Raw genomic sequence first — 457,203 nt, 5'->3', positions numbered from 1 at the left:
AAGTGAGGCTCTCCAGTGTTTTTCGGCTGTAGCCGAGCATCGATCGCAGCGCCCGGTTCGTGCGCAGGAAGGAGCCGTCGAGACCGACGACCGCCATCCCGATGGGTGAATGGGCCAGTGCCAGATCAAACCGGCGCTCTCCGAGCAGATTGATGGTGGCGGGCAACGGATCTGAGGTGGCCGCGGTGACAGTGGCGGCGGGAAAGCCGTGTGTGTACGGCTTGGGCCGACTGAGGAAATACCCCTGCGCCAACGTGATGCCGGCGGCCACCAGCGCGTCGAGTTCGCCCTGGCTCTCCACACCCTCGGCGATCACGGTCGCGCCGATCTGCCCGGCGAACTCGGCGATGGCCTGCGCGAGCCTGCGCCGGGCATCGTCGACGTCGATGTGGCGGATGATCGACTGGTCGATCTTGACGAAGTCGGGCGCCAACTCGAGAACGTGCGAGAACGAGGAGAAACCGGCGCCGACGTCGTCGACCGCGATACGCATACCTCGGGCGCGGCAGGTCTCCAGTACATCGTCGAGTGCGCCGTAGTTGGGGACGGCGTCGTGCTCGGTGATCTCCAGGACGAGGCGCGCCGGGTCGACGTCGACGAGAAGGTCGGCCCACGGGGCGTGCAGTGCCGCTGCGGGCGAGATGTTGATCGCCACGAACACAGCGTCGGGTAGAAGCGGAACCTTGGCGAGAACGCGCTTGACGATGGCGGTTTCCAGTTCGACGCCCAGACCCAGCTGGCCCGCCTGTTGGAAGAACAGGTCGGGCCGGAAGGGTTCGCAGGGGAAGCGGGCGAGCGCCTCGACGCCGACGACCCTGCCTGTCGCGGCATCGTGGACCGCTTGGAAGACCACTTCGAAGTCGCCTTCGGCCACCACTCGCCGGATGGCCGCACGCTGGGCAGCGGTCGCGTCTGCGCTGCCGTCCGACGAGTCGATCAGGGTCCCGATGAGCTCGGCGACCTGACTGACCATGCGCAGGTCCTTGTCCACCAGATCGGGCTTGGCACCTGCACCCATGACACACACCATGCCCACCGCCACGTCGCCGGGTCCGAGCACCGGTACGCCCACGTAGGCGCCGATGCCCAGCTGGCGGGTGATCGGCAGCAGCGCGGTGGTCTGGTTGGCGGCGGTGTCCGGGATGACCGCAGGCAGGCGTCCGTCGATGACGCGGACGCAGTACGAGTCGGACAGAACCCACCGGAGGCCAGGGGAAATGCACTGCCCCTCGATGCCGCCGTCGGCCATCTCGATGACTTCCATGCCCTCGTCGAACGAGGACAACCATGCGGTGTCGAGGCCAAGGCGGCGACGAAGGAAGCCCAGCAGGGTCTGCACGAGCTCGACCGGGCTCTCCGGTTCGTCCTGTATGGGGTGTGCGCTCACCCCATTCGAGTGCATGGCAAAGGATAGTAGACCGGCTCGACGGCGAATTGACGGCAATGCCATTGCCGAGGTGATTACAGCTTTCGAAACATCATCAGCGATTCTGCCTGCGATAACTCGCCGCGACACCGATCACTGCGACGTGGCGCGGCAGCGGACGCGCTTGGCAGAGACTGCCATTTGCGACGGCCCGAGGCAAACGCCCGAAGGTTCAGTCGTCGGTGACCGTCAGCGTGACGTCGATGTTGCCACGGGTGGCGTTGGAGTAGGGGCACACCTCGTGCGCGGCCTCGGTGAGCTTCTGCGCGGTGTCGTGGTCCACGTTGGGCAGCGTGACTTCGAGTTCGACGGCCAGGCCGAAGCCGCCGTCGTCGGTGGATCCGAGGACCACCTTGGCGCCGACGGCCGAGTCGGACACGTCGGCCTTCTGCTGACGAGCGACCAACCGCAACGCGGAGTGGAAGCAGGCGGCGTACCCGACGGCGAACAGCTGCTCGGGATTGGTGCCGACTCCGGAACCGCCCATCTCCTTCGGAATGCTCAATGCCACATCGACTTTGCCGTCCGAGGTGCGGCCGTGGCCGTCCCTGCCCTCTCCGGTCGCCAGGGCCTCAGCGGTGTACAGCGCGTTCATCTGTCGTGTCCTTTCGTCATATCCAGTTGGTGAACAAGGGTTTTCAGTGCATCGCGCAGCGCCGCGAGATCCGCCTCGGAGACCTCGGACGAGGCCAGCAGACGTTCGGGCACGCAGGCCGCGCGCTGTTCCAGCTGTTCGCCGGCCGGGGTCAAGGTCACCTCGACGCGGCGCTCGTCGTCGACGGAGCGCTGCCGGGCCACCAGGCCGACGGCTTCCAGGCGCTTCAGCAGCGGCGAGAGCGTGCCCGAATCGAGGTGAAGGCGCTCCCCCAGGTGCCCGACCGAGCAGCGGCCCTCTTCCCAGAGCACCAGCAGCACCAGGTACTGCGGATAGGTGATGCCGAGATCGTCGAGCACCGGCCGGTAGGCGGCAGTGACCGTCCGCGACGCCGTGTAGAGGGCGAAGCAGAGCTGATCGTCGAGGCGGGCCGCGGGCACGCCGCAAGTGTAGTGCGCAATTGAATTGTCCGCAATCTATGCGTGGGTGGCTATGGCGATCGATACTGCGCTGGCGGCGCCGCCGTGCGAGTGGCACTCGCCGCCAGCGCAGTCTCAACGCGGTCGGGGCAAGCCGATCTCGGCGAGCACCTCGTCCGTGTCGGCCCCCAGTGCGGGGGCATTGCCCCGCACGCGGCCCGGCGTGCGGGAGAACCGCGTCGGCACCCCGGGGAATCGCACGGCGCCGTGTTCAGTCGCGATGTCTTCGAAGAACCCGACCGCGTCGAGGTGCGGATCGGTGAACAGCTCGTCGGTGGTGCGGACCGGGGACGCCGGGATCTCGAGCCGCTCGAACAGCTCGAGCCACTCCGCGGTCGTCCCTTCCCGCAGCACCTCGGCCACCAACCCGTAGACGGTGTCGATGTCCGCCGCGCGGCCGGCCATCGTCGCGTACCGCTCGGTGGCCCAGGCCGGCTTGACCGCGTTGACGAACGCGTGCCACTGCTTGTCGTTGTAGATCAGCGCGGCGACGTGGCCGTCGCGGGTTTCGTAGGGTTTCCGGTTTCTGGCGACGGTGCGCGGATACAGTGCGCGCCCCAGCGGCGGGTCGAACATCGCGCCGTTGGCGTGCTCGACCAACATGAACGACGCCATCGTCTCGAACATGGGCACTTCGACTTCCTGGCCCTCACCGGTGCGCGCCCGGTGGAACAGCGCCATCATCGTCGCGTAGAGGACCGTCAGCCCGCACACCTTGTCGGCCATGATGGAACCGACGTAACCGGCTGTGCCCGTGAGCTCTTCCTGCACAGCGGCCAGTCCGCACTCGGCCTGGATGGTGTCGTCGTAGGCGGGCCGGGCGGCGTACGGGCCGCCGCGTCCGTATCCGTAGCAGTTCGTGTAGACGATCTCGGGGTTGAGCGCGGCCACGGCGTCGTAGTCGAATCCAAGCCGCGCGATCGCGGCGGCGCGCATCGAATGGATGAACACGTCGGCCTGGGCGACGAGTGCGCGCAGCGCCTGCTTGCCCTCGTCGGTCTGCAGGTCGAGCACGACGCTGCGCTTGCCCCGGTTGACGTTGGTGAACACGCCGCTGCGGCCCGGCTCCGGGCCCACCGAGATGTAGCGCGCGTTATCTCCCTGTGGGGACTCGACTTTGACGATGTCGGCGCCCATGTCGGCCATGATCTGGGTGCAGTACGGTCCCGCGACGACGGCGGTCAGGTCGATGACACGGACACCGGCGAGTGGTCCAGCGGCACTGGTAGACATGCCGCGAACCTTACTTCGCGTCGAAGGTGATGACCTTGCCGCGGTTGATCGACACCCAGTCCCTGGCTTCCAGGTACGGGCGGAACGTCTCGGTGATCGCCTGCTGATCGTCGGGCGTCTTCGGGCGCTGGAGCTCGTAGAGGTGCGGGAACTCCGTCCAGGCGGCCACGGCGTCCCACAGCCGCACCGCCGCATCACCGGTGGGCGGGTCGATGAGCACGGGCCCGAACAGGCACTGCCCGTCCGGGAAGAACAACGTGGGCACACCGTAGCCGCCGGCATCGACGACACGGTTGTGGTCGGCCATCACTTCTTCGCCCGTTGTCGGGTCGGCGATGGCTTGATCCACCTGGGCCGGGTCGAAGCCGAGTTCGTCCAGAAGGTGTCGGGCGACGGCTTTTTCGTGGGGTTTGTGCCCCTCGACGTGCAAGGCGCGGGCCGCCCGCTCGTACCAGGCGTCGACGTCGGTCATGGAGTTCCGGCGCAGTAGCGCACCGATGCGCATCATCGACCAGCCGTAGGACCACTCCCGCTCCCACGGGTGCTTCTTGCCCTCCTGACGGTTGATCTCCTCGAGGCTGAAGAAGCGCCAGTTCACCTCGAGACCGGTCAGGTCGCGGACCTCGCGGATCCACCGCGACGTCTGATACGCGTAGGGGCACATGATGTCGAAGTGGAAGTCAACGGAGACAGGGTGATTCGTCATTCACATCGTGAACCTCAGATTGCGGGCGGTGCGGTCACCCAGTTCGCCGTCGCCGGTCCAGCTGATCTTTCCCGCATCGATCTGGGCCTGCGGATCGATGCGCCCGCAGGCGAGTTGGATGAACGTCGTCGAATCGGTGGTCACGGTGACGTCTGGGCTCTCGAGGTGGTCGACCCTGGCCGCCCGCCCGTCGACGGCCACGTGGAGCTGACGGGCCAGTGGTCCGGTGAGATCGATGGTGACGCTCTTGCCGTCGGGCACGCCGACCTTCTTGCCGAGGATGTAGCCGAGCGAGTTCTCCACCTCGGCCAGGGCCAGCTCGGCGGCGATGCCGCCGTCGTCGGTGGACAGGCCCAGTGGTGTGGCGATGTCGCGCTCGTGCACCCAGAAGTCGAACACCCGGATCGCCAGGAAGCGGCCGTACGTGCCGGGGCCGACGGGCATCCAGGACGGCCGGGCGAGGTCCTCGTCGGTCAGCGCGGCCAGGTCGGCGCGCCGACGGTCGTAGACGGCGCGGACCTTCTCGGGGTACGGGGTGTCGTCGGCGAGGAACTCCCCGGCCTTCTCGAACGGGGGCGGGGTGGTGGCGTCATCGGGCAGCCACCCGGCCATGACGGCCTCGATGCTGGTGACGTGGTCGACGACGCCGCGGACCGTCCAGTCCGGGCACAGAGATTGCGCCTGCCACTGGTCCTCGGAGAGGTCGGCGCACAGCGCGTCGAACGCGTCGTAGCAGTGCTCCAGGGCACCGCGGATCTCCGCCACGGTTCTGGTCGTCGGGCTTCCCATGGGCACTCCTCACGTCGGTGCGATCATCCAACGCCAGTCGAGGAAATGCGCGGCTTTCGGGGTGACTTGAGCCTCAGCCCCCGCACACCACGATGGGGATCGGGTCGTAGCGCACGGTGTGGGATTCCGATCGGGTGTCGCCGGTGGCGATGTCGGTCAGCGTGCGGGTGTCGGTGATGGTGAATCCCGGTGCGCCGCTGCTGGCGCTGCAGGTTTCGCCGTCCGGGATGGTGATGGTGTTGGGGCTGGTCGGGGCCGATCGCGAACTTTGCGAGGACGACACCTCGTAGCGCTTGATGCCGAGCAACCGGACGGTGACCGAACTCGACGTCCACACGGTCTGGATCTGCACCGGGGTCGGGCCGTCGTTGCGGAACTTGACGTCGATGTCGTTGCCGGACACCGTCGCCTCGCGGCCAGCGGGGTAGCGGCTGATGTAGTAGCTGTGCTCCTGGTGCTCGACGAGTTCCATGCCGCCGAAGTACGCGGCGTTGAACAGCGTGGTGGCCACCTGGGAGACGCCGCCGCCGACACCCCGGTCCGGTCGGCCGTACATGATGACGCCGGCCTCGACGTAGCCGTTGGCCTGGGTGCGCGGGTTGGTGGCGGCGTTGAGGCTGAACGTCTCCCCCGGTGCGACGACGATGCCGTCGATCGCGCCCGCGGCACGCTTGATGTTCACCCCGGAGTCGCCGGCGAACCCGGAGGTCTGGAATTCGCCGATGACCTCCACGGGACCGAGGGCGTCGATGTCCGCGGTGGTGAACGTGGCCGGCTCGTCGACGTAGACCGCGGTGAGCTCGCGGTCTTCGGTGCTCGTCAGCACATCGAGCAGGTCGGTCAGGGTGGCGTCGTAGTCGATGCGGCGGCCGTCCTGTGAGGGCACCTTGGCCGGCGGGGATGCGGTGAAGTCGATGGTGGCGTCGCGTAGCGGGGTTTCCGAGGCGGCGAGTTGGGGTCGGGCATCCTCGGCGACGACGGCCTCATCGACGGTGGCCACGATGTCGCCGTCGTCGATGCCGAAACTCATGGCCGCGGCGATGACGCGTTCGGAGATGACTGCGCGGGTGTCGTCGTCGCCGACGATGACGAGCGGACCGGACACCGCCGGGGCCGCGACGTCGTCGATGGCCGCCTCGACATCCGAAGATGTTGTTGCGGGGGCGATTTCGCTGATCGGCAGATCGACGGCTGTCCCGCTCACCCAGTCGCGCTTGAGCAGTTCCGCGGCGGCGTCGACGTCGAGCCGGCGGCCTGCTTCCGGGTCGACGGCCACCGGTTCCCGGCCGTCGAAGCGCACCGTGCCCTCGACCGGGTCCTTGGCGACCACCTCGCCCAGCTGTTCCAGGGCGGCCGTCAGCGCCGCGTCGTCCGCGGTGGAGACGACGCCGATCTCGCGGGTGCCGAACAGGGACGAGACGCGGGTGATCGGGTTCAGTGGTTCGGCGCCGGCCTGCTCGACGGTGGCGCGCCAGTCGACCTCCAGGCCCGCGGACGCGGGGTCGATCTCGCCGCGATCGTCGCCGAAGGTGACGGGGACCGGCTGCGTCGTGCGCGGCGTGAGGTCGGTGCGCAGCCGGTCCTCGGCGTCGCCCAGTGATAGGCCGCCGATCGGTACGCCCGCCGCGGTGACGCCCCGGGGCACCTTGTTCCAGCTGTAGAGAAGGTCACCGAGATACGCGCTCACGAGCAGCGCGAAGGGCACCGCGACGGCGGCCAGCAGGAGCCTGCGGCGGCGGGTCCGCGAAGGAGGGGCGGCCGCGGTGGCGGGGGTCGACAGAGGTTCCGTCGTGGCGTCGGACGCCTCCGCAGGACACCGCTCGACCGGCATGGACTTCGTTCCTCACAGTTCGCAAGCGCCGCTCATACGCACGTCGGCAACCCTCGCGAGCCTATCGACTTCGGGCCGGTCGCGCCGTCGCGCACGGTCGGACCCCTGTGATGTCAGACCTTCGCCATACAGTGACGTCCCCCTGGGAGGAGACGGATATGGCACCGAAACCGCACGTCATGCCCCGACCGGTCGACATCGTGTCGGCGCGTTCACGCCCGATGACGACGGTGGCGCTCGCGGTGCGCGGCTGCGGCCGCTCGGTGTTCGCGTACTCGGCGAGCTCCGACGCGCAGCGCTGGTCGGGCACCGTGGAGGCGGAGTCCGCCGACACGGCGACCCTCGATGCCATCAGTCGCATTCGCGAGACGTCGGCCGCGGAGCGCATCCGGTTTCTGGTGCAGGTGCCCGCGCGGAGCACGCTGTGGGCGCTGCGGGACGAGGTGGCGCTGCTGATGCCGGGTGTCTGGATCGAGCGGGCCAGGCTCTCCGACGAGGAGCTGATGCGCCGGGCCTGGGCGGGGCTGCGCGAGGTGACGGCGCCCGCGCCGGTGTGCGTCGCCACGGACGGTTCGGTGCGGGGCAAGTTCACCGGCTACGGGTGGCTCGCCTCGTCGGGTGAGTACGGCATGCAGGGTCTGCGGCATTCGACGAAGCTGATCGGCCCACAGGTGGTGTTGGTCGCCGAGCTGCGGGCGATCGGGGCTGCCGTGCAGAAGCTACGTGGACGCGACATCACGGTGCTGAGCGACAGCAGGCTCGCCGTGGAGATGGTGCAGCGGTGGCGGGACGGCGACGACGTGCTCCCCGAGGGGTATGCGATATACCGCGAGAGTGGCAAGACCCCGGGACTGGTGCGGGCCCAGCAGATGATCCGCGAGGACCGCGACCGGATCACCCCGGTGTGGGTCAAGGGTCACCGGGGCGAGCCGCTCAACGAGGGCGCTGACGCGCTGGCGCGGCTGGCGTCGCGATATGCGTTGGGCGACAGCATGCTTGACGGGGTCGAGTATCACCGCCGAGCCGACGAGCTGGCGGCGACGTTCTCCCGGGAGTTCAACCGGCAGCGCATCGCGTGAGTCTCAGTCGGCCAGCCCCGCGAGCGGACCGGCGTGCGGAATCGATCAGTTTCTTGCTAGCGCGATCAGCCGACGCAGCTTTATCGTGACTGCATGGAGAGCACGGTCACCAGCACCGAAGCCAAGAACCAGTGGAGCCGGATCTTGGCCGAGGTCGAGCGGACCGGCGCGTCGGTGACAATCACCAACCGTGGGCGGCCCGTCGCAAAGCTTGTTCCGTTGCAGCTTGCCGCACGGATATTCGGCCAGTTACCACATCTGACCGTTCCCTTGGACTTTGACGAGCCGCTGCCAGAGGCGGAGCGCAGTGCATGGGGCGGCGCGGAGGCTCTGTGAACGTCATTCAAGCGGCTGGAACTCAGGCGGTAACGCCTCATCCTCCCGGCCTTGCGCGCGGAGCTCAGTTATCCAACGCTGGTAGGCGGACTGGTGCGATAGCCCAATACGCTTGCCTTCGTCAGTAATTCGCAGCCACAGCGTCCCGGGCCACCCGGCACGATCATCGAAATGGTCGACGTATGCAGCGCGTATCCGCTGAATCGACTCGTCTAACGTCGACGTCCACGGCTCGAATCGTGCGCCATGGTCGCGTAGGTCGCCGACTTCGGCCAACCCTTCGCTGATCAATGACCTGACAAGGCCGACGGCTTTGTTCTGAACTTCAGCCAAGGTTTCTGCTGAGCTTTCCTCGGCAACGTGGCGGTGAACGTCCCAGAGCTTCACCCAATCGTGCCGCCCCTCGACGAGAAGCTTATGCCGCGCAGACAGCCCCGTTCCCATGCGCTGAGCGTAACGAAACCCATCGACCACCACGGCCGCAATTTCGGCGAATGCTGCACGCCCGGCAGCGCATCGCGTGAGGGTTCAGTCGGCCAGTTTGAACGCCAGCGTCGTCTCCCATTTCGCCGGGTCGGGTTCGGTCGAGGGATCCGTCTCGTAGATCTCGACGCGGCCCGCCCACACCTCACCGTCGCCGGATGCTGTCGAATCCCAGTGCAGACCTTCATCGTTGGCCCAGTCCAGCAGTCGGGCCGTGGCGTCGACCAGACCGTCGAAAGGGCCGCGATGGGTGACCACGGCGTAGCGCCCGCCGGGCAGTGTGTCGGTCGATACGGCATCATCTGCCGGCATCGGGCCATCGATCGGGACGCAGGCCTCGATGTGAAGTTCGCGGTCCATGTCGATCACGCGGTACCGCAGAAAGGGCGCACCGCTGGGCGCCCGTCCGTGCCGTGCAACGGCGTCGAACACCTCGGGAAACCTGTCAGCGATCGCACCGACCTGGTCCATGGTGACGGTGCCGCCGATCGCGGCGTACGGCTGGGGCTCGCGGTGCGCGATCTCCGGTTGTTGGTTGGTCATGACCATGCCGACCCTCCCGACTCCCGGAATTCATCGCGCCCTTATCAGTCGGTCTGCGGGTACGCGGACAGCAGATGTTGCTCGGCGGTCACGAGGTAACGGTCCAGCAGATCGGCGGCCGCCCGTCCCCGGCCGTCGGCCAGCGCAGCGGCGATCTCCTCATTGCGTTCCACATAGGGGCCGTGGAAATCCTCGGCGGGCCCGGCGCGGAAGAACACCAGCCGCATCTCCGCGAGCAGTCGGCTCATCTCCATGTCCAGCCGCGGGCTGGCGGCCAGCGCGACCACCGACCGGTGGAACCGCTGATTTGCGGACGCGACCGCGTCGCCGTCGTTGGCGTCGAGCGCGGCGCGACCACTGGCTACGGCGGCGACGACATCGGAGACGTCGGCGTCCTTGGGCAGCAGCCGCAGGCATCCGGGTTCGATGACGCGGCGGGCCCGGTAGATATCGCGCAGTTCGGCGACCGAGGGAGTACGGACGAACACGCCGCGGTTCGGGATCCGGTCGAGCAACCGTTCGCCGATCAGCTGACTGAGCGCTTCCCGCAGGGTGTTGCGGGAAATGCCGAGCGATTCGGCGATCGGCTCCTCGGGTAACCGGGCACCGGGACGGAACAGCCCGGCGGCGACGTGCTCGCGGATCACGTCGGCGGCGCGGTCAGACGACGACGACAGCACAACCCGCGGCCTGGAGTTCTCCAGCGCGCGTAATGCTTCGTCGAAACCGTGGACAGGGCCCATCGCCCCAGATTAGGGTACGTGTGAACATGGGGATTGTTGAACAATCTGTATTGCGGGCGTAACGGAGGCGCAATACCGGCGGTCGACGATCGGCAGGACGCCACAAGCGGGAAAGCCCCGTTCCAGCCACGGTGAGGATTCGACACATGGCCACTCCCGAAGGACCACCACTCAACCCGTCCGTCGACACGGCTCCCAAGCCGTCGGAACCCGCCAAGACCGCGCTGCTCGGGGCGATGTTCCTGATGGCGACCAGCGCGGTCGGGCCGGGGTTCATCACCCAGACCACGGAATTCACGGTCGAACTCGGCGCGGCGTTCGCATTCGCGATCCTCGCGTCGATCGTCATCGACTTCGCGGTCCAGATGAACGTCTGGCGGGTGATCGGGGTGGCCGGGATCCGCGCCCACGAACTCGGCAACAAGGTGCTGCCCGGGATCGGCTACGCGCTGGCCGTGCTGGTGGTCGTGGGCGGACTGGTGTTCAACATCGGCAACACCAGCGGCGCGGGGCTCGGCACCGACGCAATGTTCGGACTCGACCCCCGCATCGGTGGCGCGGTCTCGGCGCTCATCGCCATCGCGATCTTCCTGAGCAAGCGGGCCGGCGTCGCGCTCGACCGGATCGTCGTCGTCCTCGGCGTCGCGATGATCGCCATGACCGCCTACACCGCGATCGTGTCGCGCCCACCGCTGGGCGAGGCGCTGCGCAACGCCGTGCTGCCCGAGCAGATCAGCTTCCTCGCGATCACCACGATCGTCGGCGGCACCGTGGGCGGTTACATCACCTACGCGGGCGCTCATCGCCTGCTCGACACCGGCATCACCGGGCCGGAGAACGTCGGCCGCATCACCAAGGGCTCGATGTACGCCATCATCGTCACCGGCATCATGCGGGCCCTGCTGTTCCTGGCGATCCTCGGCGTGACCGCCAGCGGTGTCAGCCTCGCCAGCGACAACCCCACGGCGTCGGCGTTCGAGTACGCGCTCGGCGCCGCCGGCGGGGTCATCTTCGGCGTCATCCTGTGGGCCGCGTCCATCACGTCGGTGATCGGCGCCGCGTACACCTCGGTCTCGTTCCTCACGTCGTCGAAAACCTCACGCCGCCGCCAGAACCTGTTGACGGTGGGGTTCATCGCGCTCAGCGCCGTGCTGTTCGTCATTCTCGGCGCGGCGCCGGTGACGCTGCTGGTGTTCGCGGGCGCCTTCAACGGGCTCATCCTGCCGATCGGGTTCACCGTGGTGTTGTGGGTGGCCTGGGTGCGCCGCGACCTGATGGGCGGATACCGCTATCCGATGTGGCTCAAGATCGTTGGCCTCGCAGTGTGGTTGCTGACGCTGTACCTGGGCTGGAACTCGCTGAGCGGCCTCTCCCAGCTGTGGAGCTGACCGCCCCGCATGAGACTCCTCCCCTACGGCGCCCGCGCCCTGCTGGTCGAAGTCGACGACGCCGACGAGGTGCTGGCGTGGTCAACCGCGATCGAGGCGGCCGGACTGGACGTGGTGGACGTGGCGCCGGGGGCACGCACCGTCTACGTGTCGGCCACCGGTCCCGAACACCTTGCCGCCGTGCGCGATGCGATCAGCCGGCTGTCCCCCGCGCCGGTCGCCGCCACCGCGGGTGAGGTGGTCGAGGTACCCACTATCTACGACGGCCCGGACCTCGACGAGGTGGCACGCCTGACTAAAATGACCGCCGATCAGGTGGTCGCCGCGCACACCGCGCAGCCGTGGCGAGTCGCGTTCACCGGGTTCGCTCCCGGCTTCGGATACCTTGTCCGCCAGGACACTCCGCTCGTGGTACCGCGCCGCGACGAACCGCGCGCGAGCATCCCGGCCGGGTCGGTGGGACTGGCCGACGAGTTCAGCGGCATCTACCCGACGGCCTCGCCCGGCGGTTGGCAGCTGATCGGGCACACCGAGCTCCGGCTGTTCGACCTCGTCAACGACCCGCCGGCGCTACTGCGCCCGGGCGCCCTGGTGCAGTTCGTGGCGGTGGACAAATGACGGGCGGCGGCCGGCTGGAGATCGTGGACGGCGGCCCGATGACCACCGTCCAGGATCAGGGGCGCCCCGGGCATGCCGCGATGGGCATCGGCGGCGCCGGCGCGGCAGATCGCCGCTCGCACGCACTGGCCAATCGTCTGGTCGGCAACCCGAATGACGCCGCCACGCTGGAGGTCCTCCTCGGTGGCCTCACGTTCCGGGCAGGCAGCCCCCTCGTCTTCGCCGTCACCGGCGCCGAGGTCGACATCCTATCGGGTCCCATCCGTAAACCGCTGGGCCACAACACCCGCCACCACATTCCGGCGGGCACCGTCATCGAGCTGGGGCCCGCTCGCACCGGGCTGCGCTGCTACGTCGCGGTGCGCGGCGGCATCGACTGCACCGAGGTCCTCGGCTCACGCAGCCGGGACACGCTCGCCGACATCGGACCTGCGCCGCTGCGCGCCGGTGATCTGCTGAACATCGGCACCGACTTTCTCCCGCTTCCGGCAACGGATTTCGCGCCCATCGCACCGGTGGGCGCGGAGCAAGCCACGCTGCGGGTGCATCGGGGGCCGCGCGACGACTGGCTGGCCGACGCCGACGACTTGGTCGCTACCACGTGGCAGGTGTCGGACAGGGCCAGCCGGGTCGGCGCGCGCCTCGTCGCCCAGCACGGACCCGGTGTCCGGATGCGCGACCCGGGACGCCAACTGCCCAGCGAGGGAGCCGGACTCGGCGCCATCCAGGTGCCGCCGGGTGGCGAGCCGGTCATCTTTCTCGCCGATTATCCGGTCACCGGCGGCTACCCGGTGGCCGGGGTGCTGGTCGACGAGGACGTGGACCGTGCGGCGCAGCTTCGTCCGGGCGCCGAGGTGCGATTGACATGGGTCTGACGGGAGGGACGGCAATGAACGTGGCCATGATCTCGCCGGCGGAGGCGCGGCGACGTTTCCGCGACGGCCTGGTGACCCCGACGGCCGGCTGGTCGGCGGGGTACGCGCAGGCGAATCTGATTGCGGTGCCGCGGGACTACGCATTCGACCTGATGTTGTTCGCGCAGCGCAACCCGAAACCGTGCCCGGTGCTGGACGTACTGGAGCCGGGCCAGCTCGCGGGGCCGCTGCTGGTCGACGGTGATGTGCGGACCGACATCCCGGCGTACCGCGTCTACGTCGACGGCGAGCTCGTCACCGAGACGACGGACGCCACCGAGTACTGGACCGACGATCTGGTCGCTTTCCTGATCGGCTGCAGCTTCAGTTTCGAAGCGGCACTGCTGGAGTCGGGAGTGTCGGTGCGGCACATCGAAGAGGGCGTCAATGTGCCGATGTACCGGACCGACCGGGCGTGCCGCTCTGCGGGGCGGATCGGGGGTCCGCTGGTGGTGTCGATGCGGCCGCTGCCGCCGGAGCAGGTGGCCGACGCTGTGCGGATCACGTCCCGCTACCCGTCGGTGCACGGCACCCCGGTGCATGTCGGCGACCCCGCCGCGCTGGGCATCGCCGATCTGTCCGCGCCGGACTACGGCGACCCGGTGACCGTCCGCCCCGGGGAGATCCCGGTGTTCTGGGCGTGCGGGGTCACCCCGCAGGCCGCGGTCATGCAGTCCCGCCCGCCGCTGGCCATCGGACACGCGCCGGGCCACATGCTGATCACCGATCTGCGGGACAGTGACCTGGTGGTGCCGTAGGAGGCATCGGGGCACTGAAAATTGGTGCTCGGGCGGGTAGCTGGGCGAAGCGATAATGAGGTCCATGCTGGGAGTTGCGGAGGGGTGAGTGCACTCGGAGCGTTTATGACGGCGTGGTCCAGTGCGCGAATGACGTTCGGTCAGGGCATCCCTCAACCGGGGTCGGCGTACGACCGGAGTTCGGATCTCGACAGGCTCAGATCCGACCTCGACCAGGCTGTCCCCGGAGAGCGCTGGTTGGGTGCCGCCTCCACGTCATACGGGCACGCGCACGCCGATCATCAGCGCGTCGTCAGCGCCCTAGGCGTTCTCGACAAGCAACTGTCCCAGCAGGTCGACCAGTCCGCGCGGATCGTCAGCGGTGGGCGCTGCGACCTCGACTCGATACGCGACTGGGTTGTCGCAGCCGCCGGTAGCGTTCCGCGAGGCGAGACCGGAGAGCTGATGCTTATGCCGATCGTGCAGAAGGGCTTGTCGGACCTCGCCGACGTCGTCACCCGCGCCAACGCCGAATTGAGCCTCGTCGGCGGCAACATCCGCACCATCGGTGGCGAGTACCAGGCGCTCGGAAACGATCGGCGGTTCGGCGACGTGCCGGAGAGCCCGCAGAACGGCGTCGATGCCTTCTATGAAGGGCCCGAACCCGGCGACGAGGTGCCCTCCGAAGCTGACCGCCAGGCCAATCAAATCAGAGCATTTCGTGAAGTGTTCGGTCGCGATCCGGCCAATGGGAGTGATTGGCGCACCGCATCAATCCTTGACCCTCACAGTTATGACCCAAAGAACAAGGGAATGCCGGCGAACATTGTCGTGGCACGTATCGAGCCGGTCCCCGGCCAAGGGGTCGTGCGCACTAACCTTTTCATTCCGAACAAGGACGTGTGGGCACCGACGATCGGAATACCGCCCTATGACAACAATCTTGGCGACAATCGCGGGTTCTCCCCTGCCGCTGGACCGGAAGACTCTCGAGTCACGATCTACACCGACTTCGACAACGGCATTGTCGTGGCGCGCCAGAACCCGTCGATCAACGCCGATACCAGCGAGGTGCGCACCGGCACGCCGTCTATCGGCGCAGTGCAGCAATCGAACGGTTCTGTCCTCATTCACTACAACGCCGCGGACCCGTTCTCCCCCGGAGGGCAGGACCTCGCGAAAGGTTCTGGCATCAGCGTCAACGGAACATTAGGCATTGCACCGTCGGACAACGGACCGCTTGTCGGCGGCGACGACGTGACCACCTTCCCCGCGCTGGAGATATACAGCGATCGGGGTGGTACCACCACCACGCTACTGCAGGAAGGGCCGACATTCTTCGACAACGCCGCTGGCCCACTGACAGGCCTGCCTTTCGACAAAGACGTGGGAGACCTCCGCGTCGTCGAGAGCTTCAACAGCGTGGTTCCACAAGTGGTCCAACCGCTTCCACCCTTTCCGGAAGATCCCGCAGCTGTCCCGATCGCACCGCCGATGTCGATCGTGCCACCCGGGAACTTCACTGCGTTCGGCCCAGCTGCCGACGCCCCGACCGTGCGGGTCTACACGCCACTGCAGGGTGACGAGTTTCTCCCCGGCTCATGACGACGCTCTTTAGAATCCACGAATGCGAGAGCCTGGCGCCATGACTCCAACGATCGACTGGGTGCGCGCGACCGTCGTCGGCGCGATTGCCGGCGGAGCGCTGTGGGCGTTAGCCGTCTACGCGCTCATCGCTACTGAGGGAGCTATCGTCGCATGGGCGACGGTGTGCATCATTCAGGCAGCCGTCCTTGGTGCCGGCATCGTGGCGTTCCGGCGGGCCACAGCCGACAGCATCCGGTGCTACGCAGTTGGGGCCATTCTCACGCCGCTCGTCGGCCTTATTCCGGCTGCGGTGTTCGGGGTAGCCGGGTTGATCGTGAAAGTGGTTGGTTAGCAATGACTGCGGAAGCGGAACAGTCTGGAGTGGCGCCTGACCAGCGACCGACAGTGCTGCTGGCAGGTTTCTTCACCGGGCTCGCGTCGGTATTCCTGACAATGGGCGTTTATTGGCCGTTCGCGCCGCTATTTCCCGCACTGGTCGCAGGTGTGGCCGCGCTAATCCCCGCCGATGGGCATTACCGATTCGCCAAGGGCGCCCTCATCGCCGTGCTAGCGGTCGTTGTGTTTGAGGTGCTGTTCGGCGCGCTGTTACTGCTCGGATCACTGCTGCGGTAGCCGCGCCGATCCACGCACCAATTCACGGGAGTGTGCCGACACCGGCGTTACGGCGGACCGGTCACAGGACACGCGGCCGTTCGTGATCGATGCGCGTCAATGTGCAATTCGCGCAACGTCATCCGACAGTTCGGAGCCTGACCTACTCGCACCCAGTCCCATTGCCATCTCGGTCGAGATCGTAGATGTCATTGCCTACCACGGTCACGGGACCTTGGACGTAGGCGGGGCCGTTCCCGCTACCGCTGGCACAGTCCACATCACTGGCGATCGGGACGCACGCGCCTGAGTAATTTGGATCGCAATCTGAGCCTTGCTGCTGCGGTACTGGCGCTCCGTATACGCCTGTGGACTGGGGAAACGACGGACCGCCGGTGTCGGCGCCTGCTATAGGCGCGCAGACGATTGCGGCCGCAAGCCCAATTACAAGAAGTCCCAGTTTGTCCACAGCGGCAAACGGTAGCTCAATAGCCTAGGCACTTGCGGACAGTTACCTGGTTCTTCGCAAATTGGACTGTGGGCGTCACCCAACGCCCCGGCGGCCCGGACGTGCACCCAGACAATCGACCCGCATCGCAGCCACGGGACGTTGGTCTACGTGGTGCCGATCAACCGCACGCATTGCAGCCAGAGCCTTCTTGGCCCACCGGATTGCCAGGACACCGGCGAAAGCGCGACGATGAGGATCGTCACCAACGTCAACGTAGGCCAGCCCGATGTCCCCGACGGGGTCAGAAAGGAGTCATCTCGATGTATCCGCTCGCCGGAGGCAGCGGCGTGGTCGAGCTGCAACCTGGCTGGACACTGACACCACCATGGGTGAACAACAATGTGCCCATCAACTGAACCCGCCGGTGACAACGACCGCTTCGCGACCGAAGTATTGCGGAAGCTGTTGTTGCGCATCGCCAATGACGATTCGAGGGGCCACGCTCCCTACCAGGTCTCTCACGCCTGGACCGAGGGCCCGATGATCCGAGTGATCTACTCCGCTCCGCCGTCAGACCGGACATGGGGTCTCGCCCGCGACACCCGAGTGTCGGTTATCGACGCCGGTCCATGGCCGGACGTGGACGAAGCCGCCCTGTATTACTTCCTCATCGACTTCGAAGAGAACCAGCCGTCCTCATCGCCCGCCGGCTTAACCGAGGCGAACACGATTTATTGGTTCGGTCATCCGCTGGACGGCCTTCCGCAGAGACTCTCCGACGTACCCGATTCGCGCCGGGTGATTTTCGCGCAGCCACAGGGTTCAGCCACGGACTCGCAGAGCATTCCCCCGGAGCAAGAGCCGCGACGGTACGCAGATCCGCCGTCAGACAGCTGAGTTTGCGGTCTTTCGGTGCTACCCGCGCGTGTCGGCGGCGGTCAGAATGCCGTCGGGAACCGCCAGCTTGTGAATGGTCCGCTGCGTCCGGAAGTACTGGCTCGCGAACGATCCGGTGTTGTACGGCAGGTCGTACTTCTCGCACAGTTCCCGTACGCGGATGCTGACCTGGGCGAGGCGGTTGCTCGGTAGGTCAGGAAACAGGTGGTGTTCGATCTGGTAGCACAGGTGGCCACCTGAGAATGCCAACAGCGGGCCGGCTTTGAAGTTCGCGGCCCCGAGCATCTGCCGCAGGTACCACTCGCCTTTGGTCTCGCCGTCGAGCACGGCCGGGTCGAATGTCTCGGCACCGTCGGGGATGTGCCCGCAGATGATGTTCACGTACACCCACAGGTTGCGGAGCAGGTTCGCGGTGAGGTTGGCTGCGAGAGTCCGACGCCACCGTCGGAGACTCAGGGCGGGGAGGACCACGTAATCCTTGCTCAGTTGGCGGGCGACCTTGCCGAAAAATCGACGTTGCTCCGCAGCCCTGCCCGCTGGCGTGTCGACCCGATCGCGCTCCGAGCGCAGGCCGTGCAGAGCGATACCCCACTCGAAGGTCGCTGCCAACGCTAGGTTTCGCAGTGGCGTCCACAGGTAGGGATGGCGCCACGGTTGGTCGGGTGTCACCCGTAGGAGGCGGTAGCCGATGTCCTCGTCCATGCCGAGCACGTTGCTGAAGATGTGGTGTCGGTAGTTGTGGGAGTACCGCCACTGCGCTGACGATCCGACCATGTCCCACTCCCAATTGCTGGAGTGGATCTCCGGGTCGTTCATCCAGTCCCACTGTCCGTGGGAGATGTTGTGGCCGAGCTCCATGTTCTCGATGGATTTCGCGAAGGCCAGCGACGCGGTGCCCAGCCACCAACCTTTCCTCGACCGGCTGCCAGCGATCATCAGACGCGCTGCGACGTCGAGTGCTCGCTGGACGACGATCGTCCGGCGGATGTAGGCCGCATCCTTCGCTCCGAGCGACTCCTCGACGTCACGGCGGATCGCGTAGAGCTCGTCCGCGATCGCGTCGATGTCTTGACTGCTCAGATGCGTGTACGTGGAGACATCGGCGATCGCCATCAGGGGTGTCCTCGGGTGGGGTGCGGTAGATCGGCGCAGTCCTGCCACCGTCGGTGTCAAGACAGCAGCCTACGGCCTCGGACTTCACAGCGAGTACTCAGATTCGGTGGGATTGGCGGATTAGGGGGCCTCGACATTGCTTGACCTGCACTGGAGATCGACCTGGGAGGCCGCGCCGGTCGGCACTACGGGTTCGGTGCGCCTGCCTTAAGCCGCAGAACGGCGAGACATGGGGAACATGAACCGATACGCAGAACTGTCCTGACTACCGCCGCGGTGTTTTCACGGCAACGAGTCCAGACCACCAGCTTTGATCTGGGAGTCACGGGGTTCAAGTCCCGTCAGCCGCCGAGCAGGTCAGAGGGCTTTAGACCCTCCCCTCTGCGTCGTCGGAGCCTATGTCTCCAAAGCGCCTTGAACCTCTACTTCAATGTTGTCTTCGTCCTTCGACCGGCTCACGGAACGTCAGGTGAGCCCCCTGTGGTGGTCCAGTCGTTGTGGGACTCTGTTGCCCGGACGCTTCGGGCAGGAAGAATCACCAACGACATGGCATCGAACAAGCGCCGGCGGCACACCCCGGATCAGATCATCCGCAAGCTCGCCGAGGGCAACAAGCTGCTCGCTTCGGGCCAGGAGCTGGCCGAGGTGGGTCGGCATCTGGAAATTGCGGAATCGACGTGGCATCGCTGGCTGGCGCAGTACGGCGGTATGAAGGCCAACGACGCCAAGCGACTCAAGGAGCTCGAGGCCGAGAACGCCCGCCTCAAGAAGTTGGTCGCCAATCAGGCCCTCGACATCGACATGCTCAAGGAGATCGGGTCGGGAAACTTCTGACCCCGAACCGCAAACGCCGCGCAGCGACCATGCTGCGTTAGCGGTTCGGGGTGTCTGAACGCCGGGCCTGCACCGTGGTGGGCATCCACCGATCCACGATGCGCCTAACCCCGCCGCCGATGACCACCGAGGAAGCCGAACTACGTTCCTGGCTGCGCCGGTTGTCCACCGACCGGCCGCGGTGGGGTGGCGTCGCGCTGCCAAGATGGCCCGCCGCGCGGGCTGGCAGGTCAACAACAAGCGCATCCGCCGACTGTGGCGCGAGGAGGGGCTGCGAGTACCCCAGCGGCGCCGCAAGAAGCGGTTGACCGGCATCGGGGCCGCCGCAGGGGCGATGGCGCCGATCCGTCCGAACAAGATCTGGGCGATGGACTTCCAGTTCGACACCACCGCCGACGGCCGCACCGTCAAGATGCTCAACATCATTGATGAGTTCACCCGGGAGGCCCTGGCGATCGAGGTCGACCGCAGCATCGATGCCGACGGTGTGGTCGCCGTGCTGAATCGCCTCGCGCTCGTCCACGGCGCGCCGCACTACGTGCGCTTCGACAACGGGCCGGAGTTCGTCGCGCACGCTGTGTCCGATTGGTGTCGATTCGACAGTGCCGGTTCACTTTTTATCGATCCCGGCTCACCGTGGCAGAACGCCTTCATCGAGTCGTTCAACGGCCGACTGCGCGATGAACTGCTCAACTCATGGCGCTTCGACTCCCTACTGGAAGCCAGGGTGATCATCGAGGACTGGCGCCGCGACTACAACGCCAACCGGCCCACACCGCCCACGACGAACTCACCCCAGCCGAGTTTGCCCTCCAGTGGGCCACGACCCACCAACCGAAAGTCGCATAGCGACTGGACCACCAATCGGGTCCCCCTCAAACGGTCCGACGGCGCCCCGTGGCCGTCCAGAAGGACATCACCTTTGCGGGTTTTAAGATCGCTCCGTCGACATTTCCGCTGGTGACGGCAATTTGTGAACTTCCATGGATGTTATGTGTACATCGAGCTAACTCCCTGCTAGACAGGGAATTACGGCAATGGATAGTTGCGGACTCTTACTGTCACACCCGGGTACCGTGCGGATTGCGTGCGGACCGGTTCCCGGCTCCCCCTCATCTCACGTTTATGCCTCATTCATGGTCCGAGCGACCGGAAAGTCTTATCTTGAGGCACCGTGCTGGGTGGCAACGTCGTGAGGAGCAGCTCATCCGCGTCACCTCGCCCGGCTCGCGCCGCCGCACTGTATCGAAGGCGAACGAGTCGCTTCGAAATCCGCCACTGCTTCACCGCGTCGAGCCGGTCACTCCCGTGAGGGGTCATTCGATCACGTCCGTAGAGTAAGCAAGAATCCAACAACGCCTGGTCGTAGTCATACGACAGCAGCCACCGATACCGCATCTTGCGCGTCAGGTACGAAGCCAGCAATTCATGGTCGAGCTGATCAAGCCATCCCGCGGGGGCTGCGACAGATCGCTTCCGGGAACCACGTTGCGCGAACGACGTGTTGTAAAGGGTTGCCGACTTGTTTAGGTACGGCGGATCTAGATACGCCACGACGTGATTAGGGACCAGTGTCTTGTACACAGACGCCGTGTTCTCGAGAGTCTCACGCCAGCCCATGCACCAGACGTCGATAAGACGGCCAGTGGCGTAAAGATGACCGACATAATCGATCCGCTCCGCAAGCGCATCGGGGTTGAAGCGACACCCGATTCCGTAGTCAGATGCTTGGGCGCGTCCTCCTATGGGGCCCGCACGCCCGTGGAGTATCCCCGAGAAAGTAGTGCGATTCAGATAGAGGCACTTAACTGCGGTCTCGAACCTAGCCGCCGAAGCGGACATGCCTGGGCGCGGTTTCCATGAGCGCCAGTAGTCCCAGCGCGCTACGGCAGTAGACGGGCCCGGGATGACGAAGTTCGAATGCTCCTCCCTCATGCGAGCGATCAGCGCATCTGGTTGTGCTGCAGCGACCTGCCAGAAGGCTGCGACTAAGGGATCCGCGTCTGCGAGCAAGGCACGTTTGACCACTCCCGATCCAACGAGGCGCAGAGATGTCGACGCGCCACCCGCGAACGGCTCAACCAGGAGGTCTATCTCTCCCACGGATGGGTGTTTGGAGGCTGCCTGAATCAAGTGCGTGATTAGCGGGGCGAGCCCGCTTTTTGCACCCGGATACCGTAGCGGCGTCTGATAACGCCCACACGCAAGGGGATGATCGACCGGCTTCGGCTGGCTACGAATACCTCGCGCGAGCCGACCGACGTGCCGTGTAGCTGAGCTTGTGGGGGAGGATGCCGCCTTGGCGTTTAGCTCTTCGTTTGCAAGGGGCGTCGATGCTCTTATCACCGAGATGGTCCACCACCCGCCGAATGATCCAACCCCAGTTTGCGTTTGGCGACCAGACGCAACACGTCTGTCCCGACACCGATCGGAAATGCTGCCTTACCATGCGCCGCCGCCACTGGGATTATTCCGTCGCGATACATAGAGGAGCCCGTTCGATCGATGACATCTAGGATCGCCGTTAGGGTGGGATAACCGCTCGGACCTGGTTGACCGCCACCCGCGGCGTAAGCCGGTCCGTTAGCCGGCATTACCGTTGGAACGACTACGCGGCCGTCCTGCGCTCGATAGATAAACTTCCGACCCCAATACGTTTCCTTTCCGTAGTTGCCTGGGTCAGCTGTGTTGGCGATTCGCCCAATGACAGCGCTATCGCAAATCAGGAGCTCACCGGACACAAGCACATCGTGATGTGCGAGCTGGCGCGCGTAATCGACCATCGCTCCCGACTTTTCAATGCCGCAGATATACGGCCCTTCGCCTGGCGTTGTGTTCGCCATCGCTTGGAAGTAATCTTCAGCGCGACCGCGCAGCTTGGCTGGCTCGCCATACATGGCCAAGGGCCCGTCGAGGATGAAAAGCGTTGACGCAAGCAGATCATTACGGGATTGCTCCCATAGCAGCGTGGTTAGGCCAACCAGCACCAAGAGTTCGACTACAGACCGAAGTCGACCTAGCGGCTCTTCATTTCGACCTTCTTCACCTACCGCCTCGTGTATTCGGAGCGTGTCTGTCGGATACAGGTCGAAACCGCAAGATGGACACTGCCTCCCATCGGCCGGGACCTCAATGTCCTTTTCGGAACAGACTCCATTAGGACAGTTGACGGGTACCACTTCCGACGGAGCGCCGGGCGCTCCGTGTAATAGCATCAGCAGATCAAGCAAGCTTTGGTCGAGGCGATTGACCTCAATCTTCTTGGTAGCGAACAGTCTTGCGATCAGCTCACGCCACGACGTTACGATGCCTATGCCTTCGCGCGCGTATGCTCCGGCAATCGGAAGATCAAGAGAGATCAACGCGCTGTTGACTGCTTCCGCTATCGCCACGGGGTCAACGAAGCGTTGCATCCGCTGCTGCTCCATGATCTCAAGATCGACGAATGCTGCCGCCGCCTGCGCATATCCATACACAACAGATGGCATACCGTCACGGACGGCCTCGGCCACATTCGAACCGTCGATTGCGAGAGCAGACTTCAACGTCGCCGCTGACGGCGGTAGGCCCTCCCTAGAGAGGATACGTTCTCTCAACCATGAAGTGTCGCCAAGCTTCTCAGCGGGTACGTAAAAGTCAGACTTGTCCGCAAGGGCGCGCACTGCCGCGGTCGCGTGACCAAGCCGAGAGGCCTTCTCGTGCCCACCTGACAAAGTCTCGTAAGGCATTAAGGTTCGATCGGTCCGAGAGCGAGCGGCGGATCGCCCGCAGCGGCGCGCGCCTCGTTCACGAGGGCCGAGTCGTATTTTTCGATCTGGGTTGGAACGATGAACGGTGATGACAACGTCTTAATGCGGACGTAGCCTCGATCCTCGGATGACAAGATCGCGTCGGCGAATGAACCGAAGTCGTAGAACTTACTTAGTTCGTTGAGCTCCGTGCGGTTGTTGAGATGTGCCACAACCCAGTTAGCTGTGTTCGCCTTAACCTGATGTGCGACCCCCGACACTTCCTGTGTCGCATAAAGCATTCCGATACGCAGCTTCGCAGCTTCCTTCGCGAGCTTCACCCAGACATCGCCATCGTCTGAATACTTCTTGCTTGAGAACAGGTTATGCGCCTCTTCAAGCATTACTTGGATGGCCGGGGGTTCAGCGCCCGAGGTAAACGCCGTCGTCTGATGCTTGAGAATCCGACGCGTAATAGCCTCGGACAGTGCCTGTACGACAGTCGAAGTTCCGATGTGGAGGTCGACGATGACAATTAGACCGTCGAGCAAGTTCTGGTAGATCTCGTCGGACACATCAGCGTCCGTATTCGGGTTGTGGAACGGCCGCAAGTCGTTGAGGTTTCGCCATCCACGGACCTGCCGACCTCCGCTGCTCGCCGTGTATATCGGCTCGGTGGCGATCCAGATCGGGTTGTCGCAGAAGCGGATTGCTTCTTGGTCACCGCCGTCACGTAGAGCGAGGATCGCGTCGACAATGGGCTGGATCTGATCGGCCGTAACTGAGCAGAGGCCTCTGTCCTGCCTAACGACCTGGAATGGAGCAGGCCCATTCGCTGGCGTCAAGGATTGACGGAGTCGGGCGTTGATCTGAATCAGGACTGAGTACGGGAACTGGGTGCCCGGATTGTGATTCGGCGCGGCGAAGTCCGCACGCAACAGAGACGCATACAAGAGCAGTCGTCCACGTTGGGCTCGTTTGATCTGATCCCAATCACGCTCGACATCAGCGAATGAGGTTCCCGCGAAATCTCGCACATATCCAGCGTTGTCGCTTATGCGGAGTTGGTCCGCGATCATGCTTTGAACGGCCTCGATCTGGGCGGGATCGAAGAAGTTGATCCCGAGCGGCCTTACGTGACCTTGTCCAGGACCAGCCCCGAATCGGTAGATGCGCACGTGCCGATCACCGATTGCGGCGATCGCGGAGCCGTCTTGGGTGTTGTCGTTGGCATACTCGCCTTGAGGATCGAATATGAGTTGACCGATCGGTTGGCCACCTAGCGCCTTGCGCTCCTCTGAGACGGCAAAGGTACGGGCAACAATGATCTTCGCCGTGTTGGACTTTCCCGTCCGGGTCATGCCCAGCAGTCCTGTCTTATGTCCAATGAAATCGTGGATATTCACTGATACCGCAGCACTCGCTTGGTTCGCAGCCATCGCACGTCGCCTTGTCGCTGAGTATCGAACGGCCCCGATTCTCACGCGGTGAACTGGGTGGGGCGACGGCTTCAAGTAGCTAGCGATCGTTGATAGGCCCTCCCCTATCGGTTTCAACACTCGATAAGTCGAAGTTGCATAGAAGTTGTCGACATCAGCGCCGAACTCGAGTCGGCGGGTCCCGTCGAGATCCTCCTCGTAGAACGTCCCGAGGATTCTGCAACGCAACCCCGTGAAGGACGCGCGGTTCCTTGTGAAGGGATCCATGTCCACGTCGAGCACCACAGACGGCGACGGATTGTCGTCCCGCGATAGTGCGTCGCGTAGAGCCTCCTCGCGTACCGCATAGAGGTCGGCCTCAAGGCTCAAGGGTGCAGTTCCCTCGATCCGCAGAAGGAGCACTTCGTCATCGTCGCCTCCCTCGGCGCTGATGTCTCGGGCCGTGGCGAGCAAGAATGCAAACTGTGGGAGCCCACCTGCATTGAACTTCCACGTGTCATGAGTCAGCACCACCGCTTCGTGATAATCCAAACGCTGAATTGCGCCGATGCGCTGTGCTCGATCGTCGGCAAGCAGCTCTGTTTCGAGAAGAGTGCCCGCTCCAACACCCGGAATGAGGTCGACTGCCACATTCCCCCCTCTTAGTCGCCTTCCGATTTCGTGTAGGGGCAATAATGCCCCAGTTCCGCTCCAACTTAGGGCAGTCAGGCACTTGGCATGTCGGACGATATTTATGGCCGGACAGACGCACCACAACGGACTCGACGCGGCAAGTCTTATGGGCTATGACCCCCTGAGGGGTGCCTCCCTCGGCGTCGGGCTGCCATGCCTCGAACGGCCAGCCACTTCGGTTAGTGCTTTCTACCGCGCAAATACGAGCTGCGGCTTGTCTCCATGCGTATGATGCGATGCGGGTCCCAAGAGGGGCTAGGCCTGGCGTCGGTAGCGAGTAGGGGAACGGGTTGATCACCGCCTACTCACTCGAAGCTTCGACATGTTCGGAGCAGTGAAAGCATCATTTTGCATAATTTCGTATGACGCGAAGCCGATTAGGGGTCGGGCGGTCCGCCCGGCCCCTAATTTCTTTGTAGGAGAACACGATGTGGTGGAAACTGCAAGAGAAACTTGAGCTGGCGTCCAACCGACTGATTAAGGAGCACGAAGAGTACGCCAAGTGGGTTATCGACGAAAACGCTCGCCGCTCGCGACGCTGCGCTGAGACGCCCGAATTGCTGAGTGTCCAGCGGCCCCCGACCTGGCAAAAGACACCTGGCTTCAACCCCTATTTGGTACGCGCCCGCGCCTCGTCCATTGCGCACGCCATGACCGCTCGCCTTAAAGGCGGCTACTACGTTCCTCACGCGCCCGCACGGTTTCAGGTAGATAAGGCTGGCGGCGGTAAGCGGACCATCACGACGTTCGAGATAGCGGACGAAGTAATTTCGAACCGGCTCCTCCGCTCACTGTCCCGCAAGAACTTGTCAAAGATGAGTTCGCGATCCTACGCCTACCGATCGGGCCTATCTCCACATGATGCTTTGTCCTACGCAAGGTACGAACTCAAGACCAAGCATCGACTTTTCGTTGCAGAATATGACTTCACCAAATTCTTTGACAGAATAGATCATGACTACCTCTTCAAGGCCATGCGGCGTTTGGATATAATAATGACCCCCCTTGAGGAAAGTCTCATTCGTTCGTTTTTAAGTATTCGCCCAATAGAAATCGAATCCACAGGCGGGGATGAAATAAACTCCGGTGCAGTAGGACTGGCTCAGGGAACGTCAATAAGCCTCTTCCTAGCGAATATTGCCGCGACTGAGATGGACCGCGAACTTGAGCGACTAGGTGTCGGCTTCGTGCGCTATGCGGACGATACGCTGGTATGGAGTTCTGATTACGGACGAATCTGTAGTGCGGCCGAGCTTCTGCATGAGGCGGCCGAACAGATAGGCTCCCCAATCAACGTCAAGAAGAGCGAAGGTATCCGCCTCTTGGTGCGGAATGCCGGAGCTAAGACGGAACTCAACAAAGCCACATCAATCAACTATTTGGGGCATTCATTAACACTACGCGATATGCGCATTGGAGAAAACGCCGTTGACCGGATTAAACAAAAGATAAGCGGATTCATATACAATAACCTCATTCGTGAACCACTTCGCCAGCAGCAGTCGCCGAGTCAACTAACAGTTAATGATCGAGACTACGTCACATGCCTATTGCAGATTCGTAGATACATCTATGGCCCACTCAGCGAGAAGGAAATCCGACGGTACCTAGATGGGACGGTTCCATTCATGCGCTTTGAAGGCGTAATGGCGTTCTATCCACTAGTGAATGATAACGCACAGTTGCGCGCCCTCGATGGATGGTTGTCCAACCAAGTCTGGCTCGCTACTCGCCGACGACACAATCTCCTAACTGAACAAGGCTTACCTACCCCGAGGCCACTCGGGCTATCGAAGCAAGAACTTATCGGCTTCAAGACGACCTCTTCAACCAGCGGCCGTGATGTCGACCTACGAATTCCGAGCTTCCTCCGCATCTCGAAGGTGCTTCGTGAGGCAACTGAGACTTACGGATTCGGCGTTGTGCCCGGGGGTGCCACGCTGTACGCATACGACTAGCGAGAACCGCTCATATTCGTCCCCTAAAAGAGACTCGAACCGGGCCGACCGCACGACTCGGGGTCCAACTCATGCAATGGCATCCGCATCTGCACCTGTGGCCTGACACATTCGCTCAAAATGCTCTGGGTCTGCGAATTTGAAAAACTCCATACATCGGCGAATCTGACCATGTACTACGCGCCCATCGAGCACGTCGATGCTTTCATGCCCTTCCCCATGCGAGAATCGGTTACAGAAGTCGTATACGTCGCGATACGGATTTTCGGTAGCAACGTCCATTAATGATGCTAGGCGCTGATCGAAGTTGCCGAGGTGCGGTGCCTTATAGCTGGTAAAGACTTCCAATACGCGACGGGCCGCATTCGGCAAAAGAAATAGGCGGTCGTGGCTAGGCCCGTTAGCTACGCCGTCCATCACCTGCCTAAACAAGTAGGCATACTCGGTGGTCTGTTGCAGCAGCATCGCAGGTAGTGGTGCGACCCTGGTGCGGCGAATCCCTTGGTCCAATGAAGCGTACATCTCAAGAAAGGTGGCCTTGGGAAACCGCGCCTCGTCGGTGTTCTGCTCTTTGAGGATCTTCCTGCGCGAGTCGCTCCATGCGTTCTTCTGCGATTTAAGGAAGAGTCCCAGAAGCCCGAAGTCATGGGTGAGAACAACGAACTGGCCGAACCCCCTAAGCGAGTCGACAAGCCACTGATGCGTTGCGAATAATGCTTCGCGGTCAAGCGAACTCGACGGGTCATCAATAACGACGAGCCGTGCAGCTTTGTCGCCACTTACGGTCTCGTCTTCCAGTTTGCGCAGGAAATAGAGCAGCGACAATGTGGTGCGCTCGCCGTCGCTTAGGTGGGTGGCCGGGGCACCCCCGCGGAGGCATGCGTACGATTTTCCGTCGTCCGTGACACCAACGCTCAGGTGGTCTTTGCCATACACGCGGGCTAAATCCTTGGTAAGCGTCTCGGCCATCTGGCTGTTTGAAAATTGCTGTTGACGGATCGCTGCGAGTGTCCTTGAAGCAAGATCAGCAGCATCGTTTGCGGCTTTCGCATCTGCTTGCGCACCCCGCGCAGCCGATTCTGCGTTGCGAAAGGCTTCACTCCGAGAGCCAAGAATATGGTTCAAGACCGTCTCGTAGCGAGCTTCGACAACGACGTTGTGTTGATCAGCCTGCTCGTTGTGCTCAGAAACAGCCTGCTGCAAAGGAGCAACTAATAGATCGGTAGCAAGTACGTTCACATCCGGTGCCTCTGGCGTGACGCTTGGGTCATCGGCCTTAAGTTGGAGTGCTTTTTCCACCTCTTCCAACGCCCCGAGCCGCGCCGCCACCTCCGCCGCGACCACCTTCACGTGGACGCCGTACCCGTCGCGGACCTCACTACACAGCTCCTTCGGGTCTGGCATGTTAGTGAGCCAGCCCTCGAAGGCCACCTTTGTTGCCTTGACCTGTTGGAGCAACGAAAGCGCACGCTCACGGATCTGAAGCCAGCTTCGGTCGAAGTGCTTGGCTAGCTTCGCACGACGCTCCTTCGTAAGCGGCCCCGCGCAGAAGAGGCAGTCGTCTAGATGCTCGTGAAGCGGCATGCCCTGTTCAACCCATGCCTGCCGACCTTGGTCACCGGCAAGCGTTTCGAGGGCGACGCGAGTTGGTGTTTCAGCGAGCAAGGCACCAACGAACTCAAGATCGACCGCCCGTCCTGTCGGTGGGTCCGGAATTGCTCTCACACGGTCGGCAGCGCCTTCCCCGAGTCGCTTAAGAGCCTCAGCGTGCTGGCTCTCATCGGGGAACTCCCCGTTGTAGTCGCGAAGCTTCCCCTCAACGACGGGCATTGAGTAGCGATTCTTGGAGAAGCGCTGGTAGTCGAATTCACGCAGTTGATCGGCCACGGCGGTCTGAGCAGCGGTGGCCAGCTTCCGCGCCCTCGAAGTGTGATCCTGCCGCTTCTTGTCCGCCTCTTGGGCCTTAGCGCGATGGTCTTCGATCTGCCGTGACAACTCCTTCTCCCGCTCCTTCGCTTCGATCGCCTCTTCGCCGAGCGTCACGATGGGGGAAGCAGTTGCTCCGTCGAGGAACTGCGACAGGTTGCGTTGTACCCACGCCTTCGTGAACACCGCGACAGCAGGCGAGGGTCCGCCGGTCCCTGCACGCACGGTGTGCTGCTGTCCATCCTCGTCTTCCCACAGAACCTCGTTGGAACTGCCATCAGACGCGATCTCGAAGAGCAGCGACGCGAACGAGGATTTTCCGCTTCCGTTGTGACCGTAGATAACCGAACGCTTACCCAACGGCAGGTCAGCCGGCCAGAATCCCCTGCTCAACGAGCGATACGAACCGGTAGGTTCTAAGCGACGAAGCATGGAGCGACTTTAGCTAGTCCAGGCGACAGGTTCGGCCCAAATTTGGCCCGCGCGGCGCGGCGGGCGTAAGCCGCTGATCTAGATCGACTGTTTCAAATCTTTAGATTCGGACGCCACAGAGAAGGGGAGTTGTGCGGATACAATGCCCACGTCGAGACGTCGCACAAGTCGCCTCAGAAGAGTCTTCGCACGAGTTGACTGCTAAGGGCGCGGTGGAACCCCCTTCGAGTGCCGCCCACGGGCCGATGTTCAACGGCCGGTCTATCGCCTGGCCAGAAACTTTGACCCTGGCGCTACACGGCTGCCTAGTCTCGAAAACGCCCTTCGTGCCGATGTATGTAGCGCCGAAGGCCCACGCGGGCGGTTGTTGAGGCAGGCACTCGCGCCTCAGTGCCCAGTCAATCGACGAAACTGCGCTGGCTGCGGCCAAATAAGCAAAACGGCGACACTAGATGCAATCTCGCCGTCAACCCACCATCGCATGGCACGCAAACTCCGCCGCCCCCACCGCCCCGTCGTCCCGCCCCAACTGGCACGTCCCGATCACCAGCCCCCGCGTCGCCGCCGGCCGCGCGTGCTCGTACACCCGCTGCCGCACCGCGCTGAGCACAACGTCCTCCGCACCCCGGATCCCCGTCGACAAGAACACCGCCGCCGGGTTGAAGATCGTCACCAGCCCCGCGATCGCATACCCCACATGCCGCCCGGCCGCCCGCAATAACGCCGTCGCCGCCGGATCCTCCATCTGCGCGGCCTGCCCCAGCGCCGCCAGCGAAAGCGGCCCCGCCGCAGCAAGTTCCGCCAAAGCGGGCGAGGCCCCCGACGCCGCCAAGGCTTCCGCCTCCCGCACCAACGCCGGCGCCGACACCAACGCCTCCAGGCATCCGGTGTTCCCGCACGCACACACCACATCGCTGGCCGGGTCGATGCACACGTGCCCGAGGTCGCCGGCGTACCCGTCGCTGCCGCGCGCCAGCCCGCTGTTGACCACCAGCCCGCTGCCCACACCGCTCGAAATCTTCACCACTGCGTAGTTCCGCAGCCCCGACGCTGGCCCACCCCGCGCCCGCTCCGCGACAGCCAGCACGTTCACGTCGTTCTCCACAAATGCCGGCACGCCGAACCGCTTCGCGAAGTGCTCCCCGATCGACACCCCCGCCCACCGCGGCATCGTCGGCGGCGGCTCCGACACCTGCCCCAGGTTGTCGATGTCGGCCGCGATCGACACCCCGATCAGCCGCAGCTCCGACCCGGCCTCCGCCACCGCCGACTTCAACGCCACATCGATCGCCCGCAGCGCCGGGCCCGGATCAGCCGGCGCCCCGCACTCCACCACAGACCGCGCCACCACCGTCCCGTCCAGCTGCATCAGCACCAGCGACACCCCGCCCGCATCGATGTCGACGCCCGCCACCAGACCGAAGGCCGCATCCGCCAGGACCAGTCGCGTCGCCCGCCGGCCGCCCGTCGACACCATCGAGTCGACCTCTCTGACAACACGTTTCCCGATCAGCGTGCCGACCTCCGGCGACAAGCGCGAACGCGAGACGTCCAGCAGCTCCGTCAGCTCCGCCCGCGCCAGCGGCCCCCGCGTCAGCAGCGCGCCGACCACCCGCCGTTGCAGCGGCGTCAGCCGCACCAGTTCCGTCACGGAAAGACGCAAGTTGTTCTAGACACGGACAGAAGGGTCTCATAGGTTCAAGATCACCAGCAAGACCCAAACTCTGTGAGGGAAGACAATGAGGCTCGGTTTCTACACCGACTACAGCGCCGACATCGCGCAGTTCGCCCAGACCACGGGCTTCACCTCGATGGAGCTGTCCGCCTGGCCGCAGTCGGCGCTCAACGCCGACGAGATCACCGACGAGCGCATCAAAGAGATCCGCGTTGACCTCGACGACCGCGACATCCAGATCTCCGCGCTGGGCTACTACCCCAACTACCTGGCCGCCGACAAAGACGAAGCCGCCGAATACAAGCGCTACTTCCGCAAGGTCATGCAGCTGGCCGCCCGCATGGAGGTCCCCGCGGTGTGCACGTTCGCCGGCATGACCCCCGGGTTGACCGTCGAGCAGTGCATGGACCCGTGGGCCGACCTGTTCTCCGACTTCTGCGTGGAGGCCGAGGATCTCGGCATCAAAATCGCCATCGAGAACTGCCCGATGCTCAACCACAAGGAGCGCACCGGCGAGAACCTGGCCTTCAGCCCCGAGATCTGGCAGGCCATGTTCGAGGCCGTCCCCTCCCCCGCCCTCGGTCTGGAAATCGACCCGTCGCACCTGGTGTTCCTCGGCATCGACCACATCCAGGCCATCTACGACTTCGGTGACCGGATCGTGCACTTCCACGCCAAGGACATCGACATCGACGAGCGCAAGCGCGGCCGGCTCGGCTTCTACGGCCAGGCCTTCGGCCCGCTGCAGGGATTCGGCAACGGCTGGTGGCGGTTCCGCGCCCCCGGCTGGGGCGTCATCGACTGGCGACGCGTCATCACCGCCCTCACCGAGGTCGGCTACGCGGGCAACATCGACATCGAGCACGAGGACGAGGTGTTCGCCGCCGCCGCGATGGCCCACATCGAGGGCGAGGCCGACATCGTCGAGATGCTCGGAAAAGAGCCCAACGCACTGGTTTTGGGATACCGCTGCCTGGCGCCGATGATGCCGCTGGACTCCACCGCACTCCTTCCCCACTAGCACAGGAGCCAGCCATGAGAATCAGATCCGTCATCGCCGTCGCAGCGGTCAGTCTCGTTGCGATGACCGGCTTTACCGCCTGCAGCAGCTCCGAGGACACCACCGCCAGCGAAACCACCGGCAGTACAGCCGAACCCGCCACCAAACCCGACCGCCTCGTCATCCGCATCTGGAGCGGCGACCAGGAGAAGGTCTACGCCGACACCGCCGCCGCGAAATTCACCGAAGCCACCGGCATCCCGATCGTCTGGGACACCACCGACGAAGCCGTCAGCTACACCAAGCTGAACCAGGAGATCTCGGCCAACCAGCGCCCCAGCGCCGACGCCAGCTTCAACGCCCAGCAGCGCGCCTACACCAATGCCGCACGCGGATGGACCATTCCGCTCAACCCCGAGCTCGTGCCCAACCTGGAGAAGGTGACCGCCGAGACCGCCGCCCCGCCCGACCACACCGACGGCCCCTGGAACTACGTCAACCCCTACACGCTGACCGTGCCGTTCATCGTGCGCACCGATCTGGTGGACCCGGCGACGCTGAAGACGTGGGACGACCTGTTCAAGCCCGAACTGCGCGAAAGCCTGGCCGTCGACACCATCTACTCGTCCACCGCGTTCGGCTTCGCCCAGTCGATGGGCGTCGACCCCGCCGAGAACCCGCCCGCCGGCATGGACCCCGTCTGGGCCAAGATCTCCGAACTGCGGCCCAATTTGGCCCAACTCGGCTCCAACGCCGACGTCGTCACCGCGCTGACCAACGGCTCGGTCAAGGTCGCCATCAGCAACACCGGCTCCGGCATCCAGGCCCAGAACGCCGGCGCGCCCGTCGCGCTCGTCGCACCGGCCGAAGGCATCTACGTCGTCGGCGACGCCTACTACATCCACAAAGGCATCCCCGACGAGAACGCCTACTACGCCCAGGTTTTCGCGAACTACCTGCTGGACCCGGACGTGCAGTCGACCGTCGCCGAGAAGCTGGGCCTGATTCCGGTCAACCCCGACGCCACCGTGCCCGCTTACATGTCCGACAACAAGGCCGTGTTCCCGCGGACCGCCGAGGACCTGGAAGCCGTCAAGGCGATCGTGGCGCCGGTGCCGCTGATGGCGAAGAATGACGAAGCGTGGCAGAAGGCCTTCGACGCCGCGATCGGTCGCTAGGTTTCCACAGATGACCGCCGCCATCCGGGTGGACCACGTCGGTAAGACGTACGGCCATCTCACCGTGCTCGACGACGTCTCGGTCGAGATCGGCGACGGCGAGTTCTTCACCCTGCTGGGCCCGTCCGGGTCGGGCAAGTCGACCCTGCTGCGCATCATCGCCGGCCTCCTCGACGCCGACAGCGGCGACGTGGTGATCGGCGGACGCAGCATGGCCGGCCGCCCGGCCCACACCCGCGAACTCGGCGTCGTGTTCCAGTCGCTGGCGCTGTTCCCGCACCTGTCGGTCGGCGACAACGTCGCCTTCCCGCTGCGGATGCGCCGGGTCGGCCGCAAGGAGATCGCCCGCCGGGTCACCGAGGCGCTGGACCTGGTGCAGCTACCCGACCTGCAGCACCGCGCCGTCAGCGAGCTGTCCGGCGGGCAGAGCCAGCGCGTCGCCCTGGCCCGCGCCCTGGTGTACGAGCCGCGGATCCTGCTGCTCGACGAACCGCTGTCCGCCCTCGACCGGCGGCTGCGTGAGTCCATGCAGCTGGAGCTCACCCGCATCCACCGCGAGCTCGGCGTCACCATCGTCAACGTCACCCACGACCAGCGCGAGGCGCTGATGGTCAGCGACCGCATCGCCGTCATGGACGCCGGCCGCATCGTGCAGTGCGGGCCCGGCACCGACCTCTACGCCAACCCCGCTACGACGTTCGTCGCCGGCTTCCTCGGCGATCCGCTGCTGCTCGAAGGCGACATCACCACCGCGGGCACGCTGCGCTGCCCCACCGTCACCGTCGCCGTCGGGCCCGCGGTGCCGCTCGGCAAGGCCACCGCCGTCATGCGCCCCGAACGCCTGCGTCTGGTCGCCGCCGACTCACGGCACTGCTACGACAACGGCCTGCCCGGCGAGGTGCTGTTCTCCTCCTTCGACGGCCAGGGCACGTTCTATCAGGTGCGCCTGGACTGCGGGCCCACCGCGGCCGTACACATCCCCGCCGGCCGCAACGCCGCCCCGCACGACGTCGGCGACCCCGTCGTCGTCGCGTGGAACGCCGCCGACGTCCCGATCGTCACGCAGGCCTGACCCATGCATTCCCGCGCGGTGTCCGACCGCTGGCAGGAACTCCCGTCCGACGCGCGCTCCCCGCTGTGGCGGCTCGTCGATGCGCTTATCACCGTCCGCGGCGCGTTCGGCGCGGTGGTGCCGACCCGGCTGAGCCGGGTCGTGGCCCTGGTGCCCGGGCTGCTGCTGGCCGCGTCGCTGGTCGCTGGGCTCGGGGTGCTGCTGTGGAGCAGCCTGCACTCCTACGACAGCTTCCTGGCCGTGCAGGGCGACCTGTCGCTGACCCAGTACACCGACCTGGCCGCCGACCCCCAGTTCCACACCGTGCTGACCCGGTCGCTGACGATGGCCGTGCTGGCGCCGCTGGTGGCCGTCGCGATCGCGATCCCCTACGCGCTGACGCTGACCCGGGTGCGACGACGCTGGCTGCGGCTGGCGCTGCTCATCGGCGTGTTCGTGCCGCTGCTGACCGGTGACATCACCCGCACGTTCGGCCTGCTCGTGACCATCGGGCCCGGCGGCCCACTCGAATGGCTGACCGGTCTGCGACTGGTGGGCGGCCTGTGGGGCATCGGGATCGGCATCGTGCAGATCCTGCTGCCCGCGGCCGTCATCGTGCTGCTGCCCGCCGTGCTGCGCATCAATCCTGAACTCAGCGCTGCCGCAGCCACTCTCGGCGCCAAACCGCACACCGTGTTCCTGCGGATCACGCTGCCCCAGCTGCGCGTCGGGATCGTCGCCGCCTTCGCCGCCTGCTTCGCGCTCACCATGGCCGCGTTCGCCGACCCCGCCATCCTCGGCCGGGGCCTGAACAACTTCGTGTCCAACTTCCTGCAGGACCGCTACCTCGGCCTCGGCAACCCGGCCCAGGGCGCGGCCATCGGTATCGCGCTGCTGCTCATCGTCAGCCTCGGCACCGCGGTGATCCTCGTGCTCGGGCGCGCCAGGAGACGACGGTGAAGCGCGTCCGGCTGGCCACCGTCGTCACCGGCTGCGCACTGATCCCGCTGCTGGCACCCACCGTGCTGGTGGTGATCGCGTCGCTGTCGGCGGGCGAGGTCATGACGTTCCCGCCGCAGGGCTTTACCACTCACTGGTACAGCGAGATGTTCACCAACGCCGCCGTATGGACGGCGCTGGGCAACAGCCTCTACGTCGCCGGCATCAGCGTGGTGGTGAACGTGGTGTGCGGAGTGCCGGCCGCGCTGGCCCTACCCACCGTCGGCCGGTACAGCCGAACGCTGTTCACGGTGCTGCTGTCGCTGGGGCTGTCGTCGCCGACGATCGTCACCGCGTTCGCCTACTTCGACCTGTACGGGCAGCTCGGCGTCCGGGGCAGCCTGACCGCGGTCGCGGTGGCCGTCGCGGTGACGTGTTTTCCGTTCATGCTGTGGACGGTCTTGGCCGCGGTCGAGGACACCGATCCCAACCTGGTTCCCGCAGCCGCCACCCTGGGCGCCGATCCTGTGGAACAGTTCCTGTTCGTGCGCCTCCCCCTGCTGGCCCCCGGCATCGTGACGGGCGCACTGGTCGTGTTCGTGCTGAGCATCACCGACTTCGTGGTCAGCCAGGTGCTGACCACCATCGACAACCAGACCCTGCCGGTGTTCGTGTACTCGGGTCTGCGTGGCGCGATCTCGCCCGCGCTGGGCGCGGTGTCGGCGTTCTTCATCGCCGTGGTGGCGTTGGCGTTCGCGGTCGTGCTGCGCCTGGGCAAAGTGGAAAGGTTCCTGTTCCGGTCATGAGAGCAGCCATCGTCGGCACCGGGTTCATGGCCCGCACCCACGCGGAAGCGTTGGCCCGCATCAGGGTTCAGGTCCGCGGCGTCGTCGGATCCTCCTCCGACCGGGAGGTGGACTTCGCGCCCACCTACCCCGGCTTTGACGAGATGCTCGCCGACGACCGCGTCGACGTCGTCCACATCTGCACGCCCAACCACGTGCACTTCGAGCAGGCACTGGCGGCGCTGCAGGCCGGCAAGCACGTGGTGTGCGAGAAGCCGCTGGCGCTCACCCCCGCCGAGGCACACCAACTGTGCGCTGCCGCAACAGAACGCGGGCTGGTCAACGCCGTCTGCTTCATCAACCGCTTCTACCCGCTGTGCCAGGACGCCGCACTGCGCGTCGAGGCGGGATCGGTGGGCGCGGTCCGCCTCGTCACCGGGACCTACCTGCAGGACTGGCTGTCGAAGGACACCGACTGGAACTGGCGGCTGGACCCCGCCGCCGGCGGACCGCTGCGGGTGGTCGGCGACATCGGTTCGCACTGGCTGGATCTCGTGAGCTTCGTGACCGGTCAGCGGATCGAGTCGGTGATGGCCGACCTGACGACGGTGCTGCCGACGCGGCAACGCCCGACCGGTTCGGTGGAGACGTTCGCTGTGTCGACCGGCGACACCGAGCCGGTGGACGTGACGACGGAGGACATGGCCGGGATCCTGCTGCGCTTCGACGGCGGGGCCCGCGGCGTGCTCACGCTCTCGCAGGTATCGCCCGGACGGAAGAACCACCTGGCCTTCGAGGTCAGCGGTGCTGCAGCGTCGCTGGCGTGGGACTTGGAGAGTCCCGAGCAGCTGTGGATCGGATATCGCGACGCGCCCAACCGGATTCAGCTGCGCTCGGCCGGCGACTACCCGGCCGGCCACGCGCAGGGCTACCCCGATGCGTTCAAGGCGTTGTTCCGCGCGGTCTACGCCGACATCGAGGTGGGCAGACCGGCGGAGCAGCCCGATTATCCGACGTTCAACGACGGCTTCGAGCAGATCATCGTCGGCGAGGCGATCGCCGAGAGTGCGCGCCTGGGGGCGTGGGTGCCGGTGCAGCGCTGACGGCGGGTCCTTAGCCGCCGAACGTGGGGGTTATGCACGCAATTCGCGCGGCGGGTTCAAGGGGTGGATGCAACAGCTGGCGGTTTTGAGAGTAGTTCGTTGAGGGCTTCGGCGGGTGTTCTCCAGTTCAGTGTCTGGCGGGGTCGGCCGTTGAGTTCGGCGGCGACGTTGTCAAGGATGCCGGGACCGTGCAGCGAGAGGTCGGTCCCCTTCGGAAAGTACTGACGCAGTAGCCCATTGGTGTTCTCGTTGGTGCCACGCTGCCAGGGTGAGTGCGGATCGCAGAAGTAGATGTCGAGATCGGCTGCGGCGGCGATGGCGATGTGGTTGGCCATTTCCTTGCCCTGATCCCAGGTCAGAGAACGCCGTAGGTGCTCTGGCAGCTCGGTCATCTTCTCCACGATGGCGTCTTGGACTGCGACCGCACCGTGGTTGTCGGGCAGATGAAGCAGCATGACGAACCGGGTGGCGCGCTCGACCAAGGTGCCGATCGCAGATCCGGATGTGGTGCTGCCGATGATCAGGTCACCCTCCCAGTGCCCGGGCACTGCACGGTCGGCGACCTCGGCCGGGCGTTCGCTGATGTTAACCATGCCCGGGATCCGACCGCGGCGGGTCTCGGGCTGGCGCCGAGGCCGGCGAATGGCCCGCTTGGTCCGCAAGCACTGGTGCAGCTCACGGCGCAGCGATCCGCGCCCTTGGACGTAGATGGACTGGTAGATGGCCTCGTGTGACACCCACATCTCCAGATCGTCGGGGAAGTCGCTGCGCAACCGGCGCGCGATCTGGCGCGGACTATGACGCAGCTTCAACCGAGTCTGCACCTCGTCGCGCAAGGTGTCATTGGCGGCGAGCTTTCCTCGCTTGGGGCGTCGCGCCCGCCTCGCCGCCGACCGCTCACCAGCCAATGCGTCATAGCGCACCGTCGAGGTGCTACCGCTCTGGCGCGCACCGAAAGCCTTCTTGCGGCGGTAACCCGACTTGCGTCCGTCGTAGCGGTTCTCGACGTTATTGTCGAGTTCACGCTTGATCGTCGACGCCGCACGCCCGAGTCGCGCTCCGATCGAGCGCAGTGACTCATCACGGCCCACACCGACCTGAATTTGGATGCGCTCTTCGAGGGTCAGTCGGGGCTTGGGCCCCTCTATCTTCACCTCGTACACACGTTGTTTCACACCACCAGCGTCGGTCAGCCACTTCCGTGCCGCCCCCAGCGACACACCGACGGCGAAGGCAGCCTCAGCCGGATTGAGCCCCAACCCAATCTGCGCCCAGAACGCTTTCACCGTCGCCGGCTGAATCGCATGGGACCCCATCGCAACACTCCTCAATCAAAGGGTGTTGCATCCATCCCTTGAACCCGCCCGCCGAAACCGTGCATAGGGCCCACGCTCGACGCGCCGCCAGCCCACCGACTACGACGACTGCCCGGATTCCGTGGCCGCGGTGGGCTGCCACGTCGACATCGCAGCCTCCAGCTCGTCGTGATCGAGCGCCGACACCTCCAGCGGCTCCTGGCCCGGCTGACATCGCATGCCCTGCAACAACACCCCGACGTAGCGACGCCAGAGGTCCGACGACACCTCGCCGGCATACTCGCTCACCGCACCGGCCATCAGCGCGAACAGCGGCATATCCGTCGACGACACCTCCGGCCGCAGATGACCGTCGCGCTGCGCCCGCTCCACCAGCACCGCCACCCGCGGGTCGAGCCGGGTGCGGCCGGCATCCACCGAACTCCCGCAGTAGGCCTTGCTGAAGGCCGCCTCGCGCAGGCCGCGATCCGTGGCCGTCAGCTCACACAGCTGCCACACCAAGGACGCGAAGGCCTCCCAGGAATCCTCCATCTCCAACGCCGCGTCGGCGATCTCCACCAGTTGGTCCATGCCGTCCTGGAAGATGGCCTCGAACAGCAGGTCCTTGGTCGGGAAGCGCCGATACACCGTGCCGACGCCCAGGTTCGCGTGGTGGGCAACCTCGTTCAGCGTGGCCTCCAGCCCACGGGTGGCGCACAGCTCGCGGGCCGCTTCGATGATCCGCCGCCGATTGCGTTCAGCATCCTTCCGCAGACTCGACGCCCCCGATTCACCACCACTCACGCCGCCGAGTGTACGGACCGACTGCTGAAGTAGATTACTTTTGTCCACTTGGATTGCACCTATCCACTTTTTTGGTTAGGTTGCCTAGGCGACGATCGGTGCCCTCCAGAACCCGGGGGTCACCTTTGGGTGAAAGGGCCTCGCAACGTGACCAAGCTCGTCCAGCGACTGTGGTTGCCCGTCCTCGTCGTCGTCGCCGTCGTCGCGGGTGGCCTGACGGTCAACCAGTTGCGCGACGTCTTCGGCGCCAACCCCGTGCTGGTGACCCCGACCGGAGCCGCCAAGGCCGACTCGTTCAACCCCAAAGTCGTCACCTACGAGGTGTCCGGGTCCGGTAGCACCGGCCTGATCAACTACGTCGACCTCGACGGCATCCCGCAGCGCGTCGAGTCGGCGCCGCTGCCGTGGTCGCTGACGTTGAGCACCACCGTTCCCGCCGTCAGCGCGAACATCCTGGCCCAGAGTGACGGCGACGCCATCACCTGCCGGGTCATCGTCGACGGCGAGGTCAAGGAAGAACACACCGCCACCGGCGTCAACGCCCAAACCTTTTGCGTGGTGAAGTCAGCATGAGCGCCCATTCCGTCACCGACCGACTGCCGAGCCAGACGGGTCCGGCGCACCGGCCCTGGCTGCCGCGGATGCTGCGCACGCTGGCCGTGCCGATCATCCTGGCCTGGATCGCGCTGATCGTCGCCCTCAATGTCGTTGTGCCGCAACTGGAAGTGGTCGGCAAGGAACGCTCGTCCCCGATGAGCCCCAACAGCGCGCCCGCGATGATCGCCACCAAAGAGGTCGGCAAGGTCTTCGAGGAGTTCGACACCAGCAGCTCGGTGATGATCGTGCTGGAGGGCCAGGAACCGCTGGGTGCCTCCGCCCACGATTACTACGACACGATCGTGGCCGGGCTGCGCGCCGACACGCGCCACGTCCAGCACGTGCAGGACTTCTGGAGCGACTCGCTGACCGCGGCCGGTGCGCAGAGCAACGACAACAAGGCCGCCTACGTGCAGGTGTACATCGCCGGCGACCAGGGCGAGACGCTGGCCAACGAGTCGGTGGAAGCTGTGCGCACCCTGGTCGCCGACACCCCCGCACCCGACGGCGTGCAGGCCTACGTCACCGGACCGGCGGCCACCACCACCGACCAGAACGCCGTCGGCGACGCCAGCATGCGGACCATCGAGATGGTCACCTTCGCCGTGATTGTCGTGATGCTGCTGTTCGTCTACCGATCGGCGGTCACCACGATGGTGGTCACCGGCATGATGTTCCTCGGGCTCATGGGTGCGCGCGGCATCGTGTCGTTCCTCGGCTACCACGGGGTGTTCGGGCTCACCACGTTCGCGACCAACATGGTCGTCACGCTGGCGATCGCCGCGGCCACCGACTACGGCATCTTCCTGGTGGGCCGCTATCAGGAGGCGCGGCGCAACGGCGAGGACCGGGAGTCGGCCTACTACACCATGTTCCACGGAACCGCCCACGTCATCCTGGCGTCCGGCTTGACGATCGCCGGAGCCACGGCGTGCCTGCACTTCACCCGGCTGCCCTACTTCCAGACGATGGGCCTGCCGCTGGCGGTCGGCATGACGTTCGTGGTCGCCGCCGCGTTGACGCTGGGTCCGGCTGTCATCTCCGTCGTCACCCGCTTCGGCAAGGTGCTCGAACCCAAACGCATGGCCCGCTCGCGGGGCTGGCGCCGCGTCGGCGCGGCCACCGTGCGCTGGCCCGGTGCGATCCTGGTCGCCTGCGTGGTGGCGTGCCTGGTGGGTCTGCTGGCGCTGCCCGGCTACCACACCATCTACGACGACCGGGTGTATCTACCCGACGACGTCCCGGCCAACATCGGCTACGCCGCGTCGGACCGGCACTTCTCGTCGGCCACCATGAACCCCGACCTGCTGATGGTGCAAAGCGACCACGACCTGCGCAACCCGGCGGACTTCCTGGTGATCGACAAGATCGCCAAGGCGCTGGTGGACGTGCGCGGCATCGCCGAGGTGCAGACCATCACCCGGCCCGAGGGCAAACCGATCGAGCACTCGACCATCCCCTACACGTTGAGCGCCAACAGCACCGGCCAGATCATGAACAACGACTACATGCAGAAGATGTTGGACAACACCCTCAAGCAGGCCAACGACATGCAGGTCACCATCGATTCGATGACCAAGATGAAGTCGCTGACCCAGGAGATGTCGGCGATCACCAACCGCATGGTCACGTCGATGAAGAACACCAGCGCCACCATCGCCGACGTGCGCGACGACCTGGCCAACTTCGACGACTTCTTCCGCCCGATCCGCAACTACTTCTACTGGGAGCCGCACTGTTTCGACATCCCGGTGTGCTGGGCGATGCGGTCGATCTTCGAGAGCCTCGACGGTATCGGCTCGATGTCCGACGACTTCGCCGCGATGATCCCCGATTTCGAGCAGATGGCCGCGCTGATGCCGCAGATGGTGACGCTGATGGATCCGATGATCCAGACCATGCGGAACCAGAAGGAGATCATGCTGACGCAGTATCAGATCCAGAAGGCGCAGCAGGATCAGACGATGGCGTTGCAGGACAACGCCACCGCGATGGGCGAGGCGTTCGACACCGCCCAGAACGACGACTCCTTCTACCTGCCACCGGAGGCGTTCGAGACCGCCGAGTTCCAGCGTGGCATCAAGCTGTTCCTGTCCCCGGACGGACATGCCGTGCGGTTCACCATCATTCACCAGGGTGATCCGTTGACCGAGGAGGGCACCGCCCGCATCGACGCGCTCAAGGTCGCCGCCGAGGACGCCGTCAAGGGCACCCCGCTGGCGGGCTCGACCATCTACCTCGGTGGTAGCGCGGCGCTGTACAAGGACATGCAGCACGGCGCCGACTACGACCTGCTGATCGTCGCGACCGCCGCGCTGATCCTGATCTTCATCATCATGGTGATCCTGACCCGCGCCATCGTGGCGTCGGCGGTGATCGTCGGAACGGTGGTGCTGAGCCTGGGCACCTCGTTCGGCCTGTCGGTGCTGCTGTGGCAGCACATCGTCGGAATCCCGTTGCACTGGATGGTGTTACCGATGTCGGTGATCGTGCTGCTGGCCGTCGGCGCCGACTACAACCTGCTGCTGGTCTCCCGGATGAAAGAAGAACTCGGGGCCGGCCTGCACACCGGCATCATCCGCTCCATGGCAGGCACTGGGTCGGTCGTGACCGCCGCCGGCATGGTGTTCGCGTTCACGATGATCTCGATGACCGTCAGCGACATGATCGTCATCGGGCAGGTGGGCACCACCATCGGGTTGGGCCTGCTGTTCGACACCTTCGTGGTGCGGTCGTTCATGACGCCGTCGATCGCCGCACTGCTGGGCCGCTGGTTCTGGTGGCCGCAGCACGTACGGATGCGACCCCGGCCGCAGCCGTGGCCCGTGGCGCGGACCAGCGTCGGGGTCTGAGCCGCCGGGGTGAGTGTTGGAAATGCCCGGCTATGAGCGACATTGTCGGTGTCCGTGAAGCCTGACTAACGAAGCGCCGAATGTGTCGCTCATAGCCGGGCACACCAGAAAGTCGTCCCGGCGTCGGGCAGCGGCGACGGCGGCTCCGCATGTCGGCGGGCGCCACTACCCTCGGCGTCGCCATGACAGATCTGGATGACGCCGTCACACGCATTGCTGAGGCCAACCTGGCCGATCAGCAGTTCGTCACGCCCGTCGAACTCCTGATCGGGCTGAACTGGCTGCTTGAGTCGAGAGTCCATGCGTGGCTGGGCGGCCTGGTCACCTCGCTCGACCGGTGTCTGCGCGTGGACGAGACCGAGACCGCCGACGCTCTCACCGCGTTGCAGAGCTGGGCTCGCCGGCATGGCCTGAAGCCGTGGGAAACCGACTACGCCGGACTGCACTTCACCGCCGGCGGCCGCGTCGAGGACGAGCGTCGCTTCCGGACCCGGTGGGCGCGGGACGAGCACCCCGCGCCGAAGCCACCGCCACCGCGGTGCGCCCAGCCCAATATTCTGGCGGCCGAGCGCACCTGGGAGTGCAACGCCTGCGGCGGCGAACCCACCGATCCACTGCTCCGCGTCAAGGCCGGCGGCATCTGCCTCGACTGCACCGGGCTGGGCCACCTGGTGTTCCTGCCGTCCGGCGATGCCAACCTCACCCGACGCACCGCCAAGGCGAGCGGAGTCACCGGCGTCGTCTACCGCATGAACACCCCGAGGAGGCGCTATGAGCGCCAAGGCATTCTGGTCGAACTGCGCGCCGTCGAGCTGGCGGCCCGGCAATGTCTGGAGGACGACGACCTGACGCCGCGACGCCTCCGCGTCGACGACGCCCTGCGCCGCGTGATCGCCGACCACATCCGCGCCCAGTTTCCGGGCTGCCCGCCCCTGCGCGCCGAGGCGATCGCCTTCTACGCCGCAGTGCGCGGACGCGCGCGTCGCAACCGCGGCAACGCAGCCGACCCCGGTTCCGTCCTCGCCGCCGTCACGAACTCCGTCCGCCGCATCGACACGGACTATGAACGTCTGCTCTTGACGGGCCTCGAGCGCGCCGACGCCGAGAGGGCCGTGCAGATCCGCGTCGACGACATCCTCCGCACGTGGACCAGCGGCGCGACACTTCTCGACTGACGATGCCGAATTGTCACAATTGCTAGCCCGACGAAGGGTTTAGCTGAGCCGGTGGCTGGTTACCTCTCATTCGATTTTGAAGCGCCCGTCAAAAACATGACTGAAGACCTGTCGTGAACTGCGGCGTCCAGTTCTTCGAGTTGAGAGGGGCGGCATCTGATGGCGGTACGCACCACCACGAGCGAATGGTCACCGGCTTCGCTGGCGGGCGTACTTCCCGACGTTTCGCGCCTCGCGCTCCCGCAGGGCAATCTGGGCGTGCTGATCAAGTTCGCCGCCGATCTGTCCATGGCATGCGTGGCGTCGATCGCCGGTCTCACCTGGGCGCACCATCAGGGATTCCCAATGCCACCGCTGTGGATGATGGCGTGCTACGCGCCGATGGTGCTGATCATCTTCGCCGCCCGGTCCACCTACCGGCGCAGACTGCACGGCAACCTGATCGAAGAGTTCATGTCGGTCCAGATGACCGCGGCGCTGGCGGCCATGCTGCTGCTGGCCGGCATGGTGCTCGCCGATGTCCCCGGCGACCTGGGCGACACCATCGCCAAGGTGTGGCTCACCACCGCCACCCTGCTGCCTATCGGCAGGGTGGCCGCGGTGTCGCTGAAACGGTCGCTCCGGCGACGCCACCTCCTGCAGTCGCCGACGCTGATCATGGGCAACGGCGAGATCGCCTGCCACCTCGCGAAGCGGTTTCTCGACAACCCGCAGTACGGCATTCGCCCGGTGGGACTGGTGGACGCCGATTCACCGTGGACGGCCACCGACACCGACGACTGCCCCATCCCCCCGGTCGGAACACCGGAGACCATCGCCGACGCGATCCGGCGCACCGGGGCAGAGGCCGTCGTCGTCGGGTTCTCCCGGACCAGCGACAAGGATCTGATACCCGCCATCAGAACCGCACGACTTGCCGGGCTGACGGTGTGGATCGTGCCCCGCATGTTCGACACCGTGGGCAAGCAGTCCCGCGTGGACTACGTCGGCGGCCTGCCCGTGTTGACGGTGTCCAACACCAACCCCACCAGCTGGCAGTTCGCCACCAAGCACGTCGCCGACCGCGTCGCGGCGGCCGCCATCCTGGCTGTCATCTCCCCGTTGTTCGTGTCCCTCATGGCCGCGGTGAAGCTGTCCTCTCCCGGCTCGGTCTTCTTCCGGCAACCACGCATCGGCCGTGACGGAATCGTGTTCGACTGCCTGAAGTTTCGATCGATGCGCCCGCCCGAGTCTGTCGACGATGTGTTCGTCCCGCACCGCGGCGCGGCCCCCGGCGGTGTCGAGGGCGCCGACCGGCGCACCACCATCGGCAAGCTCATGCGGTGCAGCTCTCTCGATGAACTCCCGCAACTTCTCAACGTCATCAAAGGCGACATGAGCCTCGTCGGACCCCGACCCGAACGTCCCGAATACGTCGAGCGTTTCAACTCCCAGATCCGTCGGTACGGGGAACGACACCGGGTCAAAGCCGGCATGACCGGCTGGGCGCAGGTGCACGGCCTCCGCGGCCAGACGTCCATCGACGACCGCGCCGAATGGGACAACTTCTACATCGAGAACTGGTCACTGTCTCTGGATCTGCAGATACTTCTGCTGACGATCCCCGCGGTACTGCGCCCCAGCGAGAAGCTGTCGGTCACATCCGCGAATACCGGGTGAGCGCAAAGCTGTACAAGCCGTAGGCCGCGAAACCTGTTGCAGCCACCAGCAGAATCGTCTGCCCGAACTGCGTCTCCCCCAGCGCCTGGACCGCGGAGTCCAACCCCGTCGCCCGCGTCGGATCCTGCAGGAAGGACGCGCCGACCACCAACAGCCCGGCGGCGAACAACACCACCCCCTCGGCGACGTGACCGCACACCCCCAGCACGGTGATCAGCAGCCCCCCGGGCACGGTGAGATCCCGCAGGAACTTCCGCGATGCGCCCTTGTAGACGAAGTAGCCGCCGAAGGCTGCGATGGCCACACCGACACCCACCAGCACGACCTTGCCGCCACCCGACTGCATCAGTCGTGCGCTCAAGCCCTCGGCTCGATCACTGCCCTGCCGGCCCACCCCCAGCGCGAACTGCACCGCGGCGAACGCCAGCGCCAGGTAGACCACGGCCAGTCCAAGTGCTTTGAGCCGGTTGCCCAGTGGCGTGTCACGCAGATCGGCGTCGGTGTGCTCGCCGGGGTGCAGTCCCACCACCGTTTCCGCCAGCCGCCACATCGCCAGGGCGAACAGCCCGAACGCCACCACCCACAGCGACACCTGTCCGCCGGGCTGCGCGGCCAGCGTCGCGAGTGCGCCGGTCTGATCGGCCTCACCGCTCAAACCGAAGGCGATGCGCACGATGATGTACGCGATCAGCACATGAAGGAGCCCGCTCACCGGATAGCCCACGCGCGCGAGCCATTCCACGGTCCGGCTCCCGGTGGCGCGATTGACCGCGCCCTTGAACACCGCGTTCAGACCCGGAATGCGGAGCCCCGCTCGCGATCCAGGTAGGTCTCGGACTTGTTCTTGAGGCAGAAGATGTAAACCACCAGCGACACCGCGATGCACACCGTCACGTACGCGATGAACAGCGGAACGTGGCCCTGTTCCTTAGCTGCCTGGTAGATCAACGGGGCGGTGCCACCGAAGATCGAGTTCGCCAGCGCGTAGCCGACACCGACACCCAACGCCCGGATCCGCTGTGGGAACAGCTCCGACTTCACCAGTGCGTTGATCGACGTGTAGCCCGTCAGGATGATGTAGCCACCGGCGACCAGCGCGAAAGAGGCCAGCGGAGACTGCGTTTCGGGCAGGAACGTGATCAAGATGTAGGTGTAGAACAGCCCGCCCACCCCGAAGAACAGCAGCATCGGCTTGCGTCCCACCTTGTCGCTGATCATCCCGCCGACGGGCTGCAGCAGCATCAGGAAGATCAGTCCGATCAGGTTGATCCACGTCGCCGTCATCGCGTCGTCGTAGGTGCTCTTGACTATGGTCGGCGCGTTGACGCTGTAGGTGTAGAACGCGACCGTGCCGCCCATCGTGATCAGGAAGCACAGCAGCAGCGGCCGCCAGTACGTGGTGAACAACTCGCGCATCGAGCCCGCGCCCTTGTCCTCACCCGATCTCGCTGCCTCGATAACCTCCTCGGACAGCGACTCGTCCATGGTGCGCCGCAGCCAGAACACCACGATCGCCGCCACGCCGCCGATGGCAAACGCGATGCGCCACCCGAAGTCTCGCATCTGATCGTCGGTGAGGAATGACTGCAGGATCAGCAATGTGAACTGCGCCAGGACATGCCCGCCCACCAGCGTGACGTACTGGAAGGACGAGAAGAAACCGCGTCGCTCCCGCGTCGCCGCCTCCGACATGTACGTCGCCGACGTGCCGTACTCCCCGCCCGTGGCGAAGCCCTGCACCAGCCGCGCGAGAACCAGGATGATCGGCGCCGCGATCCCGATCGTGGCCTGCGACGGCACCAGCGCAATCACCGCCGAGCACAACGCCATCAGGGACACACTGAAGGTCAGCGCCGCCCGTCGGCCGCGGCGATCGGCGTACCGACCGAAGAACCACGACCCCACCGGTCGCATCACGAACGTGATCGCGAAGATGGCGTACACGTAGACCGTGGAGTTCTTCTCCGACTCCGCGAAGAACTGGCCCTCGAAATACGTTGCGAACACGGTGTAGACGTAGACGTCGTACCACTCGACCAGGTTGCCCGACGATCCGCGCAGCGTGTTCCAGATCGCGCGCCGCGTCTCGGCGGGACTGGACCGCGGCAGCGGCGTCTCGGTGTTCGCGGTCGTCATGCGCCCTCCCCCTGTCAGCCGGCCGAGCCGTACTCTAGCGCCGGTTCCGCCGAATCCACGCTGCCCCCACTGGAAATGGTCAGCTGATCCGGCTGCACGTCATATCGCGCCCCGTCCGAGCCCGTGACGGTGAATCCGTCGCCGGAGCGTGTCGCCCCGCGGATCTCCCGGTTTGCGCCGTCGCGCAGGCGCTCACCTTTGTAGTAGAACTCGCCATCGCCCGTCTCGCAGATGGCCGCCAACGACAGCGACGTCCGGATCAGCGCGGCCGGCGTGTCCCCCGACGCGCAACGCGCCGTATGACCCACGAAGCCTTGGGAATCCGTCCCCGACACCCCGTCGATCGTCGACGTCTCCGTCGACGTCGGCGCCTCCGACGACGACGCGTCCGAGGACGGCGGTGCCGTCAACCTGGACTGTGGGGTGCCGCTGTCACCGCCGCTGAACACCAGCACCATCGCCAGGATCACGGCAACGGCCAGCATCGCTGCCGTCACCGCCCCCAGCACCAGCTGGCCGCGCCCGAACCGGCGAGGTGGCCGCACCGAGGGTGGCGCCATCGGAACCTGGGGCGCCGAGGTGAACTGCCGCGTCGACGGCGGCGCCGGGGGCGGCGGAGCCACTGGGCCGGGGACTTGGGGCGGGGCCACCGGTGCCACCGGCGCCTCGCTCGGGATTCCTTGTGCCGCAGCATGAGCTGCACGCGCCAGCCCCCCTGCCGAGGCGAACCGGTCGCGGGGGTCCTTGGCCATGCCGCGCGCGACCACGTCGTCGAAGGTGCGGCTGACCCCGCGCCGCATGATGCTCGGCCGCGGCGGCGGCGAGAACATGTGCGCGCTCCAGACCTGACGGATGTCGGCCGCCTCGAACGGCGCCCGGCCCGTCAGCGACTCGTACAGCAGGCACGCCAGCGAGTACACGTCCGACGCCGGCCCACCCTTGTCCCCGCTGAAACGCTCCGGGGCCATGTATGCACTGGACCCGACGACCAATCCGGTCGACGTCACCGACGCCTCGCCGCCGCCGTGGGCGATCCCGAAGTCGACCAGGTACGCGAAGTCCTCGGCGGTCAGCAGGACGTTCTCCGGTTTGATGTCGCGGTGCACCAGTCCGTTGGCGTGCGCCGCGTCCAGCGCAGACGCCACCTGACCCAGGATCGACACCGCCCGCGCAGGCTGCAACGCGCCCTCGGCGCGCAGCAGCTCCTTGAGGCTCGGGCCTTCCACCAGCCGCATGTCGATGTAGAGCACGCCGTCGATCTCGCCGAAGTCGTGCACCGGGATGACGTGGGGCTCCTGCAATCGCGCCGCCACCCGGGACTCGCGTCGGAACCGTTCCTGAAAACTGTGGTCAGCAGCCATGTCGGGCCGCAGCAGCTTGATCGCCACCATTCGCTCGCGCGCCGTGTCGTACGCGCGGTACACCTCGCCCATCCCCCCGACCCCGATCACGGAGTGCAGCTCATAGGGCCCGAACCGGGTGCCCAGCCGAGCGCCGCCCTTGGGGGTGCTCACATGCAATCCTTCCGTCGTCGACCGGCAGCGTCGCATAGTCTTCCCGCTTCCACCGGACTCCTAACGGTGCACGCCCTCAACAGCGGCGGAGCAGGTCCTCCAGCTCGACGGTGAACCGGTCGGCGAGATCCCACAGGTCGTTCACCAGCTGCGGGCACGAGATGATGCCGACGTTCAGCTTGTCACCCAACGACATCACCGTGATGTTCAGCCCCGAGCCGTGCAGGATCGGACCCAGCGGATACAGCGCGATGACCTCCGCACCGTTGCTGTACAGCGTCTCCTGCGGGCCCGGCACGTTGGAGATCACGACGTTGTGGATGGCCGTGTCGGTCAGCGGGGTGCGCGACAGCACCCCCAGCAGCCACCCGAACGCGCCGCGGGAGATGCTCTGCGCCAGGTCCACCAGCAGGGTGGGGCCGAGAGACGCGCTGTGGTCCTTGGCGCGCACGTTGGAGGCCGCGATGGCGTGCAGCCGGTCCTGTGCGTCCTCGATGTCGGTGTGCAGGTTGCAGAACATGCCCGACAACTGGTTGCGGCCGGGCCGGTCGGACAGGCCGCGCACCGACGACGGCACCGCCGCGATCAGCGGCTTGTCCGGCAGCTCGCCCCGCTCGTCGAGGAAGCCGCGCAGGGCACCCGCGCACAACGCCATCACCACGTCGTTGACCTTGACGTCGAAATGGTTCTTCACCTTCTTGACGTCCGGCAGGTTCAAGGAGGCGAACGCGACGTTGCGCTGCGCCGTCAACTGCGCGTTGAAGGGCGTCGGCGGCGCCGTGAAGGGTGCGGCCATCGCGGTACCGTTCGCGGCGCGACCCACCGTTTTCGCGACCAGGGCCGTGGCCACCGGAATCGACCTGGTCAGCTGCCACGGCAGGGTGACGAACCGCCACAACCCGTCCGCGGCGATCGCCCACGCCGGCGCGTCACCGGGACCGTCCACCGGCTCGGGAAGGGCCGCGTCAGGCTCCCGATCCAGCAGCTGACCCAGCAGGTTGGCCGCCGATACGCCGTCGACGACGGCGTGGTGCACCTTCAGCATCACCGCCAGGCGGGTGCTGTCGTCCGCGGTGGTTACGCCGACGCCCTCGATCACCCACATCTCCCACAGCGGCTTGCTGCGTTCCAGCGGGATCGACGCGATCTGCCCGCACACCTCGGCCAGCTCCTCGCGTCCGCCCGGCGCCGGGAGGCCGATCCGCTTCACGTGAGAGGACAGGTCGAAATTCTTGTCCTCCACCCATACCGGGTGGGCCAGGTTCAGATCGTTGTCGGCGAGCTTGGTGCGGAACTCCGGGATCGCCGGTATCCGGGCCCCCAGGTCGGCGCGGAAGCGGTCGAAGGAGTAGCCACCGGGCACAGTCGAGGTGTCCAACTCGGTGACCGAGCAGACCTGGATCGGCACCGTGGTGGACTCGCTGTACAGAAGACCCGCGTCGAGGCCACTCAGCCGTTCCATCCGCCCGGCGTTCCCTTATGGCGGTGTGATCAAACCCACAGCCAGATCAGAGCGCGCAGGTCGCGCCCTCCGGCGGCAGGGCGAGGTCGATCAGGTAGTCGGCGGCGATGGCGTCGACGCACTGATTGGTGCCGGCCGTGACGACCGTGTGCCCCTCGCCCTCGACGGTCAGCAGCGCGCTGCCGAGGGTCTCGGCCAGCGCGATGCCGCCGGCATGCGGGGTGGTGGGGTCACCGGTGATCGAGACGACCAGGGTGGGCGGCAGGCCCTCGATGTCGGTGGCGTACGGGAAGCCGAGCGTCGGTTCGGCGGGCCAGTGCTCACATCCGTCGCGGGCGCCGGTGAGCGGGACGCCGGGGTCCATGAACGGCGCGGCCTCGTAGACGGCGGCGCGCAGCGCGTTTCCGTCGGCTTCGCTGAGCCGTTCCTCGTCCATGCAGTTGATCGCGTAGACCGCCTCGACGAAGTTGGTCCAGCGGCCCTCCCGGTCGCGCAGCGAGAAGTCGTAGCCCAGCTGCACCAGCTCGTCACCGCGGCCCTGCCGGACCTGGGCGATCCCGGTGATGATGCGGGGCCAGGCGGCCTGGTGGTACAGCCCCGAGATGACTCCGCCGACGGCGTCGTCGAAGTCGAGCTGCACGCCGAGCGCCGGGACCGGGCGGTGGTACAGCGGTCGCACGATCTGCTGGAACACCTCGGTGGCGCGGGCCGGGTCGTCACCCAGTGGGCAGTCACCCTGTGCGGCACAGAATTCGGCCATCTTGTCGAAGGATCGCTGGAATCCGCCGAAGGCGCCGGCGCGACGCTCCATGGTGCCCTGATGGGGGTCCACGGCGCCGTCGAGCACCATCGCCCGGACGTTCTGCGGAAACTGCTCGGCGTAGACGGCGCCCAGGCGGGTCCCGTAGCTCTGCCCGAGGAAGGTGAGCTTCTCATCGCCCAGGACGGCCCTCAGCACATCCATGTCGCGGGCCGTGTCGCGGGTACCGACGCCGGCCAGCACGTCGGCGCCGCCCGAGAGTGCGGCGCACCGCTCCCACACCTGCTTCGTATCCTGTTCTGTCCATTGAACTGTCGTGCCCTGGGTGCTGAGTAGGACGCCCCGGTCCGCCTCCTCGTCGGAGTAGCAGTCGACGGCCGGTTCGGTGGCTCCCACACCGCGCGGGTCGAAACCGACGACGTCGAAGCGCTCGGCGATCCGGCTGTCCGCCAGCGCCCCGGCAGTCGCCGATCCGCCGAACAACCCGGAGCCGCCCGGCCCGCCCGGGTTCATGATCAGCGAGCCGAGGGATTCGCCCCGGGCGGGGACCCGCAGCACCGCGAGACGGATCGTCTTGCCCTGCGGCTGTTCATAATCCAGCGGCACATCCAGCCGTCCGCATTCGGCGGTCGGTGTCTGCGCGAAGACGGCCGTCTCGATGGACGTGGCGGCATAGCGCGCACACGACTCCCACGCGATCTTCTGACCGTAGAACGTCTCAAGACCGGACGCGGCCGGCTCGGCCGCGGGACCGCGGCAGGCCGTCACACCCGCAAGCAGCGCGGTGAGTAGCAGCGCGACAGTGACTTTCGCGGCGGATGTCCTGGACGGGGGCATTACAGTCCTGTTCGTCGGGTTGCTGGTCACGGCAGCCGGTGCTGCTCGGCGAAGTTCCACGCGGCCGCGCTGGCATCAGGACCGGCGCGGTCGGTGAACAAGCCGGCGCCGGCAGGACCGGGATACGCGTGGCCCATGCCCTCGACGAGATACGACGCGATGACCGGAATGCCCTCGGGTGTAGCGCGACTCGTATACGTGTAGCCGTGCCGTCCCGGAACGGCCGGCACCGTCTCGGTCTCTTCTGTCACCTCGAGGCTGTTGTTGAGCTCGCCGTCGTCGACCAGATCGTGCACCGCGGACCAGTGCTCGACAAGGCGACTCGCGACCAGCGGTGGAACCACCTCGTCATCGGCGCCCTGAATGACGAGCAGCGGGACCCGGCGCGCGCGGTCACCCATCTGCGCCCACGCCTGACGCGCCGTGTACACCGGCGGGGTGGCGCCGGGATCGTCGGGATCCACCTGGTTCAGGCCGTATTCGCCACCGGCGACCGATGTGACGGTGGCGAACACATCGGGGTAGGTCGCACCGAGTATGACGGCGGTGCCTGCTCCGGACGAGGCGCCGACCACGTGCACCCGGGCAGGGTCGGCGTGGTACTTGTCCACCACCTGCCCGGCCACCCCGGCCAGCAGAGCCGGTTCTCCGCGGTGTCTCTGTTGTTCCTGCGGGTCCCCGGAGTTCCAGCAGTTGACGGCGTTGCGGAACAGGCGCTGCGTCGGATAGACGACGATGAAGCCCTTCCGGTCGGCCAGGCTGTTGAACTGCGTGGTGTATTTCATGGAATTCCAACCGAATCCGGTCATCCCGCATCCGTGTAGCGCCATGATGACCGGCAGCGGCGTCCGGCCGTCGAACTGCGGCGGGACGTGCACCTGGTATCGCTGACTGCCGTCGGCTCCGTAGTAGGTGTGGTTGCGGTCACCGGCCTGCATCCACCACGGCAGACCGAACTGCACAGCGGCTGTCACGACGGCGAAACCAAGGGCTGTCACGGCGAGAATCGCGGAGACGACCCACTGCCAACGCCGGCCGGTCACCGCCGCGGCTCCCACCGGAACATTCTGGCCGCCAGCATGATTGCCGCGAGTATCCACGCGACGGTCGGGCCGAGCAGCAGCAGTGAATCGACGGTGGCGACCCCACCGTTCCAGGCGTTGACCACCAGTTCGGTGGCCGACCCGCCCGGCAGCAACCGCTTCACCATCTGGAGGTGCTCGGTTCCGCTGATTCCTATCCAGCTCGCGACCGCCACGACGCCCAGGCTCAGCGGGAGGCTGGTGACCTGAGCATGCTCGGGCGACCGCGTGATGCCTGCCGTCGCCGCCCCCAGCGCCAGCATCATCGCGAGCGTCGCCACCACGGCCACCGCGAGCAGCACGACGTCGGCCGGTCCGGCGCTGATGGCAGAGAACACCCCGAGAATCAGGGCGACCTGAACCAGGGCGATCGTGGTGACGGGAAGCAGCAGGCCGGCGAGAATCGCCGTGTCGCCGGCCGCCGTGGAACGCAGCCGCTTGAGGAACAGCGTCTGCCGACGCGCGGCCACTGTGGTCACTGTGGTGGCGTAGAGGCTGAAGGCGGCGATCGTGAAGACGACAAGGGCAGCGATGTAGCCGAGACTGCCGATCTGCGCGAACACGTCGCGGAAATTGATGAAGAACGCACTGGCCGCCATCGGCATGATGAGGCTGGTGACGAGCACGGATCTGTTCCGCAGGAGCTGGATCAGTTCACTGCGCGCGATGGGAAGCATGGCAGGACCTCGCGATGTCAGGAGGGAGTGGGGACGGGATTGATGGCACGGAACACGTCGTCGAGCCGGGTCGGTGCGGCAGAGAGCCCGCGCAGTTCCACCGCGTGGGTGTCGGCCCAGTCGAGCAGTCGTTTCAGATCGGCTTGCAGCTCGAACGTCTCCACCAGGTAGCTCCCGCCGGGGACCGGAGCGGACTGCACCGGCGGCGGTGGGGAGTCCGGCGGCAGGGAGAACTCGATGGTGGCCGGCAGGGTCCGGGTCAGTTCGGCCACCGTCCCCTCGTGCACGAAGCTGCCCCGGTGCATCAGCCCGATCCGGTCGGCGTACTGCTGCGCCTCTTCCAAGTAGTGGGTGGTCAGCACGATGGTGGATCCGGCGTCGCGCAGGTGCTGCACCGCGCCCCAGAGCGCGTCGCGGGACTGGATGTCCAAACCCGTGGTGGGTTCGTCCAGAACCACGAGCGCCGGGTGACCATAGACCGCGGTGGCGAAGTCGAGGCGCCGCTTCTCCCCACCGGAGAGCTGGGACACCGCGGTATCGGCCTTGCGCGCGAGGTCGACGACTCCGAGCACCCGGTCGACCGTGTCCGCGCGCGTGGTGAGTCGACCGATCAACCGAATCGTCTCCGCGACGGTGAGATCGGACGCGAACCCGCTCTCCTGCAGCATGATTCCCATCCGCGGACGCACCGCGGCCCGGTCCGTCGGGCTCGCCCCGAATACCCGCACCGTGCCCGAGGACGCCGTGCGGTGTCCTTCGATGACTTCGAGGGTGGAGGTCTTGCCTGCGCCGTTGGTCCCGAGGAGCGCGTACAGCTCACCACGCTCGACCTGGAACGAAAGGTCTTTCACCGCAGGGAAGTCACCGTAGGCGACGGTGAGGCTGTCGACGTCGATCACCGGACTTGAGGACATGCCTTCATCACACCGCGGCGGGTGGCTCCCGCCCAGTGCGCGTACGTCACCCGCTGGGATGACGTTCTACAGCGTTGCGTATGACGCAGCGTCACTGGCGGACGGACTGACGAGTCCGGATACTGGTGGGCGACCCCCACCCCAACCACGTGAAGTCAGTCATGGATGTCCGCACGCCCCGCCGCGCGTTCCAGTCGATCTGGACGGCGCCGCGGTCCCACGATGCCGCCCGGGGTTCCCGGCGGCGGTTCCGGACCATCAACCTCACGACCTTTCTGCCGCTGCTCACCGCGGTCGGGGTGTTCCTCGTGGCCCGGCAGGCCCAGACCTGGCAGCAGGCCTGCGTCCTGGCCCTCGGCCTCGCGGCAGCGCTGATCGCGTTCGAGCGGTGGACCGCCGGCGACATCGCCAGGGTGGCAGTCCCGTGCCTGATCGTGTCGGCGGCGGTGTGGCTGTTCGGGGCGCTGACAATCGCCGAGGGCGCGACGCAGGGGGCGTACTACGCGATCGCCATCGTCGGCTGCCTCACCGTCTCCCAGCTCAACCGCCTCCGCGGGGTGGCCGCGTTCGGGTTGGTCGCGTACGTGGCCGCGGTCGGCGCGTGGGGAATCCTGGCGACGGGACAGACCGGGACGGGCGCACTGATCGCCAACGTGATCGTCCCGGCCGGTTTCACCGCCATGGTGATGGGCCTGATGTTCCCCAATAAAGGGTTCTACGACGTCGTGGCGGAACTGGAGGAGGCCCGCGATCGGGAGGCGGAGTTGGCGGTCATCCGCGAGCGGATGCGTTTCGCCAGCGACCTGCACGACATCCAGGGGCACACGTTGCACGTCGTCAAGCTCAAGATCGCGTTGGCGCAGAAGCTGATCCACAGCGATACCGCACGTGCGGAGCAGGAGCTGCGCGAGGTGTACGAGCTGGTGGGCGACACGATCACCCACACCAAGGCGCTCGCCTACGGTCAGCGCAAACTCAACCTCACCGCGGAGCTGGAGAACGCACGAAATCTGCTGGAGGCAGCCGACATCCGGGTGCGGGTCGAGCAGGGACCGGAAGTCGAGTCGTGCGCCAACGAACTGCTCGGCCAGGTCCTGCGGGAGACGACCACCAACATACTGCGGCACTCGCGAGCCAGGCTGGTGCGCGTCGCGCTGACCGCGAACAGCATCACCGTCGTCAACGACGGAGTGCTGGAGCACGAACTGCCGGAATTGCGGGGACTCGCCACGCTGGCCGACAGAGTGTCCGACGGCGGCGGCGAGCTCACCGTGGCGCTCGGCGACGGTCGATTCCGCACGCAGGCAACATTTCCCGAGCAACAGGACGCCGTCCGATGACCACGGTGGTGCTGGCCGACGATGAGGTCCTGCTCCGGAAGGCTCTCGCGTCGCTGCTACCCCTGGAGGGGGACGTCACGGTGGTGGCCGAAGCCGATGACGGCGCCACGGCGGTCGCGGCCACGCTGGCCCACCGGCCCGACGTGCTGGTCATCGACTTGGAGATGCCGCGGATGGACGGTCTGGAAGCCGTCGCAGAAATCCGCCGCACGCTGCCGGATCAGGTGATCCTGATGCTGACCCGCCACGCCCGACCGGGCATCCTGCGCAGCGCCCTGAAGCTCGGCGTGCAGGGATTCGCCAGCAAGTCCGCCGAACCCAGTCACATCGCCGAGGTCGTCGCGGCGCTGCACAGTGGACGGCGATGGATCGATCAGGACGTCTCGGCCGCGGCGATCGTCGACGACTGCCCGTTGACCGACCGCGAGGTGGACGTCCTACGGGTGACCGGCGACGGTTACTCGGTGGCCGAGATCGCGTCGCGACTGCATCTGGCGCAGGGCACGGTGCGCAACTACCTGTCCAGCGCCATGCAGAAAACGCAGACCAGGACCCGGCACGAAGCGGCCCGCTACGCGCGCGAGCACGACTGGCTGTAGGGCGGCGTCACGCCGCGGAGGCGGCCTGCGCCAGGCGTCGGGCCGACGCCCGCCGCCGGGTGGGCCGGATGCGCGCGACGTCCGCGCCGCGGCGGGTCCCGAAGAATCCGTTCGGCAACGCCAACCGGTGGATGGTCCGCAGCGTCGATCCGTACTGATGCGCCAGCGACCCCGACAGGTATGGGATGCCGTACTTCTCGCACAGCGGTCGCACCCGCTCCGCGATCTCGGCGAGGCGGTTGCTCGGCAGGTCCGGGAACAGGTGGTGCTCGATCTGGTAGCACAGGTTGCCGCTGGCGAAGCCCAACAGCCGGCCGGCCTTGAAGTTCGCCGTGCCCAGCATCTGGCGCAGGTACCACTCGGCCCTGGTCTCGGACTCCAGCACGTCGGCGGTGAACGTCTGCGTGCCGTCGGGGAAGTGTCCGCAGAAGATCACCACGTACGCCCACAGGTTGCGCATCAGGTTGGCGATCGCGTTGGCCTGCAGGGTCCGGCGCCAGCGCGTGACGCTCAACGCGGGCCACAGCACATAGTCCTTGAAACCCTGACGGGAGATCTTGCGCACCAATATCTTTGCCTGCGCTTGCTTTTCGGCCTTCGAACGCTTCAGGTCGACGCCGTGCAGGGCGATGCCCCACTCGAAGGTGAGCGCCAGGAACAGATTCTGCAGCGGCTGCAGCAGATGACCGCGGGTCCACGGCTGATCGGCACTCACGCGCATCACGCCGAAGCCGAGGTCGTCGTCCTCGCCGAGCACGTTGGTGAACACGTGGTGACGGTAGTTGTGGGAGGATTTCCACTGCGACGAGACCGCGACCATGTCCCACTCCCAGGTGCTGGAGTGAATCTCCGGGTCGTTCATCCAATCCCATTGACCGTGGGACACGTTGTGCCCGATCTCCATGTTCTCCACGCTCTTGGCGAAGCCGAGCGCCGCGGTGCCCAGTGTCCAGGCGGCCGTCGACCGGGTGGTGGCGATGAGAAGCCGGGCCGCAACGTCGAGGGTGCGCTGGAACAGGATGGTCCGACGGATGTAGGCGGCGTCCTTGGCTCCGAGGGACTGCTCGATGTCACTGCGGATCGTGTCGAGCTCGCGTCCGAGGTTGTCGATGTCCTGCGTGCTGAGGTGGGTGTAGTGGGCGACGTCGGTGATGGCCATGGTGGGTCCTTGCGTTGATCCAGCTGTAGGGCATGGACGTAGACCCTGAAACCGAAGTGTGTAGGAACCGGCCGAGCGAGCAACTGCATCGCGTCGACAGGTTGCTTTCAGTCTACCCATCACCCGCGTCGGCAAACGGCGCGCACAGCGGTCAGGTGTACGACGTGCCCGCGAGCGGGTGACGCATCGTCCGGTCCGCGCGGCGGCGGCCGAGCACGGGTTGACGGACGATCCGCTGGTGGTCGAGCTGGCGGACCAGTTCGTTCTTCGCTTCGTACAGCGCACGGGTGAGATCCACGTTGGCCGCGATGGCGATCAGCGGCGGACGTCCAGGCAGCCCCGTGCGCAATGTCACACGTTGTTCACCGCGGCCCCGGTCCTGGACCGAGACCTGCACGCCCACATCGTTGTCGTCGGTGCGGCCCAGGTGAGCCTGCAGCGACGCCAGCGCCTCCCGGACGTAGGGGCGTTCCTTGGCGGCGAATCCCGCGCCGATGTGCACGACGAGTTCGCTCAACTTCTTCTGCTTGGCAGTCATCGTGACCTCACCTCGGCTCGGGCTGGTCGAGGAGTTCGGCCAACAGGTCGTGCAGCGGCACCGTGGCGACACCGATGGCGCTGTCGCAGATTCCGTAGGGAATCACGAGGGTGTCCGCGTGGACCAGCGCCCCACAGGAGTAGACGACGTTGGGGACGTAGCCGTCCTGCTCGTCGTGCGCCGGGGTCAGCAACGGCCGCCGCAGTCGAGCGATCATCCGGGTCGGGTCATCGAGATCGAGCAGAATCGCCCCGATGCTGTAGGTGCGCATCGGCCCGACCCCGTGGGTCAGCACCAGCCAGCCCTCTTCGGTTTCGATTGGCGGGCCGCAATTTCCGAGCTGCAGCGTCTCCCACGCCTCGATCGGCTGCTGGCACGGCGAGGCCGTCGTCCAGACCGAGAGGTGGTCGGCGAACGCCACGGTGTTGGTTTCGCGATCTGATCGCGACATGGCGGCGTACCGGCCGTTGATCCGGCGCGGGAACAGCGCGAGGCCTTTGTTGGCTGCCGCAGGCCCGACCAGCGGGGTGGAGCTGAACGTCTGGAAATCCGTGGTCGTGAGCAGCTGCTGGCTGATGTGCGAACCGCTGTAGGCCGTGTAGGTGGCGAGGTAGGTGATCGACCCGTCGTCGTCGACGAAGCGGACGAAGCGCGCATCTTCCATGCCGGCCTGCTCGGCTTCCATCGCCGGCCACAGCACGCGTTCGGAAAGCGTGACCTCCGGGCGGAATTCGATGGCGTAGCAGCGGGCAGCGATCTCGCGGATGATGGCGATGGTGTCTTCGGCATGCCCGCGGGTGCGCAGATGGGCGCGCAGGCTGTCGAGGCGTTCGTCGAGGTCGGATCGGGTGAAGAGATCACCGAGGGCGTCGAAGACGTAGTCGGCGGCTTCCCCGGCGTGGTCCTGCCGACTGAGTTCGGCGCGGAAGACGGCGGCGTCCAGCAGCGTCGACTCGATCCGTCCGGTCGACGCGAACGGCGCCGGTTCGTCGATCGTCGCTCCACCCTCGGCATCGACGACGCCGGTGCGGAAGCCGATGGTGGACCGGTGTCCTTCCCCGATCCCCCGCACGCTCATCACGAACCGCAGGCCGCCCTCGGCAACACCAGCCTGGTCGGGGTGTGCCACCACACTCGGATTGCACAGCGCCGCACCCTCGATGGCGTATTCGTTGGTGAACGTGGCACCCAGCAGCAACATTCGCGACTCGGTGAAGTCACGGCTCGGATCGAGACGGTCGGCAAGCTCGCTGGCGTGCCGGCGGAACGTGGCCGTCAGATCGCGGTGACGGTCGCCGAACCGGGTGAGGATGTCGTGCAGGGTCTCTCGCACGTCATCGTCGCTGAGCGCCAGGATCCGGGACAGCACCACGCCGGCGCGCGACTCTTGCAGTTCGAAGCCCTCCGCGCCCGGCACGAAAAGATGGGTGACCACGCGGCGCGGATCCGCGGAGACTCGCTGCGGACTGCGGGTGGCGAGCGCTGCTCGCATCGATGTCATTGTGGGACAGGCGAAAACCGGCGCGCCTGCTGCAGAGTCGATATCACGGCGAGGGTGGACTCGGCACCCTGGTTGAGGTTCACCCGGTCGGCGTGCAGTCCGTCGAAGCCGCCGCCGGTCTGGGCGTCCCACATGGGGAGCCCGAGATCGTTGGCACCGTCGAACCACGCCGCGGCAGCCAGGATGGCTTCGGGCCACAACGCCCGCGGGTCGACCGATGCGGCGCGCGCACATGCATCGGCCAGGCTGGCCACCTCGATCGGCTGCTGGTCGAACGCGGGGTGCGCGTCGCCCGGTCCGCGGCCGTCGACGGGGGTGGGCGAGAGATGACCGTCAGTCGTTTCGATCTGCAGCAGCCATTCCAGCAGGTCGAGGCCACGCTGGCGCAGTGCCGCCTGATCCAGTGCCACACCGGTGGCGATCATCGCCTCGGCCAGCACGGCGTTGGCGTACGTGAGGCGTGGTTCGGGCCAGGGCCATTCGGGATTGTCCGTTGGCGCTGCGAGAGACGCTGCGTAGTCGGTCAGAAGTCTGCGAGCCTCGGGGTGACCGGGGGTGACGCTGAGCAGCTCGGCGGCGCCGATCGCGGCGAAGGCACTCGCCCGGGGGTGAACCGACCTGGCCTTCGCGGCCCGCTCGAACTGAATGGTCGCCAGCCGGCGCACCATGCTGACGTCGCTGTGGGCGGCGGCGGTGCCCAGACCCCACACCATCCGGCCCCAGTGGTCGTCGGTGTTCGGGGTGTCGGTCCAGTGCCCGCCGGCATTCAACCGGTTACGACAGGTGCCGTCGTAGGACTGGGCGTCGTTGAGGAACGTCAGAGCCTTGCCGGCCAGACCGTTCAGCTCGCCCGGCGACTCCGGCTCTCGCGTGGTCACCACGAGCACCCTGGCCATGTCGTCGGTGCAGTAGCCGTGCTCGCGACGAGGTTCGGTCAGGTCTGCGTGCTCGAACGTGGCACGGTGATCGGTCATGCGCAACAGATGCGCGAAAATGGGTTGCGCCGCAACGGTGGTCATGCGACGGCCAGACGCGCGGCGACGAGTCGCTGAGCCAGACCGACGTATGCGTTGGCGACGACGGGCCACGCCATCGCCGGGGCGAGGCCACGCGCTTCCGAGGCCATGGTGCCTGCGGCACGCGGGTCGGTCAGTGTTCGCCGCAGAGCCGCGGTGAGCGCGGCGGGGTCGTCATGGCCGACCACGGTTCCGGCGCCGCTGCCGAGCAGTTCGACGGCGTGCGGGAACGCGGTGGCCACGATGGGCCGCCCGCTGGCGACGGAGTCGACCAGCACACCGGAGGTGACCTGGTCCTTCGAGTCATAGGGCAGCACCACGACCGAGGCGGACTGCATGAGCTCGGTCAGCTGGGCCGGGGTGCGGTAGGCGGAGTCGAAAGACACCGCGTCGGCGACCCCGAGGCGCTCCGCCTGGGCGATCAGACCCTCGCGGTACGTCTCACCCTGGGCGGCGAGCACCTTGGGATGGGTCCGGCCGGCGACCAGATAGCGCGGCCGCTGCGCGAGATCCTTCAGCGCGGGCATTGCGTCGATGACCCGCTCGACGCCCTTGCCGGGACCCAGCAGGCCCCAGGTGAGGATGATCGGCCGGCCGCCCCGCTTGAGGGCGACGGCGGTGGGCAGCGCCGCACCGTGCGGGATGGTGGCGATCTTGTGGCGGTCCACGGTGAATCCGGCGCACAGGCATGCCCGGGCCGACTCCGACATCACGACCACCTGGTCGGCGAGTTCGAGCACCGCGTTGAGCACCGAACGCTGGTGTGGCGTCGGATTTTTCAGCACAGTATGGGCGATCACGATGGATGGCACAGTCAGCTTCTTCATGATCTCGACGACCTCGTCGCCGTCGGCGCCACCGTAGATGCCGTACTCGTGCTGGATGACCGCGACATCGCTCTTGTTGAGCAGTTCGGCCGTAGCCGCGACGGAGGACGCCGAGCCGTTGACGAGCTCGCCGACGACGTCGCCATCGGCCGAGGAGGCGCCGTCGGCGATGCGCACGACGTTGACGTCGACGCCACGCTGCGACAGACCGCCTGCGAGGGCGGCGCTGAACGTCGCCAGGCCGCAGACCGTCGGCGCGTAGGTACTGAGGATGCCGATGCTCGGCACGTACGAAAAGCTTTGCATCCCAAAGGGAGCGGCAAGATGGTTGACTAACGATGGAGCATTCAAGATTATCCCGACTGGGCTATTGCCACCGGCGTGACCGGCGTGGGTGAAGACTCGGGGGGATCAGCGCAGAATGCGCAGAAACTGATCTCAACCGGACTGCTGGGAGTACCAGCTGACCCCAGTCTACACCGCGCACCAGATCACGCTGAGGCTGCGCTGGCGGCGACGACGTGCGAGTACGGCTCGCCGGGAACGCAGTCTCGAAACCCGCCACGGGCCGCGACCGCCCTCTCCACCCGCGTGAGGATCTGCCTTCTGTCCTGCCCCTTCACCACGCGGACCACCAGCCAACCGGCCGACGCGATGTACTCCATACGAAGGATGTCGCCGCGGTACTGCACTGAATTCTCGCGATGGTGCTCACCGTCGTATTCGACGGCCACCGAAATGTGCTCCCAGCCCATGTCGAGGTAGTAGCGCGGATACCCGTCGGCGCCGTAGACCGGGATCTGCGTCTGTGGTCTGGGGTAGCCGTCGGCGACCAGCATCATCCTGAGCCAGGTTTCGCGCGGTGACTGCGCACCGGCGTCCACCAGGTCGAGCACATGGCTCACGCGGCGCAGGCCTCGAACGTGCGGATGCCGTCGCGCCAACTCCAGGACGTCATCGGCCTTGACCTGCGTGGCCCTGACCAGAGCGTCGAGTCTGGCCACGGCGTCACCGATCGCACCCCGACGCGCCAGGTCGAACGCGGTGCGCTCGGGCGTGGTCACCGGAAGTCCGCGCACCACCATGACTTCGTCCCCGTGCAGCGTGTCGTTGCGAGTGCGGACCCCGACAGGTGACCTGTGGTTCGGCCAGTTCAGCTCGACCACGACGTCGTCGTCGACCCACCTGGCGCCGTGCAACGCCGAGGCCGCCACACCTGAGACGACACCGTTGCGGCCGGACCAGAGCCACGCTGCCGTCGCCCTGTCCCGCAACGTCAGCTGCCTACCGTTGGCGACATAGACGTCCGGCAACACCTTCCGATGGAACGTCCTCAACTCATGCCGGGTCAGCACGCCACAGGCCACCGCTGCACTTCCCAGGAAAACCCCCTCCACCACCGAAGGTTCGCATTTTCCGGCCGCCGGCCGCCCAATCCATCCACAGGCCCCGTTGAGACTGCCGTGAGGGCGACGAACTGCACGTGCGCCCCGCCATGAACGCAGTCTCAACGGGATGTGCGAGGGAAATGCGATTGTGCAATCCAACGCAAAATCGCCGGGACGCGCTACCGTTTACCGAGGTTGACTCTCCAGCCCACGGCCACGTCACGGCGGCGACGCACAGTCCCTGCTGAGAACACCGACGTCAGCCGCCCTTTCCGGTGATCGCACCCGCAGGAGCAAGGTGTCGAGAGGGTCACGATTGCACGCCTGCAACGGTGTGCTTGGACGGTTGCTGACACGTAGACCCGTACAGTCAACACGTCTCACATGCTGCGCCCCTCGCTCCGACCGGGCCGAGGACCAACTGGGGTGGACCCAAGGAGTCCACGTTTCACTGCGTAGGCAGTCGAATTCCAGCGGCTCTCACCTCGCCCGATCGGCCCCGCCACCATGCGCCGGGCCGTTTTCTCAGATCACCGGCGTTTGCGCGCCAATGCTTTAGGGGCTGTCTATGAGCCGTTTCACCGAGACCATGTACGAGAACGCCCACAGAAGCGTCAAGGGCTTCAACACCGGCGAGCCCACCGCGCCCATCCGGCAGTCGTGGGAAGAAGTCCACCAGCGGGCCCGCCGGGTGGCCGGCGGACTGGCCGCAGCGGGCGTCGGGCCCGGCGATGCTGTCGCGATGCTGGCAGGCGCCCCCGTCGAGATCGCTCCCGCCGCCCAGGGTGCGTGGATGCGCGGAGCCAGCGTCACCATGGTGCACCAGCCCACCCCCCGCACCGACCTGGTGCGCTGGGCCGAAGAGACCACCGCCGTCATCACGATGATCGACGCGAAGGCCGTCGTCATCTCCGATCCGTTCATGGCTGCCGCACCGGTGCTCGCCGGTCTCGGCATGACCGTGTTGACGATCCAGGACCTGCTGGCGTGTTCCCCGATCGACCCCGTCGAGACCTGCGACGACGACATCGCGCTGATGCAGCTGACGTCCGGGTCCACCGGATCGCCCAAGGCTGTGCAGATCAGCCACGCCAACATCGTCGCCAATGCCGATGCGATGACCGTCGGCTGCGACTTCGACATCGACAACGACGTGATCGTCAGCTGGCTACCCTGCTTCCACGACATGGGCATGACGGGCTATCTGACCGTGCCGATGTACTTCGGCGCCGAGCTGGTCAAGGTCACCCCGATGGATTTCCTCAGCGATATCCTGTTGTGGCCCAGGCTGATCGACAAGTACAAGGGCACCATGACCGCGGCGCCCAACTTCGCCTATAACCTGCTGGCCCGGAGACTGCGCCGGCAGGCCACCGCCGGTCAGTTCGACCTGTCGTCGCTGCGGTGGGCGCTCTCGGGTGCCGAACAGGTGGACCCGCTCGACGTCGAGGACCTCTGCGACGCCGGTGCACCGTTCGGCCTCAAACCCGAGGCCGTCATCCCCGCCTACGGCATGGCCGAGACCACCGTGGCCGTGTCGTTCTCCGAGTGTGGCGGCGGCATGGTGGTCGACGAGGTGGACGCCGACCTGCTGGCCGTGCTGCACCGCGCGGTACCCGCGACCAAGGGCAACACCCGTCGACTCGTCACGCTGGGCCGACCCCTGCGCGGCCTGGAACTGCGCGTCGTCGACGAGGACGGCGGCGAGCTGCCCGCCCGCGGCGTCGGCGTCATCGAGGTCCGCGGCGAGCCTGTGACCAGGGGTTACACCACGGTCGCGGGATTCATTGCCGCGCAGAACGACCGGGGCTGGTACGACACCGGCGACATCGGTTACCTGACCGACGTCGGCGACGTCGTCGTGTGCGGGCGACTCAAGGACGTCATCATCATGGCGGGCCGCAACATCTACCCCACCGACATCGAGCGCGCCGCGGGCCGCGTCCGCGGAGTCCGGCCCGGGTGCGCCGTCGCAGTGCGACTGGATGCCGGCCGGTCGCGGGAGACCTTCGCAGTTGCCGTGGAGTGCAAGGACTTTGGTGACGACGACGAGGTGCGCCGGGTCGAGCGGCAGGTCGCGCACGAGGTGTTCGCCGAGGTCGACGTCCGACCGCGCAACGTGGTGGTGCTGGAACCGGGCACCATCCCGAAGACACCGTCGGGCAAGCTGCGGCGCGCCCACGCACTCTCCCTGGTGAGCTGACTGGAGCGTATTCTCCTATCACTGATGGCTGACTTCGATGCACAGCCCGGCAGGGCTACACCGACGGATCTGTCGGCCGCGCAACGCGACGCCGACGAGTTCGACCTGCACTCCGGGCTGGCAGGGGTGGCAGGCCTGGTCACCGGGGCGCGCACCGTCGGCGATCTGCTGGGCAGCGTCGCGGAGTTCGCCGCACACGCCATCCCCGGCGTCGACGGGGTCAGCATCGCGTTGTTACAACCCCACAAATCCGAGACCGGAGTCCAACTCGTTTCCGCCACAGCCGATTTCGTCGGAGAAATCGACAGGGTGCAGTACGAGGAGCTGCGCGAAGGACCCTGCATCACGAGCATGCAGACGGGCCGGGTGGTGGCCAGCGGATCGCTGGGCAGCGACGACCGCTGGCCACATTTCGGCGGGCGAGTCGCGCGCATGGCGATACATTCCGCGCTGTCCCTGCCGCTGATCGTCGACGGCGAGGTGATCGGCGCGATCAACACCTACGCCCGCGCCCGCGACGCCTTCGGCGATCACGCCGTAGAGCTCGGCTCGCGATTCGCCGCACCCGCGGCAGTTGCGGTGCACAACGCCCAACTGCTGGCCGGCGCCCGGCATCGGGCCGAGGCACTGCAGCGCGCGCTGCAAAGCCGAGCGGTGATCGACCAGGCCATCGGAATCATCCGAAGCCGTTCCGGCGGCAGCGCCGAGGAGGCCTTCAACCGGCTCAAGCAGTTCAGCCAAGCCCAGAACGTGAAGCTCGCCGTTGTCGCCGAACGCCTCGTCGAGGAGGCGGTGCGCCGCGCACGCGCCAGGAACAGCTCTTAATCTGCTGTTTCCCTGGCGAATTCGGTGATCGATGCAACCAGTATCGGGCGGGAGTTCCGGTCGGACATCAAGCGGCGGGCGACATCGGTCAGGTGCTCGCCGTTCGCGCGTGAATAGGCCCGCAACACCGTGAACGCGTCCTCCAGCGACACGTCGAGAACCTCTCGCAGGAAGCCCTTGGCCTGCTCCACAACGACCCGATTGGTCAACGCGGAGCGCAACCGCGGATTCACCGTCGACGGAGTCGGCGCCTTCTCCTGCAGGATCGCCACGCACGCGATGTGAGCCAGCGTCTGGGCGACCAGGCGGTCGCTGTCGGTGATCTCCCCGGCACGAGTGCCGAACAGACCGAGAGCGCCCAGTACCTCGCCGGCCGCGCGCATCGGGACAGCATGCACCGACGCGAAGCCGGCGTCGAGCGCGGCCGGAACAAATCGCGGCCATCTCGCCGACACCGCTCCCAGATCAGCCACCGAGACCGGTTCACCCGAGGCGTGGCACTCCAGACACGGCCCCTCGTCGGCCTGTAACTGGAAGAGTTCCAGCTCGCGGGCCTGCTCGGACGTCGCCGCGAGGAGATTCAGCTTGCCGAACGGGTCGGCGAGCAGAAAGCCCGCTGCGGCCACGTCGAGCAGGTCCGCACAACGCTCGGTGAGCTCGGTCAGCAGATCGACCACGTCGAAATCGACGAGCAGACGGTCGACAAACGACACCACCGCGCCCAGGACGTCAGTCTCACGCATGTCTTCGGTCACGGCACCGCCCTTCCCAGGGATATTGGTGTGCTCATCAGTCAGCCTCCAGCCTGAGTCTGCGCTCGAGAATGTCGCGGGCCACCTCGGTGGCCGCGCGGCCGGTTGCATAGGCATGCGCGCGCAGCCGCAGCAGCGCTTCGGCAGGCTCTACCTGAAGCTGAGCGACGAGCATGCCGGTCGCTTGGCTGACCTCGGTGCGGGACAGCGCATTCAACTCCGCCCACGCGTCACTGCTGGGGTCGTTGGCTGCGGCGTGCATATCTTCGTCGAGCAGGTCGAGCAGAGGCACCCCGGCCAGTTCAGCCGCGGCGAACGTCCCCGCGAGCTGCTCGGCGGACAACGTGCCCGGTTGTGCCCTGAACAGATCGAGTGCGCCGACGTATTCGCCCGCCACCACGACGGGGATCGCGTGGACGCCGCGAATCTGCATGTCGAGCATCGCGGGCCCGTAGAGGGGCCAGCGCCTGTCGGCGGGATCGGAAAGATCAGCCACCAGGACGGGGGCGCGTCGTGCCACCGATTCCAGACACGGGCCCTCGCCGAGCGTGAACTGCAGCTCGTCGTATTCGGTGGCCAGTTTGCTGCTGGATCCCAACGTGCCCGTGTTGGCACCGTCGAACACCAGCGAGATGGCTGCCGCGTCGACATCGAGCAGCGAGACGCACGCCTCGCACAGCCGGTCGGCGGCATCGACTCCGCGCCGGCCGTCGACCGCGGCGAGCAACTGCTCGATGATCGCCACGGCTAACCGAACTGCGGCCGGGCCGGAGCAGTGTCCGGCGCGCCCAACCTCGTGTACTCGTAGTTCCGGCCGCCGCACAGACCGGGAATGCCCCTCACCCCGCGAGATCCAGTTCGCGCGGGCCGAATCCCATTGCTCAGCGGATCTTCTCGGGGATCGAGTCCAACGCGTGCAGCACCCGCACCGCCAGTTCACCCGCGGACTTGTCACCCACCTTGGAGTGGCTGCTGATGATTCCCTGGACGAGTTCGACACGCTTTTCGTAGGGAGTTCGAAACGTTGTTGGCGCCGCCATCATGATGTCCTTTGGGAGTCAGGCATTGTCACCCGAAATCGAGCTGCCCGATACCCGTAACGGTACGCTGTTTCGCCACGTAAAGAGCGAAATGGACGATCTGCTAGGCGGCCACACCGCGGCGACGCCGGCGGGCACCCTTCTGCAACGCGGTGCGAAGCCCGCCTACCGCACCGCCACGCCCGGCGAACTTGCGCTCTGATGCGGTCTCCGGCGCGTCGTCAGCTGTGGCCGTGAGAAATTCGTCGGGCAGCGCGAGTTTGTGAATGGTACGCAGCGTCAGAAGATACTGGCGCACAAGAGAACCGGTGGTGTAGGGCAGGTCGTACTTGTCGCACACCTCGCGCACCCGCACAGCGATCTGCGCGTAGCGGTTGCTGGGCAACTCCGGGAACAGATGGTGTTCGATCTGGTAGCACAGATTGCCGCTGGCAAAGGCCAGGAGCGGGCCGGCCTTGAAGTTCGCGGCACCCAGGATCTGGCGGAGGTACCATTCCGCCCGCGTCTCCTTGTCGAGGACATCGGCGGTGAACTTCTCTGCACCGTCCGGAAAATGCCCGCAGAAGATCACGACATACGCCCAGAGATTCCGCAGCAGGTTCGCGGTCAGGTTGGCGCCAAGCGTTCTGCGCCAACGCCTTCCGCTCAGGGCAGGAAAAAGCACATAGTCTTTCACCATCTGCCGCGCGATCTTGCGCTTCAGGATCGTGTTGCCTTCGGCCACCCGGACGGTGTCCGGGAGGTACCGATCACGGTCGGCGTGAACGCCGTGCAGGGCGATGCCCCACTCGAAGATCACGGCCAGCAACAGATTCCGCAGGGGTTGCAGAAGATGGACCGGCTCCCACGACTCGTCCCGCGTCAGGCGCATGACGCCGAATCCGAGATCGTCGTCGACTCCCACGATGTTGGTCAGGACGTGGTGGCGATAGTTGTGGGAGTACTTCCACTGCGACGAGACGGCGACCATGTCCCACTCCCACGTCGTGGAGTGGATCTCGGGATCGTTCATCCAATCCCATTGACCGTGGCTGACGTTGTGGCCGATCTCCATGTTCTCGACGCTCTTGGCGAACGCGAGCGCGGCGGTTCCCAGCAGCCAGCCCTTCCGCGACCGACTGAAGGCGAGCACCAGTCGCGCGGCCACGTCGAGGGTGCGCTGAAACAGGATGGTGTGCCTGATGTAGGCCGCGTCGCGCTCGCCCAGCGAGCCTTCGATGTCACGACGGATGGTTTCGAGCTCGTCCGCGAGCGCTTCGATGTCCTGATCGGTCAGATGCGCGTACGCGGCGATATCGGCAATTGCCACTGGTGATGTCCTGCCGATCCGTGTTGGTGGTCAATATGTGGGCTGTTGCGCGAACCCGGATGTTGCGGACCACCAGCCGATGCTCGATAGGGCAGCAACGGCAGCATGTCGGCGTGAGTCCAGCCTAATGAGGCGGCGACTGTGCGTCAACGCGGCGCGATACGCCGTCGCCTGACGGACCCGGCCGCGGAGCCCGAGGTAGGCTGACCTGGTCGGGGACCATCCAGGCCCTCAGCGAGAGGCGACGATGCCAGGAAACACTGAGCCGGAACGGCTTTCGGTCGGGATCCTGGCAGCCTCCCGAAAGCCCGATGAATATCGACTACCTATTCATCCTGCGCACTTCGCCAAGATCGACCCCGCCATACGGCCCCGTCTCTTCCTGGAGCACGGATACGGCTCCCGGTTCGGGGCGACCGATGCCGGGCTGGCGGAGCTCGTCGGCGGGCTGCGCACCCGCGAGGAGTTGTTCGCCGAATGCGACGTCATCCTGCTGCCCAAAGTCCAGGCCGCGGACCTCGCGGAATGCTCTGAAGGACAGGTGGTCTGGGGGTGGCCGCACTGTGTTCAGGACGCTGACCTGACCCAGGTGGCGATTAACCGGAAGCTGACGCTCATCGCGTTCGAGGCGATGAACCACTGGCGCGACGACGGCGGGTTCGGCCTGCACGTCTTCCACAAGAACAACGAGCTGGCCGGGTACTGCTCGGTGCTGCACGCCATGCAACTGGCCGGCATCACGGGCAGCTACGGCCGTCGGCTCGACGCAGCCATCCTGGGGTTCGGCGCCACGGCGCGCGGCGCCGTCACCGCCCTCAACGCCCATGGCGTCGACGACGTCCACGTCCTGACCAACCGCGATGCGGCCGCGGTCGCGTCACCGATCCACTCCACCCAGATATCCCAGATGGGCAGCGACCCGGACGCCCCGGACGAGATATGGGCTGATCTTCCGGACGGGCGCGTCCCGATCGCCGAGTTCCTGGCCGGCAAAGACATCGTGGTCAATTGTGTGCTGCAGGACCCCAACGCACCCCTGGTCTTCGCCGACGAGGACGACCTGTCCTCGTTCGAGCGTCGGAGCCTGATCGTCGATGTGTCCTGCGATGTGGGGATGGGTTTCGCCTGGGCCCGGCCCACCTCGTTCGTCGAACCGATGATCGAGCTGGAACACGGCGTGCTCTACTACGCGGTCGACCACAGCCCGTCGTATCTGTGGGACTCGGCAACCTGGGAGATCAGCGAGGCGCTACTGCCGCACCTGGACACGGTCCTCGACGGCCCTGCGGCATGGGACCGCACGCCGACCATCGCGCGCGCGATCGAGATCCGTGACGGCGTCGTGCTCAACGATGCCGTCCTGGCCTACCAGCACCGCGGCGCCGAGTACCCGCACACGATCGACGGTTAGCGGTCGGCGCGGAGGCGCAGCGCCACCTGCACGTAGGCCTCCGCCACCACCGGCCACGCCATGGTCGGCGCCAACTGCCGCGCCTCCGCGGCCATCGACCCGGCCAAGCGGGGCTGGGTGAGCACCCGCCGCAGCGCGGACGCCATCGCGTCGGGATCGTCGTGCGCAACGATGATGCCCGCGCCGTTGCGCAGGAGCTCGACGGCGTGCGGGAACGCCGTGGCCACCACAGGCCTGCCGCTCGCGACGGCGTCGACGAGCAGACCGGAGGTCACCTGGTCGGTGGAGTCATAGGGCAGAACGATCACGGCCGCCGACTGCAACAGCGCTGTCAGCGCCGATCGGTCGTAGTGACGGTCATCGAAGGCCACCGAGTCGGTGACGCCGAGCTCCCGGACCTGCTCCTGACGGGCTTCGCGGTACGCCTCGCCCTCGCGGGCCAGCACCTTCGGGTGCGTCCGCCCGGCCACCAGATAGCGGGGCCGACCCGCCACACTCTGCAGGGACGGCATGGCGTCGATGACGCGCTCGATTCCTTTACCTGGCCCGAGGAGGCCGCACGTCAGGATGATGGGTCTGGCGGCGCGTTTGACCCGTGGAGCGGTCGGTAGGACCGCGCCGTGCGGGATCACGACGAGCTTGCGGCGGTCAATGCCGTACTCGCCGCACAACCGCTCCCGCGCAACCTCCGTCATCACCACCACCACGCCGGCGGTGGCCGCGATGCGCTCCAGCACCCAACGCTGATGTGGCTCCGGGCTTTCCAGCACGGTGTGCACGATCGCTATCGACGGCACCCGCAGCGCGTTGATGACATCGAGAAGCTCGTCGCCGTGGGCACCGCCGTACAGACCCTCGCTGTACTGGATGACGGCGACGTCGTTGTCATTGAGCAATGCCGCACAGGCCGCGACGGACTGCGCCGAGCCGTTGACCAGCTCGCCGACCACGCGGGCGTCCGACGATTCCGAACCGTCGGCGATGCGCACCACCCCGACGGTCGAGCCCTGAGCACTCAGCTGCGCGGACAACGCGGCGCTGAAGGTGGCAAGGCCGCAGGTGGTGGGAGTGAAGGTACTCAGCATGCCGAACCGCACGGTCCCGGAAAGCGGCCGCCGCGAAGCAGGAGCTAGGAGCGACTCAAAGGTGGGCACAGCGTTCACGACAATCCCGACAGTGGATTGGTACCGGCGCGGCGGCGTGAGCGGTTGCTCGGCGAGATCAGCGGAAATCAGATGACACATTCCGGCCCGGCAGGGTTCCCAATCCACCCCACGTTACACCCAGCGCTTTGTCGCGATGCGACGAGAAAGGGCGTATCCCCGTGCATGAATGGTCCGCGGCACCGATCCGCGGAGTAGGGTCGAGGCATCGGGACCGCCCAGGGCCCACTATGAAGGGCCGACGATGTCTGACAAGTCTCCGCGACAAGGAATGACGAAAAAGTCCGGCAAATCCGTGAAAGAGAAGCGTGCCGACAAGAACGCGAAGTCGGCGGCCAAGTCGTCGGCGGCCGACGCGATCATGGACAGCAAGAAGCGCTGACGCGCAACGGCTTTGCTGCCGATTCACCACCGACGCCGAGCCGCCCGCGGCTCGGCGTCGCCAAAGCTGTTGAGTACAACCAATATTCGTCGTCGACGCGGCGGCGCTCGAGACGGGGTCCGGCGGTTCTGACCCGCACCTGCGCGGTCGCAGTGTGCTCAAACGGAAAGTGGGCTGGTAGGTTGCCCTACCAGCCCACGTCCCGGATTCAAGTCTGTTAGATCGCGCTCACTCTGACAGCCTGCGGGCCCTTGTTGCCCTGCTCGACCTCGAACTCGACGCGCTGGTTCTCTTCCAGCGACCGATATCCGTTACCACTGATCTCCGAGTAGTGAACGAAAACATCTTCCGCTCCACCATCGGGGGCGATGAAGCCGAAGCCCTTGTCGCCGTTAAACCACTTCACAGTTCCCTGTGCCATACTCTTCAACTTCTTTCATATTCACCGAATGTCGAACAGACATCCAGATGGGAGCGTAGCACTAATAGCTACGATAATCGCCCTGCTTGTCGGCAAGCTCCGAACATTGGGGCAGGGCAACTCTTTTGATGTCACGGCGCCAGCGACTCGGACCATTTCACGCTTTCGGCCTTCGCCACGCCGATGACCACCTGGGCCGTCTCGAAGAGCTTGGAATCCCCGGTTCCGCCCCAGGTGGGCAATCCCGCCGCAGCCCGCACGACGATCGCTCCGAGGGCCTGGGAGGTCATGCTCGGGATGACGAGCAGCTTCGCGCTGGCGTTGCGCCCGACGACCGCCATCAGGCGGGGCCGGCGATAGGGGTCGCTCTCCCGGTGCAGCTTGACTCCGGCGGCTATCGATTCGAGATCGAGCTGCCCGTCGGACGGCGACCAGTTGATGCGCATGTCGATGATCTCGCCGAGCGGCTTGTGCAGCGCTCCGACGAGGTCGGGTAGTTCAGCGGCGATCAACGCCGAGTGCGGCCACCACGCTCCGTCGATGACTCCGCCCAGTTCATCGGCGAGTGTCAGCCGGATGGGTTTGGCGGCTCGGCGCGACCCCGCCATTCCGTTCACGTCGAACGGGAATCGGCACGGGTCTCTCTGCGCGGCTGATCGGAGAAGACGGGAGCCTCTACGGGCTCGTCGAAGCTCGGGTCCGAAACCGGGACCTGCGGCGCCTGAATATGCGAAAACAGATCAGACGAATCCATACACAATGTCCTTGAGTGGTACGAGATGTCTCGCACGGTGTCCGAGGCGAAGAACATCGCGTCGGGGCCTGAATGCATCACGTGAAGGGTCGCAGGACCGGACTACGTGAAACGGCCTACTCCCGACAATACACCTGGCCAGTTCGCTACGCCGCGTTCACCCGCTGCTGTGCCGCGGCGGCGGCGGCGCGAGTCGGCAGCGAGATCGACATGGCCTGCACCGTGATCGCGCCCCACGAGTAGAAGTTGAGATACTTCGCCGTCGACGTCACGATCTGGACCGTCACCGATTGTCCGGGCTTGAGCGTGTGCGCCACCTGCTCGAGCGAGAACGTCACGGTGTGCGATTCCCCGTCCAGCACAACGGGAATGGGCGTCGCGTGATTTCCGAGCACCAGTCCGGTCTCGTCGTCGACGATCTGGGCATAGACATGTTCGGCCGTTCCCTCGCCGGAGTAGGTCAGCGTCAGCTCGGGTGCGCCGACCACGTGCGTCAGCTCCGTGACATCCGGAACCCGCAAGTTGACCGAGTTGGCTGCGGCCGCGGCCGACGGTAGCCCCAACAGCGCTGCGACGAGCCCGCGGGTGATGATCAAGGGATTCGGACCCGAGCCGAAGAGCGCCGGAATGTAGGCGAGCGTCCTGCGCTCGGTCCGTTCCGCGACGACGGGCGTGCCCGGCGTCGTCGGGTACTGCTCGTCGCCGTACCAGACGCCGTTCTGGTCGACCCATTCGAATTGCGGTCCGGTCTCGACGTTTTCGTTGCCTTTGACGTAGCGGTCGAGCCAGCTCAAGGTGCGGTCGATCACCAGCTCGCCGTCGTTGAAGTCACTCAGGCATGCGCCGTGGCCGCCGCAGTACCAGATCACCTTGGTGGTGGTGCCCGCCTCGATCAGCGCCAGCGCGTTGAGATGCGCCTGATCCAGGGTGAACAGTGTGTCCACCGTGCCCTGGATCACCAGCGTGGGCGCGGTGATGTCCTTGAGCTGGTCGGCGTAACTGAAGGTGTCCACCAGGTCCAGATCGTCCTGCGAGGCGTACCCGAACAGGACACCGGCGATCGCCACCGGGAAGATCCGCGGATGCTCGCGGGCGAACGTCAGCGCCAGCACCGCGGGCAGGATGGTTCCCCAGCCGCTGTTGACCGCGGACCGGGGGAACAGCACATCGGTGAGGTTGTTCCACGCGATCGTCGGCACGATGGCATCGATGCGGTGATCGATTGCGGCCGCGGCCAATTGGATTCCGCCGCCGTAGGAGGCGCCCGTCATGCCGATCCTCGGATCGTTCACCGCGTCGAGGGCCACCTCGGGCAGCGTCGCCAGATAGCTGATGATGTGCGACATGTCGCGGCCTTCGAGATCCGGCGAGTTCAGGTGCATGATCCCTTCGGAGCGCCACTCCCCGCGCGGGTCCCACGTGACCACGTTGTAGCCCGCCTCGCGCAGCGCACCGATGCCGATCACGTCATTGGGCAGGAAGCTGTCGACGTCGAGCTCCAGCGTGCTCGATCCGGGCAGCCCGAGCCCCGGTCCGTTGAGCACTGTTGGGGCCGTCTCGCCGGCCTTGAGGCCCTTGGCGGGCATGAAGTTCACGAAGATCCTCGTCCCGTCGAAGGACGTGACCCGGAAACTGCGCGGCCGGGGAGTGCCCGGCGGCGCGGTGTGATCGATCGGGAAGCCGATCACCGGGTGGATGACATCGCCCACGAACGGAATGACGTGCGCCAGGCCCACCAGCGGCGTGACCAGCAACGGGCCCAGCACCGGGATGCGCTGCAACCACTCCAGCGGCGGCGTCCACTCCTCGACGGTGACGTCGGTCGGGATCGGATAGCCCTCGGCGGCCGCAGCGGTCAGAGCGGTGCCCACCTGGTCGGCGACCGTCCGCGGCGCCTCATCGGTGACCTCCCGGCCCGCGGCCACCAGCGACATCACCAGCGAGGTGAGCGCGGGGACGACAGGCTCACCGGAATCGGCGGCGGGCTCGCCGGTGGCCAGGCCGTCCGTGGCGGCCAACGCTTTCGTCACGGTCGACTCGGTCGTCGTGGTCTCGACCGGAGCCTGGACCTCCGCGTCGGACGGCTCGACGGCGGCGGGCGGCTGTTCCTCGGCGACGGGCTGTTCCGGCGCGGCAGGCTGTTCCTCCTCGCCCGCCTGGTGCTCCGTGACCTCGGCGGCCGGCGCCTCCCCCTCGTCGGAGGCGTCGTCGTCCGCACCGGAGGCGTCGTCGGATCCACCGGTGTCGTCGGCCGGTCGGTTGCGGTCTTTGCCTGCGGGATCGGCGGATTCGGCGTCGGCCTTGCTCGCGTTATCGGACTCGGCTGTCTCGGATTCGGACTTGTCGGATTCGGCTCTGTCAGGCTTGGCCGTCTCGGTCTTCGCGGTTTTGACCTTGACGGGCTTGGTCCTGTCCGCCGATGCCGGGCCCTGTGCCGACGATGATGCGGACGTGCCGGCCGAATCGCCACCCGCGCCGTCGTCCGCGTAGGCGGCACCCGCCCCCGTCAGGACCGCAGCACCGATCCCGAATGCGACCGCCAACCCGCCGACTCGACCCACGTATGACCCCGCACCCATGGCGTCAATGCTTACCCGTACTGAATGCCCTTACGGAAGGCCTCTCGGGAATTTGTTACTGATGAGTCAGTTCCGGGTGCCGCACTCGACGGATTCCGCGACGATCCGCGAAACCGGCGACGGATTCACGCGCCCTCAGGAGGGAGCTGCGCCGTGGACCGGGCATGAGGACCCGGTGGTCTCGACGGAATCCGTGACCGCACGCCGTGACCGGACCCTGATCCGGGCACCGCGATGCGGCACGAAGATCACGTGTTTGAGCCGTCGCCGCTCGCCCCGGGCCGATGTGGGCTCCAGCTCGACCCGGCGCAGGATCTCGCGCAGGACGACCCGCATCTCGACCGTCGCGAACGTCGCCCCCAGACAGCGCCGGTTGCCGCCACCGAACGGCAGATACGTCGAGGGGCTCACGGTGGCATCGAGCATGCGGTCGGGGTCGAACCGGTCGGCGTGCGGATACACGTGTGAATCCGCGTGCACCATCACCATGCCCGGAATCACCATCACGCCCGCAGGCAGCCGGTACCCGGCCAGCTCGACGGGTTCCTTCAGCACCCGACCGACGTCGAACACGACTGGACGGATCCGCAGGGTTTCGCGGGCGACCGCGTCCAGGTATGCGTCGTCGCCCTGCCGCGCGGCCGCGACAGCCCTGGCCAGAATCCCCGGGTGCCGCGTCAGCCGCTCCAGCGCCCACGACAACCCGGTCGCCGTGGTGTCGTGCCCCGCCACCAGCAGCGTCATCAACTGATCGCGCAGCTCGCGGTCGGTCATGCCGCCCGCGAGCACCAGCATCGCCAGCGCGTCACCGCGGCGCTCCAGATCCGGGTCGGCGCGGCGATCCGCGATTTCGGCGTAGAGCAACCGGTCCGCCTCGTCCATGGCGGTGCTGACCGTCCGCCATGGTCTGCGCCGCAGCAGATCCGGGTTGGCGATCGCCAATGTCGTCCACGGTCCGACGCTCAGCAGCCGCGGCATCACCTCGCGCAGCGCGGCGAGCCGGGCCGCGTCACTGGCCCCGATGACGGTCCGCAGGATCACCTCCAGCGTGATCTCCGACATCTTCGGCTGGACCGAAACTCTCGACCCACCGGCCAGCCCGCGATGTTCTGGGCGGCGATCTCCTGCATGGTCGTGGCCTGGCCCGCCACCGCGTCCCTGGCGAACGGGGCGAGCATCAGACGCCGCCGCTCCCGGTGCAGGTCCTCGTCGATCACCAGCACCGAGGTCTCGCCCAGCAACCCGGTGAGCATCGAATTGGCTTCCCCGGCGTGAAAGACGCGGGGGTCACCGGCGAACACGGTCTTGATGTCGGCGGGATCGGTCAGATAGACGAGGGTGCCCATCGACGCGACCCGCAGCGTGAACGTCGGCCCATACCGGCGTCTGCACGCCGCGACGAACCGAGGCCCGCACCGCAGCATCAAGCCGGCCTGCACCGCGCTGGGCAGGAGTGGACCCGGCGGCAGGGACGTCGTGGCCATCACCTCAGCGTACGAGCCGTCACGGAGATCACACAGGTGAAGGGGCGTATTTCCGGCGACTGAGGGCATAGAGGTGAACATGTCGCGATTTCTGTTCACCCTCGGCGCCGTGAGCTTCCGTCGGCGCTGGCTCGTCCTCGGTACCTGGCTCGCGGTGCTCGCCGGTGTAGCCCTTGCCTTCGTCGGCTTCCGCGGCGAGCCCAGCGACAACTTCACGATTCCGGGCACCGAGTCCCAGCGCGCGGTCGAGCAGCTGCAGCAGAACCTGCCGGACTTCGCCGGCGCGCAGACGCAGATCACCTTCGCCGCGCCCGAGGGCCGCGCCATCACCGATCCCGCGCTCGCGCCGAGCATCGATCAGGCGGTCGCGGCGGCCAACTCGGTGCCCGATGTGGCCGCGGCCGCAGGCCCGACCCAGACCCGGCAGATCTCGCCCGACGGCCGCGTCGGACTCGGCACGGTGCAGTGGACCGCCCCGATCGGCGAGGTGAGCGACGCCGCGCTGACCGAGCTGGAGTCTGCGATGCAGCCCGCACGGGACGCGGGCCTGCAGGTCGAGTACGCCGGAGCCGTGTTCCCGGGCTACAAGGTGGCTGTCCCGCACCTTCCCGAGATCATCGGCATCTCGGTCGCGTTCGTCATCCTGTTGATCACGTTCGGCGCGATCGTCGCCGCGGGACTGCCGATCCTGACCGCCGCCATCGGCGTCGGAATCGGCGCCCTCGGAATCTTCGTCGTCGCCGCGTTCGTCGACATGCCGACGGCGTCGCTGTCCCTGGCGCTGATGCTCGGCCTGTCCTGCGGCATCGACTACGCGTTGTTCATCCTCAACCGGTACCGCAACAACCTGCTGCTCCTCATGCCGCGTCAGGAAGCCGCCGGTCTGGCGGTCGGAACTGCCGGTGGCGCCGTGGTATTCGCGGCGCTGACGGTGATCATCGCGCTGTGCGGCCTGGCCGTCGTCGGTATCCCGTTCCTGACCTACATGGGCGTGGCCGCGGCGGTGTCGGTGCTGATCGCGATGCTGATCGCGCTGACGCTGTTGCCCGCACTGCTGGGATTCGCCGGCGGCAGGGTGGCGAAGTTCATCGAGCCGCCGCTGCAGCCCGGCCGGCCCAAGGAGGTGGCACAGGTCGCGGCGTACACCCCGCAGCGCACCGTCGGTGCCGCCTGGGCACGGTTCGTGGTGCGCTTCCGTAAGCCGTTGCTGATCGGTGGATCGGCCACGCTCATCGTGATGGGGCTTCCCGCCCTGGGGATGCACCTGGGCCTGCCGAGCGGGTCGTCGCAGCCCGAGTCGAACACGTCGCGGCAGGCCTACGATCTGACCGCCGAGCATCTTGGCCCCGGCTTCAACGGTCCGCTGCTCGTCGTCGCCGATGTGTCCGGAGCTACCAATCCTGCTGCCGCACAGATGATTGCGTCGAACATCAGCCGTGAGGACGGCGTGGTGGCCGCAGCACCCGCGGGCGGCGACAGCCGCACCGCGATCATTCAGGTGATCCCGGAAACCGGGCCCAACGACACGGCGACCGCCGACCTGGTCCAGCGCATCCGCGCCGACCGGGACGCGATCGAAGCCGACACGGGCGCCACGTTCCTGGTGGGCGGCAACACCGCATCCAACATCGACACCTCCGACAAACTGGCCACCGCGCTGCCGATCTTCCTCGTCGTGGTGGTCGGACTGGCGTTCATCCTCCTGACGATCGCGTTCCGCGCCGCGCTGGTGCCCATCACGTCGATCGTGGGCTTCCTACTGTCGGTGTTCGCCGCCCTGGGCGCCCAGGTGGCCGTCTTCCAGTGGGGTTGGGGTGCAAGCCTTCTCGGCGTCACGCCGGGCGAGACCATCAGCTTCCTCCCGATCATCGCGCTGGCCATCATCTTCGGATTGTCCAGTGATTACGAGGTGTTCGTGGTGTCGCGGATCAAGGAGGAACTGGCGACCACCGGTGATGCGACGGCGGCGGTCCGCAACGGCGTCGGGCTGTCGGCCCGGGTGGTCACGGCGGCCGCGCTGATCATGTTCGGGGTGTTCATCGCGTTCCTGGCCGGCGGCGACCCGATCATCAAGTCCGTCGGCCTGACGCTGGCCTTCGGCGTGTTCCTCGACGCGTTCGTCGTCCGGCTCACTCTGATCCCCGCGGTGATGGCGATGCTCGGCGACAGGATGTGGAGACACTCCACCTGGTTCGACCGCTATGTGCCCGATCTCGACATCGAGGGCACCGCGCTGGAGGCCAAGCAACATAGGCCCGAGACGGCCACCGTGAACCAGCTGTGACCTTTTCGACGCGCTTCCGGGAAGTTCTGGGGAATAAAGCCGCCCGCAGCGGGTAGCCGGAACTCATGACTGTTGCAGCGGAGTCACCCACCTCGGAACGGTTGACCGTCAGGGGCGAGGCGACCGCCGCGGGTGCCGCGGACCTGCGAGACCAGGTCGGCGCCTGGCTGAGCGACTGCGGCGTGCAGGCTGCCCAGATCAACGAGGTTCTGCTGGTGGTCAACGAGGCGCTGGCCAACTGCGTCGACCACGCCTACGTCGGCCATCCCGGCGTCGGAGCCATGGCCGTCCGCGCGGACTTCGAGCCGGAGCAGAAGTGCCTCAGCGTGTGTGTGACCGATCACGGTTCATGGCGAGAGCCCGGCACGCAGCAGCAGCGGGACCGCAGTCGGGGTCGCGGGGTCATCCTGATGCACGCGCTGGCGCACCACTGCACCATCAACGGACGGGCCGACGGCACCACGGTGTGCCTGGACTACCGCTGCAACTAGCCGACCATGCGTACTACCAGGTAGACCGCGCTGGCCAGGAAAAGCGCCACGAACAGTCCGATGGCGACGAACGCGATGACCGCCCGCGGTGTCAGGTTGCGTCCGGCCGTCGGGTCGGGCATCGAGTTGGACGTCTGCTCCGAATCGGGCGGGGTCTCGCCGGGCGACACACCGCCGCCGCTCTCCAAGCCGGGAGTGCTTGCAGGATCGGGGTTGGGAGGAAGTGCGGTCATGCCCGCGACGTACCCGCGGCCGGCTGATCTACACGGACTTCCGGTACCTCATCTGGTCGCCCCGTTGACCGCCGGCTTGTCGATCATCCCGCGCTCGACACCCCACATCGTCGCGATGGCACGGTATTCACCGGTCTCCATCAGGTGCTCGAGCGCCAGCCGCAGCGGCTCGGCCAACCCCGCCCCTTTGGCGACAGGCCAGCCGTACGGCGAGGAATCGAAGACGTCGCCGGCGGGTACCAGGTCGCCCCGGCTGAGTTTGATCGCAAAGCCCGTCACCGGCGAATCCGCCGACATGGCGTCCACCTCACCCTTGATCAGCGCCGTGGTGACTTCGTCCTGACTCTTGAAGACGACCATCTCGATCGGGGCCATTCCCGCGGCCGCGCACTGGTCGCTCTTGGCAGGAAGCTCCTCGGTGGCCTGCAGAGTTCCCTCTGCCACGCCGACTCTCAATCCACACGCGGACGAAGGGCCGAGCGCGGTCCCCGGGCGGCGCGCCCACTGCGTCCCGGCCTGCAAGTAGGTGACGAAGTCGACGAGCTCTTCGCGATCCCGGGTATCGGTGACCGACGACATCCCGACGTCGAAGCTGCCGTCCACCACCCCGGGCAGGATCATGTCGAACGGGGTGTCGCGGTAGTCGGGCACCAGGCCGAGCACACGGGTCACCGCGTTCATCAGCTCCACGTCGAAACCCACGAGCTGGCCGTCCGCGTTCTTGAACTCCATCGGCGCGTAGGGCACGTTCACCCCGATGACGAGACGGCCGGTGTCCCGGATGTCGGCGGGCACCGCAGCCGCGATGGACTCGACGGCGCCGTCCGGGAGGGGCGGCGCGTCGCCTGCGTCGTCCCGCCACGGCGCCCACACCCACAGGCCGACCGCGGCCAGCGCCACGACCACGGCTGCGGCGCCGGCCGCCAGCAGCGACTTCTTCGGCTTCTTGGGTTCGGTCCGGGCCGAGTGGCGCGATCCGCTGCCGCCCCGGCGCACCGGGGCGGTCAGCGCGCGGCGCGCGGCCTCGGCAAGTTCACCGGCCGTCTGGTAGCGCTTGGCGGGCTTCTTGGCCATGCCCTTGGCGATCACCTCGTCGAACGCCGCCAGCCGGGGATCGCTGTCCGAGGGGCGCGGCAACGGCGAGACCATGTGGCCGGCGATCTGCTGTTCCAGGCTGTCGGCCGGGTAAGGCCTTGAGCCAGTGAGACATTCGTACAGCACACAGGTCAGCGCGTAGATGTCGGAGCGGGCGTCGACGTCGCCACCTTCAAAGCGTTCCGGCGCCATATACGCCAGCGTGCCCAGGGTGCTTCCCGCGGTGGTCAGACCCGACTCGCCTGCGCTGCGGGCCAGTCCGAAGTCGATCAGATACACGAAGTCGCGGCCGGTGATGAGGATGTTGGACGGTTTGATGTCGCGGTGGATCAGACCGTCCTTGTGGGCCGCGTCCAGCGCGTGAGCGACCTGCTCGACGATCGTGACGGCGAACGCGGCGCCGAGGGGCTTCTCGCTCTCCGCGAGCATCGTGCCCAGGTTGCGGCCTTCGATGAGCCTCATGTCGATGTACAGCCGGCCGTTGATCTCGCCGAACCCGTGGATCGGCACCACGTGGGGGTCGTTGACGCCCGCGGCAGCCTGCGACTCGCGGCGGAACCGCGCCTGGAAGACCTCGTCGGTGGCCATGTGGTGCGGGAGGACCTTGAGCGCGACAACACGGTCGGTCTTGGTGTCGTAGGCCTGGTAGACCTCTCCCATCCCGCCCTGGCCGATCAGCTTCTGGAGCTGATAGTGCCCGAATGGTGTCGCATTCACCGGTGTTCTCCTCGGCTGCGGCCAATCGGTGTGTGGATCGAAGCTACCGCAAGTTTGCCGGGACCACCGGGATGCATGTCAATCGGCTGATGACCGGTTGCCCGTTGTGCAGGTTGCGGTGCGCCGCGATGTCACAGGGTCGCCTAGTTCTACCACGGCGTCAGCACGCGTGCCTGGCTGTTGATCAGGCGTTTTCCGGGTTTCTGCCATGCTGGACGGGTCCCCTCGACCACCCTGGAGGTGCCTGCACCATGCCCGACTCCCCGTCCGCCTGGCCTGAACTGTCCGTCGAGCACTGGGCCGAGACCCGCGACACGCTGCAGCTGATGACACAGGTGGTCGGCAAGGTCCGCCTGGCCAACACCCCGGTGATGAGTCACTGGTGGAATGTGGTTCTGTACGTATCGGCGCGTGGGCTGACGACCGGGCTTGTTCCCTACGGAGACAAAGGGTTTCAGATCGACTTCGATTTCGTCGATCACCAGTTGACGGTAGCGAGCACCACCGGGGAGCGTCGCACCGTCGCGCTGCGCCCCGGTCCGGTCGCCGACTTCTACCGCGAGGTCACCGCAGCCCTCGACGACCTCGGCCTGCACACCGACATCTGGCCGATGCCCGTGGAGATCGCCGACGCCGTCCCGCTCGACACCGACACCCAGCACGTCGCCTACGACGCCGAACAGGTGCACCGCTTCTGGCTGGCGCTGGTGCAGATGACCCGCGTGTTCGAGATCTTCCGGTCGCGGTTCGTCGGCAAGGTGAGCCCGGTGCACTTCTTCTGGGGTGCGCTCGACCTGGCCGTCACGCGGTTCTCCGGCCGCTCGGCGCCCAAGCATCCCGGCGGTGCGCCCAACTGCGGTCCGCACGTCATGTGGGAGGCCTACTCCCACGAGGTCAGCAGCGCCGGCTACTGGCCCGGACCCGACGGCGAGGGCGTCTTCTACTCCTACGCCTATCCCGAACCCGCGGGGTACCGGGACGCCGCGGTGTGTCCGGAGCAGGCGTACTTCGACGAGACTCTGGGCGAATTCGTGCTGCCCTACACCGCCGTGCGGGAGTCCGCCGACCCGGACGCGCTGCTGCTTGAGTTCCTGCAGAGCACCTACGAGGCAGCCGCGAACCTGGGCTCCTGGGACCGCGCTGAGCTGGAGCGCTGACCGGGCTCGCACACCCACCGATTGATTCAAGAGCTGCATCAGTCGTGTGCTAAATGGTCTTGGACAGGCATGGATATGCCTCCTACCGTGGAGGACATGACTGCGACCATCTCGGGGACCACCAGTCTCACCGGACAGATGCTCATCGCCGGCACGGCCGTACGCGGCACCGGCACGGAAATCCGCGCGTTCGACCCCGCTGCGGGCCAGCCCTTGGAGCCGGTGTACCAGCACGGCGACGCCGGCCACGTCGACGCTGCGTGCGCCGCCGCCGCCGGGGCGTTCGGTGCCTACCGCGCCACCTCCGCCGAGCAGCGCGCACAGTTCCTGGAAACCGTCGCCACCAACATCGAGGCGATCAGCGAGACGCTCATCGCCCGCGCCGTCGCCGAATCCGGCCTCCCCCAGGCGCGCCTCACCGGCGAGGTCGGCCGCACCACGGGCCAGCTGCGACTGTTCGCATCGGTGCTGCGCGAGGGCAGCTGGAACGGCGCCCGCATCGACACCCCGCTGCCCGACCGGACTCCCCTGCCCCGCCCCGATCTGCGTCAGCGCTTCATCCCGCTGGGCCCCGTCGCGGTGTTCAGCGCGTCGAACTTCCCGCTCGCGTTCTCCGTCGCCGGCGGCGACACCGCCTCCGCGCTCGCGGCAGGGTGCCCCGTCGTCGTCAAGGGACATGACGCGCACCCCGGAACGTCGGAGCTCGTCGCCCGCGCTATCACCGACGCCGTCGCCGCGTCCGGGCTGCCGGCCGGCACGTTCTCGCTGCTGTTCGGCTCCGGCCCGGACCTCGGCATCGCGCTGGTCACCGATTCCCGCATCAAAGCTGTCGGCTTCACCGGATCCCGTTCCGGCGGAACCGCACTCGTCGCCGCCGCAGCCGCGCGTCCCGAGCCCATCCCGGTGTATGCCGAGATGAGCTCGATCAACCCGGTGTTCGTCCTCGGCGGCGCCCTGGCCACCCGCGGCGAAGAGTTGGGCCGCGCGTTCGTCGGCTCACTCACCATGGGGTCCGGCCAGTTCTGCACCAACCCCGGGCTGGTGATCGCCGTCGACAGCCCCGGTCTGACCACATTCGTCGCCGCCGCCACCGAGGCCGTCGGCAACGCACCGGCCACCCCGATGCTCACCCCGAACATCGCAGGCAACTATGCCTCGGGCGTCGACTCCCTGGCCGCGGCCGCCGACCTGGTCGCCCGAGGCCAGCAGGGTGGTAACGAAACCTCCTGCCGGGCGGCACTGTTCACCACCGACGCAGCCAGTTTCCTGAAGTCGGAGGCGCTGCAGGCCGAGGTCTTCGGCGCGTCGAGCCTGATCGTGCGATGCGCCGATACCGCCGAGATGCGGGCTGTCGCGCAGGGCATCGAGGGCCAGCTGACGGCCACCGTGCATGCCGACGAATCCGATCTGGACGAGGCAGGCGAGCTGCTGCCGCTGCTGGAGCTCAAAGCCGGCCGAATCCTGTTCGGCGGCTGGCCCACCGGCGTCGAGGTGAGCCACGCGATGGTGCACGGCGGCCCGTTCCCCGCGACATCGGACTCACGCACCACATCCGTCGGCTCCAGGGCCATCGAGCGCTACCTGCGGCCCGTCTGCTACCAGGACGTGCCGAAATCCCTGTTGCCCAGCGCAATCGCCGACGGCAACCCCGAACACCTGTGGCGGCGCGTCGACGGCCAGCTCACACAGGACTGACCGACCCCACTATCGCCCATCCCGACATTTCCGAAAGGCCTTCCATGCGTCCGAACTTCGACGGCGTCCTGTTCTTCCCCGTCACGCCGATGACCGACAACGGTGACGTCGATCTCGACGCGCTGGCCCGCCACATCGCCAAGGGCGTGGACGCGGGGCCCGGTGGCGTGTTCGTCGCGTGCGGCACCGGCGAGTTCCATGCGATGGAGGTCCACGAGTTCGGTCACGTCGTGCGCACGGCCGTCGACGTGGTCGCCGGACGCGTGCCCGTCTACGCCGGCGCCGGTGGTTCGGTGGCGCAGGCCAAGGCGTTCGCGGTGGCTGCCAAGGAGGCCGGCGCCGACGGCATCCTGCTGCTGCCGCCCTACCTCGTCGAGGTGCCCCAGGCCGGACTGGTCGACTACACCCGCGCCGTCGCCGAGGCCACCGACCTGCCCGTCATCGTCTACAACCGCAACAACGCGCGCTTCACCGAGGCCTCCGCGATCGCCGTCGCCAAGCTTCCCACCGTTGTCGGATTCAAGGATGGCACAGGCAATTTCGACCAGGTGGCCCGCATCGTGGCCGCCGTCACCACCAATGTCGACCCCGACTTCCTGTTCTTCAACGGGCTGCCCACCGCCGAGACCACCCAGCTGGCCTACCGTGCGATCGGCGTTCCGCTGTACTCGTCGGCCACGTTCGCCTTCGCCCCCGACCTGGCGCTGGCGTTCTACAACGCGCTGGAGTCCGGCAACCAGGAGCTGACCAACGCGCTGCTCAACGCGTTCTTCATCCCGCTCGTGCGCCTGCGCGACACGGTGCCCGGCTACGCGGTGTCCCTGGTCAAGGCCGGCGTGACGATGGAGGGGGTGCCTGCCGGTCCGGTGCGCCCGCCGCTGGTGATGCCCACCGCCGACGACCTCAGCGAGCTCGCCTCGATCGTCGCTGCCGGCCGCGAGGTGCTGGCCGGTGCGCTGACCCGGGCTGTGTGAGGTCATGACACCGATCCGGATCACGGGTGCGCGCATCACCCCGGTGGCGTTCGTCGACCCGCCGCTGCTGAACACGGTCGGAGTGCACCAGCCGTACGCCCTGCGCGCGATCATCCAGCTCGACACCGACGCGGGCCTGGTCGGACTCGGCGAGACCTACGCCGACACCCGGCACCTGGCTCGCCTGCAGGCCGCCGCCGAGGCGATCACCGGCCTGGATGTGTTCTCGCTCAACCTGATCCGCGCCGCGATCGATGCCCGGCTGACGGGGGACACCGCCGCCGTCGGCACCGCGGGCATGATCACCACGGCCAGCGCCGTCGACCAGGTGTTCTCCCCGTTCGAGGTGGCGTGCCTGGACGTGCAGGGCCACGCCCTCGGCCGACCCGTGTCGGACCTGCTGGGCGGCCTGGTGCGGGACGCGGTGCCGTTCAGCGCGTACCTGTTCTACAAGTGGGCAGCCCACCCCGGGCAGGAGCCCGACGCGTTCGGTGAAGCGCTGGACCCGGACGGTCTGGTGACCCAGGCTCGCCGCATGATCGACGAATACGGTTTCACCGCAATCAAACTGAAGGGCGGAGTGTTCCCACCCGACGAGGAGATGGCGGCAATCGAGGCCCTGTCCCGCGCGTTCCCGGGAGTGCCTCTGCGGCTCGACCCCAACGCCGCGTGGACCCCTCAGACGTCGGTGAAGGTGGCCTCGGGGCTGGCCGGCATCCTGCAGTACCTGGAGGATCCGACGCCGGGCCTGGACGGCATGGCCGAGGTGGCGGCACAGTCACCGATGCCACTGGCGACCAACATGTGCGTCGTCGCGTTCGATCAGCTGGCACCCGCGGTGGCGAAGGGCTCTGTGAACGTCGTTCTCTCCGATCATCATTACTGGGGCGGGCTGCAGCGCTCGCGGCTGCTGGCCGGAATCTGCGACACGTTCGGGCTCGGCCTGTCGATGCACTCGAACTCCCATCTCGGCATCAGCCTGGCCGCGATGGTGCACCTGGCAGGCGCGACGCCGAACCTCACCTACGCGTGCGACACCCACTGGCCGTGGAAGACCGAAGACGTCGTTGCCGACGGTGCGCTGCGGTTCGTCGACGGCTCGGTCCCGGTGCCCACGTCGCCCGGCCTCGGCGTCGAGATCGACGAGGACGCCCTCGCCGCGTTGCACGACCAATACGTGCGGTGCGGTATCCGGGACCGCGACGACACCGGCTACATGCGCACCGTCGACCCGGACTTCGAGCTGCTCAGCCCCCGCTGGTAGGCGTTCTCTCCCCGGCCGCCCGGCCCGGGTTCTACCGTGGGTGCATGACAGAACCGTCGGCGGCCATCAGCGCCGCCCACCCGCCTGAGTTGATGCTCAAGGTGCTCAACCCCGCGCTGAAGGCGGCGCTCAAGACCCCGCTCGGCGGGTTCATCGGCGACTTCATGCTCGTCAGCTTCACCGGACGCAAGTCCGGCAGGCACTACGCCACCCCGGTGAGCGCCCACCAGCTCGACGGCGACCTCTACGTGATCCTGGAGGCACAGTGGAAGCACAACTTCCGTGACGGCGCCGACGCGCAGGTGTCCTACCGGGGCAAGACAGCCACCATGCACGGCGAGCTCATCACCGACCACGCGGCCGTCGCCGCGATCTGTGAACGGGTAGCGACGTCCTACGGCGCCAAGAAGGCGCAGCGACAGATGGGCATGACGTTCTCTTCCGGTCGGCTGCCCACCATCGCCGAATGGGAGGACGCGGCCGACCGGATGAAGATCGCGGCGATCAAGCTGACGTCGAAGGCCTGATGTTCTCACTTGCCCGGTTGCAGTGCTTCGTCGCGGTGGCCGAAGAACTGCATTTCGGTCGCGCCGCGGAGCGGCTGCACATGACCCAGCCTCCGCTGTCGCGTCAGGTGCAGCAGCTCGAGAGCGAACTCGGGGTGCAACTGATCGACCGCACCACCCGCACCGTCACGCTGACGCCCGCCGGTGCGGCGTTCCTGCCCGATGCGCGGCGCATCCTGCAGCTCGCCGAAGGTGCCGCCCAGACCGTCAAGCGCATCCCCGCCGGCGATCTGGGCACCGTGGTCGTCGGCTTCACCGCGGCCTCGGCACATGCCGTGCTGCCGCGGCTGCTGGAGCGCGCGCGGGAACGTCTGCCCGATGTGAAGCTGGACCTACGGGAAATGGTGACAGCGGCTCAGATCGAAGGCCTGATGACGGGCGAGCTGGACCTGGGCATGGCCCGGCCACCGTTGAAGCGGCCGGGGCTGGTGTCGCGGCCGCTACTGCATGAGCAGCTGGTTGCCGCGCTTCCCGCCGGACATCCGCTGGCCGACCTGCCGCGCCAGCTGACGCTGACCGATCTCGACGGCCAGGACGTCATCATGTACTCACCCGTGCAGGCCCGCTATTTCAACGAGCTGCTGATCTCGACGTTCACCATCGCGGGGGCCACGCCCCGGTACGTGCAGTACGTGACGCAGGTGCACACCATGCTGGTGCTGGTCCGGTCGGGCATCGGCATCGCGCTGGTGCCCGCCTCGGCGGCGACCATGCACCCGGAGGGGGTGGCGTTCCGGACCATCGGGGCGTTCCGCGAACGGCCCGTCGAGCTGGACGCCGTGTGGCGGGGCGACTCGACCAACCCGGCGCTGCTGCGGTTGTTGAAAGATGTGTTGCCGCAGCAGGAGTGGACCGAATAGCTTCGCCTTCTGTTGCTGAGACTGAAACGACGCAGGGCGTCACTCGAACTTTCGCTGCGTGAATTCAGGCTCGCGGGAGCGGGTGACGGCCTCGGCGAACGAGACGCCCCCTGTCCAGCCGCGCGAGACCATCGTCCGGTACAGCATGGTGATGACGTCATCTCGTCGATCCTCTTTGACCACGAAGACGACCGTCCAGCCCAGCCGATCCAGGGCTCGCGCGACGTCGCGGTCCCTGAGGTATTGGGCGCGGCTGGTCTGGTGTCCACTGCCGTCGTACTCGACCGCGACCTTCAGTTCGCGCCAACCGAAGTCGAGTATCCGGACGGGGTAGCCGTCGTCGTCGAAGACAGGGATCTGGGTGGCGGGCAGCGGAAAGCCGCAGTGCAGGACCAGCAGCCTCCAGTAAGTCTCCATCGGAGACTGTGCACCACCGTCGACGAGAGGAAGGACGGCCTTCAGGCGGGCACGCCGCGTGCCCCGCGATAGCGCTCGGCCAGCATCATGACGTCGTCGATCGAGTACGGCCGCGCGCGCATGAGCGCGTCGAGTCGCACCACGGCGTCGATGCGGCGACGAAACCTGCCGAGGTCGAATGCCGTCCGCGTCGCGTTGGCCACCGGCACTCCCGACAGCAGCTCCCATTCGTCGGGTTCACACCGTTCGTTGCGCGTGCGGATCCCCCGCGGCGGTGCGTGTTGTCGTAGATGAGTTCCACGTCCGCACCGTCGTCGATCCAGTGCGAGCCGTGCAGATGCGCAGCTGCCAGACCCGTCACGACGCTCGACCGGCCCGACCACAGCCACGCACCGAGCGCTCGGTCCCGCAGCGTCACCGCGCGCCTCGCGGGCACATAGACGTTGGGGTAGATGGGCCGATACCACCGGCCCAGCTCATGCCGCGTCACGTCGCCGGCGGCGACCGCATGGCTTCCGACGAAGACCTCCCGCGTCTCGTGGTTCTCCCCCATGACGGCATCGTGGTCACCGGGTCCGACAACTCGCGCCGAGGCTGAATCCCTGCAGGGCGCTACTCGCACTTTCGCTGCGTGATTACAGTTTCGGCGGGTTCAGGTCAGGGCGCGGGCGCCGTCCGGAATCGTGAACGTGGCCCCCGTCTGCACCGGGGCACCGGGGCGGGTCACGAACGGCACGGTCCGGAAGTCGGCTCGTAGCTCGCCGGGCGTGATCCGCGTGCGGACGTAGCCGCGGCGGTTGCTGAAGTACCTGATGTGGGGGTTCTCCGGCAGGACGGCGTCGACGTCGGGACGGCTGTCGGACCCGTCGCCGCCCGAGGTGATCGACGTGGTGACCAATTCCGTTGCCACCGGGGCCGATTGCGCGTCACGAATCTCGGCAGCCCAGTGCGCGTGCACATCACCGGTGAGCACGACGGGGTTGCGCACACCCCGCATGCCGGCGACGATGCGGTCCCGATTGGCGACGTAGCCGTCCCACGCGTCCGGGTTGACGCCGTGCGCCGGGCCGGCCACCAGATCCTGCGAGGCGAAGAACACCTGCTGGCCCAGGATGTCCCACCGCGCGCGGGACTGCCGGAGTCCGTCGAGCAGCCACCGCTCCTGCTCGGGCCCCGTCAGCGTGCGCCATGGGAAGAACCGCTCGAGGCAATCGCTGCGGTACTCGTCGCCGCAGGCCTGATCGTCGCGGTACTGGCGGGTGTCGAGCAGGTGAAACGTGGCCAGCGCACCCCAGTCGAGACGCCGGTACAGCTGCATGTCGATGCCGCGCGGGCGGACGAACTGCCACAGCGGCATGTTCTCGTAATAGGCCTGCATCGCAGCGACGCGACGCTCGAGGAAGCCCGGCTGTGGCTCCTCGGGAATCTCGTCGGCCCAGTTGTTGTCCAGCTCGTGGTCGTCGAACACCACCAGCCACGGCGCCACCGCGTGCGCGGCCTGCAGGTCGGGGTCGGTCCGGTACTGCGCGTAGCGCTGTCGGTAGCCGGCCAGCGTGACGGTCTCGGGCCCGGCGTGTGTGCGCACACCGCCGTCGCGCGGACCGTACTCGTACTGGTAATCACCAAGGTGCACAACCAGATCCGGTTGCTCCTCGGCAAGTCTGCGGTACGCGGTGAACCACCCCTGCTCGTAGTTCGAGCAGGAGGCGAAGCACATCGTCAGCGGGGTCAGCGCTGTCGGCGCGGGCGCTGTGCGGGTCCGTCCCGCCGGGGAGATGTGTCCGCCCGTCCGGAACCGGTAGAAGTACTCGGCGCCCGGGTTCAGCCCGGCCAGTTCGACGTGAATACTGTGCGCCGATTCAGGTGTCGCGGTGACAGTTCCGCGCTGCGCGATGCGGGTGAACCCCTCGTCGGCCGCCACCTCCCATTCCACGTCGACCGCCCGAGCGGGCATGCCGCCGAGGCCGTCGTCGGCCAGCGGGTCGGGCGCCAGCCGGGTCCAGAGCACCACGCTGTCGGGCGACGGCTCCCCCGACGCAACGCCCAGGGTGAAGGGGTCCGACGCGATGGAGCGGTGGGTCCACCCGACGAGCGACAGGGCCGACAAACCCACCGCTGCCTTGAGGACTGTTCGACGACCGACGGGAGGCACCGGTCGTCAGCGTCGCCGTACGTCCTTGCGGGTCGGTGGCCGTAGGGCGTCGCACAGCTGACGCCCGGCCGAACACCCTTCGGTGCCGAATGTTGCCGCATTTCCCGCAGGAATGCCGTTGCGGCCGGGGGAAAGGTCTAGCGTTTGACGCAGTCGACAAAGGAGTCTGCTATGCCAGCGTCCCATCGTTCAGACGATCACGAAATCTCTGAAACCCTGAAGCACCGCGGCTGCCGATGCCATTGCGACGGCTGCAAGTCCGACGAGCACTGCCACAATGTGGCCGCCGGCTGCAACGTGCGGCGGTAGTCCGCTGCGCTAGTTCGCGGGGACCGAAGGCTGCCGGACCGGGGTGACCAGCTCGCCGGTCGTGAGGAAGCTGTCGAGGTTGCGCAGCGTCAGCGCCTCCATCGCGGCCCGCGTCTCGACCGTGCCGCTGCCCACGTGGGGCAGCAGAACCACATTGTCGAGCGCGAACAGCTCGTCGGGGACCTCCGGCTCGTCGGTGAAGACGTCCAGACCCGCGCCCGCCAGCCCGCCGTTGACAAGTGCCTCGACCAGAGCATCCTGGTCGACCACGCTGCCGCGGGCGATGTTGATCAGATAACCCTGCGGCCCGAGTGCGTCGAGGACCTCGCGGCTCACGAGGCCGCGGGTGCCGTCGCCGCCGGCGGCGGCCACGACGAGCACGTCGACGCCGTGGGCCAACTCGACCGGCGACGCCGCATACGAATACGGCGAATCCGCCACCCGATTCCGGTTGTGGTAGCTGATGGTGCAGCCAAAAGCAGTGAGCCGCTGGGCAATAGCCTTACCGATGCGACCAAGCCCGATGAAGCCGACGCGGGTGTTGCTGACCTGGCGCGTCAGGGGGTAGTTGCCGTCCACCGGCCAGCGGCCTGCCCGCACATAGCGGTCGGACGCCGAGAAGTGCCGCATCGTGTCGATCATCAGCCCCACGGCGGTGTCGGCGACGCAGTCGGTCAGGACGTCGGGGGTGTTGCTCACCCCGACGCCCCGAGCTTCCGCGGCCTCCACATCGGTGGTGTCGTAGCCGACGCCGAAGTTGATCACCGCGCCCAGGTTCGGCAGGGCGTCCATCAGATCGGCGTCCACGCCGGTGCGTCCCGACGTCACGGCCGCGGTGATGTCGGCGCCGTTCGCCGTCAGGAAAGCGTCCCGTTCGGCGGTCGCCTCGGGCAGGACCCATGCGGCATAGTCGTCGACCAGGGTGCGTGACAGTGACGGCTTCAGCGGCCCGACCTGCAAGACGGAACGATGCTGCTGGTGGTGTCCGGGGCTGCTCATAGTGATTCCCACGGTACGGCGAGCTGGGAATACCCGTCCACGTCCGAAATAGCATGGACTTATACCGAAGGCGCATAGCTGGCCCCTGGTCGAGAGCCACCCGGCATCGGCACCGCTCGACGAACAGCAAAGCCGCAGCTCGACAGCTATTTTTGGGACCGCGTCGGGCGGCATCACGACCTCGAAATGCCCCCGAAAACGCCATTCGGCCGGGGTTGACGCTGTTTCCGACCCGCTCCTACGGTGTGGTTGTCATCACAGCTCGCATCTACATACGTGGACGTCACTGCCCCAGCCCGGGAGGATCCATGAAGCCCAACACCAGGCTCACGCGCCGAACCGTCGCCGCTGCGGCCCTCGCCGGACTCACGGCCTTCGCCAGCGGTTGCACGGTCGCTAACTCCGGCGGCGGCCCCTACGACCCCAACACACTGCGCATCGTCCTCTCGCAGGAGCCGCCGACGCTGGAACCGTGCGAAGGGTCGCTGACCTCAACGGGCATCGTGGTGCGCTCCAACATCACCGAGCCACTGCTGGAGCGCGACTCCACCACCGGCGACCTGCAGCCGCTGCTGGCCACCGAGTGGGAGCAGACCGCGCCCACCGAATGGACGTTCCGACTGCGCGACGGTGTGACGTTCTCCGACGGGGCGCCGTTCACCTCCGAGGACGCCGCGTTCTCCATCGACCGGGCGGTGAACTCCGACCTGAACTGCAACGTCGACGGGTACGTCTTCGGCGACGAGAAGCTGAGCCTGCAGACCCCCGACGCCAACACCGTCGTCGTCGGCACCACCGAGCCGGATCCGATTCTGCCGCTGCGTATCTCATTCATCGAGATCGTGCCCCGCACCACCAGCACCACCGAGAAGGTCCGTGAGCCCATCGGCACCGGCCCGTACGCGATCGCCGACTGGGAGTACGGCCAGAAGCTGACGCTGGCCCGCAACGCGACCTACTGGGGCGAGGCGCCGGCATTCGCCAGGGCCGAATACCAGTGGCGCAGCGAGGGCAGCGTCCGGGCCGCGATGATCACCAACGACGAAGCCGACATCGCGACCGGGCTCGGCCCCGAGGACGGCGCCGGCGATCTGGGCGTCCCCTTCCAGAACAACGAGACCACCGCGCTGCGCATGCAGGCGACCGAGCCGCCACTCGACGACATCCGGGTACGTCAGGCCATCAATTACGCCGTCAACCGCACCGGCATCGTCAAGGCGCTGTTCCGAGATCTCGGACAGCCTGCTGCCCAACTGATTCCGTCCGGCGTCGTCGGATACAACGACCAGCTGCAGATCTGGCCGCACGACCTCGACAAGGCCAAGGCCCTGATCGCCGAAGCCAAAGCCGACGGAGTGCCCGTCGACACTCAGATCCGACTGATCGGACGCACCGCTCAGTTCCCGAAGATCTCCGAGACCATCGAGGTGCTGCAGAGCGAGTTCGCCGAGATCGGCCTCAACGTCAAGATCGAGATGATGGACACCTCCGCGCAGCTGGAGTACCAGCTGCGCCCGTTCCCCGCCAACACCGGGCCGTACCTTCTGATGATCATGCACGGCAACCAGGCCGGTGACGCCGCCTTTACGCTCGACCAGTACATGCTCAGCGACGGACCCCAAGCCGCCTATGGCACACCGGAGTTCGACGCGAAGATCCGTGCGGCCGAGGCGCTGACGGGCGAACAACGGCAGGACGCGTTCGCCAAGCTGTTCGCCGAGGAGCCCGAGGAGATCATGCAGATGGCCTACATCGCCCACATGAAGGGCATTCTCGGCAAGTCGGCCCGCGTCGACTACACACCGAATCCGGCGACCGGCGACGAGATGCAGCTGGCCGCGATGACACCGGCCGCGTCCGACCGCACCGACCAGTCCTGACATACGGGAAGGCCCAGCCCATGTTCTCCTTCGTCCGGCGCCGGATGTACACCAGCGCACTGCCGTTGATCATCGTGCTCCTCGGGGTGTTCCTGCTCGCCAGGCTCACCGGCGACCCCACGAACCTGTATCTGCCCGAGTCGGCCACGCCCGACCAGCGCGCGGAGTTCGCCGCAGCCAACGGATTCAACGACCCGCTGATCACGCAGTTGATCGACTACTTCAAAGGCGTGATCCACCTCGACTTCGGAACCTCGCTGCGCACTGGGCAATCCGCGTCCGAGATGGCACTGCGCGCCTTTCCCGCGACACTGCAGCTGGCGGTGACCACAATGCTGCTCGCCATCGTCGGTGCCGTCATCATCGGCTGCTGGGCCGCGTACCGGCCGAACTCGCTGGCCGACCGGTTCTCCAGCCTGCTGTCCATGACCGCGGCGAGCATCCCCGACTTCTGGTTCGCCATCACCGGCGTCTGGCTGTTCGCGGTACTGCTCGGGGTACTGCCCACGTCCGGCACCGACGCCGGCATGCTGTCGTGGATCCTGCCGATCGCCACGCTGATGATCCGGCCGCTGGGCGTGCTCACCCAGGTGGTGCGCGGCGCCATGGTGTCCGCCCTGTCGGCACCGTACGTACGGCTGGCCCGCAGTAAGGGCGCAGGCGATTTCCGTGTGGTCACGCACCACGCGCTGCGCAATGCCGCCGCCCCGGCGCTGACCGTCGCCGGCGACCTGGCCGTCGGGCTGATCAACGGCGCGGTGGTGGTCGAGGCGATCTTCGGATGGCCCGGCATCGGCAAGCTGATGATCGACGCGATCCTGCAGCGCGACTTCGCCGTCCTGCAGGCAGCGGTCCTGCTCACCGCGGTCAGCATCTTCCTGCTCAACATCATCATCGACGCCTGCTACGCGCTGCTCGACGCGCGGGTGCGCGAACCGGCTCGAATCTAAGACGGCTAGGAGCACACTCATGACTCAGATCGACCTGGTTCCGGTCAAACCCACCACTGCGATCGTCGGCGAGGACGACACCGCGTCGCGTACGTCGGGAACCTCCAAGTGGTTCCGACTGCTGGCCAACGACCGCGTCGCCGCCGCGGCGGTGTGCGTGCTCGGATTCGTCTTCCTAACTGCGATTTTCGGACCCATGCTGATGGGTGACCTGGCCACGCGCATCGACCTGGACAACTCCAACCAGGCGCCGTTCACCCTCTCGTACGGCTGGGCCAACATCCTCGGTACCGACCCACTGGGCCGCAGCATGCTGGCCCGCCTGATCGTCGCCTGCCAGACCACCCTGTCGGTGGCGGTTCCGGCGGTCGTCATCTCCGCGATCATCGGCTCCGCGATCGGCATGTGGGCCGGCTTCTACCGCGGCTGGCGCGAGACCCTCGCGATGCGGATCGCCGACGTCATCATGAGCTTTCCGTCCCTGCTGCTCGCCGTCGTCGTGCTCTACGTCTTCTCCCCCAGCGCCGCCAACATCGTTCTGGTGCTGGCGATCACCCGTATCCCGGTATACCTGCGCACCGCACGGGCCGAATCGGCCGAGCTGCAGAGCCGCGTGTTCGTGGACGCCGCCCGCACTTTCGGCGCAAGCGCCAACTCGATCATCTGGCGCCACGTCCTGCCCATCGTGCTGCCCACCCTGCTGACCGTCGCGACGCTGGACTTCTGCTACGTGATGCTGGCGGAGAGCTCGCTGAGCTTTCTCGGTATCGGCATCCAGCCGCCCGACGTCAGCTGGGGCCTGATGGTCTCCCAGGGCCGTACCTACCTGCACACCGCATGGTGGCTGTCGTTCTTCCCCGGCCTGGCCATCGTCATCACCACCGTGTCCGCCACCATCCTGGCCGCCTGGGCCCGCATCGCCACCGATCCCGCGCAGCGCTGGCGACTGACCGTCCCCCAGAAGCGACTGTCCAAGTTCACCAAGTCCGGAAAGGCGCTCTGATGACTGCACTGGTCGATCACCATGTCCATGTCGACGAGGTCGACGCGACCCCGGTGCTCGAGGTCGACGGTCTGTCCGTCGAGGTCCGCACCATCACCGGCACGCTCCGCGCGGTCAACGAGGTGTCCTTCACTGCCCGCCGCGGCGAAACCCTGGCGCTGCTGGGCGAATCCGGCTGCGGTAAGTCGATGACCGCGACCGCGCTCGTCGGTCTGCTCGAACCGGTGGCCGACATCGTCGGAGGCACGGCAAAGCTCGGGGACGTGGACCTGATCACCGCCGACCGCAAGAAGCGCCGCGAGATGGCCGGGACCGAACTGGCGATCGTGTTCCAGGATGCGCTGACCGCACTGAACCCGCTCTACACCGTGGGAACGCAGCTGGCCGAACCGTTCCGGATCCACCAGGGCATGAACGCCAAGGACGCCAAACGCAAGGCCGTGGAACTGATGACCCGCGTGGGCATCCCCCAACCCGAGACCCGGTTGAACTCCTACCCGCACCAGTTCTCCGGCGGCATGCGGCAGCGACTGCTCATCGCGATGGCGGTGGCGCTCAATCCCAGCGTGCTGATCGCCGACGAACCCACGACCGCGCTCGACGTCACGGTGCAGGCACAGATCATGGCGCTGCTGCGGGATCTGCGCGCGGAGTACCACATGGCCGTCGTGCTCATCACCCACGACCTCGCACTCGTCGCCGAGGAGGCCGACCGGGTGGCGATCATGTACGCCGGCAACGTCATCGAGACCGGCACGGTTGCCGAGGTCTTCGCCAATCCCAAGCATCCCTACACCAAGGGCCTGCTGAACTCCGTGCCGGTCAACGCCCGACGCGGTGACACCCTGAAGTCGATCGGCGGCACCCCACCGGACCTGCACGCGATCCCCGAGGGCTGCGTCTACCAGGACCGGTGTCCGATCGTGTCCGACATCTGCCGCACCACCCGGCCCGCCCTGGCCGGCGTGGGTGCGAATCGCCAGGCCGCGTGCCACTTCCCGGAAGAGGTCTCCCATGTCTGACAACACATTGCTCGAGGTCCGCGACGTCCGTAAGTCGTTCCGGGTACCCCACGCCAAGAACAGGCTGCACGCCCTCGACGGCATCACACTCAGCCTGGGCCGCGGCGAGACCCTGGGCCTGGTGGGCGAGTCCGGCTGCGGGAAATCGACTTTGGCGCGAACCCTGATGATGCTGGAGCGCCCCGACGAGGGGACGGTGCGTTTCGACGGCGTCGACCCGTTCAGCCTCAAGGGTGCCGACCTGCTGAAGTTCCGCAGCCGCGTGCAGATGGTGTTCCAGGACCCCTACGCGTCGCTGAACGCCAGGATGTCGGCCGCCGAGATCATCGCCGAGCCGTGGCGCAGCCACAAGGGTGTGGTGAAAAATCGCGCAGACCGCGACATGCGGGTGCGCGGTCTGCTCGATCTGGTGGGACTGGGCGCCAAGGCCGCCAACAAGTTTCCGCAGGAGTTCTCCGGCGGGCAGCGTCAGCGCATCGGCATCGCGCGTGCGTTGGCGCTCAACCCCGATGTGATCATCTGCGACGAGCCGGTTTCCGCGCTGGATCTGTCGGTGCAGGCCCAGGTACTCAACCTGCTCAACGATCTACAGGACCAGCTCAAGATCAGCTACATCTTCATCTCCCACGACCTGTCGGTGGTGCGCCACGTGGCCGACCGGGTGGCAGTGATGTACCTCGGAAAGATCGTCGAGAACGGCCCCACCGAAGCCGTTTTCGAACGGTCCAACCATCCGTACACCGCGGCCCTGATGTCGGCCGCGCCCACGCTGGACCACGACCAGCGCAAGCAGCGCATCCTGCTCAAGGGTGAGGTACCCAGCCCGATCAACCCGCCGTCCGGTTGCCGTTTCCGCACCCGGTGCTGGAAGGCGACCGAGGTGTGCGCGACGACGGTTCCTGCCGCTGCGGTGGATCCCGAGGCGGCCGACCACACGGCACTGTGCCACCACCCGATGCTGCTGGAGGGGAGCGGGCGTGAAACCGTGCCGGTGTGAGTGTCACGTCGTATTGCCTACTTGCAGCAGCGATCCTGTTCGCCTCGGCGCTGCAGTCCTCGATCGGCTTCGGCATCGGGATGTTCGCCGCCCCGATCGTCGCACTGGTGGATCCCGCACTGATCCCCGGCACGCTGATCATGGTGGCCACGCTGGTGACCCTGATCGTGGTGGTCCGCGAACGCGAGGCGATCAATCTGCGCGGCACGGGATGGGCCCTGGTGGGCCGGGTTCCCGGCACGATCGCGGGAGCGTTGCTGCTTGCCGCACTTCCGCACCGCGCGCTGTCGATCCTGCTGGCCGGCGTGGTGCTGGGTGGTGTGGTGCTGACCAGCAGCGGCTGGGCGCCGGTGCCTCACCGACGCAACGTGGTGGCCGCGGGCGCGGCGTCGGGACTGCTCGGCACGGCGACGGCGATCGGCGGCCCGCCGATGGCACTGGTGTGGCAGCGCAGCAGCGGCGCGGAGCTGCGCGGCACCATGGGTGGCTTCTTTCTCATCGGGTCGCTGATGTCGCTGGTGGTGCTGGGCCTCACCGGCGCGGTGAATCGGCACACGTGGTGGGGGTTCGCGATACTGGCCCCGGCAGCGATCGCCGGCTATCTGCTCTCCCGGGTGGTCAATCGGCACCTGAACCCGCGCCGGCTGCGCTGGTTGGCCATCGCCGTCTCGGCGGCGGGCGCCCTCGTCCTGATCGGTCGCGAACTGCTGACGCTCTGAGGGGTACACCGTGACCGACCCCGACATCTCGGTGCGCAAGGTGAAGTCGGCGGTTCGCACCGTGGAACTTCTCGAGTACCTGGCTGCCCGGCACGACGAGCCCGCCCGGCTGCGCGAGATCAGCGATGCTCTCGACATGCCCCGCAGCAGCGCACACGCGCTGCTGCGCACCCTCGTGGCCCAGGGCTGGGTGCGCAGCGAGCACACCGGCACGCTGTACGGCATCGGGATCCGCGCGCTCCTGGTCGGTACCAGCTACCTCGACAGCGACCCGTACCTGCCGCTGATCACGCCGTTCCTCGACGATCTGCGGGCCGACCTCGACGAGACATTCCACCTCGGCCGGCTCGACGGCACCGACATCGTCTACCTCGCCACCCGAGAATCCAAGCAGTACACCAGAATCGCGAACCGCGTCGGACGGCGGCTGCCCGCCTACGCCACGTCACTGGGCAAGGCATTGCTGGCCGAACGGTTCGGCGCGCAGCGCGACGAGCACGTGCCTGCCGCACTGAAAGCGTTGACTCCGCAGACCATCACCGACCGCAGCGTCCTGGACCACGAGCTCGACGACGTCCGGGTGCGCGGCTACGCCTGCGACGACCAAGAGAACACCGTCGGACTGCGCTGCTTCGCGGTGCCGCTGCGCTACTGCAGACCCGCACAGGACGCGATCAGCGCGTCGGTGCCGGTGGACCGGCTGGACCCCCAACGCGAACGCGAGATCATCGACGCGCTTCGGACCATGGGAGACAAGGTCTCTCGCGTGGTCCGTCCACTGGCCGACGGCGACAAGTGGTTCGCCTCATGACTGATTGGAAACTGATCCCAGATGAGTAGGCACACCCCCGTCATCACCGACGTGACCGTCGTACCGATCGCCGGTCACGACAGCATGCTGTTGAACCTGTCCGGTGCGCACGGCCCCTTCTTCACCCGCAATCTGCTGATCCTGCACGACTCGGCGGGCAACACCGGGGTCGGCGAGGTGCCCGGCGGCGAACCGATCCGGCAGACCCTTGAGGACGCCCGCGCGATCATCGCCGGCCGCCCGATCGGTGACCACCACGCGGTCCTCAACGACATCCGCCGTGCGTTCGCCGACCGCGACGCCGGCGGGCGCGGGGCGCAGACCTTCGACCTGCGGGTGACCGTGCACGCCGTCACCGCCGTCGAATCCGCGCTGCTCGACCTGCTCGGTCAGTACCTGGAGGTGCCGGTGGCGGCGCTGCTGGGGGACGGCAGGCAACGGTCACGGGTGCAGGCCCTCGGCTACCTGTTCTTCGTCGGTGACCGCACGAAGACCGACCTCGCGTACCGCTCTGCGGCCGACGAGGAGCCCTCCCAGAATCCGGCCGACGACTGGCTGCGGGTCCGGCACGACGAGGCAATGACTCCTGATGCGGTGGTCCGGCTGGCCGAGGCGGCCCGCGCCCGGTACGGCTTCGCCGACTTCAAGCTCAAGGGCGGCGTGCTGCCCGCCGCGGACGAGGCCAAGGCCGTCATCGCACTGGCTGAGCGCTTCCCCGACGCTCGAATCACGTTGGACCCCAACGGAGGATGGTTGCTCGCCGATGCGATCACCACGTGCCGCGAGCTTCGTGACGTCCTCGCCTACGCGGAGGACCCGGTGGGCCCCGAGGGCGGATTCTCCGGCCGCGAGGTGATGGCCGAGTTCAAACGGGCCACCGGCCTGCCGACCGCGACGAACATGATCGCCACCGACTGGCGCGAGATGGGTCACGCCATCCGTTCCGGCGCCGTGGACATCCCGCTGGCCGACCCCCACTTCTGGACGATGGCCGGGTCGGTGCGGGTCGCGCAACTCTGCGAGGCCTGGGGTCTGACGTGGGGATCACACTCCAACAACCACTTCGACGTGTCGCTCGCGATGTTCACCCACGTGGCGGCAGCCGCCCCGGGCGACATCACCGCCATCGACACGCATTGGATCTGGCAGGACGGCCAGGCCATCACCACCGACCCGTATCCGATCGTCGACGGGTATCTGAGCGTGCCCGACGCGCCCGGCCTGGGCGTGGCACTCGACGAGTCGGCGGTCGCCGCCGCCCATAAGCTCTACCAGCGCGAAGGTCTGGGCAGCCGTGACGACGCGGCCGCCATGCAGTATCTGATACCCGGCTGGACATTCGACAGCAAGCGTCCCGCCCTGGATCGGCGCTGACGTGAAAGTGGTGGTGATAGACCCGAACCTGGTACCGCACCGGCAACGCCTTGAGGCGATGCTGCCGCCGGGCACGGACGTCGGCTGGCATGTCGACGGCGTGCCGGACGAGGTGCTGCGCGACGCCGAGGTGTTCGTCGGGAGTAGGTTCACCGCCGAGATGGCCAGGACCGCGGAGAAGCTGCGGCTGGTGCACCCCGCCGCGGCGGGCACCGACCGAATCGACCTCGCCGCGCTTCCCGAGACCGTGTTGGTGGCCAACGCCTTTCACCACGAACGCTCGATCTCCGAGTACGTGGTCAGTGCCGCGACCCTGCTGCACCGCGGGTTCCTGACCCAGGATGCTGCGCTGCGCGGTGGCGTCTGGGCCACCTCGGTCTACGACAGGTCGATACCGCAGACACCCACGCTCGGGGAGGCGCACGTCGGCTTCGTGGGTTTCGGGCATATCGGGCAGCGCAGCTGGAAACTGCTGCAGGCGTTCGGATGTACCGGCTCGGCGGTCACCGGCTCAGGCCGCGTGCCGGAAGGTACCGGGCTGACGTGGGTGGGCGACACCGGCCACCTGGACAGGCTGATGCGCGACAGCGACGTGGTGGTGGTGTCGGCGCCCTTGACCGCCGAGACCGAAGGCATGATCGGTGCGCCGCAATTGGCGGCCCTGGGTCCCGAGGGAGTGCTCATCAACGTCGGCCGCGGACCGCTGGTGCAGGAGCAGGCGCTCTACGACGCGCTGTCCACCAACGTGATCAAGGGTGCTGCCATCGATGTCTGGTATCGCTATCCGGTCGACGGAGTGGGTTGTGCGCCAAGCGATCTGCCGTTCTCCGAGCTTCCCAACCTGCTGATGACGCCGCACTCGTCGGGCGTCACCCGCGATACGTTCGCCGGGCGCGCCGACGACGTCGCGGCCAATATCGGGCGGCTGGTGCGCGGCGAGCCGCTGCGCAACCTCGTCCCGCGCTAGCGTCCGCAGTTGCGGATCGTCACTGGCCGTATTCGGGCTCGTGGAACCGGTTGATGATCGGGATGCGCTCGATGATGCGGTCGCGCAGCCGCGGCTGCTGCGGGATCTGCGGCACCGCGGCGGGCACCTGGGCCGGGGGAACGTAGGCCGGCGGCGGCACGTAAGCCGGTGCCGCGGGGGCAGGCGGCAGATAGTTGGCCGGAGGTGGCGGTGGCACGTACTCCGGCGCGGGCGGCAGCGCCGGCGCCGGTGCGAGCGGCTCGTCGTAGACCGGCGGCGCCTCCGGCATCGGCATCTCGACGGCCTGGGGTGCCGGTATCTCGTTGGCGACGGGCTCGGCCCTCGGCGGGGCCGGCGGGGGTGCGACCTTGGACGTCTCCGGCGGGGCGGCCTTGACGGGCGTCGGAGTCGCGACAGGTTCGGGGGCGGGTTCGGTCACCGACCGCGCCATTTGCGGTGCGGGGGCGTCCGGGGTCAGGGTCATGCCCAGGGCGACCGAGAGCGACACCACGAACGTCACGACCGCGGCGGCCAGGACGGACGCCAGCGTCGCCGTCGGCGAGAGTGAACGCCGCACCGGCGCGGCCTGCGCGTCCAGCAGGGACACCGCGAACGCGGACGCCAGCGCGGCTCCCCGGGCCAGTGCCAGGTCGGCGTCGGTGGCCGAGACCACCGGCACCTGCAGGCGCTGCTCCAATTCGGACACCACGGCTGCGACATCCCCGGAACCCAGCACGAAGACCGCATCAGGGGCGAAGCCCTCGACATCGGCGAGCGCGTCGGGAGCCACCCGATCGGAGGTCACCCCGTCCGAGGTGACGGCCGCGATGACCGACGTACCGGTCTCCGCGATGCAGACCACGAGCCGGTCACACCCGGCGATGTCGGCGATACCGCAGGCCAACGCCTCGGCGGCCTCCACGTCGGAGACGGCGATGACGTTCTCGACGCCGCGGTCGGTCAGCGCCTGCCATACGGAGTTGGCGGTCCGCTCCGCCTCGGTGGTCCAGGTGAGCCCGATGGCGTCCACGGTGCGGGGGGCGGACCGAGCCAGCACGGCGTCCAGCAGGGCTTCGACGTCGACACCGTCGTGAACCGGCAGGGCGCCGCGGTCGACAGTGGAACTCTCCTCGCCGGTCACGCCGTCGACGAGGACCCAGCGCACCGATGACGACGTCATCGACAAACCGAGTACAAGGTCCATTTACCGCTACCAATCTCCCTGCGACTAGCCCTCGACACTACCGCGACCGACCGCGACAGCACAGCCGGCCGTCGACCAGGTCAGGACGGTCCGTCGAGCAGGCGACGCCGCCAGGCCATGGCCGCAGGCGCTGTCATCTGGTGGAACGTGAGCCAGGAGAGGTTGGCGTCGCCGACGCACCGATGGGGTTCACCCAGCCACGATGGCCGTTCGGCGCCGCACCTGCGGCATTCGGTCATGACCGCCTTTTTACCCTCGCGCGGCGTCGGACGAACATCTCATCTCGCCGGGCATCCGACCTGGGCACGATCCCCGGCGGCCGCCCGGGCGAACTCGGTGGGTGAGCACCCGGCGACCCGGGTGAACGCGGTGGTGAAAGCGGTCGCGGACTGATAGCCGACGCGCTGGGCCACCTGCGCGATCGCCGGACGCTCCGTCCGCAGCAGATCCTTGGCCAGCGCCACCCGCCACTCCAGCAGGTATTGCATGGGCGGCAACCCCACTGTGCGGGTGAAGCGTTGGGCGAACACCGCACGGGACACCGCAGCCACCCGGGCCAGATGTTCGACGGTCCAGCCACGCGCCACATCCGCGTGCAATTCGGACAGGGCCGGAGCCAGCACCGGATCGGCCAGCCCGGCGATCAGGCCCCTCTCCCGGTTGCCCAGCTCAGCCGCGGTGTGGACCCGCATCGCTTCGATCAGCAGCACCTCGACGAGGCGCTGCAGGATCACGTCCCGGCACGGACCGTCGGCGTCGGCTTCCTCGGCGATGAGTTCGACGAGCCGGCTCAGCCTGACTGCGCCCTGTTGTCCGCTGCGGACCAGGATGACCGGCGGCAGCAGGGCTACGAGTAGCGCCGCGTTCGCCGGATCGAACCGGAAGTATCCGCCGAGCATGCGCATGGTCACCGGGTCGGAGGCGCCGCCGTGGCGGGTGTCGCGGGAGTGGTCGAGGGGGCTGAAGACCGGCGCGACGTCGCGGCTGCCACTCAGGACGAACTCGGGGGTCGTCGGCAGCAGCAGGAAGTCGCCGTGCCGCAACTCGACGGCATCGAGGCCGTCGGCGTCGAGCAGGCAGGACCCCTCCAGCATCAGGCAGAAAGCGGGGTCCCCGTAGCGGGGTTTCCGGATACTCCACTGTCCGCCGCCGGTGATGACTTTCGACAGCACCGCCTCGGGACGCAGCAGCGACATCAGGACCTCCATCGGTTCCGAGTCGCCCATACCCGCAGACGCTAGCGCGGTGCGCGCCGGCGGGTCGGCGGACCGACGTCCCGGGACAGGCCCGTCAGGTCGACTGCGCCAGCGCCACGGCATCGGCGCCGGCCGGGAACCTCAGCCGGTCGGAGGTGTCGGTGGCGGCCCGGTAGACGGCGTCGGCGACGTCGGCCGGGGTGGTCACCGCGCCCGGCTCGCCGAACGCTTCCAGAATGGGCGCCGCGAACGGCAGGTAGTCATCCGGGATCAGCCCGGCCATGCGCTCGGTGCCGTTGCTGGTGAACGCCGTCGACGGCCCGTAGCCGGGTTCGACGAGCTTCACCCGCACCCCGAAGAAGCCCAGCTCCAAAGCCAGCGATCCGGAGAACCCCTCGATGGCCGACTTGCTCGCGGTGTAGACCGCAGCCAGCGGCATGGCCGCCAACGTGGTGCTGGAGGTGACGTTGACGACCACGCCCGAGCGCCGCGCCCGCATCTGCGGGACGACGGCCTGGGTGACGGCCATGACGCCGAACGTGTTGGTGTCGAAGAGTTCTCGGGTGGTCTGCATGGGCGTGGCCTCGAACGCGCCGACCGCCCCGATGCCGGCATTGTTGACGAGGACGTCGATCGGACCGCTGGACCGGACCGCGTTCGCGATGCTGTCGGGCTCGGTCACGTCCAGCGGGAGAATCGTCAGCCGGTCTGAATCCGGTAGTACGCCTTGGCGCGGAGTCCGCATGGTGGCAACGACATTCCATCCCTCGTCGAGGAATCTCTGCGCGGTGGCGAGTCCGTAGCCCGATGAGCAGCCGGTGATGAGCACTGTGGTCATGCAGGAAAAGCTATGGCGCCCTGCGGTGACGAGCAACGCTGCGGCGTCTGAGATTGCTTCGCGATCGTCTTGGTCACCCGCTAGGCGGATTCGTTTTCGGCCTCGCCCCCGGCGTCGGTGTCGGTGTCGGTGTCGGTGGCCGGATCAGACCCACCCGCCTCGTCGGCGTCGGCCGCGTCGTCGGCGTCGGCGTCGGCGTCGGCAATCTCGGCGGCGGGTTCATCGTCTGCCGACGTGCCCTCCCGAGTATCAGACGGATCCACCGACTCCGGATCATCCTCCGCGACTTCCAGATCCGCCGACTCCGTACCGTCGTCGTAGCCGCGTGACTTGCCGGCGCGGCGCTGCTCGGTGCGCTGCGGTTCGTCATCGGGTGCGGCTGCGCCGCTCTCGGCTTCCGGCTCGACGGCAGCCTGGGCGGTCGGCATGTCAGCCCGGACCGGGTTGAGCGGCTTGAACAGGCTCGCGCGGGCCGGGGTGCTGTAATCGGTTCGATCGTAGGCTGTTTCGATGAACGCACGCAGCGGTGCGTCCAGCGCGGCGATGACCGAGTCGGGCAGGAACGGATCCAGCGGCATCAGCAGCGGGATGGGATAAGTCTTGATCACGTAGTAGTGGGTGTTCGAACCTGCGTGGTACTGGTAGTAATCCGGATCGCCCGAGGCCCGGGCCTGCTCCAGCTCCGCCGCGGTGAGTTCGGTCTGCGCGTTACCGTGCACCAGCAGGATCCCCATGAACGCGTTCGCGATCGCGACCGGATTCCACAGATATCTGGGGAAGTCGGACCAGCCGTCGTACTGACCGACCACATCGATCGTCAGATCTCCCGGACCGCCGTCGACGCCGTTGTTCGGTGTCGCGCCGGTGAAGGTAACGTCGACGAACGGAATCGTCGCGCCCCGGAACCGCTGCATCACACCGCCGTTGGCGCGGCTCGCGTTGCCCACCAGAAGGTAGGTGTTGCCGGTATGGGTCGCCTTGTACAGGGAGGCGGCCACGGCACCCTGGGAGTAACCGAAGATGACGTCGCCGGCGGCCGGTTGCTGCGCGGCCAGCAGCTCCACGCCCTGGGCCACGGACTTGTTGTATGTCAGGTCGCGGAAGCCGCCGTGCGAGAACGGTCCGAAACCGGCGTTGTAGGGCACCTTCTCGTACGGCTCGTCGGGCGGCACGACGTCGGCGCCGTCGACGACGACGTCGATGAAATCCAGAAACTGCTGTTCGGTCGGGGTGAACCCGATGTTCGTGCCGCGCAGGTAGTGCAGGGACGCCATCAACTGCGGACCCGCCGACAGGGTCGGCGCGGCGCCGATCACGGCGGCCCCGGCCACGGCCACCCCCGCGACGCCGACCGCGGACATCACCGCCTTGATGCGCTTCGCGCCCCGAGGACGTTCGCTGGCTGTCCGCGGCGATCGCATCGCTCGATGCGTGCCGCCCGCGGTGATCTGACGCTTACCCATGCCACTCCCCCTTGCCGCCCCGGGCCGTCGTGGACGCGACCCGGCGAGCCAGTGCGAGTGTATGACGCGCAATTTGCTGGAATCAGGCTTTTCGAGACTTTGTTTTGCCTGTGGCAAACACCGTGCGCATTATCAAGATCAAAGTCTGCGGCTGGTCGGCGCGACAGAGCGGAGCACCGGCTCATGCGGCAAATTGGCCAGTTGAATGTCCCTCGGCGGCGGCATAATAGCTAGCTCTACGAATCACCGAGGCGTGCACCTGTGACAGATTTCTGACCTGTCTGGGCGAAAACCCGATCATCGGTGGGCCCGGAAAATACAGTTTGCCTGTTACGGACAATGAGCCGGCTCGCTTCCAGGTGCGCGCCGCGCGGTGTCCAGTTCGCAAGGAGGCGACATGGGGGAATCATCTGCAGGCGCGCGTACGGATCGGCGATCGGGTGACTACGCCCGGTACGTCGGTCGGGTAGGCGGTTTGGCGTTTGCTCTCGGCATCGGGGCCGCGGTGCTGACCGGCACGGCGGTCGCGTCGGCGGACACCACCGACTCGGGTTCGACAGCGGCGAGTTCGTCGGCCTCTTCGTCAGACGGCGGAACATCGACGTCAACATCGACATCGACATCGACGAAGACACGGTCGGGGACTGCGTCGGAGACGGCGTCCTCATCGACCTCCGAGGGCTCCGACGATTCCGAGGACTCAAACGACACCGACGCGTCTGACACCGACGCCGACGATGCGGACTCCGCGGATCAGTCCGACGACGAAGCCGCCGTCGATGACGCCGATGAGGTTGCCGCCGAAGATGATTCGCCATCTGCCGAGGATGTCGACGTCCCGGCCGACGCCCCGGAGACGGCGGATTCCACCGAGACGACGCAGGCGCTGGCCGCTGCCGAACCAGACGAACCCAGCTTCTTCGAGAAGCTCTTCTCGAACAAGTCCCCGACGCTGAACCACAATCCGGCCGAGAACACGGTCATCGAGGGCCAGGTGGTGGGCAACCTGCACCCGGAGGATCCGGATTCGACGCGACTGACCTACACCGCGACCCGCCCCGCGCACGGAACGGTCGCCATCGACGGGACGGGCAACTTCGTCTACACCCCGGGCGCCACCTACGCCGGACAGGACACCTTCCAGGTCACCGTCAGCGACGCCAGCAGCGGATTCCACGTGCACGGCGCCGCCGGCCTGCTCAATCTGTTCACGTTCGGACTGCTCGGTTCCAGCGGGCATCGCACCACCGAGACCGTGTTCATCGGATTCGACCGCGCGACCGTCGTCTCCGGCCTGAATTCTCCGGTCGACTTCCGCTTCCTGCCCGACGGCCGCATCCTCGTCGCCGAGAAGGGCGGCGCGATCCGCGTCGTGCAGAACGGCACACTGCTCGCGCAACCCGCCATCACCCTGGCGGTGCGGACCGAGACCGAGCGAGGAATCAGCGGGCTGGCCATCGATCCGGCCTTCGCCACCAACGGCCGTATCTACGTGTCCTACATCGCCGCCTCGACCACTCGAAACACGTTGTCGCGCTTGACGATGACGGGCAACACGGCGACACTCGACCAGGTTCTGATCCAGTCGACGCTCGACGCGGCACCCAACCACCACGGCGGCGCGCTCGGATTCGGCCCCGACGGTAAGCTGTACTGGGGCGTCGGCGACAACGCCAGCGGAGCCAACGCGCAGAACCTGACCAACATCCACGGCAAGATCCTGCGGCTCAACACCGACGGCTCCGTTCCCACCGACAACCCGCTGATCAACGGTGCGCGCACGCACATCTACGCCTACGGTCTGCGCAACCCCTTCCGGCTGACGTTCACCCCCACCGGCCAGCTGCTGGTGGCCGACGTGGGCAACGCGGCCTTCGAAGAGGTCAACAAGGTGACCGCGGGCGCCAATTACGGCTGGCCCAGCTCGGAGGGGCTGTGCACCAGCTCGTGCGCGGGCAAGACCGATCCGATCTACACCTATGCGCGAAATGGGGGCGCCGCCATCACGTCGGTGACCGTCTACCTCGACAAGGTCTTCATCGCCGACACCGTCCAGGGCTGGATCAAGGTGCTGACGTGCACGCCCGACTACGCCACGTGCGGCAACGTGCAGACGTTCGACCCGAACGGCGGCGCGACCGTCGTGCTGGCCAACGGACCCGACGGGAACCTGTATCAGCTGACCTACTCACCCGGTGCGCTGATCCGCATCTCGCCGACGGGTCCGCCGCCGGCGGCGACGCTGCTCTGAGGTCGGGAGGTCAGCCCTCCCGTACCAACTCGAACACTGGGATCACGCGGCTGGTCTTCTCCTGGTAGTCGCCGAACTGCGGTTCGGCCGCGACCTGCTTGGCGTAGATCTCGTCGCGCTCGGAGCCCGTCAGCTCCCGCGCCGTCGCCGTGTACGTCTCGGTGCCCAACTCGACGGTGATGCTCGGGTTGGCGGTGAGGTTGCGGTACCAGTCGGGGTTGGTGTCCGCGCCGCCCTTGCTCGCGAAGATGTAGACGTGTCCGTCGTCGATCAACGCCACCAATGGTGCGATGCGCTCGGTGCCCGACTTCGCACCGATGTGATGCACGAGCACCAGCGGCTTGCCTTCGAAGATGCCGCCGGCCTTGCCCCCATTGGCGCGGAACTCGTCGATCACCTTGCGATTCATGTCGTCGAATGCTGCTTTGTCCATGGCTGCTCCCTGGTCGCGTGTACGGGTCACCCGATAGATACCTCGGTGGCCCGCCCGGGTATTCCCTGCCGACCGGGACGGCGTGCTGAGACCAAGCACACCGCGACCCGGCACACCGTAATGCGCAGGGGTGTTTAGCGCGTCCGACGCGGTGTATCCCTCGAAGGCGTGCCCGGCGTGGCCTCTAGTCCAGGTGCCCCCGGTGCTCAATCAGACCACCGGGATTTGCGCGCGTGCATGCCAACTCGAAGGAATTTCATGAACTCACGCAATACAGTCGTCCGTTCCCTGCACGACCTCGGCGCTGCCGCATGGTTCGGCGGGTCGCTGATGGGAGCGGTCGGCGTCAACGGTGCCGCTGCTTCCGTGGACGATCCCCGCGATCGCGCCAAGGTCGCCGCCGCAGGGTGGGGCAGGTGGTCACCGGTCAGCGCGGCCGCGATCGGAGCGCACCTCGTCGGAGGTGCCGGCATCCTCCTCGCCAACCGCGGTCGGGCCACACACCAGGCCGGCGTCCGGTCGAACACCGTCGCGAAGATCGTGCTCACCGGGGCAGCGCTGGGTGCCACTGTGTACAGCGGCGTGCTCGGCGCCAAGACCGCCCAGGGTGAGGGACACGCGGTCGAAGGGGCCACCGAGCCCGCCGCGTCGACTCCCGACGACGTCGCCGCCGCCCAGCGGCAGCTGCGCTACCTGCAGTGGGCGCTGCCGGTCCTGACCGGCTCACTCGTCGTCCTCGGCGCTCAGCAGGGCGAACAGCAGCGGCCCAGCCAGGTCATCGCCGGCGTCGGCAGTGCCATTGCCCGGCGGGTGGGCGGATGACCCTCGTCGACGACATCAAAGACACCGTGGAACGCCGCGTCCACAAAGCGAAGAACGACCACGTGGCTCGGCAGCAGAAGGCCGAATCGGACATCACACCCGACGCTTCGGTAGCCGGCTCCCGGGCCGGTTCCGACGGCGAGGACGGCAACTACGTCGGCCGAACCACCCCGCAGTACGACGCCGACGTCCAACAGAGCGGCGCCGAAGCACGAAGCGAGGCCTCGCGCCTCACCCGCGATCAGCGGTAGGAATTCACACTCCCGTACACCTCGGCAGGGCGGCCGTCGGCCCGGGCAGCGGCCGCCCGTCGCGTCCGGCGATCTGAGGGCACCCGAATTCCTGTACCGGCATTCGCATCTCGCCGATCGCGGTGTCATCGTCAGGCTCAGCTGACGAACCCCACAACGCAGGCAGGCCCCCTCGAAAGGGGGCCTGACCAGCGTGGCAGGTACAGGATTCGAACCTGTGTAGGCGTTAGCCGACGGATTTACAGTCCGCTCCCATTGGCCGCTCGGGCAACCTGCCTGGGTGCTGCATGCGCGATGTACAGCGCGCACAGCAGGATACAACGAGGACAGGGCCTCGGTACAAATCGCCTGGGTGGTTTGATCCCCACCGCGGCCAGCGGCGAAGATGGTGGCAAGTACAGCCACCGAGAGGGAGGGACGGGTCCAATGGCGGATTCATCGTTCGACGTCGTCAGCAAGGTCGACCGACAAGAGGTCGACAATGCACTCAACCAGGCCGCCAAGGAGCTCTCGACCCGCTTCGACTTCCGCGGCACCGACACCACCATCGAGTGGCAGGGCGAGGAGGGCATCATCCTGGTGTCCTCCACCGAGGAGCGCGTCAAGGCCGCCGTGGACGTCTTCAAGGAGAAGCTGATCCGCCGCGACATCTCGATGAAGGCCTTCGACGCCGGCGACCCGCAGCCGTCGGGCAAGACCTACAAGGTGATCGGCAGCATCAAGCAGGGCATCAGCAGCGAGGACGCCAAGAAGGTCACCAAGCTCATCCGCGACGAAGGCCCCAAGGGCGTCAAGGCGCAGATCCAGGGCGAAGAGATCCGGGTCAGTTCCAAGAAGCGGGACGACCTGCAGGCCGTCCAGGCCCTGCTGCGCGGCGCCGACCTCGATATCGCGCTGCAGTTCGTCAACTACCGCTGACCCTGCGAGCGCGGGCGCTGTGCACGGCGACCGAGGAGATTCCGTGCATCAGGCCCACGCTGGAGCCGAGGGCGCCGGGCTGCCGGGGTGCCGGCAAAACCGCCCTCACGCCTGGCCACCCGCCCTAGGGTGATCGACATGGCACCAGCGCAACGTGATCCCAAAGTTGTTGTTCTCGGCGGCGGATCGTGGGGAACCACCGTCGCCTCCATCTGCGCGAGGCGGGGACCGACGCTGCAGTGGGTGCGTTCCGAGGAAACCGCCGAGGACATCAACAAGAACCACCGCAACTCGAAGTACCTCGGCGACGACGTCGAGTTGGCGGACACCCTGAAGGCCACCACCGATTTCACCGAGGCCGCCGAGTGCGCCGACGTGATCGTGATGGGGGTGCCCTCGCACGGCTTCCGCGGTGTGCTGACCGAACTGGCGGCCTGCCTGCGTCCCTGGGTCCCGGTCGTGTCGCTGGTGAAGGGCCTCGAGCAGGGCACCAACATGCGGATGAGCCAGATCGTCGATGAGGTGCTGCCCGGACATCCGGCCGGAATCCTGGCCGGGCCCAACATCGCCCGCGAGGTCGCCGACGGCTACGCCGCGGCTGCGGTGCTGGCGATGCCCGACCAGCTGCTGGCGGCCAACCTCGCAAATCTTTTTCGTACCAAGCGTTTTCGTACCTACACCACCGACGACGTCGTCGGCGTGGAGATGGCGGGCGCGCTGAAGAACGTATACGCGATCGCGGTGGGCATGGGTTTCGCGCTGGGAATCGGCGAGAACACCCGCGCCATGGTGATGGCGCGCGCCGTCAACGAGATGTCGAAGCTCGGGGTCGCGGTGGGCGGCAACCGCGACACGTTCGCGGGGCTGGCCGGAATGGGCGATCTGATCGTCACCTGCACGTCACAGCGCAGCCGCAACCGGCACGTCGGCGAACAACTGGGGCAGGGCAAGTCGATCGACGAGATCATCGCCGCGATGAACCAGGTGGCCGAGGGCGTGAAGGCCGCCAGCGTGATCATGGAATTCGCCGACAAGTGCGGCATCTCGATGCCGATCGCGCGCGAGGTGGACGGCGTGATCAACCACGGGTCCACCGTGGAACAGGCCTATCGGGGCCTGGTCGCCGAGAAGCCCGGCCACGAGGTCCACGGATCGGGCTTCTGAGCGTCAGCGAAGAAGCAATCGGCGCCGTTGAGCGTCAGCGAAGAAGCAATCGGCGCCGCTGAGCGTCAGTTCATGAAGGGGTTGGTGCCCTCGGGTCGCGCCAGCAGCGGATTCACCACGTTGACGATCCACGAGGCGCTCGGAGTCACCACGAATCCGGACTGATTGCTGCCGTCGACGCAGGCGGTGACCGTGCCGTCCCCACCGCAACTGACCGTGCCGAAGCTGAGCCGGGTGTTCGGGGGCAGCGCGTTGGCCGGACCGCCGTAGATCGGCGCCGAACTCGCGCTGAAACCCGGGACCCCGCCGGCGAAGCCACCGACCACATTCGCGCCGCGCGGCGCTCCCGGCAGGACCCCGTTGCAGCCGTAGCCGCCCGAGCGCTGCAGGGTGCACAGCAGACCGCCGGTGGTGAACGCGTAGGCGGCGCCGTCGTATATCGCGAAGTCTTTCGGGTTGGCCGGCGCATACGCGTTGACGTCGGGCGCAGGCGGCGGAGGCGGCGGCGGTGGGGGCTGCGCCGCGGCCAGGCCGGGCACGCTCAGTGCACCCAGCACGGCTGCACACGCAGCACTGACGACGATTCTGCTCGGCACCATCACAGCCTAGATGTCGCTATCGAGGGCGGCAGTGTTTCAGAACGCGAACGAACCCGCGGGGCTGATGACGAAACCGGACTGGTTCAGCGTGTTGATGCAGGACGTCGCGAATCCGTCGTTGCCGCAGCTGACCGTCTGGAAGCTCAGCCGCGAGTTCGGCGGAAGCGCCGGGGCGTTCTCCACCGCGCCGTACATCGGCCGGTCCGCGCTGGCGAAGCCCACGCCTCCCCTGACGTTGCCGGTGACCATGTTGGCGCCGTTGGGCGCGGCGGGCAGCGGGCCGCTGCAGCCATAGCTGCCCGAGCCTCGGTCCACCACACAGGTCACGCCGTCGAGGGCGCTGAAGACGTACCAGTTGCCGTCGTTGGCCGAGTAATCCTTGGGGTTGGCGGGCGGCATGGCATTGATGTTCGGCGGCTGCGCCACGGCGAGCGCGGACGAGCCGAGCAGTGCTGCTGCGGCGCCGGCGAGGACGATCATGATTCTGCTCAGCACGGACCACACCCTAGGCGGACGGGCGCGCACCCGCAGAGCTCGCCTCAAAGTCTGACGGCGTCGTCAGTACTGGCCGGGGCCGCGGCCCGCCATGGCCTCGAGCCGGGCGATCCGGTCTTCCATCGGCGGGTGCGTCGCGAACAGCTTGCCGATCTTCTCGCCGGCCCGGAACGGGTTGGCGATCATCAGGTGGGCCTGGTCGGCGAGCTGCGGCTCCGGCGGCAGCGGAGCCCGCTCGACACCGGAGCTGATCTTGCGCAGCGCGCTGGCCAGCGCCAGCGGGTCACCGGTCAGCTCGGCACCGGACTGGTCGGCCTGGTACTCACGCGAGCGCGACACCGCGAGCTTGATCACAGTGGCGGCGATCGGGCCGAGCAACGAGACCAGAAGGATCGCAAGCGGATTGGTGCCGCCGTCGCGATTGCCGCCGAACATGCTCGCGAAGAACGCGAGGTTGGCCAGCGCGGTGATCACCGACGCCATGGCACCGGCCACACACGAGATCAGGATGTCGCGGTTGTAGACGTGCGAGAGCTCGTGACCGAGCACGGCGCGCAGCTCACGCTCGTTGAGGATCTGCAGGATCCCGGTGGTGCAGCACACCGCGGCGTTGCGCGGGTTACGGCCGGTGGCGAACGCGTTCGGGGCGGCAGTGTCGCTGATGTAGAGCCGGGGCATCGGCTGGCGCGCCGTGGTGGCGAGCTCGCGCACGATCTTGTACATCACCGGCGCCTGCATCTCGTTGACGGGCTGGGCGTGCATCGCGCGCAGCGCCAGCTTGTCGCTGTTGAAGTAGACGTAGGCGTTCATGCCGACGGCGAACAACACCGCCAGGAACATGATGTTGCGCCCGAACAGCGCGCCGACACCGACGATCAGACCTGAGAACAGCACCAGCAACACGAACGTCTTGGCCCTGTTGGCGTGCGGATGCCAAGTCATCGGGGGTCCTTCCTCGTGAAACCAGCAAGAGTCATCGCTACAGGCAACGACTGACTGCCCCGCGCAGGTTCCGCGGGCGTCAACCGTGACGGTTGATGGTGTACTGCATCAGGCTGGCGAGCGCCTGCCGACCGGGGCCGTCGGGTAGCTGGGCAAGCTCCTGCTCGGCTTCCCGGGCGTACGCGGTCACCGTCTCCTTCGCCTTGGTGATGCCCTGGGAGGCACGCAGCAGGCGCAGCGCTTCGGCGAGGTCGTCGTCGTCGGTGACGGGGCCGGCCAGCAGTTCGCGCAGCCGGTCGGCGTCGGGTCCGGTTTCGCGCAGGGCGTACAGCACCGGCAAGGTGTGCACGCCCTCGCGCAGGTCGGTGCCGGGCAGCTTGCCCGACTCGTCGGCGTCGCTGTCGATGTCGATGATGTCGTCGGAGATCTGGAAGGCGGTGCCGACGATGCCGCCGAGCCGGCTCAACCGCTCCGTCTGCGCCTCGTCGGCTCCGGAGAACGTCGCCCCGAACCGGCCCGACGCCGCGATCAGGCAGGCCGTCTTCTCGTAGACCACCTTCAGGTAGTGATCCACGGAGTCGACCTGGTCGGCAGCGCCGCGGGTCTCCCGCATCTGGCCGGTGACCAGCAGCGCGAACGTGTCGGCGATGATGCGCACCGCGTCCGGGCCCAGCCGGGAAACCAGTCGCGACGCGGTGGCGAACAGGTAGTCGCCCGCCAGGATCGCGATGTTGTTGCCCCACCGGGCGTTGGCGCTCAGAGCGCCGCGGCGAACCTGCGCCTCGTCCATCACGTCGTCGTGGTACAGCGTGGCCAGGTGCACCAGCTCGATGACCGCGCCGGCCACCGTGACCTGCCACGCATCGGGCTCGGGCCCCAGCTGCGCCGACAACACCGTGAACAACGGCCGGAACCGCTTGCCGCCTGCCTGGAAGAGGTGGTTGACGGCCTCGGACATCAAGACGTCGGCTTTGCCCAGCTCTTCGGACATCAAGGCCTCGATGCGGGCCACTCCGTCGCGGACATCCTGGGCGAATTGGGGATCGCCGAAGTCCACTCCCGCCACCACGTTCGCCGGTGTCCTCACACAGCCAACATACTGTGAGACATGGACTCAGCGGCGGGCGGAGTTATCCGTGCATCTTCTGGTGCCGATGTGGTCATCGTCGGCGCCGGGCCCGCGGGTTCGTCGGCTGCGGCGTGGGCAGCCCGCGCCGGCCGCGACGTCCTGGTGATCGATTCCGCGCAGTTTCCGCGCGACAAGGCGTGCGGCGACGGGCTCACCCCCCGCGCGGTGGCGGAGCTGCGCGACCTCGGTCTGGGTGGATGGCTCGACAGCAGGATCAGTCACCGGGGTCTGCGGATGTCCGGGTTCGGCGCCGACGTCGAGGTGCCGTGGCCCGGTCCGTCGTTCCCGCCGTCGAGCAGCGCGGTGCCCCGCACGGAATTGGACGAACGGATCCGGCTGGTCGCGGTCGACGACGGCGCGAAGATGATGCTCGGCGCGAAAGCTGTTTCCGTCGAGCAGGATTCGTCCGGGCGGGTGACCGGGGTGGTTCTGGACTCCGGCGACGTGGTGCGCTGCTCGGACCTGATCGTCGCCGACGGCGCGCGGTCGACGCTGGGGCGGGTGCTGGGACGCGAATGGCACAAGGAGACCGTGTACGGCGTGGCGATCCGCGGGTACATCGCCACCCCGCGCAGCAACGAGCCGTGGATCACGTCGCACCTGGAGCTGCGGTCCCCCACCGGCGAGGTGCTGCCGGGATACGGCTGGATCTTCCCGCTCGGCAACGGTGAGGTGAACATCGGCGTCGGCGCGCTGGCCACCTCCAAGCGCCCGGCCGACGCCGCGCTGCGGCCGCTGATGAACTACTACACCGGACTGCGCCGCGACGAGTGGGCGTTCTCCGGCGAACCCAGGGCGGGGCTGTCGGCGCTGCTGCCGATGGGTGGTGCGGCGTCGGGGGTGGCCGGGCCGAACTGGATGCTGATCGGCGATGCCGCCGCCTGCGTGAACCCGCTCAACGGTGAAGGGATCGACTACGGGCTGGAGACGGGCCGGCTGGCCGTCGCGCTGCTGGGGTCCGGTACGTACACGCAGGCGTGGCCGGCGGTGCTGCACGAGCACTACGCGCGGGGGTTCTCGATCGCCCGCCGGCTGGCGTCGCTGCTGACGCTGCCGCGGTTCCTGCCGGCGACGGGACCGCTGGCCATGCGGTCGTCGGCGCTGATGAAGATCGCGGTCCGGGTGATGGGCAATTTCGTCACCGACGAGGACGAGGACCTCGTGGCACGCGTGTGGCGCGGCGCGGGCAGGGTGTCGGGCCGGATCGACGAGCGCCGCCCCTTCACATGAGCACCGGGCGTGCTCGCGAGCGCGGGACACGAAAGTGACAGCGGTGTACCGCGCGCCGCTGCGGTCGCGCCGCGACGACATCGACCCGCAGGCGTCGTTCGATCGCGCGATGTCTCGTGGGCTCTGCGGATTCGGCGGCGATCGTGATCCCGAGCGGTTGGCACGGCGGGTCGAGCGGTTCGCTCAGGTGCCCGACGGGTCGTTTGTCTGGACCCGCGACAGCGACGGGCTGTACCGGCTCGGCCGCCTCGACGGGCCGTACGTCTACGACCGCGACGGTGCGAGCGTCGACCTCGTTCACGTACGCCCCTGCCGGTGGCGACGCTCACCCGTCGTGGAGTCTCAAGCGCCCGCGGCGGTGCTGGCCACCTTCGGGCGCGGGGGAAGGAACTTCCAGCAGATCCACGACGATCAGGTCGGCGAGCAATCGGCTCGACTGTGGGCGAAGTCCTGACGCGGTGCGGGCGCGGCCTGTGCAGAAGGGGCTCAGGCGAGTTGGGCGAAGCCTGACCGCAGCACCGCCATGGCGGCCTCGGTGAGGGCACCCAGATCGTCGGCGCAACCGTTGCGACCCCAATGCTCCACCGCCACCACGAGCGCCGCCGCCAGCGCCGCACCGGCGACGTCGGCCACGAGTGCGATGTCGGCGACGTCGGCGTACCGATGCCTGATGTGGCTGGTCAGCACCTCGGCAAATGACGACTGCACCACGCGCAGATGTCCCGCGATGCGCTCGGCGGTGATGAGTTCCGCGCGTGCGGTCGCGGCCTGCCGAACCACTTCCGGATCATGCGGGAAGCTCGCGACCGCGCCGAGCACCGCTTCGAACACCGACTCGGACCTGGGCCGACTGGCCAACGCCTCGGCGAGCCAGTCCACGTGGGTCTCGTAGTCCTGGAAGAGCACGGCCTCCTTGGTCGGGAAGTGGCGAAAGAAGGTGCGTTCGGTGACACCCGCGGCCCGCGCCAGTTCGGTGACCGTGACGTTCCCGAAGCCCTTGGCCGCGAAGCTCGCCAGCGCGGCCTGCCGCAGGGCGTCCCGCGTCGACCGCCGGCGCAGCTCATGCAGGTTCGGTGCGGCGCTCACATCTGCGAGCGTACGTCCGACTCAGCATTTATGTCAGTACTGACACATATTTACGTCAGTACTGACATGATCCAGTCCATGAGCGACTACGACGCGATCGTCATCGGCGCCGGCCACAACGGTTTGGCCGCCGCCACGCTGCTGCAACGGGCGGGCGTGCGCACCGTCGTACTGGAGGCCAACACCTACGCCGGCGGAATGGCCGCCACCGTCGAGCTCATCGATGGCTTCCGCTACGAGATCGCGGGTTCGGTGCAGTTCCCCACACCGGCCGTGGTGGCGAAAGACCTCGGCCTGGACGAACTGCCCACCATCGACACCGAGGTGATGTCGGTCAACCTGGGAGACAGCGGCGACGAGCCGATGATCTTCTACCGCGACCCCGAGCGATTCCTCACCCACCTGGCCGACAAGCACGGGGCCGACGCGGTGCTGGGAATGGCCGGACTACTGGGCTGGAGCCGAGGACCAGCAAAGGCATTGGGACGCTTCGACGTCCGCACACCTCCCCACACCATCGACGAGATGTACGCATGCGCGGACACCGAAGACGAACGCCGAGCGATCCACGACGTACTGTTCGGCACCGCCATGGATGCCATCGACCGCTATCTTCCCGACCGGCAGCGGCATGCGGTGCTGCGCAGCATGCTCGCCTTCCTGGCGATCAACTCCACCTACCGCGGGCCCTACACTCCAGGCAGCGCAACATGTTTGGCGTTCGCCCTGGCCGTACCCGACGACACCACGGCGATGATGACCAAATTGCAGGGCGGCATCGGCGCGCTCTGCAACCATCTCCTCGACCAGTTCGTCTCCGCCGGCGGCACCATCCGGTACCGCGCGAAGGTGGACCGCATCGACGTCACCGACGGACGTATCACCGGCGTCCGACTGCGCGACGGCTCCGCGATCACCGCGCCCGTCGTCATCTCGACGCTGTCACCGGATCTCACGCTGGGTGACCTGGTGTGCGCCGACCACCTCCCCGCCGATCTCGTCACCCGGCTCAGCGGCCGCGACCACCGGGCATCCTTCGTGCAGATGCACTTCGCGCTGGACGGGCTGCCCGAGTTCGCGCCACCGTACGACTTCCTCAACGAACCCGGCATGCAGGGATCCATCGGGATGTTCAACACCCCCGAGGAGCAGCAGCGCCAGTGGGAGGAATGCCGACGTGGCGTGGTCCCGGAGAATCCCTCGATGGGACTGCAGATCCCGTCGGTGCACGACCCCGCCATGGCGCCGCCCGGAAAGCACGCCGCAAGCGCGTATGCCTACGCGTTCCCGGTGGAAGCCGAACGCGGTGAGCACGGACACCTCAAGAACGTGATGGCCGAGAGGGTCGTCGACAAGATCAGCCGCTATGCCCCCAATTTTCGTGACATCCAGATCCGGCACATCACGTTCGCGCCGTACCACATGGACACGATGTTCGCCGCCCCTGCAGGCGACTTCTGCCACGGGCTGCTCCACCCGGACCTGATGGGCCCGAATCGTCCGGGCCCCAAGGGTTTTCTCGACATGCCGGTGCCGATAGCCGGCCTCTACCTCGGCGGTGCCGGATGCCACGGCGGGCCCGGAATCACCTTCATCCCCGGCTACAACGCCGCACACCAGGTGCTCGAGGACGCGTCAGCCCAGTGACTTCGCGAAACCGCTGACATCGCGGATGCTCGCGGCGAACACGTCGGGCATCGCAGCACCGAACAGCAGATCGCCACCGTGACACGTTCCCGCCACCACCCGGCCGACGGCGGGCACCCCCGCGCGCAGCAGCCGGCGGTAATACTGCAGGCCTTCGTCCCGCAGCGGGTCCAGCTCGTTGACCGAGATCACATGGGGTGGAAGATCTTTCAGTTCGTCGTCGCCGGCCGCCGACGCCCAACAGGTGGCGTCCCCGGAATGGGCGCCCTCAGGGTCGTACAGCGAACCCAGCAGCGCCAGTTGTTCGCAGCTGACGAAGTAGCCGTCGTTCTCCGTCAGCGACGGCAGGTCGTCGCACTCCTGCAGCCACCGATTCGAAATGTACGGGCACTGCGCGTAGAAGCCGGCGATGTCGCCGATCCATCCCTCGCGTTTCGCCTTGTGCGCCAGCGTCAATGTCAGGTTCCCGCCGCCCGATTCACCGGAGACGACGAGGTGGCTGATCCCGAGTTCGTCGCGACGGGTGCTCGCCCACCGGGCGGCGGAGGCACAGTCGTTGAGGCCGGCCGGGTACGGGTGCGGGCCCAATTTGCCGCCGGAGTTCCGGAATTCGACGCCGACGACCACGAGTCCGGTCGCGGCGAGCTGCTCGCGCAGCCGGACATAGCCGGCGTCCGCGGCGCTGCCGATCGCCATGCCGCCGCCGTGCAGATGCACGATGCCCGGCAGCGGGCCCGCCGCGCCATCCGGACGGCTGACGAATACCGTGATGTCGTTGCCGTCCACCCCGGGGATGGTTGTCGTCGTGGTGGAGACGCCTGCGGTTGCCGACACGTCCGCGGCGAGCATGTCGAAGATGGCCCCCATACCTTCTTCGCCCATCGCGGCGTAGGCGTAGCGCTCCTCGATGGGCGAGTCGACCGAGAGGCCGCTCGCGGGCAGGCGCCCGTCCAGCCCGAAGCGGGCGAACACCGCGACCATGCGAGGGTCGGCGCGTGGGTCGGTGCCCAGTGTGGAGTCGGGGTCAGCGTGGCGTCCGAGCAGCATGGTGGTGACGGTAGTGCCGTCCGGCGGGCCGAAGTGTCGCTTTCGCGGGGCGCGAACGTGCGTGAAGTTGGGAAAAATGGCGGCGTGTCGCGTGCAGACACGCACGCTCGCGGGGCAAGGTCAGGGTTTGACGGCGGCGTGCAGCGCCACGATGCCGCCCGTCAGGTTGCGCCACCGCACACCCGACCAGCCGGCGTCCTCGATGCGTCGCGCCAGGTCGGCCTGATCGGGCCAGGCCCGAATCGACTCCGCCAGGTACACATACGCATCGGGGTTGGACGACACCGCCGTGGCCATCGCCGGCAGCGCCTTCATCAGGTACTCCTTGTACACCGTCGAGAACAGCGCGTTCGTCGGCGTCGAGAACTCACACACCACCAGCCGCCCACCCGGACGGGTCACCCGCGCCATCTCGCGCAGCCCCGCCGCATGGTCGACCACGTTGCGCAGACCGAAGCTGATGGTCACCGCGTCGAACGCCCCGTCGGCGAACGGCAGCTTCGTCGCGTCGCCCGCGACCTTGGGCACCTTCCGCGCCGCGCCTGCCCCGAGCATGCCGACCGAGAAATCCGCAGCCACACACCACGCGCCCGAGCCGGCCAGCTCCACCGTCGACACCGCGGTCCCGGCCGCCAGGTCGAGCACCTTGTCCGACGGCTTCAGCCGCAGCGCCTCCCGGGTGGCCCGCCGCCAGAACCGGTCCTGCCCGAGGGAGAGCACCGTGTTGGTGAGGTCGTAGCGGCGCGCGACGCCGTCGAACATCGACGCCACCTCGTGGGGGTTCTTCTCCAGCGACGCACGGTTCACGCTGCCGAACGTATCAGGGAGCCGACTGCGAGTTCGCTGTGCGCATCCCCGGGCGGGAATGCTTTCCGCCCCGATGGGCATTTACCGAAGCATGACCGAAAAAGTCTGGTTCATCACCGGTGCCTCACGCGGGTTCGGTCGCGAATGGGCCATCGCCGCACTCGAACGGGGCGACAAGGTCGCCGCCACCGCCCGCGACCTGTCCACTCTCGACGATCTCGCCACGAAATACGGCGGCGCACTGCTGCCGCTGCAGCTGGACGTCAACGACCGGGCGGCGGATTTCGCCGCGGTCGCGCGGGCCCATGACCACTTCGGCCGGCTCGACATCGTCGTCAACAACGCCGGCTACGGCCAGTTCGGCTTCATCGAGGAGCTCTCGGAACAGGAAGCCCGCGACCAGATCGAGACCAACGTGTTCGGCGCGCTGTGGGTCACCCAGGCGGCGCTGCCCTACCTTCGGGCCCAGCGCAGCGGCCACCTCATCCAGGTGTCCTCGATCGGTGGGATCACCGCGTTCCCCAACGTCGGCATCTATCACGCCTCCAAGTGGGCGCTGGAGGGCTTCTCGCAGGCCCTGGCCCAGGAGGTCGCGGAGTTCAACGTCCACGTCACGCTGATCGAGCCCGGCGGTTTCTCCACCGACTGGGCCGGGCCGTCGGCCAAGCACGCGACGCAGCTGCCCGATTACGCCGAGGCGCACCGCAAGTCCCAGGAACAGCGGGCCGCCCGGTCGGCACGCCCCGGCGACCCGCAGGCCTCGGCCGCCGCGCTGCTCAAGATCGTCGACGCGCCCGAACCGCCGTTGCGGGCCTTCTTCGGCGAGCTCCCGCTGAGCCTCGCCAAGGCCGACTACGAAAGCCGCCTGGCCGGCTGGGAGAAGTGGCAGCCGGTGGCCGTCGAAGCGCAGGGCTGAGCGATGGCCCGCGGGGATCACCCCGAGCGCATCCCGTTCTACGGCGCGGTCTTGTCGGTCGCGGCCTTCATCTCGTGCTGGGGCGCCTCGCTGATCACCGCCACCTGGGTGGCGGCACTGATCTACGGCGCTGCCGCCACGGCCGCCGGTGTCGGGTTCGTGATGACGCTTCGACAGTCCATGTAGGACCTCACGTTGGGCCTCAACCGAATTCGAGTAGGGCGTAGGCGCCCCGATAGTTCTTGGTCAGCCCGAGCTGCCAGAAGGCGGGGAACACCCGCTCGAAGAGGACACCCCGGCCGCGCGGCATCGGCAGATCATGCACGGCCGTGACACCGGGCACCGTGTGGACCAGCTGCGCCAGTTGCGCCGCCGACAGACTGAACGGCATCGGCGGCACCCGGTAGCGCGACGACGACCGCAGCCCCTTCGGGGCGAACTTCTTCACCATGACCGGCGGCAGATCGAAGATCATCTGCGCGCCCGGGAAACGGCGGGCGCATTCGGTGATGAGACCCATCGCCTCGTCGGGCTGCAGGTACATCAGCAGGCCTTCGGCGGTGATGAAGACGCCGTGGGACGGGTCGACGGCATCCATCCAGGTGTAGTCCAGGGCCGACTGCGCGAGATTGGCGATGCGTGGTGAGCTGGGCAGCAGACGCTCGCGGAGGTCGATGATCGGCTCGAGGTCGACGGTGATCCAGAGGAACTCCGCGTGCGGAATCGTGGCGTCCAGCCGCCAGAAACTGGTCTGCAGGCCCTCGGCGAGCGCGACAACCGTGGCTTCCGGGTGCTCGGCGAGGTAGCGCGTGGTCGCGCGATCGAAGGCCAGCGAGCGCAGCGCCATCTCCTGCCCCGTGCGGCCGAACTTGTCGAAGTCGAAGTCGATCGCGTCGCGCAGCCTGACGGCCATCGGATCGTCGATGATGGCCCTGGGGTGACGCGCCTGGTGCGCCCGGCCGTTCAGCGTCAGCAGAGCTGTCTCCGAGACGCCGGCCAACGAGCTGGCGTCGATCTTGCCGTCGCGTTCCACATCGAAGAACTTACCCGGCAGGCACCGTCACGCCGCCTTCAAGCTGCGCGCCCCCAGGACGGCCTCGTAGTGCCCGAGCAGTTCGTCGCAGATCACCGGCCAGGTGCGGCCGAGGACGCTGCGCCGGGCGGCCAGCGCGTAGCGCCGGCGTTCGGCGACCAGGTGCTCCACCGAATCCGGCAGCCTGGCCTCGAACTCGGCGACCGGCAGTAGCAACCCGGTTCGGTACGGGGCGACCAGATCACGTGGGCCGCCGGCGTCGGGCGCGATGACCGGCACACCCGAGGCCATGGCCTCCTGCACCGCCTGGCAGAACGTCTCGTGCTCGCCGGGATGAACGAATACGTCCATGCTGGCGTATGCGGTGGCCAATGCGCCACCGTACAGAGCACCGGTGAAAACTGCTCGCGGAAGCGTTGATTCGAGCTTCGCGCGGTCGACGCCATCCCCGACGACGACAATCTGGACGTCGTCGCGGGCATGCAGGGCGGCGAACCGCTCGACGTGCTTCTCGGGAGCGAGCCGGCCGACGAAACCGATGATCGGCTTGCCGTCGGGAGACCAGGATCGGCGCAGGCGATCGTCGCGCGCCGATGGGGCGAAGCCCGTCACATCAACCCCCCGCGACCACTTGTGGACACGTGGGATCTGATGTGCAGCAAGGTTTTCCATCGCCGATGTGGACGGAGCCAGGGTGCGGTCGGCCTTGCTGTGCAGACGCCGGGTCCAGGCCCACGACGCCCGGGAGAGCACGCCGACGCCATAGCTCTCGGCGAATCCGGCGACGTCGGTCTGGAACACCGCCACCGTCGGAATGCCCAGGTAGCGTGCCGCATGTACCCCGCCCCAGCCGAGCAGCGCCGGGGAGGCCAGGTGAACGACGTCGGGGTCGAAGCCGCGCAGCACGCTCACCATCCGTGGGCGGGGGATGCCCAGGGGCAGCGACGTGACCTTGGGGAACATCTTCGACGGGACCCGGTGCACGCGAACCCCCTCGTGCACCTTGTCGGCAGCGGGTTCGCCACGAGGCGTGTCCGGCGCGATGACCAGGACCTCGTGACCGGTACGGCGCAGGTGCTCCATCACCCGAAGCACCGAGTTGGTGACACCGTTGACATTCGGCAGGAACGATTCGGCGACGATAGCTACGCGCACACTGCGACAGTGACATCGTCACCTGTCGGCGAGGTTGCGCCCAGGGATATGTCGCACGAATTGCGGGTGCGCCCCGAACCGCCGGTCAGGTCAAAAAGCGTGCCGACCGACGGCGACACGGCCAGGATGGACCCATGCGTGTCATTCGTCTGCTGGCTCTGGTCTCGGCGCTCGGGCTGTTGGCGGTCACCCCCGGCTGCGCGAAGCAGGTGGTCGGCGTCCCCCAGGCCGCGTCCACGACCGTGCCACTGGCGCTCTCCGCGGACGGTTACGGCATCGTCGCGGGGTTCGACGACGCGCCCGCCAAGATCGAGATCTTCACCGAGCCGCAGTGCACCCACTGCGGTGATCTGCAGCGGGAGTTCGGTGACGAGCTCGCCTACCACCTCGGCGTCGGTTCGCTGCAGGTCACCTACCGACCACTGATGTTCCTCGACGACGACTACGACGGGTACTCGTCGAAGGTCGTCAACGCGCTGTTCCTGGCGAGCGAGGCGATCGACAACTCGGCGACCACCGGAGCACAGTTCCAGCGCTTCGTCGAGGAACTCTGGGTCAACCAGGACCCGGGCGGAATGCCCTTCACCGGAGACGAGCTGCACGAGATGGCGACAGCGGCAGGCATTCCCGGTCCGGTCGCGGACAACGTCGCCGGCGACAACGAGGCCGTCGACCTGGCCGCGGTGGAGGAGTCGAATTTCAATCTGCTCTTCGACATCGATTCCGACGACACCGGTACGCCCACCGTGTACGACCTGGAGGCCGGGGAGAAGCTCGACATCCACGACGACGAATGGCTCGACGACCTGGTGCAGCGCGGAAATTAGACCGTCGCGTGCTCGCGGCGCAGCCTGCGCCGCTCGATCAGCGCAGTGCCGCCGAGCGCGACCCCGGCGATCAACCATCCGACGACGGCGATCGATCCCGCGGGAACGATGGCCAGTGCGGCGTTACGGTGCTGTACCCGAACCAGATCCGGGTTGTTGGTGTCGTATTCGACGTAGATCCGCATGCCGTTCTCCAGCTCCGACGGATACAGCACGCCGAGTTCCGGACGGTAGGTCACCCGGTCGGGGGTGACGAATTCGATGGTTGAACGCCTCTGCCCGGCGTCGAGCACGGTGGCCTCGGCGACACCGAGGTGGCGTTCGATCTGCCGGTCATTGCGCCACGCTCCGGCCACCAGCAGCACCGACTGCAACGTCACCACGCACGCCGCCACCACGATGCCGATCCGAACGCGCCGCAGGATCCGCGCGCCACGCGTTTCCCCCGGCTCACCGTAGAGATGAGGAATGATCAGGCGCCACAACGCTTTCAGCCGCAGCACCACCTCATGCACGGTGTCGTTCGCACCGCTCACAGTGCCGCCTTGATCGACGCGTGCAAGGCCCGCAGCGACGAGCGGTCTGCCTTCACCTCCAGCACCCGCATGCCCTCGAAATCCTCCTCCAGCGCGGCCGCCAGCCCACCGGTCTCGATCTGGCGGCTCTCGACGTGGTACGCCCGGCACAGCGCGCCGACGTCGACGTCGTGCGGCGTCCCGAAGATGCGCGACGACACGTCGGAGAACCGCGGATCGCCCTGTTCCAGCAATTCGAAGATGCCGCCGCCGTTGTCGTTGGAGACCACGATGGTCAGGTGGCGAGGAGTCGGCTCGGTGGGACCCACCAGCAGACCCGAGCTGTCGTGCACGAACGTCAGGTCCCCGATGAGCGCGACGGTGCGGCCGCCGGTGGCGCGGTCATGTGCCAGCGCCGCCCCGATGGCCGTCGACACCGTGCCGTCGATGCCCGCCACCCCGCGATTGGACCGCACCTTGACGTCGGCGGTGTTGAAGCCCACCAGGGCGATGTCGCGGACCGGGTTCGACGCCCCGAGCACCAGTTGATCGCCCGGCCCCACCGCGTCCGCGACGGCCGCGGCGACGTGCAGCCCGGTGGTCAGCGGGTGGGCAGCCAGTTGTCCGCGCACGGCGTCGACGGCGTGCCGGTTGACCTCGGCGCAGCGGTGCAGCCACTCCGCCGAGGGCGCACCCGACGTGACGGCCCGGGTGCCGGTGGCCTGGGAGTTGCCCGACACATCAGGCCACCGGGGTCCGGTGGTGAGCGCGTAGACGGGCACGGCCGGATCGGCCAGCAGCGCCGACACGGGACGGTGCAGCGTGGGACGGCCCAGCATGATGACCTGCTTGGGATGAATCAGCCGCAGCGCCAACGGATGCAGCGGTGTCTGCGCGTACGGTGCGGTGGGCTCGGCGACCGTCGGCAGATGCGCCAGGTTCGGATGCGTTCCGGCGCCGTGTCCGGCGATCACGACGGTGTCCGGCGTGAGGTCGATTTCCAGCGGCTGATCGAAGGTCACCGGCGGTGTGTGGGTCCACGACCTGCCGTCGGGGCGCCCCTCGGGTGCGTAGGGCGCCCTGTCCGAGCCGGGCACCAGCGGCTCGCGCAACGGGATGTCGAACTGCACCGGGCCCGCATTGGCGGAGCGAGAACCCTTGGCGGCCACCAGCACCCGGCAGGTGGCCGAGCGCCACTGCGCATTGAGCGACTCGATACTCTCCGGGTTGTCCTCCGCCAGGCCGAGGCTGATGTTCTCGCGCATCTGGGTACCGAAGTAGCCGAGCTGCTCGAAGGTCTGGTTGGCGCCGGTGCCGAGAAGTTCGTAGGGCCGGTTGGCCGACAGCACGATCAACGGCACCCGCGCATAGTTGGCCTCTACCACGGCGGGACCGAGGTTGGCCACCGCGGTGCCCGACGTCATCGCCACGCACACCGGGGCGCGCTCGGCCAGCGCCAGCCCGATCGCCAGGAACCCCGCGGTGCGCTCGTCGATGCGGACGTGCAGCCGCAGGCGTCCGGCGCGGTCGGCGTCGTGCAGCGCGAACGCCAGCGGGGCGTTGCGGGACCCCGGGCAGAGCACCACGTCGCGGACGCCGCCGCGGATCAGTTCGTCGACGACCACCCGGGCCTGCGTCGTCGAGGGGTTCACCACTACAGACTATCGGCGAAGAAATTGAGGATCGCGGTGTTGACCACCTGCGGCTTCTCGATGAAGCCCAGGTGACCGGTGCCGGGAATCTCCAGGAACTGCCCGTTGGGCAGCGCGTTGGCCACCTCGCGACTCAGGTACGACGGCAGCACGACGTCGTCGGCGAACCCGATCACCAGCGCCGGGGTGGTGACGCTCTGGTACGCCGCCAGCCTGCTCTCCTGCGGCGCGATGAACAGCTGCGTGCGCACTCCCGGGGTCGGCTTCTGCGGCCACATCGTGAACATGTCGATCCAGTCCCGCACGGCGCTGTCGTCGTTCAAGGTCTTCGGTGAGAAGCTTTCCAGCAGGCGGATTTTCGCCTCGAATTCGACGGGCAGCGCGATCCCGGATTCGGCGAGCGCCCGCTCGCCCTGCCAGAAGAAATCCCTGGTCCGATCATGACGGCCGCGGGTGGCCATCAGCACCGCCGAGGTGACCAGCTCCGGGCGCGCCACCATCAGTTCCTGGGCGATGTAGGAGCCCATGGACACCCCGACGATGCGCACCGGGCCCGCGTCGAGCGCCTCGATGATCGCCGCGGTGTCGGCGACCATCGTCTCGGTGGTGAAGCCCTCGTCGTTCTCGGTGGCGCCGATTCCCCGGTTGTCGAACGTCACACACCGGTAACCGGCCCGGGTGAAGACGGGCACCTGGTGCAGGTGCCAGGTACGTCCGGCGCCACCCCGGCCTGCGATGAACAGCACGGGCTCGCCGGAGCCGCGCTCGTCGAATGCCAGATTCACCCGGCAGAGGCTACTTCCTTGCGAATCCGGCGCGCGCACACACCCACAGCGTCGCTACGCGCGCCCGATTCGCGCCGTAGGGAACCGGGCGCCTGCCGGCTGCGTCTGCTTGAACATGGTTGATGATTATCTGCGCCGGCACGACGGGGTGATCACCCTTGCACAAGCGCGAGAAGCTGGCCTCAGCGCACGCGCGGTACAGCGGCGCGTGGAATCCGGCCGCTGGCTCCGGTGCTCACGAGGCGTCTATTTTGCCGCCGATCGACCGTTCACCGACGCCGCCCGCATCCGGGCAGCGGTCTGGGGATATGGTCCACACGCCGTTGCCAGCGGCCTCACCGCAGGGTGGTGGCACAAGTTGACGCATTTCGCTCCGGAACGCCTTGAGGTGACAGTCCCCCGCGACAGCCACGGTCGTCGTCACGACGGCAGCCGGGTGAGGCGGCGAGATCTCGATCCTGTCGACGTGACCGAGCGCAACGGGATGCGGGTCACCGCGTTGCCGTTGACAGTGGTCGAAGCCGCAGTGCAGTTCGGCGGCGGCTCGCGTTTGATGGACTCCGCCTTGCAGCGTCACGTCGACCTACTCAGCTTGTGGCGCACGCACCTGAGAAACAAGGGCCGAACCGGGGCACCACGTGCCCGACGGCTACTTCAGGCCGCCGATCACGGCGCGCGGTCAGAGGCCGAACGGCTGCTGCACAAGTTGCTCCGCGACGCGGACATCACCGGATGGAAAGCCAACTATCGTGTCGGCAGCTACCGCGTTGACGTCGGATTCCCAGGGCCGAAAGTCGCCATCGAGGTCGACGGGTTCGCATTCCATAGCGGCGCCGAGGAGTTCCAGATCGACCGCACGCGTCAGAACGACATCGTGCTGCAGCGCTGGACGGTGCTGCGCTTCACGTGGCTGGACCTCGCGGAGTTCCCGCAACGGGTCATTGCAGTGATTCGGAGCGCGCTTTCGGCGCGGTGAGCGACGGTGAGCGTCGTTTGCCGCGCCGGATCCGCTTCAGGGCGGCGTCCCACAGCAGGCCCGTCGAGGCGGCCAGCGCGGCGGGTTTGGCCAGTTCCTTGCCCATCATCGCGGTGGAGAGAGCCTTGGTGCTGGCCGAGGCCTTGGACATGTGGCCCGAATCGAAGGGCGGCTGCGGGTCGTACTCCATCGACAGCTGGATGGCTTTGGCCCTGGCCTCACCGCCGATCCGGCCCGCCAGCCACAGCCCGAGGTCGATGCCTGCGGACACGCCGGCGGCGGTGACGATCTTGTCATCGGCCTCCACGATGCGCTCGTCGCCGACGGGCTGAGCGCCGAAGGTCCGCAACACCGGCAGGGCTGCCCAGTGCGAGGTGGCCCGCTTCCCGTCGAGCAGCCCGGCCGCGGCCAGGATCGCCGATCCCGAACAGACCGATGTGGTCCAGGTGGACGTCTCGTGCGCCCTGCGCACCCAGTCGAGCACCTTCTCGTCGCGCGCGTGCTCCATCGTGGCGAACCCGCCGGGGATCAGGATGAGGTCGGGGGACGGGGTTTCGTCGAACGTGTGGGTGGCCCCGATGAGCAGGACGTGCGAGTCGGCGGCGATCGGGCCCACCTCGTGCCAGACGAACCTGACCTCGACGCCGGGGAGCCAGCGCAGGCTTTCGTAGGGTCCGATGAAGTCCAGTGCCGTGAATCCCGGGTAGAGCATGATGGCGACCTGCACGGTGAATCTCCTTCTCTCAGGCGAATGTCTTGCGGTACTGATCGGGCGAGACGCCCAGCCGGCGGACGAAGTTGCGGCGCAACGTCTCCGCCGAGCCGAAGCCGCAGCGCGCGGCGATGGTCGTGACGGTGTCGTCGGTCTCCTCGAGTTGGCGACGGGCGGCTTCGGTGCGGACCCGTTCGACGTAGGCCCCCGGCGCCTCCCCCACCTCGTCGGTGAAGACGCGGGTGAAGTGGCGGGGACTCATCGCCGCACGCCGGGCCAGCGCTGAAACGGAATGAGCGCCACCGGGTTCGGCGTCGATGGCGTCCTGCACGTCGCGAATGGGGGTGCGGCGGGCCCGCGGCATCCACACCGGCGCGGCGAACTGGGTCTGGCCCCCCGGTCTGCGCAGGTACATGACGAGATACCGGGCGACGGTCTGGGCGGCCTCGGTGCCGTGGTCGTCCTCGACGAGCGACAGCGCGAGGTCGATGCCCGCGGTGACGCCGGCGGCGGTCCACACCTTGTCCGAGCTGCGCACGAAGATCGCGTCGGGATTTACTGTCACAGCGGGGAATTCACTGGCCAGCTGCGTCGCGAAGGCCCAATGCGTGGTAGCCACACACCCGTCCAGCAGGCCCGCCTGAGCGGCCAGCACCGCCCCGGTGCACACACTGACCACCCGCCGTGCCCGCGGCGCGACGGTGGCGACCCAGTCCATCAGCGCACCGTCCTTGCGCGCCGCGGCGGTGCCGAACCCGCCGGGCAGCACGACGGTGTCAACCGCGTCGTCGGGCCCGGGCAACGACTCGGCGACCAGGGTGAGTCCGGTGCCGGTGCTGACGGCTTCCCCGTCCACGGAGACGACCCGCACCGTGTACCCGTCGAGGCCGCGCCCGGAGAGGAACAGCGACGCCCCGGTGAACACCTCGAACGGGCCCACGATGTCGAGTGCCTGCACGCCGGCGAAACCGACGATGAGCACTGTGCGCTGCATGACCTCAGTCTCGGCGCCCGCTGCGATGGCGTCTAGGCCATGGACCCCACAGATCAGGACAGCAGCGGGAAGCAGGCCTGCACGCGCTCGATCCACCACTGCCTGCGGTCCGGCGGCGCCGCCAGTGCTGCGATGCGGGCCGGATCGGGCGTCACCGCCGCGGCGGGGAGATGGCCGTCGACCGGCAGGGCCGGGGCTGCGACGTCGTCGACGAACAGGCTGCCGGTGCCGAGCCCGCAGGCGTGGTCGAGCCGGGGCAGGCAGCCGGCGGCCACCAGCCCGGCACCGATACCCACCGCGGTGTCGAGGGCGCTGGACACCACGATCGGGATGTCGATCTGGGCTGCGATGTCGAGCATCGCCTGCACCCCACCGAGCGGCGCGACCTTGAGGACCGCGATGTCGGCGGCACCGGCGCGTACGACCTGCAGCGGGTCGTCAGCCTTGCGGATGCTCTCGTCGGCCGCCACGGGGACGTCGACGCGGCGACGTACCTCGGCCAACTCCGCGACGGTGCGGCAGGGCTGCTCCAGGTATTCCAGCGGCCCGTCGGCCGTCAATGCATGCGCGGCGGCCACCGCCTCGTCGACGGTCCACCCGCCGTTGGCATCCACCCGCACGGTGGGCACCACGGCGCGGACGGCGTTGACCCGGGCCACATCGTCGGCCAGCGATTGACCGGGCTCGGCAACCTTCACCTTGGCCGTGCGCGCGCCCGGGAACCGGGCCAGCACCCCGGCGACGTCGTCGGCGGCGACGGCGGGGACCGTGGCGTTGATGGGGATGCGGGCGCGCTGGACCGCGGGCAGCGGACGGTAGGCCGCCGCGATGCCCGACGCCAGCCAATGTGCGGCCTCCGGGGGTTCGTATTCGACGAACGCGCCGAACTCACCCCAGCCGGCGGGACCCTCGATCAGGGCCACCTCACGGGTGGTGATGCCGCGAAAGCGCACCCGCATCGGCAGCGCCACCACATGCAACCGATCGAGGATGTCGGCGAGTTCGGCCACGACGCCATCGTGCGGCACCGTGCCCGGCAGCGACAACCGGGGTCCCCGCGGGGGTTATCGACCGGCCGTCGCGTACTCCCTGGGACGCTCGTCGTGCTCGGCTGGCGCCCCGGCCTCGGACGGAAGCAGCTTGAGGCCGACCACCGCGGCGATGATCCCGGTGAGGAAGACCGCCCTGCCCAGCGACGCGGCCTCGTCACCGGAGAGCATCGCGTAGCCGACGGTCAACGCGGCCCCGAGGCCGGTCCATACCGCATAGGCCGAGCCGATCGGGATGTGTGTGGCCGCCCACGCGAGCCCGCCGAGACTGGCCGGCAGGGCGATGAGGAAGACCGCTGTGGCCACCGGAGCCGTGAAGCCGTCGGTCTTGCCGAGCGCCGTGGCCCACGCCGCCTCGAGGACGGCGCTGACGATCAGGACGAACCATGCCACGGTCAGCTCACGGCCTTGAGTCCCACGACACTGCCCACCAGCAGCGCCAGCAGCAAAACCCTTGCGGTGGAGGCGGTTTCCTTCTTGGTCAGGATCGCCCACCCCACCGTCAGCGTCGCACCGATCCCGACCCACACCGCGTAGGCCGTGCCCGTCGGGAGCGAGGTCATCGAATACGCCAGACCAGCCATGCTGACGGGCAGCGCCACCGCAAACACCACGGTCGGCAGCCGGCGTCGGAAGTTGTCGGACATGCCGAGCGCCGTCGCCCACGTGGCTTCGAGCACTCCACTGACCACGAGAACCAGCCATGCCACAAGACCCTCCTACGAGTCAGTCTTGTCGCTGCGGGTACTGCTCCCTCGTCCGCTGACACCCAGGATCAGGCGCCACGCCAGCCACGTTACACACGGGTTTCGTGATCGTCATGTCCCGGTAACACATGGTGACGGGAATCTCCACGGGGTTGCCGGGCGTAGCTCACTCAGACGTTGGCGCGGTCGCGTCCATCCCAATGTGGCTTGCGCAGTTCCTTTTTCAGGATCTTGCCGGTGGGGTTGCGCGGCAGCTCATCGGTGGTGTCGACCGTCTTGGGGCATTTGTAGGCCGCCAGGCGTTCGCGGGCGAACGCGATCAGCTCGGATTCGGAGGCCTCCCCCTCGATCACCACCACCGCCTTGACGACCTCGCCCCACTTGTCGTCGGGAACCCCGATCACCGCAACCTCGACGACGGCCGCGTGCTCGGCCAGCACCCGTTCCACCTCGATGGAGTAGATGTTCTCGCCACCGGAGATGATCATGTCCTTGAGCCGGTCCTCGACGAAGATGTAGCCGCCGTCGTCCACGCGGCCCACGTCACCGGTCCGGAACCAGCCGTCCTCGGTGATCGCCTCGGCGGTCGCCTCCGGCTTGTTGTGGTAGCCCTTCATCAACTGCGGTGTGCGGAACCACAATTCACCCTGTTCGCCGGTGGGCACGTCCTCGAGTGTGTCCGGATCGACGACCCGGACCTCGGCGTTGGGCACCAACGTGCCCGCGCTGGAGAGCCGCTCCTCCCTACCCGGGTCGCGGTGCGCCTCCGGAAGCAGATGGCTGATCACCCCGCACACCTCGGTGAGGCCGTAGGCCTGCATGAAATCGGTGTCGGGCCACGCCTTCAGCGCCGCGCGCAGCAGTGGCAGCGGCATCGGCGACGCGCCGTAGGCGAACGTCTTGAGCGCACCGAAGAGCTTGACGGCGTCCTCACCCGATTCGAGCACCTTGGCCAGCACGGCCGGCACCAGGAAGGTGCGGTTGGCGCCTTTGAGGATGGCCCCGGCCAGCGTCATGCCGTCGACGTCGCGCGTCATCACACTCGGGAAGCCGTCGTGGATCCCGAACTGCACGTAGGACGATCCGCCGACGTGGAACAGCGGCATCGCCACCATGTTCTTGTCGCCCTCGTCGAACTCGAACCCCTCGTGGGCGTTGACGGTGTGGGCGATGAGGTTGGCCTGGGTGAGTTCCACCCCCTTGGGCCGTCCCGTCGTTCCCGAGGAGTACATCAGGATGCAGACGTCGCCCGGATCGACGTCGTCGGACCGCTCGACCGGGGTCGACGACTCCAGCATCGCCTCGTAGTCGTCGTCGCCCTCGGGTGTGACGGAGATGACGTGCTCGATGTGGGAGAGCTTGTCGCGGATCTTTTCGATCGACGGCGCGAACTCCTCGCCGACGATGAGCAGCTTGGCGCCGGAATCGTTGAGCACATAGTCGAGCTCGTCGGCGGCCAGCCGGAAGTTGATGATCGCGTTGGCGGCCCCCAGCGACGCGGCGGCGAACGTCAGCTCGACGCACGCCGGGTGGTTCTTGTCGAGGAAGGCCACGACGTCGCCGCGCCGGACGCCGCGTTCGGTGAGCGCACCGGCCAGTCGGCGCACACGGTCATTCCACTGCGACCAGGTCCATGACCGGTGGAGATAGTCCATCGCTTCGGCGTCCGGGGTGACGCTCGCCCAGTGGGCGAGTCGCTCGTCGAGGAATCGAGGTTCGGTCAGATCGGCCATGGTCGACAAGCGTGCCATGCAAGCCGTCGCCGCTGATCGGATTTGCCCGATACGTACCTGGCGGTGCCGATCGGCGACCGTGGCCCGGTGGTGGGAGTCTCCCGGCCGCCACCGCGGGACGCGTCGAGAATGTTTTTCTCGGTGCCGTGTCGATTTCGGGCCTTCACGTTCGACGTCGTGGTGAGGGCCCCTGGACGAGACTGGAGGGGCCCTTCCCACCGAGAAGAAGGAGACACGAGATGACCCGCTACATGCTGATCCTGCGGTCGACGCCCGAGGCCGAACAGAACATGGAGAACGTCGACTTCAACGACGTCATCGCCGCCATGGGCCGCTACAACGAGGAGCTGATCAAGGCCGGTGTGCTGCTGGCCGGTGAGGGCCTGGCCGGTCCCGAGGACGGCTTCGTCGTGAACTTCGACACCGACGCCCCCGTGGTCACCGACGGTCCGTACACCGAGGCCAAGGAGCTGTTCAACGGCTTCTGGATGCTCGGGGTCTCATCGAAAGAGGAGGCCAAGCAGTGGGCGCTGAAATGCCCGCTGGGGCCGGGCGCCCGCCTCGAGGTGCGCCGCGTCACCGAGACCGAGGAGTTCCCGCAGGACAACGAATGGGTCCAGAAGGAGCTGCAGTGGAAGAAGGACGGGCTGATCTAGAGACGTGGGCGTGGTTGTCGTCGGTGATCGGCGGCAACCACGCCCAAATCGCCGGACCCTGCTGACTGAAATTGGAACACGTTCTAGTCTGTCGGTATGAGTGATGAGTTGCTGCGCCATCCCCTGCACTCCGGCCACCTGACCGTCGGCGCACTCAAGCGCCACAAGGACCGTCCGGTGCTGTTCCTCGGAGACACCACCATGACCGGCGGCGAGCTCGCCGACCGCATCAGCCAGTACATCCAGGCGTTCGAGGCGCTGGGGGCAGGCACCGGAAGCGCATCGGGACTGCTGTCGCTGAACCGGCCCGAGGTGCTGATGATCATCGGCGCCAGCCAGACCCAAGGCTTCCGGCGCACCGCACTACACCCTCTCGGCTCGTTGGATGATCACGCCTACGTGCTGTCCGACGCCGAGGTGACGTCGCTGATCATCGATCCCAACCCGATGTTCGTCGAACGCGCGCTGGGCCTGCTGGAGAAGGTGCCGTCGCTCAAGCAGATTCTGACCATCGGACCGGTCCCCCCCGAGCTGGCCGAGGTGGCCGTCGACCTGAGTGCCGAGGCGGCCAAGTACCCGCCCAAGCCGCTGGTCGCCGCCGATCTGGCCCCCGACAACATCGGCGGCCTCACCTACACCGGCGGCACCACCGGCAAGCCGAAGGGTGTGATGGGCACGACGCAGTCCATCACCACGATGACGACGGTCCAGCTGGCCGAGTGGGAGTGGCCGGAGAACCCGCGCTTCCTGATGTGCACCCCGCTGTCGCACGCCGGCGCGGCGTTCTTCACGCCCGTGATCGTCAAGGGCGGCGAGCTGATCGTGTTGACGAAGTTCGATCCGGCCGAGGTGCTGCGGGTCATCGAGGAACAGAAGATCACCGCGACGATGCTGGTGCCCTCGATGATCTACGCGTTGATGGACCACCCCGACTCGAAGACACGCGACCTGTCGTCGCTGGAGACGGTGTACTACGGCGCCTCGGCGATGAACCCGGTCCGGCTGGCCGAGGCGATCAAGCGCTTCGGCCCGATCTTCGCGCAGTACTACGGCCAGTCCGAGGCCCCGATGGTGATCACCTACCTGGCCAAGAAGGAGCACGACGAGAAGCGGCTGACCTCCTGCGGACGCCCGACGCTGTTCGCGCGGGTGGCACTGCTCGGCGAGGACGGCCAGCCGGTGCCACAGGGCGAGGTCGGCGAGATCTGCGTGTCGGGCCCGCTGCTGTCCGGTGGGTACTGGAATCTGCCCGAGGCGACGGCGGAGACGTTCCGTGACGGCTGGATGCACACCGGCGATCTGGCGCGCGAAGACGAGGACGGCTTCTACTTCATCGTCGACCGCACCAAGGACATGATCGTCACCGGCGGTTTCAACGTGTTCCCCCGCGAGGTGGAAGACGTTGTGGCCGAACACCCGTCGATCGCGCAGGTGTGCGTGATCGGCACCCCCGACGAGAAGTGGGGCGAGGCGGTGACGGCCGTGGTGGTGCTGCGGCCCGATGTTCCCTCTGACGAGGCCGCCGTCGCGGCGATGATCACGGAGATCCAGGCGTCGGTGAAGGAGCGCAAGGGTTCGGTGCACGTACCCAAGCAGGTGGTCATCGCCGATTCCGTGCCGATCACCGCGCTGGGCAAGCCGGACAAGAAGGCGGTCCGTAAGCAGTTCTGGGAGGGTTCAGGGCGTTCCGTCGGCTGAGCCGATACCCGTCAGGATGCCGTCGATCAGCTCACCCGCGGTGCGAGCCGCCCCTACGGCGTCGCCGGCGGCGATGTGGCGGACCAGCACCTCGTGGTCCACGATCTCCAGCGGCTTCTCGTGGGTGGTGGCCACGCTCGCGGTGATGGCCTCGATCAAACCGCGGTACAGCTCGGTCAGCGTGGGGTTGCCGGAGGCCCGCACGACGGCAAGATGAAAGTCGGCGTCGGCGCGGGCGAACTCGTCGGTGCCGTCGGCGACCAGGCATTCGTCCCTGCGCGCCAAGAGGGACCGGAGTCCGGCCACGTCCTCGGCGGTGGCGTTCGTCGCCGCCAGCCGCGCCCCCTCCACCTCCAAGGCGCGGCGTACCTGCAGGACATCCCGGAGTTCTGCGCCGTACAGCCTGCGCAGCGCCCCCGACACCTCGCTGGTGGCGCGCACGTAGGTACCGTCGCCCTGCCGGACGTCGAGAAGACCGGCGTGCGCGAGCGCGCGGACCGCCTCACGGACGGTATTGCGGCCGACGCCGAGTGACTCCACGAGCACCGCTTCGTTGGGGATGCGTCGCCCGACGGGCCACTCGCCCGCGGTGATGGCCTGCCGGAGTTGCTCGATGACCTGGTCGACGAGCCCGGTCCGACGCGCGGTGCTCAGCGGCACTGGAACCCCTCTCGCCGATCGTTTTCAACCAATCATGGGATGTATGGCACCCTAGCAAGGTGAGCGTTCCTCGGCAGGCCATCGACGGGCTCCAGGGCGGCGAGGTCTCCTCCGATGCCGCCGGGGACCGGGTGCCGACGGTGGCGGGCGGGGTCCTGCTCGCGATCGCCGTCGTCCTCACCGCACTCAACCTGCGTCCGGCCGTCACCAGCGTCGCACCGCTGCTCGGGGATATGCGTGCCGAACTCGGCGTCTCCGCCACCTGGGCCGGCCTGCTGACCACGCTGCCCGCGCTGTGTTTCGCGGCCGCCGGTCTCGCCGCGCCGCGGCTGTCGGCGCGAATCGGTCTGGGCCGCACCGTCTCGCTGGCCATGGTGGCCCTGACCGCGGGCCTCGCGCTGCGGGTGATCGACGGTCCCCACACCGTGATCGCCGCGACGTTCGTCGCCTGCGCGGGTATCGCGCTGATCAACGTGCTCATCCCCGTTGTCATCAAGGGCTCATTCCCTGCCCGGGTCGGCCTGATGACCGGTATCTACACCGCGGCGCTGCAGGGCGGCGGGGCGCTGGGCTCCGCGATCACACCCGGCCTCGAAGAACCGTTGGGCGGCTGGCGTTCCGCCCTGGCGGCGTGGGCCGTGGCGGCGATGCTGGCGCTGGCGTTCTGGATCCCGGCATCGATGCGCCACCGCGGCACGTGGGCGGCCAACGTGGTGCCCGCCCATGAGCGACGCTCGCTGCTGCGCAGCCGGCTCGCGTGGACCGTCACACTGTTCTTCGGCAGCCAGGCGTTCATGGCCTACATCGTGATGGGTTGGCTGCCTCAGGTGTTCATCGACAACGGGGTCGACAAAGTCAATGCCGGTCTCCTCGTCGGTTTGACGTCGCTCGTCGGGGTGCCTGTGGCGCTGGTGATCTCACCGCTGGCGGCGCGCAACCGCAACCAGAGCGGCTGGATCGTCGGCCTCGGCGTGGTGGGCTTCGCGGGCGCGCTGGGCGTGATGCTGGCACCCGCCGCCCAACCCGTCCTGTGGAGCGTACTCATCGGCGTCGGGATGGGCGCCTTCTCGGTGGCGCTGGCGGTGATCGCGCTGCGGGCCCGCACCGCCGGGGATACCGCGCAGTTGTCCGGCATGGCACAGGGATTCGGCTACCTGTTCGCAGGAACAGGGCCTTTTCTGTTCGGCATGCTCCACGACGTATCGCACGGCTGGACGGTGCCGTGGCTGATGTTCCTGGCGGTCTACGTCGTCCAGATCGTCGCGGGAGCGATGGCCGGGCGCGCCCGCTACGTCTGACGGGTGGCCCCGCGCGGGGCCACTCTCGCCCACAATGGGAGCGTGCCCGCACCCGACACCGTGCAACACACCGTCGACGCGGTGTGGCGGATGGAGTCGGCAAAGATCGTCGCCACGCTGACCCGCGCCGTCGGCGATGTCGGGCTGGCCGAGGACCTGGCCCAGGAGGCACTGCTCGCCGCGCTCACGCAGTGGCCCGGCGAGGGCGTTCCGCGCAATCCGGGCGCGTGGCTGACCGCGATCGCCAAGCGTAAGGCCATCGATCACTGGCGCAGGCAGGACAACCTCGACGCCAAGTACGCCGTCCTGGCCCGGGACCTGGAGAGCCACGTCGACGATCCGTGGGACCCGGACCGCATCGACGACGACGTCCTACGACTGATCTTCATGGCGGCGCACCCGTCGTTGTCGCGCGAGAACCAGATCGCGCTGACGTTGCGGGTGGTCGGCGGGCTGACCACCGACGAGATCGCCAACGCCTTTCTGGTTCCAAAAGCGACAGTTGCGCAACGCATCGTGCGTGCCAAGAAGGCTTTGGCCGGTGTGCCGTTCGAGGTTCCGGGGCGTGCCGATTTCCCCGCCCGGCTGTCGTCGGTGCTCAGCGTCATCTACCTGGTGTTCAACGAGGGATATTCGGCCTCGTCGGGCCCGAGGTGGATCCGGGACGAATTGTGCAGCGAGGCACTGCGTCTGGGTCGGGTGCTGGCCGCGCTGACCCCCGACGAGGCAGAGGTGCACGGCCTGGTGGCGCTGATGGAGTTCCAGTCCTCACGGCTGCGGGCGCGCACCGACCGCGACGGCGCACCGATCCTGCTCGAACAACAGAACCGCGCCACCTGGGACCGTGCACAGATCCAGCGGGGTGTGGCGTCTCTGCAGCATGCGTCAGATCTGCTGCAGCGCAGCGGCACCGGATGGGGCAACTACACGTTGCAGGCGGCGCTTGCGGAATGCCATGCTGTCGCCCCGACCGCGGCGGACACCGACTGGGCCCGCATCGTGTCGCTCTATGACGCACTGCTGACCCTGGCGCCGTCACCCGTCGTGCAACTCAATCGTGCCATCGCTGTAGCGATGGCCGACCCCCAGAACGGGCCGCCGGATGCGCTGGCGATCGTCGACCGCCTTCAGGGCCTCGACGGTTCCTACCTGATCCCGAGCGTGCGTGGCGAATTGCTGTCCCGGCTGGGCCGCAGCGCCGAGGCGGCGGCGGCATTCGAGCGCGCGGCCGAACTAGTCGACAACGAACGCGAGCGCGAGGTATTGCGCAACAAGGCCGCTCAGGCCCTGGGGACGTAGCGAAGCACCCGGTCGGCGCCCGCGAGCGTGCGAGAAGTCCCGGTTTTCGGCGGCGTGTCTGCCGCAGACACGCACGCTCGCGGGAGAAGGGAGGGAAGGCTAGGCGCCTGGGACCGCTGTACGCGCAGCGACCGAGGTCCCGAAGTCGTTGTCGAACACCTCGATCACCACGTCGGGGTCCCGGTAGCCGCCCACGTGGTACAGACCCGCGGTGGCCCCGATGATGTCGTTGGCACGGTCTCCGTTCATCGGGTACTCGTCGACGTCATGGCGCCAGTGCGCGGCGATGACCGTCGCGCCGGGCGCAAGGCGTGGCACCTCGCGATCGAGCACGGCGCGCAGGGTTGCAGGCTGCAGGTAGTAGCACACCTCGGAGAGCACCACCAGATCGAAATGTCCTGCGGGCCAAGGCTGGTCGATGGAGCCCCGCAACAGGGTCACCTGTCGGCGCACCCCGCGCTCCGACAGCCGCCGGTGGGTGGCATCGAGCGCCGCGACACTGATGTCGGTGCTGGTCACATGATCGCAGCGGCCGGCCAGCTTCTCGGTGAGCACACCGACCGAGCAGCCGGGTTCGAATGCGCGCCGATAGCGGGGAAACGGCAGGAGCGCGGTGGTGATCGCGTACTTACGTTGCTCATACCACCGCCCCTCCAGATCCCAGGGATCGGCGGCCTTGTCATACATCTGCTCGAAGAAGCTGTCGGGCATCCTGGCGGTCAGCGGAACACCACCTCACCGACGGCCAGCAACCGAGGCAGGATGTAGGCCGGAAGCACCGGCTCCTCCCCGGCCCTCGGCGGCACGAACTGACTCTGAAAGCTCTTCACCGCAAGGGTTTTGCGCGTGACGGCGAACGGTGCCGCGGGCACCGCGAAGGCCCGGTTCCACGGCACCGCGCTGTCGTCGGGCACCGCCCAGTGCCACATCCACACCGGGTACTCCACCAGCACCGCGCCGGTGCACTCGGCAGCCTGCGCCGCCGCCCTGCCGACGGCCTCGTGATCGGGGTGACCGTCACCGCGCCATGTCGCCGCCAGCCATGTCCCCGGCGGTTTGGTGGCCAGGATCTCGATGAGCAGATCAGCCAGCCGCTGCTCGTAACGGGCGATCTCACCGTCGGGCATCCCGAGGCAGATGGGCGCAGGCAGTCCCAGCACGCCGGCGGCGCAATGTAGCTCCGCCCGGCGGGTGCGCTCCAGTCGGAAGCGCTGCAGCAGTGACGAATTCGGGTAGGCGGCACCACCATCGCTGGCGGAGACGATCTGCACCCGTTTCCCCGATTCGGCGAGCAGGGTTGCCGCGGCGCCGAACCCGAGCGTCTCATCGTCGGGGTGCGCGCCGACCACCACGATCTCGGGACATCCACGCATGTCGAGGGTGGGCAGTCGCAGGCCCGCGCCGGCCCATACCTGCTGTGCCGTGCCGCCACCCGACAGCGGCCGGGCGGCCATGCGCTCGGTGTTGCCGGTGTGCGACGCGGTCACGACGCACCCGCCGCAAGCACACCGAGGCGTTCCAGATCACGTTCGGCGTGGCTCTGTCGCACGTAGATCGACAGGTCGGCCACCCGCCGCGCGTGCGCCGCGTTCGCTGTCAGCGGTCCGGGGCCGAGCGCGCGGGCGGTGCGGGTGAGCGTTTCGTCGACCGCGGTCTCTGCCGCCGCGCGGGAGCGCCGTGCCAGCAGTTCGGCGCGGCCGGTGAGGTTGTGCGGGTCGGCGTCCACCTCGGCGGCCACCGTGGTCAGAACGGCCTCGGCCGCAGCCAACGCCGCATCGACGGCCCCGAGGTGCGCGCACGCGTGGGCGTCGCCCTTCGCCGTCTTCACGTGTTCGTAGAGCGCCGCTGCTACGGCACGGGCGCCCCCGAGCCAGCATGCCGCCACTCCGACGGCGCCGTGCCAGAACCCGGGCCGGGTCAGATACTGACCGGGAGCACCGACCGCGACAGCCGGTGTTGCGGTGAATTGCACAGAGCGCGTGTCGGATTCGGCCATCCCGGCGCTGCGCCACCGGCTGGGCAGTGCGCGCACACCGTGCTCGCCCAGATCGACCGCGTACAGTCCCCGCTCCCCTGACGGCAGCCGGGCGGTGACCAGTGCGTGCGAGCACAACCCCGCCCCCGAGCACCACACCTTCGTCCCGTCGAGCAGGATCCGTCCGGTGTCGTCACCGGCCTTGAGGACCGCATCGCGGGACTCCGCGGCCCACACACCCCACCATTGACCGGCCGTCGGCGCAGGCCCACCGAGTTCGGCCAGGATGGCTGCGGCATCGACGTGAGCTTCGGCGAGCCGCCCGGCCGTCACGTCGGCTTCGGTGAGTTCGGCGAGCCGGCGCCAGCGCTGCGCAGTCTGGCCCTGACCGGGAAACGGCAGGTCGAGCGTCCCCGCCGCGAGCCACCGCTTGACCACCCCACTCACGCGGCACCGGCGTCGCTCTTGCGCCCCGAACGGGAGAGATTGCGCAAGTGCTGGGCGAAGCCACCGGGTGCCCGCCCGTCCTTGCGGTCCGACGTCACCACCGACAGGTTCCGGTCCCGGCATATCGACAGCCCCGCCGCCTCGAACCGCTTCACGAGTTCGACGTCCTCACCGGTGCGCAGCGCGCGGAAGCCGCCGACGTGCCAGTACGCGTCGGCGCGGAACCCCATGTTGGCTCCGTGGATGTGGCGGTGGCCGGTGCCGCCGGACCGGTAGCCGCGCAGGTAGCGGCGGGCGACCTCGGGCGAGAAGTTGCGCCACGTCGGCACGCGCACGACGCCGAGCACCATGTCGGCGTTCGCGTCCACCATGCGCACCAGCCAGTCGGCGTCGACCACGCTGTCGGCGTCGGTCGTGGCGAACCAGACCCGGGACGTCTGGTCGTCGCCGCACAGCGTGCGCGCGTAGTCGAACCCGGCGGCGCGAGCAGCGCCGACATTGCCCGCCTCGACCTCGACGAAATGCACGTCGGGCCCGAACTGTCCGGCCAGGATCTTGCTGCCGTCGTCACAGGAATCGAGGACGACGACCGTGGTGACCGGGACGGAGAGGGCCAGCGCGGCCGTCGTCAGCGCCCGCAGGCAGTCGGGGAGGTCCTCCATCTCGTTGTGGGCGGGCACCACCACGACGGCACGAGCCGTGTCACTCATGACGCTCAAATAGCCGTTTAGGTGGGATTTCACACCTGGCAGGATGGGAGGGATGAGTGACCTCGACGCGGTGTTGTTCGACTTCTCCGGCACGCTGTTCCGACTTGAGGGCGACGAGAGCTGGTTCGCCGGCATGGAGCTCGACACCGACGACGACCGCGAAGTCGACGCCCACGTGCAGGCGGAGTTGATGCGACGGCTGACCGCGCCGACCGGCACCTCGGTGACGATGACGCCCGAAGCGCTGGACGCCTGGGTGAACCGCGACCTGGCGCCCCACCTGCACCGCGAGGCCTACATGCATGTGCTCGGGCAGTCGGGACTGGCCCGCCATCACGCGGAGTCGCTGTACGCCCACGCGATCGATCCCGGCTCCTGGACGCCCTATCCCGACACCGCGCCGGTGCTCGACGGGTTGCGGCGGCGCGGCATCAAGACCGCGGTGGTGTCCAATATCGCCTTCGACCTGCGGCCGGCATTCACAGGCGTGGGCGACGTCGACGAATTCGTGCTGTCGTTCGAGGTGGGCGCCGTCAAGCCCAATCCGGCGATCTTCCAGGCGGCGCTGGACCGGCTCGGAGTCTCCGCAGAGCGTGCCCTGATGGTCGGTGACAGCGACGAGGCCGACGGTGGCGCCCGTGCTCTCGGCTGCGCGTTCGCACTCGTCGACCCGCTGCCGACGACCCAGCGCCCCGACGGGCTGATCTCCGCCCTTCGCACCAACGGTCTGTGACGGCACACTGGACCGCATGCCCAACCCGAAGCCGCCGCGGTGGCTCAAGCCGATGAACAAGGTCCTGATGGCCGCGATGAGAACCGGGCTGATGAAGGACGGGCCGATGGTCCTGACGGTCACGGGCCGCAAGTCGGGGCAGCCCCGGTCGACCCCGATCACGCCGTTCGAGGTGGACGGGCGGCGCTACGTCGTCGGCGGCTTCCCCGGGGCCGACTGGGTGCGCAACGCCCAGGCCAACCCCGACGCGGTGATCGTGCGCGGCAAGGTGCGCGAGCCGGTGCGCATGGTGGAGTTGCCGCCCGAGCAGGCCCGCCCGCTGCTTAGGCAGTTCCCGGTGCTGGTGCCCACCGGCGTCAGCTTCATGAAGAACGCCGGGTTGGTGACCGGGCCCAACCCCGACGAGTTCGAGGCACTGGCCGGACGCTGCTCGGTGTTCCGCTTCGATACTGTCTGAGTTTGTGAGCACTCCGTTCGACGCCAGCCTCTGGGAGCCGGTGGCCGGCTTCGACGACCTGACCGACATCACCTATCACCGTCACGTGGCCGATGGGACGCGCAAGCCGACCGTGCGGATCGCGTTCGACCGGCCCGAGGTGCGCAATGCGTTCCGGCCGCACACCGTCGACGAGCTCTACCGCGCCCTCGACCACGCACGGATGTCCTCGGACGTCGGCGTCGTGCTGCTGACCGGCAACGGGCCGTCACCCAAGGACGGCGGCTGGGCGTTCTGCTCCGGCGGCGACCAGCGCATCCGCGGACGCAGCGGCTACCAGTACGCGTCCGGCGAGACCGCCGACACCGTCGACCCGGCGCAGGCGGGCCGGCTGCACATCCTCGAGGTGCAGCGGCTGATCCGGTTCATGCCCAAGCCGGTGATCTGCCTGGTGAACGGCTGGGCGGCCGGGGGCGGGCACTCGCTGCACGTGGTGTGCGACCTGACGCTGGCCTCGCGTGAGCACGCTCGGTTCAAGCAGACCGATGCCGACGTGGGTTCGTTCGACGCCGGCTACGGCTCGGCGTATCTGGCCAGCCAGACGGGGCAGAAGTTCGCCCGCGAGATCTTCTTCCTGGGCCGCCCTTACACCGCCGAGCAGATGCACGCGATGGGCGCGGTCAACGAGGTGGTGGACCATGCCGACTTGGAAAATGTTGCGCTGCAATGGGCTTCGGAGATCAACGGAAAGTCGCCGCAGGCCATCCGGATGCTGAAGTACGCGTTCAACCTGCCCGAGGACGGGTTGGTGGGCCAGCAGCTGTTCGCCGGGGAGGCCACGCGGCTGGCCTACATGACCGACGAGGCCGTCGAGGGCCGGGACGCGTTCCTGGAGAAGCGGGACCCGGACTGGTCGCCCTTCCCCCGCTACTTCTGAGCGATGTCGGCGTGCTGGGCACGCCGTCGAGCTCGACCGGCGCTGCGCCGACGACGGCATCCGCGGCTACTCGCTGCACCCGGGCGGCATCGTCTCGACCGCCGTCTGATCGTTTCGCCGCAATTGCCTTCCGGCAGGGAAAGCCCGGGTACGGGCCTGCTGGAAGGCAATTCCGGCGCATACATAGACTCGCTCACCGTGACTAGCAGAAATCCGTTGCGGCGCCTGGCCGACCAGGTCGTGCTGACCAGCATGCGTCCGCCGCTGCTTCCCGCGCTGCTGAGCCGACCGACCCGCGAGACGATCGACCTCGAGGGAAAGCGCGTCCTGCTGACCGGGGCGTCGTCGGGCATCGGGGAGGCCGCCGCGGAGAAGCTGGCCCGGCGCGGCGCCACGGTGGTGGCGGTGGCACGGCGCCAGGACCTGCTCGACGACCTCGTCACCCGCATCACCGACGCCGGCGGGGACGCCCGGGCGCACGTCTGCGATCTGGCCGACCTCGACGCCGTCGACGAGCTGGTGGCCACCGTCGACAAGGAACTCGGCGGCATCGACATCCTGGTCAACAACGCGGGGCGCTCGATCCGGCGGCCGCTGGAAGAGTCGCTGGACCGCTGGCATGACGTCGAGCGCACGATGACGCTCAACTACTACGGGCCGCTGCGGCTGATCCGCGGGTTCGCCCCCGGAATGCTCCACCGCCGGGACGGGCACATCATCAACGTGTCCACCTGGGGTGTGAAGACCGAATCTCCACCGCTGTTCGGTGTGTACAACGCCTCGAAGGCCGCGCTGTCCTCGGTCAGCCGCATCATCGAAACCGAATGGGCCGGCCGCGGCGTGCACTCCACCACGCTCTACTACCCGCTGGTGAAGACGCCGATGATCGCGCCGACCCGCGCCTACGACGGCCTGCCCGGGCTCTCGGCGGAGGAGGCCGCAGGCTGGATCATCACCGCCGCACGCCACCGCCCGGTCAGCATCGCACCCCGCATCGCCGTCACCGCGCACGCCGTCAACAGCATCGCCCCGGCCGCCGTGGACACCCTGATGCGGCGCCAGCGCATGCAGCCCAAGGACTGAAATCCGTTGTTCCACAGCCTCGCCGACATCGTTCGCGGCCATGGACGCGACCGTCCGGACGCGCAGGCCCTGATCGTCGGCGACCGCACCATCACCTACGGTGAGCTCGATGCCCGCTCCAGCCGAGTGGCCCAGGCGTTCGCCCACGCCGGCGTGCGATCCGGCGACAGGGTTGCGTTCGTGGAGCGAAATGGCGCCGAATTCTTCGACGTCACTTTCGGTTTGGCGAAACTGGGCGCCGTCGGGGTACCGGTGAACTGGCGCCTGGCCGCTCCGGAGATGCGCCACATCATCGCCGACTCCGGCGCGTCCGTCGTGGTGGTGGGCCAGGAGTTCGTCGGTCACCTCGAAGCCATCGAAGACGAGCTCACCGCACAGATCGTGGTCATCGGAAACCACGCTCGCTGGCCGGCATTCGACCGCTGGGTGGACGCCCACCCCGCCGAGGATCCCGGCGTGGTGACCGGACCCGACGACCTGGTGCTTCTGATGTACACGTCCGGCACCACCGGGCTACCCAAGGGCGTCATGCTGAGCAACGCCAACTACGTCTGCAAGACCGCCGGTGTCGAGGGGCCGTGGAAGTTCGACGCCGACGCCGTCAGCCTGGCGGTCATGCCGCTGTTCCACATGGCCGGCTCCGGGTGGGCGTTCGCGGGCCTGTGGCAGGGCGCGAGCACCGTCGTTCTCCGCGACGCCGACCCCGCCGCGATCCTCGACGCCATCGCCCGCCACCGCATCACCAACATGCTGCTGGTGCCCGCGGTCATCCAATTCCTGCTCGACGCACCGGGAATCGCGACCCTCGACGCGTCGTCGCTGCGGGTGATCGTCTACGGAGCGTCCCCGATCAGCGACGACGTGCTGATGCGCGGCATGGAGTGGTTCGGCGGAATCTTCGCGCAGGTGTACGGCATGACGGAGACCGCCGGCTCGATCACCCAACTCGACGGCGCCGACCATGTGCCGCACCTGCTGCGCTCCTGCGGCAAGCCCTACCCGTGGGTGCAGATCCGCATCGTGACCACCGGGGGGCAGGCCGCAGCGCCGGGCACCGTCGGCGAGGTGTGGACCCGGTCGGACCAGAACATGCTCGGCTACTGGAACAACCCCGACGCGACGGCCGCCACGCTGACCCCCGACGGGTGGCTCAGGACCGGCGACGCCGGCTACGTCGACGCCGAGGGCTATCTGTACCTGCACGACCGGCTCAAGGACATGATCGTCTCCGGCGGCGAGAACGTGTACCCGGTGGAGGTGGAGAACGCACTGATGACCCACCCCGAGGTGGCCGACGTCGCCGTCATCGGGGTGCCCGATCCGCGGTGGGGTGAGGCGGTCAAGGCCGTCGTCGTCGCAACCCGCGGCGCCACCCCCACCGAAGCCGGGCTGATCGCGTTCGCCCGGGACCGGCTGGCCGGATTCAAGCTGCCCAAGACGGTCGACTTCGTCGACGCCCTGCCGCGCAACCCGAGCGGCAAGATCCTTAAACGCACACTGCGCGAACCGTACTGGGAAGGCACGGACCGTCACATCGGCTGACAGGCGTGGTAGACACATCACATATGGATATCCTCGCCAGCCGGGTGTTGTTCCGCCCGAAGGACTATGCGCGATCGGTGGCGTTCTACCGTGACGGTGTCGGGCTGGCCATCGCCAGAGAGTATGCCGGCGGCACGGTGTTCTACGCCGGGCAGTCGCTGATCGAGCTCGCCGGCCACGGCGCGCCCGCGGACGGCGCACCGCCGTTTCCCGGCGCCCTCTGGCTACAGGTGCGCGACCTCGCCGCGGCGCAACGTGAACTGCGGGAGCGCGGCGTCGAGATCGATCGCGAGGCGCGCCGGGAACCGTGGGGATTGCACGAGATGCACGTCGCGGACCCCGACGGCGTCACGCTGATCTTCGTCGAGGTGCCCGAGGACCATCCGCTGCGCCGCGACAGCCGCGACTGATCGGCCTCAGCGGGCCGGTACCGCCAACGGCCAACCCACGGACGCCAGTCGCGCCGCGACCTGGTGGATCTCCTCCGGATTGGGTTCCTTGTCGGTGACCACGTGAATGGCCGCGCGGATCTCCTGCGGCGTCACGGTGTCCGAGTCGGTGCCCTTCAGCACGGTCTGCGCGACTTTGACGACCTCGTCCTCGGACAGTGAGCGGGCCAGCAGCGCCAGCAACGGGAAGTAGTCCTTCGGCGGCACGCCGTGCGGATAGCCGTTGTGCAACCAGGACAGAACATTGTCGAACGCGTTCTCGGCCATGCGTCAGCTCACTTCTTCGGCAGGAAGGGGAACAGGTCGATGCCGGTGTGGTGGATGATCGTGGCCCGGGTGATCCACAGGACCGCGGTCAGGATCACCCAGCCCACGAACACGAACAGGGCCACACCGAGGAATTTCATCGCCGGGTTCGGGGCCACCGCGGCACCATCCGTGCCGTCGCTGCCCGCGCCGCGCGAGTACGCCACCAGGCCGAGCGCGAAGACCGCCGGCAGTCCGGCACCGAGGCTGAGGCCGATGACGAGCACCTTCAGGATGCTCTCCAGATAAGTCATCTTCAGTTTCCTTAGTTGACCGGGGTGACGGTGGCGGGCTGGGACTCGGTGCTCTGCGCCTCACGCACGTTGGCGGGGACGACCGAGTTGGTAGAGGCGTCCCAGTCGGCGTTGACGTTGCTGTGGTCGACCTTCTGCTGCTGTGCACGCCACCACATGTAGAAGGACAGACCGACCAGCACCAGGAAGATGAGCCCGTCGCCGGCCAGCGCCGCACCGGTCAGCGACTCGACCCCGTGGGACAGCCAATACGCGAGCGCCCCCACGATCCCGGCGGCGGGCAACGTGATCAGCCAGGCGACCGCCATCCGGCCCGCGACCGCCCACCGCACCTCGGCCCCCGGCTTACCGACGCCGCTGCCCAGGATGGAGCCGGTGGCCACATGCGTGGTCGACAGCGCCATACCTGCCGCGCTGGAGCTCAGAATGATTGCCGCCGAGGATGCTTCGGCGGCGAAGCCCTGGGGAGACTCGATCTCGACGAGACCCTTGCCGAGGGTGCGGATGACGCGCCAGCCGCCGAGGTAGGTGCCGAGACCGATGGCGACCGCGCAGCTGAAGATGATCCAGAACGGCAGTCCCTGCTCCTTCACGTCGCCGCTGAGGTGGCCGGTGGTGATGAGCGCGAGGGCGATGACACCCATCGTCTTCTGCGCATCGTTGGTGCCGTGGGACAGCGCGACCAGCGACGCCGTCGCGATCTGACCCCAGCGGAAGCCTTCGCGCCGCCTGTTCTGCGCCACCTTGCGGGTGAGTCGGTACACCAGCCAGGTGCCGCAGGCGGCGACCAGGCAGGCGATCACCGGCGCCGCGACGGCCGGGATGAGGACCTTCTGCGTGACGCCCGACCAGTTGACCCCCGCGGTGCCCAGCGCGGCGAGGCCGGCGCCGATGAGGCCGCCGAACAGCGCGTGCGACGAGCTGGACGGGATGCCGAACAACCAGGTCAGCAGGTTCCAGAGAATGCCGCCGATCAGGCCGGCGAAGATGATCGTCAAGCCGGTGGACGCGTCGATCGACGGCAACAGCGAGCCCGTCTTGCTGTCCTGCACCTTGAGCACCGAGGTGGTCACGGTGACGGCGACCTCGACCGACAGGAACGCGCCGACGAGGTTGAGCACACCGGCGAGCAGGACGGCGGTCTTGGGCTTCAGTGCACCGGTGGCGATCGACGTCGCCATGGCATTCCCGGTGTCGTGAAAGCCGTTGGTGAAGTCGAATGCCAACGCGGTGACAATCAACAGCACCAGGACGATCAGCTCAGCGCTCATGGCGCTAATTGTGGGGCGCCGCTAACTATTTTGACTAATTTTCGCGACGCCGTGTTCGCGTCGCGACGTGCTGTTTCTCCTGAGCTGGCGATGCTGTTCATCTGATGTTCATCTTGCGGGCGGCCCTCGTTGGCCAACTCCGCTCACAGGACATTGCCAGCTTGGCTGGGACTACTATCGGCTACTCGAAAGGCACCGTTTTCCGGCCCGTGGGAGTAGGCGTTGTGACCAAGTTTCTCGCCAAGGTCGTGGCCTGGATCTCGGCCGGCTACCCCGAGGGCGTGCCCGGCCCCGACCGGGTACCGCTGCTGGCGCTGCTGCGCAGACGGCTGACCGATGACGAGGTGCGGGCCGTGGTGCTCGAGCTCACCGCCGGTGCCGAGTTCCGCGATTCCACCGGCGAGATCGACCCCGTCGACATCGGGGTGTTGATCACGCAGGTCACCGATCAGCTCCCCTCGCCCGAGGATGTCGAACGGGTCCGCGCGCGGCTGGCAGCGCAGGGCTGGCCCCTGGACGACCCGCGCGACACGGAGGAGGACCGATAGCCGTTCTGCGCGCCGTCGGGATCGACGCGGGCGCCGGTGCACTGGCCGCGCTGCCACTCGTCGACGACGTGCTCGGCGGTCGGCTCAGCCTGCTCCCCGTACCCGCCGGCGATCCCACCCAGACCGCCGCCCTGACAACGGCTTTGCGCGCCGGCGAACCGATCGACGACGCAGTCGGCGTGGTGCTCTCCACGTCCGGGACGACAGGCACCCCGAAGGGCGCGATGCTGACCGCCGCAGCGCTGGTCGCCAGTGCGGACGCGACGCACCAACGACTCGGCGGACCGGGATGCTGGCTGCTGGCCCTGCCCGGCTACCACGTGGCGGGGTTCCAGGTGCTGGTGCGCAGCGCGGTCGCGGGCCGCCGGCCGGTGGCCGTTCCCGCGTCATTCGAACCGTCCGCACTGACGTCGGCGATCGAGGAGATGGGGCCGGGCCGGCGCTACGCCTCGTTGGTGGCCGCCCAATTGGACAAGGCATTGCGGGACGACAGGGCCGCCGACGCTCTGGCCGGTCTGGACGCCGTGCTGATCGGCGGTGGGCCGATGCCTGCGGGGATCGCCGAAAGGGCCGCGCAGGCAGGTGTTCCCGTGGTGCGGACGTACGGAATGAGCGAAACCGCGGGCGGCTGTGTCTACGACGGCGTCCCGCTGCGCGGTGCCGCGGTGCGGATCGACACCGGCGGCCGGATCTCACTCGGTGGCCCGATGGTCGCCATCGGATACCGCAACCCGGCCACGCCGGACCCGTTCGCCGAGCCGGGCTGGTTCCGCACCGATGATGTTGGCGCTGTTGATGATTCCGGTGTCCTCCGGATTCTCGGTCGCGTCGACGACGCCATCAGCACCGGCGGCCTGACCGTGTACCCCGGTGTCGTCGAAGCCGCGCTGGCCACCCACCCCGCCATCGCCGAGTGCGCGGTGTTCGGGGTGGCCGACGAACGGCTGGGCCAGCGGGTGGTGGCCGCGGTCGTCGTCGCCCCCGGCTCGTCGGTGACGTTGCCCGAGTTGCGTTCTCACACAGCCGACGCGTTGCCGTCGACCGCCGCGCCCCGCCAGCTGGAAATCGTCGACGACCTTCCCCGCCGGGGAATCGGCAAGCTCGACCGCCGCGCACTGGCCAGCAGATTCGCCGCGCCGACCGAGGGGACCGCCCACCCAGCCGACATCGACGCGCATCATGGACCCCATGAGCCGTGAAGTGACCTCCGTCGACGAACTGCGGGCCATCGTCGGACACCCGAACGCGGCCGTGGCCAACAAGGTGCGCGACCACCTGTCACCGATCGAGCAGCAATGGTTGTCGCATTCGCCGCTCGGGTTCGTCGCCACCATGGACGCCTCCGGGAACGTCGATGTGTCGCCCAAAGGTGACCCGCCGGGGTTCGTGCAGATCATCGACGAGCGGACCATCGCGATCCCCGAACGACCGGGCAACAAGCGCGTCGACGGCTACCTCAACGTGCTGGAGCGTCCCCGGGTCGGCACGCTGTTCCTCATCCCGGGCCGCGGCGACACGCTGCGGATCAACGGCAGCGCCCGCATCATGGCCGACGCCGACTACTTCGACGCGATGAGCGTGCAGGGCAAACGGCCCATCCTGGCCCTGGAGATCGCCATCGAGGAGGTGTTCTTCCACTGTGCGAAGGCCTTCCTGCGCTCGGACGCGTGGAAGCCCGAGCGCTGGGATCCCACCGCGGTGCCGAGCGTCGCGCAGCTGGTCAAGATGATGGACGCCGAAGCCGACATGGCCGAGCTGCGCAAGCACCTCGACGAAGAGAACATGCGCAAGATCCTGTACTGATGCGCATTACGGCTCTATGACGGAAGGCGCCGCCTCGGCCGCCGATTCACCAGGTCACGCTCCCTGCGAGCGTGCGTGAAGTCGCGGATTTGTCCGGCGCGTCGCCCGCAGACACGCACGCTCGCGGAAGATGGGGGCATGCGCAAGGAGGCGGGTGCGGTCGGAGTCGGCGTCGTCTTGGTGGTCGCGGCGTTCGTGGTGCCGCACCTGCACCTGGAGACGGTCACCCCGCTGCTCAACGCGACGCCGGAACGGTTCCGCGACTTCGCCGCCACGTCGCCGATCTTCGGTTGGTGGAACGCCCACGTCGGGCCGGGCACCGTGCCCGCGGTGGCGATCGCCGCGGCGGCGGTGCTGTGGGGCCCCGCGCTGGCGCAGCGGCTGCCGTGGCGGTGGCTGCCCTGGACCGCATGGGCGGTGTCGTGCGCGTGGGCGTTCAGCCTCGCGATGATCGACGGCTGGGAGCGCGGCTTCGCCGGCAGGTTGACCGCACGGCACGAGTACCTGCGGCAGGTGCCGACCATCGACGACATTCCCGAGACGGTGCGCACCTTCGCCGGCCGGATCCTGGACTTCCAACCGGATTCGTGGATCACCCACGTGTCGGGACACCCGCCGGGGGCGCTGCTGACGTTCGTCTGGCTCGACCGCATCGGACTCGGCGGCGGCGCATGGGCAGGCATCCTGTGCCTGGTGGTCGGCTCCAGCATCGCGGCCGCGCTCGTCGTCACGGTGCGCGCGCTGGCCGACGAGGACGCGGCCCGCGTCGCGGCACCGTTCGCCGCGGTGGCCCCGACCGCCATCTGGATCGCCGTTTCCGCCGACGCCTACTTCGCCGGCGTGGCGGCGTGGGGCATCACCCTGCTGGTGCTGGCCGTCACCCGCACCGCCCGATGGCCGCTGCTGGCTGCCGCGGCGTCCGGGCTGCTACTGGGCTGGGGCATCTTTCTCAACTACGGACTGGTCCTGATGGCGATCCCGGCGGTCGCGGTGTTGCTGAGCGCCGCCACCGTCCGCGCGGCGCTGACCGCGCTGGCGCCCGCACTGGTCACGGCCGTGGCCGTGGTCGTGGTGTTCGTCGCAGCCGGCTTCTGGTGGTTCGACGGATACCTGCTGGTGCAGGAACGCTACTGGCAGGGCATCGCCAGCGAGCGTCCCTTCCAGTACTGGGGCTGGGCCAACTTCGCCTCCGTGGTGTGCGCCATCGGCCTCGGTACCGTGGCCGGAGTCGGGCGGGTCTTCGACATCGCCGCGATCAGGCGACGCTCCGGGCTGCACCTGCTGGTCATCGGCGCGCTGCTGGCCATCACTTTCGCCGACCTGTCGCGCCTGAGCAAGGCCGAGACCGAACGCATCTGGCTGCCGTTCACCGTCTGGCTGGTGGCCGCGACCGCCCTGCTGCCGCGGCCCTCAGTGCGGTGGTGGCTGGCGCTCAACGTGGTCGGCGCGCTCGCCGTCAACCACCTGATCCTGACCAACTGGTAGGCGCCGCGCCAGCACGTAGTACAGGGGGACACAGATCCACACGACGGCGAGCGCGACCCACAGTCCCACCGCGTAATCCCGGTCGAGCACCGTCGGATTGTCCGGCCGCAGACCGGGCTTCGTGTAGACCGGCACCGCCAGCAGAGCCAGCACGGCACTGCACAGCGCGGCCACCGCGACCGGTGGCCGCCACCGCGCAGGCAGGAGTGTGCGTCCCGCCAGTCCCGCCGCGGCACACAGCGGCGCGAACACGAAGTCGTGCACGATCGCCGCGAGCACCGCCCAGACGACGATGCGCACGAGCGACGGGTTGCCCCACAGCAGGACAGCCCCGTAGCAGCCGACGGCGACGCCGACCAGCACCAGGACCGCCCGGACGGCGTTCACGGCACGACCTCGATACGGGTCAGCCATTTCGTCTGCAGCACACCGGGTCTCGACGGCGCGATCAGCCGGCACGGGTAGCCGTGGTCGAGGTTGAGGGTCTCCCCGTTGACCATCAGCGCGATCAGCGTCATGTCGTCACGCGCGTGCCGGGCGGGCAGCACGGTGCGCGAGTACGGGCCGGGCGGTTCCAGCGAGATCATCCGGACATCGGAATCGGGTGACGCCCCCACCTGTGCCATCAATTGGGCCAGCACCACGCCCGTCCACTCCGCGTCGGCACTCCACCCCTCGACACACGAGATGGGCAGCCGGTGGGAGGTCTGCGGTAGCGCCCTGAGCTCGTCGACGGTGAACGCCTTGGTGGTATCGCCGTTGGTCACCGTCAGGCGATAGTCCGGCGACCGCGCCGACCGCAACACGCCGGCGGCCGCCGCCGAGCGGTTGACCGGAACACCCTGCGGCCCTTCGCCGGATCGCGGGGCGAGCACCGACACCGAGCGCAGCCACGGCACGGTCTGGCCCACCGTCGCCACCGTCGCCACTGCGACGGCAATCCAGGTGCCCCGCAACACCGTTCGGCGAGACGGCGCCGGGAGCTGCCCCGTCGGCGCGTCGTCCAGCGGCTCCCCCAGCGCGCGCCGGGTGACCGGCAGTTTGACCCCGATGTGCACCGCCACCGCGCCGATCGCGATGTAGGACATGGCGTAATGCGCTGTGGGGAAGAAGAACTCGAACGCATACCAGTGGGCGATGTTCATCAGCCCGGTGCTCAGCTGGAACAGGATGGACGCCACGAGCACCAGGATCGACCCACGTTCGATCATGCGGACGGGACCGCCGATCACGGGGCGCTCGAACAGTTTCGGCCACACCGACCACAGCTTGACCACCACCAGCGGGATGGCCGCGATGCCCGACGCGACGTGAAGTCCCTGGGTGAGCCGGTAGAGCCACACCGGCCGGGTGGGCCAGCCGAACCACGGCTGCGGATGCTGGATGAAATGGCTGAGCAGGCCGGTGACGAAACACAGCCCGATTGCCACACCCAGCGCAACGCCGACGCGGGCGGTCAACGCCGCTCCCCGCGCCGAGGCCGCCATCAGGCGACCAGGCTCGCGACCACCCGGTTCCCGATCCGGTGCACGTCGGCGACCGCCAACCCGACCTCGGCGACCAACTCGGGCACGCAGTCGATGCCGACCGACGCCCAGCGGAACCACGGACCGATGGTCTGGGCCGACTCCAGCCGCACCCAGCCGACGTCGACACCCTCGGTGTTCGTGTCGAACTCGGCGAGACAGCGTCCACCCGGGCGCAGCAGCTCCGCCGAACGGCGCAGGATGCGGCGCGGATCGCCGCCCAGCCCGACGTTGCCGTCGGCGAGCAGCACCGTCTGCCACCGGCCCGTACCGGGAAGCGGCTCGAACACGTCGCGGTGCAGCGCGGGGGCACCGCTGTTGCGGGCCAGGGCCACCGCTGTCGCGGACAGATCCACACCCAGCGCCGGCAGTCCACGCTCCACCAGGTGCACGACCAGCCGCCCCGGACCACACCCCAGGTCGATGGTGGGCCCCTCGCACAGATCAACGACAGCGTTGTCGAACTCGGCGTCCGCGCCGCGGCCACCCAACCAGCTGCGTACCGGGAGGCGGCTGACCCGGCCGTCGTCGCGTCGCACCCAACATCGCTCACCGTCGAGAGCGCGGTCATAAAGCTGTCCGAACATTCAGGCCTCCCCTGCTGAAACTGTCGCGGTGGTCCGGCGAAATCGTGACGTCGGCGCGCAGGCGTCGCGCACCTCCGCGATGTCGTCGATGGTGTCGACGTCGGCCAGTTCCTCGGTCAACACCACGTCCAACCCCGTGCGCTGCAACGCGGCCAGCGTCAGCGCCCCGGTGTCCGGAACCGACATCGGCACGTCGCGCAGGCACGCGGCGGCTGCCGCGTCCCGGATACCCAGCACCCACCACCCGCCGTCGCGGGCCATGCCCAGCACGGCATCGTGCCCAACGAGGCGACGCGCGCACCGCGCGAGGCCCTCAGGGTCGACCTGCGGGGTGTCCATGCCGATCTGGACGACGGGAAGTCCCCGCGCGGCGTCGAGGTGTGCGTTGGCCAGCCGTTCGGCGAACCCGTCGCCCCGCTGCGGTAAGACGACGAAATCAGCCAGCCGAGAACGGATTTCGTCCGACCGGCACGCCTCGTCGAGGTTCCCGGTCAGCGCGACCACCCGGGCGGCCGCCGGACTGGCGGCCACCGCGTCCAGCGTGTCGAGCAATGCCGCGGCGGCGATGTCGGCGGCGGTGTCGTCACCGAGGGTCGCGGCCAACCTCGTCTTCGCCAGCCCCGGAACCGGCGCCTTGGCGACGACCAGCAGACACACCTCCGTCACGAGATCGCCCGCCAGAAGTCCCACGCCGCGATCGCACTGCCCCGCACCGAACCGCTGACCTTCGACGTGCCACCCGTGCGGGGCCCGTAGGCGACGTCGCGTTCGGTGACCGTCCAGCCCGCCTGCGCGGCGCGCACCAGCAGCTCCAGCGGGTATCCCGAACGCCGGTCGGTGATGCCGAGCGCCAGCAGCGCGTCGCGGCGGGCCACCCGCATCGGCGCGATGTCGTGCACCGGGAGACCGTGGCGGGTGCGCAACCGCCAGCACACCGCGGCGGTGCCCAGGCGGGCGTGCCACGGCCATTTCAGACCCGGCGTGCCCCGCCGCCGACCGATCGCCATGTCCGCACCCCGTTCGACGGCGTCGACCAGCGGCGGCAGCTCCCCCGGATCCAGCGAGCCGTCGCCGTCGAGGACGGCTACCAGCGGGGTCTCCGATGCCAGCACCCCGGCATGGACCGCCGCGCCGTAGCCCGGCGTCCGTTCGCTCACCACCTCGGCACCGTGCCCGCGGGCGACGTCAGCGGTGCCGTCGGTGCTGTTGTTGTCGACCACGAGCACGCGGTAACCCGCCGGAATCGCGCGCAGGACACCAGGAAGGGACGCCGCCTCGTCGAGACAAGGCAGCACGACGGTGACGGCAAGCGCAGGCATATCTGTCCCACCGTAAGCCAGCGCCGCAGGTCAGGCGCTGCACAACACTGACGAAACCGTGACATCAGTGCTGGTAGCGGCTGTGCCGCGCTAGCCTCGGTGTGATGACCCGAGTGCTGATCGCCGACGACGACGGCGTCGTCCGCGACGTCGTGCGTAGATACCTGGAGCGAGACGGCCTTGACGTGTCCACCGCGCACGACGGCACCGAGGCGCTGCGCCTGCTCGGCTCCCAGCACATCGATGTCGCGGTGCTGGACGTGATGATGCCTGGTCCGGACGGTTTGTCGCTGTGCCGCAGCCTGCGGCAGCGCGGCCACAGCGGGGGCTACGGGATGCCGGTGATCCTGCTGACAGCCCTCGGCGAGGAGGACGACCGTATCGCGGGCCTGGAGGCCGGTGCCGACGACTACCTCACCAAACCGTTCAGCCCCCGTGAGCTCGCGCTGCGCGTCAAGTCGGTGCTGCGGCGCTCGCCGTCGGCCGTCGGGGTGCAGCCCGTGGACATCACGTCCGGCGATCTCACCGTGAGCACCGCGTCGCGCGCCGTGACGGTCGCCGGCCAGCCGGTGAACCTGACCAACCGCGAATTCGACCTGCTGCTGTTCTTCCTGACCCACACCGGAGCCGTCTTCACCCGCGAGGACCTGCTCAAGCGGGTGTGGCATTGGGACTTCGGTGATCTGTCGACGGTCACCGTGCACGTCAAGCGGCTGCGCTCCAAGCTCGGCGACCGGCATCGGGTGCAGACTGTGTGGGGTCGCGGCTACATGTGGGTCGCCGAGGAATCACCATCCGGGCGGCCGGATGCCGACAGCTGACTTCTGGGAGATCATCGGCTGGGCGCTGGCCTGCTCGGTTCCGGTGGTCCTCGCGGGTGCCGCGGTCATCCGACTGGCGAGGACGTGGTCGCTGGCCGTGAGCATGGTCGCGCTCGTGCTGATTCCGGTGCTGGCGACTCTGGCCGGGGTGATGGGCGCGAGCGGCTTCATGATCACCGAGACGTTCGAGCAGACCGGTGTGGTGCTGGTCATCGTGTCGATCGTGACGATCCCCGCCGCGGTGATGCTGGGCCGCTACCAGGCCCGGCGCACGGTGTGGGAGGCCGAGATCCGCGACTCCGAACGCTCCGCCGAGCAGTCGCGCCGCCGCCTCGTCGCGTTCGTCAGCCACGACCTGCGCACCCCGCTGGCCGGCATCCGCGCAGTGTCGGAGGCGATTGCCGACGGAGTCGTCTCCGATGACGAAGTGCGGGTGCACGCCAAGCACATCGAGAACGAATCGATCCGGCTCGCCGAGATGGTCGACGACCTGTTCGAGATGTCCAAGATCAACGCGGGCGCCCTGACCCCGTCCTTCGACAAGGTCGCGCTCGACGAGGTGGTCGACGACGTGCTCGCCGCGCACCGCATCGCGGCCGAACGTGCCGGGGTGCAGCTCACGGCGAATCTGCCCGCGCAACCGGTGCGGGTGGTCGGCAGTGACCGCGCCCTGGTGCGGGTGCTGTCGAATCTGGTGGCCAACGCGATCGCCCACACGCCGTCGGGCGGGCGGGTCGAGCTGGCGCTGGGTGCCGACGAGAACAGCGCGTGGGCCCGCGTCGACGACACCGGGGTGGGCATCGACGAGGCCGACCTGCCGCGGGTGTTCGACGTGGCCTACCGCGGATCGAACAGCCGTGTGCCGCGGGCGGATTCGTCACTGCCCAGCGGATCCGGGCTGGGCCTCGCGATCGCTGCCGGGCTGGTGCAGGCGCACCGCGGCACGCTGTCGGCGCACAACCTGCCGACGGGCGCCCGCTTCGAGGTTCGCCTGCCGCTGGCCGTGGACTGAGCTCGCGCCTGGCGCAGATGGGCGCAGAGGTCAGCCGGGCAGTGAGCTGCTGAGGCGCTCGGCGGCGGCGACGTAGTCCTCGATGAACTCGCGCACCACCTCGCGCGCCGGCTTCACCTTGTTCATCAACCCCACGCCCTGGCCCACGAAGTACGTAGCCAGCGCCTGCGCACCCTCGTGGCCCTGCGAGGCCAGCACGTCGATGCGACGGATCACCGGCTCGCACAGCATCGACTGCAGCGGCAGGCCGAGCGGCTGATGCCCTTCCTTGGCCGGCGCCCACGCGTTCGTCCAGTCCGAGACCAGCTGCCGCGACGGCTTGCCGGTACGCCCCGCCGAACGCACGGTGTCGCGTGAGGACGCGGCCAGCATCTTGGCGACCGTGTGCGGGGCGGTCTCGGCCTCCTCGGTGGTCAGCCACACCGATCCGGTCCATGCACCGGCCGCGCCCATCGCGACCATGCCCGCCATCTGCCGTCCGGTGACGATGCCGCCCGCGGCCAGCACGGGAGTGTTGTCGCCGAGCGAGGCCAGAGCTTCCAAGACCTCCGGGACGACGACGAGCGTGCTGACTTCGCCGCAGTGCCCACCGGCCTCGGTGCCCTGCGCGACGATCAGGTCCACGCCGGCGGCGGCCTGCTTGATCGCGTGCTCCTTGGCGCCGACCAGCGCGGCGACCGGGATGCCTCGTTCTTTGCCCGCTTCGATCATGTAGTCCGGCGGCACACCGAGGGCGTTGGCGATCAGCTTGACCGGATGGGTGAGCGCGACGTCGAGGAGCTCGCGGCCGGTATTGCCGGACAACGAGGATCCGCCCAGGCGGCGGTTCGGCTCGGGTTCGATGTCGTGGGCGCGCAACAGATCGTCGACCAGGTCGCGGTAGGCCTGCGGGATGCGGCCGGCCAGATCGGAGCCGGACAGCTTCTCGCCCTTGCCCTCGAACTTGGCGGGCACGATCAGGTCCACGCCGTAGGGCTTGCCGCCGACCGCCTCGTCGATCCAGGCCAGCTCCTGGTCCAGCTGATCCGGCGAATAGGCGGTGGCACCGAGCACGCCGAAGCCGCCGGCATTCGTCACCGCGGCCACCACGTCACGGCAGTGGCTGAACGCGAAGAGCGGGAAGTCGATACCGAACTGCTCACACAGCGCTGTGGAAGTCATGGGTCCAGTATGGCTTGACGCGTGTCAAGAAGTCTTCGGAACCCCTCGCAGCGGCGCCGTCGCGAACTCGCGCAGACCGTCGGCCGGGTCGACCGCCGCCCGGAATCCGAGCACATCGGCCGCGCGGGCCGGGTCCGCGACGATGTGGCGGACGTCGCCGCTGCGGTACTGCCCGGTGACCACCGGCGTGACGTCACCGCGCGTCTCGCACAGCGCGGTCGCGACGTCCAGAATCGACACCGGCTTGCCGGAGCAGACGTTGAACGCCTCGAAACCGTCCAGCCCGGCCTCCACCGACGCCACGTTCGCCGCGGCGATGTCGTCGACGTGCACGAAGTCCCGCATCTGTCCGCCGTCCTCGTACACCTTTGGCGCATCGCCCTTTTCGAGGGACGACCGGAAGATCGCGGCGACGCCCGAATACGGGGTGTCGCGCGGCATGCCCGGCCCGTAGACGTTGTGGTAGCGCAGCGCCACCACCGACCCGCCCGTCGACTCACTCCACGCCAGCGCATAGTGCTCCTGGGCGACCTTGCTCGCGGCGTACAGGCTGCGCGGACGCAACGGGGCGTCCTCCCCGACCAGTGCCCAGTCGACCTGCTCACCGCCGAGTGGGCAGCGGTGATCGAACATGCCGGCGTCGAGGTCCTCGCGCGTCCTCGGCGGCGGCTCCACGTCACCGTGGTCGGGGCATACGAAGCGGCCCTGCCCGTAGACCACCATCGAGGACGCCAGCACCAGCCGAGTGCAGCCCGCGGCGAACATCTCGGCCAGCAGCACCGCCGTTCCGTAGTCGTTGTGCGACGCGTAGGACGGGCTGTCGGCCGCGTTGACGCCTGCCCCGACGACGGCGGCCTGGTGGCAGACCACGTCGACGCCGGTGAGCGCGTCGGCGACCGCCGCGGCGTCGCGCACGTCGAGGTCGCGGACGTCGTCGGGCACCGTGGCGCCCTCGCCGTGTGCGGCAGGCAGCATCGCGTCCACCGCGACGACGTCGTGGCCGGCGTCCGTCAGCTGGGCCCGGATGCGGGTGCCGATGAACCCGGCCGCGCCGGTGAGCAGCACCCTCACGGAAGCTCGAAGGGCAACGTCACGCCGTCGTGCGGCCGGCAGTGTTCGCAGGTGGTCACGCCGGACGTACCTGCTGCGTTCTCCAAAGCTTCGCGCACCAGTTGCTTGAACGGCACCAGGTTGCGCTCGAATTCGGCGAAGACGTCCACCGCCTTGACTCCCTGCCCGGTCTCCACCCCGGCGTCCACGTCGGTAACCAAAGCGATTGCCGCATAACACATCTCAAGTTCCCGAGCCAACACCGCCTCGGGGTAGCCCGTCATGTTGACCAGCCGGAACCCCTGGTTGGCGAACCACTGACTCTCGGCGCGCGTCGAGAACCGCGGCCCCTGGATCACCACCATGGCGCCGCCGTCGACCACACCGGGCAGCGCGGTCACCGCGGCGCGCAGCGACGGGCAGTACGGGTCGGCGAACCCGACGTGGATGCCGCCGGAGTCGAAGAAGGTGTCCGACCGCCCCGAGGTCCGGTCCACCAGCTGGTCGGGCACCACCATCGAGCCCGGTCCCAGCGCCGGATCCAGGCTGCCGACGGCGCAGGGTCCGAAGATGCGCCGCACCCCGAGCGAGCGCAGCGCCCACATGTTGGCCCGATACGGCACCGTGTGCGGGGAGAACTCGTGGTTCGCACCGTGCCGCGGCAGGAACGCCACGTCGTGCCCGCCCACCGTGCCGACGGTGATCGCCCCGCTGGGCGCGCCGTAGGGGGTATCCAGGTTGACCGCCCTGGCATCGGGGCCGAAGAACGAGTAGAAGCCGCTCCCGCCGATCACGCCTAACACTTCATCGCTCCTCGCGTCCGGACCATCCGACCATTGTGGAGCATCCCGACCCCGCCCCGACGGTGACGATGCCGTGACGTCCCGCGCTCCGCCGACCCGGCACGCCCGTCAGTGGGCACGCTGTCCAACGACTCTATGCGGCCCCTCATGTCGAACCACCAGCCCTGGATCGCCCTACTCGTCGGCCTGACCGGTGTGGTGACCGCCCTGGCGCTGCCCTTTGCTCCGGTGCTCACCGAGACCACGACGGTGACCTGGCCCGTCCCCGGTGAGGCCGCCGCCTCCAGCACAGCCCTGGTGGTGCCGTACCGGCCCGACGACCTCACCGCGACGATTCCGTGTACCGCGCTGCGGGCGGCCGCCGCACAGACGCCGCCGGCCACCGTGCTGGCCACCGGCACCTCGGGCACGGGGCTGGTGGTGACCGCGTCGACGCGCGGTGCGGAGCTGTCGTTCGGCGGCCGCGAGGAGACGCTGGTCCTGCCCGCCCAGCCGCGCGACTGCCGGATCGTCGTCGAATCGGTGCCAGGCGGCATGTCCATCCTCGGGGCGGACGGCCGGGCGACCTACCTCGACGGTGAGCCGGTTCCCGAGGTGTTCGGGTTCCGCACCGACCTGGAACCGGCGCAGACCGCCGGACTATCGGTGACCGTGGTGACCGCGGGCCCGTTCGCCACCACCCCGACGGTCGGCAAGGCCGTGCTGGTCGCGATCCAGCTGCTCACGGCGGTCCTCGCCCTGATCCTGCTGCGCGGTCGCGGCCCACCCGCGCGGCCTCGGTGGCGATGGCGATGGCGACGGGCGTGGTGGACCGACGTCGTCGTGGTGGCGGCGCTGTGCGGGTGGGCCGTCATCGGCCCGCTGGCCGTCGACGACGGATGGGCGACGACGATCGCCCGTAACGTCGCCGCGACGGGAAACCCCGGCAACTACTACCGCTGGTGGGACGCCGCGGAGGTGCCTTTCGCGTTCAGCCAGCAGCTTCTCGCACCGATGACCGAGATCAGCATCGCCCCGCTGTGGCTCAGGTTGCCGAGCACCGCGCTCGCGGCGGCGACGTGGTTCGTCGTGAGCCGCGGCGTACTCGGGGCGGCGCTGCCTGGCACTTCGGGCACCGCCCGGGTGCGGGCGCTGGCCGCCGTCTGCCTGCTGGTCGCGTGGTTGCCCTTCAACCTGGGGACCCGACCGGAGTCCTACGTGGCGCTCGGCGTGGCCGCGGCACTCGCGCTGGCACTGCGGGCCCGCACCCCGCTTGACCTCGGCTGGTTGGCCCTCGTTGTCGGGCTGACTGTTCCGGTCAGCCCGAACGGCGTGCTGGTGGCCGCGCCGATCCTTGTCCTGCTGCCCCGTCTGCTCGCAGCGGCCCGCGCGACGGCACCGAGTCGAACATACGTCGCGGCGACCGCGGCACTGGTGTGTTGCGTTGGCTGCGTGGGATTTTCGGTGATCTTCGCGGACCAGACGTGGGATGCGCTCGTCACCGCCACCGACTGGCACACCTACTTCGGACCCTCGCTGCCCTGGTACGAGGAGCCGGTCCGGTACGAACACCTGCTGCAGGGTGACCAGCAGGGCAGCTTCGCCAAGCGATTGCCGGTACTCGTCGCGGTCGCCCTCGTCCCGGTGGTGTGCGCGTTGGGCATCCGGCGGCCTCGCGACCCGCTGGGCACGGCGGCGGTGCGGCTGGCCGCGGTCGTGGTGGCCGCATTGCTGCTGCTCGCGGCCGGGCCGTCGAAGTGGTCGTACCACCTCGGGGCGCTCGCGGGTGTGTTCGCGTCGTTCACGACGGTCGCGGTGATCCTGCTGGTGCACCGCGCGCGTGCACCCGACCGCGTCGTCGCCGCCGTCGGCCTCGCCGGCTCGGTCCTGCTGGCCGGCGCCGCCGCGCTGGCCTTCGCCGGCCCGAACGCCTGGTGGATACCCGCGGTCTACGACCTACCGTGGGCGGCGGGCCCGGTGCAGCCCGGCGGTGTGCCGCTGCACAACCCGCTGCTGTGGGCCGGACTCCTGGCCGCGGGAGGCCTGACGGTGGTGCTCGTGCTGCGCCGCGTCCGGGCAGCGCAGATGTGCGCGCTCGGGCCGGCAGTGATGACGCTGGTGGCCTTCGGGACGCTGCTGGCCGTCCTGGTGGGCACGTTCGCGACGGCGCCGCTGCGCCGGTCGTCGGGCTCGCTCGCGATGGTCAACCTGAACCGGATCTCCTCGGACCGGGTCTGCGGGCTGGCCGACGACATCGAGGTGCTCCCCGACGGCGCGGTGCTCACACCGGCGGAAGCGGGCGGAGAGTCATCCGGTTTCACCGCGATGACCGGTTTCTATCCGGGCGCGCCGCCACCAGATCCCCCGGGTGTCAACACCTCGGAGTTCCTGTGGGGCAGCAGGGCATCCGGGCCCCACACCACCGGCGACATCACCACCGGATGGTTCGCCCTGCCGCCACTGGCGCCGGATGCCGGAGTGGCCCTGTCGATCTCGGGCCGGGGCACAGTGACACTGGAGTTCGGCCGGTCCGACACGGCCGGCGTCGCCGTGCTGGGGGCCGCCGCCCCCGTCGACCGGCCGGCAGCCGACGAGGATCCCACTCGCCCGCTGTGGCGTTCGGTGGGTGTCGACGCCGCCGACGTTCCTGCGGGCGCGGACCGGGTGCGCATCCACGCCGTGGACGACCGCACCGACGACGCGGGATGGCTGGCCTTCACCGGTCCGCGGCTGCGTTCGATCGTTGCGCTCAACGACTTTCTGGCCGACCGGGGACCGGTGCTCGTCAGCTGGCCGCTGGCGTTCCTGTTCCCCTGCGTGCACGACATCGCACGGGTGTCCGGCGGCGTGGCACAGACCCCGCGCACCGTCATCGAATCCCCGCGACCCTGGCTCACCGACGACCGCAATCCGGAGATCGGCGGGACGTTCGCCGGGCTCGCGATGTTCGGCGATCTCAACGAAGTACCGAGCAGGCTGGTCGGACATCCCGAGGTGGACTGGGGCTCGGTGGTGGTCTCCGCCACCGGGATCGCACGAGACAACTACGCGCGCACCACAACCCGCTCGGTGGTGTGGGGCATCGGGGCCACCCGGGCCCAGCGGCCCGCGCGCTGACCGTCGACTACTCGTCGTCTACTCGTCGTCGGGGTCGGCGATCCGCGCCGCGCGCTTGGCGCCGTCACGAATCTCGAAGACGTCGGTGGCGAATCCGCCGATGGCGTTCGCGACATCCTTGACGGCCGAGGTGATGATCGACGTCACCTCGCCCACAGCTGATGCCCCCGCCCCGACGATCTCCTGCACCGCATCCTTACGGATCTCGGCCTTGCTCAGTCGGTCGTCCATGCGCTCAGTCTGCCACGGTCGGCACCTGCAAGACTGACCGTCGTGGCCAGTATCGCCCAGTGGGTCGAGGGTGCGCGTCCCCGCACGTTGCCCAACGCCGTCGCGCCCGTCATCGCAGGCACCGGTGCCGCCGCGTGGCTGGATGCCGCGTCGTGGTGGAAGGCGCTGCTGGCCCTGCTCGTCGCGGTCGGGATGATCATCGGGGTCAATTACGCCAACGACTATTCCGACGGCATCCGCGGCACCGACGACGTGCGGTCCGGGCCACTGCGGCTCGTGGGTTCGAAGCTGGCCACACCGAAGTCGGTGCTGGCCGCCGCGGCAGTGAGCCTGGGCATCGGTGCGGTCGCCGGCCTGGTACTCGCGTGGTTCTCCGCACCGTGGCTGATCGCCGTCGGTGCGGTCTGCATCGCGGGGGCGTGGCTCTACACCGGCGGTTCCAAGCCGTACGGGTATCTGGGCCTCGGCGAGGTCGCGGTGTTCGTGTTCTTCGGCCTGGTCGCCGTGCTCGGCACCCAGTACACCCAGGCTTTGCGAATCGACTGGGTCGGCGCGACGCTGGCTGTCGCGACAGGTTGCCTGTCCTCGGCCGTGCTGGTGGCCAACAACCTGCGCGACATCCCGACCGACGCGGAGTCGGGCAAGATCACGCTGGCGGTGCGCCTGGGCGACGCGAAGACGCGGGTGCTGTTCCAGGCGCTGCTGGTGGTGGCGTTCGCGCTGACCCTGGTCCTGATGGCCGCGACGCCGTGGTGCGCGGTCGGCCTGGTGGCGCTGCCGCTGGCGGTGCGCGCCGCCACACCGGTGCGCACCGGGCTGGGCGGCAGGGAGCTGATCCCCGTCTTGAAGGACACCGGCCTGACGATGCTGGTCTGGGCGGTGGCGGTCGCCGGCGCGCTGGTGTTGTCGACGACCTGGGGGTGACGCCGTCGTGCTGCGACGGTTTGCACGCCGAAGTCGCGTGGTACACCCCGCCAGATGACTGCTGCGCCCATACCTCGTGAGTCCGGCTCCCCCGCCGACGCCGAAACGGCCAGACGGATCGTCGCGGCCCTGTCGGAGGCGTTTTCGGCCAAGGTCGTGGGCCAGGAACACCTGCGGGAGACACTGCTCATCGGCCTGCTGACGGGCGGGCACATCCTGCTCGAGAGCGTGCCCGGCCTGGCCAAGACCACAGCGGCCCGCGTCATCGCCGAATCCATCGACGGGCAGTTCCGGCGTATCCAGTGCACTCCCGACCTGCTGCCCAGCGACATCATCGGCACGCAGATCTACGACGCCACCACCACGTCGTTCGTCACCCAGCTGGGTCCCGTGCACGCCAACGTGGTGCTGCTCGACGAGATCAACCGCTCCAGCGCCAAAACCCAGAGCGCGATGCTGGAGGCGATGGAGGAACGCCAGACCACGATCGCGGGCACGGAATACCCGATCCCGGAGCCGTTCCTGGTGATCGCGACGCAGAACCCGGTCGACCAGGAGGGGACCTACGCGCTGTCGGAAGCCCAGACCGACCGCTTCCTGCTCAAGGAGATCGTGCGGTACCCGTCGCCGGAGCAGGAGGTCGAGGTGCTCACCCGCCTGGACGCCGGGCTGTACGACAGAGGCCACCACGCACGGCCGGTCGCCACCCTCGACGATGTCCGTCACCTGCAGCAGGTGACCCGGCACGTGCACATGAGCCGCGACCTGATGCTCTACGCCAGCCGCCTGGTCGGAGTCACCCGGGACGCGGGGAACTACCTGCCCAGCAACCTGGCCCGGCTGATCGAGTACGGCGCCAGCCCCCGCGCGACCATCGCGTTGTGCACATCGGCCAGGGCACTCGCCGTGCTGGCAGGCCGCAACCACGTCATCCCCGGCGACATCGCCGATCTCGCGCACCGCGTCCTGCAGCACCGGCTGATCCTCGGGTTCGAGGCCGCCAGCGCAGGCGTCACCCCCAACAGGGTCATCGACGCCGTCCTGCAAGCGGTCCGGGTCCCCTGAGCGGCGGCACATAGTGGGCACGCACCTCAACAGGGCACGAGCACACTTCGGCACCGACACCCGCGGCATGCTCGAAGGTGGACGCCATGCGCTGTTACACACCCGCACAATGGAATTCGACGAGCTACGGCCCTACGTTCCGGGTGACGACGTCCGCGATATCGACTGGAAGGCCTCTGCCCGCTCAGCCAGCGTGCTGATCAAACGCTTCGTCTCCGAGAAGCATCACAAGGTCCTCATCGTCGCCGACGCGGGCCGTAACATGCGGGCCGTCACCCCCGGCAATGAGACGAAAAGTCAAGTAGCACTTCATGTCATGGGTGCGATCGGATTGATCACGCTGGGCCGCGCCGACGAGATCGGGCTGGTGTACGGCGATGGCCGCGGCAGCCTGCGGGTGCGTCAGCGGCGCGGCGAGAACCACATCGAAGCCATGTTGCAGAGCTACCACAGCCACGCCGGGCAGCACGGACCGAGCGACATCGTCTGCCAACTGAACTATGTGGCCACGCATTACCGGCATTCGATGCTGATCGTCGTGATCTCTGACGAACCCGAACCCGACGACCGCCTCGACGACGCCCTGTCCCGGCTGACGGCGCGCCACGACGTGATGTGGGCGATGGTCGCCGACCGACCCGCGACGGATGTGCGCGACGGCGGCTACGACGTCGCGACCGGCAGACCGGTGCTGGGTGCGGCCGCCGCGGACCCGCGGGTGATGGCCGCCTACCGGCGTTCCGAGGAGCGACGCGCCCAGCGGCTGACGGAGTTGCTGACCGGCAATGGTGTTCCGCATGTGACCGTCGCCAGCTCCGCGCAGATCCGCACCGGCGTCACCGAGATGACGAGGGTGTGGTCGCGTGCCGGATGACCTGCTGAAGTTCGTCAGCGGACCACCGGGCTACTCGACGCAGTGGCTGTGGCTCGGCGTGGCGCTGCTTCTGGTTGTGATCGGTTGGTACGCACTGGTTCTCATTGCGACCATGCCGTCGCACCGGCTCCGGCGGATGCCCTGGGTCAGGGGCCTGCACGCCCGTCTGCTCCGATACCGCTTCGCCAGGGCCGTCCGGGCGATCACCGGCCGGCACCGCGACGGCGAGCTGTCGGCCGAGCAGGCCGGCGCGGCATTGAGCGCCACCCTGCGCAGCTTCCTGCATCAGGCCACCGGCGAGCGGGCCCAGTACATGCAGCTGCGTGCGCTTGCCGCAAGCGATCTCGCCGCGGCGGCGCCGGTGCTGGAAGCACTCGGTGAGGCACAGTTCGACAGCGCCTCCACCGCCGACGTCGGACTGCTGGGCGAGCAGACCGAAGAGCTGATCCGCACGTGGAGCTGACCTGGTGGCCGGTGGCCGCGGCTGGGCTGGGCGCTCTGGTGCTTGCCGTGGCGCTGGCGCTGCTGCTGCCTGTCCGGGGCAGGCAGGACCGTCAGGTCCCGCTGGCCAACACCGTCCGGCTCACCCGGCTGCCGGAGTACCGGGCCGTGGTGCGCAGGCAGACCCGGGTCACCGCGGTGGCGCTGGCGCTGCTGATGCTGCTGTTCACGGCGACCGCATGGGCCAGCGCGCGCCCGACGGGAACGTTCTGGGACTCTGACGCCGCACCGCCGCGCGAGGACATCATGCTGTGCAGCGCGGCACCCGTCACCGACGAGGCCAGCGGGCAGTTCCTCGGCTACTTCGCGCGCGCAGCCACCACGTACGGCTCCGAACGCATCGGTCTGACGTCGCTGAACCGGCGGCTGATCCCGCTGACCCGCGATTACCAGTTCGCCGCCGGCCGGCTCGCCGACTTCGCGCGGGCCGCGCCGACAGCGCCGCCGTTCGTCGCGCCGATCGACTACGACGACTATGCGCCGACCGTTGCCGACGTACTGGCCCTGTGCCTCACCGGCTTTCCCGGCTTCGAGACCGCCGGCGACACCCGACGGTCGCTGGTCTACCTGGGGCCGGGGGCACTGCGATCCCCGGACGACAGCAGACCGTCGCTGTACACCGACGCCCAGGTGACCGAGATGGCGCAGCGGGCCGGCGCGCAGATCAACGCGATCGCGACGCCCGGTCGCGAGACCGAGTCGCTGAGCGCGCTCACCGGTGCGACGGGGGGACAGTTCTTCCGGTACCAGGCCGCCGACATGTACGCTGCGCTCGACGCCATTCGCGCCGCGACGCTGGCCGCATCGTCGGATCGCGCCGACTCCAGGGAGGACTCCCCCGCGGTGGCCCTGATTGCCGCGCTGGCGCTGGCGGCACTGCTGGGCGTATCGCTGATGGCGGTGCGGCGATGACGTTCGAGCCGGTGCTGCCCCCGCTGCTGCTGGCCGTGATCGCGGTGACGCTCGTCGTGCTGCGCGCGGTGGCGCTGCGCGGAGCTGCCGCCACGGGCAGCGGCGCGCTTCTGCGGTGGTCCACCACCACTGTCGTGATGCTGCTGGTGCTGCTCGCCGCCGCACGCCCCGTGACGGGGTCGTCGACCCAGTCCGAGCCGGTGCAACGTCCCCAGGACGGCGCGAACGTGTACTTCGTCGTGGACAGGTCGGCGGACTCTGCGATCCCCGATTTCGGCGGTGCACCACGGATGTCGGGCATCCGGGACGACATGGCGGAGCTGATCAGCGCCCATCCGGGGGCACGGTTCGCCGTGATCTCGTTCGCCTCACGGCCCGCCATCGACTGGCCGCTGTCGGCCGACGCGTGGAGCCTGACGCCGGTGGTCGAGACGCTCAACCCCTATCCCGGCCCGACCGCCGCCGGCACCGAGGTCAACGCGGGCGCGGCCGCCAACGTGTTGCGGTATCAGCTGATAGCGGCCGGCCAGCAGTATCCGCAGGCGCCGAATGTGGTCTATTACCTGGGCTCGGGTGCCGCAGAGTCCACCGTGACGCAGGGGGTGTTCGACACCGGCGGCATCGACGGCGGAGCGGTGCTCGGCTACGGCACCGGGAGCGCGGGAGGAAACTCGTTGCGCAGCATCGCCGATCAGCTCGGCCTGCCCTATGTGCAGCGCGCCGCCGGGGAGGCGCTTCCCCGGATCGGGGTGGCGGAGGACCAGCCGATGACCGACGCGGTGGACCCCGGGACGCCGCGCCGCACCGAACTGTACTGGGCCCTGACCATGCTTGCCTCGCTGCTGCTGATCAGTGAGATCTACCTGACCACAAGGGATCTGCTGCGCGCCAGGGCCACAAGGAAGGTGGTGCTGCCGTGACCCACGTACCGGCCAGGGTGCGGATGCGACGACGGCTGCTGGTGCTGTCGGCGCCTGTGGCGATCGTTGCGCTGGTGCTGGCGGTGAAGCTGATATCGGTGGTGGTGATCGGGGATTCGGCGCAACGCCACTTCGCCGCCGGTGAGATCGGCGGGCTGCGGGACGATGTGTCGCTGCTGCGGATCCTCAACGTCGCCGAACCGGCCAACGCCGCGTTCGCCGCGGGTGGGCTGGCAGTGCTCGAAGACCGGCTCGACGACGCCGACGCGCAGTTCTCCGCGGTCCTGGCGCGCACCGACGCGAGCCAGTCGTGCCCGGTGCGGGTCAACCTCGAGCTCGTCAGAGAACGCCAGGGCGACATCGACGCCTGGGAGGCGCGGCTCGACGTGGCGCGCCAGCGCTACGACAGCGCGCTGTCGGTGATCGCCGACGCCCCCGACGGCTGCTTCTCCGGCAACGACGACCCCGATGCCGACCGGCGGGCCGTCCGCGCCGATGCCGCCGCCCGGGTCACGGCGAAGATCAACGGCCTGGGGACGGTGGCACCCCTCGCGCCACCGCCACCCCCGCCGCCGGCCGCTGCCCCCGCGCTCCCGGCCGCGCCCACCGAGGTGCCCGATCCGGGCGAGCTGCCGGATACGCGCACCCTCGACGTCGGCGGCGACCCGCTGGAGGCGCTGCAACAGCTGTTGCGCGACGCCGCAGCGGGTTGACCGCCCTCGGGCAGGTCAGGAGCGGGCCGCGCCCGCCCAGTACTCGACGATCTTGCCGTCCGAGATTCGCAGCAGATCGTTGCCGGTGAACCGGGCGGGCCCGTGCTCGCCGGAACCCGTGCCGATCCAGCGGGCCGCGATCATGTCGCCGTCGCACATCGGTCCCACCTCAACGACGAACCGGAGTTCGCGCAGCGTGCTCCTGGTGTCGTCGATGACGGCCTGCAATCCGTCGGGTCCACGCACGTCGCGGGTGGGCCAATGCCCGACGAAGTCGGGCGCCACCAACTCTGCGGCGATGCGCCGCCCGGCCCACAGTTCGTCGATCCAGCGGCGGTAGAGCCGCCGGCCGGTCGCATCCCTGTGGTTGCTGATACCTCTGTGACTACTGGTGCCCGCGGGACGGGCCATCACCTGCGGATTGGTCATGTGACCCGGGTTACCCGGCAAGCGGAATAGCCAAGCAGGTAAATGCCCTATTCAGACGCACAAACCCGTTTGCCGGGTCAGGTGTCGGTCGGCGCTGCCGTTCCCGGACCCGCGGCGGGATCGCCGGCCCCGCGCAACCGCGCCTGCAGCTGTTCGCGGTCGCGACGGCGACGCTCGTCGATCACGGCGATGCTCGCGGTGGCGCGGCGCCGGAGCGGACTGAACACCCAGATGCCCAACGGCAACGCGATGACGATGGCGAACAGGAGCGCGATCACGATCGGGAACTCCCGGATCCCGATCAGCGATCCGATGCCGAGGATGACCGCCGTCGTGACGACCACCAGGGCCAGGCGCGCCCCGATGTAGGCGAGCACGTCCAGGTACAGCCGGGATCCGGTCCGTGGGTCATCTGACACGAATCTGAGCCTACCGATGACGCGTATATTGACAGGAAGGAGGTTTTGAGTGGCTTATCTGCTCCTGATTCTTGTCCTGGCCGCACTGGTCTACCTTGGCTGGCGGGCGGCACAGATGTATGCGAATCGACCGCGCACCCGGGTGATCGGACCCGACGACGATCCGGATTTTCTGCGACGGATCAACCCGAGCGACGACCAGCCGCGGCCCGAGACCGAAGGTCCCGCCCGCTAGCTGACCGGGCCGCCCTGCCTGCGCGCGCCGGGGAAGCCCTCGGACACCGTTGCGGCCAACTCCAGCAACGACTCTCGTGTCTCGGCGCGGAGCCGGTCCAGGCCGATCTCGGCGCCTTCTTCGAGATGCGGATCGAACGGCACCTGGCACACCGCACGGCAACGCCTCGTGAAGTGGTCGACCACCTTGTCGAGATCGACCTTCGCCGAGCCCTTGGCGCCGCCGCCGAAGCCCTTGCCACCTTTTCGGGACCGCGACCCCACTCCGTTGATGACGGCGATCGAGTTGCGCACGAGGTCGTCGTGACCGTGAGCGTCGAGCCAATCCAGCGTCGCCGACGCACTACGCGCCCCATCCACCGACCCTGAGCTGATGATCACCAAAACGTCAGCTTTGTCGATGATCGCCGACATCGCCGAGTGCAGCATGCCGGTGCCGCAGTCGGTGAGCAGCACACTGTAGAAGCGTTCGAGCACCTGCACCGCACGCGAGTAGTCGGCGGCGCTGAACGCCTCCGACACCGCGGGGTCGCTTTCGGAGGCGAGCACCTCGAGCCGGCTGGGTCCCTGCGAGGTGTACCGGCGGACGTCGCGGTACGCGGAGATCCCCTCGGCGTCGCGGAGCAGGTGCCGCACCGTGGCGGGCGTCTCCAGCGGCACCTTCTGGCTCAGCGTGCCGCGATCGGGGTTGGCATCCACGGCGATCACGCGGTCGCCGCGGACCGACGCGAACGTCGCCCCCAGCGTCGCGGTGATCGTCGTCTTGCCGACCCCGCCCTTCTGGGACATCATCGCGATCCGGTAGCAGCCCCGCACCGGCCGCTGTGCCTGCGCGACGAGAGCGTTGTGCCGGACCACTTTCGCGCCGTCACCGAGGTCGACGAGCCGGCCCGATCCCCGGTAGAGCCACTTGCGCCAGCCGGCCGACGGACCGCGCGTCGCGGTACCGAGCAGTGCGACCGTCGACGGGTCGAGGTAGGGCGCCGCGTCGGCGCCGCCACCGTCTGCCGGCATCACCGGGGGGGTACCGCCCGGAGGCGTCGGTGCGGTCCATTCGGCGGGCACCGGCGCCATCGGATCAGAGAATCGCAGCTGCGCGCGGAATCCGCCCGGCACCTCTGACAACGGTCGAGCCCCTCTCTGTTCGCCTCAGCCGACGCCGGCGTACGAATGCAGGCCGACGGTCACCAGGTTGATGAAGAACAGGTTGAACACCATCGCCACGAAGCCGGCCACGTTGATCCAGGCCGCCTTCCTGTCCCGCCAGCCGGCCGTCGAGCGCGCGTGCAGATATGCGGCGTAGATGACCCACGCGATGAACGACACCGTCTCCTTCGGGTCCCAGCCCCAGTAGCGGCCCCACGCCTCCTCCGCCCAGATGGCGCCGAAGATGACACCGAACCCGAAGATCGGGAACGCGAAGATGGTTGTGCGATAGGCGATCCGGTCCAACGTCTGGGCGTCGGGCAGCTTCGAGACGATCTGGCCGATGGTGTCGGTGCGGCCGGGCTCACCCAATCGCGACATCTTCAGCAGGAACAGGACGCTGGCCACGCCCGCGACCAGGAAGACGCCCGACCCGAGGCTGACCACCGAGACGTGGATCGGCAACCAGTAGGACTGCAGCGCGGGCATCACCGGCGCCGCGTGCGAGTACAACCACTTGCCCGACACCGTCAGCAGCACCAGCACCGGGACGAGCACGAACACCCACAGCGAGCGGTACTGCGGGCGGCGCAGCACGACGGCCGCAGCCACCAGCCCGCAGAAGCTGGTCAGGTTGATGAACTCGTACATGTTGCCCCACGGCACCCGCGAGGTGGACAGCCCGCGCAGCAGGATGCACGCGAACAGCGCGACGATGCCGACGTAGATCAGCGCGACACCCGATGTGCCGAGCCGCTCGTCGAACGAGCGCCGCGGTGCGTCGACGACGCGACCCGGCGCGGCACTGTCACGGGTGACGCTGCCTGCGCCCGCGGCGACCATCTCGCGGGTCTCGACTTTCCTGCTGCGGCTGTAGGCCAGCTCGACGGCGAGCAGCAGCAGCGCCGCCACCAGCACCAGCACCGACGACGTGAACGCCCAGTCGGAGTAGCGAGCCAGCTCGAGGTCGATGGTCGTGCTCATGAGTGCTCCGCTTTCTTTCCCAGCTCCTGCGGTGCGGCCGTGTCGGTGCTGTCGACGTCGGACAGCAGCCGCGTCGTCAGCCGCTCGAACTCGTCGCCCCACCCCGAGTTGTCGGTGCGGGCCAAGCCGCCCAGCTCGACGTTCACCGTACCCGCCGGGCCCGGCGTCAGCCGCACCCAGACGCGTCGGCGGCGCACGATCAGCGACACCAGCAGCCCGCCCATCATCGTCATCGCGAACACCAGCACCCAGATCTGCGCCGGGTCGTGTGACACCTGCAGATTGACGAACGGCATCGCCCCGTCGAAGCGCACCACGGTGCCGTCCGCGAGCCGGGTGTCCTCGCCCACCTTCAGGTTGACCCGGGCCATCTTGTTCAGCCGACCCTGGCCGATCATCCGCTCGTCCAGCGCGAAGACCGACTGGGGACGGCCGGTGTCCAGACCGGTGTCGCCCTTGTAGATGTCGATGGCCACGGCCGGGTCCTGCATCTCGGGGAAGCGGGACGACAGCAGCGCGCCGTCCAGTTGCGCGGTCGGGGCGAAGAGCCCCTGGATCGCGATCTGATTCTTGCGCCGCTCCCGCTCGTCGGCATAGGTGCCGCCCGGCGGGTCGAATCGCATGGCACCCGACGACAGGAACGTGAACTGGTCATCGGGACGCCACTGCAGCGTCTGGGTCCTGGTCTGCCCGTCCGGGAAGGTCACAGTGAACGTGGGGGCGTAACCGTGGCCCTGGAGGTACACCCGGTCACCGCCGACGCGCAGCGGCTCGTTGACCTTCAACAGGTACGGCTGCCAGGTGCCGCTGTTCAGGTTGCCGCCGGCCTGGTAGTCGATGTTGGCCTGGAATCCGACCGCCTGCCCGTTCTCCAGATAGGTGGCCGTGAAGTCGTTGACCCGCACGCACATCGGGTACAGCGACGTCCCGTCGACGGTGTTGCCCGCCCGGAACGAGTCGAACGCCGCCGGGGACGCCGAACAGAAGCCGGGCCCTCCGTCGGCGATGACGATGACGTTGCCCTCGTAGCTGAACAGCTTGCCCGCGGCGATCGCAACCAGCAGGCCCAACAGCGAGAAGTGGAAGACGATGTTGCCGAACTCGCGGAGATAACCCTTCTCCGCGGACACCTCTGTGGTGTCACCGTCGCGGCGAACGGTGCGCCGCCAGCCCCGCAACCGTTGATCGACGGCGGCCGTCATCGTGGCGACGTCGGAGCCTGACACCACGGCGCTGTGGTGCTTGGGCAGCCTGCTCAGATTGCGCGGCGCGGCGACGGGCGTGGCCCGCAGGCTGCGGACATGTTCGAGCATCCGCGGAGTCAGGCAGCCCACCAGCGAGATGAACAACAGCACGTAGATCGCGGTGAACCAGAAACTGGAGAACACGTCGAAGGCCTGCAGGCGATCCAGCCACGGGCCCAGCGTCGGGTGCTCGGCCAGGTATTCGGCGACCTTGGACTCGTTGAGACTGCGCTGGGGCAGCAGGGCGCCCGGAATCGCGGCGAGGGCGAGCAGGAACAGCAACACCAGCGCGGTGCCCATCGAGGTGAGCGTGCGCCAGGTGTTGCGGACCAGCGCGACAGGCGACAGGGACGGCATCAGATCGGCAGCCTCACGTCGCTGACGAACGCATCACGCACCCACGACACGAACTCGTTCCACAGTCCGGTGACCAGCGCGGCACCGACGAGGATCATCAGCACGCCGCCGAAGATCTGGATGGTGCGGGTGTGTCGACGCAGCCAGCCCAACCCCGCGACAGCCTTCGCTGAGCCGAATGCCAACAGCACGAAGGGGATTCCCAGTCCCAGGCAGTACGCGACGACGAGGACCACGCCGCGGGCGACATTGCCGCCCTCGGTGGCCGAGGCCACCGCGATCACGCCCGTCAGCGTGGGGCCCAGGCACGGCGTCCACCCCAGCGCGAACACCGCGCCCAACAGCGGGGCGCCACCGAGGGTGGAGATCTGACGAGGTGTGAACCGGGTGTCGCGCTGCAGCACCGGGACCAGGCCGATGAACACCAGCCCCATCAGGATCGTGACCACCCCGCCGATCCGTTGCAGCAGCAGCTGATTGGTGATCAGGGCAGTCGTCATTCCCAGCACGGCCACGGTGCCCAACACGAACACCACGGTGAAGCCGGCCACGAACAGCGCGGCGGCCCCCGCCACCCGCAGGCGCGCGGTGCGCACCGCGACACCGCCGGTGTCGGTCGGGTTGCCGTCCACCCCCACCACCGCGGCCAGATACGACAGGTAGCCCGGCACCAGCGGCACCACGCACGGGGAGGCGAACGACACCAGCCCGGCCAGCGCGCTGATGCCCACGGCCAGCGCCAGCGGGCCGGTGGCGGTCAACTGGTCGACCTCGATGGTCATGCGTCGGGCTTCTCGGCGGCCAGCCGCTCGACGACCGGTTGCAGATCCTGGGCGAGCAGTTCCCGCAGGAACACCGCGGCCACCCGGTGCTCACGGTCGAGCACCACCGTCGACGGGATGACCGTGGCCGGGTAGCGCCCGCCGAACGCGATCATGGTGCGCATCGACGGGTCGTAGATGGACGGGAACGTCACCCCTCGGTCGGTGATGAAGTCGCGGGGCGCATCGATGTTGTTGTCCCGCACATCGATTCCGAGGAAAGCCACACCCTGGTCGCGGGTTGCGTCGTACACCTGCTGCAACTGGGTGATCTCGGTGCGGCACGGGCCGCACCACTGTCCCCACACGTTGATCACGACGACCTTGCCCGCGAAATCGTCGAGCGACAGTGTCTTGTCGGTGTCCATCAGATCGGGTCCCGAGACCGGGCCCGGGGTGCCGCGGTCGGCGGGCGGGTCGTAGAAGATGTCGGTCTGGCCGCCGGGCGCCACGAACTCGAATGTGCCACCCTGTGCCACGGCGTCACTGCCCGTGGAGCACCCGGCGAACACGACGGTGGCAGCGCACGCCGCCACCAGCGTGCGCCCGAGGGCCACCAGAGAATTCACTGCCCGGCCAACTCCGCATACCCCCAGCCCACGCAGTCACCGCCGTCGAAGTAGAACGACGTCACCGAGGCCAGGTTGCACATGCGCCTGGTCGGAAAGTGGTGCAGCGGCTTGTCTGTCATCGCCCGGCGCAAAGTCTCGACCGGCAGCTGGTGGCTCACGCACACCGCCTCGTGCCCGTCGGCGACCTCCCTGGCGCGGGCCACGGCGCGCTTCATGCGGTCCGCGATGCGGGTGTACGGCTCCCCCCACGACGGGGTGCGGGGGTTGCGCAGGTGCCACCAGTTCCTGGGGTCGCGCAGGGCGCCGTCGCCGGGCGAGACCCGTTGTCCTTCAAAGATGTTCTCGGACTCGATGAGTTCGCCGTCGGTGCTCACGGCCAGCCCGTGGTGGGCTGCGATCGGCGCGGCGGTCTCCTGTGCGCGCTCCAGCGGCGAGGCGACCACGTGGGTGATGTCGCGGGATGCGAGCCACTCGGCAACGGCCTCAGCCTGTGCGCGGCCCCGGTCCGACAGGTGGTAGTCGGGCAGCCGGCCGTACAGGATCTTCTCCGGGTTGTACACCTCGCCGTGGCGCATCACGTGCACGACGGTCCTGGCCGCGGTCATGCGGTGGCCTGTGCCGCGGCGCGGGCTGCCGCCGGCAGGGCGGCGGCGATCCTGCCGAACGCGTCGTCATCGAGAGCCGTTGAGACGAACCAGGCTTCGTACGCACTCGGCGGCGGGTACACGCCCGCGTCGAGCAACGTGTGGAAGAACGCCGGAAACCGCCACGTCTCGGTGGCCTTCGCGGTGGCGAAGTCGGTGACCGGCCCGTCACCGAAGAACACGCTGAACATGTTGCCTGCGCGCGGGATCTGGTGTGCCACGCCCGCTTCGGTGAGCGCGTCGGTGATGAGGCCGGCCAGCCTGTCGGCGTTGGCGTCCAGCGTGGCGTACACGGCGTCGTCGGCGGCCCGCAGCGTGGCGAGCCCCGCCGCCATCGCGACCGGGTTACCCGAGAGGGTTCCGGCCTGGTACACCGGCCCGAGCGGCGCCAGCCGCTGCATCACCTCGGCCCGTCCGCCGAATGCCGCGGCGGGCAGCCCACCGCTCATCACCTTGCCGAACGTGAACAGGTCGGCGTCGACCGGATCGACGCCGTACCACCCGGCGCGACTGACCCGGAAACCCGTCATCACCTCGTCGCTGATCAGCAGCGCACCGTGCGCGGCGGTGATGCGGCGCAGCTCGGCGTTGAAGCCGGGCAGCGGCGGGACGACGCCCATGTTGCCCGGGCTGGCCTCGGTGATGACGCAGGCGATCTCGGCACCGAAACGGGCGAACACGTCCTCCAGCGCCGCGACGTTGTTGTACGGAAGCACGACGGTGTCCGCGGCGGCGGCGCCCGTCACCCCGGGTGAGGACGGGAGGCCCAGCGTCGCCACCCCGGAGCCGGCGTCGGCCAGCAGCGCGTCGCTGTGACCGTGGTAGCAGCCGGAGAACTTGACGATCTTGGCGCGGCCGGTGAAGCCGCGAGCCAACCGGATGGCGCTCATGGTGGCCTCGGTGCCGGAGTTCACCAGGCGGATCAGCTCGACCGGGGCGACGCGGTCGATGATCTCGCGCGCCAGCTCGGACTCCGACGGGGTCGGGGCACCGAAGGACAGGCCGTCGGCGGCCACGCGCTGCACCGCCTCGACGACGGCGGGGTGTGCGTGGCCCAGGATCATCGGCCCCCAGGAGCACACCAGGTCGACGTAACGATTGCCGTCGGCGTCGGTCAGCCAGCAGCCATTGGCCGACGTGATGAACCGGGGCGTGCCACCCACCGCGCTGAAGGCACGCACCGGCGAGTTCACCCCGCCCGGGATCACGGAGGAGGCGTCGGCGAAAAGCTTCGCGGACAGGTCGGTACTGCTCATGGCACCAGTGTCCCAGCCGGGTCAAAAGCGTCAACTACAGGGTGTAGTGGAGAGGAGCGCACAGGTGACCTGCACCACCCGCGGGACGCAGGCGGATCCCGTCACGTCGTCGCGCGGCGCGCCTTCGGGATCTCCAGCGCGGCGTACAGCGAGCCGGCAGCCAGGCCGCCCGCGAGCCAGGACAGGTCGACGCCGCCCAGCGCGATGGCGATCGGGCCCTGCATCACCGGCACCATCCCGTACATGAACAGCCAGGTGCAGACGATGCCGACCGCGAGCGCGAGCAGCGCCGACAGGCGCACGGTGGGCAAGGTCGACTCGCCGGGCGGCGTGAGCAGCGTCGCGGCATCGATCTGCCGGCGCGCCACACCGAACCAGTGCACGAGCATGACCGCAGCCCACGGCGCCACCCAGCCGACGATGCCGACCAGCCAGGCGTCGATGGTCTGGGCGAAGTCGCCGTTGAGCACGAAATACACCACGCAGGCCATCGCGACCACGCCGATGATCACGTTGAGCACCCGCCGGTTGACCCGGATGTCGAGCGCCTGGGTGGACACCGCGCAGGTGTAGATGTTGAGGATGTTGGTGGCGAGCGGGCCGTGCACGACGAGAAGCAACACCGGGATCGCGAGCACACCGTAGGCGTCGACGATGATCTCGCCGGGGTCCGACGATGTGCTCAGCGTCGCCAGGGAGGCCCCGAGAGCGCCGAGCCAGATGACGGGGATGAACTGACCGAGCGCGCTGGCGGCGAACAGCTTGCGGGCCGGGACACTCGTCGAGACGAACCGCGAGTAGTCCCCGGCGTATCCCAACCAGGTGATGCCCCAACCGATTCCGATCGCGGTCATCACGGCGGTGATCGCGGTGAAGTGCTGGGCCCCGGTTAAAGCGGCGTCACCGGAATAGCCCCAGTCGACGTCGAGCCCGAACCAGGCCACGCCCGTCATCGCGATCAGCACGACGACCGTCGGAGGCACGGTCCAGCGTTCGAACGCAGCGATCAGGCGGTAGCCGAACCACGCGATCACGACCTGGATGGACATGATGACGGCGGCGACCGCGATGCGGGCCGCGTGGTTGCTCAGCTCCGGGTCGACGAGGCCGACGCGCCCGAGCAGCGCCATGACGAGGTCGAGCACGATCCAGGTGTTGATGGCGCACCACCCGATGCACAGCAGAGCCTGCACGGCGGCCGGCACGTAGGCACCGCGGCGGCCGAAAACCGCCCGGGACAGCACCATCCCGGTGACGCCCGTTTTCTGGCCGATCACGACGAACACCCCGAACAACGACATGCCGATGGCATTGCCGACCACCAGGACCGCGATCGTCTCGAGGAGTCCGAGCCCCATCGTCACGCCCAGCGCACCCAGGATCCAGTTGATCGGCGCGATGTTCGCCCCCGCCCAGATCCAGAACTGACCGCCCACGTCGGTGGTCTTCGCGGACTCCGGGATGACCGAAAGCTCGGCTTCCAGATCGTGTGCCCCGTGCGGGCGGCCGGATGGCGCAGGAGCGGTATCGACTGAGGTCATGACACTTCCTGGTCGGTGGGGCCCGAAGCGGTGTGAGTCGCGACGCTGCGCCGGTGGGTCCGGGCCGAGTTCACCGCAAGTTTCGCCGAAGTACACCGAGTCCGCACGTCGAGATCGCGGCTGACCGATGATGAGGCATGCGGTTACCCCAGTGGCTGGCCCGGTTCAACCGCCACGTCACCAATCCGATCCAGCGGATGTGGGCGGGCTGGGCCCCGACGATGGGCATCCTGGAACACTCCGGCCGCCGCTCCGGCGTGCGCTACCGGACACCGCTGACCGTGTTCTCCACCGCCGAGGGAGTCGCGATCCTGCTCACCTACGGGCCCGACCGGGACTGGTTGAAGAACATCACCGCAGCCGGAGGCGGCACCCTGCGTCGCTACGGGCGGTCGTTCCCGGTCAGCGACCCGCGGGTGGTGCCGAGGGCCGAGGCGGCTCCGTACGTCACCGGGGTGATGAAGCCGGTGTTCGCCCGCCTGCCGTTCGATTCGGCGGTGCTGCTCCGGCGTGACCCGCCCGACGTCCCACGGTGACGAATCCCCCGGCGGACCCGGCGCCGGACCACAACACCCGACTGGCCGCGGAGCGCAACCGTCTCGCGCTGGAACGCACACTGATGGCGTGGACGCGGACCAGCACGTCACTGATCGCCTTCGGCTTCACCATCTATCAGATCTTCCGGTACCTGTCGGAGAGCGAGCGGCTCGACGACCCGTTCATCAGCCCGTTGGCGTTCGGTGCCGCCATGATCGTCGTCGGTCTGACCGCGCTGATCCTGGCGTGGCTCCAGCACCGACAGGAACTGGCGGCGCTGAGGGCCGACTTCGGCCCGATGCGGTACTCGATCGCCTCCATCGTCGCCGCCATGGTCGCCGCTCTCGGCGTGATTGCCCTGCTCGGGGTGCCCCTACGGCTGTGACGGTCGGCGACGCGGTGTGACTTGCGCGCGGATCGGCCCGTGCGCCACCGTCGTGAACGGCACGTCCACCGCGAAGTCGGCGTCCAGGGAGCTCACCCGCATGCTGCGGATGATCGTCGCCAGTGCCAGCGTCGTCTCCAGCCGCGCGAAGTGCTCACCGATGCACGACCGTGCCCCACCGGCGAACGGCAGGAAATGCCAGCGGGCGCGCGCGGCGGTGTTCTCGGGGCTGAAGCGATCCGGGTCGAATCTGTCGGGGTCCGGCCAGATGTCCGGATCGCGGTGCAGCGCATAGATGCCGACGGCGACCAGTGTGCCCGCCTCGATGCGGTGACCGTCCACGGCGATGTCGCGCACCGCCAGCCGGCCCACCCCGGCCGCAGGCGGGCACAACCGCAGCGCCTCGTGCAGCACCTGGACGGTGTAGCCGAGCCGGGGCACGTCCGCCGGCTCGAGGTCCCGGTCACCGAGCGCGGCGACTTCAGCGGCGACCCGGTCCTGCACCTCGGGATGGTGTCCGAGGATCCACAGCGCGTACGTCAGGGCGGTCGCGGTGGTGTCGTGGCCGGCGAGCATGAAGATGAGCAGGTCGTTGCAGATGTCGTCGTCGGACAACCCCAGTCCGGTCTCGGGGTCGGTGGCGTCCATCAGGGCACGCACCAGCGGGGCATCCCGGCCCGGGTCGTCGCGGCACGCCTGCAGCATCTCGGCGGTGACCTCGAGCATCGCGGCGACCGCGGCGCGGGCACGCCGTCGCGCCGGTGTCGGCAACCACCGCGGCGCCCGGATCGGCCGCAGCGCGCGATCGGCTGTGTACCCCGACGCGACGTGCATGTGCTCGGCGATCACGTCGGCGCGCTCGTTGAGGTCGACGCCGAGCACCGACCGACCCAGCGACTGCATGGTGATCCGGCGGCATTCGATGTCGAGATCCACCTCGCCACCTGTGTGCCACGCATCGACGAAGCGCTGCGCGGCGTGGGACATGTGCCCACCGAACGCGCGGACGTTGTGCTTGGTGAACACCGGTTGCAACGCGCGCTTGCGGGGCCGCCACGGCTCGTTGGGCAGCACGAACAGGCTGTCCCCGGCCATGTTCTGCACTTCTTCGTGGACGATGCACCGTTCGGCGAACGCGTCGTTGCGGCCCAGCACATCGCGGATGCTCTCCGGTGAGAACACCGCGACCAGCGGCGGGAACAGCCACTTCGGCGCCACCTGAACGCGGGTGACCGGCCCGCCGGCCCGCCGGACCTGCAACTGCCCCGTGTCGAGGGTGCGCACCAGCTTGAGCAGCTGGCGATACGGCAACGGATTCCGGGGCGCCAGCGGCAGGCGGTCCACGCTCTGCTCAGTCTCGGCGACCACTGTGATCACTCCACGTCACGGCCGTGCCTTCGCCCTTGGTCATCACGGTGCCCGGCATCACCCGCAACCGGTACGGGGTCAACCGCAGCACCGCGAACTCCGGCGACGTCGGCCCGTCCTTCCACATCGGGATGATGGCCGGGTCGTACCCCACCGGCTCGGGCCCCGTCGCGAACTTCTGCCACACCTCGGCACAGGTCTCGTCGTCGGTGTACCACTCCACCAGGCACTCGGCGGAACAGGTGTCGTGCGTCGTGGTCCAGTAACTGACCGAGACCTCGGGATGTGCGGCCAGATGCGCCCGCTTCAGCGGCGTGGGGACGGTGGCGATCCAGCCGAACAGGTCGGTACCGTCCCACTCCCAGATCGGATGCAGAATCCGGGTGCGCGGTCGTCCGTCGTCGTCGACTGTGGCCACAGACGCCCAGACGATCGAGTGGGCCATGCCCACGAAGTCGGGCGCAATCTGATCGAGCGTCGTCACCGACTCAGATTAGGCACACGGGCGAACGCCCGGTACGGCCACGTCCCGGGTCACTCGTTCAACTTCTTCTTGAACTCCTCGGTGTTGCGGTACTCGACGTTGCCGATGTCGGCCGACGTCTCGATCTTGCCCTTGTCCTCGTCGTCCACCCACTCGGTGACCGCGGTGCCCGAGACCGTGCCGCTGCTGCCGGGCAATGTGGTGGTCTGCAGATCCTCGGAGTAGGCCTTGGACATCTCCTGAGCCTTCTGCTTGTGCTCGTCGGTGATCTCGGGTTTCTCGGTGGTGCGCGCCTCGGCGTCGGGGCTCTCGGTGACGTGCTCCAACTCGACGTCCGGGGTTTCGCTGTCCTGACGCTGTTCGGTCTTCTCTTCGGCGGTCATGGCCGTAGGTCTGCCCGAATGTGTGATCCACGAAACAGCGAGGGGCGCGCAGTGATCAGGCCGGCACGGAGCGCAGGGCGACCGGCAGGCTGGGCAGGAAGTGCCGGCGCGCGAACGCGCGGATGTCGTCGGCGGTCTCCACCGGCTGTGCGCTCGGCAGCAGCAGCACCATCGCGGCGTACCGCAGAATGCAGTCGGCGAGTTCGTCGACGGCCTCCGGGCCGATCCGCTCGGCGAACCCGGGCGGGAAGATCACCCGCAGCGCCTCGGCCATGCGCTCGATGGCCGCGCGGTGGTAACGGGCGGCCAGCTGCAGCACCAGCCCGGGTTCCTCGGTGATCATCTGGTGCAGCACGCGGTGCCTGCGGAACTTCAGTATCGACAGGGTGAAGGCTTCGACATAGTAATTCGACTGTGGCCCAGACTGTTTCAGCTCGGCGGCGATGTCGGCGAACAAGGCGACGTTCTCCCGTTCGATGACGGCGCCGACGAGTTCGTCCTTGTTGGCGAAGCGGCGGTAGATGGTCGTCCGGCTGACGCCGGCGCGGCGCGCGACATCGTCGAGGGCGACCCGGCGGAATCCGTGCCGTTCGAACTCGACGACGGCGGCGTCGAGGATCTGCCGGGTCGACTGATCAGCCCCGGGCATAGCCCTTGACGGCGTATCCGCTGTAACGCACTCGCATGGGCAGATGGTCCCAGATCCAGTTCACCGGCCGCGACCGCCAGAGTGCGGCGAACTGCTGATAGCGGCGTTCCTGCTTGTCACTCCACGGCAGGCCCAGCAGCGTGCGCGCCCGCGGCGGCAGGCCGCCGGTGGTCAGGAAGGCTGCCAGCGGATTGAAGACCGGCGCGACGAGCCGCCACACCAGCGGGTGCACGGCCTTGGGTTTCGGGAAGCCCTTGGTGACGTAGCCGACGCCGTACTTGGCCGTGGGGTGCGCGACGACCACCTGGTCCATCATCCGGTCCCAGTACCGCTCGAACTCGGCGTAGGTCGCGGGCATCGGGCGGTCGCTGACACCGTAGCGGCGGTACCAGGTCTTGGACTCCAGCCAGATCTGCTCGCGCTCGGCGTCGGTGAGGCGCTTCACGAAGGTGTTGGCAAAGTAGTAGATCTGCTCGACGAACGTGGCATGAGCCCAGAAGTACGTGTCGGGATCCAGGGCGTGGTACCTGCGGGCTTCTCCGCCCTCGGGGCCGGGCATCTCACCCTTGACGTGGTGGTGGAAGTCGCGGACCTGCAGGCCGGCGTTGTCGTCGTCGGATCCGTAGACCGTGTTGAAGATCGGCGGGATCGTGCGCCGCAGGCGTTCGGCGGTGTCGGCGAAGAACGTCGAGTGGTCGTAGACGCCCTGACCGAGCTCGGCGAGCATGTTCTGCAGCACCGCGGGGCGAGGGCCGATCAGGTACATGCGGTTGTCGCCGAACCATCGCCAGACCAGCGACTGTGGTCCCAGCAGCGCATCCGGTTCGGCTCCGTCGAGGTGTCCGCGCTTGTCTGCCAGCTCCGTCATGCGCGACAGTGTTACAGATTTTGCACTTTGTACCAAGACGGGTGTGGCGAGAGTTACAGCCGCGGGTGAGCGGTCGTGAGAGTGAAGCCAGGGTCGCGGACCGGGTTCCCGGAACGAGCCGGAATGCTATTTCGCGGTGGACGCGCGGCGGCGCAGGCGTGCGGCGCCCACGACGGCGAGCACCCCGGCCAGCGTCGCCAGCATCAGTGAGAGCGTCAGCATCGGCGCGGAGTACACCTGCGACACGGTCGAGGGCTCCCCAGCCAGCACCGGGGCGACGACCGCCTCCGAGATCGCGGCCCGCCATGACGCCACCGCCCCGACGGCGGCGAGCGCGGCCAGCACCAGCTCCAGCACCGCGCGTCGGCGGCTCATGACGCAGGCTCGGGCGGGATGCGTTCCTCGACCAGGTTGGTCAGCGCGGCGCGCAGTTGCTGGTGCTTGCGGGCCCAGGCCTGCGCGGTGCGGTCGTTGGTGAGCCGAACACCGATTCCGGTGCGACCGCGGGGCACGCCGGTGAGCTCGCCCAGCGCCCGCGCGTACTGCCACTTCGGCGTCTCGTGTCCGCTGGCTTCCGGATACACCCGCAGGATGTCGTCGGTCAGCGTGACCTCGGTGCCCTGCCGCAGCTTCTCGGTGGTCAGCTCCACCGACGTGTGAATCCGCGCCGCCTTGACCTGGACCGCGAGGAAGCCTGAGACCAGCACGAAGAACAGGCCGGGCACCATCCACTGGATGCCGTAGCCGGCCGAGAGCTGGATCATCGCCATGGCGATGCCGGCCGCGGGCCCAGCCAGCAGCCACAGCCAGCTGGCACCGTTCTCGGAGAACAGCACCTCGGGAGCCGCGACGCGGTCGCCGGCGGACTCGGTCATGACGTCGCCTCCTCGGCATACCAGTCGCGCGCCGACGGCCTGACGATCAGCGCCGCCCCGACGAGGATCGGCAACAGCGACAGCAGCACGATCGGGTGCGCGACGCCGATTCCGATCGCCATCAACCCGATGACCGCGACCGTGGCGAACGCAAGCCCCAGGGTCGCGAGGCGGAAGCGTCGGTCACCCCGGCGCGCGCGACCGGCCAGGAACGCCAGCGCCGCCGCCGCCACGATGGAACCGATGCCGGTCCCGCGATAAAGCATGAGGTAGTTGCGTACCTGATCGTCGGTCATGCTGGCGGGCAGGTACGCGCGCGCGGCCTCGAACGAGGCCGTCGACGCCATCAGCCCGCCGACGATCATCACCACCGCGCCACCGACGAAGCACCAGAACGCGGCATCGACGACTCGCGGCCTGCTCGATGGAGATGGGGCGGTCATGGTCGGGTCAGCCTAGCGAATCAGCGCGTGAAGAAGTCGTGGGAGTCCTTGCGATGCAGCAGGTACGCCCCGCCCACGATCAGCACGGAGCCGACGATCACGCACGCGGCATAGGCGAACGCCGCCGCCGGTGGGCGCTCGACGCTGAACAGCGTGGACACCGAGAACACCACCGCCGCGATCGCGCCGCCGGTCAGCAGCGTGCGCGCCCAGCGGTAACCCTGGCGCATCAGGAACTGGAACGTCAGCACGACCGCGGCCAGCAGCACCACGAACATCACCGAGATCGCCAGAACCAGGGCGCTCTGGGGGCGTTGCGCGGTCAGCGTGTCGATGATGGAGCCTGCCGTCATCAAGGGCAGCGCGACGACCCACAGCCAGAACCCGGTGTCCACGTCCGGCGGCCGGGTGGGGGGCGCCCCGGCGGGGGACGAGTCGTCGGGCCGCACGGGCTGTTCGGTCGGGCCCGTCACGACAGCCAGCGGGCCACGTCGACCGCCCAGTAGCTCAGCACGACATCGGCTCCCGCCCGCCGAATCCCGGCGAGCGACTCCAGCACCACGGTGGGCAGGTCGATCCAGCCCTTCTCGCCGGCTGCGGCGATCATCGAGTACTCCCCCGACACCTGGTAGGCGGCAACGGGAACCGGCGAGATGTCGGCGGCCGCGCGCACCACGTCGAGGTAGGACATCGCCGGCTTGACCATGACGATGTCGGCGCCCTCGTCGATGTCGAGTTGGATCTCGTGCAACGCCTCACGCGCATTGCCCGGATCCTGTTGGTAGGTGCGGCGGTCGCCCTGCAGGCTGGACCCGACCGCGTCGCGGAACGGCCCGTAGAACCCGGACGCGAACTTGGCGGCGTAGGCCAGGATCGCGGTGTCGGTGTACCCGGCGGCGTCGAGACCGTCGCGGATCGCCACGACCTGACCGTCCATCATGCCGCTGGGGCTCACCATGTGCGCACCCGAATTCGCCTGTGCCACAGCTAATTCCACGTATCGACGGTTGGTGAGGTCATTATCGACACGACCGCTGGCGTCGACGACGCCGCAATGACCGTGGTCGGTGAACTCGTCGAGACAGGTGTCGGCCATCAGCACGGTCTCGTCACCGAGATCCCTCGACAGATCCCGCAGCGCCCGGTTGAGGATGCCGTCGGGGTCGACACCGGCACTGCCGGTGGCGTCCTTGTCGTCCTCGCGCGGCACCCCGAACAGCATCAGGCCGCCGATCCCCGTGGCGACCGCGTCGGCGGCGGCCCGGCGCAAGGACTCCCGGGTGTGCTGGACGACGCCCGGCATGGACTCGATGTCCCGCGGCGCATCGAGACCGTCGGCGACGAACATCGGCAGCACCAGATGCCGTGGCTCCAGCGTGGTCTGGGACACCAACCGGCGCATCGCCGGCGTGGTCCGCAGCCGCCGGGGGCGGTGTCGGGGAAACCCCACTGATCGGCTCCTCGGCTAGCGGCGGCGGCTTTTCTTCCGCGGGGGCGGCAGCGCGCCCTCGGCCCGCAACCGGGCGGCGTGCTCGGCCAGCGCCTCGACCAGAGGTCCGACCGCGGCCACCTCGGGCTGGACGTCGACACGCAAACCGAACTCGGCTGCGGTCTCCGCCGTCTTGGGCCCGATGCAGGCAACGATGGTGCGGGCGTGCGGCTTACCCGCGATGCCGACGAGGTTGCGCACGGTCGAGCTGGACGTGAAGCACACGGCGTCGAACCCGCCGGTCTTGATCATCTCGCGGGTGTGCGCCGGCGGCGGAGCGGCCCGAACCGTGCGATAGGCCGTGACATCCTCGATCTCCCAACCGAGTTCGCGCAGACCTTCGGCCAGTGTCTCGGTGGCGATGTCGGCACGCGGCAGCAGCACCCGGTTCACCGGATCGAAAATGTCGTCATACGGCGGGAATTCGTCGAGCAGGCCGAGCGAGCTCTGCTCACCCGTGGGCACCAGCTCCGGATTGATCCCGAATTCGCGCACGCGTTCGGCCGTGGCCTGACCGACACAGGCGATCTTGACGCCGGAGAACGCGCGGGCGTCGAGCCCGAACTCGTTGAACTTCTCCCATACGGCACGCACGGCGTTGGTGGAGGTGAACACCACCCACTGGAACCTGCCGTCCACCAAACCCTTGACGGCCCTTTCCATTTGGGCCGGGCTACGGGGCGGCTCGACTGCGATGGTCGGCACCTCGATGGGCAGGGCCCCGTGTCCGACCAGGCGATCACTCATCTCGCCGGCCTGGTCCTTGGTGCGCGGCACCAGCACGGTCCACCCGTACAGGGCGCGGCTCTCCCACCAGTTCAGCTTGGCGCGGTTGGCGACGGTACGGCCGATCGTGACGACCAGCGTCCCCGTCAGCGGGCCTGCGGCGTCGATGCCGGCAGGCCGGTCCAGCACTGCCTTGTCGAGCAGTCCGCCGAGGGTGGTCTCCACCGAGCGCTGCTGGCACGTGGTCCCGTTGGCGGTGACCACGGCAGGCGTGCTGTCGGCGAGGCCGTACTCGATCAGCGTGCGCGCCGCCTCCGGTAGGTGCGACGCCGTCGCGTGCAGGATCAGCGGACCCGGCGCAGCCGCCAGGGCCGCCCAGTCGACGTCGCCGCGCACGTCGGCGACGGTGTGCGCCGACCCGAGCGGCAATCCCGCGTAGGTGGGCACCGCGGAGGTGTCGGGCAGGCCGGGGACGATCTCGAAGTTCAGCTGCGTTCGGGCCAGCGCGTTGACCTCGGTGATCACCGAGTCGACCGACAGCGGGTCGCCCGCGACCAGACGCACCACGTCGACTCCGGTACGAGCCTCGTTCGCCAGTGTCTTGGCGACCTCGGCCGGATCACCCAGCGCGGGCCGCACGTCCGGACCACCGGGGATGACGGCGTCGACCGACGTCTCGCCCGCATCGGCATCCGGCTGGGCCGCGGCATCGTCGGCGCCGGGCTTGGGGGCCACCGCGGCGGCGACAGGGGGCAACGGACCGGAGGGAGGCGGCAACTCGCAGCCCACCAGGGCCAGGATCGCCTCCGGCACGTCGGGGTCGGTGAAGACCAGGGCGGCGTTGGCCAACACGCTGCGGGCACGCGTTGTCAGCAGCCCCGGATCCCCGGGCCCTGAGCCGACGAACGTGATGTGGCCGGGCTTGTTCTTGCGTCCTCGCAAGCTCATACGTCTCTCCCGCGTTCGTCCAACAGTTCGCGTGCACCCAGCTCGAAAAGCTCCGCGGCCACCGAGAGCCCCAGCTCTCGTGCCCGATCGGGGGTCCCGATACCGGACGCACGGATCACGTCGGATCCGTCCAGCGTCGCCACGCAGCCGCGCAGCGACAGCTCCAAGAAGACTCGACCGTCCTCATCGATCGACTCGACCACCTCAGCGATCGCGCCTACCGGTGCGGAGCAACCCGCCTCCAGTTCGGCCAGCAGGGCTCGCTCTGCGGTGACCGCCGCACGGGTGTCGGCGTCATCGAGCTCCGCCAACAGTTCCGCTAGCGCCGTATCACCGGCACGGCACTCGACTGCCAACGCCCCCTGAGCCGGTGCCGGCAACATCTGTACCGGCTCCAACGTCTCGGTGACAGCCTCGAGGCGTCCGATACGGGCCAATCCCGCCCGGGCCACGACGACGGCGTCGAGATCTCCGCTGCTTACCCTGTTCAACCTGGTATCTAGGTTGCCTCGTAGGGGGCGAATTTCCAAACCGAGACCCAGTGCTCTAAGCTGCGCGGTCCGCCGCGGGGACGACGTCCCGATGACGGAGCCGTTCGGCAACTCCCCCAGCACCATTCCGTCGCGCGCCACCAAGGCGTCGCGGGCATCCGCGCGCACCGGAATCGCGGCGATCACGAAGCGCGGGTCGGTGGCGGTCGGCAGGTCCTTGTAGGAGTGAACGGCCATGTCCACCGTGCCCTCGGCGATGGCCTCGCGAAGGGCGGCGGTGAACACCCCGACGCCGATCTCGGCGATGGGCGCATCGGAGCGGTCTCCATCGGTGGACACGATGACCAGCTCGGCGTCGTGCCCGGCTGCGACCAACTGGTCGCGGACGACGCCGGCCTGGGTGGTGGCAAGCAGGCTTCCCCTGGTGCCGATACGAATCACGTGGTCGCTTTCCGTGACCGAGACTTAGTCGGTCTGGTCGAGATCGAGGGCTATGGTGCCGATTTCGCTTCCGGCTACCGCATCCACGGCGTGCTGGTCGAGTTCGAACAGCTCACGCAGCGCCTCGGCGTAGCTATCCCCGCCCGGGGCGCTGGCCAACTGTTTGACGCGCACTGTCGGCGCGTGCAGGAGCTTGTCGACGACCCGGCGCACGGTGTTGGCCACCTCGTCGCGGTGGGCGGCATCCAGCTGCGGCAGACGGTGGTCCAGCCGCAGCATCTCCGCCTCGACGACGTCGGCGGCGCGGCGCCGGAGCGCGGTGACGGTCGGGGTGACCTCGGCCATGCGCTGACCGGCGAGGTAGTTCGCCACCTCGGCCGCGACGATGGTGCGGGCGGCGTCGGCGTCCGCCGAGGCGGCGCGCGCCGACGGTTCCCGCTGGATCCGGTCCATGTCGATCACGAGCACACCCGGCAGACCGGCGACGGCCGCGTCGACGTCCCTGGGCATGCCCAGATCGCAGATCACGAGTTGCTTGGGTTCCCGGACGTGGGCCAGCCCGCGGTGCACGTCGGCCAGCGAAACCACCGGACGGACCGCACCGGTGCAGCTCACGACGATGTCTGCGTCACTCAGCAGGGGCGGCAGGTGGTCGAACGGGTACGCCTCGGCCTCGATGCCGTGCTCGCGGATGTTCTCGGCGAGCCGCTTGGCCCGCGGCAGGGTCCGGTTCACGACGTGAATGCGCTCGACCCCGGCTCGCATCAGCTGCTTGGCCGCCAGAGCGCCCATCGATCCGGCGCCCACCACCACGGCCCGGCGGCCCGCCAGTGAACCCAGCTTCGCCTCGGCCGTGTCCAGCGCGACGGACACCACCGACGCACCTGCAGCGTCGATGCCCGTCTCGGAGTGCACGCGCTTGCCCACGGCCAGCGCCCGCTGCGACAGCTCGTGCAGCGTGCGACCCACGGTCTGGTTGGCTTCGGCGGAGGCGTAGGCACGACGCACCTGGCCGAGGACCTGCTGTTCCCCGATCACGGCGGAGTCCAGGCCGCTGGCGACCGCGAACAGGTGCTCGACAGCCGCCTCGGCGTAGCGCACGTAGGCGTACTTGGTCAGATCCTGCAGCGACATGCCGGAATGCTCGGACAGCACCTGCCCGATGACGGACAGGCCGCCGTGGAACGCCTCGACGACGGCGTAGATCTCCACGCGATTGCAGGTGGAGAGCACCATCGCCTCGGTAACCAGCGAGGACTGCAGCACCTGATCGACGATCTTGGCCTGGTCGGAATCGTCCCGGCTCAGTTGCTCCAGTACGGACACCGGCGCACTGCGATGGGAAACCCCGAAAAGCAAGACGCTCATGGCTTCCTCACCACGATCAGCACAGGTCCAAGGTAGTCGTTAACCAGCTGGGCTACCAAATTTGCTCGATCATGACCGGTCCGCGACATCGGCGCGCAACCTCGGCTCGTCGACCTCCCAGTAACTGTGCTCCGCACCGTCGAGCAAGACCACCGGAATACGGTCGCCGAACTCGGCACGCAACGCCGTGTCGCCGGCGGCGGCAGCGGTGTCGATATCGGTCACCACCAGGGTGAAGCCCAGCTCGCCGGCCAGCTCGGTCAGCCGTGCCGCCGCCGCCGCGCACATCGAACATCCCTCGCGCGTGAGCAACTCCACCCGTCGATCCACCCCGCCAGTATCCCGGCGGGGTGTCCTAATGTTGTAGTCGTGTCCGATTCCGGGGGATCTCATGCCGATTCCGACAGCCGGGCGCAGAAAGTCGCCGGTGAGGCCAGCGCTGCGGCCGCCTCCGAGGGGCTCGGGGCGTCATCTGACTTCGTCCGGCCGCTGGAACCGATGCCCGCCCCGCCCCCGCCGCCCCCGGATCTCACCGCGGCGGCGTTCTTCGACGTCGACAACACGCTGGTGCACGGCTCCTCACTGGTGCACTTCGCCCGTGGGCTGGCCGCCCGCGAATACTTCACCTATCAAGACCTGGCTCGCTTCGCCGTTGCCCAGGCCAAGTTCCAGCTGACCGGCCGGGAGAACAGCGACGACGTGGCGGCCGGCAGGCGCAAGGCGCTGTCGTTCATCGAGGGCCGCTCGACAGCGGAGCTGGTGGGGCTCGGCGAGGAGATCTACGACGAGATCATCGCGGACAAGATCTGGCCGGGGACCAGGGCGCTGGCCCAGATGCACCTCGACGCGGGGCAGCAGGTGTGGCTGGTCACGGCGACGCCGTATGAGCTGGCCGAGACGATCGCGCGGCGGCTGGGCCTGACGGGTGCGCTGGGCACCGTCGCCGAATCGATCGACGGGGTGTTCACCGGACGCTTGGTCGGCGACATCCTGCACGGCACCGGAAAGGCGCATGCGGTGCGGTCGCTGGCCATCCGCGAGGGTCTGAACCTGCGCCGCTGCACCGCGTACTCGGACAGCTTCAACGACGTGCCGATGCTCTCGCTGGTCGGTACCGCCGTCGCGATCAACCCGGATGCCGCGCTGCGCGCCATGGCCAGGGAGCGAGGCTGGGAGATCCGGGACTTCCGCACCGCCCGCAAGGCCGCGCGGATCGGGGTGCCCTCGGCGCTGGCGCTCGGCGCGGTGGGCGGGGCCCTCGCGGCGGCCGTGTCCCGTCGCGACAGGAGGTAGCCGGCGCCGGCGCTGATAGGCTCGCGCCGCTACGGGAAGATCGGACTGGTCGCTATGAGCACGGCAGGAGCGAAACGGATCGCGCATGGGCATCGCTGACAGCATCATCGGTACCCACTACCGGTATCCCGACTATTTCGAGGTCGACCGCGAGAAGATCCGCGAGTTCGCCCGCGCCGTCAAGGACGACCACCCGGCCCACTTCTCCGAGGACGCGGCCCGCGAGTACGGCCACGAGGCGCTGGTGGCGTCGCTGACGTTCATGGCGGTGGCCGGCCGGCGGGTGCAGCAGGAGATCTTCAACCAGTTCGACCTGCCGATCAACATGGAGCGGGTGCTGCACCGGGACCAGAAGCTGGTCTTCCACCGGCCGATCCTGGCGGGCGACAAACTGTGGTTCGACTCCTACCTCGATTCGGTCACCGAGTCGCACGGCGCGGTGCTGACCGAGATCCGCGGCGAGGTCACCGACGACAACGGCGAACCGGTGATCACCAGCATCGTCACCGTGATGGGCGAGGCGGCGCACGACGACGAGGCCGACGAGATCACGGGCAAGGTGGTCGCGGGAGCACGCGAGGCCGCGCTGTCGAAGTTCGTTGCTGGGCAAAGCCCGAAGTCTGACTAGGCAACCGCCGCCAGACGCCGCCGCTCAGCCGAAGAAGGTATTGCGGCGGTTCGCCAGCAGTTGGTACAGCGTCTGCTGGATGGTTTCGCGCACCTGGTCGGTCAGGTCGAAGGTGACCATCGGGTCGTCGGCTGCCGACTCGTCGTAGTCGGCGGTGTCGATGGGCTCGCCGAACTGGATGTACCACTTGGACGGCAGCGGCACCAGACCCAGCGGGCCTGCCAGCGGAAACAGCGGGGTGACCGGGAAATAGGGCAGGCCGAGCAGCCGCGCCAGCAGCTTCACGTCGGCGATCATCGGGAAGATCTCCTCGGACCCGACGATCGAGCACGGCACGATCGGCGCCTTGGTGCGCAACGCCGCGGAGACGAAGCCGCCGCGGCCGAACCGCTGCAGCTTGTAGCGGTCCGCGAAGTGCTTGCCGAGGCCCTTGTAACCCTCGGGGAACACGGCGGTGAGCTCGCCGGCCGCCAGCAGGCGGTGGGCGTCGTCGGTGCACGCCATGGTGTGGCCCGCCTTGCGGGCGGCCTGACCCACACCCGGCATGTCGAACACGAGGTCGGCGGCCAGCAGTCTCAGGTCCCGGTGGGCCGGGTGCTTGTCGCGCACCGCGACCTGGGTCATGAGCCCGTCGAACGGCAGCACGCCTGCGTGGTTGGCCACCACGAGTGCAGCGCCGCTCTCAGGCAGGTTCTCGATGCCACTGACCTCGACCCGGAACCACGAGTTGAAGAGCACTCTCAGCAAAGGAAGAAAAATTGCGTCGTTGAGGTGGGGGTCGAAGCCGAACTCGTCGACGGAGTAGTCGCCCGTCATCCGCTTGCGGACGAACTCGGCGACGGCGGCGATGCGCTGGGCCAGCTCGTTGGGCGTCGCGTCGTCTGCGCCGGGGCCCGCCACGGCGCCGCGGCGCTGGTCGATCTCGCGCACGACGGCGGCGATCTGTTCGGCGGACGCGTGGCTGCCGGGGTCGGTCAGAAGCGACGGATGACGACTGGCGGCATCGGCGCGTTGCGACGCGGCACGACGCTGGGATGCACCGCGACCCGAGTTCGCGTGCAGCTGAATAACTTTCGCTCTCGGCTCGCCCGCCACCGTCTTGCCTCCTCCCCCGCAGTCCCCCGCTGTCACGTGCAGCGCTGAGTCTACCGCCCCCAGCGCTGAGCCGCCGCCACCGCGCGGTTCTCCACAGAACGTATCCAGCGAGGATCGACGATCGGTGTCAGTCCGCGGCCACGGACGTAGTCGTCGAACGCCTCCGCCGTCGTCCACTTCGGTGTGTATCCGAGTTCGTTGCGCATCCTGGTGGTGTCCATGACCCGCCCGTAGCTGAGGTAGTCGAGCTGCTCGCGGTCCAGTTCCGTGCTGCGGGCGGCCCGCCACAGCGAATCGACGGCGACCAGAGTCGACCGGGGAACCGGCAGTGCGATCCGGCCTGCGCGCCGGATGGCCTGGCTCATCATGATGACCCCGGCCGCGCCCACATTGAAGGCGCCGGATCTGCCCGCCATCGTGGCGCGCTCCAGCGCACCCAGCGCGTCCTGCTCGTGGAGCAGCTGCAGCCGGGGGTCGTGACCGATGACCGTGGGCACGACCGGACCTGCCAGATATCGCGACAGCGCCGAGTCCATCGCCGGACCGATCATGTTCGCCAGGCGCAGGATCGTCACGGCGATGTCGGGTCGGCGCCGGCCCAGGCCGCGCGCATAACCCTCGATGTCGATGCTGTCGCGCGCGAACCCCTCCCCGGGGGGCCTGCGCCGGCTGCTGCTCTCGGAGAACAACACCGGATCGCGCGAACTGGACCCGTACACCTCGGACGTCGACTTGAGGATCACCCGTCGCACCGACGGCGCTTTCTGGCAGGCCGCGAACAGTTGGATCGCGCCCATCACGTTGAGTTCTTTGAGCGTGGCGCGCCCGCCGGACCTCGGGGCATACGACGCCGCCGCCGCGTGCACGACGGTGTCGACGTCGCCGTTGCGAATCACCTTCGCGATGAAGGGATTACGGATGTCGGCTCGGACGAACTCCGCACGGCCCATCCTGCGCAGGAGATCCTTGCTGGGGGCCACGGCGTCCACCGCGATCACGTGGTTGATCAGCGGGTTCTGGGCCAGGCGGGCGGTCAGGTAGCCACCGAGGAATCGGCACGCACCCGTGACCAGGACGACCTTCGGGTAGGTCGGTGCGTCGCGCGGATCCGATCCGTCGGCACCTCCCCCGGACCGACCCTCAGACTCCATCCGGACAGCCTAGCCGCGGGGACAGCGCGTTACTTGCCGAGTTTTCTGCGCTGCACCCGGGTGCGACGAAGCAGCTTGCGGTGCTTCTTCTTCGACATGCGCTTGCGCCGCTTCTTGATGACAGAACCCATGAACTCCGCTACCTAGATTGTGGTGAGACCCCTGATCAGGTCTCGTCAGCCTCGACCGGTCACCTTACCTGGCGACTGCACCGGCGCTGAAATCCCCCTTTTCCACCCGACGTGCGGATAGCTCCCTGCACGAGGTGGTTCCGGGCGCGCCGGCGGCCGATCCGAGCAGAATCAGCCGGCGTCGAAGTACGAGCTCTCCAACATGTCGTGCACCGCCTTGGCGTGCACGCGGAACGAGCGACCCACCCGGACAGCGGGCAGCTCGCCGTTGTGCACCAGGCGGTACACCGTCATCTTGCTGACCCTCATCAAGCTGGCCACTTCGGCGACCGTGAGGAACTGGGCACGTGGCTGCTGGCCCTCCGCCTGCCCGGCATCTCGCGCCGACTTGCCGCCAGCCGAATCCCGCGAGGATGGCCCGTTCATAGACGTCATCGCAACCCAATCCATCAGGCACGGGCAGTTCCAGCGGCTTCCCCACCGCTGGCACCGACCCGTGCTTACCACTGGGAGAATAGCGTGGCAGGTGGGGTTACTGCGACGGGTGTGGGCTAATCAGTTGTAAATTGATTAACTACTCCGGTGTAATTCCGAGCTGCTCAGAGCGTGTTTTGGCGGCCTGCACGGCGTTGGCCACGGCCGCGCGTAATCCACCACGCTCGAGTTCCCGCAGACCAGCGGCGGTGGTGCCGCCCGGCGAGGTGACGGTGGCACGCAGTTGGGCGGGCGAGGTGTCCATGACCGCGCCCGGACCGGTACCCGCGGCCGCCGCGGTCTCGTCGAGGCGCTCCAGGAGCATCGCGGCCGAACCGGCCATGGTCTGGACCGCCAGGTCGGTCGCCACCGTCCGCGTCAGACCCGCGTCGATGGCGGCGTCGATGAGCGCCTCGACCATCAGGAAGAAGTACGCCGGACCGGAGCCGGAGACCGCCGTGACGGCGTCTATCTGGGACTCGGCCACGGTCAGGACGCCGCCCACCGAGTCGAACAGCTGGGAGACACCCTTGAGGTGCTCGGGGGTGGCGAACCGCCCTGGGGCGAGCGCGGTGACGCCGCCGCCGACGAGCATCGGCGCGTTGGGCATGACGCGCACCACCGGCGAACCGGCAGGCAGCTTGTTCTCGTAGTACGCCGCGCTGACACCGGCCGCCACCGTCACGAAAACCTGTTCGGCGGCGTCACTTTCCGCACGGGCGGCGGTGTCGGCGATGTCGCCGATCACGTTCCCGACGTCGCCCGGCTTGACCGCCACGATGACGTAGGTCGCACTGTCGACGGCGGCGGGCACCGTCGTCACCAGCACCGAGTACTTGTCGGCGAGATATTTTGCACGGCCGGTGTTCTTCTCGGCGATAACCAGGTCCTTGACCTGCCTACCGGCGCGCAGCAGACCCGCCAGCAGCGCCTCTCCGATACTGCCACCGCCGATGATCGCGATTCTGGCCATGCCGCAAAGCATTGCACGACGGCCGAGGCCGACGCCCGCCGACGTGCGGTCAGGTCTGCGCGGCGGGCACCATCGCCAGCTGCCGGCTCTGCACGATGATGCGGCCCTCGCAATCGACCACGATGTGGTCCTCGTCGAACCAGTCCTGCCCGATCTGCGTCGCGGTGCACATCACGCGCAGCCAGCCATCGGCGGGCAAGGCCCGCAGATAGGCCGTCAACTGCACGGTGGGAGCCCAGCCGAACCTGTTGACGCCGAACGTAACTGGTGCCGAGACGTCCCCGCACAGCAGTGCGAACAGCGCATCCGGCGCGACACCCTTGGGCCGCACCCAGTATTCGATGACGGGCATGCCGCCGTCGCCGCGCGGACTGAATGACGTCAGTGACGGCCGGATGTCGCAGCCGTGGGCCAGGTGCACGACGTCGGCCATCGAATGGCCCGGTCCGATCGGTTCGAGGCCGGGGGGTGGTTCCGGAGTCATCAACGGCACCACCGGGTTCACCGACAGCAGCGGCGGAACACTGTGCTCGGGGCTGCCCATCGTGATCGCGGCGCGTAGCGCTGTTCGGTCCCCCTGCCCGAGCTCGACGTCGATCAGGCTGACCCGCCGCCCCCGCTTGCGCACCGTGGTGACCACGGTCATGGGCCCGGGGTCGGGAGCCCACAGAAAGCTCCCCGACACCGCGATGGGCTCGACACCGGGCTCGCCGAACTCGATGCGCGCCGCGTTCGCGCACAGCGCCAGCATGGCGCCGCCGTGCACCTTTTCTCCGATGGTCCAGTGCTCGTTGAGCACTCCCCGGTATGTCCCGTCGCCGGTCGGCGTCAGCGCCATCGCATCGGTGAACAGGGTGGAGCTCGTCATCTACAACTCCTCGGGAGCCTCGGTGTTCAGCGCAACAGATGCTCCCTGGCGAACTGCAGCGATTCGGTCAACAGCGCCTCGCGTTCGGCGGCGTTGCGCGCGGCGGAGGTGGTGACCTCGAGGATGACATGACCGGCGAAGTCACTTGCGGCCAGCATCTCGCAGACTTCGGCGGTCGGCTGAGTGCCGTGCCCGGGCACGAGGTGTTCGTCGTGGGAGGCACCGCTGCCGTCGCACAGGTGCAGGTGCACCAGACCGTCACCCATGCGCCGCGCCATGTCGACGGCGTCGGTGCCCGCCGTCGCGGTGTGCGAGAGATCGAGTGTGTAGTGCGCGTGGCCACCGTCGAGCGGGTCATAGGACGGCGCGAACGCCGAGATGCCGGGCCCGGGAGCGCCGCCACGCTTGCGCATCCGCTCGATGGACGTCTGGCCCGCACCGAAGAACCTGTCGGCCCGGAACGGGAACATGTTCTCCACCGCGACCATGATGTCGCTGGATGCCTCCAGTTCGGCGACCTGGGCGCTGAAGCCCTCGGCATAGCGGCGCTGCCACCGGAACGGCGGATGCACCACCACCGTCTGCGCACCGAGGCGCTCCGCGGCCCGCACACTGCGCTCCAGCTTCGGGATCGGGTTGGCCCCCCAGACCCGCTGCGAGATCAGCAGGCACGGCGCGTGCACCGACAGCACCGGCACGTCGTATTGCTTGGACAACGCCGCCACAGCATCCACGTCCTGGCTGACCGACTCGGCCCACACCATCAACTCGACGCCGTCGTAGCCCAGCTTCGCCGCATACTCGAACGCGACCTCGGTCTTCAGCGGATAGACCGAGGCCGTGGACAGACCGACCTTGACAGCGGGGCGCACAGTTTCAGCGGGCTTCTGTCACTCAGCCCGATTGCAGCAGCGCCAGCGGGCCGAGGGTCACCAGAGCGCCCACCGCCACCGCGATCAGCGTGCTGCCGATGTCCTCGGTCTTGCGCACCACCCGCACGCCGACCACCAGTCCCAGGATCACCAGGACCGACAACACCAGAGCGACGATGTTGTTCCACTTCCACAGCTGGTCGAACGCGACGAACAGGCCCGCGCCGAAGACCACGGCGACGATGCTCTGACCCACGATCCAGGCGCCGTGGACGACGGAGGACATCCGCCGAGGTTCGCCGTCCTCGCCGTACCCGGGGGCCTCGTCCTCGTCCTCGTCTTCGTCGTCGTCGGTGTCGACGGGGGACGTGCGGGTGCCCCGCCGGGCGAGGTCGTCGGCCACCGTCTGCCCGCCGAACAGCGGCTCCTCGGTGGACCGGAGATAGGACGGCAGCTCATCACGGTCGTCGTCGGTGTCGGTGTCGGTGTCAGTGGCGCTGTCGTCGGCGTCGGTGGCGCTGTCGATGTCGGTGGCGAGGGCGCGCTCGTCGTCGAGTTCCTCGATCTCGATCGGGTCGACGACGTCACCGACCTCCGTGGCCGCGCCGCCGTCGTCGACGGGGTCGGGAGTCCACTTCTCGGCGTCGACGGCCGGGCCCTTGCGTCCGAGCCGGCCCAGACCGAACCGTCGGGCGGGCCGCTCGTCGGCGGGTTCGGCGTCGAGTTCGGTGTCGGTGCCCTGCTCCTGCCGCCGCGCGGCGAATTCGGCCACCGCGTCGGCGTACTCGTCGTCTTCATCGGCGGCGGTCGCATCGACCTCGGCCGGCGGGACGGCCGCCGGCTCCTCAAGCTCGGCGGACTCGGCGGCCTCAGCGGGCTCGTCCGACTCGACGTCGGTGACCGCATCCTCGGTGGAGACAGGCACCTCGGAGTCGGCCTCGGCGATCTCCGCCTCGGCGATTTCGGCCTCGGGCACGTCGGCGATCTCGGCGTCGGAAACGTCGGCGGCGTCCTCCGGTTCCGCGGGCGTCTCGGCTGCGGGCTCGGGCTCCTCGACCGGGACCTCCACCGGGGCGGCGGTCACCGGCGGCGGCGGCGGGGCATCGGGCCGGATGATCGGAATCTCACCGGTGAGTTCGGCCACGGTGACGGCATCGGCGTTTCCGCGCCGTCGACGGCGTCTGCCGCCGACCGGGGGTGCACCGATCGAACCGTTCTTGGCCAGCAGCTCGGCGACCGAGATCGGTCGCGTGCTGCTGGTGCTGTCGTCAGATCCAGTCATCGTCTGTTGCCTTTGAGCCTCGCTGCTTCACCGTCCAGCATTGCGTACGGACATCGGCCGTGAGGCCGAATCCCCCGCGCTGGACCTGCCGGTTTTGTCCGCTCCGCTCCCTTTGCCCGATTTGCCGGAACCGCTGGTCTTCGTCGTCGCCGCGGAATCGCCGTCGTGCACGGCATCATCGGCGCCCCGGACGAAAGCGCTGCCGTCGGCCTCGCTGTCGAGTTTCCGCAGAATGAGTCCCTCTCGCAACGCCCATGGACAGATGTCGACGCTCTCGATACCAAGCGCTTTCATGCTCGCCTCGGCGACCAACGCACCCGCCACGATCTGCGGTGCCCGGTCGACGCTCACTCCTTCCAGTTCCGCACGGTCAGCCGCGGTCATCCTAGAGATGAAATTTATGAGTTGACGAAGACCGGTCGCGGTGAGCGTGCGCTTGACCCGCGGACCTGCACCCGACGGTGCGGCACCGGTGAGCCGCGCCAGCGACCGGAACGTCTTGGAGGTGGCCACGGCGAGGTCCGGGCTGCCCGCGTCGGTGATCGCCGCCGCCGACTCGGCCAGCTCGTTGGACAGCCAGTCGCGCAGCATGGCGACGCGGCGCCGGCCGGGCGGATCGTCCGGCAGCCACTCGCGGGTCATCCGGCCCGCGCCGAGCGGCAACGACAGCGCCACATCAGGTTCCTCGTCGACCCCGCTGGACAGTTCCAGCGAGCCACCGCCGATGTCGATGTTGATGATGCGGCCGGCGCTCCAGCCGTACCACCGGCGCACCGCGAGGAACGTCAGCCGGGACTCGTCGACGCCGGAGAGAACCTTCAGCTCGACGCCCGTCTCTGCCCTGACCCGGGCCAGCACGTCCTCGGAGTTCTTTGCATCGCGCACCGCGGAGGTGGCGAAGGCCATCAACTCGGCGCACCCTGAGCTGGTTGCGATCCGGGCGAACTCGTCGAGCGTGCCGATCAGCTTGTCGGCACCGCGGCGGGTCAGTTTCCCGGAGTCGTCGATGGCCTCGGCCAGCCGCAGCGAAGCCTTGGTGGAACTCATGGGAGTGGGGTGGCCGCCGCGACGCGCGTCCACCACCAATAGATGGACGGTATTGCTGCCCACGTCGAGCACGCCTAATCGCACCCAACCAACCTAATGGGTCTAGCGTGGAAAACCGTGAGCGGTTCGCATCCCGGAGAGGTCGAGCTCGATTTCGCCCGTGAGTGGGTGGAGTTCTACGACCCCGACAATCCCGAACATCTGATCTCGGCCGACATGACGTGGCTGCTGTCACGCTGGACGTGCGTTTTCGGCACGCCGGCCTGCAAGGGCACCGTGGTGGACCGGCCGGATGACGGATGTTGTTCGCACGGCGCGTTTCTGTCCGACGACGACGACCGCGCCCAACTCGACGACGCCGTCAACCTGCTGACCGACGAGGACTGGCAGTACCGCGACAAGGGCCTGGGTAGGAAGGGCTACCTGGAGATGGACGAGTATGACGGCAAGCCCAATTGGCGGACCCGAAAGTACAAGGGCGCCTGCATCTTTCTGAATCGTCCCGGCTGGCCCGCCGGCATCGGCTGCGCACTGCACAGCAAGGCGCTCAAGATCGGTGTGGAGCCGCTGACCCTCAAGCCGGAGGTGTGCTGGCAGTTGCCGATCCGCCGCACCCAGGAGTGGATCACCCGGCCTGACGAGACCGAGGTGCTCAAGACGACGATCACCGAGTACGACCGGCGCGGCTGGGGCGAGGGCGGCGCGGACCTGCACTGGTACTGCACCGGCGACCCCGCCGCCCACGTCGGCACCAAACAGGTCTGGCAGACCTACGCCCCCGAACTCACCGAATTGCTGGGCGAGAAGGCGTATTCGGAGTTGGCGGCGATGTGCAGGCGCCGCGCCGGGTTGGGTCTGATCGCCGTGCACCCCGCCACCCGCGCCGCCGAATGAGCGGCTCCCTCTACCTGTTTCGGCTGATCCCGCCGCGCGCCGACTTCGCCCAGACGATGACCGACACCGAACAGGGCGCGATGGCTCAGCATGTGGCGTACTGGCAGGAGTTGCTCGCGGCGGGACGCGTCGTGGTGTACGGACCGGTCGCCGACCCCGAGGGCGTGTGGGGGCTCGGTGTGCTGCGTGTCGCCGACCGCGCCGAGGCACTGGCGATCGGCGCAGCCGATCCGTCGGTCACCCTCGGCGTCAACACGTTCGAGGTCGCCGAGATCCTCGACGGCGTCACCGGGTGACTCAGCCCTCCAGCTTGTAGCCCAGGCCGCGGACGGTGACCAGATGCACCGGGTTCGCCGGGTCCGTCTCGATCTTGCTGCGCAGCCGTTTGACGTGCACATCGAGGGTCTTGGTGTCACCGACATAGTCGGCGCCCCACACCCGGTCGATGAGCTGCCCGCGGGTGAGCACCCGCCCGCTGTTGCGCATCAGGTACTCAAGGAGGTCGAACTCCTTGAGCGGCAACGTGATCGGCCTGCCCCCGACGCTGACCACATGTCGTTCGACGTCCATGCGCACAGGTCCCGCCTCCAGGACACCGTCGGCAAGGCCGTTGTCCTCCGCATCGCTGCCGCGCCGCAGCACGGCGCGGATCCGCGCGATCAGCTCACGTGCGGAGTACGGCTTGGTGACGTAGTCGTCGGCGCCGAGTTCCAGGCCGACGACCTTGTCGATCTCGCTGTCACGGGCGGTCACCATGATGACTGGCACGCTCGAACGCGACCGCAGCTGTTTGCAGACGTCGGTGCCGCTCATTCCGGGCAACATCAGGTCCAACAGCACGATGTCAGCTCCCGCGCGCTCAAATTCGGCCAGCGCCGACGGCCCGTCGGCCACCACGGTGGCCTCGAAGCCTTCCTTGCGCAGCAGGAAAGCCAACGGGTCGGCCAAGGACTCCTCGTCCTCCACGATCAGCACGCTGGTCATCGATGCATCAATCCTCTCGTTCGCCAAGATCGTCTGAGTCAACGGCATCGTCGCCGTGGGGGTCTGTCGGGCTGGTGGGAACGGACTCAGGGATCGACAGGGTGAACGTCGATCCCGTACCGGGCTGGCTCCACAGCCGGATGGAGCCGTTGTGGTTGGCGGCGACGTGTTTGACGATCGCCAACCCGAGACCGGTACCGCCGGTGGCCCGGGATCGCGCCTGGTCGACGCGGAAGAAGCGTTCGAACACCCGTTCCTGATCGGCGGGGGCGATGCCGATTCCGCGGTCGGTGACCGCGATCTCGATGTTCTCGCCTCGCCTGCGGCGACTGATCGACACCGAAGATCCGTTGGGCGAGTATGCGATCGCATTGGACACCAGGTTCGCGATCGCTGTCACCAGCAAGGTCTGATCGCCCATGACCTGGTAGCCCGTAGGCGCGTCGGTGGTGATGGCGATGTCGGCGTTGTCGGCGGCCACCTTGTGCCGCGACAACGCCTCGGAGACCACGGTGTCGACGTCGACCGACCCCAGATCGGGGAGTCGCTCGCCGCCCTGAAGGCGGGACAACTCGATCAGCTCGCCGACCATGTTGGCCAGCCGAGTGGATTCGGTGACCATCTTCTCGGCGAAGTGCCGGACGGTGTCGGGCTCGTCGGAGGACGCCAGCACCGCCTCGGCCAGCACCCCCAGCGCCCCCACCGGGGTCTTGAGCTCGTGACTGACATTGGCGACGAAGTCGCGACGCGTCGCCTCCATCCGGGCGTGCTCGGACTGGTCGTCGACGTAGACCACGGCGAACCTGCGGTCCTCTTCGGACAGCAACCGGACGTGGCCGCGGATCGACAGGCCGGACCGGCCCGGCCGGGTGGGCTTGCGCGGTGACAGATCGAATCCGACCGGGGCCCCGGTGGCCAGCGTGCGTTCGGCGGCCGTCCAGGCCCGGTCGTCGAGCAGCCGTTCACGCACCAGACCCAGCTCCTGGGCGCGGTGGTTGACGTAGACGACGTCACGGAAGCGGTCGACGACGACGATTCCGACCGGCGACTGCGACACGATGCCCTCGAGCATCTGCGACACGGTGATACCCGACTGTTCCGTCGAACGCCTCTGCTGGCGTTCACGGAGCCGAGGCGCCACCCGCACTCCAAGCGCAACACCGACCGGCAGGGCGAGCAGTGCCACTAGCGCCACGAGCAGCAGCGCCGATATGACACTCACGCGAAAAGCGTACGCATTCGGTGAACGTCATCCCAGCAGCGTGCGGCTAATTCGGGACATGTCACAAAGCTAAAGACGGAAGTTCGGACTGCCGTCCCCCACTGTTCACCTGCCGTTGGCCGCACGCGCGAGCGTTCGACCTACTTGGCGCCCTGGGCGGCCACCGCGGCAGCACCGGCCGCCGCAGCGTCCGGATCCAGGTAGCTGCCGCCGGCCACGGTCGGCGTCAGCTGCTCGTCCAGGTCGTAGCGCAGCGGGATGCCGGTCGGGATGTTCAGTCCGACCACGGCCTCGTCCGACATGCCGTCCAGGTACTTGACGAGCGCTCGCAGCGAATTGCCGTGCGCGGCGATCAGCACGGTCTTGCCCGCCTTCAGGTCGGGAACGATCACCTCGGTGAAGTACGGGACCATGCGCTCGACGACATCCTTGAGGCATTCGGTCAGCGGCGGACCGCCGGGAATGTCGGCATAGCGAGGGTCGCCGTCCTGGCTGAACTCGGTGCCCGGCTCGATCGCCGGCGGTGGCGTGTCGTAGCTGCGGCGCCACGCCATGAACTGCTCGTCGCCGTATTTGGCCTTGGTCTCGGCCTTGTTGAGCCCCTGGAGGGCACCGTAATGGCGCTCGTTGAGCCGCCAGTCGCGATGCACCGGGATCCAGTGGCGATCGGCGGTGTCGAGCGCGACGTTGGCGGTGGTGATGGCGCGGCGCAGCAGCGATGTGTAGAGGACATCGGGCAGGCGATCCTGGGTCTTGATGAGCTCACCGGCCCGAACCGCTTCGGCGCGGCCCTTGTCGGTGAGATCGACGTCGACCCATCCGGTGAACTGGTTCGACGCGTTCCACGTGCTCTCGCCGTGGCGCAGGAGGATCAGTGTCGCGGTATCTGCCATGGCAGAAATCCTCTCACGATCCGGCGTCGTCGATCAGGCGCTCTCACTCATCGTCGATGAGGTGCTCGAATGCCCGCAGGTTGTTCAGCGACTCACCGCGCGACACCCGCCACTCCCACTCTTTCTGGATCGACGTCCGAAAGCCCAACTCCAGCAAGGTGTTGAAGTCCGAGTCGACCGCTTCGAGCACCTGGCCGAGCACCCGGTCGATCTCGTCGGCGGTCACCGACTCCAGCGCCATGCGGCCGACCAGATAGATGTCGCCGACGTTGTCGAGGGTGTAGGCGACGCCGTACATCCTGCGGTTGCGTTTCAGCAGAAAGCGGTAGACCCCTTCGTGGTTCTCGTCGGGCCGGCGGCACACGAAGGCCTCCACGCGCACCGAGTGCTCGCCGATGGACAGGATCGTGTTCGTCTTGAGCCTGCGCTCCCCCGGCAGAACGACGACCAGCCCGGGCAGCCCGCCCGCCGCCCCCTGGTGATGGCTGTATTCGAGCTCCTGCTCGATGAGTGTCCGCTCGATGACCTCGGTCACGCTGATCTCTGCTCCTCGCGCAAGCGGCTCATCACCCATGCTCATGCCCGCACCCCCCTGCGCATCGAGAACCGGCGCACGCTGCGCCGGCCGGACAGCTGGCGCTGATGGTCGGCGCGGTGGTCTCCGATGGCCCGGCCGTAGCCCGCGAGCAGCGCGTCGACGGTGTGCGCCCACGAGAACGACGCGGCGTGCTCGACGGCGGCGCTGCGCAGCGTCCCGGAATCCCGCGCCAGCACCTCCCCGAGCCGCTCTGCCCACGCCTGCGGGTCGTGACCGTCGACGAGAGCTCCGCTGACGCCGTCGCGCACGGCGACCGGAAGACCACCGACCGCGGCCGCCACCACCGGGGTTCCGCAGGCCTGCGCCTCGACGGCGACGAGGCCGAAGGACTCGTTGTAGCTCGGCACCGCGACGATGTCAGCGGCCCGGTAGACCTGGACCAGATCGTCAGGGGACTGCGGCGGGAGGAACGTCACGCGGTCGCTGATACCCAACTCGGCGGCGAGCTGAACAAGGGTGTCGGGGGTTGCCGTACCACTGCCGGACGGGCCGCCCGCGATGACGACCTGCACACCCGGCAGCCGGGCGGCCGCGCGCAGCAGCACATCAGGAGCTTTCAGCGGCTGGATCCGGCCGACGAACGCCACGATCCTGGCGTCGGCGGCCAGCCCCAGCGCGGCCCGGGCGGCCTGCCTGCTTCCAGGAGTGAACGTGGACAGATCGACTCCGGGATGCACGACGTCGATGCGGCCCGGGTCGGCTCGGTGCAGTGAAACCAGTTGCTGCGCTTCGGTTTCCGTGTTGACTATGAGACGGTCGGCGGCGTCGACCACCTGCTGCTCACCGATCGATCGCATCGGCGGCTCCGGGGAGTCGCCTGCGGCCAGTGACGAGTTCTTCACCGCGGCCAGGGTGTGGGCGGTGTGCACCAGCGGTACGGCCCAGCGGTCGGCGGCCAGCCATCCGACCTGGCCGGAAAGCCAGTAGTGGGAGTGCACGATGTCGTAGTAGCCCGGTTCGTGGGTGGCCTCGGCGCGCAGCACGCCTGCGGTGAACGCGCACAGCTGCGTGGGCAGGTCGTTCTTGTCCAGGCCTTCGAACGGTCCCGCCACGACGTTGCGCACCACGACCCCCGGGGCCACCGGCAGGACCGGCTGGTCGGCCGACGACGTCGCCCTGGTGAAGATCTCGACCTCGACGCCGCGGCGAGCCAGCTCAAGCGAGGTCTGCAGCACGTAGACGTTCATGCCACCGGCGTCACCGGTACCCGGTTGGGCGAGCGGGGACGTGTGCACAGACAACACCGCCACGCGGCGTGGGACCGGCAGGCCGTGCAGGTCGGTAGCTAGACGCACACCGTCATGTCTACACCGCCCGCATACCGCGCCCCGCTCAGGCACTCACCTCGGGCCGAGGCGACTGGATCACATTCGCTCCCCGCGCACGCGGCACCCGGCGCATCGCGCCGATCGGGTCCGCGTAGAGCCCGCCGAGCGAGACGATCCCCGCGCCGGCCTCCTGCACACGGTTGCCGAACGCCGTCACGCGGATGTCGCGCCGCGGTAGCACCGACCGCGCCGCGAAGGCCGACTCGACCAGCGGCATGCCTTCCGGATATTCGGTGAACGCCTGGCCGCCGACCACGAGGTCGTCGGGGTTGAGCATGTCGCGCAGCAGGGCCACGGCTTCCCCGAGCACCCGCGCCCGCTCGGCCACCAGTGCGGACGCCTGCTCGTTGCCCTGCCGGGCGGCGCGGAGCACCGCGGTGACCGTCGACGACGGCCCCTCGGCCGGGATGATGCGCGCCCTGCGGGCCGCGACCAGTACCGCCTCGTCGCTCACGGTCGATTCCAGTTGTCCTGTGCCGCCCAGCAATTCGGACTGCACCGGCAGAGCCGCGATGGTGCCGGGCCCGCTACCCGGGGTGTGCACCTGGCCGCCGATGGACAGCGCGTAGCCGACGGTTTCGCGGGCATAGACGTAGAGGCTGGTGGCTGCCCGGCCGGGTGGTCGGCGCACACCGAGCAGCAGCTCGGCTCCGGCCATGGCGTCGACGTGCGACGCGACCGACACCGGGAGACCCAGGGACTCGGCCAGCACCGGACCGACCGGCGCATCCGACCAGCCCAGGCGGGGGTGGTCGAGGTAGCCGGTGGAGGCGTCGACAACACCGCCGGTGGCCACGCCGACCCACAGCGGACGCCGCCGGTGCCAACGGCTCAGGTAGCGGCGCGCACTCCCGGCGATCGCCGTCAGCGCGGCACCCTGCCCACCGTGCGGCGTCGCCGTCTCCACCACGTCGAGCGTGCGGCCGAGCAGGTCGGTCGCGACGATGCTGGTGGTCCTGGCGCCGATGTGCACGCCGAGGGTGAGGTAGGGCTCGTGGTCGACCTCGACCGGCACCCGCGGGCGCCCGATGGCGCCCGAGACGGCGAGGTCGGCCCGCTCACGCAGGATCCCGGCGTCCAGCAGTGCGGTGACCTGGCGGTTGACCGTGGCGATGCTCAGACCGGTGACCTGCGCGATGACGTCGCGGGCGATGGGTCCGCGCTGCCGCGCGGCGGCGAACACCACCGCCGCGGCGGCATCAGGGACCCGCAGGGCGGGCGCGACGATGTGGTGCAGCAGCGCCTGCGGGTAACGCCCACCACCGGCGGAGGGCTTGGCAGGGACACGCCGCCACGTGGCAGCGCGGGGGCGCTGGGTCAGGCCGGAGGGGGCGCCGCTCGGGGAAACGGAGGAGAGGGTGGTGGTCACGGGATTGTCCTTTGGGCGAGTCAGTCGGTGGGTCGGGGCCACACCTTGGGACTCAGCAGGACTTGATCAGTCCGGGCGCAGTCAGGCGCGGCGAGGTGCGCAACAACAACACGCACGCCGCGGGGCAGCGAAGACTGCCTGACTATTCCGGTACACGCGGCCAACTTAGCACTCGAGGAGCACCCGCGTGAAGATCGAAGCGAGAGGCAGCGAGGGCCTACTGTTGAGTCCATGACGACTCCTTCAGATGCGCGCCCGGTCGCGGTGGTCACCGGAGCCAGCGCGGGAATCGGTGAAGCAACCGCGAGAACTCTTGCCGCCCAAGGCTTTCACGTCGTCTGCGTGGCCCGGCGCGAGGAACCCATCGCGGCGCTGGCGGCCGAGATCGACGGCTCGGCGATTGTGGCGGACGTCACTGATTCGACGGCCGTGGCGGCGCTGGCCGGGCGGCTGGATCGCGTGGATGTGCTCGTCAACAACGCCGGTGGCGCCCGTGGCCTGGAGTCCATCGCCGACGCCGACGTCGAGCACTGGCGCTGGATGTGGGAGGCCAATGTGCTGGGCACGCTGCATGTGACCAAGGCGCTGCTGCCCAAGCTGATCGACTCCGGGGACGGGCTGATCATCACGATCACCTCGATCGCCGCGGTGGAGATCTACGACAACGGTGGCGGCTACACCTCGGCCAAGCACGCGCAGGGCGTCGTGCACCGCACACTGCGCAGCGAGCTCCTCGGGAAACCGGTGCGGCTCACCGAGATTGCCCCTGGAATGGTCAAGACCGACTTCTCACTGAACCGATTCGACGGCGACGAGGAGCGCGCCGAGAAGGTGTATCAGGGCGTCACGCCCCTGGTGGCCGAGGACATCGCCGAGGTGGTCGGCTTCGTCGCCGGCCGCCCGTCGCACGTCGACCTGGATCTGATCGTGGTCCGCCCGCGAGATCAGGTCAGCGGCGCCAGTGGGTCACGCTTCAACCGGACGTAGCGCCCGGGCTCTCAGGAGATTGTCAGCACTTTCACCGTCAATTTCTTGGCAAAACCCACGGGAACTTCTTCGTTTACTGCGGAAGGCTCTAGAGACCTCCGACAACGAAGCAACCCGAAGCGAGGACCGAGATGGCAACTCTGACCCGGCCGTTGATCGACCCGGCACTCGTGGACCAGCAGTTCGAAGCGATGTTGGAGCCGACCACCCTGGACAAGATGGTCCTGGAAGCCTTCTGGACCGGCGACGAATAACGCGTCGCCACACGCCTACCCGCCGGGGCGGCCGCCCACCGGCTGCGGCGCGTCCGACGGCGTCGCGGGTGCGGTGCTCGGGATCTCACCGGGCTTGTCGGCATCCGACAGCGCGGACATGGACGCCCACTCGTCCCACGGCACGGCCCAGTCCCAGATGTCGCCGTCGGCATAGGACAGCTGGATCCGCGTGCCCGTCACCTCGACCGGGTCGCCGTATATCGCCGTGTTGAAGTACTGCTCGGCGTCCTCGGTCGAGAGGTTGATGCAGCCGTTGGTGACGTTGCTGTTGCCCTGCGCCCCCGAGCTGGCCGGATTGGCGTGGATGAACTCGCCGTTGTTGGAGATCCGCACCGCGAACCGCTCGCGCACATTCGCGTAACCGGCCGCGGGATTGGTCATGTAGAAGTCCTCGTACTTCTCGGTGACCACGTGGATCCCGCTCCGGGTCACGTTGCGGTCCAGATCTCCTTCGCCGTAACTGCACGGCAGCGTCATGATGACGCCGGCATCGGTGATGACCTCGATCTGGTGAGACGACGCCTCGGCCTTGACCACCTGGAAGCGCCCGATGGTGAAGTCCAGGGTCGAGTCGGCGGCACCGTAGGCGCCGTCGCCGAATGGCACGCCGTAGAGGTCGGCGTCGACGTGCACGGTGGTGCCGGCCGGGTAGTACTCCTTGGTCCGCCAGTGCACGCGGGAGCCGCCGACCTCGTCCGGCAGCCACGCCCAGCTGCCTTCGACCGACGGCGTCGTGGTCACCTTGAGCGCTTTCTCGACCTCGGGCCGGTCCTTCTCGGCGATCGCGGCGTCGAACTGCAGGATGATCGGCGCCGCCACGCCGACGGTCTGTCCGTCGGACAGCTGGAACTGGCCGTTGACCTGAGTGACCGGGTCGATCGTGGTGAACGTCCCCTCGACGGGCACGGCCTTGCCGTCCTCGCCGACAACCGAGCCACCCCAGGTGTACGAGGTGCCGTACCCCAGCGGCTCGCTGATGGTGAACGCGGTGCGGTCCCGGTTCAGGGCGCCTTTGACGACGGTCCCGCTGTCGTTGACCAGGCTGACCTTCTGGAACCGGCCGTCGGAGACGTCGATGCCGATCCGCCCGGTGGGCGCGACGTCGACCGAGCCGTTGGAGGGCTCGTAGGTGACGGTCGGGGTCTTCGGCGCGTCCTCGGCGTCCGCCCCTTGCGAGGGCTTTCCGTCGGTGGACATACAGGCCGCCAGCGCACCCGGTGCGACGACGCCGACCGCGAGGGCGGCGAGGGCACGCCGTCTGGTCAGCGACGGCAGCGGGTTTGCGGGGCTCACGTGGATCCAGGGTACCTAGATCGCGCACCCGAGCAGAATCGGTTCGGGTGTGAGTTCGATCCCGAATGTGGCCCTGACCCCGTCGCGCACCGTCCTGGCCAGGGCGATCACGTCGGCGGTGGTGGCGTGGCCGCGGTTGGTCAGCGCCAGCGCGTGCTTGGTGGACAACCGGGCCGGGGCGTCGTTGCCGGGATAACCCTTGCCGAACCCGGCGCGCTCCACCAGCCAGCCCGCGGCGAGCTTCACCCCGTCGGGGGCGGGGTAATGCGGGACGGTGCCGTCCACCTCGGCGGCCAGCCGGTCGAACTCGGCACGGGTCACCACGGGGTTGGTGAAGAAGGACCCCACGCTCCACGTGTCGTGGTCGGGTTCATCGAGGACCATGCCCTTGCGCGCGCGCAGAGCCAGCACCGCCGCGCGCACCTGCGCCGGGTCGCCCCGCCGCCCCGGTTCGACACCCAGCACGGTGGCAAGCTCGCCGTACCGCAGCGGGGCACTGAGACCGTCCTGGTTCAGCGTGAACTCCACCTCCAGCACCACCCAGGCCGCGGAGTGCTTCAGAATGCTTGTGCGATAACCGAATTCGAGAAAGTCCGGGGAGACCCAGCGATCCTCGCCGGTGGCGCGATCGAGCAGCCGCACCCTGGTGATGGTGTCGGCGACCTCAGACCCGTACGCGCCGACGTTCTGCACCGGCGTGGCGCCTGCCGAACCGGGGATGCCCGACAGGCATTCCAGACCGCCCAGGCCGTGCGCCAGCGAGACGGCCACGACGTCGTCCCACCCCGCCCCCGCCTCGGCGCGCAGCACGGCGCCGTCGACCACGATCGCGTCGTTCGCCAGCCGCACGACGGTCAGACCGGCCAGATCGTCGGCCAGCACCACGTTCGAGCCGCCGGCCAGCACCACCGCCTCCGGGCCCGCGGCGAGCACCGCGGCGACCACCTGCTCGGTGGTGACGCACGTGGCGAGCCGGTGAGCCAGGGGTCCGACGCGCAGCGTGGTCAGCGGCGCCAGCGGCACGTTCTCGGCAAACGGCACGCCGCCCAACAACGAAGTGCCCACGGCCGGTAACGGTAGCGTGGCCAGCTATGCCACGTTCATTCGACATGGCCGCCGAATACGACGGCACAGTCGAGCAGGTGCACCGCGCATTCGCCGACGAGCAGTACTGGCTGGTCCGTCTCGCCGATTCCGGCGCCGACCACGCGACGCTCGACGACATGACGATCGGCGCCGAGGGCGGCATTCGGATCAGAACGACCCAGACGCTGCGCGCCGACCGCCTGCCCGCGGTCGTGACCCAGTTCCATCGCGGCGATCTGAGCTTCGTCCGCGAGGAGACATGGACACCGGTGCTCGACGGGCGGGCCACCGCGGTGGTTCGTGGCTCGATTCCCGGCGCGCCGGTCAATCTCACCGGCGATGCGGTGCTGGCGCCGACGGCGGCCGGCGCCACGTCACGAATGGCGTTGTCGGCCAACGTGGAGGTGCGGGTGCCGCTCGTCGGCGGCAAGATCGAGAACTTCATCGGGAGCCAGCTGGTGGACCTCGTGATCGCCGAGCAACGCTTCACCACGGTGTGGATCACCGAGAACGGCTGATTAGGGCTCTATCATCGCGTCATGGGCGCCCCCATCGGTCAGGTGACCCGGGGCACCACGGGACACAACCGGCTGCGTCGCAGCGACCGGTGGCTGGTGCACTCGTCCCGGGTCCGCACCGCGCTGCAGTCCTCCCCCGATCCGCTGGTCGTCGATCTCGGTTACGGCGCGAAGCCGGTGACCACCCTGGAGCTGGCGATGCGGCTGCGCCGGGTGCGCGCGGAAGTCCGCGTCGTCGGACTCGAGATCGAACCCGACCGGGTGCGTGCCGGGCAGGCCGCCGTCCGGGACGGACGGGCACCGGGCGTCGAATTCGCGCTCGGTGGTTTCGAATTGGCGGGGCACCGACCGATCCTGGTGCGTGCCTTCAACGTCCTGCGCCAGTACCCGGTCGAGGCGGTGCACGACGCGTGGGCCGCCATGCAGCGCGGCATCGCGCCGGGCGGGTTGATCGTCGACGGCACGTGTGACGAGCTGGGCCGGCTGTGCTGCTGGGTGCTGCTGGACGCCACCTCCGCGGTGAGCCTGACACTGGCCTGCGACCCCTTCGCCATCGAGCGGCCCTCCGAACTCGCCGAGCGGCTACCCAAGGTGCTCATCCATCACAACGTCGACGGCCAGCCCATCCACACGCTGCTCCGCGCGGCCGACCGCGCCTGGGCCAGCGTTGCCGGCCACGGCGTGTTCGGGCCACGGGTGCGTTGGCGCGCCATGATGGATCTGCTTGTCTCCGAGGGCTTTCCGGTGGTCGCCCCGCGGCGCAGCCTGCGCGACGGCGTGCTCACGGTCCCGTGGTACGCCGTCGCGCCCGTCGGGTGAGACGGCCGGCTCGGGCGGCCTAGGTCGCCTTCGCCAGTACCGGCTCCTTCTCGAAACGATCCGGGTCGGCGAGCGCGTCCTCGACGTCCTGCGCCACCTGGATGTCCAGCCCACGCAGCAGCGCGGGCTTGGTCGCCAGCGACACCGCCACGTAGGTGACCAACCCGGCGGCGAATGCGATGAACGTGGGCCAGCCGTCGAACGAGGCGTCGACGAGGTTGTTCGGGATGTAGAGGATGGTGTTCTCGACGCCGAACATCGTCGGGGTCATCACGAACAGCCCGATCCGGACGACGAAGCCGACGGCGATCGCGGCGATCGCGGCCGTGGTGGTGCCGCGGCGCCACACCAGCCCGAGGATGAAGGGCACCACCAGGCAGGCCAGCATCAGATCGAAGGCCAGCGTGAGCAGGATCCCGGTCTGCTGGACGTAGATGGCGAACACGATCGAGAACAGCGTCATCGGCACCATCGCGATGCGGGTGGCCCGCAACAGCGGGTCCTTCTGACCGGGCACGTGGACACGACGCACACCGCCGAGGTTGCGCACGCAGACGTTGGAGATGGCCAGGATCGCGCCGTTGGCGGTGCTCATCGAGGCGCCCACCAGACCGCAGAGCACCAGCACCGTCAACCCCACGGGTGCGTACTGGTCCAGCAGCACGAACAGCACCGGCCCGTCGAGCTCCTCGGGCATGAAGGAGTGCGCGGCCAGCACCACCAGCCCGAACGGCACGCAGATGGCGACCGTGCCGGCGGCAGCGGTGAAGCATGCCTTGCGTGCGGCAGCGGGCGACTTGGCGGAGAAGACGCGCGCCATGAAGTCGATCGCGACGATGTCACCGATGCCGAGGGCGATCAGCGTCGCCCAGTTGATGACCGCGCCCTGCGCCGGATCCGACAGCTGCCCGAGCGCGAAAGGTCCGGTGCCCTCGGCGATGTTGATGCCGTTCGTGGTGGACATCCAGACGAACAGGCCGATGGCGCCGACCAGGATCAGCGTCATCTGGATGATCGCGGTGTAGGCGTCGGCGATCAGCCCGCCGGTGCCGGTGTAGGCGACCGCGATGGCCGCGATCAACACCACACCGAGCCAGTAGGGCATACCGAGGAAGTAGTTGAACAGCAGACCGCCGGCCACCAGGTTGCCCGCGACCAGCATGCAGAACGCGACGGCCAGCAGCACCGACGCGCCCACCTCGACCGACCGGCCGAACCGCAGCCGGTAGTAGTCGGGGAAGGACGTCAACCCCATCCGGTTCATCGGCTTGGCGAAGAAGATGCCGGTCAGCGTCAGGCACAGCGCCAGGCCCAGAGGCAGGCAGGCGCCGGCCCAGAAGCCGAACTCGAACGCCAGGTCGGTGTTGCCGAGCGTGGCGTTGGTGTCCACCGACGCGCCCATGAGCGCACCACCGACCAACCAGAACGGCAGCATGCGGCCGCCGACAAGGAAATTGGAGCTGTCGCCTTCGATGCGTTTGGACACATAGAAGCCGACGGCCACGACGACCGCGATGCTGATCGCCACACCGATGAGAATCATTGAGGAGCCTCCTGTTGAGCGCTGGAGTCTCCCGGGCTTTTGTCCCGCCGTGGAACGGTCGCGCTTCGGTGCCGGCCGCCTGCGTCTCTCGGACCAGACCCGAACAACGGCGGAACCCTAGACGCGCCCCACTTGATTCACCAGTGGGTCGCTGCCCAGGAAAGACCCGGCGCGTTACGCGACGTAGCACGCGGTGTTAACGATGCGTTTCCTTCTCGGCGGGCTGGAGCGAAGCGACCCGGGAAATGGATACCGCTGGACAGGAATTCGCGGACGTGCCAACAATGGCCGAAGGCGCCGTGGGATCCGGCGCCCCGGACGAGGTGCGTCGTACCCGGTCAGCGACAAGACGGCGCTTGAGGAGTTCGCATGTCCGAATTCACGGGCCGTCCGGATCCGTCCCTGCCCAACGCCGAAGGCGCCTGGGCGCAACAGGCCGAGGCCAACCTCGGCGACCGCAGGCTGCGGGAGGAGATCGACCGCGGGCTGACCTTCGGCCTGGAGGCCGCACCCACCATCAACGACCGCACCATCTCGACGTTCGTGCGCGGCGAGAAGCCCCACTTCGCCGGCGAGCGCGGCACCTTCCTGAAGTGCCCGTTCATCGAAGACGTCAACGAGGTCGACGACGCCGAGGTCGCCATCTTCGGCGTCCCCCTGGACGCCGGCGCCACCTACCGTCCGGGCACGCGATTCGGCCCGCAGGGCATCCGCCGCTCGACCAACCTGTTCGGCACCTACAACTACGAGTCCGGCGTCGACCTGCGCGAGCAGCTGAACATGGTCGACATCGGCGACGTGTTCACCATCCCGGGCAACCTGGAGAAGTCCTTCGACCAGATCAGCCAGGCGATGGCCCATGTCGCGCAGAAGGGCGTCATGCCCATCGTGCTGGGCGGTGACCACTCCATCGGCTTCCCGACCATCCGCGGCCTGGCGCCGTACATGGACGGCAACATCGGCATCATCCACTTCGACCGGCACGTCGACACCCAGGAAACCGACCTCGACGAGCGGATGCACACCACGCCGTGGTTCCACGCCACGAACATCAAGAACGCGCCCGCGACGAACCTGGTCCAGATCGGCATCGGCGGCTGGCAGAGCCCCCGCGAGGGCGTCAAGGTGGGCCGTGACCGCAAGTCGACGGTCATCACCGTCGGCGACGTCGAGCGCGTCGGGATCGAGAAGATCGCCGAGACCGCGCTGGAGATCGCGTGGAAGGGCGCCAAGGCGGTGTATCTGTCGTTCGACATCGACGTGATCGACGCCGGCTTCGTGCCCGGCACCGGCTGGCCCGAACCCGGCGGCCTGCTGCCCCGGGAGGCGCTGAACCTGGTGAAGTTGGTGTCCGAACCCGGCCTGGCCGGCCTCGAGGTGGTCGAATGTTCGCCGCCCTACGACTGGGCCGAACAGACCGCGCTGATGAGCTCACGGGTGATTCTCGACAGCCTCGCCGCACAGGTACGCACCGGCAAGCTCGGCAATAAGGCCGCCAAGGCCGACCGGCCCGCCTGGGGGCCGTAGTCCCGCCGACCTAGTCTGGGCCCATGCGCATCGCGTTGGCTCAGATCCGCAGCGGCACCGATCCCGCGGAAAACCTCGGCCTCGTCGAGGAGTACACCCGCAAGGCCGCCGAGGTGGGCGCGTCGCTGGTGCTGTTCCCCGAGGCGACCATGTGTCGCTTCGGGGTTCCGCTCGACGATGTCGCCGAACCGTTCGACGGCCCGTGGGCGACGGCGGTGCGCGGTATCGCCGCGCGTGCGGGCATCGTCGTCGTCGCGGGCATGTTCGTGCCCTCCGACGACGACCACCGCGTCACCAACACGCTCATCGCCACCGGACCCGGGGTGGACGCCCGCTACGACAAGATCCACCTCTACGACGCGTTCGGTTTCACCGAGTCCAAGACCGTCGCACCCGGCCGTGAACCTGTGATCATCACGGTCGACGGCGTGTCCGTCGGGCTGACCCTGTGTTACGACATCCGGTTCCCTGAGCTGTACATCGAGCTGGCGGAGCGGGGTGCCGAGGTGATCACCGCACACGCGTCGTGGGGCACCGGGCCGGGCAAGCTCGATCAGTGGACGCTGCTGGCGCGCGCGCGGGCGATCGACACCACCAGCGTGGTCGCCGCGGTCGGGCAGGCCTACCCCGGCGACGAGATCGCCGCACTCGGACCGACCGGGGTGGGCGGCAGTGTGGTCGCGTCCGCGCTCGGTGAGGTGCTGTGCTCGGCGGGCGACGATCCGCAGCTGCTGGTGTGCGACATCGACCTGGACGCGGCCCGCAGGGCGCGCGAGACCGTCGCGGTCATGCACAACCGCTCAGGATTCGCTCACGGCAGTAGGGCACAATCGCGGACGTGACTGATCCCTGGGCCCGTCCGCCGCAACAACCCGGCCCACCGCCGCCACACTTTCCGCAGGGTCCCGGCCACCCGCCCGCCGGCGCCACTGCCGAGGATTCCTCGTTCCCGGCGAAGCTGAAGAGGATCTTCAGCGATCCGGTGTCGATCGTGCTGGTCGTGGTGATCGTCCTGGCGCTGGTGTTCGCATGCTTGCTCGGCGGCGAGCTGTATGCGCGCAACCGCGCCGACACCGTCGTCGCCGGAACCGTGGAGTGCGTCGTCCAGGACGACGCGACCGCGTCGTTCGGTGTCATGCCACCGTTCCTGTTCCAGCACGCGTCGGGGCACTACACCAACATCCAGATCGAGACCGCGGGGAACCAGATCCGGGACGCCAAGGGGATGAAGGTCAACCTCGACATCAGCGACGTCCGCCTGGAGGACTCCGCCAACTCCAGCGGCTCGATCGGCTCACTGGTCGCCCACATCGACTGGAGCGCCGACGGCATCAAGCAGACGATTCAGGGCGCCATCCCGCTGGTCGGCAGCTTCGTCACGGGTGTGACCACCAACCCGGGCGACGGCACCATCGAGCTCGAGGGCGCACTCGGCAGCATCACCGCCAAGCCCACGGTGGTCGACGGCGGCATCGCGCTGCAGGTGCAGCAGGTCACCGGGCTGGGCTTCACGCTGCCCCGCGAAGCGGTGCAGCCCGCCCTGGACGCCTTCACCTCGAAACTCACCGAGGATTACCCGATGGACATCCGCGCGGATTCCGTCGGCGTCACCGATTCCGGTGTGGTGAGCCAATTCTCGACACGCAACGCGTCGATTCCGAAGCAGGCCGACGATCCCTGCTTCAGCGGGCTGTAAAGGGCCTCAGAAGGGCTCTTCGGTGCCGCCCGGGTTGCACCGGGTGGCCACCATCTTTTCGTAGCTGACCTCGGGACGCCACGGCTCCAGGTTCCAGCTCACCTTGCCGGGCTCGACGAACTCGGCGAAGTTCCAGTGGCACATGAACTGTTCCTGCATGCCCGGGATGGCGGCGTCCGGCGCGAGCGCCAGAATCTCGTTCCACGCCTCGGCGGCCAGCGGTTCGGTGCCCGCGTGACCCGATGCGCGTCGCGCCGACGCGGTGGGATACACGCGCAGGCTGGACAGGTCACCCCATTTGGCCCACACGACGTGGTCGACATACGGCGCGGGGGTGGGCGCCGGGGTGGCCGAGGAAGTCGGAGCCAGGGCCACCGGCAGCACGCCCGTCGCCGCGGCGAGGACGGCCACGACCGAGCGCATCACCGTGACTTTCCCTGGATCTCCAGGAGTTTGGGCCGCACGTCGACCAGGTAGACGCCGGAGGCCACCGCGGCGATGGCGACACCGGTGATGCCGAGCACGAGCGCCAGCAACACGCCGACGCCGAGGATCACCAGCCATACCGGCTTGGTCAACTTGTCGGCCGCGGGGAACGCGTCCTTGCGCTGCATCGCAGCGTGCACGAACGCGTAGACCGCCGCTACCAGAACAGCGACCTGCAACGCGAAGAGGACGTAACCCACAAGGCCCTGGAGCTCCACGCTCTTCAGACTAGGCGGGTTACGTCCCCATTTCGACTTCGCACCGCATGTGGTGCCGCGTCGCTTACTTCTGGGTGACCTTCTTGGCCGGCGCCTTCTTGGCGGGAGCCTTCTTGGCCGGCGCCTTGGCGGCGGTGGCCGGGGTCGCCGTGGTGGCCTTCTTGGCCGGCGCCTTCTTGGCGGCCTTCTTCACCGGCGCGGACGCCGACTCGGCCTTCTTGGGCAGTTCGACGCCCACCAGCTTGGCGGCACGCTCACCGACCGCGCGGGTCTGCGAGGCCACGTTGCCCAGCGCTTCCTGGGTCAGCTCGACGGCCTGGTCGGTGTACTCCTCGACCCGGCTGGCGGCCTCTTCGAGGGCCGGCTGGCTGCGCAGGCGCTCGAGGGCGGCCTCGCCACGCTCGATCAGCTTGGTGTAGGTGGTCTGTGCGGCCTCGGCGTAGCCCTCGGCGAACTTGCGCAGCTCGTCGGAGGTCAGCTTTCCGCGCAGATCGCCGAACTGCGACGGCAGCTCGTCCTGCAGCTTCGCGACACGGGCGCGGCTCTCCTCGACCCGGCTCTCGGCATCGGAGCGGGCGTCGCCGGCACGCTCACGGAGCGTCGCCACGATCTCGTTGACGCGCTCCAGTGCCAGGTCGGCAGCACCGACCGCAGCGAGCAGCGGGGCCTTGAGGTCGTCGACGTCGAGCTGGTTCTTGGTGTCAGCCATGATTGTTACCTTCCTTGTCAGGATTGAGTTCTCGGGTTGGTTGCGGTGCCTGGAGGAGCTCTAGAGGGCTCTGCTCGGGTTGTTCAGTAGTGGGCTCCTCGTCTACGTCGCTGATGCTGTCGCCGGATGACTCCTGCGATGAGTCCGCGTCAGCCAGGGCGGCTTCGTTCTGCTGACAGAACGATGTGTAGATGTCGAGCAGCACCTGCTTCTGCCGCTCGTTGATCGCGATGTCGGTGACGATCGCGTCGCGAACCTCGTTGGTGTCGCCGGGTTCGAGAATTCCCGCCCGGATGTAGAGCACCTCGGCAGACACCCGCAGCGCTTTCGCGATCTGGCTCAGCACATCTGCGGAGGGCTTCCGCAGTCCTCGCTCGATCTGGCTGAGGTACGGGTTGGACACCCCCGCCTTCTCCGCCAGCTGCCGCACCGACACCTGCGCCAGCTCGCGCTGGGAGCGGATGAAGGAGCCGATGTCCTGTGCAGCGCTGGACACGACAGCGGCAAGATTCTCATCCTGCTGCGGCGGTGGCATGACTGCTCCCTCGGTGCGGTGGGTATCCGTCTGTTTTCGACAAAACCCACCGTACGACGGAGTGCTAACTTTTGCAAGCACTAGTTAGCGCAGGTCAGAACAGTAGCTGGGCCACCGTGTAGATGATCAGGCCGGCCAGCGAGCCGACGACGGTGCCGTTGATCCGGATGAATTGCAGGTCACGCCCCACATGCAATTCGATCTTCCGGCTCGCCTCTTCGGCGTCCCACCGCTCGATCGTGTCGGTGATGATCGTTGTGATCTCCGCCCCATAGTGAGATACGACATGCTGGGCGGCGCGGATGATCCAGCCGTCGACCTTCTGCCGCAGATCGGCATCGTCGCGCAGCGACTCCCCGATGTGGACCACCGAGTCGGTGATGCGCGCGCGCAGGGTCGAATCCGGATCGTCGACCGACTCCAGCAGGATGCGCTTGGCGGCGTTCCACGCCGTCTCCGCCGCCTTGGTGACCTCGTCGCGGGCCATCACCTGTTGCTTGACGTTCTCGGCCTTGAGGATCGTCGCTTCGTCGTTCTGCAGGTCGGAGGCGAACTCGAACAGGAACTTGGTCGCCGAACGGCGCAATTCATGGTTGGGATCGCGGCGGACCTTGTCGGTGAAGTCCATCAGCTCGCGGTGGATCCGATCGCCGATGAGGCCGTCCACCCAGCGTGGCGACCACGTCGGAGAATCGCGTTCGATGACCCTCTCGATCACCTCGCCCGCGTTCAGCGACCACTGGAAAGCCCGGTCGGCCAGCAGTTGGATCAGCGCCTCCTGGCGGCCCTCCTCCAGCAGTGACGCCAGCACGCGGCCGATCGGCGGGCCCCACTGCGGTTCGGCGATGCGCTTGACGATCATCCGGTCCAGCACCTGCTGGACATCCTCGTCGCGCAGCATCTCCACGAACACCCGCAGCACCGTCAGCGCCTCGGCGGACACCCGCTCGGCGTTGACCGGCTCGGCCAGCCACTTTCCGGTACGGCTCGCGACGTCGGCGTCGCGCAGCTTCGTCTCGACGTTCTCCGCGGACAGGAAGTTCTCCCTGACGAAGCTGCTGAGCCCCTCGCCGAGCTGATCCTTCTTGCGCTTGATGATCGCCGTGTGCGGGATCGGGATGCCCAACGGGTGCTTGAACAGCGCCGTCACCGCGAACCAGTCGGCCAGCGCGCCCACCATGCCCGCCTCGGCCGCCGCGCGGACGTACCCGACCCACGGATCGGCACCGTGGGACTGCGCCCACGTGCAGACCAGGAAGATCACCGTGGCGCCGAGCAGGAAGCCCAGTGCCACGGCCTTCATCCGTCGCAGCCCGCGCCGCCGCTCGGCGTCGGCCGCGGAGTCGACGCCGGCCAGCGCCTCGGCGAAACTCCGGCGCTCCCTGGGCGGGGCTCCGGTCACATCAGTTCGGTGTGCCACCCGTCCATCATCCGCTACCCGCGGTACTGCTCGTCGTCGCCACGTCCGGCGGCGTCGTCCGACCAGCCCGGGCGGCGCCGGCCACCGTATTATCGTCAGGGACTGAGGGAACGGATCTCCGCGAACGTGGCACAACATTCTCCGCCGGTGGCGGTCAAGACTGATGGGCGCAAACGACGCTGGCACAAACACAAGGTCGAACGCCGAAACGAGCTGGTCGACGGCACGCTTGAGGCCATTCGCCGCCTCGGCAGCAACGTCAGCATGGACGAGATCGCCGCCGAGATCGGCGTCTCGAAGACCGTCCTGTACCGCTACTTCGTCGACAAGAACGACCTCACCACCGCGGTGATGATGCGATTCGCACAGGTCACGCTGATCCCCAACATGGCGGCCGCGCTGTCGTCGAACCTCGACGGCTACGACCTGACCCGCGAGATCATCCGCGTCTACGTCGACACCGTCGCCAACGAACCTGAGCCGTACCGGTTCGTGATGGCCAACAACTCGGCCAGCAAGAGCAAGGCCGTCGCCGACTCCGAACAGATCATCGCGCGCATGCTGGCGGTGATGTTCCGGCGCCGGATGGTCGAGGTCGGGATGGACACCAAGGGCATCGGCCCCTGGGCGTTCCAGATCGTCGGCGGGGTGCAGCTCGCCACGCACTCGTGGATGTCGAATCCGCGGATGAGCGCCGACGAGCTGATCGACTACCTGACCATGCTGTCGTGGAGTGCGCTGTGCGGGATCGTCGAGGTGGGCGGCTCGCTGGAGAAGTTCCGCGAGATGCCCCATCCCTCCCCGGTTCTGCCGCCTCGACTGCTTGACTAGGGGCATGAGCGAGCTCTCAGATCTGCCTTCGCTGTGGACGCACGAACCGCACGTGGAGTTGATGTTCCGTCCCGGCGACACGATCCATGACATCGACGCCGACGCCACCCCCGGATTTCGCGGCAAGAAGGCCGACGCGCCCACGCTGCAGGAGGAACGCAATGTGCGTTTCGCCGAACTGCAGGAGATGCTCTACGCCAACAGTCGCGCCGGCGACACCCGTTCGGTGCTGCTCGTGTTGCAGGGCATGGACACCGCGGGCAAGGGTGGAATCGTCAAACACGTTGTCGGCGGCGGCAATCCGCAGGGCATTCAGTACCGCAGCTTCTGCAGGCCGACCGAGGAGGAGCTGTCGCACCACTACCTGTGGCGGATCCGTAAGGCGCTGCCCACGGCAGGCCATATCGGCGTCTTCGACCGGTCTCACTACGAGGACGTGCTGATCGTGCGTGTGCACAACCTCGTCCCGCAGGAGGTGTGGGAGCCGCGCTACGACGAGATCAACGCATTCGAACGTGAACTCACCGACAGCGGAACGACATTGGTGAAGGTCGCGATGTTCGTCTCGCTCGAGGAGCAGAAGAGGCGGCTGGCCCAACGCCTCGAGCGGCCCGACAAATACTGGAAGTACAACCCGGCCGACATCGACGAACGGCTGAAATGGCCGCTGTATGAGCAGGCGTACCAGGCGATGCTGGACCGCACGTCGACGGACTACGCGCCGTGGCACATCGTGCCGTGCAACAAGAAGTGGTACAGCAGGCTGGCCATCACCGAGTTGCTGATCGAGGCGCTCAAGCAGCTCAACATGTCCTGGCCGCCAGCAGATTTCGACGTCGAAGCCGAGAAGAAGCGGCTGGCGTCGGCGTAGCGGGCGCGCGAGCGCCGAGCGTGCAGTTGTTGCACGCTCTACCTGGGCTTTGTGTATAACTTCTGCACGTTCGACGTAACTGTCGGGCGCCCGGACGACGATTCCGCTATGCGACAGAGAATCGTGGTGGCCACCGAGGCTTTGGCGTCCGGCGCCGTGACCCGACGCGAGCTCGCACGTGACTACTCGAGGCTATTCCGCAATGTGTACGTCCGCACCGGGGAGAAGCTGACCGCGAAGGACAGGGCCGTCGCGGCTTGGCTCTGGTCGGGGAGGTCGGCCACCCTTGCCGGGCTGAGCGCCGCGGCCGTCCAGGGCAGTCGCTACGTCGACCCGTCGGCTCCTGCAGAGCTGATTCGTGCACATCGTCGTGCCCCGGAAGGTATTCAGGTGCACAGTGATTCGGTCAGCGATGGCGACATCAGGCGCCTCGGGGCGCTCTCCGTCACAACTCCGGCGCGAACTGCCTTTGATCTCGGTCGGCGCATGAGTCTCGTCGACGCCGTCATTCAGATCGACGCGCTCCTCAATGCGACAGGATGCTCCGTGGACGATGTCCTCGCGGTCGCCCGACGCAATCCCGGCGCTCGTGGCGTCCGTCGCGCCGTCACTGCCCTCAGTGTTGCCGACGCCGGCGCCGAGTCGCCGCCCGAGACGACAACCCGGCTCATGATCATGGCGGCGGGCCTGCCGAGACCCGAAACGCAGATACCTGTCCGAGAATCAGGCTGTGTCTACCGCCTCGATATGGGCTGGCGCGACCCGTTGGTGGCTGTGGAGTACGACGGTCAGCAGCACTGGACGGATCCCGTGCAGCGAGCTCATGACATCGAGCGGCTCGAGTTCCTCGCTTCGCTGGGATGGACGATCATCCGCGTGAGCTGGACGCAGCTGCGTAACCAACCTCAGACGGTGATCAACCGCGCTGCGAAGGCACTGAAGATGACACCGAGCGTGCAGATCTCGCACGCCTCACTCGCGAGTTGTGTTCAACAACTGCACACTCGGCGGGACCGCCCCACCTCGGCACTTCAGTACGTGTAGAAGCCCCTGCCCGACTTCTTGCCCAGCTGGCCCGCCTCGACCATGCGCTGCAGCAGCGGAGGCGGCGCGTAGTGGGCGTCCTTGTACTCGTCGTACATGGAGTCGGCGATCAGCTTCATGGTGTCCAGCCCGATGAGGTCGGACAACCGCAGCGGCCCCATCGGATGCGACAGCCCCGCGACGACCGCGGTGTCGATGTCCTCGACGGTGGCCACGCCGGCCTCGGCCATCCGGATCGCCGACAGTAGATAGGGCACCAGCAGCGCGTTGACGACGAAGCCGGAGCGGTCACCGCAGCGCACCACCTTCTTGCCCAGCGTCTCGCCGGCGAACTGCTCCACCCGCGCGATGGACTCGTCGGAGGTCACCAGCGTGTTGATCAGCTCCACCAGCGGCAGCACCGGCACCGGGTTGAAGAAGTGCAGCCCGAGCACGCGGCTCGGATTCTTCGTCGCCGCAGCGATTTTCATGATCGGGATGCTCGACGTGTTGGACGCGAGTACCGCGTCGGGGTCGGTGACGACGGCGTCGAGCTCCGCGAAGACCTTGGCCTTGACCGCCTCGTTCTCCACGATCGCCTCGATCACGAGCTGCCGGTCGGCGAAGTCCGCGAGATTGGTGGTGAACGCCAGCCTCGCGAGCGTGATCTCGAAGTCGTCGGCGGCGAGCTTGCCTTTCGACTTGGCGCGCTCGAGTGAGGCGGTGATGCGCTTCTTGCTCGCGGCGGCCAGCTCGTCGGTCGGCTCGAACACGAGGACCTCGGCGCCCGCTTTCGCGCACACCTCGGCGATCCCGCCGCCCATCTGCCCGCCACCGACAACACCTACTCGTTCAATGCTCACACGTACTCCTTACAGCATCAGGCCCCGCCCAATAAGGACGGGGCCCAATGGCTGAACTAGTAACTACGGCTTAGTGGAACTGGCCCTCTTCGGTCGAGCCCGCGAGCGCGGTGGTCGACGAGGTGGGATCCACGGTGGTGGCGATCTTGTCGAAGTAGCCGGCGCCGACCTCGCGCTGGTGCTTCGTCGCGGTGTAGCCCCGCTCCTCGGCGGCGAACTCGCGCTCCTGCAGCTCGACGTAGGCGCTCATCTGGTTGCGGGCGTAGCCGTGGGCCAGATCGAACATCGAGTAGTTGAGGGCGTGGAAGCCGGCCAGGGTGATGAACTGGAACTTGAAGCCCATCGCGCCGAGCTCGTTCTGGAACTTGGCGATGGTCGCGTCGTCCAGGTGCTGCTTCCAGTTGAACGACGGCGAGCAGTTGTAGGCCAGCATCTGGTCCGGGAACTCCGCCTTGACGCCTTCGGCGAACTTCTTGGCCAGCTCCAGGTCCGGGGTGCCGGTCTCCATCCAGATGAGGTCGGAGTACGGCGCGTAGGACTTGGCGCGGGCGATGCACGGCTCGAGGCCGTTCTTGACCCGGTAGAAGCCTTCCTTGGTGCGCTCGCCGGTGATGAACGGCTGATCGCGCTCGTCGACGTCGGAGGTGATCAGCGTGGCTGCCTCGGCATCGGTACGGGCGATGACGACCGTCGGGACGTCGGCGACGTCGGCCGCGAGACGGGCCGAGGTCAGCGTGCGGATGTGCTGCTGCGTGGGGATCAGCACCTTGCCACCGAGGTGGCCGCACTTCTTCTCCGACGCCAGCTGGTCCTCCCAGTGCGAACCGGCGACACCGGCGGCGATCATCGCCTTCTGCAGTTCGTAGACGTTGAGCGCGCCACCGAAGCCGGCTTCACCGTCGGCGACGATCGGGGCGAGCCAGTTCTCGACCGAGCGGTCTCCCTCGACCTTGGCGATCTGGTCGGCACGCAGCAGCGCGTTGTTGATCCGGCGGATGACCTGCGGCACCGAGTTGGCCGGGTAGAGGCTCTGGTCGGGGTAGGTGTGACCGGACAGGTTCGCGTCACCGGCGACCTGCCACCCGGACAGGTAGATGGCCTTGAGGCCGGCACGAACCTGCTGCACGGCCTGGTTACCGGTCAGCGCACCGAGCGAGTTGACGTAGTCCATGTCGTGGAGCTGCTCCCACAGCACCTCGGCGCCGCGGCGGGCCAGCGTGCTCTCCTCGACCACGTGTCCCTGCAGGGCGACGACGTCCTTCGGGGTGTAGGTGCGGGTGATGCCCTTCCAGCGCGGGTTGTGGTCCCAGTCGTGCTGGATCTGCTCGGGGGACTTCGGCGTGCCAACGGTCGACATTGACTGCTCCTTCTCGAGAGTCGCTGGAGACCTGTGCGGTCTCCGCATTTGTTAACGCTCCAGCGTCTTCACTGGTGTGCTAATACGAGCATGCACCAGCTCATAACCGCAGGTCCACCCGTTTCACTTGCCAACTTTCGCCAACGGTTGCCCCCAGTTTGCAAAGTTTGCAAATTAGGGCTGCACTGAACCGTTTCAGTAGCTACTAGCCAGTAACCGAATAGTCGCAGGTCAGTACGCTCGTACTGTTTAACCAAAGCTTCCTAGAGCGCGAAGATCGCCGCGACGGCTTTCGTCTCGTCGCCGACGGCATATGTGAGCGTCGTAACAGGCCGATCGACCAGATCCGGACCGAACTTATCGGTCGAACCCGCCGGATAGACGTGCCGCAGAATCTCCAACTTGTCGCCGAGGGCCACCGGGAGGTCGTGCTCGATGGTCACCCGCAGCGGCGCTTTCATCAGCTCCGGCATCGTGGCGAGGTACTCCTCGACGACGCTCCAGTACACCGAGTTGTTCATGTGGTCGAAGATGTCGATGTCGCTGACGCGGACGGGGTAGGCACGGACGTCGGCGGCGTCTTCCCGACTGCCCGGCGTCAGATAGGCCTTCCACCGCAGCCGGTTCTCACTCGTGGTGCGCCGCAGACCCTCGATGAAGTCGTCCGAGATGCGCGCGGGGCCCTGGGTCTCCCGGTTGATGTTGATCCAGAACGCCTCCGATTCGACGAGGCCGCCTTTGCGTCCGTCGATGCGGACCCGCATGTCGCACCACCGGTTCGACGTCCCCGAGCACCAGCGCCGCATCCGCAGGTGGTCCTTGAACTCGATGGGCCTGATCAGGTCGACCATCGTGCGACGCACGATCCACAACGGGTGGGTCTCCTCGTAGCCCATCTCGCGCAGCTGATCGGACCCGACGTCCTGGATGTGGCGGGTGGCGGCGTCGAACTTGAGCCGGCCTGCGCGGTCGACGTCGGCGACGCGCAGCGGCCACTCCGTGTCGAACACATCGGGGTGGGGATCCGGCACGGGCATCATGGTCTTGGCGAGGCCCGCGCCCGTCTTCTCGGCTGGCCCCCCGGGGGTACTCACGAAATCCGATACTGCCATACCGCACCCCCTTGCCAAGGATGCGAATTTCCACTTCACAGCGTTGCTAGTGCTCGCTAGGCTCATCCGTCGTGGCCAAAACCTTCGTCGGTGCCCGCGTCCGGCAGCTCCGGAGTGAGCGGGGCTACAGCCAGGCCGCACTCGCACAGATCCTGGAGATCTCCCCGAGTTACCTCAACCAGATCGAGCACGACGTGCGGCCGCTGACCGTGGCCGTGCTGCTGCGCATCACCGAGGTGTTCGGGGTGGACGCGACGTTCTTCGCCTCCCAGGACGACACCCGGCTGATCGCCGAGTTGCGCGAGGTGATCATGGACCGCGACCTCGACGTCGACGTCGACCCGACCGAGGTGGCCGACATGGTCGGCTCCCACCCGTCGCTGGCGCGTGCGATGGTCAACCTGCACCGCCGCTACCAGCTGACGACGACACAACTGGCCGCCGCCACCGAAGACCGGTTCAACGTGGGGAGCGGCAGCGGAACCGGGTCCATCACGATGCCGCACGAAGAGGTGCGCGACTACTTCTATCAGCGGCAGAACTACTTGCACGACCTCGACACCGCGGCCGAGGAACTCACGGCGAACATGCGGGTCCATCGCGGCGAGATCGCGGCAGATCTGGCCGACCGGTTGCGATTCGTCCACGGCGTGACCATCATTCGCCGCATCGATCTCGGTGAAGGTGTACTGCACCGCTACGACCCCACGACCAAGCGGCTCGAGATCGGCGCCCACCTCTCGTCGGGCCAGACGGTGTTCCGGATGGCGTCGGAGCTGGCCTACCTGGAGTGCGGCGACCTGATCGACAGGCTGGTGGAGGAGGGCAAGTTCACCAGCGCCGACTCCCAGAAACTCGCCCGGATGGGGCTGGCGAACTACTTCGCCGCCGCAACGGTGCTGCCGTATGGGCAGTTTCACGAGGTCGCGGAGAAGTTCCGCTACGACGTGGAGCGCCTCTCGGCGTACTACGCGACCAGCTACGAGACCATCTGTCATCGGCTCTCGACGCTCCAGCGGCCGTCCATGCGCGGCGTCCCGTTCTCGTTCGTCCGCGTCGACCGCGCCGGCAACATGTCGAAACGCCAGTCCGCCACCGGTTTCCACTTCTCGTCCAGCGGCGGTACCTGCCCGCTGTGGAACGTGTACGAGACGTTCGCCAACCCCGGCAAGATCCTCGTGCAGATTGCCGAGATGCCCGACGGCCGGGCCTACATGTGGGTGGCGAGGACGGTGGAGCGACGCGCGTCGCGCTATGGTCAGCCGGATAAGACATTCGCGATCGGCCTCGGCTGCGAGCTGCGGCACGCGCAGCGGCTGGTCTATTCGGAAGGCTTGGTGATCGGTGACCCCAATGTCCGGGCAACCCCGATCGGCGCCGGGTGCCGGGTGTGCGAGCGGGACAACTGCCCGCAGCGCGCATTCCCCGCGCTCGGTCGCGCCCTCGACATCGACGAACACCGGTCAACCGTGTCGCCCTATCTGGTGAGGCAGTCATGAGCTCGCGCGAGGAACCGACCGCACCCGTCCGCATTCCCCCCGGTGGATTCAAGGAGCTGGGCCCGCTCAACTGGGCGATCGCGAAGGCCGGCGCACGGGGCATCCGCAGGCCGCGCTTCAGCCTGATGAACGTCCTCGGCCGGCACCGGGTGCTGTTCCTGGCCTGGCTGCCCCTGTCGGGTTACCTCCTCTACGCCGGCAAGCTGTCGCGACGCGACGCCGAGACGGTGATCCTGCGGGTCGGGCACCTGCGCGGCTGCGAATACGAGCTGCAACAGCACCGCAGGCTCGCCCGCAGCCGCGGGCTCGACGCCGAGACCCAGGCCAGGATCTTCGCCGGGCCCGACGCCGAGGGACTCAGCGACCGGGAGCGGACGCTGATCACCGCGACCGATGAGTTCGTCGTCACCCGCGGCGTCTCACCGGAGACCTGGCAGATGCTGGCCGGTCACTTCACCAAACCTCAGCTGATCGAATTCTGTCTGCTCGCAGCGCAATACGACGGCCTGGCGGCCACCATCACGACGCTTCAGGTGCCGCTGGACTTCCCGGACTGAGTCGCGGCGACGCCGGCCAGGAAGATCTCGATGCCGGCCAGGAACTGGTCACGGTCGTCGTGCTCGCGTAGCTGCGGAGCCACCCGGTGCACGAACGGATACCGGTCGGCGTCGTAGGAGAGCCATCGTCGGGTGATGTCACCGAGCACGGCGTCGCGATCGGTGCCGGGCGGCATCAGGCGAGCGTTGGCGGCATTCTGGCCGGCGACGCCGAGGATGTAGTTCACCAGCGCGGAACCGGCGTCGAACAGCGCCTCGTCGGGGACGCCGAGGCCGTGCAGCGCCCGGCCCACGCCCTCGAAGATCTGCACCATCGCCAGCTGCCACGGCTGCCGGGCCAGGTGGGCGCCCACCCACGGATGCGCATCGATGGCGTCGAAGAGTCCGAGGGCGATGGCACGGATCGCGTCTCCCGGCTCTGCGCCGGACAGACCGTCGACCAGCGCTCCGGCGATGACGTGGTCGGTTGTCGCGGCCAGTAGTGCGTCTTTGTCCGCGACGTGCCAGTAGATCGCTCCTGCCCCGGTGGCGAGTCGGGCGGTCAGCGCGCGGAACGTCAGCGCCTTCTCCCCGTCGGCGTCCAGGATCTCGATGGCGGCGGCGACGATCCGCTCCTTGGACAGCGCATCGCTCCGGCGTTCCGATGCGGGGATCCGCGCAGCCATGCCTCATCTTGACATATCTGGAACGTTGTTCCAATCTGGGTCCGACGATCTGGAACGCCGTTCCAGACTGACACATGGGAGCAGCGATGACGACTGACGTCACGATCGTCGGTGCCGGCCTCGGCGGGCTCACTCTCGCCCGTGTCCTGCACCTGCACGGCATCCACGCCACCGTGTACGAAGCCGACCCGTCGGAGGCGAGCCGCACTCAGGGCGGGCAACTCGACATCCACCCGCAGACCGGCCAGTACGCCCTCCACATGGCCGGACTCACCGGCGAGTTCCACGCGATCATCCACCGGGGAGCCGAGGCGGCGCGGGTCCTGGACCGCCACGCGACCGTGCTGCACGACCAGCCCGACGACGGCACCGGCACCCGTCCGGAGGTACTGCGCGGCGATCTCCGGCGGATTCTGCTCGCCGCGCTACCCGCCGGCACCGTGCGGTGGGGACACAAGGTCACACAGGTGCGCGCCCTGGGCGACGGCCGCCACGAACTGTGTTTCGCCGACGGATCCCGGGTAACGACAAGCTTTCTCGTCGGCGCCGACGGCGCTTGGTCGAAGGTCAGAACCCTGCTTTCTGATGCGGCGCCCACCTATGCCGGGACCACCTTCGTCGAGACGTATCTGCATGACGCCGACGCGCGACATCCAGCAGCCGCCGCGGCGGTGGGACGCGGAGCCATGTACGCCCTGTCCCCGGGGCAGGGGATCATCGCCCATCGCGAGGCCGGCAACGTCCTGCACACGTATGTCGCGTTGAACCGCCCCGCGGAGTGGATCGCCGACATCGACTTCGCCGCCGTCGGCACCGGAACTCACGTCGTTGATCACCGACCATGACGTACCGCCCACTCCGCGTCCCATCTTCGCGCTGCCCGACGGTCATCGCTGGCCACCCACACCCGGGGTCACGCTGCTCGGCGATGCGGCACACCTGACGGCCCCCGGTGGTGAAGGCGCGAACCTGGCGATGTTCGACGCCGCCGAACTGGGGGCCGCGCTCGCCGCGCACCCCGGCGATGCCGACTCCGCGGTCGCCGGATACGAAGCCGCGATGTTCCCCCGCAGCGCGGAATCAGCCAAGGACTCCCGGGCCATCCTGGAGCTGATGCTCGACGGCCGAGCGCCGTGCGGGCTCGTCGACTTCTTCACCGTCCACTAGACACACCCCCTCGAGTGTGTAAACCCTGGCGCTACCATTGCGCCATGGTCGGCAATCCGTGGCGGTACCCGCCGGGTGTCCCCCGCTGCGAACCGCCCCGCGCCGAGGGAACCGTCTTCCTACCCTCCGGTCGCCGTCTCGGTTATGCCGAGTTCGGTGACCCGACCGGCCCCGTCGTGCTGTGGTTCCACGGCACTCCGGGCGGTCGTCGCCAGCTCCCGATCGTCGGTCGGCGCGCCGCCGAGAAGCTCGGTCTGCGGGTGGTCCTGGTCGAGCGGGCCGGGTCCGGCCTCAGCGATGCGCACCGCTACGAGCAGATCGGCGACTGGGCCGCCGACATGGCGCACGTCGCCGACGTGCTGGGAGCCGAGCGGCTCGGCGTGGTCGGGCTCTCCGGCGGCGGCCCGTACGCGCTGGCCTGTGCCGGGATGCCCGCTCTGCGGGACAGGGTGGCCGCGGTGGCGATCCTCGGCGGGGTGACCCCGTCGGTCGGGCCGGATGCCACGGCCAGCGGCGCTATCGTGTTGGCCCGCAGGCTGTCCGCGGTGACGTCGGCGCTGCGCCGGCCGTTCGCGGCGGTGACCGCGGGCCTGCTGACCCCGGTCATCCCCCTCGCCCACCTCGCGTACTCCGGGCTCGCTGCCGCAATGCCCGACGGCGACAAGCGGGTGTTCGCCAACCCGGAGATCGAGGCGATGTTCATCGACGACATCGTCCACGCCGCGGCAGGCCGCTTCCAGGCTCTGCTCGACGATGCCCGGCTGTTCGGCGTCGACTGGGGATTCCGGCTGGCCGACGTCACGGTGCCGGTCAAATGGTGGCACGGCGACGCCGACTCGATCATCTCGCTCGCCGACGCGCAGGCCGCCGCCGCCCACCTGTCCGACGTGGACCTGTTGCTGATGCCCGACGAGAGCCATCTCGGCGGTTTCGACAAGGCCGACGATGTGCTGGCATTCCTGGCGCACCACCTCACCACCGGCGGGTCAGGCAGCGCTGGTGACGATGACGCGGTCCCCGCCGCAGGCCTTGGCCTCGTACATGGCCGAGTCGGCGGCGACGATCACGTCGCCAAGGGCTGACTCCGACGGTCGGCACGTCGCCACGCCGATACTCACCGTGATGGCCGGCTTCGCGGGCGCGGACACCGCGGACCGGATCCGCTCGGCGACCGTTTCGGCCTGAGGGGCCGGGATCCGGTCCACCACCAGGAACTCCTCGCCGCCCCACCGCACCACCACCGCGTCGTCGCGCACGCTCTCGCGGATCCGCCTCGCCGTGCGGATCAGGACGTCGTCGCCGACCGAGTGCCCCAACGTGTCGTTGACCTCCTTGAAGCCGTCGACGTCGATCATCACCGCGCACAGTTGCGCATCGCCGCGTGCGGCCTCGTTGAGCCGCTTCATCGACACCTCCAGCCCGCGGCGATTGGTGAGCTCGGTCAGCGGATCGGTGAACGACTGCTTCGAACTGCCCTGCAGCAACCAGAACCCGAACTGCAGCGCCGGCAGCACGCACACCGTGACCAGCAGCGCGATCACCGCCCGGGAGACACCCACCTGCAGCCCGTATTCGCCGCTGCCGGCCGCCAGCCACACCGCGATGCCCACGACGGAGACGATGCACCATCCGATGTGGGCCAGGTGCAGCCGAGGACCGTGGAAGAACACCACGTAGCCGCCCGCGCACAGCAGGATGGTGATGCCGGATATGGCCAGGTTCGGATCGCCGAACAGCAACGCCGACAGCGTCATGATGACGTCGACGAACACCACCAGCGCGGCCGACTCCCGTGCCGACGGCCACGGCCGGAACGCCCAGCGCGCCGCCCAGCCCAGAGAACCGACGGCGACCACGGCCCAGCCGATCCGGAACGCCGCGCCGTCTGCTCCCGCCGGCGCGACGACATTCGCGGCCGAGAGCACGCCCATGGTCGCGCCGATACCGGCGATCACCCAGCGCAGTACCGGCAGCAGTCCGCGGCTGCGCAGGAAGTCGATCCGCCACTGGTAGTCATCGCTCTGCTGCCACCACTGACGTAGCAAACTCCCGACTGCCCCGTCCCCCACCGGACCATTGTGGCCTAGAGGTAGGTCACACCGAGGACAATCAGCGACAGCAACACCGGCGACACCGGAAGACCCCACAGGAACGCGGCCCAGATCTCGGACCGCCGGTCCTTACGCCGCCATGCCCGCCGGGCCAGCAGCGCAGAGATCAGCCCGACGCTCAGCGACACCGCGGCGACGACGAGCACCCAGGTCGGCACATCCGTCGACGCGATGGCCGCCGAGATGCCGGCCAGCCACAGGATGTGTCCGACCACCAACCCGCCGACACCGGCGACCCAGATCGCTCTCAACTAGAAATTGATCATGTGGCCGACCAGCCCGTGGAAGCACTCCTGCAGCGCCTCGGACAGGGTCGGGTGGGTGTGCACGTTGCGGGCCAACTCGTTGGCGGTCAGATCCCACTTCTGCGCCAGTGTGAGCTCCGGCAGCAGCTCGGACACGTCGGGCCCGATCAGGTGACCACCCAGCAACTCGAGATGCTTCTTGTCGGCGATCAGCTTCACGAAGCCGGTCGGGTCGGCCAGGCCGTGCGCCTTGCCGTTGGCGGTGAACGGGAATTTGGCGACGACTACGTCGTAGCCCTCTTCTTTGGCCTGCTCTTCGGTGAGACCGAAGCTGGCGACCTGCGGTTGGCAGAACGTGGCGCGCGGCATCATCCGGTAGTCCCCGAGCGGGAGGGTCTCGGCACCGGCGATGGTCTCGGCGGCGACGACACCCATGGCCTCGGCGACGTGCGCAAGCATCAGTTTTCCGGTGACGTCGCCGATCGCGTAGATGTGCGACACGTTGGTGCGCATGTAGTCGTCGATGCCGATGAGGTTGCGCTTGTCGGTCTCGACCCCGACGGCGTCGAGACCGAGATCCTCGACGTTGGTCATGAAACCGATGGCCTGCATGACCTTGTCGGCCTTGAGTTCCTCGGTCTTGTCGTTCTTGGACACGGTCACCGTGACCGACGATCCTTCGTCATGGATCTTCTCGACCTTGGTGCCCGTCAGAATCTTGACGCCGAGCTTCTTGTACTGCTTCTCGATCTCCTTGGAGACCTCGGCGTCCTCGTTGGGAAGCGCGCGCGGGAGGAACTCGACGATCGTCACGTCCACGCCGTAGTTCTTCAGCACATACGCGAACTCCATGCCGATCGCGCCCGCGCCGGCGATGATGATGGAGCCGGGCAGGTCACGCTCCATGATCTGGGTCTCGTAGGTGACGACGTTGTCGGACAGCTCGGTGCCCGGGATCAGCCGAGTGCGGGCGCCGGTGGCGATGATCGCGTTGTCGAACTCGACCTTCTCGGTGTCACCCTCGTTGAGGTCGACCTCGATGGAGTTGGGTCCGGTGAACTTTCCCTTGCCGTGGATCTCGGTGATCTTGTTCTTCTTCATCAGGAAGTGCACGCCCGCGACGCGGCCGTCGGCGACCTTGCGGCTGCGGTCGAACGCGGCGCCGTAGTCGAACGTCGCCTCCCCGCTGATGCCGAAGGTCTTGGCCTCCTTGTGGAAGATGTGGGCGAGCTCGGCGTTGCGCAGCAGCGCCTTCGACGGAATGCACCCGACGTTGAGGCACACGCCACCCCAGTACTTGGGTTCGATGATGGCGGTGCTCAGCCCGAGCTGGGCGGCACGAATGGCCGCGACGTATCCGCCGGGGCCGGCTCCGAGAACGACGACGTCATAGTGGGTCACGTCGTTCAGCCTAGTAGGCGCGGCAAGGCCAGTGCGTCCGTGGTGAGGGCGGCGATCAGTGCGGGATCGTGGCTGACCAGGATGACCGTGGCGCCGCCGTGGGCGATGTCACGCAGCAACGTCCGCACCGCGGCCGACGCGATGGGGTCCAGCATCGCGGTGGGCTCGTCGCACAGCACGAAGTCGGCCCGCTGCGTCAGCACCCGGCCCAGGCAGGCACGCTGCAGCTGTCCGTCGCTGACCTGCCCCGGATGGCGGTCCAGGAGGTCGTCGTCCAGGCCGACGCGGGCGGTCACGTCCGCGGGCGGCGTCTCGCCGCGGATGGCGGCGGGCTCGCCGATGATCTGGCGCAGCGTCCAGCGCGGGTTGCACACCAGCCGCGGATGCTGGGCGAGCAACGCGATCGAGCCTCGGGGCGGAACCGGGTGTCCGTGGTAGCGAAGCTCTCCCGCGTCCGGTGCGTGGAGACCGGCGAGCACCCGCAACAACGTCGTCTTCCCGCTGCCGGACGGCCCGGTCACCCCGGTCACCGAGCCCGCCGGCGCGGTCAGGTCGACCCCGTCGAGCACCGTCCGGCCCCCGAACGCCGCGCGGACTCCGAGCGCCTCGATGCCTGTCACGCCGGCACCGTTGCGAGCAGAGCCCGGGTGTGCGGATCCGTACTGTCCAGCGTCTCCGCGAGCGGTGCCGTGGACAGCACGGTGCCCCGGGCCATGATCGCGACGTCGTCGCACACCCGCGCGCGCAGCAGCGAGGGCATGTCGTGCGTGATCACCAGGACGCCCGCGCCGTCGGCGGCAGCCTCGCCGAGCAGCCGCCAGATCAGGGCGGCATTGTCGGGGTCCAGCGCCGAGGTGGGCTCGTCGGCGACCAGCAGCCCGGGCCGGCCGGCCAGTGCGGCGGCGATGGCCACCCGTTGCGCCATCCCGCCCGACAGTTCGTGCGGGTACCGGGCGACGACGTCGGACGGGAGTTCGACGGCCGCACACAGCTGCGCGGGCATCCGGTCCGCCCCGAACCGTGCGCAGATCTCGGTGAGCTGGGATCCCACGGTGCGTACCGGCGTGAACGACGTCGCCGCGGATTGCGGAACGAGTCCGATGTGGCGTCCGCGCAGCGCACGCCAGCCGCGCTCGTCATCCGCGCGCATGTCGGTGTCCCCGATCCGCACCTGGCCGTGCCGCCGGGAACCCGGTGGAAGCAACCCCGTCAGCGCGGATGCGACAAGCGATTTGCCGCAGCCGGATTCACCGATCAGCGCCGTGACGCGTCCCGCCGGGACGGCGAGGTTGACGTCGTCGAGCACGTGGACGGCGGCCGAGTCGCGACCCCGGTACAGGTCGATGTCCACCGTGAGCCCGGTCAGGCGCGCGGCGGTCACCACACCTGTCCCGTCGGCGGCCGGTGGCGGTCGCGGACCACGGTTCCGGCGGCGGCGAAGGCCAGCGCGGTGACGATCAACGCCGCCGCGGGCACCACGAGCGTCCACCAGGCACCGGTCAGGATGTCGCCGCGGGCTTCGCTGAGCAGGGTGCCCAGGCTCGCACGGTCCGGCGAGAGTCCCACGCCGAGGAACGACAGCGTGGACTCGTGCCACACCGCGTGCGGCAGCAGAACCACCATGGCCACCAGCGCCTGCCCGCTCACCGCGGGGATCAGGTGTCTGGTCGCGATGAACCAGCGCGACGCACCGGCCAGGCGTGCCGAGTCCACCCAGCCCGCCTCGGCGACCGCGAGGAGTTCGGCGCGCACCACCCGGGCCACCGCAGGCCAGTGCGTGAGGGCGATCGAGGCGATGATCGCCAGCGGCGCCCCCCGCCACATCGCCGCTATGACGATGCCGACGACGAGGTGCGGCAGCGCGTTGACGCCGTCGACGAGGCGCATCACGAGCGCGTCGAGCCACCCCCCGATCATCGCGGCGGACACGCCGATCGCGAGTCCGAGGGCGGTGGCGGCCACCGCGCACACGGCGGCGATGGTCAACGACACACGCAGCCCCTCGGCCGTACGCACCAACAGGTCGTAGCCCGAATGATCAGTTCCGGCAAGATGTTCGGCACTCGGCGGGCGAAGCGCTGCCGAGAAATCAGCGACCTGGGTGCCGGCGAACAGCGGGATCACGACGGCCGCGACGACGACGGCGCCGAGCATCCACCACGGCCAGGTCACGCGGAGCCGGGCGGGACGCACGATGGTGCTCATGCGGCCATCCTGATGCGCGGGTCGATGGCGACCGCGGCGGCGTCGGAGAGCGCGGAGCCGGCCAGCACTGCGGCCGCCGCGCCGACGGTCAGCGCGGCCAACAGCGGAAAGTCCAGAGCCGCAGCCGAATCGACCAGAACCGCGGCCATCCCCGGCCAGCCGAACACGGTCTCGACGATCGCCGCGCCGGCGATCAGCTCCGGCAGCCGGGTGCCCAGCAGCGCCAGGGTGGGCAGCACCGACACCGGCACGATGTGTCCGCGCAGCAACGCCACGCCGTGCACACCGCGTGATCTCGCACCGCGCACCGCGTCGGAGTTCACGCTCTCCGCGACGGCGGCCCTGGTGGTGAGCAGAAGCCACGGGATCATGGACAGCGTGAGCGCTATCCAGGGCAGGATCCCATGGCGCACAACACCTTCGATACTGTAGACAGCGCCGGGGGCCGCCGCCCCCGACGCGGGTAGCCAGCGCAGGCCCACCGCCACGACGATCACCAGTGCCAGCGACACGACGAACGGTGGCACCGCGGCGAAGGTCACCGAGAACCCCGTGCAGAGGCGGTCGACGAGGCCCCCGCGGCGCATGCCTGCGATGCAGCCCAGCAGGATTCCGACGACGGCCGCGGTCAGCAACGCCGCACCCGAGAGCGCCAGTGTGAACGGCATCCGCTCGGCGAGCACCGTGGCGACGGCCTGGGACTGCGTGGACGACCAGCCGAGGTCGCCACGCGTCAGGCCACCGAGCCACTCCCACCACGCCTGATACCAGGGCTGATCGGTGTTGTAGGCCGCGCGCATCGCCTCCCGCTGCGACGAGGTGGCGAACTGGTAGTTGCTGCCCAGGTAGGCGGCCAGCGGGTCGAACGGCGACAGTGACGCGACGCCGAACATCGCGGCCGACACCGCGACGGTCAGCGGGACGGCGATGGCGGACCGGATCGCAAGAAGCCGGCCTGCGGCCCGCAGCCTGCCGACCGACCTGCGCGCCGCGGCGTGCTCGGCGGCCCCGACGGTCGCCGCAGGTGTCAGCGTGTCCATGCCTGCAGGTTCCACCAGGGGCCCCAGGACACGCCGTGCGAGTGCGGTTCCATGATGGGCGCACTCTGCTGCCAGCCCAGGTTCTTGTAGCTGTAGGTGTGGTCGAGGAACGCCAGGAAGACGTGCGACGGCTCGGCCGCGTAGGTCGCCTGGATGGTGCGATAGAGCTCGTCCTTGGCCGGGCCGGACGGCGACTGCGCGGCGCGTTCGAGCAGCCCGTCCAGGCCGGGCGCGGTGAAGTTGCCGGGGTTCGAGTAGGGGGAGGAGTTCGGCACGCGCGTGTGCAGCGTGTCGAACACCTGCGAGTCGATGCTGTACGGCGTTGACCCGCCGCCCAGGACCACTGCGGCGTCATCGAAGCGGGTGTCGATCTCGTCCCAGCTGGTCCCTCGGGGCCGTACGTCGACGCCCAGCGGCGTCATGGCGGCGGCGAACGCCACCGCGAGATCGCGGCGCAACGTGTCCTGGGCGTTGTACAGCAGCTCGAACGATGCTCGGGCGCCGTCCTTTTCGCGGATCCCGCCGGCGCCCGGCCGCCAGCCGGCCTCGTCGAGCAGGGTGGTGGCGCGTGCCGCGTCGAACCGGTACTGGGCGTCCGGGTTGTACGCGTCGCCGTAGGCCTCGGCGACCGGCGTGCTGGCCTCCCGGCCGTACCCGACCAGCACGTCGCGCACCATCGCCGCGCGGTCCACCCCGAGGTTCATGGCCAACCGGGCCTGCGGGTCGGCGGTGAACGGGTTGCCCGCCGGAAGCGCGACGCCCCGCCAGTCGGCCGATTGCGCAGCGACGGTCTGCACCTGGTCGCCCTTCACCGAATCGATCAGCCGCGGAGGCAGGTTCGTGCCGTCGACGGATCCGGACACCATGCTCTGGGCGCGCGCGTTGTCGTCCGGAACGTAGGTGTAGACGAGACGCCGCACCTGCACCGGCTCGCCCCAGTAGTCGTCGCGGGCCACCAGGACCGCCTGGTCGGGGCGCAGGCTCTCCAGACGGTAGGGCCCCGTGCCGACGGGCGCGGTGTTCACTGCCCAGTCGGCGGCCGGCTTCGCCTCGACCTTCTCCGACGGCAGAATCCCGAGCAGAAGGTAGGGCCGCGGGTCGGCGGAGGTGTTCAGCTCGACGGTGAGCGCGGCGGGCCCGTCGGCGGTGAGTTCGACGATCGGCGCCACCGACGTCGAAATCTCGGACGCCACCTTCGGATCGCGCACGGCTGCATAGGTCGCGACGACGTCGGCCGAATCGAAGGCGCTGCCGTCGGAGAACACCACCCCGGTGCGCAGCGGGATGCGCCAGCGATTCGGGCCCACCGCTTCGGGAGCGTCCCGGGCCAGAGCCGGCGCCAGGTCCGGAACCACGGTGTCGGTGTCGGCGCTCGGCCGGTAGAGGCCGTCGTAGAGCGGCGAGACGCCGGTTTCGGAGTACCCGACGACCGGGTTGTACGCGCCCAGTTCGTAGCTTTCGGCGAGGACGATCTGGTCGGTGGACTGCCCGTCGCCCGACGGCGCGGCGCACCCCGCGAGGACGGAAACGGACGTCAGACCGGCGATCGCGCACCGCAACTTCATGTGTACATCTGAACACATGAAGGATCGGAACGGGCGGCCTACCCGGCTAGGTGGCGATCCAGCCGAACACGTAGCTGCCGTACAGCGCTGCCGCGCCCGCGGTGGCCGCGAGCGGACCCGACATGAATGCGATGGCCAACGACGCCACCGCAGGCCTGCCCTGCACCATGGCGGTGAGCAGGCTGCCGACTATGCACGCGACCACGAAGACGAGCACGGCGAAGACCGGCATCGACTTGTCCGGCGAGTGATACCACCAGTAGTAGAGGCCGGCACCCGCCGCCGCGCCCACGATCCAGACGCCGACGGCGACGGCCAGGAACCGCCAGCGGCCGACGTACTGGTCCACCGCGGGAACGACGATCGGCGCTGCCGGGACCGGCGGCACGTGATCGGCATACGCGGGCTCGTCGATGACGCCCTGCTGCGTGGGTTCAGACACCGGTGGCCACCTGGAATGCGGTGAGGGCGCCGAACCACCCGGGACCGATGGCGAGCACCATGGCGCCGAGAGCAGTCATCCACCGTCGGCTGGAGAACAGGATCATCAGCACACCCATCACGCTGGGGACGCCGATCACGAGGCCGATCACGACGTCGGGCCGTACCGTCGCGGTGAGTTCGACGGCGGCGAAGAGCGCCGCCATCATGCCGAGAGCGACTCCGACGATCATCACTCCGGCCAACACCGATGCTCGCGGCAGCGGGATCACGCTTGCGACGGTAACCCCGCAACTGCCCGGATCGCGGGCGGCGCGCCCTATCCGGGGCGGACTATTTCACCGGAATCGCGCAGGCGTCAATCGCTTCCGCAACCAGATGCGTGCCGTTGGCCGGTGGCCGCTCCCCGCGTTCGTAGCCCGCCCCCGTCACCGGTGGTACGGCGTCCAAAGCGCGGTTCTCGTCCTCGGTGAATGCCCGGCCGCGCGAGAGGAATCGTTTACCCTCGGGCGATTCCAGGCTGAAGCCACCACCGCGGCCGGGCACCACGTCGATCACCAACTGGGTGTGCTTCCACGTGTCGAACTGCGGGCCGGAGATCCAGACCGGCACTCCGTCACCGACGTCGAGCACCGCCAGCAGAACGTCCCGGTCGCCGACCACGAAGTCACCGTCGGGATAGCACATCGGCGACGACCCGTCGCAGCACCCACCGGATTGGTGGAACATCAACGCGCCGTGCCGGTCCTGCAGGGTGCGCAGCAGTTCGGCGGCGGCTTCGGTGATCAGTGCCCGGTTGGGTGTGTGCACGACAGTCATTGTCCTCCAGTGGGAGTCGGTGACGCACCGGCCGTTCGGGCAGTGCGGATGGCGGGCGCGTTCGACGGCGGCAGAAGCATGCGCCGGTCTGCGGGGTAGCGGACCTGCAGCTCGACGGCGCCGGCGAACCGGTACGGCTGGGCGGCGAGCAGACCGGCGAACTGCTTTCGCAGCCGCGACATCTCGGCACGCACAGTCACCACCCGCGACCGGTCGCCGTAGAGGTCGTCGGCGAGCTGCGGCGCCGAGCGCCCCTGCGGTGACAGTGCGAGCGCGCACAGGATCTCCGCGTGCCGCAGCGAGAGGTCGTGCCGCCAGCTGCCGAACTCGCCGACCATGATCAGCGACGGCCGGTCCGGGTCACTGACGTCCAGCGTCACCTGCGCCGGCCGGTCCTGCGCTCCCGCGTCCTCGTCCGCCCTGGCGGGCCGGACCAGCCAGCCGCCGGGCAGCGGCTCGACAGCGCACATCCCCAGCGTCGCCAGCCGCACCCGGCCCGGACCCATCTGTTCGGGCAGCAGGATCCGGTTGTGCAGCGGCATCGCGTCGACCGCGGCGACCCAGCCCTCGGTGTCGACGGCCAACGCCGGCATCCCCATCCGCGCCAGGATCGGGGCGGCGAGCGCGCGCAATCTGTTCAACGTGCGATCGTGCTCTTGGCGCAGGTGGGATTCGGCGAGCCGGGCCACCGCGTCCACCAGCGCAATGGTGGTGGGATGGACGGTGGCGGCGGGACCCGACACGTCGACGACGCCGATGACCTGACCCGTTCTCGGATCCCGGATCGGCGCTCCGGCGCAGGTCCACGAATGGTGGCTGCGCAGGAAATGCTCGGCCGAGAACACCTGGACGGCACGCTGGGATACCAGCGCCGTGCCGATGGCGTTGGTGCCGACGGCGCCCTCGCCCCAGTTGGCGCCCTCGACGAACCCGAGCCGGTCGGCGTTCATCAGCACCGACGGCGAACCCGAGCGCCAGAGCACGCGCCCCTTCGCGTCCGCGACCACCAGGATGTTGTCCCCGTCGGCGACCAGCGACTCCAGGCCGTGCGAGATCTCGTCGAGCACTTCCATCAGGCCGGACGCCCGGCGCAGCATCTCCAGACCGCCGGTCTCCACCACCGGGTCGCTGTCGGCGGCCCGGTCCTGCAGGCCGCTGGCGATCAGCCGCTGCCAGGACGCACCGATGACCTCGCGCGGCCGCGCCGGCGCGCGGGCGCCCGCCATCGTCGCGTCATAGACCGCCGACATCAGCCGCGCATAGCTGCGCGGATCCTCGCCGACGGCGACGGCCGGTTCAGGCACGGGTGAACTGCCGATATTGCTGGGCACCAGTTCCCATAGTGCCCCGCGGGCGAGCGGTAGACCAGAGCATCTCAGCGGAAGACCAGGCCGCCGTCGATCAGGCCGGCCTGCCCGGTCATGTAGTCGGCGTCAGGGCCGGCCAGATACGACACGAAGCCGGCGACGTCCTCGGGCGTCTCCGCGCGGCCCAGGGCGATGCCGCCGACGAACTTGTCGTAGGTCTCCCCCTCGGCGGCGCCCGTCAATTCGGCGAACCGCTTGTCGATCTCCACCCACATGTCGGTGCCGACCACGCCGGGGCAGTACGCGTTGACGGTGATGCCGTCGGCGGCGTGCTCCTTGGCGGCCGCCTGGGTCAGCGCGCGGACGGCGAACTTGGTGGCACTGTAGGGCCCGAGCATCGCGAAGCCGTCGTGCCCGGCAATCGACGACGCGTTGATGATCTTGCTGATCTTTCCGTTTTCGTTGTTCTTCAGGGTCTTGAACGTCGCGACGGCGGCCTGGGTGCCCCACAGCACCCCGTTGACGTTGATGGCCCACAACTTCTCGAGCTGTTCGGCGGTGACGTCGGCGATCGGGCCCACCAGCGCGATGCCCGCGTTGTTGACCATGATGTCGAGGCCACCCAGCGCGGCCGCGGCGTGGTCCACGGCGGCGAACACCTGCTCGCGGTCGCTCACATCGGCAACGAATGTAGTTGCTTTGCAGCCAATCTCGGTAATCTCTTCGGCGACGGCGTTGATTCCGTCCGGCGCTACGTCCACCAGCGCGATGTCGGCGCCGTCACGCGCCAGCCGCAGCGCGATGCCGCGGCCGATTCCTCTGGCGGCGCCGGTGACCAGCGCGACCTTTCCGTTGAGTGTCATGCCTGCGCTCCGTTCGGGTCGACCAGCACCTTCATCTTCTTGCCGGCGTGCAGCGCCTCGAAGCCCTCATCGATCACATCGTCGATCGGTATCCGGGCCACCCATCCGGTCGTGTCATATCTGCCCTCGGCCATCAGCGCGATCACCGCTTCGAAGTCCGCACCCGTGTAGCACAGCGAGCCCTGAATGCGGGACTCGTTCATGACGAGGTTGAGAAGCGGGGTTTCCAAGGGCTTTTCGTAGATCGCCACGCTGATCATCGGCTTGCGCGAACCGACACACGCGAGCGCCGTGCCGACGGCGGGTGTCACGCCTGCGGCATCGAACACCGCGTCGGCGCCGTCGCCCCTGGTGTGGTCGGCGATGAAGGACGGCACGTCGACTCCCGCCGGGTCCAGCGTGCTGGCACCGAGCGCCTCGATGGCCGCCCTTCGCGTCGGTGACGGCTCGACGACAAAGACGTCAGCTAGCCCCTTGCCGCGCAACGCAAACCACAGTCCGATGCCGATCGGGCCGGCACCGAACACCATCGCGGTGTCCCCCGGCCCCACGTCGCCGAGGGTGGCGGCGTGGTAGGCCACCGACATCGGCTCCACCAGCGCGCCCAGTTCCAGGGACACGGAGTCGGGCAGCCGGTGCAGCATGCTGGTCGGCACCACGGTGTACTCGGCCATCCCGCCGTCGGACATCAGGCCGTGGAAGCCGATCTGCTGGCACACGTTGTAGTTGCCGGCGCGGCACGGGCCGCAGTGGTCGCACTTGTAGATGGGCTCGACCGCGACCCGGTCACCCTCGCTCCACCCGGTGACACCGTCCCCGACGGCGGTGATGGTGCCGGAGAACTCGTGGCCCATGGTCAGCGGCAGCTGCTGGCCGGTGAGCGGATGCGGTTCGGTGGGCACGAAGATCGGGCCGGCGTAGTACTCGTGCAGGTCCGTCCCGCAGATCCCGTTGAAGCCGACCTTGAGCTTGACGGTGCCGGGACGCACGTCCGGCTCGGCGACGTCGTCGACTTCCACTTTGTTCGGTCCGTAGTACACAGCTGCTCTCATGCCTGCATGTCTATGTGACCGCGGCCACACCGCGAAAGAGTTGCAGGGGGTTGCAGCGCCGGGTTGCAACGGTTCGCAACTCTTGCGGGGTCGCCGAGCCACGGTGTGTCCTGGCTCACATGACTTCCACTCTCGACCCTCAGACAACACAGGCAGTGACGCCTCAGCAGCGCATCGAAGCGTGGCTCGCCGACTTCGAGGCGGCGCTCGCCGTCCGTGATATCGAGCGCGTGACCGGCATGTTCGCCGTCGACAGCTTCTGGCGCGACCTGGTGTCGTTCACCTGGAACCTCAAAACCCTCGAAGGGCGCGACCAGATCGCCGACATGCTCACCGCGCGCCTGATCGAGACCTCCCCGTCCGGTTTCCGCACCCGGGAACCTGCTGAAGCCGACGGCGACGTGACATCCGCGTTCATCGAGTTCGAGACCGCCGCGGGCCGCGGGACCGGACATCTGCGCCTCAGAAGCGACTCGGGGACCGATCAGGCGTGGACCCTGCTCACCGCCCTCCAGGAGCTCAAGGGCCACGAGGAGCGCAAAGGCGCGAGCCGCGTGCTCGGCGCGGTGCACGGCGACGATCCCGATCCACGGTCCTGGGCCGAGAAGAAGGCCGCCGAGGATGCCGAGCTGGGACGCACCACCCAGCCCTACACCCTGATCATCGGCGGCGGCCAGGGTGGCATCGCGCTCGGTGCGCGGCTGCGGCAACTCGGTGTCCCGGCGATCGTCGTCGACAAGCACGAACGGCCCGGCGATCAGTGGCGGAAGCGGTACAAGTCGCTGTGCCTGCACGACCCCGTCTGGTACGACCACTTGCCGTACATGCCGTTCCCGCAGAACTGGCCGGTGTTCGCACCCAAGGACAAGATCGGCGACTGGCTGGAGTTCTACACCCGGGTCATGGAGGTGCCGTACTGGCCGAAGACGACGTGCCTGTCGGCCTCCTTTGACGACGCCTCGCAGACCTGGACGGTCGAGATCGACCGCGACGGTGAGCGGCTGACGCTGCACCCCACCCAGCTGGTGCTCGCGACCGGCATGTCAGGCAAGCCGAACGTGCCGACTCTGCCCGGTCAGGATGTGTTCCGCGGTGAGCAGCACCACTCGTCGGCCCATCCCGGGCCCGACCCCTACGTCGGCAAGAAGGCCGTGGTGATCGGGTCGAACAACTCCGCGCACGACATCTGCAAGGCGCTGTACGAGAACGGCGTCGACGTGACGATGGTGCAGCGCTCGTCGACACACATCGTCCGCTCGAACAGCCTGATGGAAATCGGCCTCGGGGCGCTGTACTCGGAACAGGCGGTCGAGTCCGGCATGACGACCGAGAAGGCCGACCTGACGTTCGCGTCGCTGCCGTACCGGATCATGCACGAGTTCCAGATCCCGCTGTATGACCAGATGCGGGAGCGGGACAAGGAGTTCTACGACCGTCTCGAAGCGGCAGGCTTCGAATTGGATTGGGGTGCTGACGGTTCCGGGTTGTTCATGAAGTACCTGCGCCGGGGGTCGGGCTACTACATCGACGTCGGCGCCTGCGACATGGTGGCCGACGGCCGGATCAAGCTGGCCCACGGCCAGGTCGACCACCTCACCGAGGACGCGGTGGTGCTCAGCGACGGCACCGAGCTGCCCGCCGACGTGGTCGTCTACGCGACCGGGTACGGCTCGATGAATGGCTGGGCCGCCGACCTGATCGGCCAGGACGTCGCCGACAAGGTCGGCAAGGTGTGGGGCCTGGGCAGCGACACCCCGAAGGACCCCGGCCCGTGGGAGGGCGAACAGCGCAACATGTGGAAGCCGACCCAGCAGCCCAACCTGTGGTTCCACGGCGGCAACCTGCATCAGTCGCGGCACTACTCGCTGTATCTGGCGCTCCAGCTCAAGGCGCGCTACGAGGGGATGGCCACCCCGGTCTACGGGCTGCAGGAGGTCCACCACCTGTCCTGATCTCCGGCGCTTTCACCGTGCTCGGTTGCGCCTGCCGCAATCGGCCGAAGATGCCCGTGCGCGGGCGTGTCTCGCATTGAGCAGAATGGTGGGGTGACCGACGCCCAGGAACAGACCGACCCGCACCTCTGGCTGGAGGAGGTCACCGGCGACGACGCACTGGCCTGGGTGCGGGAGCACAACGATCCGACGGTGGCCGAGCTCGCCGGCGAGCGCTTCGACCAGATGCGCGCCGAGGCGCTGGAAGTCCTCGACACCGACGCCCGGATTCCGTACGTGCGCCGGCGAGGCGAGTACCTCTACAACTTCTGGCGCGATGCGAAGAATCCGAAAGGGCTCTGGCGACGCACGACGTTGCAGAGCTACACCACCGAGCAGCCCGACTGGGACGTGGTCCTCGACGTCGACGAGCTCGCCGCCGCGGATGACACCAATTGGGTGTGGGCGGGAGCCGACGTCATCGAGCCCGACCACTCGCTGGCGCTGATCAGCCTGTCGCGTGGCGGGTCCGACGCCGCCGTGGTCCGCGAGTTCGACATGCGGACAAGGACATTCGTCGACGGTGGGTTCGAGTTGGCAGAGGCCAAGTCGCAGGTGTCATGGGAGGACGAGAACACGCTGCTGGTCGGAACCGACTTCGGGGACGGCTCACTCACCGAATCGGGTTATCCGCGCCTGGTGAAGCGGTGGCGGCGTGGGCAGCCGTTGTCCGAGGCGGACACCGTGTTCAGCGGCGCCGAAGCGGACGTGCTCGTGGCCGGCTCGCGTGATCGCACCGACGGGTTCGAGCGCACGCTGATCAGCCGTGCTCTCGATTTCTTCAACGAGCAGGTCTACGAGCTGCGGGACGGCGAGCTGATCCGCATCGGCACCCCCACCGATGCCAGCATTTCGATCCACCGGTCCTGGCTGCTGGTCGAACTGCGCACGGACTGGACGTACGGAACCCGGGCGTACCCCGCCGGCTCCCTGCTGGCCGCCGACTACGAGACGTTCCTGGCGGGCACCGCGGAGCCACAGGTGGTGTTCACCCCCGACCAGCACACGTCTCTGCATCACTACGCGTGGACCCGCGACCGCCTGGTCGTCGTCACGCTGGCCGACGTGGCCAGCCGTGTGCAGGTGTACACACCCGGGTCGTGGACCGCCGAGCCGGTCACGGGATTGCCGGAGAACACCAACACCTCGGTGGTCGCGGCGGACCCTCTCGGCGACGAGATCTTCCTGGACTCCAGCGGTTTCGACACACCGTCGAGGCTGTTGCACGGCGCGGCCGGCGGCGAGCTCACCGAGATCAAGCGGGCTCCGTCGTTCTTCGACGCCGCCGACATCGAGGTGTCCCAGTACTTCGCGACCTCCGATGACGGCACCGCGATTCCGTACTTCGTGGTCAGCCATCGGCACCGGAAGTCCGCCGGGCCGACCCTGCTCGGCGGGTACGGCGGATTCGAGGTGGCCCGCACCCCCGGTTACGACGGGGTGCTGGGCCGGTTGTGGCTGTCACGCGGAGGCACCTACGTGCTGGCCAACATCCGCGGCGGAGGAGAGTACGGGCCCACCTGGCACACCCAGGCCATGCGAGAGGGCCGTCACCTGGTGGGCGAGGACTTCGCCGCCGTGGCAAGGGATCTGGTGGCGCGCGGGATCACCACCGTCGAGCAGCTCGGCGCACAGGGCGGCAGCAACGGCGGGCTGCTGATGGGCATCATGCTCACGAAGTACCCCGAACTGTTCGGCGCCCTGGTGTGCAGCGTCCCACTGCTGGACATGAAGCGTTATCACCTGCTGCTGGCAGGCGCGTCCTGGGTCGCCGAGTACGGCGACCCGGACAATCCGGACGACTGGGAATTCATCTCGGAATATTCTCCCTACCAGAACATTTCGCCGGATCGGCGATACCCGCCGGTACTGATCACCACGTCCACCCGCGACGACCGGGTGCACCCCGGTCACGCGAGGAAGATGACTGCGGCACTCGAGGCGGCGGGGCATCCCGTGCGGTATTACGAGAACATCGAAGGAGGCCATGCCGGCGCGTCCGACAATCCGCAGATCGCCTTCCGCGCCGCCCTGGTGTACGAATTCCTTCTGCGGACCCTGAACGGACACTGACATGATCGCGAAATCCTGGTTGGCCCTTGCATTGACGGCGACACTGCTGTCGGCCGGCTGCTCCCAGCAGGTCACGGGCACGGCGGTGACCGGCGCGGGCAGCGCACCGCCGTCGGCATCGGGCGGCGAGGCAGCCGAGTGCACAGGCGTCGACGCACCGCTGGAGGACATCCCGGGCGAGGACGACCGCGAACCCCAGCTGCGCATCCCCGTCCCCGCGGGCTGGGAGCGCAACACGATGATGGACAGTCAGATCATCCGGTTCGCGATCGTGGCCACGGATCTGGTGGCCGACGAGTTCGCCACCAATGCCGTCGTCACCCTGGAGGCGGCGCGCGGCAACCAGTCCCCCGACGATGTGTTCGACCAGAATCGCGGAAACCTCGAAACCATGATGGGAGCCTTCGACCTGGAGGTCGAGAGCAACACCACATGCGGATTACCCTCCGAGACAACCCGTTACGTCGCTCCGCCGATGGGACCGGCGCCGGAACGGCCGATCATCATGCATGCGGTCGTCGCCAACAATGCAGGCACCACCTATCTCGCGACGCTGACCATCCAGACCACCGACCCCGACAATCCGACGTATATCAGCGATTCGCAGGAGATCATCGACGGATTCCAGATGCTGTTGCCGAGCTCATGAGCACGCTGTCCATGGTGATGCTGGGCGCGGGCGCACTGGCATTGGTGCTGGGCGCCGCGATACCCGGCCGCGACACCCCGACCGCGCCCAAGCGCGCCGTGAAACGGCGGATCTACTGGACGGGAACCTTCGTAGGGGTGATCCTGCTGTTCCTCGGTGGACTGCCGGACGTGCAGAGCGCGATCGCTTTCGCTGCGGCGGCGGTGATCCTGATGACCGGGATGGCGTACTTCCGTACCCCCAATCTGAAGATCGGCGGCCAGATCTACTCGGCCTACGAGCCGCACCGCGAGCCGGACCCTCCGCCCGGCGTGTAACGCTCGCCGTTCTTCTCCCCACTACGACGTGTCCGCCGCGCTGTCCCGCGTGGCTCCGTCCGAGAGGAACGCCGTGACCACCCTGACCCGCGCCACGCTCATCAACCGGCTTCCCGCGCTGCACAGCGCGAGTGCCGTGCTCGCCCGCTACGGCCTCGTCGTCGTCATCGCCTGGATCGGTGCGCTCAAGTTCACCGAGTACGAGGCCAACGGCATCGCACCCCTGGTGTCGGAGAGCCCGCTCATGAGTTGGGTGTACGACATCTTCTCGGTGACCACCTTTTCCACCCTGCTCGGCATCCTTGAGTTGGGTGCCGCGCTGCTCATAGCGGTCAAGCCCTGGTGGCCTGCGCCGTCGATGGCCGGCAGTGCGATAGCCATCGGGCTGTTCACCGCCACGCTCAGTTTCCTGTTCACCACCCCCGGCGTTTTCGAGGCGTCAGCGGGTGGTTTTCCGGTGTTGTCGTCGACCGGGCAGTTCCTGATCAAGGATGTCGCGCTGCTCGGTATCGCCGCCTGGACGTTGTCCGACGCGATCCGCAGTTCCCGAGCTTGACGTGGGCGTGGCGGGCTACCATCTGGCCGAGATGACCAGCATGGCCACCGACGAAGCTGACCTCATCGCCGCACTCCGGGCACGCGATGAGGTCGCCTTCGCCGCCCTGGTGGACCAGCACACGCCGGCGATGCTGCGGGTCGCGCGCGGCTACGTCGCCTCGCATGAGATCGCCGAGGAGGTGGTCCAGGAAGCCTGGATCGCGCTGCTGAAGGGCATCGACGGCTTCGAGGGCCGATCGTCGCTGCGCACATGGCTTTTCACCGTGCTGATCAACATCGCCAAGAAGCGCGGCCTTCGCGAACGCTCGGACGTCGACATGGCGATCGCCGCGTTCACCGGCGGCACGGTCGATCCGGCCAGGTTCCGCGACCAGGACGACCCGTACCCCGGGCACTGGAAGCCCGACGAGGTGCCCACACCGTTTCCCGATACCCCGGAGGGCTCGGCCCTGGGCGAGGAACTGCGGGCCGTCACCCGGCGCGAGCTCGAGAAGCTGCCCGAACGGCAACGCCTCGTCGTGACGATGCGCGATCTGTTGGACATGGACTCCGCCGAGGTGAGCCGGCTGCTGGACCTCAGCGCCGCCAACCAGCGCGTGCTGCTGCATCGCGGCCGGGCGGCCGTGCGGCAGAGCCTGGAGAAGTATCTGAAGGAGACGCTGTGACCAACGAAAAGCCGCTCGATTGCTACGAACTCGTCGAGTTGGTGAGCGACTACCTCGATGACTCACTCGATCTGAGCACCCGGGCCAGGTTCGACGAACACCTGCTCGACTGCGACGGATGCGCGAACTACCTGCAGCAGTTCCGCGTCACGGTCGCCACACTGGGCAAGGTCTCCGAGGACGCCATCGAGCCGGCGTTCCGGAACAAGTTGCTCGCCGCCTTCCGCGACTGGCGCTAGCCCAATGCCCCCACCGCGTTTCGAGACGTTGCTCTACACCACCCGCGCGGCCGTCGCGACCCTCACGCTGAACCGGCCGGACCAGCTCAACACGATCGTTCCGCCGATGCCCGACGAGATCGAGGCGGCGATCGGCCTGGCCGAACGCGACCCCGCGATCAAGGTGATCGTGCTCCGCGGGGCCGGGCGCGCCTTCTCGGGCGGCTACGACTTCGGCGACGGGTTCGCGCACTGGGGTGAGGCGATGAACACCGACGGCAGGTGGGATCCGGGCAAGGACTTCGCGATGGTCAGTGCCCGGGAGACCGGGCCGACGCAGAAGTTCATGGCCATCTGGCGCGCGTCGAAACCGGTGATCGCCCAGGTGCACGGCTGGTGTGTAGGTGGGGCCAGCGACTACGCGCTGTGCGCCGACCTCGTCATCGCCAGCGACGACGCCGTCATCGGCACACCGTATGCCCGCATGTGGGGCGCCTATCTGACCGGGATGTGGATCTACCGGCTGAGTCTGGCGAAAGTGAAGTGGCACTCGTTGACCGGTGAGCCGCTCACCGGAAAGGAAGCTGCCGCAGTCGAACTCATCAACGAGTCGGTGCCCTTCGAGCAGCTGGAGGCGCGGGTCGCCGAGATCGCCGAGAAGCTGTCCGGCATTCCACTGTCCCAGCTTCAGGCGCAGAAGCTCATCGTCAACCAGGCCTACGAGAACATGGGGCTGGCCTCGACGCAGACGCTGGGCGGGGTCCTCGACGGCCTGATGCGCAACACCCCTGATGCGTTGCAGTTCATCGACACTGCCGCCAACGAGGGCGTCCGGTCGGCCGTCGAGCGCCGCGACGGGCCGTGGGGTGACTACAGCCAGGCGCCGCCGGACAGGCGGCCCGACCCGTCGCACATCATCGCGCCCTACGGCGACGAACGCGCGTGACGACGAACCAGCCGAGGAACGCGACGACGACGAACAGTACGAGGTACTGCAGAGTCGACGCGTAGGGCTCGACCAGGTGCCAGTTGGCCCCCAGGGCATACCCTGCCCCGACGAATACGCTGTTCCAGATCAGGCTGCCCAGGGCGGTCAGCACCGTGAACAGGACGAAATTCATCCGTTCGGTGCCTGCGGGCACGGAGATGAAGCTGCGGAACAGCGGCAGCATCCTGCCGAAGAACACCCCTTTGGCGCCGTGACGCTCGAACCACGCCGCGGACTTGTCGATGTCCTCCGCGTCCACCAGCGGCAACTTCGTCGCGAGCCGGCGCATCCGGTTGTGGCCGAGCCAGGCCCCGAGGAGGTAGATGACCCACGCCCCGGTGACCGAGCCGATGGTGGTCCACACGATCGCTTCCACCGCGGAGAATTGTCCGAGCCGGGCGGCGAATCCTGCCATCGGCAGGATCACCTCACTCGGCAGAGGCGGAAAGAGGTTCTCCAGGAAAATGGCCAAGCCGGCGCCCGGTCCGCCGAGGCGTTCCGTCACGTCGATGGTCCAACCGGCGAGACCGTCGAGTTCGGCGGTTCCGTCTGTCGCCACGAAGAGCCTTTCTAGTTCGGGGTCATCGGGGGCCGCTCGGTGCGTCGCACGGCACCGCCGATGACGGCGGCGAGCACGCCGAGCACCACCAGCCCGCCACCGGCGAACAGCGTGTAGTTGAGCCACTGATGCAGGCTGCCCTCGGCGTGGGCGACCATGACCTCGGCCACGGTGCGGATGTCTCCGGTCGTGCGGTTCAGCCCGGCCTCCTGATAGCGCCTGCCCACCTCGATCGCCGCCCAGCCCGCGGCGCCGACCAGCAGCGCCGAGACACCGAGAGCGGTGAGCGCTTTGCCCCGCGATCGGGCGGCGGCCACCGTCAGCAGGGCGAAGATCCCGGTGATCACCGCTGCCCCGATGCTCGCCCACGGCCCCCACGTGGCGAGCCAGCGCAGCTTGCCGGGCTGCAGCTCGGGCGAATCAACGGTGATGGGCACGGTCAGTGACGAGGGTACCTGCAGGTCGAGGGTGCCCAGCGTCGCGGTGAACGACGGATCCGACAGCATCGGCGCGACATCGATCAGCCACTGGTCGGTGGAGTTCCCGCTGGGGACGGCACCGGTGAACATCCACCGGTGCGCGATGCGGTTGGCCTGTGCGAACTGCCCGGGAAAGCCGGAGTTGCGGGTGTAGGCGTTGGCGACGTCGCGGACCAGTTCGGGATTGAGGCTGTACCCGTTGTCGGATCCGAGCGCGACCGCCTGGGTGGTGAGTTCGGCGGCCATCGCGTCCTGAAGCCGGCTGTCCCTGGCCGCCGACGCGGCCAGTGCGGAGTAGCCGTCCTCACTGACCACGTGTGTCTGCGCCCACACTGCGGGCACCGCGACGGCCAGGGCGACGGTGGTGAACACCCACATCAGCAGCGCGGCCAGAAACCGCACGGGGTCCTCCTTGCCGGGACGCGCAGCCCGGCCCCGACTCGGCTAGTCGGCCAGCGCACGCCCCACGATCAGCGGGTCGGCCTCGGCGACCACCTCGCGGTCCTTGTTGTCGTAGTCGAACTTACCCAGCACGTAGCGCATGGCGTTGATGCGGGCGCGCTTCTTGTCGTTGCTCTTGACCACCGTCCACGGCGCGGTGTCGGTGTCGGTCAGCGCGAACATGTCTTCCTTGGCCGCGGTGTAGGCGTCCCATTTGTCCAGCGACGCGAGGTCCGTCGGCGAGAGCTTCCACTGCCGGACCGGGTCGACCTGCCGGATGGTGAAACGGGTGCGCTGCTCGGACTGCGTCACCGAGAACCAGAGCTTGGTGAGGCTGATCCCGTCGTTGACCAGCATCTGTTCGAAGAGCGGGACCTGGTGGGTGAATTCCTCGTGCTGGTCGGGCGTGCAGAAGCCCATCACCCGTTCGACGCCGGCCCGGTTGTACCAGGACCGGTCGAACAGCACGATCTCGCCTGCCGCGGGCAGGTGGTTGACGTAGCGCTGGAAGTACCACTGGGTGCGTTCGCGTTCGGTCGGCTTCTCCAGCGCGACCACCCGGGCGCCGCGGGGGTTGAGGTGCTCCATGAACCGCTTGATGGTGCCGCCCTTGCCCGCGGCGTCGCGACCTTCGAACACGATGACGTGCCGCAGTCCGTTGGCCTTGCTCCAGTTCTGGAGCTTCAGCAACTCGATCTGCAGGAGCCGCTTCTGCTCTTCGTACTCGGGGCGTCCCATTCGCTCGTCGTACGGGTAACCCTCGCGCCAGGTGTCGACCTCGAAGCCGCTCGGGTGGTGCACCAGCACCGGATCGTCGTCGTCGTCATCGCGGACGGTGTAGTACTCGGCGCCTTTGAGCATGGTCACCGGCAGAAGCTATCGACCCGTCCAGACCGCACGGTGACGGCGGGATGAACGGCAGGTGGATTATCTGGCCGCGCGCTTGGGCCCGATCAGTGCGAGCTTGGTCATCAGGGTGTTCATCCGCTTCAGCGCCTTGGGCGAGTTGTTGTAGTAGTTGCCGCCCGCACCGACTGCGGTGCGCGGCGCCACCACCGCCTCCTGACGACAGAACTTGCGCAGGCCCTCGGCACCACCGAAGCGCGCACCCATCCCCGAGGTCTTCCATCCGCCCATCGGCGCGGTGGTGCACATCAGGTTGGAGATCACGTCGTTGATGTTGACGGCGCCGCAATCCAACTGCACGGCAACGGCTTCGGCACGCGCAACGTCTGCGGAGAACACCGCGGCGGACAGGCCGTAGGGGCTGTCGTTGGCCAGCCGGATCGCCTCGTCGACGCTTGCCACCTTCATGATCGGCAGTGTGGGTCCGAACGTCTCCTCGGTCATGCACGCCATCGAGTGGTCGACGTCGACGAGCACCGTCGGCAGGTAGAAGCTGCCCGGGCCGGGGGCGCGCCTGCCGCCGGTCGCCGCCGTCGCGCCCTTGGCCAGAGCATCGGCGACATGGCGCTCGGTCACCGCGAGTTGGCTCTCGTCGATCATCGCGCCGAAGTCGTGCCCGTCGCCCGCCCCCATCGAGAGCTTCTCGACGTCGCGGACCACCGCGGCGACGAATTGGTCGTACACCGCGGCCAGCACATAGACCCGCTCCACCGACACACACGTCTGTCCCGCGTTGAACATCGCGCCCCACACGGCGGCGTGGGCGGCCAGCTCGATGTCGGCATCGTCGAGCACGAGCATCGGGTCCTTGCCGCCGAGCTCGAGGCTCACCGGGGTGAGCCGGCGGGCAGCGCGTTCCATCACCTTGGCGCCGGTCGCGGACGATCCGGTGAACTGGATGTAGTCGGAGTTGTCGACCACGGCCTCGACGGCAGCCCGGCCGCCCTGGACGATCGCCATCACATCGGGTGCACCCGAGTCGATCCAGCCGCGCAGCAGCAGCTCGGCGGTCAGCGGGGTGCGCTCGGAGGGCTTGAGCAGCACGGAGCAGCCGGCGGCGAGTGCGCCGACGGTGTCCATCAGCAGGTTGGCCACGGGGTAGTTCCACGGCGCGATGACACCAACGACGGGGCGCGGCCGATAGTGCACGGTGATCTTCTTGATGGCCAGGAACGGCAGCGACGCCGGCCGGGACTCCGGCGCCAGCGCCTTCTCCATGGTCTTGATGTAGTACGAGATCACCATGATGATCAGCGGCACTTCCTGGGCGGCGTCCACCGCGGACTTGCCGGTCTCCTTGATCAGCAGGCTCTCGATCTCCTCGCGGTGCTCGCCGAGCCACACCGCGTAGCGGGCCAGCACCTTCGCGCGGCTCTTCGGCCCGCGTGCCGCCCATTCCTGCTGGGCGCTGCGCAGACCGGCCACCATGCGGGGAACGTCGGCCGGATCGGTCCAGCGCACTTCGCCGACGACACTGTCGGTGGCCGGGCTCTTGATGGTGCCGGTGCCGGTGAACGGCTCGGGCAGGTGCACGTCGGACGTCGCAGTCATGACCCCAATGCTAACCAGGGCTGTGATCCACGTCGCCCTCGGGTTGACACCTGTCAAGTTTGGCGGCGCGGACCGTGACGGCCACCAGCGCGGTCCCGAGGAACAGCGCACCGATCGTGTCGGTGAAGTAGTGATAGGAGACGGCCTGCCCGATGACGGCGAGCACCATGACCGCCACCGCCACGACGACCGTCCACATCGCCACCCCGACCAGCAGCACGGCGGTCGCGACGACCACCAGGGCAAGCGTCGTGTGCCCACTCGGGTAGGCGATTTCGCCCTCCTTGAGCCGGCCGAACATCCGCTTGGCCAGCCGTGCCGCCATCACCGCGACCACCGGTGTCACCGCGGCGACCGCGGCCAGCCGCCACCTGCGCTGCAGCAGGGCGACGATCACCACGATCGCCCACAGGGTGAGCACCACACGGCCGTCGGTGAACACCAGCAGCCTGCCGAGCTCGGGATACCGGCCGCCGAGCTGCTGGAACCAGTCGTCCAGCGGTGTCGACCCCTTGCCCACGGCCAGGCCGAGCACGATCAGGCCCACCAGGCCGCCGAGCGGCCACCACCGGATCAGCGTGCTCAGCGCACGAGCCCTCGGATGTAGGCCGCCTGGCCGAGGTGTTGCGCGGCGTCGTCGATGATGCTGACCAGACGTGCGCTCGCGGTCACCGGCGGCGTCCAGCGTTCGTCCACCACCCGGGCGAGGTCGTCGGCCGACACCGACGCCACGTACTCCAACGACACCTTGTGGACCGCGCGGTAGTAACCGGCGAGCAGGTCGGCGGGCGCCCGCACCTTGGCGACGTCGTCGGGGGTGTGGCCGTAACCGTGCTCGTCGCGCGGAAGGTCGAGGGCGAACCGGTCCACCCAGCCGTCACGGAACCACACCTGCTCGATACCGGCGAGGTCGCACAACTGCGCGTCCTGCATGCGGGCCGTGTGCCAGATCAGCCACGTGATCGTGTTGGCCTCCGGGGCCGGCCGGTAGTAGGCGACCTCGTCGGTCAGGCCATCGGTCAGGTCGTCGGCATGTTCGGACAGACGGGTGAAGGAGTCTCGGAGAATCTCCTGTGCAGCAGCGATATCGGCCATGTCCGCCAAGCTACGCGCTAGTCCTGCGGGCCGCCGCCGTGGAACACCGCCTCCACATTGTTGCCGTCCGGGTCGCGGACGAAGGCACCGTAATAGCCGGGGTGGTACTCCGGCCAGAGCCGCGGCGCGTGCAGCGACTCGGCGCCCAGCTGCAGCGCCGCGTCGTAGAACGCCCGCACGGCGTCGGCGTCGGCGGCCTGGAACGCGACATGGATCTCGCGGTTGGGACCCGCCGCGTCACCGGTGCTCATGTCGGCGATCCAGAAGTCGGGTTTGCCCTCGACGCCGTATCCGACCGCGACCTGAAAGTCCATCTGCCGGGTGTACCCGAGGACGCCGAGAACCTTGTCGTAGAAGGCCTTCGACTTCTCCCAATCCGCACAGTTGATTCCGAAGTGGTCGATCATGGGCTCACCGTACATTCGAGGCATGACATATGACCTTCTGATTCGCGGGGGAACCATCGTCGACGGTCTCGGCGGTGAGCCCTATACCGGTGATGTCGCCGTCCGCGACGGAGTCATCTGCGCCGTCGGTTCCGTCGACGGGCAGGGTGACCGCGAGATCGACGCGACCGGCCTGCTCGTCACGCCGGGTTTCGTGGACCTGCACACCCACTACGACGGACAGGCCATCTGGTCAGACCGGCTGAACCCGTCCTCCGCGCACGGGGTCACCACCGCCGTGATGGGCAACTGCGGCGTCGGATTCGCACCGTGCCGGCCCGAGGACCACGACGTCCTCGTCGACGTCATGGCAGGCGTCGAGGACATCCCCGGGGTCGTGATGGTGGACGGACTGCCGTGGCAGTGGGAGACGTTCCCGGAGTTCCTCGACGCCGTTGCCGCGCGCCGGCGCGATATCGACGTGGCCGCGTTCCTGCCGCATTCACCGCTGCGGGTGTACGTGATGGGCAAACGGGGTGTCGACCGCGAGCTCGCGACCACCGAAGACCTCGCGATGATGCGCAAGGTCGCTGCCGAGGCCGTGCACGCCGGTGCGCTCGGTTTCGCGTCGTCGCGGTTGACCCTACACAAAACCTCTGGCGGACAACCCATTCCGAGCTACGAGGCGGAGTACGCGGAGATCGAGGCCATCGCCCGCGGCGTCGACGATGCCGGCGGCGGTCTGCTGCAATTCGTGCCCGACCTGATGGCCGGCGACTACGAGGGAGCGCTCAGCGCGGTTTTCGACGTCGCTTCCGAGGTGGGCTTGCCCGTGACGTTCACACTCGCGATCGGCAACGCCGGCCCGCCGATCCACCTCGACGCATTGCGCATGGTGGAGAAGGCCAACGCCAACGGCGGCGATGTCACCGGCCAGATCTTCCCGCGCCCCATCGGCCTGGTTCTCGGCCTGGACCTGTCCGGCAACCCGTTCGTGATGTACCCCTCCTACCGGGAGATCGCCGACCTGCCCCTTGCCGAACGCGTCGCCGAGATGCGCAAAGCGGAAGTGCGGGAACGCATCCTCAACGACAAGCCGGCATCCGACGGGCACCCGCTGATGTTCGCCGCGCAGGCCTGGGACTACATGTTCCCCCTCGCCGACCCGCCCGATTATGAACCTGCACAGTCGGATTCGATCGGCGCGCGGGCCAAGGCGCGCGGGGTCAGCCCGCTGGAGGAGGCCTACGACCGGCTGCTCGACGACGACGGCCACGCGATGCTGCTGGTCACGTTGGCCAACTTCCGGGACGGCTCGCTGGACACCGTGGCCGAGTTGATCCGGCGCGACGACGTCGTGCTGGGGCTCGGCGACGGGGGCGCGCACTACGGGATGATCTGTGACGCATCCTTTCCTACCTACATGCTGACGCACTGGGTACGGGACCGGCCGTCCGGCCGGCTCGAGGTCGCCGAGGTGGTCCGTGAGCTGACGTCGGTGCCGGCGCGGGTGGCCGGCCTGCAGGACCGCGGCCGGATTGCGGCGGGCTACAAGGCCGATCTGAACGTCATCGACGCGGCCGCGCTGCGCCTGCACCGGCCGGTCGTCGTCAGCGACCTGCCCGCGGGTGGGCGCCGATTGGATCAGGCCGCCGACGGCTACGTCGCGACCATCGTGTCCGGCGAGGTGATCGCCGAAAACGGCGCGCCCACCGATGCGCGCCCGGGCACCCTGATCAGGGGGCGCAGGCCCGCACCGACCGCATGAGCAGGGTCGCGCCGCTGGCTCCGCCGTGGAGCGAGCAGGACGCCGCCGGGATCAACAGCTGGGGTCACCCCGACCGGACGTACGAACCTCTGCTGCTGGTGCGCTGCCTGCAGCGACACCCCGCGTTGGCCGCCAAGCTGCGCACGCTCGGCGAGGCGCTCTATGTCGACACGACACTGCCGCCGCGGGTGCGCACGATCGCCATCCTGCGGATCTGCGCGCTGGTCGGCTGCGCCTACGAGTGGGGCGGCCAGGCAGCGTTCTGGGGGCCCATCGCCGGAGTCTCGGACGCCGAATGCGACGCGCTGGTCACCCGCGCCGGCGCGGACTGGTCAGACGACGAGTGGGTGCTGATCGACGCCGTCGACGAACTCGAACACACCGGTTCGTGGTCGACGGAAACCTGGAATGCTCTGGGGCGCAACCTTTCCGACGAGCAGCGCATGGAGCTGCTGATCGCCGTGGGCTGGTACCGGACCATCTGCACGCTATGCAACGGCCTGGATCTGCCGGTCGAGGGCTGGATGCGCCCCTGGCCGCTACTTCCGTAGCGCCGGATGCTGGCTCTTGAGGAGCGGCAACAGAAGTCGACGCGGCAGGAACTCGAAGATCCGGGCGGGGATCGCGTTCTGCACGCCCGGGATCACGCTGCCGCGGTCGTCGGCCAGCGCGTCGATACCCGCCTTGGCGACGTCCCGCGACTTCAGCCACATGAACTTCGGGAACGCGTCGGCGAACGTGCGCTCGTCCATTCCCGCGACCTCGAGGAACTCGGTACGCACCGGACCTGGGTGCAGCGCGGCGACGGTGACCCCGGTGCCGGCGAGCTCGCCGCGCAGGCCGTCGGTGTAGGACCGGACGAACGCCTTCGTCGCCGCGTACCCGGACTGCCCGGGGAACGGCTGGAATCCCGCGGTCGATCCCACGTTGAGGATGGCGCCGCGTCCCCGCGGCACCATCTGCGCGACGGCACGGGTGGACAGGTCGATGACGGCCTCCACATTGACCCGGACCTGCTGGATCTCGGCCTCGGGCGTCGAGTCCACCACGGGCCCGACGGTCCCGAGGCCGGCGTTGTTGACCAGGATGTCCACGGTCAGGCCTCGGCGCTGCACCTCGGCCAACAGATCGGCACGCGCGGCAGGATCGGCGACGTCGCAGGCGATGACCTCGACGCGAACGGGTCCGGAGAGTTCGTCGGCCAGCTCACGCAGCCTGTCCTCCCGGCGGGCCACCAGCGTGACGCCCTGGCCGCGGGCGGCGAGTTCGCGCGCCAGGTCGGCACCGATGCCCGACGAGGCCCCGGTGACGACGGCAGTGGTGGTCGGTGACGGCGTAGGAAGCGGCATGCCTTCGGAAACTACGCGTGCTGCCGTCGTTGTTCCCGAGCGCCTACTCTCAGCCCATGAGCGTCAAGGTGGATCTGGACACGCTGGCCGACACACTCGGCGACTTCTCGTTCGCCTACCTGGTGACGGTGGGTGACGACTATCGCGCGCACACCGTGGCGGTGGACCCGGTGCTCACCGACGGTGTGCTGCAGATCGACTCGGTCGGCAACAGCACCCGCCGCAACTCCTCGGCGCATCCACAGGTCACGCTCGTCTGGCCGCCCCGGGAAGCGGGCGGTTACTCGCTGATCGTGGACGGCGCGGCGTCGGTGGCCGGTGACGGTCTGGCCGTCCGGCCCACCGGGGCGGTGCTGCACCGCCCCGCCGTTGCAGGCACGCCGACCGCGTCGGGCTGCGGCGACGACTGCGTCCCGCTCAACGGCTGACGACCACCTTGCCGGACATCCGCCCGGACTCCACGTCGCGGGTGGCCTCCCGCAGACCCGCCGCCGAGAAGTCCTCGATGATCCTGGTGACCGTGGTGCGCACCGTGCCGGCGTCGACCATCTCGGCCGTCGCGGCCAGCAGACGCTGCTGCTCGATCATGTCGGGCGTGCTGAACATCGACCGGGTGAACATCAGTTCCCAATGCCACGCAATGCTTTTCGCCTTCAGGACGCTGAGCTCCAGCCCTTCCGGCTCGTCGATCGCGGTGATGTGACCGAACGGCTTGACGATGGCAGCGTAGTCATCGATGTTGCCCGCCGAGTGCGGCGAGAACAGATAGTCGACGCCGCCGGGCACGGCGGCCAGCGTCTCCTCCTGCAGATGGTGATGGTCGACCACCAGATCGGCGCCCATGCTCGTCGCCCACGCACGCGACTCGTCGCGACTGGCGGTCGCGATCACCCGGACCCTGGTCAATGCCTTCGCGAGCTGGATCATGATGGAGCCCACACCGCCCGCCGCGCCCAGCACCAGCAGGTCGCCTGTCGACTCGCGGGTCAGGCCGAACCGGTCGAACAGCGACTCCCAGGCGGTGATGGTCGTCAGCGGCAGCGCGGCGGCCTCGCCGAACGACAGTGACGCGGGCTTGCGCGACACGATGCGTTCGTCCACGGCCTGGAACTGCGCGTAGCTGCCCGGCCGGGTGATGTCGCCCGCGTACCAGACCTCGTCGCCGGTGCTCAGCGTGCTCACCTCGGGCCCGACCGCCTCGATCACGCCGGCGGCGTCGAAGCCGAGGATCACCGGCTCGGCCGACGGCGCCAGCCCGGCCCTGACCTTGAGGTCGACCGGGTTAACCGACACGGCCTGCACCCGCACCAGCACGTCACGCGGTCGCAGCTCGGGGACGTCGGTGGTCACGTCGCGCAGGCCTTCATCCAGGGATTCGGCGGCGAATGCGCCGACGGCCGTCATCGTCTCAGCGGTGGTCATGCCCACAGTGAACTCCCCCGACCGCCCGTTTCATCCGGCTGTTGGGATCATCACGCGCAAAACCCTGGTCTGGCGGCGCACATCTTGCGGTGATGGATCCTCGTGACCGTGACCAATGCGCCCGGCGAGGCGAGCGACCAGCAGACCGTGACGCCGCAGGCCAGGACAGCCCTGTGGGCGAGCCTGGTCGGCACCACGATCGAGTGGTACGACTTCTTCCTCTACGCCACCGCCGCGAGCCTGGTGTTCAACCAGGCCTTCTTCCCCGATCAGACGACGTTCGTCGGCACCATGCTGTCCTTCGCGACGTTCGCGGTCGGGTTCGTCGTACGTCCGATCGGCGGTTTCGTATTCGGTCACGTCGGCGATCGCATCGGCCGCAAGAAGACCCTGGCGCTGACGATGCTGCTGATGGGCGTCGCGACCGCCCTGATGGGGGTGCTCCCCACGGCCGCCCAGATCGGGGTGCTCGCCCCGATCCTGTTGCTGCTCTTACGCATCGTGCAGGGCTTCGCCCTCGGCGGCGAGTGGGCCGGGGCGGTGCTGCTGGCCGTCGAGCACGGTCCGCCTCGCCGGCGCGGACTGTTCGGCAGCGTTCCGCAGATCGGCTTGGCTCTCGGACTTGCCTTGGGCACAGGGGTTTTCGCGCTGCTGCAGATCGCGCTGCCCGACGATGCGTTCCTCGCCTACGGGTGGCGGATCGCGTTCCTGCTCAGCATCGTGCTGGTGATCTTCGGCGTGGTGGTGCGGCTGAAGGCCAGCGAGACCCCCGCCTTCGAGAAGGTGCGCGACAGCGACGACCGCGCCGCCGTGCCGCTGAAGGAGGTGTTCCGGCCACCCGTCCTCAAGTCGACAGTGCTGGGCATGTTGTCGCGGTGGGGCGAGGGCGCGGCGTTCAACACCTGGGGTGTGTTCGCGATCGCCTACGCCACCGGCACGCTCAAGCTGGAGAAGGTCCCGGTTCTGCTCACGGTCACGGGGGCGGCGCTGCTGATGGCTGTGCTGCTTCCCGTCTCCGGCCTACTCGCCGACCGCTATGGCCCCAAACGGATCTACCTCGTCGGGATCGCCGCCTATGCCGTCGCCGTCTACCCGGTGTTCGCGTTGTTCGGCACCAGGAACATCGGGTGGTACGCGGTAGGGATGGTGGTGGTGTTCGGCGTCGTCCATGCGCTGTTCTACGGCGCACAGGGCACGCTGTACGCCTCGCTGTTCCCCGCCCGTATCCGCTACACGGGACTGTCGACGGTCTATCAGCTGTCCGGTGTCTACGCGTCGGGCCTGACACCGCTGATTCTGACAGCGCTGATCGGCGCGGCCGGCGGAGCGCCGTGGCTGGCATGCGGATATCTGGTGGCGACGGCCGTGATCAGCCTGGTGGCGACGTCGGCACTGAAGCCGGCGCCTCTGCACACGCTGTAGCGCGCCGAGCGTGGGGGCTATGCACGGAAATCACCGGCGGGTTCAAGGGGTGGATGCAACAGCTGGCGGTTTTGAGAGTAGTTCGTTGAGGGCTTCGGCGGGTGTTCTCCAGTTCAGTGTCTGGCGGGGTCGGCCGTTGAGTTCGGCGGCGACGTTGTCAAGGATGCCGGGACCGTGCAGCGAGAGGTCGGTCCCCTTCGGAAAGTACTGACGCAGTAGCCCATTGGTGTTCTCGTTGGTGCCACGCTGCCAGGGTGAGTGCGGATCGCAGAAGTAGATGTCGAGATCGGCTGCGGCGGCGATGGCGATGTGGTTGGCCATTTCCTTGCCCTGATCCCAGGTCAGAGAACGCCGTAGGTGCTCTGGCAGCTCGGTCATCTTCTCCACGATGGCGTCTTGGACTGCGACCGCACCGTGGTTGTCGGGCAGATGAAGCAGCATGACGAACCGGGTGGCGCGCTCGACCAAGGTGCCGATCGCAGATCCGGATGTGGTGCTGCCGATGATCAGGTCACCCTCCCAGTGCCCGGGCACTGCACGGTCGGCGACCTCGGCCGGGCGTTCGCTGATGTTAACCATGCCCGGGATCCGACCGCGGCGGGTCTCGGGCTGGCGCCGAGGCCGGCGAATGGCCCGCTTGGTCCGCAAGCACTGGTGCAGCTCACGGCGCAGCGATCCGCGCCCTTGGACGTAGATGGACTGGTAGATGGCCTCGTGTGACACCCACATCTCCAGATCGTCGGGGAAGTCGCTGCGCAACCGGCGCGCGATCTGGCGCGGACTATGACGCAGCTTCAACCGAGTCTGCACCTCGTCGCGCAAGGTGTCATTGGCGGCGAGCTTTCCTCGCTTGGGGCGTCGCGCCCGCCTCGCCGCCGACCGCTCACCAGCCAATGCGTCATAGCGCACCGTCGAGGTGCTACCGCTCTGGCGCGCACCGAAAGCCTTCTTGCGGCGGTAACCCGACTTGCGTCCGTCGTAGCGGTTCTCGACGTTATTGTCGAGTTCACGCTTGATCGTCGACGCCGCACGCCCGAGTCGCGCTCCGATCGAGCGCAGTGACTCATCACGGCCCACACCGACCTGAATTTGGATGCGCTCTTCGAGGGTCAGTCGGGGCTTGGGCCCCTCTATCTTCACCTCGTACACACGTTGTTTCACACCACCAGCGTCGGTCAGCCACTTCCGTGCCGCCCCCAGCGACACACCGACGGCGAAGGCAGCCCCAGCCGGATTGAGCCCCAACCCAATCTGCGCCCAGAACGCTTTCACCGTCGCCGGCTGAATCGCATGGGACCCCATCGCAACACTCCTCAATCAAAGGGTGTTGCATCCATCCCTTGAACCCGCCCCGGAAATCTGTGCACAGGCCCCACGCTCGATCAGTTTCGAGCGAACACGCTCGACGATCATCTCTGGTCGACGCAGCATGTCGCTGCTCACGCGGATCACGGCCCAGTCCACTCCTTCCAGCAGCGCCAGGCGATCGATGTCCCAGGACCTCTGCCGGCGATCGTTCCAATGCTGGATGCCGTCGTATTCGACGGCGACTTTCCATTGTCGCCAGCCCATGTCGACTCGAATTCGAAGGTCGCGGAATTCGATCTGCGTCTCCGGCCGCGGCAGACCCCCGCGAACGAGGATCAGCCGAACCCTGGTCTCCTGCGGCGATTCCGCGCCACCGTCGACCAGGTCGAGCACTCCGCGCAGCCGCGCCACCCCCCCGAGTGCCGGGATGTGCAGCCGCAATTGCAGCGACGCTCGCCGGCGAGACGCGGGTGGCGTTCATCAGCGCGTCGATGATCGGTATCGCCTGTTCGGGGGATCGCGTGCGGCCGATGTCGAATGCGGTGCGGGCGGGCGTCGTCGCGTCGACGCCGCCGATCATGCACACCTCGTCGGGCACGAGGCTCCACGAGCGAGCGACGATCCCCGCTGCAGAATGCCGGTCGGCGCGAATGATCTCCGCCGGTGCGCCAGGGTCGATCCACTTGGTGCCGAACACCGCTGCGGCGGACAAGCCGCCGAGCGTCGCACCGGTGGCCAGCCAGGCGGCCTCGGCTCGGATACGTGCGGTGAGTTCCACGTCCCGCGGAACGTAGACGTCGCGATAGACAGCGGTGTGGTGACGAGCGAGTCCGCGCCGGGTGAGCCGTCCGCAGCCGACCGCCACGCTGCCGAGAAAGGGGTCCATGCGGCCACCGTCGGCACAAGGACCGACGAGAGTGGGCCTCGCGCACGCATTTCGGGCCGAAGCTGTGCACAGGCCCCACGTTGGGGACAACGAAAAGCCCCGGTGCGCCAAGCGCACCGGGGCTTCTTCGTCAAGGGACTTAGAAGTCCATACCGCCCATGCCACCGGTCGGGTCGCCCGCGGGTGCGGACGCCTTCTCCGGCTTGTCGGCGACGACGGCCTCGGTGGTGAGGAACAGAGCCGCGATGGACGCTGCGTTCTGCAGCGCCGAGCGGGTGACCTTCACCGGGTCGGCGACGCCGGCCTTGAGCAGGTCCTCGTACTCACCGGTCGCGGCGTTGAGGCCGTGACCCGCAGGCAGGTTGGACACCTTCTCGGCGACGACACCCGGCTCCAGGCCACCGTTGAAGGCGATCTGCTTGAGCGGGGCCGACAGCGCGACGCGGACGATGTTGGCGCCAGTGGCCTCGTCACCCGTCAGGCCGAGGTCGTCCAGCGACGGAGCCGACTGCAGCAGAGCCACGCCACCACCGGCGACGATGCCCTCCTCGACAGCTGCCTTCGCGTTGCGGACGGCATCTTCGATGCGGTGCTTGCGCTCCTTGAGCTCCACCTCGGTGGCAGCTCCGGCCTTGATGACTGCAACGCCACCGGCCAGCTTGGCCAGGCGCTCCTGCAGCTTCTCGCGGTCGTAGTCGGAGTCGCTGTTCTCGATCTCGGCACGGATCTGGGCCACGCGACCGGCGATGGCGTCGGAGTCTCCGGCGCCTTCGACGATGGTGGTCTCGTCCTTGGTGACGACGACCTTGCGGGCGGTGCCCAACAGCGCGACGTCGGCGGTCTCGAGAGACAGACCGACCTCTTCGCTGACGACCTGACCACCGGTGAGGATGGCCATGTCCTGCAGCATCGCCTTGCGGCGGTCACCGAAGCCCGGGGCCTTGACGGCGACGGACTTAAAGGTGCCGCGGATCTTGTTGACCACCAGGGTGGACAGGGCTTCGCCCTCGACGTCCTCGGCGATGATCAGCAGCGGCTTGCCGGCCTGGATGACCTTCTCCAGCAGGGGCAGCAGGTCCTTGACCGTCGAGACCTTCGACGAGACGAGCAGGATGTACGGATCCTCGAGGACCGCTTCCTGACGCTCGGCGTCGGTCACGAAGTAACCCGAGATGTAGCCCTTGTCGAAGCGCATACCCTCGGTGAGCTCCAGCTGCAGGCCGAAGGTGTTCGACTCCTCGACGGTGATGACACCCTCGTTGCCGACCTTGTCCATGGCCTCGGCGATGAGCTCGCCGATCTGGACGTCACCGGCGGAGATCGCGGCGGTGGCAGCGATCTGCTCCTTGGTCTCCACCTCCTTGGCGGACTTCAGCAGCGTCTGGGTGACGGCCTCGACAGCCTTCTCGATGCCGCGCTTCAGGCCGAGCGGGTTGGCGCCGGCTGCGACGTTGCGCAGACCTTCGCGAACCAGAGCCTGGGCGAGCACGGTGGCCGTGGTGGTGCCGTCGCCTGCGACGTCGTCAGTCTTCTTGGCGACTTCCTTGACCAGCTCTGCGCCGATCTTCTCGTACGGGTCCTCCAGCTCGATCTCCTTGGCGATGGACACGCCATCGTTGGTGATCGTGGGGGCGCCCCACTTCTTCTCCAGCACGACGTTGCGACCCTTGGGGCCCAACGTCACCTTTACGGCGTCTGCGAGGGCGTTGAGGCCCCGCTCGAGGCCGCGGCGGGCCTCTTCGTCATACGCAATTGTCTTGGCCATTGCGAAGTGTTTCCTCCGGATTGGGGATGCACGTCTTCTGGTCGGGTTCGATGCCCGCGACGGACGACTGGGGCTGTGCTCGCAGATGCGGCCCCGGCCTCACCGGCCCGACCTAGCACTCACTGGTCGCGAGTGCCAACTGCATTCTTAGCACTCGACCTGGGTGAGTGCAAGGTCGGATCGACCTGTCCCGGGCCGATTCACCGGCGCCGCAGACCGTCCTCGATCACCTTGGCCACCCGCTCGGAGACGTCATCGCCGTACAGCTGGGGCACCTTGCACACGACCAGCAGCGCCTTGATCTCGGCGACGCCGACGTCGGCGCGGACGGTGCCCGCCTCCTGCGCAGCGGTCAGCAGTTCGTCGAGCATCGCCAGGAACGCCGCTTCGGCACCTGGTGCCGCGGTCTCCAGATCGAGGCCGTAGCCGACGAGGGCGTCGACCAATCCGTGGTCCGTCGCCCCGGTACGGACGATCTCGCGCAGGAACGCGAAGAGTGCCTCACCAGGACCTTCGGACTGCAGCAGGGTGCGGGCGTGGTCGGAGATCCGGCGCAGCCGGTCGGCCACCACGGCGACGAACAGCGCCTCCTTCGTCGGGAAGTGCCGGTAGACCGTCCCCGCGCCCACGCCGGCCCGGCGCGCGATCTCGTCGATCGGGACCGCCAGCCCGTCGGCGGCGAACGTGTCGTAGGCCACCTGGAGCACGCGCGCCCGATTCCGCGCCGCGTCGGCGCGCAGTGCCCGGGGGCGCGGCGCGGGGACGAGCTCGGTCACGGTTTCCCTCCTGGCGAACACGAAACGGGGCGTGCGTTCCGTATAGTTGGCATCAACCGGGGCGTCTGCCCCGCTTCATCGAGTGTACGAGCCTGAGGAGACCGACATGAGTGACTGGACCACCGCCGACATCCCCGACCAGACGGGCCGCACCGCCGTCATCACGGGAGCCAACACCGGACTGGGCCTGGAGACCGCCAGGGCCCTGGCCGCCAAGGGTGCGCGTGTCGTGCTCGCCGTGCGCAACGCCGACAAGGGCGCGAAGGCCGCCGCGCAGATAGGCGCAGGAGTCGCCGGAAAAGTCGAGGTCCAGGAGCTGGACCTGACCTCGCTGGAGGCAATCCGCACGGCCGCCGAGGCACTGAAGAGCAGCCACGAGCGCATCGACCTGCTCATCAACAACGCCGGCGTGATGACCACGCCCAAGGGCACCACCAAGGACGGCTTCGAGCTCCAGTTCGGCACCAACCACCTTGGGCACTTCGCGTTCACCGGCCTGCTGCTGGAGAAGCTCCTCGACGTCGACGGTGCCCGCGTGGTGACCGTGAGCAGCAACGGACACAAGATGGGCGGCGCCATCCACTGGGACGACCTGCAGTGGGAGCGCAGCTACAACCGGATGGGCGCCTACACCCAGTCGAAGCTGGCCAATTTGCTGTTCACCTATGAGCTGCAGCGCCGCCTGGCCCCGCGCGGCAAGACGATCGCCGTCGCCGCCCACCCCGGCACGTCGACCACCGAGCTGGCGCGCAATCTGCCCAAGTCGGTCCAGGGCGCGTTCGGGGTCGTCGCCCCGCTCTTCGCGCAGAGCCCGGCCGCAGGCGCACTACCCACCTTGCGGGCCGCCACCGACCCCGGCGTGCTCGGCGGCCAGTACTACGGCCCGGACGGCATCGCCCAGCAGAAGGGCAGCCCCGTCGTCGTCGCCAGCAGCCCGCAGTCCTATGACCTGGCGCTGCAGCGCCGGCTGTGGGACGTCTCCGAAGAGTTGACGAAGGTGGTGTTCCCCGTCAGCTGAGGCGGGCAGGATGGGCGCGTGTCCCTGGTTGTGCCGCCCTATCCCCCGGCCCGCTACACCGCCGACGAACCCGAGGTGAGCGCCTGGCTCAAACGGGGGGACGAGCCGCCCGATTACGACGCGTTCGGCGTGGTCCAGTACCACTATCTGGCGAACCAGCAAGCCACCGGCGGCGACTACGGCCTGTACCGGGTGCAGATCGCGCCCCGCGGTGGCGGTCCGGGCCCGCATTTCCATCGGGGCATGTCGGAGGCGTTCTACGTGCTGTCGGGCACCATCTCGCTCTACAACGGCACCGAGTGGGCCGACGGGCATGCAGGAGACTTCCTCTACGTCCCACCCGGGGGCATCCACGGGTTCCGCAACGAGGCCGACGAGCCCGCCTCGATCCTGATGCTGTTCGCCCCCGGGGCCCCGCGGGAGCACTACTTCGAGGGATTGGCGCAGCTGGGCGAGCTCTCCGACGAGGAGCGCAACGAGTGGTTCGTCAAGAACGACAACCATTTCGTCGACTAGCCGGCCCTAGACACGCGCCCGGACACGCCGAGGAAATGCGATCGCGTAACCCGCTGCCCTAGACTGCATTCCGGTCACGCTGTCGGCGACGGCCATCTGTTTGGGAGGAGTCATGGGTGCGGGCTGACGCAGCGCCCAGCACCCAGGCGTTGCGGAGCTGGCAGCGGCGGGCGCTGGTGAAGTACCTGGCCGCCAAGCCCCGGGATTTCCTGGCCGTCGCCACACCGGGCGCCGGCAAGACCACCTTCGCTCTTCGTATCGTCGCCGAGCTGCTGGCCGAGGGCACCGTCGACGCGGTGACGATCGTCGTGCCCACCGAGCATCTGAAGGTCCAGTGGGCGCAGGCCGCGGCCCGGCAGGGCATCGCGCTCGACCCCAAGTTCTCCAACTCCAACGCCCAGACGTCCTCGGAGTACCACGGAGTGGTCGTCACCTATGCCCAGGTGGCCAGCCACCCGGCCCGGCACCGCGTGCGCACCGAGAATCGCAGGACGCTCGTCGTCTTCGACGAGATCCACCACGGCGGCGACGCGAAAAGCTGGGGCGACGCGATCCGGGAGGCGTTCGACGACGCGACGCGGCGGCTCGCCCTGACCGGGACGCCGTTCCGCAGCGACGACAGCGCGATCCCGTTCGTCAACTACGAAGAGGACGCCGCGGGATTCAAGACGTCGGTGGCCGACCACACCTACGGCTACAGCGACGCGCTCGCCGACGGTGTGGTGCGCCCGGTCATGTTCATGGCGTACTCCGGTGAGGCGCGCTGGCGCGACAGTGCCGGGGAGGAGCACGCCGCACGGCTCGGCGAACCGTTGACCGCCGAGCAGACCGCGCGGGCATGGAAGACGGCGCTGAACCCGGCAGGCCAGTGGATGCCCGCGGTCATCGCCGCCGCCGACACCCGGCTCGAAGGTCTGCGCAAGCATGTCCCCGATGCCGGCGGCATGATCATCGCCTCGGACCAGACCACCGCACGCGCCTACGCCGATCTGCTGCTGACGATCACGGGCGAGGTACCCACGGTCGTGTTGTCCGACGACAAGGGCGCCTCCGACCGGATCTCGCAGTTCTCCGCAAGCACATCCCGCTGGCTGGTCGCGGTGCGGATGGTCTCCGAGGGTGTCGACGTGCCGCGGCTGGCGGTCGGCGTCTACGCCACCAGCGCGTCCACTCCGCTGTTCTTCGCGCAGGCGATCGGCCGGTTCGTGCGCTCGCGCAGGCCCGGCGAGACCGCGAGCATCTTCCTGCCCTCGGTGCCGAACCTGCTGCTGCTGGCCAGCGAGATGGAAGCCCAGCGCAACCACATCCTCGGCAAGCCGCACCGGGAGACCGAGGAGGATCCGCTCGACGCCGAGCTGGCCGAGCAGAAGCGTGACGAGCCGGACGACGAGCAGAACAAGATCGAGTACCTGGGCGCCGACGCCGAGCTCGACCAGGTGATCTTCGACGGCTCGTCCTTCGGGACGGCGACACCGGCAGGCAGCGACGAGGAAGCCGACTACCTGGGCATCCCCGGCCTGCTCGATGCCGCGTCGATGCGAGATCTGTTGCGGCGCAGGCAGGATGCGCAGCTGCAGAAGCGCACCGACTCCGGCCTGCCCGCCCCGAAGACCACCCACTACCAGCTCCGGGAGCTGCGCAGCGAGCTCAACACGCTCGTGTCGGTGGCCCACCACCGCACCGGTCGCCCGCACGGCTGGATCCACAACGAGCTGCGCCGGCGCTGCGGCGGTCCGCCGATCGCCGCGGCCACCCGCGAGCAGCTGCAACAGCGCATCGACGCCGTCCGGGTGCTGCAGCGCGAGCTGACCGCCTGAGCGTCGGTCACTACTCCCGTTTCCCCCGCTCAGCGGGTTAATATTCACCCGGGGCACGCATTGCGTGGGGGTGGAAATGATCACGATCGAGCAATTCTCGCGAATAGTCACCGAGGTACACGCCGCAGCGCTGACGCCGCGGCGATGGGTGGACGCGCTGGAGTTGGCGCGTTCGTCGTTCGGCGGGACCGCCAGCGGTTTGATCAGCGGCAGCCAAGGCAACCGAGACGTGCGGCATTGCACGGTGTACGACGAGCCGGCCATGCGGGCGTATCAGGAGTACTACTGCCAGTTCGACTATGTCCTGGCCGCGGTCGACACCAGCGCGCTGGGCCTGGTGCACAGCGGGGAGTCCCTGGTCGCGCTCGAGCCGCGCTCGGAGTTCCACGCCGACTGGATGCGCCCTTACGAGATGGACGACGGCCTGTTCGTCCGTCTCACCTCTGGACCGATGCCGTGCTGCTTCCTGGTGGCGGCACCACGGCGCGGCGACGGTTTCGCCAGTGCCGACAACGTCAGGGCGTTCAATGCCCTGGTCCCCCACTTTCAGCAGGCGCTGCGCACCCACGACGCGCTCACCCAACTCCGCGACCAGGCGGACACGCGCGTGCACCCGGTGGAGACGATCGCAGCCGCAGCACTGCTCGTCGGTCCTGACGCCGCGGTGCTCCGGCACAATCGCGCGGCCGAAACGCTCGTCCGCGACGCCGCTGAGGTGGCCGTGCGTTCCGGCCGTCTCCGGTTATCGCTTGCCCCGGCCGACACCGAGTTCCGCCGCGCCGTCGCCTGCGCGACGGGTGCCCGCCGCACCGGAACACGCACCGGAGATTCACTGCTGGTGCCACGTGCAGGCGCGCGAAACCCGTTGGTTGTGCACATATCTCCCTTTGCCGACAACGGCAGTGACGACAGACCGGGTCGGGCGCTCGTCGTCATCGTGGACCCCGATAAACAACGACGGCCCCCGAAACATCTGTTGCGCAGCCTGTTCGGCCTCACCAGAGCCGAGATCGACGTGGCCTTACTCATCAGTGGAGGGTCCAGCCCGTCGGCCGTCGCCGATGAGTTGTCGCTGTCACTGGCCACGGTGAAGACGCACGTCCAGCACGTCTACGACAAGACCGACACGCACCGGCAGGCCGAGCTGGTGCGGCTGCTCCTGGCCATCACGCCGTAGAGGAGACCCTTGTCTGCGCCGACCTCTCGCGGTCACCGCGCTTACCCAGGACCCGATAGAGCATCGCGGGCCGGAGCAGGCGCGCGGGCGGCTCGAGCATCCCGGTGACCCGCTGGAATTCTTGGGCGACCCATGGATCGCTCTCGGCTGCAAGGAGAATCCGATCGATGAAGGCGTTGCTCACCTTCGTCGGCAATGTCCGCCGCCCCTCGACCTCGGGCAGCGCGAGGTCCGACCCGACCGCTGTGCGCCACGCCACCTGGATGCTCTTTGCGGCCTCGCGATGGTATCTGCGAGCCAATGCATCGGCCCCGCGGCGCAGGCAGGCATGTAGCGCTACCGCGTCGATAGCCGCCACCGTCATACCCTGCCCGTAAATCGGATTGAAGCTGCAGACGGCGTCCCCGGTGACCAGCAGCCGATCGGGAAAGCGAGCCATCTGGTCGTAGCGACGCCACCTGCTCGCCGGAAACCGGTGCAGCGCAATGTCAGCCAATGGCGTGCCGGTCCGTAACGCCTGGAATGCGTGTGCGGGCATCAGTCGTTCGGCGTGTTCCATGAGCTCCGCGACACTGGCGGGTGGTGGCACGTGTTTACCCAGCGTCCCCACGAGCACCACCCAGTCATCGTTCTCGCAGCGGGACATCGCGAACCCGTGAGATCGACCCGGCACGAACATGTCGATGAAGAGGTATTCGTGCAGCGACACGTCGGGAATACGCACCGGCATGCTCACATAGCTGACGTTCACTGTGAGCTGCTCTTCCCGTGGGCGCGGGTAGCCCATCTGCTCCAGGAGCGCCGGGGTTCGTGACCCGCGGCCGGTGGCGTCGACGACCAGATCGGCGGCCAGTGTGCGAGAGGCCTTATCCAGCTCGCGCGTGACCCGCACCCCGGTTACCACACCGGCGTGCTCTGTCAGCGAGTCGACGCCGTGACCGTCGACAATGGTGAGTGTCGAAAGTCCGCGGACGCGGCGACGCACATGGCTTTCGATGAACGGGCGGCTCGCGTAGAAGATCTTCAGTGCAGACGGGTCCTGGATCCGACCCGACTGGGTGATGAGGTGACCTCCGAACCGCGTGTAGAGGCGGGAAAGGTCACCGTCGCGCCATTCGTGCGCGCCGTCTCCGACCAGCTCGTCTCCGATACCAGGAAACAGTTCCTCCAGAATCTGACCGCACCGGGCCAGCACCACGTGAGGCTGCCTGCTCTGCGGCACCCCGCGCCGCGGAGCGGCGGTGTCGCCGAGGACATCGCGCTCGATCACCGTCACGCGGTCGTAGAAGTCCGTCAGCACTCTGGCGGCCAGCAGGCCCGCCATGCTGGCGCCGAGCACGACCGCGTGTCCCCCGATTCGCGTCATACATCCATGAAGCACCTGCCGGGGACGAAAAACCTCATCCGAACGGTTGAGATTTCAGCTCGTGGCCAGCTTCGCCAAGTTGGCCAGCGAGTTCTCGAGATGCACAACGGGGAACGGCGGGAACTGGATGTGCTCGCGCAGCTCCGCGGGCACGCCCGACCAGTCGTAGGTCAGTGTCACCGTGGTCTGCCGGGGGCCGGCCGCCTCGAGGTCGTAGCGCCATGTCCACCCGCCGTACACGACCTCGCCGCCGTCGCCGGCCTGGCCGGGCTCCCAGCCGATCGCACGGTCCTGGTCGTACGCGATGACCTTGTTGGCCATCTCGTAGTGCCCGTCCGGATGGTTGTCGTGGTACATCGCGATCCGGAACATCTGGCCGGTCTCGGTGAGGCGCTGCCCGTCAAGCGCGTCGCGCACCCAGCCGGTGCCGTCGATCGCGGCGTGGTTGGCGGGATCGGCGAGTACGGCAAACACATCGGAAGGCGGTGCGTCGACGGTCGTCCTCACAATCATCGTTTCGGTCATGGGGGGATAGACCCGGGACCGCAGCCAGACTCATCGGAGCAGCGCGATCACCTCGGTGATGTCGGGGAGCGCTGAGGACCGGCCGGGCAACTCGTCGAACACCGTCCAGTAGCTGATCCCGAACTCACGCTGACGGGCCACCAGCTGTTCGGCCATCTGCTCATGGCTGCCGATCAGGATGAACGGCGACGCCAGCAGCGCCTCGGGCGCAGCACCGAAGTCCGAGGCGAGTTCCTCGGCGGTCCGCCGACGGTCATCGCTCAGGACCACCGCCTGAATCAGCGCGTTGAGCTCGATCTCTGCGAAGCGGTCCCCCGCCGCCTCGCGGACGACGGCGATCCGGTCGGCCACGCCTGCGGCATCGAAATGACTCAACCGCACCTGGGTGGCGTCGTGATTGTGGGAGATTCCGGCCAGCCCGACGATATCGGCCATCCGTCCGGCAAGCTCGAGGACCCGGGTTCCGTTGCCGCCGATCAGTGTAGGAACCCGATGTGGCGGCGGCGCCAGCAGCTCGCCCGCCGCCGCGTGGATGCGGTAATGCTGTCCGTCGAGATCCACGGCGTCCCCGTCGATGAGCTTGCGGATGACGCCCACCGACTCGACGAGCCGCGACACCCGCATCCCGGCACGGTCGAACGCAATTCCGGCGGCGTCGTACTCGGATTTCATGTGCCCGGCGCCGATGCCCAGTTCGAAGCGGCCGTCGGAGACCGTCGCGACTCCTGCGGCCTCCCTCGCGGTATCGACGGGGTGCCGGAGGTCGTTGTTGAGGACCAGGGTCCCGACAACCAAACGCGATGTCACTGCCGCGGCTGCCGTCGCACCGCTGAACGGTGCGGTCACCGGCGCCAGATGGTCGGCGAAGGTCAGCACATCGACTCCCGCGGACTCGACCCGTTGTGCGAACGCCCGAGAGTCCGCGCCATTGCGCGGCAGAGCGGTGGTCAGGCCGAAGCGCAGGGGGCGTCTGCGATGCGCGTCCGTGGTCACGGACCCGACGCTACAACCCGAGCAGCTCCGGCAGGTCGGCCACCGAATCGATGACGTGGTTCGGCTGCATGGCGAATTCGTCTGCCGCCCAACGGTCCAGCGTGTCCTGGCGGAACTTGCCGGTGCGCACCAGCACCCCGGTCATGCCGACCACCTGCGCGGCGAGCACGTCGTTGTTGAGGTCGTCGCCGATCATGTACATCTCGTCGGGATCCACCCCCAGCCGGCTCGACGCGGACAGAAAGCCCTCCGGCGCGGGCTTGCCGACGGCAGTGGCCTTGCGGCCCGACGTCTGCTCCATCCCGATCAGATACATGCCCGTGTCCACCCGCAGGCCGTCGGTGGTGGTCCACGACGTGCTGCGGTGCATCGCCACCACCGGGACGCCTTGGGCCATCCAGTCGTAGACCCAGGACAGCGTGAGGTGGCTGTACTCGGGACCGGCGCCGCCCAGCAGCACCACATCGGGCGCCTCGGGTGCGCGGGGCCCGTCGAAGTCGCTCGAGTAGACGAGGTCGATGCCGGGCATGTCCTCGGCGATCTGTCCGCTGTTGACCAGGAAGCAGCGGGCATCCGGGTAGCGGTTGCGCACGTAGTCGGCGGTCAGGACCGCCGCGGTGATCACCTCGTCGGAGCGGACCGCCATGCCCGCCTCGGTCAACAGGTCGGCGATCTGCGCGCGGGTCCGGGTGGTCGTGTTGGTCAGGTAGGCGCAGGCGATCTGCTTGTCCGCCAACGCCGCCAGGGACTCCGCGGCACCGGGGATCGGCTTCCATGACGTGACCAGCACGCCATCGATGTCGAAGAGCACTCCACCGATAGCCATGGTGCGACAGTAAACGGCCGACGACCGCGCGCAACTCGGAACCCCGCTAGCTGTGCGCCCACTTGCTCGAGGCCACCCATGGTGACGTCGTCGCCGCCACCGACCACGCGATCTCGGCCGGTACGTCGATCAGCTCGTAGTGCTTCACGCCGGCCGCGGTCGCGGCGACCAGCGTGGCCACCCCGGCCCTGCGCTGAAACAGCGTCTGGCGCACCGTCCACCCGACGATGCCCGCCGCGGCCACGCAATCGCGGCGCCGCGCCAGACTGCCCGCCCGCGCCACCAACCAGCCGTCGCCGACGCGGTGGCCCAGGGACCGGGTGCGGTCGACCGCGAGAAACACGCTGAAAACCGTCAGGGCCGCAGCCACGGCCCACGCCCAGAGCGGAACCGTGCCGGCCGCCAGCACCGCGAGAGCGACGACCACGAGCGCGGGCAGCATCATCGCCCTGGTCCAGCGCCGCCGTGCCGCCACCGGCCCGTGCGAAACCAAGGGGCCGTGCACCGCGTCCGGCTGCTCGATCAGCTCGATCAGTACCGCCTCGGCGGTGCCGCGCGGACACGGTGGGAGCAACTGGGATGCCTCGCCCGCGCCGGTGACGCCGGTCATCACCGCGTCCAGGCGGGCGCCGCCGAACAGCCGCACCAGCAGCGGTTCTCTCAGCGTGCCGCCGCGCAGCCGCCGCATGTCGAACGTGTGCTCCCGCACCCGCAGCAGCCCGTGCGACAGGTGCAAGACCTCGGAGTCGCGGCGCAACAGCAGGTTGGCGTACGTGAGCAGCGACTGCGACACCGACAGCGCGACCGAGGCGATCAGCACCACCGCCCCCACCGCGGCAACCACCGCGACAGCGCCCGCATCCTCGGCGGCATCCTCGCCTGCCCGAATAAGCGGTGAATCCCGCAGCGCGGCAAGCACTCCCGTCTGACTCACCACACCCAGCGCGGCGACGATCATCACCAGCCCGGTCGGCGTCAGCGGGCTGTAGCGCAGCCACGACGGTTGCCACCGGGCCAGCACGCTGGAGCGGTCACCGGTCTCGGCAGACACCAGCGAGTCCGCAAGCAGGATCGCCCGCAGTCGCGCCACCTCGGCCGCCGGAACCGCGTCCAGTTCGAAAGCCTTGTCCCCCTTGACTTCCTGGCCAGTACTGACCTGCAGCACGGTCAGGCCGAGCAGCCGGTGCAGCAGCCGCGCGTCCGTCGACACCGACCTGATCCGGCTGCGGGGCACCGACAGCACGTTGCGCTGCAACACCCCGGTGCGCAGCTGCACCTCGTCAGTCCCGATGCGGTACGTCGTGGTGAACCAGCGGGCCAGTCCATACGCGAGCACCAGGCCGACACCGATCAGCGTCCAGACCGGATTCCCGGTCGCCGAGCCCAGCACCAGCGTCCCGATCAGCACCGGAAGCTGGCGCACCACTTCGTGCACGGGGTGCACGAGCAACATGCGCGGGCTCAGACGGCGCCAGTCCAGCCCAACTCCGACGGTCACGTGGCGTCCCCGGCCCCCAGCGCCGCGATGTCGGTCAGCTGCGCCACCACCCGGTCGGCGACGTCCACGTCGAGGGCGACGATGCGCACGGCACCGGCCGACGACGCCGTCGTCACCGTCACGTTCGCCAACCCGAACAGCCGATCCAGCGGGCCGCGGTAGGTGTCGACGGTCTGCACCCGGGAGATGGGCGCGATCCGGCGCTCCTGCACCAGCCAACCCGTCCGGGTGTACACCGCGGTTGCGTCCATGTCCCAGCGGTGCACCCGGTATCGCCACAGCGGGGCGACGACCACCGACACCACGATTGCGACCGCGGTGGCGCCGGCGAGCAGCAGATGCAGCCAGGGAGCGCGGCCGTCGAGCACGAACCACACGACCTGCGCCACGACCGCGACGACCCACGGGATGGCTGACCCGATAGCCCAGACCAGTGGCGCTTTCCGGCTCGGCGGGTGCGCCGGTTCAACCAGGTGCACCCCGCAAGGCTATCGGGCGACTAACGTCAGGCCGCGATGACGCAGAAGTCGGCCGACGTGATCGTCGTGGGCCACGGGTTGGCCGGGCTGGTCGCGACGTGCGAGATCGCCGCCGCGGGCAGGTCGGTCCTGCTGGTGGATCAGCAGGGTCCCGCCGATTTCGGCGGCCAGGCGTACTGGTCCTACGGCGGCTTGTTCATGGTCGACACCCCCGAGCAGCGCCGGCTGGGCATCAAGGACTCCCGCGAGCTGGCGATGCAGGACTGGTGGGGTTCGGCGCAGTTCTCTGACGGCCCCGACGACCACTGGGCGCGGGAATGGGCATCGCGCTACGTGGAATTCGCGTGCGGCGAGAAAAGCGGTGGCTGCGCGGCCTGGGGTGGCGGCCCTACCCGATCCCGGTGTGGCCGGAGCGCGGCGGCCACGGTGCGCTCGGATCCGGCAACAGCGTCCCCCGGTTCCATGTCACGTGGGGCACCGGGCCCGGCCTTGTCGAGGTGTTCGCGCGCCGGGTGCAGGCCGCCGTCGCCCAGGGCGCGGTGACGCGGCTGCCGTGGCACCGGGTCGACGAACTCATCGTCGACGGCGGCGTGGTCACCGGGGTTCGCGGCGCGACGTTGGAGCCGTCGACCCACCGCCGCGGCGCACCGTCCACCGGCGCCGAAGCCGGCGACTTCAGCCTGCACGCCCCCGCAGTGCTGTTGGCCACCGGAGGGGTGGGCGGCAGCCCCAGCCTGGTGCGCGATCTGTTCACGCGCAGCTTCGGCCGCTACCCCGACGAATTGCTGTGTGGCAACCCGGCCTACGTGGACGGCAGGATGCTGGCCGTAGCCAAGCGGGCCGGCGCCCACATCACCAACGAGGACCGGCTGTGGTTCTACCCCGACGGCGTCACGAACATCGAGCCCATCTGGCCCAACCACGGCATCCACGTCACCGCCGGTCCGTCCGCACTGTGGCTGGACGCGACGGGCACACGGTTCCCGCCGCCGCTGTATCCGAACTTCGACACCGTCGGCGCGGTCCGCCATGTGATGGCCTCGGGCCACTCGTACTCCTGGCTGGTCATGAACCGGGAGATCTTCCGCAAGGAGTTCGGGATGTCCGGGCAGGAGCAGAACCCTGCGCTCACCGGCAAGCACATCTGGCAACTGGTCAGGGGCACGCTGAAGCCGACGATCTCGCCGCACATGCAGGACTTCCTGGACCGCGGTGAGGATTTCGTGACCGGGCATTCCATTGCCGAACTGGTCCGAGGCATGAACGACGTGCCGGGTGTGACGCCCATCGACGTGCACGTGCTCGAGCGCGAACTCCGCGCCCGCGACGCCCAGTCGGTCAACCGCTACAGCAAGGACCTGCAGTTCGCCGCGATCCGCAACGCCAGGCGCTACCTGCCCGACCGGACCCGCATCGCCAGACCGGGGCCGATCCTTGACCCCGCAGCCGGGCCGCTGATCGCGGTCAAGCTGCACATCACCACCCGCAAGACGCTGGGTGGACTGCAGACCGACACGGCCGGGCGCGTGCTACAGCCCGGCGGCGATCCGCTGCCCGGGCTGTTCGCCGCGGGCGAGGTGTCAGGCTTCGGCGGCGGCGGGATCCACGGCCGGCGCTCGCTGGAGGGGACGTTCGTCGGCGGGTGCCTGTTCACCGGCAGGGTCGCGGGACGTTCCATCGCATCCGTAAGTTGAGTCCCATGACCAAATGGACCGCGGCCGACGTGCCCGACCAGTCCGGCCGGGTGGCCATCGTCACCGGCGCCAACACCGGCATCGGATACGAGGCGGCACTGGTGCTCGCCGGTAAGGGCGCCAAAGTCGTGGTCGCGGTGCGCAACCTGGACAAGGGCGCGGCCGCGGTGGCCGCGCTCAAGCGGGTCCACCCCGGCGCCGACGTCACCGTGCAGGAGCTCGACCTGTCCTCGCTGGCGAGCGTCCGCGCCGCCGCCGAGGACCTGGGGGCCGCCCTCCCCCGGATCGACTTGCTGATCAACAACGCCGGCGTGATGTATCCGCCCAAGCAGACCACCGCCGACGGCTTCGAGTTGCAGTTCGGCACCAACCACCTCGGCCACTTCGCCCTCACCGGCCTCCTGCTGCACAACCTGCTCGACGTCCCCGGTTCGCGCGTGGTGACGGTGGCCAGCCTGGCTCACCGGCAGCTGGCCGACATCCACTTCGACGACCTGCAGTGGGAGCGCAAGTACAACCGCGTCGCCGCCTACGGGCAGTCGAAGCTGGCCAACCTCATGTTCACCTACGAGCTGCAGCGCAGACTCGGGGCTGCCGGCGCGTCGACGATCGCGGTGGCCGCCCACCCCGGCATCTCCAACACCGAGTTGATGCGCCACGTCCCCGGCACCAGCATTCCGGGCGTCATGAAGCTGGCCGGGCTGGTGACCAACAGCCCCGCGGTCGGCGCGCTGCCCACGCTGCGGGCAGCCACCGATCCCGCCGTGCAGGGCGGCCAGTACTACGGACCCTCGGGGTTCCAGGAGGCCGTCGGCCACCCCGTCCTGGTCGAGTCGAACGCGAAGTCCCACGACGTGGCGGTGCAGAAGCGGCTGTGGACCGTCTCCGAGGAGCTGACCGGCGTGAGCTACCCCCTCTGATGCGCACCGTCGACGAACACCGGCGCATCGTCGCCGCCCGGATCACGCCGCGCCCGGCCGAGAACGTGCCGACACCCGACGCACTCGGCCTGGTTCTCGCCGAGGATGTGGTTGCGCCGCTGTCGCTGCCCAACTTCGACAACTCCGCGATGGACGGGTACGCCGTGCACGTCGGCGACATCGCGGGCGCCTCCGACGCCACCCCGGTGCGGTTGCCCGTCGCCGAGGACATCCCGGCGGGCCGCACCGACATCCCGACGCTCGCCCCCGGCACGGCGCACCGCATCATGACCGGCGCGCCGCTGCCGATGGGCGCGACCACGGTGGTCCCGGTCGAGGCCACCGACGGCGCCGTCGACACCGTCACGATCCGGGAGGGTAAGAAGGAGGGGCAGCACATCCGGCGCGCCGGCGAGGACGTCACCGCGGGAACCACGGTGCTGCGGGCCGGCCAACTCCTCACCCCCGCCGCGCTGGGACTGGCTGCTGCGCTGGGACTCGGCGAGCTGCCGGTGATCCCGCGCCTGCGGGTGCTCGTGCTGTCGACGGGCACCGAGTTGGTGGCCCCCGGCATACCGCTGCAGCCGGGTCAGATCTACGAATCGAACGCGGTGATGCTCGCCGCGGCCGTCCGCGACGCCGGCGCCGAGGCGGCGGTGGCGCCGATGACCACCGACGACGTTGACGCGTTTCGCGAAACCCTGCGTCAGCACACGGCGGCCGGCGCCGACCTGGTCATCACGACCGGCGGGGTCAGCGCGGGCGCCTACGAGGTGGTCAAGGACGCGCTGAGCGGCACCGTCGAGTTCGTCAAGGTCGCAATGCAGCCCGGGATGCCGCAGGGCTCCGGCGTCCTCGACGACGGCACCCCGATCGTCACGTTGCCGGGGAACCCGGTCAGCGCGCTGGTGTCCTTCGAGGTGTTCGTCCGTCCGGCGCTGCGCGTCGCCATGGGGCTGACGGACACCGAGCGGCCCCGCCGCACCGCGATGCTCACCGAGGACCTCACCTCGCCCCGCGGCAAGCGGCAGTTCCGCCGCGGGGTGTTCGACCCGGTGACCGACACCGTCAGCGGATACGGGCCCCCGGCCTCGCACCACCTGCGGTGGCTCGCGTCGGCGAACTGCCTGCTTGAGCTCGACGAGGACGTCGCCGAGGTGGCCGCGGGCTCACGCGTTCAGGTCTGGGACCTGCGGTAGGGGTCACGCAGCGGCTGGATGCTCCTCGCGCAAGCGCTCGTCGGTGCTGGATGCTCCTCGCGCAAGCGCTCGTCGGTAGACTCGCCCGCACGATGGCCAGACGCCCCGACCTCAAGACAGGACCAGCGCGGCTGGCGGCTTTGGTCCGCTCGTCCGTTCCCCCGATGCATCCGGAAGGTCTGCCGTTCGTCGGCGTCAGCCTCGCGGTCGCCTTCGCGGGACGAAGCAACCGGTGGTTGCGCCGCGCCGGACTCGCCTCCGCGGCCGCCAACGCCGCCTTCTTCCGCCACCCGCCACGCAAGCCACCGAGCCGGCCCGGCGTCGTCGTCGCCCCGGCAGACGGACTCATCTGCCTGATCGAGCACGAGATCCCGCCGGCCGAACTCGGGCTTCCCGCAGTGCCTTTGCCGCGGATCAGCATCTTCCTCTCCCTGCTGGACGCGCACGTGCAGCGCGCCCCGATCGGTGGCGAGGTGGTGGCCGTCAAGCACCGGCCCGGCCTGTTCGTCTCTGCCGAGCTGGCCGCAGCCAGCGCGGACAACGAGCGCAACAGCGTCGTCATCCGCAACCCAGACGGCGCCGAGGTCATCGCCGTGCAGATCGCGGGCCTGCTCGCCCGCCGCATCGTCTGCAACGTCGCGGCCGGCGACAAGATCGGCCTCGGTGACACCTACGGGCTGATCCGCTACGGCTCACGCCTGGACACCTACCTGCCCGCAGGGTCCACCATCCTGGTCGAGGTCGGGCAGCGAGCCCTGGCCGGCGAGACCGTGCTGGCCGAGTTGCCATGATCCAGCCCCGTAAGCGCCGCATCAAGGCACCTGTCGTGAGCGTGCGCATCCTGCCCAGCGCCATGACCGTCGCGGCGATCTGTCTGGGCTTGAGCGCGGTGAAGTTCGCGCTCGACGGCCGGCCCACCGAGGCGATGGCGTTCCTGGCCATCGCGGCAATTCTCGACGCCCTCGACGGCAGGCTGGCGCGCGCACTCAACGCCACCTCGAAGATGGGCGAGGAGATCGACTCGCTGGCCGACGCGGTGAACTTCGGTGTGGCGCCGGCCTTCATCGTGTACGGCACGCTGCTGTCGACCTCGCGCATCGGCTGGATCGTCGTACTGCTCTACGCCGTGTGCATCGTGCTGCGGCTGGCCCGCTACAACGCGATGCTCAGCGTGGATCAGCCCGATTACGAGAAGAAGTACTTCACCGGCCTGCCCGCCCCCGCCGGGGCGATCGGCGCCATCGGCCCGCTGGCCGTCAAGCTGCAGTTCGGCGACGGCTGGTGGACCTCGGAGACCGCCGTGGTGATCTGGATGATCGCGGTGTCCCTCCTGGTGGTCAGCACCCTGCCGATGCGCAAGGTCCACACGTTCTCGGTGCCGCCGAACATGGTGGCCCCGCTGCTGGCCCTACTCGCGATCGGTGTGGCGGCCTCGATCCTGTACGGCTACCTCGTGATCCTGGCGATCATCGTCGCGTACTTCCTGCACATCCCGTTCGCATTCCGCACCCGGCGCTTCCTCGCGGCACACCCGGAGGTGTGGGACGACAAGCCGCGTCAGCAGCGGGCGGCGCGGCGGGCCATTCGCCGCACGCAGCCGCACCGCCGCTCGATGCAGCGCCTCGGCCTGCGCAGGCCGCCGAGAGGGTGACGTGTCCGAACTCGACGAGATCGCCGCGGATCGGCCACGCGCGCACCTGACCCTGACCGCCCGGTTGAACACCTCGGCGCTGGACTCCCGCCGGGGCGTGGTGAGGCTGCATCCGGAGGCGATCGCCGCGCTGGGCGTGCGGGAGTGGGATGCGGTGTCGCTGACCGGCGCCCGCACCACGGCCGCCGTGGTGGGGATCGCGCCGGCCGGGACCCCGACGGGCACCGCGCTGCTCGACGACGTCACGCTGTCGAACGCGGGCCTGCGCGAGGACACCTCGGTGCTGGTCGCTCCCGCCACGGTGTACGGCGCCCGCGCCGTCACGGTCAGCGGCTCGAATCTGGCGACGCAGTCGATCACGGCCGCGACACTGCGTCAGGCTCTGCTCGGCAAGGTGATGACGGTCGGCGACACCGTGTCGCTGCTGCCCCGCGATCTCGGACCCGGGACGTCGACGTCGGCGGCCAGCGCCGCGCTGACCGCCTCGGTGGGCATCACCTGGACCTCGGAACTGCTGACCGTGACAGCCGTCGACCCGGCAGGACCCGTGAGCGTGCAACCCAATTCGCTGGTGTGCTGGGGTGCCGCGTCAGGCCCGGGTAGCTCACAGCCCGCTCCCCCGGACAGCACCGGCCGGCACGTGGTGGCCGAGGAGCCGCACGAACCGGCCATCAGTTTCGATGACCTGAAGGGCGCCCACACACAGGCGAGCCGGCTCGGCGAGTGGCTCAAGCTCGCCCTCGACCAGCCGGAGCTCCTCGAAAAGCTGGGGGCGACGGCGAATCTGGGCGTACTGGTGTCGGGACCGGCCGGTGTCGGCAAGGCCACCATGGTTCGCACGGTGTGCGCGGGCCGGCGGCTGGTCGAGCTCGACGGACCGGAAGTCGGTTCGCTGCGCGCCGAGGACCGGTTGTCCAGCGTGGCCGCCGCGGTGTCGACGGTCCGCGACGGGGGTGGCGTCCTGCTGGTCTCCGACGCCGACGCGCTCCTACCGGTGCCCGCCGATCCGGTGGCCACCCTGATCCTGTCCGAGCTGCGTTCGGCGGTCGCCACCAAGGGCGTCGCGTTCGTCGCGACCTCGGCAGTGCCCGACAACCTCGACCCGCGGCTGCGGGCGCCCGACCTGTGTGATCGCGAGCTGGGCCTGACCCTGCCCGACGGTGCGGTGCGCAGACAGCTACTCGAGGTACTGCTGCGCGACGTGCCGGCCGGCGAACTCGAGCTCAGCGAGATTGCCGAGCGCACACCGGGATTCGTGGTCTCCGATCTTGCAGCGTTGGTGCGCGAGGCCGCGCTGCGCGCGGCCGCCAGGGCCAGCGAGAACGGTGAGACCCCGGCATTGCAGCAGGAGGATCTGGTCGGCGCCCTCGGCGTGATCCGGCCGCTGTCGCGATCGGCCACCGAAGAGGTGTCCGTCGGGTCGGTGACTCTTGAGGACGTCGGCGACATGGCCGAGACCAAACAGGCACTCACCGAGGCGGTGCTGTGGCCGCTGCAGCACCCGGAGACGTTCCAGCGACTCGGGGTCGAGCCGCCACGCGGCGTGCTGCTGTACGGCCCGCCCGGATGCGGGAAGACGTTCGTGGTTCGCGCGCTGGCCAGCTCCGGCCGGCTCAGCGTGCACGCGGTCAAAGGCGCTGAGCTGATGGACAAGTGGGTGGGCTCGTCGGAGAAGGCGGTGCGTGAACTGTTCCAGCGCGCCCGCGACTCGGCCCCGTCGCTGGTGTTCCTCGACGAGATCGACGCGTTGGCGCCGCGGCGCGGGCAGAGTTTCGACTCCGGGGTCACCGACCGCGTGGTGGCGGCGATGCTGACCGAACTCGACGGCATCGACCCGCTGCGCGACGTCGTGGTGCTGGGCGCGACCAACCGTCCCGACCTGATCGACCCGGCGCTGCTTCGGCCGGGCCGGCTGGAGAAGCTCGTGTTCGTGGAGCCGCCCGACGCCGAGGCGCGCACCCAGATCCTGCGCACGGCAGGCAAATCCGTGCCGCTCGCCGACGATGTCGACCTGGAGTCCCTGGCTGCCGACCTGGACGGCTACAGCGCCGCCGACTGTGTGGCGCTGCTTCGCGAGGCCGCGCTGACGGCGATGCGGCGCTCGATCGACGCCGCCGACGTCACCGCGGAGGACGTGGCCAGGGCCCGCGAGGCAGTACGTCCGTCACTCGACCCCGTCCAGGTCGAGTCGTTGCGGGCGTTCGCGGAGTCCCGCTAGCCCTATCCGGCCCGGGAGCCTTCGACGCACATCTTGACACTGACTAGTTGCGGTGGCATCGTCACAACTAGTCATTGTCAAGATTTGGAGGAATCATGACCGCTCCAATGCTGCGAGCCGGTGACCGGGAACGCGAGACGACAGCCGACCTGCTCGGTCAGGCGTTGGCGCAGGGCTACCTCGACATGCCTGAGTACGAGGCTCGTCTGCAGGCCGTCTACGACGCCAGCACCACCCCTGACCTGCGGCAGCTCACCGCGGATCTGCCGGTCGCCGAGCTGCGCCGCAACGATCCCCGGCGCAGGGCGGCGAAGGTCGCCGCAGCCCGGCGCGGCATCCACCTGCATCTGGCGGCCTACGTGGTGATGGTCGTGATCGTCCTCACCGTCTGGCTCGCCGTCGGTCTGGCGGCCGGCTCCTGGTACTTCTGGCCGGTCTGGCCGATCCTCGGCGCGGGCATCGGCGTCCTCGGCCATGCACTGCCGATCAGGCTCGGGTTCCCCGCCTGCCCCGGGATGCGTCCCCGCTAGGCCCACCTCGGCCGCGAAAGTACGCTTTTTGACGTGTTTTTCGACATTTTTCGTCAGAGACCGTGCATTCGGCACCGCTAGGCCGGGTCGCCGTACTCGTCGAACCAGTACGCGAGCTTGCCGCGTCTACTGACCGCGCGCAGGCGCCGCTCGGCCAGCTCCCTGGTCACCGTCGTCGTCACGATCAGCAGTTCGTCGCCGATGTGCAGCCGGGTCATCGGCTGCGGCACGAAGGACCGACCCGCCCGGATGATCAGCGTGATGACGCTCGGATCGGGCAGCCGCAGCTCCAGCACCGTCACGTTCTGCAGCCGCGAACCCGGCAGCACCGTCATGGTCAGCAGCTCGGCACCCAGCACGTCCAACGGCGCTGCGTCGACCTGGATCTCGCGGGTGGTGTCGCGGGGGATGAGCTGCAGCCGCTCTGCCACCAATCGCAGACTCGGCCCCTGGATCACGGTGTAGAGCACCACCAGGATGAACACGATGTTGAGCAGCCGCCAGCTGTCCGGGACTCCCGCCACGATCGGATACGTGCACAGCACGATCGGCACCGCGCCGCGCAGCCCGGCCCACGACAGGAACACCTTCTCGCGCCAGGGCACCCGAAAACCGATGAGCGACAGTGCGACCGAAAGAGGACGTGCGAGCAACAGCAGCACCAGGCCCGTCACCACGGCCGGCACCACCTCATCGAGAAGCTCGTCGGGCGACACCAGCAGTCCCAGGATCACGAACACGCCGATCTGCGCCAGCCAGCCGCACCCCTCGGCGAAGGAGCGGGTCGCCGAGCGGTGCGGCAGGCCCGAGTTGGCCAGCACCACCCCGGCCAAGTAGGCGGCGAGGAAGCCGCTGGCATGCGCCGTGCCCGCGGCCGCGAACGCGACCATGCCCAGGCCGAACGTTGCCAACGGGTAGAGCCCCGCGGCGGGCAACGCCATCCGCCGTAATGTCATCGCGCCGAGGAAACCGACGCCGAGGCCGATGACTGTGCCGATCCCCAACTCGTACAACAGGGTCAGCGCCATATCGGCCGGATCGAGGACGAGCGGCATCGCACTGAACAGCAGCACGAGGATGACCGCCGGCGCGTCGTTGAAGCCCGACTCCGCCTCCAGCAGACCGCTCAGCCGTCGGGGCAGCGGCACCACCCGGATCACGGAGAACACCGCGGCGGCGTCGGTGCTGGAGACCACGGCGCCGAGCAGCAGCGCCAGTTGCCAGTCCATCCCCAACAGCCAGTGCACCGCGGATGCGGTGACGAGCGTGCTCACCGCCACGCCCACGGTCGCGAGCACGCCGGCGGGTGCCAGCACCTTGCGGATGTCGTTGAACCGCGTCGTCAGCCCGCCCTCGACCAGGATGATCGCCAGCGCCGCCGTTCCCAGATCCTGCGCCAACTGCGCATTGTCGAACTGCAGTCCCAGACCGTCCTCGCCGACAAGTACGCCGACGCCGAGGAACAGCAATAGGCTGGGCAGACCGATTCCAGTGGCCAGCCTCGTTGCGGCGATGCTCGCCAGCAGCACCAGGCCCCCGATGAACAGCGCCACATAGAGCTGGTGCAGGGTCACCGGGACCTCTCTGACCTCGCTGCGGTGTGTCGGTGACAGTAAATCAGCACAGGCCTCTCGGGGGCGCGCCGACGAAGGAGAGTCCATGCGGATCGCGATCGCGGGTGCCGGAGCAGTCGGCCGATCGGTCGCCCAAGAGTTGGTCGAGTACGGCCACAAGGTTCTCCTCATCGAGAAGGAGTTCGCGCGCTACGAACCCGCGACGGTTCCCGGTGCCGAATGGTTTCTCGCCGACGCCTGCGAAGTGTCCTCCCTCGAAGAGGCCGAGATGCAGATCTGCGACGTGGCGATCGCCGCCACCGGGGACGACAAGGCCAATCTCGCGATGGCTCTGCTGGCGAAGTCCGAGTTCGGCATCGGACGAGTGGTCGCCCGCATCAACGACGCCCGGAACGAGTGGCTGTTCACCGAGGCGTGGGGCATCGACGTGGCGGTGTCGACGCCACTGGCCATCGTCGCCGCCGTCGAGGGCGCAATCGACGTCGGCCACCTGATCCGCCTGATGGCACTCGGCAAGGACTCCCGCGGCGACCTCGGACAGCGCGCGACGACCGTCGCCAAAGTGACCCTCCCCGACGACAGCCCGCTGGTCCGGCGGAAGGTGAGCGATCTCCCGATGCCCGACGACAGCGCGCTGGTCACGCTCCTGCGGGGCAAGCACCTGATCATTCCCGGACCCGACGAGGTGCTGCACGCGGGCGACGAGATGCTCTTCGTCTCGGCGTCGAGCGTCGAGGACCGCATCCGGGCCATGGTTTCCGGGGCCGCGCCGCCACGGCACAACCGCTGAGACAGTCCCCCGTAGACTGGGGTCACTCCAGAGTCAGTCCGGCTGACACCTTCTGTTGTTCCTGTGATGTCCGAAGCGCGACTACCTCAATCGCCGCCAACCACGACGAGACGGAGCCATGCTCGCCATCCTCGCTGCCCACGCAGTCGCCACCATGCTGGCGCCGCTGTTGGTGTACCGCTGGGGACGGCTGGCGTTCTACCCGCTGGCGCTCGTGCCACTCGGGTCGCTGGCCTGGGTGGCGCTGAACTGGCCCGGGCGCGGTCAGGCACAGACCGTCGACGTGCCGTGGGTGCCCGAGCTGTCGATGAACATCACGCTGCGCTTCGACGCGCTCGCGGCGATCATGAGCTTGCTCGTCCTGGGCATCGGCGCCCTCGTGCTGTTCTATTGCGCGTCCTACTTCCGGCATCACGACGGTCGCTCGGAAAAGCGGCTGCCCAGTTTCGCCGCAGAGCTCGTCGCGTTCTCCGGTGCCATGTTCGGCTTGATCACCAGCGACAACATGCTGTTGCTCTACGTGTTCTGGGAGATCACCACGGTGCTGTCCTTCCTGTTGGTGGGGCACTACGCCGAGCGGGCGATGAGCCGTCGCGCCGCCACGCAGGCACTGCTGGTCACGACGTTCGGCGGCCTGGCGATGCTGGTCGGGATCATCGTGATCGGCAACATCGCGGGCACCTTCCTGCTGTCGGAACTGATCGCCGACCCGCCCACCGGGGTCGCCGTCTCGGTGGCGGTTGTCCTGATCCTCATCGGTGCGCTCTCGAAGTCGGCGATCGTGCCGATGCACTTCTGGCTGCCGGGCGCGATGGCCGCCCCGACCCCGGTGAGCGCGTACCTGCACGCGGCGGCCATGGTCAAGGCCGGTGTCTATCTGATCGCGAGGATGACGCCGGGGTTCGCCGACTCACCCGAATGGCGGCCCACGGTCATCACGCTGGGGCTCTTGACCATGGTGTTGGCGGGCTGGCGCGCGATCCGCGAATACGACCTCAAGCTGATCCTGGCGTTCGGCACCGTCAGCCAGCTCGGCCTGATCACCGTCATGGTGGGTGCCGGCGGCAGCGAGATGATGCTGGCCGGTCTGGCGATGCTGTTCGCGCACGCGATGTTCAAGGCGGCGCTGTTCATGGTGGTCGGGATCATCGACCACACCACCGGCACCCGTGACATCCGCAGGCTCGCCTGGCTGGGTGACGGCAGTCGATCGCTGCTGATCATCGCGGCGGCGGCCACCGCCAGCATGGCCGCGTTGCCGCCGTTCTTCGGTTTCATCGCCAAGGAAGCCGACCTGGAGACGGTGCTGCACAGCCCGACGCTCGACTCCGCGGCCCCGCTCGTCCTCGCGGGCATCGTGGCCGGCTCGGTGCTGACCACCGTCTACAGCCTGCGGTTCCTGTTCGGGGCGTTCGGGCGCAAGGGCCTGCCGCATCCCAGTACCCGGGTCGCCGAGATGCACCGGCCGGAACCCGCCTTCCTGATCCCGCCGGGCATTCTCGCGTTCGCCGGCCTGCTGTTCGGGCTGTGGCCGAAGGCGCTCGACAGCATCCTCAGCGACTACGCGACCACGGTGCCCGACCCCGCGGGCTACGTCGCTGATTACCACCTGGCGCTGTGGCACGGCATCAATCTGCCGCTGGCACTGTCTGCCCTAGTGCTCGCGGCGGGCATCACGGTCTATGTGAGCCGGGGCCGACTCCGCCGCAGGCGGCTCTCTTTCCTCCCGCTGGCCAACGCCGACCGCATCTACGACGCGGTGCTGCGTTCGGCCGATGTGCTGTCGGTGCGGCTGACCGCGCTCACCCAGCGCGGATCGATCCCGGCGACGCAGTCGGTGATCCTGGCAACCCTGGTGGTGGTGCCGCTCACCGTCCTGGCGATGGGCGCCCGCGACCGGCCGCAGCTGGTGCTGTGGGACACCCCGCTGCCGGTGGTGGTCGGGCTGGTCATGCTTGCCGCCGCCATCGGCGCGACGGTGATGCGCAACCGTCTGGCGGCCGTGCTGCTGGTCGGTGTCACCGGTTACGGGTGCGGCGCGATCTTCGCGTTCCACGGCGCCCCTGATCTGGCGCTGACCCAGTTCCTGGTGGAGACGCTGACCCTGGTCGTCTTCGTCCTCGTGCTTCGAGTGCTGCCCGCCGAGACCGGCGAAGCCGACATCAAGCGGTTCCGGGCTCCCCGCGCCCTGCTCGCGCTGGCCGTCGGGGCGACGGTCACCACGCTGGCCGCGTTCGCGATGGCGGCCCGGACCACCCGGCCGATCGCCGACCTGTTGCCTGAGGCCGCCTACCTGCGTGGCCACGGTTCCAACACCGTCAACGTCCTGCTTGTCGACATCCGAGCCTGGGACACCATGGGTGAGGTGGCGGTGCTGCTGGTCGCCGCGACCGGCGTGGCATCCCTGGTGTTCCGCAGCCGCCGCTTCGGGGCGGCACCGCGCGTCGCCGACGCCGGCCAGCCCGACATCGGCCAGGTCGCCGCGTACGCGCGCAACAGCCCCGCCGCCGGCGAGATCACGTGGCTGCGAGGCAGCGAGCTGCGTGACCCGAGGCACCGGTCGCTGGTGCTCGAAGTGGCCACCCGGCTCATCTTCCCGGTGATGATGGTGCTGTCTGCGTACTTCTTCTTCGCCGGGCACAACACCCCTGGCGGCGGGTTCGCCGGCGGCCTGATGGCCGGGCTGGCGCTGGTCCTGCGGTATCTCGCGGGCGGCCGCTACGAACTCGGTGAGACGCTTCCGCTGGACGCCGGAAAGATCCTCGGCGCCGGCCTCACCCTCGCGGCAGGCACGGCGGTCGGCTCGCTGCTGGTGGGCGCCCCCGTCTTGTCGTCGGCGCTGATCGAGGTCGACGTGCCCGTGCTGGGCACGGTCAAGTTCGTCACCGCCCTGTTCTTCGACCTCGGCGTGTACCTCATCGTCGTGGGTCTGGTCCTCGACGTGCTACGCAGCCTGGGAGCGCGCGTCGACACGGAGATCGGCGAACAGGAACGAGCGGCGGTGCCATCCCGATGACCACCTACCTGTTCCCGCTCATCCTCATCGGCGGACTCACCACGGCCGGCGTGTATCTGCTGCTCGAGCGGAGCATGATCCGGATGTTGCTGGGGCTGTTGCTGATCAGCAATGCGATCAACCTGCTGATCCTGCGGACCGGTGGGTCGCCGGGCAATCCGCCGGTGCGTGGACGCACCAGTGGCAGCGCCACGACCACCGCGGACCCGCTGGCGCAGGGGCTGATCCTGACCGCAATCGTGATCACCATGGGCGTCGCGGCGTTCGTGTTGGCGTTGACCTACCGCTCGTACCGCCTCAACACCATCGAGGAAGTCAGCAACGACCCCGAGGACACCAGGGTGTCCAAGCGGTCCGGCAAGGAATCCATCGAGGAGGACGAAGACCACCTCGACCCCGATTTCTCCCGGGACACCGATCTGCCCGACGAACTCGATGCGCTCCCCGGGTACGAGGGATCGCGATGAACGGCGGCCACCTCGCGTCTGTGCTGACTCCGTTGCCCGTAGTCGTCCCGCTGCTCGCCGCGGCCATGACGCTAGTCGGCGGGCGCAAGCCCCGGCTCCAGCGATTCATCGCCGTGGTTGCGCTCTCGGTCGTCGTCCTGGTCTCCGCAGCGCTGGTCTATCTCGCCGATCGCGACGGCACGATCGCGCTCCAGGTCGGTGGTTGGGGGCCGAGCGAGCCGGGCATGGGCCCGCTGGGTATCACCCTGGTGGTCGACCGGCTGTCCGCCCTGATGCTCATCGTGTCGTCGATCGTGCTGCTCGCCGTCGTCGTCTACGCCATCGGACAGGGCATTCGCGACGGTGACGACCGTCAGCCGGTGTCGATATTCCTGCCCACGTACCTGGTGCTGTCGGCCGGGGTGTGCATGGCGTTCCTGGCCGGCGATCTGTTCAACCTGTTCGTCGGTTTCGAGGTGCTCCTGACCGCGAGCTTCGTGTTGTTGACCATCGGCGGCAGCAAGGAGCGGGTGCGGGCAGGCATCACCTACGTCATGGTGTCGATGGTGTCGTCGCTGATCTTCCTGTTCGGCATCGCACTCGTGTATGCGTCCACCGGGACGCTCAACCTGGCCGAGCTCGCCGTGCGTCTGGACGACGTGTCGGCCGGCACCCGTACTGCACTGTTCGCGGTGCTCCTCGTCGCCTTCGGGATCAAAGCGGCGGTGTTCCCGCTGTCGGCGTGGCTACCGGACTCCTATCCCACCGCCCCCGCGCCCGTCACCGCAGTCTTCGCCGGCCTGCTCACCAAGGTCGGCATCTACGCGATCATCCGTGCACACTCGCTGCTGTTCCCCGGCGGCGAGATGGACGGGGTACTGCTCGTCGCGGGACTGTTGACGATGCTGATCGGCATCCTCGGCGCGATCGCGCAGAGCGACATCAAGCGATTGCTGTCCTTCACCCTGGTGAGCCATATCGGCTACATGATCTTCGGCATCGCGCTGTCCAGCCACTTGGGGATGTCGGGGGCGATCTACTACGTGGCGCACCACATCCTGGTGCAGACCACGCTCTTCCTGGTGGTCGGCCTGATCGAACGTCAGGCGGGCGCGTCCACCCTGGAACGGCTGGGCGGGCTTGCCGCGGCCAGTCCTCTGCTGGCCTTCGTGTTCGTGGTGCCCGCGCTCAATCTCGGTGGGATACCTCCGTTCTCGGGCTTCATCGGGAAGGTGGCGCTCCTTGAGGCGGGCGCAGAGGTGGGTTCCGTATTGGCCTGGTTCCTGGTCGCCGGCAGCGTCATCACCAGCCTGCTGACCCTGTATGTGGTGACCCGGGTGTGGACGAAGGCGTTCTGGCGGACGCGCGAGGACGCACCGGAGGGTCATCTGTCGGGGTCGGCGCCCTCGGCGCTGGTGGACAACACCGACGAAGCCATGGACATCGAGCTGGCCGACCGGGACGACGTGGGACGGATGCCGGTCGGCATGCTGGTGCCGACGGGTGCGCTGATCACCGTCGGCCTCGCGTTGACGGTGCTGGCCGGTCCGATCTTCGCCTACACCGAACGTGCCGCGTCCGAAGTCGTCGACCGGGGCCAGTACATCGTGGCGGTGCTCGGGGACGGGGGGCGGCCATGAGGACCTACCTGCTGCGCGCCTGGATGCTCTGCTGGTTGATCTTGGTATGGGTTCTGTTGTGGGGCAACGTCTCTGCAGCCAACATCCTGTCCGGTCTGGCGATTGCGTTGATCATCACGCTGTGGCTGCCACTGCCGCCGGTTCCGGTGGAAGGCCGGCTCCATCCCATTCCCCTGCTGCGGCTGGTGGTCACGGTCGCCTACTGGCTGCTGGTGTCCTCGGTGCAGGTGGCCGCGCTGGCACTGCGGCCCACCCCGCCGTTGTCGGCGGTGCTGCGCACGCACCTGAACATCAAGTCCGATCTGGTGCTGGCCCTGGCGGTCAACATCATGAACCTCACCCCCGGCAACATCGTGCTCGAGATCGATCAAGCGCGACGGATGATCTACGTCCACGTCCTCGACGTGGCGTCGGACCGCTCGGTCGACGCTTTCCACCGACAGGTCGATCAGCTCCAGAAGCTGCTGGTGGCGGCATTCGAACGCGACGCAGACTGGAAACCGACGCCGGAGAAGGAGGCCAGCTCATGAGCACGGTGTGGTTGATCGCCGCGGCCATGCTGTCGGCAGCGGCCATCGCGACGATGTTCCGCATGCTGCTCGGCCCCACCACCTTGGACCGACTGGTTGCGCTCGACACCCTCGTCGCTGTGACCATGTGTGCCATCGGCACCTGGGCGGCGTTCAGCCTCGACACCACCGTCACCTACAGCCTGACGGCGCTGGCCTTGATCACGTTCGTGGGATCGGTCAGCGTGGCGCGATTCCGCGTGCCCGACATCGCGGACCCCGTCGACAAGGGGCAGGACCCATGACCGCATCCGACATCGTCGCGAGTGTGCTGATCCTCGCCGGGTCGGCGCTCGCGCTGACGGCGGCCATCGGTGTCGTGCGCTTCCCGGACACGCTCTCCCGCATGCACGCGGCGACCAAGCCACAGGTGCTGGGGCTGCTGCTCGTGCTGGCCGGCGCGGCGATCCGGCTCCGCGGGCACCCGGACGTCGGCATGCTGATTCTCACGGGTCTGTTCACGCTCATCACCGCGCCGGTGATCGCCAACCGCGTCGGCCAGCTCGCCTACCGGGAGCAGAACATCCGCGACGATCTGCTGACCCGTGACGAAATGCATGAATTGCCCGCCGAACGGGAATCCGGCGGTCATGACGGTACTGGACGGTGAGCCCGGAGCAGTCCACGGCCGCGTGGCGCCTCAAGCCCTGAACGACGCGATGGCCCGGGCGTGGGAAACGATCTCGGAGCGGCCCTTGTTCACCGACCCGTATGCCCGGCTGTTCGTCAATGCCGCCGGCCCTCATGAGCTGCCTGCGACGCCGGAACATCAGCGCTCGCTCATCGATTCGGCGGCCGCCCGGACGAAGTGGTTCGACGACTACTTCCTCACATCGAGTTCGTCCGGGGTGTCGCAGGTCGTGATCCTCGCCGCCGGGCTCGACGCGCGCCCGTGGCGGTTGCCGTGGCTCAGTGACACCGTCATCTACGAGGTGGACCAGCCCGAGGTGCTCGAGTTCAAACAGCGGATCCTGGCCGAGTCCGGGGTGTCCGCGGCCGCGAAATACGTACCGGTGCCCGTCGACCTTCGCGACGACTGGCCGAAAGCATTGACGGCGAACGGCTTTGATCACACCGAGCCGACGGCGTGGGCGGCTGAAGGTCTGCTCCCGTTCCTGACCGACGAGACCCAGGAGCAGCTGTTGGAGCGCATCGAGCTCTACAGTGCCCGCGGCAGCCGGATTGCCGTGGAAGTGCGCGGCGACGCGTATTCCGACCTGTCCTGCTGGTTGTGTACCCGGCACTGGGAGGTCAGCTCGACAAGTGCTGCGGATCTGATGAGTCGATATCACCGCACCGCGACGCCGGGGATCGACGAGCCGGTGGCCCACAGCGTGTTCGTAGACGGGCGGAAGCTCTGACAGGCAGCACGATTCGTGCAGTGATCACTCGGAGAGCTGAAACTCCACCATCGCAACAACCGTGTCGACAGCCTCCGACAGCGCGGTGACCCGGGCTGCCACGCTCGGCGCAGCGAGCACCGCGTACCGGTCAGCCTGTCCCATCGGAAGCCGAGCGGTCAACGTGTACAGCCACGTCGCGATGTCGCCGGAATCGTCTGCACCGCGGACGATGTCGCGGGCGTTGACCTCTGCACCGCGCGCGGTGGCGATTCGCTCGAACAGCCCGACCATCCGGTCCTCGATGTCGCGAATGGCCGCGACGTCGACGGGGTCACCCGATTCGTCGCCCCACAGGTCGACCACGGCTTTGGGGTAGGGATCGTCGGGCAGCCACTCGATGACCCGGAACCGTTCCGCCATCGCACATCTGAGCTGATACAACCCCGTACCCAGATCGACGCACTCAGCGATGCGGGCCAGCGCGCCGACGTCACTGCGGGCGTCACCGCCGCCCACCTCGCGACCGGCTTCGATCAGCACGACGCCGAACACGGGGTCCTCGGCTGCCAGACAGGCCTGAACCAACGCGGCGTACCTCGGCTCGAAGATGCGCAGCGGCAACTCTTCACCGGGCAGCATCGCCACCTCGAGCGGAAACATGGGCAACGTCGGCACGTCAGAGAACCAGTTCGCCGACCAGTGCGTCCACCACCGCACGGAGGTCACCGTCGTGTTCCTCGGCGACCCTGCGCTGCCTCTGGTACGACGCGCCGTTGCGGTAGATGTCGGGGACCCGGGCGAGCTCGTCCACGCACCCCAGTTGTTTCGCGATGGGCTGCAGACGCTCGAGCAGGACGTCGAGGTCCTCGGTGACAAGCCGCTCGTTGCTGTCCGCGTCGAGGATGATGATGGCGTCGAGCCCGTAACGTGCTGCGCGCCACTTGTTTTCCTGCACATGCCAGGGCGGCATCACCGGTAACGACTCGCCCGCATCCATCCTGCGATCCAGGTCGACGATCAGGCAGTGCGTCAGGGCGACAAGCGCCGAGAGCTCGCGCAGGTTGGACACGCCGTCGAAGATCCTGACCTCGATGGTGCCCAGGTGTGGCGAAGGCCGGATGTCCCAACGGATCTCGTTCATATGATCGATGATCCCGGTCTTCTTCTGATCGCTGACGAAGCGTTCGAACTCGCGCCACTCCTGGAAGTGGAACGGCAGCCCGGCCGTCGGGAGCTGCTGGAACATCATGGCGCGGTTACTGGCATAGCCGGTGTCCTCGCCGTCCCAGAACGGGGACGACGCCGAGAGCGCCAGCAGATGCGGGTACTGGTGCAGCAGCGAGGTGATGATCGGCATGACCTTGTGCGCGGAGGAGATGCCCACGTGGACGTGGACGCCCCATATCGTCATCTGCCTGCCCCACCACTGGGTGCGTTTGATCAGCTCGGCATACCGCGGTGCGTCGGTGAGTTTCTGGGCCGACCAATCCGCGAACGGATGTGTGCCTGCACAGAACAACTCCATTCCCCGCTCGCGCACGACTGTCCGCACGGGCCGCAGTGTCGAGGCCAGATCATCCATGGCCTCGGCGGTGTTCTCGCAGATGCCGGTGACCACCTCGACGGTGTTGCGCAGCAATTCCTTGTGCACGTGCGGGTTCTCGCCGATCTCGTCGATCACCGAGGCGGCCTCGTTGCTGAGGTCCCGGGTCTTGGCATCGACCAGGGCGAACTCCCACTCGACGCCGAGGGTCGGCCGTACCGACCCCGCGAAATCGATGCGGCTACTGGACCTTCGGTCAGGATCCAGTGATGACACCGCAGGCGACCCGCGCTCCGGCATCGCCGGTCATCAGTGTGGTCTGATCCGGCGGCGGATCACCGTTGATCTGCTGGTACCGCTCCGGCGGGATGTTGGCGAAGTTGTCCGCCTTCTCGTGAATGATGATCGAGGTACCCGCGCCGTCGAGGAGCTCCTCGGCGGTGAACGCATCGGTGGTGGTCACCAGCATCGCCGAACCGTCCCCACGGACCTGTAGCGACGACAGGTCGCCGCTGGCCGGGTGTCCGCTGTTGCCCGGCGCCTGGAAGTGTCCGCCCGCTGAGTTGAAGTTCGCGGGCGCGCCTCCGGTCGGGGCGACCGAGTTCGCTTCACATCGGCCCACCGAATGGATGTGCATGCCGTGGAAGCCCGGAGCCAGTTCGCCCGCGGCGGTGGTCTGCACCGTCACGGTGGCGTAGTCGTCGGTGAACGCGATCTCGGCGGTGGCGACCGTCGTGCCGTCGGGCAGCTTAAGGTCGGCGCTGAGGGTCTGGCCGCCGGATTCACCCGAGGCGCCGCCCTCTCCCTCTTCACCGGGACCGGCCGACGGCGACGGTGAACCGGTCCACACCGAAGGAGTGGTGCCGGGTGTATCCGAGGGCACTTCCCCGGGGGGCGAGCACGCACTCAACACAAGCGCGGGCACTGCGAACAAGGTGGCGGCAGCGGCGGACCTGAGCATGTGCAAGAGCCTAGCCGGTGACCAGTACGACCACGCCCGGTGGCTGGTCGATCAGCTCGGGGACCCGCGGCGCGACCGGAGCCTCGAGCAATCGGCCCACGTCCTCGGCCGCCTGCTGCTCGCCCGGAGTCTCACCGAAGTACACCGTCGTCACCGTCACGCCCGGAACGGCGAGATTGCCGGGCTCGGGGACCGTCCAGCCGTCTTCTCGCAACCTGTCGGCCGTGGCGGCGCCGGCACCCGGGGTCTCGGAGATGTTGAACACGCGGACCTCGGGGCGCGCCGGCTCCTCGGTGGGTGAGGGCGTCGTCGTGGTCGTCGTCGTCACCGTGGTCGCGGTCGCCGACGAGTCGTCGTCCGAGCTGCTCAATGCCTGGAACCCGACGAGCAGGAACACGACGCCGAGAAACAGCAACACCATGACGATGGCGCGTAGGGGCAGTCCCGAGGATTCTCGCTGGTTCATCGGCGCCTACTGTATCGCGGGCCGGGACCGCCGCCGCCGACCTAAGTGACGTCGAATCCGAGGCGGCGTGCCGCGCGCGCCTTCTGCCTGCTGGCCCGCAGTCGCCGCAGACGTTTGACCAGCATCGGATCCGCGGCGAGCGCCTCCGGTCGGTCCACCAATGCGTTGAGCACCTGGTAATAGCGCGTCGCCGACATGGAGAACAGTTCCTTGATGGCGTCTTCCTTGGAGCCGGCGTACTTCCACCACTGACGCTCGAAGGCCAAGATGTCGTGCTCGCGACGGGTCAGACCGTCGGTGGGCTCCGTGTCGTCCCCGGAACGCTCAGCCCGCGCGATGGCGCCGTCCATATCGCTTTTTGGACCCTTCCGAATTCGAGAATGACATCAGTGTGGTTTCGGCGAGTATTCAATCACGGTTGGGTCACGCGCACCGTCATCAACGCCGCGAGTCGGCGGTGAAACTCCCGGCCGAAAGTCGGCCGCCTAAGCTTCCCCGCATGGCCGTTAGACCCATCCACATCGTGGGAGATCCCGTCCTGCACACCGCGACCGAACCGGTACCCCTCGGCGACGACGGTTCGCTGCCCGCTGACCTGGCTGATCTGATCACCGACCTCTACGACACCATGGACGCCGCGAACGGCGTCGGGTTAGCGGCCAACCAGATCGGCGTGGCCCTGCGCGTCTTCGTCTACGACTGCGCGGACGCCCGCGGGAAGACACTGCGCCGGCGGGGCGTGGTGGTCAACCCGGTGCTGGAGACCTCTGAGGTGCCCGAGACGATGCCGGACCCCGATGACGACGACGAAGGCTGCCTGTCGGTACCCGGAGAATCGTTCCCGACGGGCCGCGCGGATTGGGCGCGCGTGACGGGGCTGGACGCCGACGGGACGCCGATCACCCTTGAGGGGACCGACCTGTTCGCGCGGATGCTGCAGCACGAGACCGGTCACCTTGACGGTTTTCTCTACCTCGATCGGCTGGTGGGCCGCAACGCCCGCAGCGCGAAGAAAGCGGTGAAGTCCAACGGTTGGGGTGTCCCGGGGCTGACGTGGATGCCCGGCGAGGATCCCGATCCGTTCGGCCACTGACCGGTGACCGGGCTGCCTGACGTCGGGACCCGGGTCAGCCTGCGTTATCGGCTGCCTGCGGATTCGTCCCGTCCGCTGACCGACGTGGTCGGCCACCTCGTCGACGCGGGCCCCGACAGCGGTCAGGTGGTGCGGATTCGCACACGGCACGGTGAGGTGGTGGACGTGGCGCGCGACGACGTGATCGCCGTCCGCGTCGTGCCCGAGATGCCGGTGCGGACCGGGGAGATCCGCAACCTTGAACATGCCGCGGCGCTGGGTTGGCCCGGTGTGGAACACCAGTGGTGCGACGGCTGGCTGTTGCGCTTCGGCAACGGCGTCACCAGAAGAGCGAATTCCGCTGTGCCGATCCGCTATTCGTCTGCCGAGGAGATATCGGCCGCGATCGCCTGGTACGCCGAGCGGGGCGTGCCCGCGCTGGTGTCGGTGCCTGACCGGTTGTTGCGGCTGCCGCCCGGGGTGCCGGCGGATGCCGAAAACCTGGTCATGGTCCGGGATATCGCGGCGGGTCCCCTCACGGGGGTGACGGTTGCGGCGACCCCCGACGCCGCCTGGCTCGCGCTCTATCAGCGAGACGTGCCCGTCGAGGTGTTGACGGCGGTCGTCGACGGCGAGGTGGCCTTCGGGGAGCTGGCAGGCGCCGCGGTGGGACGGCTGGCGATCACGGAGGCGCCCGACGGCACCAGGTGGGCAGGACTGTCCGCGGTCCATGTCGCCGAGACGCATCGTCGTAAAGGCCTCGCGCGCAGCCTGTGCGCCGGATTGCTGGGCTATGCCGGCGAGCGCGGCGCCACCCGCGCGTACGTCCAGGTGGTCGCCGACAACACCGCGGCACGCACGCTGTACGAGTCGATGGGTTTCCGGGTGCACCACCGGTCACGCTACGTCCGCGCCGAGGACCTACTGTAAATCCATGCGCCTGGCCACCTGGAACGTCAACTCGATCCGCGCCAGGGTCGACCGCGTCGCCGACTGGCTGGAGCGTGCCGACGTCGACGTACTGGCCATGCAGGAGACGAAGTGCGCCGACGGTCAGTTCCCGACCATGCCGTTCGCAGCGCTGGGCTACGACGTGGTGCACCGCGGCTTCAGTCAATGGAACGGGGTGGCCATCGCCTCGCGGGTCGGCATCGAGGACGTCGAGGTGGGTTTCGACGGCCAGCCGACCTGGAGCGACAAGTCCGAGGTGGAGGCAGCCGCCGAGGCACGTGCCCTGGGCGCGACGTGTGGCGGTGTCCGAGTCTGGAGTCTCTACGTCCCCAACGGGCGTTCCATCGGGTCGCGCCACTACACCTACAAGCTGGAATGGCTTGCCGCCCTTCGTAACACCGCTTCGTCCTGGCTGCAGGACAACCCGACGGCACCGATCGCCATGGTCGGCGACTGGAACATCGCGCCCCTCGATGACGATGTGTGGGATATTTCGCTCTTCCAGGAGAGCACGCATGTCACCGAGCCAGAACGGAGCGCGTTCAACGCGATCGTCGACGCCGGGTTCACCGATGTGGCACGACCTTTCACGCCGGGTCCCGGGACATTCACCTACTGGGACTACACCCAGTTGCGCTTCCCGAAGAACCGAGGCATGCGCATCGATTTCATCCTGGGTTCACCCGCACTCGCCGAACGCGTCACGCACGCCGAGATCGCACGCGACGAGCGCAAGACCGGGAAGAACCGGGTAGGCACTCCCAGCGACCACGCACCGGTCGTCGTCGATCTCACATGAAAAAGGGGCGCCCAGTGGGCGCCCCTTTTCGGTGAAGCGGGTCAGCGGACGTCGACGTAGTAGACGTAGCCGGTGACGGTCTGCTGGTAGGTGCGGTCGTTGAAATCGTCCTGCACGGTGCCGCGGATCGGGCCGCCCTGCTTGACGCTGACGACGTCGGCCTCAGACAGCGAGGCGTCGGAGAGCTTGTTGACGATGACCCGGTTGCCCTGGGCTTCGAGCTGGCTGATGGTGGCCCGGGCGTCGCCGTTGCCGGTGGGGGCGGCCAGCGCGGGGGCGGCCAGGCCGAGGAATCCGGCGGTCAGGGCGGCGGCTGCGGTGGCGGTGATGGTGAGGTTCTTCATGGTTCTGCTCTTCCCTTGTGTGGGTCGGAGCCGTGGAGCGTGTCTCGCGGTTTCGACTTCTGGTGGTGATGGTGGTGGTGATGGTTCTTGGTGTTCTGATGATGTAAACCCGCAGCTCACGCGAATAATTCCGCTGGCAGAATTTGATCGGCGCCTGGCAGGAACCGACGACCTGACTTGTCGGTGGCTGGTGGCATACTCGAACACATGTTCGATCGCTCGCTTCCAGCTCCTGACGAGCTGGCCCGCGTGAGCGACGCCGAGCTGGTCCAGGCGATCACTGGATGGGCGGCCGCGTCGGCAGCCGCCGACGCCCGCAAGCTGGCCGCGATCGCCGAACTGGAGCGCCGCGCTTGCGCCGATGACGGACACGAACGTCGGGCCATCGACGGGACCGCCATCGCGGCTGCGCAGGTCTCCTGCGCGCTGAGCGTCGCCAGCGGAAAAGCCGTCGGCCTGCTGAATCTGGCCGTCACACTGCGCGATCGCCTTCCCAAGGTAGGAGCCCGGTTCATGGCCGGCCAGATCAGCCCGGCCATGATCACCACCATCGCGTGGCGGACCTTCCTCGTCAAACAATCAGCGCTGTCGGCCATCGACAGCGAGATCGCCGACCGCGCGCCAAGCTGGGGGCAACTCTCCGACAAGAAACTCGAAAGCGCCATCGACGTCTGGATCGACCGCCACGACCCCGACGCGGTCCGGCGTACCCGAAATGCGATGCGAGGCCGATACTTCAGCGTCGGGGACCGCAACGACGCAGCCACCGGCACCACATCGGTGCACGGCCGGTTGAGTAACACCGATGCCGCCCTGGTCCATGAGCGGCTGGCCGTCATGATCGCCGGCCCCTGCCCAGACGATCCCCGCACCATGGATCAACGCCGAGGCGATGCCGTGGGCGCCGCGCTAGGAGCAGGCTCGTTCTTCCTGGCCTGCACCTGTCCAAACCCCCACTGCCCAGCCAAAATCGATGATGGGCGTGCCACCAGCTTCGTCATCCACGTCATCGCCGAACAAGACTCCCTCGACGCCGATCCCGACCCCCAGCTCCACGGCGAAGATCGCGCCCGCACCCCAGAGCCCGAGGTTGCGCCCGACCCGCGTCCCGAACCCCAACGTCGCAGGAAATCGGCGGTGATCCCGGCGCTCAACGGCGCGATCGTGCCCGCCCCACTACTGGCTGAGCTGATCATCGGCGGCGCCCGGATCCGGCTCGTCAAGCCGGGCAATCTCGACACCGAACCCGGCTATCGCCCCTCCGCCGCGTTGCAGCGGTTCGTGACCACTCGCGACCTCACTTGCCGCTTCCCCGGCTGCACCCGCCCCGCCGAAAAGGCCGATATCGACCACACCGTGCCCTGGCCCACCGGGCTTACTCACCCCGCCAACGTCAAGTGCTATTGCCGAGAACATCACCTGGTCAAGACCTTCGTCCCCGGCTGGTCTGACCGGCAGTACCCCGACGGCACCGTCACCGTCACCACCGCTGCCGGGCTGACCTACACCACCAAACCGTTGACCACGCTGCTGTTTCCGAGCTGGAACACCAGCACCCCACCGCCCCCAGCCAGCCCGACACCACCGGCACCACCACACCCCGGCCGGCACCTGATGATGCCCACCCGCCGGCGCACCCGGGCCCAGAACCGGGCCGCCCGCATCACCGCCGAACGCAAACTCAATGCCCAGGAACGCGCCCGCGCAACCGTGCCCACCATGCCGCCCGCGTCGCCGCACACGTCACCCGACAGCTACTGGGACACCCCCACCGACCACGAAGGTGACGACGATCCACCACCGTTCTAGGAGAAGTTCACATGAGGATCCTTGTGGCGACCGGCCATACACAGGGCACACACCCGGGCGACTATCACTACTGCATCGAAGGGGAACTGGTCTGGGTCCAGGAGCCCTGCGACCGAGACCTCCGCGATCCGGACGGACCCTGCGGGTGCGGGCGGGGCTTTGCCGGCGCGGCGTCGCATCGAGCCACCACAACCGCGATGGTGGTCGAGTCCGAACTCGACTGCCAGGACCTCGTTCTCGCGTTCCGGACGAGCCTCGGTGATGGAGGGTGGCCGGTCGAGTGGGCCGAAGAGGTCGCCGACCAGAACCTAGACATCGCCTCGCGGCTTCCCGTCGGCGCCATCGTCACCAGAAGCCTGGAGAACTACTTCGTGCGCGGAGCCGTGCCTTGAGCGTCGGCGAGGGTCTCGGCGTAGCGGCCGGGATTGAACAGCGAGGCGATCAGGCCGATCACCATCATCGCTGCCGCCGCGACGAACACCACGACCAGTCCGGCGTGGAACGGCTCGATGATCAGGTGGGGGAAGAACGACTGCCCGGTCAGCACTTCGGCGTTGACACCCGGCTGCTGGAGCGCGTGGTAAGGCTCGAGCAACTCGGCGATCGGGTTGTAACCGAGGAACGCGGCGAACAGGCTGCCGACCGGCGGAAGGTCGGCCACCTGCTGAGCAACGTCGGCCGAAACGCCCTGCGCCTGAAGGCCGCTGGTGAGCGCACCGGGCAGGGTGTTGGCCAGTCCGACGATCATGAGGGAGAAGAAGATTCCGATCGACAGTGACGAGCCGGCATTGAAGAACGTCGCGCGCACACCGGAGGCCGCACCGCGTTCCGCGGCGGGGACGCTGGACATGATGGCCGCGGTGTTGGGCGCGGTGAAGATGCCGCCACCGACTCCGTTCAGGAAGATCAGGAGCGCGAAGATCCAGTAGTCGAAGTCGACGGGGATCATCACCAGCGCGAGGAACGACGCCGCCATCAACCCCATGCCGCCCACGGTCAGCGGCCTGGCGCCGTAGCGGTCCGACAGCCAACCTGCGACCGGCCCGGCGATCAGGAAGCCCACCGTGATCGGCAGCATGTAGATCGCCGCCCACAACGGCGTGGATTCGAAGTCGTACCCGCGCAACGGAAGCCAAATGCCCTGCAGCCAGATGATCAGCATGAACTGCAGGCCACCGCGACCCATGGACGACATCAACCCGGCGAGGTTCCCCATCCCGAATGCCGCCGACCGGAACAGCCGAATGTTGACCATCGGCTGCGCCACCCGCAACTCGACCACACAGAACACCACGAGCAGGGCCAACCCCGCCGCGATGGAGCCGAGCACCCAGGGGTTGGTCCATCCGGTCGTCGACTCGCCGTAGGGCTGGATTCCGTAGGTGATACCGGTCAGCAGCACCGTCAGTCCGATTCCGAACGTCAGCGTCCCCGCCCAATCAAGCTTTCCCGGGGTGCGCACCCCCATCTCGCGCAAAGACCGCAGGCTCCAGATGGTGCCCGCCAGCCCGATCGGCACCCCGACCCAGAAGATCGGCTGCCAGTGCCACTCGGAGAGCACGCCACCGACCAGCAGACCGAGGAACGACCCGGCGACCGCGGACACCATGTTGACCCCGAGCGCCATGCCGCGCTGGTTGGCCGGGAACGCATCGGTCAGGATCGCCGACGACGACGCCATCAGCATCGCGCCGCCGATCCCCTGGATCACCCGCCACGCGATCAGCCAGATCGCGCCACCGTCCAGCTGGAACGGATCGAAGGACAGCGCGATGGCCGCGACGGTGAACACCGCGAATCCGACGTTGTAGATGCGCACCCGCCCGAACATGTCGCCGAGACGCCCGAACGGCACCACCAGCACGGCGGTCACCACCAGATAGCCCATCAGCATCCACAGCAGGTAACTGATATTGGCGGGTGCCAGCGGATTCAGCCCGATTCCGCGGAAGATCGCCGGCAGCGAGATCAGCACGATCGAGGCGTTGATCGTCGCCAGCAACGTGCCCAGCGTGGTGTTCGACAGGACGATCCACTTGTAGTGCGGATGTCCTGCGGCCACGCCGTCGGTCGCTCTCTCGATCTTCGTCGTCATTGCCTGCCCGCCTTCCCCGCGAAAACACATATATTAGCTATGCAAATCTTCGGTGGGCAATTCGAGACCGCGGCGCCCTGTTCCCTGAGGGCGATCGCTGCGCTAGCGTGGCACCCGTCACCGAACGCGGGAGCGCGTACCGAGCGCGCTGAGAGGACGGGTAGGCCCGTCGACCGTACGAACCTGACCGGGTAATGCCGGCGTAGGGAGAATGCGAATGTCCGACGTTGTCTTCACCATCTCCGATGTCACCAGCGGCCCCATCCAGGGCAGCTCCAAGGTCTACCGCAACGGCGTGCCGTTCCGGCGAGTCCACCTCACCACCGGCGAGCACCTCGACCTCTATGACACCTCCGGGCCGTACACCGACCGCGACGCCGTCATCGATCTGTCCGCCGGACTGCCGCGGCGGCCGGTGATTCGCGACCGCGGCACGCAGCTGCAGCGCGCCCGAGCCGGTGAGATCACCGCCGAGATGGCCTTCGTCGCCGAACGTGAACGCGTCCCAGCAGAACTCGTGCGCGACGAGGTGGCACGCGGCCGCGCCGTGATACCGGCCAACCACCACCACCCCGAGGCCGAACCGATGATCATCGGTAAGGCGTTCGCGGTGAAGGTCAACGCGAACATCGGCAATTCGGCGGTGAGTTCCTCGATCGCCGAGGAGGTCGACAAGATGGTGTGGGCCACCCGCTGGGGCGCGGACACCATCATGGACCTGTCCACCGGCCGCGACATCCACCAGACGCGTGAGTGGATCCTGCGCAATTCGCCCGTGCCCGTGGGCACCGTGCCGATGTACCAGGCGCTGGAGAAAGTCGGCGGCGACCCGGTCAAACTGAATTGGGATGTCTACCGCGACACCGTGATCGAGCAGTGCGAGCAGGGTGTGGACTACATGACGGTGCACGCAGGCGTGCTGCGGAGCCATATTCCGCTGACGGTCAACCGGGTGACCGGCATCGTGAGCCGCGGTGGGTCGATCATGGCGGCATGGTGTCTGGCCCACGCCCAGGAGTCGTTCCTCTACACCCACTTCGCCGAGCTCTGCCAGATTCTGGCGCGCTACGACGTGACGTTCTCCCTCGGCGACGGCCTGCGGCCCGGCTCGATAGCCGACGCCAACGACGACGCGCAGTTCGCCGAGCTGCGCACCCTCGGTGAGCTCACCACGATCGCGAAATCCCATGGCGTGCAGGTGATGATCGAAGGTCCAGGACACGTACCGATGCACAAGATCGTCGAGAACGTCCGCCTGGAGCAGGAACTCTGCGAGGAGGCGCCCTTCTACACGCTCGGCCCACTGGCCACCGACATCGCGCCCGCCTACGACCACATCACCTCGGCGATCGGCGCGGCGATCATCGCCCAGGCCGGAACCGCGATGCTGTGCTACGTGACACCCAAGGAACATCTCGGCCTGCCGAACCGCAGGGACGTCAAGGACGGGGTGATCGCCTACAAGATCGCCGCGCACGCCGCCGACCTGGCCAAGGGACACCCCCACGCCCAGGAGCGTGACGACGCTCTATCGAAGGCGCGCTTCGAGTTCCGCTGGGAAGACCAGTTCAACCTGTCGCTGGATCCCGACACCGCCCGCGAGTTCCACGACGAAACCCTGCCCGCCGAGCCCGCCAAGACGGCACACTTCTGCTCCATGTGCGGACCCAAGTTCTGCTCGATGCGGATCAGCCACGACGTGCGGGAGGCGATGGCCGACAGCGACCATGACCACGACAACCGGGTGTTCCTTCCGGTGGTGACGTCATGAAGTTCCTGCCTCTTGCCCCGCCCGGCCAGGCGCCGCTGCGGGTCATGACCATCGCCGGATCTGACTCCGGTGGCGGGGCGGGGATCCAGGCCGACATGCGCACCTTCGCCATGCTCGGCATCCACGGGCTGGTGGCACTCACCGCGGTTACCGTGCAGAACTCCGTGGGCGTCAAGGGTTTCCACGAGATCCCGCTGGACATCGTCGCCGGCCAGATCGAGGCCGTTACCTCCGACATCGGGGCGCAGGCCGCCAAGACCGGCATGCTCGCGTCGTCGGAGATCATCGAAACCATCGCCGAGACCTGGGTGGCGCAGGGACTCGACGGCACCGTTCCTCTGGTGGTCGATCCGGTCTGCGCGTCGATGCACGGCGACCCGCTTCTGCACCCCAGCGCCCTCGATGCCGTCAAGCACACGCTCTTTCCGCTGGCCACGCTGGTGACGCCGAACCTCGACGAGGTGCGCCTGATCACCGGTATCGACGTCGTCGACGCCGATACCCAGCGCGCCGCCGCACGGGCACTGCATGACCTCGGCCCACGGTGGACCCTGGTCAAGGGTGGGCACCTGCGCGGGTCCTCCCACAGCCCGGATCTGCTGTTCGACGGCACGGCGTTCCACGAGTTCGACTCTGTCCGCATCGACACCGGCCATGACCACGGCGCGGGTGACACCCTGGCCGCTGCCATCGCCAGCGCCATGGCGCACGGCTACTCCGTGCCCGACGCCGTCGCGTTCGGCAAGCGATGGGTGACCGAATGTCTGCGTGCGGCATACCCGTTGGGCCACGGTCACGGTCCGGTGTCGCCCCTGTTCCGGCTGGGCACATGACACTGGAGGACATCGCGGGCGTCGCGCACGAACCCGACGGCACCCCCGTGGGCGTCGTCGCGCTGACGCACGGGGCCGGCGGCAGCCGTGAGTCACCGATGCTGCGAGCCGTGTGCGACGAGTGGGCCAGCCGCGGCTGGCTGGCCGTCCGCTACAACCTGCCGTTCCGGCGACGCCGGCCGAAGGGTCCGCCGTCCGGCTCGTCGGCCGGCGATATCGCCGGCATCGTCGAGGCGGTGGCCGCGGTGCGCACCCTCGCCGACGGCCCTGTCGTCGCCGGCGGCCATTCCTACGGGGGCCGGTTGACGTCCATGGCGGTCGCGGACGGTCTGGAGCTCGACGTCTTGACGCTGTTCTCCTATCCACTGCATCCGCCCGGCAAGCCCGAGCGCGCCCGCACCGAGCACCTGCCACGCATCACGGTGCCCACCGTCTTCACCCACGGGACCGCGGATCCATTCGGCACCATCGACGAGATCCGCCCCGCCGCCGCCCTGATCGGCGCGGCCACCGACATCGTCGAGATCACCGGCGCCCGCCACGACCTCGGCTCCAAGAAACTCGACGTGCCGGCGCTGGCGGTCGATGGGGCGCTCCGGCTGCTCGGCTGAGCTATCGTCGCAGCGTGACCGTCCCGCCGCCCGGGCCCCCAGGGCCGCCACCTCAGCAGCCGTATGGCATGCCGCCGGGCGGCCCCTACGGGCAGCCGCCGGCGGGTCCGTACGGCCCGCCGCCCGGTGGCCCCTACGGCGCGTATCCCCCACCACCACCCCTGCCGTACCCGAGCGGACCGGATGAGCCGTACTACGGCCAGTCGCCGCCACCGAGGACGAACTGGTGGGCGATCGTCTCGTTGATCTTCGGGCTCATCGGCGGTGTGCTGATCGGCTGGGTGTGCGGCGTCGTGGGCCTGAAGAAGGCCAAGGAGTACCAGAGCGGCCGCGGTCTGGCGATCGCCGGCATCGTGCTCTCGACCCTGTGGGCGATCGGACTGGTCATCGTCGTCACGCTGGCCGTCACCAGCGACACCGTCACGGCCACCAACGTCGCCGTTGGCGACTGCCTCGCCGAGATCCCCGACGGCGAGCGCGTGCTGACGGTCACCACGATCGGCTGCGACCAGCCGCACGCCGGCGAGGTATTCGCCGTGCTGACGATGCCCGACGGCGATTTCCCCGGGCAGGCCGCGATCGAGGCCTACCACGAGAAATGCAGTCCCGAGCTGGCCGAGTATTCGCCGGAGTCGTTGCTGGACGACCAGGTCCAGCTCTATGTCCTCTACCCCACCGCCGAGACGTGGGAAAACGGCGACCGCTCCGTGACCTGCATCGCAACGCTGGATCCGCCGCGCACCGGGTCGCTCAAAGGCTGAGTTTCCGCGGACCTCGGGTACCGTTTACGCATGCCTTCGGAGCACTTCGACGCAGTCATCGTGGGCGCCGGGTTTGCGGGAATCGGCGCTGCCATCCAGCTCAAGCGGCTGGGCATCGAGAATTTCGTGATCCTGGACAGGGAAGACGATCTGGGCGGGACCTGGTACGTCAACCACTACCCCGGCCTCGCGGTAGACGTTCCCACCACCACGTATTCGTACTTCTTCGAGCCCAACCCGAACTGGTCGCGGCTGTTCTCCACCGGCGACGAGATCAAGCGCTACGCCGACGACGTCGCCGACAAGTACGGCGTGCGCCGCCACATGCGCTTCGGCGTGGCGGTCGAGGGTGCGCGCTGGGACGAGGAAGCCACGCTGTGGCGGGTGAATCTCACCGGCGGTGAGACGCTGGCCACCCGCTACCTGATCACTGCCACAGGGTTCCTGTCGCAGCCCCACATGCCCGACATCCCCGGCATCGCGGAGTTCGACGGGCGCATCATCCACACGACCGCGTGGGACGACTCGTACGACCCGACCGGCGAGAGGGTCGCGGTCATCGGCACCGGCGCCACTGCCGTGCAGTTGATCCCGGAGCTGGCCAAGAAGGCCGCCGACCTCACGGTCTATCAACGCACGCCGATCTGGGTGGTCCCCAAGGTCGACTTCAGGTTCTCGGAACGCGCCAAGCGGCTGTTCGCGCGGGTCCCGTTGGCCCAGCGCGCCATTCGTGCAGTCACCGACGCCATCTACGAGGCCATGGTGTCGGTGGCGGTGTTGCACAACCGCCAGACCCGCGGGCGGTTCAACATCGGGGCCAGCGATCTGGCCAAGATGCACCGGTTCGCCACCGTCCGGGACAAGGAACTGCGGGACAGGCTCACGCCGGATTACGACTTCGGATGCAAGCGGCCGACTTTCTCCAACAGCTACTACCGCACGTTCACCAAACCGCACGTGCATCTGCAGGACAACGGAATCGCCCGGATCGAATCCGACGGCGTCGTCGCCAAAGACGGCACCAAGACCACTATCGACACGCTGGTGCTGGCGACCGGCTTCGACCTCTGGGAAGCCAATTTCCCGGCCATCGAGGTCATCGGACGTGACGGCCGCAACCTCGGAAAGTGGTGGCGTGAGACCAGATTCCAGGCATATCAGGGTGTCTCGATGCCGTACTTCCCCAACTACCTGTCGCTGGCCAGCCCGTACGCATTCCTCGGATTGAACTTCTTCAACACGATGGAATACCAGATGCGGCACATGGATCGTCTCTTTGGTGAGGTGAAGCGCCGCGGCGCAACGACTTTCGAGATCACCGAAGATGCCAACGCCCGGTACCTGGACCGCATGACCGAGCTGCTCGGCGACTCGCTGTTCACCAACGGCAACTGCACGTCGGCGCGGTCCTACTACTACAACCCCGCCGGCGAACCGACTCTGCTGCGCCCGACCTCGACCCGGGCCGCGATCCGGGAGGCCTCGGATTTCCCGATCACCGACTACGCCATCACCTAGCCCTCAGGCCATCGACTAGGATCCGGCTGTGTCCAAAGAAAACTCGCGTGCCGCCAGCATCGGCGGGCTGGCTCTCGCCGCCACCGGCGTCTCCCACTTCGTCGCCCCTCAGGTCTACGAGGGGATCACCAAGGCGGCCTTCCCGACCAACACCCGCCAGCACGTCTACATCGACGGCGCCGTCGAGACCGCTGTCGGACTGGGCCTCGCGGTGCAGCGGACGCGCAAGATCGCCGTCGTCGGGCTCGTCGTGTACCTGCTCTACATGATGGGTAACGTCGTCCGTAACCGGTAGCGGCCCAGCAGCGCCACGTCGACCAGGCCCTGCACAGTCTCCCGCGCCTCGCGCGAGTCCGCGTACCGGACCCGGCGGCCCAGATCGATCACCAGTGCCATCGCCGCATGCACGGCGAAACGTGCCTCCGCCGGCGTCCACTCCGGCCGCACGGCGACCACCAACTGGACCCACGAGTCCACCGTCGAGCGCTGCAGGTCGCGGATGATGCGCTGATCCGCGGGGGACATGTTGAGCCGCTCGCTGTAGTAGACACATTCGATCTCGGGGTGATCGAACGACCGCGTCACGTAGGCGTCGATCACGGCGGCGAGGGCGTCGTCCGGCTCTGACGCGGCGGCGACGATAGCCGCCAATTCGGCCGACACCCGGTCGGAGGCACGCCGGAAGATCGCGGCGAGGATGTCGTTCTTGCCGGAAAAGAACTTGTAGATACCGGAAGTCGGCATCCCGACCGCTGACGCGATGTCGTCCATGCTGGTGTCGCGATACCCGTCGATGCTGAACAGTCGCGTCGACTCGGTGAGCAGGGCCTCGTACTTCGACGTGTCGGCCGCAGGCACGTCCGTCGCGACGCCCTCCGGATACCTCGGCAGGTCACCGGGCAGCTCGGCGGCCAGCACTGCCCGCGTGATCTGCGCGAGCACCCGATGCACCTGCGCCGCAGGGAGCTTGGCGCGGTGATCAACGGTGCTGCCGACGATCGACAGCACCGCGGTCGACAACGTGGAGCGCTGCCGTGCCGTGAGCTCCGGCCGCAACGCAGTCAGCGGGGCGTGGAGGCGCCGGTGCACCGTGCGGATCTGCTCCGCGAGGGCAGCCTGGTCGTCCCCGCGGAGATACCTTCCCTCCCACCGGTAGAGGCCGCCGGCGTTGCGGTTGGCCAGTGCGGTGTCCACCAGTGCCGACACCAGCTGATCGAGCACCACGTCCGGGTCGTCCCCGTCTATGTCCGCCGTGCCGTCCACCAGCTGCTGGCCCAGGTTGAGCACCGCGTCGCGGAACAGCTCGTACTTGCTCGAATAGTGGCGATACAGGGCCGCCGCGGAGATACCCACCCGCGACGCGATCATCTCCATGCTGACGCCGTGATACCCGAGCTCGCTGAAAGCCTCGGCCGACGCGCGCGCAATCTGCGCCTTCCGGTCTTTCGGCCGACGTCGGGTGCCGTTGTCACCAGCGGAGTGCACCACCGTGCCACGATATCGTGGGCGCGTGAGCGTGCCCGGCGAGTCGGTCCTGCGGCGACGTCTCGGGATCGTCGACACCGTCACGCTGGGACTCGGGTCGATGATCGGCGCGGGAATCTTCGTCGCGCTCGCCCCGGCTGCGGCTGCGGCAGGGACCGGTCTGCTGATCGGTCTGGCGGTGGCGGCGGTGGTCGCGGTGTGCAACGCGATGTCCTCGGCGCGACTGGCGGCGCGTTATCCGCAGTCCGGGGGCACCTACGTGTACGGGCGCGAACGCCTCGGTCCGTTCTGGGGCCACACGGCGGGGTGGAGCTTCATCGTCGGCAAGACCGCCTCCTGCGCGGCGATGGCGCTGACCGTGGGCTACTACGCCTGGCCCGCCTATGCCAACGCCGTGGCGGCCGGGTCGGTGATCGCGCTGACGGCAGTGAGCTACGCCGGGGTCCAGAGGTCGGCGGGGCTCACCCGGGTCATCGTGGCATTCACGCTCGCCGTGCTGACCATGGTGGTGGTCGTCGTCTTCGGTTCCGGCGGCACCGAAACAGCCCGGCTCGCGTTCGGATCCGACGTCACCCCGTACGGCGTCCTCCAGGCCGCCGGACTGTTGTTCTTCGCCTTCGCCGGTTACGCCCGCATAGCCACCCTGGGCGAGGAGGTTCGCGACCCGGCCCGCACCATCCCACGGGCCGTCGCGCTCTCGCTGGCCATCACCCTGGTGGTGTACGCCGTGGTCGCGGTCGCCGTGATCGCCGAGCTCGGCAACACCGGGCTGGCCGCGGCGAGCGCGCCGCTGTCGGAGGCGGTGCGTGCCGCAGGCGTGCCCGCTCTGGTGCCGGTGGTCGGCGCAGGCGCCGCCGTCGCCGCACTGGGAGCGTTGCTGGCGCTGCTGCTCGGGGTCTCCAGGACCATGTTGGCGATGGCGCGGGACGGCTACCTGCCTCGTTCGCTGGCCGCCGTCCACCCGCGCCATGCCACCCCGCACCGGGCCGAGGTCGCGGTCGGTGTCGTGGTTGCCGTGGCCGCGGCATTCGTCGACGTGCGCAGCGCGGTCGGTTTCTCGTCGTTCGGTGTGCTGCTCTACTACGCGATCGCCAACGCCGCCGCGTGGACTCTCGGCCGCCGCCTCGTGCCGGCGATCGGGTTGTTCGGCTGCCTGACCCTGGCCGTCACCCTTCCGTGGCCGTCGGTGCTGGCGGGTTTCGCGGTGGCGCTGGTGGGCGTGATCGCCTACCGGGTGGCCAGCCGAACGCGCGACACGGACCATCCGTAAACATGCCGTCAAGGCGGGCCCGACGCGCCGTAAGGAATCCGTAGGGGCGGCCGCAGACACCCCGGCGACGCGTTACAGATGAGGTGTGTACCGCACAGAACGTCAATGGCCATGCTGAGCAATGTCTTTCGGCGACTCCTGGATGGAGACGCAGAATGGGGTTCGCTGACGATCCAGCCGGACCGCTTCGGGACGCGATATCTGCTCGTGGTCTATCCACCGGGGATCACCGCGCGAGACCGGCGGCTGGTCCGGCTCTGGCGCGGCTGGCCGGTCTGGGGGGCCGTGCTCTGGGTCCTGGCCGAGGTGACACTGCTCCGGTGCACCGGAGCCTGGACCGCGCTGGCGGTCTCGACGGGCATCCTGCTGGGCACCGGGGTCGCGACGCGCGCGCTGGCCGGTGAGCTTCGCGCCCAGGTGCGGTGTGTGGCCGCCACCCTCCTACCGCGGCACTACGACCCGATCTCGGGAGCAGCCTGCGCCGCGATGGCAGAGTCGGCGGACCGTCTCCGGGAGGCGCGGGCCTGGCGTATCGCCGGCCTGACGACACCGGCAGAGTTCGAGACGACGTGGTGGAAGGTCTACGACAGCGTGGGCGCCCTGGCCAGTACAGCCGGCAGGTCGCCGGAGACGCGACGGTGAGGGACATGCTGGAGTTTCTCGCCATGATGGGTGGGGTGGTCGCGGCATTCGGCACGATCCGCCACCTCAACGTCCGGGCAGCCCGATCGGAATCTGCCCGGCGGTCGGACTGATCGACGTGCGGCACCGCCCGTCATGGTGTGTAGTCGCACAATGGCATTCACGGCATTCACCTGGCAACGTGTGGATTCGAAGGCCGACCCGGACTTCGTCGTCGCTCCCGACGAACGGCTGAGCTGGCCGCGCACGCTCGGTCTGGGCGCCCAGCACGTGGTGGCGATGTTCGGTGCCACCTTCCTGGTCCCGGTGCTCACCGGTTTCCCGCCCGCGACCACGCTGCTGTTCTCCGGCGTCGGCACCATCCTGTTCCTGATCATCACGGGCAACCGGCTGCCCAGTTACCTGGGGTCGAGCTTCTCGGTCATCGCCCCGGTCACGGCGGCGGTGGCGTCGCAGGGAACCGGCAGCGCGCTGGGCGGGATCGTCGCGGTGGGCGTGCTGCTCATGCTCGTCGGCGGCATCGTCCATATCGTCGGCACCCGCTGGATCGACGTCACGCTGCCGCCGATCGTGACGGGCGCGATCGTCGCGCTGATCGGCTTCAACCTGGCACCCGCCGCCAAGACGAACTTCGAGAAGGGCCCGCTTGTCGGGCTGGTCACACTGGTGCTGCTGGTCGCCGTGCTCGCGTTCTTCCGCGGCATGATCGGCAGGCTCGCGATCTTCCTCGCGGTGGCGGCGGGCTACCTGCTCGCACTCGTCCTCGGTGAGGTCGACACCTCAGGGATCGCGGCGGCGCCGTGGATAGGCCTGCCCGAGTTTCATACCCCGACGTTCTCGCTGTCGGTACTGCCCCTGTTCCTGCCCGCGGTCATCGCGTTGATCGCCGAGAACATCGGACACGTCAAGTCCGTGGGACAGATGACGAAGACGGACATGGACCCGTTGATGGGCCGTGCGCTGGCCGCCGACGGCGTCGCGACCACGCTGGCCGGATTCGGTGGCGGATCGGCGACCACGACCTACGCCGAGAACATCGGCGTGATGGCGGCGACGCGCGTGTACTCGACCGCCGCGTACTGGGTGGCGGCCATCGTCGCGATCGTGCTGTCGTTGTGCCCCAAGGTCGGTGCGGTGATCGTCGCGATCCCGTCGGGCGTGCTCGGCGGGGCGACGGTGGTGCTCTACGGCCTGGTCGGCATCCTGGGCGTGCGGATCTGGCTCACCAACCACGTCGACTTCTCCAAGCCCATCAACCAGATGACCGCTGCCATTCCTCTGATCCTCGGTATCGCCGACTTCACCTGGAGCGCAGGAAGTCTGACCTTCACCGGTATCGCCCTGGGGTCGATCGCCGCGCTGCTCATCTACCACGGCATGCGGCTGTTGGGTTTCAGGTCGGGTCAAGAAGCGCCGAGGGACCGCGATTCATCAGCTGCCGCCCCACAATGACGCGTTGAATCTCGCTGGCGCCCTCCCAGATTCGCTCGACCCGAAGCTCGCGGAACATCCGCTCGGCGACGTTCTCCCGCATGTAGCCGCGGCCGCCGAAGATCTGCACGGCACGATCGGCCGCCCGTCCGGCCATCTCCGAGCAGAACAGCTTCAGCATCGACGCCTGACCGTGCAGGGTCTTGCGGTCATGGCCCGCATCGATGGATCGGGCCACTTCGTAGAGCATCGTGCGCGCAGCGAACAGCTCGGTGGCGCTGTCCGCGAGCATGCCCGCCACCAGTTGATGCTCACCCAGCGGACGTCCGTCGACCACCCGGTCGCGCGCGAACGCGGTCACCTCGTCGAGCAGTCGCTGGGCCGCGCCGACGCAGCGGGCGGCCACCATCATCCGTTCGAACCGGAACCAGTCCTGGGTGAACGTCATCGGCCCGCCCTCGGTGCCGACGAGATTCTCCGCGGGTACCCGAACCTGGTTGAAGGCGACGATCGGGTGTTCATCGGCGATGTTGTGCGAATACTTCGGCGTACGAACCACTTCCACCCCCGGCCACGGCAGGTCGACCACGAGCAGCACGTGGTCGCCGGCGTGCGGGCCCTCGGCCAGGACTGCTTCGACGAACACGTAGTCGGCCAGGTTGAACGAGGTGACATGCCATTTCACGCCGTCGATGACATAGTCGTCGCCGTCGCGCCGCGCGGTGGTCTGCAGCGCCGAGACGTCTGAGCCGGCGAACTCTTCGGTGATCGCGTACGCCTCGTGCTTCTCCCCGCGCACCGCGGGCAGCAGCCACTTCTGCCGGTGGTAGTCGGTGGCCACCTCGGGCCACCACTGGGGCGGTGTCGCCATCACCCAGGCCAGGCCATTGGTGACACGGCCGCACTGTTCCTGCACCAGGATCTGCTGCAGCGCCGTGCAGCCGCGGCCACCGACCGAGACGGGCATGTTCGTGGCGTACAGGCCCAGGGCGACCGCCCGGGCGTGATGTTCGGCCGTCACCTCTTTGGGCAGCACCCCGCCGGCCAGCTCGGCCTCGACCTCGTGCGGCATCAGCGATTCGACGAACTCGCGGGCGGTTTCGCGGATCCGCAGATCCTCGTCCGTCAACCCGTACATCCGCAGCCCTTCCTCTTGACTGAGCGTTCAGTCTATGTCAGCGTTTCGAGGTATGACCAGCCTTCGGACCGCCGACGTCGTGGTGGTGGGCGGCGGGACGGTCGGTGCGTGGACGGCCGTGCTGCTCGCCGAGAACAGCGGACTCGACGTCGTACTCCTGGAGGCGCAGACGCTCGGCGAGGGCGCCAGCAGCCGCGCGGCGGGAATGGTGCGCGCGCAGGGCGGCACCGAGACCGCGATCCGTCTCGGCCTGCGCAGCCAGGCGTTCTACGCGAGCAGCGGCGAGCGGTTCCCGCTCGACTGCGGGTTCGTGCGGCAGGGCTACCTGATGCCCTGCTTCACCGCCGAGGAAGTCGAGCAGGCCCACACGCGCATCGCACTGCAGCGCTCCCTCGGCCTCGACGTCGACTGGTGGTCGAGCGACGACATCGACGGCCGGAACACCGGTTTGGCGCCCGAATCAACCCTGGGCGCGAGCTACGCGCCGGGTGACGGGTACATCGACGCGCCCCGCAACGTGCTGGCCTACACCGCCGCGTTGACGGTATCGGGCGTCGACGTGCGCGAGCACTGTGCGTTCACCGGGCTGCGGGTCTCGGGCGGACGGGTGGTCGGCGTCGACACCTCCGACGGTCCGATCGACACGAACCGGGTCGTGCTCACCGGTGGACCGCAGCTCGCCGACGTCGGCGCCCGCGCCGGCGCCCGTATCCCGGCGGGCGGATCCCGCCACCAGGTCGTGGTCACCGCACCGCTGCCGGTCGACGTGCACGCCCTGCCGATGGTCTTCGACGTGTCGTCCGGTATCTACTGGCGGCCCGGTGACGCCGGAGGGCTGCTCTGGGGTATGAGCAACCCAGACGAGAAGCCGGGAATAGCAACAGATTTCGACAACGCCTACTACATGGCGACGCTCGGACGCCTGGAGAGGCTGTTCCCCGCGGTCACGGGTCTGGGTCTGCGGCGCACGTGGGCGGCGACCATCGACTACACGCCCGACCACCTGCCCATCCTGGGTCCGCTGCTCACCGACGACGGCCCCGTCGACGGCACCGTGGTGGCCAGCGCGGCCGGCCACGGCATGATGTGGGGACCTGCGGTGGCAGAGGTCGCCGCCGACCTCACCACTGCCGGTGGGTGCGAGTGGCTGGATCTCAGCGACCTCGGGCTCGACCGCTTCGACGCCGACGGCAACAGCCGCGTGGCGCCCGAACCGATATCTCTGCCGTTCCCAGAAACCGCTTACGAGAGGACCTCTTCATGATGACCCAGGCCGTGCTCACCTCGCTGCTGCCCGGCGCCGCCGACGCCGAGCTCGAGGACTGGGGTCCCCTCGACGAGGCCACCGGCGACCCGATGGCGGTGCACGGCATCGAGATGTGGGTGGACGGCGCGAAATCCGCAGGCATCTGGCAGGTGACCCCCGGACCTTCGTACTGGCGTCAGGAGGAGAACGAGGTCATCTATGTGCTGTCCGGGCGCATGACCGTGACCCCGGACGGTGGTGAGCCACTCGACGTCGGCGCAGGTGACATCGCGGTGTTCCCGCTGGGCTGGGCAGGCACGTGGGTCATCCACGAGACGCTGCGCAAGGTCTACGTGATCTTCTGATCAACGGTCGGCACGGCTAGGACATCCACGGCCACCGCGCCGCGCGGCGCCACGATCACCGGATTGGCCTCGACCGCGTCGTAGACATCGGCGAGCTCGACCGCCATGCGGCCGAACGCGACGACGACGTCGATCAGCGCGTCGACATCGGCACGCGGCCCGCCGCGCCAGCCGTCCAGCAGTGGCCGGATCCGCAGCGAGTCAACGAGTTCTGTTGCGCGCATGCGCGACAGCGGAGGGTAGGCGATGGCGCGGTCGTCGAGCAGTTCTACCAGCGTGCCGCCGGCCGCGACCACAACCAGCGGTCCGAACGCGTCGTCGCGGACGAAGCCGACCGACACCTCGATGCCTGACGACGCCATCGCCGAGACGGTCACATCCCCGCCCAGCGCGGCCATGCCGTCGTAGGCTCGGCGCACGGCTGTGTCGTCACCGATCCCGAGCACCACGCCGCCGACGTCGCTCTTGTGCAGTGCTGCAGCTGTTTTCAGCACAACCGGATAGCCGATGGCGTGTGCCGCCGCCACCGCCTCGTCCGCGGAGTGCGCGGCGCGGGTCGGCACCACGGCAATGCCGTAGTGGGCCAGCAGATCGAAACCCGTGGCCGAGGTCGGGCGCGGCTCCACTGGATCAGGACAGTCGAGCGGCAGCGGCCAGCACGCCAGGTGCGCCATGGCGGCCAGCCCGCTACGGACGCCCTCCAGCACCGGTATGGCGTTGTCCCGCAACCGCGCCGCCACAGCCCGGTCGATCGCCGACGGCACCGACGCCAGCACAGCCAGAGGCGCGTCGGTGTCCTTGGCGACGTCGACGACGGCATCCGCGTAGGCGGTGTCACCGTCGAACTCGGCCACCAGATCGACCGCCAGAGCGGTCACCGCCACTGCCGGATCGTCCGACATCGCCCGCAGGCAGGCGCCGAACAGGGTGCGGGTGTCGGCACCGGTTCCCCACACGTCGAGCGGGTTGGTCGCGACCAGACCGTCATCGAGCCGGCTGCCGAGGGTGGTGATGGTGTCCGGGGACAGCTCGGCGAACCGGACCCCCATCTCGTGGGCGATGTCGACGGTCAGCGCCCGCTCGGCGCCGGAGTCGTGCACCGTGGCGATCGCACCACCGCGCGATCGCCGCTCCGCCGCGAAAAGCTCCAGCGTGTCGGTGAATTCGGCCATGTCGCGGACGTGCACCGCGCCCGTCGACGCGCAGAACGCCTGCCAGGCCGCGCCTTCGCCGGCCAGCGCGCCCGAATGCGCCGCCACCATCGCCCGGCCGCCCGGGGATCCCCCGACGGTGAGGATCACCACCGGAACGTCCTGCGCGGCGGCGCGGAGCAGCGCCTGCCGTAGCCGGGGCAGACTCCTCGGTGTCTCCATCAGCAACGCGATGATCCGGGTGCCGGGGTCGTCCAGCGCGTAGTCGAGGTAGTCGGCGGTGTCGGTGACGAGCTCCTGACCCGAGGACACCGCCAGCCGAAACCCGAACCCGCGGTTGGCCCGCAACAGTGTGGAGAACGCCGAGCCGGAGTGGGTCACCAGGCTGACCGTGCCCTCCGGCAGTGTATCCGGTTCCAGATAGCCCAGCGCGCGAACGCCTTTCGCCACATTCACAAATCCCATACAGCCTGCCCCGCACAGCGCCATACCGGCGTCGACGGCCAGCATGCGCACGTCGTCGCGAATGCCGTGCGCAGAGCCGAAGAGCACCGCCGATCGCGCCCCCGCCTCGGCCGCCGCGCGCAGCTGCTGCCGCAACGCAGAGTCCGGGACACCGAGTAGCACCAGGTCGACGGCCTCGTCGAGGTCGGACAGCGAAGGGACACAGCGGCGATCGCCGATGTGCCCATACTTCGGGTTGACCAGGTGCACCCGGGCGCTGCCCCGCGCAGCCTCGAGCACCATGCGCTCGCCGAAGCTGCCCGCCCGCGGGCTCGCACCCACCACCGCGATCGAGCGCGCATCCAGCATCGCGGCGACAGCCGCGCGGCGATCGGTCATCGGCGCCGTCTGCTCTTCGCGCAAGCGCTCATCGCTTCCGGAAGCGCTTCTTGCCGTCCGCCAGCGCCGCTCGGGAAGCCTGCCAGCCCGGGATGCCGCACACACCACCGCCGGCATGCGTGCCCGAGCTGCCGTTGTAGAGGCCCTTGATCGGGGTCCGGTAGTCGGCGTAACCGGGAGCAGGTCGCATGTGGAAGAGCTGCTCCAACGACAGCTCACCGTGAAAGATGTTGCCGCCGATCAGCCCGTACTCCTGCTCCATCTCGTGCGGCCCCACCACGTCGCGATGCAGTATCGAGGACTTGAAGCCCGGTGCCACATGGTCGTACAGGTCGATGAGCCGGTCGGCGTAGGCGTCCAGCTCCTCGGTATGCGGCGCCTCCGCCCAGTTGGCGGGGACCCACTGCGTGAACAGCGACATGATGTGCGTGCCATCGGGATTCAGCGTCTTGTCCAGAGTGGTCGGGATCACGCCGTCACTGAACGGCAGCAGCGCCGGCCGCCCGACCCGGGCGTCCTGGAACGCGGCCTCGATGTACTCCATCGTGGGCGCCATCTCGACCGAACCGGTGTGATGCTCGGCCTGACGCGTGCTGGGGTCCGCGGTGAAGTTGGGCAGCTCCCCCAGCGCGAGATTGATCTTGACCACGCCGCTTCGCGTCTTGAAGTGCTCGATGTCGCGGACGAAGTCCTCGGGCAGCTCGTGACGTGGAACATGGTCCAGGAAGGCGATTTTCGGGTGCAGCGTGGTCACCACCAACGGCGCGTGGATCTCCTCGCCGGTGTCGAGGACCGCACCCCGCACCTCGCCGCCGCGCACGATCAGTGTGGCGACCCGGGCGTTGGTCCGGATCTCGGCCCCGAAGGACCGCGCCGATCGCGCGATGGCGTCCGAGACCGCACCCATTCCTCCTTCGGGATAACCCCAGCTTCCGAGCTGCCCGTCACCGACGTCGCCGATCGAATGGTGCGCCATCACATAGGCGGTGCCGGGCTCGTACGGACCGGCCCACGTTCCGATGACCCCGTTGACCGCGAGCGCGCCTTTTATTTGCGGTGATTCGAACCAATCGTCGAGCAGGTCGGCGATGCTCATGGTGAGCAGCCGGGTGACATCGCCCATCATGCGTGTGGTCATCCCCCGCTGGCTCCAGCCGAGCTTCGCCAGCTCGAACAGATCCGACGGTTTCCGCGAACCGATGTTGGGTGGCACCTGGGTCAGCAGCGGACCCATCACGTCGGCGATGCCTTCCAGCCACGCGTTCCACTTCGGCCACGCGTCGGCATCCTTCGTGGAGAACCTGGCCAGCTGTTCGTACGTTCTCGCCGGGTCGTCCTCGTAGACCGTGAGCGACCCACCCTCGGGAAACGCCTGGTAGTAGGGGCCCATCGGGTGCACCTTGTACCCGTGGCGCTCGAGAGCGAGCTCGCGGACGATCGTCGGCGGCATCAGGCTCATGACGTACGACAGCCGGGTCACGCGCAGATGCGGCGCGTCTTCCCACGGCGCCTCCGTGGTGGCAGCGCCACCGAGCGCGCCGCGGGATTCCAGCACCAGCGTGCGAGCTCCCGACCGGGCCAGATAGGCCGCCGAGACCAAGCCGTTGTGTCCGCCGCCGATCACCAGGGCGTCGTAGGTGTTCGCCATGGGTGCCTCCTGAGCTCCTGACTGACTGTTCAATCTAACCAAGTGTTAGGCTTTCAGACAAGAGGCAACGCTGCCACGAGGAGGGGAACCAGCGAGATGGCTGAGCCAGCACCCGCGACAGAGCAGAACGAAGGCAGGCGCATCGAAATGCTCCGTGCCGCAGCGGAGCTGATCTGCGAACGGGGTTTCGGCGATACCCGCATCGCCGACGTCGCCAAGCGCGCCGGCGTGAGTTCGGCGCTGGTCATCTACTACTTCGGCACCCGGGACCGGCTGCTCGTCGACGCGCTGCGCCACTCGGAGGAATCGTTCTACGAGGCCGCCGAGAAGATGCTGGCCGTCACTCCGTCACTGCGCGAACGGCTCTCGCTGCTGATCCGGTGGACATGTGTGCCCGAGGCCGACGACGAGATTCCCGGTGCCTGGGGCCTGTGGTTCGACCTGTGGGCACAGGCGTTCCGGCACAGTGAGATCAAGGCCGGCCGGGTGGAACTCGACGCGCGGTGGCGGACGATGATCGTCGACGCCGTCCGGTCCGCCGAAGACGACGAGGTGGACAACACGGTGAACCCCCGGCTTTTCGCGCTGGAGTTCGCCGCTCTGCTGGACGGTCTGTCCATCCAGGTTGCCCTGGAAGACCCCGAGATCGACTCCGAGGTCGCCTACGACATCGCGATGCGGTTCGCCGAGCGGGAGCTCAACCTGGCACCGGCAGCTGAGCGGGGCTGAGCACCGGGTCGGTCATCGGCGTCGCCGTACTGCGGTGCAGCACGCGCACGGCGTCGTGCGTGCAGACGCACACCACCCGCTCCCCCGGCGCGTGGGTCACCGACAGCGGGCCTGCCCGGTTGGGCACCTCGACCACCATGTCGGTGGGCGCCCCGACGTCGACATGTACCTGCGTACAGTTACCCAGGTAGACAACATGTTTGACAGTGCCGGCGATGGCGTTGTGTCCGGCCGCGACGGGCTCGTCGGCCCGCTGGATGCCGATGCGCTCCGGCCGGATCACGACGGCCGAGCCCGGCGCCGGCGGGGCGCCGTTCTCGGCGACGACGTCCACGATCTCGGCGTCGAAGATGTTGGCGGCGCCCAGGAATCCGGCAACGAATGTCGTGGCCGGGGCGGAGTAGATCTCCTGGGGTGGTCCCACCTGTTCGACCCGGCCCTCGGCGAGCACCGCGATCTGGTCGCTCATCGTGAGCGCTTCTTCCTGGTCGTGGGTGACATAGACGAAGGTGATGCCGACCTCGCGCTGCATCGAACGTAGTTCGAGCTGAAGTTGCTTGCGCAGCTTGGCATCCAACGCGCCGAGTGGCTCATCGAGCAGCAGCACCCGGGGCCGCAATACCAGGGCGCGCGCCAACGCGACACGCTGCTGCTGCCCTCCGGACAGCTGCGCCGGCTTCCTGGTGGCGTAGGTGTCCATTCGCACCAGATCCAGCGCCTCGCCGACCCGGCGCCGGGTCTCGTCACGGGAGGTCTTCTGGTATTTCAGGCCGAAGGCCACGTTCTCCCAGACGGTCATGAACGGGAACAGCGCGTACGTCTGGAAGACGGTGTTGACAGGACGCTTGTGCGGAGGGTCGGCCGCGACGTCACGGCCGTCGAGTTCGATGCGGCCCGAATCCGGCTTCTCGAAGCCTGCGATCATCCGCAGCGTCGTCGTCTTGCCGCAGCCCGACGAGCCGAGCAGCGAGTAGAACTGTCCCGCGGGGATGTCGAGATCGATTCCGGACACCGCAGGCACGCCGGCGAATGATTTGGCCAGCTGGTGGAGCCGGATGGCCCCGCCGGTCAGGGACCCACTCCTGCTACTGCGCCGGCGAACCGGGCGAAGTTCGCCGCGAACCGGTCCACATCGTCGCGGGTGTGCTGGACCGACAACAGCCACTGCTCGACCTTGCCCCACGGTGGCAGAAACACCCCACCATTGTGCTGCATCAGCCAGTGCAGATGCCCCAATCGGGCGTCGATGTCCAGGAAATCGCGGAACTCCGTCACACGCTCACGGCGGAATGCCACGCACCCCTTGGCGCCGACAGTCACGACATGCCAGTCGAAGCCGTGCTCGACGATGGTGAACTCCAGCGCTTCCCGCAGCCGGGTCGACAGCGCGTCGAGGTGCGCGTAGTTCTCGGCGGTCAGCACCTCGGAGAGCGTCGCGCGGGTAGCCGCCATCGCCAGCGGATTCCCGTTGAAGGTACCGACCTGCTCATAGCGACCGTCGGCGATCAGCGACATCACGGCGTGTGTGCCGCCGATGGCGGCGACGGCGATGCCCCCACCGAGAGCCTTGGCCAGACACACGATGTCGGGGGTGACCCCGCTGCGTGCCGTGATCCCGCCCGGCCCCGTCGTGAAGCCGGTCTTCACCTCGTCGTAGATCAGCAGCGCACCGTCGGCGTGCACGAGGTCCCGGATCGCCGCGAGGTAGCCGTCCGCCGGCGGGATGATGCCCGCGTTCATCATCACCGGCTCGAGGATCATCGCCGCGATGTTCCCGCGGTGCTCGGCCAGTGCCCGCGCGACGGCCTCGGGGTCGTTGAAGGGCACCACGACGACGAGATCGCGGATGGCCGAGGGTATCCCGGAGTTGCCCGGGACCGGCGTCGGCGCCGAACGGGGCCCCACCTCGTCGGCCTCGGGGAGCACCGACACCTGCACGGAGTCATGGTGGCCGTGATAGCAGCCCTCGACCTTGATGATGAGGTCACGCCCGGTCAGCGAACGGGCCAGGTGCACGGCGTCCATCGTCGCCTCGGTGCCGGAGTTGGCGAACCGCCACAGTGGCAGGTCGAAGCGCCTGGACAGTTCACCGGCGATCCAGATGGCGTCCTCGGTGGGCTGGGCGAAATGGGTTCCGCGCCTTACCCTGTCACTGACCGCGGCCACGATCTCCGGATGGGCGTGGCCTGCGATGGACGCGCCGTAGCCGCCGTGCATGTCGACATACTCGGTGCCGTCCACGTCGTAGACCTTCGACGCGCTACCGTGGCTCATCCACACCGCCTGCGGTTCGGCGATCTGCCAGTTGGACGTCGCACCGCCCGCGAGGTGCTCGCCGGCGAGCGCGATCAACTCGGTGCTGCGCGGCTGGCGCCGCAGGAAGATCTGCTCCTGCTCGGCAATGAGGTCGTCGATGCCGGCCACCCCGGGTCCTGAGGTTGGAGAAGCCGACGAAATCAACACGGCCGAACCTCCGCTCGTATCGGTTGACTGAGTATTCAGTCTATGCGAGAGTCCTACCAGCGACAAGATGAGAAATCAACGGGGAGGCCCGGATGCCAGAGCCCACCACCCGGCGGCAGTTCCTGGCGCGCGCAGCGCTTCTCGCCGCAGCCGCCCCGACACTCGGCGCCTTCCTCAGCGCCTGCGGCGGCGGATCCGGACCGTCCGGGTCCACTCCGAGCCTCAAGCTCGCCTCCCCCGACAGCCCCGTGCTGTGGGACATCGCCGGTGACAACCAGCCGATCGCCGACGGCCTGGCACCCGAGAAGGGCACCCTCAAGCTCTTCAGCTACGCCGACTACGTCAGCCCGGACGCCGTGAAGTCGTTCGAGGACAAATACGGTGTGACAGTCGAGATCTCGACGTTCAACGATGGCGGCGAGGCCCTGACGAAGCTGCGCAGCGGTGTCGATTTCGACATCTACAACGCCAACTACACCGAGATCAGCAGGCTGGTCAACGGCGGACTGCTGCGCCCGCTCAACCACACCTACATCACCAACATCGGCAACGTGTGGCCGAGTTTCACCAACCCCTGGTACGACCAGGAGTGGCGCTACAGCGTGCCGTACACCATCTACACCACCGGCATCGGCTGGCGGACCGACCAGGTGCCCGAAGATATCGGTGCCATCGCCAACCCCTACGACGCGTTCTGGGATGCGAAGTACAGGGGCAAGACCGCGGTGCTCGACGACTGGCACACCACCATGGCCATGGTGCTGTTGCGTGAGGGCATCACCGACATCAACACCTCGTCGGAGGCCGACCTCACCATGGTCGGCGAACAACTCAAGGCGATGATGGACGCCACGTCGCCGAAGGTGACCATCACGGCCTACAACGACCTGCCCGCAGGTCAGCTGGGCCTCGCGCAGATGTGGTCGGGCGACATCATCAACGCCCAGTCGTACCTGCCGGAAGGCACCGGTCCCGAGATCCTGCGGTACTGGTTCCCGGCCGACGGCAAGGGCATGGTCGACAACGACATGCTGGTGACCCTGCGGGGCGGCAAGAATCCCGTACTCGCACACCTGTTCCTGAACCACATGCTCGACTCCGAGGTGGCCATGCAGAACTTCTCGGCCATCGGCTACCAGCCGCCGCAGAACTCCATCAAACCCGAGACGCTGGTGGCGGACGGCTTCATCCCGGAGAACCTGTCCGCGGCGATCGTCGACCCCCGGTGGTTCGACGCCGGGTACCGCATCCTGGAGCTGGACCCCGCCAACGACGCTGCGTGGCAGAACGTGTGGCGCACCTTCAAGGCGGGCGGATCCTGAACCGTACCCGCGGGTTATGGCCCGCACTGGCAGCACCCGGCCTCGTCTGGCTGCTGCTGTTCTTCGTCGCGCCGATGTACGTGGTGCTGTGCATCGTCTTCGGCACGGTCGACCCGATCTTCCGCACCGCGGTACCGGTCTGGAATCCGCTGCAGTGGAACCCCTCTCAGCTCACCTACGTCCTCACCCGCATCGTGGGCTCCGACGCCGTGTTCGGCCCGGCGCTGCTGCGGACCGCGGTGTTCGTGATCACGGCCAGTGCGCTGTGTCTGCTCATCGCGTTCCCGGTGGCCTACTACGCGGCGCGGCTGTCGGGACGGCGCAAGGGCCTGCTGCTCACCCTGTTGATCGCTCCGTTCTGGATCAGCTACATGATGCGGATGTTCGCGTGGGTCAACCTGTTACAGGACGACGGACTGGTCAACTCCGTGCTGGGCCTGGGCGGACTGTTCAACCCGGACATCAACTGGCTGACCGGGCAGCCCGTCGTCGTGATCCTCGGGCTGGTCTACGGCTATGTCCCGTACATGATCCTGCCCCTCTACGCGGGCTTGGATCGCCTCTCACAGCCCGTGCTCGAGGCGTCACGGGATCTGGGGGCGAACCGGGTCTCGTCCTTCTGGCGGGTCACCCTGCCGCTGAGCAGGCCCACCATCGTCGCGGCAGCCCTGCTGACCTGCCTGCCCATGCTCGGCGACTACTTCACCAGCGACATGCTGTCGGCGTCGCCGAAGACGGCGATGGTCGGCAACCTCATCAACGACAGCGTGCTGGCTCCCGGGCAGACCGGTCAGGCGGGAGCGTTCGTGCTTCTGGTCTTCCTCGTCGCGCTGCTCCCGATGCTCTACTACATCCGCGTCACCGGCCGCCGGGACGAGGCGGCCCAGTGATCCGGCCGGCCCGGGGCCCGGTGGCGTGGTGGAACGATCCCTGGCGACCGCCCCGGGTCCTCGTCGCCGTCACGATCGGCTACCTGCTCTGGTCGCTGCTCCCGGTACTGGTCGCGGTGCTGTACTCGTTCAACGACGGCCGCTCCCGCACTGTCTGGCAGGGCTTTTCGTTCCGCTGGTACTGGGGTGACCAGACGCTGTCGGTGTGGCATGACGCGACGCTGCACAACGCCCTGCTGCAGACGCTGAAGCTCGGGCTCATCACCACCCTCATCACGGTGCCCCTCGGTGTGCTGTTCGCGCTCGGCATCGACCGGTGGCGGGGCAGGCTGCCATCGGGTGCCAACTTCTTGATGCTGCTGGCGTTCGTGTTGCCCGAGGTGCTGCTGGCGGTGTCGCTGCTGTTCGTCATCACCACGGTCGCGGTGCCGATCGAACTGGGGACCACCGCCCAGGTGATCGGGCTGGTGACATTCCAGGTGTCCTATCCGGCGGTGCTGGTGCGCGCCCGGCTGGCCACCATCGGACCCCAGTACGAGGAAGCCGCAATGGATCTGGGCGCCTCGCCGGTCGGGGCGCTGCGCCGGGTCATCATCCCCATGCTGATTCCCGCGATCTTCGCCAGCACGGTGCTGGTGTTCGCCGACGTCATCGACGACTTCGTGATGGTGCGGTACCTGTCCGGTGGGGCGGCGTCGGAGCCGGTGTCGGTCAAGATCTACAACACCGCCCGCGGAGCGCCGACGCCCGCCCTCAACGCGTTGGCGACGCTGCTGCTGCTGACCTCACTCGTCGCGGTCGCGATCGGTTACCTGGTGTTCCGCCGGATCACCCGCAACGACGCCACCACCGATCGCGGTATCGGAGCTTTCGCGGGCGAGATGTAGCCGCACTGGCGCTCGGACCAGCACGGACGTAAGCTGACTGTATGTTCAAACAGCACGTTCCCGCACCCGTGCCCGCCGACGGCCTCGCCGCGGCGCTTGCTCCGTTCGGCCGGTCCCGGATGCTGCCGCGCGAGGCGTATGTGGATCAGGCGGTGTTCGACTGGGAGCAGCGCAACATCTTCTCCGGCTGGACCTGCGTCGGCCATGCCGGCGACCTCGCGGCGGTGGGCGCCCAGCGGGCCACGGGCAGCGGCCCCAACGGGATGCTGCTGGTCCGCGGTGAGGACGGCACCGTCCGCGCGTTCGCCAACACCTGCAAGCACCGCGGACACGAGCTGCTGGCCTGCAACACGACCGCGCGCGGGCGAACCATCGTGTGCCCGTACCACGCCTGGTCGTACAAACTCGACGGAACCTTACGCAACGCACCGGGATTCGGCGAGTTCGAGAACTTCGATGCCGGCGAATTCGGCCTGACCGAGCTGCGGCTGGTCAACTGGCACGGCTGGCTGTTCGTCGACCCCAGCGGCGAGGATGTCGAATTCTCCTCTCACGTAGCCGGATTGGAGGAGATCGTCGGTCCGTACCGACCCGAGGATCTGACGATTGTGGCGCGCCACTCCTACGAGCTGGCCACCAATTGGAAGGTCATCGCCGAGAACTACCAGGAGTGCTATCACTGCGCAAGCATCCATCCCGAGCTGTCCCGGATCAGTCCGCCTACCAGTGGCGAGAACATCGACCTCGAGGGTTCGTGGATGGGCGGCTGGATGTCGATCGTCGACGGCGCGGAGACGATGTCGCTGTCCGGTAAGAGCGACGGGGTGGCGATCGCGGGTCTGTCCGAGCACGAACTGCGCAGCGTCATGTATCTGGTCGGCTATCCGAACCTGTTGGTCAGCCTGCATCCGGACTATGTGATGACACACCTGATGACCCCGCTGGCCGCCGATCGCACACACGTCGAGTGCGCGTGGGCGTTCCCGAAAGACGTTGCCGCCACGCCCGGATTCGATCCGTCCTACGCGGTGGACTTCTGGGACCTGACCAACCGGCAGGACTGGACGGCGTGCGAGTCGGTGCAGCGCGGCCTGTCCTCACCGCACGCGCGGCCGGGTCCGCTGGCGCCCGACGAGGACGGTGTCTACCAGTTCGTCACGCGGGTCGCTAAGGCGTACGCCGGTTCCGCTGATCGCGCGCAGGCACCCCGTTGACACCCTCGATCGACTGCGCGTAACTGCCCACCGCGAAAGCCGTCGAGGACGCCATGATCTCCAGCGCGGTCCGGTCGATGTTGTCGATCGTGTCACCGCGGGTGTGGTAGTTCGGGTCGAACGCCACGTCAGCCTTGCCGCCCCACAGCCGTGCCTGCACCTCGGATTTGCGCTGTGACGAGCCGGTGGTGAGGCCGCCGACGGGTATGCCCAACGCCAGGAACGGGCCGTAGTCGGTGGTGCGTTGCAACGGGATGTCCGCGGGCCGCACGCCTGCGGTGTTGAGGTGGCCGGCCAGCAGCCGTTCGATGCCCGCCGAACCGTCGGGGGCGGGCACCACTTCCCCTGTCTGCGTGGACTGGTCACCGTCGTCGGTGAAGTAGCCCGGATTGGGCGAGCCCAGCATGTCGAAGTTCAGGTACATCGCGATGCTGTCGAGTTGGTCCTTGTCCAGCGAGCGCAGGTACGTCGTCGATCCGTCCATCGACACCTCCTCGGCTCCCCAGAACGCGAACCTGACCGCGTTGGTGGTCTGCGGCTCACCACCGAGCTGCAGCGCCGTCTCCAGCACTGCGGCCACACCGGAGCCGTTGTCGTTGATCCCCGGACCGGACCGCACGCTGTCGAGGTGTGCCCCCACCATGACCACGTTGCTGTCGTCGCCGGTCTTGGTCTGTGCGATGATATTTCGCGACGTGGTCATCACGGGCTCGTTGTCCAGGACAAGCGTGACGGGTTGTTCGGTCCGGCGCAGGGCCGCGTCGGCGGACGGATCGATCACACCGACCGGCACCGTCAGGTGGTTGTAGTACCCCGAGGAGAAAAGGGTGGGCGCGGTGCCGACGGGCCGCGACGGGCTTGCCTGGGTGACCACGAGCATGCCGACCGCCCCTTCGGCGACGGCCACCCGGTGCTTGTCGACGATCGAGCACCCGCTGTCGTCGACCACGGCGATGGCCTCGGCGACCGACACGTCGCCGTAGTCGGCTGCCGTGCACCCGGCCGCTCTGCGGGGCCGCAGGGTGACGGCCCTGAGACCGCCGCGGGGGGTGGTCAGCAGCATGGACGCCTGATCGACCCGGAAAGTGCGGCCGGCCACGGTGAGCGCCGGCCGGCCGCCCTCCGAGCCCGACAACCGTTCGAACTCCGGGGTTTGCACGTCGAAACCTCTGTCGCGCAACATCTGTGCCACGTAATCCACGCTGGCCTGATACCCGGGAGACCCGTCGGCGCGATTTCCGTCGTTGGCGTCGGCGATCTCCTGCAGCTTGACCAGGTGCCGGTACACGCCGTCGATACCCACCTTGTTCGACAGGTCGGGGCCCAGGTCGACCGGCGGTGGCGCCGGCTCGGAGGTACACGCCACCACCAGCGCGCTCACCGCCGCGACGACCACGGCCGCCCCCCAGCGAGCCCTCATGGCGCGGTCAGCTGGTGACGGGTTCGGTCGTCACGTACCGGAATGCCGTTGCGCCCGCGCTGTTCCTGGGCATAGAGACCGACGGAGTAGCCCACGCCGCTGCCGTGGATCTGCAGCGCCGTCTCGTCGATGTTGTCGATGTTGTCCTCGGGCTTGTGGTAGTTCGGGTCGAACGGCTGGTCGGCCTCGCCGCCCCACACCTCGGCCTGGGCGGCGGACTTCTTCTCCTCGCCACCCGAGAACAGCCCTCCCGCAGGGATTCCCGCCATGGTGAAGCCGTCATAGTCGGAGCGGCCGTCGAACGAGGTGTCCTCACCCGGTTTGCCTGCGCGGTCGAGATAGGCCACCAGCGTGCGCTCGATCCCGGCGGACCCCTCCGGCACCCTCGGCACGCCCTGACGCGCGTCCGGCCGTGTCGACTGGTCGCCGTCGTAGGTGAAGTAACCCGGATTCGGCGAGCCGAGCATGTCGAAGTTCAGATACAGCGCGATGTCCCTGAGCGCCTCGAGGTCCAGCGAACCGATGTAGTCATTGGACCCGAGCAGCCCGGTCTCCTCGGCACCCCAGAAGCCGAACCGCACAGCGTTGGCCACCGGCGGCGAACTACCCAGTTGCAGTGCGGTTTCCAGCACCGCCGCGACACCGGAGGCGTTGTCGTTGATGCCGGGCCCCTCCGGGACGCTGTCGAGATGCGCGCCGACCATCACCACGTCGGAAGTGGACCCGGTCGTGGTCTGGGCGATCACGTTCCGCGTCTTCTCCACGCGCACCCCGGCGTTGAGACGCAGAACCGTCGGCGCTCCCGACCGTCCGCGGATCTGCTCGCCCGCGGCCTTGGGCACACTGACGACGGGGATCCGCACGTTCGTGGTGTCCCCCAGCGTGCCCCCCGTCATGTTCGGACCGTCTTCGTTGTTGGCGACGATCAGTGCCACCGCACCGCGGTCGGCAGCCACCGACTGCTTCTGCCCGAACGGGCACGAGCCACGGTCGACCAGCACGACCGCCCCTTCGACCGGCAGACCGTCGTAGTCCTCGGCCGTGCATCCGGGGGTGTCCTCCGAGCGGGCCACCACGATCGGCCCGGACACACCGGGGCCCTGGGTTCCGATGGTGTACTCCATCGGCCTGGCCTCGACCTTGTCGCCCGCGACGGTCAGCGACGGTTCGTCAGCCCACGGGATCTTGACGTCGAACTCCGGGGTCTGCACATCGAAGCCCTTGTCCCGCAACGCTTCCACCACAAAGTCCACGCTGGCGTCGTAGCCGGGGGTGCCGAGTGCGCGATTACCGTCGTTGGCGTCGGCGATCTCCTGCAGCCTGCGCAGGTGCGCCATCATGGCGTCGCCGGTGACCTTCTGCGCCAGGTCGTCGGCGAAGGCGTTGGCAGCAGCCGGGTCCGCGGTGGGCTGCGGCGCAGGGGCAGGATCCGGTTCGGCGCCGCAGCCGCCGACTGTCAGGAGCGCGACGGCCAGCACGGCCACGACTTTGGTCCGGGTCACGGACTCCACGTTAGCGCGGCCCCTGGCGGTCACCCAGATAGTCCAGTACTGCCGCCGCGGTGACCTCGGGTTGTTCGATCTGCAGGAAGTGCCCGGCGGCAGGGATCGTCTGCACGCGGCTACCCGGCGGCAGCACGTCGGCGACCCCGTCGGCGTACCCCGCCTGCATCGCCCCGTCCGCAAGCCCCTGGAGGTGCAGAATCGGCACCGCGGGAATCCCGAAGCACCACCTGTGCAGGTCGGCGTACCGCGCTGCGGGACGCGACGGGCGCACCATCGCACGGTAGTAGCCCACCGCCGCCCGCCGGTGGGCCGGGCTGGGCAGCGCCGACAGCGCGTCGTCGAGTGCGGTGCCGGTGTCGTACCCGGGTGGTCCCCAGTCCTGCCACAGCCGCGGGATCACCCTGGGCAGCAGCCGCTCGGGAAGACCGGGCACCTGGAAGAACAGGATGTACCAGCTGTTGCGCAGCTGGCGCGGCGCCATCGCGACCTGGCGACGGAGCGAAGCGCGGGTGCGGCTGATGGCGCCCACCGGTGGCACCGCCATCGAGATGTGCTCGGCGAACGGCGAATCCGGGTAGGCGGCGAGGGCGCTGGCGGTGAACGCACCCCAGTCGTGGCCGATGAGCACGGCGTCGTCGGGAGCGCCCAACGCCGCATGCACGGCCAGCGCGTCGTACATGAGCGCCCCGATGTGATAGTCGCCGTCCGGTGCCGGACCGGTCGGTGCGTAGCCGCGGGCGAACGGCGCCACCACCCGCATACCCTGCTCGGCCAGCAGCGGAGCCATGGCGCGCCAGCCCCACGCACTGTCAGGGAAGCCGTGCAGGCACAGCACCAGCCGACCGTCGGCGGGGCCCCACGCCAGCGCGGTCACGTCCAGGTGCGGCAGGCTCAGCGTCAGTACCTCAGGGGCGGTCACGGTTTCCTCCGGATCGTCGGGCGGGTCACGCGTCGCGCCGATTCACGACGACCAGAGCCGCGGCGAAGACGACGGTGATCACCGCAGCGAAGTAGCCGAGCGAGCCGAGAGCCCCCCAGCGCCACGCGAAGCCCGGGAACAACCACTGCACGTCGAGGAACCGGAAGGCGTTGGCGAAGGGCAGGTACGGGCCCACCTCCCAGCGGCGGCCGGGCATGTTGGCCAGCAGCGGCTCGACCAGCAGCGGCCACAACAGCAGGACGGTCACCGCGCCGGCCGTATGCCGCAACAACGCCGCGACACCGACACCGAGTACTGCCGCCAGCCCCGCATACGGGGCGATCGCGGCCGCGAACCCGAGTGTGGCTGCCACGGTCAGATTGTCACCCACTCCCGGTGCGGCGACCAGCCGTGCCACCAGCACCGATCCGACCACCATGAGTGCCGCGGCAGCCGCCGAGTACACAGCGGCGACAACAGCTTTCGCGCAGATCACCAGCGTCCGTGCGGGGGTGGCCATGAACGTGGTCGCGATCAGCCCGTTGCGGTACTCGCCAGTCAGCGTCATCGCCGCGACGATCATCAGCACCGGGACGCCGAACACGGCGACCCCGAGCGCCGCGGTGGGGACGGTCAACCGCTCGTGGTCATAGGCGACGGAGGCCTGCAGGGTCGCCAGGCCCACGCTCAGCACCGCCGCGGCCGCAGACGCCCACAGCGGCGAGCGCAGCGTCGTCAGCTTGATGCGCTCGGAGTTCGTCACCGCCACGGCGCGACGTATCACTGTGATCTGCCCCGGTACTCGGTGGCGTTGTCGGTCATGGCCAGGTAGGCCTGTTCCAGCGAAACCTGTTGGGAACTGAGTTCGTGCAGCGCGATCGAGTGCTGCGCGGCGAGATCGCCCACGACCTCGGTCGCGGCGTGGTGCACCGTCAGCGCCGTGCCGTCCTGCGCAACGGTGAGCCCGGCCGCGGTCAGCACGGTGTACAGCTCCTCTACCCGCGGGCTGCGCACCCGCACGGTGGCCGCGCCGGAGCGCTCGACGAACTCGGTGACCGAGGTCGACGCGATCAGTCGGCCCTTGCCGATGACCACCAGCCGGTCGGCGGTGTTGGCCATCTCCGACAGCAGATGGCTGGACACCAGCACGGTGCGACCGTCGGCCGCCAACGTCCGCATCAGCGTGCGGACCCAGTGGATCCCCTCGGGGTCGAGGCCGTTGACCGGCTCGTCGAACAGCAGCACCGGCGGGTCGCCGATCAACGCCGACGCGATGCCGAGCCGCTGGCTCATGCCCAGCGACAGCGTGCCCACCCTCGCCCCCGACACCGCGGTCAGCCCGACCATCTCCAGCACCTCGTCGGGACGCGACGTCGCGATCCCGTTGGTCGCGGCGATCCAGCGCAGGTGGTTGCGCACCGTGCGGTTCGGATGGACCTGCCTGGCGTCCAGTAGCGCGCCGACCGTGCGCAGCGGGTCGGTCAGCTGCCGGTAGGGCTTGCCGTCGATGGTGGCGGTGCCCGACGTGGGGGTGTCGAGGCCCAGGATCATGCGCATCGTGGTCGTCTTGCCCGCCCCGTTCGGGCCCAGGAATCCGGTCACCACACCGGGTTCGATGGTGCAGGTCAATCCGTCGACCGCGCGGGCCGATCCGTGGGCGGACCGGAACACCTTGGTCAATCCCCGCAGTTCGATCACGCTGTCACCGCGGCCACCACCAGGTCGGCCACCGCGCGCATGCCGTCGGCATTGGGGTGCAGCGGCGCAGGTCGCCCCGGCAGTGGCCAGCCGAACCTCGTGGTCCAGGGCTGGGCCGACCAGGCGTGGTGGCTCCGGCTTGCCTCGGCGGCCCGCACCAGCCCGCACCCGGTGGCCGCCGCCGCGTCGGCCGTCAGCTGTTCCAGCGTGGCCGCGACGTGCCTGCCCAGCGTGACGTCGGGGCCACGCAGCGGCGGTGCCGCCCCCGAATCCGGCAGCAATGTCAGGTAATCCACGAACAGGACGGTGGCCTGCGGCGACCGTCGCCGGACCTCCCGTCCGACGTCGACCAGGGCGCTGCCCACCTCGGACAGCGCGGCGTAGCGGGCCGTCGGATCGAGCAGGTCCCGGAGCCGGCCCCCGAGCAGGGGCACCGCCCGGACCGCACGGGGTAGACCCGCCGCGAACAGCATCGGGACGTATCCGGCGTCGTTGCCGCCGATGGTCACGGTCACCAGCGTCTCGGTGCCGTCGAGCGCGTCGATCTGCGGCGGTGCGCTGCGCTGGGATTCCGACAGCACGTGCGCGGTGGTCGCCCCCGAGTAGGTGACGTCGACCAGATCGAGACCGAGCGCGGCCGCCACGAGATGCGGGTAGTTGCGTTGCGAGCGGCCCGCCGCCCGGGGTGAACCCGGCACCCTGGGCCGGATCCCCGGGCCGGCCGCCATCGAACTGCCCAGGGCGACATACCGTTCCATCACGTTGACGGGCTGGATGCCTGCGCCCAGAACCTCTTCGGGATCCGGCCTGCGCGGCGCGCCAGATATCCGGCTCGGACTGCGGCCGACATCGCGGCGGCCATCGCAGGCGGATCGGCCGCGCGGGTGACGGCGCTGGCCAGCAGCACGGCGTCACAACCGAGCTCCATGGCCAGCGCGGCGTCGCTCGCGGTGCCGATGCCGGCATCAAGAATCACCGGCACGCCCGCCGCCGCCACGATCATCTCGATGTTGTGCGGGTTGGCGATGCCGAGGCCGGTGCCGATCGGCGAGCCCAGCGGCATCACCGCGGCGCAGCCCGTGGCCTCCAGCCGCCGTGCCAGCACCGGGTCGTCGTTGGTGTACGGCAGCACCACGAACCCGTCATCGACCAATTGCTCTGCCGCCTTGACCAATTCGACGGCGTCGGGAAGCAGGGTCCGCTCGTCGGCGATCACCTCGAGCTTGACCCAGTTGGTGTGAAGCGCCTCGCGGGCCAGCTGGGCGGTCATCACAGCCTCGGCCGCGCCCCGGCATCCGGCGGTGTTGGGCAGCGGGGTGATGCCGAGGCCGGCCAGCAGATCCAGCACCCCGGTGCCGCCCTCGGCGTCGACGCGCCGCATCGCGACGGTGGTGAGCTCGGTGTCGGAGGCGATCAGTGCGGCCTCCAGCACCGCCAGGCTGGGTGCGCCGCCGGTGCCGAGGATCAACCGTGAGTTGAACTCGCGGCTTGCGATGCTCAACTTCTCCGTCGTGAAATCAGCCACCCTGCACCGCCGTCACCACTTCGATCTTCGCTCCATCGGTCAGCGCGGTGTCCCACTGCGAGCGGGGCACCACCGCCCAGTCCACTGCCACGGCGATGCCCTTCTCCGGGAAGCCCATCCGGTCCAGCAGTGCCGCAACCGTGGTGCGCTCGTCGATGTCCACCGCCTCGTCGTTCACGATCACCTTCATCGCGCCACCCCCTCCAGCTTCGCGCCCGCCAGCTCGGCGGCGATGGTCTCCACCGTCCACGGCGCCAGCAGGAATCCCGACCGGCCGTGCCCCGCAGCCACCAGCGTCCGCTCGTCGAGCCGGTGGACCAGGGGCAGATTGTCGGGCGTCATCGGACGGAGACCGGCTGCGGCCTCGGCGAATTCGTACTCACCCAGCGCCGGCATCACGGTGCAGGCGTCGTCGAGCAGATCCCGCACGCCGCTGACCGCCGGGGCGGTGTCACGGCCGTGTTCGTACTGCGTCGCGCCCACCACCACGCCGTCGGAGCGCGGCACCACGTACACCTGGCGGCCCCGGACCCGGGCGCGCACCACCCGCTGCGGCACCGGCAGACACCCGCGCCGCCAGCGCAACCGGAGCACCTCGCCCTTGACCGGACGCACCGCGAGGCCGGGCCACAGCGACGGTGCGTCTATGCCGTTGGCGATCACGACCGTGTCCGCGGCGCCCAGCTCGGTCAGCGACCCCACCGGCGGCGCCCATTCGACACCGAGCTGCTCGCACTGTGCGGCGAGCGCCTCGACGACTGCCCGGTTGTCCACGGCAAGCTCGGTCTCCGCGACGAATCCGTGCCGGATACCTTGGGCGAGAAGAGGTTCGATGTCCCGGGCCGACGTCGTCAACGTCACCGGATGGCCTTGGCCGGACAGCCAGGTACCCACCGTCTTCAGGTCGGCGGCGTCGGCCTGGTCGACCGCCACCACCAGGGACTGTCGCGCGGTGACCACCGCGGGCGGCAGGCTGTCCAGAAAGGTCTCATGCCACAGCCGCAGCGACTCCAAGCCGACCTGGAGCAACCGTTCCTCGCCGGGCCAACCCTCACTGTGCGGTGCCAGCATCCCGCCGGCAACCCATGAGGCGCCCGGTTCGCCGGTGCGGTGCACCCGCACCGCCCAGCCGTCGTGGGCGGCACGACGCGCGACGGCGAGGCCGATGACACCGCCGCCGACGACAGCCAGCGACCGATGTGTCTGGGCTGGCATCGCGTACTCCCTTCGCCGGCATGACCCGGATCAGGTGTGACGGTAAGAGCCGGCAGGCTCACTCTCAGTCCCCGGACCCGGGACTCCCGTGTGGTCGGTTACCAGACTACGTGGCGGCGGCGCTAGCGTTCGAGAGTGCCCACATCCCCCCGACTTGCCGGCGCCTCGCTGTACCTGTGCACCGACGCCCGCCGTGAGCGCGGTGACCTGGCCCAATTCGCCGACGCCGCGCTCGCGGGCGGAGTCGACATCATCCAGCTCCGGGACAAGGGCTCGCCCGGGGAGCAGCGCTTCGGCCCGCTGGAGGCGCGCGAGGAGATCTCGGCACTCGAAGTCCTCGGCGACGCGGCCCGCAGGCACGGCGCGCTGCTGGCGGTCAACGACCGCGCCGACATCGCGCTGGCCGCCCACGCCGACGTACTGCACCTGGGCCAGGACGACCTGCCGCTTCCCGTCGCGCGCCGCATCGTCGGGGACGTGGTGCTGGGCCGGTCGACGCACGACATCGACCAGGTGAGCGCCGCGGTGACCGACGACGTCGACTATTTCTGCGTGGGGCCGTGCTGGCCGACGCCCACCAAACCGGGGCGTCCCGCACCGGGTCTGGACCTGGTGCGCGCGGCGGCCGCGCTCGGCACCGACAAGCCGTGGTTCGCGATCGGCGGCATCGACGCCCAGCGGCTGCCCGAGGTGCTCGACGCCGGCGCACGGCGCATTGTCGTGGTGCGGGCCATCACGGCCGCCGACGATCCCGAGGCCGCTGCCTCCGAGCTCGTCGGCTTGCTCGGCTCCGCGGTGTGATCAGCTCGGCGGGTTGACCTGCAGCGGGAGCGTTGCCGTCACCTCGCGCAGCCGTTCCCAGCTGGCCGCGAACCCCGGATGCAGCGGCAGGTCGGCGACCTCGTCCTCCGCGACCCAGCGCAACTCCGAGCTCTCCCGGTTGGGCACGGTGTCGAGCTGCTCGTCGGCGTCGGCGATGACGGTCGTATAGGTCCACCCGACCACCTCCGCGGTGACGACCGTGGTCCGTACCGTCAGCTGATCGGCGGGCAGACCGGCTTCCTCGTGGGCTTCGCGGACCGCCGCCTGCTCGACCGTCTCGTGGCTGTCCCGGGCGCCGCCGGGCAGCCCCCAGGTCCCGCCCTGATGACTCCACGGCGCCCGGTGCTGGAGCAGCACCACCGCAGATCCGTCGGGGCGGGGGGCGCGCACCAGAAGTCCGGCGGCACCGTATCTGCCCCAATAGGCAGCGCCGCCGGTGGACACCACCCAGCCGTCACCGTCCCCGCGCACCGGTTCAGGATAGGTAACGCGGGGCCGAATCGGTGAAGCCACGGCGCGCCGAAGCCGCACGCGCCGTGCCAGAAGCTCTTAGAATTCCCTCATAGAATCGTGCCAGCCCGTGTTCGACCGACCGCCGGAGAGATCGAGACCAAGATGAGGTCCGCGCAGACGTGACTGTGGAGTTGGCGCACCCCTCGACCGAGCCTCTTGCGTCGCGGTCACCGACGGCCCCGTCGCACCCACGATGGTGGTTCCTGTGGACGACGCCGGGCCGCATCCTCAGCATCGGGCTGGCCCTGGCCACTCTGGTGATCGCCAGCGCATTCGCGACCTCCACCACCATCAACGACCGTCAGCAGGCGCTGACGACAGTGCTCAACCACACCGAGCCGCTGTCGTTCGCCGCCGGCCAGCTCTACACCACCTTGTCGGTCGCCGACGCCGCCGCGGCCACCGCCTTCATCGCAGGCGCCGAACCACGCGCCGTGCGGCAGCGGTACGAGCAGGCCATCACCGACGCGTCGGTCGCGGTCACCCGGGCGTCCAGCGGGCTGACCGAAGAGCCGCTGGTGCAGCTGCTCGGCCGGATCAACGCGCGGCTGGCCGTGTACACCGGGTTGGTCGAGACCGCGAGGACCAACAACCGGGCGGGCAATCCGGTCGGTTCGTCCTACCTGTCGGAAGCCTCGGCTCTGATGCAGCAGAAGATCCTGCCCGACGCGCAGCGGCTCTACGAGCAGATCTCGGCCCGGGTGGACGTCGAGACGACGGCGTCGACCCGTATCCCGGCACCGGTGATCCTGGTGGTCATCGCGACGCTGCTGTTCGGTGCATTCGCCAACCGCTGGCTGGCCAAGCGGACCAGGCGCCGGGTCAACATCGGCTTCGTCGCGGGCGGGGTCGCCGTGCTGATCATGTTGATCTGGGTGGGCACCGCGCTGGTGATCTCGACAACCGACAGCCGCAGCGCCAAGGAGACCGCCGCCGAGTCACTCAAGACGGTGACCACACTGGCGATCACTGCCCAGCAGGCCCGTGCCGACGAGACGCTGTCGCTGATCCGTCGCGGCGACGAGAACATCCGCAAGCAGTCGTACTACCAGCGGATCGAGGCGATGCAGGAGCAGCTGGCCCGGTACATGGCCCGAGACGACTCGATCGACAAGACCGATCTGGCCGACGCGGATGAGCTGCTCGACCGGTGGCGTGCCGCCGACGACCGGATTACCGCCTACATCGCCGTCGGCAATTACCAGGCGGCCACCCAGGTGGCGCTGGGCACCGGCGAGGACGACGCGACGCCGGCGTTCGACAAGCTCGACGAGGCGCTGACGAAAGGTATCGAGCAGAGCCGCACCCAGCTGCGCAACGAGATCATCAACGCCCGCCGGGTGCTGTCGGGCGCCACGGTGGGCGCTGCGGCGCTGTCGATCATGGCGGCGATCGCGGTGGCGTTGGGCATCTGGCCCAGGCTGAGTGAGTACCGGTGATGAGCGCTTGCGCGAAGAACAGAGAGCGATGATGAGCGCGAAGAAGTGGGGCGCACTGCTGGCGGCGGCCGCGGTGCTGAGCGGGTGCGCGCAGGCGTCGCCGGTGGTACCGACCCCCGGTGTCACGCTGGCCCCGCCGACCCCGGCCGGTTTGGAGGAGCTGCCGCCGGAGCAGGTGCGGCCCCCGACCGAGGCCGACGAAGACTGTGACCGCAGGGCGAGCCTGCGGCCGTTCGACACCGAGGAAGAGGCCGACAGGGCCGTGGCCAACATCAAGGCCCGCGGCAGGCTGATCGTCGGGCTCGACATCGGCAGCAACCTGTTCAGCTTTCGCGACCCGATCACCGGCGAGATCACCGGTTTCGACGTCGATATCGCCGGCGAGATCGCCCGGGACATCTTCGGCACACCGTCGCAGGTGGAGTACCGGATCCTGTCCTCGGAGGACCGGGTCGCCGCGCTGCAGAACAATCAGGTGGACGTCGTCGTCAAGACCATGACCATCACCTGCGAGCGCAAGAAGCTGGTGAATTTCTCCACCCCGTACCTGACCGCCAACCAGCGGATCCTGGCCCCGCGGGACTCCAACATCCGGCAGTCGTCGGACCTGTCGGGCAAGCGAGTGTGCGTGGCGAAGGGGACGACGTCCCTGGAACGCATACAGCAGATCACCCCGCCGCCGTTGATCGTGGGCGTGGTCACCTGGGCCGACTGCCTGGTGGCGCTGCAGCAGCGCCAAGTGGACGCGGTCAGCACCGACGACGCGATCCTGGCGGGGCTGGTGTCGCAGGATCCCTACCTGCAGATCGTCGGCCCGTCGCTGAACGAGGAGCCCTACGGCATCGGCGTGAACCTGGAGAACACCGGTCTGGTGCGCTACGTCAACCGGACGCTGGAACGGATCCGTCGGGACGGCACCTGGAACACGTTGTACCGCAAGTGGTTGACCGTGCTCGGGCCCGCGCCCTCACCTCCGGCCGCGAGGTACTCGGACTGATGACCGAACGCAGCGACGTCGACACCGGCGAGATGGACAGGGTGGCCGATCCCGACGACGACCCGGGCACGCAGCCCGCGTCGCTGGACGATCTGGCGATGGACTCGATGGCCACGGTGCGGCCGATGGCCACCCAGGCGGTGTTCCGGCCCAACTTCGACGACGACGATGACAGTGACGCGCTGCTGCACACCGGCGACACCGAGCCGCAGGACCAGACGACGACGCTGACCCGGTACCTGTCGCCCACCCGCAGGCTCGGTGGCGGCCTCGTGGAGATCCCGCGGGTACCGGCACGGGATCCGCTGACCGCCTTGATGACCGACCCGGTGGTCGCCGAGTCGAAACGCTTCTGCTGGAACTGCGGCAGGCCGGTCGGCCGGTCGACCAATGACGGGAAGGCCCTCTCGGAGGGTTGGTGCCCGCACTGCGGCAGCGCGTACTCGTTCCTGCCGCAGCTCGGCGTCGGCGACATCGTCGCCGATCAATACGAGATCAAGGGCTGCATCGCGCACGGCGGGCTGGGCTGGGTGTACCTGGCCTTCGACAAGAACGTCAACGACCGGCCGGTGGTACTCAAGGGCCTGGTGCACTCCGGGGACGCCGAGGCGCAGGCGATCGCGATGGCGGAACGCCAATTCCTGGCCGAGGTCACCCATCCCGGAATCGTCAAGATCTACAACTTCGTCGAGCACGCCGACAAGCACGGCAACCCGGTCGGCTACATCGTGATGGAGTACGTCGGCGGCACCTCGCTCAAGCAGGCCACCCTGCTGCGCCACAGCGAGCGGATCCGGCTGCCCACGGCCGAGGCCATCGGCTTCATGCTGGAGATCCTGCCCGCTCTCGGCTATCTGCACGCCCAGGGGCTGGTCTACAACGACCTCAAGCCCGAGAACATCATGGTCACCGAGGACCAGCTGAAGCTGATCGACCTCGGCGCCGTGTCGCCCATCAACTCGTTCGGATACCTCTACGGCACACCGGGTTACCAGGCGCCGGAGATCGTCCGCACCGGACCCAATGTCGCGACGGACATCTACACCGTGGGCCGCACGCTGGCGGCGCTGACGATGCGCCTGCCCACCCGCGGGGGCCGTTACCTGGACGGGCTGCCCGACGACGATCCGGTGCTGGCCGAGTACGACTCGTTCGGCAGGTTGTTGCGCCGGGCGACCGACCCCGACCCGCGCCGGCGCTTCCAGACGGCCGAGGAGATGTCGAGCCAGCTGATGGGCGTCCTGCGCGAGGTGGTCGCCCGGGACACCGGCGTTCCGCGTCCCGGTCTGTCGACGATGTTCAGCCCGTCACGGTCGACGTTCGGCGTCGACCTGCTGGTGGCCCACACCGACGTATATCTCGACGGTCAGGTGCACTCGGAGAAGCTGACCGCGCAGGAGATCGTCAAGGCGCTCCAGGTGCCGCTGGTGGATCCCACCGATGTCGGCGCACCGGTGTTGTCGGCGACGGTGCTGAGTCAGCCTGTGCAGACGCTGGATTCGCTGCGCGCCGCGCGGCACGGGGCACTGGACTCCGAGGGCATCGACCTGAGCCAGTCGGTGGAGCTGCCCCTGATGGAGGTGCGCGCGCTGCTCGATCTCGGCGATGTCGCCAAGGCCACCCGCAAGCTCGACGAACTTTCCCGGCGGGCCGGCTGGCGGTGGCGGCTGGTCTGGTTCCGTGCCGTATCTGAACTCCTGACCGCCGACTATGACTCCGCGACAAAGCATTTCACCGAGGTACTGGACACTCTCCCCGGTGAGCTGGCGCCCAAGCTGGCACTCGCGGCCACCGCCGAGTTGGCCGGCACCGCCGACGAGCGCAAGTTCTATGACACGGTGTGGTCGACCGACCACGGCGTCATCTCGGCCGGTTTCGGCCTCGCCAGGGCCGAGTCCGCAGGCGGTGACCGCGACGCGGCCGTCCGGACACTCGACGAAGTACCGCCCACCTCACGGCATTTCACCACTGCGCGGTTGACCAGCGCCGTCACCCTGCTGTCGGGGCGCTCCAGCAGTGAGATCACCGAACAGCACATCCGTAACGCGGCCCGCCGGGTGGAGGCGCTGCCCGACACCGAACCCCGCGTGCTGCAGATCCGTGCGTTGGTGCTGGGCACGGCGATGGACTGGCTGGCCGACAACGAGGCCAGCACCAACCACATCCTGGGCTTCCCGTTCACCGAACACGGTCTGCAGCTCGGCGTCGAGGCGTCCCTGCGCAGCCTGGCCAGGGTGGCGCCCACGCAGGCGCACCGCTATGCGCTGATCGATCTGGCCAACAGCGTGCGCCCGATGTCTACGTTTTAGCCGCGATGTAAGTACCGACGAGGTCGATCAGGGTCTGCACGTCCCGTGTGCTGTCCACCGGTTCGGGCCACGTCATCTGCGCAGCGATGATGCCGCGCAGCGTGTTCCAGATCAGCGTGCCGACGCGCTCGGCCTGCGGCGCCGACAGCCCCTCGCCGAGCCGGCGGCCGAGGTCGCCCAGCTTCGTCATCACCTCGGCCAGCTGGGCGTTGACGGCGTCCGCCCGCGCGCCGCGGGTGGAGATCAGGATCTCCAGCGCGGCGCGTGAGGTGGGGCTCGAGAACGCCTGCCACACAGTCTCGACCACGTAGGCGACGCGCTCCTGCACATCGAGCGCCGACGCCTTCGGTGCGAGCTCTTCCAGCGTCGCCGACAACTCACCGAACCCTCGATCGACCACCGCCATGAGCACACCGTCGAGGTCGCCGAAGTGGTACTGCACCACGCCCCAGGTCACGCCGGCCCGGTCGGTGATGTGCCGAACGCTGGGCGGGGCGAACCCCTCCTCCAGGATGGCGCGGACCGTCTCGTCGATCACCGCGTTGCGGGTGCGCTCGGCCCGCGCCTGGCCGCCGGTCGGCGGGCGGCGCGGTGCGGTCATGCCTGCTCGTCTACCACATCACGCCCCGCACGTGAGCCGACCCGCGGAGGTCACGCGCGGCGAGGATTCCGGTGGGCGCCAGGCACACGGCCTCGATGACGTTGACCGCACGGGCGGCGGTCGCGATCACGCCTCCCTGGTTGTGGTCGATTCCGGATGTGCCGACGTGGGCGTTGATCTCGATACCGGGGCTGCCGTCGACGATCACCCGGTGCACGCCGGGGTGGCCGTCGGGCGGGTAGGCCCAGTCGGGGGCGGCCGCCTCGGTCAGCCTGTTGACGTGCTCCATCGTGATGACCGTCCGGCCGCCGGACACACCGTCGACGCCGAACTTGACCGCGGCGACGCGGCCGGGTTCGACACGCATCATCGTGCAGTCGATCGGCTCGGGCGTCACCCACGTCTCGTGCCGCTCCAGGACGTCGTCGAGCGTGATGCCCAGTTCGACAGCCAGGCTGCGCACCTGGGCGCCCCACATCGACGCCAGCACGCCCGGGCTGAACAGGATGGGTGTGTGGTCCGGCGGGGCACCGAACCCGAAACTGACACCGGTGAACTCGGCGTCGTCGTAGGTGCCGTAGTCGAAGATCTCCTGCACCGTCACCGACGTGGCCCGCGCGGTCAGACTCAACGCGGAGTAGACCATGGTGTCGCCGGAGAAACCCGGGTCGATGCCGTTGACATACAGCGTCGAATTCCCCTGTGCACACGCCGCTTCCAGCGGCCCACGCAGCCAGTCGTCGGCCTGGTCGGGGGCCACCAGCCACACGAACGAGGTACCGACCACGTTGGTGCCTGCGCGCAGGAAACGGCTGATCTCGTCGATGGCCTCCATCGGCCGGGTCTCGGCCTGCGACGTGTAGACCACGCAGTCGGCCGCCAGGTCCACGAGAGCGTCGATGTCGTCGGTCGCGGTGACGCCGGAGTGGCCGGGCAGTCCGCAGAGCTCGGCGGCGTCGCGCCCGATCTTGTCCGGGCTGTTGGCGTGCACGCCGACCAGCTCGAGGTCAGGGCGCTCGAGAATGCTGCGCAACGCGTGTACTCCGACGTTGCCGGTGGAGAATTGGATGATCCGCCGCATCAGTGCGCGCTCCTCACAGCAGGTCCGTGATGGTCTTCAGGCCTGCCTCGTACAGCACCCCCGGCAGCATCCCGCCGTCGATCTCGATCGTCGTGCCGTTGATGAAATCCGCGGCGCCGGAGGCGAGGAACACGCACGTCCGGCCCACTTCGGCTGGCTCGCCCCCGCGTTTGAGCGGTATCGCCTCGAAGTAGGTGGCGCCGGTGGGGTCGTCGTCGGGCAGCACGAAGGAGCGGAAGTTCTCGGTGATGGTGGGGCCGAGTGCCACGCAGTTGACCCGCGCGTGCGGACCCCATTCCTCGGCCAGCGACCGGGTGAGGTGGTTCAGCCCGGATTTGGCTGCACCGTAGGACACCAGCGTCGGCGACCCCGCGGGATGCCCTGCGCCGCTGGAGACATTGATGATGCAGCCGGTGCCGTCCTGGTCGCGCATCTGCCGGTAGACGCGGATGGCGAACCAGAGCGGGCTGATCAGGTTCATCTGGATCGCGAACGCGTGGAACAGCATCGTCCGTTCCAGGTCATCGTCGGATGACGGTGCACCCTGGATGCGGGAGACGAGCGCAGGGACGTCCTCGACGTGCGGCGTCGGTACTGTGCCGCCGGCATTGTTGACCAGAATGTCCACTTGCCCATAGGTTTTCACCACCTCGGCCACCATGGCGTCGATCGCCCGGTAGTCGCCCTGGTCGCACACCAGCTGCGCGGAACGCTGCGCCCAGCCGGGGTGGTCGCCCACGCCGGGGATCTCGGCCAGCTTCGAGCGTGAACACCCGATCACGGTGGCGCCCGCCCGCAGTAACTCGTGCGCGATGCCGACGCCCACTCCCCTGCTGGTGCCGGTGACGATGGCGATCTTCCCGTCGAGCATCGCCAAATAATTACACGCATAATAATTTTTGCCAATGCCCGCAGCAACGACGAATTCCGTTGCTGACGGTTGCGGAATCGACCCTGCCGTCCGGCAAACGGCCCGGCCCTCACCGCACAGGGCACCGAAACTCCAGGTGAAAGTGCATCGATGGGATTCTGATCTGCTTATGGTCAACCCACGGATTCCGTAGTATCGTGACTCCACCACCAGGTGACGTCATCGGCGCAGCTTTGAGACTCTAGGGCCCGATCCCCTGACCTCACCCGCAGTACGAATCAATGACGCCGAGCGCTCTGCGCTCATTTCGTACCAGGGGAGTTCATATGTCCACGTACGACCCGATATCAGAACCACTGTCACCCGTATCCAGCACCCAGCGGGTGTTCCGGCCGGATCCCACATCGTTCGAACTGCGCGAAGAGCACCACCGCGCCACGTTCTCCGCGTGCGAGCTGCCGCCGTCCACCGTGCTGGTGACCATCCACGGCGAGATCGATGCCACCAACAGCATGGCCCTGGCCCGCTACATCGAGAAGCGCCTCGGCGGGTCCCGCAAGCTCATCGTGGACCTGCAGACCGTCGAGTTCTTCGCGGCGTCGGGATTTGCCGCACTGTCCAACATCAACGTGGTCTGTGCGCGCACCGGCGTGCGCTGGCAACTGCTGCCGGGTAACCACGTCCGGCGGTTGCTGAAGGTCTGCGACCCGAATCGCGAGCTACCCGTCGCCGAGCCTGCCGCCAAGTACACCCGCACACGCCCGGGCGATCGCAAGCTCCTCGTCGGTCGGAATAACTAGCACCGTCGTCGGTGCGCCGTCGGGCGAGATCCGCCGGGCACCGCGGGCGGGGCTGTCGTTGAGGTGCTCGTCGAGCTCGATCCCGAACGCGGTGAGGCCCGAGAGTGCGTCCCGCCGGACCGCCGCGTCGTTCTCGCCCACCCCGGCCGTGAACGTGAGCACGTCCGCCGAGCCGAGGACCGCCAGGTAGGCGCCGATATACTTGCGCAGGCGGTGGATGTAGACGTCGTAGGCCAATTGCGCTGCGGCCCGCTCCTTTTCGGATTCGGAACCCATCAGCTGGTGCAACACCCGGAAGTCGACCTCGCCACCGAGGCCGCGTACGCCCGACCGCCGATTGAGCATCGACTCGATGTCCTCGACGCTCATGCCCGCCTCGCGCCACAGATAGAAGATCAGGCCGGGATCGACGTCGCCGGAACGGGTTCCCATCACCAGACCCTCCATCGGGGTCAGTCCCATGGAGGTCTCCACCGGCCGGCCGCCGACGATGGCCGACGCCGAGGCGCCGTTGCCCAGATGTAGGACGATCTGACTGAGCGACTCCAGCGGTGCGTCGAGGAAGACAGCAGCCTGCTCGCTCACGTACTGGTGCGACGTGCCGTGGAAACCGTATCGCCTGATGTGCCGGCTCTGGGCCACCTCGGCGTCGATCGCGTAGGTGGCCGCGGCAGGGGGCAGGTCGTGGAAGAAGGCGGTGTCGAACACCGCGATGTGCGGCAGATCGGGAAGCGCCGCACGAGCCACCTCGATGCCCTGGATCGCCGGCGGATTGTGCAGGGGCGCAAGGGGCGATAGCTCCTTCAAGCGCGCGATCGCGGCGTCGTCGATGACCGTCGGCCGATACAGATCGGGCCCGCCGTGCACCACTCGGTGGCCCACCGCCACCAGGTCGAGATCGTCCAGGCCGTGCCCGTCGGCGGCCAGCGAGTCGAACACCACCTGCATGGCCTCGGCGTGATCGGCGACCCCTGCAGAACCCGAGCCGCCCCCGCCGGACTCGCCGATGCGTTCGACGATCCCGTCGGCAACCAGGACACCCGAATCCGGGTTCACCACAGCATATTTCACCGACGACGAACCGGAGTTGAGCACCAGCACCGAGCGCGTCATCGCGAGGTCCCCTGCGCCTGGATCGCGGTGATGGCCACGGTGTTGACGATGTCCTCCACCAGCGCGCCGCGCGACAGGTCGTTGACCGGCTTGTTCAGCCCCTGCAGGACGGGGCCGATGGCGATGGCCCCCGCGCTGCGCTGCACGGCCTTGTAGGTGTTGTTGCCGGTATTGAGGTCGGGGAAGATCAGCACCGTCGCGCGCCCGGCCACCTCGGAGTCGGGCATCTTGGTCTCGGCGACGGACGGTTCCACCGCGGCGTCGTACTGGATCGGCCCCTCCACCAGCAGGTCGGGTTCGCGGGACCGCACCAATTCGGTTGCCTTCCTGACCTTGTCGACGTCGGCACCCGTTCCGGAGGTGCCGGTGGAATACGACAGCATCGCGATTCTGGGCGCGATGCCGAACTGCGCCGCGGTGCGTGCCGAGGAGATAGCGATGTCGGCCAGTTGCTCGGCCGTCGGGTCGGGCACGATCGCGCAGTCACCGTAGGCCAGCACCTCGTCCGCCAGACACATCAGGAAGATGCTCGAGACGGTGGACACGTCGGGCAGCGTCTTGATGATCTCGAACGCGGGCCGCACCGTGTGCGCGGTGGTGTGCCGCGCGCCCGACACCATGCCGTCGACCATGCCGTTGTGCACCAGCATGGTGCCGAAATACGAGACGTCGTGGATGATCTCGCGGGCCTGCTCGACGCTGACCCCCTTGTGCGCCCTCAGCTTCGCGTACTGCTCGGCGAACTGGTCGCACAGCTCGCTGGTCTGCGGGTCGAGCACCACGGCGCTGGACAGGTCGACGCCGAGCTCGGCCGCCCGCGCGCGCACCTGGGTTTCGTCGCCGAGGATCGTCAGCTCGGCCACGCCGCGCTTTAGCAGCCGGCCGGCGGCCTTGAGGATGCGATCGTCGTTGCCCTCGGGGAGCACGATGCGCTTCGGGTTCGAGCGGGCCCGGTCGAGCAGCTGGTAGGTGAACATCTGCGGGGTGACCACGGTGGGCATCTCGATGGCCAGGTGCACAAGCAGATCCGCGGTATCGACGTGGGTTTCCATCAGCGTCAGCGCGGTGTCGATCTTGCGGTGCGACTTTGAGGTCACCCGCCCGCGGGTGGCCGCCACCCTGCTCGCCGTCTCGAAGGTCCCGAACCGGGTCTCGACGATCGGCAGGCGCTGGCCCAGGCCCGACACCAGCGATTCGATGGCGGGATGCAGGGTGAGCCCGCCGTTGAGTATCACCCCGGACAGCGACGGAAAGCCTTCGGCGGCATGGGCACTGAGCACCGCGAGGACGACGTCGGAGCGGTCACCGGGGGTGACGACGGCGACGCCCTCGGTCAGCCGTTCCAGCACGTGCTCGGCGGTCATGCCGGCGACGAGCACGTCGAGGACCTCGCGGTCGAGCAGGGCGGGATCGCCCTGCACCATCGTGCCCTCCACCGCGGCCTGGAGTTCCGCGACCGACGGCGCCACCAGCAGCGGTTCCTCGGGCAGCACATAGCTGTGCGGTTCGACCGCCTTCAGCGCCTCACGCACCTCGCCGAGTTGCGCCGGATCGCACCGGTTGGCCACCACCGCAGCGGTGAACGCGTGCTGCGCGGCGATCTCGCCTACGCAGACCTCGACCACCTGGGCGACCTGGTCGGGGGTGCGGCCCTTGGCGTTGACGGCCAGCACCACCGGTGCGCCGAGGTTGGCTGCGATGCGCGCGTTGACCGACAACTCGCTGGGGGCAGCGACGTCGGTGTAGTCGCTGCCGACGACAAGTACCGCATCGCAGCGGTCGGCGACGCGGTGGAAGCGATCGACGATCTCGCCCAGCGCGGCGTCGGGATCGTCGTGCAGCTGCTGGTAGGTGACGCCCACACACTCGTCGTAGGGCAGGTCCGCGGTGGTGTGGTCCAGGAGCAGCTCCAGGATGTAGTCCCGCTGCTCGCCGCCGCCGCGGGTGATGGGCCGGAAGACGCCCACCTTGGCGACGGTGGCGGCCAGCCGGTGCAGGATGCCCAGCGCGATCGTCGACTTGCCGGTGTCCCCCTCGGGTGACGCGACATAGATGGCGGAGATGGTCGATGAGTTGCTGGCGTCGCGCACACACCCAGCTTTCCGCAGATCCCCCGCGGCAGCCACACCCACCCGGCGCCGACTATTGACGTGAAGGGCTAACTATTTGCCACAGCTATGTTCATCGGCATTACCTACTGGTGACAAGCTTGGTTCGCGTCGCTGTCTACATTGCCAAGTTTGAATATTGACGCTAATCTCAGTTCTCGGGTTCACCCAGCCGCCAAGTTCATTCGCTCGCAAGAGCCGTTCCCAGCCCTCGGGGGTGCCATGGTCGTCGTGCCCTTGTCCGACAGCAGCGCGTCCGTGCGGGACGGGGCGAGCGCTCCCCCGCGCGCCCTACCGCTCGAGGGCAAGACCACCCGTGCGCCGGCCACCGCGTATGCGGTCCGGATGGTCGCGGCGGCCGTTCTGACAGCTGTCGCGTTCGCGACGATGTACTCCGAACTGCTCACCGATGCGCTGAGCGGATCCCGGGCCGCCTATGTCGTCGCCCTCCCGGTACTGCTGGCGGTGGGCGCCGTCGGCTATCGATCTACTCCGCGCGGCGTCGACGACGTCGAATCCGACTGGATCGTGACGGCGCTGATCGGGATCAGCGGCTTCGTCGCCATCTACCTGGTGAACAACCGGATGCCCACCCTGGCCGGGTTCTGGGGAGTGCCGCTGCTCGGTCTGCCGCTGTGGCTGGCCTGTCTCGCGGCGGTGCTGTTCGGCCTCCGCCATGCCGTGCACATGTGGCCGCTGTGGGTGTTCGCGATCTGCTGTGCCACGCCGCTGCCGTACCTGCTGGCCGTCGCGATGTTCGGCGGCTCCGACACGGCAGCGGCCCTCGTGGTGGTGGTCCTCGGCGCCGTCGCCGTCTACCTCGGTGGTCGCCTGGCACCGACGCGCCGACGGCTCGGCGTGACGCTGGGATACGTCCTGGCGTCGACGGCCTTCGTCGTCTCCGGGGTCCCGGTCAGCCCGGAGGTCACCATCGTCATCGTCGGTGCGGCCGCGCCCGTCGGGGCGTGCCTGGCGCTGCATGTCCGTTCCCGCACCGCCGTAGCGCACCCCCGGCCCGGCGATCATCGACACTCGCCGGTGTCGTTGGTGGCCTTCGCGGTGCTGTCCGCCGCGCTGTTCGCACTGCATCCCACGACACCGCGAGATGCGGCCGTGACCGCAGCACAGCCGGACTGGACGCAGCGCGCCCAGCTCGGCGAACCGCAGAGCTTCGACTTCATCACCCGCTTCCTGGGTTCCGGCGCCACACTGACCCGCGATCCGGTGGCCCCGGCAGCAGGCCTGCCCGCGGCCGCTGTGGACGTGATGAGTGCACCCACCGAAGCGGCGCTGGCCGACTATTCGGATGCGGTGTGGTACCCGAGCAGCCGCCCCCTGGACTATCGCCCGGCTGATCTGAGCGGGCTGACGTTCCGGCCTGACGGCGCCGAGGTGATTCACACCGACATCGCCACGGCCACCGACGGCGCGAGCCAGAACTGGTACGCGGTGACGTGGGCGTGGCGCGCCGACGACACCTACCAGCGCGTGACCGTGCTGGTCAACCAGGATCTCCACTCGGACCATCAGCCTCCACCGCCCGCTCCGCTCACGGTGATGAATTCCGTTGTGGAACCGGCACTGTGGATCGCTCGCCAGAAGGCGACCACCGAGCATCCGGTCGACCCGCAGGTGATCCTGCGGGCCGCCGACGTGGCGAACCGGGTACTGGCCGCGGCCGGCCTGGACAGCGACGACGCCGGGGCGTCGACGAGTGCCTGACACGGCACCCACGGCCGTGCTGCCGGTCCACATGTCGGCGCGAAAGCAGGCGCGCCGCAGATCCGTGTTCGTCGTCGCTGCGGGCGTGGCGCTGCTGGCCGCTGCGACGTTCGCGATGCCTACCGTGATTCCACCTGCGCTGACCTGCATCGTGGCCGTGCTGTACCTCGCGTCGACGATCGACCGCAACTATCTGCTCATCAAGGGGATCAGTTCGTCGGCCCTGATCCATGTCAGCGCCGACGAAGCCCTGGCCCTGCCCGACGCCGAGTTGCCGGTCTACACCGTGTTGCTGCCGGTGTACGACGAACCGTCGATCGTGTCCAACCTCATCACCGGTGTCCTCAACATCGACTATCCGAGAGACAAACTCGAAATCCTGTTGCTGGTCGAGGAAGACGACATCGCCACCCAGACAGCGCTTCTGGAGTCCGACCTGCAGGACATCCGGGTGGTGATCGTCCCGGACAGCCTCCCGCGGACCAAACCCAAGGCGTGCAATTACGGCATGTCACTGCCCGATCTGCGCGGTGAGATGGTGACCATCTACGACGCCGAGGACATCCCCGATCCGTTGCAGCTTCGCCGAGCAGTCGCCGCATTCCGCCGGATGCCCGACGACGTCGGTTGTCTGCAGGCACGCCTCGGCTACTTCAACGAACGCCAGAACCTGTTGACGCGATGGTTCTCGATCGAGTACGACCAGTGGTTCGGGTTGATCCTGCCGGCGGTCGAAGAACTGAAGTGCGTTGTGCCACTGGGTGGGACGTCCAATCACATGCGAACCAGCACCTGGCGGGAGATCGGCGGCTGGGACGAATTCAACGTCACCGAGGACGCCGACTTAGGCGTCCGCCTCGCTCGCTACGGCTACCGCACGCTGATCCTGGACTCGATCACGCTGGAAGAGGCCAACTCCGACGTCATCAACTGGATTCGCCAGCGGTCACGCTGGTACAAGGGCTATCTGCAGACCATGCTGGTGCACCTGCGCGATCCCGCGGCGCTGCGCCGTGAGATCGGCACGGTCGCGATACTCCGGTTGATCAACATGACCGGCGGGGTGCCGATCACCAGCGTCCTGAACATCGTCTTCTGGTTCACCATGGTGCAGTGGATAATCGGCCGTCCGGCCCTCATCGAATGGTTGTTTCCACCGTTGGCGTACTACCTTTGCCTCGCGCTGTTCATCATCGGGACGCCGATCTCCATCTTCATGGGACTCGTCGTGACGAAGACGTTGAACAAGCCCTACATGTGGTGGGCCGCCCTGCTGATGCCGCCGTACTGGGTACTGCAGTCGGTGGCCGCGCTCAAAGCCGCCCTTCAGTTGGTGGTCCGACCGTCCTACTGGGAGAAGACAGTTCACGGCCTCGGCCAGCCGCTCGACGCGCCCGTGTCCGCGGAGTCGCAACGATGACGGCGCGACGGGGTGTGTCGTTGTTCGCGGTGATCGGGCTCGTGGTCACGTTGCTGGCGGTCCCGCCCATGGCGTGGGGTGGGCCGAACAACGCGAGTGTGCCCAACACCGACGGCGTGGTCCTGACCTCGGAAGCGCTGGGCATGAGCCCCACCATCGGGTTCAACTCGGCCAACTCCGCTCAGACGGTGTCGATCCCGGCAGCCGACGGCGCCCGTCCCGGGGCGCTCATCGGCCAGATTCAGTCCGTCAGCAACATCACCGCCGGATACCTCGAATTCACCAGGCAGGACGGCAGTCTCATCACCTCCGTGCGCCTGCCCGACGTCAGCAGTGGTCAGGTGACGGTTCCGGTCAGCGTCGACCTGTCCACCGTCGAGGTCCGTGACCATTTCGCGCGGGTCGTCGTCGTTCTCCGGCAGACGGACGGCGACTCGATCTGCGGCACTCCGCCCAACGTCACGCTGAGCCGACTGGCCGTGCGATTCGACACACAGCCTGGGCGGCCACGCACCCTGGCGCAGTTCTTCCCCTCTGTGCTGTCCGAGGTGGACATCTTCGTCGATCCGTCGCCGTACCCGTCCGAGGCGCAAGCCGTCCTCAGCCTGGTGTCCATGCTGAGCGTGCACTATCGGGCGCTGCCCATCCGCTTCACCGTCAAGCCGCTGCCTCGGCGCCAGGAGCCGACGCCGGCCCGATGGGACCCCATGCGGCGCGACATCGTGGTCCGCGGCGGGGGCGAGCCGCGTGTGGATCTGATGAACACTCCCGGGTCGCCCTATCTGGTGATCAGCGGTGAGGGCAATCGGCTCGTGGAGCAGACGGCACTGTTCCGCACCGAATTGCTGGCCCTGTCCCAGATTTCGACCACCGCCGTCGACTCCGTCGAGCAGTACGACGTCCGCGGCGGAGGCACCGCGACGTTCGCGCAGCTCGGCGTCACCGGCCGCCTCTCCGTCCTCGGCCAGGCCTCGATATACGTGACACCCGATACCTCGATGTTCGGCCTTGCGAACCCGGGTGCGATCGAAACCCACCTGATCGCCCATCACACCCCGGTCAAGCAGGACGAGAAGGCCACGCTCACCATCCAGTCGACCGGGCGGGTGGTCTATTCCGCAGAGTTGGGCCCGGCCGGGGTGGTCGACGCGAGGTTCACGATTCCCGGAGACCTGGGCGGCAGCATGGCCGCGTGGGAGTTCCTCGTGTCCTACGAGCCCGCTCCCGGCGCCTGCAATCCGCGCACCGTGCCGCTGACCTTCGATCTGGACGAGACGTCGACCATATCGGTGGTCGGGGGAAGCGTCTCGATGGGTGGGTTCGGCGCGTTGCCTGTCGGATTCGCGCCGACTTTTCAGGTCGCCCTTGGTGAATCGACGCCGGCGTTCCTGTCCCGGGCCTCGACGGTGATCGCAGGCATCCAGCGACTGACGGCACGACAGTTGCGACCGGAGCTGGTCGACCTGCCGGAAGCGGTGACCAGCGGCTCCGGTGCACTGATCGTGGCCCATTCGGGTCAGCTCGTCGACAACGACCTCGATTCACCGATCACCGCGGGCGAAGAAGCTGAGGTCTCAGCCTCGTTCGCCCCGAGAAATGCAGTGGGCCTGAATCTTCCGCAGGGTCTGGGCAGCATGCAGGCATTCGCCGACCGCGGCCGCACCGTCGTACTGGTGACCACCACCGGTGACTGGCAGCTGGTGGATGAGATCCTGGGCCACGTCGCCGACCTGCCCCGCGGCTGGCGGGATCTGACCGGCGATGTGGTGGTGAAGGGCCCCGACGGCGAACCCGAGAACCTCACCATCCGATCGCAGGGTCCCGCGCTGCTGATCGCCGATGCGGGGACCCAGTGGCTCCCGTGGGCCCTGATCGGCTGCGCGGCCGTCGTGATCGCCGCCCTCGCCATGGCGGCCAGCGGAATTCGCCGGAGGCGGCGCGCGCATCAGGTGCCCCCGTCTGCCCCGCCGCAACCCTGACCATCGATGTCGCTGACCGCAGAGCACACACCGGCTGAACCCGAGACGACCACCGGTGTTCCGGCCGCCGGTGGCGATCGCCGACCGGTGGTTGCCCTGTTCGTCGTCTGCATGGCCCTCTACGCCGCCCTGGGCTATTTCCTGTTCCGGGTCGGCTACATCAACCCCGACGCCACCAGCCGCACCGGCAATGCCGGCTATGTGGTGATGAGCAGGTTCCCACATCTGGGCGCGGTCGGGTTCGTCTGGAACCCGTTGCCGAGTTTCGCGCAGGTTCCGCTGCTGCCGCTGAGCCGTTGGTGGCCCGAGCTGAAGACGATCGGGCTGAGCGGCGTGATCCAGAGCGCCGCGTTCATGGCCGCAGCGGTCGTCGTACTGCGGCGCATCGCCGTCGACGCAGGTGTTTCCAGGCCCGTGCGCATCATGGCCGTCGCCGCGTTCGCGCTCAACCCGATGATCGTGCTCTACGGCGCCAACGGGATGAGCGAGGCGGCGTTCTGCTTCGTGCTGCTATGGGCGTGCCGCAGGCTCATCCGCTGGATCCGGGTCGAGTCGACGGTCGATCTGTGCCTGGCCAGTATCGCGTTCGGCGTCGCGTACCTGGTGCGCTACGAGGCGCTGATCGCCGCCGCTGCCGCCACGGCAATGGTCATCACCACGTCGCTGATCCGGCATCGCACCCCGCCACAGTGGAAGCCCGCGTTGCGCCTGGCCCTCCACGACGGCGTCATCATGGGTTTCCCCATCGTCTGCGTATTCGTGGTGTGGGCGCTGTCCGGGTGGCTCCTCGATGCCAGCCTGCTCGCCCAGTTCACCTCGCAGTACGGCAACAGTGCGCAGGTGGCGGCCGCGGGGATCGTAAACGCCGGCGAGGTGGGCTTCGGCCCGCTCCTGAAGGTGATCGCCGCCAACATCTTCGGCATCGAACCGCTGGCGCTGGTCGTCGTTGCCACGGTCGGCGCCACCGTGATCTGCCGGCGGCGATACGAACCGCTCGCGCCGCTCGTGGTGTTCGGTTCGGTGCTGCTGTTCCAATCCGTGGCGATTCTGCTCGGCTCGACCTTCGGGTGGTTCCGCTTCTTCATCGTCCTGGTGCCCTTGGTCATCGTGGGGTTGCTGACGTGCTGGCCCACCGGATCCGGGCCCGACCGTGCGCTGAACCTGTGGCGCGCAGCGATTTCGGTGGTCATGGCGGCCAGTCTGTTCTCGTCGATCCCGGTGACCTGGCAGTCGATGATGGATCCCGACATCGGAAAAGAAGAGTTCGGATTACGGTCTGCGCTGTGGCCCGACGAATATCCGCCGAGCGGCTTCTGGTTCTACTGGTCCGGCGAGATCGCCGAGAACACCGTCAGATGGTTCGACGAACAGGAGCTGCCCGAAGGGTCGGTGCTGATGGATACCTTCGGCCTGGCACGGATGTGGTTGGCTTCCGAACGTCCGGACCAGTTCGTGGTCCGCAGCGACTACGACTTCTTCGAGAAGCTGAACAACCCCACCGAGAGCGGTCTGCGCTACATCTTGGTGCCACGGCCGTCCGGGCTGGGCGAACTCGACGCGGTCAACATCCGGTACCCGACCATGTGGGATGACGGCGCCGGGATCGGCACGCTCGCCATGACCGTCACCGGACCCAACGGGGGCGCGCAGTTCCGGATCTTCCGTGTCCACCCACCCGCCTGACGTCGCGTGTCAGCTGGCCGTCATGTCCGCCGGCACCCGAAGCGTCGCGAGCAACCCGCGGTGGTCGGCGCCCGGGACCACCACGGTTCTCGCGGAGGCAGCCGCGGAGTTCTTCGTCAGGATGTGGTCGATACCCAGTACCGCCGGCCAGCTTCCGCCGCCTGGATACGTGCGGGCCAGGCCGGCTCCGGCATCCATGCCGGCGTCACCGTAACCCTGCTCCAGCAGCCGCCGGAAGGGTGCCATGTCGGCGGTGGCGTTGAAGTCGCCGGCCACGATCACCGCGCCTGCGCCCGCGGTACGGCCCACCTCGGCCAGCGTCTCGGGGAACCGCCCGATGTCGGCGGCCCAGGCGCCGATCGGCATCGGCCACGGTGCGGCCAGGTGCACCGACAGCACGGTGGCGTCCACCACGACGCCAGGGATGCGGATCCGCGACCCCACCATCGGCAGCGCATAGCCGTCGATGCGCCCCGAGTGCACGATCGGATGTCTGCTCCAGATCCCGATGCCCGACGCCATCGGCGCGGGCGCGATGACCCGGTACGGGAACCGGGTGTCCATACCGGCCGCCGACAGCCCGTCAGCCGCCTCCTGCGTCATCTCCTGTACCGCCACCACATCGGCAGTCTGATCGGCAAGTGCGACGAAGGCCGGCGGATCCGCTTGTCCCATACCGAGATTCGCGGTGAGCACCCGCACCTCGACGGCGGTCGTTTCCGAGGCTGCCGGCACCTGGTAGCGGGGCAGGTACACCCAGACCACGGCGACCGTCACCGCGAACGCGACCAGCGTGAGCACGTACCGCCTGCCGAACCCCAGCAGCAGCACGGCCGCCGGGGCGGCCACCGCCAGGTAGGGCGCCGCGGCGGCCAGGATGAGCGTCGGATGTCCGCTCAGAGGTAGGTGGCGGGCACCCAGTCCCACCACCGCGACGGCAAGGGCGGCCAGGCCCATCAGCGTCGCGAGAATCCGGATCATCTGCCCGGGTCTCCGGCGCGTCAGCCGAGCTTGCGCAGCCTCGGCTCCAGGTCGCGCTGGAACAGCTCCAGGAAACGCCGCTGGTCGTGGCCGGGGGCGTGGAACACCAGATGGTTGAGGCCCCAGCCGACATAGTCCTTGACCTTGTCGACGGCCTCGTCGGGATCAGACGCGACGATCCAGCGCTTGGCCACCTGCTCGATCGGCAGTTCGTCGGCGGCCTTCTCCATCTCCAGCGGGTCGTCGATGGAATGCTTCTGCTCGGCCGTCAGGGACAGCGGGGCCCAGAACCGGGTGTTCTCGAGTGCCGCCTCGGGGTCGGTGTCGTAGGAGATCTTGATCTCGATCATCCGGTCGATGTCGTCGGGGTTCTTGTCGGCGGCTTCCGCCCCTTCCCGCATCGCCGGGATGAGCTTGTCCTTGTACAGCTCCTCGCCCTTGCCGGAGGTGCAGATGAAGCCGTCGCCGGCACGGCCGGCGTACTTGGCGACCTGCGGCCCGCCCGCGGCGATGTAGATGGGGATGCCGCCCTCGGGCACGTCGTAGATCGAGGCGCCCTTGGTCTTGTAGTACTCGCCCTGGAAATCCACCCGGTCGCCCAGCCAGAGCTCGCGCATCAGACGAACCGCTTCCCGCAGCCGCGCGTAGCGCTCCTTGAACTCCGGCCACTCGCCCTCGTAGCCGGTGGCGATCTCGTTGAGGGCCTCGCCCGTCCCGACGCCCAGGAAGATGCGGCCGGGGTACAGGCACCCCATCGTCGCGAAGGCCTGCGCGATGACGGCCGGGTTGTACCGGAACGTCGGCGTCAGCACCGACGTGCCCAGCTGCAGCCTCTTCGTCCGCTCACCGACCGCGGTCATCCAGGCCAGCGAGAACGGCGCGTGGCCGCCCTCGTGCCGCCACGGCTGGAAGTGATCGCTGACGGTCGCGCTGTCCATGCCGTGTTCTTCGGCGGCCACCGCGAGTTCGACGAGTTCCCGCGGTGCGAACTGCTCCGCCGACGCCTTGTAGCCCAGTTTCAGTTCAGCCATGCCTATGTTTCTACACTCGCTTCATGTCCCCGGTCCTCACGGCCATCACCGACAGCGTCCACTTCGCCCAGACCGACCTGGTGAACTGGACTCTGGTCACCGACGGCGACGGCGTGATGCTGATCGACGCGGGCTTCCCCGGACACCGGGACGACGTGCTCGCCTCCCTCGGTTCCCTCGGCTTCGGAGTCGACGACCTGCGCGCAATCCTGTTGACCCACGCCCACGTCGACCATTTCGGCACGGCGATCTGGTTCGCCGCCGAACACGGCACGCCGGTGTACTGCCACCCCGCCGAGGTCGGCCACGCCAAGCGGGAGTACCTCGAGCAGGCGTCACCGGTTGATGTGGCGATGCACGCGTGGCAGCCCAAGTGGCTCAAGTGGTCGGTGGCCATCATGCGCAAGGGCGGCCTGTCGCATACAGGCATTCCCACCACGGGGGCGCTCACCGCGGATCTTGCGGCATCGCTGCCCGGCGCCCCCAAATCCGTCCCCACCCCGGGCCACACCGGCGGGCACTGCTCGTACATCGTCGACGGCGTCCTGGTCAGCGGTGACGCACTGGTCACCGACCATCCGGTGGCACCGCGGCGGGGGCCGCAGCTGCTGCCGTCGGTGTTCAACCACGACGAGCAGACCTGCCGGCGCAGCCTCGAAGCGCTGGCGCTGCTCGACACGGAGGTGCTGCTGCCCGGGCACGGTCCGGTCTGGCGCGGGCCGATCCGCGACGCCGTGACGCGAGCTCTCTAAGCCAGCGCTCCGTAGCCGAGCAGGAATATCGCCGTGAGGGCGAGTCCGCAGGCGATCACGATCGCAGGCATGAGGATCATGGTGTCGAGTTCGTCGTCGTCGAGGACGTCATCCTGGAAGCGCCCGAACAGCACCCGGGCGATGCCGGTCCGCCGGAAGATGTGCACGAGCAGGCGCACCGCCCTGCTGTCACGGCGGCGCCCGACCACCAGACGCGTCACACCGCCGAACACGAAGGTCAGTACGGCGCCGGCCAGCAACAACCACCCCACGGCCGCCTGCGACACGTCGTCAAGCCTATAGCCCGCTCACAGCGCCTTCAGGAAGGCGACCGGATAGACCTCGCCCTCGGCGGTCAGCGGCTCGTCCAGTCGGGTGTAGCCCGTCGACAGGTACAGCGCCGCGGCCTCGGGCTGGCGGTCGCCGGTCGTCAGGTAGACCCGCGTGTACCCGCGCGCGGCGATGTCGGATTCCAGTCGGGACAGCAGCTTTCGCGCATATCCACGGCGCCGGTGCCTGCTGTCGGTCCAGATCCTCTTCAGTTCGGCAGTGGTGGCGTCGAAGCGCCGGAACGCGCCGCCGGTCACCGGCACACCGTCGAGCAGCCCGATCAGCAGGCCGCCGCCGGGGCCCTCGAACTCTGCTGCCGGGTAGCGGCGCAGCCATGCGTGCACCTTGTCACGGACGCCGCCGTAGCGGTCGGCGTACTCGACCGCGAGCTCGTCGATCAGCGGTGCGGCCAGCGGATCGGACTGGCCGACCGCCACGAAGCGCACCTCCCCCGCGGCGGGATCCGGCATCACTGCGACGTCCTGCGACCGGACAGCACCGCCGCCAACTGCTCCGCGGTGCGTGTCCAGCCGAGGTCGTGGTCGTCGAACGCCTCGGGGGGCAGCAGCGAATGCTCGATGGACATCAAGGTCTCGTCGTCACCGTGCGGCCGGAACGTCACGTCGACCACGCTCGTGGCCGTCGGATCCTGCCAGCCGGAGTGAGACCACGTGAAGCGCAACAGGTTCGGACGTTCGATGGCGAGGAACTGGCCGACGATCAGCACCAGGTGGCCGGACGTGTCGACGTCGAACCGCACCCGCCCGCCGACGTGCGGTTCGACGGTGATCGCCACGCACCGCGAAGGACGCGGGCACATCCAGTCGGCGAGCGCGTCCGGGTCGAGCCACTGGTCGAACACCTCCTCGGGCGTCGCGGGCATGACGCGCTGCACCCGGACGACGGGGCCGGCGGTCACCGCGCGTGCTTCTTCTCGCGCAGCCGTTCCGCCAGCGCGTCGGCCCGCGTCGACCAGAAGTCGGCCTGCTCGTCGATCCACTGCCGTGCCTGGCTGAGCCCTGCCGGCTGCAGGGACAGCCAGTGCTCGCGGCCGCGCACCTCACGACGCACCAGGCCTGCCGACTCCAGCACGCCCACATGGCGGGACACCCCCGCGAACGTCATCGGCAGGGGCGCGGCCAGGTCGGTGATGCGGGCGTCGCCGTCGCGCAGCGCCTCCAGCAGCCGGCGGCGGGTGGGATCGGCCAGCGCGGCGTATGCCCGATCGAGCGCCAGATCTTCAACCATTCTGTTGACTATAGCGGCGCGAGCGGGTAGTTCTTGAGCGGCAATATTCAACTAACTTGTTGAACGTTTTCCCCGAGGAGGAACCGGTGCGCACGCCCGAGATCGTGTCGGCGCAGGAATGGCAGTCCGCGCTGAATGAATTGCTGGTCACGGAAAAGCAGATGACGCGGGCGCGCGACGCGCTGGCGGCGCGGCGACGGCGGATGCCGTGGACGTCGGTCGACACGGACTACCGCTTCGACGGGCCCGACGGCGAGGCGACGCTGCTCGATCTGTTCGCGGGCCGTCGCCAGCTGATCGTCTATCGCGCGTTCATGGATCCCGATCTCGGCGACTGGCCCGACCACGGCTGCGTGGGGTGTTCGCTGATGGCCGACCACATCGGCAACCTCGCCCACCTCAACGCCCGGGACACCACCCTCGTCTACGTCTCCCGGGGCCCGCAGACCGGCATCAAACGGATCAAGGACCGGATGGGCTGGGATATCCCTTGGTACACAATCCTTCCCGACGACAGAGGCGCGTTCGACGTCGACTTCGGCGTCGACCAGTGGCACGGCACCAACGCCTTCATCCGCTGGCCGGACGACGACGGTGAGCGCGTCTACCGCACGTACTTCGTCAACAATCGCGGCGACGAGGCGTTCGTCAACACCTGGACCTTCCTCGACATCACCGCCCTCGGCCGGCAGGAAACCTGGGAGGACTCGCCCGAGGGATATCCGCAGTCCGCGCCGTACGCGTGGTGGCGCTGGCACGACACCTACGGCGGGACAGAGGCACAGTAGGCCGCTTCCCAGAGAAACTTGACACGTGTAAAGTTTGGCCGCATGGACAACATCCGCGGCAAGACGATCGCGATCACCGGGGCCGCGCGGGGCATCGGATACGCCACCGCAGAAGCCCTTCTCAAGCGCGGCGCGCGCGTCGTCATCGGTGATCGTGACGTGGCACTTCAGGAATCCTCGGTCGCCAAGCTGACCAACCTCGGATCCGTCTCGGGATACCCCCTCGACGTGACCGACCGGGAGTCCTTCTCGACGTTCCTCGACAAGGCGCGTACCGACGGGGGCGGCCACATCGACGTGCTGATCAACAACGCGGGCGTCATGCCGGTGGGGCCATTCCTGGACGAGACCGAGCAGTCTGTCCGGTCGTCGCTCGAGGTCAACGTCTACGGCGTGATCACCGGCTGCCAGCTGGCGCTGCCGGACATGGTCGCACGCCGCAGCGGCCACATCATCAACATCGCCTCGCTGTCGGGTCTCATCCCGCTGCCGGGCCAGGTGGTCTACGTCGGCGCCAAGTACGCCGTCGTCGGTCTGTCCACCGCGCTGGCCGACGAGATGGCGCCACACGGTGTCAACGTCTCGGTGATCATGCCGCCGTTCACCAACACCGAGCTCATCTCCGGCACCAAGTCCGGTGGCGCGATCAAACCCGTCGAGCCCGAGGAGATCGCCGCCGCCATCGTCAAAACGCTGGACAAGCCCAAGACCCACGTATCGGTGCCGCCGCCGCTGCGATTCACCGCCCAGGCCGCCCAGATGCTGCCCCCCAAGGGTCGGCGGGCGATGAACAAGGCACTCGGCCTGGACACGGTGTTCCTCGAGGTCGACGTCGCCAAGCGCAAGAGCTACGAGGACAGAGCCCGCGCGGCCCAGGGTGTCATCGAGGGCGCCACGAAGGACTAGCCGAGTCGCCGAGTTCTGCGCCGGGGTCGTTGCGCACCGGAATGCACAGCCTTGGTGCAGAACTCGCGGGCACGCTAGCCGAAGACCGGCAGCGGGTCGCCGGCCCGGTACGCCTCGATCACATCGAGGTGGTCGAACAGCTCGTCGAGATTGAACTGGTAGTCGTCGTCGGTTCCGACGAACACCACATGGGCGATCTCACCGCCGTCGTCAGGCGTGAGCACGACGACGGTGACGTTGACCGTCTCGTCGTCGTCTGAGTGTTCGGTCGCCGACGGTGGCCAGAACCACACCACACCGGTGTCGTCGTCGGCCTCCTCGGAGAACTCCCAACCACGCTCGGTCAGCCTGGCGTCGAAATCCTCCAGCTCCGAAGCGATCTCGAGTTGCTCCGCGACTCCGGCCGGGAGCCACGTTACGGCGCGAGCACCCTGACGCTTCCTGCGACGGGCCTTCTTGGCGTCGGTCCTGCGGGACACCTAGGACAGCGCCCGGTCCAGATCGGCGATCAGGTCCTCGGTGCCTTCCAGGCCGACCGAGATGCGCGCCACGCCGTCGCCGAGACCGATCGCCGCCCGGCCTTCCGGCCCCATGGCGCGGTGCGTGGTGGTGGCCGGGTGGGTGATCAGCGACTTCGCGTCGCCCAGGTTGTTGGAGATGTCGACGATGCGCAGCTTGTCGAGCACCTCGAACGCACGCTCCTTCGTCCCGCCCTTGAGCTCGAAGGTCACGACCGTGCCGCCGCCGGTCATCTGCCGTTTGGCGAGGTCGTACTGCGGATGCGATTCCAGGAACGGGTACTTCACCCAGCTGACCGCCGGGTGGGCTTCCAGGAACTCGGCGATGCGGTGCGCGGACGACGTCTGGTGTTGCACACGCAGGGCCAGCGTCTCCAGGCCTTTCAGCAACGTCCACGCGTTGAACGGGCTCAGCGCGGGTCCGGTGTGGCGCATCAGCTTCTGCACGGGCTCGTCGATGTACTCCCTGCTGCCGAGGATGGCTCCGCCCAGCACCCGGCCCTGACCGTCGATGTGCTTGGTGCCCGAGTACACCACGACGTCCGCGCCCAATGGCATGCCCTGCTGCAGGATCGGGGTGGCGAAGACGTTGTCCAGCACCACCTTTGCGCCCGCCGCGTGGGCCAGCTCGGAGACAGCGGCGATGTCGACCAGCTGCTGCATGGGGTTCGACGGTGTCTCGAAGAAGACCGCCTGGGTGGGCACAGAGAGCGCCTCCTCCCACTGGGAGAGGTCGTCGCCGTCGACGAGCACCGTCTCCACGCCCCAGCGCGGCAGGATCTCGTTGCAGACCACGAAGCACGAACCGAACAGGCTGCGGGCGGCGACCAGGCGGTCGCCGGCACCCAGCAGTGCACCGAGCGCGGTGAACACCGCCGACATTCCCGTCGAGGTGGCGAAGCATGCGGGCGCGCCCTCGAGCAGCCGCAGCCGCTCCTCGAACATCGAGATGGTGGGGTTGCCGTAGCGCGAATACACGTAACGGTCGATCTCGCCGGTGAAGGCCTTCTCCGCGTCGCCCGCCGTCTCGTAGACGTAGCCCGACGTCAGGTACATCGCCTCGGCGGTCTCCTGGAACTCCGAGCGCAGCAGCCCGCCGCGGACACCGATGGTGTCCTGGCTGACGCCGTCAGGCAGGGCGGCCGGGATACGGACGGACGGGACCGAAGGCCGCTCGTTGGTCATGACTGCTTCCAGGGCAGGCCGACGGCCTTCCAGCCGGTGCCGCCGCGATGCTTGTGTTCGTCCACGTTGCCCTCGAATCCGTCCAGCACGTTGTAGGACGGCCCGATGCCGGCCTCCGTCGCAGCCTCTGCGGCGCCGATGGACCGGTTGCCGGAACGGCACAGGAACACGACGGGACGTTCGCCGGGGGTGATCCCGGCGGCGACCAGATCGTCGACGAAGCCGGCGTTCCGGGTGCCGTCGGTGCGATTCCACTCGATGTAGACGACGTCGCGGTCGAGCGAGCTCAGATCGGGCGCGCCCACGAAACGCCATTCGGCGTCGGTGCGGCAGTCGACCAGCACCGCATCGGGGTTCTCGCTCAGTAGCTTCCACGCCTCCTCAGGCGTGATGTCTCCCGCATAGCTCACGACCGGCAGTCTTCCACAGCTAGCTGGGACCGGTCGAGCAGACCTTCCAGGATCCGTCCTCACGCGCGAAGGTCATCTCGACGGTCTCCTTCACGTCGGGATCGTTGTCGAAGTAGTAGGTGACGTCGGCGCTGGCCTGCTGCCCCTCGATGGCCACACCGGCGACCCGGTCGACGTACCGGTCGCCGCGCTTGGCCACCGAATCACGGTGTGCCGAAAGCACTTCGGACTCGCTACCGGGAAGGCCCGCACAGCTGAACGCGCGGAAGTCCGCGAAGTCCTCGCGCTGGAGCGCATCGTTCTGCCCCGACGCCGCGCGCGCGATCTGCTGCTCGTCGGTCAGGTCGTCGCCGGAGAAGACGTCGAGCAGCCAGATTCCGATCACGACGATGACAATGATGGCCAGCGCGGCCAGGAACGGCCATGCGGCCGGCCGGTCCGCCGGCTCGTCGGCGTCGGTCATTCGGTCCCCCGTGGTCCGCGCAGTGCGGCCGCGACACGGCGGGCGCGGTCCCTGGCGACGATGGGGTCCGGGGCGGTCGCCAGGGAGACGGTGCGCCACAACGAGCCACCGACGGCGTCATCGGCATCGAACACCCGGACGTCACTCTCGGCGACCGCGAGTGCGTCGGCCAGTGCAGGCCGCGGCTCCGCGGTGCCGGTGCCGGTGCCGGGCACATCGCGGTAGGCCACCTCGACGGCGCCGGGCGAGATCATGATGGTGTCCACGGGCAGCCCGAGGACGGCACGGGCGTGCAGTTCGTACTGAGAGAGCCGCTGCGAGCGCAGGGTCACGAGCCCGGTGTCCTGCAGGCGCGGGCGGACGTCGGAGAAGTAGACCTCGTCACCGCGCACCAACAACTCCACCGCGAACACCCCGCGCCCGCCGAGCGAGTTCACGATGCGGGCCGCGATCGATTTCGCCGAGTCCAGCGCGGTCGCCGAAAGATGTTGCGGCTGCCACGCTTCCAGGGGTTCACCGGTCCGCTGATGGTGGCCGATCGGCTCACAGAAGGACACCGCGGGACCTGCCGGGCCGGTCGTGCGCACCGTCAGAAGCGTCACCTCGACATCGACGTCGACGACGGTCTCGGCGATCACGCGCTGCAGGCTGAGCTTGCCCCCGGCGACGGCACGGCGCCACGCCGGCTCCACGTCCTCGGGCCGCAGCACCACCGACTCGCCTTCCCCCGGTGCGGCCGCGACCGGCTTGACCACCAGCGGGTAGCCGGCGTGCGCAGCCACCGCGGCCAGCTCGTCGACGGAGCCGGCGAACCAGAACGGGGCGGTCGGCAGACCCAGCTCGTCGGCGGCGAGCCGGCGCAGCCCCTCTCCGTCCAGGGACAGGCGGGTGCTGCGCGGGGTGGGGAACACCTCCACGTCGCCTCGCTCGGCGACCGCGATCAACGCCTCGGCCGTCACCGCCCCGGCATCGGAGACCAGGTAGCGCGGTGTCGTCTCGTCGATCAGGGCGGTCAGCGCCTCCGGGCCGTCGTCGGGCTGGGTCTCCAGGGTCACGACGTCGACGCCCAGGCGCTGGAATGCCAGCGCCAGTTCCCGGCTGCGCTCTCCCGCGCCGAGCAGCATCACCGTCTCGCGGCCCGTCACCGTTTCAGTCATCGATTTTCAGCCTGCCAGACGGACCGCGAGAATCAGAACATGAGTGCCTCGCTGCTGGCGATTCTGGTGGTATCCGTGGTCCTGGCCGCGATCGCCCGCCGCTACGACCTGTCGTCGCCACTGTTCCTCGTGGTCGCCGGTCTGGCCGTGGGCCTGATTCCCGGCGTGCGGGAGATCGTCGGACTCGACCTGGATCCAGAGCTCGTGCTCTACGTGCTGCTGCCGCCGCTGCTGTGGTCGGCCGGGCTGGAGAGCAGCTCGGTGAGCCTGCGCGCCAACAAGCGCTCGATCGGGCTGCTCGCGGTCGGGCTGCCGCTCGCGACCACGGCCGTCGTCGGATTCGTGGCGTACCGGACCGTCCCCGAGCTCACGCTGACCGCGGCATTCGTCCTCGGCGCGATCGTGGCACCGCCGGACGCCGTGTCGGCGGGTGCGATCGGGCGGCGGCTCGGACTTCCGCGGCGGACCATGACGCTGCTGAGCGGCGAGAGCCTGCTCAACGACGCGACGGCGTTGACCGCCTACAAGGTGGCGCTGGCCGCCGCGATCGGCGCCGCAGCCACGTGGCAGGAGGGTCTCACCACGTTCGCGCTGGCCGCCGCGGGCGGCGTCGTCGTCGGGTTCCTGCTCGGCACGGTGATCGTGTTCATCCGCTCCCGCCTCGACGACGCGTTGGCCGAGAGCGCCATCGGGCTGGTCGCGCCGTTTCTCGTCTACCTGACCGCCGAGCAGATCCATGGATCGGGAGTGCTCGCCGTCGTCGTCGCCGCCCTCATCACCGGGCAGCGCTACGCGAGGGCCGGCTACGCCACCCGGCTGCAGGACACCGCGGTGTGGAAGGCCGTCCAGCTGGTGCTGGAGTCGTTCGCCTTCCTGCTGATCGGCCTCCAGCTGCCCGCGGTCATCGATGAGATGGAGGGCATCCCGGCCAGCGTGTTCCTGACGTCGTCGGTCGCGGTGCTCGCCGCGGTGATCGCGGTGCGGGTCGCGTGGGTGTACCCGTTCGCCTACCTGCCGAGGCTGCTGTCGGCGCGGATCCGCGCCGCCGAGCCTGCGCCCGCGCCGGCACAGGTGTTCATCGTGGCCTGGGCGGGGATGCGCGGAGTGGTGTCTCTGGCAGCGGCCTTCGGAGTTCCGCTCACGACGCTGACGGGCGCGCAGTTCCCCGGCCGGCCGCACATCATCTTCCTGACGTTCGTGGTCGTGGTGGGGACCCTGCTCCTGCACGGGCTCACACTGCCCTGGCTGATCCGCCGACTCGGAGGGCAGGGCGACCAGAAGCGCGCCGACGCGATGGCGACGGCCGCCGCCAAGGACAAGGCCGCCCGTGCGGCGGCCGACCGGCTCGACGAGCTGCTGGGCGACGGCTCCACCGACGTCGACGAGCACGCCGCCGACGTGCTTCGCGCATGGAACGCCAGGCGGCGTGCGTACGCCTGGCAGAGCGTCGACGACGACGGCTCCGAATCCCCGATGTCGGTGTTCCGGAATCTGCGGCTGGAGATGCTGGCCGCCGAACGCGCGGCCTTCATCGCCGAGCGGGACAGCGGCACCATCGACGACGAGGTGCTGCGCGGGATGCTGCACGGTCTCGACCTGGAAGAGGCGACGCTCAACCGGGATTGAGCGTCGAGCGGAACGTGCCCATCGCGTCCGTCAGCGCGACGAAGACGCGGTGGGCCGCGGCGAGATCGCTGTCCGGTAGATCGGCCATCGCTTCGCGCGTGTGCTCGGCCAGCGGGGTGAAGAATTCGCGACCGACGGCCATGCCGTGCTCGGCCACCCGCAGCATCACCTTGCGACGATCGCCCGGATCAGCTTCGCGCAGCACGTGTCCCGACGCGATCATCCGCTCGACCAGATAGGTGATCGCCGCGCCGGAGGTGCCCATCCGTTTCCTGAGCTCGCCGGCGGTCAATGGCGTGCCGGCATTCTCGGCGACCATGAGGTGGAGCAGGGCACGGAAATCGTTCGCCGTCAGCCCGTGCCTGCCGGCGAAACTGTGCCCGATCTGGTCGGACTCGGCCGTGAGCGCCCGGACGTCGGCGGCGATCACGGCCTCCAGCGCATCCCGGTCGGCTTCGTGCACGCACCCACTCTAACCTCATTCAGTTGATTAATAGTTAATTATCTGAAATATTGGTCCGCATGAGCCGTCGCTTGTCCTGGGTCATCGCCCTGCTGATCGTCGTCATCTCCGGCGCGCTGATGGGTGCGCTGTCCGGTTCGGAGTCCGAGTCGCAGTCCCCGGTGGCGGTGCCGCCCGGGGCGGAGTCCGCCCGCGCGGACGCAGCGCGCACCGAGTTCCCCGGCGGGGACCTGGTTCCCGCCATCCTCGTCGTCACCCGTTCCGACGGCGCCCAGCTCAGCCCGGCAGATCTGAACGCGGTGGACAGCGCCCGCGGCCGCATGCTCGCGGCAGCGGACACCGGGCCGGCAGCTGCGTCGGCGCCCCCGCCGCAGGTCTCCGAGGACGGTCAGGCAGCAGTCGCGACGGTGCCGCTGTCGGCGGATCTGTCCGGCTTCGCGCTCACGGACAAGGTCGACGAACTCCGCGCCGCGGCCACCGACGGCCTGCCCGGCGACCTTGCTGCGCAGGTGACCGGCGGCCCTGCCTTCGGCGCGGACATCGCGAACTCGTTCTCCGGAGCCAACTTCACGCTGCTGGCCGTCACCGCCGTGGTGGTGGCGCTGCTGCTCATCGTCACCTACCGTTCGCCGGTGCTGTGGCTGGTGCCGCTCTTGGTCATCGGCTTCGCCGACCGGGTGGCCGCGGTGCTCGGCGTAGCCGTCGCCGAAGCACTCGGCATGAGCCCCGACGGCTCGACCTCCGGCATCACCAGCGTGCTGGTGTTCGGCGCGGGCACCAACTACGCACTGCTGTTGATCTCGCGCTATCGAGAAGAACTGGGCCGCACTGAATCCCACCGTGAAGCGCTGGACACCGCGGTGCGCCGGGCCGGGCCCGCGATCATCGCCAGCAATGCGACGGTGGTGCTGGCTCTGCTGACGCTGCTGTTCGCGTCATCGCCGAGCACCCGCAGCCTCGGCGTGCAGGCCGCGGCGGGTCTCGTCGTCGCTGCGGTGTTCGTGCTGCTGGTGCTGCCGACGGCGTTGGGCCTGTTCGGCCGGAAACTGTTCTGGCCGTTCATCCCTGCGGTCGGTGCCACACCGCTGACCGACAGCGGGATCTGGCACCGGGTGGCCGCCGCCGTCGCGCGCAAGCCCGCACGGGTGGCGGTGGTGTCGATCGGCGCGCTGGCGCTGCTGTGCACGGGGCTGTTCTACACGCCCGTCGGGCTGTCGCAGACCGAGCAGTTCCGCGTCCAGGCAGAGTCGGTCAGCGGATTCGACACGCTGTCCGCGCACTTCCCCAGCGGCCTCACCGATCCCGCACGGGTGATCGCGTCCACCGACCGCGCCGCCGAGGTGCAGCGCGCCATCACCGAGACCCCGGGAGTGGTATCGGCCTTCCCCACGGGCACGGCACCGAACGGCCAAAGCCAGTGGTCGGTGGTGCTGGACGCCGCGCCCGCCTCCGACGAGGCGTTCGACACCATTGACGCACTGCGTGATTCGGTACACCAGGCCGATCCTGGCGGACTCGTGGGAGGTTCGGACGCCACCGCCCGCGACGCGGCCACCGCGGCCGGTCACGACCGCGCCGTCGTGATACCCGCCATCCTGATCGTGGTGCTGCTGGTGCTCTACCTCCTGCTGCGCTCGGCGCTGGCGCCGCTGGTCCTGGTCGGGGTGACGGTGCTCAGCGCGCTGGCCGCGCTCGGACTCGGCGGCTGGGCGAGCGTGCATCTGTTCGGTTTTCCCGCGCTGGACAACACCGCACCGCTGTTCGCGTTCCTGTTCCTGGTGGCGCTCGGCGTGGACTACACGATCTTCCTGGTGACCCGCGCACGGGAGGAGACGCCCGAACACGGAACCACCGACGGCATCGTCCGCGCCGTCTCGGCGACCGGAGCGGTGATCAGTAGCGCCGGCATCGTGCTGGCCGCGGTGTTCTGCGTGCTCGGCGTGCTGCCGCTGATCGTGCTCACCCAGGTCGGCATCATCGTCGGACTCGGCATCCTGCTGGACACGTTCCTGGTGCGGACCGTGATCATCCCGGCCCTGTTCACGCTCATCGGCCCGAAGATCTGGTGGCCGGCACTGCGCAACCTCGGCGAGCGCGGCGACGGGGGACCGCGCCGCCCCGGTTCCCTCGATGCGCAGCCGCACGGTCGACACCGCTCTCGGACGGCGACCGGTCCGTAGCGCGGTCCCGGCGCTCCTCAACGCGCTGATCGGGACCTTCGCCGTCGGCGGGTAGCGTCGAAAGATGAGTCAGGCCGTCAAGCCCGAGCAGCCGCCACTGCACATGCGGCGCGATGCATTCGACCCGACACCCGAACTGCGCGCCATCCGCGAGAACGACGGCGTTGCGACCGTCACCAACGCGTTCGGGATGCAGGTCTGTCTGGTCACGCGATACGACGACGTCAAGATGGTGCTGTCGGACTACGCGCGCTTCTCGAATGGGCGGCCGCCGGGTTTCGTCCTTCCCGGGGCTCCCCAGGTCGACGAGGAGGCCCAGGCCAGGGCCCGGGCCGGGAACCTGTTGGGGCTCGACCCGCCGGAGCATCAACGGCTGCGCCGCATGCTCACCCCCGAGTTCACCCACCGGCGGATGAAGCGCCTGCAGCCGCGGATCGAGGAGATCGTGACGGCACAGCTGGACGCGATGGCGGCGGCCGGACCCCCGGCCGACCTGGTGGAGCATTTCGCCCTGCCCATCCCCTCCCTGGTCATCTGCGAGCTGCTCGGCGTGCCGTACGCCGACCGTGACGACTTCCAGCGCCGCAGCGCCCGCCAGCTGGACCTGTCGATCCCGATGCCGGAACGTCTTGAGCTGCAGCGGCAGGGCCGCGACTACATGGGCGCGCTGGTCCAGGACGCCAGGGCACACCCCGGCGACGACATCCTCGGCATGCTGGTGCGCGTCCACGGCGCCGAGCTGACCGACGACGAGCTGATCGGCATCGCCGGCCTGCTGCTGCTCGCCGGGCACGAGACCACCTCGAACATGCTGGCGCTGGGCACCCTGGCGCTGCTGCGTCATCCCGACCAGCTGGCCGCGGTCCGCGACGACCCGGACGCGGTGGCACCCGCCGTCGAGGAGCTGCTGCGCTGGCTGTCGATCGTGCAGACCGCGATTCCGCGCATCACGACCACCGAGGTGGAGATCGCAGGCGTCGCGATCCCGGCAGGCCGGCTGGTCTTCGCGTCGCTGCCGTCGGGCAATCGCGACGGCGAATTCATCGACAGCCCAGACGTTCTCGACATCAGCCGGGGTGCGCCAGGTCACCTGGGCTTCGGGCACGGGGTGCACCACTGCCTGGGCGCGCCACTGGCCAGGATGGAGATGCAGATCGCGTTCCCCGCGCTGCTGCGCCGGTTCCCCACGCTGACGCTGGCCGAGGACTTCGACGACGTGGCGTTCCGGTCGTTCCACTTCATCTACGGCCTGAAGTCGCTCCAGGTGAGCTGGACATGACGCGGGCACGGGTCTCCGCCGACCGCGAGGCGTGCATCCAGGCCGGCAACTGCGTGATGGTGGCCGGTGAGATCTTCGATCAGGACGACGACGGGATCGTCGAAATCCTGCACGAGGACGTCACCGGTGACGAGCTCGACCACGCCCGGAAAGCCGTCAAGCTGTGTCCGGCAGGTGCTTTGAGTCTGGAAGATCGATGACGCCCGAGCGCTCCAGCATCACGAGGCTGACGATCAGCACCCAGACCGGGAACGTCACGGTCATCCACAGTGAGATGTCGCTTCCGATCAGAACACCGGCCGCGACAACGTAGGTCACGATCACCAGCCACATCGGCATCAGCCGGGTGCGCAGCCAGATGGTGGCCAGCGACATCATGAACACCGCGGCCATCCGCAACGCATAGGTGTTGGACAGCGACACCAGCAGCGCCTGGCCGAATGCCGCCACCTCCGAACGCATTCCGGGCTCGGCGAAGTCGGTGCTCGCGATCAGCCCTGCGCCCACGGCGGTCGACGCGTAGATCATCGCCAGGAACAGCAACCCGCTGCCGATGAGCACCGTCGAGAAGAACTTGTCCTCCAGAGCGCCGAGGCCGTCGCGCACCACACCGATGAACCACAGGAACGCGATGCCGGAGAACGGCATCAGCACCACGGCGATCCGCAGACGGTGCCCTGACCCGTCCGCCCACTGGGTGCCCAGCGCGGCACCGTCGGGCAGCGCGGTGCGGATCATCACCAGCGCGGCGCCGAACAGCAGCGCGAACAGCACGCCCGCCAACGCCGCGGCCCGCGGCGTGGTGAGGCTGCGCAGGCGGCGATCGGCCGGGTGGGTCATGGCCTCATGGTGACACGCCGCAGCCGACCAGGACTCACTCTTGCGGCGACACCGCATCGTCAGCCGTCACCGTCCGGTTTCCGCCGGCATTCTTGGCGCGGTACATCGCCGCATCGGCACGCTCGATGAGTTCCTGCACCACCGCGCGCACGGCCAGGCCGTCGGTCCGGCCCGACGCCGCACCGATGCTCACGGTCACCGTCGGCGCCGCTGACGTGTCACTCGCAGCCAGCGCATCGTGCAGCAGCGATGCCGTACTCAGCAGAACGTCCGTCCCGCCGTCGATCACCACGACGAACTCTTCCCCGCCGGTGCGTGCGATGACCGACCGGACACCCTGCGCCGCCACCGCCTCCCGGGCGGCGTCGGCCACGGCGACCAGTACCCGGTCCCCGGCCTCGTGGCCGTGGCTGTCGTTGATCGCCTTGAACTTGTCGATGTCCACGGCGAGCACCCCGACGGCCGCGCCGCGGAACTGTGCCAGGTCGCTGTCGAGGCCGCGCCGGTTGTAGAGGCGGGTCAGCGGATCGTAGAGCGAATCGAGCGCGCCCATCCGCAAGGCGAGCAGATAGGACTGCACGATCACGGGAAGGAACATCACCGTCGGCAACAACGTCAGCAGGCGGATCGTGATGACCGACGTCGGGTGGATGTCCTGGTTGAGGACACGAAGCGTCATCCAGCCGATGACCGACGCCGTGAACACCAGATGCAGCAGCAGCGCCCGCGGGCCGTGCACGACCACGACGTAGATGCCGTTGGTGGCCAACAGCGCCAGACCGGGCATCGCGGTGAAGGCGTCCTGGTAACAGGCGATGACCGCGAAGACCGCCAGGTCGGCGTAGACGGCGAACGCCGCGGACTGACGCTCGGTGGGCCACGGTCCGAAGATCCAGGCAAGCCCGAGCAGGCATGAGCTGGCCGCGATGCCGATCACCAGGACCCGGGCGGTGACCGACCCACCGTCGGAATACGCCCACACCACGGTCAGAAGGGCGGTGGCGCCGTACAGCAGCGAGAAACAGCCGATGAAGACCTGATGCACGCGCATCAGTCCCTGGGCGCGAAAATACCGTGCGGTCCAGTCGAACTCGTGGGGCTGTCGCCACCAGATGAGGAGGAACCCGCGAAGCCCCTTTTCCATCCTCCCCCTGGTGGTGCGTTACGGCTGTCCGGGCAGCAGCCTGATCATCAATCCGTTCGCCTCGGCGAGCAGGTTCCCGTCGGGGTCACGCAGTTCCGCGTTGACGAACGCCTTGCGCCCCTGTGCCTCGCGCACCCAGCCGCGTGCGCGCAGCACCGTGTCGATCGGCGTCACCTTCCGGTAGTCCACATGCAGGAAGGCCGTCCGGCTGATCGGACGACCCGCCGCGTGGATCACCATGCCGAACACCGAGTCGAACAACAGAGGCAGAACACCCCCGTGCACGGCGTTGTTACCGCCCACCGAGAACCGGCTGAACTGTACCTCCAGCGCGACGCCGTCGGGCTCGAACTCGGTCACCCGGTAGGGAGGCATCAGCAGGCTGCCCGCGCCGGGCAGGGCAGGCACCCGGTTCGCGGGTCCGACCCCTTCGGCCGCCTCGGACGGGCCGAGCAGAGCGACGAGTTCCTCGGCCAGGTCGGCGGCGCGGTCCCATGTTCCGGCATCCGGCGCGGCGGACACCGCCAGGTCCTGGGCGCGCCGCATGGCGGTCAGGAAGCGGCCGAAGCCGGGGCCGGGTTCGGCCGGGGTGAAGTTCGGGAATCCGCCGTGGCTGTCGTATTCGGGATCGAGCGCCCTGGGATCGTCTGTCACCTAGGCGCCAGGATGTCTCGGCGCACGATGGTCTGATCGCGACCCGGACCGACCCCGATGCACGAAACATGGGCTCCGGCAAGCTCTTCGAGCCGTAAGACGTAGTCGCGCGCCTTGGCAGGCAGGTCGTCGAACTCGCGGGCGTCGGAGATGTCCTCCCACCAGCCGGGGAGTTCCTCATAGATCGGCTCGGCGCGCGCGATGTCGCTCTGGGTCATCGGCATCTCGTCGGTGCGCTTGCCGTCGACGGTGTAGCCGACGCAGATGGGGACGGTCTCCAGGCTCGACAGCACATCCAGCTTCGTGAGGAAGTAGTCGGTGATGCCGTTGACGCGGGTGGCGTAACGGGCGATGACGGCGTCGAACCAGCCGCAGCGGCGACGCCGGCCCGTCGTCACCCCGATCTCGCCACCGGTTTTGGCGAGGTACTCCCCGTGTTCGTCGAACAGCTCGGTGGGGAACGGGCCGGAGCCGACGCGGGTGGTGTACGCCTTCAGGATGCCCAGCACCGTGTTGATGCGGGTGGGCCCGATACCCGATCCGACGGCCGCGCCGCCGGACGTCGGGTTCGACGACGTCACGAACGGATACGTGCCGTGATCGACGTCGAGCAGGGTGCCCTGCGACCCCTCCAGCAGTACCGTCTCGCCTCTCTCGAGGGCCTGGTTGAGCAGCAGTCGGGTATCGGCGATGCGGTGTGTGAATCCCTCGGCCTGAGCCAGCAGGGCCTCGACGACCTCTGCGGGCTCGAGGGCCTTGCGGTTGTAGATCTTGACCAGCACCTGGTTCTTGAATTCCAGTGCGCCCTCGATCTTTTCAGCCAGCAGCGTCGGATCCAGCACATCGGCGACACGGATGCCCTGGCGCGCGATCTTGTCCTGGTAGCAGGGCCCGATGCCGCGGCCGGTGGTGCCGATCTTCTTGCTGCCCGCGTACCGCTCGACGACCTTGTCCATCGCCACGTGGTACGGCATCAGCAGATGGGCGTCGGCCGAGATGAGGAGCTTCTGCGTGTCGACACCGCGGTCCTCGAGCCCCCTGAGCTCGGTGAGCAATACGCCGGGATCGACGACGACGCCATTGCCGATCACGTTCGTCACGCCGGGGGTCAGGATTCCCGACGGGATGAGGTGAAGGGCGAAGTTCTCCCCCGTGGGCAGCACCACCGTGTGCCCGGCGTTGTTACCGCCCTGGTAGCGCACGACCCACTGGACGCGCCCACCGAGAAGGTCGGTGGCTTTACCTTTGCCCTCGTCGCCCCACTGGGCGCCGATGAGGACGATTGCCGGCATGCGAATCTCCCGCTGTCTAGCGCTAGAGCTGCGCTCGATACTGTGTGCAGCCGGTGATCCACCCTATCCGATTTACATCCGGCCTGATCAGCGGCTCGTTCAAAGGAGCAGATTGGACCCGTCAACATGCGCGGTGGTGCGCTTCGGACGACGTCGTGTTCCCCGCGTCCTGCGGGGGCTGCCCGTGGTGGATCTCGCAGGTGATCCGGGCATCGTCGCCTTCCGGCGACTCGTCGTCCTGGGCTCCCACCGCGACCTGTCCGCCGTGCTGACGCGGCTGCTGCGGTCCGACCGGCTCGACATCGAGGTGGCCCATGTGCGCAGGTCATGGCAGGCGAGGTCGGCTGTCTCGGGTTCGGCGAGCCGGATCCCGCTGGTCCGCGACGAGACCGGGGCGGTCCTGACCGAGGCCGCGTACTGGCTGCCTCCGCAGGGTCAGAGCACGGTGCGCGGCGAGGCGGTGGTCGACGACGAGCGGTTGTTCGACGGCGACGTGCCGGGTGTCCGGATCGAGCCGATCGCGACCATGCCCGGTCTGCGGGCCGGCGTGCTGTCGGGCCGGCGCCGGCCCCGGCGCTGGGTCAGCGGCCGCGCCGCGCAGCTCGGCACCACCGGCGCGGTCGTGGTCCGCGACGGAGAGCAGCTGCCGCGGCCGGTGCGGCGGTCGACGTTCTACCGCCACACGGAGGGGTGGCTGCAGGTGGGCCGCGGGTAGTTTCGGTGAGGTGAGCATTCGCCCGCTGCGGCAGTCGGTGCGGCCGAGCCCGATCTTCGTCGCACTGGTCGCGGTCACCGTCGCGGGCGCGGCCATCGCGTGGTCGATGGGCGAGCGGATCGAGCCGCTCGCGTACATCGGCGTATTCGTGTTCGTCATCTTCGGGTGGCTGGTGACGCTCTGCCTGCACGAGTTCGGCCACGCCTTCTCTGCGTACCGCTTCGGTGACCGGGACGTCGCGGTGCGGGGGTACCTCACGCTCAACCCGCTGAAGTACTCCCACCCGTTGCTGTCCCTGGGCCTGCCGGTGCTGTTCATCGCGCTCGGCGGGATCGGACTGCCCGGCGGCGCGGTGTATGTGCAGACGGCCTTCATGACCAGGCGGCAGAAGACCCTGGTCAGCCTCGCCGGCCCCGCGGTCAACCTCGCCTTCGCGGTGCTCCTGCTCCTGCTGACCCGGCTGCTGTACGACCCGGCCCATTCGGTGTTCTGGGCCGGCGTCGCATTTCTGGGCTTTCTGCAGGTCACTGCGCTGCTGCTGAACATGCTTCCGATCCCGGGCCTCGACGGTTACGGCGCGCTGGAGCCACATCTGAGCCCCGAGACGCAGCGGGCACTCCAGCCGGCCAAGCAGTGGGGTTTCTTCATCCTGCTGATCCTGCTGATCGCGCCACCGCTGAATCAGTGGTTCTTCGGCGCGGTGTACTGGCTGTTCGACCTGTCCGGCGTGCCACCGGCGCTGTCGGCGATCGGTGGTCAGCTGACGCGGTTCTGGTCGGCCTGGCTGTAGGCGCCGTAGCCCCCTTGCCACATATGCGCATTTACGCATATATTCCTGGGCATGGGAGCCGGACACGATCACAGCCACGGTGCTGACACGCGGGTGTCCCGCATGCTCATCGCGGCGGGCATCCTCACCGTGTTCTTCGTCGTCGAGCTGACCACTGCGCTGGCCATCAACTCGATCGCGCTGCTGGCCGATGCCGGCCACATGCTGACCGACCTCGTGGCGATGTTCATGGGCCTGACCGCGGTGCTGCTGGCCAAGCGCGGCAGTGCGTCGCCGTCACGAACCTACGGATGGCACCGCGCCGAGGTGTTCACCGCCGTGGCCAATGCCGTGCTGCTGCTCGGGGTCGCCGGCTTCATCCTCTACGAGGCCGTCGAACGGCTCGGGGATGCGCCCGACGTCCCCGGCGTCCCGATGATCGTCGTCGCGCTCGCCGGACTCATCGCCAACGCGGCCGTCGTGCTGCTGTTGCGCTCCCAGTCCAAGGACAGCCTGGCGGTCAAGGGCGCCTACCTGGAGGTCGTCGCCGACACCGTCGGCAGCATCGGGGTGCTCATCGCGGGCATCGTCACCGTCACGACCCGCTGGCCCTACGCCGACGTCGTCGTCGCGGTGTTGGTGGCGCTCTGGGTGCTACCGCGGGCGATCGCGCTGGCCAGAGCGGCACTGCGCATCCTGTCGGAGTCCTCGCCCAGCCACATCGACGTCGACGAACTCCGCGCCGCACTGTGTGGCGTCGCGGGGGTCACCGAGGTCCACGACCTGCACGTCTGGACGCTGGTGCCCGGCAAGGACATGGTCACCGCACATCTGACCAGCGACCGGGACTCGGCGCAGGTTCTCGACGACGCCCGCGCGGTCCTGACCGCCCGCGGACTCGGCCACGCCACGGTGCAGGTCGAACCGCCGGAGAGCGCCGCAGACTGCGAGTGCGAGAGCCAGAACCGCTAGCTCAGGCCCAGCGCGCCGCGCGCCGCCGGATCGCAGTCGTCGAGCAGATCCAGGCACCGCTGGTACTCGGGCGTCTCGCCGATCGCCTGGGCCGCCCGGGCCAGTGCCCCGACGCAGCGCAGGAAACCCTGGTTCGGCTCGTGCGCGAACGGCACCGGACCGAAACCCTTCCAGCCGTTGCGGCGCAGCTGATCCAGTCCACGGTGATATCCGGTCCTGGCGTAGGCATACGCGGTGATCGCCTGATCCGCGTCGAGCGCGTTCTCGGCAAGCGCCGCCCACGCGACGGACGCCGACGGGTGAGCGGCGGCCACGATGGCGGGATTCTCCGAGGCGTCCAGCTCGGCCTCCGCCGCGGGATCGCCAGGCAGCAGCGTTGGTTCCGGTCCGAGAAGATCGCCCATCCGAGTCATGGGCCCCATTCTGCCGTGCAGGCCTGGGCGCCCGTCACCGCGGATGGTTAAGCTCCGCGGTATGCCGAACGCAGGAGGGCCCAGCAACCCGGACGAGCCCGCCGAGGAGGCGGCTCCGGCCACCGATCAGCACTCCACCGAGTCGTCCGCCGACGCCGAGACCGAAGTGCTTGCGGACTCGGCTCGTGAGCACGAACCGGCTACCGAGGTGTTCGCTCCCGCCGAGCCGCAGGGCGAGGACTCCGGAGTCGACCCCGGCGAGCGGCGGTTCACCGCACCGTCCGGATTCGACGCCGGGTCCACCCAGATCATCAACCGGCCGTCCGATCCCGCGACCGAGGTGTTTTCCGTCCGCGATCCCGGCGCTACCCCCACCGAGGGCTTCGCCGCCCAGAAAGCCGCTGCGCCGCAGATGATTCCGCCGCGCGGCGATGCGCCGGCGCCGCCGAAGAAGAAGCGCAGCTGGGGGTGGGTGATCGCCATCATCCTGGTGATCGCGGCGCTGGCGACCATCGCGATCGTGGGCACCCTGCTGCTCACCGGCGGGTCCACCCCCACGGTGTCGCAGGAGGAGCAGGTGCGGACCACCATCGAGAACTACGACGCGGCCATCGAGAAGGGTGATCTGGCGACGCTGCGCAGCATCACCTGCGGCACCACCGCCGAGGCCTACAACACCCTCGACGACAAGAAATGGATCGACACACACCAGCGGGTCGCCGAGGCCGGCCGCTACCCGGTGGTCGCGAGCATCGACCAGGTGGTCGTCAACGGCGACCACGCCGAGGCCAACGTCACCACGTTCATGGCCTTCGCCCCGCAGACCCGCTCCACCCGCAGCTTCGATCTCCAATTCCGCGACGATCAGTGGAAGATCTGCCAGGCCCCGTCGGCCTGAGCCCCTGCCGACCTAGCCCGCGGTGACGCTCCGGCCCGCGCTGTGCAGGTCGTTGCACGCCTCCACCACGCGCTCGCTCATCCCGGCCTCAGCCTTCTTGAAGTAGCTGCGCGGGTCGTAGACCTTCTTGTTGCCGACCTCGCCGTCGACCTTGAGCACCCCGTCGTAGTTGGAGAACATGTGGCCGACGATCGGACGGGTGAACGCGTACTGGGTGTCGGTGTCGACGTTCATCTTGACCACGCCGTACTTCAGTGAATCCTCGATCTCGGACTTCAGCGAGCCCGAGCCGCCGTGGAACACGAAGTCGAACGGCTTGGACCCCTCGGGCAGCCCGAGCTTGGCGACCGCGACCCGCTGGCCTTCGGCCAGTACCTCGGGCTTGAGCTTGACGTTGCCCGGCTTGTAGACGCCGTGCACGTTGCCGAACGTGGCGGCCAGCAGGTACTTGCCGTGCTCGCCGGTGCCGAGCGCGTCGATGGTCTTCTCGAAGTCCTCGGGCGTGGTGTAGAGCTTGTCGTTGATCTCGGCCTCGACGCCGTCCTCCTCGCCGCCGACCACGCCGATCTCGATCTCCAGGATGATCTTGGCGGCCGCGGCCTGCTTCAGCAGTTCCTGCGCGATCGACAGGTTCTCGTCGATCGGCACCGCCGAGCCGTCCCACATGTGCGACTGGAACAAGGGGTTCTGCCCCTTGGCGACACGCTCGGCGGAAATCGCGAGCAGCGGCCGGACGTAGGTGTCCAGCTTGTCCTTCGGGCAGTGGTCGGTGTGCAGTGCGACGGTGATGTCGTACTTGGCGGCGACGATGTGCGCGAACTCGGCGAGGGCGACGGCCCCGGTGACCATCTCCTTGACACCCAGGCCGGACGCGAATTCGGCTCCGCCGGTGGAGAATTGGATGATGCCGTCAGAGCCGGCATCGGCGAAGCCCTTGATCGCGGCGTTGACGCTCTCAGAGCCGACACAGTTGATGGCAGGGAACGCGAAGGAATGTTCCTTGGCGCGGCCCAGCATCTCGGCGTAGACCTCGGGCGTGGCGATGGGCATGACGTGTCCTCTCGAGCTGTTCCTGGTGTCGGGGTCAGTATCTCAGGAACATGCCCCGCCCGACACTTTCTTGAGGTGCACCGGCCGTGTGCGGCCACCGCGGTGGACGGTCCGGCACGAGTTTTTGCAGTAGCCCGACACCTAGGGCACCGCCATCACATGCAGACCTACACCAACATTCTGGGCGGCAGCCTCAGAGCATCCGGCAGCGTTCCGAGCCTGGTCAACATGGAGATCTCTGCCACCTACTGGCACACCTGGGCGAGCGCCCACACGTTCTCACAAGCCATCACCACCATCAAGCCCGGTTATATGGTCCAGATATCGTCAGCGCACCGCGTGTACGGCGACTGCACCATCACCCTGGGCAACACAACCGCGCGCATCAACGACGTCTACTTCAACTCGCGCAATCCGAACATGCCTGCTGCCTACGTCGTCACGGAGCAGACCATCCCGGCCACGCAGCTAGATGTACCGGTGTCCGCCGCGCTGTCCATCAGTCCCAACACGGTCGATGCGGACCTCGCACGCGTCGAGCGACAACTCGGCATCCGGTCGCGGGCCACAATCGGCCATCTGATGGCGACTTTCTGGCCTCACGACGGCGAGCTGAAGAACTCGCCCCACGCTCCTGGCAAAACCCCCGCGACGGTGGCATTGCGCTCATCACATTCGGCGAAGTAGGGAAACACCCTATTTAGTTGTTATGGACTCGAGTGCCATCGTGGTGGTTCGAACTTGCCGATCGCGACGATCAGGAGACGTCATGCCCAAGTCATCGCAGCCAATGGTTCGTCACAGCGCGCCGATCCTGCCCGGTCATGACCGACGACTATCAAAACGTCTGGCGTCGAATGGATTTGCGATGGCAATCCTAGCGGCAGCCTTGCCCCTCACCTCACCGGTGGCGCACGCGTTGCCACACTTTCCCCTGGCACCCGCCTGCAGCAGCTACTCCTACAACAGCCCTGCGATGGAGGTCGCGCAGGACAACAACGTGACGGTGGTGGTCGACAAGTCCGGCGACTTCTTCTCCGGTAAGGCCGGATACACACAGAACGGAAGCGGGGTGTGGACAAACGGTACCGCTGTCGGACGAATCAGTGGCCGCAACATTACCGTCGAGTTCACATGGAACAACGGCTTGACAACCCGCTGGGACGGTTACATCGACGATGACCTCACCGCCCGGGGCACCGCCAAGAATAGCCAAGGTGCTGTCAATACCTGGTCTTCGAAGGCCAAGTTCGATTGCGTCCCCGCCGCAACACCGACACAGCAAGGGCAAGGGGAAGGGCAAGAAGATACAAAGACGACAGTCGACGAGCTGACAGCCACGGTGAACGCCGATACACGCCTCTACGACAAATCCAACGACGACGGTGACGCCGTGGTCATCGGCGAGCTGACGGTCGGACAGGTGGTGAAGGTGGAGAGCGCGTGCTCACCCAACGCTTGGTGCTTCTTAGTCGAGCCCAAGGGCGCGGCCTGGGGAAGAGATCTCACGAACAACTGAACGTGGAGGCAGCTGGACCGTTTCGGCATTCCACAGAATTCTTGATCGAAGGCGCATGAGGATCGAGCTTGCAGATGCTCAGCGAATGGTGGCTGCGGATCGGAAGTACGGGCGACCGGACGAGAATTATTTTGCAGCACAACGCTAAATCGGATTTTTCCCCCGTCGCTGCTCGACTGATCTCAACGCAGAGGACATAGGGGAACACCCTATTTCCCCAACGCTACAGGCGCCTTACGGTCGAGCCACTGAGCGAGTGGCCGGCAACTGACGAGCACCTGAGGGGACAGCAGTGGCCCCTGTTCGAAGAGCGCAATATGCCTCCCCTACAGCATTTTTCGCGGTTGCATTTGCACTTTCCGGCGTGCTTGCGGCTCACACTGCGGTTCTCTGAACTACAACTTCGACCTGGAGGGGCCGAGGCGAAGCACAGGGTTGGCTACAGGCTGCAAAGCGGTGTACGACAACGCCAAGGAAGTCAACGGACTTGGCATTCCGGTCAGCCGCGACTTCACCGTCAACCCCACGGGCAGCACCCCGCTGGAGTTCTCGGCCCCCTTGAACCGGGCAGACGTACACCGTGGTGGTGGCCTGCCGCGCCAATTTCAATGGCCAGGACGTCGAGATCGGCCGGGTGCAGGAGGACTTCTCGAGCTTCTGACAGCAGAATGCCAGCGCGGCATCCGCATACCTGTCCGTCTATGTGGGCGCGAGGCGGATGTCGGTGGCCGGGGTGAGCCGATCTGCGGGCAATCCGGCGTGACGGCATACCTTCGAGACCAGGTCGGCTGAAGCGGCGCAGAAGACCCCGAAGACCATCTCGTCGGCGGGGACCACCATCATGGACATCAGCTGAATCGTCGGGCCGAGCGCCGATTCTGCCGCGGCACTTGATTGCAGGAGAGCCGATGTCCGTTCGAGCGATCCGCGCACGACGGCGGGCTGATACCACTCGACCAGATAGCACGGTTCTGGGGGACCCATAGGTCGGAGGCTATCGAGTCGCGCGACGAGTTAAATCGGGCAAATCCCTATCGCAGCGTCGACCGAGCCGAGCCCACCTGGCTGTGACATGATCGTGGGGTGGCCGCGGGGGTGGTGAGCCGCGATGCCGAATGCGCGGCAGTCGCAGAGTTTCTGGATGCCGCGACGCGCGAACCCGCCAGCCTGCTGATCGAGGGCGAGGCGGGCATCGGCAAGACCACCATCTGGCTGGCCGGGCTGCAGCAGGCCCGCGAGCGCAACTTTCGTGTGCTTGCCACACGGCCGGCGGACACGGAATCGGTGCTGTCCTACGTTGCGCTGGCAGACCTACTGAGCCACGTCGACGCGACGGTGCTGGACAGCCTGCCTGACCCGCAACGATTCGCCTTGGACCGGGTGTTGCTTCGGGGGGATACCGGTGACGACCCGACCGATCCGCGGGCGGTGGCCGCGGCATTCTTATCGGTGATCGAGAACCTTTCAGAGACCGCACCGGTGCTGATCGCCATCGACGACCTGCAATGGCTCGATCACGCGAGCGCGGCCGTCGTTGCCTACGCCGCGAGGCGGCTCTCGGGTGCGATCGGGATGCTGGGGGCATTGCGCAGCGAGGCGACCCCTGCCATCGATCTGATCGGAGAGCAGTTGCCCCGTCCGGACTCCAGCAGGCGCTTGACGGTAGGTCCGCTGAGCCTGGGGGCACTGCGGACCGTCGTCGCGCAGCGGCTCGGTCTGTCGTTGCCCCGACCGACAATGGTGCGCATCCACAACATCTCTCGCGGCAATCCGTTTTACGCTCTGCAACTCGCACATTCGTTCAATAGCGGCGAAACCTCCGTGCAGACCACACTTTCCGATCTGGTCAGGGACAGGGTCAGCGGCGTTGCAGCGCAGACGCAAGAAGCTCTGCTCACCGCCGCGTGTGCCGGATCGCCGACCTTCGACCTCGTCGCACGGGCGATGAAGGTCAGCAATTCGCGCGCGATGGAAATCCTTGACGAGGCAGAAGGCAAAGGACTCATCCATTACGACGGACCGCGGGTGCTGTTCTCACATCCGCTGCTGGCAGCAGGTATCTACGCCGCTGCATCTCCGGCCCAGCGGCGACGGACGCATGCAGCACTCGCCGGAATCGTCACCGAATCCGAGCTGCGGGCCCGGCATCTCGCGCTCGCGGCAACCACCGCAGACGAGCAGACGCTGCACTCACTGGACGCCGCTGCGTTGTCGGCGGCCAGCCGAGGGGCGCCCAGCAGCGCCGCAGAACTCCTCGACTTGGCCATCGGCCTTGGTGGCGACACCCCGCAGCGTCGCATCCGTGCAGCCGGACACCACCTGCACGCCGCGAACTTTCGCGAAGCAGCGAGCCGGCTGGAACACATCATCGACACACTGCCGCCGGGGCGATTGCGCGCCGAGGCGTTGACCCTGCTCGCCAGGGTCCGCACCGCCGAAGAGAACCTCGCCGAGATGATGGCCGTTCTCACCCGCGTGCTCGCCGACACCGCGGATGACCCCGACCGGCGCACATATGCCCTGACCCTGCTCTCCTTTGCACAACTCAACGCGGCCCAGTTCGACGAATCGGCCCGGAGCATCGACGAGGCCGTCACACTCGCCGCCGGATCGGACCGACGTGATCTGCTGAGTGCAGCTCTGGCGTGGCAGACAATGCAACGCTTCGCCGCCGGACAGGGTTTCGACGAGCACACGATGTCCCGCGCACTGGCGCTCGAGGACGTTGCGTCAGACACTCCGTCGGTCCTGCGGGCCTCCGTCAACAATGCGCTGCTCCTGGCATGGACGGGTCAGCTGGAGCCCGGACACGAGGCGATGATGGCGATCCGGCGACGTTCGTTGGACCGAGGTGAAGAGCATCAGCTGGCCGCCCTCGACTTCCATTGCTTCCTGATGGCTCTCTGGCGCGGCGACCTGGCCGATGCCGGCCTGCTGGCCGAGGACGCGCTGGAACGGGCCAACGCACTGGGCGACCCGCAGCCCGTGTGCATCGGAATGACGATGCAGGCGACTGTTGCCGCCTACGCAGGCCAAGAGCAGCCGGCGAGGGCGGGCGTTGCAGAGGCGTTGGCACAATTACAGGCACTCGGCGCACCCCCCATGGCTCGGTACCCGCTTGCCACGCTGGGCTTCCTGGAGGTGTCGCTGGGCAACTACGCCGCAGCGCTCAGCGCGCTGGAACCCGCACTGAGCCTGATCGACTCGGCGCCGATGTCTTTGGAGATCATGATCGGTCTGTTCGTCCCTGACGCCCTCGAGGCCATGGTCGCGGTCGGACGGCTCGACGATGCCGAACGGCTGGTCGACCGCGTCCTTGAGGACGGCCGGCGGCTGGACCGGGCATGGCTGCTCGCCTGCGGTGGGCGCTGCCACGCCATGGTGCTCGCTGCGCGAGGGGACGTCGATGCGGCGATCGTCACTGCCCGACAGGCGATGACCGAACACGAGCGGCTGCCCATGCCGTTCGAACGCGCCAGAACCCAACTGCTGGTCGGTCAACTGGAACGTCGGCAGCGTCGCAATCACGCCTCTTCGGCGGCGCTCAATGAAGCGCTGCAGACCTTCGAAGAACTCGGCGCCCCGTTGTGGGCCGAGCGCGCCCGTACCGAGTTGGGCCGAGCGAACGTCGGCCCGCACCGCGACGCGACCCTCACCCCGTCCGAGCAACGGGTCGCCGAACTCGCAGCATCCGGCATGACCAATCGCGAAGTCGCCACCGCATTGTTCATCAGCCCAAAGACGGTAGAGGCCAACCTCTCTCGGATATACCGGAAGCTCGGGATCAAGTCGCGGGCCGCCCTCGGCCGGCTGATGTCGGAGAACCTGGGTAACTCTCAACCGGCGAAATCAGGACACAGGTGAGTGGTGGCTGCGCTGACGAACAACGTGCCTTGCTGAAACTGGTAGAGCGATTCCACCCGACTCATCTCGTCGAGCACCGACACACCACCGCGCAGGCTTGCGCACGCGGAGTAGCCCGCGGCGATGACTTCGTCGGCGTTCTTGCCCGGCAGCCAGGCGTCGTTGATACCGAGTTCGTCCAGGAAGGTTGCCTGGTCAGCCGCAGCGCTCGGGGCGCAAACCAAGGCACACACAACACAACCGAGCGCGGCTACCAGCGAGTGAAGTTTGGGCATTGGATTCTCGTCTCGTCAGGCGTGACCTCGCGTTGCTTTCGTTCACGCCGACGGTATCCGCCCGGATTGGGACTTAAATCGGGTGTTTCCCTATCACTGCCGCAACACGAGCACGCCAGAAGAGTAGGGAAACACCCTATTTAGTCGCAAGTGGTCAACGGCTTACGGTCAACCCACTGGAAGTCATCCGAGGGGGATAGCCGTGACCACGACTCGCACTACTGTATCCATCGCTTCCGCAACGCTTTTCGCGGCAACGTGGGCTGTGTCCGGAGTGACGGTGGCGCCGGTGGCGCACGCCAGCCCGCTCGACGGAATCCGGGCAGCCGTCAACGCCGCACGCAGCGGGTCACCCTGCCCCCCGTTGAACTACAACATCGACCTCGAGGGCAACGCGCAGGCTCTGGTGGGGAACAGATCGCCGGGAGTCCCTCCCTCCGGCCGCTACAACGGCAAGACGGCTGAGAACGACGCGCAGGAGGATCCCACCTCGGCGGCGATCTCGGTCCTCGTCGACAAAATGCGCCCGTTGATCACCAACTGCAGTTACAAAGATTTCGGCGTGGGCATGGTCCGGAACGACGACCGGGAGTTCAGTGTCGTGAGCCTGGCTCTCGGCGAGCCCCCAGCTGCGGCACCTGTTCCGCAGCCCGTCCCGGAACAGAGGCCCATCAAGTGCACCGGCGGCCCCACCATCCCGGCCGGCCAGACCTGCCCGCCCAAACCTACCGCCGCTCCCGTCGAACAAGCGCCGACGAACGCCGTCACACTCAACATCGTGAAGGACGGGTTGCGCGCCAAAGTGACCGTGGGCAACACGTCGAACCTGCCGGCAGAGTGCACGTTGGACGCGAAAGAAGTGAATGGACTGGGCTTTCCGGTCCGCCGTGAATTCAGCGTCAACCCGAAGGGCACCACCCCGCTGGAGTTCGCTGCCCCATTACCCGGGCAGACCTACACCTTTGTGGTCACGTGTCGCGCCGACTTCCAGGGAAAGAACGTCGAGATCGGTCGAGTGCAGCAGGATTTCTCTGGCTTCTAGACAGTCAGCGCGGGATCTGGGGACCGATCTTGCGGGCGAGGTCGACGGCGGCGGCGTTGGCCTCATCCCCTGACATCGTCAGGACGGCGACCTGAACCATGTTGTTTCGGCCGCCCGCGGGAAACTCCACCTGCCCGGGCACCAGGAACCGCATCCCGTCCGGCCCCGGCGTACCGACGTCAGGAAATCCAGGCTCAGGCGGCGGCAGAGTGTTGTTCGCCGCCGAACCCGGATTGCCGATCTCTATCGAGATGGACTCGTAGTTGTCCGGGTTCTCCCAGAGACATCCCGGCATGGTCGGGTCGGTGGACGTGGAGCGCCCTTCGATCGGCACACCGAGCAGCGCCGCGACGTCCTGCGCTGACAGCAGCGCACACGCGTCGATCACCGCAGAGCTAGCCACCGATGCGGTCGGCGATGCGTCGCCGGCCCCGGATTCGGCGTCGCCGCCGCTGGGTTGCGAGCTACAACCCGTCACGGCAAGACACGATGCGAACAGGACGAAGGCGCACGACGCAATCGCAGAGTCGGTCATCGGTCAGAAGCTATCGGCGACCGGCTCACGAGAAATCGGGTGTTTCCCTATCACCGCGCGTTTCCGGGCACGACTCACACGGTCAGCACCATGCGGTAGCGGGCCCGGCCGGAGTCCATCTGCTCGAATGCCTCCGCAGCCTGCGCCAGCGGCATCTCCTGCACCATCGCCCGCACCCCGGACAACAGCGCGAAGTGCAGCGTCTCCTCCACGTCGCGCGCCGTCCCCGACGGGTGACCGCTCACCGACAGGCCGGCGTTGATCAGATCCAGCGGGCTGATCGGCAGGTTCTCGGGCGTGACGCCCACGGCGACCAGTTCTCCGCCCGGCCCGAGGCCACCGACGGTCGCCGCCATGGCCTCGGCGTTGTTGGCGGTGGCCAGCACGACGGCGGCGCCGCCCAGCTTCTGCAGCTCCGCGGCGACGTCCTGTTCCGTCGAGTCGATGTAGTGGTGCGCGCCCAGTTGCGTGGCCTCCTCGGCTTTGCCGGTACCCCGCGCGATCGCCACCGTCTCGAAGCCCATCGCGCGCGCCCACTGGACGCCGAGATGCCCGAGCCCGCCGACGCCGAGGATCGCGACCAGGTCACCGGCCTTGGCCCGCGTCTGCCGCAGCCCGTTGAAGGTCGTCACGCCCGCGCACCCCATCGGCGCGGCTTCGACGAACGACAGGCCGTCCGGGATGCGCGCCAGCGCGGTGACCGGTGCGGTCACCGACTCCGCGTAGCCGCCGGGGTACTGCCAGCTCGGCACCTGGAGGCGTTCGCACTGCATGAATCGGCCTCTGCGGCAGGGAACGCAGCGATTGCAGTTGCCACCGAACCACCCGACGGCCACCCGGTCGCCCGCCGCGAAGTCCTCGACACCGTCGCCGACCTCGGCGATGGTGCCGGCCAACTCGTGGCCCAGCGTGATCGGCCATTCCAGACCGGGAAAGTGGCCCGCGTGGAACTCCCGATCGGTGCCGCACACGCCGCACGCGGCGACGGCGAGACGGACATGCCCCACCGGTGGCGGCTGCGTCTCGACCTCGACGAGGGTGAGGGGTTCGTTGGCTGCGGCGACCTGCACCGCCCTGTGGGTAGGCATATTTGAACACTAAGCCCGATCGCGGCGATTCGGGGCTGCGATCACGCGCCGGTAACCTAGGAAATCGTGGTCGTCGACAATCTCGCGCTGATGCCCGATTTCCTGGACCCGATCAACCTCCTCAGCTACTTCGGCACGTGGGCGCTCATCGGGCTGCTCGTGGTCGTCTTCGTCGAATCCGGAGTGTTGTTCCCCATCCTTCCGGGCGACTCGCTGCTGTTCGTCGCGGGCATGCTGGCCGCAGGCATTCAGACGGCGTCCGCGGAAGGCAACGTCGCCGCCGTGAACTTCCAGTTGTGGCAGCTGCTGGTGTTCATCCCCATCGCAGCGATATTGGGCGCGCAGGTCGGCTATTGGATCGGCCGCAACGTCGGCACCGCCATGTTCAAACCCAACGCGCGCGTCCTCAAGCAGAAGTACCTCGACGAGGCCCACCTGTTCTTCGAACAGCGCGGACCTTTCGCGATCGTCATCGCCCGGTTCGTCCCGATCGTGCGGACCCTGGCGCCCATCACGGCGGGCGCAGCGAAGATGAACTACGCCGTGTTCACGCTCTACAACGCCGTCGGTGCCATCGTGTGGGGCGTCGGGCTGACTCTGCTCGGGTACTGGCTCGGCCGGATCGAGATCATCCAGAAGCTGCTCGAGCCGATCGTCATCGGCATCGTTCTGCTCTCGGTGCTGCCGATCGCCTACGAGTGGTACAAGCGCCGCAGGGCCGCCAAGAAGGCGGGCATTCCGACACCGCCGATGGAGTCGGGCGAGCAGCCCACCGTTTAGTCCGCGACGCCGCTGCGCAGCGCGTCGAACAGCCGCTCCAGGCGCTCCCGGTGATCGTCCACCACACCATCCGGTGAGCCCGCGGCGATGACCCGGCGGGCTGTGCCTGTCAGCACCGTCGCGTAGCCGGCGATGAACAGCGCGGCGAACAGCGCCGCGTCACCACCGAATTTCGGGTCTCCCTCGAGGAGGTCCGCCAGAGCTCGTTCGAGTTCCGATGCGATCTCCCTCGCCCGGGCGATCAGCGCGGGTGACGCGGCGACGGTCCGGAAGAACGGAATCGACCCCGCCTTCACGCCGGACAGCGCGTGCCGGTCATCGACGAGACGGAACGCGACCTCGCGCAGCGACGCCAACACGCCCGCACCGGACGCCCGGTCTCGGACCGCGGACCGCAGGATCTCGACGGCGTCCTCTTCCCGGTCGAAGAGCAGGTCTTCTTTGCGCGGGAAGTGCTTGAACACGGTCACGCTGGAGACCCCCGCCTCGCGCGCGACGTCGGCGACGGTGACCGCGTCGAACCCGCGGTCCAGGAACAACGTGGTCGCGACGTCGGAGATTTTCCGGCGCGTCAGTGGACCGCCCCGCTCCGATGTTCTCGGCATTCACCCTCACTTTGTTGACTCACTAAGTTTAGTCACTTAACTTAGTGAGGTGACCTCGTTACCGAGCATTGTCTCTCCCCGCTCCCTGCGGGAGGCCTGGCCCGCACTCGCGGGGCTGTCCGCGGTCTTCCTGTTCGAGATGCTGGACAACTCGATCCTCTCCGTGGCGTTGCCCACCATCGGCCGGGACCTGCACGCCTCGACGACGGCGCTGCAGTGGGTGACCGGCTCCTATGCCGTCGTCTTCGGCGGCCTGATGCTGGCCTTCGGCGCCGTCGCCGACCACGTCGGCCGACGACGCGTGATGCTCGTCGGGCTGACCCTGCTTGCCCTCGCCAGCCTGGCAACCGCGTTCGTGGTCACCGCCGAGCAGTTGATCGCCGTCCGGGTGGCGATGGGCATCGCGGCCGCGATGACGACGCCGGGCTCGATGGCGCTGGCCTTCCGGCTGTTCACCGACGACGGTCTGCGCGTCCGGGCCATCACCGTGATCTCGACGGTGGGCCTGATCGGGCTGGCGATCGGCCCGCCCGTGGGCGGCTTGGTGGTCGCGATCGCGCCGTGGCAGATCCTGCTCGTGGTGAACGTGCCGATCGCCGTACTCGCGATCATCGGCGTGCGAACCGGCATCGCCGCCGACCGTGCCGAGGATCTGCACCGCGATCCTCTCGACCTCGCCGGCGCCGTGCTGGGGACGGCGGCGATCGTGCTCACGCTCGTCGCGCCGACGTTGTTCGTCACCGAAGGAGCCGCGTCCTGGGCTGCGTGGACGACGACCTCGGCGGCGGTCGCGTCGTTCGCCCTGTTCATCCTGCGGCAGCGGTCGGCGCGCCACCCGCTGATCTCCCTCGACCTGGTGTCCCGGCCCCTGGTGTCGAGCGGGCTGGCGTTCAAGGCCGCCGCCGGCATGGCGATCGCCGGCCTCGGCTACCTGGTGACGTTGCAGCTTCAGCTGGACTGGGGATGGTCACCCGCCCTGGCCGCGATCGGGATGCTCCCGCAGGTGGTGGTGTTGGTCGCCGGCAGCGTGTTCGTCGGGCCGTTCGTCGACTGGGTCGGACCGGGGCGAGCCGCGTGGCTCAGCGCATCGGCCGTGGTGGCCGGGCTTGCCGTCTACGGCTCGCTGGGCCGCATCGGATACCCGTGGGTGGCACTCGCCCTCGTGCTGGTCGCCGCCGGGATGCGCGTGGTCGGCGTGGTCGCCGCGCTCACCGTGCTTCGCGGCCTGCCGGAGAACCGGACCACGATCGGCGCTGCACTCACCGACACCGCCACCGAGATCGCCTCCGGCGTCGGTATCGCGGTCGGCGGCACCATCCTGGCCGCCGTATTCACCGGCGCTATCGCCACCTCGCACTGGAGCCAACAGCAGACCGTGCAGTTCCGGGAGGCGGTGACGATCGGGGGCCTGGCACTGACCGGCATTGCCGCCGCGCTGGTGGTGTTCGGAATGGTGCGCAGCCGGGGCGCCTAGAGCCGCGCGGTCCGGCTTTCCTCCAACGCCCGGATCAGGCTGGCGGCGTCCCACGGGCCCTTGTGCCGCTTGCCGTTGACGAACAGTGTGGGAGTCGCGTTGAGGTCCATCGCCTCCGCATCCTCGGCGTCGTCCTCGACGCGGTGCAACACCTTCTTCGAGTGCACCCGGACGTCCTGGTCGAATTGCTCGATGTCGCACCCGGCCGCCACGGCGTAGCGGTAGATGTCCGACCATTCCAGGTCGTCCTGGTGAGCGAACAGCTCGCGGGCCATCTCCCAGAATCTGCCCTGCAGTGCCGCGGCCTCGCTGGCCCGCGCGGCGTCGAACGCCCGGGGGTGGGCGCGTTCCAGCGGGAAGTGGCGCCACACGTACAGCAGGTCGTCACCGAAGTGGGCGCGGACCTCGTCGATGGCGCCGGTGGCCCGGCTGCAGAACGGGCACTCGAAGTCGCCGTACTCGACCAGGGTCAGCGGCGCGTCGCGCCTGCCGCGGGCGTGATCGCGATCCGGGTCCACGGGACGTAGCAGTTTCAACCCGACCGGCTCCGGCGGACTCAGCCAGTCGGTGATCCGGAAGATGGCCCAGCCGAAGACGAACGCGAGCACCGACGCGGCCAGCACGCCGATGCGGGCCTGGTCCTGGCGGCTGGGGTCGTCGATGGCGATGTCGACGATGAACAGCGAGATCGTGAAGCCGATCCCGGACAGCGCCGCGCCGCCCGCGATGCGGCGCAGGGTCAGACCGGGGGCGAGTTCACCGATGCCGAGACGCCGGATCACCCAGGTGGCTCCGGTGATGCCGATGAATTTCCCGATCACCAGACCGGCGACGACACCCCAGGTCAGGGGCGAGCGCAGCGCGGTCGTCAGGCTTTCCCCGTTGAGCAGGACACCGGCGTTGACGAGTGCGAACAACGGCAGGATCACAAACGACACGGTCGGCCCGACCGCTGCCTGCAATCGTTCGTTGATCGAGATCGATTCGCGCAGCGAGCGGCTCGCCGCGCGCGCGTACTGGGAGTTCGGTGACTGCCGGAACGCGCGGATCTGCTCGACCGCCCGCTCGACGGGGCGGCGTTCCGGTGTGAACACCGGGATCAGCATCGCCACCGCGACGCCCGCCAGGGTGGGGTGGATGCCCGCCATGTACAGCGCGATCCACAGCCCCACACCGAACACGGCGTACGCCGGACCCCGCGCCGCGGGCAGGTACCGCACCAGGGCGAGTGCCCCGATCAGCACCACCGACGCGACGAGCGGTCCGACCTGGATGGCGTCGGAGTAGAACACCGCGATCGCGATCAAGGCGCCCACGTCGTCGACCACCGCGAGCGTGAGCAGGAACAGCCGCACGCGCGCCGGGAACATCGGCTTGATGATGGCCAGCGCACCGACGAGGAACGCCGTGTCCGTCGAGATCACCACGCCCCACGCCGCGGCGTTCTCGCCGGAGGGATTGAACGCCAGGAACACCACGGCGGGTAGGACGAGGCCCGCGGCCGCCGCGATCACCGGAACCGCGGCCCGGGACCGGTCGGTCAGCTCGCCGATGGTGAACTCGCGGGTGACCTCCAACCCGACGATGAAGAAGAAGAACGTCATCAACGCGTCGTTGACGATGTGCTTGACCGTCATCTCGACGTGGTGGTCGCCGAAGCTGAGCCCGACGTGCGTCTCCAGCAGCGTCGTATAGCTGTCCGCCCAGGGCGAATTCGCCCAGAGGATCGCGATGACGGTGAACGTCAGCAGCAGCGCTGCGGCGGTGTTGTCGGTGGTCTTGGTGGCCTTGCTGCCTCGGTTGAGCCGCGACGGCAACAGCGGAAAGCCCCGCTGGGTGGTCGGCTCGCTCATTCGGCGCTGACGTCCGGTTCGTCGTCCGCCTGTGCGCCTGCAACAGTGTGGGCCGCCTCCATCAGCATCCAGCCCGAAAGCTGTACCGAGAGGTCGCGTTCGGGGATCTCCGAGGAGTTGACCGCCCCCTCGACGAACTCCGCGTCCTTCGTGGACGCCGTAGGGAGCTCCGCCGGCCGCTCCCAGAATGCGGCGAACAGCGGCAGGTTCTCGACAGTCTGCCGATTGTCCCAGGCGGCACGGGCCGACGTGAGCACCAGTGCCGCGGCCGTCTCGCGCGCGGTCGCGTCGGCCTCGGTGTCACCGGGCAGCGAGGTCGCCACCAGGGCCAGATACCGCGCGAGGATGCCGTTGAACAGTCCGCCGTCTCCCCCGCCCGCGCCCCTGATGATCCGGTCGGGAGCCATGTGCTCGGCGACCGCGGCCACCAGCCGGTGCACCCGCTCGGCGTGGCGGGTGTCGTCGGTGCGCGCGGCCAGCTCGGTCTCCACACCCAGCACCACGCCCTGGCAGTAGGTGTACTGCGCACGCACCAGGGACCCGCCCTTGATGCCGTCGAAGATCAGGTGGGTCTCCGGGTCCAGCAATGTCTCGTCGATCCAGTCGGCCATCTGCTGGGCGCGGCGCAACCGGTCGTCATAGCGGGCCAGGAAGATCGCGGCAGGCCCGTTGGCGGGGGCGTTGAAGAACTGGTCCTGCTTGCGCCACGGAATGCCACCGCCATCCTCGGGCACCCACGACGTGAGGAACTGGTCGGCGAGCTTGCCGAGTGCCTTCGGCCGCCCGACTCCGGTGAGCCGTCCTGCCCGCTCCAGGGACAGCGCGAGCCAGGCCATGTCGTCGTAGTAGTCGTTGGTCCACTTCCCGATGTTGCGGAGCCGATGCCCGCGGATCTGGCGGGCGATCGAGGTCAGCCGCTCGGGTTGCGGATCACGCAGCTGCGCGTCGACCAGGTTGTCCAGCAGATGCGCCTGCCACCAGTAATGCCAGGTGGTGAACCGCCGGTGCACCGCGGTGGCGGGCCACGCGACGACCCCGAGCTGCGTGCCCGGCAGACCCCACACCCGGCGGAGATGCCGCTGGGCGATGGCGGCTTCGGCGCTGGCCGCGCGGTTGGCCCACATCTGATCCATGGATAGATCCTGCCTCACGACCGGGGGAAAATGCATGAGACATTTCTGTCTCATATGAGCTACAGTTGTCGCATGGCTCCGACTCGTGATCAGCTGCTGCGCTCGGCAGCCGACTTCCTCGGGCGCCGTCCCAACGCGACGCAGGACGAGATCGCCACCGCCGTCGGGGTCAGCCGCGCCACGTTGCACCGGCATTTCTCCGGGCGCGTCGCGTTGATGGCCGCCCTCGAGGAGCTCGCGATCGCGGAGATGCGTCAGGTCCTCGAAGCCGTTCGACTGTCCGAAGGATCGGCGACCGACGCGCTGCGTCGCCTCGTCACCGCGTGCGAACCCATCTCGCCGTACCTGGCGCTGCTGTACAGCCAGAGCCAGGAACTCGACCTGGACACCACGCTCGAGATCTGGGACGAGGTGGACACCGCGATCACCGAACTGTTCCTGCGCGGCCAGCGCGACGGCGAATTCCGGCCCGACCTGACAGCAGCCTGGCTGACCGAAGCCTTCTACGCCCTCATCGGCGGCACCGCGTGGTCCATCCGCGCCGGGCGCGCCGCCGCCCGCGACTTCGACCGACTCATCATCGACCTACTACTCAACGGAGTGAAAACCTCATGACCCGCCGCTGGCTCGCACTCGGCGTGTGCACATTGGCTGTGCTGCTCATCGGCATCGACGGCACAGTGCTTGCGCTGGCGACCCCGTTCATCAGTGCCGACCTCGGCGCGACCGGAACCCAGCTGCTGTGGATCGGCGACATCTACTCGTTCGTGCTCGCGGCACTGCTGATCAGCATGGGCAGCCTGGGTGACCGTATCGGTCACAAGAAGCTTCTGCTCTACGGCGCAACGGCTTTCGCGATGATCTCGGCGATCACCGCGTACGCGTCGAGCCCACAGATGCTGATCGGAACCCGCGCCCTGCTCGGGATGGCGGGCGCGACGCTGGCCCCGGCCACCCTGGCGCTGATCCGCGGGCTGTTCCCCGATCAGCGCGAGCGCAGTATCGCCGTCGGCATCTGGGCCTCGGCCTTCTCCGCCGGCGCCGCGCTGGGCCCCGTGGTCGGCGGCGTTCTGCTGGAGCACTTCTGGTGGGGCTCGGTGTTTCTGATCAACATCCCGGTGATGGTGATCCTCGTCGTCGGCGGCTTGCTGCTGCTGCCCGAACACCGCAACCCCGACCCTGGGCCGTGGGATCTGCCCAGCGTGGGGCTGTCGATGTTGGGCATGCTGGGCGTCGTCTACGCGATCAAGGAGGGTTTCACCGGTTTGGTCCACGGACTCGGCGGCGATGTCGTCGTCGCGGCCGCGATCGGGGTGGGGTCACTGACGTTGTTCGTCCGCCGGCAGCTGCGCCTGCCCCAGCCGCTGATCGACGTCCGGCTGTTCAGGAACCCGCGGTTCTCCGGCGTCGTCGCGGCCAACCTGCTGTCGGTGCTCGGCCTGTCCGGGCTGGTGTTCTTCCTGTCGCAGTACTTCCAGCTGGTGCACGGCTACGGACCCCTGAAGGCCGGGCTGGCCGAGCTGCCCGCGGCGGTGACCGCGACCGTGTTCGGTGTGCTCGCCGGGGTGGCCGTGCGCTACGTCTCGCACCGCGCGGCACTCACCACCGGGTTGGCGCTCGTCGGGGTCGCGATGGGGGCGTTGATGACATCGCTGATCGTGTTCACCCCGATGACCCCGTATCTGCCGCTGGGCATCTCGCTGTTCGTGGTTGGCGTCGGCCTGGGGCTGGCGTTCACCGTCGCGTCCGACGTGATCCTGGCCAGCGTCCCCAAGGAGCGGGCGGGGGCCGCCGCCGCGGTGTCCGAGACCGCCTACGAGCTCGGCATGGCGCTCGGCATCGCGACGCTCGGGTCGATCATCACCGCGGTGTACCGCAGTGTCGTTGTCGCGCAGGGCGTTCCAGGTGATGTGGCAGCGCAGGCCCGCGACTCGCTGCCGAGTGCGATCCAGGCCGCGCAGAGCCTGCCGTTGGATCAGCAGACTGCGCTGCTGGATGCGGCGAAGACGTCGTTCACCCATGGGCTTTCGGTGGCATCCGGTGTCGGCGCCGTGCTGTTGCTCACCGCCGCCGCAGCGGTGTGGTGGCTGCTGCGGCCACAGGACAGCGGTACCGGCTCACCAGGCGCGACCGAGGTCGGCGTGCTGCCGGACCCAGGTGTGCATGGCGATGCCGGCCGCGACGGCCGCGTTGATGCTCCGCGTGGAGCCGAACTGGGCGATCGACACTGTTAGGCGCGCACCGGCTTTCGCGTCATCGGTGATTCCCGGGCCCTCCGCGCCGAAGATGAGCAGAGTGTCTCTGGGCAGGGTGACGTCCTCGATGCGCGCCGCGCCGGGGATGTTGTCGACGGCGACGGCGACAAGCCCTGCCTCGGAAGCGAACTCGAGCAGTTCGGCGGTGGTGGCGTGGTGGCGCAGCCGTTGATAGCGGTCGGTCACCATGGCGCCGCGGCGGTTCCACCTGCGCCGTCCGACGATGTGCACGGTGTCCACGGCGAACGCGTTCGCGGTCCGCACGACCGCGCCGATATTGGCGTCGTTGCCGAAGTTCTCGATCGCGATGTGCAGCGGGTGCCGTCGCGCGTCGATGTCGGCGATGATCGCTTCCCGTGTCCAATAGCGGTAAGCGTCAACGACATTGCGGGTATCGCCGTCGCGCAGCAGCGCGGCGTCATAGCGTTCGTCGTCGGGGAGCTCGCCCTGCCAGGGCCGCACCCCGGGGCCCTCTCCCCATTCGGTCGGGCCGGGCGCTGTCACTGTGAGACGTCTTCGGTCCACAACGCCGCATGCGTGCCCACCACCGACACCGTTGCGTACAGCAGGGCCTCGTTGATCTCGCCCTGGGTACACAGCGAGGCGCGGACCTGCACGCCGTTGCGGGTCGCGTCGGGCAGCACCAGCAGCGACGCACCGTAGACCGCACACGCGTGACTCAGGCCCTTGCCGGCCACGGTGGGCGCCGCGATCACCATCAACGGTCCGCCCCGGCGAGCCGAGTCCTCGCGGTATCGCTGTGCCACGCCGTCGATGTTGAGGCCCAGCAACATGTAACCGTTACCGCTGAACGCGGCGGGATCGCCGAGCGCGGTCGGGTCGAGCTTGCTGCCGTCGGCGCGGAAGGCATCGATGCTGCTCGACTGCAGGGTCAGGCCGGTGTCGACGTCGCTGGTGGGCATCAGCCCGACGGGGAATGCCGCCGGATACGCGACCGTCGTGCCGGGCATGCGGTCTTTCGGCGAGTAGACGTACACGCCGCGCACCTGAGACTGGTCCCGCAGCGGGCCCAGACACACGGTCCCGCTGAGCCGGTCCGGCGTCGGCGCCGACGCCGGTTGGATGTCGAGGCTTGTGACGTCGCCGCAGCCGCCGACGGCGTTCGCTTCGATCGGGTGCGCCAGCGCCCCGTACAGGCCGAACCGGACGTCCTCGGCTTTCGCGTGCGGCTGCCCCTCCTGTGTCGGCGAGGCGTCCACGTCCACGAGGACGTAGTCGCCGTCGAAGCGGAGGTTGGCCACCGACATGTTCCAGCCCGAGATGGGCTGCGACTCGCCGATCGACACGGTGGGCGCGGAGAACACGTCGTCGTGGTCGGCCGAATCTCCGGAGCATGACGTGGCGGCGAGGACGATCGCCGCCAGAATCGCGATTACCCGCACGGGTTCTCAGGTCCGGCCACGGCCCTTGCCCACCACTTTCGTCAGCGCGCGCACGACGTTGCGCGGCACGATGCGTCCGCCGGTCGTCAGCGCCTTGTACTGCAGGCCCGGGATGATCACGACTTTCTGCTTCGCGATATCGGCCATCGTCTCGCGGACCACGTCGTCGACCTCCAGCCACAGGAACGACGCGGTGCCCGCCATGTCGATGCCCGCCCGCGCGTGAAACTCGGTGTGGACGAAGCCAGGGCACAGCGCGTGCACGCCGACTCCGGTGCCGCCCAGGGCGTTGGCCAGGCCTTCGGAGAACGACACGACCCAGGCCTTGGACGCGGAGTACGTCGACCCACGCCCGGGCAGCAGACCGGCGACGCTGGCGACGTTGAGCACGGTGCCCGCCCCGGCCGCCAGCATCGACGGCAACGCGGCGTGGGTCAGCTGCATGACGGCGGTGACGTTGACGTCGAGCTGCGACTGCAGCAGCGCATAGTCGGCGGACCAGAACTCACCCGCCGTACCGAATCCCGCGTTGTTCACCAGCACCTGCACCCCGTCACGCAGCCGGTCGGCGACAACGGCGCGATCGGTGGCGTCGGACAGGTCGGCGCAGATGACCTCGACTTCCGCACCCATCTCGTCGTGCAGTTCGGCGGCGAGCGTGTTCAGCCGGTCGGCGTCGCGCGCGACGAGGACCAGGTCATACCCGTCCACCGCATAGCGACGGGCGAAGCCTTCACCCAGCCCGGAGGTCGGTCCGGTGATCAGAGCGACGGGGCGCGGCATGCCCCAGAGAATACTTATCGCTGATAGTTCGGCGACTGCCGCCCGTTGCGCTGCGACGGCGGGACCGGCGGCGCCGAACGGCGCAGCGGATCCGGGCGCATCCCGGCGGCATCGGGCATGCCCAGCTCGGGCCGCGGCTGACCCGCAGCCTGACCGGGCGGCAGTTCAGTGCTGCGGCCGGCGGGGGCGGGGGTGAGTGGACGGCTGGGCGACCCGCTGCGGCGGGCGACAGGCGCTCCGGTGGTCGCGGACGGCAGCGGCGGCAGTACCCGCAACAGGTCGTTGAACTGGCGCACGGTACGCAGCCCCTCGTCCCATTGGGCGCGGGTGCTGGCCACCGGCATGCTGATCAGCGTCCAGTTCTGCTCGTTCCACATGATCTCGGCGCAGTCCGGCGCGGTATGCGCGAACGTCACCATGCGGCGGTCACAGGCACGACGGGCGGCGTCGAGGTTGGTGGAGTACACCATCCGGGGGCCGATGGCGCCGAGCAGCCAGATGTCGCTCTCGCGAGGTTCCTTGATGCCCTTGAGCCGCATGTCGACGACGACGTTGGTGCCGACCTTGCGGTGCAGCGCGATCACGGTGGCGACGTCGTCGAGATCGAAGATGAACACCGCCTCGCCGCGGATCTGGCCGAGGACGACGTTCTTGGCGGTCACATCGCCGACGGTCGACATCACCCCGCGCTTCCAGCGCTTGAGGATGTCACCGGATTCGTGCTCATAGTCGAAGCCGTGCGACTTGGCCCAGGACTTGCGACGCCGGCCCAGCCCGCGCCGGCGATCGAGATCGACGTACAGCAGAACCGCCGCACCCACGAAACAGAGTGCGGACAGCGTGAACCAGAGCGGGACCATTGCGCCTAGCGTAACTTCTCAGCCCGCCGAACCCCGAACTCGAACAGATCACAACCAGGTCTCGGCCCAGCTCACTCGGCAAAAGTTCACAGCGAGAGTGCGTACAGATCACGAATTACGCCCCTGAGACACTCTGAGCGCACCCTCGGTGGCATCGCCTACGAGAAAACCCCGCCACACCGAGGTATGACGGGGTTTCCCGGCTCAGCTCATCCCAGGACGAGCCCTTCGCCGTCCGCCCTCAGGTTGACCGGCACCACGTCGCCGTCGTGCACCTCGCCCGCGAGCAGCAGCTTGGCCAGCTGGTCCCCGATGGCCTGCTGCACCAGCCGGCGCAGCGGCCGCGCACCGTAGAGCGGGTCGAAGCCCCGCTCTGCCAGCCACGTCTTCGCAGGCAGCGACACCTCCAGGGTGAGGCGGCGCTGCTGCAACCGCTTGGCCAGCTGCTCCAGCTGGATGTCGACGATGGACACCAGCTCGGCGGGATTGAGCGCGTCGAACATGATGACGTCATCCAGGCGGTTAATGAACTCCGGCTTGAACGCCGAGCGCACCGCGGCCATCACCTGCTCCTCGGAGCCGCCGGCGCCGAGGTTGGACGTCAGGATCAGGATCGTGTTGCGGAAGTCCACCGTGCGGCCCTGACCGTCGGTCAGCCTGCCCTCGTCGAGCACCTGCAGCAGCACGTCGAACACGTCCGGGTGCGCCTTCTCGATCTCGTCGAACAGGATCACCGTGTACGGACGCCTGCGCACCGCTTCGGTCAGCTGACCACCCTGGTCGTAGCCGACGTAGCCGGGAGGGGCACCGACCAGGCGGGCCACCGAGTGCTTCTCGCCGTACTCGCTCATGTCGATGCGGACCATCGCCCGCTCGTCGTCGAACAGGAACTCCGCCAGCGCCTTGGCCAGCTCGGTCTTACCGACACCGGTGGGGCCGAGGAACATGAACGAACCGGTGGGCCGGTTGGGGTCGGCGACACCGGCACGACTGCGGCGCACCGCGTCGGAGACGGCCTGCACGGCCTTCGTCTGCCCGATCACGCGCTTGCCCAGCTCGGATTCCATCCGCAGGAGCTTGGCTGTCTCACCCTCGAGCATCCGGCCGGCCGGGATTCCGGTCCACGCCTCCACCACCTCGGCGATGTCGTCGGGACCGACGTCCTCCTTGAGCATGACGTTCTCGCGCGCCTCGGCGTGCGGCACGGCCGCATCGAGCTTCTTCTCGACCTCCGGGATCCGGCCGTAGCGCAGCTCGGCGGCCTTGGCCAGGTCGCCGTCACGTTCGGCCCGGTCAGCCTCCCCGCGCAGCGTGTCCAGCTGTTCCTTGAGCTCGCGAACGATGTCGATGGCGCCCTTCTCGTTCTGCCAGCGGGTGGTCAGCTCGGACAGCGTCTCCTTCTTGTCGGCGAGTTCGGCGCGTAGTTTCTCCAGGCGGTCGCGTGATGCGGCGTCCTCTTCCTTCTCCAGCGCCATCTCCTCGATCTCGAGACGACGCACCAGGCGCTCGACCTCGTCGATCTCGACGGGTCGGGAGTCGATCTCCATCCGGAGCCTCGACGCGGCCTCGTCGACGAGGTCGATGGCCTTGTCCGGCAGGAACCGGCTGGTGATGTAGCGGTCCGACAGCGTCGCAGCGGCGACCAGCGCGGAGTCGGTGATGCGGACGCCGTGGTGCACCTCGTAGCGGTCCTTGAGCCCGCGCAGGATGCCGACGGTGTCCTCGACCGACGGCTCACCGACGAACACCTGCTGGAAGCGGCGTTCCAGCGCGGCGTCCTTCTCGATGTACTTGCGGTACTCGTCGAGCGTGGTGGCGCCGACCAGGCGCAGCTCACCGCGGGCCAGCATCGGTTTGATCATGTTGCCGGCATCCATCGCGGATTCACCGGTCGCGCCGGCTCCGACGATGGTGTGCAGCTCGTCGATGAACGTGATGATCTGGCCGGCCGAGTTCTTGATGTCGTCGAGGACGGCCTTGAGCCGCTCCTCGAACTCACCGCGGTACTTGGCGCCGGCGACCATCGAACCCATGTCGAGCGAGACGACGGTCTTGTCGCGCAACGACTCTGGCACGTCGCCGGCGACGATGCGCTGGGCCAGGCCCTCGACGATCGCGGTCTTGCCGACGCCGGGCTCACCGATGAGTACCGGGTTGTTCTTGGTGCGGCGGCTCAGCACCTGCACGACACGACGAATCTCGTTGTCGCGTCCGATGACCGGATCGAGCTTGCCCTCCCGGGCGCGTGCGGTCAGGTCGGTGGAGTACTTCTCCAGAGCCTGATAGGTGGCCTCCGGGTCGGGGTTGGTGACGCGGGCGCTGCCGCGAACCTTCACGAACGCCTCGCGCAGCGCCTGCGGCGACGCGCCATGGTTCGTGAGCAGCTTGGCGACGTCACTGTCACCCGTGGCCAGGCCGACGAGCAGATGCTCGGTGGAGACATACTCGTCGTCCATCTCGGTGGCCAGGTGGGTGGCCGCGGTGATCGCGGCGATCGCCTGAGGAGCCAGCTGGGGCTGCGAGCTCGACCCGGTTGCACTGGGCAATCGGTCGAGAAGCCGCTGAGTCTCGGCACGCACAGTCGCGGGTTCGACGCCGACGGCCTCCAGAAGCGGTGCGGCAATGCCGTCGTTCTGCGTCAGCAGTGCCATCAACAGATGGGCGGGCGAAATCTGCGGGTTGCCTGCGGCCGTGGCCGCCTGCAGCGCCGCCGTCAGGGCCGCCTGGGTTTTGGTCGTCGGGTTGAACGAGTCCACGACACCTCCCTTTCAGGTACAGAGGGCCGTACAACGGGCCCTTGAAATGCTTGTCGCCTTGAACAACGCAGTCAAGGTTGAGTCTGTTCCGCTCAAGTCTACAAAGTTCCGGCAATTTAACCAGTGCCGTTGGTCCCTAGCGACTGAGAATCGGATCTCCCGAGCGTTTGGTCTCCAACCGGTGCCAGGTCCACCAGAACAGCAGCGCCGCGGCCACCGACCCGGCTGCGGCCAGCCACTGGGATCCGAGGAACAGGTACCACTGGGTGGGCCTGGCGTTCATGCGGGCCGACACCACCTCGATCGCAGCGGCAAAGCCGAGCGCCAGGCTCACAGCCCCGACGACGCCCACCACGGTGACGAAGACTGTCCGCAGGGTGTATCGCGCCGCCGAGGGCGACACGACGGCGCGCACCCGACCCGTACTCGCCAGGAAAAGGGACGCGGCGCAGGCGACGATCAACGCGACCGCGTCCGCGGCGAGGGTGTCAGACAGCCGGTGCGCTCCGATGACCACCGTGTAGGCACCGATGCCCACTGCCCAGGTGAGCGCGAAAAACATTGCGACACCGCGGAATCTGTACGGCATCACGATCAATACCGCGAACATCAGCGACATCGCCGCCGTCGTGTGGCCGCTCGGCAACGTGTTCTCCGCGAACGTGCCCTGGGCCGCCCCCAGATCCGGACGTGTCAGTGCGTGGTACTTCAATACCTGGGTCACCGCCTGACCCCCGAAGATCACCGCCATCCCGACCACGGAGAGCCACAGCTGCCGTCGCAGGAGACCGATGACGCCGACGATGAGCGCCGCGGCCACCTGGGAGGAGACGGTGATGGTGTGGAACAGTTCGAGCGCGACGCGATGCAGTTCGGCGTCGACCTGGTCGGAGCCCCGCAGGGCGGCATCCTCCATGGCCTGGCCCATGCGCGTGCGCACCGCCAGCAGATAGACCGCCGACCCGAGCAGCAGCGCAGCCACCGCCACCACTGTCCAGCGCCGTCGAGCGCGGATCAACCGGCGGCGGCCATCGAGCGCTCCACGATCACCGACGGCCGACGCGGCCACGCCCACTGCGGCAGGGCCGACGCGCACACCACCGGCGCCACCGAGTCGATGACGTCCCTGAGATGTCAGGTGAGTGGGCTCCTGTTCGATTCCTGAGCCGCCGCGAGACGCGTCGCATCGAGCGTCGCGGCAGGCATTGCCGGGTCAGTTCCGTCCAACTCTAGAGATTTCCGGCGAGTTTTCACCACCGGACACGGGCGCCGTGCCCGTTCTCGCAGCCCCGACGGGGCTACCGTCACGACATGTCCGACTCCGACCCCGGCGACTTCGAGTTCGAGCGGAAGTTCTTCGTGCGCGAGATGCCTGCGGTGGCGGCGTCCGATCCCAGCCCGCTGCTGATCGCCCAGGCCTATCTTTTCGCCTCGGAGGGCTACGCGGTGCGTGTCCGCCTGCAGGGCCCGGCTCCCGAACGGCTGGATCGCACCGCCGCCGAACTGGTGAGCGCGCTGAACGAGGAGTCGATCGGCACCATGACCGCCAAGGGTCCTGCCGCAGGCGGCACCCGCTACGAGGCCGAGCGCGAGCTCGATCCCCTGGTGGCCGGCCAGATCGTGTCACGGGCCGAGCACGTAGTCCTCAAGGTCCGGTCGTCGGTGTGGCTCGGCGAGGACGGCTGGGTGATCGACCGCTTCCTGAGCGGCAACGCTCCCCTGTTGCTGGCCGAGGTCGAGCGCGGCGGACCCGTTGTCGATCTGACCATCCCGTCGTTCTGCACCACCGAAGTGTCCGAGGACGATCGGTTCCGTAACGAATATCTGGCCCATCATCCGTTCGGCTCGTGGGCCGACGACTATCGACGCGAACTCGATTCGCTCGGACCACGATTCGTCACCAACCTGGGGCAGAACCAGTTCGACGACGCCTGAGCAGCGCCGAGGTTCTCGCTCTGCAGTTTCACTCGCGCTGAATTATATTCTTTACCGAAGCAACCACGACGACGAAGCTGACGCAGCCACTACGACGTGGCAGGGGTTCGCTCGTCGCGATCTCCACGCAACCCCCTCATCTGACCGGACCGGCTGAGCCCACAGCCGCACCGTGTTTCGTTGTGCGCTCACTTCGCAAGGAGTCCTTCGTGTTCCACCCCTCCGATCTGTCGCCCGGACTCGGTATCGCCCTGATGCTCGGTCTGGGCGCGTTCATGTTCGTGGTCGCATCCACGGTCCGCACCATGGTGAAGAACACCCACGACTTCGTCATCGCCGACCGGCGCATCGGTTTCGGATTCGGCGTCGGCTCGGTCATCGCGGTGTGGACCTGGTCGATGGCCGTGATGATGTCCTCCGCGCAGGCGTACACCTTCGGCATATCGGGCCTGATCTGGTTCGTCGTCCCCAATGGCCTCGCGGTCATGGTGATGGTGCCCTTCGCGCTGAAGCTGCGTCGCCAGATGCCGGCGGGCTACACGATCGTCGAGTTCATCCGGGAGCGCTTTCAGAACAGGCCGGCCACCACGGTGATGCTCGTGGCGATGCTGTTGGGACTGCTCGCCGAGATCTTCATCAACCTCTTCGGCGTGGTGCTGGTGACCGGCGTGGTGTTCGGCCTCAATCCGACGGTCGTGCTGATCGTCACGCTGGGCACGGTCACGGTCTACTCGTACTTCGGCGGGCTGTGGACCTCGGCCATCACCGCGACGTTCAACACCCTGCTGATCACCGTGCCTGCGGCCGTCGTCGTGCTGTACGTGCTGGCCAAGGTCGGCGGTCCCGACGTCATCTTCCAGAAGGTGGGCGAGGCAGGGCCCAACACGCTCAACGCATTTGACGGTCAGGCGGCCGCCGCGTTCGGCATCTCACTGGCGCTGGGTCTGCTTGCTTCGACGATGGCCGACCAGACGTTCTGGCAGAAGGCATGGGCGCTCAAGCCGGCCACCATGGGCCGGACATTCGTGTGGGCGGGGCTGTGGTTCTACCCGATCCCGATCGCGATGGGTCTGCTCGGGTTGGTCGCGCTGGCCTTCAATCTCAATGTCGAGGATCTGGGCGCCGCGGGTCCCGGTGGCGTCGGCCCGTACGTGGTGAGCAATCTCGGGTTGCCCCTCATCCTGATCGCACTGTACGTGCTGATCATCCTCAACGCCTGCTACTCCACGATCGACGGCGCCTTCTCGGCGCTGTCGTCGGTGGTGGCCGTCGACATCCTCAAGCGCGCCAAGCCCGACATCGCCCCGAAGTCGTTGTTCCGCTGGACCAAAGCCTCGATCATCATCGCCGGTGTCCTTGGCGGCATCGTGGTCAGCTCGGGCATCGACTATGTCGAGCTCGTCAACACCGTCTACTTCATCAAGGCCGCGCTGATCATCCCACTCGGATTGGCGATCTTCTGGAGGCGCATGACCTCCACAGCGTTCGTGACCAGCCTTTTGCTGGCCATCGCAATCGGATACCCCGTTCGCGAGTACGTCGGCGAACTACCCGGAATCATTACCCTGGAGGCGATCTCGCTCGTGGCTGCCGTTGGTATCAGCCTGTTGTCCAAGCAATCATTCGACTTCGACTCGCTGAAGTCGCGCCGCGGCGCGCTGTCCGAGGACAAGCGCCAGGCCGCTGCGGCGGACCGCGACGAGGATCTGGATCCGGTCCGATGACCGCCCCCTGGATCGCGTTCTGGACGGCGTCGGTGGTCGGCACGATCGTCGGTATCGTCTACATCACCCTGGCGGTGCAGGCCTTTTTCCGGGTCCGCAAGGACGTACTGGCCCTGGCGGCCAGCGGAGAAACCGCCGACCTCGAGGTCGATACGCTCGACGCCAACGACGCCGGCTCCTTCAGCTGGAAAGCTCTTGGCGCCGTGGCTGTCTCGACATCAGTCATCGCCCTGCTCGGTGTCAGCCCAGTGTTCTGGTACATCCCCGCGATCCTGGCCGTCGGCTCGGCCGTCGCGGTCATCTTCGCGTTCCTCATCGACGCCAAGAGCACAGCCAGGACGATCGAAACGACAGGACAGTAGAACGTGACCGACAATAACAAGATGCATCTGCTGGGGTTCGTCCAGCACGGCGTCATGAACCATGCATCCACGATGTGGGCACACCCTCGCGACAAGGTCGGCTACCACTGGTCGCGCCCTGAGTACTGGCGCGACCTCGGAAGGACCATGGAGCGTGGTCTTTTCGACGCCATGTTCATCGCCGACGAGCTCGCGCCGTACACCACCTACAAGGGCAATTCAGACCCGGTGGTGAAGTTCGCCGGCCAGTGTCCGGTGCACGAACCCGCCAGCGTGGTGCCGATCGTCGGCGCATTCACCAAGCATCTCGGCATCGGCATCACGCTGTCGACGTCCTTTGTCCCGCCGTACATGATGGCCCGGCAGCTGTCGACACTGGACCACCTCACCGGCGGCCGTGTCGGCTGGAACATCGTCACGTCCTACTCCAAGAGCGAGTTCCAGGCAATGGGCAAGGAGAACCTCACACCGCGTGACAAGCGTTACGAGGTGGTCGAGGAGTACATGCAGCTGCTGTACCAACTATGGGACTCGTGGGATGACGACGCCATCGTCTACGACCGGGAGAACGGCGTCTTCGCCGATCCGGCCAAGGTGCGCGAGGTCGATTTTCAGGGCGAGTTCTTCACGTCCAAAGGCAGGCACTTCGTCGCACCCTCGCCGCAGAAGCGGCCAGTCCTGTGGCAGGCGGGATCCTCCGAGCAGGGCCGCGATTTCGCCGCCAAGCACGCCGAATCTGTCTTCGGCATCTTCCCCACACCCAAGAGCATGCGTGCCTACGCCGACGACATCCGCACCCGTGCAAGCGATGCCGGCCGCGACCCGGAATCGGTGAAGCTGATCTACGGCCTGCAGACCATCATCGACCGGGACAAGTCCCGGGCCAACGACCGCTACGCCGAGTTCGTCGAGAAGGTGCAGATCGAAAGTGCGCTCGGAATCCTGTCCGGCCACACCGGATTCGACTTCTCCACGCTGGGCCTCGACGACAACGTGGTCGATGCCGACGTGCAGGGTATCCGCGGGCTGTTCGACGCGATCCTGGAAGCCAAGGACGGTGCACCGGTGACGGTACGCGAGGCCGCACAGATCTACGGGGTGTCGATGGGGGCGCCGGTGGCCGTCGGCACACCGTCCGATGTCGCCGACCAGATGGAGCAGTACGTCGACGAGGGCGGCTGCAACGGCTTCATGATGCTGGCGACCGATGTCCCGGGGTGCTTCACCGACATGACCGAGCTCCTGGTTCCGGAATTGCAACGACGGGGCCGGTTCCGCACCCGCTACCCCGGAACCACGCTGCGAGAGAGCCTGCAGGAGTACTGAGCCTCTTGGGAGAACGGACTCCGCGCCGCGCGGCCCACTTTCTCGCCTTCATGCAGCACGGGGTGAGCAGTCACTCGGTCGGCATGTGGCGCCACCCGCTCGACAAGGTCGGCTGGGACTACGCATCCCCGCCGTACTGGGAGCACCTGGCCCGCACGCTGGAACGCGGGCTCTTCGACGCGGTGTTCCTGGCCGACGAGCTGGCCCCCTACAACTCGTTCGAGGACAGTTCGGACGCCACCCTGCGCTATGCGGTCCAGGCGCCGACGCACGAGCCGGCCGCACTGACTCCGATCGTCACCGGCGCGACAACGCATCTCGGTGTGGGTATCACCCTGTCCACGGCGTTCGAGCATCCGTACTCGATGGCACGGCGGCTGTCGACGTTCGACCATCTCTCAGGTGGGCGGATCGCGTGGAACATCGTCGGCTCGTACTCTCCATCGGAGTTCGCGGCGTACGGGCAGGAGATGCCGGACCGCTCCGTGCGGTATGAGCGGATCGCCGAGTACGTGGATCTGTGCTGCCGCCTGTGGGATTCGTGGCAGCCCGACGCCGTCGTCGCCGACCGCGAAAGCGGTATCTACGCCCACCCGGAGAAGATCCGGGAGGTCGTCTTCGAGGGTAGGCATTTCCGTTGTCGGGCAAGACATTTTGTCGCACCGTCGCCGCAGGGCCGACCGGTACTGTGGCAGGCCGGCGCCAGCGAGCAGGGCCGACAGTTCGCGGCGAGCACCGCCGAGGCGATCTTCGCGATACAGCCCACCGTCGAATCGATGCGCGACTACTCCGACGACATACGCCGCCGGGTGTCCGCAGCCGGCCGTGATCCGGAAGCGGTCAAGCTCTACTACGGCGCGCAGGTGATCGTCGGCGCAACCGAGGCGCAGGCACGGGACAAGGCCGAGTACCTGCAGTCGCTCTTGCGGCCCGAGGCGTCGCTGGCCATGCTCTCGGGCCAGCTTGGTGTCGATTTCTCGACTTTCGACCCCTCGACTCCGCTCGACCAGATACCCGTCCCCGGAATCCAGGGCGTCAAGGACGCCCTGGTAGCCACCGGAGCGGGAGACACGGTGACGGTGGGCGAGGCGGCCGATATCTATGCGTTCCGGTTCTCCATGCCCCAGGTGATCGGGACACCGGAGTCGGTGGCCGACCAGCTGGAGGTGTTCCTCGACGACGGCGGAGCGGACGGCTTCATGCTGTTGGCGACCTACACACCGGGGTGTTTCGAGGAGTTCGTCGACCAGGTGGTGCCTGAGCTGCAACGGCGCGGACGCTACCGCACCAGGTATCCCGGCCGGACGCTGCGCGAGAACATCCTTTCCGACTAGCTCTTCCGGAACACGATCCAGCGCAGCGCGCAATACATGTACACCGCCTCACAGCCGCCGGCGATCACGCGGGCAATGCGGTAGTCGACGCCCCAGATGGTCAACAGCGTCGACACGGCGAGGATGAACGCGACGTAGTTGACGACCACCACGACGACGTAGACCGCCAGCTGCGGCCCGACGGGCGCATGCGACCGAAAGTTGAAGTACCGGTTCAGCGCGTAGCTCAGCCCGAAGGCGCACGCGTAGGCCACGGTCACCGCCACCGGGTACGGGACTCCCAGACCGCCGCGCAGCGAGACCAGCAGCGCCAGGTCCACCCCGAAGGTGAAACTGTTGATCAGGCAGAAGCCCAGAAGGGTGGGCGGGATCCGATCCAGCCCCAAGGGCAGGTGAGCGATGACGTGCTCGCACCAGCGGTGGAATCGCACCGGGGACAGGCCGAGCCCGGCGCGCGACTCCCTTCCGACCGGCACCTGTTCACTGTGACGCCGGCAGGTGTCGCGCACGTGAGCGAACGGCTAACGCACGACGTCGGTATTCGATTCGGTATTCGACTCAGTATTCGACACGGAAGCCGCCGATCAGCCCGATGATGTTGCCATCGGGATCCGTCACCCGGGACAGCTGGACGCCCTTGTTGGCATCGCTGATGTCGCTGGGCTCCAGGCCCCGCTCGCGCAGTTGCGCGACATGGCCGGCCAGGTCGTCCACGGCAAAGTTGAGCAACGTCGATCCCGCTCGGTCTTCGTCGTGGAACACCTGCACCCAGGCGCCGGGGAGCACCTGCCACTCCACCAGCGAAGGCATCGGGTTGTTGTCTTCCGGCCGGCCGAACAGCGATGCGTACCACTGCCTGCTGGTGGCGATGTCGCGAACCGGAATGACGCCGAGTACGTGAGCGATGGACACGCGGATTCTCCTCACAGTTGGCTTTCACAGGTACCGACTCGTGCGGCCGGCCGAAATCATCGTCAGTTGGCGTAGTCCCAGAACTGGAGGTCGTGCACGGTCGCGAACACCGTGAAGGTCACGGCGTACAGCGCGAGGATCACGCCGGCGCCGGCGAGCGAGGTCCGGACCCCGGCGCCGTCGACCGGATCCAGCCACGTGCGGAACGGCCGGGACACCGCGGGCATCAGCCACCACTGCATCGCGCTGACGCTGACGACCTGGCTGATCCACAGACCCAACCACGGTGCGGCACCGGCCTCGTCGACGACTGGACCGAGAAACCGGGAGAGCAGCATCACGGTCGGATACAGGACGAGCAGCACCAGCATCACCGATTTCCAGTTCGGTGTCATCAGCGTGCGGCCGTCCTCGATGCGCACGGTGGTGCCGAACGGTGTGGTGTTCGAGATCGTCGCGAAGTCCTCGCTCAACGTCGAGCGCAATCCCGCGAGCGCCTCGGTCCGCTCCGCCGAGCGCATCCAGGCCGACAGATGCGGCCCGGTGCGGAATCGGATGATCGACAACCACTCGCCCTCCCGGTCGGCCGGGATCAGCACGGTGCCTTCGTAACCGGGGAAGGCCACGGCGGCCGTGGACAACCTCGCCTGCATCCGGCGGAATTCGCCCTCCTTGCCCGCGGTGACGGCGTGCCGGAACACCCCGACGCCCGCCGATGTCGGTCCGGCGTCGGTGAGAACCAGATCCCCGGAGCCGCACCAGAAGCCCCGCGTCTGCCCGTCCCGCAGCATGTCGCGTCGCGCCGGGCTGTCGAGCCAGGAGTGCAGCTGGTCTTCATCGGCGAACGTCACCGCGACCGCCCAATCCATATGTGGATCATCGAGATCGGACACGTAACCCGAGAGGTGGCCGGCGGCCGAACGGGCGGACGCCAGAAGCTCGGCGGCCCACACCTCGAATCCCGTCCGGTCGTCGTCGTTCCGGTGGAAGACGGTGACCGCGGATGCCGAGGTCATCGACTCGACCGCTCTTCGTGGAGGCGCCTGCCCTGCACGTACACCTCGGTGATCGCCGGCTCGCGCAATCCCATCAGCAGAGCGAAAAGTGTTTGCTCCGTCGCTCTTTCACGATCAGAGGAGCGGACACCATGGTTGATCGCACCGGCCAGCGCGGGCACCCGGGCGGGTTCGACCACCACGAAGTCGGCCTCCTTGCCGGCGTCGAAGTTGCCGAATCGGTCCTCCATGTCGAGTGCCCGCGCCCCCGCGAGTGTGCCGAGAAAGAGCATCTCGGCGGGATGCATGGCCACTGCCGCGTCGCCGTCCTCACCCATGTGCACCTTGAACGCGTCCGCCACGACCCGGGCGATCAGCCATTCGTCGCCGCCGCCGAAATCGGTTCCGGCAGAGATGTTCACACCGGAGGCCACCGTGCGCTTCCATGGCATGGTGCCCGACCCCAGGAACAGCTGAGAGACCGGGCAGTGCGCGATCGAGGTGCCGGTCTCGGCCATGCGTTCCAGTTCCGAGTCCTCACAGTGCACGCAGTGGGCCAGGATGGTCCGGCGTCCCAGCAGACTCTTGCCGCCGACCGACGATCCCGGCCCGAACTTCCCGTCGTAGGTGTCCAGATAGGTGTGGACGCCATACATCTGCTTGACGCTGGCGACCTCTCCGGTACCCGGTCTGTTGTTCTCGTTGAGGTGGCTGTGGACGTAGACGCCGCGGTCACGCACCGAGTCGTACAGCTCACCAAGGTCTTTGAGGGTATGCGTGGTGACCGAGAGCGAGAAGCGCGGGACGATCGCGACATGGAGCAGGGCTGTGGCCACATCGCCGGTGTCGGCGGCGTGCCATCTGTCGATCTCGTCACGGGTGAGACGCAGCGCATCCTCTTCCGAGGTGATCAGCGCCGCCGCGCTGTCCGGGCCCACGGTCTGGATGCCGCGTCCGCTGACGATGCGCAGACCGCGGCGTCGCGTCTCGGCGAACAGGGCATCCTGCGCGTGCGGGAACGCCGAACCGAACACCATGGCCGCGGTGGTTCCGGCGGCGATGCGGCGGTCACAGAATTCCACCGCGGCGCGTGCGGCGAACTCCGGGTCGGCGAACCGCGACTCGGATGGGAAGATGCAGTGTTCGAGCCACTCCAACAGCTGACCTCCGCCGTAGGAGTCACCTGCGAAGGTCTGCGGGAAATGGATGTGGGTATCGACGAATCCCGGTAGCAGAAACCCCGGACGGTGGTCGCGGACCTCGGCACCGTCGAACTCGGGCGGCAGCGCGGCGCGCTCACCGCAGAACACGATGCGGCCGGATCCGTCGACCGCCAGTGCGCCGTCGGGGATCGAGACGAGCGCGGAGGCCGCGCCGGTCAGCGCGGGACTGCCTGCGACGTGAAACACGTGCCCGAGATGGAGCTGGGTCATGGGGCGACGATACCGACGAGATGCGCGTCTCACGCGGGTCAAACAGCGCGCAGCAGAGAATGCTCCTTGCTACGTTCGTCCAGTGTCGGGAACCTGGGGATCAATTCTCACCGAGCTCATTCCGCTGGCGCTCGTGGTCGCTCTCTCCCCGCTGTCGATCATCCCGGCGATCCTCGTCCTGCACACTCCCCGACCCAAACCGACCGGGCTGGCATTTCTGGCCGGTTGGGTACTCGGCCTCGCCGTGCTCACCGGCGTCTTCCTGGAACTGTCGAATCTGATCGGCGGCATCGGCACCGAACCGCCCAGCTGGGCGTCCTGGCTTCGCATCGTCGTCGGCGCCGCGCTGATCGTCTTCGGCGTCTACCGCTGGGCGACCCGCACGAAGTCCGAGCACATGCCCGGCTGGATGACGCGCATGAGCACGCTGACACCGGCCAAGGCGGGTGTGACGGCGGTGGTGCTGACCGTGGTCAACGTCAAGGTGCTGTTGATCTGTGCCGCAGCGGGTTTGGCGATCGGATCGTCGGGCATCAACACACCCGCGGTGTGGGCTGCCGAGGTGTGGTTCGTCGTGATCGCCGCTTCGACGGTCGCGCTGCCCATCCTCGGCTACGCCGTCTCGGGCGACCGGCTGGACCCCGCGCTGAACCGGCTGAAGGCCTGGATGGAGCGGCAGCACGCGACGTTGGTCGCGGCGATCCTGGTCGTCATCGGTCTTCTGGTCTTGTACAAAGGAATCCACGCCCTGACGGGGTAGCGCGCGCGCATCCGCTGCGGCCGGCGCGCTGACCTGCCGATTCCTCGCCGGCCCGGCGATGGCGGCGCCGGCGGCCGTTCGTCGCGGGAAGACAGCGCCCGAGTGACTTAGGATCGTGCGGCGTGGGCCTCGAAGACCGCGAATCGGTGCGCATCCTCCGGGATGTGCTCGACGTCGGTGACGGCTCCGACACGGTGATCGGCCGGTTCTACACCCGCTGGTTCGCCGTCGACATGTCAGCCCGCGACCTCTTTCCCCCGGACATGGCGAAACAGCGCCGGGTATTCGGCCAGGCCATGTGCTGGTTGTGCGACGAGCTCATCGCCCAGCGGGCCGAGGAGCCGGTCGCCTTCCTGGCCCAGCTCGGCCGGGATCACCGCAAGTACGGTGTCACCTCCGGGCACTACGCGACACTCCAGGACGCCCTGCTGACCACGCTGCGCAGCGCGCTGTCCGACCGCTGGGACCGCAGACTCGGCGAAGCCGTGAACGACGTCGTCGACCTGGTGGTCGGGGTCATGAGCGGCGCCGCGGATGCGGAGACCAGCCCGCCGTTCTGCGACGGCACCGTGCTCGAACACCTGCGCCCCACCCGCGACGTCTCGGTGGTCCGGCTGCGGATGGACCACGCGGTGGCCTACCACCCGGGGCAGTACGTGCCGGTACAGATCCCGCAGTGGCCGCGCCGGTGGCGCTACCTGAGCCCGTCGATCCCCGCCGACCCGGCCGGATACATCGAGTTCCACGTCCGCTCCATCCCGGGCGGCATGGTCAGTACCGCGATCATCGGCGAGACCCGCCCGGGGGATCGCTGGCGACTGTCCAACCCGCACGGTGCGATGGAGATCGACCGCGACGGCGGCGACGTGCTGATGGTGGCGGGCAGCACCGGCCTGGCGCCGCTGCGGACCATGATCATGGACCTGACCCGGTTCGGCGAGAATCCCCGCGTCCACCTGTTCTTCGGCGCGAAGTACCCCTGTGAACTCTATGACCTGCGCACCCTGTGGGAGATCGCGTCCACCAACCCGTGGCTGTCGGTGACACCGGTGTCGGAGCTGAACTTCGACCCGCCGTGGGCGGCCGATTATCCGGACGTCACACCGCCGCGGGGACTGCACGTACGCCAGAGCGGCAGGCTGCCCGAGGTGGTCACCCGTTACGGGAACTGGGGCGATCGGCAGATCCTGGTGTGCGGCCGACCGGAGATGGTGCAGGCGACCAAGGCGGCGTTGATCGCCAAAGGTGCGCCTGCCGAAAGGATTCAGCACGATCCCCTGGCCAACTGAGGCGCACGTGGCAGGATCGGAGGAATGGACGAGTTCGAAACCGTCACGCTGCGCGATCCGTCGTCGCCGCTGACCGCCACCTACGCCCCCCGCATCGGTATGGTCGGCACCTCGCTGTCCGACGACGGCGTCGAACTGCTGGGCCAGCGCAAGGGTCTGTACGCCTACGTGTCCAATCACAAGACCATGGGCATCCCGATCCTCTACCCGTGGGCGAACCGGCTCAGCAGCAACGGCTACGGCGTCGACGGCTCGGTGGTGACGCTGACGCCGGGCACCGGCGGGGTGCGCACCGACGAGCACGGCGTGCCGATCCACGGTTTCCTGGCCGCCTCCGACGAGTGGACGGTGACGACGCTGCTGGAATCGCAGCTGACGGCCGAACTGGACTTCGCGGCGCGCCCCGGACTGCTCGCCAGCTTTCCGTTTCCCCATCTGCTGACGCTGGACATCACATTGGCCGACCGCACCCTCACCGTCACCACGACGGTCACCGCCACCACCGGATCACGGGTTCCGTTGTGCTTCGGCTTCCATCCGTACCTGCAGCTGCCCGGCGTGCCGCGGGCGGAGTGGACGATCGAGATGCCGGAGATGCAGTATCGCCCGGTGAACGCGTGGGGCATTCCAACCGGGGCCATGGAGCAGCGGCCCGCATCCACAGAGGTGTTGGGCACCAAGGTGTTCGACGACGGCTTCGACGAGGTCGCCGCCGGCTCGGTGTTCGCGGTCTCGGGTGGCGGCCGCCGCATCGAGGTGCACTTCGACGAAGGCTTCTCCGCGGCACAGGTTTTCGCGCCGATCAACGACGACGTCGTGTGCTTCGAGCCGATGGCCGCTCCCACCGATGCGCTGCGCCGTGGCGGCTACCGCGAGGTGCAGCCCGGCGAGACCGCTGTCACCAGGTTCCGCATCAAGGTCAGCTGACCCGCCGAGGCTTCAGCGCTGGTGACGCGGTTGCCACACCACCAGCGCGGTGCTCTTGGGCCGTGGTTGGGCACGCAGATGCTCGACCTCACTGCTGAGTTCGCGTACCCGCGCCTGCAGCGCCTCGACCTGATTGGTCAGCTCGATGATGCGTTTGATACCGGCCAGGTTCACGCCCTCGTCCTGCGACAAGCGCTGGACCTCACGTAGCAGATCCACGTCGCGCTGTGAATATCGGCGTCCGCCACCCGAACTGCGCTGCGGGCTGACCAGGCCGAGCCGGTCGTAGGTGCGCAGGGTCTGCGCATGCATACCGGCCAGCTCGGCGGCCACCGAGATCAGAAATGTCCTGGCGTCTTCACCGCGACTCACAGCGAACCCGCCCATCCCGCCCGGGGGTCGAATCCACTGGCCCGTTCGGCTTTCGCGTACGCCTCCAGCGCCTCGGCCGCCTCGCCCTCCAGGTTGGGTGGCACGGCGACCTTCACGGTGACCAGCAGATCACCATGTCCGCCTGAGCGTTTCGGGACGCCACGGCCCCTGACCCGCAGGATGCGGCCGTCCGAGGTGCCCTTGGGCACACGCACGCCGACCTTCCCCTCCAGAGTGGGGACGGAAAGCGTTGTCCCCAGGGCCAGCTCGTGGAAGCTGACCGGAACGGCCACCGTGAGGTCGTCACCGTTGCGCCCGAACACCTTGTCCGGCTTGACATGTACGGTCACGTACAGGTCGCCCGAGGGTGCTCCCCGCAACCCGGCTTCGCCCTGGCCGGCCAGCCTGATGCGCTGACCGTCCTCGACGCCGGGAGGGATCCGCACGTTGATGGTGCGGGTCCGGGTGGTCACGCCGGTGCCCTTGCACTCGTCGCAGGGGTTCTCGATGATCGACCCGCTGCCACGGCATTCCGTGCACGGCTCGGAGAACCCGAACGCTCCCTGGTTGCGGCTGATGACCCCTGCCCCATTGCAATTGGGGCACACCTTGGGGCTGGTACCCGGCCGGGCACCGCTGCCGTGGCAGTTGGTGCACGGAGCCGGGCTGGTGAGCCGCAGCGGCATCGCCACACCCTTGGTGGCTTCGAGGAAACTCAGCTCGGTCTCGGTTTCCAGGTCGTTGCCCCGACGGGGACGGGTGGGGCGTGGCTGCTGTGCGCCACGGCCGAACAACCCGCCGAAGAGGTCACCGATGTTCGCGCCGCCGGACTGACCTGCGGCGTCGAACAGATCGTTGAGGTTGAACTCCTGGCCGTCGGCACCGCTGAAACCGCCGCCGAAACCTTGCCCGCCGCCACCGCTGTAGCGACCCCGACCGAACCCGCCGCCTGCGAACAGCCGGCGGGTCTCGTCGTACTCCTTGCGCTTCGCCGCGTCGGTGAGAACTTCCTTGGCTTCCGAGGCGGTCTTGTACCGCTCTTCGGCTTCGGCATTACCTGGATTTCGGTCGGGATGGTTCTCGGCGAGGATCTTTCGTGCGGCTCGCTTGATGTCCTTCTCGTCGGCATCGGAGGCGACGCCGAGCACTTTGTAGAAGTCCTTTTCAACCCATTCACGCTGGGCCATATCGCGTCACCTCCTTACCTGTGTCTCATTGTTGTCAGTTCACTTCTTACGATTGTGAAGGTTGTTCGGCCTCAGGGTCGGCATTGCCGGGCACTGACGCGTCGGGCACGGTGTCGACCACGCCCACCATGGCGTGGCGGACGATCTGATCACCGACCTTGTAGCCGCGCCGCATCACGGTTCCGACGACGGGATGGGTGCCCTCGCCCTCGTGCTGCACAGCCTCGTGCAGCGCGGGGTCGAAGGCGTCACCCTCCTCGCCGAAGCCGGAAAGTCCCAGTCCCTCAAGGGCAGTCGCCAGCTTGTCGGCGACAGACTTCAACGGCCCGGAATCCAGGTCACCGTGGCTGCGAGCACGCTCGAGGTCGTCGAGCACGGGAAGCAGCTGAACGACAACGCCGGCCTTCGCCCTGTCGGCGATCAACTGCTGATCACGCAACGCCCGCTTGCGGTAGTTGGCGAAATCGGCTTGCACCCGCTGCAGATCGTTGAGCAGCTCGGCGGCCTTGCCCGCTTCCTCGACGGTCTCACCGGCGAACTCCCCCTCCGGAGCCGACCCACTGGGGGCCGGTCCGGCGGGCTCGCGCACCTGTCCGGTGTCCGGGTCGATGCGTCTCTTGTCGGTGAAGGTGATGGGTTCCTGCTGGGGATCGCTCACTTGCGCTCCTGGTCGTCCTCAACAACTTCGGCGTCCACGACGTCGTCATTGGAGCCGGCGCCGCCGGCGGACTCACCATCGGCCGACCCCTGCTCGGCCTGCGTCGCTTCGTAGATCGCCTGGCCGAGGGCCTGGCTCTCTTCGCCGAGCTTCTCCATGGCTGTCTTGATCGCGCCGATGTCGGTGCCCGCAAGAGCGGTCTTGGCCGCACCGATCGCACCGTCGACCTTGGTCAAGGTGTCTTCGGGGACCTTCGATCCGCCTTCTGCTTCGCGCTGTTCCTTGACGAACTTCTCCGTCTGGTAGACCAGCGACTCGGCCTGGTTGCGGACGTCGGCCTCTTCGCGACGCTGACGGTCCTCGTCGGCGTGCGCCTCGGCGTCCTTGATCATCCGGTCGATCTCCTCCTTGGAGAGGCCGGAGCCTTCCTGGATCTTGATCGTGTTCTCCTTGCCGGTGCCCTTGTCCTTGGCGGTGACGTGCACGATGCCGTTGGCGTCGATGTCGAAGGTCACCTCGATCTGCGGCACGCCGCGGGGGGCCGGCGGGATGCCGGTCAGCTCGAAGGAGCCGAGCAGCTTGTTGTGCGAGGCGATCTCGCGCTCACCCTGGAACACCTGAATCTGCACCGACGGCTGGTTGTCGTCGGCCGTGGTGAAGGTCTCCGAGCGCTTGGTCGGGATGGTGGTGTTGCGCTCGATCAGCTTGGTCATCACGCCGCCCTTGGTCTCGATACCCAGCGACAGCGGGGTGACATCAAGCAGCAGAACGTCTTTGACCTCACCCTTGAGCACGCCGGCCTGCAGTGCGGCGCCGACGGCGACGACCTCGTCCGGGTTCACGCCCTTGTTGGGTTCCTTGCCGCCGGTCATTTCCTTGACCAGCTCGGAGACCGCGGGCATACGGGTGGATCCACCGACCAGCACGACATGGTCGATCTCGGAGACGGAGATCCCGGCGTCCTTGATGACGGACTGGAACGGCTTGCGGGTGCGGTCCAGCAGATCCTGGGTGATGCGCTGGAACTCCGACCGTGTCAGCTGCTCGTCGAGGAACAGCGGGTTCTTGTCGGCGTCGACGGTGATGTAGGGCAGGTTGATCGACGTGCTCTGCGAGCTCGACAGTTCGATCTTGGCCTTCTCGGCGGCTTCACGCAGCCGCTGCATGGCCATCTTGTCCTTGGTCAGGTCGATGCCGCTGGTGCTCTTGAACTTGTCGACCAGCCATTCGACGATCCGGTCGTCCCAGTCGTCGCCACCGAGGTGGTTGTCACCGGAGGTGGCGCGCACCTCGACGACACCCTCGCCGATCTCCAGCAGGGACACGTCGAACGTGCCACCACCGAGGTCGAACACCAGGATGGTCTGTTCCTTCTCACCCTTGTCCAGGCCGTACGCCAGTGCTGCCGCGGTCGGCTCGTTGACGATGCGCAGCACATTGAGGCCGGCGATCTGGCCGGCATCTTTGGTGGCCTGACGCTGAGCGTCGTTGAAGTACGCGGGAACGGTGATCACCGCATCGGCGATGTCCTCGCCAAGGTAGCTTTCGGCGTCGCGCTTGAGCTTCATGAGCACGCGGGCGCTGATCTCCTGCGGCGTGTAGTTCTTGCCGTCGATCTCCACGGACCATTCGGTGCCGATTTCACGCTTAACCGAACGGATGGTCCGGTCCACGTTGGTCACCGCCTGGTTCTTGGCGGGCTGGCCGACCAGCACCTCGCCGTTGCGCGCGAACGCGACGACCGACGGGGTGGTTCGGGAGCCCTCGGAGTTGGCGACGACGACGGGGTCGCCACCCTCCAGTACTGCGACGACGGAGTTGGTGGTCCCGAGGTCGATACCGACCGCACGAGCCATAGTTACTGCCTCCTGATAGATGAAACGTTTTGGTCTGAGTGCACCGCACTCAAGCCTGCCTCTGCGGACACCTTCGTGTCAACTGAGACTTGAGTCTGAGTCACTCAACTGTCGAAAGGGTCAACGGGCCCTCCCGGCCTTTTGTTCCCGCCGGAACTGCCGGATTTCTGCGGAGCAGCGGAGGCTGATCAGCTCCGCGGCAGGTGTTCGAGCGCGTTGTGGCCCACGAACGCCGCCGCGACGAACAGGAGGACAGCGATGATCCACCGTCCATGGACCTTCATGAGCCGCTCGTAGCCATCCTTGATGCGACTGGACGCACCGGGGCTGACCAGCTCGATCACTGCCGGCGCCAGCGCGGGCACCACGGCGATCGCGGCGAACACCACGATTCCCAGGGTTCGTTGGGACGGGTCGGTGATGTCGAGCAATTGATGGCCGGCGGCGATGGCGATCGGGAACACCTTCGGGTGCAGTCCACAGACCGCGAACCCCGCCATGGCGGCCCGCGTGATGCGTTGGCGTACCGGCAGGCCGGCCTGCGGGTTCAGCTGGCCCGCGAGCCCGGGGAACTTCGCCGTGATCCGGGTCCGCAGCCGGCTCGGGCGGTGGTCGGGCGCGGACGCGTCGGCGATCGGTTTGTGCCGCACCGCGGCGATCACGCGGTAGATGCCGATCACCAGCAGTGCGACGGCGATCATGACGCGGACCACGAACCCGGGCCACGAATTGTGGTGCACCGCCGACTCGCCGCCGCCACCGGTCAGGTGGGCGATGAGCATTCCGATGCCGGTGGCGAACGCGATACCGGCGATGGCACCGAATGCGAAGGCGAACGCCGCCTGCCTGGGCACCACCTTGTCGCTGGCGATGATCAACCCCAACACCAGCGTCTCGGGACTGAACAGGATGGCGAGGGCAAGTGTCGCGAGGACGGTGAGGTGTGTGCTCACAGCTCAACCCGGCGCAACGGTGGTGGTCATCATGCTGACGTGCACGGTGGGAGGGTAGCGCGCACGGGTGCGGCACCCCGCCGAGTGCGCCGCGAAAGTGCACACAGGGTCGTAGACCGCGCGAATTCACGACCCTGAGCGCACCCTCGCGAAAGCCGCGCGTCACTTCCGTCACTTCCGCCTCATGCTGCGTACGCTGGACGAGATGAAAGCTCGGGTGGCCGTCGCGGAATTGGTGCTCGCCGCCGCCGCGCTCGCAGGCTGCCAGTCCTCGGTCGACGGGACCGCCACCCGCGAACCCGATTCCTATCTCGAACCGAACGTCCCCACCCCCAGACCCAGCCAGCCCTCCCCCGCACCGTCGTCGACACCGGCACCCGCGCCGTCCCCGAGCAACCCCCGGCCCTCGGGCGGGGAGGAACTTGCGCCGCAGAACGGCTACGTGTTCATCCAGACAAAATCCGGCAAGACGCGCTGCCAGCTCGATGAGCAGGAGGTCGGCTGCGAAGCGGCGTTCACGAACGCGCCGGAGATCAACGGAGCGCCGGCCAACGGTGTGCGGCTCACCGCCGACGGCGACCTCAGCTGGGTGCAGGGCAACCTCGGCGCGATCCCCGCCGTCACCCTGGACTACCGGACCTACTCGGCGGTGGGATGGTCGATCGACGCCGACGAGAACGGCACCCGCTTCACCAACGACAGCACCGGGCGCGGCATGGTCATCAGCGTCGAGGGCGTCGAAACCTTCTGACAGCCCACGTCACAGACCGGTCAGCCGGTGCACGTTTCGCGATGAGTACCTTTCGGGAACAGCACGCAGGTGCGCACACACGATCTGGTCGTCATCGGAGCGGGTTCGGGCAACATGGTCATCGACGATCGGTTCTCCGACCTGGACGTCGCGATCATCGACGACCGCAAGTTCGGCGGCACCTGCGTCAACTACGGCTGCATCCCGTCGAAGATGCTGTCCTACACAGCCCAGGTCGCCGACACCGTGGCGTCAGCCGACACCTTCGACATCGACGCCGACTACCACCGGATGCGCTGGACGGAGGTCCGCGATCGGGTCTTCAGCCGTACCGACGCCGTCGCCGACGAGGGCGAACAAGGGCGCAGAGACAGCGATTTCATCACCGTCTACCACGGTCATGCCCGCTTCACCGGACCTCGTCGGCTCCAGGTGACCCTCGCCGACGAGACGGTCGACATCAGCGCGGAGCGCATCGTCGTCGCGGCAGGGAGCCGACCCGTGGTGCCGGACATCGTCGCCGACTCCGGGCTGCCTTTCGAGACCTCGGACACCGTGATGCGCCTGGACGCTCCGCCACAACACCTCGCCGTACTGGGCGGCGGCTACATCGCGGCCGAACTCGCCCACGTCTTCGCCACCGCGGGCAGCCGCGTCACCATCATCGAGAAGTCGGGGCAGCTACTCGGCGGACCCCAGGACGAAGCGGTCCGCACCGCGTACACCGAGCTGATGCGGTCCCGCTACGACCTGCGATGCGGTAGCGAACTCGCCGGAATCTCCGGTACCGCAGGTGATCTCGTCATCACCCTGGACGACGGCTCCACCATCGGTGCCGATTCCCTCCTGGTGGCGGCCGGTCGCCGCCCCAACGCCGACCTCCTCGACGCCGCCAAGGGCGATATCGAGACCCACGACGACGGTCGGATCGTCGTCGACGAATACGGTCGCACGACGGCGGACGGCGTCTTCGCGCTCGGTGACGTGAGCACGCCTATCCCGCTCAAGCACGTCGCCAACCGTGAAGCGCACGCGGTCAAGCACAACCTGTTGCACCCCGACGATCTGCAGGCCGTCAGCCACGAACTCGTACCGTCAGCGGTGTTCACCCATCCGCAGATCGCGTCCATCGGCCGTACCGAAAAGAGTTGCCGAGACGACGATCTGGAGTACCGAGTCGGGATCACCGAATACGCCGACGTCGCCTACGGCTGGGCGATGCAGGACAGCACGGGGCTGTGCAAAGTTCTCGCACGCCCCGACGGCACGATCCTCGGCGCACACATCATCGGCGCGCAGGCCGCCTCGATGATCCAGATCTTCGTCGTCGCAATGAACTTCGGCATCTCTGCCGAGGACCTGGCGAACCGGCCCTACTGGATCCATCCGGCACTGACCGAAGTCGTCGAAAACGCCCTACTCGACCTTCAGGAGTCCGCTGCATGACCGATCCGATTGTCCTGGTCCTGTTCGGCGCCCGCGGTGACCTCGCGCGCCGCATGCTCTTCCCCAGCCTGTACCGCCTCGCGGCCGCCGGAAGGCTCCCCGATGAGTACCGCATCATCGGGTCGGGTCGTTCGTCACCCGAGAGCATCGACGAGTTCCGGGACTCGGTCCGTGACGGGCTGGCCGACTCGATCGACGACCTCGACGGCGCAGTGGTCGAGAAGTTGTTGAGCCAGTTGCGGTTCCAGTCCTCCACCGACGAGGACGGTACCGACCTGGCTGCGGAGGTCAGGCAGGCGCAGGACGAACTCGGCGATGCCGTGCAGACCCTCATCTATCTGTCGGTGCCGCCGGCCGCGATGCGGCCGATGATCGAGATGCTCGGGCGGGAGGGACTGGCCGGAAATGCCCGCCTCATCGTCGAGAAGCCCTTCGGCACCGACCTGGACAGCGCCCGCGAGTTGGCCGCCACCACGGCGTCGGTCTCCGATGAGGACCACGTGTACCGAATCGACCACTTCCTCGGCAAAGAGGCGGTCCAGAACATCCTGGCGCTGCGCTTCGCGAACGGTCTGATCGAACCAGCTTGGGACAGAGAGCATATCGAGTCAGTGCAGATCGACGTGCCGGAGGACCTGGCACTGGAGGGCCGCGGCAGCTTCTACGAGTCGACGGGCTGCTTCCGCGACATGGTGTCCACCCACCTGTGCCAGGTGCTCGGCTTCGTCGCCATGGAACCCCCGGCCACACTCGACGCCACCGCGCTGCGCGACGCCAAGGCCCGAGTGTTCGAGCAGATGCGGCCGCTCGATCCGGCACGCGTGGTGTTCGGACAGTACGACGGGTACCGCGAGGACGACGACGTCGCCGACGATTCCGAGGTCGAGACGTTCGTAGCGCTGGAGGCGTTCGTCGACAACGACCGGTGGCGTGACGTGCCGTTCTACCTCCGCACCGGAAAGGCGTTGGCGGCCAACCGGAGAACGGTGACGCTCACGTTCCGCAACCCGCGGCCCGAGCTGTTTCCCGGCGCCACGCCGGCCCGGGATCAGCTCGTCCTCGACCTGACCGGCACCCCGGCGGCCACCGTCGAGCTCAACGTCAAGCAGCCCGGCCCCGAGTTGACGCTGACGACGGTGAGCTCGGAGCTCCGTCTCATCCCGGGCGACGACGAGGACAACGGGCTGGACGCCTACGAACGGCTGCTGCTCGACGCGGTGGACGGCGACCAGACCCTGTTCGCGCGCGGTGACGAGGTGGACCGGCTGTGGCAGGTGTGCCAACCCGTGCTGGACGCTCCTCCCCGGGTGCAGTCGTACCAGAAAGGCTCCTGGGGCCCGGATGCCGCAGTGGCGCTGCCCGGTCCGGGCGGATGGCGGTTGCCCGATGCCTGATGGTCCGTCCATCGCCGAGCACGGACTCATCGGGGATCTACGGACATGCGCGCTGGTCGGGACCGACGGAACCATCGACTGGTTCTGTGCGCCGCGGTTCGATTCGCCCAGCGTGTTCGGCGCCATCCTCGACACCGAGCGTGGTGGCAGCTGGCAGCTGTCGATGGCATGCGAGAGCAGCCGCACCCATCAGTTCTACTTCCCCGACACCGCGGCGCTGGTCACCCGGTTCCTGACCGATGACGGCGTGATCGAGGTCCATGACTTCATGCCCGTCGCCGCCGCGACCGAGGAGCACCGGCAGCGACTGGTGCGGCGCGTCGTGGCCGTCCGGGGCGCCACCACCGTGCGCATGGCACTCGACGCCCGACCCGACTACGGCAGAGAACGTTTCGAGCTCACCCTCGGTGATCGAGCGGTGGATTTCCGCGCCGACCGCATGGCGATGCGTCTGACGTCCTCGGCCGAACTCCAGGCCGACGACGGCGTGGTCACCGCCGAGCTGACCCTGAAGAAAGGGGAGACGGCGGACTTCGTCCTCGAGGTGCTCGACCCGGACGATCCTGCGTCCGCCACCGGGGACGACGTCGCCACACTCTTCGACGACACCACCGAGTACTGGCGCACCTGGCTGGCCCAGTCCCGCTACGAGGGCAGGTGGCGGGAGATGGTCGAACGGTCAGCCATCACGCTGAAGCTCCTGACCCACGAGCCGTCGGGCGCGGTGATCGCCGCGCCCACCTCCAGCCTCCCCGAAGACATTGGCGGCGAACGTAATTGGGACTACCGCTACGTGTGGATGCGCGACGCCGGGTTCAGTCTGTACGCGTTGCTGCGCCTGGGGTTCAACGCCGAGGCGAATGCGTTCATCGAGTGGCTGTCGAAACGTCTGGGCCGTGGGGAGCGCGAGCAGGACGGCCTCGGGCCGCTGCGGGTGCTCTACGACATCGACGGCAACGAGCCGTCGCCGGAAATGGAGCTGGACCATCTGCGCGGATACGCCGGTTCCGCCCCGGTACGGGTCGGCAACGCCGCCGTCGACCAGCTGCAGCTCGACATTTACGGCGACCTGATCGATTCGGTGTATCTGTTCGACAAGTACGGCGCGGGCATCAGCCACGACGCGTGGACCGATGTCGTCGTGGTCATCGACTGGCTCGTCGACAACTGGGAGCGCGACGACGCGGGCATGTGGGAGGTCCGCGACACCCCGCAGCCCTACACCACCTCCCGGCTGATGTGCTGGGTCGCGCTGGAGCGGGCCATCCGGATCGCCCGCCGCCGCGGACTGCCCGCGGACCTGGTGACCTGGACGGCCACCCGAGACGACATCTACCACCGCATCATGGACAAGTCGTGGAACGCCGATCTGCAGGCGTTCACCCAGGTCGAGGGCGGCGAGCGGCTGGACGCGGGGGTGCTGCTCATGCCGATGGTCAAGTTCATCTCGCCCGCCGACCCGCGCTTCCTGTCGACGCTGCAGGCGATCGAACGCGAGTTGGTCACCGACAGCCTGGTGTTCCGGTACGACCCGGCCACCGACGGTCTCGACGGCGACGAGGGAACGTTCTCGCTCTGCACGTTCTGGTACGTCGAAGCGCTCACCCGGGTGGGCCGGCACCGGGACGCCCAGCTGGCCTTGGAGAAGATGTTCACCTACGCCAATCACGTCGGTCTCTACGCTGAGCAGGTCAGCGCGACCGGAGACCAGGTGGGCAACTTTCCGCAAGCCTTCACCCACCTGTCCCTGATCAGCGCCGCGATCAACCTCGACCGCGCGATGGGCTGACCCGTTTCACCCGTACCGACGAAGGGAACGAGCTGATCATGACCGTTGCACAGCGCGAACGCGCAGCCCTGGTGGCGACCTTCCGCGACGTCGCACCCGACGCGCCGACGCTGTGCGAGGGCTGGGACGTGCGCGATCTGACCGCCCACCTGGTGGTGCGGGAACGGCGCCTCGATGCCGCGCCGGGCATCCTGATCCCGGTGTTCGCCGGCTACACCGAGCGGGTCCAGGACCAGGTGGCGGCGTCGACCGACTGGGACCTGCTGCTGGGTCAGGTGGCCGACGGGCCGCCGCTGTACTCGCCGTTCAAGCTGCTCGACCCGATCGCGAACGTCGCCGAGATGTTCATCCACCACGAGGACGTCCGCCGCGCGGGTCCCGATTGGGAACCCCGGCCGCTCGACGCGCAGACGGTGTCGGCGCTGCGGCGACCGGTGGCGATGATGGCCCGGATGACGCTGCGCAAGGCGCCGGCGCGCGTCGTGCTCCGCACGCCGCAGGGAGACACGCTGGCCACCGTCGGCAAGGGTCCGGAGGTCGTCGTCACCGGAGACCCCGGCGAGCTGCTGCTGTTCGCTGCGGGCCGCGACCAGGCCTGGGTGTCCTTCGACGGTCCCGCTGATCTGACGGACCGCGTGAAAGAGGCCCGCGGCGGGCTGTGAGCCTAGGGTGGGAAGGCGTGGCTCCTAACGACTCGGTAGATTTCCGCATCTTCGTCGAACCCCAACAGGGCTCCGCCTACACCGATCAGCTGGCCGTCGCGCAGACGGCCGAACGTGCTGGGTACTCCGCGTTCTTCCGCTCCGACCACTACGTCGCGATGGCGGGCGACGGGCTGCCCGGCCCCACCGATTCGTGGGTGACGTTGGCCGGGCTGGCACGGGAGACCAGCTCGATCCGGCTGGGCACCATGGTGACCTCGGCGACGTTCCGCTACCCGGGCCCGCTGGCCATCTCGGTGGCCCAGGTGGATCAGATGAGTGGTGGCCGGGTCGATTTCGGCATCGGCGCCGGCTGGTTCGAGGCCGAGCACAAGGCGTACGCCATCCCGTTCCCACCTCTAGGTGAGCGGTTCGAGCGGCTCACCGAACAGTTGGAGATTCTCACCGGGCTGTGGGCGACGCCGCCGGGCGAGACGTTCGACTACACCGGCACGCACTACAGCATCAGCGACTCCCCCGCGCTGCCCAAACCCGTGCAGACCCCGCACCCGCCGATCATCATCGGCGGCGGAGGCGCGAAGAAGACACCGGCTCTTGCCGCCCGCTTCGCCGACGAGTTCAACATCCCGTTCGTGCCGCTGGACACCCTGACCGAGCAGTACGCACGGGTCGCGGCGGCCGTCGAGACGGCGGGCCGGGCCAAGGAGTCGATCACCTATTCCGCGGCGTTCGTGCTGTGCGCCGGCCGCGACGAGAACGAGCTGACCCGGCGCGCGGGCGCCATCGGTCGCGAGCTCGACGAACTCCGGTCCAATTCGCCAGTGGTGGGCACGCCCGCCGAAATCGTCGACAAGCTCGGGCCCTTCCTCGACGCGGGCGTTCAGCGGGTCTACCTGCAAGTTCTCGATATGAGCGACCTGGAGCACGTCGAGTTCTTCGCCGAGCAGGTGGTATCGCAGTTCCGCTGACCCGGCGACAGGGCGCTGGCCACCGCTACTATCGGTGGCCGTGACCAGCCGGGATCGAGACGATGCCTCTCCGGAGGAGCCGCCCGTAGCGTGGCACAACCGGACGTCCACTCTGCTGGGAGCCAGTGTCGCGGGTCTGGCCGCCATCGCGGTGCTGATCGGTCTGCTGTCGTATGTCGCGGGGCAGTTCAACGAGCCCGAGCAGCCGCCGCTGTACTACGTCCCTCCTGCGGTCACCGCCAGCAAGTCGGGGACGTCGACGCCGACCACCACGAGCACCATCACCAGCACCAGCCCGCCGATGACCACCGACATCAATCCGGACGCGACACCTTCGTCCACATCGGAATCGACGACAAGTCCGAGCACTCGCCCGCCGCGGACCCGCGAGACCGAAACGTCCACCGAGAACGATGACGACGACGAGCCGCAGACGACCCGTAGCCGACCGCGGACAAACGTGACACGCACGCTCTACCCGGGCACGTAGGCGGCCGGCGACGCCTACTATCGGTCCTCGTGGCGCGATACGGAGATTCGGACGACCAGGGCAACTACTCCGACGACGAGCCGACCCAGCTCAGTAATTACGGCTACGACGACTACGGCCAGCAGCCGCCACCGGAGCCGGAAACCACCGAGGCGCCGTGGTACCGGAAGCCGGCCGGACTGGTATCCCTGGGGGCCATCGGCGCGATCATCATCGCCCTGATCGTCTTCGGACTGGCCAAGGCCATCACGGGTGACTCCACGTCGAACACCACGACCACCACGTCGCTGACGCCGCTGACCACCACCTCGGCGCCCGCGGTCGCACCCACGGCGACCGAGACCGCCACCGAGACGGAGAGCGCGACGGCGACGACCACCACGGAGCCGACGACCACCACGACCACCACCGCGCCGACGACGACGACCACCACGACGACGACCACGACGACGACTCCGAGCACGACGGTCAGCACGAGCACCAGCACGGTGACGCAGACCGAGACTCAGACCGAGACGATCACCGAGAGCCCCGCCCCGCCCACTCCCTGATCTGGGCGCGTCCGGCTAGCAGTCGGTGTCCGGCGCAGGTACACACTCGGTGACCGGCGCGGCAGGCTCAGCGGACGGAGCGGGCTCCGCCGACGGTTCCGGCGCAGGCTCCGCTGAGGGCGCGGGCGACGGCGAGGGTTCGGGCGACGGTTCGGGTGACGGCGACGGTTCGGGCGTCGGTTCCGGCGTCGGCTCCGGCGTTGGTGTCGGTGTCGGGTCCGGCGTCGGGCTGGGCGAGGGACTCGGTGACGGCTCGGGCGACGGTGTGGGCGTCGGTGTCGGACTGGGCGAGGGCTGGGGTTCCGGAGTCGGTGTCGACGTCGCCGGCGGCGCCGCCGGGGCGGGAAGCACGACCGGCGGTGCGGCCGGTGGCGAAACCTGCTGCGGCGCCGACTGCTTCGTGACCACCTGCTGCGGCGCCGGGACGGCCTGCACCGGCCGCGGCGCGGGAGCATCCGCTATCACCGTCTCGGTCACCGTCGGCGGCACCGCGATGTCCGCAGGCGCCGCCGGAGCGTCCAAGGGCTTCGTCGCAACCGGTGTCGCGATGCCCGACGATCCGGGCTCGGCGGGGCCCGCCTGCCCGATCTGCGCGGTGAGCACCAGACCCGTCGCCGCCATCGCGGCGAAACATGCTGCGGTGGCGAACAATACGCCGGGTCGCCGATACCAGGCCAGCGCCTCGTAGTCTCTGGCGGCCAATTCCTCACCGCGGCTGTGGAAGTGGACGTCGGGACGTGCGTACGCCGTGTTGTAGACGGTCTCGGCCGTCTCGTCGACCACGCCGTCGTCAGCGACCTCGGCGGCCGCGAGGTCGACGGTCTCTGCCGACCAGGCCAGCGGCACCGCGGCCGCCATCGTCGGATCCTGCACCACCGTCGGCGCCAGCGCTGTGCGCGGCTCGGCGACAGCGGTGCGCACGGCCAGGATCTCGGCCCCGGCGGCAGCGGCCATGTACGCGTGCGGCGTGGTGATCACCGGTCGACGGAAACTCTCCGAAAGACGTTGAGTCACAAGTGGTATACGAGAGCTGCCACCCACGGTGGCAATCGCCGCGAGCTGCGCGGGGGCGATGCGGTGGCGGTACAGCGCGCCCATCAGCTCCTGGGCGAACCGGTCGAGGGCGGCGCCGATCAGCGCGTCGACCTCGTGGCGCGTCACCCGGATCGTCGTCCGGCCGTCGAACAGACCGGTGGCGGTGTCGACGGACAACCGTTCCTTGGCCGCCCGGCACTGGTCCCGGAGATCACCCAGCCTGGTCACATGCGCTGTTGCGGCCGGATCGACATCCATGCCGCCGAGCACGTGCTGCAGCAGCGCGCGGTCGACGAGGTCCCCGGAGAACACGTCGAGACGGATCGTCTCCCCGATCGTCGCCAGACCGTTGCCGGCGTCGGCCAGCGAGATGCTGCTCCCGGTCGCGCCGAAATCACAGAGCGCCACCACGCCGTGGGTCGGCAGCCCCGGGTCGGTCTGCAGCGCGGCGAGCGCCGCGGACGCATCTGACACCACGCTCAGGTGCGGAACGGCGGCCCGCACCGCCGCCACCATCCGGTCGGGCCAGTGGGCGGGTACCGCGACGGCCGCAGCATCCGGGCGCCGGTAGGGCCGGGCGGAACGGATCAGCTGCTCGATCGCGGCGGCGGTCAGGTCCTCGGCGCGGTGTCCGGACCCGTCTGCGAGAACCAGCGGCACCGGATCGCCGATGCGCTCGACGAAGCCCGTCGCCACCGCTCCGGAGGCCAGGGTGAGGGCGGCCGGCCGGCTGATCGGCCGGCCGTCGGCGACCGCGACCAGGTTGGCTGCGCCCAGCGAGACACCAAGGGAACTGCGCATACCTGTACGTCGCTTTGGCGCGCCGAAGTGTTAGGCGTCAGCGCCGCGCCCGCGCACATTTCAGCGGCGTGTTCGCGCATACTCCGCGACGATCGCTTCCGCACTCCGCACGGCGGCCCGGCACGCCCTCGCGGTGAACGGGTCGTTGAGCGGGTGGTCCGCGCGCCTGCGCCAGCGTTGCGCGGCGGAGAAGGCAGCCCTCGGGCCGTCGTCGGCATCCGCCGCGGACAGCCCGAGGCGACTGGCCACGTCGGTTCCCGACCCGCCGATCACGCGCCGCAGCGAGGCCATCTCGTCGTCGTTGAGCGTGGTGGGCCGCGAGCGCAGCTGGCTGAGCAGGCGCAGCTCCTCGAAGGCGTGCGTGTCCGCCAGCAGCGGGTCGATGTCGGCCAGGATGCGTGGGGTGGCGTAGACGGGGTGGCGCTGCACGACCGTGCGCAGCGACACCAGGGCGGTGTGGGCCTTGAGCAGGTCGGAACGCTGGGCGAACTGCTGGTCGATGACGTCACGCAGCGCCACCAGCCCGCTGCGGTCGAGCAGTTCCTCGGCCAGCGCCACCGAATCCTTCACCCCGGCCCGCAGCACGGCGATCGAGATGCGCAGGCCGAACATCCCGAACCGGTCCAGCAGCGCGGCGCGCGTCACGGCGTCCACCGGCAGCGCGGGGTCCTCGCGGACGAAGCGGTCCACCGACAGCATCGCCTTCGTCAGCTCACCGGGCTCCACCCCGGCGAGCTTCTCCAGCGCCACGAACTCGCTCTGCCGCAGGGTGCGGGCCGTCAGCGCGAGCAGCCCGGACACCGGGACGACGGCCTGGCAGACGCCGGTGCGTTCCAGCTCGGAGGTGAACCGCTGCGCCACGTCCTTGGCCGACAGCATGGCGTCGATGCGGCCGGCACCGATCTCGTCGGCGCGCGAGGCCACCCCGATCACGCCGAGGGCACCGGCGGATCCACCGACCAGCTCGCCGATCTGTTTGAGCAGGGCGATATCCGGGGCGTTGAGTGTACGAAGCAGGAAGACCACGGCATCGACCCGCGGCACCCCGTCGTCGGGGACCAGCAGCCGCAGCGTGCGGGCTGACACATCCCGGGAGAGTGACGACGTGCCCGGGGTGTCGATGATCGTCGCGTCGGCCAGTTCGGCGGCGGGCCATTCGACGTCGAGGTCGGCGACGTCGTCAGGATCCAGCGTCGCGAAGTCGAAGGTCAGACCGCCGTAGCGGGGGTCCCGGGCGATCGGCACGTTGGATCGGCGGCCGCCGCGGTGGTTGGCCGTCACCTTCGGCGTGGGCCCGTGCCGGAACCAGGTGACGATGCGGGTCGCCTCGGTGGCGTCGGTCGGGGCGATGCTGTCGCCGACGAGGGCGTTGACGAGCGTTGACTTGCCCGCCTTGAGCGTGCCTGCGAGCGCGATGCGGATCGGCTGGTTCAGCCGTCGGCCGATGCGCTCGAGCTCCAGGTGCACGTCCGGCCGCTGACGATATGCAGGGTCGGCCCGGTACGCGGCGATGGTGCCGCCCAGGATCGCCCGCACGTTGTCGCTGGTACTCAGAGTTCGCCGTTTCGTCTCGCCCGACTGGTGACCCGTCGAGCTTAGTGAGCCGATGCCACCTCGGCGCCGAGCTTGTCCGCGTGGTCGAGCACCTGCCGCAGGATGTTGGCCTGCCGCTCCAGTTCTTTGACGCGGGCGGTGCGTTCGGTCTCCTCCACCTTGGCCGCCGCCAGGGTGGCCTGCAGCGACTCGTTCAGCGACCGCGTGGTCTGGTTGGCGATCTCGCGGTAGTGGTCGCGCAGCTGCCGTTGGATGCCCTTGAGCCGGTCACGGGACTCCTTGCCCACGGCGAAGGCGACATCGTCGACGAACCGGCGCACATTGGTCTTGGCATCGTTGCGGACGCGCAGCATCCGGTTCTCCATGTCCTCCTTGTAGGCCTTGCGGCCGAGGATGAACCCGGCCCCCAGGGACAGCGGGTTGAACATGCCCAGCCCGGCGAACGACGTCAGCATGCCGAACATCAGGACTCCGCCGTAGGAGCCGCGCATCCCGGTGACGACCTTGTGCCCCAGCTTCAGGGGTTTGGCCTCCAGCTGGGCCAGCGACTTGAAGTCGCCGAGTTCGGCGCCCATGTCCCGCGCATCGATCGCGGGCATCCGGACGGCGTCCAGGCCGGCCTCCATGAAGGTCCGGGCCACGTCGGCCGCCAGCGCCTCGGCGCGCTGGTAGGCCCAGACGAAGTTGTCGCCGACCGCGGTGGCCACCGCCTCTTCGAGTTCGGCGCCGATCTCGGCCCAGTGGGTCGTCGGGTCGCCCGTATCGATGATCCGTTCGGTGTGAAAGGTGATGTTGCGGAAGCGTTGTCGCAGATCGTGGTCGACATCGGCGGTCAGGTCGGCGATACCGTCGTTGAGTACCTGCTGCCACAGCGCGGTCTGTTGCAGTGCGTCCTGGGCCTCCTGTTTGCGGCGTTCGAGGTCGGCGGTCAACCGCTCCCGGGCGTGCGGGTCGTTGAGCGACGACAGCCCCGACTCGACCGCCAGCTTGAGATGCTCGGCCGCCGCGCGGACCTCGCCGACGACCTGCTGACGCACCCGGTGCTGCTGGCGCGCGAGCACGTCGTCGGACAGGAACTTCACGATCGCCGGGAAGTTCGACTCCTCGTTGAGTTCCTTGTCGTTGAGCGCCACCGCATGGCTGCGCAGCGTCGACGACGCCGGGATCACGGGTGTGGTGATGCCGGCACGGCGCAGATGGGCGGCGTTCGCGTCCACGATCTGGCGCCAGTGCGGGTACAGATCGGTCTTCGTCGCGACGATCACCGCGACGGGGCAGACCTCCACCGCCTGCCGCATGAACGTCATCTCGGGTTCGGTGAACTCCTGGCTGGTGTCGCTGATCATCAGCATGGCGTCCGCGTCGGGCAGCAGGCCCAGCGTCGCCGACAGGTGCGGCTGGCCGTGTCCGCCGACGCCGGGCGTGTCGATGAACGCGAGACCGCCCTTGAGCAGCGGGCTGGGTGCGGTCACCTCGACGCGCAGTACCTCGCGGCCACCGGCCTGTGGCGCCCGGCGCAGATCGTTGCGCAGCTCCGCGGTGGGGATCTCGATCAGCTCGGGCTCGTCACCGTCGCCTCGGGCCACCACCAGCCGCGCCGAGGCCTGTTCGCCGTGGGACACCACGGTCGCCAGCACCGTCGATTCGTCGTCGCCGACGCGCGCGACCGGCATGTTCAGCAGCGAGTTGAGCAGCTGGCTCTTGCCCTGCTTGAGCTGCCCTGCGATCACCACCCGAATCTGCGGGTCACCGACGCGGCGGCGGGCCCGGGCGAGCCGTTCCACCAGATCGCCGCGCTGCTGTGTTTCGGCGATCGTGCTCGTGTGGTCGATGAGCTCGAGGACGACCTTCTTGGGGTCGTTCGGTTGCGACATGGTGCCCCTGGGTCTGTCGTGGTGAGTCAACGGTAGGCGCGCACACTGGCGGGGACCATTGCGGTCCCCGCCAGTGGTCGGCGGTCATGCAGATCAGAACGCGTCGAGCTCGGTGTCGGTGGTGTTGTCGGAGGCGATATCGGTCTCGATGCCGGTGACGTTGCCCGAGAACAGATCCGTGCTCGTCTCGTTGCCCGAGCCGATCGCGGTCTCGTTACCCGAACCGATGTTGGACTCGTAGCTTGAGGAGTTGTCCTCGATCGAGCTCTCGGTCGAGGTGGCAATGTCGGTCTGCACCGAGGTGTTCACCGAGTTGTCCTCGGTGTTGTCGCTGCCGACGTTGCCGTCGATCTGGGTGCCGGTGTTGACGTCGTTGTCGGTGATGATGATGCCGCCGCCGTTGCCTCCGGATCCGCCGGCCGCGTTGCCGGACCCGATGCCGATCAGGCTGCCGCCGCCGTCGGCGCCACCGCCGTTGCCACCGCTGGTGTCGACGTCGTTGAGCACGGGGGCGTCGTTGTCGGTGATCAGGTCGCCACCGGCGGTCTTCGAGTTGTCCTCGACCTCGTTGTCTTTCCCGACGACGACGTTGGAGCCGCTACCCGCGAGGATGTCGCCGTTGTTCATGGTGTTGCCATCCCCGAGCACGGCTCCGTCACCGCTGACGATGTCGCCGTCGTTGTCACCGTCGACCACCACGCCACCGTTGGTGGCGGTGTTGGTGCTCTTGTCGCCGAAGGTGATGTCGCCGAAGCCCAGGTTGAACGCACCGTTCTGGGCGTTGGCGCCGGCCGCCTGGTCCGGGCTGGCGATCGGCAGGTTGTTGCCGCTGAGCAGGTCGGTGTTGGTCTCCGGCGCGAAGCTCGGCGCGTACGAGGTCTGCGGCGAGAACGGCGACGCGAAGTTCGACGCCAGCTGATGATGGTCGGCGACCGCACGCTGCAGACCGACGACCGGGTCGCCGCCGCCGAGCGCGTAGCCGGCCGGAGCGGCCGTGGCGGCCACCGACGCCAACTGGGCGGCGGTCACGTTGGGCAGGCCGGCATCGCGCAGGGCACCGTCGGGGTCGACGACGAAGGACGACGCGGAGGCCGGGCTGCGGAACAGGTCGAGGATGAAATCGATGAGTGTCGTCATGGGAGTGCCTTTCCAGGTTTCAGGGTCTTCTGGTCTTGTGGTCGTTCGCCGGACCTCCCGGCGATCTGGACACCACGTTATGGACTGCCGAACCCGCCGAAAACGGGGCAGAGGCCCAATCCCCAGCGCCCCCACCTAGGGATAGTGGGGTGCCGACACTAGGGGATTAGGGGATATCTAGGGGGTATCGGGCTTCGTGCCGACCCCAGCACTGTTTCTGCAGCTCAAGCACCAAAAAAGCCCCGCGCGGATCGCAAGATCCGCGCGGGGCGTACGTCCGTGGGTGGGCGCCGACTCGACTCAGTCGAAGATGTCGAAGCTCGGACCGTGATCACTGGTCTCCGCCGGGGCGATCGGCTGCGCCCAGTCGTCGTCGAGACCAGCCTCCGCCGTCAGTATGTCATCGATCACCGGCGCTTCGACCTGCAGCGACGTCGCGGTGTCGAGCGGATCGACGTCCGTCAGCACCTCGAAACCGGGATCGACATCGTCGACGATCCCCGGGACCGAGGGGTCGTCGACGATGACGCCACGCTGGGGCAGCTGGTCGTCGAACGCATCGAAGGCGGCAGTGGCGGCGCCGCTGGCCCACACGTTGCTCACCGGGTCGGGCACCAGGTCGTCCCAGTGCTGCGCCGGGGCGGCGATAGACGACGACATCGACGAGGACATGGACGACATCGACAGCGACTCGGCCACCACCGGTATCAGGTTCTGCACGTCTGCGCTGGTCACGTCCGTCAACTGGGCGTCGGCGATGGCGCCCGCCGGATCCTGGGCGTACCGGGCGGCGGCGTCGGGATCCCGCACCAACGACATCACGAAATCGAGAAGCGGGTTCGCCATGGCGTCACCTCCTCTGTCCGTCGCTGTCTGATCGAGCGCGTGCGGCGCTCGGCACCGTGCCTCCGCTCTGTGCCCACGATGCTATTCGGACAGACGGGCTTCGGGATCGGTGTGCACCCCGAGCGGTGGCCACGGCCGTTAGGGGATGCCGGTGTAGGGGATTCGCCACACTAGGGGGACGTCCGCCGGTAGCCGGGGACGAGCCGCTAAGGTGGTGCACGGTCCAGACAGGAGAGACGCCGCCATGACCGAGCCACTGGGGTTGTCGATCGGGACGACCAACCTCGTGGCGGCCCGCGTTGGCCGCCCACCCGTGACACGCAGATCCATTCTCAATCTCTTCACCGGCCAGGCACCACAGGTCGGCGCACCCGCAGAACTGCCCGGCCGCCCCGAGCCCGGGGTGGTGCTGAGCGGCTTCGTCGACCGCGTCGGCGACCCTGTCCCCCTCGTCGCCGCCGACGGCACCGCACACCGGGGCGAGCAGGTGCTCGCCGAAGCGCTCGCCGCGATGGCCCGCCTGGTCGACGGCGGATCGCCGGTCGCTGTCGCCGTGCCCGCGCACTGGGGCCCCGGAACGTTGGGCGCACTGCGCGGCGCACTGCGCAACCAGCAGATCCTGGCACCGAACGGCGTGCCCGCCACGCTGATTCCCGACTCGACCGCCGCGCTCGCCGCACTGCGGACCGCGCCGGGGCTACCCGCCGCCGGTGTGGTCGTCCTGGTCGATCTCGGCGCCAGCGGAACGTCCGTCTCGATGGCCGATGCAGGCGGCGCCCTCAACGAGATCGGGCAGACGCTCCGCTACCCGGACTTCTCCGGTGACGGGATCGATCAGGCACTGCTCGACCACGTGCTGGCCGGCGTCGCCGACACCAACGACGCCGACACCTCGGGCACCGCGGCGGTGGGTCCGCTGATGCAGCTTCGCGACCAGTGCCGGGCCGCCAAGGAGCGCCTCTCGGCCGAGACCGCGGCGGTGGTTCCGGTGGACCTTCCCGGGTATCGCTCCGATGTCCGGGTGACCCGCCCCGAACTCGAACAGCTGATCTCGGGCCAACTCGACGGTCTGCTGTCTGCCATCAGGGATACGTTGCAGCGCAATGCAATTGCCGTTGAAAGCATTTCAGCGGTGGCCACGGTCGGCGGCGGTGCCGCGATCCCGATGGTGACCCAGCGGCTGTCGGAACAACTCCGCGCGCCCGTGGTGACCACACCGCAGTCTCAACTCAACATCGCCGCGGGCGCCGCGCTGATCGCCAACCAGGGCCTCGACAACGACGCTCCGACAGGGATGGCGGTCGCCGCCGACGCGCCGACCGGTCTGTCCCCCGCCGCCGACACCCCGACGGCGATGGGTCCGGCCGCGGACGCCCCGACCGCGCTGGGCCCGGCCGCCGGTGCGGCAGCGGCTGGTGCGGCGGCGGGCGGCGCGCTGGCCTGGTCGCAGGATGACGACTCCGCAGGCGATCCCCTGCCCTATACGGGCGCCGATTACACGGCCGCACCGGCGTACGACGCGAGTTCGACGGCGGCTCGTCCCCCGATCGGCTTCACCCCGGACGGCGACGACTATCAGGACGACCTGGCACCGCTGCCCTGGTACAAGCGCCCTCCCCTGCTGTTCGGCCTGGCAGCCGCGGCGGCACTGCTCGCCGTCGGTGGCCTCGCCATCACACTGACCAGTTCAGATGGGGAATCGACGACCGTCACCGAGACCGCCTCCACCACTCCGTCGGAGGCGGCCCCGGCGGAGTTGCCCCCGCCTGTCACGACGGTGACCGTCGGACCGGACGGCGTCGCCACCACCACGGTCAGCCAGCCGCCACCGCCTCCCCCGCCGTCGTCGACGACCACCACCACGACGTCGCCGACCACCACCTCGAGCACCACCACGACCACGACGACGACCACCACCACGACGCAGCCCACGACCACCACCACGCGCACCACCACCACGCAGCCCACGACGACGGCTCCGCCGCCGACGACCACCGTCGCGCCACCGACCACGACCGCCGCACCTCCGCCCACCACGGTCGACCCGCCGGATCCGATCGTCACGACGGTCATCCCCGACGACGGCGCCTGACCTTCGGCGATGACGGGTACGGCACCGCACCGGCCGACGGATCTGCTGCCGGCCGCCCGCGAGGCCATCGCGCTCGTCGACGCGGATCCGGCAGCGCCGACCAAATTGCTGGTGACCGGCGGCATCGGCACCGGTAAATCGGCTGTGCTGGCGGCGGTACGCGAGTCCTTGCGGTCCTCCGGTCGCCCTGTGCTGTCCCGGCCCGGGGCGGCCCCCGACGCCGCCGTCGTCATCGATGACGCCGACCTCCTCGACGATGCCGACCTCGACCGGCTCGCCGAGCTTGTGGCACAACCGGATTCGACCGTGGTCATCTCCGCCGCACCCCTGGTGCACCGCACCGCCCTGCGCGGTGTGGCAGCAGCGCTCGAGCGCGAGAACCCCGCGGTCGCACTGGGCCCGCTGCCCGCGGTGGAGGTCAGTCGCGCCGCCACGGCGGTACTCGGCACACCGCCGTCACCGGAGCTCGTCCGGCTCCTGATCGCTGCCACGGGGGCCATCCCGTTCCTTCTCCGCGCCGCGCTGCCGGCTCTCGACGAGGGTCCGGTCGCGGTTCGGCAGGCGGCCCGCATCGGGTTGATCGAACGACTCCGCCGGCTCGACGAGACGCTGCTGGACACCCTGCTCATCTCGTCGCTCGGTTCGGGTCTCGGTCCCGACGATGTCGCTGCCGCGCTGGGTATGCCGTCGCAGTCGGCGTTGGCAGCCGTCGACAGAGCACGCGCCAGCGGTCTGGTCGAGCCATCGCACCATCAGAACTTCCTGCGCGCTGTCCACGACGCCATTTCCCAGATCGTCGGTGCCGCAAGACATCACGACATCGAGGTGTCAGTGCTGGGCTCACAGCTCGAGCTGTCGACGCTGACTGCCGACCTGGCGCTGCGGATGGCCGAGCACGGCTTGCGCGACGAACGGCTCGCCTCCGCGCTGACCGATCTCGCGGCCCACAGCGACGGCCACCCGGCCCGGGCCGCGCGGCTGTACCGCGCCGCCGCCGACGCCGGTGCCATGTCGCTACACGGGCGGCTCGCCGACGGGCTGAGCGGCCGGCTGGCCGACGCGCTCGCGCTGACCGGTGACTGCGCGACCGCGGGCCGTCTCGCCGACGACCTGCTGACGTCACAGGAACCCGCCGAGCGTGCCGCTGCTGTCCGGGTCGCCGCGAGCGTGGCGATGCACGACGGCAGCGCCGCGCAGGCCGCCGATCTGTTCCGCTGGCTCGGCCCGGCCCCGGACGCCATCGTTGCCGCCGCCGCGACGATCGCAGCCGTGGCCGTCGGCGACGCAGCCGCAGCCAGGGCGACCGCCCACGAGCGGCCCGCCGGTCCGCCCACCTCCGTCGCGCGCGCGGCTCGCAGCATCACCGAAGGCCTGGTGATGACGCTCGACCAGTCCTACCCCGCGGCCGTGGCGCGTCTCGGGCAGGCGATCAACGCCGATGGCGGCCACGCCGGCGTTCTGCCGGACACTCCGGCGGCGTTGGTGACGCTGGCCGCATTGCACGGCGGCGACCCGGTTCGGGCCAGAAGCGTGATCGGCCGAGCCGTCCACACCGACGGCCGGCCTGACCTCTCCGATGCGATCTTCGTCACGTCGCGCCATCGGCTGCTGCTGGGTTGGGCGCAGATGCAGGACGGGCAGTTGGCGGCCGCCGCGGCGGCGGTTCCGGCAGACTCATTCGCGTCGCTGCATCGTCGCGACGCGCTGTGGGCCGCTGCTCTGCACACGGCGATCGCGCGGCGCAGTGGCGACAGCGGCGCCATGCAGAACCATTGGTATTCGGCGATGGAGGTGCTTGCCGAGTGTTCGGCGGACGTGTTCGCCCTTCTCCCACTCGGTGAGCTGTGGGTCGCCGCAGCCCGTATGCACAAGGTCGATCAGGTCAGGCACGCTGTCGACGAGGCGTTCGCGCAGCTCGCCACGCTTGGTGACCCGGCGCTCTGGTCGGTGCCGTTGCACTGGGCGGGGGTGCACGCGGGCATCCTCGCCAACTCCCCGGATGCCGTCGCTCCACACGGTCAGGCATTGACGGCGGCCGCGGCGCAGTCGCCCTTCGCCAAGGCCCTCGCGGGCGCCGGTCGTGCCTGGTTGCGGGTGCTGGCCAACCACGTCGACGTCACTGAGGTCACCGCCGCTGCGCGCACGCTGGCCCAGCACGGCCACACCTGGGACGCCACCCGCCTGGCGGGCCAGGCCGCCCTGCAGACCACGGATCCGCGGGCGTCCCAGGCCATGCTGCAGCTCGCTCGCGACCTCAAGCAGGCGGTCACGAGTCCAGAGCCGATCGCCACCGCGCCGGCCGAGGAGGCTGCGGTCGCTCCGGCGCGGGGGCTTCCGGCACGGCCCGCGTCGACGCAGCTGTCCGACCGGGAACGCGAGGTCGCCGAGCTGCTGCTGCAGGGCATGCCCTACCGCGACATCGGTGCGCAACTGTTCATCTCAGCGAAGACGGTCGAGCATCACGTCGCGCGCATCCGCCGGCGGCTGGGCGCCGAATCGCGCTCCGAGATGCTGTCGATGTTGCGTGCCCAGCTGGGCTCGCCGTCGGGGCAGTGACCCGTCTAACCGGTTAGTTAGGCAATCCTTCGTAGCGCTCATTCTCGGGCTGATGTAACTATGAGCAGGCACCGAGCTTAAGTTACCCACCAGTAACACACTCTAAGTTACCCACGGGTAACCAGAAATACGGAGGCCCGCGTGGATACGCAGATGCTGATCAGGATCGTTGCCGGGGTCCTGATGATCGCCGTGGTCGGCGTACTGGCGGCCAAGCGTGTCCTGTGGCTGACCAAGCTCATCCGCTCCGGGCAACCGATGAGCGAAGGCAACAACCGCAAAGACCACCTGCAGAAGCGCATCACCACCCAGATCGAGGAAGTCTTCGGACAGACCCGGCTGCTGCGCTGGAACACCGCCGGTATCGCCCACTTCTTCACGATGTGGGGCTTCTTCATCCTCGGTTCGGTCTACGTCGAGGCGTTCGGCCAGCTGGTGGACCACGACTTCCACATCCCGTTCGTCGGCCGCTGGGACGCACTGGGCTTCCTGCAGGACTTCTTCGCCCTCGCAGTGCTGCTGGGCATCATCACGTTCTCGATCATCCGCATCGTCCGCGAGCCCAAGAAGCACGGCCGCGACTCCCGCTTCTACGGCTCCCACACCGGCGGCGCCTGGCTGATCCTGTTCATGATCTTCAACGTCATCTGGACCTACGCCCTGGTGCGCGGCGCCGCGGTCAACACCGGCGCGCTCCCGTACGGCAACGGCGCCTTCTTCTCCCAGGCCATGGGCTGGGTGCTGCACCCGCTGGGCGAGCCCGCCAACGAGTGGATCGAGACGTTCGCGCTCCTCGCGCACATCGCGATCATGCTGGTCTTCCTGCTGATCGTGCTGCACTCCAAGCACCTGCACATCGGTCTGGCGCCGATCAACGTCACGTTCAAGCGCATGCCCAACGGTCTGGGCCCCCTGCTGCCCGTCGAGTCCAAGGGTGAGCTGGTCGACTTCGAGGATCCCGCCGAGGACGCGGTGCTGGGTCGCGGAAAGATCGAGGACTTCACCTGGAAGGGCTTCCTCGACATGACCACCTGCACCGAGTGCGGGCGTTGTCAGTCGCAGTGCCCTGCGTGGAACACCGGTAAGCCGCTGTCCCCGAAGCTCGTGATCATGAACCTGCGCGATCACATGTTCGCCAAGGCCCCGTACTTCCTCGACGGCAAGGAATCCCCGCTGGAGAACACCCCCGAGGGTGGCCTCGGCGAGGAGATCCGCGGCGAGAAGAAGAGCGAGGAGCACGCGCACGAGCACGTTCCCGAGTCGGGCTTCGAGCGCATCCCCGCCGACTCCCCGCTGCAGGCCACCCGGCCGCTGGTCGGGACCCTGGAGCAGGGCGGCGTCATCGACCCCGACGTGCTGTGGTCCTGCACCACCTGCGGTGCCTGCGTCGAGCAGTGCCCGGTGGACATCGAGCACATCGACCACATCGTCGACATGCGCCGCTACCAGGTGATGATGGAGTCCGAGTTCCCCGGTGAGCTCGGCGTGCTGTTCAAGAACCTGGAGAACAAGGGCAACCCCTGGGGGCAGAACGCCAAGGACCGCACCAACTGGATCGACGAGGTCGACTTCGACGTTCCGGTCTACGGCAAGGACGTCGAGTCGTTCGAGGGCTTCGAGTACCTCTTCTGGGTGGGGTGCGCAGGCGCCTACGAAGACCGCGCGAAGAAGACCACCAAGGCCGTCGCCGAGCTGCTCGCCGCGGCCGGGGTGAAGTACCTGGTGCTGGGCGAGGGCGAGACCTGCAACGGCGACTCGGCCCGCCGATCCGGCAACGAGTTCCTGTTCCAGCAGCTGGCCGCCCAGAACGTGGAGACCCTCGGTGAACTGTTCGAGGGCGTGGAGCGGGTGGATCGCAAAGTCGTGGTCACCTGCCCGCACTGCTTCAACACCCTGGGCCGCGAGTATCCGCAGCTCGGCGGCAACTACACCGTGCTGCACCACACCCAGCTGCTGAACCGGCTGGTCCGTGACAAGAAGCTGGTTCCGGTCAAGTCCACCGAGCAACAGGACATCACCTACCACGACCCGTGCTACCTGGGCCGCCACAACAAGGAGTACGCCGCCCCGCGTGACCTCATCGGTGCGTCCGGCGCGACTCTGACCGAGATGCCCCGCCACGCCGACCGCGGCCTGTGCTGCGGCGCGGGCGGCGCACGGATGTGGATGGAAGAGCACATCGGCAAGCGCGTCAACGTCGAACGCTCAGAGGAAGCGGTGGACACCGGGGCGTCGGCGATCGCGACCGGCTGCCCGTTCTGCCGCGTGATGATGACCGACGGTGTCGACGACGTCGCAGCGAACCGGGACGTGGCGAAGCCCGAGGTGCTCGACGTGGCCCAGCTGCTGCTGGGATCCCTGGATCAGAAGTCCTTCGTACTGCCTGAGAAGGGTACGGCGGCAAAGGAATTCGAGGAGCGTGCGGCGCGCCTGGAAGCCAAGGCACCTGCCGAAGTCGAGGAAGTCGACGAGGTCGAAGAGGAAGCGCCCGCCGAAGCCAAGGCGAGCACGGCGACCGAGACCAAGCCCGTCACCGGACTCGGCGTCGCGGGCGGAGCGAAGAAGCCGGGCAAGAAGACTGCGGCCGCCGAGCCCGAGGCCAAGCCGGCTGCTGCCGAGGCAGCCCCGGCCAAGGGGCTCGGCATCGCCGGCGGCGCCAAGCGTCCCGGCGCCAAGAAAGCCGCCGCGGCACCGGCAGCCGAGACGACCACCGAGACTCCCGCGGCCGAATCCGCGACAGCGGAGCCCGAGGTCAAGGGGCTCGGCATCGCCGGCGGCGCCAAGCGTCCGGGGGCTAAGAAGACGGCGGCGCCCGCTGCTGCCGCGCCTGCGGCCCCCGCGGAAACGACTGCGGCACAGGAAGATTCCCAGCCTGCGGCGCCCGAGCCCGAGGTCAAGGGTCTCGGCATCGCATCCGGTGCCCGCCGTCCCGGTGCGAAGAAGGCGCCGGCGAAGGCAGCACCCAACGAGGGCGCGGCCACCGTGGTGCAGCCGCCCAACGTGGACCCGGACAAGGCCGAGGCAGGCACCGAGGCCGCGGACACCGCCGATTCCGATCGGGGTCTCGACACACACAAGGCCGAGCCGGAGGTCAAGGGCCTCGGCATCGCGGCCGGCGCACGCCGGCCCGGCGCCAAGAAGGCAGCCACACCCACCCCCGCGGCCGCTGAGCCCGAGCCGAGTACTGAGGCCGCACCCGAGCCCGAGCCCACCGCGGACGTCGAGCCGACAGCGGACTCAGCGCCCGAGGCGCAGCCTGCGTCTGAGCCCACCCCGGCGACCAACGGCTCCGGCAACGGTGAAGCCCGTGTCGTCGGCGACGAGCCACCCGTGAAGGGCCTCGGCATCGCCAAGGGTGCGCGCCGCCCAGGGCGCAAGTAGCCCCACGGCCGGCGGCCAGGAGATGAAGCTGTTCCTGGCCCTGGTGGTGTTCCTGGCGGCGGCGACGCTGTCGGCCGGACCGGTCGGCGCGGCGCCCGCGCCCCCCTGTGTGGTCGTCGACACCGACTTCGACATCGACGACCTGATGACCATTCCGACCGTCATCGGGGCACGCCGCGTCGCTGCGGTCGTGACCACGGAGGGGTTCACGGTGCCGGGCCTCGGTGCCTCGGCCGTCAACCGGTTGCTGGCCGAACCTGGTCAGCGGCCCGTCCCGGTCATCGTCGGCGCGGGACACGGCCGCTCCGAAGCCGACATCGCGTCGACGTTCGGCGATTTCGTGCTCGTCTTCCGCACTCTGATGAACCGGCTGAACAACTTCCTGCCCACCGCCCTGCCACCCAGCCCGGCGCGCGCCGACTACCCGCAGCAGGTCGTGGACGCCGTCGCCGGGTGCGCCGCGGTGGACGTCCTTGTCCTGGGCGCGTTCTCGTCGTTCGTGAACTACAGCCCGGCGATCCGGGCGAAGATCGGCCGGGTGGTCATCACCGGCAGGCCGCTCGAAGGGGATCCGGAACTCAAAGCGGCGGAGTCGTTCAACTGCGTATACGACCGCCCGTCCTGCGCAACGGCCTTCCACGAGCAGCTACCCGGTCTCGACCACGCCTTCGTCGACGTCCCCCGATCCGACTGCGACCTGACGCCCAACGCGGCGGGGTGCGGCGGGACGGTCTACGGTCCGACGCTGGCGATGGCACAGGCCCTGGGCCCCGTCGGGCTGCCCAACACACTCAAGCAGATCCTGCTCAATCATTCGGACTCGTGGGCCCTGGACACCTGGGAGCGCTCCGGTTACGGCGGACGGACCATGTTCTGGGATCAGTCGACGGCGCTGGCACTACTGGATCCTGCCGCGTTCCGCCCGGTGGGCGCACACCTGGAAACGGTGCTGAGCCCCGCGGATTTCCAGCGCCGATGGGTCGACTTCACCAACCTGTCGGCGACGTTTGCCTAGGTGCCGATCCGTGACCTGGAAAAACACGTGGACAACCGTGGGAGAATTTCGGACATGAGTACGCATCAGGCGCCGTGGCACACGGGCAGTGGTCATGCGCGCCAGCGCGAGTTCGCGCAGTCGAGCAAGCTGCAGGACGTCCTGTACGAGATCCGCGGACCTGTACACGAGCACGCCTCGCGGCTGGAGGCCGAGGGCCACCGGATCCTCAAGCTCAACATCGGCAACCCGGCCCCGTTCGGTTTCGAGGCGCCCGACGTGATCATGCGCGACATGATCCAGGCGCTGCCCAACGCCCAGGGGTATTCGGACTCCAAGGGCATCCCCAGCGCCCGCCGCGCCGTATTCACCCGCTACGAGCTGGTCGACGGCTTTCCCCGCTTCGACATCGACGACGTCTTCCTGGGCAACGGGGTCTCCGAGCTCATCACGATGACGCTGCAGGCCCTGCTCGACAACGGCGACCAGGTCCTGATCCCGGCGCCGGACTATCCGCTGTGGACGGCGTCGACGTCTCTGGCCGGCGGCACCCCGGTGCACTACCTGTGCGACGAGACCCAGGGCTGGCAACCCGACATCGCCGACATGGAATCGAAGATCACCGAACGCACCAAGGCGATCGTGGTGATCAACCCGAACAACCCCACCGGGGCGGTGTACACCCGCGAGAACCTCACGCAGATCGTCGAACTCGCGCGCAAGCATCAGCTGCTGCTGCTCGCCGACGAGATCTACGACAAGATCCTCTACGACGAGGCCGAGCACATCGCGCTGGCGTCACTGGCGCCCGACCTGCTGACGCTGACGTTCAACGGCCTCTCCAAGGCCTATCGGGTGGCCGGCTACCGGTCCGGCTGGCTGGTCATCACCGGTCCCAAGGAGCATGCGACCAGCTTCATCGAAGGCATCAGCCTGCTGGCCAACATGCGGCTGTGCCCGAATGTTCCTGCGCAGCACGCGATTCAGGTGGCCCTCGGCGGCCATCAGAGCATCGACGACCTGGTGCTGCCCGGCGGCCGGCTGCTCGAACAACGTGATGTGGCGTGGACGAAGCTCAACGACATCCCCGGGGTGTCGTGCGTGAAACCCGAGGGCGCCCTGTATGCGTTCCCGCGGCTGGATCCGGAGGTCTACGACATCGCCGACGACGAGCAGCTGGTTCTCGACCTGCTGCTGCAGGAGAAGATCCTCGTCACCCAGGGCACCGGTTTCAATTGGCCCACACCGGATCACCTGCGCATCGTGACGCTGCCGTGGGCGCGTGACCTGGCCAGTGCCATCGATCGGCTGGGCAACTTCCTGGTCAGTTACCGACAGTGAACCTCGCGCCGAAACTGAAGCTGTGCTCGACTTTCGGATGAAACCTGGCACATAACTTCAGTTTCGACGCGGCAGGGGCAGTGTTCCGGTCACCTCGCTGATCCGCCGGCTGAAGATCGCCCAGCGCTCCTGGTCACCGAACACGTCCTGCAACCGCGCGACGTAGCGGCCCAGGGTGTCGACGTCGTCCGTCGCCGCCAGGTAACAGCACGTCTTCTCGTACGCGATCAGCAGGTTGTCGGCGACGGCATACTCGACGAGGTCGCGGGTCGAGTGCAGCCGTTCGACTTCGCCGAGCACCCGAGCCAGGTTCGCACACAGCCGCGCCGCGAAGGCCTGCATGTCCGTGCCCCGATCGAACCGCAGTTCGTAGGGCGCGTCGGGCACGAGGTGCTCCCAGCGGCGGTCCAGCAGGAACGTCTCCGGGAAGTGCAACTCCGGCCCGTGACCGGGGCACGCCTCATCGATCTCCACCGAGCCGACACCCACGTTGACGAAGAATCCGTACCAGGGCGTGACACTGTTGTTCCAGTTGGCCTGGAAGTTGATGACGTCGTAGAGCGGTCCGCGCGATCTGCGGAACGTGTTCTGCGACCGGGTGAATCCGTGGGACCGCAGAGCCGGCGCCACCTCGCCGGACAGCACCGACTCGTAGGTTCGCTTCAACGCCGATCGCTCGGGGGCGCTTCTGACCATGCCTTCAGGCTAAGGCGCCGGGAATGGGCCCCGGCTCACCAAAATCTCGGACCTCTACCCTGTGCGGGTGGCGCACTCACACTCCCATTCGCTGAGCGGTCCGTCGCCGCTGGGGCCGCTGGCCGCCAGGATCGTCGTCGGGCTGCTCGTCGCCATCGGCGTGGCCGTCCTGATCGGCGCCGCCCTGCTGTGGCCCGGCGGCGGCAAGGCCGACATCCCGTTGCCGTTCCAGAACGCCGCCGGCGGTGCCGTCACCACCGAGGCGGGACACGTCGTCTCCAGCAGCGAGGCGACCTGCGGCAGCCCGTCCGCGGGTGCGGTGCTCACGTCGGCTCCGCTGCCCGCGCAGGGCGAGGGTGCGACGTGCGTGCTCGCGTTGGTGACCATCGACTCCGGCCCCAATCAGGGTGCCGACACGCTGCTGGAGTTCGGCGGGGGCCCCGGACAGCCGAGTCTGGCCGTCGGGGACGACATCCGTCTCAGCAGGCAGGTCGACGACGCCGGCACCACCACCTACTCGTTCTACGACTACGAGCGGACGTGGCCGCTGACCGCGTTCGCCGTCGTCTTCGCCGTCGTCATCGTCGCCGTCGCCCGGTGGCGTGGACTGCGGGCGATGATCGGCATCGTGGTCGCGTTCGGCGTGCTCGTCGTGTTCCTGTTACCGGCGCTCCGCGACGGCGCGGCTGCGGTCCCGGTGGCCTTGGTCGCGTCGGCGGCGATCCTCTACGCGGTCATCTACCTCGCCCACGGCGTGAGCCTGCGCACCAGCGCGGCATTGCTGGGCACGCTCGCGTCGCTGCTCCTCGCGGCGGTGTTGTCCTGGGCGGCAATCGAAACGGCCCACCTCACCGGCCTCTCGGAGGATCAGAACAACGAGGTCGCCGCGTACCTGGGCAACGTGTCGATCACCGGACTGCTGCTCGCCGGGTTCATCATCGGTTCGCTCGGCGTGCTCAACGACGTGACCGTGACGCAGGCCTCGACGACGTTCGAACTCGCGGCGCTCGGCGACGGCGCCTCTCGGCGTGAGGTGTTCGTCGGCGCCATGCGGGTGGGCCGCGACCACATCGCGTCCACGGTCTACACGCTGGTGCTCGCCTACGCCGGCAGCGCGCTGCCGCTGCTGTTGCTGTTCAGCGTCGCGAACCGCTCTCTCGGCGACGTGCTGACCAGCGAGAGCGTGGCCATCGAGGTGGCCCGCTCCGCGGTCGGCGGCATCGCGCTGGCACTGTCGGTGCCGCTGACCACCGGCATCGCCGCGCTGCTCGCCACCCCGCAGCAGAACCGTCACTGACTCTGCCGTTTGACCCCCCATGCCGCGGGTACTCGGCCGCCGTGAGCCAGCCCAATCACACCTCTGAGATCAGCATGGACGTCGACGGCCACCATCGGACGTTGACCGTGGACCACCGGATGACGCTTCTGGACGCGCTCCGGGAGCGGCTCGACGCCACCGCCCCGAAGAAGGGGTGCGACCACGGCCAGTGCGGCTCGTGCACCATCCTCGTGGACGGACGCCGCGTCACCAGCTGCCTGACGTTCGCGGTCGCCGCCGACGGCGCGCAGATCACCACCGCCGCAGGACTCGGCGACGGCGACGCAGTGCATCCGGTCGCCCAGGCGTTCCACGACGAAGACGCGTTCCAGTGCGGCTACTGCACTCCGGGTCAGATCTGTTCGGCCGTCGGCATGCTCGACGAGGTCAAATCCGGTGCGCCCAGCTTCGTCAGTGACGACCTCGAGGCCACCCCGGAGCTCACCGGCGCCGAGATCCGGGAACGTATGAGCGGCAACCTGTGTCGCTGCGCGGCCTACCCGAACATCGTCGCCGCGATCGAGAAGGCAGCCGTCCGATGAAGCCGTTCGAGTACCACGTCGCCACCAGTCCCGCCGACGCGGTGGCCACCTTGGCCAAGCATCCGGACGCGGTGTATCTGGCCGGCGGGACCAATCTCGTCGACCACATGAAACTCGGTGTGGCCGAACCTGATCTGCTGGTCGACATCAGCCGCCTTGATCTCACCGAGGTCACCGTCACCGACGAGGGTGGCGTGACGATCGGGGCCAACGTCCGTAACAGCGACCTCGCCGCGCACCCGGTGATTCGTTCGCACTATCCGATGCTGTCGAGGGCGCTGCTCTCCGGCGCCTCCGGGCAGCTGCGCAACGCCGCGACCACTGCGGGCAATCTGCTGCAGCGCACCCGGTGTGTGTACTTCCAGGACGTCACCACCCCGTGCAACAAACGCGTTGCCGGAAGCGGATGTTCGGCACTGGGCGGCTATGTGCGCTATCACGCCATCCTCGGTGCCTCCCCAGAGTGCATCGCAGTACATCCGTCCGACATGGCGGTCGCGCTCAGCGCGCTGGATGCCGTCGTCGTGGTCGAGGGCACCGACGGCGGCCGGCGCATCCCGGCCGTCGAGTTCCACCGGCTGCCCGGCGACGAGCCGCACCGGGATACCGTGCTGCGCCACGGCGAACTCATCACCGAGGTCGAACTTCCGCCCCCTCCCCCCGACGCCGTGTCCGATTACCGCAAAGTTCGCGACCGCGCGTCTTACGCGTTCGCGCTGGTATCGGTGGCCGCCGAGCTCAGCTTCGTCGGCGACGCGATCGCGACGGCCCGCATCGCGCTGGGTGGTGTCGCGCACGCGCCGTGGCGGGCTCGCCGCGCGGAGCGGATACTGATCGGCGCCGTCGCCTCCGAGGAGACGTTCGCCGCGGCCGCCGACGCCGAGCTGGCAGACGCGGAACCATTGCCGGGCAACGAGTTCAAGGTCGAACTGGCCCGCCGCACGATGATGGCGCAGCTGCGCATGCTGACCGAACGGGGTCGGCGATGACGCTCCTGGAACCGCGCAGCATCGGTGCCCCCGTCCTCCGTCACGACGGTCGCGCCAAGGTCACCGGGACCGCCACCTACGCGTTCGAACAGCAAGTCGAGCAGCCGGCGTACCTGCACCCGGTGCAGTCCACCATCGCCCGTGGCCGCATCCTCGCGATGGACACCTCCGCTGCCCGCACGCTGGACGGCGTCCTCGACATCCTGACGGTGTTCGACGCCCCGACACTGGCGGACGCCTCCGACGGCGAGCTGGCGATCCTGCAGGACGCCCGGGTGCATTTCCGAGGTCAGCTGATCGGCGGCGTGGTGGCCGAGTCCGCCGAAATCGCCAGGGAGGCAGCCGCACTGGTGGCCGTCGAGTACCTCAAGGAGCCGCACGACGCCGAGCTCCGAGCCGATCATCCCGGGCTGTACACACCGGACTCGGTGAACCCGTCGTACCCCCCGGATTCCGACGACGGCGACGTGGAGACCGCGCTGGCAGGCGCCGAGTACACCGTCGACCAGACCTACGAGACGCCGATCGAGCACAACAGCCCGATGGAGCCGCATGCGGTCATCGCCCGGTGGACCGAACAGGACGGCGACGCCACAGTCACGATGTTCGACTCCACCCAGGGCGTGCACGTCGTCCGCAAGACGCTGGCGCCGATCTTCGGGTTGGAGCCCGAACGGCTGCGGGTCGTCGCTCCGCATGTCGGCGGGGGCTTCGGATCCAAGGGCGCCCCACACGCCCACGATGTGCTGGCACTGATGGCGGCCCAGCGCGCCGGCGGCCGTGCGGTCAAGCTCGCCCTCACCCGTCAGCAGATGTTCGCCCTGGTCGGTTACCGCACCCCCACGATCCAGCGGATCCGGCTCGGCGCCGACAAGGACGGGCACCTCACCGCCATCGTGCACGATGTGATCGAACAGACCTCGGCGGTCAAGGAATTCGCGGAGCAGACGGCGGTGACGTCCCGCAAGATGTACGCGTCCCCGAACCGCAGGACGTCGCACCGGTTGGCGGCACTCGATGTCGCCGTACCGTTCTGGATGCGCGCCCCGGGCGAGTGCCCCGGCACCTTCGCCGCCGAGGTGGCGATGGACGAGCTGGCGGTGACAATGGGCATCGACCCCATCGAGCTGCGCATCCGCAACGACCCGGACGTCGACCCGGAGACCGGCAAGCCGTGGTCGGGACGTCACCTGGTGGAGTGCCTGCAGCTCGGCGCCGAACGCTTCGGCTGGGGTTCGCGTGACCCCGAACCGGGAAAGACCGGCACGGGAGAGTGGTTCGTGGGCACCGGGGTGGCGTCGGCCACGTACCCGGGAATGGCGATGCCGGGCAACGCCGCCCGGATCACCTGCAGTGCCGACGGCCGGTACGAGGTGGCCATAGGGGCGTCGGACATCGGGACCGGCACGTGGACCACGCTGGCCCAGATCGCGGCTGACGCGCTGGGCTGCGAGCTGTCGGCCATCGACCTGCAGATCGGCGACACGGACCTGCCGCCCGCGTCCGTCGCAGGCGGATCCTCGGGCATGACCTCCTGGGGATCGGCTGTTTCCGCTGCGGCACAACATTTCCGGCACGACCACGGCGACCATCCCTCGGTAGGCGCCACCACGCTCGCGGAGGCACCCGAGAATCCCGGCGACGACGACGTCACCGTGCAGTCATTCGGCGCGCACTTCGTCGAAGCCCACGTCAACCGGGACACCGGGGAGGTTCGGATCCCCCGGATGCTCGGCGTCTTCTCGATCGGCCGGGCCATCAACGCGCGCACGCTGCGTTCGCAGCTGATCGGCGGCATGACGATGGGTCTGTCGATGGCGCTGCACGAGGAGAGCGTCCGCGATCCCCGATTCGGGCATGTCGTCACCCAGGACCTGGCGAACTATCACATCAGCGCGCACGCCGACGTGATGGACGTCGACGCCATCTGGCTCGACGAGGTCGAGGAGCACCTGAACCCGATGGGCTCCCGCGGCGCAGGCGAGATCGGCATCGTCGGCGCGGCGGCCGCCGTGGTGAATGCGGTCTATCACGCCACCGGCGTCCGGGTGCGGGAGCTGCCCGTCACGCTCGACAAGGTGCTGCCCGGCCTGCGGTGAACGTCAGCGCTCCAGTAACTCCAGCAGATACGCGCCGTAGCCGGACTTGAGGAGTTTGTCGGCGCGGGCGGCGAGTTCGTCGTCGTCGATGAATCCGACCCGCCACGCCACCTCCTCGGGGACGCTGATCTTCAGGCCCTGCCTGCGCTCGACGGTGCGGATGTAGTCGCTGGCATCCAGCAGCGAATCGAACGTCCCGGTGTCCAGCCAGGCGGTGCCGCGGGCGAGTTTCTCGACGCTGAGCCTGCCCTGGTCGAGGTAGGTCTGGTTGATCTCGGTGATCTCGTACTCGCCGCGGGCCGACTTGCGCAGTGCACGCGCGATCTCGATGACGTCGTTGTCGTAGAAGTACAGCCCGGTGACCGCGTAATTCGACGCGGGCGCAACCGGTTTCTCTTCCAGCGACAGCGCGCTGCCGTCGGGCCCGAACTCGACGACGCCGTACGCCGACGGGTTGGCCACCCAGTACGCGAAGATCGCGCCGCCTTCGACGTCGTGGAAGCGCTGCAGGCTGGTGCCCAGGCCCGGTCCGTAGAAGATGTTGTCGCCCAACACCAGTGCGACGTTGTCCGCACCGATGTGCGAGGCCCCGATGACGAACGCCTGCGCGAGTCCGTCGGGCCGGTCCTGCACCGCGTAGGTGAGGTTGATACCGAAGTCCGATCCGTCGCCGAGCAGCCGGTGGAAACCCGGCGCGTCGTGTTCGGTGGTGATCACCAGGATGTCGCGGATGCCGGCCATCATCAGCGTTGACAGCGGGTAGTAGATCATCGGCTTGTCGTACACCGGCAGCAGCTGCTTGCTGACCCCCATGGTGATGGGATACAGCCGGGTGCCCGATCCGCCCGCCAGGATGATGCCGCGCATCAGCCGGTCAGATCGGCTTCGGTCAGCTCCGTGGCGGCCAGCGCCGAGGCCAGGTCGTCGTGCCGGAACACCGACGTGACGTGGTCGTGCACCACCCGGAACGCCGACGCCATGGTGCCTGTTTCGCCGGTGACCGAGACTGTCTTCTGCTCGACGACGACGACGCCGTCGTTGACGTAGATGCGGCCCGGTTCGACCTTGATGTCGAGCGCCTGGGCCCAGTCGCGCAGAGCTGCGTGCCCCTGGGCGGCGCCGCCGGCGTCACCGATCTCGATGTCGTCGCTGGACAGTGACAGCAGAGTGTCCAGGTCTGCCGCGTTGAGCGCGTCGTGCCAGGCGAGGACGGTGGCCAGCTCTGAAGTGGTCATGTTCGCGAGCTTAGGCGGTCTGCCGGTCAGAACGGTGTACGGTCCAGCCAGCTGTCCCACACGGCGGTGTCGCCGAACACCTCAAGGCCGGCCTGCTCGGCCGTCTTGCGCCGCAACGTGGCCAGCAGCAGGGCGTTGACGGGTCCTCGCAGCGCCACGTCGCCCTTGGCATGGCTGTGCGACCAGCCCAGTCCGTCGTCATCGTGGGTGATGGTCCACTCGCCGGTGGGGCCCAGCTGCTCCTCGGTGGCGTGCAAGTGGAGTGACCGGCCGTGATCCAGCGCGGGTGCGTGCCGCCTGTCGATGGTGGCGA

General features: G+C 68.1%; 452 protein-coding genes, 1 tRNA gene, 5 pseudogenes and 5 riboswitches (2 of these 463 cut by a window edge). Of the genes and pseudogenes, 208 read left to right on the top strand and 250 right to left on the bottom strand.

What is annotated here, in order from left to right:
* The 7 genes from EL337_RS04445 to EL337_RS04415 form a co-directional block, all read right to left on the bottom strand.
* Nucleotides 1–1,402: the 5' portion of an EAL domain-containing protein gene (locus tag EL337_RS04445; protein WP_048634067.1), read on the bottom strand. 749 nt of this gene lie to the left of the window's left edge; 1,402 of the gene's 2,151 nt are visible here — the first part of the coding sequence; the start codon lies at nt 1,400–1,402; its stop codon lies off the left edge, out of view.
* Between the two features lie 196 nt (nt 1,403–1,598).
* The gene (locus EL337_RS04440) at nt 1,599–2,021 is read right to left on the bottom strand and encodes an organic hydroperoxide resistance protein (protein WP_048634066.1); all 423 of its coding nucleotides are present in this window, start codon (nt 2,019–2,021) and stop codon (nt 1,599–1,601) included.
* The gene (locus EL337_RS04435; protein ID WP_048634065.1) at nt 2,018–2,461 is read right to left on the bottom strand and encodes a MarR family winged helix-turn-helix transcriptional regulator; all 444 of its coding nucleotides are present in this window, start codon (nt 2,459–2,461) and stop codon (nt 2,018–2,020) included. The genes EL337_RS04440 and EL337_RS04435 overlap by 4 nt, the downstream gene beginning before the upstream one ends.
* 114 nt (nt 2,462–2,575) lie before the next feature.
* Nucleotides 2,576–3,733 (bottom strand): CaiB/BaiF CoA transferase family protein, encoded by a 1,158-nt coding sequence (locus tag EL337_RS04430; RefSeq protein WP_048634064.1) that lies wholly within the window; start codon nt 3,731–3,733, stop codon nt 2,576–2,578.
* 10 nt (nt 3,734–3,743) lie between these two features.
* Nucleotides 3,744–4,439: a mycothiol-dependent nitroreductase Rv2466c family protein gene (locus EL337_RS04425; RefSeq protein WP_048634063.1), complete on the bottom strand. Its 696-nt coding sequence runs from the start codon at nt 4,437–4,439 to the stop codon at nt 3,744–3,746.
* Entirely contained in the window at nt 4,440–5,228 is a 789-nt protein-coding gene (locus tag EL337_RS04420; protein WP_048634062.1) for a maleylpyruvate isomerase family mycothiol-dependent enzyme, read from the bottom strand. It abuts the gene before it with no gap.
* 73 nt (nt 5,229–5,301) lie between these two features.
* Complete coding sequence (locus tag EL337_RS04415; RefSeq protein ID WP_083443188.1) at nt 5,302–7,059, bottom strand: VanW family protein; 1,758 nt, start codon at nt 7,057–7,059, stop codon at nt 5,302–5,304.
* Nucleotides 7,060–7,217: 158 nt separating this feature from the next.
* Between EL337_RS04415 and EL337_RS04410 the strand changes: the two genes are divergently transcribed.
* Entirely contained in the window at nt 7,218–8,138 is a 921-nt protein-coding gene (locus EL337_RS04410; protein ID WP_048634061.1) for a ribonuclease HI, read from the top strand.
* A 93-nt stretch (nt 8,139–8,231) separates the two neighbouring features.
* Nucleotides 8,232–8,474: a type II toxin-antitoxin system Phd/YefM family antitoxin gene (locus tag EL337_RS04405; RefSeq protein WP_048634060.1), complete on the top strand. Its 243-nt coding sequence runs from the start codon at nt 8,232–8,234 to the stop codon at nt 8,472–8,474.
* 3 nt (nt 8,475–8,477) lie between these two features.
* On the opposite strand, the gene EL337_RS04400 is transcribed toward EL337_RS04405, so the two are convergent.
* From EL337_RS04400 to EL337_RS04390, 3 genes are all read right to left on the bottom strand, one after another.
* Nucleotides 8,478–8,918 (bottom strand): hypothetical protein, encoded by a 441-nt coding sequence (locus EL337_RS04400; protein WP_048634059.1) that lies wholly within the window; start codon nt 8,916–8,918, stop codon nt 8,478–8,480.
* Nucleotides 8,919–9,002: 84 nt separating this feature from the next.
* Nucleotides 9,003–9,500: a GyrI-like domain-containing protein gene (locus EL337_RS04395; RefSeq protein ID WP_157866336.1), complete on the bottom strand. Its 498-nt coding sequence runs from the start codon at nt 9,498–9,500 to the stop codon at nt 9,003–9,005.
* Nucleotides 9,501–9,544: 44 nt separating this feature from the next.
* On the bottom strand, nt 9,545–10,243 hold the full coding sequence (locus EL337_RS04390; protein ID WP_053086853.1) for a GntR family transcriptional regulator: 699 nt from the start codon (nt 10,241–10,243) through the stop codon (nt 9,545–9,547).
* 146 nt (nt 10,244–10,389) lie between these two features.
* On the opposite strand from EL337_RS04390, the gene EL337_RS04385 reads away from it, so the two are divergent.
* From EL337_RS04385 to EL337_RS28985, 8 genes are all read left to right on the top strand, one after another.
* Nucleotides 10,390–11,631: an NRAMP family divalent metal transporter gene (locus EL337_RS04385; RefSeq protein WP_048634058.1), complete on the top strand. Its 1,242-nt coding sequence runs from the start codon at nt 10,390–10,392 to the stop codon at nt 11,629–11,631.
* Between the two features lie 9 nt (nt 11,632–11,640).
* Nucleotides 11,641–12,249, top strand: a complete 609-nt coding sequence (locus EL337_RS04380) for a 5-oxoprolinase subunit B family protein (protein WP_048634057.1) — start codon at nt 11,641–11,643, stop codon at nt 12,247–12,249.
* A complete protein-coding gene (locus EL337_RS04375; protein ID WP_048634056.1) occupies nt 12,246–13,124 on the top strand; it encodes a 5-oxoprolinase subunit C family protein in 879 nt (292 codons plus the stop codon). Before EL337_RS04380 ends, EL337_RS04375 begins: the two co-directional genes overlap by 4 nt.
* 14 nt (nt 13,125–13,138) lie before the next feature.
* The gene (locus EL337_RS04370; RefSeq protein WP_048634055.1) at nt 13,139–13,921 is read left to right on the top strand and encodes a putative hydro-lyase; all 783 of its coding nucleotides are present in this window, start codon (nt 13,139–13,141) and stop codon (nt 13,919–13,921) included.
* Nucleotides 13,922–14,050: 129 nt separating this feature from the next.
* Nucleotides 14,051–15,505: an EspA/EspE family type VII secretion system effector gene (locus EL337_RS04365; protein ID WP_232786867.1), complete on the top strand. Its 1,455-nt coding sequence runs from the start codon at nt 14,051–14,053 to the stop codon at nt 15,503–15,505.
* A 40-nt stretch (nt 15,506–15,545) separates the two neighbouring features.
* Complete coding sequence (locus EL337_RS04360; RefSeq protein WP_048634126.1) at nt 15,546–15,839, top strand: hypothetical protein; 294 nt, start codon at nt 15,546–15,548, stop codon at nt 15,837–15,839.
* Between the two features lie 2 nt (nt 15,840–15,841).
* Nucleotides 15,842–16,120 carry a hypothetical protein gene (locus EL337_RS04355; protein ID WP_048634053.1) on the top strand — a complete coding sequence of 93 codons (279 nt, stop codon included), beginning with the start codon at nt 15,842–15,844 and terminating at the stop codon, nt 16,118–16,120.
* A 1,069-nt stretch (nt 16,121–17,189) separates the two neighbouring features.
* Entirely contained in the window at nt 17,190–17,447 is a 258-nt protein-coding gene (locus tag EL337_RS28985) for a hypothetical protein (RefSeq protein ID WP_232786866.1), read from the top strand.
* Between the two features lie 18 nt (nt 17,448–17,465).
* On the opposite strand, the gene EL337_RS04335 is transcribed toward EL337_RS28985, so the two are convergent.
* Nucleotides 17,466–18,560, bottom strand: coding sequence for a fatty acid desaturase family protein (locus EL337_RS04335; protein WP_048634051.1), 1,095 nt, complete (start codon nt 18,558–18,560; stop codon nt 17,466–17,468).
* A gap of 546 nt (nt 18,561–19,106) precedes the next feature.
* Here EL337_RS04335 and EL337_RS04330 point away from each other — a divergent pair.
* A pseudogene (locus EL337_RS04330) lies at nt 19,107–20,243 on the top strand (IS3 family transposase).
* 285 nt (nt 20,244–20,528) lie between these two features.
* On the opposite strand, the gene EL337_RS29260 reads toward EL337_RS04330, so the two are convergent.
* From EL337_RS29260 to EL337_RS04315, 3 genes are all read right to left on the bottom strand, one after another.
* Entirely contained in the window at nt 20,529–21,740 is a 1,212-nt protein-coding gene (locus tag EL337_RS29260) for a DNA adenine methylase (RefSeq protein WP_157866334.1), read from the bottom strand.
* Complete coding sequence (locus EL337_RS04320; protein WP_126316493.1) at nt 21,737–22,906, bottom strand: hypothetical protein; 1,170 nt, start codon at nt 22,904–22,906, stop codon at nt 21,737–21,739. Before EL337_RS04320 ends, EL337_RS29260 begins: the two co-directional genes overlap by 4 nt.
* Nucleotides 22,907–23,121: 215 nt before the next feature.
* Nucleotides 23,122–25,191: a helicase HerA domain-containing protein gene (locus tag EL337_RS04315; RefSeq protein ID WP_126316491.1), complete on the bottom strand. Its 2,070-nt coding sequence runs from the start codon at nt 25,189–25,191 to the stop codon at nt 23,122–23,124.
* A gap of 470 nt (nt 25,192–25,661) precedes the next feature.
* On the opposite strand from EL337_RS04315, the gene EL337_RS04310 reads away from it, so the two are divergent.
* Nucleotides 25,662–27,191, top strand: coding sequence for a reverse transcriptase domain-containing protein (locus EL337_RS04310; protein WP_083443186.1), 1,530 nt, complete (start codon nt 25,662–25,664; stop codon nt 27,189–27,191).
* Nucleotides 27,192–27,260: 69 nt separating this feature from the next.
* On the opposite strand, the gene EL337_RS04305 is transcribed toward EL337_RS04310, so the two are convergent.
* Nucleotides 27,261–29,549, bottom strand: coding sequence for an AAA family ATPase (locus tag EL337_RS04305; RefSeq protein ID WP_048634049.1), 2,289 nt, complete (start codon nt 29,547–29,549; stop codon nt 27,261–27,263).
* Between the two features lie 466 nt (nt 29,550–30,015).
* Nucleotides 30,016–31,200 (bottom strand): ROK family protein, encoded by a 1,185-nt coding sequence (locus EL337_RS04300; protein WP_048634048.1) that lies wholly within the window; start codon nt 31,198–31,200, stop codon nt 30,016–30,018.
* A gap of 88 nt (nt 31,201–31,288) precedes the next feature.
* Between EL337_RS04300 and EL337_RS04295 the strand changes: the two genes are divergently transcribed.
* From EL337_RS04295 to EL337_RS04270, 6 genes are read left to right on the top strand one after another with little or no spacing between them, the layout of a single operon-like run.
* A complete protein-coding gene (locus EL337_RS04295; protein ID WP_048634047.1) occupies nt 31,289–32,245 on the top strand; it encodes a sugar phosphate isomerase/epimerase family protein in 957 nt (318 codons plus the stop codon).
* A gap of 14 nt (nt 32,246–32,259) precedes the next feature.
* The gene (locus tag EL337_RS04290; protein ID WP_083443185.1) at nt 32,260–33,402 is read left to right on the top strand and encodes an ABC transporter substrate-binding protein; all 1,143 of its coding nucleotides are present in this window, start codon (nt 32,260–32,262) and stop codon (nt 33,400–33,402) included.
* 10 nt (nt 33,403–33,412) lie between these two features.
* Nucleotides 33,413–34,474, top strand: a complete 1,062-nt coding sequence (locus tag EL337_RS04285; protein WP_053086852.1) for an ABC transporter ATP-binding protein — start codon at nt 33,413–33,415, stop codon at nt 34,472–34,474.
* Nucleotides 34,475–34,477: 3 nt separating this feature from the next.
* A complete protein-coding gene (locus EL337_RS04280) occupies nt 34,478–35,413 on the top strand; it encodes an ABC transporter permease (RefSeq protein WP_048634045.1) in 936 nt (311 codons plus the stop codon).
* The gene (locus EL337_RS04275) at nt 35,410–36,198 is read left to right on the top strand and encodes an ABC transporter permease (RefSeq protein ID WP_048634044.1); all 789 of its coding nucleotides are present in this window, start codon (nt 35,410–35,412) and stop codon (nt 36,196–36,198) included. The genes EL337_RS04280 and EL337_RS04275 overlap by 4 nt, the downstream gene beginning before the upstream one ends.
* Nucleotides 36,195–37,280, top strand: a complete 1,086-nt coding sequence (locus tag EL337_RS04270; protein ID WP_048634043.1) for a Gfo/Idh/MocA family protein — start codon at nt 36,195–36,197, stop codon at nt 37,278–37,280. The genes EL337_RS04275 and EL337_RS04270 overlap by 4 nt, the downstream gene beginning before the upstream one ends.
* Before the next feature lie 56 nt (nt 37,281–37,336).
* On the opposite strand, the gene EL337_RS04265 is transcribed toward EL337_RS04270, so the two are convergent.
* Both EL337_RS04265 and EL337_RS04260 read right to left on the bottom strand, forming a co-directional pair.
* Nucleotides 37,337–38,596: an IS30 family transposase gene (locus EL337_RS04265; protein WP_235666611.1), complete on the bottom strand. Its 1,260-nt coding sequence runs from the start codon at nt 38,594–38,596 to the stop codon at nt 37,337–37,339.
* 99 nt (nt 38,597–38,695) lie between these two features.
* A complete protein-coding gene (locus EL337_RS04260) occupies nt 38,696–39,379 on the bottom strand; it encodes a TetR/AcrR family transcriptional regulator (RefSeq protein WP_048632162.1) in 684 nt (227 codons plus the stop codon).
* Nucleotides 39,380–39,526: 147 nt separating this feature from the next.
* On the opposite strand from EL337_RS04260, the gene EL337_RS04255 reads away from it, so the two are divergent.
* The 4 genes from EL337_RS04255 to EL337_RS04240 all read left to right on the top strand — a co-directional run bounded on the left by EL337_RS04255 (nt 39,527) and on the right by EL337_RS04240 (nt 45,662).
* Complete coding sequence (locus EL337_RS04255; RefSeq protein WP_048632163.1) at nt 39,527–39,952, top strand: MmpS family transport accessory protein; 426 nt, start codon at nt 39,527–39,529, stop codon at nt 39,950–39,952.
* On the top strand, nt 39,949–42,828 hold the full coding sequence (locus EL337_RS04250; protein ID WP_048632164.1) for an MMPL/RND family transporter: 2,880 nt from the start codon (nt 39,949–39,951) through the stop codon (nt 42,826–42,828). The genes EL337_RS04255 and EL337_RS04250 overlap by 4 nt, the downstream gene beginning before the upstream one ends.
* Before the next feature lie 182 nt (nt 42,829–43,010).
* Nucleotides 43,011–44,003 carry a DUF2293 domain-containing protein gene (locus tag EL337_RS04245; RefSeq protein WP_048632385.1) on the top strand — a complete coding sequence of 331 codons (993 nt, stop codon included), beginning with the start codon at nt 43,011–43,013 and terminating at the stop codon, nt 44,001–44,003.
* Nucleotides 44,004–44,162: 159 nt separating this feature from the next.
* The gene (locus tag EL337_RS04240) at nt 44,163–45,662 is read left to right on the top strand and encodes a sugar transferase (RefSeq protein ID WP_053086831.1); all 1,500 of its coding nucleotides are present in this window, start codon (nt 44,163–44,165) and stop codon (nt 45,660–45,662) included.
* Here the strand turns inward: EL337_RS04240 and EL337_RS04235 are convergent.
* The 8 genes from EL337_RS04235 to EL337_RS04200 form a co-directional block, all read right to left on the bottom strand.
* Nucleotides 45,640–46,404 carry a DUF1206 domain-containing protein gene (locus EL337_RS04235; protein WP_370737146.1) on the bottom strand — a complete coding sequence of 255 codons (765 nt, stop codon included), beginning with the start codon at nt 46,402–46,404 and terminating at the stop codon, nt 45,640–45,642. The genes EL337_RS04240 and EL337_RS04235 overlap by 23 nt on opposite strands.
* Before the next feature lie 47 nt (nt 46,405–46,451).
* Nucleotides 46,452–47,798 (bottom strand): MFS transporter, encoded by a 1,347-nt coding sequence (locus EL337_RS04230; protein ID WP_048632165.1) that lies wholly within the window; start codon nt 47,796–47,798, stop codon nt 46,452–46,454.
* 14 nt (nt 47,799–47,812) lie between these two features.
* Nucleotides 47,813–49,312: a serine/threonine-protein kinase gene (locus EL337_RS04225; RefSeq protein WP_048632166.1), complete on the bottom strand. Its 1,500-nt coding sequence runs from the start codon at nt 49,310–49,312 to the stop codon at nt 47,813–47,815.
* A 76-nt stretch (nt 49,313–49,388) separates the two neighbouring features.
* A complete protein-coding gene (locus EL337_RS04220; protein ID WP_048632167.1) occupies nt 49,389–50,774 on the bottom strand; it encodes a WS/DGAT/MGAT family O-acyltransferase in 1,386 nt (461 codons plus the stop codon).
* A 46-nt stretch (nt 50,775–50,820) separates the two neighbouring features.
* Nucleotides 50,821–52,371: an alpha/beta hydrolase gene (locus EL337_RS04215; RefSeq protein ID WP_048632168.1), complete on the bottom strand. Its 1,551-nt coding sequence runs from the start codon at nt 52,369–52,371 to the stop codon at nt 50,821–50,823.
* Between the two features lie 26 nt (nt 52,372–52,397).
* On the bottom strand, nt 52,398–53,429 hold the full coding sequence (locus EL337_RS04210; protein ID WP_048632169.1) for an extracellular catalytic domain type 1 short-chain-length polyhydroxyalkanoate depolymerase: 1,032 nt from the start codon (nt 53,427–53,429) through the stop codon (nt 52,398–52,400).
* On the bottom strand, nt 53,411–54,130 hold the full coding sequence (locus EL337_RS04205; protein ID WP_048632170.1) for an ABC transporter permease: 720 nt from the start codon (nt 54,128–54,130) through the stop codon (nt 53,411–53,413). Before EL337_RS04205 ends, EL337_RS04210 begins: the two co-directional genes overlap by 19 nt.
* Before the next feature lie 17 nt (nt 54,131–54,147).
* The gene (locus tag EL337_RS04200; RefSeq protein WP_048632171.1) at nt 54,148–55,044 is read right to left on the bottom strand and encodes an ABC transporter ATP-binding protein; all 897 of its coding nucleotides are present in this window, start codon (nt 55,042–55,044) and stop codon (nt 54,148–54,150) included.
* A gap of 161 nt (nt 55,045–55,205) precedes the next feature.
* On the opposite strand from EL337_RS04200, the gene EL337_RS04195 reads away from it, so the two are divergent.
* Nucleotides 55,206–56,384 carry a sensor histidine kinase gene (locus EL337_RS04195; RefSeq protein WP_048632388.1) on the top strand — a complete coding sequence of 393 codons (1,179 nt, stop codon included), beginning with the start codon at nt 55,206–55,208 and terminating at the stop codon, nt 56,382–56,384.
* Complete coding sequence (locus tag EL337_RS04190) at nt 56,381–56,983, top strand: response regulator transcription factor (protein ID WP_048632172.1); 603 nt, start codon at nt 56,381–56,383, stop codon at nt 56,981–56,983. Before EL337_RS04195 ends, EL337_RS04190 begins: the two co-directional genes overlap by 4 nt.
* A 7-nt stretch (nt 56,984–56,990) precedes the next feature.
* Here the strand turns inward: EL337_RS04190 and EL337_RS04185 are convergent, their stop codons facing one another.
* From EL337_RS04185 to EL337_RS04160, 6 genes are all read right to left on the bottom strand, one after another.
* Nucleotides 56,991–58,142 (bottom strand): fatty acid desaturase family protein, encoded by a 1,152-nt coding sequence (locus tag EL337_RS04185; RefSeq protein WP_083443056.1) that lies wholly within the window; start codon nt 58,140–58,142, stop codon nt 56,991–56,993.
* Between the two features lie 151 nt (nt 58,143–58,293).
* Nucleotides 58,294–58,680, bottom strand: a complete 387-nt coding sequence (locus tag EL337_RS04180; RefSeq protein ID WP_232786783.1) for a hypothetical protein — start codon at nt 58,678–58,680, stop codon at nt 58,294–58,296.
* A gap of 7 nt (nt 58,681–58,687) precedes the next feature.
* Nucleotides 58,688–60,181, bottom strand: coding sequence for a glycoside hydrolase family 130 protein (locus EL337_RS04175; protein WP_048632173.1), 1,494 nt, complete (start codon nt 60,179–60,181; stop codon nt 58,688–58,690).
* Nucleotides 60,178–61,200 (bottom strand): hypothetical protein, encoded by a 1,023-nt coding sequence (locus EL337_RS04170; protein ID WP_048632174.1) that lies wholly within the window; start codon nt 61,198–61,200, stop codon nt 60,178–60,180. The genes EL337_RS04175 and EL337_RS04170 overlap by 4 nt, the downstream gene beginning before the upstream one ends.
* Nucleotides 61,197–62,330 (bottom strand): glycosyltransferase, encoded by a 1,134-nt coding sequence (locus tag EL337_RS04165; RefSeq protein ID WP_048632175.1) that lies wholly within the window; start codon nt 62,328–62,330, stop codon nt 61,197–61,199. Before EL337_RS04165 ends, EL337_RS04170 begins: the two co-directional genes overlap by 4 nt.
* 185 nt (nt 62,331–62,515) lie before the next feature.
* The gene (locus EL337_RS04160) at nt 62,516–63,421 is read right to left on the bottom strand and encodes a type IV toxin-antitoxin system AbiEi family antitoxin (RefSeq protein ID WP_170216908.1); all 906 of its coding nucleotides are present in this window, start codon (nt 63,419–63,421) and stop codon (nt 62,516–62,518) included.
* A gap of 559 nt (nt 63,422–63,980) precedes the next feature.
* Here EL337_RS04160 and EL337_RS04155 point away from each other — a divergent pair.
* Both EL337_RS04155 and EL337_RS04150 read left to right on the top strand, forming a co-directional pair.
* The gene (locus EL337_RS04155) at nt 63,981–65,615 is read left to right on the top strand and encodes a fatty acyl-AMP ligase (RefSeq protein ID WP_048632176.1); all 1,635 of its coding nucleotides are present in this window, start codon (nt 63,981–63,983) and stop codon (nt 65,613–65,615) included.
* Between the two features lie 24 nt (nt 65,616–65,639).
* A complete protein-coding gene (locus tag EL337_RS04150; protein WP_048632177.1) occupies nt 65,640–66,440 on the top strand; it encodes a GAF and ANTAR domain-containing protein in 801 nt (266 codons plus the stop codon).
* Here the strand turns inward: EL337_RS04150 and EL337_RS04145 are convergent.
* The 4 genes from EL337_RS04145 to EL337_RS04135 form a co-directional block, all read right to left on the bottom strand.
* Complete coding sequence (locus tag EL337_RS04145) at nt 66,437–67,195, bottom strand: GAF and ANTAR domain-containing protein (protein ID WP_048632178.1); 759 nt, start codon at nt 67,193–67,195, stop codon at nt 66,437–66,439. The two genes, EL337_RS04150 and EL337_RS04145, sit on opposite strands and share 4 nt — an antisense overlap.
* A gap of 34 nt (nt 67,196–67,229) precedes the next feature.
* Entirely contained in the window at nt 67,230–67,937 is a 708-nt protein-coding gene (locus EL337_RS04140; protein ID WP_048632179.1) for a GAF and ANTAR domain-containing protein, read from the bottom strand.
* A gap of 136 nt (nt 67,938–68,073) precedes the next feature.
* A complete protein-coding gene (locus EL337_RS28680) occupies nt 68,074–68,232 on the bottom strand; it encodes a DUF6307 family protein (protein ID WP_170216907.1) in 159 nt (52 codons plus the stop codon).
* Nucleotides 68,233–68,335: 103 nt separating this feature from the next.
* Nucleotides 68,336–69,541 (bottom strand): fatty acid desaturase family protein, encoded by a 1,206-nt coding sequence (locus tag EL337_RS04135; RefSeq protein WP_048632180.1) that lies wholly within the window; start codon nt 69,539–69,541, stop codon nt 68,336–68,338.
* 247 nt (nt 69,542–69,788) lie between these two features.
* Between EL337_RS04135 and EL337_RS04130 the strand changes: the two genes are divergently transcribed.
* A complete protein-coding gene (locus EL337_RS04130) occupies nt 69,789–70,952 on the top strand; it encodes a N(5)-(carboxyethyl)ornithine synthase (RefSeq protein ID WP_048632181.1) in 1,164 nt (387 codons plus the stop codon).
* Here the strand turns inward: EL337_RS04130 and EL337_RS04125 are convergent.
* The gene (locus EL337_RS04125; protein ID WP_232786784.1) at nt 70,949–72,037 is read right to left on the bottom strand and encodes a glycosyltransferase; all 1,089 of its coding nucleotides are present in this window, start codon (nt 72,035–72,037) and stop codon (nt 70,949–70,951) included. The genes EL337_RS04130 and EL337_RS04125 overlap by 4 nt on opposite strands.
* Before the next feature lie 322 nt (nt 72,038–72,359).
* Between EL337_RS04125 and EL337_RS28675 the strand changes: the two genes are divergently transcribed.
* Nucleotides 72,360–72,497 (top strand): hypothetical protein, encoded by a 138-nt coding sequence (locus EL337_RS28675; protein WP_170216906.1) that lies wholly within the window; start codon nt 72,360–72,362, stop codon nt 72,495–72,497.
* A gap of 217 nt (nt 72,498–72,714) precedes the next feature.
* On the opposite strand, the gene EL337_RS04120 is transcribed toward EL337_RS28675, so the two are convergent.
* The 4 genes and pseudogenes from EL337_RS04120 to EL337_RS04105 form a co-directional block, all read right to left on the bottom strand.
* The gene (locus EL337_RS04120; RefSeq protein ID WP_048632183.1) at nt 72,715–72,918 is read right to left on the bottom strand and encodes a cold-shock protein; all 204 of its coding nucleotides are present in this window, start codon (nt 72,916–72,918) and stop codon (nt 72,715–72,717) included.
* Nucleotides 72,919–73,049: 131 nt separating this feature from the next.
* A complete protein-coding gene (locus EL337_RS04115; protein WP_275992149.1) occupies nt 73,050–73,526 on the bottom strand; it encodes a DUF5994 family protein in 477 nt (158 codons plus the stop codon).
* Between the two features lie 292 nt (nt 73,527–73,818).
* Nucleotides 73,819–76,251 (bottom strand): CocE/NonD family hydrolase, encoded by a 2,433-nt coding sequence (locus EL337_RS04110; protein ID WP_048632186.1) that lies wholly within the window; start codon nt 76,249–76,251, stop codon nt 73,819–73,821.
* 135 nt (nt 76,252–76,386) lie between these two features.
* A pseudogene (locus EL337_RS04105) lies at nt 76,387–77,735 on the bottom strand (cytochrome P450).
* A gap of 79 nt (nt 77,736–77,814) precedes the next feature.
* On the opposite strand from EL337_RS04105, the gene EL337_RS04100 reads away from it, so the two are divergent.
* Together EL337_RS04100 and EL337_RS04095 are read left to right on the top strand one after the other, a co-directional pair.
* On the top strand, nt 77,815–80,019 hold the full coding sequence (locus EL337_RS04100; RefSeq protein ID WP_048632392.1) for an MMPL family transporter: 2,205 nt from the start codon (nt 77,815–77,817) through the stop codon (nt 80,017–80,019).
* Nucleotides 80,020–80,084: 65 nt separating this feature from the next.
* A complete protein-coding gene (locus EL337_RS04095; RefSeq protein WP_048632187.1) occupies nt 80,085–80,510 on the top strand; it encodes an ATP-binding protein in 426 nt (141 codons plus the stop codon).
* Here EL337_RS04095 and EL337_RS04090 read toward each other — a convergent pair.
* Both EL337_RS04090 and stpK7 read right to left on the bottom strand, forming a co-directional pair.
* A complete protein-coding gene (locus EL337_RS04090; RefSeq protein WP_048632188.1) occupies nt 80,507–80,743 on the bottom strand; it encodes a DUF6480 family protein in 237 nt (78 codons plus the stop codon). The genes EL337_RS04095 and EL337_RS04090 overlap by 4 nt on opposite strands.
* Before the next feature lie 48 nt (nt 80,744–80,791).
* A complete protein-coding gene (gene stpK7 / locus EL337_RS04085) occupies nt 80,792–82,555 on the bottom strand; it encodes a serine/threonine protein kinase StpK7 (RefSeq protein ID WP_048632189.1) in 1,764 nt (587 codons plus the stop codon).
* A 251-nt stretch (nt 82,556–82,806) separates the two neighbouring features.
* On the opposite strand from stpK7, the gene EL337_RS04080 reads away from it, so the two are divergent.
* The 6 genes from EL337_RS04080 to EL337_RS04055 all read left to right on the top strand — a co-directional run bounded on the left by EL337_RS04080 (nt 82,807) and on the right by EL337_RS04055 (nt 89,071).
* Nucleotides 82,807–83,712: a DUF5996 family protein gene (locus EL337_RS04080; protein ID WP_048632190.1), complete on the top strand. Its 906-nt coding sequence runs from the start codon at nt 82,807–82,809 to the stop codon at nt 83,710–83,712.
* 96 nt (nt 83,713–83,808) lie between these two features.
* Complete coding sequence (locus tag EL337_RS04075) at nt 83,809–85,407, top strand: aldehyde dehydrogenase (NADP(+)) (protein ID WP_048632393.1); 1,599 nt, start codon at nt 83,809–83,811, stop codon at nt 85,405–85,407.
* 44 nt (nt 85,408–85,451) lie between these two features.
* The gene (locus EL337_RS04070; protein ID WP_048632191.1) at nt 85,452–86,381 is read left to right on the top strand and encodes a 5-dehydro-4-deoxyglucarate dehydratase; all 930 of its coding nucleotides are present in this window, start codon (nt 85,452–85,454) and stop codon (nt 86,379–86,381) included.
* 4 nt (nt 86,382–86,385) lie between these two features.
* Nucleotides 86,386–87,645, top strand: a complete 1,260-nt coding sequence (locus EL337_RS04065; RefSeq protein ID WP_048632192.1) for a glucarate dehydratase family protein — start codon at nt 86,386–86,388, stop codon at nt 87,643–87,645.
* Between the two features lie 44 nt (nt 87,646–87,689).
* Nucleotides 87,690–88,172 (top strand): PNPOx family protein, encoded by a 483-nt coding sequence (locus tag EL337_RS04060; RefSeq protein ID WP_048632193.1) that lies wholly within the window; start codon nt 87,690–87,692, stop codon nt 88,170–88,172.
* Complete coding sequence (locus tag EL337_RS04055) at nt 88,172–89,071, top strand: LysR family transcriptional regulator (protein ID WP_048632194.1); 900 nt, start codon at nt 88,172–88,174, stop codon at nt 89,069–89,071. Before EL337_RS04060 ends, EL337_RS04055 begins: the two co-directional genes overlap by 1 nt.
* Before the next feature lie 39 nt (nt 89,072–89,110).
* Here the strand turns inward: EL337_RS04055 and EL337_RS04050 are convergent.
* The 3 genes and pseudogenes from EL337_RS04050 to EL337_RS04040 form a co-directional block, all read right to left on the bottom strand.
* Nucleotides 89,111–90,041 (bottom strand): annotated as a pseudogene (locus EL337_RS04050) (hypothetical protein).
* 99 nt (nt 90,042–90,140) lie between these two features.
* Nucleotides 90,141–91,601: an alkaline phosphatase D family protein gene (locus tag EL337_RS04045; protein ID WP_232786785.1), complete on the bottom strand. Its 1,461-nt coding sequence runs from the start codon at nt 91,599–91,601 to the stop codon at nt 90,141–90,143.
* 357 nt (nt 91,602–91,958) lie between these two features.
* Nucleotides 91,959–92,948 carry a 2-hydroxyacid dehydrogenase gene (locus tag EL337_RS04040; protein ID WP_048632196.1) on the bottom strand — a complete coding sequence of 330 codons (990 nt, stop codon included), beginning with the start codon at nt 92,946–92,948 and terminating at the stop codon, nt 91,959–91,961.
* A gap of 308 nt (nt 92,949–93,256) precedes the next feature.
* On the opposite strand from EL337_RS04040, the gene EL337_RS04035 reads away from it, so the two are divergent.
* From EL337_RS04035 to EL337_RS03995, 9 genes are read left to right on the top strand one after another with little or no spacing between them, the layout of a single operon-like run.
* A complete protein-coding gene (locus tag EL337_RS04035; RefSeq protein WP_048632197.1) occupies nt 93,257–94,828 on the top strand; it encodes an ABC transporter substrate-binding protein in 1,572 nt (523 codons plus the stop codon).
* Nucleotides 94,829–94,848: 20 nt separating this feature from the next.
* On the top strand, nt 94,849–95,778 hold the full coding sequence (locus tag EL337_RS04030) for an ABC transporter permease (protein WP_048632198.1): 930 nt from the start codon (nt 94,849–94,851) through the stop codon (nt 95,776–95,778).
* A 19-nt stretch (nt 95,779–95,797) separates the two neighbouring features.
* Nucleotides 95,798–96,781, top strand: a complete 984-nt coding sequence (locus EL337_RS04025) for an ABC transporter permease (protein ID WP_109860092.1) — start codon at nt 95,798–95,800, stop codon at nt 96,779–96,781.
* Nucleotides 96,781–97,803: an ABC transporter ATP-binding protein gene (locus EL337_RS04020; protein WP_048632199.1), complete on the top strand. Its 1,023-nt coding sequence runs from the start codon at nt 96,781–96,783 to the stop codon at nt 97,801–97,803. The genes EL337_RS04025 and EL337_RS04020 overlap by 1 nt, the downstream gene beginning before the upstream one ends.
* The gene (locus EL337_RS04015) at nt 97,796–98,800 is read left to right on the top strand and encodes an ABC transporter ATP-binding protein (RefSeq protein ID WP_048632200.1); all 1,005 of its coding nucleotides are present in this window, start codon (nt 97,796–97,798) and stop codon (nt 98,798–98,800) included. The genes EL337_RS04020 and EL337_RS04015 overlap by 8 nt, the downstream gene beginning before the upstream one ends.
* Entirely contained in the window at nt 98,797–99,519 is a 723-nt protein-coding gene (locus EL337_RS04010) for a sulfite exporter TauE/SafE family protein (protein ID WP_048632201.1), read from the top strand. Before EL337_RS04015 ends, EL337_RS04010 begins: the two co-directional genes overlap by 4 nt.
* Before the next feature lie 10 nt (nt 99,520–99,529).
* Entirely contained in the window at nt 99,530–100,330 is an 801-nt protein-coding gene (locus EL337_RS04005; protein ID WP_048632202.1) for an IclR family transcriptional regulator, read from the top strand.
* Nucleotides 100,331–100,351: 21 nt separating this feature from the next.
* Nucleotides 100,352–101,704, top strand: coding sequence for an enolase C-terminal domain-like protein (locus EL337_RS04000; RefSeq protein ID WP_048632203.1), 1,353 nt, complete (start codon nt 100,352–100,354; stop codon nt 101,702–101,704).
* A gap of 1 nt (nt 101,705) precedes the next feature.
* Nucleotides 101,706–102,671 carry a 2-hydroxyacid dehydrogenase gene (locus EL337_RS03995; protein WP_048632204.1) on the top strand — a complete coding sequence of 322 codons (966 nt, stop codon included), beginning with the start codon at nt 101,706–101,708 and terminating at the stop codon, nt 102,669–102,671.
* A 19-nt stretch (nt 102,672–102,690) separates the two neighbouring features.
* Here EL337_RS03995 and EL337_RS03990 read toward each other — a convergent pair whose 3' ends face one another.
* The 5 genes from EL337_RS03990 to EL337_RS03975 form a co-directional block, all read right to left on the bottom strand.
* Nucleotides 102,691–103,875, bottom strand: coding sequence for a DUF7159 family protein (locus tag EL337_RS03990; protein WP_048632205.1), 1,185 nt, complete (start codon nt 103,873–103,875; stop codon nt 102,691–102,693).
* 80 nt (nt 103,876–103,955) lie between these two features.
* Entirely contained in the window at nt 103,956–104,114 is a 159-nt protein-coding gene (locus tag EL337_RS28670; RefSeq protein WP_157866316.1) for a hypothetical protein, read from the bottom strand.
* A 39-nt stretch (nt 104,115–104,153) separates the two neighbouring features.
* On the bottom strand, nt 104,154–105,101 hold the full coding sequence (locus EL337_RS03985) for a helix-turn-helix transcriptional regulator (RefSeq protein WP_442412715.1): 948 nt from the start codon (nt 105,099–105,101) through the stop codon (nt 104,154–104,156).
* 64 nt (nt 105,102–105,165) lie between these two features.
* Entirely contained in the window at nt 105,166–105,909 is a 744-nt protein-coding gene (locus EL337_RS03980) for an SDR family oxidoreductase (protein ID WP_048632206.1), read from the bottom strand.
* 80 nt (nt 105,910–105,989) lie between these two features.
* The gene (locus tag EL337_RS03975) at nt 105,990–107,372 is read right to left on the bottom strand and encodes a PE-PPE domain-containing protein (RefSeq protein WP_083443058.1); all 1,383 of its coding nucleotides are present in this window, start codon (nt 107,370–107,372) and stop codon (nt 105,990–105,992) included.
* 397 nt (nt 107,373–107,769) lie between these two features.
* On the opposite strand from EL337_RS03975, the gene EL337_RS03970 reads away from it, so the two are divergent.
* The gene (locus EL337_RS03970; protein WP_048632207.1) at nt 107,770–109,623 is read left to right on the top strand and encodes a PQQ-dependent sugar dehydrogenase; all 1,854 of its coding nucleotides are present in this window, start codon (nt 107,770–107,772) and stop codon (nt 109,621–109,623) included.
* Between the two features lie 10 nt (nt 109,624–109,633).
* Here EL337_RS03970 and EL337_RS03965 read toward each other — a convergent pair whose 3' ends face one another.
* On the bottom strand, nt 109,634–110,056 hold the full coding sequence (locus EL337_RS03965; RefSeq protein ID WP_048632208.1) for a nitroreductase family deazaflavin-dependent oxidoreductase: 423 nt from the start codon (nt 110,054–110,056) through the stop codon (nt 109,634–109,636).
* Between the two features lie 258 nt (nt 110,057–110,314).
* Here EL337_RS03965 and EL337_RS03960 point away from each other — a divergent pair, with 258 nt between their 5' ends.
* A complete protein-coding gene (locus EL337_RS03960) occupies nt 110,315–110,878 on the top strand; it encodes a hypothetical protein (protein WP_048632209.1) in 564 nt (187 codons plus the stop codon).
* A 62-nt stretch (nt 110,879–110,940) separates the two neighbouring features.
* Nucleotides 110,941–111,129, top strand: a complete 189-nt coding sequence (locus EL337_RS03955) for a hypothetical protein (protein WP_048632397.1) — start codon at nt 110,941–110,943, stop codon at nt 111,127–111,129.
* A gap of 194 nt (nt 111,130–111,323) precedes the next feature.
* Here EL337_RS03955 and EL337_RS03950 read toward each other — a convergent pair.
* Nucleotides 111,324–111,406: transfer RNA gene (locus tag EL337_RS03950), tRNA-Tyr, on the bottom strand.
* Nucleotides 111,407–111,555: 149 nt separating this feature from the next.
* On the opposite strand from EL337_RS03950, the gene EL337_RS03945 reads away from it, so the two are divergent.
* Nucleotides 111,556–112,047, top strand: coding sequence for a YajQ family cyclic di-GMP-binding protein (locus EL337_RS03945; RefSeq protein WP_048632210.1), 492 nt, complete (start codon nt 111,556–111,558; stop codon nt 112,045–112,047).
* Nucleotides 112,048–112,185: 138 nt separating this feature from the next.
* Nucleotides 112,186–113,211 carry an NAD(P)H-dependent glycerol-3-phosphate dehydrogenase gene (locus EL337_RS03940; RefSeq protein WP_048632211.1) on the top strand — a complete coding sequence of 342 codons (1,026 nt, stop codon included), beginning with the start codon at nt 112,186–112,188 and terminating at the stop codon, nt 113,209–113,211.
* 65 nt (nt 113,212–113,276) lie between these two features.
* On the opposite strand, the gene EL337_RS03935 is transcribed toward EL337_RS03940, so the two are convergent.
* From EL337_RS03935 to grcC1, 4 genes are all read right to left on the bottom strand, one after another.
* Nucleotides 113,277–113,810: a hypothetical protein gene (locus EL337_RS03935; RefSeq protein ID WP_048632212.1), complete on the bottom strand. Its 534-nt coding sequence runs from the start codon at nt 113,808–113,810 to the stop codon at nt 113,277–113,279.
* Between the two features lie 36 nt (nt 113,811–113,846).
* Nucleotides 113,847–114,305, bottom strand: coding sequence for a hypothetical protein (locus EL337_RS03930; RefSeq protein WP_048632398.1), 459 nt, complete (start codon nt 114,303–114,305; stop codon nt 113,847–113,849).
* A gap of 63 nt (nt 114,306–114,368) precedes the next feature.
* The gene (gene htpX / locus EL337_RS03925; RefSeq protein ID WP_048632213.1) at nt 114,369–115,247 is read right to left on the bottom strand and encodes a zinc metalloprotease HtpX; all 879 of its coding nucleotides are present in this window, start codon (nt 115,245–115,247) and stop codon (nt 114,369–114,371) included.
* Nucleotides 115,248–115,326: 79 nt separating this feature from the next.
* Nucleotides 115,327–116,334: a nonaprenyl/(2E,6E)-farnesyl/geranylgeranyl diphosphat synthase gene (grcC1, locus tag EL337_RS03920; protein ID WP_197724176.1), complete on the bottom strand. Its 1,008-nt coding sequence runs from the start codon at nt 116,332–116,334 to the stop codon at nt 115,327–115,329.
* A gap of 45 nt (nt 116,335–116,379) precedes the next feature.
* Between grcC1 and menJ the strand changes: the two genes are divergently transcribed.
* Nucleotides 116,380–117,606 carry a menaquinone reductase MenJ gene (gene menJ, locus EL337_RS03915; protein ID WP_370737151.1) on the top strand — a complete coding sequence of 409 codons (1,227 nt, stop codon included), beginning with the start codon at nt 116,380–116,382 and terminating at the stop codon, nt 117,604–117,606.
* A gap of 34 nt (nt 117,607–117,640) precedes the next feature.
* Nucleotides 117,641–118,060: a hypothetical protein gene (locus EL337_RS03910; protein ID WP_048632216.1), complete on the top strand. Its 420-nt coding sequence runs from the start codon at nt 117,641–117,643 to the stop codon at nt 118,058–118,060.
* 32 nt (nt 118,061–118,092) lie between these two features.
* Here the strand turns inward: EL337_RS03910 and EL337_RS03905 are convergent, their stop codons facing one another.
* A complete protein-coding gene (locus EL337_RS03905; RefSeq protein WP_048632217.1) occupies nt 118,093–118,692 on the bottom strand; it encodes a TetR/AcrR family transcriptional regulator in 600 nt (199 codons plus the stop codon).
* 78 nt (nt 118,693–118,770) lie between these two features.
* On the opposite strand from EL337_RS03905, the gene EL337_RS03900 reads away from it, so the two are divergent.
* Nucleotides 118,771–120,339, top strand: coding sequence for a phytoene desaturase family protein (locus EL337_RS03900; protein WP_048632399.1), 1,569 nt, complete (start codon nt 118,771–118,773; stop codon nt 120,337–120,339).
* On the opposite strand, the gene EL337_RS03895 is transcribed toward EL337_RS03900, so the two are convergent.
* Together EL337_RS03895 and EL337_RS03890 are read right to left on the bottom strand one after the other, a co-directional pair.
* On the bottom strand, nt 120,328–121,386 hold the full coding sequence (locus tag EL337_RS03895) for an alpha/beta hydrolase (protein WP_048632218.1): 1,059 nt from the start codon (nt 121,384–121,386) through the stop codon (nt 120,328–120,330). The two genes, EL337_RS03900 and EL337_RS03895, sit on opposite strands and share 12 nt — an antisense overlap.
* A gap of 120 nt (nt 121,387–121,506) precedes the next feature.
* The gene (locus tag EL337_RS03890; RefSeq protein WP_048632219.1) at nt 121,507–122,193 is read right to left on the bottom strand and encodes a demethylmenaquinone methyltransferase; all 687 of its coding nucleotides are present in this window, start codon (nt 122,191–122,193) and stop codon (nt 121,507–121,509) included.
* A 91-nt stretch (nt 122,194–122,284) separates the two neighbouring features.
* On the opposite strand from EL337_RS03890, the gene EL337_RS03885 reads away from it, so the two are divergent.
* Nucleotides 122,285–123,109 (top strand): SDR family oxidoreductase, encoded by an 825-nt coding sequence (locus EL337_RS03885; RefSeq protein ID WP_048632220.1) that lies wholly within the window; start codon nt 122,285–122,287, stop codon nt 123,107–123,109.
* 3 nt (nt 123,110–123,112) lie between these two features.
* Complete coding sequence (locus EL337_RS03880) at nt 123,113–123,295, top strand: hypothetical protein (protein WP_048632221.1); 183 nt, start codon at nt 123,113–123,115, stop codon at nt 123,293–123,295.
* A 16-nt stretch (nt 123,296–123,311) separates the two neighbouring features.
* On the opposite strand, the gene EL337_RS03875 is transcribed toward EL337_RS03880, so the two are convergent.
* Complete coding sequence (locus EL337_RS03875; protein WP_048632222.1) at nt 123,312–124,142, bottom strand: class I SAM-dependent methyltransferase; 831 nt, start codon at nt 124,140–124,142, stop codon at nt 123,312–123,314.
* Between the two features lie 27 nt (nt 124,143–124,169).
* Nucleotides 124,170–125,297 (bottom strand): glycosyltransferase family 4 protein, encoded by a 1,128-nt coding sequence (locus EL337_RS03870; RefSeq protein ID WP_048632223.1) that lies wholly within the window; start codon nt 125,295–125,297, stop codon nt 124,170–124,172.
* A 134-nt stretch (nt 125,298–125,431) separates the two neighbouring features.
* On the opposite strand from EL337_RS03870, the gene EL337_RS03865 reads away from it, so the two are divergent.
* Nucleotides 125,432–126,124, top strand: coding sequence for a DsbA family protein (locus EL337_RS03865; RefSeq protein ID WP_048632224.1), 693 nt, complete (start codon nt 125,432–125,434; stop codon nt 126,122–126,124).
* Here EL337_RS03865 and EL337_RS03860 read toward each other — a convergent pair.
* Genes EL337_RS03860 through EL337_RS03850 form a run of 3 tightly spaced genes read right to left on the bottom strand, consistent with a single transcriptional unit; the run spans nt 126,121 to nt 129,076 of the window.
* Nucleotides 126,121–126,639, bottom strand: coding sequence for a DUF3592 domain-containing protein (locus tag EL337_RS03860; protein WP_048632400.1), 519 nt, complete (start codon nt 126,637–126,639; stop codon nt 126,121–126,123). The two genes, EL337_RS03865 and EL337_RS03860, sit on opposite strands and share 4 nt — an antisense overlap.
* 17 nt (nt 126,640–126,656) lie before the next feature.
* Entirely contained in the window at nt 126,657–128,291 is a 1,635-nt protein-coding gene (gene menD / locus EL337_RS03855; protein WP_083443067.1) for a 2-succinyl-5-enolpyruvyl-6-hydroxy-3-cyclohexene-1-carboxylic-acid synthase, read from the bottom strand.
* 2 nt (nt 128,292–128,293) lie between these two features.
* On the bottom strand, nt 128,294–129,076 hold the full coding sequence (locus EL337_RS03850; RefSeq protein ID WP_048632226.1) for an alpha/beta fold hydrolase: 783 nt from the start codon (nt 129,074–129,076) through the stop codon (nt 128,294–128,296).
* 115 nt (nt 129,077–129,191) lie between these two features.
* Between EL337_RS03850 and EL337_RS03845 the strand changes: the two genes are divergently transcribed.
* Nucleotides 129,192–130,052: a type IV toxin-antitoxin system AbiEi family antitoxin domain-containing protein gene (locus EL337_RS03845; protein ID WP_048632227.1), complete on the top strand. Its 861-nt coding sequence runs from the start codon at nt 129,192–129,194 to the stop codon at nt 130,050–130,052.
* Here EL337_RS03845 and EL337_RS03840 read toward each other — a convergent pair.
* The 6 genes from EL337_RS03840 to EL337_RS03815 form a co-directional block, all read right to left on the bottom strand.
* Nucleotides 130,015–130,779, bottom strand: coding sequence for a DJ-1/PfpI family protein (locus EL337_RS03840; protein ID WP_048632228.1), 765 nt, complete (start codon nt 130,777–130,779; stop codon nt 130,015–130,017). The genes EL337_RS03845 and EL337_RS03840 overlap by 38 nt on opposite strands.
* 16 nt (nt 130,780–130,795) lie before the next feature.
* The gene (locus EL337_RS03835) at nt 130,796–131,758 is read right to left on the bottom strand and encodes a GlxA family transcriptional regulator (RefSeq protein ID WP_048632229.1); all 963 of its coding nucleotides are present in this window, start codon (nt 131,756–131,758) and stop codon (nt 130,796–130,798) included.
* A 53-nt stretch (nt 131,759–131,811) separates the two neighbouring features.
* Entirely contained in the window at nt 131,812–132,717 is a 906-nt protein-coding gene (locus tag EL337_RS03830) for an o-succinylbenzoate synthase (protein ID WP_232786789.1), read from the bottom strand.
* 105 nt (nt 132,718–132,822) lie between these two features.
* Nucleotides 132,823–133,200: a DMT family transporter gene (locus tag EL337_RS03825; RefSeq protein WP_048632230.1), complete on the bottom strand. Its 378-nt coding sequence runs from the start codon at nt 133,198–133,200 to the stop codon at nt 132,823–132,825.
* Nucleotides 133,201–133,202: 2 nt separating this feature from the next.
* The gene (locus tag EL337_RS03820) at nt 133,203–133,517 is read right to left on the bottom strand and encodes a DMT family transporter (protein ID WP_048632231.1); all 315 of its coding nucleotides are present in this window, start codon (nt 133,515–133,517) and stop codon (nt 133,203–133,205) included.
* Nucleotides 133,518–133,527: 10 nt separating this feature from the next.
* Nucleotides 133,528–133,595, bottom strand: a riboswitch (guanidine-III (ykkC-III) riboswitch).
* A gap of 89 nt (nt 133,596–133,684) precedes the next feature.
* On the bottom strand, nt 133,685–135,247 hold the full coding sequence (locus tag EL337_RS03815; protein ID WP_048632402.1) for a long-chain-fatty-acid--CoA ligase: 1,563 nt from the start codon (nt 135,245–135,247) through the stop codon (nt 133,685–133,687).
* 239 nt (nt 135,248–135,486) lie between these two features.
* Here EL337_RS03815 and EL337_RS03810 point away from each other — a divergent pair, with 239 nt between their 5' ends.
* Nucleotides 135,487–135,903 (top strand): YciI family protein, encoded by a 417-nt coding sequence (locus tag EL337_RS03810; protein ID WP_048632232.1) that lies wholly within the window; start codon nt 135,487–135,489, stop codon nt 135,901–135,903.
* Nucleotides 135,904–135,999: 96 nt separating this feature from the next.
* Nucleotides 136,000–137,601: a fatty-acid--CoA ligase FadD8 gene (gene fadD8 / locus EL337_RS03805; RefSeq protein WP_048632233.1), complete on the top strand. Its 1,602-nt coding sequence runs from the start codon at nt 136,000–136,002 to the stop codon at nt 137,599–137,601.
* Here fadD8 and EL337_RS03800 read toward each other — a convergent pair.
* Nucleotides 137,581–138,261, bottom strand: a complete 681-nt coding sequence (locus tag EL337_RS03800; protein WP_048632234.1) for a FadR/GntR family transcriptional regulator — start codon at nt 138,259–138,261, stop codon at nt 137,581–137,583. The genes fadD8 and EL337_RS03800 overlap by 21 nt on opposite strands.
* 80 nt (nt 138,262–138,341) lie before the next feature.
* Between EL337_RS03800 and EL337_RS03795 the strand changes: the two genes are divergently transcribed.
* Both EL337_RS03795 and EL337_RS03790 read left to right on the top strand, forming a co-directional pair.
* Entirely contained in the window at nt 138,342–139,559 is a 1,218-nt protein-coding gene (locus EL337_RS03795) for a CynX/NimT family MFS transporter (protein WP_048632403.1), read from the top strand.
* 90 nt (nt 139,560–139,649) lie between these two features.
* Nucleotides 139,650–140,858 carry an RNA polymerase sigma factor gene (locus tag EL337_RS03790; RefSeq protein WP_048632404.1) on the top strand — a complete coding sequence of 403 codons (1,209 nt, stop codon included), beginning with the start codon at nt 139,650–139,652 and terminating at the stop codon, nt 140,856–140,858.
* A gap of 99 nt (nt 140,859–140,957) precedes the next feature.
* Here the strand turns inward: EL337_RS03790 and EL337_RS03785 are convergent, their stop codons facing one another.
* The 4 genes from EL337_RS03785 to EL337_RS03770 are packed head-to-tail and all read right to left on the bottom strand — an operon-like array spanning nt 140,958 to nt 143,990.
* Complete coding sequence (locus EL337_RS03785; RefSeq protein WP_048632235.1) at nt 140,958–141,569, bottom strand: class I SAM-dependent DNA methyltransferase; 612 nt, start codon at nt 141,567–141,569, stop codon at nt 140,958–140,960.
* Between the two features lie 8 nt (nt 141,570–141,577).
* Nucleotides 141,578–142,345, bottom strand: a complete 768-nt coding sequence (locus EL337_RS03780; protein WP_048632236.1) for a PIG-L deacetylase family protein — start codon at nt 142,343–142,345, stop codon at nt 141,578–141,580.
* Nucleotides 142,342–143,280, bottom strand: a complete 939-nt coding sequence (locus EL337_RS03775; RefSeq protein WP_048632237.1) for an acyl-CoA dehydrogenase family protein — start codon at nt 143,278–143,280, stop codon at nt 142,342–142,344. Before EL337_RS03775 ends, EL337_RS03780 begins: the two co-directional genes overlap by 4 nt.
* Nucleotides 143,277–143,990, bottom strand: coding sequence for a glycosyltransferase family 2 protein (locus tag EL337_RS03770; RefSeq protein WP_048632238.1), 714 nt, complete (start codon nt 143,988–143,990; stop codon nt 143,277–143,279). Before EL337_RS03770 ends, EL337_RS03775 begins: the two co-directional genes overlap by 4 nt.
* A 52-nt stretch (nt 143,991–144,042) precedes the next feature.
* On the opposite strand from EL337_RS03770, the gene EL337_RS03765 reads away from it, so the two are divergent.
* From EL337_RS03765 to EL337_RS03740, 6 genes are all read left to right on the top strand, one after another.
* Nucleotides 144,043–144,723 (top strand): HAD family hydrolase, encoded by a 681-nt coding sequence (locus tag EL337_RS03765; RefSeq protein WP_048632239.1) that lies wholly within the window; start codon nt 144,043–144,045, stop codon nt 144,721–144,723.
* A gap of 16 nt (nt 144,724–144,739) precedes the next feature.
* A complete protein-coding gene (locus EL337_RS03760; protein WP_048632240.1) occupies nt 144,740–145,180 on the top strand; it encodes a nitroreductase family deazaflavin-dependent oxidoreductase in 441 nt (146 codons plus the stop codon).
* Between the two features lie 4 nt (nt 145,181–145,184).
* Nucleotides 145,185–146,096: a 1,4-dihydroxy-2-naphthoyl-CoA synthase gene (locus EL337_RS03755; protein WP_370737148.1), complete on the top strand. Its 912-nt coding sequence runs from the start codon at nt 145,185–145,187 to the stop codon at nt 146,094–146,096.
* Between the two features lie 252 nt (nt 146,097–146,348).
* A complete protein-coding gene (locus tag EL337_RS03750) occupies nt 146,349–147,179 on the top strand; it encodes an SDR family oxidoreductase (RefSeq protein ID WP_048632405.1) in 831 nt (276 codons plus the stop codon).
* Between the two features lie 6 nt (nt 147,180–147,185).
* Nucleotides 147,186–148,721, top strand: coding sequence for a long-chain-fatty-acid--CoA ligase (locus EL337_RS03745; RefSeq protein WP_048632242.1), 1,536 nt, complete (start codon nt 147,186–147,188; stop codon nt 148,719–148,721).
* A 23-nt stretch (nt 148,722–148,744) separates the two neighbouring features.
* The gene (locus tag EL337_RS03740) at nt 148,745–149,131 is read left to right on the top strand and encodes a VOC family protein (RefSeq protein ID WP_048632243.1); all 387 of its coding nucleotides are present in this window, start codon (nt 148,745–148,747) and stop codon (nt 149,129–149,131) included.
* Between the two features lie 6 nt (nt 149,132–149,137).
* Here the strand turns inward: EL337_RS03740 and EL337_RS03735 are convergent, their stop codons facing one another.
* From EL337_RS03735 to EL337_RS03725, 3 genes are read right to left on the bottom strand one after another with little or no spacing between them, the layout of a single operon-like run.
* Entirely contained in the window at nt 149,138–149,437 is a 300-nt protein-coding gene (locus EL337_RS03735) for a DUF3349 domain-containing protein (protein ID WP_048632244.1), read from the bottom strand.
* Between the two features lie 8 nt (nt 149,438–149,445).
* Nucleotides 149,446–149,730, bottom strand: a complete 285-nt coding sequence (locus tag EL337_RS03730; RefSeq protein WP_048632245.1) for a hypothetical protein — start codon at nt 149,728–149,730, stop codon at nt 149,446–149,448.
* Between the two features lie 11 nt (nt 149,731–149,741).
* Entirely contained in the window at nt 149,742–151,001 is a 1,260-nt protein-coding gene (locus tag EL337_RS03725) for an inorganic phosphate transporter (protein WP_048632246.1), read from the bottom strand.
* Between the two features lie 224 nt (nt 151,002–151,225).
* Between EL337_RS03725 and EL337_RS03720 the strand changes: the two genes are divergently transcribed.
* The 4 genes from EL337_RS03720 to EL337_RS03705 all read left to right on the top strand — a co-directional run bounded on the left by EL337_RS03720 (nt 151,226) and on the right by EL337_RS03705 (nt 154,837).
* Nucleotides 151,226–151,549 carry a DUF3349 domain-containing protein gene (locus EL337_RS03720; RefSeq protein ID WP_048632247.1) on the top strand — a complete coding sequence of 108 codons (324 nt, stop codon included), beginning with the start codon at nt 151,226–151,228 and terminating at the stop codon, nt 151,547–151,549.
* On the top strand, nt 151,546–152,748 hold the full coding sequence (gene menE, locus EL337_RS03715) for an o-succinylbenzoate--CoA ligase (protein WP_083443061.1): 1,203 nt from the start codon (nt 151,546–151,548) through the stop codon (nt 152,746–152,748). Before EL337_RS03720 ends, menE begins: the two co-directional genes overlap by 4 nt.
* Nucleotides 152,738–153,352, top strand: a complete 615-nt coding sequence (locus EL337_RS03710; protein WP_048632248.1) for a pyridoxamine 5'-phosphate oxidase family protein — start codon at nt 152,738–152,740, stop codon at nt 153,350–153,352. Before menE ends, EL337_RS03710 begins: the two co-directional genes overlap by 11 nt.
* 138 nt (nt 153,353–153,490) lie before the next feature.
* Nucleotides 153,491–154,837 carry a hypothetical protein gene (locus EL337_RS03705; protein WP_048632249.1) on the top strand — a complete coding sequence of 449 codons (1,347 nt, stop codon included), beginning with the start codon at nt 153,491–153,493 and terminating at the stop codon, nt 154,835–154,837.
* On the opposite strand, the gene EL337_RS03700 is transcribed toward EL337_RS03705, so the two are convergent.
* Genes EL337_RS03700 through EL337_RS03680 form a run of 5 tightly spaced genes read right to left on the bottom strand, consistent with a single transcriptional unit; the run spans nt 154,763 to nt 158,269 of the window.
* Complete coding sequence (locus EL337_RS03700) at nt 154,763–155,224, bottom strand: hypothetical protein (protein ID WP_048632250.1); 462 nt, start codon at nt 155,222–155,224, stop codon at nt 154,763–154,765. The two genes, EL337_RS03705 and EL337_RS03700, sit on opposite strands and share 75 nt — an antisense overlap.
* Nucleotides 155,221–156,324: a molybdopterin-dependent oxidoreductase gene (locus EL337_RS03695; protein WP_048632251.1), complete on the bottom strand. Its 1,104-nt coding sequence runs from the start codon at nt 156,322–156,324 to the stop codon at nt 155,221–155,223. The genes EL337_RS03700 and EL337_RS03695 overlap by 4 nt, the downstream gene beginning before the upstream one ends.
* Nucleotides 156,324–156,950, bottom strand: coding sequence for a methyltransferase domain-containing protein (locus EL337_RS03690; RefSeq protein WP_048632252.1), 627 nt, complete (start codon nt 156,948–156,950; stop codon nt 156,324–156,326). Before EL337_RS03690 ends, EL337_RS03695 begins: the two co-directional genes overlap by 1 nt.
* Nucleotides 156,951–157,616, bottom strand: coding sequence for a TIGR04282 family arsenosugar biosynthesis glycosyltransferase (locus tag EL337_RS03685; protein ID WP_048632407.1), 666 nt, complete (start codon nt 157,614–157,616; stop codon nt 156,951–156,953). It lies immediately after the preceding gene.
* Nucleotides 157,613–158,269 (bottom strand): glycosyltransferase family 2 protein, encoded by a 657-nt coding sequence (locus EL337_RS03680; protein WP_048632253.1) that lies wholly within the window; start codon nt 158,267–158,269, stop codon nt 157,613–157,615. Before EL337_RS03680 ends, EL337_RS03685 begins: the two co-directional genes overlap by 4 nt.
* A gap of 104 nt (nt 158,270–158,373) precedes the next feature.
* On the opposite strand from EL337_RS03680, the gene EL337_RS03675 reads away from it, so the two are divergent.
* Both EL337_RS03675 and EL337_RS03670 read left to right on the top strand, forming a co-directional pair.
* Complete coding sequence (locus EL337_RS03675; RefSeq protein WP_048632254.1) at nt 158,374–159,090, top strand: response regulator transcription factor; 717 nt, start codon at nt 158,374–158,376, stop codon at nt 159,088–159,090.
* Nucleotides 159,077–160,102, top strand: a complete 1,026-nt coding sequence (locus EL337_RS03670; RefSeq protein WP_048632255.1) for a sensor histidine kinase — start codon at nt 159,077–159,079, stop codon at nt 160,100–160,102. The genes EL337_RS03675 and EL337_RS03670 overlap by 14 nt, the downstream gene beginning before the upstream one ends.
* A gap of 30 nt (nt 160,103–160,132) precedes the next feature.
* Here EL337_RS03670 and EL337_RS03665 read toward each other — a convergent pair whose 3' ends face one another.
* The 3 genes from EL337_RS03665 to EL337_RS03655 are packed head-to-tail and all read right to left on the bottom strand — an operon-like array spanning nt 160,133 to nt 163,116.
* The gene (locus EL337_RS03665; protein WP_048632256.1) at nt 160,133–161,263 is read right to left on the bottom strand and encodes an NAD(P)H-dependent flavin oxidoreductase; all 1,131 of its coding nucleotides are present in this window, start codon (nt 161,261–161,263) and stop codon (nt 160,133–160,135) included.
* Between the two features lie 24 nt (nt 161,264–161,287).
* Nucleotides 161,288–162,334 carry an NAD-dependent epimerase/dehydratase family protein gene (locus EL337_RS03660; protein ID WP_048632257.1) on the bottom strand — a complete coding sequence of 349 codons (1,047 nt, stop codon included), beginning with the start codon at nt 162,332–162,334 and terminating at the stop codon, nt 161,288–161,290.
* A complete protein-coding gene (locus EL337_RS03655) occupies nt 162,331–163,116 on the bottom strand; it encodes an S-methyl-5'-thioadenosine phosphorylase (protein WP_048632258.1) in 786 nt (261 codons plus the stop codon). The genes EL337_RS03660 and EL337_RS03655 overlap by 4 nt, the downstream gene beginning before the upstream one ends.
* Before the next feature lie 147 nt (nt 163,117–163,263).
* Between EL337_RS03655 and EL337_RS03650 the strand changes: the two genes are divergently transcribed.
* The gene (locus tag EL337_RS03650) at nt 163,264–166,212 is read left to right on the top strand and encodes an arabinosyltransferase domain-containing protein (protein WP_048632259.1); all 2,949 of its coding nucleotides are present in this window, start codon (nt 163,264–163,266) and stop codon (nt 166,210–166,212) included.
* Nucleotides 166,213–166,230: 18 nt separating this feature from the next.
* On the opposite strand, the gene EL337_RS03645 is transcribed toward EL337_RS03650, so the two are convergent.
* A complete protein-coding gene (locus EL337_RS03645; protein ID WP_048632260.1) occupies nt 166,231–166,443 on the bottom strand; it encodes a hypothetical protein in 213 nt (70 codons plus the stop codon).
* 42 nt (nt 166,444–166,485) lie between these two features.
* Here EL337_RS03645 and EL337_RS03640 point away from each other — a divergent pair, with 42 nt between their 5' ends.
* Genes EL337_RS03640 through EL337_RS03610 form a run of 7 tightly spaced genes read left to right on the top strand, consistent with a single transcriptional unit; the run spans nt 166,486 to nt 172,352 of the window.
* A complete protein-coding gene (locus tag EL337_RS03640) occupies nt 166,486–167,367 on the top strand; it encodes a 1,4-dihydroxy-2-naphthoate polyprenyltransferase (protein WP_048632261.1) in 882 nt (293 codons plus the stop codon).
* A gap of 54 nt (nt 167,368–167,421) precedes the next feature.
* Nucleotides 167,422–168,432, top strand: a complete 1,011-nt coding sequence (locus EL337_RS03635; protein WP_048632262.1) for an AAA family ATPase — start codon at nt 167,422–167,424, stop codon at nt 168,430–168,432.
* Between the two features lie 13 nt (nt 168,433–168,445).
* Nucleotides 168,446–169,306, top strand: coding sequence for a DUF58 domain-containing protein (locus tag EL337_RS03630; RefSeq protein WP_048632263.1), 861 nt, complete (start codon nt 168,446–168,448; stop codon nt 169,304–169,306).
* Nucleotides 169,296–169,769, top strand: coding sequence for a hypothetical protein (locus tag EL337_RS03625; RefSeq protein WP_048632264.1), 474 nt, complete (start codon nt 169,296–169,298; stop codon nt 169,767–169,769). The genes EL337_RS03630 and EL337_RS03625 overlap by 11 nt, the downstream gene beginning before the upstream one ends.
* Nucleotides 169,760–170,719 (top strand): vWA domain-containing protein, encoded by a 960-nt coding sequence (locus EL337_RS03620; RefSeq protein ID WP_048632265.1) that lies wholly within the window; start codon nt 169,760–169,762, stop codon nt 170,717–170,719. The genes EL337_RS03625 and EL337_RS03620 overlap by 10 nt, the downstream gene beginning before the upstream one ends.
* Complete coding sequence (locus EL337_RS03615) at nt 170,716–171,639, top strand: vWA domain-containing protein (RefSeq protein ID WP_048632266.1); 924 nt, start codon at nt 170,716–170,718, stop codon at nt 171,637–171,639. Before EL337_RS03620 ends, EL337_RS03615 begins: the two co-directional genes overlap by 4 nt.
* Nucleotides 171,636–172,352, top strand: a complete 717-nt coding sequence (locus EL337_RS03610) for a hypothetical protein (RefSeq protein WP_083443063.1) — start codon at nt 171,636–171,638, stop codon at nt 172,350–172,352. Before EL337_RS03615 ends, EL337_RS03610 begins: the two co-directional genes overlap by 4 nt.
* 15 nt (nt 172,353–172,367) lie before the next feature.
* Here EL337_RS03610 and EL337_RS03605 read toward each other — a convergent pair whose 3' ends face one another.
* Together EL337_RS03605 and EL337_RS03600 are read right to left on the bottom strand one after the other, a co-directional pair.
* Nucleotides 172,368–172,781: an ester cyclase gene (locus EL337_RS03605; RefSeq protein WP_048632268.1), complete on the bottom strand. Its 414-nt coding sequence runs from the start codon at nt 172,779–172,781 to the stop codon at nt 172,368–172,370.
* 77 nt (nt 172,782–172,858) lie between these two features.
* A complete protein-coding gene (locus tag EL337_RS03600) occupies nt 172,859–173,200 on the bottom strand; it encodes a DUF4229 domain-containing protein (protein ID WP_048632269.1) in 342 nt (113 codons plus the stop codon).
* Nucleotides 173,201–173,249: 49 nt separating this feature from the next.
* On the opposite strand from EL337_RS03600, the gene EL337_RS03595 reads away from it, so the two are divergent.
* Complete coding sequence (locus EL337_RS03595) at nt 173,250–173,435, top strand: hypothetical protein (protein ID WP_048632270.1); 186 nt, start codon at nt 173,250–173,252, stop codon at nt 173,433–173,435.
* Here EL337_RS03595 and EL337_RS03590 read toward each other — a convergent pair.
* The 8 genes from EL337_RS03590 to EL337_RS03555 all read right to left on the bottom strand — a co-directional run bounded on the left by EL337_RS03590 (nt 173,432) and on the right by EL337_RS03555 (nt 181,999).
* Entirely contained in the window at nt 173,432–174,508 is a 1,077-nt protein-coding gene (locus EL337_RS03590; protein ID WP_048632408.1) for a MinD/ParA family ATP-binding protein, read from the bottom strand. The genes EL337_RS03595 and EL337_RS03590 overlap by 4 nt on opposite strands.
* 75 nt (nt 174,509–174,583) lie before the next feature.
* Complete coding sequence (ccsB, locus tag EL337_RS03585) at nt 174,584–175,564, bottom strand: c-type cytochrome biogenesis protein CcsB (RefSeq protein ID WP_048632271.1); 981 nt, start codon at nt 175,562–175,564, stop codon at nt 174,584–174,586.
* Nucleotides 175,561–177,165: a cytochrome c biogenesis protein ResB gene (gene resB, locus EL337_RS03580; protein ID WP_048632272.1), complete on the bottom strand. Its 1,605-nt coding sequence runs from the start codon at nt 177,163–177,165 to the stop codon at nt 175,561–175,563. Before resB ends, ccsB begins: the two co-directional genes overlap by 4 nt.
* Nucleotides 177,165–177,947: a cytochrome c biogenesis CcdA family protein gene (locus EL337_RS03575; RefSeq protein ID WP_048632273.1), complete on the bottom strand. Its 783-nt coding sequence runs from the start codon at nt 177,945–177,947 to the stop codon at nt 177,165–177,167. Before EL337_RS03575 ends, resB begins: the two co-directional genes overlap by 1 nt.
* Entirely contained in the window at nt 177,944–178,555 is a 612-nt protein-coding gene (locus EL337_RS03570) for a TlpA disulfide reductase family protein (RefSeq protein ID WP_232786786.1), read from the bottom strand. Before EL337_RS03570 ends, EL337_RS03575 begins: the two co-directional genes overlap by 4 nt.
* Complete coding sequence (locus tag EL337_RS03565; protein ID WP_048632274.1) at nt 178,552–179,163, bottom strand: histidine phosphatase family protein; 612 nt, start codon at nt 179,161–179,163, stop codon at nt 178,552–178,554. Before EL337_RS03565 ends, EL337_RS03570 begins: the two co-directional genes overlap by 4 nt.
* On the bottom strand, nt 179,160–180,458 hold the full coding sequence (hemL, locus tag EL337_RS03560) for a glutamate-1-semialdehyde 2,1-aminomutase (protein ID WP_048632275.1): 1,299 nt from the start codon (nt 180,456–180,458) through the stop codon (nt 179,160–179,162). Before hemL ends, EL337_RS03565 begins: the two co-directional genes overlap by 4 nt.
* Nucleotides 180,459–180,559: 101 nt before the next feature.
* The gene (locus EL337_RS03555) at nt 180,560–181,999 is read right to left on the bottom strand and encodes a cytosine permease (protein WP_048632276.1); all 1,440 of its coding nucleotides are present in this window, start codon (nt 181,997–181,999) and stop codon (nt 180,560–180,562) included.
* 137 nt (nt 182,000–182,136) lie between these two features.
* On the opposite strand from EL337_RS03555, the gene EL337_RS03550 reads away from it, so the two are divergent.
* Both EL337_RS03550 and EL337_RS03545 read left to right on the top strand, forming a co-directional pair.
* Entirely contained in the window at nt 182,137–182,535 is a 399-nt protein-coding gene (locus EL337_RS03550; RefSeq protein WP_048632277.1) for a nitroreductase family deazaflavin-dependent oxidoreductase, read from the top strand.
* Entirely contained in the window at nt 182,532–182,921 is a 390-nt protein-coding gene (locus tag EL337_RS03545) for a YidH family protein (RefSeq protein ID WP_048632278.1), read from the top strand. The genes EL337_RS03550 and EL337_RS03545 overlap by 4 nt, the downstream gene beginning before the upstream one ends.
* Here EL337_RS03545 and EL337_RS03540 read toward each other — a convergent pair.
* The 14 genes from EL337_RS03540 to EL337_RS03475 all read right to left on the bottom strand — a co-directional run bounded on the left by EL337_RS03540 (nt 182,910) and on the right by EL337_RS03475 (nt 193,784).
* Nucleotides 182,910–184,289 carry a cytochrome P450 gene (locus tag EL337_RS03540; RefSeq protein ID WP_048632279.1) on the bottom strand — a complete coding sequence of 460 codons (1,380 nt, stop codon included), beginning with the start codon at nt 184,287–184,289 and terminating at the stop codon, nt 182,910–182,912. The two genes, EL337_RS03545 and EL337_RS03540, sit on opposite strands and share 12 nt — an antisense overlap.
* Entirely contained in the window at nt 184,273–184,773 is a 501-nt protein-coding gene (locus tag EL337_RS03535; RefSeq protein ID WP_048632280.1) for a pyridoxamine 5'-phosphate oxidase family protein, read from the bottom strand. The genes EL337_RS03540 and EL337_RS03535 overlap by 17 nt, the downstream gene beginning before the upstream one ends.
* Nucleotides 184,774–184,823: 50 nt before the next feature.
* Complete coding sequence (locus EL337_RS03530) at nt 184,824–185,156, bottom strand: hypothetical protein (RefSeq protein WP_048632281.1); 333 nt, start codon at nt 185,154–185,156, stop codon at nt 184,824–184,826.
* A 55-nt stretch (nt 185,157–185,211) separates the two neighbouring features.
* Nucleotides 185,212–185,805 (bottom strand): TetR/AcrR family transcriptional regulator, encoded by a 594-nt coding sequence (locus EL337_RS03525; protein WP_048632282.1) that lies wholly within the window; start codon nt 185,803–185,805, stop codon nt 185,212–185,214.
* Nucleotides 185,792–186,673, bottom strand: a complete 882-nt coding sequence (locus tag EL337_RS03520) for an oxygenase MpaB family protein (RefSeq protein ID WP_048632283.1) — start codon at nt 186,671–186,673, stop codon at nt 185,792–185,794. Before EL337_RS03520 ends, EL337_RS03525 begins: the two co-directional genes overlap by 14 nt.
* Before the next feature lie 126 nt (nt 186,674–186,799).
* Entirely contained in the window at nt 186,800–187,048 is a 249-nt protein-coding gene (locus EL337_RS03515; protein WP_048632284.1) for a membrane protein, read from the bottom strand.
* The gene (locus EL337_RS03510; RefSeq protein ID WP_048632285.1) at nt 187,045–187,548 is read right to left on the bottom strand and encodes a transport-regulating membrane protein Mce1N; all 504 of its coding nucleotides are present in this window, start codon (nt 187,546–187,548) and stop codon (nt 187,045–187,047) included. The genes EL337_RS03515 and EL337_RS03510 overlap by 4 nt, the downstream gene beginning before the upstream one ends.
* Nucleotides 187,545–187,991 carry a hypothetical protein gene (locus tag EL337_RS03505; RefSeq protein WP_048632286.1) on the bottom strand — a complete coding sequence of 149 codons (447 nt, stop codon included), beginning with the start codon at nt 187,989–187,991 and terminating at the stop codon, nt 187,545–187,547. The genes EL337_RS03510 and EL337_RS03505 overlap by 4 nt, the downstream gene beginning before the upstream one ends.
* 20 nt (nt 187,992–188,011) lie before the next feature.
* Nucleotides 188,012–188,464 (bottom strand): hypothetical protein, encoded by a 453-nt coding sequence (locus EL337_RS03500; protein ID WP_083443064.1) that lies wholly within the window; start codon nt 188,462–188,464, stop codon nt 188,012–188,014.
* Nucleotides 188,461–189,441: a porphobilinogen synthase gene (hemB, locus tag EL337_RS03495; RefSeq protein WP_048632287.1), complete on the bottom strand. Its 981-nt coding sequence runs from the start codon at nt 189,439–189,441 to the stop codon at nt 188,461–188,463. Before hemB ends, EL337_RS03500 begins: the two co-directional genes overlap by 4 nt.
* A gap of 15 nt (nt 189,442–189,456) precedes the next feature.
* Entirely contained in the window at nt 189,457–191,154 is a 1,698-nt protein-coding gene (locus EL337_RS03490) for a bifunctional uroporphyrinogen-III C-methyltransferase/uroporphyrinogen-III synthase (protein WP_048632288.1), read from the bottom strand.
* The gene (gene hemC / locus EL337_RS03485) at nt 191,151–192,086 is read right to left on the bottom strand and encodes a hydroxymethylbilane synthase (protein ID WP_048632289.1); all 936 of its coding nucleotides are present in this window, start codon (nt 192,084–192,086) and stop codon (nt 191,151–191,153) included. Before hemC ends, EL337_RS03490 begins: the two co-directional genes overlap by 4 nt.
* A gap of 24 nt (nt 192,087–192,110) precedes the next feature.
* Nucleotides 192,111–193,454: a glutamyl-tRNA reductase gene (locus EL337_RS03480; protein ID WP_048632290.1), complete on the bottom strand. Its 1,344-nt coding sequence runs from the start codon at nt 193,452–193,454 to the stop codon at nt 192,111–192,113.
* A gap of 69 nt (nt 193,455–193,523) precedes the next feature.
* Complete coding sequence (locus EL337_RS03475) at nt 193,524–193,784, bottom strand: glutaredoxin family protein (protein ID WP_048632291.1); 261 nt, start codon at nt 193,782–193,784, stop codon at nt 193,524–193,526.
* 39 nt (nt 193,785–193,823) lie between these two features.
* Between EL337_RS03475 and EL337_RS03470 the strand changes: the two genes are divergently transcribed.
* Together EL337_RS03470 and EL337_RS03465 are read left to right on the top strand one after the other, a co-directional pair.
* Entirely contained in the window at nt 193,824–194,747 is a 924-nt protein-coding gene (locus EL337_RS03470; RefSeq protein ID WP_048632292.1) for an HAD family hydrolase, read from the top strand.
* Nucleotides 194,748–194,832: 85 nt separating this feature from the next.
* Nucleotides 194,833–195,375, top strand: a complete 543-nt coding sequence (locus EL337_RS03465; RefSeq protein ID WP_048632293.1) for an FAS1-like dehydratase domain-containing protein — start codon at nt 194,833–194,835, stop codon at nt 195,373–195,375.
* Between the two features lie 24 nt (nt 195,376–195,399).
* On the opposite strand, the gene EL337_RS03460 is transcribed toward EL337_RS03465, so the two are convergent.
* From EL337_RS03460 to EL337_RS03420, 9 genes are all read right to left on the bottom strand, one after another.
* Nucleotides 195,400–196,470 carry a lysophospholipid acyltransferase family protein gene (locus tag EL337_RS03460; RefSeq protein WP_048632294.1) on the bottom strand — a complete coding sequence of 357 codons (1,071 nt, stop codon included), beginning with the start codon at nt 196,468–196,470 and terminating at the stop codon, nt 195,400–195,402.
* 50 nt (nt 196,471–196,520) lie between these two features.
* Nucleotides 196,521–197,621 carry an SDR family oxidoreductase gene (locus EL337_RS03455; protein WP_048632295.1) on the bottom strand — a complete coding sequence of 367 codons (1,101 nt, stop codon included), beginning with the start codon at nt 197,619–197,621 and terminating at the stop codon, nt 196,521–196,523.
* Nucleotides 197,622–197,650: 29 nt separating this feature from the next.
* Nucleotides 197,651–197,752 carry a 30S ribosomal protein bS22 gene (locus EL337_RS03450; RefSeq protein ID WP_003402602.1) on the bottom strand — a complete coding sequence of 34 codons (102 nt, stop codon included), beginning with the start codon at nt 197,750–197,752 and terminating at the stop codon, nt 197,651–197,653.
* Nucleotides 197,753–197,923: 171 nt separating this feature from the next.
* The gene (locus tag EL337_RS03445) at nt 197,924–198,187 is read right to left on the bottom strand and encodes a helix-turn-helix domain-containing protein (protein ID WP_048632411.1); all 264 of its coding nucleotides are present in this window, start codon (nt 198,185–198,187) and stop codon (nt 197,924–197,926) included.
* A gap of 139 nt (nt 198,188–198,326) precedes the next feature.
* Nucleotides 198,327–199,199, bottom strand: a complete 873-nt coding sequence (gene proC / locus EL337_RS03440) for a pyrroline-5-carboxylate reductase (protein WP_109860094.1) — start codon at nt 199,197–199,199, stop codon at nt 198,327–198,329.
* Nucleotides 199,200–199,248: 49 nt separating this feature from the next.
* The gene (locus tag EL337_RS03435; protein ID WP_048632297.1) at nt 199,249–200,067 is read right to left on the bottom strand and encodes a thioesterase family protein; all 819 of its coding nucleotides are present in this window, start codon (nt 200,065–200,067) and stop codon (nt 199,249–199,251) included.
* A 26-nt stretch (nt 200,068–200,093) separates the two neighbouring features.
* Nucleotides 200,094–200,939 (bottom strand): sugar phosphate isomerase/epimerase family protein, encoded by an 846-nt coding sequence (locus EL337_RS03430; protein ID WP_048632298.1) that lies wholly within the window; start codon nt 200,937–200,939, stop codon nt 200,094–200,096.
* Between the two features lie 22 nt (nt 200,940–200,961).
* A complete protein-coding gene (locus tag EL337_RS03425; RefSeq protein ID WP_048632299.1) occupies nt 200,962–202,221 on the bottom strand; it encodes an Rv0497 family membrane protein in 1,260 nt (419 codons plus the stop codon).
* Nucleotides 202,222–202,248: 27 nt separating this feature from the next.
* The gene (locus EL337_RS03420) at nt 202,249–203,352 is read right to left on the bottom strand and encodes a Ppx/GppA family phosphatase (RefSeq protein WP_048632300.1); all 1,104 of its coding nucleotides are present in this window, start codon (nt 203,350–203,352) and stop codon (nt 202,249–202,251) included.
* A gap of 12 nt (nt 203,353–203,364) precedes the next feature.
* On the opposite strand from EL337_RS03420, the gene EL337_RS03415 reads away from it, so the two are divergent.
* The gene (locus EL337_RS03415; protein ID WP_197724174.1) at nt 203,365–204,162 is read left to right on the top strand and encodes a DUF3109 family protein; all 798 of its coding nucleotides are present in this window, start codon (nt 203,365–203,367) and stop codon (nt 204,160–204,162) included.
* Nucleotides 204,159–204,458, top strand: coding sequence for a YciI family protein (locus EL337_RS03410; RefSeq protein WP_048632302.1), 300 nt, complete (start codon nt 204,159–204,161; stop codon nt 204,456–204,458). The genes EL337_RS03415 and EL337_RS03410 overlap by 4 nt, the downstream gene beginning before the upstream one ends.
* Nucleotide 204,459: 1 nt before the next feature.
* Here the strand turns inward: EL337_RS03410 and regX are convergent, their stop codons facing one another.
* The 6 genes from regX to EL337_RS03380 all read right to left on the bottom strand — a co-directional run bounded on the left by regX (nt 204,460) and on the right by EL337_RS03380 (nt 210,508).
* Nucleotides 204,460–205,146, bottom strand: coding sequence for a two-component sensory transduction protein RegX (gene regX, locus EL337_RS03405; RefSeq protein WP_048632303.1), 687 nt, complete (start codon nt 205,144–205,146; stop codon nt 204,460–204,462).
* Between the two features lie 7 nt (nt 205,147–205,153).
* Nucleotides 205,154–206,368, bottom strand: a complete 1,215-nt coding sequence (locus EL337_RS03400) for a sensor histidine kinase (RefSeq protein WP_048632304.1) — start codon at nt 206,366–206,368, stop codon at nt 205,154–205,156.
* Nucleotides 206,369–206,508: 140 nt separating this feature from the next.
* Nucleotides 206,509–207,261 (bottom strand): phosphoglyceromutase, encoded by a 753-nt coding sequence (locus EL337_RS03395; RefSeq protein WP_048632305.1) that lies wholly within the window; start codon nt 207,259–207,261, stop codon nt 206,509–206,511.
* Nucleotides 207,262–207,304: 43 nt separating this feature from the next.
* Nucleotides 207,305–207,835 (bottom strand): type III secretion system chaperone family protein, encoded by a 531-nt coding sequence (locus EL337_RS03390; RefSeq protein WP_048632306.1) that lies wholly within the window; start codon nt 207,833–207,835, stop codon nt 207,305–207,307.
* Between the two features lie 2 nt (nt 207,836–207,837).
* On the bottom strand, nt 207,838–209,154 hold the full coding sequence (gene mshA, locus EL337_RS03385) for a D-inositol-3-phosphate glycosyltransferase (protein WP_048632307.1): 1,317 nt from the start codon (nt 209,152–209,154) through the stop codon (nt 207,838–207,840).
* Between the two features lie 37 nt (nt 209,155–209,191).
* The gene (locus tag EL337_RS03380; protein ID WP_048632412.1) at nt 209,192–210,508 is read right to left on the bottom strand and encodes an ROK family protein; all 1,317 of its coding nucleotides are present in this window, start codon (nt 210,506–210,508) and stop codon (nt 209,192–209,194) included.
* A 279-nt stretch (nt 210,509–210,787) separates the two neighbouring features.
* On the opposite strand from EL337_RS03380, the gene EL337_RS03375 reads away from it, so the two are divergent.
* Nucleotides 210,788–211,543 carry an SDR family oxidoreductase gene (locus EL337_RS03375; protein ID WP_048632308.1) on the top strand — a complete coding sequence of 252 codons (756 nt, stop codon included), beginning with the start codon at nt 210,788–210,790 and terminating at the stop codon, nt 211,541–211,543.
* 131 nt (nt 211,544–211,674) lie between these two features.
* A complete protein-coding gene (locus EL337_RS29165; RefSeq protein WP_264035075.1) occupies nt 211,675–211,797 on the top strand; it encodes a hypothetical protein in 123 nt (40 codons plus the stop codon).
* A 15-nt stretch (nt 211,798–211,812) separates the two neighbouring features.
* On the opposite strand, the gene EL337_RS03370 is transcribed toward EL337_RS29165, so the two are convergent.
* Both EL337_RS03370 and EL337_RS03365 read right to left on the bottom strand, forming a co-directional pair.
* Nucleotides 211,813–213,111, bottom strand: coding sequence for a L,D-transpeptidase (locus EL337_RS03370; RefSeq protein WP_048632309.1), 1,299 nt, complete (start codon nt 213,109–213,111; stop codon nt 211,813–211,815).
* A 15-nt stretch (nt 213,112–213,126) separates the two neighbouring features.
* Nucleotides 213,127–214,176 (bottom strand): UDP-N-acetylmuramate dehydrogenase, encoded by a 1,050-nt coding sequence (locus EL337_RS03365; RefSeq protein ID WP_048632310.1) that lies wholly within the window; start codon nt 214,174–214,176, stop codon nt 213,127–213,129.
* A 26-nt stretch (nt 214,177–214,202) separates the two neighbouring features.
* Between EL337_RS03365 and EL337_RS03360 the strand changes: the two genes are divergently transcribed.
* Both EL337_RS03360 and EL337_RS03355 read left to right on the top strand, forming a co-directional pair.
* Nucleotides 214,203–214,715, top strand: coding sequence for a DUF2505 domain-containing protein (locus EL337_RS03360; protein WP_048632311.1), 513 nt, complete (start codon nt 214,203–214,205; stop codon nt 214,713–214,715).
* A 21-nt stretch (nt 214,716–214,736) separates the two neighbouring features.
* Nucleotides 214,737–215,534 (top strand): hypothetical protein, encoded by a 798-nt coding sequence (locus EL337_RS03355; protein WP_048632312.1) that lies wholly within the window; start codon nt 214,737–214,739, stop codon nt 215,532–215,534.
* A 19-nt stretch (nt 215,535–215,553) separates the two neighbouring features.
* Here EL337_RS03355 and EL337_RS03350 read toward each other — a convergent pair whose 3' ends face one another.
* Nucleotides 215,554–217,077: a high affinity choline transporter 1 gene (locus EL337_RS03350; protein ID WP_048632313.1), complete on the bottom strand. Its 1,524-nt coding sequence runs from the start codon at nt 217,075–217,077 to the stop codon at nt 215,554–215,556.
* A gap of 26 nt (nt 217,078–217,103) precedes the next feature.
* Nucleotides 217,104–217,209: riboswitch (guanidine-I (ykkC/yxkD leader) on the bottom strand.
* A gap of 158 nt (nt 217,210–217,367) precedes the next feature.
* Nucleotides 217,368–217,436: riboswitch (guanidine-III (ykkC-III) riboswitch) on the top strand.
* 10 nt (nt 217,437–217,446) lie between these two features.
* Here EL337_RS03350 and EL337_RS03345 point away from each other — a divergent pair.
* Genes EL337_RS03345 through EL337_RS03335 form a run of 3 tightly spaced genes read left to right on the top strand, consistent with a single transcriptional unit; the run spans nt 217,447 to nt 220,300 of the window.
* On the top strand, nt 217,447–218,604 hold the full coding sequence (locus EL337_RS03345; protein WP_048632314.1) for an agmatinase family protein: 1,158 nt from the start codon (nt 217,447–217,449) through the stop codon (nt 218,602–218,604).
* A 23-nt stretch (nt 218,605–218,627) separates the two neighbouring features.
* Complete coding sequence (locus tag EL337_RS03340; protein WP_048632315.1) at nt 218,628–219,446, top strand: carbon-nitrogen hydrolase family protein; 819 nt, start codon at nt 218,628–218,630, stop codon at nt 219,444–219,446.
* The gene (locus tag EL337_RS03335) at nt 219,443–220,300 is read left to right on the top strand and encodes an LmeA family phospholipid-binding protein (RefSeq protein WP_048632316.1); all 858 of its coding nucleotides are present in this window, start codon (nt 219,443–219,445) and stop codon (nt 220,298–220,300) included. Before EL337_RS03340 ends, EL337_RS03335 begins: the two co-directional genes overlap by 4 nt.
* A 6-nt stretch (nt 220,301–220,306) precedes the next feature.
* Here the strand turns inward: EL337_RS03335 and EL337_RS03330 are convergent, their stop codons facing one another.
* The 5 genes from EL337_RS03330 to EL337_RS03310 form a co-directional block, all read right to left on the bottom strand.
* Nucleotides 220,307–220,723 carry a DUF2599 domain-containing protein gene (locus EL337_RS03330; RefSeq protein ID WP_048632317.1) on the bottom strand — a complete coding sequence of 139 codons (417 nt, stop codon included), beginning with the start codon at nt 220,721–220,723 and terminating at the stop codon, nt 220,307–220,309.
* Complete coding sequence (locus tag EL337_RS03325; protein ID WP_048632318.1) at nt 220,723–221,004, bottom strand: DUF2516 family protein; 282 nt, start codon at nt 221,002–221,004, stop codon at nt 220,723–220,725. The genes EL337_RS03330 and EL337_RS03325 overlap by 1 nt, the downstream gene beginning before the upstream one ends.
* Nucleotides 221,005–221,068: 64 nt before the next feature.
* Nucleotides 221,069–221,713 (bottom strand): hypothetical protein, encoded by a 645-nt coding sequence (locus EL337_RS03320; protein ID WP_048632319.1) that lies wholly within the window; start codon nt 221,711–221,713, stop codon nt 221,069–221,071.
* On the bottom strand, nt 221,706–222,248 hold the full coding sequence (locus tag EL337_RS03315; RefSeq protein WP_048632320.1) for a helix-turn-helix domain-containing protein: 543 nt from the start codon (nt 222,246–222,248) through the stop codon (nt 221,706–221,708). The genes EL337_RS03320 and EL337_RS03315 overlap by 8 nt, the downstream gene beginning before the upstream one ends.
* A 94-nt stretch (nt 222,249–222,342) precedes the next feature.
* A complete protein-coding gene (locus EL337_RS03310) occupies nt 222,343–223,668 on the bottom strand; it encodes a DUF445 domain-containing protein (RefSeq protein WP_048632321.1) in 1,326 nt (441 codons plus the stop codon).
* Between the two features lie 126 nt (nt 223,669–223,794).
* Between EL337_RS03310 and EL337_RS03305 the strand changes: the two genes are divergently transcribed.
* The 3 genes from EL337_RS03305 (at nt 223,795) to EL337_RS03295 (ending at nt 226,414) form a co-directional block, all read left to right on the top strand.
* On the top strand, nt 223,795–224,499 hold the full coding sequence (locus tag EL337_RS03305; protein ID WP_048632322.1) for a TetR/AcrR family transcriptional regulator: 705 nt from the start codon (nt 223,795–223,797) through the stop codon (nt 224,497–224,499).
* Nucleotides 224,500–224,503: 4 nt separating this feature from the next.
* On the top strand, nt 224,504–225,370 hold the full coding sequence (locus EL337_RS03300) for a polyphosphate kinase 2 family protein (protein ID WP_048632323.1): 867 nt from the start codon (nt 224,504–224,506) through the stop codon (nt 225,368–225,370).
* A gap of 108 nt (nt 225,371–225,478) precedes the next feature.
* A complete protein-coding gene (locus EL337_RS03295; RefSeq protein ID WP_083443065.1) occupies nt 225,479–226,414 on the top strand; it encodes a PDDEXK-like endonuclease domain-containing protein in 936 nt (311 codons plus the stop codon).
* Here the strand turns inward: EL337_RS03295 and EL337_RS03290 are convergent.
* From EL337_RS03290 to EL337_RS03280, 3 genes are all read right to left on the bottom strand, one after another.
* Nucleotides 226,402–227,217 carry a 3-hydroxybutyryl-CoA dehydrogenase gene (locus tag EL337_RS03290; protein ID WP_232786792.1) on the bottom strand — a complete coding sequence of 272 codons (816 nt, stop codon included), beginning with the start codon at nt 227,215–227,217 and terminating at the stop codon, nt 226,402–226,404. The genes EL337_RS03295 and EL337_RS03290 overlap by 13 nt on opposite strands.
* Nucleotides 227,218–227,326: 109 nt before the next feature.
* Entirely contained in the window at nt 227,327–228,613 is a 1,287-nt protein-coding gene (gene aceA, locus EL337_RS03285) for an isocitrate lyase (RefSeq protein ID WP_048632325.1), read from the bottom strand.
* A 263-nt stretch (nt 228,614–228,876) separates the two neighbouring features.
* Nucleotides 228,877–229,725, bottom strand: coding sequence for an acyl-[acyl-carrier-protein] thioesterase (locus EL337_RS03280; RefSeq protein WP_048632326.1), 849 nt, complete (start codon nt 229,723–229,725; stop codon nt 228,877–228,879).
* Between the two features lie 71 nt (nt 229,726–229,796).
* Here EL337_RS03280 and ramB point away from each other — a divergent pair, with 71 nt between their 5' ends.
* Together ramB and EL337_RS03270 are read left to right on the top strand one after the other, a co-directional pair.
* Entirely contained in the window at nt 229,797–231,224 is a 1,428-nt protein-coding gene (gene ramB / locus EL337_RS03275; RefSeq protein ID WP_048632327.1) for an acetate metabolism transcriptional regulator RamB, read from the top strand.
* Nucleotides 231,221–231,781 carry a carboxymuconolactone decarboxylase family protein gene (locus EL337_RS03270; RefSeq protein WP_048632328.1) on the top strand — a complete coding sequence of 187 codons (561 nt, stop codon included), beginning with the start codon at nt 231,221–231,223 and terminating at the stop codon, nt 231,779–231,781. Before ramB ends, EL337_RS03270 begins: the two co-directional genes overlap by 4 nt.
* Here the strand turns inward: EL337_RS03270 and EL337_RS03265 are convergent.
* The gene (locus EL337_RS03265; RefSeq protein ID WP_048632329.1) at nt 231,754–232,446 is read right to left on the bottom strand and encodes a TetR/AcrR family transcriptional regulator; all 693 of its coding nucleotides are present in this window, start codon (nt 232,444–232,446) and stop codon (nt 231,754–231,756) included. The two genes, EL337_RS03270 and EL337_RS03265, sit on opposite strands and share 28 nt — an antisense overlap.
* A gap of 86 nt (nt 232,447–232,532) precedes the next feature.
* Here EL337_RS03265 and EL337_RS03260 point away from each other — a divergent pair, with 86 nt between their 5' ends.
* The 3 genes from EL337_RS03260 to EL337_RS03255 are packed head-to-tail and all read left to right on the top strand — an operon-like array spanning nt 232,533 to nt 234,695.
* Nucleotides 232,533–233,291 (top strand): FAD-dependent oxidoreductase, encoded by a 759-nt coding sequence (locus EL337_RS03260; RefSeq protein ID WP_306316161.1) that lies wholly within the window; start codon nt 232,533–232,535, stop codon nt 233,289–233,291.
* Nucleotides 233,275–233,613 carry an FAD-dependent monooxygenase gene (locus tag EL337_RS29225; RefSeq protein WP_306316162.1) on the top strand — a complete coding sequence of 113 codons (339 nt, stop codon included), beginning with the start codon at nt 233,275–233,277 and terminating at the stop codon, nt 233,611–233,613. The genes EL337_RS03260 and EL337_RS29225 overlap by 17 nt, the downstream gene beginning before the upstream one ends.
* Before the next feature lie 44 nt (nt 233,614–233,657).
* Nucleotides 233,658–234,695: an alpha/beta fold hydrolase gene (locus EL337_RS03255; RefSeq protein ID WP_048632330.1), complete on the top strand. Its 1,038-nt coding sequence runs from the start codon at nt 233,658–233,660 to the stop codon at nt 234,693–234,695.
* On the opposite strand, the gene EL337_RS03250 is transcribed toward EL337_RS03255, so the two are convergent.
* The 14 genes from EL337_RS03250 to EL337_RS03185 form a co-directional block, all read right to left on the bottom strand.
* Entirely contained in the window at nt 234,600–235,682 is a 1,083-nt protein-coding gene (locus EL337_RS03250) for a GGDEF domain-containing protein (protein WP_048632331.1), read from the bottom strand. The genes EL337_RS03255 and EL337_RS03250 overlap by 96 nt on opposite strands.
* A 14-nt stretch (nt 235,683–235,696) precedes the next feature.
* Entirely contained in the window at nt 235,697–235,975 is a 279-nt protein-coding gene (locus EL337_RS03245) for a hypothetical protein (RefSeq protein WP_197724172.1), read from the bottom strand.
* Nucleotides 235,976–237,370, bottom strand: a complete 1,395-nt coding sequence (gene lpdA, locus EL337_RS03240; protein WP_048632332.1) for a dihydrolipoyl dehydrogenase — start codon at nt 237,368–237,370, stop codon at nt 235,976–235,978. It lies immediately after the preceding gene.
* 5 nt (nt 237,371–237,375) lie between these two features.
* Nucleotides 237,376–237,990 carry an ABC transporter ATP-binding protein gene (locus EL337_RS03235; protein ID WP_048632333.1) on the bottom strand — a complete coding sequence of 205 codons (615 nt, stop codon included), beginning with the start codon at nt 237,988–237,990 and terminating at the stop codon, nt 237,376–237,378.
* Complete coding sequence (locus EL337_RS03230) at nt 237,987–238,754, bottom strand: ATP-binding cassette domain-containing protein (protein ID WP_048632334.1); 768 nt, start codon at nt 238,752–238,754, stop codon at nt 237,987–237,989. Before EL337_RS03230 ends, EL337_RS03235 begins: the two co-directional genes overlap by 4 nt.
* A complete protein-coding gene (locus EL337_RS03225) occupies nt 238,748–239,575 on the bottom strand; it encodes an ABC transporter permease (protein ID WP_048632335.1) in 828 nt (275 codons plus the stop codon). The genes EL337_RS03230 and EL337_RS03225 overlap by 7 nt, the downstream gene beginning before the upstream one ends.
* Nucleotides 239,572–240,615 (bottom strand): ABC transporter permease, encoded by a 1,044-nt coding sequence (locus tag EL337_RS03220; RefSeq protein ID WP_048632336.1) that lies wholly within the window; start codon nt 240,613–240,615, stop codon nt 239,572–239,574. Before EL337_RS03220 ends, EL337_RS03225 begins: the two co-directional genes overlap by 4 nt.
* Nucleotides 240,603–242,180 (bottom strand): ABC transporter substrate-binding protein, encoded by a 1,578-nt coding sequence (locus tag EL337_RS03215; protein WP_048632337.1) that lies wholly within the window; start codon nt 242,178–242,180, stop codon nt 240,603–240,605. Before EL337_RS03215 ends, EL337_RS03220 begins: the two co-directional genes overlap by 13 nt.
* A 46-nt stretch (nt 242,181–242,226) precedes the next feature.
* Nucleotides 242,227–242,622 (bottom strand): hypothetical protein, encoded by a 396-nt coding sequence (locus EL337_RS03210; protein WP_048632338.1) that lies wholly within the window; start codon nt 242,620–242,622, stop codon nt 242,227–242,229.
* Complete coding sequence (locus EL337_RS03205; RefSeq protein ID WP_048632339.1) at nt 242,615–242,893, bottom strand: putative holin; 279 nt, start codon at nt 242,891–242,893, stop codon at nt 242,615–242,617. Before EL337_RS03205 ends, EL337_RS03210 begins: the two co-directional genes overlap by 8 nt.
* A 61-nt stretch (nt 242,894–242,954) precedes the next feature.
* The gene (locus EL337_RS03200; protein ID WP_109860103.1) at nt 242,955–243,431 is read right to left on the bottom strand and encodes a DUF779 domain-containing protein; all 477 of its coding nucleotides are present in this window, start codon (nt 243,429–243,431) and stop codon (nt 242,955–242,957) included.
* Between the two features lie 5 nt (nt 243,432–243,436).
* Nucleotides 243,437–244,759 carry a helix-turn-helix domain-containing protein gene (locus EL337_RS03195; RefSeq protein WP_197724250.1) on the bottom strand — a complete coding sequence of 441 codons (1,323 nt, stop codon included), beginning with the start codon at nt 244,757–244,759 and terminating at the stop codon, nt 243,437–243,439.
* 56 nt (nt 244,760–244,815) lie between these two features.
* The gene (locus EL337_RS03190) at nt 244,816–245,610 is read right to left on the bottom strand and encodes an acetoin reductase (protein ID WP_048632342.1); all 795 of its coding nucleotides are present in this window, start codon (nt 245,608–245,610) and stop codon (nt 244,816–244,818) included.
* The gene (locus EL337_RS03185; RefSeq protein ID WP_048632343.1) at nt 245,607–246,662 is read right to left on the bottom strand and encodes a 2,3-butanediol dehydrogenase; all 1,056 of its coding nucleotides are present in this window, start codon (nt 246,660–246,662) and stop codon (nt 245,607–245,609) included. Before EL337_RS03185 ends, EL337_RS03190 begins: the two co-directional genes overlap by 4 nt.
* A 119-nt stretch (nt 246,663–246,781) precedes the next feature.
* Here EL337_RS03185 and EL337_RS03180 point away from each other — a divergent pair, with 119 nt between their 5' ends.
* The 8 genes from EL337_RS03180 to EL337_RS03145 all read left to right on the top strand — a co-directional run bounded on the left by EL337_RS03180 (nt 246,782) and on the right by EL337_RS03145 (nt 254,079).
* Nucleotides 246,782–248,614 (top strand): flavin-containing monooxygenase, encoded by a 1,833-nt coding sequence (locus EL337_RS03180; protein WP_048632344.1) that lies wholly within the window; start codon nt 246,782–246,784, stop codon nt 248,612–248,614.
* Nucleotides 248,615–248,707: 93 nt separating this feature from the next.
* Nucleotides 248,708–250,726: a prolyl oligopeptidase family serine peptidase gene (locus EL337_RS03175; protein WP_048632345.1), complete on the top strand. Its 2,019-nt coding sequence runs from the start codon at nt 248,708–248,710 to the stop codon at nt 250,724–250,726.
* A gap of 1 nt (nt 250,727) precedes the next feature.
* Nucleotides 250,728–251,375 carry an LpqN/LpqT family lipoprotein gene (locus tag EL337_RS03170; protein WP_048632346.1) on the top strand — a complete coding sequence of 216 codons (648 nt, stop codon included), beginning with the start codon at nt 250,728–250,730 and terminating at the stop codon, nt 251,373–251,375.
* Nucleotides 251,372–251,692 (top strand): hypothetical protein, encoded by a 321-nt coding sequence (locus EL337_RS03165; RefSeq protein ID WP_048632347.1) that lies wholly within the window; start codon nt 251,372–251,374, stop codon nt 251,690–251,692. Before EL337_RS03170 ends, EL337_RS03165 begins: the two co-directional genes overlap by 4 nt.
* 73 nt (nt 251,693–251,765) lie before the next feature.
* Nucleotides 251,766–252,248, top strand: a complete 483-nt coding sequence (locus EL337_RS03160; protein WP_048632415.1) for a YkgB family protein — start codon at nt 251,766–251,768, stop codon at nt 252,246–252,248.
* Between the two features lie 31 nt (nt 252,249–252,279).
* The gene (locus EL337_RS03155; RefSeq protein WP_053086833.1) at nt 252,280–252,915 is read left to right on the top strand and encodes an RNA polymerase sigma factor; all 636 of its coding nucleotides are present in this window, start codon (nt 252,280–252,282) and stop codon (nt 252,913–252,915) included.
* A complete protein-coding gene (locus EL337_RS03150) occupies nt 252,912–253,154 on the top strand; it encodes an anti-sigma factor family protein (protein WP_048632348.1) in 243 nt (80 codons plus the stop codon). Before EL337_RS03155 ends, EL337_RS03150 begins: the two co-directional genes overlap by 4 nt.
* A 4-nt stretch (nt 253,155–253,158) precedes the next feature.
* Nucleotides 253,159–254,079 carry a crotonase/enoyl-CoA hydratase family protein gene (locus tag EL337_RS03145; protein ID WP_048632349.1) on the top strand — a complete coding sequence of 307 codons (921 nt, stop codon included), beginning with the start codon at nt 253,159–253,161 and terminating at the stop codon, nt 254,077–254,079.
* Here the strand turns inward: EL337_RS03145 and EL337_RS03140 are convergent.
* From EL337_RS03140 to EL337_RS03110, 7 genes are all read right to left on the bottom strand, one after another.
* Complete coding sequence (locus EL337_RS03140) at nt 254,048–254,680, bottom strand: DedA family protein (RefSeq protein WP_048632350.1); 633 nt, start codon at nt 254,678–254,680, stop codon at nt 254,048–254,050. The genes EL337_RS03145 and EL337_RS03140 overlap by 32 nt on opposite strands.
* Before the next feature lie 11 nt (nt 254,681–254,691).
* Nucleotides 254,692–255,561, bottom strand: a complete 870-nt coding sequence (locus EL337_RS03135; RefSeq protein WP_048632351.1) for a hypothetical protein — start codon at nt 255,559–255,561, stop codon at nt 254,692–254,694.
* Between the two features lie 42 nt (nt 255,562–255,603).
* Complete coding sequence (gene ppk2, locus EL337_RS03130; RefSeq protein WP_048632417.1) at nt 255,604–256,461, bottom strand: polyphosphate kinase 2; 858 nt, start codon at nt 256,459–256,461, stop codon at nt 255,604–255,606.
* Nucleotides 256,462–256,527: 66 nt separating this feature from the next.
* Nucleotides 256,528–258,057 (bottom strand): aldehyde dehydrogenase family protein, encoded by a 1,530-nt coding sequence (locus EL337_RS03125; protein WP_048632352.1) that lies wholly within the window; start codon nt 258,055–258,057, stop codon nt 256,528–256,530.
* A 10-nt stretch (nt 258,058–258,067) separates the two neighbouring features.
* Complete coding sequence (locus EL337_RS03120; protein ID WP_232786787.1) at nt 258,068–258,604, bottom strand: PA-phosphatase; 537 nt, start codon at nt 258,602–258,604, stop codon at nt 258,068–258,070.
* Nucleotides 258,605–258,639: 35 nt separating this feature from the next.
* The gene (locus tag EL337_RS03115) at nt 258,640–259,152 is read right to left on the bottom strand and encodes a mycothiol transferase (protein ID WP_048632354.1); all 513 of its coding nucleotides are present in this window, start codon (nt 259,150–259,152) and stop codon (nt 258,640–258,642) included.
* A 17-nt stretch (nt 259,153–259,169) separates the two neighbouring features.
* Nucleotides 259,170–259,559 carry a VOC family protein gene (locus EL337_RS03110; RefSeq protein WP_048632418.1) on the bottom strand — a complete coding sequence of 130 codons (390 nt, stop codon included), beginning with the start codon at nt 259,557–259,559 and terminating at the stop codon, nt 259,170–259,172.
* 22 nt (nt 259,560–259,581) lie between these two features.
* Between EL337_RS03110 and EL337_RS03105 the strand changes: the two genes are divergently transcribed.
* On the top strand, nt 259,582–261,306 hold the full coding sequence (locus tag EL337_RS03105; protein ID WP_048632355.1) for an N-acyl-D-amino-acid deacylase family protein: 1,725 nt from the start codon (nt 259,582–259,584) through the stop codon (nt 261,304–261,306).
* Complete coding sequence (locus tag EL337_RS03100; protein ID WP_048632356.1) at nt 261,303–261,857, top strand: carboxymuconolactone decarboxylase family protein; 555 nt, start codon at nt 261,303–261,305, stop codon at nt 261,855–261,857. Before EL337_RS03105 ends, EL337_RS03100 begins: the two co-directional genes overlap by 4 nt.
* Here the strand turns inward: EL337_RS03100 and EL337_RS03095 are convergent.
* The gene (locus EL337_RS03095; RefSeq protein ID WP_048632357.1) at nt 261,846–262,655 is read right to left on the bottom strand and encodes an SDR family NAD(P)-dependent oxidoreductase; all 810 of its coding nucleotides are present in this window, start codon (nt 262,653–262,655) and stop codon (nt 261,846–261,848) included. The two genes, EL337_RS03100 and EL337_RS03095, sit on opposite strands and share 12 nt — an antisense overlap.
* A gap of 56 nt (nt 262,656–262,711) precedes the next feature.
* Between EL337_RS03095 and EL337_RS03090 the strand changes: the two genes are divergently transcribed.
* Nucleotides 262,712–263,083: a hypothetical protein gene (locus EL337_RS03090; RefSeq protein WP_048632419.1), complete on the top strand. Its 372-nt coding sequence runs from the start codon at nt 262,712–262,714 to the stop codon at nt 263,081–263,083.
* Here EL337_RS03090 and EL337_RS03085 read toward each other — a convergent pair.
* On the bottom strand, nt 263,073–264,077 hold the full coding sequence (locus tag EL337_RS03085) for a zinc-binding alcohol dehydrogenase family protein (RefSeq protein WP_048632358.1): 1,005 nt from the start codon (nt 264,075–264,077) through the stop codon (nt 263,073–263,075). The genes EL337_RS03090 and EL337_RS03085 overlap by 11 nt on opposite strands.
* Nucleotides 264,078–264,179: 102 nt before the next feature.
* Between EL337_RS03085 and EL337_RS03080 the strand changes: the two genes are divergently transcribed.
* Nucleotides 264,180–265,499, top strand: coding sequence for an MFS transporter (locus tag EL337_RS03080; protein ID WP_048632359.1), 1,320 nt, complete (start codon nt 264,180–264,182; stop codon nt 265,497–265,499).
* 42 nt (nt 265,500–265,541) lie between these two features.
* On the opposite strand, the gene EL337_RS03075 is transcribed toward EL337_RS03080, so the two are convergent.
* The 4 genes and pseudogenes from EL337_RS03075 to EL337_RS03055 form a co-directional block, all read right to left on the bottom strand.
* Nucleotides 265,542–266,801 carry an IS30 family transposase gene (locus EL337_RS03075; protein WP_235666610.1) on the bottom strand — a complete coding sequence of 420 codons (1,260 nt, stop codon included), beginning with the start codon at nt 266,799–266,801 and terminating at the stop codon, nt 265,542–265,544.
* Between the two features lie 15 nt (nt 266,802–266,816).
* Nucleotides 266,817–267,693 (bottom strand): annotated as a pseudogene (locus EL337_RS03070) (endonuclease domain-containing protein).
* Between the two features lie 139 nt (nt 267,694–267,832).
* A complete protein-coding gene (gene groL, locus EL337_RS03065) occupies nt 267,833–269,458 on the bottom strand; it encodes a chaperonin GroEL (RefSeq protein WP_048633140.1) in 1,626 nt (541 codons plus the stop codon).
* A gap of 200 nt (nt 269,459–269,658) precedes the next feature.
* Nucleotides 269,659–270,234, bottom strand: a complete 576-nt coding sequence (locus tag EL337_RS03055) for a TetR/AcrR family transcriptional regulator (protein ID WP_048633177.1) — start codon at nt 270,232–270,234, stop codon at nt 269,659–269,661.
* 106 nt (nt 270,235–270,340) lie between these two features.
* On the opposite strand from EL337_RS03055, the gene EL337_RS03050 reads away from it, so the two are divergent.
* The 4 genes from EL337_RS03050 (at nt 270,341) to EL337_RS03035 (ending at nt 274,762) form a co-directional block, all read left to right on the top strand.
* A complete protein-coding gene (locus EL337_RS03050) occupies nt 270,341–271,252 on the top strand; it encodes an SDR family NAD(P)-dependent oxidoreductase (protein WP_048633176.1) in 912 nt (303 codons plus the stop codon).
* 18 nt (nt 271,253–271,270) lie between these two features.
* Entirely contained in the window at nt 271,271–271,768 is a 498-nt protein-coding gene (locus EL337_RS03045) for a cupin domain-containing protein (protein ID WP_048633139.1), read from the top strand.
* Nucleotides 271,769–271,884: 116 nt separating this feature from the next.
* Nucleotides 271,885–273,585 carry a DEAD/DEAH box helicase gene (locus EL337_RS03040; RefSeq protein ID WP_048633138.1) on the top strand — a complete coding sequence of 567 codons (1,701 nt, stop codon included), beginning with the start codon at nt 271,885–271,887 and terminating at the stop codon, nt 273,583–273,585.
* 76 nt (nt 273,586–273,661) lie between these two features.
* Nucleotides 273,662–274,762 carry a helix-turn-helix transcriptional regulator gene (locus EL337_RS03035; protein ID WP_083443118.1) on the top strand — a complete coding sequence of 367 codons (1,101 nt, stop codon included), beginning with the start codon at nt 273,662–273,664 and terminating at the stop codon, nt 274,760–274,762.
* On the opposite strand, the gene EL337_RS03030 is transcribed toward EL337_RS03035, so the two are convergent.
* The 6 genes from EL337_RS03030 to EL337_RS03005 are packed head-to-tail and all read right to left on the bottom strand — an operon-like array spanning nt 274,752 to nt 280,449.
* A complete protein-coding gene (locus EL337_RS03030) occupies nt 274,752–276,128 on the bottom strand; it encodes an FAD-dependent oxidoreductase (RefSeq protein ID WP_048633137.1) in 1,377 nt (458 codons plus the stop codon). The two genes, EL337_RS03035 and EL337_RS03030, sit on opposite strands and share 11 nt — an antisense overlap.
* A 54-nt stretch (nt 276,129–276,182) precedes the next feature.
* Nucleotides 276,183–276,653 (bottom strand): SRPBCC family protein, encoded by a 471-nt coding sequence (locus EL337_RS03025; RefSeq protein WP_048633136.1) that lies wholly within the window; start codon nt 276,651–276,653, stop codon nt 276,183–276,185.
* Between the two features lie 30 nt (nt 276,654–276,683).
* Entirely contained in the window at nt 276,684–277,646 is a 963-nt protein-coding gene (locus EL337_RS03020) for a TIGR03621 family F420-dependent LLM class oxidoreductase (RefSeq protein WP_048633135.1), read from the bottom strand.
* A 10-nt stretch (nt 277,647–277,656) separates the two neighbouring features.
* Nucleotides 277,657–278,472 (bottom strand): HAD-IIA family hydrolase, encoded by an 816-nt coding sequence (locus EL337_RS03015; protein WP_048633134.1) that lies wholly within the window; start codon nt 278,470–278,472, stop codon nt 277,657–277,659.
* A gap of 46 nt (nt 278,473–278,518) precedes the next feature.
* Entirely contained in the window at nt 278,519–279,925 is a 1,407-nt protein-coding gene (locus tag EL337_RS03010) for a PH domain-containing protein (protein ID WP_048633174.1), read from the bottom strand.
* 41 nt (nt 279,926–279,966) lie between these two features.
* Nucleotides 279,967–280,449, bottom strand: coding sequence for a PH domain-containing protein (locus EL337_RS03005; protein WP_048633133.1), 483 nt, complete (start codon nt 280,447–280,449; stop codon nt 279,967–279,969).
* A 36-nt stretch (nt 280,450–280,485) separates the two neighbouring features.
* Here EL337_RS03005 and EL337_RS03000 point away from each other — a divergent pair.
* The 7 genes and pseudogenes from EL337_RS03000 (at nt 280,486) to EL337_RS02970 (ending at nt 288,661) form a co-directional block, all read left to right on the top strand.
* A pseudogene (locus EL337_RS03000) lies at nt 280,486–282,143 on the top strand (FAD-binding dehydrogenase).
* Between the two features lie 5 nt (nt 282,144–282,148).
* A complete protein-coding gene (locus EL337_RS02995; RefSeq protein ID WP_083443117.1) occupies nt 282,149–283,063 on the top strand; it encodes an SDR family NAD(P)-dependent oxidoreductase in 915 nt (304 codons plus the stop codon).
* Nucleotides 283,063–284,262, top strand: a complete 1,200-nt coding sequence (moeA, locus tag EL337_RS02990) for a molybdopterin molybdotransferase MoeA (RefSeq protein ID WP_048633131.1) — start codon at nt 283,063–283,065, stop codon at nt 284,260–284,262. The genes EL337_RS02995 and moeA overlap by 1 nt, the downstream gene beginning before the upstream one ends.
* A 92-nt stretch (nt 284,263–284,354) precedes the next feature.
* On the top strand, nt 284,355–285,053 hold the full coding sequence (locus EL337_RS02985) for a phosphatidylserine decarboxylase (RefSeq protein ID WP_048633173.1): 699 nt from the start codon (nt 284,355–284,357) through the stop codon (nt 285,051–285,053).
* Complete coding sequence (pssA, locus tag EL337_RS02980) at nt 285,050–285,913, top strand: CDP-diacylglycerol--serine O-phosphatidyltransferase (RefSeq protein WP_048633130.1); 864 nt, start codon at nt 285,050–285,052, stop codon at nt 285,911–285,913. The genes EL337_RS02985 and pssA overlap by 4 nt, the downstream gene beginning before the upstream one ends.
* Before the next feature lies 1 nt (nt 285,914).
* Nucleotides 285,915–288,131, top strand: a complete 2,217-nt coding sequence (locus EL337_RS02975; protein ID WP_048633129.1) for an AAA family ATPase — start codon at nt 285,915–285,917, stop codon at nt 288,129–288,131.
* A 95-nt stretch (nt 288,132–288,226) separates the two neighbouring features.
* On the top strand, nt 288,227–288,661 hold the full coding sequence (locus EL337_RS02970; protein ID WP_048633128.1) for a DUF1707 domain-containing protein: 435 nt from the start codon (nt 288,227–288,229) through the stop codon (nt 288,659–288,661).
* Between the two features lie 77 nt (nt 288,662–288,738).
* Here EL337_RS02970 and EL337_RS02965 read toward each other — a convergent pair whose 3' ends face one another.
* Nucleotides 288,739–290,235 carry a potassium/proton antiporter gene (locus EL337_RS02965; protein ID WP_048633127.1) on the bottom strand — a complete coding sequence of 499 codons (1,497 nt, stop codon included), beginning with the start codon at nt 290,233–290,235 and terminating at the stop codon, nt 288,739–288,741.
* An 85-nt stretch (nt 290,236–290,320) separates the two neighbouring features.
* Here EL337_RS02965 and EL337_RS02960 point away from each other — a divergent pair, with 85 nt between their 5' ends.
* From EL337_RS02960 to EL337_RS02925, 8 genes are all read left to right on the top strand, one after another.
* Complete coding sequence (locus EL337_RS02960; protein WP_048633126.1) at nt 290,321–291,025, top strand: potassium channel family protein; 705 nt, start codon at nt 290,321–290,323, stop codon at nt 291,023–291,025.
* Between the two features lie 118 nt (nt 291,026–291,143).
* Nucleotides 291,144–294,041 carry a Na+/H+ antiporter subunit A gene (locus tag EL337_RS02955; RefSeq protein ID WP_048633125.1) on the top strand — a complete coding sequence of 966 codons (2,898 nt, stop codon included), beginning with the start codon at nt 291,144–291,146 and terminating at the stop codon, nt 294,039–294,041.
* On the top strand, nt 294,038–294,508 hold the full coding sequence (locus EL337_RS02950; RefSeq protein WP_048633124.1) for a Na(+)/H(+) antiporter subunit C: 471 nt from the start codon (nt 294,038–294,040) through the stop codon (nt 294,506–294,508). Before EL337_RS02955 ends, EL337_RS02950 begins: the two co-directional genes overlap by 4 nt.
* Entirely contained in the window at nt 294,505–296,127 is a 1,623-nt protein-coding gene (locus EL337_RS02945) for a Na+/H+ antiporter subunit D (protein ID WP_048633123.1), read from the top strand. Before EL337_RS02950 ends, EL337_RS02945 begins: the two co-directional genes overlap by 4 nt.
* Nucleotides 296,124–296,657, top strand: a complete 534-nt coding sequence (locus EL337_RS02940) for a Na+/H+ antiporter subunit E (RefSeq protein WP_048633122.1) — start codon at nt 296,124–296,126, stop codon at nt 296,655–296,657. The genes EL337_RS02945 and EL337_RS02940 overlap by 4 nt, the downstream gene beginning before the upstream one ends.
* Nucleotides 296,654–296,941, top strand: a complete 288-nt coding sequence (locus tag EL337_RS02935; RefSeq protein WP_048633121.1) for a monovalent cation/H+ antiporter complex subunit F — start codon at nt 296,654–296,656, stop codon at nt 296,939–296,941. The genes EL337_RS02940 and EL337_RS02935 overlap by 4 nt, the downstream gene beginning before the upstream one ends.
* Nucleotides 296,938–297,306 carry a monovalent cation/H(+) antiporter subunit G gene (gene mnhG / locus EL337_RS02930; RefSeq protein ID WP_048633120.1) on the top strand — a complete coding sequence of 123 codons (369 nt, stop codon included), beginning with the start codon at nt 296,938–296,940 and terminating at the stop codon, nt 297,304–297,306. The genes EL337_RS02935 and mnhG overlap by 4 nt, the downstream gene beginning before the upstream one ends.
* Nucleotides 297,287–298,057 carry an SAM-dependent methyltransferase gene (locus tag EL337_RS02925; RefSeq protein WP_048633119.1) on the top strand — a complete coding sequence of 257 codons (771 nt, stop codon included), beginning with the start codon at nt 297,287–297,289 and terminating at the stop codon, nt 298,055–298,057. Before mnhG ends, EL337_RS02925 begins: the two co-directional genes overlap by 20 nt.
* Before the next feature lie 24 nt (nt 298,058–298,081).
* Here the strand turns inward: EL337_RS02925 and EL337_RS02920 are convergent, their stop codons facing one another.
* The 5 genes from EL337_RS02920 to EL337_RS02900 are packed head-to-tail and all read right to left on the bottom strand — an operon-like array spanning nt 298,082 to nt 301,359.
* Nucleotides 298,082–298,714, bottom strand: a complete 633-nt coding sequence (locus EL337_RS02920; RefSeq protein ID WP_048633118.1) for an LON peptidase substrate-binding domain-containing protein — start codon at nt 298,712–298,714, stop codon at nt 298,082–298,084.
* Between the two features lies 1 nt (nt 298,715).
* Nucleotides 298,716–299,882, bottom strand: coding sequence for a glutamate--cysteine ligase (locus EL337_RS02915; RefSeq protein WP_109860139.1), 1,167 nt, complete (start codon nt 299,880–299,882; stop codon nt 298,716–298,718).
* On the bottom strand, nt 299,839–300,543 hold the full coding sequence (gene sodC, locus EL337_RS02910; protein WP_048633117.1) for a superoxide dismutase[Cu-Zn]: 705 nt from the start codon (nt 300,541–300,543) through the stop codon (nt 299,839–299,841). The genes EL337_RS02915 and sodC overlap by 44 nt, the downstream gene beginning before the upstream one ends.
* A 10-nt stretch (nt 300,544–300,553) precedes the next feature.
* On the bottom strand, nt 300,554–301,009 hold the full coding sequence (locus EL337_RS02905; protein ID WP_048633116.1) for a LytR C-terminal domain-containing protein: 456 nt from the start codon (nt 301,007–301,009) through the stop codon (nt 300,554–300,556).
* A 41-nt stretch (nt 301,010–301,050) separates the two neighbouring features.
* A complete protein-coding gene (locus EL337_RS02900) occupies nt 301,051–301,359 on the bottom strand; it encodes a nucleoid-associated protein NapA (protein WP_011778008.1) in 309 nt (102 codons plus the stop codon).
* A gap of 149 nt (nt 301,360–301,508) precedes the next feature.
* On the opposite strand from EL337_RS02900, the gene EL337_RS02895 reads away from it, so the two are divergent.
* From EL337_RS02895 to EL337_RS02885, 3 genes are read left to right on the top strand one after another with little or no spacing between them, the layout of a single operon-like run.
* Nucleotides 301,509–302,102 carry a peptide deformylase gene (locus tag EL337_RS02895; RefSeq protein WP_048633115.1) on the top strand — a complete coding sequence of 198 codons (594 nt, stop codon included), beginning with the start codon at nt 301,509–301,511 and terminating at the stop codon, nt 302,100–302,102.
* A 3-nt stretch (nt 302,103–302,105) separates the two neighbouring features.
* A complete protein-coding gene (locus EL337_RS02890) occupies nt 302,106–303,011 on the top strand; it encodes an N-acetylglutamate synthase, CG3035 family (RefSeq protein ID WP_048633114.1) in 906 nt (301 codons plus the stop codon).
* A 4-nt stretch (nt 303,012–303,015) separates the two neighbouring features.
* Nucleotides 303,016–303,831: an exodeoxyribonuclease III gene (locus tag EL337_RS02885; protein ID WP_048633113.1), complete on the top strand. Its 816-nt coding sequence runs from the start codon at nt 303,016–303,018 to the stop codon at nt 303,829–303,831.
* Between the two features lie 41 nt (nt 303,832–303,872).
* Here EL337_RS02885 and EL337_RS02880 read toward each other — a convergent pair whose 3' ends face one another.
* Nucleotides 303,873–304,175 carry a hypothetical protein gene (locus tag EL337_RS02880; RefSeq protein ID WP_048633213.1) on the bottom strand — a complete coding sequence of 101 codons (303 nt, stop codon included), beginning with the start codon at nt 304,173–304,175 and terminating at the stop codon, nt 303,873–303,875.
* 207 nt (nt 304,176–304,382) lie between these two features.
* Between EL337_RS02880 and EL337_RS02875 the strand changes: the two genes are divergently transcribed.
* Together EL337_RS02875 and EL337_RS02870 are read left to right on the top strand one after the other, a co-directional pair.
* Entirely contained in the window at nt 304,383–305,984 is a 1,602-nt protein-coding gene (locus tag EL337_RS02875; RefSeq protein ID WP_083443124.1) for an HNH endonuclease signature motif containing protein, read from the top strand.
* Nucleotides 305,985–305,995: 11 nt separating this feature from the next.
* Nucleotides 305,996–306,376, top strand: a complete 381-nt coding sequence (locus EL337_RS02870) for a DUF7715 family protein (protein WP_048633214.1) — start codon at nt 305,996–305,998, stop codon at nt 306,374–306,376.
* Here EL337_RS02870 and EL337_RS02865 read toward each other — a convergent pair.
* Complete coding sequence (locus EL337_RS02865; RefSeq protein ID WP_048633215.1) at nt 306,349–308,079, bottom strand: MFS transporter; 1,731 nt, start codon at nt 308,077–308,079, stop codon at nt 306,349–306,351. The genes EL337_RS02870 and EL337_RS02865 overlap by 28 nt on opposite strands.
* 116 nt (nt 308,080–308,195) lie before the next feature.
* Nucleotides 308,196–308,305: riboswitch (TPP riboswitch) on the top strand.
* Here EL337_RS02865 and thiC point away from each other — a divergent pair.
* The 6 genes from thiC to EL337_RS02835 all read left to right on the top strand — a co-directional run bounded on the left by thiC (nt 308,297) and on the right by EL337_RS02835 (nt 313,868).
* Nucleotides 308,297–309,850: a phosphomethylpyrimidine synthase ThiC gene (gene thiC, locus EL337_RS02860; RefSeq protein ID WP_048633216.1), complete on the top strand. Its 1,554-nt coding sequence runs from the start codon at nt 308,297–308,299 to the stop codon at nt 309,848–309,850. Its footprint overlaps the riboswitch before it by 9 nt.
* Nucleotides 309,847–310,683 carry a bifunctional hydroxymethylpyrimidine kinase/phosphomethylpyrimidine kinase gene (gene thiD, locus EL337_RS02855; RefSeq protein WP_048633217.1) on the top strand — a complete coding sequence of 279 codons (837 nt, stop codon included), beginning with the start codon at nt 309,847–309,849 and terminating at the stop codon, nt 310,681–310,683. The genes thiC and thiD overlap by 4 nt, the downstream gene beginning before the upstream one ends.
* Complete coding sequence (locus EL337_RS02850) at nt 310,680–311,294, top strand: alpha/beta hydrolase family protein (RefSeq protein ID WP_048633218.1); 615 nt, start codon at nt 310,680–310,682, stop codon at nt 311,292–311,294. Before thiD ends, EL337_RS02850 begins: the two co-directional genes overlap by 4 nt.
* A gap of 14 nt (nt 311,295–311,308) precedes the next feature.
* Nucleotides 311,309–312,055, top strand: a complete 747-nt coding sequence (locus tag EL337_RS02845; protein ID WP_048633219.1) for a DUF4190 domain-containing protein — start codon at nt 311,309–311,311, stop codon at nt 312,053–312,055.
* Nucleotides 312,056–312,085: 30 nt separating this feature from the next.
* Complete coding sequence (locus EL337_RS02840) at nt 312,086–313,573, top strand: flavin-containing monooxygenase (RefSeq protein ID WP_048633220.1); 1,488 nt, start codon at nt 312,086–312,088, stop codon at nt 313,571–313,573.
* Nucleotides 313,574–313,601: 28 nt separating this feature from the next.
* Nucleotides 313,602–313,868, top strand: a complete 267-nt coding sequence (locus tag EL337_RS02835) for a DoxX-related protein (RefSeq protein ID WP_048633221.1) — start codon at nt 313,602–313,604, stop codon at nt 313,866–313,868.
* Here EL337_RS02835 and EL337_RS02830 read toward each other — a convergent pair.
* Nucleotides 313,835–315,061 (bottom strand): TetR/AcrR family transcriptional regulator, encoded by a 1,227-nt coding sequence (locus EL337_RS02830; RefSeq protein ID WP_048633222.1) that lies wholly within the window; start codon nt 315,059–315,061, stop codon nt 313,835–313,837. The two genes, EL337_RS02835 and EL337_RS02830, sit on opposite strands and share 34 nt — an antisense overlap.
* Before the next feature lie 22 nt (nt 315,062–315,083).
* Here EL337_RS02830 and EL337_RS02825 point away from each other — a divergent pair, with 22 nt between their 5' ends.
* The 3 genes from EL337_RS02825 (at nt 315,084) to EL337_RS02815 (ending at nt 318,422) form a co-directional block, all read left to right on the top strand.
* Nucleotides 315,084–316,328, top strand: coding sequence for an APC family permease (locus EL337_RS02825; protein WP_232786829.1), 1,245 nt, complete (start codon nt 315,084–315,086; stop codon nt 316,326–316,328).
* A 111-nt stretch (nt 316,329–316,439) separates the two neighbouring features.
* On the top strand, nt 316,440–316,970 hold the full coding sequence (locus tag EL337_RS02820) for a DUF6611 family protein (RefSeq protein WP_126316488.1): 531 nt from the start codon (nt 316,440–316,442) through the stop codon (nt 316,968–316,970).
* 153 nt (nt 316,971–317,123) lie between these two features.
* Complete coding sequence (locus EL337_RS02815; RefSeq protein WP_109860142.1) at nt 317,124–318,422, top strand: uracil-xanthine permease family protein; 1,299 nt, start codon at nt 317,124–317,126, stop codon at nt 318,420–318,422.
* Here the strand turns inward: EL337_RS02815 and EL337_RS02810 are convergent.
* Nucleotides 318,364–319,539 (bottom strand): acyl-CoA dehydrogenase family protein, encoded by a 1,176-nt coding sequence (locus tag EL337_RS02810; protein WP_048633225.1) that lies wholly within the window; start codon nt 319,537–319,539, stop codon nt 318,364–318,366. The two genes, EL337_RS02815 and EL337_RS02810, sit on opposite strands and share 59 nt — an antisense overlap.
* 52 nt (nt 319,540–319,591) lie before the next feature.
* On the opposite strand from EL337_RS02810, the gene EL337_RS02805 reads away from it, so the two are divergent.
* Both EL337_RS02805 and EL337_RS02800 read left to right on the top strand, forming a co-directional pair.
* Nucleotides 319,592–320,803, top strand: coding sequence for an NAD(P)/FAD-dependent oxidoreductase (locus EL337_RS02805; protein WP_048633226.1), 1,212 nt, complete (start codon nt 319,592–319,594; stop codon nt 320,801–320,803).
* On the top strand, nt 320,800–321,150 hold the full coding sequence (locus tag EL337_RS02800; RefSeq protein ID WP_232786830.1) for a cupin domain-containing protein: 351 nt from the start codon (nt 320,800–320,802) through the stop codon (nt 321,148–321,150). Before EL337_RS02805 ends, EL337_RS02800 begins: the two co-directional genes overlap by 4 nt.
* On the opposite strand, the gene EL337_RS02795 is transcribed toward EL337_RS02800, so the two are convergent.
* Nucleotides 321,135–323,144 (bottom strand): acetate--CoA ligase family protein, encoded by a 2,010-nt coding sequence (locus tag EL337_RS02795; protein WP_048633228.1) that lies wholly within the window; start codon nt 323,142–323,144, stop codon nt 321,135–321,137. The two genes, EL337_RS02800 and EL337_RS02795, sit on opposite strands and share 16 nt — an antisense overlap.
* Nucleotides 323,145–323,172: 28 nt before the next feature.
* On the bottom strand, nt 323,173–324,792 hold the full coding sequence (locus tag EL337_RS02790; protein WP_048633229.1) for a phytoene desaturase family protein: 1,620 nt from the start codon (nt 324,790–324,792) through the stop codon (nt 323,173–323,175).
* A 96-nt stretch (nt 324,793–324,888) separates the two neighbouring features.
* On the opposite strand from EL337_RS02790, the gene EL337_RS02785 reads away from it, so the two are divergent.
* On the top strand, nt 324,889–325,521 hold the full coding sequence (locus EL337_RS02785) for a TetR/AcrR family transcriptional regulator (protein ID WP_048633230.1): 633 nt from the start codon (nt 324,889–324,891) through the stop codon (nt 325,519–325,521).
* On the opposite strand, the gene EL337_RS02780 is transcribed toward EL337_RS02785, so the two are convergent.
* Nucleotides 325,490–326,593 carry an ABC transporter ATP-binding protein gene (locus EL337_RS02780; RefSeq protein ID WP_048633335.1) on the bottom strand — a complete coding sequence of 368 codons (1,104 nt, stop codon included), beginning with the start codon at nt 326,591–326,593 and terminating at the stop codon, nt 325,490–325,492. The genes EL337_RS02785 and EL337_RS02780 overlap by 32 nt on opposite strands.
* Nucleotides 326,590–327,945: an aspartate aminotransferase family protein gene (locus EL337_RS02775; RefSeq protein WP_232786831.1), complete on the bottom strand. Its 1,356-nt coding sequence runs from the start codon at nt 327,943–327,945 to the stop codon at nt 326,590–326,592. The genes EL337_RS02780 and EL337_RS02775 overlap by 4 nt, the downstream gene beginning before the upstream one ends.
* Nucleotides 327,946–328,076: 131 nt before the next feature.
* Here EL337_RS02775 and EL337_RS02770 point away from each other — a divergent pair, with 131 nt between their 5' ends.
* The 4 genes from EL337_RS02770 to EL337_RS02755 are packed head-to-tail and all read left to right on the top strand — an operon-like array spanning nt 328,077 to nt 332,297.
* Entirely contained in the window at nt 328,077–329,306 is a 1,230-nt protein-coding gene (locus tag EL337_RS02770) for a polyamine ABC transporter substrate-binding protein (RefSeq protein ID WP_048633231.1), read from the top strand.
* Nucleotides 329,264–330,196 (top strand): ABC transporter permease, encoded by a 933-nt coding sequence (locus EL337_RS02765; RefSeq protein ID WP_048633232.1) that lies wholly within the window; start codon nt 329,264–329,266, stop codon nt 330,194–330,196. The genes EL337_RS02770 and EL337_RS02765 overlap by 43 nt, the downstream gene beginning before the upstream one ends.
* On the top strand, nt 330,193–331,083 hold the full coding sequence (locus EL337_RS02760) for an ABC transporter permease (protein ID WP_048633233.1): 891 nt from the start codon (nt 330,193–330,195) through the stop codon (nt 331,081–331,083). Before EL337_RS02765 ends, EL337_RS02760 begins: the two co-directional genes overlap by 4 nt.
* 41 nt (nt 331,084–331,124) lie before the next feature.
* Nucleotides 331,125–332,297, top strand: coding sequence for an aromatic ring-hydroxylating oxygenase subunit alpha (locus EL337_RS02755; RefSeq protein WP_048633234.1), 1,173 nt, complete (start codon nt 331,125–331,127; stop codon nt 332,295–332,297).
* On the opposite strand, the gene EL337_RS02750 is transcribed toward EL337_RS02755, so the two are convergent.
* From EL337_RS02750 to thiO, 9 genes are all read right to left on the bottom strand, one after another.
* Nucleotides 332,251–333,717 (bottom strand): M28 family metallopeptidase, encoded by a 1,467-nt coding sequence (locus tag EL337_RS02750; protein WP_048633235.1) that lies wholly within the window; start codon nt 333,715–333,717, stop codon nt 332,251–332,253. The genes EL337_RS02755 and EL337_RS02750 overlap by 47 nt on opposite strands.
* Entirely contained in the window at nt 333,714–335,228 is a 1,515-nt protein-coding gene (locus EL337_RS02745) for a M28 family metallopeptidase (protein ID WP_048633236.1), read from the bottom strand. The genes EL337_RS02750 and EL337_RS02745 overlap by 4 nt, the downstream gene beginning before the upstream one ends.
* Before the next feature lies 1 nt (nt 335,229).
* Nucleotides 335,230–336,141: an alpha/beta fold hydrolase gene (locus EL337_RS02740; RefSeq protein WP_048633237.1), complete on the bottom strand. Its 912-nt coding sequence runs from the start codon at nt 336,139–336,141 to the stop codon at nt 335,230–335,232.
* Nucleotides 336,142–336,166: 25 nt separating this feature from the next.
* The gene (locus tag EL337_RS02735; protein WP_370737171.1) at nt 336,167–336,922 is read right to left on the bottom strand and encodes an ABC transporter permease; all 756 of its coding nucleotides are present in this window, start codon (nt 336,920–336,922) and stop codon (nt 336,167–336,169) included.
* Complete coding sequence (locus EL337_RS02730; protein ID WP_048633239.1) at nt 336,922–337,839, bottom strand: ABC transporter ATP-binding protein; 918 nt, start codon at nt 337,837–337,839, stop codon at nt 336,922–336,924. Before EL337_RS02730 ends, EL337_RS02735 begins: the two co-directional genes overlap by 1 nt.
* A complete protein-coding gene (locus tag EL337_RS02725; RefSeq protein WP_048633240.1) occupies nt 337,836–338,597 on the bottom strand; it encodes an SGNH/GDSL hydrolase family protein in 762 nt (253 codons plus the stop codon). The genes EL337_RS02730 and EL337_RS02725 overlap by 4 nt, the downstream gene beginning before the upstream one ends.
* Nucleotides 338,597–339,364, bottom strand: a complete 768-nt coding sequence (thiG, locus tag EL337_RS02720) for a thiazole synthase (protein WP_048633241.1) — start codon at nt 339,362–339,364, stop codon at nt 338,597–338,599. The genes EL337_RS02725 and thiG overlap by 1 nt, the downstream gene beginning before the upstream one ends.
* Nucleotides 339,357–339,554: a sulfur carrier protein ThiS gene (gene thiS / locus EL337_RS02715; RefSeq protein WP_048633242.1), complete on the bottom strand. Its 198-nt coding sequence runs from the start codon at nt 339,552–339,554 to the stop codon at nt 339,357–339,359. Before thiS ends, thiG begins: the two co-directional genes overlap by 8 nt.
* On the bottom strand, nt 339,551–340,579 hold the full coding sequence (gene thiO, locus EL337_RS02710; protein ID WP_048633243.1) for a glycine oxidase ThiO: 1,029 nt from the start codon (nt 340,577–340,579) through the stop codon (nt 339,551–339,553). The genes thiS and thiO overlap by 4 nt, the downstream gene beginning before the upstream one ends.
* Nucleotides 340,570–340,679, bottom strand: a riboswitch (TPP riboswitch). Its footprint overlaps the gene before it by 10 nt.
* A gap of 35 nt (nt 340,680–340,714) precedes the next feature.
* On the opposite strand from thiO, the gene thiE reads away from it, so the two are divergent.
* The gene (gene thiE, locus EL337_RS02705) at nt 340,715–341,380 is read left to right on the top strand and encodes a thiamine phosphate synthase (protein WP_048633244.1); all 666 of its coding nucleotides are present in this window, start codon (nt 340,715–340,717) and stop codon (nt 341,378–341,380) included.
* Here thiE and EL337_RS02700 read toward each other — a convergent pair whose 3' ends face one another.
* Nucleotides 341,381–341,872: an NUDIX hydrolase gene (locus EL337_RS02700; protein ID WP_048633245.1), complete on the bottom strand. Its 492-nt coding sequence runs from the start codon at nt 341,870–341,872 to the stop codon at nt 341,381–341,383.
* Nucleotides 341,873–342,033: 161 nt separating this feature from the next.
* Here EL337_RS02700 and glnX point away from each other — a divergent pair, with 161 nt between their 5' ends.
* From glnX to EL337_RS02685, 3 genes are read left to right on the top strand one after another with little or no spacing between them, the layout of a single operon-like run.
* Nucleotides 342,034–343,353, top strand: coding sequence for a protein kinase G-activating protein GlnX (gene glnX, locus EL337_RS02695; RefSeq protein ID WP_048633246.1), 1,320 nt, complete (start codon nt 342,034–342,036; stop codon nt 343,351–343,353).
* Between the two features lie 31 nt (nt 343,354–343,384).
* Nucleotides 343,385–344,350: a glutamate ABC transporter substrate-binding protein gene (locus tag EL337_RS02690; RefSeq protein ID WP_370737170.1), complete on the top strand. Its 966-nt coding sequence runs from the start codon at nt 343,385–343,387 to the stop codon at nt 344,348–344,350.
* A gap of 32 nt (nt 344,351–344,382) precedes the next feature.
* Nucleotides 344,383–346,659, top strand: coding sequence for a serine/threonine-protein kinase PknG (locus EL337_RS02685; RefSeq protein ID WP_109860148.1), 2,277 nt, complete (start codon nt 344,383–344,385; stop codon nt 346,657–346,659).
* Here the strand turns inward: EL337_RS02685 and EL337_RS02680 are convergent.
* From EL337_RS02680 to EL337_RS02670, 3 genes are read right to left on the bottom strand one after another with little or no spacing between them, the layout of a single operon-like run.
* Entirely contained in the window at nt 346,649–347,260 is a 612-nt protein-coding gene (locus EL337_RS02680; RefSeq protein ID WP_048633248.1) for a TetR/AcrR family transcriptional regulator, read from the bottom strand. The two genes, EL337_RS02685 and EL337_RS02680, sit on opposite strands and share 11 nt — an antisense overlap.
* Before the next feature lie 10 nt (nt 347,261–347,270).
* On the bottom strand, nt 347,271–348,341 hold the full coding sequence (locus EL337_RS02675) for an NAD(P)H-dependent amine dehydrogenase family protein (protein ID WP_048633249.1): 1,071 nt from the start codon (nt 348,339–348,341) through the stop codon (nt 347,271–347,273).
* Nucleotides 348,342–348,354: 13 nt separating this feature from the next.
* Entirely contained in the window at nt 348,355–349,218 is an 864-nt protein-coding gene (locus tag EL337_RS02670; RefSeq protein WP_048633250.1) for an SDR family NAD(P)-dependent oxidoreductase, read from the bottom strand.
* A gap of 320 nt (nt 349,219–349,538) precedes the next feature.
* Here EL337_RS02670 and EL337_RS02665 point away from each other — a divergent pair, with 320 nt between their 5' ends.
* Nucleotides 349,539–350,012: an STAS domain-containing protein gene (locus tag EL337_RS02665; protein ID WP_048633251.1), complete on the top strand. Its 474-nt coding sequence runs from the start codon at nt 349,539–349,541 to the stop codon at nt 350,010–350,012.
* Here the strand turns inward: EL337_RS02665 and EL337_RS02660 are convergent.
* Nucleotides 349,932–351,125, bottom strand: coding sequence for an acetate kinase (locus EL337_RS02660; RefSeq protein ID WP_048633252.1), 1,194 nt, complete (start codon nt 351,123–351,125; stop codon nt 349,932–349,934). The two genes, EL337_RS02665 and EL337_RS02660, sit on opposite strands and share 81 nt — an antisense overlap.
* A complete protein-coding gene (pta, locus tag EL337_RS02655) occupies nt 351,122–353,215 on the bottom strand; it encodes a phosphate acetyltransferase (RefSeq protein ID WP_109860144.1) in 2,094 nt (697 codons plus the stop codon). Before pta ends, EL337_RS02660 begins: the two co-directional genes overlap by 4 nt.
* A 249-nt stretch (nt 353,216–353,464) precedes the next feature.
* On the opposite strand from pta, the gene EL337_RS02650 reads away from it, so the two are divergent.
* From EL337_RS02650 to EL337_RS02635, 4 genes are read left to right on the top strand one after another with little or no spacing between them, the layout of a single operon-like run.
* Nucleotides 353,465–354,955, top strand: coding sequence for a hypothetical protein (locus EL337_RS02650; protein WP_126316486.1), 1,491 nt, complete (start codon nt 353,465–353,467; stop codon nt 354,953–354,955).
* Nucleotides 354,948–356,375 (top strand): glycosyltransferase family 2 protein, encoded by a 1,428-nt coding sequence (locus EL337_RS02645; protein ID WP_083443126.1) that lies wholly within the window; start codon nt 354,948–354,950, stop codon nt 356,373–356,375. The genes EL337_RS02650 and EL337_RS02645 overlap by 8 nt, the downstream gene beginning before the upstream one ends.
* Nucleotides 356,372–358,354 carry a hypothetical protein gene (locus tag EL337_RS02640; RefSeq protein ID WP_126316484.1) on the top strand — a complete coding sequence of 661 codons (1,983 nt, stop codon included), beginning with the start codon at nt 356,372–356,374 and terminating at the stop codon, nt 358,352–358,354. Before EL337_RS02645 ends, EL337_RS02640 begins: the two co-directional genes overlap by 4 nt.
* Nucleotides 358,355–358,360: 6 nt before the next feature.
* Nucleotides 358,361–360,037, top strand: a complete 1,677-nt coding sequence (locus tag EL337_RS02635; RefSeq protein ID WP_048633255.1) for a hypothetical protein — start codon at nt 358,361–358,363, stop codon at nt 360,035–360,037.
* Between the two features lie 9 nt (nt 360,038–360,046).
* Here EL337_RS02635 and EL337_RS02630 read toward each other — a convergent pair whose 3' ends face one another.
* Nucleotides 360,047–361,018 carry an endonuclease/exonuclease/phosphatase family protein gene (locus tag EL337_RS02630; protein ID WP_048633256.1) on the bottom strand — a complete coding sequence of 324 codons (972 nt, stop codon included), beginning with the start codon at nt 361,016–361,018 and terminating at the stop codon, nt 360,047–360,049.
* A 20-nt stretch (nt 361,019–361,038) separates the two neighbouring features.
* Nucleotides 361,039–362,049 (bottom strand): glucose-6-phosphate dehydrogenase (coenzyme-F420), encoded by a 1,011-nt coding sequence (gene fgd / locus EL337_RS02625; protein ID WP_048633257.1) that lies wholly within the window; start codon nt 362,047–362,049, stop codon nt 361,039–361,041.
* 23 nt (nt 362,050–362,072) lie between these two features.
* On the opposite strand from fgd, the gene EL337_RS02620 reads away from it, so the two are divergent.
* The gene (locus tag EL337_RS02620) at nt 362,073–362,801 is read left to right on the top strand and encodes an MBL fold metallo-hydrolase (protein ID WP_048633258.1); all 729 of its coding nucleotides are present in this window, start codon (nt 362,073–362,075) and stop codon (nt 362,799–362,801) included.
* On the opposite strand, the gene EL337_RS02615 is transcribed toward EL337_RS02620, so the two are convergent.
* Genes EL337_RS02615 through EL337_RS02600 form a run of 4 tightly spaced genes read right to left on the bottom strand, consistent with a single transcriptional unit; the run spans nt 362,798 to nt 364,379 of the window.
* Complete coding sequence (locus EL337_RS02615) at nt 362,798–363,088, bottom strand: hypothetical protein (protein ID WP_048633259.1); 291 nt, start codon at nt 363,086–363,088, stop codon at nt 362,798–362,800. The genes EL337_RS02620 and EL337_RS02615 overlap by 4 nt on opposite strands.
* A 21-nt stretch (nt 363,089–363,109) precedes the next feature.
* The gene (locus tag EL337_RS02610) at nt 363,110–363,601 is read right to left on the bottom strand and encodes a GNAT family N-acetyltransferase (RefSeq protein ID WP_048633260.1); all 492 of its coding nucleotides are present in this window, start codon (nt 363,599–363,601) and stop codon (nt 363,110–363,112) included.
* Nucleotides 363,601–364,050 carry an SRPBCC family protein gene (locus EL337_RS02605; protein ID WP_048633261.1) on the bottom strand — a complete coding sequence of 150 codons (450 nt, stop codon included), beginning with the start codon at nt 364,048–364,050 and terminating at the stop codon, nt 363,601–363,603. Before EL337_RS02605 ends, EL337_RS02610 begins: the two co-directional genes overlap by 1 nt.
* Nucleotides 364,047–364,379: an ArsR/SmtB family transcription factor gene (locus tag EL337_RS02600; RefSeq protein WP_048633262.1), complete on the bottom strand. Its 333-nt coding sequence runs from the start codon at nt 364,377–364,379 to the stop codon at nt 364,047–364,049. Before EL337_RS02600 ends, EL337_RS02605 begins: the two co-directional genes overlap by 4 nt.
* Before the next feature lie 86 nt (nt 364,380–364,465).
* Between EL337_RS02600 and EL337_RS02595 the strand changes: the two genes are divergently transcribed.
* Both EL337_RS02595 and EL337_RS02590 read left to right on the top strand, forming a co-directional pair.
* Nucleotides 364,466–365,167, top strand: coding sequence for a DUF899 domain-containing protein (locus EL337_RS02595; RefSeq protein ID WP_048633263.1), 702 nt, complete (start codon nt 364,466–364,468; stop codon nt 365,165–365,167).
* A 42-nt stretch (nt 365,168–365,209) separates the two neighbouring features.
* Nucleotides 365,210–366,073, top strand: coding sequence for an SDR family oxidoreductase (locus tag EL337_RS02590; protein ID WP_048633264.1), 864 nt, complete (start codon nt 365,210–365,212; stop codon nt 366,071–366,073).
* A gap of 74 nt (nt 366,074–366,147) precedes the next feature.
* Here EL337_RS02590 and EL337_RS02585 read toward each other — a convergent pair whose 3' ends face one another.
* Genes EL337_RS02585 through purT form a run of 5 tightly spaced genes read right to left on the bottom strand, consistent with a single transcriptional unit; the run spans nt 366,148 to nt 369,806 of the window.
* Nucleotides 366,148–366,552 carry a hypothetical protein gene (locus EL337_RS02585; RefSeq protein WP_048633265.1) on the bottom strand — a complete coding sequence of 135 codons (405 nt, stop codon included), beginning with the start codon at nt 366,550–366,552 and terminating at the stop codon, nt 366,148–366,150.
* The gene (locus tag EL337_RS02580; protein WP_048633266.1) at nt 366,553–367,776 is read right to left on the bottom strand and encodes an O-succinylhomoserine sulfhydrylase; all 1,224 of its coding nucleotides are present in this window, start codon (nt 367,774–367,776) and stop codon (nt 366,553–366,555) included.
* Nucleotides 367,773–368,186 carry a rhodanese-like domain-containing protein gene (locus EL337_RS02575; protein ID WP_048633267.1) on the bottom strand — a complete coding sequence of 138 codons (414 nt, stop codon included), beginning with the start codon at nt 368,184–368,186 and terminating at the stop codon, nt 367,773–367,775. The genes EL337_RS02580 and EL337_RS02575 overlap by 4 nt, the downstream gene beginning before the upstream one ends.
* 19 nt (nt 368,187–368,205) lie before the next feature.
* Nucleotides 368,206–368,649 carry an Rv0361 family membrane protein gene (locus EL337_RS02570; protein ID WP_048633268.1) on the bottom strand — a complete coding sequence of 148 codons (444 nt, stop codon included), beginning with the start codon at nt 368,647–368,649 and terminating at the stop codon, nt 368,206–368,208.
* Nucleotides 368,646–369,806, bottom strand: a complete 1,161-nt coding sequence (gene purT, locus EL337_RS02565; protein WP_048633269.1) for a formate-dependent phosphoribosylglycinamide formyltransferase — start codon at nt 369,804–369,806, stop codon at nt 368,646–368,648. Before purT ends, EL337_RS02570 begins: the two co-directional genes overlap by 4 nt.
* Before the next feature lie 39 nt (nt 369,807–369,845).
* Here purT and EL337_RS02560 point away from each other — a divergent pair, with 39 nt between their 5' ends.
* Nucleotides 369,846–371,432, top strand: coding sequence for a Na+/H+ antiporter (locus EL337_RS02560; RefSeq protein WP_048633270.1), 1,587 nt, complete (start codon nt 369,846–369,848; stop codon nt 371,430–371,432).
* On the opposite strand, the gene EL337_RS02555 is transcribed toward EL337_RS02560, so the two are convergent.
* The gene (locus tag EL337_RS02555) at nt 371,419–371,895 is read right to left on the bottom strand and encodes a MarR family winged helix-turn-helix transcriptional regulator (RefSeq protein ID WP_048633271.1); all 477 of its coding nucleotides are present in this window, start codon (nt 371,893–371,895) and stop codon (nt 371,419–371,421) included. The genes EL337_RS02560 and EL337_RS02555 overlap by 14 nt on opposite strands.
* Nucleotides 371,896–371,954: 59 nt before the next feature.
* On the opposite strand from EL337_RS02555, the gene EL337_RS02550 reads away from it, so the two are divergent.
* The 3 genes from EL337_RS02550 to EL337_RS02540 all read left to right on the top strand — a co-directional run bounded on the left by EL337_RS02550 (nt 371,955) and on the right by EL337_RS02540 (nt 375,554).
* Nucleotides 371,955–374,075 carry an MMPL family transporter gene (locus EL337_RS02550; protein ID WP_083443127.1) on the top strand — a complete coding sequence of 707 codons (2,121 nt, stop codon included), beginning with the start codon at nt 371,955–371,957 and terminating at the stop codon, nt 374,073–374,075.
* Between the two features lie 64 nt (nt 374,076–374,139).
* The gene (locus EL337_RS02545; protein ID WP_048633272.1) at nt 374,140–375,354 is read left to right on the top strand and encodes a cytochrome P450; all 1,215 of its coding nucleotides are present in this window, start codon (nt 374,140–374,142) and stop codon (nt 375,352–375,354) included.
* Nucleotides 375,351–375,554, top strand: a complete 204-nt coding sequence (locus tag EL337_RS02540; RefSeq protein ID WP_048633273.1) for a ferredoxin — start codon at nt 375,351–375,353, stop codon at nt 375,552–375,554. The genes EL337_RS02545 and EL337_RS02540 overlap by 4 nt, the downstream gene beginning before the upstream one ends.
* On the opposite strand, the gene EL337_RS02535 is transcribed toward EL337_RS02540, so the two are convergent.
* From EL337_RS02535 to EL337_RS02520, 4 genes are all read right to left on the bottom strand, one after another.
* Nucleotides 375,511–376,194: a hypothetical protein gene (locus tag EL337_RS02535; RefSeq protein ID WP_048633274.1), complete on the bottom strand. Its 684-nt coding sequence runs from the start codon at nt 376,192–376,194 to the stop codon at nt 375,511–375,513. The two genes, EL337_RS02540 and EL337_RS02535, sit on opposite strands and share 44 nt — an antisense overlap.
* A 34-nt stretch (nt 376,195–376,228) precedes the next feature.
* The gene (locus EL337_RS02530) at nt 376,229–377,245 is read right to left on the bottom strand and encodes a GGDEF domain-containing protein (protein ID WP_232786832.1); all 1,017 of its coding nucleotides are present in this window, start codon (nt 377,243–377,245) and stop codon (nt 376,229–376,231) included.
* Nucleotides 377,246–377,356: 111 nt separating this feature from the next.
* Nucleotides 377,357–377,992 carry a PaaI family thioesterase gene (locus EL337_RS02525; RefSeq protein ID WP_048633276.1) on the bottom strand — a complete coding sequence of 212 codons (636 nt, stop codon included), beginning with the start codon at nt 377,990–377,992 and terminating at the stop codon, nt 377,357–377,359.
* On the bottom strand, nt 377,989–379,284 hold the full coding sequence (locus EL337_RS02520; RefSeq protein WP_048633277.1) for an adenylosuccinate synthase: 1,296 nt from the start codon (nt 379,282–379,284) through the stop codon (nt 377,989–377,991). Before EL337_RS02520 ends, EL337_RS02525 begins: the two co-directional genes overlap by 4 nt.
* Nucleotides 379,285–379,396: 112 nt before the next feature.
* Here EL337_RS02520 and EL337_RS02515 point away from each other — a divergent pair, with 112 nt between their 5' ends.
* The 3 genes from EL337_RS02515 to EL337_RS02505 are packed head-to-tail and all read left to right on the top strand — an operon-like array spanning nt 379,397 to nt 381,740.
* Nucleotides 379,397–379,999 carry a hypothetical protein gene (locus EL337_RS02515; protein WP_048633278.1) on the top strand — a complete coding sequence of 201 codons (603 nt, stop codon included), beginning with the start codon at nt 379,397–379,399 and terminating at the stop codon, nt 379,997–379,999.
* 10 nt (nt 380,000–380,009) lie between these two features.
* Nucleotides 380,010–380,789, top strand: a complete 780-nt coding sequence (locus tag EL337_RS02510) for a site-2 protease family protein (RefSeq protein ID WP_048633279.1) — start codon at nt 380,010–380,012, stop codon at nt 380,787–380,789.
* 51 nt (nt 380,790–380,840) lie between these two features.
* On the top strand, nt 380,841–381,740 hold the full coding sequence (locus EL337_RS02505) for a cation diffusion facilitator family transporter (protein ID WP_048633280.1): 900 nt from the start codon (nt 380,841–380,843) through the stop codon (nt 381,738–381,740).
* On the opposite strand, the gene EL337_RS02500 is transcribed toward EL337_RS02505, so the two are convergent.
* Nucleotides 381,737–382,153, bottom strand: coding sequence for a DUF3151 domain-containing protein (locus tag EL337_RS02500; protein WP_048633281.1), 417 nt, complete (start codon nt 382,151–382,153; stop codon nt 381,737–381,739). The two genes, EL337_RS02505 and EL337_RS02500, sit on opposite strands and share 4 nt — an antisense overlap.
* 61 nt (nt 382,154–382,214) lie before the next feature.
* Here EL337_RS02500 and EL337_RS02495 point away from each other — a divergent pair, with 61 nt between their 5' ends.
* On the top strand, nt 382,215–383,051 hold the full coding sequence (locus tag EL337_RS02495) for an Rv0361 family membrane protein (protein ID WP_048633282.1): 837 nt from the start codon (nt 382,215–382,217) through the stop codon (nt 383,049–383,051).
* Nucleotides 383,052–383,063: 12 nt separating this feature from the next.
* Here the strand turns inward: EL337_RS02495 and fbaA are convergent, their stop codons facing one another.
* Nucleotides 383,064–384,101 (bottom strand): class II fructose-bisphosphate aldolase, encoded by a 1,038-nt coding sequence (fbaA, locus tag EL337_RS02490; RefSeq protein WP_048633283.1) that lies wholly within the window; start codon nt 384,099–384,101, stop codon nt 383,064–383,066.
* A gap of 159 nt (nt 384,102–384,260) precedes the next feature.
* Between fbaA and EL337_RS02485 the strand changes: the two genes are divergently transcribed.
* Together EL337_RS02485 and EL337_RS02480 are read left to right on the top strand one after the other, a co-directional pair.
* The gene (locus tag EL337_RS02485; RefSeq protein WP_048633284.1) at nt 384,261–384,788 is read left to right on the top strand and encodes a hypothetical protein; all 528 of its coding nucleotides are present in this window, start codon (nt 384,261–384,263) and stop codon (nt 384,786–384,788) included.
* A gap of 82 nt (nt 384,789–384,870) precedes the next feature.
* Nucleotides 384,871–385,620, top strand: coding sequence for a hypothetical protein (locus EL337_RS02480; protein ID WP_126316482.1), 750 nt, complete (start codon nt 384,871–384,873; stop codon nt 385,618–385,620).
* Between the two features lie 699 nt (nt 385,621–386,319).
* Here EL337_RS02480 and EL337_RS02470 read toward each other — a convergent pair.
* Nucleotides 386,320–386,604: a nickel-binding protein gene (locus EL337_RS02470; protein ID WP_048633286.1), complete on the bottom strand. Its 285-nt coding sequence runs from the start codon at nt 386,602–386,604 to the stop codon at nt 386,320–386,322.
* Between the two features lie 99 nt (nt 386,605–386,703).
* Here EL337_RS02470 and EL337_RS02465 point away from each other — a divergent pair, with 99 nt between their 5' ends.
* A complete protein-coding gene (locus EL337_RS02465) occupies nt 386,704–389,484 on the top strand; it encodes an AAA family ATPase (RefSeq protein ID WP_048633287.1) in 2,781 nt (926 codons plus the stop codon).
* On the opposite strand, the gene EL337_RS02460 is transcribed toward EL337_RS02465, so the two are convergent.
* Nucleotides 389,457–389,717, bottom strand: coding sequence for a DUF732 domain-containing protein (locus EL337_RS02460; RefSeq protein ID WP_157866324.1), 261 nt, complete (start codon nt 389,715–389,717; stop codon nt 389,457–389,459). The two genes, EL337_RS02465 and EL337_RS02460, sit on opposite strands and share 28 nt — an antisense overlap.
* A gap of 406 nt (nt 389,718–390,123) precedes the next feature.
* On the opposite strand from EL337_RS02460, the gene EL337_RS02455 reads away from it, so the two are divergent.
* Entirely contained in the window at nt 390,124–390,801 is a 678-nt protein-coding gene (locus EL337_RS02455) for a hypothetical protein (RefSeq protein WP_232786833.1), read from the top strand.
* Between the two features lie 4 nt (nt 390,802–390,805).
* Here the strand turns inward: EL337_RS02455 and EL337_RS02450 are convergent, their stop codons facing one another.
* Nucleotides 390,806–391,336: a DUF3558 family protein gene (locus EL337_RS02450; RefSeq protein ID WP_048633290.1), complete on the bottom strand. Its 531-nt coding sequence runs from the start codon at nt 391,334–391,336 to the stop codon at nt 390,806–390,808.
* 74 nt (nt 391,337–391,410) lie between these two features.
* The gene (locus tag EL337_RS02445) at nt 391,411–392,424 is read right to left on the bottom strand and encodes an alcohol dehydrogenase catalytic domain-containing protein (protein ID WP_048633291.1); all 1,014 of its coding nucleotides are present in this window, start codon (nt 392,422–392,424) and stop codon (nt 391,411–391,413) included.
* Between the two features lie 90 nt (nt 392,425–392,514).
* Between EL337_RS02445 and EL337_RS02440 the strand changes: the two genes are divergently transcribed.
* On the top strand, nt 392,515–393,204 hold the full coding sequence (locus tag EL337_RS02440) for a DedA family protein (RefSeq protein WP_048633341.1): 690 nt from the start codon (nt 392,515–392,517) through the stop codon (nt 393,202–393,204).
* On the opposite strand, the gene EL337_RS02435 is transcribed toward EL337_RS02440, so the two are convergent.
* On the bottom strand, nt 393,201–393,809 hold the full coding sequence (locus EL337_RS02435; RefSeq protein ID WP_048633292.1) for a TetR/AcrR family transcriptional regulator: 609 nt from the start codon (nt 393,807–393,809) through the stop codon (nt 393,201–393,203). The two genes, EL337_RS02440 and EL337_RS02435, sit on opposite strands and share 4 nt — an antisense overlap.
* A gap of 49 nt (nt 393,810–393,858) precedes the next feature.
* On the opposite strand from EL337_RS02435, the gene EL337_RS02430 reads away from it, so the two are divergent.
* Nucleotides 393,859–395,283, top strand: a complete 1,425-nt coding sequence (locus tag EL337_RS02430; RefSeq protein WP_232786834.1) for an MFS transporter — start codon at nt 393,859–393,861, stop codon at nt 395,281–395,283.
* On the opposite strand, the gene nhaA is transcribed toward EL337_RS02430, so the two are convergent.
* On the bottom strand, nt 395,280–397,136 hold the full coding sequence (nhaA, locus tag EL337_RS02425) for a Na+/H+ antiporter NhaA (RefSeq protein ID WP_048633293.1): 1,857 nt from the start codon (nt 397,134–397,136) through the stop codon (nt 395,280–395,282). The two genes, EL337_RS02430 and nhaA, sit on opposite strands and share 4 nt — an antisense overlap.
* The gene (locus EL337_RS02420) at nt 397,133–398,269 is read right to left on the bottom strand and encodes a glycoside hydrolase family 76 protein (RefSeq protein WP_048633294.1); all 1,137 of its coding nucleotides are present in this window, start codon (nt 398,267–398,269) and stop codon (nt 397,133–397,135) included. The genes nhaA and EL337_RS02420 overlap by 4 nt, the downstream gene beginning before the upstream one ends.
* Before the next feature lie 72 nt (nt 398,270–398,341).
* Between EL337_RS02420 and EL337_RS02415 the strand changes: the two genes are divergently transcribed.
* Together EL337_RS02415 and EL337_RS02410 are read left to right on the top strand one after the other, a co-directional pair.
* On the top strand, nt 398,342–398,884 hold the full coding sequence (locus tag EL337_RS02415; RefSeq protein ID WP_048633295.1) for a TetR/AcrR family transcriptional regulator: 543 nt from the start codon (nt 398,342–398,344) through the stop codon (nt 398,882–398,884).
* Nucleotides 398,881–400,503 carry an MFS transporter gene (locus tag EL337_RS02410; RefSeq protein ID WP_048633296.1) on the top strand — a complete coding sequence of 541 codons (1,623 nt, stop codon included), beginning with the start codon at nt 398,881–398,883 and terminating at the stop codon, nt 400,501–400,503. The genes EL337_RS02415 and EL337_RS02410 overlap by 4 nt, the downstream gene beginning before the upstream one ends.
* Here EL337_RS02410 and EL337_RS02405 read toward each other — a convergent pair.
* The 6 genes from EL337_RS02405 to EL337_RS02380 all read right to left on the bottom strand — a co-directional run bounded on the left by EL337_RS02405 (nt 400,387) and on the right by EL337_RS02380 (nt 407,395).
* On the bottom strand, nt 400,387–401,028 hold the full coding sequence (locus EL337_RS02405; protein WP_083443128.1) for a TrmH family RNA methyltransferase: 642 nt from the start codon (nt 401,026–401,028) through the stop codon (nt 400,387–400,389). The two genes, EL337_RS02410 and EL337_RS02405, sit on opposite strands and share 117 nt — an antisense overlap.
* Entirely contained in the window at nt 401,025–401,927 is a 903-nt protein-coding gene (locus EL337_RS02400) for a hypothetical protein (RefSeq protein WP_048633298.1), read from the bottom strand. The genes EL337_RS02405 and EL337_RS02400 overlap by 4 nt, the downstream gene beginning before the upstream one ends.
* A 6-nt stretch (nt 401,928–401,933) precedes the next feature.
* Entirely contained in the window at nt 401,934–402,710 is a 777-nt protein-coding gene (locus EL337_RS02395; protein ID WP_048633299.1) for an SDR family NAD(P)-dependent oxidoreductase, read from the bottom strand.
* A gap of 14 nt (nt 402,711–402,724) precedes the next feature.
* Nucleotides 402,725–403,570 carry a trehalose monomycolate transport factor TtfA gene (gene ttfA / locus EL337_RS02390; protein ID WP_048633300.1) on the bottom strand — a complete coding sequence of 282 codons (846 nt, stop codon included), beginning with the start codon at nt 403,568–403,570 and terminating at the stop codon, nt 402,725–402,727.
* A gap of 209 nt (nt 403,571–403,779) precedes the next feature.
* Nucleotides 403,780–406,326: an ATP-dependent chaperone ClpB gene (clpB, locus tag EL337_RS02385; protein WP_048633301.1), complete on the bottom strand. Its 2,547-nt coding sequence runs from the start codon at nt 406,324–406,326 to the stop codon at nt 403,780–403,782.
* 136 nt (nt 406,327–406,462) lie between these two features.
* Entirely contained in the window at nt 406,463–407,395 is a 933-nt protein-coding gene (locus EL337_RS02380; RefSeq protein WP_048633343.1) for a phosphatase PAP2 family protein, read from the bottom strand.
* 242 nt (nt 407,396–407,637) lie between these two features.
* Between EL337_RS02380 and EL337_RS02375 the strand changes: the two genes are divergently transcribed.
* The 5 genes from EL337_RS02375 to EL337_RS02355 all read left to right on the top strand — a co-directional run bounded on the left by EL337_RS02375 (nt 407,638) and on the right by EL337_RS02355 (nt 413,007).
* On the top strand, nt 407,638–408,261 hold the full coding sequence (locus EL337_RS02375) for a CYTH domain-containing protein (protein ID WP_048633302.1): 624 nt from the start codon (nt 407,638–407,640) through the stop codon (nt 408,259–408,261).
* Nucleotides 408,262–408,443: 182 nt separating this feature from the next.
* On the top strand, nt 408,444–409,985 hold the full coding sequence (locus EL337_RS02370) for a sodium:solute symporter family transporter (protein WP_235666609.1): 1,542 nt from the start codon (nt 408,444–408,446) through the stop codon (nt 409,983–409,985).
* The gene (locus tag EL337_RS02365) at nt 409,982–410,347 is read left to right on the top strand and encodes a hypothetical protein (RefSeq protein WP_048633303.1); all 366 of its coding nucleotides are present in this window, start codon (nt 409,982–409,984) and stop codon (nt 410,345–410,347) included. The genes EL337_RS02370 and EL337_RS02365 overlap by 4 nt, the downstream gene beginning before the upstream one ends.
* 21 nt (nt 410,348–410,368) lie before the next feature.
* Nucleotides 410,369–411,673, top strand: coding sequence for an LLM class flavin-dependent oxidoreductase (locus tag EL337_RS02360; protein WP_197724248.1), 1,305 nt, complete (start codon nt 410,369–410,371; stop codon nt 411,671–411,673).
* Between the two features lie 50 nt (nt 411,674–411,723).
* Nucleotides 411,724–413,007, top strand: coding sequence for an LLM class flavin-dependent oxidoreductase (locus EL337_RS02355; protein ID WP_048633305.1), 1,284 nt, complete (start codon nt 411,724–411,726; stop codon nt 413,005–413,007).
* Here the strand turns inward: EL337_RS02355 and EL337_RS02350 are convergent.
* The 4 genes from EL337_RS02350 to EL337_RS02335 all read right to left on the bottom strand — a co-directional run bounded on the left by EL337_RS02350 (nt 413,004) and on the right by EL337_RS02335 (nt 416,347).
* Nucleotides 413,004–413,483: a GtrA family protein gene (locus EL337_RS02350; RefSeq protein WP_048633345.1), complete on the bottom strand. Its 480-nt coding sequence runs from the start codon at nt 413,481–413,483 to the stop codon at nt 413,004–413,006. The genes EL337_RS02355 and EL337_RS02350 overlap by 4 nt on opposite strands.
* 82 nt (nt 413,484–413,565) lie before the next feature.
* Nucleotides 413,566–413,919 carry a VOC family protein gene (locus tag EL337_RS02345; RefSeq protein WP_048633306.1) on the bottom strand — a complete coding sequence of 118 codons (354 nt, stop codon included), beginning with the start codon at nt 413,917–413,919 and terminating at the stop codon, nt 413,566–413,568.
* Nucleotides 413,920–413,981: 62 nt separating this feature from the next.
* Nucleotides 413,982–414,935, bottom strand: a complete 954-nt coding sequence (locus EL337_RS02340) for a putative antibiotic biosynthesis monooxygenase (RefSeq protein ID WP_048633307.1) — start codon at nt 414,933–414,935, stop codon at nt 413,982–413,984.
* Nucleotides 414,932–416,347: a guanine deaminase gene (locus tag EL337_RS02335; RefSeq protein WP_048633308.1), complete on the bottom strand. Its 1,416-nt coding sequence runs from the start codon at nt 416,345–416,347 to the stop codon at nt 414,932–414,934. The genes EL337_RS02340 and EL337_RS02335 overlap by 4 nt, the downstream gene beginning before the upstream one ends.
* Before the next feature lie 82 nt (nt 416,348–416,429).
* On the opposite strand from EL337_RS02335, the gene EL337_RS02330 reads away from it, so the two are divergent.
* The 3 genes from EL337_RS02330 to EL337_RS02320 all read left to right on the top strand — a co-directional run bounded on the left by EL337_RS02330 (nt 416,430) and on the right by EL337_RS02320 (nt 419,323).
* On the top strand, nt 416,430–417,107 hold the full coding sequence (locus EL337_RS02330; protein ID WP_048633309.1) for a GAP family protein: 678 nt from the start codon (nt 416,430–416,432) through the stop codon (nt 417,105–417,107).
* A 122-nt stretch (nt 417,108–417,229) separates the two neighbouring features.
* A complete protein-coding gene (locus EL337_RS02325) occupies nt 417,230–418,396 on the top strand; it encodes an FAD-binding oxidoreductase (protein WP_048633310.1) in 1,167 nt (388 codons plus the stop codon).
* A gap of 24 nt (nt 418,397–418,420) precedes the next feature.
* Nucleotides 418,421–419,323, top strand: coding sequence for an aldose 1-epimerase (locus EL337_RS02320; protein ID WP_048633311.1), 903 nt, complete (start codon nt 418,421–418,423; stop codon nt 419,321–419,323).
* Nucleotides 419,324–419,335: 12 nt separating this feature from the next.
* Here EL337_RS02320 and EL337_RS02315 read toward each other — a convergent pair whose 3' ends face one another.
* From EL337_RS02315 to EL337_RS02295, 5 genes are all read right to left on the bottom strand, one after another.
* Nucleotides 419,336–419,710 (bottom strand): heat shock protein transcriptional repressor HspR, encoded by a 375-nt coding sequence (locus tag EL337_RS02315; protein WP_048633312.1) that lies wholly within the window; start codon nt 419,708–419,710, stop codon nt 419,336–419,338.
* Nucleotides 419,692–420,882: a molecular chaperone DnaJ gene (gene dnaJ, locus EL337_RS02310; protein ID WP_048633313.1), complete on the bottom strand. Its 1,191-nt coding sequence runs from the start codon at nt 420,880–420,882 to the stop codon at nt 419,692–419,694. Before dnaJ ends, EL337_RS02315 begins: the two co-directional genes overlap by 19 nt.
* Before the next feature lie 46 nt (nt 420,883–420,928).
* Complete coding sequence (gene grpE / locus EL337_RS02305) at nt 420,929–421,540, bottom strand: nucleotide exchange factor GrpE (protein WP_048633314.1); 612 nt, start codon at nt 421,538–421,540, stop codon at nt 420,929–420,931.
* Entirely contained in the window at nt 421,537–423,396 is a 1,860-nt protein-coding gene (dnaK, locus tag EL337_RS02300) for a molecular chaperone DnaK (RefSeq protein ID WP_048633315.1), read from the bottom strand. Before dnaK ends, grpE begins: the two co-directional genes overlap by 4 nt.
* A gap of 188 nt (nt 423,397–423,584) precedes the next feature.
* On the bottom strand, nt 423,585–424,349 hold the full coding sequence (locus tag EL337_RS02295) for a GAP family protein (RefSeq protein ID WP_048633316.1): 765 nt from the start codon (nt 424,347–424,349) through the stop codon (nt 423,585–423,587).
* 205 nt (nt 424,350–424,554) lie between these two features.
* Here EL337_RS02295 and EL337_RS02290 point away from each other — a divergent pair, with 205 nt between their 5' ends.
* The 8 genes from EL337_RS02290 to EL337_RS02255 all read left to right on the top strand — a co-directional run bounded on the left by EL337_RS02290 (nt 424,555) and on the right by EL337_RS02255 (nt 432,400).
* Nucleotides 424,555–425,100, top strand: coding sequence for a hypothetical protein (locus EL337_RS02290; RefSeq protein ID WP_048633346.1), 546 nt, complete (start codon nt 424,555–424,557; stop codon nt 425,098–425,100).
* Nucleotides 425,101–425,169: 69 nt separating this feature from the next.
* On the top strand, nt 425,170–426,546 hold the full coding sequence (locus EL337_RS02285; protein WP_048633317.1) for a mycothione reductase: 1,377 nt from the start codon (nt 425,170–425,172) through the stop codon (nt 426,544–426,546).
* Nucleotides 426,543–427,940, top strand: coding sequence for a glucose-6-phosphate dehydrogenase (zwf, locus tag EL337_RS02280; RefSeq protein WP_048633318.1), 1,398 nt, complete (start codon nt 426,543–426,545; stop codon nt 427,938–427,940). The genes EL337_RS02285 and zwf overlap by 4 nt, the downstream gene beginning before the upstream one ends.
* Nucleotides 427,933–429,729, top strand: a complete 1,797-nt coding sequence (locus tag EL337_RS02275; protein ID WP_048633319.1) for a glycoside hydrolase family 15 protein — start codon at nt 427,933–427,935, stop codon at nt 429,727–429,729. The genes zwf and EL337_RS02275 overlap by 8 nt, the downstream gene beginning before the upstream one ends.
* A gap of 38 nt (nt 429,730–429,767) precedes the next feature.
* Nucleotides 429,768–430,391 (top strand): TIGR03085 family metal-binding protein, encoded by a 624-nt coding sequence (locus EL337_RS02270; protein ID WP_048633320.1) that lies wholly within the window; start codon nt 429,768–429,770, stop codon nt 430,389–430,391.
* Between the two features lie 17 nt (nt 430,392–430,408).
* The gene (locus EL337_RS02265) at nt 430,409–431,359 is read left to right on the top strand and encodes an LLM class F420-dependent oxidoreductase (RefSeq protein ID WP_048633321.1); all 951 of its coding nucleotides are present in this window, start codon (nt 430,409–430,411) and stop codon (nt 431,357–431,359) included.
* Nucleotides 431,360–431,399: 40 nt separating this feature from the next.
* The gene (locus EL337_RS02260) at nt 431,400–431,849 is read left to right on the top strand and encodes a hypothetical protein (protein WP_306316167.1); all 450 of its coding nucleotides are present in this window, start codon (nt 431,400–431,402) and stop codon (nt 431,847–431,849) included.
* A 29-nt stretch (nt 431,850–431,878) separates the two neighbouring features.
* Complete coding sequence (locus tag EL337_RS02255) at nt 431,879–432,400, top strand: hypothetical protein (RefSeq protein WP_048633323.1); 522 nt, start codon at nt 431,879–431,881, stop codon at nt 432,398–432,400.
* A 15-nt stretch (nt 432,401–432,415) separates the two neighbouring features.
* On the opposite strand, the gene EL337_RS02250 is transcribed toward EL337_RS02255, so the two are convergent.
* The 5 genes from EL337_RS02250 to EL337_RS28885 form a co-directional block, all read right to left on the bottom strand.
* Nucleotides 432,416–434,236, bottom strand: a complete 1,821-nt coding sequence (locus EL337_RS02250; RefSeq protein ID WP_048633324.1) for an Hsp70 family protein — start codon at nt 434,234–434,236, stop codon at nt 432,416–432,418.
* Between the two features lie 60 nt (nt 434,237–434,296).
* A complete protein-coding gene (locus EL337_RS02245) occupies nt 434,297–435,790 on the bottom strand; it encodes a dynamin family protein (protein ID WP_109860146.1) in 1,494 nt (497 codons plus the stop codon).
* A 41-nt stretch (nt 435,791–435,831) separates the two neighbouring features.
* Complete coding sequence (gene iniA / locus EL337_RS02240) at nt 435,832–437,664, bottom strand: isoniazid-induced dynamin-like GTPase IniA (protein ID WP_048633326.1); 1,833 nt, start codon at nt 437,662–437,664, stop codon at nt 435,832–435,834.
* Between the two features lie 93 nt (nt 437,665–437,757).
* Nucleotides 437,758–438,801, bottom strand: a complete 1,044-nt coding sequence (locus EL337_RS02235) for an IniB N-terminal domain-containing protein (RefSeq protein ID WP_048633327.1) — start codon at nt 438,799–438,801, stop codon at nt 437,758–437,760.
* 300 nt (nt 438,802–439,101) lie between these two features.
* On the bottom strand, nt 439,102–439,647 hold the full coding sequence (locus EL337_RS28885) for an Rv0340 family IniB-related protein (RefSeq protein WP_048633328.1): 546 nt from the start codon (nt 439,645–439,647) through the stop codon (nt 439,102–439,104).
* A 244-nt stretch (nt 439,648–439,891) separates the two neighbouring features.
* On the opposite strand from EL337_RS28885, the gene EL337_RS02225 reads away from it, so the two are divergent.
* From EL337_RS02225 to EL337_RS02205, 5 genes are all read left to right on the top strand, one after another.
* Nucleotides 439,892–441,739: an Hsp70 family protein gene (locus tag EL337_RS02225; RefSeq protein WP_048633329.1), complete on the top strand. Its 1,848-nt coding sequence runs from the start codon at nt 439,892–439,894 to the stop codon at nt 441,737–441,739.
* A 9-nt stretch (nt 441,740–441,748) separates the two neighbouring features.
* Entirely contained in the window at nt 441,749–444,295 is a 2,547-nt protein-coding gene (iniR, locus tag EL337_RS02220) for an isoniazid response ATPase/transcriptional regulator IniR (protein ID WP_126316480.1), read from the top strand.
* A 141-nt stretch (nt 444,296–444,436) separates the two neighbouring features.
* Nucleotides 444,437–447,676: a (Fe-S)-binding protein gene (locus tag EL337_RS02215; RefSeq protein ID WP_048632427.1), complete on the top strand. Its 3,240-nt coding sequence runs from the start codon at nt 444,437–444,439 to the stop codon at nt 447,674–447,676.
* 22 nt (nt 447,677–447,698) lie between these two features.
* Nucleotides 447,699–448,691, top strand: coding sequence for a hypothetical protein (locus EL337_RS02210; RefSeq protein WP_126316478.1), 993 nt, complete (start codon nt 447,699–447,701; stop codon nt 448,689–448,691).
* 27 nt (nt 448,692–448,718) lie between these two features.
* Nucleotides 448,719–450,011 carry a pyridoxal phosphate-dependent aminotransferase gene (locus EL337_RS02205; RefSeq protein WP_109860114.1) on the top strand — a complete coding sequence of 431 codons (1,293 nt, stop codon included), beginning with the start codon at nt 448,719–448,721 and terminating at the stop codon, nt 450,009–450,011.
* A 57-nt stretch (nt 450,012–450,068) separates the two neighbouring features.
* Here the strand turns inward: EL337_RS02205 and EL337_RS02200 are convergent, their stop codons facing one another.
* Complete coding sequence (locus EL337_RS02200) at nt 450,069–450,707, bottom strand: DUF4304 domain-containing protein (protein WP_048632429.1); 639 nt, start codon at nt 450,705–450,707, stop codon at nt 450,069–450,071.
* A 61-nt stretch (nt 450,708–450,768) separates the two neighbouring features.
* On the opposite strand from EL337_RS02200, the gene EL337_RS02195 reads away from it, so the two are divergent.
* Genes EL337_RS02195 through EL337_RS02180 form a run of 4 tightly spaced genes read left to right on the top strand, consistent with a single transcriptional unit; the run spans nt 450,769 to nt 455,655 of the window.
* Nucleotides 450,769–452,004: a YibE/F family protein gene (locus tag EL337_RS02195; protein ID WP_048632430.1), complete on the top strand. Its 1,236-nt coding sequence runs from the start codon at nt 450,769–450,771 to the stop codon at nt 452,002–452,004.
* Nucleotides 452,005–452,045: 41 nt separating this feature from the next.
* Nucleotides 452,046–452,567, top strand: coding sequence for a 2Fe-2S iron-sulfur cluster-binding protein (locus EL337_RS02190; RefSeq protein ID WP_048632431.1), 522 nt, complete (start codon nt 452,046–452,048; stop codon nt 452,565–452,567).
* On the top strand, nt 452,564–453,556 hold the full coding sequence (locus EL337_RS02185) for an FAD binding domain-containing protein (protein ID WP_048632432.1): 993 nt from the start codon (nt 452,564–452,566) through the stop codon (nt 453,554–453,556). The genes EL337_RS02190 and EL337_RS02185 overlap by 4 nt, the downstream gene beginning before the upstream one ends.
* A complete protein-coding gene (locus EL337_RS02180; protein ID WP_048632433.1) occupies nt 453,553–455,655 on the top strand; it encodes a xanthine dehydrogenase family protein molybdopterin-binding subunit in 2,103 nt (700 codons plus the stop codon). The genes EL337_RS02185 and EL337_RS02180 overlap by 4 nt, the downstream gene beginning before the upstream one ends.
* A gap of 3 nt (nt 455,656–455,658) precedes the next feature.
* Here the strand turns inward: EL337_RS02180 and rfbA are convergent, their stop codons facing one another.
* The 3 genes in view from rfbA to EL337_RS02165 are tightly spaced (at most 26 nt apart) and all read right to left on the bottom strand, a layout consistent with a single transcriptional unit that may run on beyond the window.
* Complete coding sequence (gene rfbA / locus EL337_RS02175; protein ID WP_048632434.1) at nt 455,659–456,522, bottom strand: glucose-1-phosphate thymidylyltransferase RfbA; 864 nt, start codon at nt 456,520–456,522, stop codon at nt 455,659–455,661.
* Complete coding sequence (locus EL337_RS02170; protein WP_048632435.1) at nt 456,522–456,890, bottom strand: nuclear transport factor 2 family protein; 369 nt, start codon at nt 456,888–456,890, stop codon at nt 456,522–456,524. The genes rfbA and EL337_RS02170 overlap by 1 nt, the downstream gene beginning before the upstream one ends.
* A gap of 26 nt (nt 456,891–456,916) precedes the next feature.
* Nucleotides 456,917–457,203, bottom strand: the 3' end of a protein-coding gene (locus tag EL337_RS02165; protein WP_048632436.1) for a maleylpyruvate isomerase family mycothiol-dependent enzyme. Its footprint extends 457 nt past the window's final position; the window shows 287 of its 744 coding nt (coding positions 458–744); its start codon lies off the right edge, out of view — the gene reads right to left on this strand; it ends in the stop codon at nt 456,917–456,919.

Origin of the sequence: Mycolicibacterium aurum (genome assembly GCF_900637195.1) — a bacterium.
Lineage (GTDB): Bacteria > Actinomycetota > Actinomycetes > Mycobacteriales > Mycobacteriaceae > Mycobacterium > Mycobacterium aurum.
This window is presented reverse-complemented; position numbering and strand designations above follow the sequence as displayed.

Bases quoted from the DNA above. Each gene is read 5' to 3' on its own strand.
- EL337_RS03680 (WP_048632253.1), bottom strand. From the start codon at position 158,269: ATGCCTGCGCTTGCCGTCACCGTCGTGCTGCCTTGTCTCGACGAGGCG.
- EL337_RS28680 (WP_170216907.1), bottom strand. From the start codon at position 68,232: ATGGCGGCGCCAACAACGTTTCGAACTCCCTACGAAAAGCGTGTCGAA.
- EL337_RS03815 (WP_048632402.1), bottom strand. From the start codon at position 135,247: ATGGCCGATCTGACCGAACCTCGATTCCTCGACGAGCGACTCGCCCAC.
- EL337_RS04265 (WP_235666611.1), bottom strand. From the start codon at position 38,596: ATGGGGTCCCATGCGATTCAGCCGGCGACGGTGAAAGCGTTCTGGGCG.
- EL337_RS03975 (WP_083443058.1), bottom strand. From the start codon at position 107,372: ATGGGTAAGCGTCAGATCACCGCGGGCGGCACGCATCGAGCGATGCGA.
- EL337_RS04305 (WP_048634049.1), bottom strand. From the start codon at position 29,549: ATGCTTCGTCGCTTAGAACCTACCGGTTCGTATCGCTCGTTGAGCAGG.
- EL337_RS03525 (WP_048632282.1), bottom strand. From the start codon at position 185,805: ATGCCCGGGGCTGATCAGTCGACCCGGCAGATCCTCGACGCCGCCGTC.
- EL337_RS04440 (WP_048634066.1), bottom strand. From the start codon at position 2,021: ATGAACGCGCTGTACACCGCTGAGGCCCTGGCGACCGGAGAGGGCAGG.
- EL337_RS03450 (WP_003402602.1), bottom strand. From the start codon at position 197,752: ATGGGTTCTGTCATCAAGAAGCGGCGCAAGCGCATGTCGAAGAAGAAG.
- EL337_RS02885 (WP_048633113.1), top strand. From the start codon at position 303,016: ATGCGCCTGGCCACCTGGAACGTCAACTCGATCCGCGCCAGGGTCGAC.
- EL337_RS03615 (WP_048632266.1), top strand. From the start codon at position 170,716: ATGACGTTCGAGCCGGTGCTGCCCCCGCTGCTGCTGGCCGTGATCGCG.
- EL337_RS02610 (WP_048633260.1), bottom strand. From the start codon at position 363,601: ATGCCGGATCCCGCCGCGGGGGAGGTGCGCTTCGTGGCGGTCGGCCAG.
- resB (WP_048632272.1), bottom strand. From the start codon at position 177,165: ATGCCGTCCCTGTCGCCTGTCGCGCTGGTCCGCAACACCTGGCGCACG.
- EL337_RS02880 (WP_048633213.1), bottom strand. From the start codon at position 304,175: ATGAAGAACCTCACCATCACCGCCACCGCAGCCGCCGCCCTGACCGCC.
- EL337_RS03270 (WP_048632328.1), top strand. From the start codon at position 231,221: ATGAGCTCGCGCGAGGAACCGACCGCACCCGTCCGCATTCCCCCCGGT.
- EL337_RS04375 (WP_048634056.1), top strand. From the start codon at position 12,246: ATGACGGGCGGCGGCCGGCTGGAGATCGTGGACGGCGGCCCGATGACC.
- EL337_RS02630 (WP_048633256.1), bottom strand. From the start codon at position 361,018: ATGATCCGGATTCTCGCGACGCTGATGGGCCTGGCCGCCCTTGCCGTC.
- EL337_RS04390 (WP_053086853.1), bottom strand. From the start codon at position 10,243: ATGGGCCCTGTCCACGGTTTCGACGAAGCATTACGCGCGCTGGAGAAC.
- EL337_RS03675 (WP_048632254.1), top strand. From the start codon at position 158,374: ATGACCCGAGTGCTGATCGCCGACGACGACGGCGTCGTCCGCGACGTC.
- EL337_RS03490 (WP_048632288.1), bottom strand. From the start codon at position 191,154: ATGAGCTTGCGAGGACGCAAGAACAAGCCCGGCCACATCACGTTCGTC.
- EL337_RS04020 (WP_048632199.1), top strand. From the start codon at position 96,781: ATGACTGCACTGGTCGATCACCATGTCCATGTCGACGAGGTCGACGCG.
- EL337_RS02480 (WP_126316482.1), top strand. From the start codon at position 384,871: ATGCCCAAGTCATCGCAGCCAATGGTTCGTCACAGCGCGCCGATCCTG.
- EL337_RS03435 (WP_048632297.1), bottom strand. From the start codon at position 200,067: ATGACGAGCTCCACCCTGTTCACCGATGCGATGGCGCTGACGCCGACC.
- EL337_RS04335 (WP_048634051.1), bottom strand. From the start codon at position 18,560: ATGGCGATCGCCGATGTCTCCACGTACACGCATCTGAGCAGTCAAGAC.
- EL337_RS02485 (WP_048633284.1), top strand. From the start codon at position 384,261: ATGCAGACCTACACCAACATTCTGGGCGGCAGCCTCAGAGCATCCGGC.
- EL337_RS03960 (WP_048632209.1), top strand. From the start codon at position 110,315: ATGAACTCACGCAATACAGTCGTCCGTTCCCTGCACGACCTCGGCGCT.
- EL337_RS03550 (WP_048632277.1), top strand. From the start codon at position 182,137: ATGCGGTTACCCCAGTGGCTGGCCCGGTTCAACCGCCACGTCACCAAT.
- EL337_RS02450 (WP_048633290.1), bottom strand. From the start codon at position 391,336: ATGACCGACTCTGCGATTGCGTCGTGCGCCTTCGTCCTGTTCGCATCG.
- EL337_RS04130 (WP_048632181.1), top strand. From the start codon at position 69,789: ATGCCAGGAAACACTGAGCCGGAACGGCTTTCGGTCGGGATCCTGGCA.
- EL337_RS04400 (WP_048634059.1), bottom strand. From the start codon at position 8,918: ATGGGAACGGGGCTGTCTGCGCGGCATAAGCTTCTCGTCGAGGGGCGG.
- EL337_RS03425 (WP_048632299.1), bottom strand. From the start codon at position 202,221: ATGACTGGATCTGACGACAGCACCAGCAGCACGCGACCGATCTCGGTC.
- EL337_RS02435 (WP_048633292.1), bottom strand. From the start codon at position 393,809: ATGCCGAGAACATCGGAGCGGGGCGGTCCACTGACGCGCCGGAAAATC.
- iniA (WP_048633326.1), bottom strand. From the start codon at position 437,664: ATGTCGCAACCGAACGACCCCAAGAAGGTCGTCCTCGAGCTCATCGAC.
- EL337_RS02725 (WP_048633240.1), bottom strand. From the start codon at position 338,597: ATGGAACGGTATGTCGCCCTGGGCAGTTCGATGGCGGCCGGCCCGGGG.
- EL337_RS03880 (WP_048632221.1), top strand. From the start codon at position 123,113: ATGGCCCGCGGGGATCACCCCGAGCGCATCCCGTTCTACGGCGCGGTC.
- EL337_RS03725 (WP_048632246.1), bottom strand. From the start codon at position 151,001: ATGAGCGCTGAGCTGATCGTCCTGGTGCTGTTGATTGTCACCGCGTTG.
- EL337_RS04245 (WP_048632385.1), top strand. From the start codon at position 43,011: ATGACAGATCTGGATGACGCCGTCACACGCATTGCTGAGGCCAACCTG.
- EL337_RS03480 (WP_048632290.1), bottom strand. From the start codon at position 193,454: ATGAGCGTCTTGCTTTTCGGGGTTTCCCATCGCAGTGCGCCGGTGTCC.
- EL337_RS04120 (WP_048632183.1), bottom strand. From the start codon at position 72,918: ATGGCACAGGGAACTGTGAAGTGGTTTAACGGCGACAAGGGCTTCGGC.
- EL337_RS04240 (WP_053086831.1), top strand. From the start codon at position 44,163: ATGGCGGTACGCACCACCACGAGCGAATGGTCACCGGCTTCGCTGGCG.
- EL337_RS02500 (WP_048633281.1), bottom strand. From the start codon at position 382,153: ATGACTCGGATGGGCGATCTTCTCGGACCGGAACCAACGCTGCTGCCT.
- EL337_RS03455 (WP_048632295.1), bottom strand. From the start codon at position 197,621: ATGGAGTCTGAGGGTCGGTCCGGGGGAGGTGCCGACGGATCGGATCCG.
- EL337_RS02275 (WP_048633319.1), top strand. From the start codon at position 427,933: ATGCCTGATGGTCCGTCCATCGCCGAGCACGGACTCATCGGGGATCTA.
- EL337_RS03650 (WP_048632259.1), top strand. From the start codon at position 163,264: ATGTCGAACCACCAGCCCTGGATCGCCCTACTCGTCGGCCTGACCGGT.
- EL337_RS02520 (WP_048633277.1), bottom strand. From the start codon at position 379,284: ATGCCGGCAATCGTCCTCATCGGCGCCCAGTGGGGCGACGAGGGCAAA.
- EL337_RS04000 (WP_048632203.1), top strand. From the start codon at position 100,352: ATGAGTAGGCACACCCCCGTCATCACCGACGTGACCGTCGTACCGATC.
- EL337_RS02200 (WP_048632429.1), bottom strand. From the start codon at position 450,707: ATGGTCAGAAGCGCCCCCGAGCGATCGGCGTTGAAGCGAACCTACGAG.
- EL337_RS03770 (WP_048632238.1), bottom strand. From the start codon at position 143,990: ATGAGTGACACGGCTCGTGCCGTCGTGGTGGTGCCCGCCCACAACGAG.
- EL337_RS03090 (WP_048632419.1), top strand. From the start codon at position 262,712: ATGAGCGTCAAGGTGGATCTGGACACGCTGGCCGACACACTCGGCGAC.
- EL337_RS04250 (WP_048632164.1), top strand. From the start codon at position 39,949: ATGAGCGCCCATTCCGTCACCGACCGACTGCCGAGCCAGACGGGTCCG.
- EL337_RS02750 (WP_048633235.1), bottom strand. From the start codon at position 333,717: ATGAGGGCTCGCTGGGGGGCGGCCGTGGTCGTCGCGGCGGTGAGCGCG.
- EL337_RS02235 (WP_048633327.1), bottom strand. From the start codon at position 438,801: ATGACGACACTCATCGATTTCATCCTCGACCTGTTCCGCAGCCCGGCC.
- EL337_RS04165 (WP_048632175.1), bottom strand. From the start codon at position 62,330: ATGCAAAGCTTTTCGTACGTGCCGAGCATCGGCATCCTCAGTACCTAC.
- EL337_RS03845 (WP_048632227.1), top strand. From the start codon at position 129,192: ATGGTTGATGATTATCTGCGCCGGCACGACGGGGTGATCACCCTTGCA.
- EL337_RS02445 (WP_048633291.1), bottom strand. From the start codon at position 392,424: ATGCCTACCCACAGGGCGGTGCAGGTCGCCGCAGCCAACGAACCCCTC.
- EL337_RS04075 (WP_048632393.1), top strand. From the start codon at position 83,809: ATGACTGCGACCATCTCGGGGACCACCAGTCTCACCGGACAGATGCTC.
- EL337_RS03295 (WP_083443065.1), top strand. From the start codon at position 225,479: ATGCGACAGAGAATCGTGGTGGCCACCGAGGCTTTGGCGTCCGGCGCC.
- EL337_RS03530 (WP_048632281.1), bottom strand. From the start codon at position 185,156: ATGACCGCCGAAGAGAAGACCGAACAGCGTCAGGACAGCGAAACCCCG.
- EL337_RS03935 (WP_048632212.1), bottom strand. From the start codon at position 113,810: ATGGTGCCGAGCAGAATCGTCGTCAGTGCTGCGTGTGCAGCCGTGCTG.
- EL337_RS04360 (WP_048634126.1), top strand. From the start codon at position 15,546: ATGACTCCAACGATCGACTGGGTGCGCGCGACCGTCGTCGGCGCGATT.
- EL337_RS03260 (WP_306316161.1), top strand. From the start codon at position 232,533: ATGACGACTGACGTCACGATCGTCGGTGCCGGCCTCGGCGGGCTCACT.
- EL337_RS04200 (WP_048632171.1), bottom strand. From the start codon at position 55,044: ATGTCCTCAAGTCCGGTGATCGACGTCGACAGCCTCACCGTCGCCTAC.
- EL337_RS03990 (WP_048632205.1), bottom strand. From the start codon at position 103,875: ATGGACCTTGTACTCGGTTTGTCGATGACGTCGTCATCGGTGCGCTGG.
- EL337_RS03345 (WP_048632314.1), top strand. From the start codon at position 217,447: ATGTCCGAATTCACGGGCCGTCCGGATCCGTCCCTGCCCAACGCCGAA.
- EL337_RS02675 (WP_048633249.1), bottom strand. From the start codon at position 348,341: ATGCGGCGGATCATCCAATTCTCCACCGGCAACGTCGGAGTACACGCG.
- EL337_RS02365 (WP_048633303.1), top strand. From the start codon at position 409,982: ATGACCGCCCCCTGGATCGCGTTCTGGACGGCGTCGGTGGTCGGCACG.
- EL337_RS03635 (WP_048632262.1), top strand. From the start codon at position 167,422: ATGACTGCTGCGCCCATACCTCGTGAGTCCGGCTCCCCCGCCGACGCC.
- EL337_RS04425 (WP_048634063.1), bottom strand. From the start codon at position 4,439: ATGACGAATCACCCTGTCTCCGTTGACTTCCACTTCGACATCATGTGC.
- ttfA (WP_048633300.1), bottom strand. From the start codon at position 403,570: ATGGTCCCGCTCTGGTTCACGCTGTCCGCACTCTGTTTCGTGGGTGCG.
- EL337_RS02945 (WP_048633123.1), top strand. From the start codon at position 294,505: ATGAACGGCGGCCACCTCGCGTCTGTGCTGACTCCGTTGCCCGTAGTC.
- EL337_RS03330 (WP_048632317.1), bottom strand. From the start codon at position 220,723: ATGCGCTCGGTCGTGGCCGTCCTCGCCGCGGCGACGGGCGTGCTGCCG.
- EL337_RS03030 (WP_048633137.1), bottom strand. From the start codon at position 276,128: ATGACGCGAATCGGGGGACACGCGGTCGTGCTCGGCGCCAGCATGGCG.
- EL337_RS02420 (WP_048633294.1), bottom strand. From the start codon at position 398,269: ATGGATCAGATGTGGGCCAACCGCGCGGCCAGCGCCGAAGCCGCCATC.
- EL337_RS02970 (WP_048633128.1), top strand. From the start codon at position 288,227: ATGACCGCTCCAATGCTGCGAGCCGGTGACCGGGAACGCGAGACGACA.
- EL337_RS02960 (WP_048633126.1), top strand. From the start codon at position 290,321: ATGCGGATCGCGATCGCGGGTGCCGGAGCAGTCGGCCGATCGGTCGCC.
- zwf (WP_048633318.1), top strand. From the start codon at position 426,543: ATGACCGATCCGATTGTCCTGGTCCTGTTCGGCGCCCGCGGTGACCTC.
- EL337_RS02210 (WP_126316478.1), top strand. From the start codon at position 447,699: ATGAAGCTGTTCCTGGCCCTGGTGGTGTTCCTGGCGGCGGCGACGCTG.
- EL337_RS03605 (WP_048632268.1), bottom strand. From the start codon at position 172,781: ATGACCAATCCGCAGGTGATGGCCCGTCCCGCGGGCACCAGTAGTCAC.
- EL337_RS03350 (WP_048632313.1), bottom strand. From the start codon at position 217,077: ATGATTCTCATCGGTGTGGCGATCAGCATCGCGGTCGTCGTGGCCGTC.
- EL337_RS03790 (WP_048632404.1), top strand. From the start codon at position 139,650: ATGGAGTCGGCAAAGATCGTCGCCACGCTGACCCGCGCCGTCGGCGAT.
- EL337_RS03985 (WP_442412715.1), bottom strand. From the start codon at position 105,101: ATGGGCGACTCGGAACCGATGGAGGTCCTGATGTCGCTGCTGCGTCCC.
- EL337_RS04035 (WP_048632197.1), top strand. From the start codon at position 93,257: ATGAAGCCCAACACCAGGCTCACGCGCCGAACCGTCGCCGCTGCGGCC.
- EL337_RS02820 (WP_126316488.1), top strand. From the start codon at position 316,440: ATGCTGAGCAATGTCTTTCGGCGACTCCTGGATGGAGACGCAGAATGG.
- dnaJ (WP_048633313.1), bottom strand. From the start codon at position 420,882: ATGGCCCAGCGTGAATGGGTTGAAAAGGACTTCTACAAAGTGCTCGGC.
- EL337_RS04295 (WP_048634047.1), top strand. From the start codon at position 31,289: ATGAGGCTCGGTTTCTACACCGACTACAGCGCCGACATCGCGCAGTTC.
- EL337_RS03155 (WP_053086833.1), top strand. From the start codon at position 252,280: ATGACCAGCATGGCCACCGACGAAGCTGACCTCATCGCCGCACTCCGG.
- EL337_RS02805 (WP_048633226.1), top strand. From the start codon at position 319,592: ATGACCAGCCTTCGGACCGCCGACGTCGTGGTGGTGGGCGGCGGGACG.
- EL337_RS03565 (WP_048632274.1), bottom strand. From the start codon at position 179,163: ATGACCGCGGCCAGGACCGTCGTGCACGTGATGCGCCACGGCGAGGTG.
- EL337_RS28670 (WP_157866316.1), bottom strand. From the start codon at position 104,114: ATGACCGAATGCCGCAGGTGCGGCGCCGAACGGCCATCGTGGCTGGGT.
- moeA (WP_048633131.1), top strand. From the start codon at position 283,063: ATGCGCACCGTCGACGAACACCGGCGCATCGTCGCCGCCCGGATCACG.
- EL337_RS02660 (WP_048633252.1), bottom strand. From the start codon at position 351,125: ATGACGCGCTCGGTGCTGGTGCTCAACTCCGGTTCGTCGTCGGTGAAA.
- EL337_RS02995 (WP_083443117.1), top strand. From the start codon at position 282,149: ATGACCAAATGGACCGCGGCCGACGTGCCCGACCAGTCCGGCCGGGTG.
- thiO (WP_048633243.1), bottom strand. From the start codon at position 340,579: ATGCCAGCCCAGACACATCGGTCGCTGGCTGTCGTCGGCGGCGGTGTC.
- EL337_RS02185 (WP_048632432.1), top strand. From the start codon at position 452,564: ATGAAGCCGTTCGAGTACCACGTCGCCACCAGTCCCGCCGACGCGGTG.
- EL337_RS04040 (WP_048632196.1), bottom strand. From the start codon at position 92,948: ATGAGCAGCCCCGGACACCACCAGCAGCATCGTTCCGTCTTGCAGGTC.
- EL337_RS04150 (WP_048632177.1), top strand. From the start codon at position 65,640: ATGGCTGACTTCGATGCACAGCCCGGCAGGGCTACACCGACGGATCTG.
- EL337_RS03885 (WP_048632220.1), top strand. From the start codon at position 122,285: ATGACCGAAAAAGTCTGGTTCATCACCGGTGCCTCACGCGGGTTCGGT.
- EL337_RS03965 (WP_048632208.1), bottom strand. From the start codon at position 110,056: ATGGACAAAGCAGCATTCGACGACATGAATCGCAAGGTGATCGACGAG.
- EL337_RS03185 (WP_048632343.1), bottom strand. From the start codon at position 246,662: ATGAGAGCAGCTGTGTACTACGGACCGAACAAAGTGGAAGTCGACGAC.
- purT (WP_048633269.1), bottom strand. From the start codon at position 369,806: ATGACTGAAACGGTGACGGGCCGCGAGACGGTGATGCTGCTCGGCGCG.
- EL337_RS02895 (WP_048633115.1), top strand. From the start codon at position 301,509: ATGGCCGTTAGACCCATCCACATCGTGGGAGATCCCGTCCTGCACACC.
- EL337_RS02375 (WP_048633302.1), top strand. From the start codon at position 407,638: ATGTCCGACTCCGACCCCGGCGACTTCGAGTTCGAGCGGAAGTTCTTC.
- iniR (WP_126316480.1), top strand. From the start codon at position 441,749: ATGACGGGTACGGCACCGCACCGGCCGACGGATCTGCTGCCGGCCGCC.
- EL337_RS03190 (WP_048632342.1), bottom strand. From the start codon at position 245,610: ATGACACTCAACGGAAAGGTCGCGCTGGTCACCGGCGCCGCCAGAGGA.
- EL337_RS02680 (WP_048633248.1), bottom strand. From the start codon at position 347,260: ATGACCGCACCGCGCCGCCCGCCGACCGGCGGCCAGGCGCGGGCCGAG.
- htpX (WP_048632213.1), bottom strand. From the start codon at position 115,247: ATGACTTGGCATCCGCACGCCAACAGGGCCAAGACGTTCGTGTTGCTG.
- EL337_RS02790 (WP_048633229.1), bottom strand. From the start codon at position 324,792: ATGGCGAACACCTACGACGCCCTGGTGATCGGCGGCGGACACAACGGC.
- EL337_RS03760 (WP_048632240.1), top strand. From the start codon at position 144,740: ATGCCCAACCCGAAGCCGCCGCGGTGGCTCAAGCCGATGAACAAGGTC.
- EL337_RS02440 (WP_048633341.1), top strand. From the start codon at position 392,515: ATGCCCGATTTCCTGGACCCGATCAACCTCCTCAGCTACTTCGGCACG.
- EL337_RS02335 (WP_048633308.1), bottom strand. From the start codon at position 416,347: ATGACCCAGCTCCATCTCGGGCACGTGTTTCACGTCGCAGGCAGTCCC.
- EL337_RS02925 (WP_048633119.1), top strand. From the start codon at position 297,287: ATGACGGTACTGGACGGTGAGCCCGGAGCAGTCCACGGCCGCGTGGCG.
- EL337_RS02505 (WP_048633280.1), top strand. From the start codon at position 380,841: ATGGGAGCCGGACACGATCACAGCCACGGTGCTGACACGCGGGTGTCC.
- EL337_RS02815 (WP_109860142.1), top strand. From the start codon at position 317,124: ATGGCATTCACGGCATTCACCTGGCAACGTGTGGATTCGAAGGCCGAC.
- EL337_RS04410 (WP_048634061.1), top strand. From the start codon at position 7,218: ATGGCACCGAAACCGCACGTCATGCCCCGACCGGTCGACATCGTGTCG.
- EL337_RS04365 (WP_232786867.1), top strand. From the start codon at position 14,051: ATGACGTTCGGTCAGGGCATCCCTCAACCGGGGTCGGCGTACGACCGG.
- EL337_RS02620 (WP_048633258.1), top strand. From the start codon at position 362,073: ATGTCCCCGGTCCTCACGGCCATCACCGACAGCGTCCACTTCGCCCAG.
- EL337_RS03100 (WP_048632356.1), top strand. From the start codon at position 261,303: ATGAGCAGGGTCGCGCCGCTGGCTCCGCCGTGGAGCGAGCAGGACGCC.
- EL337_RS04285 (WP_053086852.1), top strand. From the start codon at position 33,413: ATGACCGCCGCCATCCGGGTGGACCACGTCGGTAAGACGTACGGCCAT.
- EL337_RS03220 (WP_048632336.1), bottom strand. From the start codon at position 240,615: ATGGACACGCTGACACCTGCGGCGACCGTCGGGGCCGCCGAGCACGCC.
- EL337_RS03520 (WP_048632283.1), bottom strand. From the start codon at position 186,673: ATGACGGAGCTGGCAGACAAGCGCGGACACCTCGACGGAGCCGAACCG.
- EL337_RS02410 (WP_048633296.1), top strand. From the start codon at position 398,881: ATGACCCGCCGCTGGCTCGCACTCGGCGTGTGCACATTGGCTGTGCTG.
- EL337_RS04125 (WP_232786784.1), bottom strand. From the start codon at position 72,037: ATGCTGAGTACCTTCACTCCCACCACCTGCGGCCTTGCCACCTTCAGC.
- EL337_RS03170 (WP_048632346.1), top strand. From the start codon at position 250,728: ATGATCGCGAAATCCTGGTTGGCCCTTGCATTGACGGCGACACTGCTG.
- EL337_RS04180 (WP_232786783.1), bottom strand. From the start codon at position 58,680: ATGACTGCCAAGCAGAAGAAGTTGAGCGAACTCGTCGTGCACATCGGC.
- EL337_RS03085 (WP_048632358.1), bottom strand. From the start codon at position 264,077: ATGACCACCGCTGAGACGATGACGGCCGTCGGCGCATTCGCCGCCGAA.
- EL337_RS04205 (WP_048632170.1), bottom strand. From the start codon at position 54,130: ATGCTTCCCATCGCGCGCAGTGAACTGATCCAGCTCCTGCGGAACAGA.
- EL337_RS04195 (WP_048632388.1), top strand. From the start codon at position 55,206: ATGGATGTCCGCACGCCCCGCCGCGCGTTCCAGTCGATCTGGACGGCG.
- EL337_RS04430 (WP_048634064.1), bottom strand. From the start codon at position 3,733: ATGTCTACCAGTGCCGCTGGACCACTCGCCGGTGTCCGTGTCATCGAC.
- fgd (WP_048633257.1), bottom strand. From the start codon at position 362,049: ATGGCTGAACTGAAACTGGGCTACAAGGCGTCGGCGGAGCAGTTCGCA.
- EL337_RS04310 (WP_083443186.1), top strand. From the start codon at position 25,662: ATGTGGTGGAAACTGCAAGAGAAACTTGAGCTGGCGTCCAACCGACTG.
- EL337_RS02355 (WP_048633305.1), top strand. From the start codon at position 411,724: ATGCAGCACGGGGTGAGCAGTCACTCGGTCGGCATGTGGCGCCACCCG.
- EL337_RS03510 (WP_048632285.1), bottom strand. From the start codon at position 187,548: ATGACCGAGTCCGCCGGCGACCGCGTCGCGGCTCCCGAGGTGCTGTTC.
- EL337_RS02570 (WP_048633268.1), bottom strand. From the start codon at position 368,649: ATGACCGACGCCGACGAGCCGGCGGACCGGCCGGCCGCATGGCCGTTC.
- EL337_RS02785 (WP_048633230.1), top strand. From the start codon at position 324,889: ATGGCTGAGCCAGCACCCGCGACAGAGCAGAACGAAGGCAGGCGCATC.
- proC (WP_109860094.1), bottom strand. From the start codon at position 199,199: ATGGCCAGAATCGCGATCATCGGCGGTGGCAGTATCGGAGAGGCGCTG.
- EL337_RS04395 (WP_157866336.1), bottom strand. From the start codon at position 9,500: ATGACCAACCAACAACCGGAGATCGCGCACCGCGAGCCCCAGCCGTAC.
- regX (WP_048632303.1), bottom strand. From the start codon at position 205,146: ATGACCAGCGTGCTGATCGTGGAGGACGAGGAGTCCTTGGCCGACCCG.
- EL337_RS02985 (WP_048633173.1), top strand. From the start codon at position 284,355: ATGGCCAGACGCCCCGACCTCAAGACAGGACCAGCGCGGCTGGCGGCT.
- EL337_RS03115 (WP_048632354.1), bottom strand. From the start codon at position 259,152: ATGGCCGATATCGCTGCTGCACAGGAGATTCTCCGAGACTCCTTCACC.
- EL337_RS04420 (WP_048634062.1), bottom strand. From the start codon at position 5,228: ATGGGAAGCCCGACGACCAGAACCGTGGCGGAGATCCGCGGTGCCCTG.
- EL337_RS04190 (WP_048632172.1), top strand. From the start codon at position 56,381: ATGACCACGGTGGTGCTGGCCGACGATGAGGTCCTGCTCCGGAAGGCT.
- EL337_RS02340 (WP_048633307.1), bottom strand. From the start codon at position 414,935: ATGACCTCGGCATCCGCGGTCACCGTCTTCCACCGGAACGACGACGAC.
- aceA (WP_048632325.1), bottom strand. From the start codon at position 228,613: ATGTCGACCGTTGGCACGCCGAAGTCCCCCGAGCAGATCCAGCACGAC.
- EL337_RS03810 (WP_048632232.1), top strand. From the start codon at position 135,487: ATGACCCGCTACATGCTGATCCTGCGGTCGACGCCCGAGGCCGAACAG.
- EL337_RS03290 (WP_232786792.1), bottom strand. From the start codon at position 227,217: ATGGGCGGCGGGATCGCCGAGGTGTGCGCGAAAGCGGGCGCCGAGGTC.
- EL337_RS04355 (WP_048634053.1), top strand. From the start codon at position 15,842: ATGACTGCGGAAGCGGAACAGTCTGGAGTGGCGCCTGACCAGCGACCG.
- EL337_RS02225 (WP_048633329.1), top strand. From the start codon at position 439,892: ATGACCGAGCCACTGGGGTTGTCGATCGGGACGACCAACCTCGTGGCG.
- EL337_RS02470 (WP_048633286.1), bottom strand. From the start codon at position 386,604: ATGGGTCCCCCAGAACCGTGCTATCTGGTCGAGTGGTATCAGCCCGCC.
- EL337_RS03300 (WP_048632323.1), top strand. From the start codon at position 224,504: ATGAGCGAGCTCTCAGATCTGCCTTCGCTGTGGACGCACGAACCGCAC.
- EL337_RS04110 (WP_048632186.1), bottom strand. From the start codon at position 76,251: ATGGGTGCGGGGTCATACGTGGGTCGAGTCGGCGGGTTGGCGGTCGCA.
- EL337_RS04155 (WP_048632176.1), top strand. From the start codon at position 63,981: ATGAGCCGTTTCACCGAGACCATGTACGAGAACGCCCACAGAAGCGTC.
- EL337_RS03900 (WP_048632399.1), top strand. From the start codon at position 118,771: ATGAGCGACTACGACGCGATCGTCATCGGCGCCGGCCACAACGGTTTG.
- EL337_RS02315 (WP_048633312.1), bottom strand. From the start codon at position 419,710: ATGGGCGGGTTCGCTGTGAGTCGCGGTGAAGACGCCAGGACATTTCTG.
- EL337_RS02850 (WP_048633218.1), top strand. From the start codon at position 310,680: ATGACACTGGAGGACATCGCGGGCGTCGCGCACGAACCCGACGGCACC.
- EL337_RS03590 (WP_048632408.1), bottom strand. From the start codon at position 174,508: ATGGCGCCGGTGCCCGCCGAATGGACCGCACCGACGCCTCCGGGCGGT.
- EL337_RS03010 (WP_048633174.1), bottom strand. From the start codon at position 279,925: ATGTTGCTCGTGCACCCCGTGCACGAAGTGGTGCGCCAGCTTCCGGTG.
- thiS (WP_048633242.1), bottom strand. From the start codon at position 339,554: ATGAAGGTGATCGTGAACGACGAGGCGGTGGACATCGACGAGCGCACC.
- EL337_RS04230 (WP_048632165.1), bottom strand. From the start codon at position 47,798: ATGACGACCGCGAACACCGAGACGCCGCTGCCGCGGTCCAGTCCCGCC.
- EL337_RS02770 (WP_048633231.1), top strand. From the start codon at position 328,077: ATGCCAGAGCCCACCACCCGGCGGCAGTTCCTGGCGCGCGCAGCGCTT.
- EL337_RS03215 (WP_048632337.1), bottom strand. From the start codon at position 242,180: ATGAAGTTGCGGTGCGCGATCGCCGGTCTGACGTCCGTTTCCGTCCTC.
- EL337_RS03555 (WP_048632276.1), bottom strand. From the start codon at position 181,999: ATGACCTCAGTCGATACCGCTCCTGCGCCATCCGGCCGCCCGCACGGG.
- EL337_RS04215 (WP_048632168.1), bottom strand. From the start codon at position 52,371: ATGCCCCCGTCCAGGACATCCGCCGCGAAAGTCACTGTCGCGCTGCTA.
- EL337_RS02755 (WP_048633234.1), top strand. From the start codon at position 331,125: ATGTTCAAACAGCACGTTCCCGCACCCGTGCCCGCCGACGGCCTCGCC.
- EL337_RS02320 (WP_048633311.1), top strand. From the start codon at position 418,421: ATGGACGAGTTCGAAACCGTCACGCTGCGCGATCCGTCGTCGCCGCTG.
- EL337_RS02795 (WP_048633228.1), bottom strand. From the start codon at position 323,144: ATGACCGATCGCCGCGCGGCTGTCGCCGCGATGCTGGATGCGCGCTCG.
- EL337_RS03690 (WP_048632252.1), bottom strand. From the start codon at position 156,950: ATGTTCGGACAGCTTTATGACCGCGCTCTCGACGGTGAGCGATGTTGG.
- EL337_RS02540 (WP_048633273.1), top strand. From the start codon at position 375,351: ATGACGCGGGCACGGGTCTCCGCCGACCGCGAGGCGTGCATCCAGGCC.
- thiD (WP_048633217.1), top strand. From the start codon at position 309,847: ATGAAGTTCCTGCCTCTTGCCCCGCCCGGCCAGGCGCCGCTGCGGGTC.
- EL337_RS03410 (WP_048632302.1), top strand. From the start codon at position 204,159: ATGAGCGGCTCCCTCTACCTGTTTCGGCTGATCCCGCCGCGCGCCGAC.
- EL337_RS03355 (WP_048632312.1), top strand. From the start codon at position 214,737: ATGGGCGCCCCCATCGGTCAGGTGACCCGGGGCACCACGGGACACAAC.
- EL337_RS02495 (WP_048633282.1), top strand. From the start codon at position 382,215: ATGCCGAACGCAGGAGGGCCCAGCAACCCGGACGAGCCCGCCGAGGAG.
- EL337_RS04100 (WP_048632392.1), top strand. From the start codon at position 77,815: ATGTCGCGATTTCTGTTCACCCTCGGCGCCGTGAGCTTCCGTCGGCGC.
- EL337_RS03025 (WP_048633136.1), bottom strand. From the start codon at position 276,653: ATGACCGAAACGATGATTGTGAGGACGACCGTCGACGCACCGCCTTCC.
- EL337_RS03645 (WP_048632260.1), bottom strand. From the start codon at position 166,443: ATGGACGACCGACTGAGCAAGGCCGAGATCCGTAAGGATGCGGTGCAG.
- EL337_RS04175 (WP_048632173.1), bottom strand. From the start codon at position 60,181: ATGACATCGATGCGAGCAGCGCTCGCCACCCGCAGTCCGCAGCGAGTC.
- dnaK (WP_048633315.1), bottom strand. From the start codon at position 423,396: ATGGCTCGTGCGGTCGGTATCGACCTCGGGACCACCAACTCCGTCGTC.
- EL337_RS03765 (WP_048632239.1), top strand. From the start codon at position 144,043: ATGAGTGACCTCGACGCGGTGTTGTTCGACTTCTCCGGCACGCTGTTC.
- EL337_RS02170 (WP_048632435.1), bottom strand. From the start codon at position 456,890: ATGACCACTTCAGAGCTGGCCACCGTCCTCGCCTGGCACGACGCGCTC.
- EL337_RS03735 (WP_048632244.1), bottom strand. From the start codon at position 149,437: ATGGCCGAGAACGCGTTCGACAATGTTCTGTCCTGGTTGCACAACGGC.
- EL337_RS03035 (WP_083443118.1), top strand. From the start codon at position 273,662: ATGATCACGATCGAGCAATTCTCGCGAATAGTCACCGAGGTACACGCC.
- EL337_RS03095 (WP_048632357.1), bottom strand. From the start codon at position 262,655: ATGCCGCTTCCTACGCCGTCACCGACCACCACTGCCGTCGTCACCGGG.
- EL337_RS03105 (WP_048632355.1), top strand. From the start codon at position 259,582: ATGACATATGACCTTCTGATTCGCGGGGGAACCATCGTCGACGGTCTC.
- EL337_RS02690 (WP_370737170.1), top strand. From the start codon at position 343,385: ATGAGCGCGAAGAAGTGGGGCGCACTGCTGGCGGCGGCCGCGGTGCTG.
- EL337_RS02640 (WP_126316484.1), top strand. From the start codon at position 356,372: ATGACGGCGCGACGGGGTGTGTCGTTGTTCGCGGTGATCGGGCTCGTG.
- EL337_RS04055 (WP_048632194.1), top strand. From the start codon at position 88,172: ATGTTCTCACTTGCCCGGTTGCAGTGCTTCGTCGCGGTGGCCGAAGAA.
- EL337_RS28675 (WP_170216906.1), top strand. From the start codon at position 72,360: ATGTCTGACAAGTCTCCGCGACAAGGAATGACGAAAAAGTCCGGCAAA.
- EL337_RS02180 (WP_048632433.1), top strand. From the start codon at position 453,553: ATGACGCTCCTGGAACCGCGCAGCATCGGTGCCCCCGTCCTCCGTCAC.
- EL337_RS02935 (WP_048633121.1), top strand. From the start codon at position 296,654: ATGAGCACGGTGTGGTTGATCGCCGCGGCCATGCTGTCGGCAGCGGCC.
- ccsB (WP_048632271.1), bottom strand. From the start codon at position 175,564: ATGAGCACGACCATCGACCTCGAGCTGGCTCGCTACTCCGACTGGGCG.
- EL337_RS02550 (WP_083443127.1), top strand. From the start codon at position 371,955: ATGAGCCGTCGCTTGTCCTGGGTCATCGCCCTGCTGATCGTCGTCATC.
- EL337_RS03125 (WP_048632352.1), bottom strand. From the start codon at position 258,057: ATGACTGCGACGTCCGACGTGCACCTGCCCGAGCCGTTCACCGGCACC.
- EL337_RS04030 (WP_048632198.1), top strand. From the start codon at position 94,849: ATGTTCTCCTTCGTCCGGCGCCGGATGTACACCAGCGCACTGCCGTTG.
- EL337_RS04385 (WP_048634058.1), top strand. From the start codon at position 10,390: ATGGCCACTCCCGAAGGACCACCACTCAACCCGTCCGTCGACACGGCT.
- EL337_RS03945 (WP_048632210.1), top strand. From the start codon at position 111,556: ATGGCGGATTCATCGTTCGACGTCGTCAGCAAGGTCGACCGACAAGAG.
- EL337_RS04090 (WP_048632188.1), bottom strand. From the start codon at position 80,743: ATGACCGCACTTCCTCCCAACCCCGATCCTGCAAGCACTCCCGGCTTG.
- EL337_RS02800 (WP_232786830.1), top strand. From the start codon at position 320,800: ATGATGACCCAGGCCGTGCTCACCTCGCTGCTGCCCGGCGCCGCCGAC.
- EL337_RS02940 (WP_048633122.1), top strand. From the start codon at position 296,124: ATGAGGACCTACCTGCTGCGCGCCTGGATGCTCTGCTGGTTGATCTTG.
- EL337_RS03835 (WP_048632229.1), bottom strand. From the start codon at position 131,758: ATGCAGCGCACAGTGCTCATCGTCGGTTTCGCCGGCGTGCAGGCACTC.
- EL337_RS04185 (WP_083443056.1), bottom strand. From the start codon at position 58,142: ATGGCCATCACCGACGTCGCCCACTACACCCACCTCAGCACGCAGGAC.
- EL337_RS02900 (WP_011778008.1), bottom strand. From the start codon at position 301,359: ATGGACGGCGCCATCGCGCGGGCTGAGCGTTCCGGGGACGACACGGAG.
- EL337_RS02250 (WP_048633324.1), bottom strand. From the start codon at position 434,236: ATGCGCAGTTCCCTTGGTGTCTCGCTGGGCGCAGCCAACCTGGTCGCG.
- EL337_RS02590 (WP_048633264.1), top strand. From the start codon at position 365,210: ATGGACAACATCCGCGGCAAGACGATCGCGATCACCGGGGCCGCGCGG.
- EL337_RS03145 (WP_048632349.1), top strand. From the start codon at position 253,159: ATGCCCCCACCGCGTTTCGAGACGTTGCTCTACACCACCCGCGCGGCC.
- EL337_RS04070 (WP_048632191.1), top strand. From the start codon at position 85,452: ATGCGTCCGAACTTCGACGGCGTCCTGTTCTTCCCCGTCACGCCGATG.
- EL337_RS02870 (WP_048633214.1), top strand. From the start codon at position 305,996: ATGAGGATCCTTGTGGCGACCGGCCATACACAGGGCACACACCCGGGC.
- fadD8 (WP_048632233.1), top strand. From the start codon at position 136,000: ATGAGTGATGAGTTGCTGCGCCATCCCCTGCACTCCGGCCACCTGACC.
- EL337_RS03465 (WP_048632293.1), top strand. From the start codon at position 194,833: ATGGGCATCGCTGACAGCATCATCGGTACCCACTACCGGTATCCCGAC.
- EL337_RS03415 (WP_197724174.1), top strand. From the start codon at position 203,365: ATGGGTCTAGCGTGGAAAACCGTGAGCGGTTCGCATCCCGGAGAGGTC.
- EL337_RS03785 (WP_048632235.1), bottom strand. From the start codon at position 141,569: ATGCCCGACAGCTTCTTCGAGCAGATGTATGACAAGGCCGCCGATCCC.
- EL337_RS02545 (WP_048633272.1), top strand. From the start codon at position 374,140: ATGAGTCAGGCCGTCAAGCCCGAGCAGCCGCCACTGCACATGCGGCGC.
- EL337_RS03705 (WP_048632249.1), top strand. From the start codon at position 153,491: ATGCGCAAGGAGGCGGGTGCGGTCGGAGTCGGCGTCGTCTTGGTGGTC.
- EL337_RS03515 (WP_048632284.1), bottom strand. From the start codon at position 187,048: ATGAGCCGCCGACGCGCGGTGCTGGAGCTGGTGCTGGCCGCGCTCGCC.
- EL337_RS02875 (WP_083443124.1), top strand. From the start codon at position 304,383: ATGTTCGATCGCTCGCTTCCAGCTCCTGACGAGCTGGCCCGCGTGAGC.
- EL337_RS03315 (WP_048632320.1), bottom strand. From the start codon at position 222,248: ATGCCACCGCCGCAGCAGGATGAGAATCTTGCCGCTGTCGTGTCCAGC.
- EL337_RS03265 (WP_048632329.1), bottom strand. From the start codon at position 232,446: ATGGCTGCGCGGATCCCCGCATCGGAACGCCGGAGCGATGCGCTGTCC.
- rfbA (WP_048632434.1), bottom strand. From the start codon at position 456,522: ATGCGCGGCATCATCCTGGCGGGCGGATCGGGCACCCGGCTGTATCCC.
- EL337_RS02955 (WP_048633125.1), top strand. From the start codon at position 291,144: ATGCTCGCCATCCTCGCTGCCCACGCAGTCGCCACCATGCTGGCGCCG.
- EL337_RS02905 (WP_048633116.1), bottom strand. From the start codon at position 301,009: ATGAACCAGCGAGAATCCTCGGGACTGCCCCTACGCGCCATCGTCATG.
- EL337_RS03710 (WP_048632248.1), top strand. From the start codon at position 152,738: ATGAGCCGTGAAGTGACCTCCGTCGACGAACTGCGGGCCATCGTCGGA.
- EL337_RS03340 (WP_048632315.1), top strand. From the start codon at position 218,628: ATGCGCATCGCGTTGGCTCAGATCCGCAGCGGCACCGATCCCGCGGAA.
- EL337_RS04095 (WP_048632187.1), top strand. From the start codon at position 80,085: ATGACTGTTGCAGCGGAGTCACCCACCTCGGAACGGTTGACCGTCAGG.
- EL337_RS04290 (WP_083443185.1), top strand. From the start codon at position 32,260: ATGAGAATCAGATCCGTCATCGCCGTCGCAGCGGTCAGTCTCGTTGCG.
- EL337_RS03255 (WP_048632330.1), top strand. From the start codon at position 233,658: ATGGTCGGCAATCCGTGGCGGTACCCGCCGGGTGTCCCCCGCTGCGAA.
- EL337_RS28885 (WP_048633328.1), bottom strand. From the start codon at position 439,647: ATGGCGAACCCGCTTCTCGATTTCGTGATGTCGTTGGTGCGGGATCCC.
- EL337_RS02395 (WP_048633299.1), bottom strand. From the start codon at position 402,710: ATGCCGCGCCCCGTCGCTCTGATCACCGGACCGACCTCCGGGCTGGGT.
- EL337_RS03075 (WP_235666610.1), bottom strand. From the start codon at position 266,801: ATGGGGTCCCATGCGATTCAGCCGGCGACGGTGAAAGCGTTCTGGGCG.
- EL337_RS29165 (WP_264035075.1), top strand. From the start codon at position 211,675: ATGGCAACTCTGACCCGGCCGTTGATCGACCCGGCACTCGTGGACCAG.
- EL337_RS02810 (WP_048633225.1), bottom strand. From the start codon at position 319,539: ATGTACGGGTTGACGGACGAGGATCTGCGGATCCGCGAAACCGCCCGC.
- EL337_RS04060 (WP_048632193.1), top strand. From the start codon at position 87,690: ATGACAGAACCGTCGGCGGCCATCAGCGCCGCCCACCCGCCTGAGTTG.
- EL337_RS03395 (WP_048632305.1), bottom strand. From the start codon at position 207,261: ATGGCAGATACCGCGACACTGATCCTCCTGCGCCACGGCGAGAGCACG.
- hemL (WP_048632275.1), bottom strand. From the start codon at position 180,458: ATGAGCAGTACCGACCTGTCCGCGAAGCTTTTCGCCGACGCCTCCTCC.
- EL337_RS02270 (WP_048633320.1), top strand. From the start codon at position 429,768: ATGACCGTTGCACAGCGCGAACGCGCAGCCCTGGTGGCGACCTTCCGC.
- EL337_RS02635 (WP_048633255.1), top strand. From the start codon at position 358,361: ATGTCGCTGACCGCAGAGCACACACCGGCTGAACCCGAGACGACCACC.
- EL337_RS04220 (WP_048632167.1), bottom strand. From the start codon at position 50,774: ATGGAACGGCTGAGTGGCCTCGACGCGGGTCTTCTGTACAGCGAGTCC.
- EL337_RS03015 (WP_048633134.1), bottom strand. From the start codon at position 278,472: ATGGCTATCGGTGGAGTGCTCTTCGACATCGATGGCGTGCTGGTCACG.
- EL337_RS04405 (WP_048634060.1), top strand. From the start codon at position 8,232: ATGGAGAGCACGGTCACCAGCACCGAAGCCAAGAACCAGTGGAGCCGG.
- EL337_RS03575 (WP_048632273.1), bottom strand. From the start codon at position 177,947: ATGACCATCGAGGTCGACCAGTTGACCGCCACCGGCCCGCTGGCGCTG.
- EL337_RS03665 (WP_048632256.1), bottom strand. From the start codon at position 161,263: ATGACTTCCACAGCGCTGTGTGAGCAGTTCGGTATCGACTTCCCGCTC.
- fbaA (WP_048633283.1), bottom strand. From the start codon at position 384,101: ATGCCCATCGCCACGCCCGAGGTCTACGCCGAGATGCTGGGCCGCGCC.
- EL337_RS03865 (WP_048632224.1), top strand. From the start codon at position 125,432: ATGCGTGTCATTCGTCTGCTGGCTCTGGTCTCGGCGCTCGGGCTGTTG.
- EL337_RS03670 (WP_048632255.1), top strand. From the start codon at position 159,077: ATGCCGACAGCTGACTTCTGGGAGATCATCGGCTGGGCGCTGGCCTGC.
- EL337_RS03970 (WP_048632207.1), top strand. From the start codon at position 107,770: ATGGGGGAATCATCTGCAGGCGCGCGTACGGATCGGCGATCGGGTGAC.
- EL337_RS03110 (WP_048632418.1), bottom strand. From the start codon at position 259,559: ATGATCGACCACTTCGGAATCAACTGTGCGGATTGGGAGAAGTCGAAG.
- EL337_RS03895 (WP_048632218.1), bottom strand. From the start codon at position 121,386: ATGCTGCTCGGACGCCACGCTGACCCCGACTCCACACTGGGCACCGAC.
- EL337_RS03360 (WP_048632311.1), top strand. From the start codon at position 214,203: ATGCCACGTTCATTCGACATGGCCGCCGAATACGACGGCACAGTCGAG.
- sodC (WP_048633117.1), bottom strand. From the start codon at position 300,543: ATGCTCAGGTCCGCCGCTGCCGCCACCTTGTTCGCAGTGCCCGCGCTT.
- thiC (WP_048633216.1), top strand. From the start codon at position 308,297: ATGTCCGACGTTGTCTTCACCATCTCCGATGTCACCAGCGGCCCCATC.
- EL337_RS04380 (WP_048634057.1), top strand. From the start codon at position 11,641: ATGAGACTCCTCCCCTACGGCGCCCGCGCCCTGCTGGTCGAAGTCGAC.
- EL337_RS03225 (WP_048632335.1), bottom strand. From the start codon at position 239,575: ATGAGCACCATCGTGCGTCCCGCCCGGCTCCGCGTGACCTGGCCGTGG.
- EL337_RS04115 (WP_275992149.1), bottom strand. From the start codon at position 73,526: ATGGCGGGGTCGCGCCGAGCCGCCAAACCCATCCGGCTGACACTCGCC.
- EL337_RS02530 (WP_232786832.1), bottom strand. From the start codon at position 377,245: ATGCGCGTGCATCAGGTCTTCATCGGCTGTTTCTCGCTGCTGTACGGC.
- EL337_RS03695 (WP_048632251.1), bottom strand. From the start codon at position 156,324: ATGGCGGCCTCGGCGCGGGGAGCGGCGTTGACCGCCCGCGTCGGCGTT.
- EL337_RS02685 (WP_109860148.1), top strand. From the start codon at position 344,383: ATGGACAGGGTGGCCGATCCCGACGACGACCCGGGCACGCAGCCCGCG.
- EL337_RS02360 (WP_197724248.1), top strand. From the start codon at position 410,369: ATGCATCTGCTGGGGTTCGTCCAGCACGGCGTCATGAACCATGCATCC.
- EL337_RS04270 (WP_048634043.1), top strand. From the start codon at position 36,195: ATGAGAGCAGCCATCGTCGGCACCGGGTTCATGGCCCGCACCCACGCG.
- EL337_RS03730 (WP_048632245.1), bottom strand. From the start codon at position 149,730: ATGACTTATCTGGAGAGCATCCTGAAGGTGCTCGTCATCGGCCTCAGC.
- EL337_RS03830 (WP_232786789.1), bottom strand. From the start codon at position 132,717: ATGCGGGTGCGCTTTCGCGGCATCACCACCCGTGAGGTGGCCCTGATC.
- mnhG (WP_048633120.1), top strand. From the start codon at position 296,938: ATGACCGCATCCGACATCGTCGCGAGTGTGCTGATCCTCGCCGGGTCG.
- EL337_RS02840 (WP_048633220.1), top strand. From the start codon at position 312,086: ATGCCTTCGGAGCACTTCGACGCAGTCATCGTGGGCGCCGGGTTTGCG.
- EL337_RS03375 (WP_048632308.1), top strand. From the start codon at position 210,788: ATGACGACTCCTTCAGATGCGCGCCCGGTCGCGGTGGTCACCGGAGCC.
- EL337_RS02415 (WP_048633295.1), top strand. From the start codon at position 398,342: ATGGCTCCGACTCGTGATCAGCTGCTGCGCTCGGCAGCCGACTTCCTC.
- EL337_RS02665 (WP_048633251.1), top strand. From the start codon at position 349,539: ATGTCCACGTACGACCCGATATCAGAACCACTGTCACCCGTATCCAGC.
- EL337_RS04415 (WP_083443188.1), bottom strand. From the start codon at position 7,059: ATGCCGGTCGAGCGGTGTCCTGCGGAGGCGTCCGACGCCACGACGGAA.
- EL337_RS03050 (WP_048633176.1), top strand. From the start codon at position 270,341: ATGAGTGACTGGACCACCGCCGACATCCCCGACCAGACGGGCCGCACC.
- EL337_RS03320 (WP_048632319.1), bottom strand. From the start codon at position 221,713: ATGGCTGACACCAAGAACCAGCTCGACGTCGACGACCTCAAGGCCCCG.
- EL337_RS03180 (WP_048632344.1), top strand. From the start codon at position 246,782: ATGACTTCCACTCTCGACCCTCAGACAACACAGGCAGTGACGCCTCAG.
- EL337_RS02600 (WP_048633262.1), bottom strand. From the start codon at position 364,379: ATGGTTGAAGATCTGGCGCTCGATCGGGCATACGCCGCGCTGGCCGAT.
- EL337_RS03445 (WP_048632411.1), bottom strand. From the start codon at position 198,187: ATGACGTCTATGAACGGGCCATCCTCGCGGGATTCGGCTGGCGGCAAG.
- ppk2 (WP_048632417.1), bottom strand. From the start codon at position 256,461: ATGCTCAAAGGCGCCGAGTACTACACCGTCCGCGATGACGACGACGAC.
- EL337_RS04065 (WP_048632192.1), top strand. From the start codon at position 86,386: ATGACACCGATCCGGATCACGGGTGCGCGCATCACCCCGGTGGCGTTC.
- EL337_RS04170 (WP_048632174.1), bottom strand. From the start codon at position 61,200: ATGACCACCGTTGCGGCGCAACCCATTTTCGCGCATCTGTTGCGCATG.
- EL337_RS04025 (WP_109860092.1), top strand. From the start codon at position 95,798: ATGACTCAGATCGACCTGGTTCCGGTCAAACCCACCACTGCGATCGTC.
- EL337_RS03940 (WP_048632211.1), top strand. From the start codon at position 112,186: ATGGCACCAGCGCAACGTGATCCCAAAGTTGTTGTTCTCGGCGGCGGA.
- EL337_RS04015 (WP_048632200.1), top strand. From the start codon at position 97,796: ATGTCTGACAACACATTGCTCGAGGTCCGCGACGTCCGTAAGTCGTTC.
- EL337_RS02580 (WP_048633266.1), bottom strand. From the start codon at position 367,776: ATGACCAACGAGCGGCCTTCGGTCCCGTCCGTCCGTATCCCGGCCGCC.
- EL337_RS04080 (WP_048632190.1), top strand. From the start codon at position 82,807: ATGCCCGACTCCCCGTCCGCCTGGCCTGAACTGTCCGTCGAGCACTGG.
- groL (WP_048633140.1), bottom strand. From the start codon at position 269,458: ATGGCCAAGACAATTGCGTATGACGAAGAGGCCCGCCGCGGCCTCGAG.
- EL337_RS03740 (WP_048632243.1), top strand. From the start codon at position 148,745: ATGGATATCCTCGCCAGCCGGGTGTTGTTCCGCCCGAAGGACTATGCG.
- EL337_RS02290 (WP_048633346.1), top strand. From the start codon at position 424,555: ATGAAAGCTCGGGTGGCCGTCGCGGAATTGGTGCTCGCCGCCGCCGCG.
- EL337_RS03280 (WP_048632326.1), bottom strand. From the start codon at position 229,725: ATGGCAGTATCGGATTTCGTGAGTACCCCCGGGGGGCCAGCCGAGAAG.
- EL337_RS03980 (WP_048632206.1), bottom strand. From the start codon at position 105,909: ATGACCACAGTGCTCATCACCGGCTGCTCATCGGGCTACGGACTCGCC.
- EL337_RS02950 (WP_048633124.1), top strand. From the start codon at position 294,038: ATGACCACCTACCTGTTCCCGCTCATCCTCATCGGCGGACTCACCACG.
- EL337_RS04370 (WP_048634055.1), top strand. From the start codon at position 13,139: ATGAACGTGGCCATGATCTCGCCGGCGGAGGCGCGGCGACGTTTCCGC.
- nhaA (WP_048633293.1), bottom strand. From the start codon at position 397,136: ATGAGCGAGCCGACCACCCAGCGGGGCTTTCCGCTGTTGCCGTCGCGG.
- EL337_RS03390 (WP_048632306.1), bottom strand. From the start codon at position 207,835: ATGGGTGATGAGCCGCTTGCGCGAGGAGCAGAGATCAGCGTGACCGAG.
- pssA (WP_048633130.1), top strand. From the start codon at position 285,050: ATGATCCAGCCCCGTAAGCGCCGCATCAAGGCACCTGTCGTGAGCGTG.
- EL337_RS02535 (WP_048633274.1), bottom strand. From the start codon at position 376,194: ATGACCCACCCGGCCGATCGCCGCCTGCGCAGCCTCACCACGCCGCGG.
- EL337_RS03165 (WP_048632347.1), top strand. From the start codon at position 251,372: ATGAGCACGCTGTCCATGGTGATGCTGGGCGCGGGCGCACTGGCATTG.
- EL337_RS02865 (WP_048633215.1), bottom strand. From the start codon at position 308,079: ATGACGACGAAGATCGAGAGAGCGACCGACGGCGTGGCCGCAGGACAT.
- EL337_RS03505 (WP_048632286.1), bottom strand. From the start codon at position 187,991: ATGACCGCCCCATCTCCATCGAGCAGGCCGCGAGTCGTCGATGCCGCG.
- EL337_RS03750 (WP_048632405.1), top strand. From the start codon at position 146,349: ATGCGTCCGCCGCTGCTTCCCGCGCTGCTGAGCCGACCGACCCGCGAG.
- EL337_RS02560 (WP_048633270.1), top strand. From the start codon at position 369,846: ATGAGTGCCTCGCTGCTGGCGATTCTGGTGGTATCCGTGGTCCTGGCC.
- EL337_RS02915 (WP_109860139.1), bottom strand. From the start codon at position 299,882: ATGCCGGAGCGCGGGTCGCCTGCGGTGTCATCACTGGATCCTGACCGA.
- EL337_RS04280 (WP_048634045.1), top strand. From the start codon at position 34,478: ATGCATTCCCGCGCGGTGTCCGACCGCTGGCAGGAACTCCCGTCCGAC.